General features: G+C 68.8%; 386 protein-coding genes, 1 tRNA gene, 3 rRNA genes, 19 pseudogenes and 1 riboswitch (1 of these 410 only partly in view). Of the genes and pseudogenes, 233 read left to right on the forward strand and 176 right to left on the reverse strand.

The window, feature by feature from the left end:
* Nucleotides 1–60: 60 nt before the first annotated feature.
* The 7 genes from thyX to OG936_RS26510 all read left to right on the forward strand — a co-directional run bounded on the left by thyX (nt 61) and on the right by OG936_RS26510 (nt 9737).
* Nucleotides 61–798, forward strand: a complete 738-nt coding sequence (thyX, locus tag OG936_RS26480; RefSeq protein ID WP_266749048.1) for an FAD-dependent thymidylate synthase — start codon at nt 61–63, stop codon at nt 796–798.
* A 152-nt stretch (nt 799–950) separates the two neighbouring features.
* Nucleotides 951–1850: a 4-hydroxy-tetrahydrodipicolinate synthase gene (dapA, locus tag OG936_RS26485; protein WP_406497961.1), complete on the forward strand. Its 900-nt coding sequence runs from the start codon at nt 951–953 to the stop codon at nt 1848–1850.
* A gap of 130 nt (nt 1851–1980) precedes the next feature.
* Nucleotides 1981–3666: a ribonuclease J gene (locus tag OG936_RS26490; protein ID WP_266749051.1), complete on the forward strand. Its 1686-nt coding sequence runs from the start codon at nt 1981–1983 to the stop codon at nt 3664–3666.
* A 628-nt stretch (nt 3667–4294) separates the two neighbouring features.
* Nucleotides 4295–5820 (forward strand): 16S ribosomal RNA (locus OG936_RS26495).
* A gap of 297 nt (nt 5821–6117) precedes the next feature.
* A 23S ribosomal RNA gene (locus OG936_RS26500) occupies nt 6118–9242 on the forward strand.
* Between the two features lie 77 nt (nt 9243–9319).
* Nucleotides 9320–9436: ribosomal RNA gene (gene rrf / locus OG936_RS26505) — 5S ribosomal RNA — on the forward strand.
* Together the 16S, 23S and 5S rRNA genes with 1 tRNA gene alongside form the textbook arrangement of a ribosomal RNA operon.
* A 228-nt stretch (nt 9437–9664) precedes the next feature.
* A tRNA-Thr gene (locus OG936_RS26510) sits at nt 9665–9737 on the forward strand.
* A gap of 60 nt (nt 9738–9797) precedes the next feature.
* Here the strand turns inward: OG936_RS26510 and OG936_RS26515 are convergent.
* Nucleotides 9798–12425 (reverse strand): SpoIIE family protein phosphatase, encoded by a 2628-nt coding sequence (locus tag OG936_RS26515; RefSeq protein WP_406497963.1) that lies wholly within the window; start codon nt 12423–12425, stop codon nt 9798–9800.
* Nucleotides 12426–12827: 402 nt separating this feature from the next.
* Here OG936_RS26515 and OG936_RS26520 point away from each other — a divergent pair, with 402 nt between their 5' ends.
* The 9 genes and pseudogenes from OG936_RS26520 to OG936_RS26560 form a co-directional block, all read left to right on the forward strand.
* Complete coding sequence (locus OG936_RS26520) at nt 12828–18293, forward strand: HAMP domain-containing protein (RefSeq protein ID WP_406497965.1); 5466 nt, start codon at nt 12828–12830, stop codon at nt 18291–18293.
* A 244-nt stretch (nt 18294–18537) separates the two neighbouring features.
* Entirely contained in the window at nt 18538–19215 is a 678-nt protein-coding gene (locus OG936_RS26525; protein WP_383758916.1) for a two-component system response regulator, read from the forward strand.
* Between the two features lie 318 nt (nt 19216–19533).
* Complete coding sequence (locus tag OG936_RS26530; RefSeq protein ID WP_406497967.1) at nt 19534–22299, forward strand: DNA translocase FtsK; 2766 nt, start codon at nt 19534–19536, stop codon at nt 22297–22299.
* A gap of 202 nt (nt 22300–22501) precedes the next feature.
* A complete protein-coding gene (locus OG936_RS26535; RefSeq protein ID WP_266749067.1) occupies nt 22502–23302 on the forward strand; it encodes a helix-turn-helix domain-containing protein in 801 nt (266 codons plus the stop codon).
* A gap of 156 nt (nt 23303–23458) precedes the next feature.
* The gene (gene rimO, locus OG936_RS26540) at nt 23459–24949 is read left to right on the forward strand and encodes a 30S ribosomal protein S12 methylthiotransferase RimO (protein WP_406497969.1); all 1491 of its coding nucleotides are present in this window, start codon (nt 23459–23461) and stop codon (nt 24947–24949) included.
* Nucleotides 24946–25617 carry a CDP-diacylglycerol--glycerol-3-phosphate 3-phosphatidyltransferase gene (gene pgsA, locus OG936_RS26545; protein ID WP_406497971.1) on the forward strand — a complete coding sequence of 224 codons (672 nt, stop codon included), beginning with the start codon at nt 24946–24948 and terminating at the stop codon, nt 25615–25617. The genes rimO and pgsA overlap by 4 nt, the downstream gene beginning before the upstream one ends.
* Nucleotides 25614–26123, forward strand: coding sequence for a CinA family protein (locus OG936_RS26550; RefSeq protein ID WP_266749071.1), 510 nt, complete (start codon nt 25614–25616; stop codon nt 26121–26123). Before pgsA ends, OG936_RS26550 begins: the two co-directional genes overlap by 4 nt.
* 109 nt (nt 26124–26232) lie before the next feature.
* Nucleotides 26233–26616: a helix-turn-helix domain-containing protein gene (locus tag OG936_RS26555; protein WP_018105285.1), complete on the forward strand. Its 384-nt coding sequence runs from the start codon at nt 26233–26235 to the stop codon at nt 26614–26616.
* Nucleotides 26617–27151: 535 nt separating this feature from the next.
* Nucleotides 27152–27361: pseudogene (locus OG936_RS26560) on the forward strand (hypothetical protein); the annotation flags it as partial.
* Nucleotides 27362–27569: 208 nt separating this feature from the next.
* On the opposite strand, the gene OG936_RS26565 reads toward OG936_RS26560, so the two are convergent.
* The 3 genes from OG936_RS26565 to OG936_RS26575 form a co-directional block, all read right to left on the reverse strand.
* Complete coding sequence (locus OG936_RS26565) at nt 27570–28334, reverse strand: SDR family NAD(P)-dependent oxidoreductase (protein WP_406497972.1); 765 nt, start codon at nt 28332–28334, stop codon at nt 27570–27572.
* A 36-nt stretch (nt 28335–28370) separates the two neighbouring features.
* Complete coding sequence (locus OG936_RS26570; RefSeq protein ID WP_406497974.1) at nt 28371–29171, reverse strand: DNA-formamidopyrimidine glycosylase family protein; 801 nt, start codon at nt 29169–29171, stop codon at nt 28371–28373.
* Nucleotides 29172–29278: 107 nt separating this feature from the next.
* Complete coding sequence (locus OG936_RS26575; protein WP_406497976.1) at nt 29279–33961, reverse strand: DEAD/DEAH box helicase; 4683 nt, start codon at nt 33959–33961, stop codon at nt 29279–29281.
* Nucleotides 33962–34065: 104 nt separating this feature from the next.
* Here OG936_RS26575 and OG936_RS26580 point away from each other — a divergent pair, with 104 nt between their 5' ends.
* From OG936_RS26580 to OG936_RS26590, 3 genes are all read left to right on the forward strand, one after another.
* Nucleotides 34066–34935, forward strand: a complete 870-nt coding sequence (locus OG936_RS26580) for an AraC family transcriptional regulator (RefSeq protein WP_406497978.1) — start codon at nt 34066–34068, stop codon at nt 34933–34935.
* An 88-nt stretch (nt 34936–35023) separates the two neighbouring features.
* A complete protein-coding gene (locus tag OG936_RS26585; protein ID WP_406500619.1) occupies nt 35024–35848 on the forward strand; it encodes an AzlC family ABC transporter permease in 825 nt (274 codons plus the stop codon).
* Complete coding sequence (locus tag OG936_RS26590; protein ID WP_406497980.1) at nt 35845–36150, forward strand: AzlD domain-containing protein; 306 nt, start codon at nt 35845–35847, stop codon at nt 36148–36150. The genes OG936_RS26585 and OG936_RS26590 overlap by 4 nt, the downstream gene beginning before the upstream one ends.
* Before the next feature lie 481 nt (nt 36151–36631).
* Here the strand turns inward: OG936_RS26590 and OG936_RS26595 are convergent, their stop codons facing one another.
* Complete coding sequence (locus tag OG936_RS26595) at nt 36632–37546, reverse strand: hypothetical protein (protein WP_406497982.1); 915 nt, start codon at nt 37544–37546, stop codon at nt 36632–36634.
* Nucleotides 37547–37625: 79 nt separating this feature from the next.
* Here OG936_RS26595 and OG936_RS26600 point away from each other — a divergent pair, with 79 nt between their 5' ends.
* Nucleotides 37626–37820, forward strand: coding sequence for a DUF3046 domain-containing protein (locus OG936_RS26600; RefSeq protein ID WP_266749082.1), 195 nt, complete (start codon nt 37626–37628; stop codon nt 37818–37820).
* A gap of 181 nt (nt 37821–38001) precedes the next feature.
* Nucleotides 38002–39174, forward strand: coding sequence for an AI-2E family transporter (locus OG936_RS26605; RefSeq protein WP_406500621.1), 1173 nt, complete (start codon nt 38002–38004; stop codon nt 39172–39174).
* On the opposite strand, the gene OG936_RS26610 is transcribed toward OG936_RS26605, so the two are convergent.
* Both OG936_RS26610 and OG936_RS26615 read right to left on the reverse strand, forming a co-directional pair.
* Nucleotides 39077–39763, reverse strand: a complete 687-nt coding sequence (locus OG936_RS26610; RefSeq protein ID WP_406497984.1) for a TnsA-like heteromeric transposase endonuclease subunit — start codon at nt 39761–39763, stop codon at nt 39077–39079. The two genes, OG936_RS26605 and OG936_RS26610, sit on opposite strands and share 98 nt — an antisense overlap.
* Nucleotides 39764–39887: 124 nt before the next feature.
* Nucleotides 39888–40454, reverse strand: coding sequence for a TetR/AcrR family transcriptional regulator (locus OG936_RS26615; RefSeq protein ID WP_406497986.1), 567 nt, complete (start codon nt 40452–40454; stop codon nt 39888–39890).
* A gap of 84 nt (nt 40455–40538) precedes the next feature.
* Here OG936_RS26615 and OG936_RS26620 point away from each other — a divergent pair, with 84 nt between their 5' ends.
* Nucleotides 40539–40964 (forward strand): nuclear transport factor 2 family protein, encoded by a 426-nt coding sequence (locus tag OG936_RS26620; protein ID WP_406497987.1) that lies wholly within the window; start codon nt 40539–40541, stop codon nt 40962–40964.
* A 316-nt stretch (nt 40965–41280) separates the two neighbouring features.
* On the opposite strand, the gene OG936_RS26625 is transcribed toward OG936_RS26620, so the two are convergent.
* Nucleotides 41281–42519, reverse strand: a complete 1239-nt coding sequence (locus tag OG936_RS26625) for a hypothetical protein (RefSeq protein ID WP_406500623.1) — start codon at nt 42517–42519, stop codon at nt 41281–41283.
* A gap of 418 nt (nt 42520–42937) precedes the next feature.
* On the opposite strand from OG936_RS26625, the gene OG936_RS26630 reads away from it, so the two are divergent.
* From OG936_RS26630 to OG936_RS26655, 6 genes are all read left to right on the forward strand, one after another.
* A complete protein-coding gene (locus OG936_RS26630) occupies nt 42938–43216 on the forward strand; it encodes a hypothetical protein (RefSeq protein ID WP_406497989.1) in 279 nt (92 codons plus the stop codon).
* A gap of 217 nt (nt 43217–43433) precedes the next feature.
* A complete protein-coding gene (recA, locus tag OG936_RS26635) occupies nt 43434–44561 on the forward strand; it encodes a recombinase RecA (protein WP_383758902.1) in 1128 nt (375 codons plus the stop codon).
* 3 nt (nt 44562–44564) lie between these two features.
* Nucleotides 44565–45293, forward strand: a complete 729-nt coding sequence (gene recX / locus OG936_RS26640; protein WP_406497991.1) for a recombination regulator RecX — start codon at nt 44565–44567, stop codon at nt 45291–45293.
* 743 nt (nt 45294–46036) lie between these two features.
* Nucleotides 46037–46810, forward strand: a complete 774-nt coding sequence (locus tag OG936_RS26645) for an IclR family transcriptional regulator (protein WP_266749092.1) — start codon at nt 46037–46039, stop codon at nt 46808–46810.
* Nucleotides 46811–46876: 66 nt separating this feature from the next.
* Nucleotides 46877–47119, forward strand: a complete 243-nt coding sequence (locus OG936_RS26650; RefSeq protein ID WP_406500625.1) for a hydantoinase/oxoprolinase N-terminal domain-containing protein — start codon at nt 46877–46879, stop codon at nt 47117–47119.
* Nucleotides 47116–47334 (forward strand): hypothetical protein, encoded by a 219-nt coding sequence (locus OG936_RS26655; protein WP_406497993.1) that lies wholly within the window; start codon nt 47116–47118, stop codon nt 47332–47334. The genes OG936_RS26650 and OG936_RS26655 overlap by 4 nt, the downstream gene beginning before the upstream one ends.
* 330 nt (nt 47335–47664) lie before the next feature.
* On the opposite strand, the gene OG936_RS26660 is transcribed toward OG936_RS26655, so the two are convergent.
* The 3 genes from OG936_RS26660 to OG936_RS26670 all read right to left on the reverse strand — a co-directional run bounded on the left by OG936_RS26660 (nt 47665) and on the right by OG936_RS26670 (nt 51655).
* A complete protein-coding gene (locus tag OG936_RS26660; protein ID WP_406497995.1) occupies nt 47665–49257 on the reverse strand; it encodes an MFS transporter in 1593 nt (530 codons plus the stop codon).
* 205 nt (nt 49258–49462) lie between these two features.
* Entirely contained in the window at nt 49463–49942 is a 480-nt protein-coding gene (locus OG936_RS26665; protein WP_406497997.1) for a MarR family winged helix-turn-helix transcriptional regulator, read from the reverse strand.
* Between the two features lie 258 nt (nt 49943–50200).
* A complete protein-coding gene (locus OG936_RS26670) occupies nt 50201–51655 on the reverse strand; it encodes an MFS transporter (RefSeq protein ID WP_406497999.1) in 1455 nt (484 codons plus the stop codon).
* Nucleotides 51656–51815: 160 nt separating this feature from the next.
* On the opposite strand from OG936_RS26670, the gene OG936_RS26675 reads away from it, so the two are divergent.
* On the forward strand, nt 51816–52463 hold the full coding sequence (locus tag OG936_RS26675; protein WP_406498001.1) for a TetR family transcriptional regulator: 648 nt from the start codon (nt 51816–51818) through the stop codon (nt 52461–52463).
* Between the two features lie 88 nt (nt 52464–52551).
* Here the strand turns inward: OG936_RS26675 and OG936_RS26680 are convergent, their stop codons facing one another.
* From OG936_RS26680 to OG936_RS26720, 9 genes are all read right to left on the reverse strand, one after another.
* On the reverse strand, nt 52552–53190 hold the full coding sequence (locus tag OG936_RS26680; protein WP_406498003.1) for a hypothetical protein: 639 nt from the start codon (nt 53188–53190) through the stop codon (nt 52552–52554).
* Between the two features lie 365 nt (nt 53191–53555).
* On the reverse strand, nt 53556–53963 hold the full coding sequence (locus tag OG936_RS26685; protein ID WP_406498005.1) for a rhodanese-like domain-containing protein: 408 nt from the start codon (nt 53961–53963) through the stop codon (nt 53556–53558).
* Nucleotides 53960–54478: a cysteine dioxygenase gene (locus OG936_RS26690; RefSeq protein ID WP_406498007.1), complete on the reverse strand. Its 519-nt coding sequence runs from the start codon at nt 54476–54478 to the stop codon at nt 53960–53962. The genes OG936_RS26685 and OG936_RS26690 overlap by 4 nt, the downstream gene beginning before the upstream one ends.
* Before the next feature lie 106 nt (nt 54479–54584).
* The gene (locus tag OG936_RS26695) at nt 54585–54632 is read right to left on the reverse strand and encodes a hypothetical protein (protein WP_309506048.1); all 48 of its coding nucleotides are present in this window, start codon (nt 54630–54632) and stop codon (nt 54585–54587) included.
* A gap of 70 nt (nt 54633–54702) precedes the next feature.
* Nucleotides 54703–56316, reverse strand: a complete 1614-nt coding sequence (locus OG936_RS26700; RefSeq protein WP_406498009.1) for an FAD-dependent monooxygenase — start codon at nt 56314–56316, stop codon at nt 54703–54705.
* Between the two features lie 209 nt (nt 56317–56525).
* Nucleotides 56526–57437, reverse strand: a complete 912-nt coding sequence (locus OG936_RS26705; RefSeq protein WP_406498011.1) for an amino acid ABC transporter permease — start codon at nt 57435–57437, stop codon at nt 56526–56528.
* The gene (locus tag OG936_RS26710) at nt 57434–58099 is read right to left on the reverse strand and encodes an amino acid ABC transporter permease (protein WP_406498013.1); all 666 of its coding nucleotides are present in this window, start codon (nt 58097–58099) and stop codon (nt 57434–57436) included. The genes OG936_RS26705 and OG936_RS26710 overlap by 4 nt, the downstream gene beginning before the upstream one ends.
* Nucleotides 58100–58174: 75 nt before the next feature.
* Nucleotides 58175–59020: a glutamate ABC transporter substrate-binding protein gene (locus tag OG936_RS26715; protein WP_406498015.1), complete on the reverse strand. Its 846-nt coding sequence runs from the start codon at nt 59018–59020 to the stop codon at nt 58175–58177.
* 69 nt (nt 59021–59089) lie between these two features.
* Nucleotides 59090–59875 (reverse strand): amino acid ABC transporter ATP-binding protein, encoded by a 786-nt coding sequence (locus OG936_RS26720; protein ID WP_266752509.1) that lies wholly within the window; start codon nt 59873–59875, stop codon nt 59090–59092.
* Nucleotides 59876–60194: 319 nt separating this feature from the next.
* On the opposite strand from OG936_RS26720, the gene OG936_RS26725 reads away from it, so the two are divergent.
* Both OG936_RS26725 and OG936_RS26730 read left to right on the forward strand, forming a co-directional pair.
* Entirely contained in the window at nt 60195–60887 is a 693-nt protein-coding gene (locus OG936_RS26725; protein WP_406498017.1) for a response regulator transcription factor, read from the forward strand.
* Nucleotides 60888–60902: 15 nt separating this feature from the next.
* A complete protein-coding gene (locus tag OG936_RS26730) occupies nt 60903–62297 on the forward strand; it encodes a sensor histidine kinase (RefSeq protein WP_406498019.1) in 1395 nt (464 codons plus the stop codon).
* A 51-nt stretch (nt 62298–62348) separates the two neighbouring features.
* Here OG936_RS26730 and OG936_RS26735 read toward each other — a convergent pair whose 3' ends face one another.
* Nucleotides 62349–63347, reverse strand: coding sequence for a TAXI family TRAP transporter solute-binding subunit (locus OG936_RS26735; protein WP_406498021.1), 999 nt, complete (start codon nt 63345–63347; stop codon nt 62349–62351).
* A gap of 184 nt (nt 63348–63531) precedes the next feature.
* Between OG936_RS26735 and miaB the strand changes: the two genes are divergently transcribed.
* Together miaB and OG936_RS26745 are read left to right on the forward strand one after the other, a co-directional pair.
* Nucleotides 63532–65025, forward strand: coding sequence for a tRNA (N6-isopentenyl adenosine(37)-C2)-methylthiotransferase MiaB (miaB, locus tag OG936_RS26740; protein ID WP_406500626.1), 1494 nt, complete (start codon nt 63532–63534; stop codon nt 65023–65025).
* Nucleotides 65026–65129: 104 nt separating this feature from the next.
* A complete protein-coding gene (locus OG936_RS26745; protein ID WP_406498023.1) occupies nt 65130–65843 on the forward strand; it encodes a class III extradiol dioxygenase subunit B-like domain-containing protein in 714 nt (237 codons plus the stop codon).
* A 94-nt stretch (nt 65844–65937) separates the two neighbouring features.
* Here the strand turns inward: OG936_RS26745 and OG936_RS26750 are convergent, their stop codons facing one another.
* Complete coding sequence (locus tag OG936_RS26750; protein ID WP_406498025.1) at nt 65938–66210, reverse strand: antitoxin; 273 nt, start codon at nt 66208–66210, stop codon at nt 65938–65940.
* Nucleotides 66211–66493: 283 nt separating this feature from the next.
* On the opposite strand from OG936_RS26750, the gene miaA reads away from it, so the two are divergent.
* The 6 genes from miaA to hflX all read left to right on the forward strand — a co-directional run bounded on the left by miaA (nt 66494) and on the right by hflX (nt 74595).
* On the forward strand, nt 66494–67432 hold the full coding sequence (gene miaA, locus OG936_RS26755; RefSeq protein ID WP_406498027.1) for a tRNA (adenosine(37)-N6)-dimethylallyltransferase MiaA: 939 nt from the start codon (nt 66494–66496) through the stop codon (nt 67430–67432).
* A 107-nt stretch (nt 67433–67539) separates the two neighbouring features.
* The gene (locus tag OG936_RS26760) at nt 67540–67977 is read left to right on the forward strand and encodes a hypothetical protein (RefSeq protein WP_406500627.1); all 438 of its coding nucleotides are present in this window, start codon (nt 67540–67542) and stop codon (nt 67975–67977) included.
* A gap of 169 nt (nt 67978–68146) precedes the next feature.
* Nucleotides 68147–69019: a diaminopimelate epimerase gene (gene dapF / locus OG936_RS26765; protein WP_406498029.1), complete on the forward strand. Its 873-nt coding sequence runs from the start codon at nt 68147–68149 to the stop codon at nt 69017–69019.
* Nucleotides 69020–69208: 189 nt separating this feature from the next.
* Nucleotides 69209–71368, forward strand: coding sequence for a RelA/SpoT family protein (locus OG936_RS26770; protein ID WP_406498031.1), 2160 nt, complete (start codon nt 69209–69211; stop codon nt 71366–71368).
* 108 nt (nt 71369–71476) lie between these two features.
* On the forward strand, nt 71477–72931 hold the full coding sequence (locus tag OG936_RS26775; protein ID WP_406498033.1) for a M1 family metallopeptidase: 1455 nt from the start codon (nt 71477–71479) through the stop codon (nt 72929–72931).
* 143 nt (nt 72932–73074) lie between these two features.
* Entirely contained in the window at nt 73075–74595 is a 1521-nt protein-coding gene (hflX, locus tag OG936_RS26780) for a GTPase HflX (protein ID WP_406498035.1), read from the forward strand.
* A gap of 162 nt (nt 74596–74757) precedes the next feature.
* On the opposite strand, the gene OG936_RS26785 is transcribed toward hflX, so the two are convergent.
* Nucleotides 74758–75978, reverse strand: a complete 1221-nt coding sequence (locus OG936_RS26785) for a trypsin-like serine peptidase (protein ID WP_383758877.1) — start codon at nt 75976–75978, stop codon at nt 74758–74760.
* A gap of 329 nt (nt 75979–76307) precedes the next feature.
* On the opposite strand from OG936_RS26785, the gene OG936_RS26790 reads away from it, so the two are divergent.
* The 5 genes from OG936_RS26790 to OG936_RS26810 all read left to right on the forward strand — a co-directional run bounded on the left by OG936_RS26790 (nt 76308) and on the right by OG936_RS26810 (nt 84641).
* On the forward strand, nt 76308–77687 hold the full coding sequence (locus OG936_RS26790) for a diaminobutyrate--2-oxoglutarate transaminase family protein (protein ID WP_406498037.1): 1380 nt from the start codon (nt 76308–76310) through the stop codon (nt 77685–77687).
* A 29-nt stretch (nt 77688–77716) separates the two neighbouring features.
* On the forward strand, nt 77717–79606 hold the full coding sequence (locus OG936_RS26795) for an IucA/IucC family protein (RefSeq protein ID WP_406498039.1): 1890 nt from the start codon (nt 77717–77719) through the stop codon (nt 79604–79606).
* Between the two features lie 44 nt (nt 79607–79650).
* A complete protein-coding gene (locus OG936_RS26800; RefSeq protein ID WP_266749129.1) occupies nt 79651–80457 on the forward strand; it encodes a GNAT family N-acetyltransferase in 807 nt (268 codons plus the stop codon).
* 78 nt (nt 80458–80535) lie between these two features.
* Nucleotides 80536–82620: an IucA/IucC family protein gene (locus OG936_RS26805; protein ID WP_406498041.1), complete on the forward strand. Its 2085-nt coding sequence runs from the start codon at nt 80536–80538 to the stop codon at nt 82618–82620.
* 50 nt (nt 82621–82670) lie between these two features.
* The gene (locus tag OG936_RS26810; RefSeq protein ID WP_383758872.1) at nt 82671–84641 is read left to right on the forward strand and encodes an ATP-dependent DNA helicase; all 1971 of its coding nucleotides are present in this window, start codon (nt 82671–82673) and stop codon (nt 84639–84641) included.
* Between the two features lie 110 nt (nt 84642–84751).
* On the opposite strand, the gene lexA is transcribed toward OG936_RS26810, so the two are convergent.
* Nucleotides 84752–85546, reverse strand: a complete 795-nt coding sequence (gene lexA / locus OG936_RS26815) for a transcriptional repressor LexA (RefSeq protein WP_093898912.1) — start codon at nt 85544–85546, stop codon at nt 84752–84754.
* A gap of 606 nt (nt 85547–86152) precedes the next feature.
* On the opposite strand from lexA, the gene nrdR reads away from it, so the two are divergent.
* From nrdR to OG936_RS26830, 3 genes are all read left to right on the forward strand, one after another.
* Nucleotides 86153–86665: a transcriptional regulator NrdR gene (nrdR, locus tag OG936_RS26820; RefSeq protein ID WP_383758871.1), complete on the forward strand. Its 513-nt coding sequence runs from the start codon at nt 86153–86155 to the stop codon at nt 86663–86665.
* A gap of 159 nt (nt 86666–86824) precedes the next feature.
* Nucleotides 86825–89728 (forward strand): vitamin B12-dependent ribonucleotide reductase, encoded by a 2904-nt coding sequence (locus tag OG936_RS26825; protein WP_406498043.1) that lies wholly within the window; start codon nt 86825–86827, stop codon nt 89726–89728.
* Nucleotides 89729–90259: 531 nt separating this feature from the next.
* The gene (locus tag OG936_RS26830) at nt 90260–91021 is read left to right on the forward strand and encodes a GNAT family N-acetyltransferase (RefSeq protein ID WP_406498045.1); all 762 of its coding nucleotides are present in this window, start codon (nt 90260–90262) and stop codon (nt 91019–91021) included.
* Between the two features lie 87 nt (nt 91022–91108).
* On the opposite strand, the gene OG936_RS26835 is transcribed toward OG936_RS26830, so the two are convergent.
* Nucleotides 91109–91645, reverse strand: coding sequence for a TerD family protein (locus tag OG936_RS26835; protein WP_406498046.1), 537 nt, complete (start codon nt 91643–91645; stop codon nt 91109–91111).
* Between the two features lie 178 nt (nt 91646–91823).
* Nucleotides 91824–92162, reverse strand: a pseudogene (locus tag OG936_RS26840) (hypothetical protein); the annotation flags it as partial.
* Nucleotides 92163–92264: 102 nt separating this feature from the next.
* On the opposite strand from OG936_RS26840, the gene OG936_RS26845 reads away from it, so the two are divergent.
* Nucleotides 92265–92540, forward strand: a complete 276-nt coding sequence (locus tag OG936_RS26845; RefSeq protein WP_406498048.1) for a hypothetical protein — start codon at nt 92265–92267, stop codon at nt 92538–92540.
* 9 nt (nt 92541–92549) lie between these two features.
* Here the strand turns inward: OG936_RS26845 and OG936_RS26850 are convergent, their stop codons facing one another.
* A complete protein-coding gene (locus tag OG936_RS26850) occupies nt 92550–92870 on the reverse strand; it encodes a hypothetical protein (protein ID WP_406500786.1) in 321 nt (106 codons plus the stop codon).
* Between the two features lie 43 nt (nt 92871–92913).
* Here OG936_RS26850 and OG936_RS26855 point away from each other — a divergent pair, with 43 nt between their 5' ends.
* Complete coding sequence (locus OG936_RS26855) at nt 92914–93519, forward strand: YdbC family protein (RefSeq protein ID WP_327258682.1); 606 nt, start codon at nt 92914–92916, stop codon at nt 93517–93519.
* Between the two features lie 112 nt (nt 93520–93631).
* On the opposite strand, the gene OG936_RS26860 is transcribed toward OG936_RS26855, so the two are convergent.
* On the reverse strand, nt 93632–94321 hold the full coding sequence (locus tag OG936_RS26860; protein WP_406498049.1) for a TetR/AcrR family transcriptional regulator C-terminal ligand-binding domain-containing protein: 690 nt from the start codon (nt 94319–94321) through the stop codon (nt 93632–93634).
* A 166-nt stretch (nt 94322–94487) separates the two neighbouring features.
* On the opposite strand from OG936_RS26860, the gene OG936_RS26865 reads away from it, so the two are divergent.
* From OG936_RS26865 to OG936_RS26890, 6 genes are all read left to right on the forward strand, one after another.
* Nucleotides 94488–96098: an ABC-F family ATP-binding cassette domain-containing protein gene (locus OG936_RS26865; protein WP_406498051.1), complete on the forward strand. Its 1611-nt coding sequence runs from the start codon at nt 94488–94490 to the stop codon at nt 96096–96098.
* Nucleotides 96099–96123: 25 nt separating this feature from the next.
* Complete coding sequence (locus OG936_RS26870; protein WP_383758864.1) at nt 96124–96783, forward strand: histidine phosphatase family protein; 660 nt, start codon at nt 96124–96126, stop codon at nt 96781–96783.
* Nucleotides 96784–96795: 12 nt separating this feature from the next.
* Entirely contained in the window at nt 96796–97698 is a 903-nt protein-coding gene (locus OG936_RS26875) for an ADP-ribosylglycohydrolase family protein (protein ID WP_406498053.1), read from the forward strand.
* A gap of 240 nt (nt 97699–97938) precedes the next feature.
* A complete protein-coding gene (locus OG936_RS26880) occupies nt 97939–99705 on the forward strand; it encodes a DUF4153 domain-containing protein (RefSeq protein ID WP_406498055.1) in 1767 nt (588 codons plus the stop codon).
* A 327-nt stretch (nt 99706–100032) separates the two neighbouring features.
* Complete coding sequence (locus OG936_RS26885; protein ID WP_406498057.1) at nt 100033–100743, forward strand: ribonuclease HII; 711 nt, start codon at nt 100033–100035, stop codon at nt 100741–100743.
* 60 nt (nt 100744–100803) lie between these two features.
* Nucleotides 100804–101424, forward strand: coding sequence for a hypothetical protein (locus OG936_RS26890; protein WP_406498059.1), 621 nt, complete (start codon nt 100804–100806; stop codon nt 101422–101424).
* A gap of 67 nt (nt 101425–101491) precedes the next feature.
* Here OG936_RS26890 and OG936_RS26895 read toward each other — a convergent pair whose 3' ends face one another.
* Both OG936_RS26895 and OG936_RS26900 read right to left on the reverse strand, forming a co-directional pair.
* On the reverse strand, nt 101492–102130 hold the full coding sequence (locus tag OG936_RS26895) for a hypothetical protein (protein ID WP_406498061.1): 639 nt from the start codon (nt 102128–102130) through the stop codon (nt 101492–101494).
* Nucleotides 102131–102347: 217 nt separating this feature from the next.
* Complete coding sequence (locus OG936_RS26900) at nt 102348–104519, reverse strand: RecQ family ATP-dependent DNA helicase (RefSeq protein ID WP_406498063.1); 2172 nt, start codon at nt 104517–104519, stop codon at nt 102348–102350.
* Between the two features lie 110 nt (nt 104520–104629).
* Between OG936_RS26900 and OG936_RS26905 the strand changes: the two genes are divergently transcribed.
* From OG936_RS26905 to OG936_RS26930, 6 genes are all read left to right on the forward strand, one after another.
* Nucleotides 104630–105922, forward strand: coding sequence for a DUF4192 domain-containing protein (locus OG936_RS26905; protein WP_406498065.1), 1293 nt, complete (start codon nt 104630–104632; stop codon nt 105920–105922).
* A 300-nt stretch (nt 105923–106222) separates the two neighbouring features.
* Nucleotides 106223–106987 carry an NUDIX domain-containing protein gene (locus tag OG936_RS26910; protein WP_406500628.1) on the forward strand — a complete coding sequence of 255 codons (765 nt, stop codon included), beginning with the start codon at nt 106223–106225 and terminating at the stop codon, nt 106985–106987.
* Nucleotides 106988–107098: 111 nt separating this feature from the next.
* Complete coding sequence (locus OG936_RS26915) at nt 107099–108862, forward strand: ATP-binding cassette domain-containing protein (protein ID WP_406498067.1); 1764 nt, start codon at nt 107099–107101, stop codon at nt 108860–108862.
* A 160-nt stretch (nt 108863–109022) separates the two neighbouring features.
* On the forward strand, nt 109023–109910 hold the full coding sequence (locus OG936_RS26920; RefSeq protein ID WP_266749153.1) for a FadR/GntR family transcriptional regulator: 888 nt from the start codon (nt 109023–109025) through the stop codon (nt 109908–109910).
* A gap of 323 nt (nt 109911–110233) precedes the next feature.
* Nucleotides 110234–111781 carry an RNA polymerase sigma factor gene (locus OG936_RS26925; protein WP_383758854.1) on the forward strand — a complete coding sequence of 516 codons (1548 nt, stop codon included), beginning with the start codon at nt 110234–110236 and terminating at the stop codon, nt 111779–111781.
* Nucleotides 111782–111934: 153 nt separating this feature from the next.
* Complete coding sequence (locus tag OG936_RS26930; RefSeq protein WP_406498069.1) at nt 111935–112765, forward strand: S1 family peptidase; 831 nt, start codon at nt 111935–111937, stop codon at nt 112763–112765.
* A gap of 101 nt (nt 112766–112866) precedes the next feature.
* Here OG936_RS26930 and OG936_RS26935 read toward each other — a convergent pair whose 3' ends face one another.
* Nucleotides 112867–113100, reverse strand: a complete 234-nt coding sequence (locus OG936_RS26935; RefSeq protein WP_024489001.1) for a hypothetical protein — start codon at nt 113098–113100, stop codon at nt 112867–112869.
* A 436-nt stretch (nt 113101–113536) separates the two neighbouring features.
* Between OG936_RS26935 and OG936_RS26940 the strand changes: the two genes are divergently transcribed.
* From OG936_RS26940 to OG936_RS26970, 7 genes and pseudogenes are all read left to right on the forward strand, one after another.
* Nucleotides 113537–115657: a type IIA DNA topoisomerase subunit B gene (locus OG936_RS26940; protein ID WP_406498071.1), complete on the forward strand. Its 2121-nt coding sequence runs from the start codon at nt 113537–113539 to the stop codon at nt 115655–115657.
* Nucleotides 115658–115846: 189 nt separating this feature from the next.
* Nucleotides 115847–116299: a DUF1453 domain-containing protein gene (locus OG936_RS26945; protein ID WP_406498073.1), complete on the forward strand. Its 453-nt coding sequence runs from the start codon at nt 115847–115849 to the stop codon at nt 116297–116299.
* Complete coding sequence (locus tag OG936_RS26950; RefSeq protein ID WP_406498075.1) at nt 116296–116556, forward strand: hypothetical protein; 261 nt, start codon at nt 116296–116298, stop codon at nt 116554–116556. The genes OG936_RS26945 and OG936_RS26950 overlap by 4 nt, the downstream gene beginning before the upstream one ends.
* Nucleotides 116523–116863: pseudogene (locus OG936_RS26955) on the forward strand (ATP-binding protein); the annotation flags it as partial. The gene OG936_RS26950 and the pseudogene OG936_RS26955, both read left to right, overlap by 34 nt.
* A gap of 20 nt (nt 116864–116883) precedes the next feature.
* A pseudogene (locus tag OG936_RS26960) lies at nt 116884–117231 on the forward strand (response regulator transcription factor); the annotation flags it as partial.
* Between the two features lie 131 nt (nt 117232–117362).
* Nucleotides 117363–117806 carry a DUF485 domain-containing protein gene (locus tag OG936_RS26965; protein ID WP_406500629.1) on the forward strand — a complete coding sequence of 148 codons (444 nt, stop codon included), beginning with the start codon at nt 117363–117365 and terminating at the stop codon, nt 117804–117806.
* Nucleotides 117803–119395, forward strand: a complete 1593-nt coding sequence (locus OG936_RS26970; RefSeq protein ID WP_406498076.1) for a cation acetate symporter — start codon at nt 117803–117805, stop codon at nt 119393–119395. The genes OG936_RS26965 and OG936_RS26970 overlap by 4 nt, the downstream gene beginning before the upstream one ends.
* Before the next feature lie 99 nt (nt 119396–119494).
* Here the strand turns inward: OG936_RS26970 and OG936_RS26975 are convergent.
* Nucleotides 119495–120137: pseudogene (locus tag OG936_RS26975) on the reverse strand (sensor histidine kinase); the annotation flags it as partial.
* 26 nt (nt 120138–120163) lie between these two features.
* Nucleotides 120164–121148: pseudogene (locus tag OG936_RS26980) on the reverse strand (citrate/2-methylcitrate synthase); the annotation flags it as partial.
* On the opposite strand from OG936_RS26980, the pseudogene OG936_RS26985 reads away from it, so the two are divergent.
* Nucleotides 121148–122024: pseudogene (locus OG936_RS26985) on the forward strand (citrate/2-methylcitrate synthase); the annotation flags it as partial. The pseudogenes OG936_RS26980 and OG936_RS26985 overlap by 1 nt on opposite strands.
* 22 nt (nt 122025–122046) lie before the next feature.
* Entirely contained in the window at nt 122047–123183 is a 1137-nt protein-coding gene (locus OG936_RS26990; RefSeq protein ID WP_406498078.1) for a CobW family GTP-binding protein, read from the forward strand.
* Between the two features lie 53 nt (nt 123184–123236).
* Here the strand turns inward: OG936_RS26990 and OG936_RS26995 are convergent, their stop codons facing one another.
* The gene (locus OG936_RS26995) at nt 123237–125687 is read right to left on the reverse strand and encodes a DNA topoisomerase (ATP-hydrolyzing) subunit A (RefSeq protein ID WP_406498080.1); all 2451 of its coding nucleotides are present in this window, start codon (nt 125685–125687) and stop codon (nt 123237–123239) included.
* Nucleotides 125688–125957: 270 nt separating this feature from the next.
* Between OG936_RS26995 and OG936_RS27000 the strand changes: the two genes are divergently transcribed.
* From OG936_RS27000 to OG936_RS27015, 4 genes are all read left to right on the forward strand, one after another.
* Nucleotides 125958–127340, forward strand: a complete 1383-nt coding sequence (locus OG936_RS27000; protein ID WP_406498082.1) for a M16 family metallopeptidase — start codon at nt 125958–125960, stop codon at nt 127338–127340.
* Nucleotides 127341–127366: 26 nt separating this feature from the next.
* The gene (locus tag OG936_RS27005) at nt 127367–128749 is read left to right on the forward strand and encodes a M16 family metallopeptidase (RefSeq protein WP_406500630.1); all 1383 of its coding nucleotides are present in this window, start codon (nt 127367–127369) and stop codon (nt 128747–128749) included.
* A 329-nt stretch (nt 128750–129078) separates the two neighbouring features.
* A riboswitch (cyclic di-AMP (ydaO/yuaA leader) is annotated at nt 129079–129246 on the forward strand.
* A 12-nt stretch (nt 129247–129258) separates the two neighbouring features.
* Complete coding sequence (locus tag OG936_RS27010; protein WP_406498084.1) at nt 129259–130074, forward strand: M23 family metallopeptidase; 816 nt, start codon at nt 129259–129261, stop codon at nt 130072–130074.
* 278 nt (nt 130075–130352) lie between these two features.
* Nucleotides 130353–131054 carry a GntR family transcriptional regulator gene (locus tag OG936_RS27015; RefSeq protein ID WP_406498085.1) on the forward strand — a complete coding sequence of 234 codons (702 nt, stop codon included), beginning with the start codon at nt 130353–130355 and terminating at the stop codon, nt 131052–131054.
* A 197-nt stretch (nt 131055–131251) separates the two neighbouring features.
* Here the strand turns inward: OG936_RS27015 and OG936_RS27020 are convergent, their stop codons facing one another.
* A complete protein-coding gene (locus tag OG936_RS27020; RefSeq protein ID WP_266749172.1) occupies nt 131252–131533 on the reverse strand; it encodes an HPr family phosphocarrier protein in 282 nt (93 codons plus the stop codon).
* Between the two features lie 184 nt (nt 131534–131717).
* Here OG936_RS27020 and OG936_RS27025 point away from each other — a divergent pair, with 184 nt between their 5' ends.
* From OG936_RS27025 to OG936_RS27045, 5 genes are all read left to right on the forward strand, one after another.
* Nucleotides 131718–134690 (forward strand): GNAT family N-acetyltransferase, encoded by a 2973-nt coding sequence (locus OG936_RS27025; RefSeq protein WP_406498088.1) that lies wholly within the window; start codon nt 131718–131720, stop codon nt 134688–134690.
* A 140-nt stretch (nt 134691–134830) separates the two neighbouring features.
* Nucleotides 134831–135427 (forward strand): DUF5998 family protein, encoded by a 597-nt coding sequence (locus tag OG936_RS27030; RefSeq protein ID WP_383758844.1) that lies wholly within the window; start codon nt 134831–134833, stop codon nt 135425–135427.
* Nucleotides 135427–136614, forward strand: a complete 1188-nt coding sequence (locus OG936_RS27035) for an alkaline phosphatase family protein (protein ID WP_406498091.1) — start codon at nt 135427–135429, stop codon at nt 136612–136614. The genes OG936_RS27030 and OG936_RS27035 overlap by 1 nt, the downstream gene beginning before the upstream one ends.
* 65 nt (nt 136615–136679) lie before the next feature.
* Nucleotides 136680–137330: a thymidine kinase gene (locus OG936_RS27040; RefSeq protein ID WP_383758842.1), complete on the forward strand. Its 651-nt coding sequence runs from the start codon at nt 136680–136682 to the stop codon at nt 137328–137330.
* 44 nt (nt 137331–137374) lie between these two features.
* Nucleotides 137375–138247, forward strand: a complete 873-nt coding sequence (locus OG936_RS27045) for a PaaX family transcriptional regulator C-terminal domain-containing protein (protein ID WP_406498093.1) — start codon at nt 137375–137377, stop codon at nt 138245–138247.
* Between the two features lie 21 nt (nt 138248–138268).
* Here OG936_RS27045 and OG936_RS27050 read toward each other — a convergent pair whose 3' ends face one another.
* Nucleotides 138269–139054, reverse strand: coding sequence for a VOC family protein (locus OG936_RS27050; protein ID WP_406498095.1), 786 nt, complete (start codon nt 139052–139054; stop codon nt 138269–138271).
* Nucleotides 139055–139287: 233 nt separating this feature from the next.
* Between OG936_RS27050 and OG936_RS27055 the strand changes: the two genes are divergently transcribed.
* The gene (locus tag OG936_RS27055) at nt 139288–140115 is read left to right on the forward strand and encodes a sulfurtransferase (RefSeq protein ID WP_406498097.1); all 828 of its coding nucleotides are present in this window, start codon (nt 139288–139290) and stop codon (nt 140113–140115) included.
* Nucleotides 140116–140267: 152 nt separating this feature from the next.
* Here the strand turns inward: OG936_RS27055 and sepH are convergent, their stop codons facing one another.
* Nucleotides 140268–141329, reverse strand: a complete 1062-nt coding sequence (gene sepH / locus OG936_RS27060; protein ID WP_266749184.1) for a septation protein SepH — start codon at nt 141327–141329, stop codon at nt 140268–140270.
* Nucleotides 141330–141826: 497 nt separating this feature from the next.
* On the opposite strand from sepH, the gene OG936_RS27065 reads away from it, so the two are divergent.
* Nucleotides 141827–142864, forward strand: coding sequence for a hypothetical protein (locus tag OG936_RS27065; protein ID WP_406498099.1), 1038 nt, complete (start codon nt 141827–141829; stop codon nt 142862–142864).
* 13 nt (nt 142865–142877) lie between these two features.
* Here the strand turns inward: OG936_RS27065 and OG936_RS27070 are convergent, their stop codons facing one another.
* Together OG936_RS27070 and OG936_RS27075 are read right to left on the reverse strand one after the other, a co-directional pair.
* Nucleotides 142878–144200, reverse strand: a complete 1323-nt coding sequence (locus OG936_RS27070) for a D-arabinono-1,4-lactone oxidase (protein ID WP_266749187.1) — start codon at nt 144198–144200, stop codon at nt 142878–142880.
* Complete coding sequence (locus OG936_RS27075; protein WP_406498102.1) at nt 144157–145404, reverse strand: MFS transporter; 1248 nt, start codon at nt 145402–145404, stop codon at nt 144157–144159. The genes OG936_RS27070 and OG936_RS27075 overlap by 44 nt, the downstream gene beginning before the upstream one ends.
* 153 nt (nt 145405–145557) lie before the next feature.
* On the opposite strand from OG936_RS27075, the gene OG936_RS27080 reads away from it, so the two are divergent.
* Together OG936_RS27080 and OG936_RS27085 are read left to right on the forward strand one after the other, a co-directional pair.
* A complete protein-coding gene (locus OG936_RS27080; RefSeq protein ID WP_383758835.1) occupies nt 145558–146685 on the forward strand; it encodes a ferrochelatase in 1128 nt (375 codons plus the stop codon).
* 33 nt (nt 146686–146718) lie between these two features.
* Nucleotides 146719–147537, forward strand: coding sequence for an inositol monophosphatase family protein (locus OG936_RS27085; protein ID WP_406498104.1), 819 nt, complete (start codon nt 146719–146721; stop codon nt 147535–147537).
* A gap of 79 nt (nt 147538–147616) precedes the next feature.
* Here OG936_RS27085 and OG936_RS27090 read toward each other — a convergent pair whose 3' ends face one another.
* The gene (locus OG936_RS27090; protein ID WP_406498106.1) at nt 147617–147790 is read right to left on the reverse strand and encodes a hypothetical protein; all 174 of its coding nucleotides are present in this window, start codon (nt 147788–147790) and stop codon (nt 147617–147619) included.
* Nucleotides 147791–148166: 376 nt separating this feature from the next.
* Here OG936_RS27090 and OG936_RS27095 point away from each other — a divergent pair, with 376 nt between their 5' ends.
* From OG936_RS27095 to OG936_RS27110, 4 genes are all read left to right on the forward strand, one after another.
* The gene (locus tag OG936_RS27095; RefSeq protein ID WP_383758832.1) at nt 148167–148820 is read left to right on the forward strand and encodes a response regulator transcription factor; all 654 of its coding nucleotides are present in this window, start codon (nt 148167–148169) and stop codon (nt 148818–148820) included.
* A gap of 6 nt (nt 148821–148826) precedes the next feature.
* Nucleotides 148827–150056: a sensor histidine kinase gene (locus OG936_RS27100; RefSeq protein WP_406498108.1), complete on the forward strand. Its 1230-nt coding sequence runs from the start codon at nt 148827–148829 to the stop codon at nt 150054–150056.
* Between the two features lie 404 nt (nt 150057–150460).
* Nucleotides 150461–150757, forward strand: a complete 297-nt coding sequence (locus OG936_RS27105) for a DUF4193 domain-containing protein (RefSeq protein ID WP_003965732.1) — start codon at nt 150461–150463, stop codon at nt 150755–150757.
* 12 nt (nt 150758–150769) lie between these two features.
* On the forward strand, nt 150770–151780 hold the full coding sequence (locus OG936_RS27110; protein ID WP_406498110.1) for a hypothetical protein: 1011 nt from the start codon (nt 150770–150772) through the stop codon (nt 151778–151780).
* Here OG936_RS27110 and OG936_RS27115 read toward each other — a convergent pair.
* Nucleotides 151777–152232: a DUF3093 domain-containing protein gene (locus OG936_RS27115; RefSeq protein WP_266749197.1), complete on the reverse strand. Its 456-nt coding sequence runs from the start codon at nt 152230–152232 to the stop codon at nt 151777–151779. The two genes, OG936_RS27110 and OG936_RS27115, sit on opposite strands and share 4 nt — an antisense overlap.
* A gap of 58 nt (nt 152233–152290) precedes the next feature.
* On the opposite strand from OG936_RS27115, the gene OG936_RS27120 reads away from it, so the two are divergent.
* The 11 genes from OG936_RS27120 to OG936_RS27170 all read left to right on the forward strand — a co-directional run bounded on the left by OG936_RS27120 (nt 152291) and on the right by OG936_RS27170 (nt 164151).
* Complete coding sequence (locus tag OG936_RS27120; protein WP_406498112.1) at nt 152291–152875, forward strand: PaaI family thioesterase; 585 nt, start codon at nt 152291–152293, stop codon at nt 152873–152875.
* On the forward strand, nt 152875–153408 hold the full coding sequence (dut, locus tag OG936_RS27125; protein WP_406498113.1) for a dUTP diphosphatase: 534 nt from the start codon (nt 152875–152877) through the stop codon (nt 153406–153408). Before OG936_RS27120 ends, dut begins: the two co-directional genes overlap by 1 nt.
* A gap of 1 nt (nt 153409) precedes the next feature.
* Nucleotides 153410–154183, forward strand: a complete 774-nt coding sequence (locus OG936_RS27130; protein ID WP_266749200.1) for a DUF3710 domain-containing protein — start codon at nt 153410–153412, stop codon at nt 154181–154183.
* A gap of 346 nt (nt 154184–154529) precedes the next feature.
* Nucleotides 154530–154619 carry a K(+)-transporting ATPase subunit F gene (gene kdpF, locus OG936_RS27135; protein ID WP_356933025.1) on the forward strand — a complete coding sequence of 30 codons (90 nt, stop codon included), beginning with the start codon at nt 154530–154532 and terminating at the stop codon, nt 154617–154619.
* 7 nt (nt 154620–154626) lie between these two features.
* Nucleotides 154627–156291, forward strand: a complete 1665-nt coding sequence (gene kdpA, locus OG936_RS27140; protein WP_406498116.1) for a potassium-transporting ATPase subunit KdpA — start codon at nt 154627–154629, stop codon at nt 156289–156291.
* Complete coding sequence (gene kdpB, locus OG936_RS27145; protein ID WP_406498117.1) at nt 156288–158414, forward strand: potassium-transporting ATPase subunit KdpB; 2127 nt, start codon at nt 156288–156290, stop codon at nt 158412–158414. Before kdpA ends, kdpB begins: the two co-directional genes overlap by 4 nt.
* A 23-nt stretch (nt 158415–158437) precedes the next feature.
* A complete protein-coding gene (locus OG936_RS27150; protein ID WP_383758826.1) occupies nt 158438–159106 on the forward strand; it encodes a potassium-transporting ATPase subunit C in 669 nt (222 codons plus the stop codon).
* A 379-nt stretch (nt 159107–159485) separates the two neighbouring features.
* The gene (locus OG936_RS27155; protein ID WP_406498119.1) at nt 159486–162029 is read left to right on the forward strand and encodes an ATP-binding protein; all 2544 of its coding nucleotides are present in this window, start codon (nt 159486–159488) and stop codon (nt 162027–162029) included.
* A 70-nt stretch (nt 162030–162099) separates the two neighbouring features.
* The gene (locus tag OG936_RS27160) at nt 162100–162792 is read left to right on the forward strand and encodes a response regulator (protein WP_406498121.1); all 693 of its coding nucleotides are present in this window, start codon (nt 162100–162102) and stop codon (nt 162790–162792) included.
* Between the two features lie 168 nt (nt 162793–162960).
* On the forward strand, nt 162961–163377 hold the full coding sequence (locus tag OG936_RS27165) for an OB-fold nucleic acid binding domain-containing protein (RefSeq protein WP_406498122.1): 417 nt from the start codon (nt 162961–162963) through the stop codon (nt 163375–163377).
* A gap of 3 nt (nt 163378–163380) precedes the next feature.
* Nucleotides 163381–164151 carry a DUF3159 domain-containing protein gene (locus OG936_RS27170; protein ID WP_406498124.1) on the forward strand — a complete coding sequence of 257 codons (771 nt, stop codon included), beginning with the start codon at nt 163381–163383 and terminating at the stop codon, nt 164149–164151.
* 123 nt (nt 164152–164274) lie between these two features.
* Here OG936_RS27170 and OG936_RS27175 read toward each other — a convergent pair whose 3' ends face one another.
* Together OG936_RS27175 and OG936_RS27180 are read right to left on the reverse strand one after the other, a co-directional pair.
* The gene (locus OG936_RS27175; RefSeq protein WP_266749212.1) at nt 164275–164952 is read right to left on the reverse strand and encodes a TrkA family potassium uptake protein; all 678 of its coding nucleotides are present in this window, start codon (nt 164950–164952) and stop codon (nt 164275–164277) included.
* Nucleotides 164952–165620, reverse strand: coding sequence for a TrkA family potassium uptake protein (locus tag OG936_RS27180; RefSeq protein ID WP_266749213.1), 669 nt, complete (start codon nt 165618–165620; stop codon nt 164952–164954). The genes OG936_RS27175 and OG936_RS27180 overlap by 1 nt, the downstream gene beginning before the upstream one ends.
* 196 nt (nt 165621–165816) lie before the next feature.
* Here OG936_RS27180 and OG936_RS27185 point away from each other — a divergent pair.
* The 16 genes and pseudogenes from OG936_RS27185 to OG936_RS27260 all read left to right on the forward strand — a co-directional run.
* Nucleotides 165817–166216: pseudogene (locus tag OG936_RS27185) on the forward strand (aminocyclopropane-1-carboxylate deaminase/D-cysteine desulfhydrase family protein); the annotation flags it as partial.
* 124 nt (nt 166217–166340) lie between these two features.
* The gene (locus OG936_RS27190; RefSeq protein WP_406498126.1) at nt 166341–168389 is read left to right on the forward strand and encodes an APC family permease; all 2049 of its coding nucleotides are present in this window, start codon (nt 166341–166343) and stop codon (nt 168387–168389) included.
* A 142-nt stretch (nt 168390–168531) separates the two neighbouring features.
* On the forward strand, nt 168532–169860 hold the full coding sequence (locus tag OG936_RS27195) for a class I SAM-dependent RNA methyltransferase (protein ID WP_406498128.1): 1329 nt from the start codon (nt 168532–168534) through the stop codon (nt 169858–169860).
* A 464-nt stretch (nt 169861–170324) separates the two neighbouring features.
* Nucleotides 170325–170825 carry a hypothetical protein gene (locus OG936_RS27200; RefSeq protein WP_406498130.1) on the forward strand — a complete coding sequence of 167 codons (501 nt, stop codon included), beginning with the start codon at nt 170325–170327 and terminating at the stop codon, nt 170823–170825.
* Nucleotides 170826–171843: 1018 nt separating this feature from the next.
* Entirely contained in the window at nt 171844–173760 is a 1917-nt protein-coding gene (locus OG936_RS27205) for an ATP-dependent nuclease (protein ID WP_406498132.1), read from the forward strand.
* Nucleotides 173757–175661 carry a UvrD-helicase domain-containing protein gene (locus OG936_RS27210; RefSeq protein WP_406498133.1) on the forward strand — a complete coding sequence of 635 codons (1905 nt, stop codon included), beginning with the start codon at nt 173757–173759 and terminating at the stop codon, nt 175659–175661. Before OG936_RS27205 ends, OG936_RS27210 begins: the two co-directional genes overlap by 4 nt.
* 764 nt (nt 175662–176425) lie before the next feature.
* On the forward strand, nt 176426–177046 hold the full coding sequence (locus OG936_RS27215; protein ID WP_406498135.1) for a hypothetical protein: 621 nt from the start codon (nt 176426–176428) through the stop codon (nt 177044–177046).
* Between the two features lie 69 nt (nt 177047–177115).
* The gene (locus tag OG936_RS27220) at nt 177116–178264 is read left to right on the forward strand and encodes a helix-turn-helix domain-containing protein (protein WP_406498136.1); all 1149 of its coding nucleotides are present in this window, start codon (nt 177116–177118) and stop codon (nt 178262–178264) included.
* Between the two features lie 406 nt (nt 178265–178670).
* A pseudogene (locus OG936_RS27225) lies at nt 178671–179057 on the forward strand (transporter); the annotation flags it as partial.
* A gap of 120 nt (nt 179058–179177) precedes the next feature.
* The gene (locus OG936_RS27230; protein WP_406498138.1) at nt 179178–180356 is read left to right on the forward strand and encodes a tyrosine-type recombinase/integrase; all 1179 of its coding nucleotides are present in this window, start codon (nt 179178–179180) and stop codon (nt 180354–180356) included.
* Entirely contained in the window at nt 180353–182977 is a 2625-nt protein-coding gene (locus tag OG936_RS27235; RefSeq protein WP_327242457.1) for a site-specific integrase, read from the forward strand. The genes OG936_RS27230 and OG936_RS27235 overlap by 4 nt, the downstream gene beginning before the upstream one ends.
* Nucleotides 182974–183585 (forward strand): DUF6262 family protein, encoded by a 612-nt coding sequence (locus tag OG936_RS27240; protein WP_326812619.1) that lies wholly within the window; start codon nt 182974–182976, stop codon nt 183583–183585. The genes OG936_RS27235 and OG936_RS27240 overlap by 4 nt, the downstream gene beginning before the upstream one ends.
* A 199-nt stretch (nt 183586–183784) precedes the next feature.
* Nucleotides 183785–184396, forward strand: a complete 612-nt coding sequence (locus OG936_RS27245) for a dihydrofolate reductase family protein (protein ID WP_327242456.1) — start codon at nt 183785–183787, stop codon at nt 184394–184396.
* A gap of 65 nt (nt 184397–184461) precedes the next feature.
* On the forward strand, nt 184462–185478 hold the full coding sequence (locus OG936_RS27250) for a DUF5655 domain-containing protein (RefSeq protein ID WP_406498141.1): 1017 nt from the start codon (nt 184462–184464) through the stop codon (nt 185476–185478).
* A 163-nt stretch (nt 185479–185641) separates the two neighbouring features.
* The gene (locus tag OG936_RS27255) at nt 185642–186352 is read left to right on the forward strand and encodes an NUDIX hydrolase (protein ID WP_406500631.1); all 711 of its coding nucleotides are present in this window, start codon (nt 185642–185644) and stop codon (nt 186350–186352) included.
* Nucleotides 186349–186762 carry an NUDIX hydrolase gene (locus tag OG936_RS27260; RefSeq protein WP_406498143.1) on the forward strand — a complete coding sequence of 138 codons (414 nt, stop codon included), beginning with the start codon at nt 186349–186351 and terminating at the stop codon, nt 186760–186762. The genes OG936_RS27255 and OG936_RS27260 overlap by 4 nt, the downstream gene beginning before the upstream one ends.
* A gap of 553 nt (nt 186763–187315) precedes the next feature.
* Here OG936_RS27260 and OG936_RS27265 read toward each other — a convergent pair.
* Complete coding sequence (locus OG936_RS27265) at nt 187316–189454, reverse strand: protein kinase domain-containing protein (RefSeq protein ID WP_406498145.1); 2139 nt, start codon at nt 189452–189454, stop codon at nt 187316–187318.
* A gap of 421 nt (nt 189455–189875) precedes the next feature.
* A pseudogene (locus OG936_RS27270) lies at nt 189876–190172 on the reverse strand (hypothetical protein); the annotation flags it as partial.
* A gap of 115 nt (nt 190173–190287) precedes the next feature.
* Between OG936_RS27270 and OG936_RS27275 the strand changes: the two are divergent.
* A complete protein-coding gene (locus tag OG936_RS27275; protein WP_406498147.1) occupies nt 190288–190836 on the forward strand; it encodes a hypothetical protein in 549 nt (182 codons plus the stop codon).
* On the opposite strand, the gene OG936_RS27280 is transcribed toward OG936_RS27275, so the two are convergent.
* The 10 genes and pseudogenes from OG936_RS27280 to OG936_RS27325 all read right to left on the reverse strand — a co-directional run bounded on the left by OG936_RS27280 (nt 190784) and on the right by OG936_RS27325 (nt 202648).
* Nucleotides 190784–191479, reverse strand: a complete 696-nt coding sequence (locus OG936_RS27280) for an IS5 family transposase (protein WP_406498148.1) — start codon at nt 191477–191479, stop codon at nt 190784–190786. The genes OG936_RS27275 and OG936_RS27280 overlap by 53 nt on opposite strands.
* Before the next feature lie 14 nt (nt 191480–191493).
* Nucleotides 191494–193113 carry an IS4 family transposase gene (locus OG936_RS27285; protein WP_406498150.1) on the reverse strand — a complete coding sequence of 540 codons (1620 nt, stop codon included), beginning with the start codon at nt 193111–193113 and terminating at the stop codon, nt 191494–191496.
* A 499-nt stretch (nt 193114–193612) separates the two neighbouring features.
* Complete coding sequence (locus OG936_RS27290) at nt 193613–195052, reverse strand: NF041680 family putative transposase (protein WP_406498152.1); 1440 nt, start codon at nt 195050–195052, stop codon at nt 193613–193615.
* A 116-nt stretch (nt 195053–195168) separates the two neighbouring features.
* Nucleotides 195169–195738, reverse strand: a pseudogene (locus tag OG936_RS27295) (hypothetical protein); the annotation flags it as partial.
* Between the two features lie 279 nt (nt 195739–196017).
* Entirely contained in the window at nt 196018–196335 is a 318-nt protein-coding gene (locus tag OG936_RS27300) for a hypothetical protein (protein WP_406498154.1), read from the reverse strand.
* A 77-nt stretch (nt 196336–196412) separates the two neighbouring features.
* Nucleotides 196413–197216: a phosphoadenosine phosphosulfate reductase gene (locus OG936_RS27305; protein ID WP_406498156.1), complete on the reverse strand. Its 804-nt coding sequence runs from the start codon at nt 197214–197216 to the stop codon at nt 196413–196415.
* Between the two features lie 212 nt (nt 197217–197428).
* Nucleotides 197429–198070: a hypothetical protein gene (locus tag OG936_RS27310; protein WP_406498158.1), complete on the reverse strand. Its 642-nt coding sequence runs from the start codon at nt 198068–198070 to the stop codon at nt 197429–197431.
* Between the two features lie 185 nt (nt 198071–198255).
* Complete coding sequence (locus OG936_RS27315) at nt 198256–199167, reverse strand: phospholipase D family protein (RefSeq protein ID WP_406498160.1); 912 nt, start codon at nt 199165–199167, stop codon at nt 198256–198258.
* Nucleotides 199164–201032: an ATP-binding protein gene (locus tag OG936_RS27320; RefSeq protein ID WP_406498161.1), complete on the reverse strand. Its 1869-nt coding sequence runs from the start codon at nt 201030–201032 to the stop codon at nt 199164–199166. The genes OG936_RS27315 and OG936_RS27320 overlap by 4 nt, the downstream gene beginning before the upstream one ends.
* Nucleotides 201029–202648 carry a DEAD/DEAH box helicase gene (locus OG936_RS27325; protein WP_406498162.1) on the reverse strand — a complete coding sequence of 540 codons (1620 nt, stop codon included), beginning with the start codon at nt 202646–202648 and terminating at the stop codon, nt 201029–201031. The genes OG936_RS27320 and OG936_RS27325 overlap by 4 nt, the downstream gene beginning before the upstream one ends.
* A 458-nt stretch (nt 202649–203106) precedes the next feature.
* On the opposite strand from OG936_RS27325, the gene OG936_RS27330 reads away from it, so the two are divergent.
* The 6 genes from OG936_RS27330 to OG936_RS27355 all read left to right on the forward strand — a co-directional run bounded on the left by OG936_RS27330 (nt 203107) and on the right by OG936_RS27355 (nt 211910).
* Nucleotides 203107–204276 (forward strand): cysteine desulfurase family protein, encoded by a 1170-nt coding sequence (locus tag OG936_RS27330; protein WP_406498163.1) that lies wholly within the window; start codon nt 203107–203109, stop codon nt 204274–204276.
* A gap of 56 nt (nt 204277–204332) precedes the next feature.
* A complete protein-coding gene (locus tag OG936_RS27335; protein ID WP_406498165.1) occupies nt 204333–205436 on the forward strand; it encodes a DUF4007 family protein in 1104 nt (367 codons plus the stop codon).
* On the forward strand, nt 205433–208996 hold the full coding sequence (locus OG936_RS27340; protein WP_406498167.1) for an ATP-binding protein: 3564 nt from the start codon (nt 205433–205435) through the stop codon (nt 208994–208996). The genes OG936_RS27335 and OG936_RS27340 overlap by 4 nt, the downstream gene beginning before the upstream one ends.
* A gap of 2 nt (nt 208997–208998) precedes the next feature.
* Nucleotides 208999–209835: a phosphoadenosine phosphosulfate reductase family protein gene (locus tag OG936_RS27345; RefSeq protein WP_406498169.1), complete on the forward strand. Its 837-nt coding sequence runs from the start codon at nt 208999–209001 to the stop codon at nt 209833–209835.
* A 147-nt stretch (nt 209836–209982) separates the two neighbouring features.
* The gene (locus tag OG936_RS27350) at nt 209983–210585 is read left to right on the forward strand and encodes a hypothetical protein (protein WP_406498171.1); all 603 of its coding nucleotides are present in this window, start codon (nt 209983–209985) and stop codon (nt 210583–210585) included.
* Between the two features lie 32 nt (nt 210586–210617).
* Nucleotides 210618–211910, forward strand: coding sequence for a DNA sulfur modification protein DndB (locus tag OG936_RS27355; RefSeq protein WP_406498173.1), 1293 nt, complete (start codon nt 210618–210620; stop codon nt 211908–211910).
* Between the two features lie 282 nt (nt 211911–212192).
* Here the strand turns inward: OG936_RS27355 and OG936_RS27360 are convergent, their stop codons facing one another.
* From OG936_RS27360 to OG936_RS27535, 36 genes are all read right to left on the reverse strand, one after another.
* On the reverse strand, nt 212193–213581 hold the full coding sequence (locus tag OG936_RS27360; protein ID WP_406498175.1) for a DUF317 domain-containing protein: 1389 nt from the start codon (nt 213579–213581) through the stop codon (nt 212193–212195).
* Between the two features lie 66 nt (nt 213582–213647).
* Complete coding sequence (locus OG936_RS27365) at nt 213648–214766, reverse strand: DnaB-like helicase N-terminal domain-containing protein (RefSeq protein ID WP_406498177.1); 1119 nt, start codon at nt 214764–214766, stop codon at nt 213648–213650.
* A complete protein-coding gene (locus OG936_RS27370; RefSeq protein WP_406498178.1) occupies nt 214766–216037 on the reverse strand; it encodes a DNA cytosine methyltransferase in 1272 nt (423 codons plus the stop codon). The genes OG936_RS27365 and OG936_RS27370 overlap by 1 nt, the downstream gene beginning before the upstream one ends.
* Nucleotides 216034–216558, reverse strand: a complete 525-nt coding sequence (locus tag OG936_RS27375; protein WP_406498180.1) for a hypothetical protein — start codon at nt 216556–216558, stop codon at nt 216034–216036. The genes OG936_RS27370 and OG936_RS27375 overlap by 4 nt, the downstream gene beginning before the upstream one ends.
* Nucleotides 216551–217348: a tryptophan synthase subunit alpha gene (trpA, locus tag OG936_RS27380; protein ID WP_406500632.1), complete on the reverse strand. Its 798-nt coding sequence runs from the start codon at nt 217346–217348 to the stop codon at nt 216551–216553. Before trpA ends, OG936_RS27375 begins: the two co-directional genes overlap by 8 nt.
* 425 nt (nt 217349–217773) lie before the next feature.
* Entirely contained in the window at nt 217774–219561 is a 1788-nt protein-coding gene (locus OG936_RS27385; RefSeq protein ID WP_406498181.1) for a type IV secretory system conjugative DNA transfer family protein, read from the reverse strand.
* A 31-nt stretch (nt 219562–219592) separates the two neighbouring features.
* Entirely contained in the window at nt 219593–220159 is a 567-nt protein-coding gene (locus OG936_RS27390) for a DUF317 domain-containing protein (protein ID WP_406498183.1), read from the reverse strand.
* A 207-nt stretch (nt 220160–220366) separates the two neighbouring features.
* The gene (locus tag OG936_RS27395) at nt 220367–220987 is read right to left on the reverse strand and encodes a hypothetical protein (protein WP_406498184.1); all 621 of its coding nucleotides are present in this window, start codon (nt 220985–220987) and stop codon (nt 220367–220369) included.
* The gene (locus OG936_RS27400; protein WP_406498186.1) at nt 220959–221783 is read right to left on the reverse strand and encodes a DUF317 domain-containing protein; all 825 of its coding nucleotides are present in this window, start codon (nt 221781–221783) and stop codon (nt 220959–220961) included. Before OG936_RS27400 ends, OG936_RS27395 begins: the two co-directional genes overlap by 29 nt.
* On the reverse strand, nt 221770–222126 hold the full coding sequence (locus tag OG936_RS27405) for a hypothetical protein (RefSeq protein WP_406498188.1): 357 nt from the start codon (nt 222124–222126) through the stop codon (nt 221770–221772). Before OG936_RS27405 ends, OG936_RS27400 begins: the two co-directional genes overlap by 14 nt.
* 25 nt (nt 222127–222151) lie before the next feature.
* A complete protein-coding gene (locus OG936_RS27410; RefSeq protein ID WP_406498190.1) occupies nt 222152–222955 on the reverse strand; it encodes a DUF317 domain-containing protein in 804 nt (267 codons plus the stop codon).
* Nucleotides 222952–223335 carry a hypothetical protein gene (locus OG936_RS27415; protein ID WP_406498192.1) on the reverse strand — a complete coding sequence of 128 codons (384 nt, stop codon included), beginning with the start codon at nt 223333–223335 and terminating at the stop codon, nt 222952–222954. Before OG936_RS27415 ends, OG936_RS27410 begins: the two co-directional genes overlap by 4 nt.
* Nucleotides 223336–223539: 204 nt before the next feature.
* Complete coding sequence (locus OG936_RS27420) at nt 223540–224016, reverse strand: hypothetical protein (RefSeq protein ID WP_406498194.1); 477 nt, start codon at nt 224014–224016, stop codon at nt 223540–223542.
* A gap of 16 nt (nt 224017–224032) precedes the next feature.
* Complete coding sequence (locus OG936_RS27425) at nt 224033–224680, reverse strand: hypothetical protein (protein WP_406498196.1); 648 nt, start codon at nt 224678–224680, stop codon at nt 224033–224035.
* Nucleotides 224677–225435 (reverse strand): hypothetical protein, encoded by a 759-nt coding sequence (locus tag OG936_RS27430; protein ID WP_406498197.1) that lies wholly within the window; start codon nt 225433–225435, stop codon nt 224677–224679. The genes OG936_RS27425 and OG936_RS27430 overlap by 4 nt, the downstream gene beginning before the upstream one ends.
* 23 nt (nt 225436–225458) lie before the next feature.
* Complete coding sequence (locus OG936_RS27435; protein WP_406498199.1) at nt 225459–226154, reverse strand: hypothetical protein; 696 nt, start codon at nt 226152–226154, stop codon at nt 225459–225461.
* Between the two features lie 13 nt (nt 226155–226167).
* Nucleotides 226168–227013, reverse strand: a complete 846-nt coding sequence (locus OG936_RS27440; protein ID WP_406498201.1) for a relaxase/mobilization nuclease — start codon at nt 227011–227013, stop codon at nt 226168–226170.
* Nucleotides 227010–227435, reverse strand: a complete 426-nt coding sequence (locus OG936_RS27445; protein ID WP_406498202.1) for a hypothetical protein — start codon at nt 227433–227435, stop codon at nt 227010–227012. Before OG936_RS27445 ends, OG936_RS27440 begins: the two co-directional genes overlap by 4 nt.
* A 99-nt stretch (nt 227436–227534) precedes the next feature.
* Nucleotides 227535–228032 (reverse strand): hypothetical protein, encoded by a 498-nt coding sequence (locus tag OG936_RS27450; protein ID WP_406498204.1) that lies wholly within the window; start codon nt 228030–228032, stop codon nt 227535–227537.
* 46 nt (nt 228033–228078) lie between these two features.
* The gene (locus OG936_RS27455; RefSeq protein WP_406498205.1) at nt 228079–229347 is read right to left on the reverse strand and encodes an MFS transporter; all 1269 of its coding nucleotides are present in this window, start codon (nt 229345–229347) and stop codon (nt 228079–228081) included.
* Nucleotides 229348–229364: 17 nt separating this feature from the next.
* On the reverse strand, nt 229365–230552 hold the full coding sequence (locus tag OG936_RS27460; RefSeq protein ID WP_406498207.1) for a hypothetical protein: 1188 nt from the start codon (nt 230550–230552) through the stop codon (nt 229365–229367).
* A complete protein-coding gene (locus OG936_RS27465) occupies nt 230507–231010 on the reverse strand; it encodes a hypothetical protein (protein WP_406498209.1) in 504 nt (167 codons plus the stop codon). The genes OG936_RS27460 and OG936_RS27465 overlap by 46 nt, the downstream gene beginning before the upstream one ends.
* 38 nt (nt 231011–231048) lie before the next feature.
* On the reverse strand, nt 231049–232158 hold the full coding sequence (locus OG936_RS27470) for a hypothetical protein (protein WP_406498211.1): 1110 nt from the start codon (nt 232156–232158) through the stop codon (nt 231049–231051).
* A complete protein-coding gene (locus OG936_RS27475; RefSeq protein WP_406500633.1) occupies nt 232151–232894 on the reverse strand; it encodes a glycosyltransferase family 2 protein in 744 nt (247 codons plus the stop codon). The genes OG936_RS27470 and OG936_RS27475 overlap by 8 nt, the downstream gene beginning before the upstream one ends.
* Nucleotides 232895–232941: 47 nt before the next feature.
* Nucleotides 232942–233514 (reverse strand): hypothetical protein, encoded by a 573-nt coding sequence (locus OG936_RS27480; protein WP_406500635.1) that lies wholly within the window; start codon nt 233512–233514, stop codon nt 232942–232944.
* 98 nt (nt 233515–233612) lie between these two features.
* On the reverse strand, nt 233613–234158 hold the full coding sequence (locus OG936_RS27485) for a hypothetical protein (protein ID WP_406498213.1): 546 nt from the start codon (nt 234156–234158) through the stop codon (nt 233613–233615).
* Between the two features lie 30 nt (nt 234159–234188).
* Nucleotides 234189–235118, reverse strand: coding sequence for a hypothetical protein (locus tag OG936_RS27490; RefSeq protein WP_406498215.1), 930 nt, complete (start codon nt 235116–235118; stop codon nt 234189–234191).
* Nucleotides 235108–235272 (reverse strand): hypothetical protein, encoded by a 165-nt coding sequence (locus tag OG936_RS27495; protein ID WP_406498217.1) that lies wholly within the window; start codon nt 235270–235272, stop codon nt 235108–235110. The genes OG936_RS27490 and OG936_RS27495 overlap by 11 nt, the downstream gene beginning before the upstream one ends.
* Nucleotides 235273–235387: 115 nt before the next feature.
* A complete protein-coding gene (locus OG936_RS27500) occupies nt 235388–235957 on the reverse strand; it encodes a hypothetical protein (RefSeq protein ID WP_406498218.1) in 570 nt (189 codons plus the stop codon).
* A 14-nt stretch (nt 235958–235971) separates the two neighbouring features.
* Nucleotides 235972–237486, reverse strand: coding sequence for a VirB4 family type IV secretion system protein (locus tag OG936_RS27505; RefSeq protein ID WP_406498220.1), 1515 nt, complete (start codon nt 237484–237486; stop codon nt 235972–235974).
* 28 nt (nt 237487–237514) lie between these two features.
* A complete protein-coding gene (locus OG936_RS27510; protein WP_406498222.1) occupies nt 237515–237976 on the reverse strand; it encodes a DUF6238 family protein in 462 nt (153 codons plus the stop codon).
* 106 nt (nt 237977–238082) lie between these two features.
* Entirely contained in the window at nt 238083–239555 is a 1473-nt protein-coding gene (locus OG936_RS27515) for an SCO6880 family protein (RefSeq protein ID WP_406498224.1), read from the reverse strand.
* An 81-nt stretch (nt 239556–239636) separates the two neighbouring features.
* Nucleotides 239637–241010: an ATP-binding protein gene (locus tag OG936_RS27520; RefSeq protein ID WP_406498225.1), complete on the reverse strand. Its 1374-nt coding sequence runs from the start codon at nt 241008–241010 to the stop codon at nt 239637–239639.
* 36 nt (nt 241011–241046) lie between these two features.
* Entirely contained in the window at nt 241047–241739 is a 693-nt protein-coding gene (locus OG936_RS27525; protein WP_406498227.1) for a hypothetical protein, read from the reverse strand.
* Nucleotides 241739–242053: a DUF6112 family protein gene (locus OG936_RS27530; RefSeq protein ID WP_277312387.1), complete on the reverse strand. Its 315-nt coding sequence runs from the start codon at nt 242051–242053 to the stop codon at nt 241739–241741. The genes OG936_RS27525 and OG936_RS27530 overlap by 1 nt, the downstream gene beginning before the upstream one ends.
* Before the next feature lie 137 nt (nt 242054–242190).
* Entirely contained in the window at nt 242191–243309 is a 1119-nt protein-coding gene (locus tag OG936_RS27535) for a C40 family peptidase (protein WP_406498229.1), read from the reverse strand.
* A 511-nt stretch (nt 243310–243820) separates the two neighbouring features.
* On the opposite strand from OG936_RS27535, the gene OG936_RS27540 reads away from it, so the two are divergent.
* The 19 genes from OG936_RS27540 to OG936_RS27630 all read left to right on the forward strand — a co-directional run bounded on the left by OG936_RS27540 (nt 243821) and on the right by OG936_RS27630 (nt 257329).
* Nucleotides 243821–244576 carry a DNA-methyltransferase gene (locus tag OG936_RS27540; RefSeq protein WP_406498230.1) on the forward strand — a complete coding sequence of 252 codons (756 nt, stop codon included), beginning with the start codon at nt 243821–243823 and terminating at the stop codon, nt 244574–244576.
* Nucleotides 244577–244818: 242 nt separating this feature from the next.
* Nucleotides 244819–245370, forward strand: coding sequence for a DUF4913 domain-containing protein (locus OG936_RS27545; RefSeq protein ID WP_406500636.1), 552 nt, complete (start codon nt 244819–244821; stop codon nt 245368–245370).
* Nucleotides 245367–245852 (forward strand): hypothetical protein, encoded by a 486-nt coding sequence (locus OG936_RS27550; RefSeq protein ID WP_406498232.1) that lies wholly within the window; start codon nt 245367–245369, stop codon nt 245850–245852. Before OG936_RS27545 ends, OG936_RS27550 begins: the two co-directional genes overlap by 4 nt.
* An 18-nt stretch (nt 245853–245870) precedes the next feature.
* Complete coding sequence (locus tag OG936_RS27555) at nt 245871–246569, forward strand: hypothetical protein (protein WP_406498233.1); 699 nt, start codon at nt 245871–245873, stop codon at nt 246567–246569.
* Nucleotides 246570–246586: 17 nt separating this feature from the next.
* Nucleotides 246587–247330 (forward strand): hypothetical protein, encoded by a 744-nt coding sequence (locus OG936_RS27560; RefSeq protein ID WP_406498235.1) that lies wholly within the window; start codon nt 246587–246589, stop codon nt 247328–247330.
* Between the two features lie 147 nt (nt 247331–247477).
* Complete coding sequence (locus tag OG936_RS27565) at nt 247478–247825, forward strand: SH3 domain-containing protein (RefSeq protein WP_406498237.1); 348 nt, start codon at nt 247478–247480, stop codon at nt 247823–247825.
* A gap of 96 nt (nt 247826–247921) precedes the next feature.
* A complete protein-coding gene (locus OG936_RS27570) occupies nt 247922–248404 on the forward strand; it encodes a hypothetical protein (RefSeq protein WP_406498239.1) in 483 nt (160 codons plus the stop codon).
* Entirely contained in the window at nt 248401–248844 is a 444-nt protein-coding gene (locus OG936_RS27575) for a hypothetical protein (RefSeq protein WP_406498241.1), read from the forward strand. Before OG936_RS27570 ends, OG936_RS27575 begins: the two co-directional genes overlap by 4 nt.
* A gap of 10 nt (nt 248845–248854) precedes the next feature.
* Nucleotides 248855–249268 (forward strand): hypothetical protein, encoded by a 414-nt coding sequence (locus tag OG936_RS27580; RefSeq protein ID WP_406498242.1) that lies wholly within the window; start codon nt 248855–248857, stop codon nt 249266–249268.
* A 40-nt stretch (nt 249269–249308) separates the two neighbouring features.
* A complete protein-coding gene (locus OG936_RS27585; RefSeq protein ID WP_406498244.1) occupies nt 249309–250151 on the forward strand; it encodes a winged helix-turn-helix transcriptional regulator in 843 nt (280 codons plus the stop codon).
* On the forward strand, nt 250148–250666 hold the full coding sequence (locus OG936_RS27590) for a regulator (RefSeq protein ID WP_406498246.1): 519 nt from the start codon (nt 250148–250150) through the stop codon (nt 250664–250666). Before OG936_RS27585 ends, OG936_RS27590 begins: the two co-directional genes overlap by 4 nt.
* Nucleotides 250663–251898 (forward strand): MFS transporter, encoded by a 1236-nt coding sequence (locus OG936_RS27595; protein WP_406498248.1) that lies wholly within the window; start codon nt 250663–250665, stop codon nt 251896–251898. Before OG936_RS27590 ends, OG936_RS27595 begins: the two co-directional genes overlap by 4 nt.
* Before the next feature lie 32 nt (nt 251899–251930).
* Nucleotides 251931–252233, forward strand: coding sequence for a hypothetical protein (locus OG936_RS27600; protein ID WP_406498250.1), 303 nt, complete (start codon nt 251931–251933; stop codon nt 252231–252233).
* A 55-nt stretch (nt 252234–252288) separates the two neighbouring features.
* Nucleotides 252289–253518, forward strand: a complete 1230-nt coding sequence (locus OG936_RS27605) for an ATP-grasp domain-containing protein (RefSeq protein WP_406498252.1) — start codon at nt 252289–252291, stop codon at nt 253516–253518.
* Nucleotides 253515–254390 carry a DUF317 domain-containing protein gene (locus OG936_RS27610; RefSeq protein ID WP_406498253.1) on the forward strand — a complete coding sequence of 292 codons (876 nt, stop codon included), beginning with the start codon at nt 253515–253517 and terminating at the stop codon, nt 254388–254390. Before OG936_RS27605 ends, OG936_RS27610 begins: the two co-directional genes overlap by 4 nt.
* 30 nt (nt 254391–254420) lie before the next feature.
* Nucleotides 254421–254909 (forward strand): hypothetical protein, encoded by a 489-nt coding sequence (locus OG936_RS27615; protein WP_406498255.1) that lies wholly within the window; start codon nt 254421–254423, stop codon nt 254907–254909.
* Between the two features lie 395 nt (nt 254910–255304).
* Nucleotides 255305–256333, forward strand: a complete 1029-nt coding sequence (locus OG936_RS27620; protein ID WP_406498257.1) for a SpaA isopeptide-forming pilin-related protein — start codon at nt 255305–255307, stop codon at nt 256331–256333.
* Between the two features lie 289 nt (nt 256334–256622).
* Nucleotides 256623–257039: a GFA family protein gene (locus OG936_RS27625; protein WP_406498259.1), complete on the forward strand. Its 417-nt coding sequence runs from the start codon at nt 256623–256625 to the stop codon at nt 257037–257039.
* A gap of 59 nt (nt 257040–257098) precedes the next feature.
* The gene (locus tag OG936_RS27630) at nt 257099–257329 is read left to right on the forward strand and encodes a hypothetical protein (RefSeq protein ID WP_185298067.1); all 231 of its coding nucleotides are present in this window, start codon (nt 257099–257101) and stop codon (nt 257327–257329) included.
* A 274-nt stretch (nt 257330–257603) separates the two neighbouring features.
* Here the strand turns inward: OG936_RS27630 and OG936_RS27635 are convergent, their stop codons facing one another.
* The 3 genes from OG936_RS27635 to OG936_RS27645 all read right to left on the reverse strand — a co-directional run bounded on the left by OG936_RS27635 (nt 257604) and on the right by OG936_RS27645 (nt 261417).
* The gene (locus OG936_RS27635) at nt 257604–259127 is read right to left on the reverse strand and encodes a gamma-glutamyltransferase (RefSeq protein WP_406498261.1); all 1524 of its coding nucleotides are present in this window, start codon (nt 259125–259127) and stop codon (nt 257604–257606) included.
* A 151-nt stretch (nt 259128–259278) separates the two neighbouring features.
* Complete coding sequence (locus OG936_RS27640; protein WP_406498263.1) at nt 259279–260568, reverse strand: hypothetical protein; 1290 nt, start codon at nt 260566–260568, stop codon at nt 259279–259281.
* A 210-nt stretch (nt 260569–260778) separates the two neighbouring features.
* Nucleotides 260779–261417 (reverse strand): hypothetical protein, encoded by a 639-nt coding sequence (locus OG936_RS27645; RefSeq protein WP_406498265.1) that lies wholly within the window; start codon nt 261415–261417, stop codon nt 260779–260781.
* 295 nt (nt 261418–261712) lie between these two features.
* Between OG936_RS27645 and OG936_RS27650 the strand changes: the two genes are divergently transcribed.
* The 4 genes from OG936_RS27650 (at nt 261713) to OG936_RS27665 (ending at nt 264750) form a co-directional block, all read left to right on the forward strand.
* Complete coding sequence (locus tag OG936_RS27650) at nt 261713–262066, forward strand: DUF317 domain-containing protein (RefSeq protein WP_406498266.1); 354 nt, start codon at nt 261713–261715, stop codon at nt 262064–262066.
* A gap of 103 nt (nt 262067–262169) precedes the next feature.
* Entirely contained in the window at nt 262170–262460 is a 291-nt protein-coding gene (locus tag OG936_RS27655; protein WP_406498268.1) for a hypothetical protein, read from the forward strand.
* A 15-nt stretch (nt 262461–262475) separates the two neighbouring features.
* The gene (locus tag OG936_RS27660) at nt 262476–263294 is read left to right on the forward strand and encodes a DUF317 domain-containing protein (protein ID WP_406498269.1); all 819 of its coding nucleotides are present in this window, start codon (nt 262476–262478) and stop codon (nt 263292–263294) included.
* Between the two features lie 679 nt (nt 263295–263973).
* A complete protein-coding gene (locus OG936_RS27665) occupies nt 263974–264750 on the forward strand; it encodes a class I SAM-dependent methyltransferase (RefSeq protein WP_406498271.1) in 777 nt (258 codons plus the stop codon).
* Between the two features lie 393 nt (nt 264751–265143).
* Here the strand turns inward: OG936_RS27665 and OG936_RS27670 are convergent, their stop codons facing one another.
* Nucleotides 265144–265845: a hypothetical protein gene (locus OG936_RS27670; RefSeq protein ID WP_406498273.1), complete on the reverse strand. Its 702-nt coding sequence runs from the start codon at nt 265843–265845 to the stop codon at nt 265144–265146.
* 78 nt (nt 265846–265923) lie between these two features.
* On the reverse strand, nt 265924–266367 hold the full coding sequence (locus OG936_RS27675) for a hypothetical protein (RefSeq protein WP_406498275.1): 444 nt from the start codon (nt 266365–266367) through the stop codon (nt 265924–265926).
* A gap of 187 nt (nt 266368–266554) precedes the next feature.
* Here OG936_RS27675 and OG936_RS27680 point away from each other — a divergent pair, with 187 nt between their 5' ends.
* On the forward strand, nt 266555–267370 hold the full coding sequence (locus tag OG936_RS27680; RefSeq protein WP_406498277.1) for an SDR family oxidoreductase: 816 nt from the start codon (nt 266555–266557) through the stop codon (nt 267368–267370).
* Nucleotides 267371–267401: 31 nt separating this feature from the next.
* Here OG936_RS27680 and OG936_RS27685 read toward each other — a convergent pair whose 3' ends face one another.
* The 8 genes from OG936_RS27685 to OG936_RS27720 form a co-directional block, all read right to left on the reverse strand.
* A complete protein-coding gene (locus tag OG936_RS27685; RefSeq protein WP_406498279.1) occupies nt 267402–269141 on the reverse strand; it encodes a relaxase/mobilization nuclease domain-containing protein in 1740 nt (579 codons plus the stop codon).
* Nucleotides 269138–269797: a plasmid mobilization protein gene (locus OG936_RS27690; RefSeq protein ID WP_406498280.1), complete on the reverse strand. Its 660-nt coding sequence runs from the start codon at nt 269795–269797 to the stop codon at nt 269138–269140. Before OG936_RS27690 ends, OG936_RS27685 begins: the two co-directional genes overlap by 4 nt.
* Nucleotides 269794–270030, reverse strand: coding sequence for a hypothetical protein (locus OG936_RS27695; protein WP_406498282.1), 237 nt, complete (start codon nt 270028–270030; stop codon nt 269794–269796). The genes OG936_RS27690 and OG936_RS27695 overlap by 4 nt, the downstream gene beginning before the upstream one ends.
* Nucleotides 270031–270115: 85 nt before the next feature.
* Entirely contained in the window at nt 270116–270307 is a 192-nt protein-coding gene (locus OG936_RS27700; protein ID WP_406498284.1) for a hypothetical protein, read from the reverse strand.
* Nucleotides 270304–271821 carry a hypothetical protein gene (locus OG936_RS27705; RefSeq protein WP_406498286.1) on the reverse strand — a complete coding sequence of 506 codons (1518 nt, stop codon included), beginning with the start codon at nt 271819–271821 and terminating at the stop codon, nt 270304–270306. The genes OG936_RS27700 and OG936_RS27705 overlap by 4 nt, the downstream gene beginning before the upstream one ends.
* Nucleotides 271818–272459: a WhiB family transcriptional regulator gene (locus OG936_RS27710; protein ID WP_406498287.1), complete on the reverse strand. Its 642-nt coding sequence runs from the start codon at nt 272457–272459 to the stop codon at nt 271818–271820. Before OG936_RS27710 ends, OG936_RS27705 begins: the two co-directional genes overlap by 4 nt.
* A 155-nt stretch (nt 272460–272614) precedes the next feature.
* On the reverse strand, nt 272615–273313 hold the full coding sequence (locus OG936_RS27715; protein WP_406498289.1) for a hypothetical protein: 699 nt from the start codon (nt 273311–273313) through the stop codon (nt 272615–272617).
* Nucleotides 273314–273320: 7 nt separating this feature from the next.
* Nucleotides 273321–274211: a helix-turn-helix domain-containing protein gene (locus tag OG936_RS27720; RefSeq protein ID WP_406498290.1), complete on the reverse strand. Its 891-nt coding sequence runs from the start codon at nt 274209–274211 to the stop codon at nt 273321–273323.
* Nucleotides 274212–274966: 755 nt separating this feature from the next.
* On the opposite strand from OG936_RS27720, the gene OG936_RS27725 reads away from it, so the two are divergent.
* Nucleotides 274967–275845: a helix-turn-helix domain-containing protein gene (locus OG936_RS27725; protein ID WP_406498291.1), complete on the forward strand. Its 879-nt coding sequence runs from the start codon at nt 274967–274969 to the stop codon at nt 275843–275845.
* Nucleotides 275846–275856: 11 nt separating this feature from the next.
* On the opposite strand, the gene OG936_RS27730 is transcribed toward OG936_RS27725, so the two are convergent.
* The 3 genes from OG936_RS27730 to OG936_RS27740 form a co-directional block, all read right to left on the reverse strand.
* On the reverse strand, nt 275857–277125 hold the full coding sequence (locus OG936_RS27730) for an MAB_1171c family putative transporter (protein ID WP_406498293.1): 1269 nt from the start codon (nt 277123–277125) through the stop codon (nt 275857–275859).
* A gap of 11 nt (nt 277126–277136) precedes the next feature.
* Nucleotides 277137–277715 carry a hypothetical protein gene (locus OG936_RS27735; RefSeq protein ID WP_406498295.1) on the reverse strand — a complete coding sequence of 193 codons (579 nt, stop codon included), beginning with the start codon at nt 277713–277715 and terminating at the stop codon, nt 277137–277139.
* Nucleotides 277716–278848: 1133 nt separating this feature from the next.
* Nucleotides 278849–279487: a hypothetical protein gene (locus OG936_RS27740; RefSeq protein WP_406498297.1), complete on the reverse strand. Its 639-nt coding sequence runs from the start codon at nt 279485–279487 to the stop codon at nt 278849–278851.
* Between the two features lie 610 nt (nt 279488–280097).
* On the opposite strand from OG936_RS27740, the pseudogene OG936_RS27745 reads away from it, so the two are divergent.
* Nucleotides 280098–280451: pseudogene (locus OG936_RS27745) on the forward strand (sugar nucleotide-binding protein); the annotation flags it as partial.
* A 50-nt stretch (nt 280452–280501) separates the two neighbouring features.
* On the opposite strand, the gene OG936_RS27750 reads toward OG936_RS27745, so the two are convergent.
* On the reverse strand, nt 280502–282403 hold the full coding sequence (locus OG936_RS27750) for a glycoside hydrolase family 15 protein (RefSeq protein WP_406498299.1): 1902 nt from the start codon (nt 282401–282403) through the stop codon (nt 280502–280504).
* Nucleotides 282404–282432: 29 nt separating this feature from the next.
* On the opposite strand from OG936_RS27750, the gene OG936_RS27755 reads away from it, so the two are divergent.
* Nucleotides 282433–283062: a hypothetical protein gene (locus tag OG936_RS27755; RefSeq protein WP_406498301.1), complete on the forward strand. Its 630-nt coding sequence runs from the start codon at nt 282433–282435 to the stop codon at nt 283060–283062.
* 1063 nt (nt 283063–284125) lie between these two features.
* On the opposite strand, the gene OG936_RS27760 is transcribed toward OG936_RS27755, so the two are convergent.
* The 7 genes from OG936_RS27760 to OG936_RS27790 all read right to left on the reverse strand — a co-directional run bounded on the left by OG936_RS27760 (nt 284126) and on the right by OG936_RS27790 (nt 290333).
* Nucleotides 284126–285376, reverse strand: coding sequence for a cytochrome P450 (locus OG936_RS27760; RefSeq protein WP_406498302.1), 1251 nt, complete (start codon nt 285374–285376; stop codon nt 284126–284128).
* Between the two features lie 429 nt (nt 285377–285805).
* The gene (locus OG936_RS27765) at nt 285806–286975 is read right to left on the reverse strand and encodes an acyl-CoA dehydrogenase family protein (RefSeq protein ID WP_406498304.1); all 1170 of its coding nucleotides are present in this window, start codon (nt 286973–286975) and stop codon (nt 285806–285808) included.
* A gap of 52 nt (nt 286976–287027) precedes the next feature.
* The gene (locus OG936_RS27770; RefSeq protein ID WP_406498306.1) at nt 287028–287564 is read right to left on the reverse strand and encodes a GAF domain-containing protein; all 537 of its coding nucleotides are present in this window, start codon (nt 287562–287564) and stop codon (nt 287028–287030) included.
* On the reverse strand, nt 287561–288163 hold the full coding sequence (locus OG936_RS27775; protein ID WP_406498307.1) for a GTP-binding protein: 603 nt from the start codon (nt 288161–288163) through the stop codon (nt 287561–287563). The genes OG936_RS27770 and OG936_RS27775 overlap by 4 nt, the downstream gene beginning before the upstream one ends.
* The gene (locus OG936_RS27780) at nt 288153–288557 is read right to left on the reverse strand and encodes a DUF742 domain-containing protein (RefSeq protein ID WP_406498309.1); all 405 of its coding nucleotides are present in this window, start codon (nt 288555–288557) and stop codon (nt 288153–288155) included. Before OG936_RS27780 ends, OG936_RS27775 begins: the two co-directional genes overlap by 11 nt.
* Nucleotides 288535–289020 (reverse strand): roadblock/LC7 domain-containing protein, encoded by a 486-nt coding sequence (locus OG936_RS27785; protein ID WP_406498311.1) that lies wholly within the window; start codon nt 289018–289020, stop codon nt 288535–288537. Before OG936_RS27785 ends, OG936_RS27780 begins: the two co-directional genes overlap by 23 nt.
* A 74-nt stretch (nt 289021–289094) precedes the next feature.
* Nucleotides 289095–290333, reverse strand: coding sequence for a sensor histidine kinase (locus OG936_RS27790; protein WP_406498313.1), 1239 nt, complete (start codon nt 290331–290333; stop codon nt 289095–289097).
* Nucleotides 290334–291011: 678 nt separating this feature from the next.
* Here OG936_RS27790 and OG936_RS27795 point away from each other — a divergent pair.
* Nucleotides 291012–292424, forward strand: a complete 1413-nt coding sequence (locus tag OG936_RS27795) for a helix-turn-helix domain-containing protein (protein WP_406498315.1) — start codon at nt 291012–291014, stop codon at nt 292422–292424.
* The gene (locus OG936_RS27800; protein WP_406498317.1) at nt 292421–293128 is read left to right on the forward strand and encodes an HAD family hydrolase; all 708 of its coding nucleotides are present in this window, start codon (nt 292421–292423) and stop codon (nt 293126–293128) included. The genes OG936_RS27795 and OG936_RS27800 overlap by 4 nt, the downstream gene beginning before the upstream one ends.
* A 679-nt stretch (nt 293129–293807) precedes the next feature.
* Here the strand turns inward: OG936_RS27800 and OG936_RS27805 are convergent.
* Nucleotides 293808–294029: a hypothetical protein gene (locus tag OG936_RS27805; protein ID WP_406498319.1), complete on the reverse strand. Its 222-nt coding sequence runs from the start codon at nt 294027–294029 to the stop codon at nt 293808–293810.
* 322 nt (nt 294030–294351) lie between these two features.
* Between OG936_RS27805 and OG936_RS27810 the strand changes: the two genes are divergently transcribed.
* From OG936_RS27810 to gltX, 3 genes are all read left to right on the forward strand, one after another.
* A complete protein-coding gene (locus OG936_RS27810; RefSeq protein ID WP_406498321.1) occupies nt 294352–294510 on the forward strand; it encodes a hypothetical protein in 159 nt (52 codons plus the stop codon).
* 35 nt (nt 294511–294545) lie between these two features.
* Nucleotides 294546–294971: a restriction endonuclease gene (locus OG936_RS27815; RefSeq protein ID WP_406498322.1), complete on the forward strand. Its 426-nt coding sequence runs from the start codon at nt 294546–294548 to the stop codon at nt 294969–294971.
* Nucleotides 294972–295102: 131 nt separating this feature from the next.
* Nucleotides 295103–296470, forward strand: coding sequence for a glutamate--tRNA ligase (gene gltX / locus OG936_RS27820; protein ID WP_406500637.1), 1368 nt, complete (start codon nt 295103–295105; stop codon nt 296468–296470).
* A 10-nt stretch (nt 296471–296480) separates the two neighbouring features.
* Here the strand turns inward: gltX and OG936_RS27825 are convergent, their stop codons facing one another.
* The 9 genes from OG936_RS27825 to OG936_RS27865 are packed head-to-tail and all read right to left on the reverse strand — an operon-like array spanning nt 296481 to nt 305741.
* A complete protein-coding gene (locus tag OG936_RS27825) occupies nt 296481–297467 on the reverse strand; it encodes a glycosyltransferase (RefSeq protein WP_406498324.1) in 987 nt (328 codons plus the stop codon).
* Nucleotides 297464–298078: an HD domain-containing protein gene (locus OG936_RS27830; RefSeq protein ID WP_406498325.1), complete on the reverse strand. Its 615-nt coding sequence runs from the start codon at nt 298076–298078 to the stop codon at nt 297464–297466. The genes OG936_RS27825 and OG936_RS27830 overlap by 4 nt, the downstream gene beginning before the upstream one ends.
* A gap of 5 nt (nt 298079–298083) precedes the next feature.
* Entirely contained in the window at nt 298084–299808 is a 1725-nt protein-coding gene (locus OG936_RS27835) for a carbamoyltransferase (RefSeq protein ID WP_406498326.1), read from the reverse strand.
* A 24-nt stretch (nt 299809–299832) separates the two neighbouring features.
* Nucleotides 299833–300630, reverse strand: a complete 798-nt coding sequence (locus OG936_RS27840; protein WP_406498327.1) for a radical SAM protein — start codon at nt 300628–300630, stop codon at nt 299833–299835.
* Nucleotides 300631–300646: 16 nt separating this feature from the next.
* On the reverse strand, nt 300647–301765 hold the full coding sequence (locus OG936_RS27845) for a hypothetical protein (RefSeq protein WP_406498328.1): 1119 nt from the start codon (nt 301763–301765) through the stop codon (nt 300647–300649).
* Nucleotides 301765–302874 (reverse strand): radical SAM protein, encoded by a 1110-nt coding sequence (locus OG936_RS27850; protein ID WP_406498329.1) that lies wholly within the window; start codon nt 302872–302874, stop codon nt 301765–301767. Before OG936_RS27850 ends, OG936_RS27845 begins: the two co-directional genes overlap by 1 nt.
* Nucleotides 302875–302878: 4 nt before the next feature.
* Nucleotides 302879–303877, reverse strand: a complete 999-nt coding sequence (locus OG936_RS27855) for a D-2-hydroxyacid dehydrogenase (RefSeq protein ID WP_406498330.1) — start codon at nt 303875–303877, stop codon at nt 302879–302881.
* The gene (locus OG936_RS27860; protein WP_406498331.1) at nt 303874–305184 is read right to left on the reverse strand and encodes a glycosyltransferase family 4 protein; all 1311 of its coding nucleotides are present in this window, start codon (nt 305182–305184) and stop codon (nt 303874–303876) included. The genes OG936_RS27855 and OG936_RS27860 overlap by 4 nt, the downstream gene beginning before the upstream one ends.
* A 41-nt stretch (nt 305185–305225) precedes the next feature.
* A complete protein-coding gene (locus OG936_RS27865; RefSeq protein WP_406498333.1) occupies nt 305226–305741 on the reverse strand; it encodes an ATP-binding protein in 516 nt (171 codons plus the stop codon).
* Nucleotides 305742–305956: 215 nt separating this feature from the next.
* On the opposite strand from OG936_RS27865, the gene OG936_RS27870 reads away from it, so the two are divergent.
* Together OG936_RS27870 and OG936_RS27875 are read left to right on the forward strand one after the other, a co-directional pair.
* Nucleotides 305957–307402 (forward strand): carph-isopro domain-containing protein, encoded by a 1446-nt coding sequence (locus OG936_RS27870; protein WP_406498335.1) that lies wholly within the window; start codon nt 305957–305959, stop codon nt 307400–307402.
* Nucleotides 307403–307412: 10 nt separating this feature from the next.
* The gene (locus OG936_RS27875) at nt 307413–308366 is read left to right on the forward strand and encodes an FAD-dependent oxidoreductase (RefSeq protein ID WP_406498337.1); all 954 of its coding nucleotides are present in this window, start codon (nt 307413–307415) and stop codon (nt 308364–308366) included.
* Nucleotides 308367–308570: 204 nt separating this feature from the next.
* Here OG936_RS27875 and OG936_RS27880 read toward each other — a convergent pair whose 3' ends face one another.
* Nucleotides 308571–309818, reverse strand: a complete 1248-nt coding sequence (locus OG936_RS27880; RefSeq protein WP_406498339.1) for an IS110 family transposase — start codon at nt 309816–309818, stop codon at nt 308571–308573.
* A gap of 882 nt (nt 309819–310700) precedes the next feature.
* Here OG936_RS27880 and OG936_RS27885 point away from each other — a divergent pair.
* Both OG936_RS27885 and OG936_RS27890 read left to right on the forward strand, forming a co-directional pair.
* On the forward strand, nt 310701–311177 hold the full coding sequence (locus OG936_RS27885) for a hypothetical protein (RefSeq protein ID WP_406498341.1): 477 nt from the start codon (nt 310701–310703) through the stop codon (nt 311175–311177).
* 203 nt (nt 311178–311380) lie between these two features.
* Nucleotides 311381–314005 carry an NACHT domain-containing protein gene (locus tag OG936_RS27890; protein ID WP_406500638.1) on the forward strand — a complete coding sequence of 875 codons (2625 nt, stop codon included), beginning with the start codon at nt 311381–311383 and terminating at the stop codon, nt 314003–314005.
* A 53-nt stretch (nt 314006–314058) separates the two neighbouring features.
* On the opposite strand, the gene OG936_RS27895 is transcribed toward OG936_RS27890, so the two are convergent.
* Nucleotides 314059–314742 (reverse strand): phosphotransferase family protein, encoded by a 684-nt coding sequence (locus OG936_RS27895; RefSeq protein ID WP_406498343.1) that lies wholly within the window; start codon nt 314740–314742, stop codon nt 314059–314061.
* A gap of 1108 nt (nt 314743–315850) precedes the next feature.
* Between OG936_RS27895 and OG936_RS27900 the strand changes: the two genes are divergently transcribed.
* From OG936_RS27900 to OG936_RS27920, 5 genes are all read left to right on the forward strand, one after another.
* Nucleotides 315851–316048, forward strand: coding sequence for a helix-turn-helix transcriptional regulator (locus OG936_RS27900; protein ID WP_406498345.1), 198 nt, complete (start codon nt 315851–315853; stop codon nt 316046–316048).
* Nucleotides 316048–317442: a tyrosine-type recombinase/integrase gene (locus OG936_RS27905; RefSeq protein ID WP_406498347.1), complete on the forward strand. Its 1395-nt coding sequence runs from the start codon at nt 316048–316050 to the stop codon at nt 317440–317442. The genes OG936_RS27900 and OG936_RS27905 overlap by 1 nt, the downstream gene beginning before the upstream one ends.
* Nucleotides 317443–318068: 626 nt before the next feature.
* Nucleotides 318069–318698 (forward strand): tyrosine-type recombinase/integrase, encoded by a 630-nt coding sequence (locus OG936_RS27910; RefSeq protein ID WP_406498348.1) that lies wholly within the window; start codon nt 318069–318071, stop codon nt 318696–318698.
* A 239-nt stretch (nt 318699–318937) separates the two neighbouring features.
* A complete protein-coding gene (locus tag OG936_RS27915; RefSeq protein WP_328865064.1) occupies nt 318938–319144 on the forward strand; it encodes a helix-turn-helix domain-containing protein in 207 nt (68 codons plus the stop codon).
* 56 nt (nt 319145–319200) lie between these two features.
* Nucleotides 319201–320289 carry a tyrosine-type recombinase/integrase gene (locus OG936_RS27920; protein ID WP_406498350.1) on the forward strand — a complete coding sequence of 363 codons (1089 nt, stop codon included), beginning with the start codon at nt 319201–319203 and terminating at the stop codon, nt 320287–320289.
* 63 nt (nt 320290–320352) lie between these two features.
* On the opposite strand, the gene OG936_RS27925 is transcribed toward OG936_RS27920, so the two are convergent.
* The 7 genes and pseudogenes from OG936_RS27925 to OG936_RS27955 form a co-directional block, all read right to left on the reverse strand.
* A complete protein-coding gene (locus tag OG936_RS27925; RefSeq protein WP_406498352.1) occupies nt 320353–321795 on the reverse strand; it encodes a hypothetical protein in 1443 nt (480 codons plus the stop codon).
* 173 nt (nt 321796–321968) lie between these two features.
* Nucleotides 321969–322347, reverse strand: a pseudogene (locus OG936_RS27930) (hypothetical protein); the annotation flags it as partial.
* Nucleotides 322348–322606: 259 nt separating this feature from the next.
* Nucleotides 322607–325858, reverse strand: coding sequence for an N-6 DNA methylase (locus OG936_RS27935; protein WP_406498353.1), 3252 nt, complete (start codon nt 325856–325858; stop codon nt 322607–322609).
* Between the two features lie 628 nt (nt 325859–326486).
* On the reverse strand, nt 326487–329186 hold the full coding sequence (locus OG936_RS27940) for an NACHT domain-containing protein (RefSeq protein ID WP_406498355.1): 2700 nt from the start codon (nt 329184–329186) through the stop codon (nt 326487–326489).
* 1341 nt (nt 329187–330527) lie between these two features.
* Nucleotides 330528–330809, reverse strand: a complete 282-nt coding sequence (locus OG936_RS27945) for a hypothetical protein (protein WP_406498357.1) — start codon at nt 330807–330809, stop codon at nt 330528–330530.
* A gap of 1 nt (nt 330810) precedes the next feature.
* Nucleotides 330811–331218, reverse strand: coding sequence for a toxin glutamine deamidase domain-containing protein (locus OG936_RS27950; protein WP_406498359.1), 408 nt, complete (start codon nt 331216–331218; stop codon nt 330811–330813).
* 287 nt (nt 331219–331505) lie between these two features.
* Nucleotides 331506–334052 carry a prenyltransferase/squalene oxidase repeat-containing protein gene (locus OG936_RS27955; RefSeq protein WP_406498361.1) on the reverse strand — a complete coding sequence of 849 codons (2547 nt, stop codon included), beginning with the start codon at nt 334050–334052 and terminating at the stop codon, nt 331506–331508.
* A 236-nt stretch (nt 334053–334288) separates the two neighbouring features.
* Between OG936_RS27955 and OG936_RS27960 the strand changes: the two are divergent.
* Nucleotides 334289–334465: pseudogene (locus tag OG936_RS27960) on the forward strand (LacI family transcriptional regulator); the annotation flags it as partial.
* 162 nt (nt 334466–334627) lie between these two features.
* Here OG936_RS27960 and OG936_RS27965 read toward each other — a convergent pair.
* The gene (locus OG936_RS27965; protein WP_406498362.1) at nt 334628–334990 is read right to left on the reverse strand and encodes an EF-hand domain-containing protein; all 363 of its coding nucleotides are present in this window, start codon (nt 334988–334990) and stop codon (nt 334628–334630) included.
* A gap of 194 nt (nt 334991–335184) precedes the next feature.
* On the opposite strand from OG936_RS27965, the gene OG936_RS27970 reads away from it, so the two are divergent.
* Nucleotides 335185–336261 (forward strand): NAD-dependent epimerase/dehydratase family protein, encoded by a 1077-nt coding sequence (locus OG936_RS27970; RefSeq protein ID WP_406500639.1) that lies wholly within the window; start codon nt 335185–335187, stop codon nt 336259–336261.
* 73 nt (nt 336262–336334) lie between these two features.
* Here OG936_RS27970 and OG936_RS27975 read toward each other — a convergent pair.
* Nucleotides 336335–336559, reverse strand: a pseudogene (locus tag OG936_RS27975) (hypothetical protein); the annotation flags it as partial.
* 107 nt (nt 336560–336666) lie between these two features.
* On the opposite strand from OG936_RS27975, the gene OG936_RS27980 reads away from it, so the two are divergent.
* Genes OG936_RS27980 through OG936_RS27990 form a run of 3 tightly spaced genes read left to right on the forward strand, consistent with a single transcriptional unit; the run spans nt 336667 to nt 338911 of the window.
* Nucleotides 336667–337413, forward strand: coding sequence for a glycosyltransferase family 2 protein (locus OG936_RS27980; RefSeq protein WP_406498364.1), 747 nt, complete (start codon nt 336667–336669; stop codon nt 337411–337413).
* On the forward strand, nt 337410–338087 hold the full coding sequence (locus tag OG936_RS27985) for a DUF2064 domain-containing protein (RefSeq protein ID WP_406498366.1): 678 nt from the start codon (nt 337410–337412) through the stop codon (nt 338085–338087). Before OG936_RS27980 ends, OG936_RS27985 begins: the two co-directional genes overlap by 4 nt.
* Nucleotides 338084–338911 (forward strand): class I SAM-dependent methyltransferase, encoded by an 828-nt coding sequence (locus tag OG936_RS27990; protein ID WP_406498368.1) that lies wholly within the window; start codon nt 338084–338086, stop codon nt 338909–338911. Before OG936_RS27985 ends, OG936_RS27990 begins: the two co-directional genes overlap by 4 nt.
* 349 nt (nt 338912–339260) lie before the next feature.
* Here the strand turns inward: OG936_RS27990 and OG936_RS27995 are convergent, their stop codons facing one another.
* Complete coding sequence (locus tag OG936_RS27995) at nt 339261–340574, reverse strand: molybdopterin-dependent oxidoreductase (RefSeq protein WP_406498370.1); 1314 nt, start codon at nt 340572–340574, stop codon at nt 339261–339263.
* Between the two features lie 162 nt (nt 340575–340736).
* Here OG936_RS27995 and OG936_RS28000 point away from each other — a divergent pair, with 162 nt between their 5' ends.
* Entirely contained in the window at nt 340737–342131 is a 1395-nt protein-coding gene (locus OG936_RS28000) for a hypothetical protein (RefSeq protein WP_406498371.1), read from the forward strand.
* Between the two features lie 401 nt (nt 342132–342532).
* Here the strand turns inward: OG936_RS28000 and OG936_RS28005 are convergent, their stop codons facing one another.
* Nucleotides 342533–342850 carry a hypothetical protein gene (locus OG936_RS28005; protein WP_406500787.1) on the reverse strand — a complete coding sequence of 106 codons (318 nt, stop codon included), beginning with the start codon at nt 342848–342850 and terminating at the stop codon, nt 342533–342535.
* Between OG936_RS28005 and OG936_RS28010 the strand changes: the two genes are divergently transcribed.
* The 3 genes from OG936_RS28010 to cynR all read left to right on the forward strand — a co-directional run bounded on the left by OG936_RS28010 (nt 342751) and on the right by cynR (nt 346343).
* The gene (locus tag OG936_RS28010; protein WP_406498373.1) at nt 342751–343350 is read left to right on the forward strand and encodes a hypothetical protein; all 600 of its coding nucleotides are present in this window, start codon (nt 342751–342753) and stop codon (nt 343348–343350) included. The two genes, OG936_RS28005 and OG936_RS28010, sit on opposite strands and share 100 nt — an antisense overlap.
* A 17-nt stretch (nt 343351–343367) precedes the next feature.
* The gene (locus OG936_RS28015; RefSeq protein WP_406498375.1) at nt 343368–345092 is read left to right on the forward strand and encodes a CocE/NonD family hydrolase; all 1725 of its coding nucleotides are present in this window, start codon (nt 343368–343370) and stop codon (nt 345090–345092) included.
* Between the two features lie 345 nt (nt 345093–345437).
* Nucleotides 345438–346343: a transcriptional regulator CynR gene (gene cynR, locus OG936_RS28020; RefSeq protein WP_406498377.1), complete on the forward strand. Its 906-nt coding sequence runs from the start codon at nt 345438–345440 to the stop codon at nt 346341–346343.
* Nucleotides 346344–346536: 193 nt separating this feature from the next.
* On the opposite strand, the gene OG936_RS28025 is transcribed toward cynR, so the two are convergent.
* The 3 genes and pseudogenes from OG936_RS28025 to OG936_RS28035 all read right to left on the reverse strand — a co-directional run bounded on the left by OG936_RS28025 (nt 346537) and on the right by OG936_RS28035 (nt 348600).
* A complete protein-coding gene (locus OG936_RS28025; protein WP_406498379.1) occupies nt 346537–347217 on the reverse strand; it encodes a hypothetical protein in 681 nt (226 codons plus the stop codon).
* A gap of 301 nt (nt 347218–347518) precedes the next feature.
* A pseudogene (locus OG936_RS28030) lies at nt 347519–347827 on the reverse strand (transcriptional regulator); the annotation flags it as partial.
* Nucleotides 347828–348093: 266 nt separating this feature from the next.
* On the reverse strand, nt 348094–348600 hold the full coding sequence (locus OG936_RS28035) for a GNAT family N-acetyltransferase (RefSeq protein WP_406498381.1): 507 nt from the start codon (nt 348598–348600) through the stop codon (nt 348094–348096).
* A gap of 387 nt (nt 348601–348987) precedes the next feature.
* Between OG936_RS28035 and OG936_RS28040 the strand changes: the two genes are divergently transcribed.
* From OG936_RS28040 to OG936_RS28055, 4 genes are all read left to right on the forward strand, one after another.
* Entirely contained in the window at nt 348988–350274 is a 1287-nt protein-coding gene (locus OG936_RS28040; RefSeq protein ID WP_406500640.1) for an LCP family protein, read from the forward strand.
* Between the two features lie 580 nt (nt 350275–350854).
* Nucleotides 350855–351550: a 4'-phosphopantetheinyl transferase gene (locus tag OG936_RS28045; RefSeq protein WP_406498383.1), complete on the forward strand. Its 696-nt coding sequence runs from the start codon at nt 350855–350857 to the stop codon at nt 351548–351550.
* Nucleotides 351551–351692: 142 nt separating this feature from the next.
* Entirely contained in the window at nt 351693–352814 is a 1122-nt protein-coding gene (locus OG936_RS28050; RefSeq protein ID WP_406498385.1) for a P1 family peptidase, read from the forward strand.
* A 113-nt stretch (nt 352815–352927) separates the two neighbouring features.
* Entirely contained in the window at nt 352928–353500 is a 573-nt protein-coding gene (locus OG936_RS28055) for a hypothetical protein (RefSeq protein ID WP_406498387.1), read from the forward strand.
* Nucleotides 353501–353719: 219 nt separating this feature from the next.
* On the opposite strand, the gene OG936_RS28060 is transcribed toward OG936_RS28055, so the two are convergent.
* The gene (locus OG936_RS28060; protein WP_406498389.1) at nt 353720–354604 is read right to left on the reverse strand and encodes an SIS domain-containing protein; all 885 of its coding nucleotides are present in this window, start codon (nt 354602–354604) and stop codon (nt 353720–353722) included.
* 186 nt (nt 354605–354790) lie between these two features.
* Here OG936_RS28060 and OG936_RS28065 point away from each other — a divergent pair, with 186 nt between their 5' ends.
* The 19 genes from OG936_RS28065 to OG936_RS28155 all read left to right on the forward strand — a co-directional run bounded on the left by OG936_RS28065 (nt 354791) and on the right by OG936_RS28155 (nt 376099).
* Nucleotides 354791–355591 (forward strand): DeoR/GlpR family DNA-binding transcription regulator, encoded by an 801-nt coding sequence (locus tag OG936_RS28065; RefSeq protein WP_406498391.1) that lies wholly within the window; start codon nt 354791–354793, stop codon nt 355589–355591.
* Nucleotides 355592–355879: 288 nt separating this feature from the next.
* Nucleotides 355880–357052 (forward strand): Gfo/Idh/MocA family protein, encoded by a 1173-nt coding sequence (locus OG936_RS28070; protein ID WP_406498393.1) that lies wholly within the window; start codon nt 355880–355882, stop codon nt 357050–357052.
* Nucleotides 357053–357430: 378 nt separating this feature from the next.
* Nucleotides 357431–358441, forward strand: a complete 1011-nt coding sequence (locus OG936_RS28075) for an MBL fold metallo-hydrolase (RefSeq protein ID WP_383760652.1) — start codon at nt 357431–357433, stop codon at nt 358439–358441.
* 104 nt (nt 358442–358545) lie between these two features.
* Nucleotides 358546–359934, forward strand: a complete 1389-nt coding sequence (locus OG936_RS28080) for an ATP-binding protein (protein ID WP_406498395.1) — start codon at nt 358546–358548, stop codon at nt 359932–359934.
* Nucleotides 359931–360356, forward strand: a complete 426-nt coding sequence (locus tag OG936_RS28085) for a roadblock/LC7 domain-containing protein (protein ID WP_266749265.1) — start codon at nt 359931–359933, stop codon at nt 360354–360356. Before OG936_RS28080 ends, OG936_RS28085 begins: the two co-directional genes overlap by 4 nt.
* Nucleotides 360353–360706 (forward strand): DUF742 domain-containing protein, encoded by a 354-nt coding sequence (locus OG936_RS28090; RefSeq protein WP_406498397.1) that lies wholly within the window; start codon nt 360353–360355, stop codon nt 360704–360706. The genes OG936_RS28085 and OG936_RS28090 overlap by 4 nt, the downstream gene beginning before the upstream one ends.
* Entirely contained in the window at nt 360684–361298 is a 615-nt protein-coding gene (locus OG936_RS28095; protein WP_406498399.1) for a GTP-binding protein, read from the forward strand. The genes OG936_RS28090 and OG936_RS28095 overlap by 23 nt, the downstream gene beginning before the upstream one ends.
* On the forward strand, nt 361295–362569 hold the full coding sequence (locus tag OG936_RS28100) for a cytochrome P450 (RefSeq protein ID WP_406498401.1): 1275 nt from the start codon (nt 361295–361297) through the stop codon (nt 362567–362569). The genes OG936_RS28095 and OG936_RS28100 overlap by 4 nt, the downstream gene beginning before the upstream one ends.
* 104 nt (nt 362570–362673) lie before the next feature.
* On the forward strand, nt 362674–363072 hold the full coding sequence (locus OG936_RS28105; RefSeq protein WP_383760643.1) for a cell division protein SepF: 399 nt from the start codon (nt 362674–362676) through the stop codon (nt 363070–363072).
* A 198-nt stretch (nt 363073–363270) separates the two neighbouring features.
* Complete coding sequence (locus OG936_RS28110) at nt 363271–364566, forward strand: AAA family ATPase (protein ID WP_406498402.1); 1296 nt, start codon at nt 363271–363273, stop codon at nt 364564–364566.
* Complete coding sequence (locus OG936_RS28115) at nt 364563–364931, forward strand: nucleotide pyrophosphohydrolase (RefSeq protein WP_406498404.1); 369 nt, start codon at nt 364563–364565, stop codon at nt 364929–364931. The genes OG936_RS28110 and OG936_RS28115 overlap by 4 nt, the downstream gene beginning before the upstream one ends.
* A 124-nt stretch (nt 364932–365055) precedes the next feature.
* The gene (locus OG936_RS28120; RefSeq protein WP_406498406.1) at nt 365056–365592 is read left to right on the forward strand and encodes a DUF6099 family protein; all 537 of its coding nucleotides are present in this window, start codon (nt 365056–365058) and stop codon (nt 365590–365592) included.
* A 175-nt stretch (nt 365593–365767) separates the two neighbouring features.
* Nucleotides 365768–366691, forward strand: coding sequence for an LLM class F420-dependent oxidoreductase (locus tag OG936_RS28125; RefSeq protein ID WP_406498407.1), 924 nt, complete (start codon nt 365768–365770; stop codon nt 366689–366691).
* A gap of 61 nt (nt 366692–366752) precedes the next feature.
* On the forward strand, nt 366753–367709 hold the full coding sequence (mmuM, locus tag OG936_RS28130; protein WP_406498409.1) for a homocysteine S-methyltransferase: 957 nt from the start codon (nt 366753–366755) through the stop codon (nt 367707–367709).
* Nucleotides 367710–367788: 79 nt separating this feature from the next.
* Nucleotides 367789–369288 (forward strand): 3' terminal RNA ribose 2'-O-methyltransferase Hen1, encoded by a 1500-nt coding sequence (locus OG936_RS28135; RefSeq protein WP_406498411.1) that lies wholly within the window; start codon nt 367789–367791, stop codon nt 369286–369288.
* On the forward strand, nt 369285–371885 hold the full coding sequence (locus tag OG936_RS28140) for a polynucleotide kinase-phosphatase (RefSeq protein WP_406498413.1): 2601 nt from the start codon (nt 369285–369287) through the stop codon (nt 371883–371885). The genes OG936_RS28135 and OG936_RS28140 overlap by 4 nt, the downstream gene beginning before the upstream one ends.
* 200 nt (nt 371886–372085) lie before the next feature.
* Nucleotides 372086–373318, forward strand: a complete 1233-nt coding sequence (locus tag OG936_RS28145; protein WP_383760627.1) for an arginine deiminase — start codon at nt 372086–372088, stop codon at nt 373316–373318.
* Between the two features lie 109 nt (nt 373319–373427).
* On the forward strand, nt 373428–374435 hold the full coding sequence (gene argF / locus OG936_RS28150) for an ornithine carbamoyltransferase (RefSeq protein ID WP_406498416.1): 1008 nt from the start codon (nt 373428–373430) through the stop codon (nt 374433–374435).
* A 224-nt stretch (nt 374436–374659) separates the two neighbouring features.
* On the forward strand, nt 374660–376099 hold the full coding sequence (locus OG936_RS28155; protein WP_406498418.1) for an amino acid permease: 1440 nt from the start codon (nt 374660–374662) through the stop codon (nt 376097–376099).
* Here OG936_RS28155 and OG936_RS28160 read toward each other — a convergent pair whose 3' ends face one another.
* Nucleotides 376100–376564, reverse strand: coding sequence for an ATP-binding protein (locus tag OG936_RS28160; protein ID WP_406498420.1), 465 nt, complete (start codon nt 376562–376564; stop codon nt 376100–376102).
* Nucleotides 376565–376843: 279 nt separating this feature from the next.
* Between OG936_RS28160 and OG936_RS28165 the strand changes: the two genes are divergently transcribed.
* Nucleotides 376844–377671, forward strand: coding sequence for an enoyl-CoA hydratase family protein (locus OG936_RS28165; RefSeq protein WP_114247191.1), 828 nt, complete (start codon nt 376844–376846; stop codon nt 377669–377671).
* 4 nt (nt 377672–377675) lie between these two features.
* Nucleotides 377676–380099, forward strand: a complete 2424-nt coding sequence (locus OG936_RS28170) for a bifunctional salicylyl-CoA 5-hydroxylase/oxidoreductase (RefSeq protein WP_406498422.1) — start codon at nt 377676–377678, stop codon at nt 380097–380099.
* On the opposite strand, the gene OG936_RS28175 is transcribed toward OG936_RS28170, so the two are convergent.
* Nucleotides 380086–380922, reverse strand: a complete 837-nt coding sequence (locus OG936_RS28175; RefSeq protein WP_406498424.1) for a GNAT family N-acetyltransferase — start codon at nt 380920–380922, stop codon at nt 380086–380088. The two genes, OG936_RS28170 and OG936_RS28175, sit on opposite strands and share 14 nt — an antisense overlap.
* Nucleotides 380923–380969: 47 nt before the next feature.
* On the reverse strand, nt 380970–382571 hold the full coding sequence (locus OG936_RS28180; protein WP_406498426.1) for an AMP-binding protein: 1602 nt from the start codon (nt 382569–382571) through the stop codon (nt 380970–380972).
* A 128-nt stretch (nt 382572–382699) separates the two neighbouring features.
* Between OG936_RS28180 and OG936_RS28185 the strand changes: the two genes are divergently transcribed.
* Nucleotides 382700–383827: an acyl-CoA dehydrogenase family protein gene (locus tag OG936_RS28185; RefSeq protein ID WP_406498428.1), complete on the forward strand. Its 1128-nt coding sequence runs from the start codon at nt 382700–382702 to the stop codon at nt 383825–383827.
* A complete protein-coding gene (locus OG936_RS28190; RefSeq protein ID WP_266749299.1) occupies nt 383824–384225 on the forward strand; it encodes a RidA family protein in 402 nt (133 codons plus the stop codon). The genes OG936_RS28185 and OG936_RS28190 overlap by 4 nt, the downstream gene beginning before the upstream one ends.
* Nucleotides 384226–384288: 63 nt before the next feature.
* On the opposite strand, the gene OG936_RS28195 is transcribed toward OG936_RS28190, so the two are convergent.
* The 5 genes from OG936_RS28195 to OG936_RS28215 form a co-directional block, all read right to left on the reverse strand.
* Complete coding sequence (locus OG936_RS28195) at nt 384289–385422, reverse strand: FAD-dependent monooxygenase (protein ID WP_406498430.1); 1134 nt, start codon at nt 385420–385422, stop codon at nt 384289–384291.
* A gap of 61 nt (nt 385423–385483) precedes the next feature.
* Entirely contained in the window at nt 385484–386053 is a 570-nt protein-coding gene (locus OG936_RS28200; RefSeq protein WP_383760608.1) for an ATP/GTP-binding protein, read from the reverse strand.
* 6 nt (nt 386054–386059) lie between these two features.
* Nucleotides 386060–386464 (reverse strand): DUF742 domain-containing protein, encoded by a 405-nt coding sequence (locus OG936_RS28205; protein ID WP_406498432.1) that lies wholly within the window; start codon nt 386462–386464, stop codon nt 386060–386062.
* Complete coding sequence (locus OG936_RS28210; RefSeq protein WP_383760606.1) at nt 386461–386898, reverse strand: roadblock/LC7 domain-containing protein; 438 nt, start codon at nt 386896–386898, stop codon at nt 386461–386463. Before OG936_RS28210 ends, OG936_RS28205 begins: the two co-directional genes overlap by 4 nt.
* Nucleotides 386895–389669: a nitrate- and nitrite sensing domain-containing protein gene (locus OG936_RS28215; protein WP_406498434.1), complete on the reverse strand. Its 2775-nt coding sequence runs from the start codon at nt 389667–389669 to the stop codon at nt 386895–386897. Before OG936_RS28215 ends, OG936_RS28210 begins: the two co-directional genes overlap by 4 nt.
* 591 nt (nt 389670–390260) lie before the next feature.
* Between OG936_RS28215 and OG936_RS28220 the strand changes: the two genes are divergently transcribed.
* The 7 genes from OG936_RS28220 to OG936_RS28250 all read left to right on the forward strand — a co-directional run bounded on the left by OG936_RS28220 (nt 390261) and on the right by OG936_RS28250 (nt 397783).
* On the forward strand, nt 390261–393188 hold the full coding sequence (locus OG936_RS28220) for a Na+/H+ antiporter subunit A (protein WP_406498435.1): 2928 nt from the start codon (nt 390261–390263) through the stop codon (nt 393186–393188).
* Nucleotides 393185–393829, forward strand: coding sequence for a Na(+)/H(+) antiporter subunit C (locus OG936_RS28225; RefSeq protein WP_383760601.1), 645 nt, complete (start codon nt 393185–393187; stop codon nt 393827–393829). Before OG936_RS28220 ends, OG936_RS28225 begins: the two co-directional genes overlap by 4 nt.
* Nucleotides 393826–395478 (forward strand): Na+/H+ antiporter subunit D, encoded by a 1653-nt coding sequence (locus OG936_RS28230; RefSeq protein WP_406498437.1) that lies wholly within the window; start codon nt 393826–393828, stop codon nt 395476–395478. The genes OG936_RS28225 and OG936_RS28230 overlap by 4 nt, the downstream gene beginning before the upstream one ends.
* A complete protein-coding gene (locus OG936_RS28235; protein WP_406498439.1) occupies nt 395475–396098 on the forward strand; it encodes a Na+/H+ antiporter subunit E in 624 nt (207 codons plus the stop codon). The genes OG936_RS28230 and OG936_RS28235 overlap by 4 nt, the downstream gene beginning before the upstream one ends.
* On the forward strand, nt 396095–396499 hold the full coding sequence (locus tag OG936_RS28240; protein ID WP_406498440.1) for a monovalent cation/H+ antiporter complex subunit F: 405 nt from the start codon (nt 396095–396097) through the stop codon (nt 396497–396499). The genes OG936_RS28235 and OG936_RS28240 overlap by 4 nt, the downstream gene beginning before the upstream one ends.
* Complete coding sequence (gene mnhG / locus OG936_RS28245; RefSeq protein ID WP_406498442.1) at nt 396496–396849, forward strand: monovalent cation/H(+) antiporter subunit G; 354 nt, start codon at nt 396496–396498, stop codon at nt 396847–396849. Before OG936_RS28240 ends, mnhG begins: the two co-directional genes overlap by 4 nt.
* A gap of 85 nt (nt 396850–396934) precedes the next feature.
* Entirely contained in the window at nt 396935–397783 is an 849-nt protein-coding gene (locus OG936_RS28250; protein WP_406498444.1) for a hypothetical protein, read from the forward strand.
* 159 nt (nt 397784–397942) lie between these two features.
* Here the strand turns inward: OG936_RS28250 and OG936_RS28255 are convergent, their stop codons facing one another.
* The 6 genes from OG936_RS28255 to OG936_RS28280 all read right to left on the reverse strand — a co-directional run bounded on the left by OG936_RS28255 (nt 397943) and on the right by OG936_RS28280 (nt 403001).
* Nucleotides 397943–398170, reverse strand: coding sequence for a hypothetical protein (locus OG936_RS28255; RefSeq protein ID WP_406500641.1), 228 nt, complete (start codon nt 398168–398170; stop codon nt 397943–397945).
* Nucleotides 398119–398388: a beta galactosidase jelly roll domain-containing protein gene (locus tag OG936_RS28260; RefSeq protein ID WP_406498446.1), complete on the reverse strand. Its 270-nt coding sequence runs from the start codon at nt 398386–398388 to the stop codon at nt 398119–398121. Before OG936_RS28260 ends, OG936_RS28255 begins: the two co-directional genes overlap by 52 nt.
* On the reverse strand, nt 398331–398795 hold the full coding sequence (locus OG936_RS28265; protein WP_406498448.1) for a beta galactosidase jelly roll domain-containing protein: 465 nt from the start codon (nt 398793–398795) through the stop codon (nt 398331–398333). Before OG936_RS28265 ends, OG936_RS28260 begins: the two co-directional genes overlap by 58 nt.
* A gap of 127 nt (nt 398796–398922) precedes the next feature.
* Nucleotides 398923–400893 carry a beta-N-acetylhexosaminidase family protein gene (locus tag OG936_RS28270; RefSeq protein WP_406498450.1) on the reverse strand — a complete coding sequence of 657 codons (1971 nt, stop codon included), beginning with the start codon at nt 400891–400893 and terminating at the stop codon, nt 398923–398925.
* Nucleotides 400894–401127: 234 nt separating this feature from the next.
* Nucleotides 401128–402369, reverse strand: a complete 1242-nt coding sequence (locus tag OG936_RS28275) for an MFS transporter (RefSeq protein WP_406498452.1) — start codon at nt 402367–402369, stop codon at nt 401128–401130.
* Entirely contained in the window at nt 402366–403001 is a 636-nt protein-coding gene (locus tag OG936_RS28280; RefSeq protein ID WP_406498454.1) for an ArsR/SmtB family transcription factor, read from the reverse strand. The genes OG936_RS28275 and OG936_RS28280 overlap by 4 nt, the downstream gene beginning before the upstream one ends.
* Nucleotides 403002–403381: 380 nt before the next feature.
* Here OG936_RS28280 and OG936_RS28285 point away from each other — a divergent pair, with 380 nt between their 5' ends.
* The 5 genes from OG936_RS28285 (at nt 403382) to OG936_RS28305 (ending at nt 409815) form a co-directional block, all read left to right on the forward strand.
* Nucleotides 403382–403999, forward strand: coding sequence for a TOPRIM nucleotidyl transferase/hydrolase domain-containing protein (locus OG936_RS28285; protein ID WP_406498456.1), 618 nt, complete (start codon nt 403382–403384; stop codon nt 403997–403999).
* 196 nt (nt 404000–404195) lie between these two features.
* Entirely contained in the window at nt 404196–405254 is a 1059-nt protein-coding gene (locus tag OG936_RS28290; RefSeq protein WP_406498458.1) for a VWA domain-containing protein, read from the forward strand.
* A gap of 1199 nt (nt 405255–406453) precedes the next feature.
* The gene (locus tag OG936_RS28295) at nt 406454–408025 is read left to right on the forward strand and encodes a CDP-glycerol glycerophosphotransferase family protein (protein ID WP_406498460.1); all 1572 of its coding nucleotides are present in this window, start codon (nt 406454–406456) and stop codon (nt 408023–408025) included.
* Nucleotides 408026–408028: 3 nt separating this feature from the next.
* A complete protein-coding gene (locus OG936_RS28300; protein ID WP_383760582.1) occupies nt 408029–408745 on the forward strand; it encodes a 2-C-methyl-D-erythritol 4-phosphate cytidylyltransferase in 717 nt (238 codons plus the stop codon).
* 5 nt (nt 408746–408750) lie between these two features.
* Nucleotides 408751–409815, forward strand: a complete 1065-nt coding sequence (locus OG936_RS28305) for an NAD-dependent epimerase/dehydratase family protein (protein WP_406498462.1) — start codon at nt 408751–408753, stop codon at nt 409813–409815.
* A 132-nt stretch (nt 409816–409947) separates the two neighbouring features.
* On the opposite strand, the gene OG936_RS28310 is transcribed toward OG936_RS28305, so the two are convergent.
* The 4 genes and pseudogenes from OG936_RS28310 to OG936_RS28325 form a co-directional block, all read right to left on the reverse strand.
* Nucleotides 409948–410742 carry an acyltransferase gene (locus tag OG936_RS28310; protein WP_406498464.1) on the reverse strand — a complete coding sequence of 265 codons (795 nt, stop codon included), beginning with the start codon at nt 410740–410742 and terminating at the stop codon, nt 409948–409950.
* Nucleotides 410743–410828: 86 nt separating this feature from the next.
* Nucleotides 410829–410990: a hypothetical protein gene (locus OG936_RS28315; RefSeq protein WP_406498466.1), complete on the reverse strand. Its 162-nt coding sequence runs from the start codon at nt 410988–410990 to the stop codon at nt 410829–410831.
* Between the two features lie 155 nt (nt 410991–411145).
* Nucleotides 411146–411331, reverse strand: a complete 186-nt coding sequence (locus tag OG936_RS28320; RefSeq protein ID WP_406498468.1) for a DUF397 domain-containing protein — start codon at nt 411329–411331, stop codon at nt 411146–411148.
* Nucleotides 411328–412231: pseudogene (locus OG936_RS28325) on the reverse strand (Scr1 family TA system antitoxin-like transcriptional regulator). The gene OG936_RS28320 and the pseudogene OG936_RS28325 overlap by 4 nt, the downstream one beginning before the upstream one ends.
* A gap of 364 nt (nt 412232–412595) precedes the next feature.
* On the opposite strand from OG936_RS28325, the gene OG936_RS28330 reads away from it, so the two are divergent.
* The 3 genes from OG936_RS28330 (at nt 412596) to OG936_RS28340 (ending at nt 415818) form a co-directional block, all read left to right on the forward strand.
* Nucleotides 412596–413531: an RHS repeat-associated core domain-containing protein gene (locus OG936_RS28330; RefSeq protein WP_406498470.1), complete on the forward strand. Its 936-nt coding sequence runs from the start codon at nt 412596–412598 to the stop codon at nt 413529–413531.
* A gap of 28 nt (nt 413532–413559) precedes the next feature.
* Complete coding sequence (locus OG936_RS28335) at nt 413560–414183, forward strand: hypothetical protein (protein ID WP_406498472.1); 624 nt, start codon at nt 413560–413562, stop codon at nt 414181–414183.
* Nucleotides 414184–414429: 246 nt separating this feature from the next.
* Entirely contained in the window at nt 414430–415818 is a 1389-nt protein-coding gene (locus OG936_RS28340; protein ID WP_406498474.1) for an IS1380 family transposase, read from the forward strand.
* A 709-nt stretch (nt 415819–416527) separates the two neighbouring features.
* Here OG936_RS28340 and OG936_RS28345 read toward each other — a convergent pair.
* Both OG936_RS28345 and OG936_RS28350 read right to left on the reverse strand, forming a co-directional pair.
* Entirely contained in the window at nt 416528–418057 is a 1530-nt protein-coding gene (locus tag OG936_RS28345; RefSeq protein ID WP_266749339.1) for a UDP-N-acetylglucosamine 1-carboxyvinyltransferase, read from the reverse strand.
* Nucleotides 418058–418277: 220 nt separating this feature from the next.
* The gene (locus tag OG936_RS28350; protein ID WP_406498475.1) at nt 418278–418901 is read right to left on the reverse strand and encodes an RraA family protein; all 624 of its coding nucleotides are present in this window, start codon (nt 418899–418901) and stop codon (nt 418278–418280) included.
* A 153-nt stretch (nt 418902–419054) separates the two neighbouring features.
* Here OG936_RS28350 and OG936_RS28355 point away from each other — a divergent pair, with 153 nt between their 5' ends.
* On the forward strand, nt 419055–420311 hold the full coding sequence (locus tag OG936_RS28355) for a M20 family metallopeptidase (protein WP_406498477.1): 1257 nt from the start codon (nt 419055–419057) through the stop codon (nt 420309–420311).
* Between the two features lie 696 nt (nt 420312–421007).
* Here the strand turns inward: OG936_RS28355 and OG936_RS28360 are convergent.
* The 4 genes from OG936_RS28360 to OG936_RS28375 all read right to left on the reverse strand — a co-directional run bounded on the left by OG936_RS28360 (nt 421008) and on the right by OG936_RS28375 (nt 425497).
* Nucleotides 421008–421895: a hypothetical protein gene (locus OG936_RS28360; RefSeq protein ID WP_406498479.1), complete on the reverse strand. Its 888-nt coding sequence runs from the start codon at nt 421893–421895 to the stop codon at nt 421008–421010.
* A gap of 280 nt (nt 421896–422175) precedes the next feature.
* Nucleotides 422176–423060, reverse strand: coding sequence for a hypothetical protein (locus OG936_RS28365; protein ID WP_406498481.1), 885 nt, complete (start codon nt 423058–423060; stop codon nt 422176–422178).
* Nucleotides 423061–423137: 77 nt separating this feature from the next.
* A complete protein-coding gene (locus OG936_RS28370; RefSeq protein ID WP_406498482.1) occupies nt 423138–423554 on the reverse strand; it encodes a hypothetical protein in 417 nt (138 codons plus the stop codon).
* 308 nt (nt 423555–423862) lie between these two features.
* Nucleotides 423863–425497: an IS1182 family transposase gene (locus OG936_RS28375; RefSeq protein ID WP_406498484.1), complete on the reverse strand. Its 1635-nt coding sequence runs from the start codon at nt 425495–425497 to the stop codon at nt 423863–423865.
* Nucleotides 425498–425826: 329 nt separating this feature from the next.
* Here OG936_RS28375 and OG936_RS28380 point away from each other — a divergent pair, with 329 nt between their 5' ends.
* Both OG936_RS28380 and OG936_RS28385 read left to right on the forward strand, forming a co-directional pair.
* Nucleotides 425827–426405: a GNAT family N-acetyltransferase gene (locus tag OG936_RS28380; RefSeq protein ID WP_406498486.1), complete on the forward strand. Its 579-nt coding sequence runs from the start codon at nt 425827–425829 to the stop codon at nt 426403–426405.
* Between the two features lie 274 nt (nt 426406–426679).
* The gene (locus OG936_RS28385) at nt 426680–427249 is read left to right on the forward strand and encodes a TIGR03086 family metal-binding protein (RefSeq protein ID WP_406498488.1); all 570 of its coding nucleotides are present in this window, start codon (nt 426680–426682) and stop codon (nt 427247–427249) included.
* Between the two features lie 50 nt (nt 427250–427299).
* On the opposite strand, the gene OG936_RS28390 is transcribed toward OG936_RS28385, so the two are convergent.
* The 4 genes from OG936_RS28390 to OG936_RS28405 are packed head-to-tail and all read right to left on the reverse strand — an operon-like array spanning nt 427300 to nt 429927.
* Nucleotides 427300–428574 (reverse strand): hypothetical protein, encoded by a 1275-nt coding sequence (locus tag OG936_RS28390; RefSeq protein WP_406498490.1) that lies wholly within the window; start codon nt 428572–428574, stop codon nt 427300–427302.
* The gene (locus OG936_RS28395; protein ID WP_406498492.1) at nt 428571–428900 is read right to left on the reverse strand and encodes a helix-turn-helix domain-containing protein; all 330 of its coding nucleotides are present in this window, start codon (nt 428898–428900) and stop codon (nt 428571–428573) included. The genes OG936_RS28390 and OG936_RS28395 overlap by 4 nt, the downstream gene beginning before the upstream one ends.
* Complete coding sequence (locus OG936_RS28400; protein ID WP_406498494.1) at nt 428897–429313, reverse strand: tyrosine-type recombinase/integrase; 417 nt, start codon at nt 429311–429313, stop codon at nt 428897–428899. The genes OG936_RS28395 and OG936_RS28400 overlap by 4 nt, the downstream gene beginning before the upstream one ends.
* On the reverse strand, nt 429304–429927 hold the full coding sequence (locus OG936_RS28405) for a hypothetical protein (protein ID WP_406498496.1): 624 nt from the start codon (nt 429925–429927) through the stop codon (nt 429304–429306). Before OG936_RS28405 ends, OG936_RS28400 begins: the two co-directional genes overlap by 10 nt.
* A 314-nt stretch (nt 429928–430241) precedes the next feature.
* On the opposite strand from OG936_RS28405, the gene OG936_RS28410 reads away from it, so the two are divergent.
* Entirely contained in the window at nt 430242–431132 is an 891-nt protein-coding gene (locus OG936_RS28410) for an aminoglycoside phosphotransferase family protein (RefSeq protein WP_406500642.1), read from the forward strand.
* Nucleotides 431133–431242: 110 nt separating this feature from the next.
* On the opposite strand, the gene OG936_RS28415 is transcribed toward OG936_RS28410, so the two are convergent.
* The 3 genes and pseudogenes from OG936_RS28415 to OG936_RS28425 form a co-directional block, all read right to left on the reverse strand.
* The gene (locus OG936_RS28415; RefSeq protein WP_406498497.1) at nt 431243–431908 is read right to left on the reverse strand and encodes a hypothetical protein; all 666 of its coding nucleotides are present in this window, start codon (nt 431906–431908) and stop codon (nt 431243–431245) included.
* Nucleotides 431905–432908, reverse strand: a pseudogene (locus OG936_RS28420) (ATP-binding protein). Before OG936_RS28420 ends, OG936_RS28415 begins: the two are co-directional and overlap by 4 nt.
* Before the next feature lie 255 nt (nt 432909–433163).
* The gene (locus OG936_RS28425) at nt 433164–434348 is read right to left on the reverse strand and encodes a hypothetical protein (protein ID WP_406498498.1); all 1185 of its coding nucleotides are present in this window, start codon (nt 434346–434348) and stop codon (nt 433164–433166) included.
* 9 nt (nt 434349–434357) lie between these two features.
* Here OG936_RS28425 and OG936_RS28430 point away from each other — a divergent pair, with 9 nt between their 5' ends.
* Complete coding sequence (locus OG936_RS28430) at nt 434358–434549, forward strand: hypothetical protein (protein ID WP_406498500.1); 192 nt, start codon at nt 434358–434360, stop codon at nt 434547–434549.
* 271 nt (nt 434550–434820) lie between these two features.
* Here OG936_RS28430 and OG936_RS28435 read toward each other — a convergent pair.
* Nucleotides 434821–435456, reverse strand: a pseudogene (locus OG936_RS28435) (TnsA-like heteromeric transposase endonuclease subunit); the annotation flags it as partial.
* A 284-nt stretch (nt 435457–435740) separates the two neighbouring features.
* On the opposite strand from OG936_RS28435, the gene acnA reads away from it, so the two are divergent.
* Together acnA and OG936_RS28445 are read left to right on the forward strand one after the other, a co-directional pair.
* A complete protein-coding gene (acnA, locus tag OG936_RS28440) occupies nt 435741–438467 on the forward strand; it encodes an aconitate hydratase AcnA (RefSeq protein ID WP_406498502.1) in 2727 nt (908 codons plus the stop codon).
* A 165-nt stretch (nt 438468–438632) separates the two neighbouring features.
* Nucleotides 438633–439277 (forward strand): histidine phosphatase family protein, encoded by a 645-nt coding sequence (locus tag OG936_RS28445; RefSeq protein ID WP_406498503.1) that lies wholly within the window; start codon nt 438633–438635, stop codon nt 439275–439277.
* A gap of 107 nt (nt 439278–439384) precedes the next feature.
* Here OG936_RS28445 and OG936_RS28450 read toward each other — a convergent pair whose 3' ends face one another.
* Nucleotides 439385–443230, reverse strand: coding sequence for a GH92 family glycosyl hydrolase (locus tag OG936_RS28450; RefSeq protein ID WP_406498505.1), 3846 nt, complete (start codon nt 443228–443230; stop codon nt 439385–439387).
* Nucleotides 443231–443731: 501 nt separating this feature from the next.
* On the opposite strand from OG936_RS28450, the gene ngcE reads away from it, so the two are divergent.
* From ngcE to galE (OG936_RS28500), 10 genes are all read left to right on the forward strand, one after another.
* Nucleotides 443732–445180, forward strand: a complete 1449-nt coding sequence (gene ngcE, locus OG936_RS28455; RefSeq protein ID WP_406498507.1) for an N-acetylglucosamine/diacetylchitobiose ABC transporter substrate-binding protein — start codon at nt 443732–443734, stop codon at nt 445178–445180.
* A 50-nt stretch (nt 445181–445230) separates the two neighbouring features.
* Nucleotides 445231–446154: a carbohydrate ABC transporter permease gene (locus OG936_RS28460; RefSeq protein WP_266749353.1), complete on the forward strand. Its 924-nt coding sequence runs from the start codon at nt 445231–445233 to the stop codon at nt 446152–446154.
* Between the two features lie 91 nt (nt 446155–446245).
* Nucleotides 446246–447163, forward strand: a complete 918-nt coding sequence (locus OG936_RS28465) for a carbohydrate ABC transporter permease (protein WP_406498509.1) — start codon at nt 446246–446248, stop codon at nt 447161–447163.
* A 199-nt stretch (nt 447164–447362) separates the two neighbouring features.
* Nucleotides 447363–448565, forward strand: a complete 1203-nt coding sequence (locus OG936_RS28470; RefSeq protein ID WP_406498511.1) for an ROK family protein — start codon at nt 447363–447365, stop codon at nt 448563–448565.
* Between the two features lie 118 nt (nt 448566–448683).
* A complete protein-coding gene (locus OG936_RS28475; protein ID WP_406498513.1) occupies nt 448684–449781 on the forward strand; it encodes a sugar ABC transporter substrate-binding protein in 1098 nt (365 codons plus the stop codon).
* Between the two features lie 143 nt (nt 449782–449924).
* A complete protein-coding gene (locus OG936_RS28480) occupies nt 449925–450719 on the forward strand; it encodes an ATP-binding cassette domain-containing protein (RefSeq protein WP_406500644.1) in 795 nt (264 codons plus the stop codon).
* A complete protein-coding gene (locus OG936_RS28485; protein ID WP_406498515.1) occupies nt 450716–452029 on the forward strand; it encodes a sugar ABC transporter permease in 1314 nt (437 codons plus the stop codon). Before OG936_RS28480 ends, OG936_RS28485 begins: the two co-directional genes overlap by 4 nt.
* 168 nt (nt 452030–452197) lie before the next feature.
* Nucleotides 452198–454129 (forward strand): 1-deoxy-D-xylulose-5-phosphate synthase, encoded by a 1932-nt coding sequence (gene dxs / locus OG936_RS28490; protein WP_406498517.1) that lies wholly within the window; start codon nt 452198–452200, stop codon nt 454127–454129.
* A gap of 206 nt (nt 454130–454335) precedes the next feature.
* Nucleotides 454336–455844: an amino acid permease gene (locus OG936_RS28495; protein ID WP_406498519.1), complete on the forward strand. Its 1509-nt coding sequence runs from the start codon at nt 454336–454338 to the stop codon at nt 455842–455844.
* Nucleotides 455845–455886: 42 nt separating this feature from the next.
* Nucleotides 455887–456873: a UDP-glucose 4-epimerase GalE gene (gene galE, locus OG936_RS28500; protein ID WP_406498521.1), complete on the forward strand. Its 987-nt coding sequence runs from the start codon at nt 455887–455889 to the stop codon at nt 456871–456873.
* 87 nt (nt 456874–456960) lie between these two features.
* Here galE (OG936_RS28500) and OG936_RS28505 read toward each other — a convergent pair whose 3' ends face one another.
* Nucleotides 456961–458067, reverse strand: coding sequence for an LCP family protein (locus OG936_RS28505; RefSeq protein WP_406498523.1), 1107 nt, complete (start codon nt 458065–458067; stop codon nt 456961–456963).
* A 180-nt stretch (nt 458068–458247) separates the two neighbouring features.
* Between OG936_RS28505 and galE (OG936_RS28510) the strand changes: the two genes are divergently transcribed.
* The 3 genes from galE (OG936_RS28510) to OG936_RS28520 form a co-directional block, all read left to right on the forward strand.
* On the forward strand, nt 458248–459234 hold the full coding sequence (gene galE / locus OG936_RS28510; RefSeq protein ID WP_406498525.1) for a UDP-glucose 4-epimerase GalE: 987 nt from the start codon (nt 458248–458250) through the stop codon (nt 459232–459234).
* 107 nt (nt 459235–459341) lie between these two features.
* Nucleotides 459342–460451: a hypothetical protein gene (locus OG936_RS28515; RefSeq protein ID WP_406498526.1), complete on the forward strand. Its 1110-nt coding sequence runs from the start codon at nt 459342–459344 to the stop codon at nt 460449–460451.
* A 387-nt stretch (nt 460452–460838) separates the two neighbouring features.
* Nucleotides 460839–461373: the 5' end (the start) of a stealth family protein gene (locus OG936_RS28520; protein ID WP_406500645.1), read on the forward strand. The gene runs 1268 nt beyond the window's last position; the window shows 535 of its 1803 coding nt (coding positions 1–535); the start codon lies at nt 460839–460841; its stop codon lies off the right edge, out of view.

The raw sequence follows: 461373 nt of genomic DNA on the forward strand, positions 1-461373 counted from the left end.
GTCAGTGGCGGCCCGTAGAGTGGGCGCCGCCCGAGCGACGCAATTGGAAGGACCCCGCCGGTGACCGAGACCCCCGAGCCCGCAAAGCCGAGCTTCCGCAGCGATGTCACCGTTGAGCTGGTGAAACATGCCGCAGGCGACTCCGACGTCCTGTTCGCGGCCCGTGTCTCCACGGCCGGGGAACAGTCCCTGGAGGAGGTCACCAAGGACCCTGAGCGGTCCAAGGGGCTCATCAACTTCCTGATGCGCGACCGGCACGGCAGCCCGTTCGAGCACAACTCGATGACCTTCTTCATCAGCGCCCCGATCTTCGTGTTCCGCGAGTTCATGCGCCACCGCGTCGGCTGGTCGTACAACGAGGAATCGGGCCGTTACAGGGAGCTGGAACCGGTTTTCTACGTCCCGGGCGAGTCCCGCAAGCTCGTCCAGCAGGGGCGCCCCGGGAAGTACGAGTTCGTCGAGGGCACCCAGGCCCAGCAGGAGCTCACCGGCCGCATCATGGAGGACTCGTACCGCCAGGCGTACGAGGCCTACCAGGAGATGCTGGCCGCGGGAGTGGCCCGCGAGGTCGCCCGCGCGGTGCTCCCCGTCGGCCTGTTCTCCTCGATGTACGCCACATGCAACGCCCGCTCGCTGATGCACTTCCTCGGCCTGCGCACCCAGCACGAGCTGGCCAAGGTGCCCTCGTTCCCGCAGCGGGAGATCGAGATGGTCGGGCAGCAGATGGAGGAGCACTGGGCCCGTCTCATGCCGCTCACCCATGCAGCCTTTAACAAAAACGGACGTGTAGCCCCGTAAGCGGTGTCCGTATTGCAGCGTTTCGTGAAGTTCATCTAGGCTGATCAAACGGACCCGGCACTGCTTGAACCCCCGAGCAGGCAGTGCCGGGCTCCTATTGCGTGTCCCCCCGAGGGGGCATTGGGCGCTGAGCAGCGAGTAGCGTGTTACCCATGGCTCCGATCTCCACTCCGCAGACCCCCTTCGGGCGGGTCCTCACCGCTATGGTCACGCCCTTCACGGCGGACGGTGCACTCGACCTCGACGGTGCCCAGCGGCTCGCCACCCATCTGGTGGACGCAGGCAATGACGGCCTGATCATCAACGGCACCACCGGCGAGTCCCCGACCACCAGCGACGCGGAGAAGGACCAGCTCGTCAGGGCTGTACTGGAAGCAGTGGGGGACAGGGCCCACGTCGTCGCCGGCATCGGCACCAATGACACCCGGCACAGCATCGAGCTCGCGCGCACGGCCGAGCGCTCCGGCGCCCACGGCCTCCTCGCGGTGACGCCCTACTACAACAAGCCGCCGCAGGAAGGCATCTTCCGGCACTTCGCGGCCATCGCCGACGCCACCGGGCTGCCGGTGATGCTCTACGACATCCCCGGCCGCAGCGGTGTACCGATCGACACAGAGACACTGGTACGGCTCGCCGAGCACCCGCGTATCGTCGCCAACAAGGACGCCAAGGGCGACCTCGGCCGCGCAAGCTGGGCCATCACCCGATCGGGCCTGGCCTGGTACTCCGGCGACGACATGCTGAACCTGCCGCTCCTCTCGGTCGGCGCCATCGGCTTCGTCTCCGTCGTCGGCCACGTCGTCACCCCCGACCTGCGCGCCCTCATCGAGGCGTACCTCGGCGGCGATGTCCAGAAAGCCACGGAGATCCACCAGAAGCTCCTGCCGGTCTTCACCGGCATGTTCCGCACCCAGGGCGTGATCACCACCAAGGCCGCACTGGCCCTCCAGGGCCTCCCCGCAGGCCCGCTGCGCCTCCCCCTGGTGGAACTCACCGCACAGGAAACGGCGCAGCTCAAGATCGATCTCGCCGCCGGTGGGGTACAGCTGTAACCACAGACTTCACAACTGAATAAGCGAAGAACACTCGCAAGAGCGACAACACCAGACAACAGCAAGTGCACGAATGACATGCGCGCCACGTGCCCAAGCGGTACGTGGCGTGTGTGGTAAGGAGAGTCTTTTGAGTCATCCGCATCCCGAACTCGGCACCCCGCCGAAGCTCCCGAAGGGCGGCCTCCGGGTCACCCCGCTCGGCGGCCTCGGCGAAATCGGCCGCAACATGACGGTCTTCGAGTACGGCGGCCGCCTGCTCGTCGTCGACTGCGGGGTTCTCTTCCCGGAGGAGGAGCAGCCGGGAATCGACCTGATCCTGCCGGACTTCACCACGATCCGGGACCGTCTCGACGACATCGAGGGCATCGTCCTCACGCACGGCCACGAGGACCACATCGGTGGTGTCCCGTACCTGCTGCGCCTCAAGCCGGACATCCCCCTCATCGGCTCCAAGCTGACCCTCGCGCTGATCGAGGCGAAGCTCCAGGAGCACCGCATCCGCCCGTACACTCTCGAAGTCGCGGAGGGCCAGCGCGAGCGCATCGGAGTCTTCGACTGCGAGTTCGTCGCGGTCAACCACTCCATCCCGGACGCACTCGCGGTCGCCATCCGCACACCCGCGGGCATGGCCGTCGCGACCGGTGACTTCAAGATGGACCAGCTCCCGCTGGACGGCCGGCTCACTGACCTGCACGCGTTCGCCAGGCTGAGCGAGGAAGGCATCGACCTTCTTCTCTCCGACTCCACCAACGCGGAGGTTCCCGGCTTCGTACCGCCCGAGCGGGACATCTCCAACGTCCTGCGCACGGTCTTCGCCAACGCCCAGAAGCGCATCATCGTGGCGAGCTTCGCCAGCCACGTGCACCGCATCCAGCAGATCCTCGACGCGGCCCACGAGTACGGCCGCCGGGTCGCCTTCGTCGGCCGCTCGATGGTCCGCAACATGGGCATCGCCCGTGATCTGGGATATCTGAAGGTCCCCGCGGGCCTGGTCGTCGACGTCAAGACCCTCGACGACCTGCCGGACGACGAGGTGGTGCTGGTCTGTACGGGATCCCAGGGCGAGCCGATGGCCGCACTGTCCCGTATGGCCAACCGCGACCACCAGATCCGGATCGTCCAGGGCGACACGGTGATCCTGGCGTCGTCCCTGATCCCGGGCAACGAGAACGCGGTCTACCGCGTGATCAACGGCCTGACCCGCTGGGGCGCCAACGTCGTCCACAAGGGCAACGCCAAGGTCCACGTTTCGGGCCACGCCTCGGCCGGCGAGCTGCTGTACTTCTACAACATCTGCAAGCCGAAGAACCTGATGCCGGTCCACGGCGAGTGGCGCCACCTCAGGGCCAACGCCGAACTGGGCGCCCTCACCGGTGTCCCCAAGGACCACATCGTCATCGCCGAGGACGGCGTCGTCGTCGACCTCATCGACGGCAAGGCCAAGATCGTCGGCAAGGTCCAGGCCGGTTACGTGTACGTCGACGGCCTTTCGGTCGGGGACGTCACCGAGACCTCCCTCAAGGACCGCCGGATCCTCGGTGAGGAGGGCATCATCTCCGTCTTCATCGTGGTCGACAGCTCCTCCGGCAAGATCACGGGCGGCCCGGACATTCATGCCCGCGGCTCCGGCATCGACGACTCGGCGTTCAGCGCCGTCGCGCCGAAGATCGAGGAAGCGATCAACAGGTCCGCCCAGGACGGCGTGATGGAGCCCCACCAGCTCCAGCAGCTGGTCCGCCGCACGGTGGGCAAGTGGGTCTCCGACACCTACCGCCGGCGCCCGATGATCCTTCCGGTCGTCGTCGAGGTCTGACCTCGACAGGCGCGAACTCCGGAGCGGGGCCCCCGATTTGCATCAGGGCGCCCCGCTCCAGTACGTTTACGGCTCCGCCTGACCGGGAACCACCCCGCGCACTCGTGCGTCGTGGCCACCCCGATAGGGGCGGGAATTCCGACTCAGAACTTCTGATAAAGTCGGATCCGCCGAAAGGCAAGGTCACTCCAAAGGCCACCAGAATTCAAATTCGAACCGGAAACGGAACGGAAAAGAGTCTGGTAAGGTTGGAACCGCCGGAAAGGGAAACGCGAAAGCGAAGAACTGGAAAGCGAACCCGCTTCGACCGGGAATCGGACACGAAAGAGTCTGATAGAGTCGGAAACGCAAGACCGAAGGGAAAGCCCGGAGGAAAGCCCCAGAGAATGTTCTGCGGGTGAGTACAAAGGAAGCGTCCGTTCCTTGAGAACTCAACAGCGTGCCAAAAGTCAACGCCAGATATGTTGATACCCCGGCCTGCTTCGGCAGGTTGGTGGTTCCTTTGAAAGTCCTGCCGGGCCTCACGGTTCCGGTAGGCAATTACACAGCGAGGACGCTGTGAACGATCGGTCTTATTCCGGCTGATCGTTCCGCTCTCGTGTTGTGTTGTCCCGATTACGGGAAAACATTCACGGAGAGTTTGATCCTGGCTCAGGACGAACGCTGGCGGCGTGCTTAACACATGCAAGTCGAACGATGAAGCCCTTCGGGGTGGATTAGTGGCGAACGGGTGAGTAACACGTGGGCAATCTGCCCTTCACTCTGGGACAAGCCCTGGAAACGGGGTCTAATACCGGATGACACTCTGTCCCGCATGGGACGGGGTTGAAAGCTCCGGCGGTGAAGGATGAGCCCGCGGCCTATCAGCTTGTTGGTGGGGTGATGGCCTACCAAGGCGACGACGGGTAGCCGGCCTGAGAGGGCGACCGGCCACACTGGGACTGAGACACGGCCCAGACTCCTACGGGAGGCAGCAGTGGGGAATATTGCACAATGGGCGAAAGCCTGATGCAGCGACGCCGCGTGAGGGATGACGGCCTTCGGGTTGTAAACCTCTTTCAGCAGGGAAGAAGCGAAAGTGACGGTACCTGCAGAAGAAGCGCCGGCTAACTACGTGCCAGCAGCCGCGGTAATACGTAGGGCGCAAGCGTTGTCCGGAATTATTGGGCGTAAAGAGCTCGTAGGCGGCTTGTTGCGTCGGTTGTGAAAGCCCGGGGCTTAACCCCGGGTCTGCAGTCGATACGGGCAGGCTAGAGTGTGGTAGGGGAGATCGGAATTCCTGGTGTAGCGGTGAAATGCGCAGATATCAGGAGGAACACCGGTGGCGAAGGCGGATCTCTGGGCCATTACTGACGCTGAGGAGCGAAAGCGTGGGGAGCGAACAGGATTAGATACCCTGGTAGTCCACGCCGTAAACGTTGGGAACTAGGTGTTGGCGACATTCCACGTCGTCGGTGCCGCAGCTAACGCATTAAGTTCCCCGCCTGGGGAGTACGGCCGCAAGGCTAAAACTCAAAGGAATTGACGGGGGCCCGCACAAGCAGCGGAGCATGTGGCTTAATTCGACGCAACGCGAAGAACCTTACCAAGGCTTGACATACACCGGAAAGCATCAGAGATGGTGCCCCCCTTGTGGTCGGTGTACAGGTGGTGCATGGCTGTCGTCAGCTCGTGTCGTGAGATGTTGGGTTAAGTCCCGCAACGAGCGCAACCCTTGTTCTGTGTTGCCAGCATGCCCTTCGGGGTGATGGGGACTCACAGGAGACTGCCGGGGTCAACTCGGAGGAAGGTGGGGACGACGTCAAGTCATCATGCCCCTTATGTCTTGGGCTGCACACGTGCTACAATGGCCGGTACAATGAGCTGCGATGCCGCGAGGCGGAGCGAATCTCAAAAAGCCGGTCTCAGTTCGGATTGGGGTCTGCAACTCGACCCCATGAAGTCGGAGTTGCTAGTAATCGCAGATCAGCATTGCTGCGGTGAATACGTTCCCGGGCCTTGTACACACCGCCCGTCACGTCACGAAAGTCGGTAACACCCGAAGCCGGTGGCCCAACCCCTTGTGGGAGGGAGCTGTCGAAGGTGGGACTGGCGATTGGGACGAAGTCGTAACAAGGTAGCCGTACCGGAAGGTGCGGCTGGATCACCTCCTTTCTAAGGAGCACTTCTTACCGGGCTTGCCTGGTCAGAGGCCACTACGTCGGCAAATGTTCGACGGTGGTTGCTCATGGGTGGAACGTTGACTATTCGGCACGACAGGTTGTTGTTCACTAGTACTGCTTCGGCGTGGAACGTGGGGATGACCGGTCGGGTCGGGCACGTTGTTGGGTATCTGAGGGTACGGCCGTGAGGTCGCCTTCAGTTGCCGGCCCCAGTGAACCTGTTCTTCGGAGCGGGGTGATGGGTGGCTGGTCGTTGTTTGAGAACTGCACAGTGGACGCGAGCATCTGTGGCCAAGTTTTTAAGGGCGCACGGTGGATGCCTTGGCACCAGGAACCGATGAAGGACGTGGGAGGCCACGATAGGCCCCGGGGAGCTGTCAACCGAGCTTTGATCCGGGGGTGTCCGAATGGGGAAACCCGGCAGTCGTCATGGGCTGTCACCCGCTGCTGAACACATAGGCAGTGTGGAGGGAACGAGGGGAAGTGAAACATCTCAGTACCCTCAGGAAGAGAAAACAACCGTGATTCCGGGAGTAGTGGCGAGCGAAACTGGATGAGGCCAAACCGTATGCGTGTGATACCCGGCAGGGGTTGCGCATGCGGGGTTGCGGGAGTTCTCTTGATCAATCTGCCGATTGGTCGACGAGTCAGAAACCGTTGATGTAGGCGAAGGACATGCGAAAGGTCCGGCGTAGAGGGTAAGACCCCCGTAGCTGAAACATCAACGGCTCGTTTGAGAATTTCCCAAGTAGCACGGGGCCCGAGAAATCCCGTGTGAATCTGGCGGGACCACCCGCTAAGCCTAAATATTCCCTGGTGACCGATAGCGGATAGTACCGTGAGGGAATGGTGAAAAGTACCGCGGGAGCGGAGTGAAATAGTACCTGAAACCGTGTGCCTACAAGCCGTGGGAGCGTCGCTGTATGTGCTTGCACATGCAGTCGTGACTGCGTGCCTTTTGAAGAATGAGCCTGCGAGTTTGCGGTGTGTTGCGAGGTTAACCCGTGTGGGGAAGCCGTAGCGAAAGCGAGTCCGAATAGGGCGTTTTAGTAGCACGCTCAAGACCCGAAGCGGAGTGATCTAGCCATGGGCAGGTTGAAGCGGAGGTAAGACTTCGTGGAGGACCGAACCCACCAGGGTTGAAAACCTGGGGGATGACCTGTGGTTAGGGGTGAAAGGCCAATCAAACTCCGTGATAGCTGGTTCTCCCCGAAATGCATTTAGGTGCAGCGTCGTGTGTTTCTTGCCGGAGGTAGAGCACTGGATAGGCGATGGGCCCTACCGGGTTACTGACCTTAGCCAAACTCCGAATGCCGGTAAGTGAGAGCACGGCAGTGAGACTGTGGGGGATAAGCTCCATGGTCGAGAGGGAAACAGCCCAGAGCATCGACTAAGGCCCCTAAGCGTACGCTAAGTGGGAAAGGATGTGGAGTCGCAGAGACAACCAGGAGGTTGGCTTAGAAGCAGCCACCCTTGAAAGAGTGCGTAATAGCTCACTGGTCAAGTGATTCCGCGCCGACAATGTAGCGGGGCTCAAGCGTACCGCCGAAGTCGTGTCATTCCAGCGTATAGGGCCAACGCCTGCTGGGATGGGTAGGGGAGCGTCGTGTGCCGGGTGAAGCAGCCGCGGAAGCGAGTTGTGGACGGTTCACGAGTGAGAATGCAGGCATGAGTAGCGATACACACGTGAGAAACGTGTGCGCCGATTGACTAAGGGTTCCTGGGTCAAGCTGATCTGCCCAGGGTAAGTCGGGACCTAAGGCGAGGCCGACAGGCGTAGTCGATGGACAACCGGTTGATATTCCGGTACCCGCTTTGAAACGCCCAATACTGAATCAGGCGATGCTAAGTCCGTGAAGCCGGCCCGATCTCTTCGGAGTTGAGGGTAGTGGTGGAGCCGACGAACCAGACTTGTACTAGGTAAGCGATGGGGTGACGCAGGAAGGTAGTCCAGCCCGGGCGGTGGTAGTCCCGGGGTAAGGGTGTAGGCCGTGTGGTAGGTAAATCCGTCACACGTTAAGGCTGAGACCTGATGCCGAGCCGATTGTGGTGAAGTGGATGATCCTATGCTGTCGAGAAAAGCCTCTAGCGAGTTTCATGGCGGCCCGTACCCTAAACCGACTCAGGTAGTCAGGTAGAGAATACCGAGGCGTTCGGGTGAACTATGGTTAAGGAACTCGGCAAAATGCCCCCGTAACTTCGGGAGAAGGGGGGCCATCACTGGTGAGGAGACTTGCTCTCCGAGCTGGGGGTGGCCGCAGAGACCAGCGAGAAGCGACTGTTTACTAAAAACACAGGTCCGTGCGAAGCCGTAAGGCGATGTATACGGACTGACGCCTGCCCGGTGCTGGAACGTTAAGGGGACCGGTTAGCCGACTTTCGGGTCGGCGAAGCTGAGAACTTAAGCGCCAGTAAACGGCGGTGGTAACTATAACCATCCTAAGGTAGCGAAATTCCTTGTCGGGTAAGTTCCGACCTGCACGAATGGCGTAACGACTTCTCGACTGTCTCAACCATAGGCCCGGTGAAATTGCACTACGAGTAAAGATGCTCGTTTCGCGCAGCAGGACGGAAAGACCCCGGGACCTTTACTATAGTTTGATATTGGTGTTCGGTTCGGCTTGTGTAGGATAGGTGGGAGACTTTGAAGCGGCCACGCCAGTGGTTGTGGAGTCGTCGTTGAAATACCACTCTGGTCGTGCTGGATGTCTAACCTGGGTCCGTGATCCGGATCAGGGACAGTGTCTGATGGGTAGTTTAACTGGGGCGGTTGCCTCCTAAAGAGTAACGGAGGCGCCCAAAGGTTCCCTCAGCCTGGTTGGCAATCAGGTGTTGAGTGTAAGTGCACAAGGGAGCTTGACTGTGAGACCGACGGGTCGAGCAGGGACGAAAGTCGGGACTAGTGATCCGGCAGTGGCTTGTGGAAGCGCTGTCGCTCAACGGATAAAAGGTACCCCGGGGATAACAGGCTGATCTTCCCCAAGAGTCCATATCGACGGGATGGTTTGGCACCTCGATGTCGGCTCGTCGCATCCTGGGGCTGGAGTCGGTCCCAAGGGTTGGGCTGTTCGCCCATTAAAGCGGTACGCGAGCTGGGTTTAGAACGTCGTGAGACAGTTCGGTCCCTATCCGCTGTGCGCGTAGGAATATTGAGAAGGGCTGTCCCTAGTACGAGAGGACCGGGACGGACGAACCTCTGGTGTGCCAGTTGTTCTGCCAAGGGCATGGCTGGTTGGCTACGTTCGGAAAGGATAACCGCTGAAAGCATCTAAGCGGGAAGCCTGCTTCGAGATGAGTATTCCCACCAACTTGATTGGTTAAGGCTCCCAGTAGACGACTGGGTTGATAGGCCAGATGTGGAAGCCCGGTAACGGGTGGAGCTGACTGGTACTAATAGGCCGAGGGCTTGTCCTCAGTTGCTCGCGTCCACTGTGTTTGTTCTGAAATAACGAACGGCCGTGTTGTTCCGGTGTTGGTTAATTTCATAGTGTTTCGGTGGTCATTGCGTTAGGGAAACGCCCGGTTACATTCCGAACCCGGAAGCTAAGCCTTTCAGCGCCGATGGTACTGCAGGGGGGACCCTGTGGGAGAGTAGGACGCCGCCGAACTCCTTTTACGGGAATGCCCCGTGCCCTTGTGGCACGGGGCTTTTCTGCGTTCGGGTCTAGCCTCGATCCGCACCGTCGCGCCCGACTCGGCAAGGTCAGCCTGGCCGGCCTGCGTCGAAGGAAGAGAGGCGCTGGAACAGTGAGACTCCGTCAGAAACATGTGTGGGCAGTGGTTCTGAGCACCCCTGATCTCAGGGTATGCTTTACCTCGTTGCCACAGCGCAGCAGGCCCCAATAGCTCAGTCGGTAGAGCGTCTCCATGGTAAGGAGAAGGTCTGCGGTTCGATTCCGCATTGGGGCTCAGGCAAGATGAAAGGCCCTCACCATCCGGTGAGGGCCTTTCGCATGTGATGAAGTGCGGTCAGGTCGTGGGTGGTTCGGGGACACGCATGGCGAGGATGGCCATGTCGTCGGAGGCCGGCTCGGCGGCGAAGCGTTCGACCGCGCGCAGGATGCGTGCTGCCACCGCGCCGGCCGTGAGTCCCGTGCAGGTGGCCAGCACGTCCGCCAGGCCGTCGTCGCCGAGCATACGGGTGCCCTCACGGCGTTCCGTGACGCCGTCGGTCACGCACAGCAGGACGTCGCCCGGGGCCAGGGTGACCGTCTGCTCGTAGAGTTCCAGGTCCTCGATGACGCCCAGCAGCGGCTGAGGTTCGGCGGCTGCCTCGACCGAGCCGTCCTGGCGCAGGCGCAGTGGCAGGGGGTGCCCCGCGCAGACCACCTTCAGCAGAGCGCTGCCGTCCTCCTGCGGCCATAGCTCCCCGTAGAGGAGGGTCAGGAAGCGGCTGCGGGTGCCCTCGTCCAGGATGGCGGCGTTGAGGCGCTCCAGGACGGCCGGGCCGCCGAAGCCCTCGCGTGCGAGGAGGCGCAGGGCGTGGCGGGCGAGACCCGTGACGGCCGCGGCCTCAGGACCCGTACCGCAGACGTCACCGATGGCGAATCCATAGGCGCCGTCGCGGATCGGGAAGACGTCGTAGAAGTCGCCGCCGACCTCGTTGCCTTCGCCCGCGGCGCGGTAGATGACCTCGATCTCGACATTGGGGACCTCGGGCAGTCCCGGCGGCAGCAGGCTGCGCTGGAGGGACTGACTGATCGCCATGCGCTCCGAGTAGAGGCGGGCGTTGTCGAGTGCGAGGGCGGCGCGTCGGGAGAGGTCCTCGGCCAGTTCCAGGATCTCCTGCCGGAAGTGGTCGTCGGAGGGCTTTCCGAGCGTGAGCATGCCGATGACGCGGTTTCGGGCGACGAGCGGCAGGACCACGGTCTCTCCGCCCACCGCCGCGGCGGTAGCGAGCGTCGTGTGAATGCCGGCGCCGAGCCCGCCGAGTTCGCCGAGGCCGAACGTATGCATCGAGGTACGCAGGGCAGCCTGGTGGGCGGCCTCGGACGGGGCCGCCCAGACGCGGGCTCCCGGAGTCGGCACCGGGTCCGGAGGAGCGATCTTCGAGAGCAGGGCCTTGAGGCCGTCGATGCGTTCCTCGTCCTCGTGCAGCACGTAGGAGAGGTACGGCTCCGAGGACTGGTCGGCGATCGTGTAGACGGCGCACCAGGTGGCCAGGGTGGGGACCGTCATCTGGGCCATCAGGGCCAGGGTCTGGTCCCGGTCGAGGGTGCCCGCGAGCAGGTCGGAGGCCTCGACGAGGAAGGAGAGGGAACCGCGGCGCAGACGCTCCAGCTCGCCCAGGCGGGCCGATTCGACGGCCAGTGCGATGCGGTCCGCGGCGAACTGGAGGCGCAGGGCCTCCTCGTTGGAGTAGCGGCCGGCCGCTTCCGCGGCAACCCCCAGCGAGCCCGTGAGGCGTCCTTCGACCTTCAGTGGGACGGTGACGACGGAGCGCATCCCGGTCCCGCCGAGCAGGGGGACGGCTCCGGGAACGTTGTCGAGGTCTTCGTGGACGGCGGGCATCCGGGCGGAGCCGTAACGTCCGGTGCCTGCCTCGACCGGGACCCTGGCGAAACGTTGGCGGGCGGAGGGCAGGCCGGTCGTGGCCCGTACCTCCAGTTCCGTTTCGTCGTCCGTCGCCAGCAGCAGGAAGGCCGAATCGGCGTCGAGCATGTCGCGGGCCCGTTCGACGGTGCGCTGGAGCAGGCCGTCGAGGTCGTCGGGGGCCGGGGAGCCGATGAAGATCTCGAACGGATCCGCCTTGTGGCCGTCGGTATTGGTGTCGGACACCGGTGCGCGGACCGGGGATTGGAGGACGGCGCGTTCGTAGTCACGGACGAGCAGACAGACCGTGGACGGTTCGCCGTGGGTGTCGCGGACCCGGAGGTGTGAGGCGTAGACGGGGATGGTGCGGCCGTCGGCGCCCCGGATTCCGTAACTGCCCTCCCAGCGGGAGAGCCGCAGCGCCTCGGCGATTCCGGTGTTGGTGCCGGGCGTCTGCGGCCAGGCGGTGAAGTCGGTGAGCTGTTTCCCGGTGACCTGATCGGCGGTGTGTCCGAAGAGGAACGCGGCGTCCTCGTTCCAGGCGGAGATGGAACCGGTGCTGTCGATCTGGACGACGGCCACCCGGACACGCTCGTCGGCGACCGGGAGCAGCCCGACGGGGAGCAGCGGGCCGGCGGAGCGGATGCCCACCGGGCGTTCGGGAAGATCGAGCTGGAACCAGACGTGTTTGTGGGTGGGCGAATACTCGACGCCCCACCGGGAGGCGAGTGCCGCGCAGAGCAGCAGCCCGCGGCCGTTCTCGCGGTCTGGACTGCTGAAGTTCAGACCTGTGCTCTGGAGCGGGATCTCGCGTTCCGGATAGTGGTCGGAGACCTCGACGCGTACGCCGTCCTCCGTACGCAGGCACAGCACGTCCGCTGCCGTGCCCGCGTGCACCACGGCGTTGGTCACGAGCTCGCTGGTGAGGACGACGGCGTCGTCGACGACATCCGTGTATCCCCAGCCCTGAAGGGTGTCACGGACAAAGGCGCGGGCGGTCGCGACCGAGCGCCCTACCGGGTCGAAGGTGGCAGCCGCGCGCGCGGTGATCACAGCACTCCCCATATGGTGTCTCGTCGCTTCCCCGAGTCCTGTGCCCGTTTCTCGCCGCTTCGATTCGCTTGCCAGGCTAGACGCTCGGTCTCGGTACCGGGTACACGAGGGCCGACTTCGGGCAGCAACGACCAGTAACAGTCACGGGACCGGACAAGTGTGGGCTTCCCAACAGGGGTATGTGGAACAACCGTTGGAGGCTGCACCCCGATCGGGTCGGGCCTGGTACGTTTCAACGATTTGACGTCCGCATGGTCACCCGTCGACGGTGGGCAATGTCGGTAGGTCAATGAGGAACTGGGCAGGGTCCCAGACAAGGCCCGAACGATACGGTCAACCCCTGCGGGAGGGATCACGGTGGAGTCTGGCGTGGCGGCGCGGGGAACAGACACGCGCACAAAAGGCGGACAGCCCGTGAAGAAACAGCGCAATGGAACCATGGACGTCGACGCGGCGGCGCTCAACAGACTCCTGGCGGGTCTGGTGGCGATGCGCGACGGGAACTTCCGCAGGCGTCTGACCGTCTCGGGTGACGGCGTGATGGCGGAGATCGCGGCGGTCTTCAACGAAGTCGCCGACCGTAACCTCCACCTCACCGGCGAGCTGGCGCGGGTGCGGCGGGTGGTCGGACGTGAGGGGAAACTCACCGAGCGGCTGGAGACGGGCGCCTGCGAGGGCTCCTGGGCCGCCGCCATCGACGCCTCCAACGAACTGGTCGACGATCTGGCCCGGCCGGTCTCGGAGGTCGGACGGGTGCTGTCGGCGGTTGCCGACGGTGATCTCGAACAGCGCATGGAGCTGCGGTCGCACACGGCCGACGAGACGGTGCGGCCGCTGCGCGGCGAGTTCCTGAAGGTTGCCCGTACGGTCAACAACCTGGTCGACCAGTTGTCGGCGTTCACCGAGCAGGTGACGCGGGTTGCCGTCGAGGTGGGTACCGAGGGCAAGCTCGGCGGGCAGGCCCAGGTGCGCGGCATGTCCGGGTCGTGGAAGGACCTCACGGACTCCGTGAACACCATGGCGTACCGGCTCACGGCGCAGGTGCGGGACATCGCCCTGGTGACGACGGCGGTCGCCAAGGGGGACCTGTCGCGGAAGGTCACCGTCCATGTGGCCGGCGAGATGCTGCAGCTCAAGAACACCGTCAACACGATGGTCGACCAGCTGTCGTCGTTCTCCTCCGAGGTGACCCGGGTCGCCCGGGAGGTGGGCACGGAGGGCGAGCTGGGCGGGCAGGCGACCGTGCCCGGTGTGGCCGGGGTGTGGAAGGACCTCACCGACTCCGTCAACACGATGGCCGGCAACCTGACCTCGCAGGTGCGGGGGATCGCCGAGGTGACCACGGCCGTCGCCAACGGTGACCTGTCACAGAAGGTGACGGTGAGTGCCCGGGGCGAGGTTGCGCAGCTGGCCGAGACCATCAACCAGATGACCGAGACGCTGCGCACCTTCGCGGACGAAGTGACCCGGGTGGCCAGCGAGGTCGGTGGCGAGGGGCTGCTCGGCGGCCAGGCCCAGGTGCCGGGGGCCGCCGGTACCTGGAAGGACCTCACCGACTCGGTGAACACGGTCTTCCGGAACCTGACGACCCAGGTGCGCGACATCGCGCAGGTGACCACGGCGGTGGCCAGCGGTGACATGACGCAGAAGGTCACCGTCGACGTGGCCGGCGAGATGCTGGAGCTGAAGAACACCGTCAACACGATGGTGGACCAGCTCCAGTCCTTCGGTTCGGAAGTGACCCGGGTGGCCCGGGAGGTCGGCGTCGAGGGCCGGCTCGGCGGTCAGGCGGAGGTGCCGGGGGCTGCGGGGACCTGGAAGGACCTCACGGACTCGGTGAACACGGCGTTCCGGAACCTGACGGGGCAGGTGCGCGACATCGCGCAGGTGACGACGGCGGTCGCCAACGGTGATCTCTCGCAGAAGGTCACCGTCGATGTCGCGGGCGAGATGCTGGAGCTGAAGAACACCGTCAACACGATGGTGGCGCAGCTGTCGTCGTTCGCCGATCAGGTGACGCGGATGGCGCGTGACGTGGGCACGGAGGGCCGGCTCGGTGGCCAGGCGCGGGTCGACGGCGTCTCCGGTACGTGGAAGGAGCTCACCGACTCCGTCAACTTCATGGCGGGGAACCTGACCTCCCAGGTGCGCCAGATCGCGCAGGTGACCACGGCGGTGGCGCGGGGCGACCTGTCGCAGAAGATCGATGTGGACGCGCGCGGCGAGATCCTGGAGCTGAAGAACACCATCAACACGATGGTCGACCAGCTCTCCGCCTTCGCCGACCAGGTGACCCGGGTCGCTCGCGAGGTGGGCACCGACGGGCGGCTCGGCGGCCAGGCGCAGGTACCGGGTGTGGCCGGTGTGTGGCGTGATCTGACCGATTCTGTCAACGGCATGGCGGGGAACCTCACCGCCCAGGTCCGTAACATCGCGCAGGTCGCCACGGCGGTGGCGCGCGGTGACCTGTCGCAGAAGATCGATGTGGACGCGCGCGGCGAGATCCTGGAGCTGAAGAACACCCTCAACACGATGGTGGACCAGCTCTCGAACTTCGCCGAGCAGGTGACGCGGGTCGCCCGCGAGGTGGGTACGGAAGGGATCCTCGGCGGCCAGGCCGAAGTACAGGGGGTGTCCGGTACGTGGAAGGACCTCACCCAGTCCGTCAACGGCATGGCGAACAACCTGACTCTGCAGGTCCGTAACATCGCCGAGGTCACCACCGCGGTCGCCAACGGCGATCTCTCCAAGAAGATCACGGTCGATGCCAAGGGCGAGATCCTCGAACTGGTCACGACCGTCAACACGATGGTCGACCAGCTGCTGAACTTCGCCGACGAGGTGACGCGGGTCGCCCGCGAGGTGGGTACCGAGGGCATCCTCGGCGGCCAGGCCAGGGTGCGCGGTGCGACCGGTATCTGGAAGGACCTCAGCGACAACGTCAACCTGATGGCCAACAACCTGACCAGTCAGGTGCGGAACATCTCCCGGGTCTCGTCCGCGGTCGCCAACGGCGATCTGACGAAGAAGGTCACCGTCGAGGCGCGCGGCGAGGTCGCCGAACTCGCCGACACCGTCAACACGATGGTGACGACGCTGTCGTCGTTCGCCGACGAGGTGACGCGGGTCGCCCGCGAGGTGGGTACGGAAGGTGAGCTGGGCGGCCAGGCACGCGTTCCGGGGGTCTCCGGTACGTGGAAGGACCTCACCGAGTCCGTGAACTCGATGGCGTCCAATCTGACCGGTCAGGTGCGGCAGATCGCCACGGTGACCACGGCCATCGCCAAGGGCGACCTCACCAAGAAGATCGACATCGACGCGCGCGGCGAGATCCAGGAGCTGAAGAACACCATCAACACGATGGTCGATCAGCTGTCCTCGTTCGCCGAGCAGGTGACCCGGGTGGCCCGTGAGGTGGGTACCGAGGGTCAGCTGGGCGGCCAGGCCCGGGTCCGGGACGTCGACGGCACCTGGCGCGACCTCACCGAGTCCGTGAACGAGATGGCCGGGAACCTCACCCGTCAGGTGCGGGCGATCGCGGCCGTCGCCACGGCGGTGACCCGTGGCGACCTCAACCTCAAGATCGATGTGGACGCGGCCGGCGAGATCCAGGCCCTGCAGGACAACATCAATACGATGATCGCCAACCTGCGCGACACCACGGCCACCAACAAGGAGCAGGACTGGCTGAAGGGCAATCTCGCCCGGATCTCCGGCCTGATGCAGGGGCGGCGCGATCTCGACGACGTGGCCTCGCTGATCATGAGCGAGCTGACCCCGGTCGTCTCCGCGCAGCACGGTGCGTTCTTCCTGGCCATGCCGACCGGTGACACCGGCGCGGTGGGATCGGACAGCGACAAGGACAGCGCGTACGAACTCCGTATGAGGGGCAGCTACGGATATTCGGCGGGTTCGATGCCGACATCCTTCCGGCCCGGTGAGACCCTCATCGGCACGGCGGCGGAGGAGAAGCGGACCATTCAGGTGGACAACGTTCCGCCGGGATATCTGAAGATTTCCTCCGGGCTCGGTGAGGCGCCGCCCGCGCATGTGATCGTGCTGCCGGTGCTCTTCGAGGGGAAGGTTCTCGGTGTGATCGAGCTGGCCTCGTTCCAGCCGTTCACGCATATTCAGCGGGACTTCCTGAACCAGCTCGCAGAGATGATCGCGACGAGCGTCAACACCATCAGCGTCAATACGAAGACCGAGAAACTCCTTGAGCAGTCGCAGGAGCTGGCCGCGCAATTGCGGGATCGGTCGCAGGAGTTGGAGAACCGGCAGAAGGCGCTCCAGGCCTCCAACGCCGAGCTGGAGGAGAAGGCCGAGCTGCTGGCCCAGCAGAACCGGGACATCGAGGTCAAGAACACCGAGATCGAGGATGCCCGGCAGGTCCTGGAGGAGCGTGCCGAGCAGCTCGCGGTCTCGATGCGGTACAAGTCGGAGTTCCTGGCGAACATGTCGCACGAGTTGCGTACGCCGCTCAACTCGCTGCTCATTCTCGCCAAGCTGCTCGCGGACAACGCCGAGGGGAATCTCTCACCGAAGCAGGTGGAATTCGCCGAGACGATCCACGGGGCCGGTTCCGATCTGCTCCAGCTGATCAATGACATCCTCGATCTGACGAAGGTCGAGGCGGGCAAGATGGACGTCAGCCCGACCCGGATCGCGCTGGTCCAGCTCGTCGATTACGTGGAGGCGACCTTCCGGCCGCTCACCGCGGAGAAGGGGCTCGATTTCTCCGTACGGGTCTCGCCGGAGCTTCCCGCGACCCTGCACACGGACGAGCAGCGGCTGCTGCAGGTGCTGCGCAATCTCCTTTCCAACGCGGTGAAGTTCACCGACAGCGGGGCGGTCGAGCTGGTGATCAGGCCGGCCGGCGAGGACGTGCCGAACGCTATCCGCGAGCAGCTCCTGGAGGCCGGCTCGCTCCGTGACGCCGACGCCGATCTGATCGCCTTCTCGGTCACCGACACCGGTATCGGGATCGCGTCCAGCAAGATGCTGGTGATTTTCGAGGCGTTCAAGCAGGCGGACGGTACGACCAGCCGCAAGTACGGCGGTACGGGGCTCGGCCTGTCCATCAGCCGGGAGATCGCCCGGCTGCTGGGCGGCGAGATCCACGCGGCGAGCGAGCCGGGCCGCGGCTCGACGTTCACGCTGTATCTGCCGCTGCACCCGAGTGAGTTGCCGCCCCAGGGGTATCCGCAGATCGGCCCGGGGCCGGGTGAGGCATATGGTGCCGCGGCCGAGGAAGGTCTGCTCGCGGAGGCCGGTCCGAGCGCCGACCAGACGGCCGCCGCACAGGATTCGGCCGGTGCGCCGGGCGGCTCCGATGCCGTTGGTGGCGCCGGTGCCGCTGGTGTCGCCGGGCTGATGCGGCGGCGCCGCATGACTCTGGGGGGCGCGGAGCGAAGGCCCGTGATGCCGTCCCGCGCCGCCGATCCGCAGGAGTCGTGGGCGCTCGGCGGGCAGGAAGAACCACAGGCCCGCAGGGCGTTCCGGTTCCACGGCGAGAAGGTGCTGATCGTCGACGACGACATCCGTAACGTCTTCGCGCTCACCAGCGTGCTGGAGCAGCACGGTCTTTCGGTGCTGTACGCGGAGAACGGACGCGTGGGCATCGAAGTCCTTGAACAGCATGACGATGTGACGGTCGTACTGATGGACATCATGATGCCGGAGATGGACGGTTATGCCACGACGGCGGCGATCCGCCGGATGCCGCAGTTCGCCGGCCTGCCGATCGTCGCGCTGACCGCGAAGGCCATGAAGGGCGACCGGGAGAAGGCGATCGAATCCGGCGCTTCCGATTACGTGACCAAACCTGTCGATCCTGATCATCTTCTTTCCGTAATGGAGCAGTGGATGCGCGGAGAGTGATCATTAGTTGCGAGAATCCCCATGAGTTGTTGATCGACTGTGCTCACAGGAGTGTGAGAACGCGCTGTACGGGGAACCTTCTCGTCCCCCGCCGCGTTTCTGCTGTGTGCACAGTGACATCGCGGTGACAGGGTGTGGTGACGGGCGGGGTGCGGCTACCATGACCGGCACAAGGACGGACGGCGTAAGGGAGTCGTCCCCTGGGGCGGCGCCCGGTGCAATTCCGGGGCGAGGAGGGCGGGCCATGATGCAGAAGGCCAAGATCCTCCTGGTCGATGACCGGCCGGAGAATCTGCTGGCGCTGGAGGCCATCCTCTCTGCGCTCGATCAGACACTGGTACGGGCATCGTCAGGGGAGGAAGCGCTCAAAGCGCTGCTCACGGACGACTTTGCGGTCATTCTGCTGGACGTCCAGATGCCGGGCATGGACGGTTTCGAAACCGCCGCGCACATCAAGCGGCGGGAACGGACGCGGGACATCCCGATCATCTTTCTCACCGCGATCAATCACGGTCCGCATCACACCTTCAGGGGCTACGCGGCGGGCGCGGTGGACTACATCTCGAAGCCGTTCGACCCGTGGGTGCTGCGGGCCAAGGTCTCGGTCTTCGTCGAGCTGTACATGAAGAACTGCAAGCTGCGCGAGCAGGCGGCGCTGCTGCGGCTCCAGCTGGAGGGCGACAGCAACGGCGGCGCGGGCCACGAGAAGGAGCCCGCAGGACTGCTGGCCGAGCTCTCGGCGCGGCTCGCGGCCGTCGAGGAGCAGGCCGAAGCGCTCTCCAAGCAGCTCGACGACGAGTCGGCGGACGCCGCGGCCGTGGCCACCGCCGCCCACTTGGAACGCAAACTGACCGGCCTGCGCCGGGCACTCGACGCGCTGGAGCCCGGCACCGGAAGCGGCGCGGCCGTGCTCCCCTCGTAACTTCGTAGGGCGCGCGACTCCACCAGGGGAGCGGTCCGGTGGTCCGACCTCCGGCGGGGAACGGGGGGTTGCCCGGATTCTCGGCCCAACTGCCCAACTGCCCAACTGCCCAACCGCCCGGCTTTCCCGGTCGTTCGGCAGTTTGACGGTTCGCCAGTTCGATGGGCCGGCGTTCTGATGGGTCGGCGGGCCGGGCAGGGCTTCCGGTGACGTGGCGGCATGAGGGCGCGTCAATTTCCGGCCTCTGTCCAGCGACACGGTCGGGTGAAGCGGCAGGCGCACGTGTTCACGGCCGCAGACACCGGTAACCTCGGCACCATGGCCTCACGTACGTCCGGCAAGGGTTCCCAGGGCACGGCGGGCACCGCGAAGCGCGTCGGCCGTACCGCGGGGCCGGCCAAGAAGACCGTGCCCGCCAAGAAGACCGCCGCGAAAAAGACCGCGCCCGCGAAAAAGGCCCCCGCCAAGAAGGCGGCCGCGCCCAAACCGGCGCCGTCGCCCACCGGCGGTGTGTACCGCGTGGCGCGTGCCGTCTGGCTCGGCGCGGCCCACGCCGTCGGCGCGATGTTCCGCGGCGTAGGGCGCGGCGCCAAGGGACTCGACCCGGCACACCGCAAGGACGGAGTCGCGCTGCTGCTGCTCGGTCTCGCGCTGGTCGTCGCCGCGGGCACCTGGTCGAATCTGCGCGGACCCGTCGGCGATCTCGTCGAGATGCTCGTCACCGGAGCCTTCGGCCGGCTCGATCTGCTCGTTCCGATACTGCTCGGCGCCATCGCCGTACGCCTGATCCGCTACCCGGAGAAGCCCGAGGCCAACGGACGCATCGTCATCGGTCTCTCCGCCCTCGTCATCGGGGTGCTCGGACAGGTCCACATCGCGTGCGGATCGCCCGGCCGGGGCGACGGCACCACGGCGATGCAGGACGCGGGTGGGCTCATCGGCTGGGCGGCCTCCAAACCGCTGATCTACACCATGGGCGAGGTCCTCGCCGTACCGCTGCTGTTGCTGCTCACCGTCTTCGGGCTGCTCGTCGTCACGGCCACCCCGGTGAACGCCATTCCGCAGCGACTCCGGCTGCTCGGCACCAAGCTGGGCATCCTCGACCCCGTGTACGACCCCGAGGCCGACGAGGAGAACGACGACGAGCGCTACGACGAGCAGTGGCGCGAGGCGCTGCCCGCCCGCTCCCGCCGTTCCTCCGCACGCCGCTCCGAAGCACCCGCGGAGTACGACCCCGACCAGGCGGAGTCCGACGCGCTCTCCACGCGCCGCCGGCCGCGCAGGCCCTCCGTGCAGCCCGCGATGAACCGGACGATGGACGCGGTGGACGTCGCGGCTGCCGCGGCTGCCGCGCTCGACGGGGCGGTGCTCAACGGCATGCCGCCCTCGCCGATCGTCGCCGACCTCACCCAGGGCGTCTCCGTCGAGCGCGCACGCCCGGGCTCGCCGGTGCCGGGCGCCCGGGAGGGCGAGCCCGCCACCGGGGGAGGGAGGCCGGAGAGGGGGGCGGCGCCCTCGGGCGGCGTGCCCGATCTGACGAAGCCCGCGCCCGACCGCTCGCAGTCCCAGCCGCTGCCGGCCCGGGCCGAACAGCTGCAGCTCTCCGGCGACATCACCTACGCGCTGCCCTCGCTCGACCTGCTGGAACGCGGCGGGCCGGGCAAGACCCGCAGCGCCGCCAACGACGTGATCGTCGCGGCCCTGACGAACGTCTTCACCGAGTTCAAGGTCGACGCCGCCGTCACCGGCTTCACCCGCGGACCGACGGTCACCCGGTACGAGGTGGAGCTCGGCCCCGCGGTGAAGGTCGAGCGGATCACCGCGCTCGCCAAGAACATCGCGTATGCCGTCGCCAGTCCCGACGTCCGGATCATCTCCCCGATCCCGGGCAAGTCGGCTGTCGGCATCGAGATCCCCAACACCGACCGGGAGATGGTCAACCTCGGCGATGTGCTGCGCCTCGCGGACGCCGCCGAGGACGACCACCCGATGCTGGTCGCGCTCGGCAAGGACGTCGAGGGCGGCTATGTGATGGCCAACCTCGCGAAGATGCCGCACGTGCTGGTGGCCGGCGCGACCGGTTCCGGCAAGTCGTCCTGCATCAACTGCCTGATCACCTCGGTCATGGTGCGTGCGACGCCGGACGACGTCCGAATGGTGCTGGTCGACCCCAAGCGGGTCGAGCTGACCGCGTACGAGGGCATCCCGCACCTGATCACGCCGATCATCACCAACCCGAAGCGTGCCGCCGAGGCGCTCCAGTGGGTCGTACGGGAGATGGACCTGCGCTACGACGACCTGGCCGCGTTCGGGTACCGGCACATCGACGACTTCAACCAGGCCGTCCGCAACGGCAAGGTCAAGCCGCCGGAGGGCAGTGAGCGCGAGCTCTCGCCGTACCCGTATCTGCTGGTGATCGTCGACGAGCTCGCCGACCTGATGATGGTCGCTCCGCGCGACGTGGAGGACGCCATCGTCCGCATCACCCAACTGGCCCGCGCCGCCGGTATCCACCTGGTGCTCGCGACCCAGCGCCCCTCGGTCGACGTCGTCACCGGCCTGATCAAGGCCAACGTGCCCTCCCGGCTCGCCTTCGCCACGTCCTCGCTGGCCGACAGCCGGGTCATCCTCGACCAGCCCGGCGCCGAGAAGCTCATCGGAAAGGGTGACGGTCTGTTCCTGCCGATGGGTGCCAACAAGCCCACCCGTATGCAGGGGGCCTTCGTCACCGAGGACGAGGTCGCGGCCATCGTCCAGCACTGCAAGGATCAGATGGCGCCGGTCTTCCGCGACGACGTGATGGTCGGCACCGCCAAGAAGAAGGAGATCGACGAGGACATCGGCGACGACCTGGATCTGCTCTGCCAGGCCGCCGAACTGGTCGTCTCCACCCAGTTCGGATCCACCTCGATGCTCCAGCGCAAGCTGCGGGTCGGCTTCGCCAAGGCCGGCCGGCTGATGGACCTGATGGAGTCGCGGAACATCGTCGGGCCGAGCGAGGGATCCAAGGCGCGCGACGTCATGGTGAAACCGGACGAGCTGGACGGGGTGTTGGCACTGATCCGCGGGGAAACCGCTTCGTAGGTGAAGTCGGGCAACCGTTTCGCCGGGTCGTACGTCAAGTTGGAGGGAGGGACGGCAGGATTGTCCTTCGAGAGGTGGATCGGAGCATCGGACAGCGTTCGAGTCCGATGGCGTACAAAGTCCTTCCTCCGGTTGCCTCACCCTTTCGTACCCCCCCTAGACTGAACACCCAGCAGGTGGCTCACGCTCGAAAGGCGCCCCCGTGTCCATCGGCAACTCCCCCGAAGACGACCGGCCTTTGATCGGTCGAGTGCTTCAGCAGGCTCGTATCGCCGCAGGTCTCACGGTCGAAGAGATCAGTTCGTCCACCCGGGTGCGCATCCCCATCGTGCATGCGATCGAAGAGGACGATTTCTCCCGCTGTGGCGGCGACGTGTACGCGCGCGGCCATATCCGTACCTTGGCACGTGCCGTCGGGATCGATCCGGAACCGCTGGTTTCGCAGTACGACGCCGAGAACGGCGGCCGTCCCGCACCTACGCCGGCGGCGCCGCTGTTCGAGGCCGAGAGAATCCGTTCCGAACCCCGCCGGCCCAACTGGACGGCGGCCATGGTCGCGGCGATTGTCGCCGTCGTCGGTTTCGTCGGCTTCACCTTCTTCAAGGGTGGCGACGACGGCCCCTCGACCACGCAGGTCGCGGAGGGTTCGACGCCCAATACGAAGAGCCCCGAGCAGAAGACCAGCAAGCCCGCCGACCCCAAGCCGGTGCCTTCCGACGGTGCCATCGCCGCGGCACCCAGGGACAAGGTGACGGTGAAGCTCAGCGCCAGTCAGGGCAAGAGCTGGATCTCCGCCAAGGACCACAACGGGCGGCTGCTGTTCGACGGCCTGCTGGCCCAGGGCCAGTCCAAGACCTTCCAGGACCAGGAGCGGGTCGATCTCGTCCTCGGCAACGCCGGGGCCATCGAGCTCTTCGTGAACGGCAAGAAGGTCGAGGAGAAGTTCCAGCCCGGTCAGGTCGAGCGGCTCTCGTACACGAAGGGCGACCCGGCTGTCGGCTGACCCCGTATACGTACGTTCCCGAGCGGTACCAGCAGCGGCATCAGCAACACGGCGAGCGCCCGGCGATCTGCCGGGCGCTCGCCGTGTTTGTTACTCGGTGTAACGGTGGAACCCTGCACGCCAGGGCGGGTGCCGGGACAAAGTAGTCTTGAGCCCATGCCCGAACGCCGTACCGTCGCCCTTGTCACTCTTGGCTGCGCCCGTAACGAGGTGGACTCGGAGGAGCTCGCAGGCCGCTTGGCAGCGGACGGCTGGGAGCTCGTCGAGGACGCCTCCGACGCGGATGTCGCCGTCGTCAACACCTGTGGATTCGTCGAGGCCGCCAAGAAGGACTCCGTCGACGCCCTGCTCGAAGCCAATGATCTGAAGGACCACGGCAGAACACAGGCCGTGGTCGCCGTCGGCTGCATGGCCGAGCGCTACGGCAAGGACCTCGCCGAGGCCCTGCCCGAGGCGGACGGCGTCCTCGGATTCGACGACTACGCCGACATCTCCGACCGCCTCCAGACCATCCTCAATGGCGGCATCCACGCCTCGCACACCCCGCGCGACCGCCGAAAGCTTCTGCCGATCAGCCCGGCCGAGCGGCAGGACGCCGCCGTGGCGCTGCCGGGACACGCACAGGAGGCCGCGCCCGCTCCCGCTCCCGCTCCCGAGGATCTTCCCGAAGGTGTCGCTCCGGTCTCCGGGCCGCGGGCGCCCCTGCGGCGGCGGTTGGGCACCAGCCCCGTCGCCTCGGTGAAGCTCGCCTCCGGCTGCGACCGCCGCTGCTCCTTCTGCGCCATCCCGTCCTTCCGCGGCTCCTTCATCTCGCGGCGCCCCTCGGACGTGCTGGGGGAGACCCGCTGGCTGGCCGAGCAGGGCGTGAAGGAAGTCATGCTGGTCTCCGAGAACAACACCTCGTACGGCAAGGACCTCGGTGACATCCGGCTGCTGGAGACGCTGCTGCCGGAGCTCGCCGACGTCGAGGGGATCGAACGGATCCGGGTCAGCTATCTGCAGCCCGCGGAGATGCGACCCGGCCTCATCGACGTACTGACCTCGACCCCGAAGGTCGCGCCGTACTTCGACCTGTCCTTCCAGCACTCGGCCCCTGGTGTGCTGCGGGCGATGCGCCGCTTCGGGGACACCGACCGCTTCCTGGAGCTGCTGGACACCATCCGGGGCAAGGCGCCGCAGGCCGGTGCCCGCTCCAACTTCATCGTGGGCTTCCCCGGCGAGACCGAGGCCGACCTGGCGGAGCTGGAACGCTTCCTCACCGGTGCCCGGCTCGACGCCATCGGCGTCTTCGGCTACTCCGACGAGGAGGGCACCGAGGCGGTCGGCTACGAGAACAAGCTGGACGCCGACGTCATCGCGGAGCGGCTCGCGCACATCTCCCAGCTGGCCGAGGAGCTCACCTCGCAGCGTGCGGAGGAGCGCCTCGGGGAGACTCTGCAGGTGCTGGTCGAGTCCGTCGACTCCACCGAGGACGAGCCGCGGGCGGTGGGGCGCGCGGCGCACCAGGCACCCGAAACGGACGGCCAGGTGCTGTTCACCGCACGCGAGGGCCTTGTGCCCGGCCGTATGGTCGAGGCAAAGGTGGTGGGCACCGAAGGGGTGGACCTGGTGGCCGAGTGTTCCGAACTCGTGGAGGCGGCCAGATGACGGGAGTCCCGGCATCCGCGACAGGTGGCTCCGGCGCGAAGCCGGTCCGCGGCGGCAAGCTGGGCACTGCGGCCGTCAACCAGGCCAGTCTGTGGAACATCGCCAATCTGCTCACCATGCTGCGACTGGTGCTGGTGCCCGGCTTCGTGCTGTTGCTGCTGCACAACGGCGGCTACGACCCGGTCTGGCGGTCGTTCGCCTGGGCCGCGTTCGCCATCGCCATGATCACCGACCTGTTCGACGGTCATCTCGCACGCACATACAACCTGGTCACCGACTTCGGGAAGATCGCCGATCCCATCGCGGACAAGGCGATCATGGGTGCGGCGCTGGTCTGCCTGTCGTATCTCGGTGATCTGCCCTGGTGGGTCACGGGCGTGATCCTCTTCCGCGAGATCGGCATCACGCTGATGCGGTTCTGGGTGATACGGCATGCGGTGATTCCGGCCAGTCGCGGCGGGAAGATGAAGACTCTGGCGCAGGGGACGGCCGTCGGGATGTACGTCCTGGCGCTGACCGGTCCACTTGCCACCCTTCGCTTCTGGGTGATGGCGGTGGCTGTCGTGCTGACGGTCGTCACCGGGCTCGACTATGTGCGCCAGGCAGTCGTACTGCGGCGCAGGGGGCTGGCGGCGGAGAGGGCCGCCGCTGCGGAGGCCGAGCGGTGACCGCCGCGGCCCGGGTGCTGGAGCTGCTCGTGGAGCGCGGTGAGACTCTTGCCGTCGCCGAGTCGCTGACCGGCGGTCTGGTCGCGGCGGAGCTGACGTCCGTACCGGGTGCTTCGCACTCCTTCCGCGGGTCCGTGACGGCGTACGCAACGCCCTTGAAGCGCGAATTGCTGGGTGTGGACGGCGCCCTGCTGGCGGCGCGCGGTGCGGTCGATCCGGACGTGGCGCGGCAGATGGCGACAGGTGTGCGCCGCGTTCTCGGGGCAGACTGGGGATTGGCGACCACGGGGGTCGCCGGCCCGGAGCCGCAGGACGGCAAGCCCGTGGGCACGGTCTATGTCGCGGTGGCCGGGCCGGACGGCGCGGAGAATGTCACCGCGTTGCGGTTGAACGGCGGGCGCGCGGACATCCGTAGTGAGAGTGTACGGAGCGTACTCGCACTGCTCTCTGCCGAACTCGGCAAGAATGCAAGGGCACAGGATACGGAACAGAACGGGGGGAATTGATGTTTGCAGCCCTGAGTGAACACGACATCGCTCCCCGCACGGCCGCGGCGCAAGGCGGTACGGTGGGGCGTGAAGGATGCGGCTACGCGGTCCGAGGAGGGAGCCACCGATGATTCTGCTCCGTCGCCTGCTTGGTGACGTGCTGCGTCGGCAGCGCCAGCGCCAAGGCCGTACTCTGCGCGAAGTCTCCTCGTCCGCCCGAGTCTCGCTCGGCTATCTCTCCGAGGTGGAGCGGGGGCAGAAGGAGGCGTCCTCCGAACTGCTCTCCGCTATTTGCGACGCGCTTGACGTACGGATGTCCGAGCTCATGCGTGAAGTGAGCGATGAGCTGTCGCTGGCCGAACTGGCCGAGTCGGCAGCAGCCAGCGATCCGGTACCAGTGCCGGTACGCCCCATGCTCAATTCCGTCTCCGTGACGTCGGTGGCAGGTGTGCCGACGGGACGGGTGACCATCAAGGCGCCCGCGGAAGCGGTGGATGTGGTCGCCGCCTGACCCTCGTGGTCCGGTGTGAAGCGGAAGCCCCGGTCAGCCCCTCAGCGGGTGACCGGGGCTTTTGCGTGCCCCGGGTGGGCTTCGGGGCGTGCTGTGGAAGGGGCACGGTCCGTTCTGGATGCGGCCCGGGAGTGTCTGGGTGAGACTGCGAACAAGAGCCCTGGATCAGGAGGTCAGGAGGACCACGGTGGACCGACACGGTTCCGGGTGGTCCGACACGCTACGAGGCGGCCTCGCACGGTCCGAGGTGGCCTGCACGGTCAAAGGTGGCCTCGCACGGTCCGAGGTGGTCCGGCAACAGTCTGTCGTGACCCGACTGAAGTCTCTCGGGCGGCCTGATGCGGGCCGAACCGGCCTGTACCGGGGTGCCTGAATGCCCTCGGCTCAGGTGATAGCCGTGATCCGGAGCAAGCCCGGGTCTGCCGGGTGGAGAGCGCACAACGGTCTGCTGCTGCGCATCGCGCGCCGGTGGTGCACCGGTGCGCCCTCCCGTCGGGCGAGCACGCCGGACTAGGTTCGGCCGGAGGAGGCAGCCATGGTACGGCGATGGGTGCCGGCGCTTGTTCTCGGCGGGGTGTGGTGGTGGGCCGTGCTGCGGCTCGTGCTGGAGCCGGCCCATGCGGGGCTTGTCGAGGGTGCGGTGGCGGCGGGTGGATGGGGGCTGAGCCTCCTGCCCGTGCATGTTGCCGCGACCGCTGGGCAGGCGGGGGCGAGCGGGACGGATGGGGACGCGGGCGCGGGACGGTGGTCCGCTCTGGCGCTGCGGTGTGCGGGGCGGTGGTCCGCTCCGGGGGTGCGGTGTGAGGGTTGGTGGGCCGGGGTGGGGATCCGGCGGCTGGAGCGGTGGGCCGGAGTCGGGATGCTGCGGCTGGAGCGGTGGTTCGCCTTCGGGATGCTGTGCGTGAGCCGGTGGTCCGCGGTCCTGAAGCCGTACGTGGGCCGGGTCCGGGCTACTACCAGGGCATGGATACGCCGCCGTTCGGGCGGAGGATCTGGCCGGTCATGAAGGCCGAGGCGTCGGAAGCGAGATGGAGCACGGCGTGGGCGACGTCCTCGGACTCGCCGACCCGGCCGAGCGGGGACATCCGCGCCATCGTGGCCTCTGCCCGGTGTTGCCGGTCCGCGTCATGGCGGGCGGTCATGGGCGTACGGATCCAGCCCGGGGCGATGGCGTTGACGCGGATGGAACGAGGTCCCAACTCGGCCGCGAGGGTCTTCGTCAGCTGGACGACCGCTGCTTTGGCCGTGCTGTAGCAGAGCAGCCCCGGGCTCGCGGCATCGACCGCTCCCGAGGCCATGGTGATCAGTGAGCCGGGTGCACCGCGCGCGATCATGGTGCGGGCCACTTCCTGGCATGCGTACAAGACGCCCTTGAAATTGACGGAGAGCACGCGATCGAGATCATCGTCCGTGGTCTCCAGGACACTGCTCGTATGCATGATTCCGGCGATGGCGGCCAGGATGTCGAGGTCGCCCGCGGCGGTCACCGCGGCCCTGACCTGACCGCGGTCGGTGACATCGAGGGTGTGGACGTGGGATGTGCCACCCGCTTCGGCGATCAGATCCCGGGTCTCCAGCAGGCCCTTCTCGTCGCGGTCCGCGCAGTGAACGGTTGCACCCGCCGTCGCGAGCAGGACGGCGCTCGCGCGGCCGATGCCGCTCGCGGCGCCGGTGATGAACGCGGAGCGGCCCGTGAGGTCGTACGCGGTGAGGGACATGACCGGACGGTACGACCAGATCTGACGACCCGTCAACTAGCTTGTGGGGCCCGACTGGCAACGCGGACACCAGTAGGCCGGGCGGGCGTCCTGGTCCGCTGTGCGGATGGGTGTGCCGCAGCGCAGGCAGGGACGGTTGGTCCTGCCGTAGACCCAGAGCCGTTCGCTCGGGCCGTATCTGCGGGGCGCGGCGCCGGTGGTCGTGCGCACGGGGCGATCGCGGTTGGCTTCGAGGAGCTGCTTGGCCGTGGCGACGAGGCGCGCGGCGGTGGGGGAGGCCAGGTAGCCGACGGGGAGCCAGGGGGTGGCACGGGCGAGGAAGCAGAGCTCGGCCTTGTAGATGTTGCCGATTCCGGCCAGATTGCGCTGGTCCAGGAGGGCTTCGCCGAGGGGGCGGGCGGGGTCGCTGAGCAGATTGTGCAGAGCGGTGTCGGCGTTCCAGTCGGGGCCCAGCAGATCGGGGCCGAGATGGCCGACCGCCTGCTCCTCGTCCCGGGTGCGGAGGAGTTCGAGGACGGGGAGCCGATAGCCGACGGCCGTGTGCTCCGCGTTGGCGAGGACGGCGCGGATCTGGTGTGCGGGGCCGCCGCGCCAGCGCTCACCCGGGGCGTAGACGCGCCAGGCGCCGTCCATCTGCAGATGGCTGTGGAGGGTCAGGCCGCCCTCGATACGGGTGAGGAGGTGCTTGCCGCGCGAGATGACGTCCAGAACCGTCCGGCCGGTGAGGTCGGCGGTGGCGAACCGGGGGACGCGCAGGTCGGAGCGGGTGAGGACCCGGCCCGCGAGTGCGCTGTGCAGACGATTGGCGGTCTGCAGGACGGTGTCTCCTTCGGGCATGTCTCCATGATGCGGGGTTGGGGGGAGTGCGGGTGGTGGGTGTGGGTGGGGCGGTGTGGTGCGGTGGGTGGGGCGGTGTGGTGTACGGGGCAGGACGCGCTGGTGGTTCAGGCGCGCAGGCGAAGTCCCCTCGGGGTGGCCAGGAAGCCGGCCGCTTCCAGCGTGCGGCCGAGCGGGGAGGTCAGGGACGAGGCGCCGTTGGTGCGCTCCACCGTGACCGTACCGAGTGCTCCCGCACGGGCGGCTGCCGCCAGGGCCCCGGCCGCCGCGAGGAGCGCCGGGTCGTCCGGATCGGTGGGCCAGGCCAGCAGCGTCTTGCCGCCGCGCTCCATGTACATCGCCAGTTCGCCGTCGACCAGCACCACCAGGGCGCCCGCCTTGCGGCCGGGCTTGTGCCCGGCGCCGTCCGGCGGTTCGGGCCAGGGGAGCGCCGCGCCATAGGCGTTGGCCGGGTCCGCGGCCGCGAGGACCAGGGCATGGGGTGCGGCGCCCGGTTCCGTACGGTCGCGGGCGGTGGACGTGGCACGCAGCCGGTCGACCGCGCCGTCCATCGCGAACTGCGCCGCTCCCAGGCCCTCGACCACGTAGCCGCGCCGGGCCTGTCCGTTGTCCTCGAAGGCGGAGAGCACGCGGTACGTGGCGGCGAAGCCGCCCTCGACGCCCTCGGCCTGGACCGCGCCGCGGGTCACCACCCCGTGGCGGTCGAGGAGCGTGCGCGCCAGGGCGTGCGCGCGGTGCGTGGGGTCGGGTTCGGTGGCGGGCAGCAGGGACCAGCGGCCTGAGACGGTGGGCGGGCCGGTGCGGGACGCGGGCCGCGCGGCGGCGGTGAGCGAGCCGTAACGCCCGCGCGGAATACTCCGCTTGGCGCGGTGGGCGGTCGCCCCTGCCGTACGCCCGGATCCGAGGAGCGAACGCAGCGGGGCGAGCGTGTCATTGGTGAGCCGGCCCGACCAGGCCAGGTCCCAGACGGCATCGGCCAGTTGTGGATCGGTGCAGTCCGGGTGCGTGGTGGCACGCACCTGGTCGGCGATCTGCCGGAAGAACAGTCCGTACCCGCCGCTCAGGGCCGTCAGGACGGATTCGTGCAACGCGCTGAGTTCGAGCTGGTGCGGGGGCGCAAGGAGCAGGGGGGCGCTGTCGGCGAGGTAGAGGGACAGCCAGCCGTCCTTGCCGGGCAGAGCACCCGCGCCGGCCCAGACGACCTCGCCGGTGGTCGTCAGCTCGTCCAGCAACGCGGGAGCGTAGCCCGTGACCCGGCCGGGCAGGATCAGTTTCTCCAGGGCCGACGCCGGGACGGGCGCACCCTGCAACTGCTCGATGGCACGGGCCAGTCCGTCGATTCCGCGCAGGCTGTTGTTGCCCATGTGCTGCCACTCGGGAAGAAAACCGGCGAGTGCGGCGGGCGGTACCGGCTCCAGCTCATGGCGGAGCGCGGCGAGGGAACGGCGGCGCAGTCGGCGCAGCACGGTGGCGTCGCACCACTCCTGGCCGATGCCGGCGGGGTGGAACTCGCCCTGGACGAGCCGGCCGGTCGCGGCGAGCCGTTGCAGTGTCCCGTCCGTGACAGCGGTGCCGAGGCCGAAACGGCTGGCGGCCTCGGTGGAGGTGAACGGGCCGTGTGTACGGGCGTATCGCGCGAGGAGGTCGCCGAGGGGGTCCTTCACCGGTTCGGTGAACGCCTCGGGGACGCCCACCGGGAGGGCGGTGCCCAGCGCGTCGCGCAGCCGTCCCGCGTCCTCGATCGCGGCCCAGTGGTCCGCTCCGCCGATCCGGACCCGGATGGCGCGGCGGGTGGCGGACAGCTCCGGAGCCCATGGCGGCCGGGCGCCGCGCGCGGCCAACTCCCGGTCGGTGAGCGGTCCGAGAACCCGGAGAAGATCCGCGACCCCTTCGACGTCCTTGATCCGGCGGTCCTCGGTCAGCCACTGGAGTTCCTGCTCCAGCTCGGACAGGACGTCGGCGTCGAGCAGCTCGCGCAGCTCTGCCTGGCCGAGGAGCTCGGCCAGCAGGTGGGAGTCGAGGGAGAGGGCGGCGGCCCGCCGCTCGGCGAGGGGCGAGTCGCCCTCGTACAGGAACTGGGCGACGTAGCCGAACAGCAGGGAGCGGGCGAAGGGCGAAGGCTCCGGCGTGGTCACCTCGACCAGCCGGACGCGGCGTGCTTCGAGGTCGCCCATGAGTTCCGTCAGCCCGGGGACGTCGAAGACGTCCTGGAGGCACTCGCGGACCGCTTCCAGGACGATCGGGAACGAGCCGAACTCGGAGGCGACCTGGAGCAGTTGCGCGGCGCGCTGGCGCTGCTGCCAGAGCGGGGTGCGTTTTCCGGGGCTGCGCCGGGGCAGCAGCAGGGCGCGGGCCGCGCACTCGCGGAACCGGGAGGCGAACAGGGCCGAACCGCCCACCTGCTCGGTGACGATCTGACTGATCTCGCCCTGGTCGAACGTCACGTCCGCGGCGCCGACGGGTGGTTGCTCGCTGTCGTACGAGGGGCCCGGCAGCGGTGTCGGATTCTGGGTGGGGTCCTGCGCCGGATCGAAGTCCAGAAGGTCCAGGCCCATCAGGTCGGCATCGGGCAGTCGCAGCACTATGCCGTCGTCGGCATGCATCACCTGGGCGTCCATGCCGTACCGCTCGGCGAGGCGGGCGTTCAGCGCCAGCGCCCACGGGGCGTGCACCTGCGCGCCGAACGGGGAGTGGACGACGACGCGCCAGTCCCCCAGCTCGTCGCGGAAACGCTCGACGAGGATGGTCCGGTCGTCCGGCACGTGACCGCAGGCACGGCGCTGTTCGTCGATGTACGACAGGGTGTTGTCGGCGGCCCAGGTGTCGAGACCAGCTGCGAGCAGACGCTGTCGGGCGTCCTTTGGTGACAGCCCGCCGATCTCGCGGAGAAACGCACCCAGCGCACGCCCCAGCTCCAGTGGACGGCCCAGTTGGTCGCCCTTCCAGAACGGCAGTCGGCCGGGAACCCCGGGTGCCGGCGACACCAGGACACGGTCGCGGGTGATGTCCTCGATCCGCCAGGACGTGGTGCCCAGTGTGAAGATGTCGCCGACGCGGGACTCGTACACCATCTCCTCGTCCAGCTCACCGACCCGACCGCCGCCCTTCTTGGGGTCGGCGCCCGCGAGGAAGACCCCGAAGAGTCCGCGGTCGGGGATGGTGCCCCCGGAAGTGACGGCGAGCCGCTGGGCGCCGGGGCGGCCCGTGACCGTACCGGCCACGCGGTCCCAGACCACACGCGGGCGCAGTTCGGCGAAGGCGTCGGACGGATAGCGGCCGGCGAGCATGTCCAGCACGGCGGTGAACGCCGACTCGGGCAGGGAGGCGAAGGGGGCCGCGCGGCGGGTCACGGCCAGCAGATCGTCCACCTGCCAGCTGTCCAGGGCGACCATGGCGACGAGCTGCTGGGCCAGCACATCGAGAGGATTGGACGGGATCCGGAGCGCCTCGATGGAGCCCTCGCGCATCCGCTCGGTGACCACGGCCGCCTGCACCAGATCGCCCCGGTACTTCGGGAAGACCACTCCGGTGGAGACCGCACCGACCTGGTGCCCGGCCCGGCCGACCCGTTGCAGCCCGGAGGCCACCGACGGCGGCGACTCGACCTGGACCACCAGGTCGACCGCCCCCATGTCGATGCCCAGCTCCAGACTGGACGTGGCGACCACGGCGGGCAGCCGCCCCGCCTTGAGGTCCTCCTCGACCTGGGCGCGCTGCTCCTTGGAGACCGAACCGTGGTGGGCGCGGGCGAGCAGCGCGGGGGCGCCCTTCGCCGCGCCCGACTGGGCCATGATCTCGGCCGGGGAGTGCGCCTCCGGCAGCGACGGGTCGGACGTGTGCTCGTCGAGCACGGTGCCCGTGGCCCGCTCGTACGCGATCTCGTTGAGCCGGTTGCACAGCCGCTCCGCGAGGCGGCGGGAGTTCGCGAAGACGATGGTGGAGCGGTGCTCCTGGATGAGATCGACGATGCGTTCCTCGACATGGGGCCAGATCGACGGCTTGTCCGCCTGACCTGCCTGGTCGGGGTCGGTGGCGGGGGAGCCGCCGAGCTCGCCCAGATCCTCGACCGGCACGACCACCGACAGGTCGAACTGCTTGGTGGACGGCGGCTGGACGATCTCCACCTTCCGCTGCGGCGAGAGGAAGCGCGCCACCTCGTCGACCGGCCGGACCGTCGCCGACAGGCCGATCCGTCGTGCGGGCCGTGGCAGCAGTTCGTCGAGACGCTCCAGCGATACGGCGAGGTGGGCCCCCCGCTTCGTACCCGCCACTGCATGCACTTCGTCGAGAATCACCGTCTCGATGCCGGACAGTGCCTCCCTGGCCGATGAGGTCAGCATCAGGAACAGCGATTCGGGCGTGGTGATCAGGATGTCCGGCGGCCGGGTCGCCATCGAGCGGCGCTCGGCGGGCGGGGTGTCGCCGGAGCGGATTCCCACCCGGACCTCGGGCTCGGGCAGTCCCAGACGCACCGACTCCTGACGGATGCCGGTCAGCGGTGAACGGAGGTTGCGCTCGACGTCGACCGCGAGGGCCTTGAGGGGCGAGATGTAGAGCACGCGGCAGCGCTTCTTCGCCTCGGCGGGCGGCCGGACGGACGCCAGCCCGTCCAGTGCGGCGAGGAACGCGGCCAGGGTCTTGCCGGAGCCGGTCGGCGCGACGACCAGCACGTCCGCCCCCTCGTTGATGGCGCGCCAGGCGCCTTCCTGCGCGGCCGTGGGCGCATTGAAGGCACCCGCGAACCAGCTGCGGGTCGCAGGGGAGAACGAGTCGAGCGCAGAGCCGGCCATGTCCCCCATCGTGCACCCCGCCACTGACAACGGCCGTGACGAGCAGTGGCGGCCGTCGGCGGAGACCAGCGGCGGCTACGCTCCGGAGCTGCGAGAATTCGGCCATGGTGGCCATACCGGAGTCGGGATCGAGGGAGTGGGCGAGGCACTGGCAGTACGCGGAGCTGCCCGACCTCGATCTGCTGCGTGCCCGGTACGTGCGCCACACCTTTCCGCGCCACAGCCACGAGGGCTATGTCTTCGGCACCATCACCCGCGGGGTGGAGGACGTCGGGCTGCCGGGAGGCACCGTCCACGCGGGCCCCGGCGCCGTCGTCATGATCAATCCGGAGGTGCCGCACACCGCCCGTGCGGGGGTTCCCGAGGGCTGGGTGTACGCCACGCTGTACCCGTCCGCGCGGGTGATCAACGACATAGCGGCGGATACGACGAGCCTGCGTGGCACGGTCGGCTTCACCGAGACCAGCGTCGTGGACCCGTACGCGGCCCGGCTCATCGGCGAGGTCCACCGGGCCGCAGAGGAGGGCAACGCTCTCGCCGCCGACACCGTCCTGCGGGTCATGGTCGTGCGGCTGCTCAGCAGGCACGGCAGTGTGCTGACCTTCCACGAGCCCCGCTCGGCGGGTGCACGGGATGCGGCGCGGGCCCGCGCCGTACTGGAGGGGCGTCTGGCGCAGCCGCCCACACTGGATGCGTTGGCCGCGGAACTCGGCACCAGCCCGTTCGCGCTGCTGAGGGCCTTCAAGAAGCAGTACGGAATGCCGCCGCACGCCTGGCTCACCGATGCCCGGGTGCGGGCCGCGCGTCGGATGCTCGATGCGGGGACGGCGCCCGCGCAGGCGGCCGCCGAGGTCGGCTTCACCGATCAGCCGCATCTCAATCGTCACTTCACCCGGATCGTGGGGGTGCCGCCGGGCGCGTACCAGCGTGAACGTGCAAGAACGTACAAGACCGGTCGGGAGCTGCCCACGTAACGTTCCGGTCGTGGCAGAACAGACAACACACCCCCAGGGCGTCGGCGAAGCGGCCGGCGCACCCGACGGCAGCACGACCGTCCCCGCATTGCGGCAGGAAGCGGCAGAGGCAACGTCGGAGGCTGCCGGGGCGACATCGGACGAGGCCGCGGCGAAGCCGGGGGCCGCCACGGCGAAGTCGGACGCGGCCGTCGTGCGCGACGCGCTCGGTGTCGGTATAGCCGTCGGGCTGTCCGGCTTCGCCTTCGGCGTGACCTCGGCCGGCTCCGGACTGAGCCTGTTGCAGACCTGTGTGCTCAGCCTCGCCGTCTTCACCGGCGCCTCGCAGTTCGCCCTCGTGGGCGCTCTCGCGGCGGGCGGCAATCCGTACACAGCGGCTGCCGGGGCCTTCTTCCTCGGCGTACGCAACTCGTTCTACGGCCTGCGGCTCTCCCAGCTCCTCGCGCTTCCGCGCGCACTCCGCCCCTTCGCCGCCCAGTGGGTCATCGACGAGACCACCGCCGTGACACTGCCGCAGCCCACCCGGCGGGCCGCGCGGATCGGTTTCGCCGTCACCGGGCTCACCCTCTACGTGCTGTGGAACCTGACCACGCTGCTGGGGGCCCTCGGCGCCAAGGCGCTCGGCGACACCGATGCCTGGGGACTGGACGCGGCGTCGCCCGCGGTCTTCCTCGCCCTTCTCGCGCCGATGCTGAAGAGCACCACGGAGCGCATCACCGCCGGAATCGCGGTCCTGCTCGCGCTCGGCCTGCTGCCCGTACTGCCCGCAGGCGTCCCCGTCCTGCTGTCCGCGCTCGCTGCACCCGCTGTTCTGTTTCTGAGCGGACGCCGGAAGAGAACGCACGGGGACGCGGAAACGATTCGGGACGCGGAAACGATTCGGTGCGCGGCCGCGACGGAGGAGAACCGATGAACATCTGGATCGCAATCGGGCTGACCGCCATCGGGTGCTACCTCGCCAAACTGCTCGGCCTGTTGGTGCCGGCCGGTGTGCTGGAACGACCGCTCGCGCAGCGTCTCGCCGCGCTCCTGCCCGTGGCGCTCCTGGCCGCTCTCACCGCCCAGCAGACGTTCGGCGACGGGCAGCATCTGGCGCTGGACGCCAGGGGCGCGGGGCTGGCAGCGGCGGCGCTCGCACTGGTCCTGCGCGCGCCCTTCCTCGTGGTCGTAGGGGCGGCCGTGGTCGTCACAGCAGGGGTACGAGCCCTGAGCTAATGCCCCTCCCGGCAAGCTTCGCCCCGTCGCGTCGTCCAGCACGCACTCCCCCAAGGCCTTGAGGGCCAGGGGGGACCCCCTTCTGCGTTGGCCGAAAGCCCTGGTAGCTCCTTCCCCAAGCTCTCAACTTCGTTCGAGCAGGGGAGGCCCCATTCAAGGACTTCCGGCCGCCTTGCGATCGCACGCACTGGACGACGCTCCTTCCGGGCAAACATTGTCGGTCGCGGCACTAGACACCGCTGGGGCACGTCTGAGGTGCGAGTGAGGCAAGTTGGTAAGGGGCGCCGTCTTATAGGCTGCGCCCCTTACGCACTTCCGTCGACCGGCTCAGTGCACCGCGAGGCCCTGCTGCTGCGCGACACCGCCGCCGGGGTCGACAGCACGTCCGCAGCAGTCGGCCGGCCGGCACCGCCGCGACGCCGACACCGAACCGACACCGAACCGACACGGACATGGACACCGACACGGAAGGCACACGTTCTCAGCCCAGGCTGCGTCCATGGGCCCGCAGTGTCAGGAGCGCCTTGAGCGTCACGATGGGCCGCCCCTCCAGAGCCGTCCCCGGCGCCCACTGCCGCCAGTTCACCGGCCAACCGCCGTCCGACTGCTGCTCGGCCGCGAGATGGTCGAGCGAGCGGGCCAGCTCCTCGTCGGTGAACCAGCTGCAGGCGAGCGAATCGGGCGTGCGGGCGTAGTCGTACGGGAAGTGCTGCTCGCCCGGTGCGTATCCGGCAGCCACCGGGTACTCCGCGCGCCGCTCCGGATCCAGTACGGCGAGCCGCTGCTCCCGCACCAGTCGCCCGAGCCGGTCGGCCGCCGCCTTCGCACGGGCCCGGTCGGGGGCGCCGTCCAGGAAGGCGAGCGCCGCCTCGACCTCGTACGGATGCGACCGGTCCAGGGCGTCGACCGCCGCCCAGCAGAAGTCGGTCGCCCGGAACAGCCAGGCATGCCACACCGCATTGCGGTGCAGGAGCCCGACGACGGGTCCGGTGGCCAACAGCTCCGCGGGCGGGCCGTCGACGATCGGAATGAACGGTGCGGCCGGATAGCCGCGCTGTGACGGCAGGAGAGCGGGCAGCGCCCCCTCCTTCGTGGACACCTCGGTCAGGAAGCGACAGATGCGCTCCACCCGTGGCCCGTCGCAGCGGCCGATGGAGTCGAGGACATTGAGCGCGTGGGCAGTGTGCAGTGGCTGACTGACGGGGCCACGTAGATCGGGTTCTAGAGCGTGCCCGTATCCGCCGTCCTCATTCAGATAGGCGGCGAGTGCGGTCTCCACGGCGTCCGCACTTCCTTTCAGGAAGTGATGCGCGAACCGCCGCTGTTCTAGGACACGGGCCGTGAGCCAGATGAACTGCTCGGCACGGTTGAGGGGACTTGCTCCGGTTCCAGCCATGGACCGACCGTAGGGCGGTAAGCGCTCTCGGCAGGACGTAGCGGCCCGGCTGCACTCTCAGGAGCGGGATACTGAGGTCATGCGGTTGACGATTTTCTGGGAACGGATGGCGGACCACTTTGGCGCGGGGTACGCCGATTCCTTTGCGCGCGATCATGTGATGGCCGAGCTCGGCGGGCAGACGGTGCACCAGGCGCTGGCCACCGGCTGGGACGCCAAGGACGTCTGGCGGGCAGTCTGCACGGCAGTCGACATCCCCGCCGACAAGCGCTGACCACCGGCTCGTCAGCGGCCGGACCTGTGCTGTTGTCCGGGTCGGGCGGCTGCTTGTCACAGTCGTAGGCGAGACTGGAGCGGTGTCACCGACAGACGAGACAGCCCAGACCAGGACACCGCTCACCCAGCCCACCCCGGCCGCCCCGCCGACCGCGCCGTCCGGCACCGGGCCTGCCCGCATGCCGGCGTGGCTGCCGCGCGCGATGGTGCTCGCCCTGGCGCTCTACGCCTGTTTCAGGCTCGGCAGCTGGGCGTTCGACCAGCTCATCGGGCTGCTCATCAATGTGCTGATCGCGTTCTTCCTGGCGCTCGCCATCGAGCCCGCGGTGAGCCGGATGTCGGCGCGCGGCATGCGCCGCGGCCTTGCCACCTTCCTGGTCTTCCTCGTGGTGCTGATAGCCACGGCCGGTTTCGTCGCGCTGCTCGGCTCGATGCTCGCGGGCCAGATCGTCGACATGGTCGAGGAGTTCCCGAAGTATCTGGACTCGTTGATCAACTGGGTCAACCAGAACTTCCACACCGAGCTCTCCCGGGTCGAGGTCCAGGACAGTTTGCTGCACTCGGACTGGCTGCAGAAGTACGTCCGGAACAGTGCGACCGGAGTCCTCGACGTCTCCACCACTGTCCTCGGCGGCCTGTTCCGTCTTCTGACGATCTTCCTGTTCTCGTTCTACTTCGCCGCCGACGGCCCCCGGCTGCGGCGGGCCCTGTGTTCCGTACTGCCGCCCGCCAGACAGGCCGAGGTGCTGCGGGCCTGGGAGATCGCGGTCGACAAGACCGGCGGCTACCTCTACTCGCGCACCCTGATGGCACTCATCTCCGGGATCGCGCACTACATCCTGCTGGTGATCCTCGGCGTGCCGTACGCGCCCGCGCTCGCGATCTGGGTCGGCCTGGTCTCCCAGTTCATCCCCACGATCGGTACGTATCTGGCGGGCGCCCTGCCGATGCTGATCGCGTTCACCGTCGACCCCTGGTACGCGCTGTGGGTGCTCGGCTTCGTCGTGATCTACCAGCAGTTCGAGAACTATGCGCTGCAGCCCAAGCTCACCTCCAAGACCGTAGACATCCATCCGGCGGTCGCCTTCGGATCGGTCATCGCAGGCACGGCGTTCATGGGGGCCGTGGGTGCGCTGATCGCGATCCCGGCCGTCGCCACGCTCCAGGCGTTCCTCGGTGCCTACGTCAAGCGGTACGACGTGACGGACGACCCGCGGGTGCACGGCCGCCACCAGCAGCGTGGTGAGACGGCGCTCACCCGGCTGCGCCGGTCCTGGCGGACCGCCGAGAGCAGCGAGGCACACGGTGGACAGGGCAGGACCGCGGAGCCGGAGACTCCGGAGCGCGCCTGACCACTTCACCGGTGGGGCCGTCCCGGCGACAGCCCGTCACGTCGGCCGACCGGTCTCCGACCCGCTCAGCCCCGGTCAGAAGCCGCCGTGGTTCACCGAACACCTTCCTCAGCCGGTCCGCCACCGGCGCCCGGCAGCAGCGCGGATGACGGTAGCGGGCCAGCCGGCGCAGGTTCGCCCGGAAGGGCTGCCCCAGGTCTCCGACCAGCCAGAACTGCCACCCCACCGACCCACAGATCCGCGCGGTGAACGCGAAGACCGCCGCGGCTTCCTCGTCGACCAGGTTCTCGGGCCGGACATCGACGACCACAGCGGTCCCGCCGGCCGACCGCGCGAAGTAGTCCGGAGTGTGCTCGCGATCCCGTCCGCCATTCGGCCAGACCAGGCGGAACGGCTGGGAGGTCAGAGCCATGATGGCGGGATCGAAGTCCAGAGCCATCGCCGCGTCCCGCTCCACACACGATTCGTAGTCCACAACCCGATAGCGGGCCGGCAGACCGAGACGCTGGGCACCGTCGACGCCAACGAATCCCACCTGGAAGTCCGATGCATAGTCCCAGGCGGGCACCGCCTCCGCAGGCTCGTCCACGAGCACCTCCCCGCCGCCCTCGGCCCTGCACCACCGGGACCGAGAGATCGCAACCCTACCGAAGAGGGCCGCAGAAGGAATGGTCCTCTAATGAGCGCACCGAGCATCGGCAGCGCCGCCGTTTTCAGCCCGGAGGTCCTGCCAGGGCCTTGAACGCAGGGCGCAGTAGAGCGGCGATGCGGTCGGCTGGGGCGTCACGAAGAGCGGTCAGGCCTAGGAACTGGTGGCCGATGGTGACGCCCAGCAAGGCGGTGACGAACAGTGCGGCGCGCAGTTCGGGGTCCTCGGCTGCGGGCAGGGAAGCGCTGACGCTGTCGATCTGCCGATCGAGGGTGACGCGGACGTGATCGGCTGCTGCCGGGTCGGTGAGCATGGAGCGCATCATCGCCAGCGTGCCCCCGGGAAGGCCGCCGAGCTTGAGGTCGAGTGTGGCCAGCAGTTGATCGACGAGCGCGTCGGTGTCAGTGGTTGCTGGCAGTACGGGAATCGCCTGCACGGCTTGGGTGAAAAGCTCGCGCTTCGAGCCGAAGTACTGCATGACCAGCGCCGGGTCGACGCTCGCCGCAGCCGCCACGGCACGGATGGTGGTGCGATCGAATCCCTTTTCGGCGAACAGCTCCCGGGCGCTGTCGAGGATGCGCGCCTCGGTCGCTCGGCGGCGGTCGGCGCGGGACTGGCGAGGAGTGGACACCGATTCACTCTACAGCCGTTGACTGAACTTCCAGCCGACCCTACGGTGAATGGGTCAACAAGTGTTGAGTGAATGGAGGTCTCAGTGCCGCATGTGGATACACCTGCTGTTCGCACCCCTCGCGAGGTGCTGAACCGCTACTACCAGGCCATGCTCGACAAGTCCCCGGACGATCTCGCCGATCTCTATGCCTTGGACGCGGTGCACGAGTTCCCGTTCACTTCTCCTGGTTTCCCTCCGCGCTACGAGGGGCGCGAGGCAGTGCGCGCGGGATACCGGGCGGCCTGGGGCACAAGCCCCGTCCAGGTGCAGGAGGTCAGGAAGGTCGCGGCCTACGAGACCGCCGATCCGGAAGTGATCATCGCCGAGCACATCGTGGTAGGAACGCTGCCGACCAGACGCACCAACTTCACCGTCCCTGGTCTTTTGATGCTCCACATCCACAGCGGACTGATCACGCGGGCCCGCGACTACATGGACAGCTCGGGAGTCGCCAGCGCCAGAGGATGAAAGCCAGACCGATAGGAGCGGACCAGCTCACCTGAGACCCAAGGTGAATCGGACCAGATCACTTGAGACGGGACCAATCTCTTGGAGACGGGACATCAGGGGCGTGCCGGTGCGGCGGACTCATCAGGGCTGTCCTGTGCCGTCGAACCTTGAGCGCGTGCCATTGATGGCCTGGGCGACGTTCGCTGTCATCGTCGCGAGGTCGACCTGCAGCGGGGGGCCTCTATGTCCCTCGTCAAGGCGCACATCGACTGACGGCCGCAGAACCCGCGCCAAGAGCAAGCAGAGCTGTTCTGAAGGACCAGCTCAAAAGGCCCTACCCGGGCGCGAGAGGGACGACCCCGTTCATGTCGGAATGCCGCACGTCGTGCCCCGACGGGGGCATGGTGTGCAGTAGCTCCAGTCGGCGCTGGACGGCTTCGACCGCCCCGGAACGTCGGCCGGGTACGTGGCGGCGCAATGAGACCAGGAGCGGGCCGAGTTCCCGGGCCCGCTGCGGGTCGAAAAGCTCCTGCCACTGGTGGTGGGCGCGGTCCACGGCGTCTTCGACGGCGGGGTCGCCCGGGGGCTGTTGCCGGGCAAGGCGGGCGTTGGCGGCAGCCATCCACAGCTCGCAGCTGAGCGCCGGATCGTCGGCGAGACGAGCGAGGTCGGCTCGGACCTCCAGCCAGTGGATGGCCTGTACGGAGCCCGCGCCGTAGGTACGCAGAGCCCATTCCTCCCACATGGCTGCGAGCGACGCGGCCTCGCCGTGCCGCCCGGCACGGGCGGCGGCAATGATCGTCGGTAGCGGATCCTCTTCGGCCACCTCGGTGCTTTCCGAAACCGGAGCCGGCGCCGTTGGAACAGGTGCAGGCTCCTTGTGTGGCCGGTTCGGTACCTGGACAGCCGACGCCGCAGGGGTGGGGACGGCTGTGTCGTCGACGGCCAGGAACAGCGCGTCGTCGGGGCCGGCCTGGGCGGCCTGTTCGTGGAGCTGGGCGAGCGGCGGGTTGAGGCCGCTGCGCCAGGTGGTGGCGAGGGCCTTCAGGTAGGTCGGTTCCGCGATTCGCCGGCGGGGCGGCGGCGGGGTGACGCGGCCGTATACGCGCATTCCGTAGCCGAGAGCGAGACCCCCGGCACGGAGCTGCTGCCAGGCGTCCGAGGTGGCGACCACGTCAATGACGACGGTGGTGGTGCCCGGTCGGCGCAGTTTGAGTTCGCCGGCCAGCCAGTGCCAGGGCAGTCCGGTGTAGCGCAGGGTGGTCGGTGTGGTCCGGGCGAGTGCGAGGTGGAGCAGGCGCTGCTTGTGGTCGAGGTGGAGTTGTCCGGTGATGTAGAGGGAGAGCGGGCCGGGTGCGGCGGCTGCGGCGCGGATGCGGGTCAGGACGGTCTGCGGGTCGGTCGGGTCGGCGAGTTCGACGATGGTGGCCGCCGTCGTGCCGGTCAGGATGCTGGTCGGGACCGCCGCGAGCGTGGGCAGGACGCTGGTTGCGTCGATGAGACAGCTCTTGCCGGCCGGGGCCGTCGCGATCAACAGCGCGGTCCCGGATGCCGTGTCCTCCCCGTTGATCATCACAGCAGCACCGTAGCGGCTGCCCGGCTTGTGAATGTAACCAGCGGCCGCCTGCCCTGCCCGCGGCCGTCACGGTCTGTGGGTGTTCTCAGCCATCGCATGCGGGGAGCCGGGCAGTCTTCCCGGCAAGCGGCGTGTTGTCGCGCGAGGAACCTGATGATCTGCGGCAGCAGCCCTGTCCAGGGCGCCCACGCATCGTCCACTGGAGAGAAACCGTGCACGGCACCATCACTCTTGATGACGATCCCGACCTCGCACGCCTGGCCGATCTCGTCGACATCCTTCCGCGTCCGGATGTGCCGGGCTTCTGGGGCGACGGTGATCACAGCATCGGGTCCACGATCGGGGACTGGCTCAATCGGGGACAGGCTCAAGGGAATTCTCGGCGGCAGCGGCAGCGGCAGAGGACGAGCGACAGATGTCCGACTACCTCGCCGTCTATGTCCCGAAGTACCCCGGGCGCGGCAACAAATACATCTCTGGGGAACAGATCACGCGCTACCTGACCGGGGTCCGTGGCCTGCCTGCCACCGGCCACGCAAGGGCGGAGGACGCCACACGTACCGCATGGATCCTGGTCAACCGCTACAGCCTCCCGAGCCGGCGCGGCACTCGCTCCCCGGGGTCGACCCTGGACCGAAAGCCGAGTATCGCTGCCGCCGCGGGCCGCACGGCTCGGTTCCTCCGTGGGCTGTGAGCCGTAGGGCAGGTGGAATCCTTCAGGGCTGGTCGGCCCCGTGAGGTGCGCTTGACAGCGAAATCGAACATCCATTCTCATGGGAATCTGGCCGGGTTTTCCCGGGCCCGACCGTGGAGTTGTCCACAGGCCGGGAGGACGTCGAGGCCCATTGTCAGTGGCAGGGGTTAGCGTCTTTGACGTGAAGCGATCGACTCAAGCAAATCGGGTGGAACCCATGGCAGGAACCGACCGCGAGAAGGCGTTGGACGCCGCACTCGCACAGATTGAACGGCAATTCGGCAAGGGCGCGGTGATGCGCCTCGGTGAGCGGCCGAACGAGCCCATTGAGGTGATCCCCACCGGGTCGACTGCCCTCGACGTGGCTCTCGGCGTCGGCGGCCTGCCGCGCGGCCGTGTGGTGGAGGTCTACGGACCGGAGTCCTCCGGTAAGACGACGCTGACGCTGCACGCCGTGGCGAACGCGCAGAAGCTCGGCGGCTCGGTGGCCTTCATCGACGCGGAGCACGCCCTCGATCCCGAGTACGCGAAGAAGCTCGGCGTCGACATCGACAGCCTCATCCTGTCCCAGCCGGACAACGGTGAGCAGGCGCTCGAAATCGTGGACATGCTGGTCCGCTCCGGCGCCCTCGACCTGATCGTCATCGACTCCGTCGCGGCGCTCGTGCCGCGCGCGGAGATCGAGGGCGAGATGGGCGACTCGCACGTGGGTCTGCAGGCCCGCCTGATGAGCCAGGCGCTCCGCAAGATCACCAGCGCGCTCAACCAGTCCAAGACCACCGCGATCTTCATCAACCAGCTCCGCGAGAAGATTGGTGTGATGTTCGGCTCGCCGGAGACCACGACCGGTGGCCGGGCGCTCAAGTTCTACGCCTCGGTGCGCCTCGACATCCGCCGGATCGAGACGCTGAAGGACGGCACCGACGCCGTCGGAAACCGGACCCGCGTCAAGGTCGTGAAGAACAAGGTCGCGCCGCCCTTCAAGCAGGCCGAGTTCGACATCCTCTATGGCCAGGGCATCAGCCGCGAGGGCGGCCTGATCGACATGGGCGTGGAGCACGGCTTCGTCCGCAAGGCGGGCGCCTGGTACACGTACGAGGGCGACCAGCTCGGCCAGGGCAAGGAGAACGCCCGCAACTTCCTCAAGGACAACCCCGATCTCGCCAATGAGATCGAGAAGAAGATCCTTGAGAAGCTGGGTGTCGGGGTAAGGCCGGATGCCGATGCCGCCGAGACCGGTGCGGATGCGGCGGGCGGCGCCACGGCTCCGGCCGACAGCGCGAAGTCGGTGCCCGCTCCGGCCGGCAAGAGCAAGCCGGCCAAGACCGCGGCGGCCAAGAGCTAGACCGTGACGCGTCGTACGGAGTGGCCGGTCAGCGCCGACGACCATGGCGCCGGTCCCGGTCCCGAATTCGCCGCCGGACACACGGCCGGGTCCGAGGGTGCGTACGAGCCGGAGGCCGGTCCCGGTCACGACGGCTCGGGCGCCGGATTCGGCGAGGGGGCGGGGCGTCGTGCCCGTTCCCGTTCCAGGAGCAGCGGCTCCCCTTCCTCGTCGAGGGCCGAGAAGGGGGAGCCGCAAGACCCTGTCGAGCAGGCGCGCAACATCTGCCTGCGGCTGCTCACCGGGACCCCGCGCACCCGAAAGCAGCTCGCGGACGCCCTGCGAAAGCGGGAGATCCCGGATGCGGCGGCCGAAGAAGTGCTGTCGCGCTTCGAGGACGTCGGGCTGATCGACGACGCCGCATTCGCGGACGCCTGGGTGGAGTCCCGGCATCATGGCCGAGGGCTGGCCCGCCGTGCTCTCGTCCGTGAGCTGCGCACCAAGGGGGTGGACTCCGCAGTGATCGACGAGGCCGTCGGGCAGCTCGACTCCGATCAGGAGGAGATGACCGCCCGTGAGCTGGTTGAGCGCAAGCTGCGGTCCACTCGCGGCTTGGACCGCGACAAGAGGCTGCGCCGCCTCGCGGGCATGCTCGCCCGCAAGGGGTACGGGGACGGGATGGCCCTGCGCGTGGTGCGGCAGGCGCTGGAAGAGGAGGGCGAGGACACGGAAGGGCTGGACGAGCCCTTCTGACCGGCGGTTCCGGCGGACGTTCGTGCGGGGCGGCCGGTACGCGGTGCGGCGGGTGCGCGGGAGGCTTTGCGCGGCGTGGCGGATACGTGGGACGACGCTCGTGCGGGCGTCGGACGCACCGGGCGGCCGGTACGTGGGGCGACGTTCGTGCGGCACGGAGGACACAAGCGCGGGACTCAGGAGCACGGTTGTGGGGGGTGCCCGGGGTGGAGGGCTGGGGCAGCGGGGTGGGACGGTGGCCGAAACCGGTGCCGTCGCCGAAGGAACGGGCGAGAACCGAATCCGTGGTTCCGGTGCCGCCCATGCCATCGCGCGCTTGGGTGAGCAGCGGTCGCCCGAGCGCCGGGACAACCGATTCGAGCCCCTGCCGTGCCATGGCCGCCGCCGATCGGATCAGCGCGCGGCTGAACGCCCGGACGTCCCCGGGGGGCGGCGAGGGGCGTGGAGTCCCGCTCTCCGGAGGAGCGGCCTCCGGCTCGGGCGGAAGGCGGCGGTATGGGCGTGAACATGGCCGGTTCCTCGTCCGAGGTCGGCGCCGTGGAGCCGTACATCCGGTCGGTGAACCCGTAGTCGTAGGTGTCCCGGCCACGCATGACCGCGTTGCGCTGCCGGAAGGGCCTTCAGCCGGACGGGGAGCACTGGGTGGTGTCTGCAGCGATGGAGGAGTGAGTCACAGAGCTCAGCGGTGCGTCGTGTTCTCCATGAAGACATGTAGATTCTGGAGAGCAGAATCGAGGCTCACCTTGGACAAGCCACTCAAGACGCCACCGCCGTACGCGATCACCAGCGTCGATCACGCACTCAGGGCGGCGGCCATGCTGCAGATGGAAGGCGGCCAGACGGTCACGCAGGTCGCCGAGCGGCTGGGGGTGGCCAGGTCCACCGCGCACCGGCTGCTGGCCATGCTCGTCTACCGGGACTTCGCCGTGCAGGACGAGCACCGGGTCTACCGGGCGGGCCCGGTACTCGAGCTGGCCGCGCACTCCCAGTCGCAGGTGTCCCTGCTGCGGGCTGCCGCACTGCCTCACCTGCACAGACTGGTTGATCTGCTGGACGAGACGGCGAACCTGACCATCCGCACGGGCGATACGGCCCGGTTCATTGCCAGCGTCGAGTGCACGCAGGCGCTGCGCGTCGGTTCCCGGGAGGGCATGGTCTTCCCCGCCCACCGCACGACCGCGGGACTGCTGCTCCTTGCCGGGCTCTCCGAGTCCCAGCTGGACGAGGTGTACGCCCCCGAGCGCTACCGCGACCGCCCCGGGGACCGCCCGGACCTCGCGGCGCTCCGCGATGAACTCGCGCGCGTGGGCCGCAGCGGGTTCGCCGTGAACCAGGAACGCTCCGAACGTGGACTGATTGCCGTGGGAGTCCCGGTGCGCGGCGCGGACGGCACTCCGCAGGCGGGTCTGTCGATTTCCCTGCCCGGTGTGCGCTACGACCCGCACCGGCTCCGGTCACTGGTTGCGGTCCTCGACGCGGCGGCGCGTGCGCTGGAGGCCGACCTGGCGGTGGTGTGACGGTCTCCCGGCACGACGGTCACCCGGCCACGTCGGTCAGCCCCGGTTCCGTGCCACGTAGTCGGCATCGGCGGCACCTGCACCAACTGCGTAGTACTCGACGATCGGGGCGTCGCGCCTCCACAAGTCGCCGCCCCGTCCGAACCCGCCGCCGGCGTCACCTCGGCCCTGGAGCACGCGGAAGCCGACCTCGGCGTCGAGAGCAGCGGACTCTTCGACCGGATCCACTACTTCGGCCTCGGCGCCACCGTGGCAACCACCGTGCTCATCGAGCGCAAGGGCGTGAAGACCGGGATCATTACCACGTGAGGTCTCCGCGACGCGGTCGTCGCCCAGCAGCCGTCCGTTCTGAAAGCGGTGTCGGGCGGGCCGTTGCGGCCGAGGCCAACGACTGCAACACCGGCATCCACCTGCCCGGCGGCGAGATCGTCGTCCTCGGCCCGCACATCGTGTTCCACTCCGGCTCCATGGCACCGGTCGTCTCGCGCATCCTCCTCGGCCCGGAAGGCCGCCGCCCGTCTTGAGTGGATCACCGGCGACGCCCCGGTCACCGGCGACGCCCCGGGCACCATCATCGGCCGGCTCGCCCGCGGCGATGACGGACCGACCACGCTCGGCGCGCCGGGAGTCCCGAGCGACGGCCTGCGCGCCCTGGCCGAACGGGTCGCCCGCCAGGCTCGGTTCGAACCCGCGCCCTCCGGAGGCCGGTGCGCTTGCCCGGCTCCTCGCCGGCGCCTGGTGAACGACGGCGCGGGCCGGAACCACGCACGGTGCTTCCGGCCCGCGCGAAGCGGTCGACCGGACAGGGGACGGACGGTACCCGCACGGGCGGGCCGGGCACCGTCCGTCGGCGTTCAGTGCTGCGGGGCCGTCGAGGCGCGCCGGAGGCCGGCCGTCGCGATGACGGCGCCCAGCAGGCAGAGGACACCGGTGACGGTGACGGCCGTGTGCACACCGTTCATGAACGCCTGGCCGCTGCCTTCCACAACGGTCGCCCGGAGCCGGGCGGGCATGTCGGGCGAGACCGGAGCGACCCCCATCGCCACCGCGTCCTTGGCCGCCGCCATCCCGGCAGCCACACGCGCCGGGACGCCCGCCGCGGTCAGTTCCCCGGTGAGCGTCGAGCCGACCCGGCTGCTGATCAGCGAGACGAGTACGGACGTCCCCAGCGCGCCGCCGATCTGCAGGGCGGTGGCCTGGATGCCGCCTGCCACGCCGCCGTCCTCGACGGGGGCCTGACCGACGATTGCGGCGGAGGAGGCGGACATCACCATGCCGACACCGAGGCCGAGCGCGACGAACGGCGGCCACATCGTGGCGTAGGAGGAGCCGGTGTCCCAGGTCAGCATGGTGAAGGCGGCGGCGGCCTGGAGCAGCATGCCCAGCGGCATGGAGAGCCGGGGCCCGAAACGGGCGGTCAGCGCAGCCCCGAGGGGAGAGGCCACCAAGGAGGCGAGGCTGAGCGGCAGGGTGCGCACACCGGCCTCGACGGGGGTGAAGCCCCGCACGTTCTGCAGGTAGAGCATCACGAAGAAGATCAGGCCGAGCATCACGAAGAAGTTGAGCGCGGTGATGACCGTACCGGTGGTCAGCGCGCGGCTGCGGAACAGCCGCATCGGCAGCAACGGGTGCGCGACACGGGTCTCGAACCAGCCGAAGGCGACCAGGATCAGCACACCCGCGACGACCGACCCCAGGGTGCCCGCCGAGGACCAGCCCCACGTCTCGCCCTTGACGACGCCGTAGATCACGCAGAGCAGACCCAGGGCCAGCAGGACAACGCCGACGACGTCGAAGCGGTGCCGGCCGGTCGAGTTCTTGCTCTGCGGCAGCACCGCGGCGCTGACCAGCACCGCGATCACGCCGATGGGGGCGTTGATGTAGAACACGGACTCCCAGGTGACGTGCTCGATCAGCAGGCCCCCGACGATCGGCCCGAGCGCCGTCGAGACCGCCGAGACCATGGCCCAGATGCCCACGGCCATACCGAACTTGCGCGGCGGGAACACCGCACGCAGCAGGCCCAGCGTGTTGGGCATCAGCAGACCGCCGAAGAAGCCCTGTGCCGCCCGGAAGGCGATGACGCCCTCGACGGAGCCGGACAGGCCGATGGCGACCGATGCCAGGGTGAACCCGACGACACCGACCACGTAGTACGTACGCCGTCCGAAGCGGTCGCCGAGCTTGCCGCCCAGAATCAGCGAGGCCGCCAGGGCGAGCAGATAGGCGTTGGTCACCCACTGCAGGTCCGCGGTGGACGCCTTGAGTGCGCGGCCGATCTCCGGGTTGGCGATTGCCACGACGGACGCGTCCAGCTGGACCATGAAGAGGCCGAAGGCGACCGCGAGGAGGGTCAGCCAGGGGTTGGAGCGCCTGCCGCGGGGCTGCGATGCCTCCGGTGGGGAGGCTGCGGGCAGGGATGAGTGATCCACGGTGGTGGACGGCATGAAGGTGCCTTGTCTGTCGGGAGTGCGGTGGGAAGCGGAGTGCTACGGGAGACGTGCTACGGGAAACACGGAAGGGTGGAACGCGTCGCGCCCGGCCCGCCGGGGCGGACGGGGCGGGCCTGTCTCCGGGCACGGGAGATCCCCACGGGCACGGAGACAGTCGTGCGCGCGGTCGGTCGCATCCCCCGGCAGGGGGATCGCGGGGTTACTCGGCGGCGGGTACGGGGCGCAGGTGACGTGCGAGCGACGTCAGCGCGCCGAGGGCCGAACCGAGTGCGTCCATCTCACCTTCGGTGAGGGACTGGAGGGCCTGGGACATGTGGGCGCCCTCGAGGCGCCGGACCTCGGCCAGCTCCCGCCGTGCCCTCGAGGTCGGATACAGATGGGCGATCCGCTTGTCCCCGGCGTCCCGTCGGCGCTCCAGCAGTCCCTGCTCGGTGAGCTGGGAGACGAGGGCGCTGACGTTGTTCGGCCGCATCAGCAGGGCGTCGGCGGCCTGGCGCACGGTGGCGCCCTCCTGCTGCGATACGAAGCGCAGCAGCGCGAGTTGCCCCTCGGGCGGCTTGGGCCGCGCGAAGTCCTGGGCGACCCGCCGGTCGAGAGCCCGGTTCAGCACGGGCAGGCACGCCGTGAGCGCAGTGGCCACACGGTCGAGGTCCTGGGTGGACGCGCGGGAATCGGACACGGCCCGAATGGTAGATCTGTAAAGATAGGTATGTCAAAGGATGTTTCTGCCCGCAGTGCTCGTGCGGCGACGGATGGGCTCCTGCGACCCCGGAGTCCCCACCGGCCGGTGTTGCGGGTGGTGCTCAGCGGCCGACACCGCCCCGGTGGATATCGCCCGGGTAGGTGTCGCCCCGGCCGACTCCGCCCCGGCCGACTCCGCCCCGGTGGGCGTCGGCCCCCGGGGCGGCGTCGGCTGCCGGACGGCGCGGCTGTCGGATCAGACTTCGGCCGTGGCCTGCTCGGGCGCGGCGGCCTTGTTCCTGCCGTCGGCGCCCGAGGCGGCACGGGCCGCCGGGATGACGCTCGCGATGACCGCGGCGACCAGTGCGATGCCGCAGCCGATCATCAGGCCCGTGCGGAAACCGCTCTCTGAGGTGAAGCTGTGTCCGCCCATGGTGACCGTCATCTGGGAGAGGACCACACCCATCACGGCGGCGCCGACCGAGGTGCCCAGTGAACGCATGAGGGTGTTGAACCCGTTGGCGGCGGCGGTCTCGGAGAGCGGTACGGAGCTCATGATCAGCGCGGGCATCGACCCGTAGGCGAGGCCAACGCCGCTGTTGATGACCATGAGGGCCAGCATGAGGCCCCACGCGGAGCCCATGAGGACGAGCGACAGGCCGTACCCGGCGGCCAGCACCAGGACACCGCTGATCAGGGTGAACTTCGGGCCGCGGGCGTCGGTGAGCTTTCCGCCGAACGGTGAGACGATCATCATCATGATGCCGCCGGGTGCCATCCACAGGCCGGCGGCGAGCATCGACTGGCCCAGGCCGTAGCCGGTGGCCTGCGAGAACTGGAGCAACTGCGGCACGACCAGCATGCTGGCGTACATGCCGAAGCCGACGAAGATCGAGCCGACGTTCGTGAGCAGCACCCGGGGGCGGGCCGTGGTACGCAGGTCGATCAGGGGATCCCGCGTGCGCAGTTCCCAGGCGCCCCAGGCCAACAGGATCACGACGGCGGCGGTGAACAGTCCGAGGGTCGTCGCCGAGGTCCAGCCCCAGTTGGCGCCCTTCGACACGGCGAGCAGCAGGCAGATCAGTCCGGCGCCGAGTCCCACCGCGCCGAGGGCGTCGAAGCGCTGACCCTTGGCGGCGGCCGGAACGTCGGGGATGACGAACCAGATCGCGACGGCGATCAGCACGGCCAGGACGGTGGAGCCCCAGAACAGCACCCGCCAGTTGGCGTACTGGGCGACTGCCGCGGCGATCGGCAGGCCGAGCCCGCCGCCGATGCCCATGGAAGCGCTCACCAGCGCGATGGAGGAGCTGAGCTTCTCCGCCGGGACCACGTCGCGCAGCAGGGCGATGCCCAGCGGCACCATGCCCATGCCCATGCCCTGCAGCCCACGCCCGATGATCATGGGGACGACGGAGGAGGCGAGGGCGCAGACCAGTGAGCCGGCCACGAGCGGCACGGAGCACGCCAGGAGCATGCGGCGCTTGCCGATCAGGTCGCCGAGGCGGCCGGAGATCGGTACGCAGATCGCCCCCGCCAGCAGGGTGACGGTGATCACCCATGCCGCGTTCGACGGCGAGGTGTGCAGGATCTGGGGCAGCTCCGCGATGAGCGGCGTGACCAGTGTTTGCATGATCGCGGCAGTGATGCCGGCGAGGGCCAGCGTGGCGACCACACCACCGGTGCGCGCCGTGGGCTGGGGGGCGTCCATTCGGGACTCCATAAGTGAGGGGCTGCCGGGCATCAATCGCTCGCCCGGAGCCAAAAGTAAACATTTGCTTACCTGGAAGCTAGGGCAGGCGGGGGAGTGAGGTCAACATCTGTTTACACGACGGTGCGGGCGGTACCGTTCGAGCAGAGAGAGGACAGCCATGAAAGCCAGCAGTTCCCAGGCAGCTCCCGCGCCCCTGGCGCCGACCGACAACAGCCCGCCGCCCTCCCGGCGAGGTGCCGGCGCCAGGACCCGCGGGCTCCTGCTCGACGCGGCCCGCCGACGCTTCGCGTACGACGGATACGCGGCCACGACGGTGCGCGACATCGCCGACGACGCCGGTGTCAACGTCGCGCTCATCAATCGTTACTTCCAGTCCAAGGAAGGCCTCTTCGAGGCCTGTCTGAAGGCGGTCATCGACGAACTCGTCCACGCGGCGGGCACGGTGGCCGACCTGGACCAGATCCCGGAGATCATCGTCAGTCACACCGCGGGCGTGCTCGCCACGGACGGTCCCAGGGACGCCCTCCTGCTGCTGCTGCGTTCCTCCGGCGACGAGCGCACCGATCAGATGCGTACCGGCCTGCTGCGCACGTTCAGCGAGCGGCTCGCCTCGGCGGCCGGCTGGCTGCCCGAGGATCCCGACGGTGAAGGACTTCTCCTGCGGGCCCAACTCGTTCTGTCGGTGGCCTTCGGCATCACGGTGCTGCGCGCTTCTCGCGGTCTGGAGCCGCTCGCGTCCGCCACATCGCAGGACCTCACGGGGCCGATGCGCGATCTGGTCGACGCGCTGCTCACCCGTCACTGAGGCGCGGCGCCGCGTCCCGGTCACGGGCCGGGCCGCCGTTCCCTCGCACCCTCGTCGAGTGCCATGTCCGGGGCTCCGCGGGGACGTCTCACTGCCCGGCGCGGGCGGCGCGGGCGATGGTGGCGTCGATCAGCGCGAGCGCATCCGCCGCGGTACGGCCCGGGCAGCGGTTCCACGGTCCGATCAGACCGGTCCAGCCCCGGGACCGGAGTTCGGCGACCAGCCAGGCGCCTGCCCGGTCCACGGTGTCGAGGGAGCCGTAGCCCAGGCGATGGGCGGTGAGCAGAGCGCCGCAGACGCACCGGGCGCCGCGGGCGTTGCGAAGCCGGTACGGGGTGTTCTGCCAGCCCCACTCGGTCAGGATCTGCCGTGCGTAGGCGAGATGCGTGGAGGGCCGCACCTCGGGCTGCCCGATGCGCCGCCAGGAGTGGAGCCGGTCGGGGAGGATCGCGCCGAGCCGCCCTGGGAGGGGCCGCTCGCGCGGCGCGGTGGCCGGCAGGGCGCGCACGGACTCGGCGATGAGCTGATTCACCGGCACGGACAGCAGGTCGCGCCAGTCGGCCGGCTGACGGCCCGTCGGCCGATCCGTGAGGCCGGGGGAGGAGGGGGGGACGGGTTCGGCGGCGGTGAGGTCCCAGCCGGTGACGATCTGCTGCCAGGTCTCGGTGTCGTGGAGGCGAGCGGCCTGGGCATCGAGCTGGTCGGGGGTCAAGGTGGGCGTCGGCATGGGTGCGAAATCTCCGTCACGTCGGTCCTTGGCGTTGAGCCGAATGTCCGTCGGGTACGGAGATTGCTCCACCGGAGCGTGGCGTTCGGGTGGGTCGGGGCGGATTCGGGGCGCCGGCGAGCGGGCAGGCGTGGCCAGCCCCGCACCCCGAGCCCGGTGGTGCCGAGTCAAGGGAGAGCGAGGTCTGCTCTACGAGGCTGCGCCCACCCGTACCCGAGCGGATGCTCCCGTACGACGCGTGCCATCCGGGCAACGCCCAGAGCCGGAGGGGGCAGTTCTTAGCGCCGGAGAAGGCCGTTCTCAGCCGGATGCTCCGCCGCCGACCACGTCCGTCCCGCAGTCCGTCCTGCCGCCGCCCCCGTCCGTCAGGCCTCGACCGGAAGCCCCGCCGCACGCCACGCCTGGAATCCGCCGACCACATCGGTCGTCCGGTGCAGCCCCAGCTGACGCAGGGACGCGACGGCGAGGCTCGACGCGTAGCCCTCGTTGCAGACCACCACGACCTGGAGGTCGTGGCTCACCGCCTCCGGGGCCCGGTGTCTGCCCAGCGGGTCGAGGCGCCACTCCAGCTCATTGCGTTCGATGACCAGCGCTCCCGGAATCAGCCCGTCCCGTTCCCGCAGCTCCGCATAGCGGATGTCCACGAGAAGCGCCCCGTCCGCGGCGGCGGCGAAGGCCTCCCGCGGGCCCACCCGGACGAACCCGGCCCGGACCCGTTCCAGCAGTTCGTCGATCCCGACCGGTGCCGTACTACGCCGAGGGCTGTCGCTCACCGCCAGTCCTCCGGCCGTTCGACCTGTTCGAGACGGAGCACCGCACCGGTGCGGCTGTAGCGCCGGATCTGCGGCAGCGGCGGGTAGTACGCATGGACGGAGACGGCGTGTTCCGTGCCCGATTCGTTCAGCACCTCGTGGACGTGGTGCCGGCCGAACGCCCTGCCCTGGCCGGTGGTCAACTGCCGGGAACGGTCGATGCCTTCCGTGAGTTCGAGCGTCTTCCAGCCGTCGGTGGGCAGCCGGGCGGCGAGCGACAGCTCCTTGAGGGTGCCGGCCGCGGTCGTGAAGGCGCCGATCGAGTCGGCGTGGTCGTGCCAGCCGGTGCCGGTACCCGGCGGCCAGCCGATCAGCCAGGCCCCGCTGCCGCCCGGCCCTTCGAGCTGGACCCAGGTGCGGCCTTCGGGATCGAGCGGGAGCGAGGCGATGATCGCGGCGTCGGCGGCGACACGGCGGACGAAATCGAGCAGCTCCGCGGCCGTCGGACCGGAAGCACCATCGGCGGCGGAGGGCATGCGTACAGAGGGTGACGAAGGGGCAGACACAGAGACCGTCCTGATGAGGGTTCGCGTGGACGCACGGCCGTGCGGCAGAGCGCACGGCGTGGCAGGAAGAGGCGATTCAGCAGGACGGGCGACACACGCAGCCCGCGTAGCGGACGAGGTCCATATGGACCCTCCGCCACAGGCGCACATCGGTGTCGATCACGTCCGGAGTACACCATGCACGTCCGCATCGGTCAATTGATGCCCGCAGTCCGGTCGGAGCGTACGGAGGTGCGTGCCGCCCCGCCCCGCACCGCGTCCGCCGCCGCGAAGAGCTCCCGCGGCCGTACCCCGCCGAACGACGCCACGAGGTGACCGTCCGGCCTGATCAGCAGCACGGTGTGGGCCGACGCCCCCGGATAGCTCTCGGCCACCAGCAGCTCGCCCTTCACCGGCAACGCGTCGACAGCGGCGACCAGCCGCGGCATGACGCCGGCGCTCATCCAGTGACGCCGGTCCCACACCCCCGTACCGGGGGCCACCAGGACCACCAGCAAGTGTCCCTGCCCCAGCCGCTCGCGCAGCCGCACGGTGGTGCCGTCCGGAGCCGTCACCCGCACATCGGTGACCGGCGCACCGGGGGGCGTACTCACAGAGGTGTGCGCCTCGGCGCGTGGGGGCGCAAGGGGCGAGTGTGAGTACGACGGGGGCGCACCGAGGGGGCCACAGCCCAGATGTCCGTCGGTGAGCAGCGAGTCGTGCCCCCGTGCGCTCCCCGGGACCAGGGTCCGCAGACCTCCGCCGCCACGCAGTATCGGCAGCGACTGGTCCGCGGCGCGCAGCCGTGCGGCGACCGCGGCCCGACGCTCGGCCTGGTAGCTGTCGAGCAGTACGTCGGAGGCGCCGTGGTGCCAGGCCTGGGCAAGCTTCCAGGCCAGGTTCTCGGCGTCCCGCAGCCCCTCGTCGAGCCCCTGGGTGCCGAGCGCGCCCAGCAGATGGGCGGCGTCCCCGGCCAGGAAGGCCCGGTCGGCCCGCCAGCGCAGGGCAAGCCGGTGGTGCAGCGTGTACACACCCGTGTCCAGCAGTTCGTACGGCGGTGTCTCGCCGCACCAGCCCGCCAGGGTGTCCCGGATCCGGGCGATCAGGGCGTCCGGCGTGACGAGCTCGCCGCGCGGCGGCAGCAGCCAGTCCAGTCGCCAGGCGCCGTCCGGCAGCGGCCGTGCGGTCACCTCGGCGCCGCCGGTCCGCCAGGGGGGCAGCCGGTGCAGTACGGCCTGTCCCGGCCAGGGGAGCTCGGTGCGCAGCGCCGCGACGGCATGCCGCTCCACCGCCGTACGCCCGGGGAAACGGATGTCGAGGAGCTTGCGTACGGTGGACCTGGCGCCGTCGCAGCCCACCAGGTAACTCCCGCGCCACCGGGTCGGGTTCGGCTTCCTGGTGTGCACCGTGACCCCGGCCGGGTCCTGCTCCAGCGTGTCGATCCGGCTGTACGGGGCCACCTGCACCAGCTCCTGAGCGGCCACCGCGTCCCGCAGCCCGCGCGTGAGGACGTGCTGTGGCAGATGAGTCGGGGCAGGCAGCGGATCGCCGTCGGGGGAGTCCACACCGAGCGCCAGCTCACGCACCACCTGCTTGCGCCGCATGGACCGCCAGCCGGACCACCGGATGCCCTCGTGCCGCAGCGCCTTGCAGCCGAGCCGTTCCACCAGGGCCACGGTGTCCTCGCGCAGCACCACCGTACGGGCCGGCCGCGTCTCGTCCCTGGCCGGATCCTCGTCGAGAAGGACGGAGGGGACGCCCTGCGCCGCGAGAGCGAGCGACAACGTCAGGCCGACGGGCCCGGCGCCGACGACGATCACCGGATCCACGACGAGGCTCCTCGAATGCCTGCAGGCAATGCAGGCGAAGGGAGCGGAACGGGCTCAGGGGGCGGAGGAGATGTGGCGGCGGGGGCTCGGTGCGCGATCACAGAACGTATGCAACCTACTGCCGGTGCTTGCGTCAAGCGACCCCGGAACGCGGCGAGGGGCGGTGGCGGATGTGCCACCGCCCCTCGGGGACGCAGATCGACGAGCCGTCAGACGGCGCGTCCGTCATCGACGACGAGCGCCGGAGCACCGATGGTCTCCAGGCCGCCCCCGGGCCCGGCACCGACCACTGCACCCGTGCCCTTCTTCGTGCGCCGGAGCCGGCGTTCCAGCCAGCTCGCGAACGACGTGAGTGCGAAGTTCACGACGATGTAGATCACGGCGACTATGGTGAAGCACGCGATGGTGTTCGCGCCGTAGTTCGCGCTCATCGGGCGGATCGAGGACAGCAGCTCGGGGAAGGTCATCATGGCGCCACCGAGTGCGGTGTCCTTCATGATGACGACCAGTTGGCTGACGATCGCCGGCAGCATGGCCGTCACCGCCTGCGGCAGCAGCACGAACACCATGGTCTGGCCCTTGCGCATGCCGATCGCCTTGGCCGCGTCGGTCTGGCCCTGCGGCAGGGAGTGGATCCCGGCCCGCACGATCTCGGCGAGTACCGAGAAGTTGTACAGCACCAGACCCGTCACCACGGCGTACAGGGGACGCACGTCGGTGCTGATGTTCGTGTACTCGGCGTACACCGCGTTCGCGATGATCATCAGGATCAGCACGGGGATGGCGCGGAAGAACTCCACGACGACGCCGGACGGAACCCGCACCCATCGGTGGTCCGACAGCCTGCCGATACCGAACAGGGCGCCGAGCGGCAGCGCGATGATCAGGGCGAAGAACGCCGCCTTGAGCGTGTTCTGGAGGCCCGGCCAGATGTACGTCTGCCAGGGCTGGGGGCTGGTGAAGAAGGGCTTCCACTTGATCCAGTCGAGCTGGTGCTTCTCGGCGAGGCCGGCGTACACCCACCACACCACGGCTGCGGCGCACAGGACGAACAGCAGCGTGTACAGGATGTTGCGCTGCTTGGCGCGCGGTCCCTGGGCGTCGTAGAGGACGGAAGTCATCGCTTCACCGCCACCTTCTTGCTCACCCAGCCGAGGATCAGGCCGGTCGGGAGGGTCAGAACGATGAAGCCGAACGCGAAGACCAACGCGATCAGGATCAGCTGGGCCTGGGCCTCGATCATGCCCTTCATCAGGTACGCGGCCTCGGCGACCCCGATCGCCGAGGCGACCGTGGTGTTCTTCGTCAACGCGATCAGCACGTTGGACAGCGGGTTGACCACCGCGCGGAACGCCTGCGGGAGGACGATCAGCCGCAGCACCTGGGTGAAGCTCAGCCCGAGGGCACGCGCCGCCTCTGCCTGGCCCACGGGGACGGTGTTGATGCCGGAGCGCACGGCCTCGCACACGAAGGCGGCGGTGTAGGCGATCAGGGCGAGCACCGCGAGCCGGAAGTTGATGTCGGTGAAATCGCTGGCGCCGAGCTTGACGTCCAGCGTCTGGAACAGGCCCAGCGACGAGAACACGATGATCACGGTCAGCGGAATGTTCCGGACCATGTTCACATACGCGGTAGCGAAGCCGCGCATCAGGGGGACCGGGCTGACCTTCATGCCGGCCAGTAGCGTTCCCCATATGAGGGAGCCGAGGGCGGAGTACACGGTGAGCTGCACCGTCACCCAGAAGGCCCCCAACAGGTCGTAACCTTCAAGAAAGTCGAACACGATCTCCCGCGCTTCCGCGTGTAGGAGGGCATGGCGCGCCGCCGTTCACGGACGGCGCGCCCGGTCAGCCCTGCTTCACTTGACGATGTTGCCGATCTTCGGGGCGGGGTCGTTCTTGTAGTTCGCCGGGCCGAAGTTGTCCTTCACAGCCTTGTCCCAGGAACCGTCCGAGACCATCTTGGTGAGCGCGTCGTTGATCTTCTTCTTGAGGTCGGCGTCGCCCTTCTTCAGGCCGATGCCGTAGTTCTCGTTGGTCATCTTGAAGCCGGCCAGCTTGAACTTGCCCTGGAACTGCTGCTGCGACGCGTAGCCGGCGAGAATGGAGTCGTCGGTGGTCAGCGCATCGATGACCTTGTTCTCCAGGCCGGTCAGGCACTCCGAGTAGCCGCCGTACTCCAGGAGCTGCGCCTTCGGCGCCAGCTTGTCATGGACGTTCTGCGCCGAAGTCGAGCCGGCGACCGAACACAGCTTCTTCTTGTTCAGGTCCTCCGGCGACTTGATCGAGTCGTCGTCGGCGCGGACGAGGATGTCCTGGTGCGCCAGCAGGTACGGGCCCGCGAAGTCGACCTTCTGCAGCCGCTCGTCGTTGATCGAGTAGGAGGCGGCGATGAACTTCACGTCACCGCGCTCGATCGCCGTCTCGCGGTCGGCGCTCTTGGTCTCCTTGAAGACGATGTCCTTGGCGTCGTAGCCGAGTTCCTTGGCAACGTACGTGGCGACATCGACGTCGAAACCGGTGTACTTGCCGTCCGGCGTCTTGAGGCCGATACCGGGCTGGTCGATCTTGATGCCGATCGAGATCTTCTTGCCGCCGCCCGAATCGCTCGAGCCGCTGTCCTTGTCGTCGGAACCACAGGCGGTGGCGGTCAGGGCGAGGGCGAGCACGGCGGCCGAGGCGGCGGTGACCTTACGAAGCTGCATGGTGAAATTCCCTAGAATTGACGCGATGTGAGTGATCGGCCGGTCCGGAAACCGGCGGTGAAGGATCAGTCAGTGGTGAAGGATCTTCGACAGGAAGTCCTTGGCCCGGTCACTGCGCGGGTTACTGAAGAACTGGTCGGGCGTGGCCTCTTCGACGATCTTTCCGTCCGCCATGAAGACGACCCGGTTCGCCGCCGAGCGCGCGAAGCCCATCTCATGGGTGACGACGACCATCGTCATGCCGTCCCGGGCGAGCTGCTGCATGACCTCCAGCACCTCATTGATCATCTCCGGGTCGAGCGCGGAGGTCGGCTCGTCGAAGAGGATCACCTTGGGGTCCATCGCCAACGCGCGGGCGATGGCCACGCGTTGCTGCTGGCCACCGGAGAGCTGGGCGGGGTACTTGTCGGCCTGCGTCGCCACGCCCACCCGGTCCAGCAGCGAACGGGCCTTGTCCTCGGCAGCCTTCTTGTCCGTCTTGCGGACCTTGAGCTGGCCCAGCATCACGTTTTCGAGCACCGTCTTGTGCGCGAAGAGATTGAACGACTGGAAGACCATGCCGACGTCGGCACGCAGCTTGGCCAGCTCCCGGCCCTCCTGGGGCAGCGGCTTGCCGTCGATCGATATGGCGCCCGAGTCGATCGTCTCCAAGCGGTTGATCGTGCGGCACAGCGTGGACTTCCCGGACCCGGAGGGCCCGATGACGACCACGACCTCGCCACGGGCGATCGTCAGGTCGATGTCCTGGAGCACATGCAGCGCGCCGAAGTGCTTGTTGACGTTGCTCAGTACGACAAGGTCGTTCGCCGCGGGTGCGGCGTCCTCGGCGCCCTTGGTCACTGAAACTCCGCTCATCGGCTTCATGCTCCGTCCTCCTCGGTTGGGAAGGACCCTAGTGACGCGGTGCGACCAGCGTCATTACATCTGAGCGGAAATTGAGGATAACGATCCGGCCGCAACCGGACACTCCGTGTGAAGGGGGCGGCACGTGAGGTACCCGGGGCGTACCGGGTGGATAACGGATGGCTCGATGCAATGGGCGGGCCCTTGACTGACGTACCCGTCATCGGAGTGGATGCCCTGGTACGCCATGACGTGAAACACCTCGGAACGGTGAAGTGACGAAGGGCGTACGAGAAACCGCACCGACGTCGCACCTTCGGAAAGGGGGGTCATGAGACTGTTGCTCGTCGAGGACGACAACCACGTCGCGGCCGCCCTGTCCGCGATCCTTGCCCGGCACGGCTTCCAGGTGGTGCACGCCCGCAGCGGCGAGGAGGCGCTGCGGGCCCTGCTGCCCGCGGACACGGAGCCCTTCGGCGTCGTGCTCCTCGACCTGGGGCTGCCCGACCAGGACGGCTACGAGGTGTGCGGGAAGATCCGCAAGCGCACGGCGACCCCGGTGATCATGGTGACCGCGCGCGCCGATGTCCGGTCGCGGATCCACGGCCTCAACCTCGGGGCCGACGACTACGTGGTCAAGCCGTACGACACCGGCGAGCTCCTCGCCCGGATCCACGCCGTCAGCCGCCGCAAATCGGCCGGCGAGGACACCGTGCCCACGCCCGCCGCCGCTCTGCGCCTCGGGCACCTCCACCTCGAACTGCCCACCCGCCGGGTCAGCGTGGACGGATCGGAAGTCCAGCTCACCCGCAAGGAGTTCGATCTGCTCGCGCTGCTCGCGCAGCGCCCCGGTGTGGTCTTCCGCCGGGAGCAGATCATCAGCGAGGTGTGGCGCACGAGCTGGGAGGGGACGGGGCGCACGCTCGAAGTGCATGTCGCGTCCCTGCGTTCCAAACTGCGGCTGCCCGCACTGATCGAGACGGTGCGCGGGGTCGGCTACCGCCTCGTCGCCCCGTCCGCGTAGAGGCGTACGTCCCAGGTGCGCACCCGGCTGCTTCCCCTGCTCATCATTCTCATGGCGAGCGTGCTGCTCGCCCTCGGCTTCCCGCTGGCCGTCAGCGTCGCCGCCGCCCGGCAGCAGAGCGTCGTCATCGACCGCATCGACGACACGGCACGCTTCGCCGCGCTCGCCCAGTTCATCGCCGAGCGGACCCCCGGTCACGAGGAGCGGCGCCGCACCCTGCGCAGCGAACTCGACACGTACGCATCGGTGTACGGAATCCGCGCCGGTGTCTTCTATCGCGACAACAGCGCCATGGCGAAGGCCCCGGCCACCTGGCAGCTCCCGATCGAGGGGGAGGGGAGAGAGGCCTTCAAGGAGGCGCTCCTGGGGCGGCGCAGCCACGATCCGCCGCAGGTCTGGCCCTGGCAGCGCGGCAGGATCGTCGTCGCCTCACCCGTCGTACGGGACGGCGATGTCGTCGCCGTCGTGGTCATCGACTCGCCCACCGACGAAATGCGTGCGCGTACGCTGCGCGGCTGGTTGCTCATCGCGGCCGGCGAAGCGGTCGCGATGCTGGTGGCGGTCGGCGCGGCGATCCGGCTCACCGGCTGGGTGCTGCTGCCCGTACGGACCCTCGACGCGGCCACCCATGACATAGCCAGCGGCCGGATGAGGTCCCGGGTCGTGGCCTCCGGGGGGCCTCCGGAACTCAGGCGCCTGGCCCGTTCGTTCAACGAGATGGCCGACAACGTCGAGGATGTGCTGGAGCAGCAGCGCGCCTTCGTCGCCGACGCCTCGCATCAGCTGCGCAACCCCCTCGCCGCGCTGCTGCTGCGGATCGAGCTCCTCGCGCTCGAACTCCCCGAGGGCAACGAGGAGATCGCCTCCGTACGCACGGAGGGCAAGCGCCTCGGCCAGGTTCTGGACGACCTGCTCGACCTGGCGCTGGCCGAACACGCCGCGGCCGACCTGCAGCTCACGGACATAGGCGCGCTCACCGCGGAACGCGTCGCGTCCTGGCGGCCGGTCGCCGAGGAGAAGGGAGTCCGGCTCAGGGCGGACGGCTCGTCCGCCCTGACGGCCTGGGCGGACCCCATCGCACTGTCGAGCGCCCTCGACGCCCTCATCGACAACGCCCTGAAGTTCACCCCGGCCGACGAAGAGGTCCTCGTCACGGTCGCCGCCGGTCCTGATGACGTCACGGTCGTCGTCGCCGACCGGGGACCGGGCCTCACCGCACAGGAAATGGAGCGCGTCGGCGACCGTTTCTGGCGCAGCGCCCGGCATCAGAACGTGCAGGGTTCCGGTCTCGGGCTCTCCATCTCCCAGGCCCTCCTGGCCGCGTGCGGCGGCACCATCGGCTATGCGGCCCACGAGCCGCACGGGCTGCGAGTGACGGTGTCGGTGCCGCGCCGGGGCCCACAGGGCTGAGCGGGCGGGGAAGCGGCCGACGGCGCGGGGATCAGGGCCTGGGCGCGGGGATCAGGGCTTGACCGAGCGGTAGTAGCGCTTGGCCCCCTCGTGCAGCGGCAGCGGGTCGGTGAAGATCGCCGTGCGCAGATCCACCAACTGGGCCGCGTGCACCTCGCGCCCGATCCGGTCCCGGCTGTCGATCACGGTCCGGGTGAACGCCTCGGTCATCGCCGGATCCGTACGGTCCGTGGTCACCAGCACATTGGCTACCGCCACCGTCGGCACCGCCTGTCCCTGCTGTGCCTCGTGGTACGCGTCGGCGGGCATCATGGCCGACCGGTAGTAGCGGGCGGAACCGCCCACGGCCTGAAGCTCCTTGATCAGCTCGGCCTCCAGCGGTACCAGCTGGATCGCGAACCGGTCCGACAACTCCTGCACGGCGGAAGTGGGCAGTCCGCCGGACCAGAAGAAGGCATCGATCCGGCCGTTCTCCAGCTCCTCGGGCATGGTGTCGATGCCGCTGGGAACCGGTGTCACATCGTTCGTGGGATCGAGACCGGCGGCCGTCATCAGCCGGTCGGCGACCAGCCGTACGCCGGAACCCGGCTGCCCCACCCCGACGCGCCGGCCGATCAGGTCCGAGACCTTCCGCACCTTCGAGCCCCGGGGCACGACCAGTTGTATGTAGTCGTCGTACAGCCGCACACAGCCCCGCAACCGGTCCGCGCCGGGCCCGCCGTCGCGCAGATACGTGGCGAGGGCATCGGCGGTGGCGATGGTGAAGTCCGCCTTCCCGGTCGCCACCCGCGCGATGTTCTGCTGCGAGCCCTCGCTGGTCTGCAGCCGTATGGACACCCGGGGCAGGTCCTTGGCCAGGTCCCCCTTCAGCCGCTCGCCGTAGCGCTGGTAGACCCCGCTGCGTACGCCGGTGCTGAAGGTCAGCGTCCCGCTCGGCGCGGGTTCCCCGAGCGGGAGCAGCCACCACAGCAGCAGCCCGAGCACGACGACGAGGGCGGCGCAGGCCTGCAGGGCGCGCAGCCGGCCGATACGGGACAGTGCCTGGAGCATGGCGGCGATCCTGCCAGCCCGTCCCGGCGATGACCAGGGCAGGACCCCGGCGGTCCGGGGCCGCGGCCGCCTCCGTACCGGGGCCAGGAGGCCCTGCCCCCGGCCGCCGAGGTATTCATCATCGCGGCCCGGCCGGAGCCCTTACCCTGGACGGGTGAGCGGCAACGACGTGGCTGGTGGAGTAGTGGACGGTTTGAAAACGTACGAGGTGCGCACCTACGGGTGCCAGATGAACGTCCACGACTCGGAGCGGCTGTCCGGGCTGCTGGAGGACGCGGGTTATGTACGTGCCGCGGAGGGCTCCGACGGCGACGCCGACGTCGTCGTCTTCAACACCTGCGCGGTCCGGGAGAACGCCGACAACAAGCTCTACGGCAACCTCGGCCGGCTCGCCCCGATGAAGACCAAGCGCCCCGGCATGCAGATCGCCGTCGGTGGCTGCCTGGCACAGAAGGACCGCGACACCATCGTCCAGCGGGCCCCCTGGGTGGATGTCGTCTTCGGTACGCACAACATCGGCAAGCTGCCCGTGCTGCTGGAGCGCGCCCGCATCCAGGAAGAGGCGCAGATCGAGATCGCCGAATCCCTGGAGGCCTTCCCCTCCACACTCCCCACCCGTCGCGAGTCCGCCTACGCGGCGTGGGTCTCCATCTCCGTCGGCTGCAACAACACCTGCACCTTCTGCATCGTCCCGGCGCTCCGCGGCAAGGAGAAGGACCGCCGCACCGGCGACATTCTCGCCGAGATCGAGGCCCTGGTCGCCGAGGGCGTCTCGGAGATCACCCTGCTCGGCCAGAACGTGAACGCGTACGGGGCCGACATCGGCGACCGCGAGGCCTTCTCCAAGCTGCTGCGTGCCTGCGGGAGGATCGAGGGCCTGGAACGGGTCCGCTTCACCTCGCCGCACCCCCGCGACTTCACGGACGACGTGATCGCGGCCATGGCCGAGACGCCCAACGTGATGCCTCAGCTGCACATGCCGCTGCAGTCGGGCTCGGACACCGTCCTCAAGGCGATGCGGCGTTCGTACCGGCAGGAGCGCTTCCTCGGCATCATCGAGAAGGTGCGCGCCGCGATGCCGGACGCCGCCATCTCCACCGACATCATCGTGGGCTTCCCCGGCGAGACCGAGGAGGACTTCGAGCAGACGATGCACACGGTCCGCGAGGCTCGCTTCGCCAACGCCTTCACCTTCCAGTACTCCAAGCGCCCCGGAACCCCGGCCGCCGAGATGGCGGGGCAGATCCCCAAGGAGGTCGTCCAGGAGCGGTACATGCGCCTGTCCGCCCTCCAGGAGGAGATCTCCTGGGAGGAGAACAAGAGGCAGGTCGGCCGGAAGCTGGAGATCATGGTCGCGGAGGGCGAGGGCCGCAAGGACGGCGCCACTCACCGCCTCTCCGGCCGCGCCCCCGACAACCGCCTGGTCCACTTCACCAAGCCGGACGAGATGGTGCGTCCCGGCGATGTGGTCACCGTCGAGATCAGCTACGCCGCCCCGCACCACCTGCTCGCCGAGGGCGCCCCGCTGGGGGTACGGCGGACCCGGGCGGGCGACGCGTGGGAGAAGCGCACCGCCACCGAGGCCGCCAAGCCGGCCGGAGTGATGCTGGGCCTGCCCGGTATCGGCGCCCCGGCGCCCCTGCCGGCCGCGACGGCTCCCGGCTGCGGCTGCGACTGACACCGACGGGGGACGGGCGCGGCGGCGGGAAAGGGCCGCAGAGGCGCGGGACGGGCGACGGCGGGAGACGGGCGTGTTCACGCCCAGCCAGTACGCTGCCCACCATGCTTGTCGCCGCCGCTGTCTGCCCCTGCCCGCCCCTGCTGGTACCCGAGGTCGCCGCCGGTGCCGCGCCCGAGCTCGACGCGCTGCGGGACGCCTGCGCCGACGCCCTCGGCGTGCTCGCCGCGGCCCGGCCCGACCTGCTGCTCGTGATCGGGCCCGCGGACCTCGCGGGCCGAGGACCGCACCGCGAGGGAGCCACCGGCTCCTTCAAGGGCTTCGGAGTCGATCTCGACGTGCGGCTCGGGCGTGACCGCGAAACCGTGGCGGACCGGCCCCTTCCGCCGTCCCTGGCCGTCGGCGCCTGGCTGCTCGCCCGGGCACGGTGGGCCGAGGCGCCGGTCGAAGGGTTCGGCGTGGGGGAGCCGCTCGAAACCGACCGCTGTACGAGTACGGGGCAGGACCTGGCCGCAAGGGCGGAACGGGTGGCGCTGCTGGTGATGGGCGACGGCAGTGCCTGCCGTACGGTCAAGGCCCCCGGCTATCTGGACGACCGCGCCGAGGCGTTCGACGCGGCGGCCGCCCACGCGCTGGGCACCGCCGACCCAGGCGCGCTGATCGCGCTCGACGCATTGCTGGCCTACGAGCTGAAAGCGGCGGGCCGGGCACCCTGGCAGGTGCTCGCGGGCGCGGGTGAGGGGGCGGGCCTGCGCGGACAACTGCTGTACGAGGACGCCCCGTACGGCGTGGGCTACCTGGTCGCCACCTGGTCCTGACCGCCCGCCCGGACTCGCACCCGGGCTGATACGGACGACGGCCGTGCAGCGTCAGCGCTCCACGGCCGTGCGTCGGACTTGATTCGGTTCGGGGTCACGAGGCGGGCGGCGTACCGGGCGGCGTGCCGCCTTCGTCGTTCTTGGCACCACCCTCGTCGTGCTTGTGGGTCAGGCGCTCGACCACGTCCTTGGCCTTCTTCGTGCCGGACTCGATCTTGTCGCTGTACTTGCCCTTGGTCTTTTGGTCGACCGTCCGTGCGGCCTTGTCCAGCCCCTGGTCGATCTTGTCCCCGTGTTGATGCGCGAGGTCGCCGACCTTTTCCTTCGCGGGGCTCAGCTTGGCCTTCAAATTGTCCAGGAAGCCCATCGGGCACCTTCCCTGCTGGGGGACTAGGGCGGGCGTCCTCCTGCGGCCTCGCTGCCGGCCGCCTCGTCGGGCAGCCCTGGGGGCGAACGGCAAACCGTGAAAAAACGCCCGTATTCACTTACGAATTCTACTGGTACCGCCAAAGATCCGCGCCGTTCGGAGCGGAGGCGGGGCAGCGACGGGGTGGCGACGGAGCAGAAGCGGGAAGGTCGAACGGCCCCCGTTCGCAGCCGGTCACGTCACTCATTCGGGAAGAGGCCCGGAGGTTTGCGAGACTGGGGCGGTGAGAAGTTCAGCTCCCGCACCGCGGGTCATCACCGTCGTCGGTCCCACTGCAGCCGGAAAGTCCGATCTGGGGGTATTTCTTGCTCAGCAACTCGACGGCGAAGTGGTCAACGCCGACTCCATGCAGCTCTACCGGGGGATGGATATCGGCACCGCGAAGCTGACGCTCTCCGAGCGCGGAAACGTTCCGCATCACCTGCTGGACATCTGGGACGTCACCGAGACCGCCAGTGTCGCCGAGTACCAGCGGCTGGCCCGGGCGGAGATCGACCGGCTGCTCGCCGCGGGCCGCACCCCCGTCCTGGTCGGCGGTTCCGGGCTCTATGTGAAGGGCGCCATCGACGCCCTGGAGTTCCCCGGCACGGACCCCGGCGTCAGGGCCAGGCTGGAGGAGGAACTGGTCGAGCGCGGCTCCGGGACCCTGCACGCCCGGCTCGCCGCCGCCGACCCCGAAGCGGGCCGGGCCATCCTGCCGAGCAACGGCCGCCGCATCGTCAGGGCCCTCGAAGTCATCGAGATCACCGGCAAGCCCTTCACCGCCAACCTCCCCGGTAACGATGCGGTGTACGACACCGTCCAGATCGGCGTCGACGTGGCCCGCCCCGAACTCGACGAACGCATCGCCCTGAGAGTCGACCGGATGTGGGCGGCCGGACTCGTGGACGAGGTGCGCGCCCTGGAGGCGCACGGTCTGCGCGAGGGGCGCACCGCGTCCAGGGCGCTCGGCTACCAGCAGGTGCTGGCCGCACTGGCCCAGGAGTGCACCGAGGACGAGGCGCGCGTTGAGACCGTTCGCGCCACCAAGCGATTCGCGCGCCGTCAGGACTCATGGTTTCGCCGTGACCCGCGGGTCCACTGGCTCAATGGCGCCGAAGGGCACCGCGGGGAACTCCCGCACCAGGCGCTGGCGTTGGTCGAACGAGCGGTTACAGCCTGATCACGTGATGGCATCGGGAGGCCCTGCCCGTCATTTCGGCGACCGGGAGCGTGCCATCATCGAGCATCGATCGACCAGTGGAGTCCGAGTTGGGAGGGCGCGTGGCGATGGAGGCCGGCCCTCGCAACACAGAACAAGACGCACCGGACGCGCTGCATGATGCAGGAAGCTTGAGCCCCGACGGGCCCGATGAGCTCGAAACGACCCCCGAGGTCGAGGTCGAGCTCAGGCCCGCGCGGCGTCTGCGCATCTGGCAGCTCGCGCCGATCGTCATGCTCGCCGCCTTGGGATCGCTGATGTTCGCGTTCCCGTTGGCGTTCGAGTTCGGCGACGGCGGCGCGGTCGTCGCCATGCTGGGCCTGCTGATCAGCTGCTGCGCCGCGGGCTGGGGCATGATGGCCGCCCGCCGCGTGGGATACACCTGGCCCGGGCTGTCGCAGAAGGGCTCGGGCGAGAGATCCGACTGGCGCGTGATCGCCCTGTACGTCGCCGTGTGCGCCGCACTGGTCGCCCTGGCCATCTGGCGCGTGGCCCGGCTCCGCTGACGGACGCCGCGGTCCCGGCGACCTACGCTGCGCCCCGGCGACCGATGCCACCGCTCCGCCGGCGTGACGCCCGGCCGCTGTCCGGTGCCCCGTTGCCCGGCCTCTCCCTCATGCCCCGCCGCACGGCCCGGTCTCGTCGGCTGTCGGTGCTGCCTCGTACAGTTGCCCTGTGAGCACCTCGCAGATCGCCTTCCTCAAGGGGCACGGCACCGAGAACGACTTCGTGATCGTTCCCGACCCGGACAACGCCGTCGACCTGCCCGCGCCCGTCGTCGCCCGCCTGTGCGATCGCCGGGCGGGTATCGGCGGAGACGGGCTGCTGCATGTCGTACGGTCCGCCGCGCACCCGGAGGCACGGGCCATGGCGGACGAGGCCGAGTGGTTCATGGACTATCGCAATGCCGACGGTTCGATCGCCGAGATGTGCGGCAACGGCGTGCGGGTCTTCGCCCGCTATCTGCAGCGTGCCGGGCACGTCGAGGAGGGCGACCTCGCCGTCGCGACCCGCGGCGGTGTGAAGAAGGTGCACCTCGCCAAGGGCGGCGACATCACGGTCTCCATGGGGCGCGCGCTGCTTCCCGAGGACGGCGTCACGGTCAGCGTGGACGGCCGCGGCTGGGCCGCCCGCAATGTGAACATGGGCAATCCGCACGCGGTCGCCTTCGTCGACGACCTGGCGCACGCCGGTGATCTGCTCTCCGTACCGCCGTACAGCCCCGCGACCGTCTACCCCGACGGCGTGAACATCGAATTCGTCGTGGACCGCGGACCGCGCCACGTCGCCATGCGGGTCCATGAGCGCGGCTCGGGCGAGACCCGCTCCTGCGGGACGGGCGCCTGCGCCGTGGCCGTCGCCGCGGCCCGCAGGGACGGCTCCGACCCCGCGGAGACCGGCACTCCGGTCACGTACACGGTCGATCTGCTCGGCGGCACCCTCGTGATCACCGAGCGGCCCGACGGCGAGATCGAGATGACCGGCGCCGCCGTGATCGTCGCCGAGGGCGTGATCGAGCCGGCCTGGCTCGAAACATTCAGCGGCTGAGGCCTGCCGGGGCGTGCGAGCCCGGCATGATCCAAACGAGCGGCCCCGGAGCTTCGCTCGAATGGGTGATCCGTTTCACGCTGAGCGAGAGGCGGACTCCGCCACGTGGTGGGCTCGGTAGCATCAAGCACCGGCCCGGAGGCGCGACCGCACCTTCCCACCGCCGGTCGACGTCGCCGGAGGTGCCCCATGAGTGCAGAGGCCACCAACCCAGGTGCTCCCATCCGCAGACGGGGCCGTCCCCGGATCGATTTCCGCAGGCTCGGCCGCGTCGCGCTGCTCGGCCCGGTCTCCCGTGACCGGCTGCCCGACGCGATCGGCCATGTCGCCGAGGCCCACCGGGCCCACCACCCGGATGCCGACCTCTCCGTCCTGCACCGGGCCTACGTACTCGCGGAGTCCTCGCACCGCGGGCAGATGCGCAAGAGCGGCGAGCCGTACATCACGCACCCGCTCGCCGTCACGCTGATCCTCGCCGAGCTCGGCGCCGAGACCACGACACTCACCGCCTCGCTGCTCCACGACACCGTCGAGGACACCGAGGTGACTCTCGATCAGGTGAGGGACCAGTTCGGCAAAGAGGTCTGCTACCTCGTCGACGGCGTCACCAAACTCGAGAAGGTCGACTACGGAGCAGCGGCCGAACCCGAGACCTTCCGCAAGATGCTGGTCGCCACCGGGGACGACGTCCGGGTGATGTCGATCAAGCTTGCCGACCGGCTGCACAACATGCGCACCCTCGGCGTGATGCGCCCCGAAAAACAGGTCAGGATCGCCAAGGTCACCAGAGACGTGCTGATCCCGCTGGCCGAACGGCTCGGCGTGCAGGCGCTCAAGACCGAGCTGGAAGACCTCGTCTTCGCGATCCTCCACCCCGAGGAGTACGAACACACCCGCGCGCTGATCGCCGCCGCGTCTGCGCACCCGGACGCCTCCGGCGCCGCGGGCGCCCAGGACCCGCTCGCAGCCATCACCGAGAACGTCGGGGCGGTGCTGCGGGAGGCCGGCATTCCGGCAGAGGTCCTCATCAGGCCGCGCCACTACGTCTCCGCGCACCGGGTCAGGATCAAACGTGGCGAACTGCGCGGCACCGACTTCGGCCGGCTGCTGGTCCTCGTCGGCGAGGACGCCGACTGCTACGCCGTACTCGGCGAACTGCACACCTGCTTCACCCCGGTGATCTCCGAGTTCAAGGACTTCATCGCCGCCCCCAAATTCAACCTGTACCAGTCACTGCACACCGCGGTCGTGGGCCCCGACGGGGCGGTCGCCGAAGTCCTCATCCGTACGCACCGGATGCACAAGGTCGCCGAGGCCGGCGTCATCGCCCTCGGCAATCCGTACGCCGCGGACGGCGGCTCCGGGCCCCAGACCGCCGAACCCGCGGACGGAGAGCGCGCCGACCCGACCCGCCCCGGCTGGCTTTCCAGGCTCCTCTCGTGGCAGCAGTCCGCCCCGGACTCCGACACCTTCTGGACCACACTCCGCGCCGACCTCGCCCAGGACCGGGAGATCACGGTGTTCCACACCGACGGCGGCACGCTCGGCCTGCCCGCCGGAGCCAGCTGTGTCGATGCCGCCTACGCGCAGTACGGGGACGAGGCACACAGCTGCATCGGTGCCCGGGTCAACGGCCGGCTCGCCACCCTCGGCACCGTCCTGAGCGACGGCGACACCGTGCAACTGCTGCTCACCGAGGACATCGGTTCCGGCCCCTCGCCCGACTGGCTCGACCACGCCCGCACCCCCGCCGCCCGCATCGCCATCACGGGCTGGTTCGACGCCCATCCCGAGGACGACCCGAGTCCGCACGGCAACAGGCCCGCGGCGCCCAGGCCGCCCGGACCACAGCCCCGGGCAACCGCCGGTCCCGGCGGCGACAGGCCCGGGGTCCGCGCCGCGAACGCCATGGTGGACCGGCTGGACGCCACCGTACGTCTCGCGGGCTGCTGCACCCCCGTACCCCCCGACGCCGTCACCGGTTTCGTCGTGCGCGGCGGCGCCGTCACCGTCCACCGGCTGGAATGCCCCTCCGTCTCCCGGATGCAGTCCGTCGGCCGGGTGCCGGTCCCGGTGACCTGGGGCGACGCGGCCGGATGCCGGGTCACCCTGGTCGCCGAGTCCTTCGGACGGCCCCGGCTGCTCGCCGACCTCACCGAGGCGATCGCGGCGGCGGACGCGGCGATCATCTCCGCCACCGTCGAACCACCCAGCGAACAGCGCGTGCGGCACACCTACACCTTGCAGCTCCCCGACGCCGCAGGGCTGCCGGCGCTGATGCGCGCGATGCGTGAGGTACCCGGGGTGTACGACGTGAGCCGCGTCAAGCACCCGACAGCCACCGTCTGACTCCCCGTCCGGCTCCGCCGCGCAGCGCCATCTGCCGCGGTGATCTCGTTCGAGTGGCGCGGCGCGCGCCGCACCTGCCCGGGTGGGAGTCGCTGGTAGCGGTAGTTCATGCCGTTCATCTCCCGCCGTCTGCGGGCCGCTCTGCTGGCCACCGCATCGGCCACCCTCGTTGCCGCCGCCCTCCCCTCACCCGTGCCGCTCGGCATCGGCGATCCACTCTTCCCGCACCTCGGCAATCCCGGGTACGACGTCCTCTCGTACGACATCGGACTGACCTACCACGGCAGCAACAGCAAGCCGCTGGACGCCGTCACGACGATCGACGCGCGGACCACCGAACCGCTGGACCGGATCAACCTCGACTTCACCCGGGGCACGGTCCGTACGGTCGAAATCAACGGTCTGCGCGCCGACTTCGCCGTGGCGGACGAGGACCTGGTCATCAAGCCGCCCGCCCGGCTCCCGGCCGGAGTGCCGCTGCACATCACCGTCCGGCACACCAGCGACCCGCGCGGCGACCTGGACACCGGCGGCTGGCTGCGCACCGCCGACGGACTGGCCATGGCCAATCAGGCCGACGCCGCGCACCGGGTCTTCCCGAGCAATGACCACCCCGCCGACAAGGCATTCTTCACCTTCCGGATCACCGCGCCCAAGGACCTCACGGTGGTCGCCAACGGCCTGCCCGCGGGCACGGTCCGGCACGGTGCCGACACCACCTGGACCTACCGGACCGAACACCCCATGGCCACCGAACTGGCCCAGGTCACCATCGGCCGTTCCACCGTCCTGCGACGCACCGGGCCGAACGGACTGCCGGTGCGTGACGTGGTGCCGAGCGCCGACCGCAAGCAGCTGGAACCCTGGCTGGCCAAGACGCCCGCTCAGCTGGAATGGCTGGAACAGCAGGTCGGCCGCTACCCCTTCGAGACGTACGGACTGCTGGTCGCCGCCACCGACACGGGCTTCGAGCTGGAGACCCAGACCCTCTCGCTCTTCGAACGGTCCCTGTTCACCCAGACCGCCTACCCCAAGTGGTACGTCGAGTCGATCATGGTGCACGAGCTCGCCCACCAATGGTTCGGCGACAGCGTCTCCCCGCAATCCTGGTCCGACCTGTGGCTCAACGAGGGACACGCCACCTGGTACGAGGCCCGCTACGCCGAGGAGCACTCCGGCAAGGCACTGGAAGGCCGCATGCGCGAGGCGTACACCAAGTCCGACGGCTGGCGCGCCGCGGGCGGACCGCCGGCCCGCCCCGACATTCCGGCGCCCGGACAGAAGCTCAGCTTGTTCCGGCCGGTGGTGTACGACGGCAGCGCACTGGTCCTTTACGCGCTGCGCCAGGAGATCGGCGAGAGCGCGTTCGACCGCCTGGAGCGGACGTGGGTGAAGAAGCACCGCGACTCGAACGCCGCCACCGCGGACTTCGTCCGGCTGGCGTCACAGACCGCGGGCCGCGACCTGACCACGTTCTTCGACGGCTGGCTGTACGGCGCGAAGACCCCGCCGATGCCGGGGCATCCGGACTGGCACAGCGCCAAACCCGCCGGACAGCGGTAAACCCGAGTGACGGGCCCCGCGGACCATGCCACTATCGTCGGGTCGCCGCGGCGGCCCCACCGTGAATTTCCGACAGCGGGAATCATCGGGAAAGGTCACGCGTTGTGACTGATGTAACGGACTCCCATCGACGTAAGGATCCAATGACCTCCTCTTCTTCCCTTCCCCAGGACGCGCAGGAAGCGCAGAGCGCTACGGAGAATGTCACCGAGAGCCTCACCGAGAGCCTTCGGGCCGACGCCCTGATGGAAGAGGACGTCGCCTGGAGCCACGAGATCGACGGAGAGCGGGACGGCGAGCAGTTCGACCGTTCGGAGCGCGCCGCGCTGCGGCGTGTGGCGGGACTCTCCACCGAGCTCGAGGACGTTACCGAGGTCGAGTACCGGCAGCTGCGCCTGGAGCGTGTGGTGCTGGTCGGCGTCTGGACCTCGGGGACCGCGCAGGACGCGGAGAATTCCCTCGCGGAGCTGGCGGCACTCGCGGAGACGGCGGGCGCCCTGGTGCTCGACGCCGTGTTCCAGCGCCGCGACAAGCCCGACCCGGCCACCTACATTGGCTCGGGCAAGGCCCTGGAGCTGCGCGACATCGTCCTCGAATCAGGGGCCGACACCGTCGTGTGCGACGGTGAGCTCAGCCCCGGCCAGCTGATCCACCTGGAAGACGTGGTCAAGGTCAAGGTGGTCGACCGGACCGCCCTGATCCTCGACATCTTCGCCCAGCACGCCAAGTCCCGGGAGGGCAAGGCACAGGTCTCGCTGGCACAGATGCAGTACATGCTGCCGCGGCTGCGCGGCTGGGGTCAGTCGCTCTCCCGTCAGATGGGCGGCGGCGGTTCCAGCGGCGGTGGCGGAATGGCCACCCGTGGTCCCGGTGAGACCAAGATCGAAACGGACCGGCGTCGGATCCGCGAGAAGATGGCGAAGATGCGCCGGGAGATCGCGGAGATGAAGACCGGCCGCGACATCAAGCGCCAGGAACGCAAGCGCAACAGGGTGCCGTCGGTCGCCATCGCCGGCTACACCAACGCGGGCAAGTCCTCGCTGCTCAACCGGCTGACCGGTGCGGGCGTCCTCGTGGAGAACGCCCTGTTCGCCACCCTGGACCCGACCGTGCGCCGGGCCGAGACGCCGAGCGGCCGGATCTACACCCTGGCCGACACCGTCGGGTTCGTACGGCATCTGCCGCACCACCTCGTCGAGGCGTTCCGCTCCACCATGGAGGAGGTCGGTGAATCCGATCTGATCCTGCACGTGGTGGACGGCTCGCACCCGGTGCCGGAGGAGCAGCTCGCCGCGGTGCGCGAGGTGATCCGCGACGTGGGCGCGGTGGACGTGCCCGAGGTCGTGGTGATCAACAAGGCGGATGCGGCCGATCCGCTGGTGCTGCAGCGGCTGCTGCGCATCGAGAAGCACGCGATCGCCGTCTCGGCGCGTACCGGAGCCGGTATCGACGAGCTGCTCGCCCTCATCGATGCGGAGCTGCCCCGGCCCTCGGTCGAGATCGAGGCGCTCGTGCCGTACACCCAGGGTGGACTCGTCTCCCGGGTGCACGCCGAGGGCGAGGTGATCTCCGAGGAACACACGTCGGAGGGCACCCTGCTCAACGCCCGGGTCCATGAGGAACTGGCGGCTGAGCTCTCCTCGTTCGTCCCCGTGGCGCACTGACGGCAAGCGCGGTACAGCTCCGTACGGACCGATGGCCCGCTCCCCTCGTCGGGAGCGGGCCATCGGTCGTTCGGCCTTCTGGCCCCCGGCGGGCAACTGTCGCGCAAGGGGCTCCGATGGACCGTCACCGTCAACCGGACCGGTCCGGGTGACGGTCCGTCGTCACTGTCCCGCGTACTTCTTGCTGACCGATTCGTAGACGCCCTTGGCTTCCTTGCCGAAGCGCGGCCCGGCCAGCCAGCCTGCCGTCACCGGGCCGATGGAGGTGTTCGAGACCAGTGCGGGCTTGCCGTCCCGGCCCGCCGCGACCCAGCCACCACCGGAGGCACCGCCGGTCATGGTGCAGCCGATGCGGTACATCGTGGGGTCCTGCGCGGCCAGCGAGAGCCGGCCCGGCTTGTCGGCGCACTGGAACGCCTTCTGACCGTCGTACGGAGGAGCGGCAGGGAAGCCGGTGGCCGTCATGCCGGCGATCTCCGGCACGGCCGGGGCGTTGAAGTCGACGGGCAGCGCGGAGCCGACCGTCTCCTCCAGGGACTTGCCCGTCGAGCCCTTCTCCGGCGTGACGTGCAGCACCGCGAAGTCGTACGGGGCGCCCTGCCCGCCGACCGAGGAGCCCTGCGAGATCCACTGGTCGGACGTCTGCGCCCACTGACCCCACCACACGCCGTAGGGCGCGATCTCCTGCTTGCTCGCCTTCTCCAGCTCGGCGGTCGACAGACCGCTGTTGTTGTACGAGGGCACGAAGGCGATGTTGCGGTACCAGCCGCCCTTCTTGCCGGCGTGCACACAGTGTCCGGCGGTCCACACCAGGTTGGACTTCCCGGGGTGCGCCGGGTCCTTCACCACGGTCGCGGAGCAGACCATGGAACCCTCGGGGCTGTCGAACAGCAGCTTCCCGGACTCCGCGGCATTGGCGTGGTACGGCGTCCGTACGCCGGCGGCCTGGACCGGTGCGGGCGTCGGGTCCGTCACGCCCGCATCGCCCGAGATGTCGTTGTCGACCGGCTTCTCCGGCGACTTGTCGGCCTCCCGCATCCGGTCCGGGTCCCAGAGGCCCTCGATGATCGGATTGACGAAGTCCTTGGCCTCACGAAGCCACTTGTCCCTGTCCCAGTTCTTCCACTCGCCGTTCTTCCACTGGTCGAGGTCGATCCCGTGTTCCTTGAGCCGGTCCTTCAGATCGTCCGGAATGGTGATCTTGCCGTTCGAGGACTGGTCGGCCGGAGTGCTCGGCTTGTTGCCGGCATTGTCCTCGTCGGGCCCGCAGGCGGTGGCGGTGAGTGCGAGGACCGCGGCGACCGCGGCCACGGCGAGCGCCGAGGAACGCGTGCGGCCTGCGCTCCCCCGACGGCTGGCGGGAACTGGTCGAATGAGTCGCATGTGGTGATCCCCCTGGGACTTCGTAACTCAAGACTTCTTTACTGCACTTCGGCAATGCTCCGAGCCACCTGCTCCGAACGTCCGGCGGACATCCGAAAAACTGCCCGAGCCTTCCGTGCGGCCCCCACTATGCCGGTGCCGATGGGGACGGTACGCAGCAGGGCCACGGTTCCGCCCCCGCAAGGATCTTCGGATATACCCGTGATCCACCGCGACCGGCGTCGTTGGTACGTGCGAGGGACTCGAGGACAGCGTTCATCCCCGTAGTCCGTCCGTACGCCGACGTACTGACGTGCAACGCAACTGTTACAGCAGGAGGATCAACAGCCGTGGCCGTGACCGAACCAGCTCCGGTGGCAGTACCGGCGGTGCACGAGGGGATCCTGCGCCGCCAATCGCTGCGCGAATCCGCCGCCCGTACCTACGCGCGCTCACTGCCGATCGTGCCGGTACGGGCCCGTGGGATGACGATCGAGGGTGCGGACGGGCGGCGATACCTCGACTGTCTCTCCGGGGCAGGCACCCTGGCGCTCGGGCACAACCACCCGGTGGTCCTGGAGGCGATCAGGAGAGTGATCGACTCGGGTGCACCGCTGCATGTGCTCGACCTCGCGACCCCGGTCAAGGACGCCTTCACCACGGAGCTGTTCGCCACCCTGCCGCGGCAGTTCGCCGACAACGCCCGGATCCAGTTCTGCGGACCTGCCGGTACGGACGCCGTGGAGGCGGGCTTCAAGCTGGTCCGTGCCGCGACCGGACGCAGCGGACTTCTCGCCTTCACCGGCGCCTACCACGGGATGACGGCGGGAGCCCTGGCCGCTTCGGGCGGCGCCGAGGACGTACGGGTGACGAGGCTGCCTTTCCCGCAGAACTACCGCTGCCCCTTCGGTATCGGCGGCGATCGCGGCGCGGAGACGGCCGCCCGGTGGACCGAGAGCCTCCTGGACGATCCCAAGGGAGGCGCACCCGCGCCGGCCGGCATGATCCTCGAACCGGTGCAGGGAGAGGGCGGCGTGAACCCCGCCCCCGACGACTGGATGCGCCGGATGCGTGAGATCACCGAGACCCGGTCCATCCCCCTGATCGCCGACGAGGTCCAGACGGGCGTCGGCCGCACCGGTGCCTTCTGGGCGGTCGAACACAGCGGGATCGTGCCCGATGTGATGGTGCTCTCCAAGGCCATCGGCGGTTCCCTCCCGCTCGCGGTGATCGTCTACCGTTCCGAGCTCGACACCTGGCAACCGGGCGCCCACGCCGGCACCTTCCGGGGCAACCAACTCGCGATGGCGGCCGGCACGGCCACCCTTTCCTTCGTGCGGGAGAACCAGCTCGCCGAGCGCGCCGCGATGCTCGGCGCCCGGATGATCGCACGCCTCCAGGCACTGGCCACGGACCACCCGTCCATCGGAGACGTCCGCGGACGGGGCCTGATGATCGGAGTGGAACTCGTCGACCCCGAGGCCGCCCCGCAGGGCGGCAGCCCCGAGCCGCCGCCCGCCCCGGCCCTCGCCGCCGCCGTCCAACAGGAATGTCTGCGCCGCGGCCTCATCGTCGAACTCGGCGGACGCCACTCGACCGTCGTGCGGCTCCTGCCGCCCCTCACTCTCACCGACGAACAGGCAACAGCGGTCGTGGACCGCCTCGCCGACGCCCTGGCAGCTGCCGAGCGCCTGCCGCACCGCAGGAACACGACCGGGTCGATCCGCTGACCCCGGACACCATCACAAGGAAGACCGCCGTGAACCCCACCCCCGCGCCCCAGGCCGACGGCCCTCCCCCCACCCAGCAGCGAGGACAGGACGCATACACCGGCAACCTCGTCGTCGAGCACACCACCGTGCCGCGCCAGAAGGCGGCACCGCACGACGAGCGGTACGCCCCGAAGTGCCCGAACACCGGCGCGGCACCCGCCGATCTCCTCGACCATCCGGATCCGCTGCGTGCCGCCGACACGGCGGGTGCCGAGAACCTGCTCCGCTGCTGGGTCCGGGAGAGCGACCTCTCCCGGCCGGCCGGGGACACCCTCCGGATCCCCCTCCCCGCAAGCGGAACCGCACTGCTCGTCCCCGTCGTCTACTGGTCCGCGACGGGCTGGCACCGCTTCGGCACGCCTGTCCTGGAGGGGGCGCCCGAAGGAGCGCCGACGGCCGACGCCGTCACGGTCGCCGCTCTCCTGGGGCGCGAGGCCGACCACCACGAAGGCGCCGACCTGGTGGCCCGGGTCGCCGACTCGGTACGGCGGACCGCCGGCTTCATCGTCGAACGGCGCCGCACTCCGGACGCTCCGCCGGAAGCGGACTTCTTCCTCACCGCCGAGCAGTCACTTCTCCTGGGGCACCCGCTCCACCCCACCCCCAAGAGCCGCGAGGGCCTTTCCGACTCCGAATCCCGCCGCTACTCACCCGAGTTGCACGGCTCCTTTCCGCTGCACTGGATGGCCGTCGACCGGTCCGTGCTGGCCACCGACTCCGCCTGGACCGACGGAGGGCGTCCCGTGCCGGCCACGGAGCTGGCCGCCTCCCACGCCGGAGGAGTGCGGCTCCCCGACAACACCGCACCGATTCCGCTCCACCCCTGGCAGGCCCGCGAACTCGGCCACCGGCCTGAAGTGGTCGCCCTGCTCGACGCCGGACTCCTTCACGACCTGGGACCGCACGGGAAGCACTGGCACGCCACCTCTTCCGTCCGTACCGTGCATCAGCCAGGTGCCGAGGTCATGCTCAAGCTCTCCCTCGGTGTCCGCATCACCAACTCCCGTCGTGAGAACCTCCGCAAGGAACTCCACCGCGGAGTAGAGGTCCACCGGCTGCTCCGCAGCGGACTCGCTGCGCAGTGGCACGCCGTCCACCCGGGCTTCGACATCGTCCGCGACCCCGCCTGGCTCGCCGTCGACGGCCCGGACGGAGAGCCCGTCGCGGGCCTCGACGTGATGCTGCGCCACAACCCGTTCGGCCTGTACGACGACGCCGTCTGCATCGCCGCGCTCACTGCCCCGCGCCCCTGGCCCGGCCGGGTCGGCATGTGTTCCCGCCTCGCCGAGATCGTTCTCTCCCTGGCCGCCGCCACCGGAAGAGCTGTGGGAGCCGTCGCCACCGAGTGGTTCCTGCGCTACCTCGACCGCGTCGTACGCCCCGTGCTCTGGCTCGACGCCCACGCGGGTGTGGCGCTCGAAGCCCACCAGCAGAACACCCTGGTGCTGCTCGACCCGCACGGCTGGCCCGTCGGCGGCCGGTACCGCGACAACCAGGGCTACTACTTCCGGGAGTCCCACCGCGCAGCACTGGAGCACCGGCTCCCCGGCATCGGATCGGTCAGCGACACCTTCGTCTCCGACGCGGTCACCGACGAACGGTTCGCCTACTACCTCGGCATCAACAATGTGTTCGGCCTGATCGGAGCCTTCGGCGCCCAGCGCCTCGCCGACGAGCACGTGCTCATCGCCGCGTTCCGTCGGTTCCTCGGCTCGGCCACCGCACTCGGCTCGCCGCTGCCCGCACACCTGCTGGACAGCCCCCAACTGCGGTGCAAGGCCAACCTGCTGACCCGGTTGCACGGCCTCGACGAGCTCGTCGGGCCTGTCGACACCCAGTCCGTGTACGTCACCATTGCCAACCCCTTGTATGTCTGAAGGACGATGACCACCGCCTGAACCGCCGAGAGGAGAGCAACACCGTGGCTCCCGCCGATGCGCACACCGACGCCGGTCCCGGACCTGCCCCACAGACCGACACGGGCACCGACGACACCCTGGACCTGCCGCTCTCCGAAGAACTCCTCGCCGTGTTCGGGGAGGACACACCGGCCACCGCCGTACAACCGCTGCCGCCGATCGGGCCCGCGTCATCCGCACCGGATGGCGCGGGCCCGGCCGCGGGCGCGCGGGCGACCGTGAGCAGAGCGGCCTCCTCCGCTCTGCTCGACCACCCCGCAGACTGGGGACCGGTGGCCACCCCGGCCGGTGTGTTCCAACTCGTCCCCGTGCGGCTGGAGCGCGATCTCGCCGTGATCAGCCGCTGGATGAACGACGCGGCGGTCTCGGCGTTCTGGGAACTCGCCGGATCCGAAGCCGTCACAGTCGCTCATCTGCGTCCTCAGCTCGACGGTGACGGACGCAGCGTCCCATGCCTCGGCGTGCTGGCCGGCGTCCCCATGAGCTATTGGGAGATCTACCGCGCGGATCTCGATCCGCTGGCGCGCCACTACCCCGCTCGCCCGCACGACACCGGAATCCACCTTCTCATCGGTGGCGTGAACGACCGTGGACGCGGTGTCGGTACGACCCTCCTCCGGGCCGTCGCCGACCTCGTACTCGACAACCGCCCCCTGTGCGCACGGGTTGTCGCGGAGCCCGATCTACGTAACACCCCGTCCGTCTCCGCCTTCCTGAGTGCCGGCTTCCGCTTCTTCGCGGAAGTCGAACTCCCTGACAAACGAGCTGCCCTGATGATCCGCGACCGAACCCACCGTGCCCAGCTGTGAAAGAACCGAACGCACTGAACGAACCGCTGCAACGCGTACACCGCTCGAACCCCATCGGTTCCACCCGGAGGAGTACCCGTGCCGAAATATCCTGCGAGCCATGATTCATCGGAGTCCGACGCGCTGCTCAGCACGCCAGAACTGAATCGGGCGGTCTGGGACAGAGCCGCCGCCCGACTACTCGCGAAGATGCTCGGTCAATTCGCCTACGAGGAAGTCATCGAGCCGGAAGCCATCGAACGGGAAGCCACCGAACCGCTCGGGCAGGCCGACGGCGGCGATACGTACACCCTCACGCTCGACGACGGTGGAACGCTGTCTTTCAGCGCCCGGAGGGGTGTGTACGGCGGTTGGCACATCGCCCCCGAGTCGATCCTGGAGACGTCCGGGGGCGTCCTGGAGGCACAAGCCGGAGCGGCAGGCACGAGCGACGGGGACGCGCCGGCGGAACGGCCGCGTGACAGCGACGGGGACGCACCGGCGGAACGGCCGCGTGACAGCGACCGGGGCGCGCCCGTAGAACGGCCGCGTGACAGCGGCCGCGGCGGCCCCGCCGATCCGCCGCTGGACCGGAACGGCGTGCCTGTCCTCATCCGCGATCCGCTGCAGGACCGGAACGGCGGCGCCGTCCCCTTCCGGGATCCGCTGCAGTTCCTCGCCCGCGCTCGCCACCTCCTCCGGATCGACGGAGCCACCCTCGGCCACCTCATCCGCGAGATCACCACCACCCTCGCCGCCGACGCCCGGCTGGACCACACCGCGCTCTCCGCCGCCCGGCTGGCCGACCTCGACTACGCCGAGCTGGAAGGGCACCAGACGGGCCACCCCTGGCTCGTCGCCAACAAAGGGCGCCTCGGTTTCTCCGCCACCGACGCGGCCCGCTACACGCCCGAGGCCCGCAGGCCGGTCGGGCTGCCGTGGATCGCTGTCTCCACCCGGATCGCCGCCTACCGCGGAGTGCCCGGCCTGGCGGCTCCCGAGCAGTTGTACGCACAGGAACTCGACCCGTCGGTCCGCGACTCCTTCGCCGCCGTGCTCCGCGCCCGCAACCTCGACCCCGACGGCTACCTCTGTCTTCCCGTGCACCCCTGGCAATGGGATGAATGGATCGTTCCGGTCTTCGCCCCGGCCATCGCCGCAGGCGACATCGTTCCGCTCCATGCCGACGCGGACCTCCGGCTGCCGCAACAGTCCATCCGCACCTTCGCCAATGTGACCCGCCCCGACCGGCACACCGTCAAACTGCCCCTGTCGATCCTCAACACGCTGGTCTGGCGGGGCCTTCCGACCGAACGCACCCTCGCGGCCCCCGCAGTCACCACCTGGGTCCAGGGCCTGCGCGACGGGGACACCTTTCTGCGCGAGACCTGCGGCGTCATCCTGCTCGGCGAGGTCGCCTCCGTGGCCGTCGAACATCCGCTCTACGACCGCCTCCCCGAGACGCCGTACCAGTTCAAGGAGATCCTCGGCGCGATCTGGCGAGAGCCCCTCCAGCCCAGGCTCGCGCCGGGCGAACGGGCCCGGACGCTCGCCTCGCTGCTCCACACCGACCCCCGGGGCCGCACCTTCACGGCCGAGCTCGTCGCCCGTTCCGGACTGACTCCCACCGCCTGGCTGACCCGGCTCTTCGCGGCGCTGCTCCCGCCGCTGCTGCACTTCCTCTACCGCTACGGCACCGTGTTCTCCCCGCACGGCGAGAACGCCATCGTCGTCTTCGACGAACAGGACGTACCGGTGCGCCTGGCGATCAAGGACTTCGTGGACGATGTGAACATCAGCTCCCAGCCGCTGCCGGAGCACGAGTCGATGCCGCAGGACGTACGCGACATCCTCCTCATGGAGGAGCCCTCCTTCCTCACCCAGTTCATTCACGCCGGACTGTTCATCGGTGTCTTCCGGTTCCTCTCCCCGCTGTGCGAGGAACAGCTCGGAGTCCCGGAGGTCGATTTCTGGTCACTCGTGCGGGCCGAGATCCTGCGGCATCACGCCCGTTTTCCCGAGCTCAAGGAGAGGTTCGAGTTGTTCGACATGCTGACGCCCCGCATCGAACGTCTCTGTCTGAACCGCAACCGTCTGCATGTGGACGGCTACCGGGACCGCCCCCGTCGCCCGCACGCGGCGATCCACGGGACTGTGCCGAATCCGCTCCACCCCTCCGTCTGAGTCCGGGAGTGATCGCCGTTGTCAGTGGTGCCCCGTAGGGTGGTCGGGCTATGACGAAGCCATCCCTCCCCGATCTCCTGCACGCCGCCGTGACCGCCGTCGGCGGTACGGAACGGCCTGGCCAGGCCGCCATGGCCACGGCCGTTGCCGAGGCTGTCGACGACAACGCCCATCTGCTCGTCCAGGCCGGTACCGGCACGGGCAAGTCCCTCGGCTACCTGGTGCCCGCGCTGGCGCACGGGGAGCGCGTCGTGGTGGCCACGGCGACCCTCGCGTTGCAACGCCAGCTCGTGGAGCGCGACCTTCCGCGTACGGTCGACGCCCTGCATCCGCTGCTGCGCAGACGCCCCCAGTTCGCCATGCTCAAGGGCCGGTCGAACTACCTCTGCCTTCACCGACTCCATGAAGGTGCGCCGCAGGACGAGGAGGAGGGGCTCTTCGACCAGTTCGAGGCCGCGGCCCCGTCGAGCAAGCTCGGTCAGGATCTCCTGCGCCTGCGGGACTGGTCGGACGAGACCGAGAACGGCGACCGTGACGACCTCACCCCGGGCGTCTCCGACCGTGCCTGGGCGCAGATCTCGGTGTCCTCCCGCGAATGCCTGGGCGCAAGCAAGTGCGCGTACGGCGCGGAGTGCTTCGCGGAGCTGGCCCGCGAGCGTGCCAAGCTCGCCGACGTCGTCGTCACCAATCACGCCCTCCTCGCCATCGACGCCATCGAAGGCGCTCCGGTGCTCCCGCAGCACGAGGTTCTGATCGTCGACGAGGCGCACGAGCTGGTCTCCAGGGTCACCGGAGTCGCCACCGGCGAGCTCACCCCCGGCCAGGTCAACCGCGCCGTGCGCCGCGCGGCCAAGCTGGTCAACGAGAAGGCCGCCGACGCCCTGCAGACCGCGTCGGAGGGCTTCGAGCGGGTGATGGAGCTGGCGCTGCCCGGTCGTCTGGAGGAGGTCCCCGAGGACCTCGGCTACGCGCTGCTGGCGCTTCGCGACGCCGCGCGTACGGTGATCTCGGCCATCGGCGCCTCCCGCGACAAGTCCGTCCAGGACGAGGACGCCGTCCGCAAGCAGGCCCTGGCGGCCGTGGAGACGATTCATGGCGTCGCCGAGCGCATCACCCAGGGCTCGGAGTACGACGTCGTCTGGTACGAGCGGCACGACCGTTTCGGCGCCTCCGTGCGGGTCGCCCCGCTCTCCGTCTCCGGACTGCTGCGCGAGAAGCTCTTCACTGAACGGTCCGTCGTCCTCACCTCGGCCACGCTCAAGCTCGGCGGGGATTTCAACGGAGTGGGGGCGTCGCTCGGACTCGCCCCCGAAGGCACCACGGGCGACGACATTCCGCAGTGGAAGGGGCTCGACGTAGGGTCGCCCTTCGACTACCCGAAGCAGGGCATCCTGTACGTCGCCAGGCATCTGGCCACGCCCGGTCGTGAGGGTTCCCGTACCGACATGCTGGACGAGCTCGCCGAGCTGGTGGAAGCGGCGGGCGGGCGCACCCTGGGGCTGTTCTCGTCCATGCGGGCGGCCCAGGCCGCCGCCGAGGAACTGCGCGGTCGGCTCGACAAGCCGATCCTGCTGCAGGGCGAGGAGACCCTCGGAGAGCTGATCAAGAACTTCGCGGCCGATCCCGAGACCTGCCTCTTCGGCACGCTGTCGCTCTGGCAGGGCGTCGATGTGCCCGGTGCCGGCTGCCAGCTGGTGGTCATGGACCGGATCCCGTTCCCACGCCCCGACGACCCGCTGATGAGCGCACGCCAGAAGGCGGTCGAGGAGGCCGGTGGCAATGGGTTCATGGCCGTCGCGGCGACGCACGCCGCGCTGCTGATGGCTCAGGGCGCCGGCCGACTGGTACGGGCCACGGGCGACAAGGGAGTCGTCGCGGTGCTCGATCCGCGGCTGGCCAACGCCCGGTACGGCAGCTATCTGCGAGCCTCGCTGCCCGACTTCTGGTACACCACCGACCGCAACCAGGCGCGCCGCTCACTCGCCGCCATCGACGCGGCGGCCAAGGCCAACGGCCAGTAGCCTGTTTGCCCCGGTGCCCGATGTCCGTGGGCCCGGGGCGGACGATGGCACAGGAAGGGCCCCGGGATCGGCGCAGTGGATCCCGGGGCCCGGTCGGAGCCGACGAGCCATCACACCCGCCGCAACACCGCCACCACCTTGCCGAGGATCGTCGCCTCGTCGCCAGGGATCGGCTGGTACGCGGAGTTGTGGGGGAGCAGCCACACATGGCCGTCCTCCCGCTTGAAGCGCTTGACCGTGGCCTCGCCGTCCAGCATGGCTGCCACGATGTCGCCGTTCTCCGCGACGGGCTGGCGGCGCACGGTGACCCAGTCGCCGTCGCAGATCGCCGCCTCGATCATCGAGTCACCGACGACCTTGAGGACGAACAGCTCACCGTCACCGACCAGCTGGCGGGGCAGCGGGAAGACGTCCTCGACCGATTCCTCGGCGAGGATCGGGCCACCCGCTGCGATCCGGCCGACGAGCGGCACGTACGACGCCGCGGGCTTCCCGGTCGTATCGGTGGGCTGCGAGCTGGGCTGGTCCGAGCCACGGACCTCGTACGCCCGGGGGCGATGGGGATCGCGACGAAGGAAGCCCTTGCGCTCCAGGGCCATCAGCTGATGGGCGACGGAGGACGTGCTGGACAGGCCCACTGCCTGGCCGATCTCCCGCATCGACGGCGGGTACCCGCGCCGCTGCACGGAATCCCGGATCACCTCGATCACGCGCCGCTGCCGGTCCGTGAGCCCCGAGCTGTCCGCCCGGATTCCTGGAGGTCGGCCGGGTAGCGAGCGCGCTGGGCGCACGGGTTCCGGCCCCTCCGTGTTCGTGACTGAGTCATTCATGGCATGCACCGGCTCGAGTCGGCTCTGGGAGCGGTCCTGGGCAGTGATGGTGGCACTGTCTGCGGTGGTGGTCACGTCGGCCCCTCTCGAATGGTCTCCCTAGCTGGACAACGGTAGTAGCTTTCGAAAGGTTGCGCCAAACACACGTTCGAGTGAAAAACTAATAAAAGTCTGTCGTGTGTTCACTGCTGGGTGTATGCGCGATGCGAAGGCGGCCGGGGCCCCGTTTAGGGCCGGCCGGTCGGACCGACCGGTTGGCTCGGGTGGTCGGCCCGGGTGGCGATTCGGCTCATTACGCTAGCGTCCGCCGGTGCGTCGACGCCACGCGGGGTCTCCTTCCGGTCGACGCCCGGGGGGTCGAGAAGGGTGCGGTCCGGTTCCGGTGGGGGGTTGTCGGAGTCCGACAGGTGGGGCCCCGCAATCCTGGCAGTCGCGCGGTTCCCGTAACCTCGTGGTCGGTCGTACGCTGCCTGCTGGCCGCCCGCGACGCGCGAAACGCGCCGGGGCCGAATGTGCGACCAAACCCAAGATCTAGTGGTTGGATTGCTCCAGCCGCCCAGAAGTTGTGGTCCCCGGTCCGCCGGGAGTGCGGCCATCGCCTATGCTTGAGACTGCTTTCGAGGGGCCCTGGCGGGCCCTGAAGAGGCCATTCAGTCGTGCTGTGAAGGAGGGTTGGGAGCTATGCACTGCCCCTTCTGCAGGCACCCCGACAGCCGGGTCGTCGACAGTCGCACCACCGATGACGGCACGTCGATCCGCCGTCGCCGTCAGTGCCCCGACTGCTCCCGCCGCTTCACGACGGTGGAGACCTGCTCGCTGATGGTGGTCAAGCGCAGCGGTGTGACCGAACCCTTCAGTCGTATCAAGGTCATCTCCGGCGTGCGCAAGGCATGCCAGGGGCGGCCGGTCACCGAGGACGCCCTCGCCAAGCTCGGCCAGCGGGTCGAGGAGGCGGTGCGCGCCACCGGCAGCGCCGAGCTGACCACCCATGACGTGGGTCTGGCCATCCTCGGCCCCCTGCAGGAACTCGACCTCGTCGCGTACCTGCGTTTCGCGTCCGTGTACCGGGCGTTCGACACACTTGAGGACTTCGAGGCCGCCATCGCGGAGCTCCGCGAGCGGCGGTCTCCCGTGGAGGAACGCGGGACCGGCGAGACCCTTGAGGTCCCCGTGCCCGCCGTCGCCGTCGACTGAACGACACCGGCCGATCGACACGGGTCCGTGGATCGGCGGCAGGCGGCTGTATAGACCTGCTCCGGGTGCTGTGCGCGGCACACGGAGTATCAGAGACAGACTGTGCCCCGGGAAGTTCTGGGCACTTCAGGGCGTTTTTGCCCACATATGGGAGGCGGCATGACAGAGACGGCGAGCGGCCCGGCACGAGGTTCCCGAGCCAAGGGATCCAAGTCGAGCAAGGGTCTGCGTATCGAGCGCATCCACACCACCCCCGGCGTGCATCCGTACGACGAGGTGACGTGGGAGCGCCGTGACGTCGTCATGACCAACTGGCGCGACGGTTCGATCAACTTCGAACAGCGTGGCGTCGAGTTCCCCGACTTCTGGTCGGTGAACGCGGTCAACATCGTCACCAGCAAGTACTTCCGCGGGGCTGTCGGCACCCCGCAGCGCGAGACCGGTCTGCGACAGCTCATCGACCGGATCGTGAAGACGTACCGCAAGGCCGGCGAGGACCACGGCTACTTCGCCTCTCCCGCGGACGCCGAGATCTTCGAGCACGAGCTGGCGTACGCCCTCCTGCACCAGATCTTCAGCTTCAACTCGCCGGTCTGGTTCAACGTCGGTACGCCCCAGCCGCAGCAGGTCTCGGCCTGCTTCATCCTGGCCGTCGACGACTCCATGGAGTCGATCCTCGACTGGTACAAGGAAGAGGGCATGATCTTCAAGGGCGGCTCCGGCGCCGGCCTGAACCTCTCCCGTATCCGCTCCTCCAAGGAACTGCTGTCCTCCGGCGGCAACGCCTCCGGACCGGTCTCCTTCATGCGAGGCGCCGACGCCTCCGCCGGAACGATCAAGTCCGGTGGCGCCACCCGACGCGCGGCCAAGATGGTCATTCTCGATGTCGACCACCCCGACATCGAGAACTTCATCGAGACCAAGGTGAAGGAAGAGGAGAAGATCCGCGCCCTGCGCGACGCGGGCTTCGACATGGACCTGGGCGGCGACGACATCACGTCCGTCCAGTACCAGAACGCCAACAACTCCGTCCGCGTGAACGATGAGTTCATGAAGGCCGTCGAGTCCGGCGGCAAGTTCGGGCTGCGTGCTCGGATGACCGGTGACGTCATCGAAGAGGTCGAGGCGAAGTCCCTCTTCCGTAAGATGGCCGAGGCCGCCTGGGCCTGCGCCGACCCGGGCATCCAGTACGACGACACGATCAACCAGTGGCACACCTGCCCGGAGTCCGGCCGGATCAACGGCTCGAACCCGTGCAGCGAGTACATGCACCTGGACAACACCTCGTGCAACCTGGCCTCGCTGAACCTGATGAAGTTCCTCAAGGACGACGGCAAGGGCAACCAGTCCTTCGAGTCCGAGCGCTTCGCCAAGGTCGTCGAGCTGGTCATCACCGCGATGGACATCTCCATCTGCTTCGCCGACTTCCCGACGCAGAAGATCGGCGAGAACACCCGCGCCTTCCGCCAGCTGGGCATCGGTTACGCCAACCTTGGCGCCCTGCTGATGGCGACCGGCCACGCGTACGACAGCGACGGCGGCCGCGCCCTCGCCGGTGCCATCACCTCGCTGATGACCGGCACCTCGTACAAGCGCTCCGCGGAGCTCGCGGCGGTCGTCGGCCCGTACGACGGCTACGCCCGCAACGCCGAGCCGCACCAGCGCGTCATGAAGCAGCACGCCGATGCGAACGCCGCGGCCGTCCACATGGACGACCTGGACAACTCGATCTGGGCCGCCGCGACGGAGGCCTGGCAGGACGTCATCCGCCTCGGCGCGAAGAACGGTTTCCGCAACGCGCAGGCCTCGGTCATCGCACCCACCGGCACCATCGGTCTCGCGATGTCCTGCGACACCACCGGCCTCGAGCCCGACCTCGCCCTGGTCAAGTTCAAGAAGCTGGTCGGCGGCGGCTCGATGCAGATCGTCAACGGCACCGTCCCGCAGGCCCTGCGCCGCCTGGGCTACCAGGAGGAGCAGATCGAGGCGATCGTCGCCCACATTGCCGAGCACGGCAATGTGATCGACGCCCCCGGTCTCAAGACCGAGCACTACGAGGTCTTCGACTGCGCGATGGGCGAGCGTTCCATCTCCGCGATGGGCCACGTGCGCATGATGGCCGCTATCCAGCCGTGGATCTCCGGCGCGCTCTCCAAGACGGTCAACCTGCCGGAGACGGCCACTGTCGAGGACGTCGAAGAGGTCTACTTCGAGGCGTGGAAGATGGGCGTCAAGGCGCTCGCGATCTACCGCGACAACTGCAAGGTCGGCCAGCCGCTCTCCGCGAAGACCAAGGAGAAGGGAAAGCCCGCAACGGATGCAGTCACGGCCAAGGCCGAGGACGCCATCCGCAGCGCGGTCGAGAAGGTCGTCGAGTACCGCCCGGTCCGCAAGCGTCTCCCCAAGGGCCGTCCAGGCATCACCACCTCCTTCACGGTGGGCGGCGCCGAGGGCTACATGACCGCCAACTCCTACCCGGACGACGGTCTCGGCGAGGTCTTCCTGAAGATGTCCAAGCAGGGCTCCACCCTCGCGGGCATGATGGACGCCTTCTCCATCGCAGTCTCGGTCGGTCTGCAGTACGGCGTCCCGCTGGAAACGTACGTCTCGAAGTTCACCAACATGCGCTTCGAGCCGGCCGGTATGACGGACGACCCGGACGTGCGGATGGCGCAGTCGATCGTCGACTACATCTTCCGCCGCCTCGCGCTGGACTTCCTGCCCTTCGAGACCCGCTCGGCACTCGGCATCCACTCGGCCGAAGAGCGTCAGCGTCACCTCGACACCGGTTCGTACGAGCCCTCCCTGGAGGACGACGAGCTGGACGTCGAAGCCCTGGCCCAGTCCGCCCCGGTGCGGACGGAGCCCCTGAAGGCGGTGGCTCCTGTGCAGGAGGCCGAGAAGCCGGCGCCGATGACGGCGCACACTTCGGCGGAGCTCGTCGAGATGCAGCTGGGCATCAGTGCGGACGCACCGCTCTGCTTCTCCTGCGGTACGAAGATGCAGCGCGCCGGGTCCTGCTACATCTGCGAGGGCTGCGGCTCGACCAGCGGTTGCAGCTGACAATGAGCGCAACTGCGTCTGATGCAACAGTGAGTATTTGCTGCTGAGGGCGCTGAGCTCCACTTGAGAGAGGGTGCCGACCACCGGTCGGCACCCTCTCGCGCGTCTTGGATCTGCGGAGACGAGGGACGTCGCACAAGCGATCCGTCGACGTCGCGTTCCATGCCCAGTGACGAGAGCCGCTGATCTATCAGGTTCTGCTTCCTGGGTGCCGGCCTCCGGGGTCGTGCGTCTCGACGCGACTCCAGGCGTGTTCGAGGCGATGCCGGACGGCTGGGCGGCCCATAGCGGTCTCGGCCGCCCGGGCTGGACTCCGGCACTACCCACTGGCTTCGCCTCCACGGTTTCCTGCGCCGTCCGACAGCCGGCGCCTCGCCCCGAAACGCCACATTCAGTGCCGAAACCCCACGTTCCGTGGCTCGGCGGCCAGGAGGACCTCGAGAGCGAAGAGGCATTGAGGGGCCCCGGGAAGCGGACCCCCGTGGGGCAATTCGAAGGCGGCCATGGTGCACGGCTGCATAGGCTCCCCACATGCCAAGCTCAGAACGTCAGCGGATCAACAGCTTCCTGTCCGCCTTCGCTCGCCGCCAAGCCGCGCACACCGTGGACCTCCCTGGCGGGTTCGCCGTATATGACGACGCCTTCGCCCATTCCCGCGCGAACAACCAGGTCGTCGTCGACACGGCCGTCGACCCCGAGGCGCTGCCGGCCATCGCGGAGGAGGCACTGGGGCATCTGCCACACCGAATGATCTCCGTCCTTGACGACGAAGCAGGAACGGCGTGCGCAGAGCCGCTGATCCGGGCCGGATACACCCACTCCACCTATCTGGTCATGCTGCACGCAGGCCCGGTGCCGGCCGGCGGACCTGCGGAGGAGATGGACCTCGACGCGATACGTACCCCGCTCGCCCGGCGATGGCGGGGCCTCCTTCCGGATGTCGACGACGAGGTCGTACGCCATCTCGTCGACCGACGCGAGGCTCGCCGACGCGGAGCCGACATCGTTCACTTCATCGGTGCCCGCGCGGAGGAGGGCGAGGTCGCTTCATGGGCCGACCTCTATCTGGACCCGGCAACCGGCACGGCCCAGATCGAGGACCTGATCACTTCGGAGGCCCATCTCAGGCGCGGCTACGCCGACGCCGTCCTGACCACCGCCCTGCGCCTGGCCGCCGACGCGGACTGCGGTACCCGGTTCCTGACCGCCGATGCGGCGGACTGGCCGCGCCACTGGTATGAGCGCCGCGGCCTCTCCGCCATCGGCCACTCGCACTGTTTCGAACGCGGCTGATCGCGAGCCCGGTCCCCTCCGTCGTGCAGCAGCGGCCGGGACCGGGGCCTTCGGCCGGTTGCCGTGCTGACCGTGTCCCGCGAGGCGTCAGGCTCCGGGTGTACGGCCTCCCATCGTTGCGGCGAACGAATCGGGGTCACCGTCGAAGCCCCGGACCGTGGCGTGGAACTCCCAGACACCGGAGGCGCTGCGGACGAACTCCACGACGGTTGCCGCGGTGGCGGCGCCGACCGCGGAGAAGTCGTCCTCCGCCAGATTCGTGTAGCCCTCCCGGACCTGTACACCGGTATTCGCTATCTCGGCGAATGTCTTGTGGCCGTCGCGCTGCTGAATGGCGACTCCGACGACGACCCGGGTGTACGCGGTCGACAACCGGCCCAGTTCGAGCGTCATCACCTCGTCGAAACCGAAGCCCTGGCCGGTCCTGCTGTCGCGGTTGAGAGTGATGGTGCCGTCCGGCGAGCGGCTGTCGAAGTGCACGAGGTACGCCGGACTGCCGTAGGGCGCATTCGTGAGGTAGGTCGCCGCGATGATGTCGAGGTCATGGGCCGGGGCACCCGGAGGACTGGGATCCCATTTGAGCCTGACTTCGACCTTCTCGATGTCCTTGTTGGGCGTGCTCATCGGACTTCCCTCCTTGGTTCGCCGCTGGGTCGTCGGGCCGTTGATACCACCCGATCATGTCCGTAACGGACCGTGGATCCAACCGGCTTGGCAGCCAGGGGCGGAATCGGGCCACTGCGTCGATCGACGGTTCGGCGTTCGCCGGATTGCCGATTCGCCGGTTTGCCGGTTCGCTGGTTCAGTGCGGAATGTGGCGGGGCGGTTGCTGCCGGACCTCTTCGCGGAAGGTTTCGATGGCGCTGCTGACCTGACGGATGAGATGGGCGTCCTCGATGCGGTCGAGATAGAGGCAGTTGCGGGCCACCGCGTCCAGTTCGAAGGCGAAGCAGAGTGTCATCAGAGGGTTGATGAAGAGTTCGCTGCCACGGGTGCGCGAGGTGAACTGTACGTCCCCGAAGGCTCCTTGGACGGCTGCGGCAATCGACCCGTTGACGCTGCTGGGGTGGTCGGGGGTGTGGTGGTGCGCGTGCGCCACCGCGTCGACGAAGAGGGCGCCTTCGCGAGTGGCTTTATCGAGCAGTAGTGGCTCTGGTTTCCGTGGAGGCTCACGGAAAGTGATGTCAGTGGCGGGTGGTGGGATGGCCGGACTCTGCCGTTGACCTGCTGGGAGACCACCGTGATGCCCGTGTACCCGTCTCTGACTCGCGCCCTGGCCGAGGCGTTGGTCGATGTCCTGTGGTTCATCGACGGCAGTGAAGAGAATCAGACGGATCAGGACGACGCCGTGAAGGTGCTGGAGGGCATCGCCCACCTGGTCACCAAGCTGTCGAGCGATCAGCGGCAGGAGTTGATCGATCTGCTCGGGGAGATGGCCGAAGTCGAGTCCCACCCGGCTCGGCGCGAGTTCCTGGCAGGGTTCCCGGAAGGATTCGGGCTTCTTGAGGATGCATCCTGACCGGTCTCTTCAGGAGTAGGGCAGGACGCGTTTGCGTAGGAGTTCGAATCCTGCGCGACCGAACATTTGGCGTTTCAGCATCTTGATCCGGTTGACATGATCTTCGACGACCCCGGAGTTCCAAGGTTGTGAGAGGCCGGCGATGACGGTGTCCAGGTCGCGTTCGAGGTGCCGGGCGCGCGGTCGGGAGTCCGCATAGATGTCGAACCCGCCCCCGACCCCCGTGACGAGGACGCGTTGGGCGGATTCGAGGCGGGAGAACAGGGGGTTGGTGTGCATCGAGGCCCTGGAGATCATTCTGCGTTTCTCGGCGATCGGTTCGTACTCCATCAGAGGGTGACCCGCGCCGGGTTCCGCACCGTACGATGGCGCGGTGCTGGTCAAGTGGATTCGTTGCACCGTGGTGGACCGTCGAGGTTTTGAACGGGGGCAGCGAAAGTGGGCGGGGCTGCTGGGTGAGCCGGGATTCAGGGGTCAGGGCGGCGGGTGGAGCCGAGGGCGTCCGGAAGTGGCGCATGTCTTCGCCTTCTGGGAGAACCGCGTCTTCTACGACTCGTTCATGGCGCGTGCCCACGACGGGTTGGCCGCCGCGCAGTCCGGCACGTACAGCAGCATCCAGGTCAAGCTGTTCGAGTACCGCTTCGATGTGAAGACCGGCTTTGAGCCGCGCTTCACCGACGCGGATGTCGTCAGGGTGGCGCACAGCAAGGTGCACGAGGACCGGGTCGAGCATTTCGCACTGATGCAGGAGAGGGTGTGGAACCCGGCGATGGCCGGCTCTCCGGGGATGCTGCGGGGGGTGTTCGGCGAGGCGCCGGGGCACGAGTTCCTTGTGTTGTCCATGTGGCAGTCGAGCGCCGAGCGTGGCAAGTACCGGGCGGGGAGCATCGAGCGGCTGACGCAACGGGCGCAGACCGAGGACGATGTGGCGGCTGTGGCAGGAGACGTGGTGCAGCTCGAACCGTCCTGGACGGTGTGATCTGACGGACGGACGGACGGACGGACGGTGCGGGGCGGGCGGGCGGCCGAGCCGGGTTCGGTCGGATGACTGGCGCGGTCGAGGTTGTGCACGTGGGCGATTGGGTCGCTGATCAGGCGGGTTCGGCCGAGGCCCGGGTGGGCGGGGCCGAGGTGGGCGGGGTGCTGAAGACGCCCGCTCGGGCAGCTGCCAGCGCCGCGTCCGCGGACTGGTCGGCCAGCCTCTCGTCGATGGGTTCACGGGTGATGAACAGCCTGAAGAACAAGGGGGAGGTCACTGCCCTGACCAGCGCTCCTGCGTCCGTGCGCCGGTCCAGTTCGTTGCGCGCGACAGCGCGCGCGACGATGACCTCGCAACGGGCGAACCGTTCGGCGTAGAAGCCGCGCAGCGCCTCGGCTGCGCGCCGGGACTGGAAGGCCGCGGCGACGAACGCAGTCGGCGCGGCCGCTGTGTCGGGGTCGGTGAAGGCGGCGGCCGTCGTGTGTGCGAGGGCGCGCAGATCTCCCTCCAGGGTTCCGGTGTCGGGCGGTGTCCAGCTGTCCTCCCCGGCCAGATCCAGGGCATCCACGACCAGTCCTTCGAGGTTTCCCCAGCGGCGGTAGAGGGTCGTCTTGTGGATGCCGGAATGCTCGGCGACGTATTCGACGGAGAGGCCCGGGTAGCCATGCTCGACGAGCCCGGTGAGGACGGCATTCCGGACCGCCGCGCGGGTGCGAGCGGTGCGACCTCCGGGGCGGTGGCTACCAGGGGCGAGCGGGGCTGCCGGAACGGCGGTCTCCGGGGCGGCTCTTCGTTCGGTCAATTGCTACTCCTGTTGCGTTAGTGCGTTCCAGTGTGCCACGCTCATGCTTAATGCAACAGTGGTTGCGTTTGATGGGAGTCGGTGGGCGGCCTGGGACCATTCCCGGCAGCTCCCCGCTGGTCGCTGCTGCTTCCGTTGCTGTGGCTGTCCGAGTTCGGAGGTGCCCGTGCCTACACAGATCTCGCTGCGCGATATCACCGTGACCCGCGGCGAAAGGCTGCTGCTCGACGAAGTCTCACTGACAGTGCGCCCAGGTGAGCGGATCGGCATCGTGGGAGAGAACGGCGCGGGCAAGACAACCTTGCTCGGCCTGCTCGCCGGCCTGGAACGGCCGGATTCCGGTGAGGCGTTCACGGCGTCCGACGGCAGCACGGGGCTGCTGGCGCAGACGCCAAGGCTGCCGCCGGACAGCGCGGTCCAGGACGTGATCGACGATGCCCTTGCGGAACTGCGTACCATGGAGCAGAAGTTACGGGAGGCCGAAGCAGCACTCGGTACGGCCGGTCACGCCGCCCTCGCCGCCTACGGAGACCTGCTCACGGCGTTCGAACTACGCGGGGGATACGGAGCGGACGCGCGTGTCGACAAGGCGATGCACGGCCTCGGTCTGGCCCGCATCGGGCCGGCCCGGCGGCTCGGCAGTCTCTCCGGCGGCGAGCAGGCACGGCTCGGCATCGCCTGCCTGATCGCGGCGTCCCCCGAGGTGATGCTGCTCGACGAACCCACCAATCACCTGGACGGAGCCGCTCTCGACTGGCTGGAGGGCGCACTGCTGTCCTACCGCGGCACGGTGATCGCTGTGTCCCATGACCGGATCTTCCTTGAGCGCGTGACCACAGCGGTGCTGGAGGTCGACTCCGACCGCCGGACCGTTGTGCGCTACGGCGGTGGATACGAGGGATTCCGGACCGAGCAGACCGCCGCACGGCGACGCTGGGAACAGTCCTATGCGCAGTGGTGCGAGGAGACGGCCCACCTGGAGGAGTACACATCGACCACAGCCCACGATGTCGCGGCCGGCCGTAACATCAAGGACAACAACAAGATGGCGTACGACCGGGCCGCGGGCCGGGTCCAGGCCTCGGTGTCCGGGCGGATCCGCAAGGCCCGCAAGCGTCTGGAGCGACTGAGGGAGGAGCCCGTCCCCAGGCCCCCGGACCCGCTGCGCTTCACAGCCCGGCCCAGGGCAGGTGCGACCGAAGGGGAGCTGGTGTCCCTGACGGGTATACGGGTGGGCGATCGGCTCGCAGTCGACCGGCTCTCCGTAGCGGCGGGCGAGAGACTACTGATTCACGGCGGTAACGGAGCGGGGAAGTCGACTCTGCTCCGCGTCATGGCGGGCGTGCTCGGACCGGACGCGGGCCGCGTGGTCCGGCGGGGCGGAATCGGATACCTTGCGCAGGAGATACCGACGCACCGACCTGCGGAGCGGGTGCTCGCGACATTCGGCCGGGGACTGCCACTCACCGACGACGAACAGGAGGAACTGCTGCTCTCGTACGGACTGTTCCGGTCCCGGGATCTCCAGTTGCCGGTCGGATCGCTGTCCGCGGGGCAGCGCAGACGTCTCGCCCTCGCCCGTCTGCTGGCCAGACCCGCGGACCTGCTGCTGCTCGACGAGCCCGCGAATCACCTGGCCCTCGGACTGGTGCAGGAGCTGGAAGAGGCGCTGGCGCACTGGCAGGGCGCGATGGTGGTGGTCTCCCACGACAGGGCGCTGCGCCGCCGCTTCACGGGCGACATCCGTCGGATGGAGTCCGGACAACTGCTCGAATGAGCCGCAGCCGATCTAGGGTCGGTACATGGCACGACCGCAACGCATTGTCCTCGTCCGGCACGGGGAGTCCGAGGGCAACGCCGATGACACGGTGTACGAGCGTGAGCCCGACCATGCGCTGAGGCTCACCGCGACAGGTCTCCGGCAGGCCAGGGAGACGGGCGTGCGGCTGCGCGAGCTGTTCGACGGCGAACGGGTCAGCGTGTACGTCTCGCCCTACCGCCGCACGCACGAGACCTTCCGGTCCTTCGGGCTGGACCTGGAGCGGGTGCGGGTGAGGGAGGAGCCGCGGCTGCGGGAGCAGGACTGGGGGAACTGGCAGGACCGGGAGGATGTGAGGCTGCAGAAGGCGTACCGGGATGCCTACGGGCACTTCTTCTACCGCTTCGCGCAAGGCGAGTCCGGGGCCGATGTGTACGACAGGGTCGGGGCCTTCCTGGAGAGTCTGTACCGGAGCTTCGAAGCCCCTGACCACCCGCCGAACGTTCTGTTGGTCACACACGGGCTGACCATGCGTTTGTTCTGCATGCGCTGGTTCCACTGGTCGGTGGCCGAGTTCGAATCGCTGTCCAATCCGGGCAACGGCGAGACCAGGGCACTGATACTCGGAGCGGACGGGCGCTACACCCTTGACCGGCCGTTCGAACGCTGGCGCACCCCTGAGCCCTACGGCATCACCGGATAGAGTGGAAGGGCGATGACAACCGCTGACTCTGTCTCCGAGCAACGTCTTGAGCGCGCCTTGGCCAGCCTGCGTGGACTGGCTGTGGGAGACGCGCTGGGTTCCCAATTTTTTGTGCCGGCCAACTATCCGCTGCTGAAGCAGCGCGGACTTCCACCCGGCCCCTGGCAGTGGACGGACGACACCGAGATGGCCTCTTCGGTGCTGGCCGTGCTGGTGAGGCACGAGCGAATCGATCAGGACGCGCTCGCTCATTCCTTCGCAGACCACCACGACTTCGACCGCGGATACGGCCCCGCCGTGAACCGGCTGCTCCGGCTCGTGCGGGAAGGCAGCGACTGGCGGGAGCTGGCGTCCGCGCTGTTCAACGGACAGGGCTCCTGGGGCAACGGTTCATCGATGCGCATCGCGCCGCTCGGTGCCTGGTACGCGGACGACCCGGAGCAGGCCACGCACCAGGCCGAGATCTCCTCGTACACCACGCATCAGCATCGCGAGGCGGTCGTGGGCGCGATGGCTGTTGCGGCCGCTGCCTCGCTGGCGGCGGCGTCCGCGGGACCGCCCACCCCGACAGAACTTCTCGACGGTGTGATCGGGCTCGTACCGCGCAGCGCGGTCGGCGCCGGGCTGCGCCGGGCACGCGACATGCTCGACTACGACGATGCCGGGACGGTCGCTGCGGTCCTCGGTAACGGCCGGCGCACCAGTGCACATGACACCGTTCCGTTCGCCCTCTGGTCGGCGGCGCGAAGTCTCGGCGATTTCGAGCAGGCCTTCTGGGTGACGGCCCAAGCGGGCGGCGATGTCGACACGACCTGTGCGATCGTCGGCGGGATCGTCGCGGCGGGCAAGTCGGGCGCACCGCCTGCCGACTGGTCGGCACAGACGGAGGAGCTGCCGGACTGGCTCCTGCGGTAGGGCGAAGCGCGACAACGGCGATGTCGATGACGATGGCGCGCGGCGTCGATCGGACGGCGCGACTGTCACGGTACTGCCACAGCCCTGCCTCGCACGGCCGGTAACCGTAAGGGGAAGTTACCCTTTCGGCCACGCCGCCCACGGTGATCATCCTGACGGGCGCGCACCGAAATGAGACGCCGGGGTGCCCCCGCGCTGCCCAGCGGCGGTGCGTGCAGACCCCGGTGAGGGAGGGGTCCCATGTCCGATCACACGTCAGAAACACCTCGGCCGGAAGATGCCCCCGAGGGGTCCCAGCGGTCTGAGGGGTCCGAACTGTCGGAGATGTCGGAACGGGCCGGGAGGCCCGGGACGGCCGCGATGTCGAAGGCCGCGATGCCGGAACCCCGCGGCGCAGCCGCCGAGCCGCCGAAGGTGCCGGTCTCCGGGCAACAGGATGGACCACAGCGCCCGCCCAACCCCAGGCAGCAGGGCAGACCCCAGGCCTCGGCGGTCTCACGACTTCGCCCGGCCAATCCCCCCGCCATCCGGACCGCGACACTCTGTTCCGTCCTGGCCACCGCGATACTGAGCGCCCTCCTGCTGGGTGACGGCCTCGGCCCGAACCTTCTGATCGTCGCGGTTCCCGCAGCGCTCGCGGCATACTTCGCCGCACAGGCAGCCGGTCGCCGACTCCGCCCATGGACAGGTGTCTGGGCGGTCGGTGGCCTTGCGCTCCTCGCCGTCCCGGCCCTTCGGGACGCCGGATGGCCCACCTTCCTGGCGGTCGTATCGGCTGTCGCGCTGGGCTCACTCGCCCTGCACGGCAGTCGCAGCTGGCTCGGGGTGTTTCTCGGTTCACTGGGCCTGTTCAGTTCCATCACCGATGGCCTGGCCTGGGGCGGGCGAGGCGTGCGTGAACGGATGGCAGGCTCCCGGGGCCGGCTCGGAGTCGTATTCCGCACCACTGGTGTGGCGGTCGTCCTGCTCATCGTGTTCGGGGCACTGTTCGCAAGCGCCGATGCCGCCTTCGCCGACGTGCTCGGCAACCTGATCCCGGATGTGTCGGTGGGCGACAGCCCCTGGCGGTTGTTCCTCTTTGTGATCGGCCTGGTCGGTGCGTTCGCCGCCGCGTACAGCGCAGCCGCACCGGTGCGGTGGGACGGCATCACCGTTCGACCGGGGAAGGCGAGCGGACGGCTGGAATGGGCCCTTCCGCTCATCGTGCTGAATCTGCTGTTCGCCGTCTTCATCGCCATCCAGCTCGCCGTGCTGCTCGGCGGATACGACAAGGTGATGGCCGAAACCGATCTGAGCTACTCCCAATACGCCCGTCAGGGTTTCTGGCAGCTTCTCTGGGCCACGCTCCTCACGCTGCTGGTGATCGCGATCGCCCTGCGCCGGGCTCCTCGCGGACGGGGGAACGACCGCACTCTCGTACGGAGCGTGCTCGGCACGCTGTGCCTGCTCACCCTCATAGTCGTGGCGTCCGCGCTGAGGCGTATGGACCTGTACGTCGATGCGTACGGTCTGACACGGCTGCGTATATCCGTGGCTGCGATGGAACTCTGGCTCGGCGTGGTTCTCGTCCTGATCATGGCGGCTGGCGTGTTCGGTGCCCGCCTGCTGCCGCGCGCCGTTGCCGCCAGCGCAGCCGCCGCCGTGCTCGCGTTCGGACTGGTCTCGCCCGATGGGCTGATCGCGGAACAGAACGTCCAGCGGTACCGCAACGACCACTCGATAGACATCGACTACCTCCAGGGCCTCTCGGCCGACGCCGTACCGGCCCTGGACACGCTGCCCGAGCCACTGCGCTCCTGCGCCCTCAAGGACATCCAACGGTCGCTGAGATCCTCGGACACCCCGTGGTACGCCAAGAGCTGGGGCGAGGCGCGGGCCCGGGGCATTCTGAGAAAGCGGGGCCCGAACGACCTGGCACAGAGCTGCGACGCTTCCCGTACGAGCGGCGGTGGCAGCGACCGCGGCGGTGACGAAGACGATCAGTACGACCCCTACGACCCGTACTGATGTGGGTCTGGCCGGACGGGTCTGGCCCGACTGGTACGAGCAGCGCACCGTTCCGTGCCGCGTTCCATGCTTCACGAATGTGACGCAGGCGCCGGGCAGCACCTCCAGTCCGTGATCCTCAGTGGATTTCTCCCGGCTTCGGCACAACTGTTCGCGACCGCCGAGTGCGTACATACAGGCTCGACCGGCGCGTGTACCGCAGCAAACTGAAGAACGAGGACCACGACCGTGCCGCAAACCGTTCCGCGGCGCGGCGTGCGGCCGGGGCGGCCGACGCCCGCCCCGGGGTGTTGTCGGCGTACCCATCGGCGTACCCTGACAGGCGCCATGCCGTACGAACCACCCACGCACACCGTCGAGCGCTCACTGCGCGCGACCACTGGTGCCAAGACCGTCGCCGGTGTCGACGAGGTCGGACGCGGAGCGTGGGCGGGACCGGTCACTGTGTGTGCGGCCGTCACCGGCCTTCGCAGACCTCCCGCCGGACTCACCGACTCCAAACTGATCAGTCCCAAGCGCCGCGCTGAGCTGGCCCCGTTGCTGGAGCGCTGGGTCACCGCGTTCGCTCTGGGAGACGCTTCTCCGCAGGAGATCGACGACCTGGGCATGACAGCTGCACTTCGCCTCGCAGCCGTGCGCGCCCTCGAAGCCATGCCAGTCCGACCCGACGCGGTGATACTCGACGGCAAACACAACTACCTGGGAGAGCCCTGGCAGGTCCGCACTGTGATCAAGGGCGACCAGTCCTGTATCGCGGTCGCGGCAGCTTCGGTGATCGCGAAGGTTCGACGGGACACGATGATGGCCGAACTGGGCGCGGCTTCCGGCGAGTACGCCGCCTTCGCCTTCGACGCCAACGCCGGCTACCCGTCGCCCGTGCACCGGGCCGCGCTGGAGGAGTGGGGGCCCACACCCCTGCACCGCCTTTCGTGGTCCTACCTCGACGCGCTGCCCAGGTGGCAGCACCTCAAGAAGGTCCGCTTCTCCGCCGAGGCGGCTGCACTGGAAAACGGGGGCCAACTCGGCTTCGACTTCTGATCGCGCACGTGTACCCACCCGCTGATGCCTTGCGCGTCGGCGTTTGATAGACAACCACCCATGCCTCTCACCCCCGAGGAGCCTCAGATTCACGAGAGCGCCCAGGGTCCCCGCGTCACTCCGGCCACAGGCCGCACCGCGTCGACCCCCCGTCCTGTACCCGGTCCGCGTTCAGCGGCCATGCCGCGCCCGGGTCGCCCGGGCCCCGGCCCCGCGAGGCCCGCGCCCCCGGCGCAGCGCCCGCACTCCACCTCCGGCCAGCCGCAGGCGGCACGGTCGGAGAATCGTTTTGCACCGCAGATCCAGCTGATCCCCGCCTCGGCCGCCGGTGCGCTCGACGCCGCCGACGAAGCGGTGGATCTGCTCCTCGACTCCGGACGCGCACCGGGCGACATCCTGGTGCTCACCACAGGAGAACAGCACCCGTGGGCTGTGCACGAACTCACCTTCGGTGAGGCCGCCTACTGGGCGCAGCACGAAGCCGGCGACGATGTCTTCTTCGCCGGTGCCACAGCCATGGACCGGCTCAAGATCCGGCCCGTAGTGGTCGTCGCTGTCAACGGTGACGGTGGTGACGCCGTTGCCCGTGTGTTGTCCGGTGCTCGTGAACGAGCAGGTGCCCTGCTGATCGTGTGCGGAGACCCGCAACTGATCAACGCAGAGCTCGGCGCCGGCGTCTGATCCGTAGGGGACGAAGGACTGTGGTGACCCGGCTGCCCGAGAGGGCGGCCGGGCCCGCGACGACGGATCAGCGTGCTGCGGTGCGCCGCAGTGCCTGAGCCGCACCCCCGCCGGTGCGCAGCGGAACCGGATCGGGGTCCAGCGACGTTTCGGCGAGCGCGGACGGGCGGGATGTGGAGTTGGGCCGACGCCCGCCCCGGCCCTCGCCCAACACCTGCCAGCCGCCGAGGGTCAGCGTGATGTACGCACCGCACCGCAGGCCGTGCAATGTGCACGCGTCCCGCAGGCCCCACATCCACGCCCCGTCCTCCTCCGTCCAACGCTCGTCGCCCTCACGGCAGTAGAGCAGTACGGCGGTGCGGGCAGGCGTGCGGCGACGAAGGTCGTGCGGAATCACCCGGCGCATGTGCGCCAGTAGAGCGTTGCGGAACTCCCAGCCGTCCGCGGTTATGGAGTGGCGGGCAAACGAGGCGCTGGCCGCGAGGCGTTCCTCATGGTCGAGTACGGCGACGACAGCGGTTTCCGGTGTGGGCCGGTGCCTGGCGTGCAGGCCGCTGACCACCTCGCGAGGGTTGCGCAGCAACGGTATGCCCGCTTCTGCCCACTCGGCCGGTTCGAGCATCCTGGCAAGGCGGTTGGCGGAGTCGACGGATGCCGAAGACGCCGATATCGAAGTGGCTGCGGACGGAGCGAATCCGAAGGTCACGGTCCTCCCTTCGCATACGCGCCCACGGTGCGGGCGGGGTCGAGTGAGGGCGCACCGCGGCACAGCCCTTCCGGGCCGCGAAAGGGCCGTGCGGGGAGCGAGTCCAATTCTTCCTGGCGTATCGGCGGGCGGCAACGAGCAATTGGCGCAGCTGACGGGAATCAGCCGGAATGACTCTGATATCCCTGCCCATGCCGTGCCCGGATGACGCCTCCCGTCACGCCTGAACAGCGAGGACCAGCGGAAACACCCCCTGTGCCCCGGCCCGGCGCAGCAGTCGCGCCGCCACGGCCAGTGTCCAGCCGGTGTCCGAGAGATCGTCCACGAGTAGTACGGGACCGTCCACCGTGGCCAAGGCGTCGGCCAGCTCGGGTTCCACGACCAGCGCTTCGTGCAGAGCCCGAACCCGCTGTGCGCTGTTGGTCTGCGAGACCCGCACACCATCGGCCTCCGGTGCATAGGTGACACTGCCCAGCAGGGGCATCCGGCCGGCCTCGGCGATGCCTCTGCCGAGCGACTGGATGAGCCGCGGCTTGCTGTGTGAGGCGATAGTGACCACTCCGACCGGTCGGGGTGCGGCGTCCTCACCCCGAGAGGCCCAGCCCCCGGGACCCTTGGCCCAGTCGGCCAGCACACGCACAACCGCGTTCGTCACGTCGTCCGGCACGGGGGCATCTGCCGTCTGCGCCGCCAGCATCGGACGCAGCCGGTTGCCCCAGCCGATGTCGGAGAGCCGACCCAGCGCACGGCCGGGGAACGACAGCTCTCCCGCGGGAATACGGCCCTTGAGGTCGACACCCACAGCGGCGAGACCGGTCGGCCACATCTTGCGGGGCTCCACCTCCACGCCGGGCCTGGCGAGCTCGCCCCGGGCCCCGTCCAGTGCCGCACCCGACACGTGGTCGTCGAAGCGGGCACCCGCGCAGTTGTCACAACGTCCGCATGCGGCTGCATTCTCGTCGTCCAGCTGGCGGCGGAGGAACTCCATCCGGCAGTCGGTCGTCGTTGCGTATTCGCGCATCGCCTGCTGCTCGGAGGCCCGTTGGCGGGCAACCCAGGCATAGCGCTCGGAGTCGTACACCCAGGGCTCACCCGTGGCGATCCAGCCGCCCTTCACCCGCCTGACGGCGCCATCGACGTCGAGCACCTTGAGCATGGTCTCCAGCCGGGTGCGTCTCAGGTCGACCAAGGGCTCCAGAGCCGGCAGCGAAAGCGGACGGCCCGCCTGGGTGAGAGCCTCGATCGTCCGCCGGACCTGCTCCTCCGGAGGGAAGGCAACCGATGCGAAGTACTGCCAGATCGCCTCGTCCTCCTTGCCCGGGAGCAGCAGCACCTCCGCATGGTCGACGCCGCGGCCCGCGCGCCCCACCTGTTGGTAGTAGGCGATGGGGGAGGCGGGGGAGCCGAGATGAACGACGAAACCCAGGTCGGGCTTGTCGAATCCCATGCCCAGCGCGGACGTTGCCACCAGGGCCTTGACGCGATTGGCAAGGAGGTCGTCCTCAGCCTGCTGGCGGTCGGCGTTCTCGGTGCGGCCGGTGTAGGACGCCACCGTGTGCCCGCACTGGCGCAGATACGTGGTGATCTCCTCGGCGGCCGCAACCGTCAGCGTGTAGATGATCCCCGAGCCGGGGAGTTCCTTGAGGTGATCGCCCAGCCAGGCCAGCCGGTGTGCGGCATTGGGCAGTTGAAGGACGCCGAGGCTGAGGCTCTCCCGGTCCAGCGGGCCACGCAGTACGAGAGCATCCGTACCCGCACCGGTGCCCAGCTGCTCCGCGACATCCGCGGTCACTCGCGCGTTGGCGGTGGCCGTGGTTGCCAGCACGGGTACGCCGGCGGGCAGATCGGCCAGCATGGTCCGCAGACGTCGGTAGTCGGGCCGGAAGTCATGGCCCCAGTCGGAAATGCAGTGCGCCTCGTCGACCACGAGGAGCCCGGTCGCAGCGGCAAGCCGGGGCAGGACCTGGTCCCGGAAATCGGGATTGTTGAGCCGCTCGGGGCTGACCAGCAACACATCCACATCCCCGGCCGCAACCTCGGCCTGGACGGTGTCCCACTCCTCCGTGTTGGACGAATTGATCGTCCGGGCGCTGATTCCTGCCCGGGCCGCCGCCGCGACCTGGTTGCGCATCAACGCCAGCAGCGGTGAGACGATCACGGTCGGCCCGCCGCCCCGCGCCCGGAGCAGCGATGTCGCGACGAAGTACACGGCGGACTTGCCCCAGCCGGTTCGCTGGACGACCAAGGCCCTGCGCTTGTCGGCGACGAGTGCCTCGATGGCCCGCCACTGGTCCTCCCGCAGCCGTGCAGCACCTGAGGTGTCCCCGACAAGTCGGGCAAGTACGGAATCGGCCGAAGCCCTGAGTACTGTGCGGTCTGCGTTGGTCATGCCCCCATGCAACCCGATGACTACGACAAACCGCGAACGACCCCGCACCCCTGTGGATAAAGTTATCCACAGGGGTCGCGGAATTTGGCCGCCCGCGGGACGGTCGTGCCATGAACCAGCACCACGAATCCAGCGGTCCGGTCGGCGAGCAGCAGATCACCCTGCGGGGGCCTGCCGAGCTTGCCGACGCCCTCCCGTATCTCATGGGGTTCCACCCGAACGACAGCGTGGTCATGGTCGCCCTGCACGGCGGCCGGGGCCGCTTCGGCGGGCGGCTCAGGCTCGGCATCCCTCAGTCACCCCAGGAATGGGCCTCCGTCGCCGAGCAGCTTGCCGAGTGTCTGATCAAGGGAAGCGAGCGGCGTGGCGAGCGCCCTGACGCGATCGTCATTTTCCTCTGCCAGGATCCGGCCCGGGGCGAGAGCGGCAGTCAGACGATGGAGCGGCTGCGGCCCCTTGCCCAGCGGCTGCGTACGGCCTGCGGTGCCCTCGACGTACCCGTACTCGAAGCACTCTGCATCTCTGGCGGCCGGTACTGGTCGTACTGCTGCCCGGACAGCCGCTGCTGTCCGACTGAAGGGAACCAGATGGCTCTGCCCGGTACCTCTGTGATGGCGGCCGCCGCTGCGTACGCGGGCATTCAAGTGCGCGGAACACTGCGGGAGATGGAGGCCAGGCTCGAACCGCTGAATACCGGGGCGGCGGCAGACCAGCAACGGGCACTCGACTCGGCCGGTGCCGAGCTGGTGCCGAAGATCCTCGACGAGGCGGGACGCAAGGACGTGGCCCGGGAGACCTTGGGACTCGCCCGAAGGCTCATGAAACGCATCAGGGAGGCGCCGGTGGCGGCGCCCTCCGCGTCGGACATCAATGACGACCGGTTGATCAGCCATGACGAGGCCGCCGCGGTGATCCTTGGACTGCAGGACCGGGAAACCCGCGACAAGGCCGCGGAATGGATGGAAGGGCCCGAAGCCGATTCCGCGTTGCGGCTCTGGCGGGCGCTGTCCCGTCGCTGTGTCGCCCCGTATGAGGAGCACGCCGCGGCGCCGCTGACCCTGGCCGGGTGGGTCTCCTGGTCGACAGGTGATGAACCGGGTGCACGGGTCGCACTGGGCCTTGCTCTGCGGGTGGACCCTGGGTACACCTTCGCTCAACTCCTGCACGAGGCGTGCAACCAGGGTCTCGACCCGGAGACGCTGCGCCGCTGCCTCCGGGGTGAGCGCAATGCCCGGGCGGGTCGGCGCCCACGCCCGGACCGGACGCGGCCCCGCAGCGTACGCCCGACCGCCACTCGGCGAAGGAAGACCCCTTCGGGCTCCGCTCGCCCCGAAGCGGCCATTTCCCGACGCCGGTCCGGGCGAGTCTCCCCGAGCCGTCGAGGGTCCAGGAGCGGTCGATGACTGCCATCCCTCGTCGCTTTGTGACACCTCTCCTCGGTGGTCCGGTACCGAGATCATCGCTCCTCACCGTGCGGGGAGCGCAGGCCCGGAGGGTGTAAGAGGAATCGAGGGTGTGCGGGACTCGGTGATCTACGGGGGGACGGTGGTCGGCGCCTCGGAGGTTCCCGGGCGGCGAGTGGAGTGATCAGGCCGGAGTAGTTGGGTCGCAGTAGTCGTGCCGAAGTGCGCGGCAAAAGTAGTCAGGCCTACGAGCATGGCGAAGGGAGTGTTTATCGTCAGGCAGACGACTATGATCACCGCATGTCGTCCTACGACCCGTCGACCTTCCCGCCCTTCGCTGTCACCGTCGACCTGGTTGTGCTCACGGTGCGCCGTCATGCGCTGTGTGCGCTGGTGGTGCGCCGGGGCGAGCCGCCATTCCAGGGGCGATGGGCGCTGCCCGGCGGGTTCGTCAAAGCCGATGAGGACCTCGGAGCCGCAGCAGCGCGCGAACTCGTCGAGGAGACCGGACTGTGCGCCCAGGATCCTGTAGCCCCGGCGGTCGGCAACGGCGCCCATCTTGAACAGCTCGCCACCTACGGCGACCCCGGGCGTGACCCCCGGATGAGGGTCGTCAGCGTCGCTCACCTCGCCCTGGCCCCCGATCTGCCGGCGCCGCGGGCCGGCGGCGATGCGAATAGTGCGCGTTGGGCGCCGGTCGAGGATCTACTGGGGCCGGAGGGCGGGCTCGGTCATGAGGGCGAGGACTTGACCCCGCTCGCCTTCGATCACGCGCAGATCCTTGCCGACGGGGTGGAACGGGCGCGCTCCAAGATCGAGTACTCCTCCCTGGCGACCGCTTTCTGCCCGCCGGCGTTCACGGTCGGCGAGCTTCGGAGGGTGTACGAGGCAGTGTGGGGAGTGGTTCTCGACCCGCGGAACTTTCACCGCAAGGTGACAGGTACGCCAGGCTTCCTGGTGCCTGCCGGCGGAACGACCACTCGGCAGGGCGGTCGCCCTGCCCAGCTATTCCGAGCCGGTGCGGCCACGGTACTCAACCCGCCGATGTTGAGGCCGGAAATCTGACCCTGCGGAACGCCCGCAACGTTGATGCTGCACCAAAAGTCGGATATGTCGCGTTATCTTGCTGTGGTACCGCCCTGCCGCCGAGCGGTCTCACCTTCCGCGAGAGAAGCGATGCTCCAGGCCATCGGACTCACCAGCGCCCCCCGCCGCGGCCTACCGGCCGCCGTGCACGACCTCACCTTCGAGGCCCGAGCAGGCCACGTCACCGCGCTTTTGGGTGCCCCCGGCTCGGGTAAGACCTCCACCCTCCGTCTGATGCTCGAACTCGACCCGGGACGAGGGGTCACCCACTTCAGGGGCAGACCGCTGCACCGTATTCCGCACCCGGCGCGAGAGGTCGGCGTGCTCCTCGGGGACGTACCGGGTCATCCCGCCCGCACCGTCCGCGGTCAGCTCCGTATGCTCTGCGCCGCCGCGGGTGTACCGGCATCCCGGGCCGACGAACTGCTTGAGGCCGTAGGTCTCGCCGGACTCCGGGATCAGCGCCTCGGCACACTCTCACCCGGTATGGACCGCCTGCTCGCCCTGGCTTCGGCACTGCTCGGCGACCCGCACACCCTCATCCTCGACGATCCCGCGGAAGGGCTCTCTTCGCGTGAGGAGTGCTGGCTGCACGGCCTGCTCCAGGCGCACGCCACCCAAGGCGGCACCGTTCTCTACACCACGACCGACCCCAAAGAAGCCGCGCGGGCCGCCGACCACGTGGTCACCATCGACGGCGGACGTCTTGTCGCGGACCAGAGCGCCGGCGACTTCTCGCGGACCCGTCTCCGCCCCCGGGTCGCGATCCGGACCCCGCATGCAGCGCGCCTCGCCGCCGTCCTGGCCCGTGAGGCCCGAGTGGCCAGGCGCTCGGTCGAGGTGGTTACCGAAGCAAGCGGCCGTCTCTCCGTCTACGGTTCCACCTGCGCGGAAATCGGCGACGCGGCATTCCGGCACGGGCTCCCCGTGCACCTACTCGCCGACGAGGTCGCCGACGCCGGTCCCGCATATCCCGCAGAGCCCACGGATCCAGCGGACCTCGGGGAAAGGGAGACCGAGCCCCGACCGGCCGCGCAGGCATCCGGCTCGGAGCTGCTCCCGCCGATCCGCTGCCGCTCGGCCCGCGGTCCGCTTCACCCGCTGCGCTACGAACTGCGCCGCCTCTTCGGTGTCAGAACAACAACCTTGGTCATGGCCGCCGTTCTTGTCGCTTCGGCCGGGCTCTCCCTTCTCCTCGCCCGCTCCGGCCATGCTCAGCTGCCGAAGGTGCTGGCGGGCTGGCCGTCGCTGCTGCCGCTGCCACCCGCGGCAGTCGGGGCCGGACTGATCGGTGCCCTGTCCTTCGGCGACGAGTTCCGCTATCCCGCGCTCGCGGCGGGCCGAGGCACCGTACCCCGTCGTCTGGGATTGCTTCTCGCCAAGCTGGCGGTGTCAGCAGGCGTCGCCCTGGTTCTCGCCGTGCTTGTCGTGTGGGCGTCCGCCGAAGCCATTCGCCTGGTATATGGCGACGATTTGATTAAGATGCCACCGAATTCGGCATTCCTGGGCGCGGGTTGGGCGGGACTGACCGTCGGCTACGCCTGGGCAGGCCTCTTGGCCGCCGGAGTGTTCAGGGTGACGACGGCCGGAGTCGCCGCTGTACTGGCCGTTCCTGTACTCGTCGTTCCGTTTGTTCAGCATGCGCTGGCGGGGTCGGCCGCCCGTCCGGTCGCCGGACTTCCGGGCAGGCTTCGCGAGTTGGTGTGGCCACGCTGGCCGTACGAGACGGATCGATGGGTGGCGGCTTTCGTGCGCGTGCTGGCACATCCCGTGGGCACCGCGCTGTCATTGTCGTTGTCGGCCCTGATCTGTGCGTATCTGTTCACCAGCCTTCGCGGCAGGGTTCGTTGGTGATCACAGAGTTGCGTCGGGCCGCTTCGAGCCTGGCAACTTCCTTGAGGTTGCCCGATTTCTGCCAATAAGGCGTCAATTGGGGGGCGGGTGCCGATCACCCTTTCGTGTGCTTTTCACCAAAGACCTCAAGGGCCGAGTGAGCGGCGCCGACAAAGGATGCGTGAGTACCCTTGCGCACACCATGATGACCGCCGCCCGCTCCGCCGACTCCGGCCTCGCCGGCCCGGGTGAACTCGACCGCTACCCGTATGCGGAGGCGCCGGCCGGCGAGCGCGCCCCTCTTCGCTCCTGGGACGGTCCCGATGCCGACCTCGGCCGGGCGGGCCGACGGGGCTCAGCCAGTCGGGGCCGCGGCCTCCACGGCCAACTCGTTCAGCAGCTGGGCCAGATGATTGTCTCCGGTGATCTGGGTGCCGACCGGCCCCTCGTGCCGGAAGAGATCGGTCAGCGTTTCGAGGTCTCCCGCACCGTCGTACGCGAATCGCTGCGCGTTCTTGAGGCCAAAGGCCTGGTCAGCGCCCGGCCCAATGTCGGTACCCGGGTCCGCCCTGTCAGTGACTGGAACCTACTGGACCCCGACATCATCGAATGGCGTGCCTTCGGCCCTCAGCGTGAGGACCAGCGTCGCGAGCTCGGCGAGCTCCGGTGGACGATCGAACCGCTCGCGGCCCGTCTCGCCGCAGGTCATGGTCGTGAGGACATCCAGCAGCGACTCGGCGACATGGTGGAGATCATGGGGCACGCGCTCGGGCAGGGGGACGGGATCACCTGTTCCCGGGCCGACGCGGAATTCCACTCCCTGCTCATCCAGGCAGCGGGCAATCGCATGCTCGAGCACCTCTCCGGCATCGTTTCCGCGGCGTTGCAGGTCTCGGGTGGTCCTGTCACGGGCTGTGACCGTCCCACCGAGGCGTCCCTAGGTCACCATGCACGCATCGTCGACGCCCTCGCATCCGGCGACTCGACCGGTGCCGAGGCGGCCATGCGTCAACTGCTCGTCGTCCACCCCGAGGTGGAACGGGTGGTACCCGCCCCCCGCGAGCACTGAGCGCAGCACGGCCAGGGTTACGAACCACGTGTCGCCGGGCCCCCACGGTCCGGCGGCACAATTGTGGTGGGATGTCACCCATGGTCACGTTCGTCGCAAATGAGGTGTGACTCGGGCCACGCGGATTGGGCGTAACACTCCTCGAAACAGTGCGATGACTTAAGAGGTGACCGCCGCGGAAGGAATACAGCAGCCATTCAGTGCGCTGTGCAGTTCTGAGGCCAAACCCGCGCCGTCGGTACATTCCCAGCCCGGCGGTCGTCGGATCCAGCCCTCTCCAGGGCCGGACCGGAAGCCGTTTCCATCGTTCCGAGAGGTTGTTCGTGTCGGCCAGCACATCCCGTACGCTCCCGCCGGAGATCGCCGAGTCCGAGTCTGTGATGGCGCTCATCGAGCGGGGAAAGGCTGATGGGCAGATCGCCGGCGATGACGTGCGTCGGGCCTTCGAGGCTGACCAGATTCCGCCAACCCAGTGGAAGAATGTTCTGCGCAGCCTCAACCAGATCCTCGAGGAAGAGGGTGTGACGCTGATGGTCAGTGCCGCGGAGCCGTCCAAACGTGCCCGCAAGAGCGTCGCAGCAAAGAGCCCGGTCAAGCGCACCGCCACCAAGACCGTCGCGGCCAAGACGACCGTGACCAGGACGGTCGCGGCCACTGCCGCCCCGTCGGCAGAGACCGTGGACGTGGTGGCTGACGACGCTGCCGCGGCCGGCCCTGCGAAGAAGGCAGCAGTCAAGAAGACGGCTGCCAAGAAGACCGCCGTGAAGAAAACGGCGGCCAAGAAGGCAACAACGAAGAAGTCCGGAAAGCAGGACGACGAGCTCCTCGACGGCGACGAGACGGCCGAGGAAGTAAAGGCCGGCAAGGGCGACGAAGAGGAGGGCGAGGGCGAGAACAAGGGCTTCGTCCTCTCCGACGACGACGAGGACGACGCACCTGCGCAGCAGGTCGCCGTCGCCGGCGCCACCGCCGACCCGGTCAAGGACTACCTGAAGCAGATCGGCAAGGTTCCCCTCCTCAACGCCGAACAGGAGGTCGAGCTCGCCAAGCGCATCGAGGCGGGTCTGTTCGCTGAGGACAAGCTGGCGAACTCCGACAAACTTGCGCCGAAGCTCAAGCGCGAGCTGGAAATCATCGCCGAGGACGGCCGCCGCGCCAAGAACCACCTGCTGGAGGCCAACCTCCGTCTCGTGGTTTCGCTGGCCAAGCGCTACACCGGCCGCGGCATGCTCTTCCTGGACCTGATCCAGGAAGGCAACCTCGGTCTGATCCGCGCGGTCGAGAAGTTCGACTACACCAAGGGCTACAAGTTCTCCACGTACGCCACCTGGTGGATCCGTCAGGCAATCACCCGCGCCATGGCCGACCAGGCCCGCACCATCCGTATCCCGGTGCACATGGTGGAGGTCATCAACAAGCTCGCCCGTGTGCAGCGCCAGATGCTCCAGGACCTGGGCCGCGAGCCCACGCCGGAGGAGCTGGCCAAGGAACTCGACATGACCCCCGAGAAGGTCATCGAGGTCCAGAAGTACGGACGCGAGCCGATCTCCCTCCACACCCCACTGGGTGAGGACGGGGATAGCGAGTTCGGTGACCTGATCGAGGACTCCGAGGCGGTCGTCCCGGCCGACGCGGTCAGCTTCACGCTTCTCCAGGAGCAGCTGCACTCGGTGCTCGACACGCTCTCCGAGCGTGAGGCCGGCGTGGTCTCGATGCGCTTCGGTCTCACCGACGGCCAGCCGAAGACGCTGGACGAGATCGGCAAGGTCTACGGCGTGACGCGAGAGCGCATCCGTCAGATCGAGTCGAAGACCATGTCGAAGCTGCGCCACCCGTCGCGTTCGCAGGTGCTGCGCGACTACCTCGACTAGGTCGTAGGAGTACACGGACCAGGAGAAAAGAACACAGGCCGAGGACCCGGATCCCGCAGGGGATCCGGGTCCTCGGCCTATCTGCGGGTGCGGTCCATGGCAGGTCGGATGACTCTGGGTGGGAAATGGTTCATCACAGAGTCAGGAGTGCGCATGTCCCGTAACGTCTTCCGCGCCATGAGCGGGGTGCTCGCCCTGGTGGCCGCCACGGCCGCGGTACCGCCCGGATCCTCCGCTCCGGCTGTTGCGGACAGCATCGTCATCGGTGGTCAGCCCGCACACGTCAAGGACAGCCCCTGGGTCGTCGCGCTGTCCAGTCGGGACCGTTTCGGCGATACGCGCGCTGGTCAGTTCTGCGGCGGCGTCGTGGTCGCACCGAAGAAGGTGCTGACCGCTGCGCACTGCCTGGGCAGGGAGGCGCTCGGAGCCGACATCGGCAATGTACGCGATCTACGGATCATCTCGGGCCGGGATGCCCTGCCCGGGACCGACGGGAAGGAGGTACCGGTCCAGGCCGCATGGAGCAATCCGCGATTCGACCCGCTCACGAACGCGGGGGACCTTGCGGTGCTCACTCTGGCCGATGCGCTGCCCGCGACGAGCGTGATCCCGATGGCCGAATCCGGTGACGCGGCATACGCGCCGGGTATGGGTGCCGTCGTCTACGGGTGGGGTGACACGACCGGTAACAGCGACTACGCGTCGTCGCTCCGCGCAGCCAAAGTGAGCGTCCTGCCGGACAGCTTGTGCGCGCAGGCTTACCCGGGCGGCAGGAATGGCACGTACGACGCCTCAGCGATGCTCTGTGCGGGCGAACTGCAGGGCGGGCACGACTCCTGCCAAGGCGACAGCGGAGGGCCACTGGTGGCCAGTGGGCGGCTCATTGGGTTGGTGTCCTGGGGGAACGGTTGTGGCAGGGCGGGAAGCCCCGGCGTGTACACCCGTATCTCTGCCGCCATCGACTGGATGCCGGCCGTTAATTGAACGACGACACCGCGTAGGCACGAGAATGGGCGGCTTCCTCTCGGGAAGCCGCCCATCGGCCGGTCCGGAACCTGGCCCTGGCTCGTCGTGGATGCGAGGTGTCAGTGTTGTTCCTCTTCGGCGGCTTGGGCCTGTACGGCCGTCAGCCGGTCCGTCTCATCCTGTATTTCCGCGGCGATCTTCTTGAGTTCCGGCTCGAACTTGCGACCGTGGTGGGCGCAGAAGAGCAGCTCACCGCCGCTGATCAGGACGACGCGCAGATATGCCTGGGCGCCGCAACGGTCACAGCGGTCTGCTGCGGTCAGCGGGCTCGCGGGGGTCAGAACAGTAGTCACGTCGCCTCTTCTCTAGCTCGACGAGCTGTCGTACCAGGGTCAACATCCAACCAGGCCGAAAACGTTCCCGCTCGTGGCATTTCTTCGAAACTTCTTCTCGAGATGACTGTCTGTTGCCGGTTGGCGGCGAATGTGCCGTATTGCGTAGCGCTACGGTTTCGCGTTGCTTGTCTTGTGTGGATCCTCCCGGCCGGCTTGCCGGTTTGTTCATGAGGACGTGCCCGGAGCCTAAATGGTTCATGCCTGGAAGGGAACGTGATGTGCGCGTCACTCCTGCGAGGGATCGAACGTGTATGCGAGGCTGGACTAGTGTGGGGGTTCTCGGAGGGTGGCGTTACAACCGCTCTACCAGGCCTCGGTACCCTCTCAGCGGCGACCGAAGCCGAGCCCGTTACCCACTTGGGCCTCAAATGAAATTCAGCGAGGAGCGAACCGCGTGACCGCCGATACGTCCGTGCCGTCCACTGCGCTGCTGACCGGAGCAGACCGAGACGGTTCCAACTACACCGCGCGGCACCTGCTCGTACTTGAGGGGCTCGAAGCGGTTCGCAAGCGTCCCGGGATGTACATCGGGTCCACCGACAGCCGCGGCCTCATGCACTGCCTCTGGGAGATCATCGACAACTCCGTCGACGAGGCTCTGGGCGGCTACTGCGATCACATCGAGGTCATCCTCCACGACGACAATTCCGTGGAGGTCCGGGACAACGGGCGTGGTATCCCGGTCGATGTCGAGCCCAAGACGGGCCTGTCCGGCGTCGAGGTCGTGATGACCAAGCTGCACGCCGGGGGAAAGTTCGGTGGCGGCTCGTACGCCGCGTCCGGCGGTCTGCACGGCGTGGGCGCCTCCGTGGTCAACGCGCTCTCCGCCCGGCTCGACGTCGAGGTCGACCGCAACAGCGCGACCCACTCGATCAGCTTCCGCCGCGGAGTCCCCGGCATCTTTACCGAGCAGGGGCCGGACAGCCCCTTCGACCCGGCCAACGGCCTGCTCAAGGGCAAGCGGGTACCGAAGGCGCGCACCGGAACCAGGGTGCGTTACTGGGCGGACCGGCAGATCTTCCTCAAGGATGCCAAGCTCAACCTGGAGACGCTCCACCAGCGGGCGCGGCAGACGGCCTTCCTCGTCCCCGGTCTCACGATCGTCGTTCGCGACGAGCGTGGTCTCGACGACCAGGGCAAGACCGAGGAGACCTTCCGCTTCGACGGTGGAATCAGTGAATTCTGCGAGTACCTCGCCCAGGACAAGGCGGTCTGTGATGTCCTGCGGCTGACCGGCCAGGGCACATTCAAGGAGACCGTCCCAGTCCTGGACGAGCGTGGTCACATGACGGCGACCGAGGTCACCCGTGAACTCGTCGTCGACATCGCCATGCGCTGGGGCACCGGCTACGACACCAATCTCAAGTCCTTCGTCAACATCATCGCCACCCCGAAGGGCGGCACCCATGTGACGGGATTCGAACGCTCCGTGACCAAGACGGTCAATGAGGCGCTGCGGTCGGCCAAGCTTCTCCGCGTCGCCGAGGACGACGTCGTCAAGGACGACGCGCTGGAGGGCCTCACCGCGGTCGTCACCGTACGGCTGGCGGAGCCGCAGTTCGAGGGCCAGACCAAGGAGGTGCTCGGCACCTCGGCGGCCAACCGGATCGTTGCCGGCGTCGTTTCCAAGGAACTCAAAGCGTTCCTGACTTCGACGAAGCGTGATGCCAAGGCCCAGGCCAGGGCGGTCCTGGACAAGGCCGTGGCGGCAGCGCGCACGCGCATCGCCGCTCGTCAGCACAAGGACGCACAGCGCCGCAAGACAGCGCTGGAGTCCTCCTCCCTGCCGGCGAAGCTCGCCGACTGCCGCAGCGATGACGTGGACCGCAGCGAGCTCTTCATCGTCGAGGGCGACTCCGCGCTCGGTACGGCCAAGCTTGCGCGGAACAGCGAGTTCCAGGCGCTGCTGCCGATCCGGGGCAAGATCCTCAATGTCCAGAAGTCGTCCGTCTCGGACATGCTGAAGAACGCCGAGTGCGGTGCGATCATCCAGGTCATAGGGGCCGGGTCGGGGCGAACCTTCGACATCGACGCCGCCCGCTACGGGAAGATCGTCCTGCTCGTGGACGCCGATGTCGACGGTGCGCACATCCGCTGTCTGCTCCTGACCCTGTTCCAGCGCTACATGCGGCCCATGGTGGAGGCCGGCCGGGTCTTCGCCGCCGTGCCCCCGCTGCACCGGATCGAGCTGGTCCAGCCCAAGAAGGGCCAGGACAAGTACATCTACACGTACTCCGACAATGAGCTGCGCCAACGGCTGTTGGAGCTGCAGCGGAAGAACGTCCGGTACAAGGACTCGATCCAGCGTTACAAGGGTCTGGGCGAAATGGACGCCGACCAGCTGGCGGAGACCACGATGGACCCTCGGCACCGCACCCTGCGGCGGATCAACATTGGTGATCTGGAATCGTCGGAGCAGGTCTTCGATCTACTGATGGGCAATGACGTGGCACCGCGCAAGGAGTTCATCGCCAGCTCGGCCGCCACTCTGGACCGCTCGCGCATCGACGTCTGAGCGTTGCCGTCTCCACCCGTGGGTGGAGACGGCAACGCCACCCGTGATCAACCCCTGAGCCGATCTCCTGACCCGGTCGATTCCGTAGCGCCGAAGGCGTTCAGCCTTCCCGCGTCTCGGAGGCAGCCATCTCCGGGCTCGTCAATGTCCTGGTGATCGTCGCCGTCATCGCTGTTGTCGTGGTCCGCCATGGCACGACGGATCTCCGACGGCAAGCGCTGCTGGATCCTGCCGGGCGTTCTCCTCGTCGTGTCGCTGCGCGAGCATGGGCTCGTCGATCCGCGTCACGAGGCGCTGTCGGTGGCCGTCCTGGGCACGGAGCCGGCGGTGGGCCTGGTCACCGGGGCCGGCTGGGGCTGGACTTCGCAGCTGTGGCGCGAGGCGGACGGTTCGCTGCGGACCAAGGGAACCAAAGCAACCGTCTCTGTCCGGGCAGGGGGACTGGCGCTGCGTGCGGCTCTTTTCGGGGCTGCCGCACTGATGGGCATACATCAAGGCAGCGCGGCACTGAAGTCGGCTCTCGCAGTGATGTTGGCGGTGCGTAGCGGTGTGCTGATGTGGCGGGCCGGGCAGATGCGTCCGGCATACGGCGGCTTCGCCGACGGGATGGCGTCGCGGCCGGCGTGGAAGGATCTCGTGTGACTGGCGCGGCCTGGACGAGCCGGCCGTCCCGGGAAGCTCTCTCCGCGGGGAATCGCACCCGCCCGCGGGCGTTGATCGCCTGGTCCGTCAGGGTTGTTCTGCTCACCGTCATGCTCTGGGGTGTCTTCACCAGCGGACGGTTCGGGCCCTGGGAGGTGGCGCTCGGACTGGTGGGCGTCGCGGGCTGTGCCGTTGCCGCCTGGGCGTTCTTCCGGACCGGCAGTTGGTGGCCGCGAAGCCCGCCGGGGTCAGCGTGACGGGGGAACAGCGGACGCCGACCGCGGAGGCATCGCAGACGGTCCGGAGGGTGGCGCAGGAGGCCGTGACCAATGTGCGCAAGCACGCGCGGGGGCCAGGGTCCTCGTACGGCTGGAGTATCTGCCGGATGAGGTCGCCCCGGAGGTCACGTACTCGGGTGGACGCGGACCCGAGGACGAGCTCGCTGTCAGCGGCTCCGGATACGGTCTGCTGGGGATGAGGGAGCGGGCCGAACTCCTGGGCGGGACGCTGGAGGCCGGCCCCGGTGAGGAGGGTTTCGTGGTGACTCTGCGGGTACCCGCGTGAACGCGCGGGTCGTGGTCGTCGATGTCGTGCGGGCCATCCAGGCCGTGCTGTCGGGCGAGGCCGGGCTCTCGCCTTCCGTGCAGCGTCGTCAGCTGGAGCGCGTCACCACACAGCCTCCGCCGCTCGGCCCGGGCCCCGGGCCGCAGTTGCCCGACGGTCTGACACCACGTGAGGTGGAGGCGCTGGTCCTGATTGCGGAGGGACTGTCCAATCTGGAGATTGCTCGCAGACTGCACATTTCGCAGGCCACCGTGAAAAGCCACATCAACAACCTCTCCGCCAAGGCCGGAGTACGCGACCGGGCGCAGGCCGTTCGTTATGCGTACGTTCGGGGCCTCGCACAGTCGCCCGGATCGGCCTTCACCTGAAGAGGTGAAGACGGGCGAATGAAGTGCCCGGGATCTTCCCGATCTGCCCATTCTTGGGTACGCGGCCGAAGTGGTTCGTGGACAAGGGGAGTTGTTCGGTGGAGAAGGAAGCAGGGCGTGAGGCCGCAGCGGTGCGGCTCGACGACCCGTGGGACGACGCGCCGGCCTCCGGCTGGGGCGAGCTGGATGGTGCGGGGAGCTTCGCTCCCGCCGGGCCTCCGGGGCCGGTGGACCCGCAGCGCGGCTACAGCGCGGCCGGGATCTATCTGGAGGTGCAGCGCAGCGAGGCCTTCCAGGAAGTGCGGCGTCGGTACCGGCGGTTCGTCGTCCCGGCCACACTTGCCTTCCTCGTCTGGTACCTCGCTTACGTCGTCGTCGCGATCACCGCACCCGGACTGATGGCCCGCCCGGTGGCCGGAGCGGTCAATGTCGCGATGGTCGCGGGGCTCGGGCAGTTCCTCACAACGTTCCTTCTCACCGGGGCGTACGCCCGGCACGCGCGGCTGCGCAGGGACCGGGCCGCGCTCGATCTGCGCTGGGAGACGCAGGAGATGACGCGGGGGGTCGGGCGTTGAACGGGAACCACCAGACGCTGGCGCTCCTGCTGTTCAGCGCCTTCGCCGCAGTGACGCTCGCCATCACCACCTGGGTGAGCCGCAACCGGCACGGCACGGCCGAGGAGTTCTACGCGGGGGGTCGACTGTTCTCGCCCATGGAGAACGGTTTCGCCATCGCCGGGGACTACATGTCGGCCGCGTCCTTCCTCGGCATCTCGGGGCTGATCGCCCTCTTCGGCTACGACGGCATGCTCTACTCGGTCGGGTTCCTCGTCGCGTGGCTGGTCGTGCTGCTGCTGGTCGCCGAACTGGTCCGCAACTGCGGTCGGTTCACGCTCGCCGACGTGGTTGCGGCGCGGATGGCCCAGCGCCCGGTCCGGATCGCCGCCGGTGCCTCGTCCGTCACCGTCTCCGTGCTCTATCTGGTGGCACAGATGGTCGGCGCGGGCAGCCTGGTCGCGCTGCTCCTCGGCGGTACGAGCGGTGCCGCCCGTTCCTGGACCGTCATCGGTGTCGGGGCTCTCATGGTGATCTATGTGTCGCTCGGCGGGATGCGCGCCACGACCTGGATCCAGATCGTCAAGGCCGTTCTGCTGATGGTGGGGGCGGTTGTGCTCACCGTGCTCGTCCTGGTCCGCTTCCACGGCGACTTCAACGCCCTGCTCAACTCCGCCGCCGAACGGAGCGGGCACGGAAGCCGGTTCCTCTCGCCCGGGCTCCGGTACGGCGGAACCTGGACGGCTCGCATCGACTTCATCAGCCTGGGCCTGGCCCTGGTGCTCGGTACGGCGGGGCTGCCGCACATCCTGTCGCGGTTCTACACCGTGCCCACAGCCCGCGCGGCCCGCCGTTCGGTCGTCTGGTCCATCGGGCTCATCGGCAGCTTCTACCTGATGACGATCGCGCTCGGATTCGGGGCGGCGGCGCTGGTCGGTTCGGCCGAGGTGCGGGCGTCGAATTCTGCGGGAAACACCGCGGTTCCGCTGCTGGCTCTGGAGCTCGGTGGTGGTGAAGGGGCCGCCGGGGGGACGATCCTGTTCGCCGTGGTCGCCGCTGTCGCCTTCGCGACCATCCTCGCCGTCGTCGCGGGGATCACCCTCGCCTCGTCCGCCTCCGTGGCCCATGACCTCTACGCCTCGCTCAGGCGCCCGGGCTCCAAGCAGTACAGCGAGGTCGCCGTGGCCCGGGTCGCCGCCGCCGGGATCGGGGTGGCCGCCATCGGGCTCGGCCTGGTCGCCCAGGACCTCAACGTGGCGTTCCTGGTGGGGCTCGCCTTCGCCGTCGCCGCTTCGGCCAACCTCCCGGTGCTGCTGTATTCCCTGTTCTGGCGTAACTTCACCACCCGCGGAGCGGTCTGGTCCGTCTACGGCGGGCTGATCCCCGCCGTGCTGCTCGTACTGCTCTCCCCGGTGGTCTCCGGCAGCCCGAACTCGCTCTTCTCCGGCGCCGACTTCCAGCTCTTCCCCCTGGAGAACCCCGGCCTGGTCTCCATTCCGCTGGGCTTCCTGGCCGGCTGGGTCGGCACGGTCACCTCCACCGAACCGCCCGACGCCGCCAAGCACGCGGAGACCGAGGTCCGTGCGCTGACGGGGGCGGGGGCGGTGTAGCCGCACTTTGGCGCGGTACCGGCCGCGCCCGCGCCCTGGAGACATAGGCCGCGTTGACCTTCGCGATCCGGATGTCGTCGTCCACGACCCGGACCTCGATCACTGAATGTCTGCCGCGATGCCGGTGTTCGGTTCTGTAGCTTCCGGTTCGGTCGATGCCGGGTCCGTCATGTCCGGATCGACGAGGGCCTCCGGCAGTACGACGGTGAACTCGGTGCCGCCGTCCGCGGCCCCGTCGACCGTCACGCTGCCGTTCCGTCAGCCGCCGCACCAGTGCAAGTCCCAGGCCGCGCCTGCGGTGGGTCGGGAGTTCCTTCGTCGACCAGCCCTCCGTCAAGATCAATGCGCGTTGCGCGGCCGGAACCCCCGGGCAGCTGTCACGGACCCGCAGCACCACCGTGCGGCCCTCGGTGTGGAGGCCCACCTCGGCCCGGGCGCCGTCCGTTCCGGCCGCCGCGTCCATCGCGTCGTCCACGAGATCGCCGACGATGGTGACCAGCCCGCAAGGGTCCACGAGCCGGTCCGGCAGCAGGGTCCCGGGCGCCACGCGCAGGGCGACGCCGCGCTCCGCCGTGACCGTGGCCTTGCCGACCAGGAGCGCGGCCGCCAACGGGTCACGCACCTTCTCGGTGGCCTGCTCGGCCGTCGCCCGATGGACGCCGACGACCTCGGTGACGCACTCCATGGCGTCCTCGTGCATGTCCCACTCCAGCAGCCCCAGGAGGGTGTGCAGCGGGTTGGCCGGCCTCGGCGCGCGGTGCGGACCGTCTATCGCAGTGGTTCTCCCTTGACCGTCGGTAGCGGCTGAGGGGGTCGGGGGCCTCCGTAATGACCGGTGGGGCGCATGCGCAGCGGCCTTTCCCCGCTCCAACGCATGAGCGATCCAGCCGGCGGTACGGGACACCGCGAACACCGTCTCGCCCGCCTCCGCGGCCATGCCGGAGAAGACCGAGAGCACGGCGAGCGCCAGGTCGACATTGGCATGCAGTGGCGCGTGGCGGGCGGCCGTGGTGACGACGTCGCGTGCCGCGGCAAGCGCCCCAGCCGCCTGCGGAATGTCCGCGAGGAGGTCGAACAGCGTCCGCGCCCGCGGGTCCTTGGCGTCGTAGAGGCGATGGCCGAGCCCCGGCACCCTGCGTCCGGTACGGCGATGGTCCGCGACCACCGGGACCGCGCTGCCCCGCTCCAGGACCTCGGTCAGCATCCGGTGTGCCAGCCCGCTCGCTGCCCCGTGCAGGGGGCCCTCCAGGACTCCGAGGCCCGCGGAGACCACCGCGTACGGATGGGCGTGGGCGGACGCGGCGACCCTGGCGGCCAGCGTCGACGCCGCGAGATCGTGGTCGATCAGGAGGGCGAGGGCGGTGTCCAGCGCGGCGATTGACGGCTCGTCGGCGGGTCGGGCGGTCAGCTTCGGCCACAGTCGCCGGGCCAGTTCGGCCCCGTTTCCGGCGGCCACATCGCTCGTCGACGACCTGCCGCCGGCCAGGGGCAGCGACTCGACAAGGGTCGGGATCAGGGTCCGCGCACTGGCGAGCACCGCCTCGCGCGACAGATCGAAGCGCAGCGGTTCGGCGGTCGCCGCGGCGATCACGGCCACCCGCAGCCGGTCCGTGGAGCCGCTGTGCGCGGGCAGCGCGTCGACCGCTCGGCGCGCCGCGGCCAGCGCCTCATCAGGTGCGGTGAAGCGGATGCCGGGTCGCAGGTCGCCGGTCCAGAGCCATTCGGCAACTTTCTCGTAGCCGTACCGCCTGGCGCGCGGGATCGGTTTCCGGGCCCCTGGCCGGCCTCCGCACCGCCCCCTCGCTCCTCGGCGCCTCGGCCGGCTTCCGGCCGGTGTACGACATCGACGCCGACCGGCGCAAGAGCGACGCCCTGGCCGCCTGTGCCGCCGTCCCCACCGTGCTCACCGCGTTGCACCGCCTCGGCCTGGGCCTTGAACCGGTCGAGCCGCGCGAAGATCTGCCCCACGCGGCCAACTACCTGTACATGCTCACCGGTTCGGTACCGGACGCCGCGCGGGTCAGGGCCGTGGAGCAGTACCTGATCTCCACCATCGACCACGGCTTCAACGCCTCGACCTTCACCGGCCGGGTCGTCGCCTCGACCGGCGCCGATGTCGCGGCCTGCCTGGTGGCCGCTGGTCGGCGCACTCTCCGGACCGCTGCACGGCGGAGCGCCCAGCCGTGCCCTCGACACCCTGGACGCCATAGGCACCCCCGACCGCATCGACGGCTGGATCCGCGAACGGGTGCTCGCGGGCGAGCGGATCATGGGCTTCGGCCACCCCGTCTACCGCACCGAGGACCCCCGCTCACGCATGCTGCGGGGCATCGCCCAGGGCTTCGGCGGCCCGCTCGTCGACTTCGCCGTCGAGGTCGAAAGGCAGGTCGAGGCGATCCTCGCCGAGCTCAAGCCGGGCCGTGAGCTGCACACCAACGTCGAGTTCTACGCCGGAGTCGTCATGGAACTGTGCGGACTGCCGCGCGAGATGTTCACCCCGACATTCTGCGCGGCACGGGTGGTCGGCTGGAGCGCCAATATCCTGGAGCAGGCGGCGGACTCGAAGATCATCCGCCCGGCGGCCCGTTACGTCGGTCCGCCCCCGCCGCAGCCGGTCCCGGCGCCCTGACGTCCACCGAAGAAGGTCCTCGTTGAACCCGTCGTTCCCACCCCGCAAGCAGCAGATCCCGGTCATCGTCCTCGCGGGGTTCCTGGGATCAGGTAAAACGACACTGCTCAACCACCTCCTCCGTAACCGTGCGGGCAACCGGATCGGCGTGATCGTCAACGACTTCGGCTCCATCGAGATCGATGCCATGACGGTCTCGGGGCAGGTCGGCTCGACGGTCTCGTTGGGCAACGGATGCCTGTGCTGCGTGGTCGACGCGAGCGAGCTCGACACCTTCCTGGAGACGCTGACCCGGCCCGCCGTCGGCCTCGATGTGATCGTCATCGAGGCCAGCGGACTGGCGGAGCCGCAGGAGCTGGTGCGCATGCTCCTGGCCAGCGCCAATCCGCACATCGTGTACGGGGGCCTGGTGGAGGTCGTCGACGCCGCCGAGTTCGACGCCACCCGAAGTCGCCATCCGGAGATCGACCGCCATCTCGCCGTCGCCGATCTGGTCGTGCTGAACAAGACCGACCGGGTCGGGAGCGAGGAGCAGGCCCGAATCCGGGCCGTCATCGCCGCGACCGGCGGCGCGGCGGCGGGCGGCGCGGCGGCGGGCGGCAACGCGGCCGCCGTCATCTGCGCCGCATACGGACGCATCGATCCCGAGCTGCTCTTCGACCCGGCGCTGCGGCCGGATGCTGAGGAGAAGGCGCGCCAGCTCACCTTCGAGGATCTGCTCCGGGCGGAGCGGGCCGAGGAAGAGGCCGGTGCCGGGCACGAGCACCATCTGCATGCCGCGTACGAGAGCGTCTCCTTCACCTCGGACGTACCGATGAATCCCCGCCGATTGATGGAGTTTCTCGACTCCGGGCCGCAGGGCCTCTACCGGATCAAAGGGTTCGTCGACTTCGGCGCGGGGGACCGCGGCAACGAATACGTCCTGCACGCGGTCGGCAGATTCCTGCGGTTCGGCCCGCGGCCGTGGGCACGCGACGAACCGCGCCTCACCCAGCTGGTACTGATCGGCTCGGGCATCGATCCGGAGCAGCTGCACAAGGAGCTGGCCGACTGCCGCGAGACCACCGCTCCGGCACCGCACACGACACAGGACGCCGCACATGAGCGAAGCATGTGGGGCGTCCTGCGGTACGTACAACAGCCCGACGACGACGCATAGCGGCGGGCCCCTTCGCCCGCCCGGCTTTCTGCACCGCTGCCCGGCCGGGCCGGCTAGACGGGGCCGGCGACCACCGCGACCGGCTTGGCCAGCGGTGTCCCCGAACCGTCGCGCCTCGGGTCCGCCTCCGGCAGCTCGGTCGGCGTGCCGTTCTTCTGTGCGGCCCGGGCAGGCGTCGCGCCCGCCCAGCCGAAGACCAGAACGTCCTCGCCCTTGAGGAACCGCTGACAGCGCACCCCGCTGGTGGCCCGGCCCTTGCGCGGATACTGGTCGAACGGGGTGAGCTTGCAGGTCAGCACCGAGTCGTCCAGCGTGCCGTGCGAGCCCGCCACCGTGAACACCACCGCGTCCACCGCCGGATCCACCGCGGTGAACGAGATCACCTCGGCGTCCGCCGCGAGCTTGATGCCCGTCATGCCTCCCGCGGGTCTGCCCTGCGGCCGTACCTGCGCCGCCGGGTAGCGCAGCAACTGCGCGTCGGACGTGACGAAGACCAGGTCCTCCTCACCCGTACGCAGTTCGGCCGCGCCGACGATGCGGTCACTGTCCTTGAGGGTGATGACCTCCAGCTCGTCCTTGTTGGCCGGATAGTCCGGCACCACTCGCTTGACGACCCCCTGCAGGGTGCCGATCGCCAGGCCGGGCGAGGCCTCGTCGAGCGTGGTGAGGCAGATGACCTCCTCGTCGCTCTCCAGCGTGAGGAACTCCGAGACCATCGCCCCGCCCGACAGATTGGGCGCCGCGTGGGTGTCCGGCAACTGCGGCAGATCGATCACCGCGAGCCGCAGCAGCCGCCCCGCCGACGTCACCACCCCCACATCGCCGCGGGCCGTCGCCGGCACGGCCGACACGATCACATCGTGCTTGGCACGCTTGGCGTCCTCGGCGAAGACGATCGGATCGTCATGGGCGGTACGGGCCAGCAGGCCGGTCGACGACAGCAGCACCCGGCACGGGTCGTCCGCGACCTCCAGCGGCACCGAGGCGACCTGCGAACCGGCCGATTCCAGCAGCACCGTACGCCGGTCGGTACCGAACTTCTTGGCGACCGCGGCCAGTTCGGAGGAGACGAGCTTGCGCAGCTCGGTGTCCGATTCGAGGATGGCGGTCAGCTCGTCGATCTCGGCGTTGAGCCGGTCCCGCTCGCTCTCCAGCTCGATCCGGTCGAACCGGGTCAGCCGGCGCAGCGGGGTCTCCAGGATGTACTGCGTCTGGATCTCGCTCAGCGAGAAGTGCTCGATGAGCCGCTCCTTCGCCTGCGCCGAGTCGTCGCTGGACCGGATGAGCCGGATGACCTCGTCGATGTCGATCAGCGCGACGAGGAGTCCCTCGACCAGGTGCAGCCGGTTGCGGCGCTTGGTCCGGCGGAACTCGCTGCGCCGGCGCACGACCTCGAAGCGGTGGTCGAGATAGACCTCCAGCAGCTCCTTGAGGCCCAGGGTGAGCGGCTGACCGTCGACCAGCGCCACATTGTTGATGCCGAAGGACTCCTCCATAGGCGTCAGCTTGTAGAGCTGCTCCAGCACGGCCTCCGGAACGAAGCCGTTCTTCACCTCGATGACCAGGCGCAGTCCGTGCGAGCGGTCGGTGAGGTCCTTGACGTCCGCGATGCCCTGGAGCTTCTTCGCCGAGACCAGGTCCTTGATCTTGGCGATCACCTTCTCCGGGCCGACGCTGAAGGGCAGTTCGGTGACGACCAGGCCCTTGCGGCGTGCTGTGACGTTCTCCACGGTGACGGTGGCGCGGATCTTGAACGTTCCGCGGCCGGCCGCGTAGGCGTCCTTGATGCCGCCGAGGCCCACGATCCGGCCACCGGTCGGCATGTCGGGACCCGGGACGAATCGCATCAGGGTCTCCAGGTCCGCGCCCGGATGCTTGATGAGATGGCGGGCGGCGGCGATGACCTCGCCCAGGTTGTGCGGCGGCATATTGGTCGCCATGCCGACCGCGATCCCGGTCGTGCCATTGACCAGGAGGTTCGGATAGGCGGAGGGGAGGACGACCGGCTCCTGCTCCTGGCCGTCGTAATTCGACTGGAAAGCGACGGTGTCCTCGTCGATCGACTCCGTCATCAGTGACGTCGCGTCGGCCATCCGGCACTCGGTGTACCGCATGGCGGCCGGCGGGTCGTCGTTGCCGAGCGAGCCGAAGTTGCCGTGTCCGTCGACGAGGGGGAGCCGCATGGAGAACGGCTGTGCCATCCGCACCAGCGCGTCGTAGATCGACGTGTCACCGTGCGGGTGAAGCTTGCCCATGACCTCGCCGACCACGCGGGCGCACTTCACATAGCCGCGCTCCGGGCGCAGGCCCATCTCGTTCATCTGGTACACGATGCGGCGGTGCACCGGCTTCATGCCGTCACGGGCGTCCGGCAGGGCCCGTGAGTAGATCACCGAGTACGCGTACTCAAGGAAGGAGCCCTGCATTTCGTCGACGACGTCGATGTCGAGGATCTTCTCCTCGAAGTCGTCCGGCGGCGGGGTCTTCGTGCTGCGGCGGGCCATCGCTGCTGCGACTCCTTCACGGATTCTGTTCGGGCAACCTCAGGTTCTGACGCCGACCATTGTGGACCGCCGCACTGACATCGCTGACCTCGACCCGTCCCAAGAGCCGTTCCCGACCCCTGTCGAGGTGGTTTCACGACCCGTCCCGCGGGGGACGGGCCCCTCTTTCACGCGAACTTCCGCGATATGGGAACTTCGCGAGGTGTCTGTGCGCTTGCTTACAGTGGCAGGTCTCGCAGGAAAACCAGTATCGCGATCGAAGGGACGTACATGCCTAAGGGTCACACGGCCACAGCCCAGGCCGGCTCCGGCGGCTTGACAGCGACCGAGCACCGTCTGGCCAACGGCCTGCGCGTGGTGCTCTCCGAGGACCATCTGACCCCGGTCGCCGCGGTCTGCCTCTGGTACGACGTCGGTTCTCGCCACGAGGTCAAGGGACGCACCGGTCTGGCTCACCTCTTCGAGCACCTGATGTTCCAGGGCTCCGGCCAGGTCAAGGGGAACGGACACTTCGAGCTGGTGCAGGGGGCCGGCGGTTCGCTCAACGGGACCACCAGCTTCGAACGCACCAACTACTTCGAGACGATGCCCACGCACCAGTTGGAGCTGGCCCTCTGGCTCGAGGCGGACCGGATGGGCTCGCTGCTCGCCGCGCTTGACGAGGAGTCCATGGAGAACCAGCGCGATGTCGTCAAGAACGAGCGCCGCCAGCGCTACGACAACGTCCCCTACGGCACGGCGTTCGAGAAGCTGACGGCCCTGGCCTACCCAGAGGGCCACCCGTACCACCACACGCCGATCGGCTCGATGGCGGACCTGGACGCCGCGACCCTGGAAGACGCGCGCACCTTCTTCCGTACGTATTACGCGCCCAACAACGCGGTGCTCTCGGTCGTCGGTGACATCGACCCCGAGCAGACGCTCGCCTGGATCGAGAAGTACTTCGGCTCCATCCCGTCCCACGACGGCAAGCAGCCGCCTCGGGACGGCACGCTCCCCGAGATCATCGGCGAGCAGCTGCGTGAAGAGGTGCACGAGGAGGTCCCGGCACGGGCGCTGATGGCCGCCTACCGGCTGCCGCACGACGGCGCCCGCGAGTGCGACGCGGCGGACCTCGCGCTCACCGTGCTCGGCGGCGGCGAGTCGTCGCGGCTCCACAACCGTCTGGTCCGCCGTGACCGTACGGCCGTGGCGGCCGGGTTCGGGCTGCTCCGGCTGGCCGGTGCGCCCTCCCTCGGCTGGCTGGACGTCAAGACGTCCGGCGGCGTCGAGGTGCCGCAGATCGAGGCCGCTGTCGACGAGGAGCTCGCCCGGTTCGCCGCCGAAGGCCCCACGCCCGAGGAAATGGAGCGTGCGCAGGCCCAGTTGGAGCGCGAGTGGCTGGACCGGCTCGGTACAGTGGCGGGCCGCGCCGACGAACTCTGTCGGTTCGCCGTGCTGTTTGACGACCCGCAGCTCGCCCTGACCGCCGTACAGCGGGTGCTCGATGTCACCGCTGAAGAGGTCCAGGCGGTCGCCAAGGCCCAACTGCGTCCCGACAACCGGGCGGTGCTGGTCTACGAACCGGTCGAATCGGCCGAGCCCGCGGAATCACCGGACACCGATGAGACCGAAGCCGACGATACCGACGCGCACGAAGGAGCGGACAAGTGACCGACGCTGCCGCGACTGGAGTTTCGATGCAGTTCCACCCGCAGCCGGCCCCCGGCGTCGCCCGCCCGTGGGCCTTCCCCGCACCGGAGCGAGGCGCCCTGCCCAACGGCCTCACGGTGCTGCGCTGCCACCGTCCCGGCCAGCAGGTCGTGGCGGTCGAGATCGTCCTGGACGCCCCGTTGGACGCCGAGCCCGAGGGACTCGACGGCGTGGCCACGATCATGGCGCGGGCGCTCTCCGAGGGCACCGACAAGCACACGGCCGAGGAGTTCGCCGCCGAGCTGGAGCGCTGCGGCGCCACCCTCGACGCGCACGCCGACCACCCCGGCATCCGGGTCTCCCTGGAGGTCCCGGCCTCCCGGCTGGCCAAGGCGCTCGCGCTGGTCGCCGAGGCGCTGCGGGCGCCCGCCTTCGCCGACAGCGAGGTCGAGCGGCTGGTACGCAACCGGCTCGACGAGATCCCGCACGAGCAGGCCAACCCGGCCCGCCGCGCCGCCAAGCAGCTCTCCAAGGAGCTCTTCCCGGCCACGGCGCGCATGTCGCGCCCACGCCAGGGCACCGAGGAGACGGTGGAGCGGATCGACTCGTCGGCCGTGCGTGCCTTCTTCGACGCCCACGTCAGGCCGTCCACGGCAACCGCCGTGGTCGTCGGTGACCTCACCGGCATCGACCTGGACGCCCTGCTCGCCGACACCCTCGGCGACTGGGCGGGCGACACCGCCGAGCCCCGCCCCGCCCCGCCGATCACCGCGGACGACAGCGGTCGGGTGGTGATCGTGGACCGTCCGGGCGCGGTGCAGACGCAGCTGCTGATCGGCCGGATCGGCCCCGACCGGCACGACAGCGTATGGCCGGCCCAGGTGCTCGGCACGTACTGCCTGGGCGGCACGCTCACGTCCCGGCTGGACCGGGTGCTGCGCGAGGAGAAGGGCTACACGTACGGCGTGCGGGCCTTCGCCCAGGTGCTGCGCTCGTCGGCCCCGGATTCCGCCTCGGGGGCGACGGGTGCCGCGATGCTCGCCATCAGCGGATCCGTCGACACGGAGTCCACCGGACCGGCCCTGAAGGACCTGTGGACGGTCCTGCGGACCCTGGCCGCCGAGGGGCTGACCGACGAGGAGCGCGAGACGGCCGTGCAGAACCTCGTCGGTGTCGCACCGCTGAAGTTCGAGACGGCGGCCTCCGTCGCCGGCACCCTCGCCGACCAGGTCGAGCAGCACCTCCCGGACGACTACCAGGCACACCTGTACGCCCGGCTTGCGGAGACCGGCACGGTCGAGGCGACCGCGGCGGTGGTCAACGCCTTCCCGGGCGACCGGCTGGTCACGGTCCTTGTCGGTGACGCGGCGCAGATCGAGGAGCCGGTCCGGGCACTGGACATCGGAGAGGTGTCGGTGGTCACCGGCTGACGGGCGTACCTGTCGCGGACGCGGGAGGCGGCCTGACGGTCCGGCCGGCCCGCCAGGCCGCGACAGTTCGCTTGTGACGGGTCACCTGTGACAGCCCACTGGTCGCCCGGTCCACCAACCCGTCGCATGTCCACATACCGGGACAAGAGGAAGACCCCTGTGAGCGAGATCTCGCCGGGGTCTTCCTTTTTGCCCGTTCTGGTGGAGAGGTTGTCTGTCTGTCTTGTGGGATGCGCTACAAAACGACCTGTCCGTTTGGTGAATGAAAGTGACCCCGCTTAGCGTCGGCCGGGCTGTCCGTCACTCGTATGCCGCATCCGCGACGTACCGGACAGTCATCGCCGAGTCCCCGTCAGGCGCGAGCCTGGGGAGCCGGGGACCCACGAAGTCCCTGGGGTGAATCGGATGCCTGAGCCTCACCGAGGCCGAGTAATCCGTAGGAGACCTTCCTGCTCCGAACCCGTCAGCTAACCCGGTAGGCGAGAAGGAAGGAAAGGACCAGCCACTTCATGGCGTTCACCCGTGCCACTGGGAAGCATCGTGCCCCGAGTCGACTGACGCGCAGGAGCGCGAAGATCGCCGGCGTCGCGGCCCTGGCCACCACCGGCGTCATCGGCGGCGCGGCCTCTCCGGCCCTCGCAGCGGACACCGGGGTCACCTCCGTCGGCGAGACCGGCCTGAACCAGGTCATTGGCATCGACAGCGCCCTCGCCGACCAGATAGAGGCCCAGGCCGCCGCACAGCAGCACCAGGCCGATGCCGCGGCGAAGGAGAAGGCGGAGGCCCAGCGGAAGGCCGAGGCCAAGAAGCGGGCCGAAGCCAAGAAGAAGGCGGAGGCCGAGGCCGAAGCGAAGCGCGCGGCCGAGGCGCGCGCGGAGAAGGTGCGTGCCGCCCGGTCCGCCGAGCGCACCCGCCTGGGCGCCTTCCGGCTCCCGGTCGCAGCTTCGTACGTCACCACCGGCTACAAGTCCAGTGGCTCGCTCTGGTCGTCCGGCAGCCACTCGGGCATCGACTTCCACGCCGCGTCCGGCAGTTCCGTCGTCGCCGTCGGTGCCGGTACGGTCGTCGAGGCCGGCTGGGGCGGCGCGTACGGCAACAACATCGTGCTCCGGATGTCGGACGGCACGTACACGCAGTACGGCCACCTCTCCTCGATCGGCGTCTCCGTCGGCCAGAGCGTCGGCGCGGGCCAGCGGATCGGCCTCTCCGGCTCGACCGGAAACTCCACGGGCCCGCACCTCCACTTCGAGGCCCGGACGACGCCGTCGTACGGCTCCGACATGGACCCCGTCGCCTACCTGCGCGCCCACGGCGTCAACGTCTGACCGAAGCCGCCCGTCCCACCTGCAGCACCTCTTCGAAGGCCCCGGCACACACCGGGGCCTTCGCTGTGCCCGGCCTCCGCTGTGCCCGAATTTCGCCGTGCCCGGCCTCCGTGTCTGCCCGTGGTGCCCGTCTGCGGTACCTGCCCGCCGAGTCGCTCCGTGGCCAAGAGATATTCATGATTTTCCACCCGGCATCGGAATTCGGCCGCACTGCAATAGGGTCGCAGAACAGGCGTCGGTCGGCCGCGTTTCGCGGGGATTAAGGCGGAGGTTCGGACATGCGCATTCCCGCGCATTCGGTATGCACGGCAATCCGTGACGACATCGTCTCCGGTTTCTTCGAACGCGGTGGCCGGCTCACAGAGGAGTTGCTGGCGCGTCGATACGGGGTCTCCCGCGTCCCGGTACGGGAAGCGCTGCGCACCCTGGAGTCCGAGGGTTTCGTGGCCACCCGGCGGCACGCGGGCGCCTGCGTGGCCGAGCCCACCCGACAGGAGGCCGCCGACCTGCTGGAGGTCCGGATGCTGCTGGAGCCGCTGGCCGCCGCGCGCGCCGCGCAGCGCCGCACCGAGGCGCATCTCAAGGTGCTGCGCGGTCTGGTCCGGCTCGGCCAGGAGCGGGCCAGGCGGGGCGAGGGGGAGGATCTGTGCCCGTTGGGCGGCTGGTTCCACGAGACGTTGGTGCAGGCCTCCGGCAGTCCCGGCCTGATCGCGCTGCTCACCCAGCTCCGGCACAAGATCGCCTGGATGTACGCGGTCGAGCAGCCGGCCTGCCCGGCGGATTCCTGGGCCGAGCACGGAGCCGTCGTGGACGCGGTGGCGCGCGGTGACGCGGAACGGGCCAGGGCGCTGACCGCCCAGCACGCCGAACGGGCCGCGGCCGCGCACCGGCTGCGCCGCGTCGACCGGCCGGACCGCCGGCCCACGGTCCCGCGCACCGGCCGGACCGCCGGCCCCCGGCCTCACGCACCGGCCGGGTAAGGCCTTCGTAACATCCCGTAAACACCACGGGCATCCGGCATTAGTAATTACGCCGTATACAAAGAGTTGTCATTCCGTGCGGCTTCCTTCGGGCTGTCCGAATTATCTTCGCTCTTCATTTTCACGAAGTTTCGCCCGAGAAAGCGAAAGAGCCGCGGACCCGGTCAAGCGGTCGCGGCTCTTTCGTAGGAAACGGGTCAGACGGTCTCCGGTAGCTCATCGAGCCCCTCGGCGACCAGCTTCGCCAGACGGTCCAGGGCGGCTTCCGAATCGTCGGCCTCGGATGCGAGCACGATCTCCTCGCCGCCGTGCGCGCCGAGACCGAGCACCGCGAGCATCGAGGCGGCGTTCACCGGGTTGCCATCCGCCTTGGCGATCGTCACGGGGACGCCGGAGGCCGTGGCGGCACGGACGAAGATGGAAGCGGGGCGGGCGTGCAGGCCCTCGGCCCATCCGACGTTGACGCGGCGCTCAGCCATGGTTCTGCCCTTCAGGAATCAACGGTTGTCTAGACCAGCCTCTCACGCGGTGCGCGATGCTCCAGGCCGACCCGCGGCCGACCCGCGGCCGGCCCGCAGCCCGTGCTCTACCGCCGTTCGGCCCCCTCAGACTGCCCCGGCCCCGGGACCTACGCGACCGCTGACGGAGCCGTAGTCTTTGCCCATGCAGCCCTCGTCGCAGCAGAGTCCGCAGCACGCGTACCCCGACCACTGGGAAGCGGACGTGGTCCTCCGCGACGGCGGAACCGCGCGGATCCGGCCCATCACCACGGACGACGCCGAACGGCTGGTCAGCTTTTACGAGCAGGTCTCCGACGAGTCGAAGTACTACCGCTTCTTCGCTCCGTACCCCCGTCTGTCCGACCGGGACGTGCACCGCTTCACCCATCACGACTACGTCGACCGGGTGGGGCTCGCGGTCACGGTCGGCGGCGAGTTCATCGCGACCGTCCGCTACGACCGGATCGACGAGCGGGGCAGGCCCGCCTCCGCGCCCGCCGACGAGGCCGAGGTCGCCTTCCTCGTCCAGGACGCGCACCAGGGCCGGGGGGTGGCCTCGACGCTCCTCGAACACATCGCCGCCGTCGCCCGCGAGCGCGGCATCCGCCGTTTCGCGGCCGAGGTGCTGCCCGCCAACACCAAGATGATCAAGGTGTTCCGGGATGCCGGATACACCCAGCAGCGCAGCTTCGAAGAGGGCTCCGTCCACCTCACCCTGGACCTCGAACCCACCGCCGAGTCCCTCGCCGTCCAGCGCGCGCGTGAGCAGCGGGCCGAGGCGCGTTCCGTGCAACGGCTGCTCGCGCCCGGTTCCGTCGCCGTCATCGGCGCCGGCCGCACTCCCGGAGGGGTCGGCCGCACGGTTCTGCGCAATGTCCTCGGGGCCGGTTTCACCGGTCGTACGTACGCCGTGAACCGCTCCTTCGCCGTCGACCTGGGCACGATCGACGGGGTCCCCGCCCACCGTTCGATCGGCGAGATCGACGAACCGGTCGACCTCGCGGTCGTCGCCGTCCCCGCCGACCGCGTTCCCGAGGCCGTCGCCGACTGCGGCGAGCACGGTGTCCAGGGGCTGGTCGTCCTCTCCGCCGGATATGCCGAATGGGGTGCCGAGGGCAGGGAGCGGCAGCGTGAACTTGTCCGCCAGGCCCGCTCGTACGGAATGCGGATCATCGGACCGAACGCCTTCGGCGTCATCAACAACTCCGAGGCCGTCCGGCTGAACGCCTCCCTCGCCCCCGAGCCGCCCGCTCCCGGACGCATCGGCCTCTTCACCCAGTCCGGAGCGATCGGCATCGCACTGCTCTCCGGGCTCTACCGGCGCGGCGCCGGCCTCTCCACCTTCATCTCCGCGGGCAACCGCGCAGACATCTCGGGCAATGACTTCCTGCAGTACTGGTACGAGGACCCGGACACGGATGTCGCCCTGCTGTACCTCGAATCGCTCGGCAACCCCCGCAAGTTCACCCGCCTCGCCCGGCGCACCGCGGCCGTGAAGCCCGTGGTCGTCGTGAAGGGCGCCCGGCACAGCGGCTCCACGCCGCCCGGCCATGCGGTGCCGGTCAGCCGGATCCCGGACGCGACGGTCTCGGCGCTCATGCGGCAGGCGGGCGTGATCCGCGTCGACACGGTGACGGAGATGGTCGACGCGGGCCTCCTCCTCGCCGACCAACCGCTCCCCGCGGGCCCGCGGGTCGCGATCCTCGGCAACTCCGAGTCGCTCGGTCTGCTCACGTACGACGCCTGCCTGGCCGAGGGGCTCCGCCCGCGCCGGCCCCTCGACCTCACCACCGCCGCGACCCCGCAGGACTTCCGGGACGCCCTGGCCGAGGCCCTCGCCGATGACGGCTGCGACTCCGTGATCGTGACGGCGATCCCGTGGGTGGGCGAGGACGGAGAGGCGGAACCGGGCGACGGAGAGGTACTGGCGACCGCCCTGCACGCGGCCGCGACCGCCGGTCCAGCCAAGCCGGTGGCCGTCGTGCACGTGGAGATCGGCGGCCTGGCCGAGGCTCTCGCCGCGGCCACCAGCACGGTCGCGCAGCCGCGCCCTTCGAAGCAGCCCTCCGCGGCCGCGACGTCCCCGCGCGCCGGAGCCGCCGCCACCGCGACCGGCTCCGCACCGGCGCACACCTCCTCAGTGCCCGGCCCCGCGCCGGCGCACACCGCTTCCACCCCCGGCAGCGGCGCGGTCACCGCAACCACGGGCACGGACAGCAAGGACCGCGCCGAACCCGCCCCCGGCTCCCGCCCCCGTACCGGCCGGATCCCCGCCTACCCCGCCGCCGAGCGGGCCGTGCGCGCCCTGGCCGAAGCGGTCCGGTACGCGCAGTGGCGACGACAGGCCGCCGCGCCCGGCAAGGTGCCAGAGTTCCTCGACGACACCATCGACGAACAGGGCACCGCCGACCTGATCGACACCCTGCTCGGCCCGGACCCCGACCCGAGGGGCAGGCCGCTCGCGCACGACGAGGCGCGCGAGCTCCTGGGCCGCTACGGCATCACCGTACGACCGACGCTTGCGGCCCCCGACCCCGAAGCCGCCGTCGCCGCGGCGGCACGGCTCGGCTACCCCGTGGCGCTCAAGACCACCGCACCCCATCTGCGCCACCGCGCCGATCTCGGCGGTGTGCGGCTGGACCTCGCCAACGAGAGCGCGCTGCGCCGGGCCTACGGCGAACTGACCGATCTGCTCGGCAAGCCCGCCGAACTCCGGCCGGTCGTCCAGGCCATGGCGCCGCGCGGCGTCGACACCGTCGTGCGGGCCACGATCGACCCGGCGGCGGGCGCCGTCCTCTCCTTCGGGCTCGCGGGCGCGCCCTCCGAACTCCTCGGTGACACCGCCCACCGCCTCGTTCCGGCCACCGATCGCGACGCCGCGGAGCTGATCCGGTCCATCCGGGCGGCCCCGGTGCTGTTCGGCTGGCGGGGCGCGGCGCCCGTGGACACCGCGGCGCTCGAAGAGCTGCTGCTGCGGGTGTCCCGGCTGGTCGACGACCACCCCGAGGTGGTCTCCATCGCCCTGGAACCGGTCGTGGTCGCCCCGCAGGGGCTGACCGTTCTCGGCGCGAGCGTCCGGCTCTCGCCGCCCCCGGCCCGCACCGACCTCGGCCCCCGCCGCCTCCCCAACTACTGACCGGCCACCGACCGGACGGCACCGATTCGTCCCTGGCCGTCGGACGAGCTCGAAAGCACCGGTCCCTCCTGCGCGCGAGCCCCGGTCGCCCTGCCGGACATCGTTCCCGGCAGTCATCCGCCCCCCGTAGGATGGTCCTCATGGCTAAGACCGGTACGACGACCCAGGGGCTGCGCGCGGCGATCGAGCGCAGTGGCTACTACCCGGCCCTCGTGGCCGAGGCGGTGGAGGCCGCCGTGGGCGGTGAGCCGGTCGCTTCGTACCTGGTGCACCAGGAGACCACCTTCGACTCCAACGAGGTGCGCCGCCACGTCACGGTCCTGGTCCTGACCGACACCCGCTTCATCGTCAGCCACACCGACGAGCAGAACGCGGACACCAGCTCCCCGACGCCGTACGCCACCACCTCCACGGAGTCGGTCAAGCTCGACCGGATCTCGTCGGTCGTGGTAAGCCGCGTCGTTGCCAACCCGGAGAAGTACGTACCGGGCACGCTGCCCCGCGAGGTCGTCCTCACCATCGGCTGGGGCGCGGTCTCCCGTATCGATCTGGAGCCGGCCGCCTGCGGCGACCCCAACTGCGAGGCCGACCACGGCTACACCGGCAGTTCCACCGCCGACGACCTGAGCCTGCGGGTCAGTGAGGCCGGTGACGGCCCGGACACCGTGCGCCAGACCCTCGCCTTCGCGCAGTCCCTCTCCGAGGCCACGGCCGTGGCCGCGGCGTCCGGCCGCTGATGGCCCAGCCGGCCTGGCAGGACCCCGTCCTGCTCCCCGTCGACACCGCACCCGTTCCCGAGTACGGCAGCGGCTCGCTCGCCGATCTGCTGCCCACGCTCGCCGCTGGACAGGGCGTGCCCGGCTTCACCGCGGCGATCCCCGAACTCACCCCCGCCGACCGGAACTGCGTGTTCCTGATCGACGGCCTCGGCTGGGAGCAGATCAAGGCCCACCCGGACGAGGCACCGTTTCTGCACTCCCTGCTCCCCACCTCGCGCGGCGGCACCGGCCGCCCGATCACGGCGGGCTTCCCGGCCACCACCGCGACGTCACTCGCCTCGGTCGGTACCGGACTTCCGCCGGGGGAGCACGGCCTTCCCGGTTACACCGCGCGCAATCCGGAGACCGGCGAGCTGATGAACCAGCTGCGCTGGCAGCCCTGGACGCCGCCGAAGGCCTGGCAGCCGTACCCCACCGTCTTCACGCTCGCCGACGCCGCGGGGGTGCGCACCGCCCAGGTCTCCGCCCCTGCCTTCGAGCAGACCCCGCTCACCAAGGTCGCGCTCAGCGGGGGCTCGTTCCTCGGCCGGTTCTCCGGAGAGGAGCGGATGGACGTCGCCGCCGAGCGGCTTGCCGCGGGTGACCGGTCGCTCGTCTACACGTACTACAGCGAGGTCGACGGGAAGGGCCACCGCTTCGGTGTCGACTCCGACGCCTGGCGCGGGCAGCTGATGTATGTGGACGGCCTGGCCCGGCGCCTGGCCGAGCAGCTCCCGCCCCGCTCGGCGCTGTACATCACCGCCGATCACGGCATGATCGACATCCCCTTCGACGAGCAGTCCCGGATCGACTTCGACGAGGACTGGGAGCTGCGCGCGGGCGTCGCCCTGCTCGGCGGCGAGGGCCGGGCCCGTCATGCGTACGCGGTCCCGGGCGCCGAGAGCGATGTGCTGACCGTCTGGCGGGAAGTGCTCGGCGAGCAGTTCTGGGTGGCGAGCCGGGACGAAGCGATCGCGGCTGGCTGGTTCGGCCCGAAGATCGACGAACGCGTACACGGCAGGATCGGCGATGTCGTCGCCGCCGCCCACGACGACGTGGTGATCACCGCCTCGGTCAATGAGCCGCACGAGTCCGCGATGGTGGGCATGCATGGCTCGATGACCCCCGTCGAGCAGCTCGTCCCCCTGCTCGAAGTACGCTCGTAGCCGCGTTTTCCCGCCACAGTCGCCCTTGTACTGCTTCGCCCCGCCCGAAAGGTGCTCAGCCCCTCATGCCCGAGCTTGTGTTCTTCTCCGGAACTATGGACTGCGGGAAGAGTACTTTGGCGCTACAAATCGGACACAACCGTTCAGCTCGTGGCTTGCAGGGCGTGATCTTCACCCGTGACGACCGGGCGGGGGAGGGCAAGCTCTCCTCACGTCTGGGGCTGGTCACCGAGGCCGTCGAGGCCGACGAGGGCATGGATCTGTACGCGCACCTCGTCGACCACATAAGCCGGGGCGGCCGGGCGGACTACGTGATCGTGGACGAGGCGCAGTTCCTGGCTCCCGTCCAGATCGACCAGCTCGCCCGGGTCGTCGACGACCTGGGCATGGACGTCTTCGCGTTCGGTATCACCACCGACTTCCGGACCAAGCTGTTCCCCGGATCCCAGCGGCTGATCGAACTGGCCGACCGGGTCGAGGCCCTCCAGGTCGAAGCCCTCTGCTGGTGCGGTGCACGGGCCACGCACAACGCCCGTACGGCCGGCGGCGAGATGGTCGTCGAAGGCGCCCAGGTGGTGGTCGGGGACGTCAACCAGCAGGCGGACGAGGTTGGTTACGAGGTGCTCTGCCGACGTCACCATCAGCGCAGGACGACCAGCGCGAGCGCCCGCGCAGGCTCCCTCTCGCCGGACGTGCTGCCCGTCACCTCCGCCTGAACCCGTCCCTCCGGGCGTCCGGTACGGATGCTTAGGATGACGCTGTGAACACGGTGAGCGGGACAGAGGCCGAGTCCGAACCGGGCCCACTGGGCAAGGTGCAGCCGCGGCAGCTGATCGTGACGGTCTACGGGCTGTACGCGCGCGACACCGGCGGCTGGATGTCCGTGGCCGCGCTGATCCAGCTGCTCGCCGACCTCGGCGTCGAGGCGCCGACCGTACGGTCCTCGGTCTCGCGGCTGAAGCGCGCCGGACTGCTCGAAGCCGAATCGGTGTCCGGAGCGGCCGGGTACCGGATCTCGCCCGAGACCGAGCGCATTCTGCGCGACGGCGATCCGCGCATCTTCGCGGCCCGAAGGGCCACCGTGGACGAGGGCTGGGTGCTGGTCGTCTTCTCCGTACCCGAGTCCGAACGCGCCAAGCGGCACACCCTGCGCACCCAGCTGACCCGGCTCGGTTTCGGTTCCGTGTCCGCCGGTGTGTGGATCGCGCCGGGACATGTGCACGGCGAGGCGGAGGACATGCTGGCCCGGCACGGGCTGCGCTCGTACGCCGACCTCTTCCGGGCCGACTATCTCTCCGTGGCCGGGAGCGGGGACGGGGACCTGCCCGCGAAGGTGCGCTCCTGGTGGGACACCGTCCGACTGCAGCGGCTGTACGTGGCATTCCTCGCGGCACACCGTCCGGCGGCCGAGCGGATCGCCGGTGGCAGCCCGGTGACGGACCGCGAGGCGTTCACGACGTACATCAGGGTCCTCACGGACTGGCGCCGGCTCGTCTACCTCGACCCCGGTGTCCCGCGTGAACTGCTACCGGCCGAGTGGAGCGGAACCGAGGCGTCCGAGCTCTTCGACGAGCTGCACACCCGGCTGGCCGGCCCCGCCCACCAGCACGTGGAACGGTTCCGGACCGGCTGACCCGCCCCGCGGCCCGGTGGCTCAGCGAGCGGTCGACCGTACGATCGTGAACACCGCGCCCTCCGGGTCCGCCACGGTCGCCACCCGGCCGTTCGCCCCCTCCCGGGGCGGTTGCAGGACGTATCCGCCGAAATCCACCACACGATGCGCTGCCTCGTCGGTGTCGTCGACCTCGAAGTACGTCATCCAGTGCGGGCCGCGGTCGCGCGGCAGGGCGCGGCCGACACCCTGCAGCGAGGCCACCGGACGGCCGTGCAGACGAAGGGTCTGGTAGTCGAAGTCGGCCGAGACGATTGCCTCCGCCTCGTAGCCGAAAACCGTCTGGTAGAACTTGCAGACCGTCGACGTCTCGCGGGTCACCAACTCGTTCCAGACCGGTGTGCCATGGGTGCCCGCGAACGCCGTACCGACGTGCGCGGCGGCCTGCCAGATTCCGAAGACCGCGCCGCTGGGGTCGGAAGCGATGGCGAGCCGGCCCGCCTCACCCGCATCACCCGAGTCGAGCGGCCCGACGGCGACCGTGCCACCGCAGGAACGGATCACTTCTGCCGTGGCGTCGGCGTCGTCGGTGGCCAGATAGGTCGTCCAGGCGACCGGCAGATGGCGATCGGGCGGCGACTGCCCGATGCCCGCGACCACTTTCCCGTCGATCAGCGCGCGTACGTACGGACCCAGCTGATCCGGTCCGGGCGCGAACTCCCACCCGAACAGCCGGGCGTAGAAGTCCTGGGTCGTGCTCAGGCCGTGCACGAGCAGACTCACCCAGCAAGGTGTTCCGGGCATGCGTCGGGCTGCAGCCTCCGTCATCGTCACTCTCTCCTCGGACCATCGTGGTGGCCGTACGGGGGGAACGGGGCCGGTGTGCCGCTATGCGGTACAGGATGTGAACGCCCCGTGGAGATGTTTGCACCACCCGGCGCGCGAGGCGCTCCGGCCGCGCCGTACCTTCCGGGATCTCGACGGCGGTGGACCGATTTGGTGGGGAACGTCCGCCTGGGTGCTGTTACGGGTGGGGAGGCTCCTGCGCGAGGATGGCACCCATGAAGCCCATCATCACCGCATCCGAATGCGTGAGCGAGTCGGCGGGGCCACGTCCGCCGGTGCTCCTGGACGTACGTTGGCAGCTGGGCGGCCCGCACGGCCGCCCCGACTACGAGGCCGGGCACATCCCCGGTGCGGTCTTTGTCGACCTGGACGCGGAACTCGCCGGTCCGGCAGGCAGCGGCGGCCGTCACCCGCTGCCCGACCCGGAGGAATTCGGTGCGGTGATGCGCCGGGCCGGTGTCTCCCGGGGCATTCCGGTGGTCGTGTACGACGGTGGCCAGGGCTGGGCGGCGGCCCGCGCGTGGTGGCTGTTGCGCTGGACGGGGCACACGGACGTCCGGGTCCTGGACGGCGGTCTCGCGGCCTGGCAGGGGGACCTCGAAACGGACGTCCCGACGCCGGCCGAGGGCGACTTCCGGCCGGTCCCCGGTGCGCTGCCGTTGCTGGACGCGGACGGGGCGGCGGCGCTGGCCCGCTCCGGTCTGCTGCTCGACGCGCGGGCCGCGGAGCGCTACCGGGGCGATGTGGAGCCGATCGACCGGGTGGGCGGCCATATCCCGGGCGCCGTGTCGGCGCCGACCTCCGAGAACACGGGGGACGACGGCCGGTTCCTGTCCGCGCCGTCGTTGGCGGCCCGTTTCGAGGGCCTCGGCGCGGACCGGGCGCCGGAGGTCGGCGTCTACTGCGGCTCCGGTGTCTCCGGCGCCCACGAGGTGCTGGCCCTGGCCGTCGCGGGGATCCCCGCGGCGCTGTACGCGGGCTCCTGGTCCGAGTGGTCCGCCGACGAGTCCCGCCCGGTGGCCAAGGGCCCCGACCCGCAGTAACGGAGCCGGCACCGGCCACCGCGACCGGAACCGCCGAAACGGGATCCGGTCGCACGGGGCGCACGCGGCGCCCCCGGCGCACCTGACGCAGACGGCACGAGGGCCCGTACGCAACGGCGTACGGGCCCTCGTCATGCTGCGGTCACCCCGCCTCAGTCCTGCTTCTTCCGGCGCGTACCGAAGACGATCTCGTCCCAGCTCGGTACGGCGGCCCGGCGGCCCGGCCGGACACCGTCCGCCTCGGCCTGGCGGTCCGTCGTCCCGGTCAGCCGGTCGCGATGACCGGCCACCGCCCGCGGCATGAGCACGTCCGCATAGGCGGAACCGGCACCGGCGGAGGCCGCCGCGGCCGGCGGCTCGTCGGCCTCCGGTTCCTGCGCGGCGGGCTCGATGGCGGGCGGCTCGGGCTGCGTGGGACGCTCCGGCACCACCATGTCGCCGCGGAAGCTGGGCACCGCCTCCAACAGGCTGGTCAGCGAATCGCGCTCACTGGCCGAGATGCCGCCGATGTGCTCGTCCGGCTCGGGCACCGGGGCCGTGGGGCGCTCCATCTGGCGGTCCAGGGCGCGGTCCAGCGGCCGGTCGCGGGGCAGCCGGGCGATCCGGGGCACGAACGGGAAGCTCGGTTCGGGCGCGGCGACGTCGTCGGTCTCGCCGATCAGCGACCGGGCCTCGTCGTCCACGGCCTGGACCAGCCGACGCGGTGCGTCGTACGTCCAGCTCGCCGAGTGCGGCTCGCCCGCGACCCGGTAGACGAGCAGGACCTCCCAGGTGCCGTCGTCACGGCGCCACGAATCCCACTGGACGGTCTCCTTGTCGGCGCCGCGCAGCAGCAGCCGCTCCTGCACCGCCTCGCCGAGCTGGGGGCCGGTGTTCTCGCCGGGACGGCGCACGGGAGTCTTCCGGGCCCGCTCGGCCATGAAGGCGCGCTCCGCGAGCACGGGGCCCTCGAAGCGGCGGACACGGTCGACCGGAATCCCGGCGAACTGGGCGACCTCCTCCGCGGAGGCACCGGCTCGTATCCGAGCCTGGATGTCGCGGGGGCGGAGATGGCTCTCCACCTCGATCTCGATCTGGCCGAGCCGCGCGCGGTCGTTGCGCACGGCGGCTCGCAGCCGCTCGTCGATCGGAAGCGTGTACTCCGTGCTGTCCGCAGCCTTGAGCACCAGTCGTGTGCCGTCGTTGGAGACGGCCACGACACGCAGTTCGGGCATGGGGACCTCCCGGGTGGTGCCTGCCGACGTCACGTGCGTCGCTGCTTCCGCTAGTCGAGTGTGGCCTGCCCGGGTGCAGCCTGCCACAACATTGCCGTGTTGCCCGGCGTGTCGGGCGTGAGCCCTTGATCGCCGGTATGACACGGTGACCTATTGTGCAACACGAAGTGACCGATGGTCACCTCGTGTAGCCAGTCCCCGTGCAATGACGTGGCGCCGCCGGATCGAGTGCCTCCTTCGGCCCCCTCCCGAAGATTCCGGACACCCACGTGGGAGTCCGGCCCCAGGGCTCGCCACAGTACTCCATTCGGGCCATGTGGGTGGACCGCCGCGCCGCCGAACTTCTCGTGAGGCGTGGGAGCCGAGTCGCCCGGCAGGGCGTGCAGCGCCCTTCGCGCGTGTCCTGCTTCACAGAATCTCCCGAAGCGGAACTATTCACTTCGCTCACATGTCCCTTCCTGTTGCATGGTGGGAGAGATGTCAATCAAGGGCTGGAAATGGTGCAGAAGCCGGAAAATGACATAGAACCCAAGGAAAGGCGTATAGATCTGAGTCTGCCTCAGGTGGCGGGCAGCGCCGTGGCGGCGGTTGCGGCAGCGGTGGCGGCCTCTCAGCTGGGCGTGTACGGAACGATCCTCGGCGCTGGAGTCATGAGCGTCGTCGCCACCTGCGGCGGTTCGCTCTTCCAGCACTTTTTCCGCCGTACCGGGGAACAGATCCGCGAGGTGACGGTCCAGGCCAAGCAGCCGGGCCGTGAGGTGACCGTGCGCACGCGTGGGACGAGCGACCCGCATGCGGTGTACGGGGTGCGACGACCGCCGGCCGGAATGCCCGACGGAGCCATGGACGCGACCACGGTGATGCGCGCTGTGGACGCCGCGACCATGCGCGGTGGGACGGACGCCACGACCGTACTGCGCAACGTGGCGGACGATCCGGACCGTACGCGGCTGCTGAGGCCGCTCGACGGGACGCGGTCGCTCGACCCGGTCCGTCCGGAGCCGGACGAGGAGTTCTCCGAAGCCACCACCCACGGCACCCGTATCCGCGGCTGGAAGCGGTCGGCACTCGGGGCGGCCGTCGTCTTCGCCGTGACGATGGCCGGGATCACCACGTTCGAGCTGGTCTCCGGCAACGACCTGAGCGGCGGTCGGGGAACCACCGTCGGCTCCGTCGTACGCGGGGAGCGGGGCGCCGGATCGAACGACCCGGCACCGTCGACCGGCACCGACCCCGGCCAGGAGCGGAGCCCGGACCAGGAGAGCGGCGCGACACCCGGTACGGACTCGCAGGGAAGGCAGAGCCGGAACCCGGACTCCGGTCGGGGCGACCGTTCCTCCGCCGATCCGACGCCCAGCCCCACGCCGTCCGGCAACACCGGACAGACGAACCCGTCCCCGGCGGCCACGCCGTCCCCGGCGGTGCCCGGCGACGGCGGCAGCGCCGCCCCGGACCCCACGGGTGCGGGCGACGCCCCGGCGCAGGGCGACCGCGCCACCACGGGCACGGGCACGGGCACGGGCACGGGACAGTGAACGGCCGCGCCGCTCAGTCGCCCAGCACCCGGCGCAGATAGTCGTTGCCGAACAGCCGGTCCGGGTCGAGCCGGTCGCGTACGGCGGTGAACTCGCCGAACCGCGGGTACACCCCGGCGAGGTACTCGGCGTCGCGGGTGTTGACCTTGCCCCAGTGCGGGCGGCCGGCGTGGGCGGTCATGATCCGTTCGACGGCCGTGAAGTACGCCTGGTAAGGCGTGCCCTTGTACAGATGGACGGCGATGTAGGCGCTCTCCCGGCCCGAGGCCGTGGAGAGCGCGATGTCGTCCGCGGGGGCGGTACGCACCTCCACCGGGAAGCTGATCCGCAGCGGCGAACGCTCCACCATCGCCTTGACCTCGCGCAGCGCCTCCACAGCGGCCTCGCGCGGCAGCGCGTACTCCATCTCCACGAAACGGACCCGGCGCGGACTCGTGAAGACCTTGTACGGGATGTCGGTGTACGTACGGGCGGACAGGGCGCGACTGGAGAGCTTGGCGATCGACGGAATGGTGGCGGGGACCGCCCGGCCCAGCGAACACGCCACCTGGAAGATCCCGTTGGAGAGGAGCTCGTCCTCGATCCAGCCGCTGACCTTCCCGGGCGGGGCGGCGGGGCCCGCGCTGCGGTTGTTGCGCTTGGTGTTGCAGTTGCCGGTGTGCGGGAACCAGTAGAACTCGAAGTGCTCGTTGTCGGCGACCAGCTCGTCGAAGCCGGCCGTGACCCGGTCGAAGCTCATCGGTTCCTCACGGGCCGTCAGCAGGAAGACCGGTTCCACGGCGAAGGTGATCGCCGTGACGACACCCAGGGCGCCGAGCCCGATCCTCGCGACGGCGAAGATGTCGGCGTTCTCCTTGTCCGAACAGGTCAGCACCGTGCCGTCGGCCGTGACCAGTTCGAGGGCGCGGATCTGCGCGGATATGGACGCCGAGTCACGGCCCGTGCCGTGGGTGCCGGTCGAGGTGGCTCCGGCGACCGTCTGCTCCATGATGTCGCCCATGTTGGTGAGCGACAGGCCCTCCCGTGCCAGGGCGGTGTTCAGCCGCTTCAGCGGAGTACCGGCCTCGACGGTCACGGTCATCGCCTCGCGGTCGATCTCCCGGATGCCGGTGAGGAGGTCGGGGCGGACCAGCACGCCGTCGGTGGCCGCCGTCGCGGTGAAGGAGTGTCCGGTGCCGACCGGCTTCACCCGCAGGCCGTCCTCGGACGCCCGGCGCAGCACTTCGGCGAGCTCCGCCACGGAGGCGGGGGACACGGACCGTACCGGGCGGGAGCTGACATTCCCCGCCCAGTTACGCCACGCGTTCGTCGTCGTCCGTGCGTCGGTGTCGGTCATCTTCCGCGCGCCCTTCCGTAGAAACCGGCCCACTGAGCCGGCGATAACCCAGGAACGCCACCGCGGCCGCGAGCGCTCCCGCCACGACGGGCACCGCGTACCCCGCCTCGGCTCCGGAGGCGTCGACCACCCAGCCGGCGGCCGAGGAGCCGAGCGCCACACCGACGGCGAGCCCGGTGCTGGTCCAGGTCATGCCCTCGGTCAGTTTCGTGCGCGGTACGTGCTGCTCGACGAGGGCCATGGTGGTGACCATCGTCGGTGCGATGGCGAGGCCCGCGACAAAGAGCGCCACGGCCAGAAACGGGAGGCTCCCGGCCAGTTGGAGGGGGATCATACTCACGGCCATCGCACACACGCCCACCAGCCACCGGGTGGACGCCTTCCCCTTGAGACGCAGCAGGCCGAAGACGGCGCCGGCCAGGCAGGAACCGAGCGCGTACACGGCCAGCACGAGGCTCGCCGCGGCCTTGTGGCCCCGTTCCTCGGCGAACGCCACCGTCACCACGTCGACCGCCCCGAAGATCGCACCGGTCGCCACGAACGTCACCACGAGCACCTGGAGGCCCCGGGCGCGCAGCGCGGTGCCGCCGGTGTGCTGCTCGCGCGGATGCGGCACCGGCTCGGTGGTGCGCTGCGCGGTCAGCCAGAAGACGCCGACCAGCAGGAACCCGGCCGCTATGAGCGGCCCCGCCTCGGGGAACCAGGCGGTGGACAGGCCGATCGAGATAATCGGCCCGAAGATGAAGCACACCTCGTCGACGATCGACTCCCACGAGTACGCGGCGTGCAGCTGCTGCGGCGAACCCCGGTAGATCTCGGCCCAGCGCGCCCGGATCATCGAACCCACGCTGGGGACGCAGCCCGCGCCCGCCGCGAAGACGAAGAGCGACCAGTCCGGCAGCCGCTGCTGCGCGCAGATCAGCAGACCGGCCACCGCCGCCAGCGCGACGAAGGTGGCGGGACGCAGGACCCGGCGCTGCCCGTGCCGGTCGACGAGCCGGGAGATCTGCGGCCCGATCACCGCCGCCGACATCGCCAGCGTCGCGGAGAGCGCACCGGCGAGCCCGTAACGGCCGGTGAGCTGCGAAACCATGGTCACCACGCCGATGCCCATCATGGACAGCGGCATCCGGCCGAGGAATCCGGCCGCCGAGAACCCCTTGGTGCCGGGGGCGGCGAAAATCGCGCGGTAGGGACTGGGCAAGTAAGGCTCCGGAACAGCGTGATCGCACGCGCCTGTAATGCGTGAATGTGGCCGGTACAGCTTACGGTCGGGGTGGCCGGTCCGACACGGGGGTCGGCCGGAGGACCGATGTCGGTGGGAGCGCTGTCCGAGGCGAGTGGCAGGATCGCTGTCATGTCCGATCTGCGCGACCCCGCTCCCTACGACGCCCTGCTGCTGCTTTCCTTCGGCGGCCCCGAAGGCCCGGACGACGTGGTCCCGTTCCTGGCGAACGTGACCCGTGGCCGCGGCATCCCCGAGGAGCGGCTGAAGGAGGTCGGCAAGCACTACTTCCTGTTCGGCGGCGTCAGCCCGATCAACGCCCAGAACAGAGCCCTGCTGGACGCCCTGCGCAAGGACTTCGCGGAGCACGGACTCGATCTGCCGGTGTACTGGGGCAACCGCAACTGGGCGCCGTACCTCACCGACACCCTGCGCGAGATGATCAAGGACGGGCGCCGCCGCGTCGCGGTCCTCGCCACCAGCGCCTACGCCTCGTACTCGGGCTGCCGGCAGTACCGCGAGAACCTCGCCGAGTCACTGGCCGCGCTGCAGGCCGAGGGCCTGCCCGTGCCCCGGGTCGACAAGCTCCGGCACTACTTCAACCATCCCGGTTTCGTACGGCCCATGGTGGACGGTGTCCTCGCCTCCCTGGCCGATCTCCCCGAGGACGTACGGGCCGGGGCGCACCTCGCGTTCACCACGCACTCCATCCCCACCTCCGCCGCCGACACCTCCGGCCCCGTCGCGGAGCACGGCGACGGCGGCGCCTATGTCGCCGAGCACCTGGATGTCGCCCGCCTGATCGTCGATGCGGTGCGCGAGGAGACCGGCGTCGAGCACCCCTGGCAGCTCGTCTACCAGTCGCGCAGCGGCGCCCCGCACATCCCGTGGCTGGAGCCCGACATCTGCGACCACCTGGAGACGCTGCACGGAGACGGCGTGCCCGCAGTGGTGATGGCCCCCATCGGTTTCGTCTCGGACCACATGGAAGTGCTGTACGACCTCGACACGGAGGCCACCGCGAAGGCCGCCGAGCTCGGGCTTCCGGTGCGCAGGTCCGCGACCGTGGGCGCCGATCCGCGGTTCGCCGCGGCCGTGCGCGACCTGGTCCTGGAGCGTGCCGCCACCGAACAGGGGCGTGGCGCGCAGCGGTGCGCGCTGGGGGCGCTCGGCCCGAGCCACGACCTCTGCCCGGTCGGCTGCTGCCCGGCCCGGGCCCTCAAGCCCGCGGCCGCGGGCGCCGACAGCCCGTACGCGTAGCCCCTGCCGTATGCCTGGAGACTCTGGAGCGCTGTGACCGACCCGAACCTGTCCGAACTGCTCGATCTCGCCCTGGAGGCCGCCCGCCGCGCCGGTGCGCTGCTGCGCGATGGCCGCCCCGCCGACCTGGGGGTGGCCGCGACCAAGTCCAGCCCGATCGACGTCGTCACCGAGATGGACATCGCCGCCGAGAAGCTGATCACCGGCTTCCTGACCGAGCGCCGCCCCCAGGACGGCTTCCTCGGCGAGGAGGGGGCCAGCGCGGAGGGCAGCAGCGGTGTCCGCTGGGTCATCGACCCACTCGACGGCACCGTGAACTACCTGTACGGACTGCCCACGTGGGCAGTCTCCATCGCCGCCGAACGGGACGGCGAGCGGGTCGTGGGCGTCGTGGAGGCCCCGATGCGCCGTGAGACGTACCAGGCGGTGCTCGGCGGCGGCGCCCACGCGAGGGGTGGCGTGTACGGCGGGGGCACCGCGCTGCGCTGCCGGTCCGCGCCGCCGCTCGACCAGGCGCTCGTCTCGACCGGCTTCAACTACGTCGGTCACGTCCGTGCGCACCAGGCGGACGTCGCCCAGCAGCTCATTCCGCGGCTGCGGGACATCCGGCGCAGCGGTTCCGCCGCGGTGGACCTCTGCGATGTGGCCGCGGGGCGCCTCGACGGCTACTACGAGCGCGGGCTCCACCCCTGGGACCTGGCGGCCGGCGACCTCATCGCCCGCGAGGCGGGGGCGTACACCGGCGGTCGTCCCGGGCGGCCCGCCGACGGAGACCTGACGGTCGCCGCGACGCCTGGTGTCTTCGAGCCGCTGCAGGCCCTGCTGGAGGAGCTCGGCGCCTGGCACGACTAGAACCGGTCGTCCGGGTCCTCCCGGCGCGCGAGAGGGGCCCCTGACGCCGTATCCGGCATCAGGGGCCCCTCTCGCGCGCTCAGGCGCTGGTGGCGCCGATTTTGACGCCGTGTTCGGCGGCGAGGCGATGCAGGTCGTCCAGCTCGCCCTGCTCGACATCCGCGAGGAAGTCGTCGCCCGTCTCCCGAGCTTTCGTGAGGTCGGACTCGGTGGTCTTGATGCGTTGCAGCAGACCGGCAGTGAAAGCGTCCATAATGCGCCCCCTCATCGTGGGTCGGTGGCACGGGGGTGTGCCCGGGTTTCCCTCCGCACGGAGGCGGTAGGGCGGGTGATCACGCGCTCTCCGGGGACGGAGTGGCCTGTGGCACGCCACATTCGAGGCGTGATCGCGGGTGTGCATGCGTCCTCCCCGGCACCAAGCTCAGAGAAACCTCAACTGGCCCGGAAATCCTGTGGATTCCCCGGGGCCCCGGCGGACGAGCGCCGCCTTACCGCCGGTTTATGCGCCTTGCGGGCAGGATGGAGCAGCACAGACCGATGTTGATGAGCGGCCCGCATCACGGACCGTGGGCACATCGAGACGTTCTGAAGTCACCTACGTACTGAAGTTTCTAAGGAAGGACAGCGCCGTGCGCGTACTCGTCGTGGAGGACGAGCAGCTGCTCGCCGATGCGGTGGCCACCGGATTGCGCCGTGAGGCCATGGCCGTCGATGTCGTGTACGACGGTGCTGCGGCCCTGGAGCGCATCGAGGTCAACGACTACGACGTCGTGGTGCTGGACCGGGACCTCCCCCTGGTGCACGGCGACGACGTCTGCCGGCGGATCGTCGAGCTGGGCATGCCCACCCGGGTGCTCATGCTCACCGCGTCCGGGGACGTCAGCGACCGGGTGGAGGGGCTGGAGCTCGGCGCCGACGACTATCTGCCCAAGCCGTTCGCCTTCAGCGAGCTCACCGCGCGGGTACGGGCGCTGGGCCGGCGGACGACGGTGGCGTTGCCGCCCGTCCTGGAGCGTGCCGGGATCAAGCTCGACCCCAACCGCCGCGAGGTCTTCCGGGGCGAGACCGAGATCCAGCTCGCGCCGAAGGAGTTCGCCGTGCTGGAGGTCCTGATGCGCAGCGAGGGCGCCGTCGTCTCCGCCGAGCAGCTGCTGGAGAAGGCCTGGGACGAGAACACCGACCCGTTCACCAATGTCGTGCGCGTGACCGTCATGACGCTGCGCCGCAAACTCGGCGAGCCGCCCGTGATCGTCACCGTGCCCGGCTCCGGCTACCGGATCTGATAGCCGATGCCCACCGTCCCCGCGCCGCCGACGGCACCTCCGAAGCCCACCTGGGAGCCCAAACATCAGGAGCCGCCCTACTGGCTGCGCCCGACCATCCGCATACGGCTCACGCTGCTGTACGGGGGCATGTTCCTGATCGCCGGCATCCTGCTGCTCTCGATCATCTACATGCTGGCCGCCCAGGCCCTCCATGTGGGCAGCGAGCTGCCGTTCGAGATCGTCAACGGTCAGGTGAGGAGTGATGTCTGCAACCTGCCCGAGAAGGCATCGCCGGACGCCTTCAACGCGGCGATGAACTCCTGCGTCAACCACCAGCGCCAGCAGGCGCTGGACACCCTCCTGAACCGGTCGCTGCTGGCCCTGGTCGGTCTCAGCGTCATCGCCTTCGCCTTCGGCTACGCCATGGCGGGCCGGGTGCTCTCCCCGCTGGGCCGGATCACCCGCACCGCCCGCCGGGTGGCCGGAACCGATCTGTCCCGCCGGATCGAGCTGGACGGCCCGGACGACGAGCTGAAGGAGCTCGCCGACACCTTCGACGAGATGCTCGACCGCCTGGAGCGGGCCTTCACGGCCCAGCAGAGATTCGTCGGGAACGCGTCGCACGAACTGCGCACCCCGCTCGCCATCAACCGCACGCTCCTGGAGGTCCATCTCTCCGATCCCCAGGCCTCGCCGGAGCTGAAGCAACTGGGCAAGACCCTGCTGGCCACCAACGAGCGCAGCGAGCAGCTGGTCGAGGGCCTGCTGTTGCTCGCCCGCAGTGACAACCAGATCGTCGAGCGCAAACCCGTCGATCTCGCCGAGGTGGCCTCGCGCGCGATCGACCAGACGCGCGGCGAGGCCGAGGAGCGCGGCGTGGAGATCCGCGGCGAGCGGGCCCCCGCCGTCGTCCAGGGCAACGGCGTCCTGTTGGAGCGGATCGCGCTGAACCTCGTACAGAACGCCGTGCGCTACAACGTCCCGGAGGAGGGCTGGGTGGAGGTCACCACCGAGCTGCAGTCCGGCCAGGCCCTGCTGGTGGTCTCGAACACGGGACCCGTGGTGCCCGCCTACGAGATCGACAACCTCTTCGAGCCCTTCAGACGGCTCCGTACGGAGCGGACGGGCAGCGACAAGGGGGTGGGGCTCGGTCTGTCGATCGCGCGGTCCGTGGCGCGCGCTCACGGCGGCCGTATCCTCGCGGAACCCCGCGAAGGGGGTGGTCTTGTGATGCGTGTCTCACTTCCGGTCTGACGGGCCGGGCGGATCGATCCGCACACGAAATACTTTGTTCGCTTTGAGCGGAATTTTCGGGACCTGCGCCCGGAGTGGACGTGTGTGATCGATCACAGGAGCGAATTCAGACACGTCAACACTCCGTGATCAGGGCCTTCGCCGGAAAACCCGCAAAAGTCGGGGTTTTCGGGGCCCAATATCACGGGAAGTACACGGGGTGGCGCCCGTGAAGCGCGATACCGGGACCGTGTACGGTCCCCATCGCCACCTAAGTGGATCGCTCACGAGCGGTCCTTTTGGGTGTCGATTGAGTAACAGACCTTGATGTGAGGCAAAATCTCCGCCTCGGGTCGGGCACAAGTCCGGCCTCTCACGCGTTACGTGCGCTGAGACACCGCAGACACCCAGAGGGGGAGAGCGACATGGCAACGGATTACGACACCCCACGCAAGACCGATGACGACGTCGACCAGGACAGCCTTGAAGAGCTCAAGGCACGCCGGAGCGACAAGACGGCGTCCGCCGTCGACGTCGACGAGTTCGACGCGGCCGAAGGACTGGAGCTGCCCGGCGCAGACCTGTCCAACGAAGAACTGGCCGTAAGGGTCCTGCCCAAGCAAGCCGACGAGTTCACGTGCATGAGCTGCTTCCTCGTGCACCACAGGAGCCAGTTGGCACGCGAGAAGAACGGCCAGCCGATCTGCCGCGACTGCGACTAGGTCGAGCCGACCGTGGCAGGCGACACACCGTTCCGGAAGCGACGCTTGCGGCGCAAAAGGTCGTCGGAGGCGAATCAGGGCGGCACAGGCCCGGCAGAAGGCGTAGCAGCGCCTGCTGGGCGGTCCGCCCTGCCACCCTCCCCGGGTGAGCGGGACGACGAGCGGGGCCGGTGGGCCTCGCTCGAAGCAGTCACGGCAGTCGAAGAAACAGCCGGAGCCGAAGAAACAGCAGAAGTCGACACGGCCGATGGGGCCGGACAGGTCGACAGGACGGAGCCTGTGACCGGGGCAGGCCGTCTGAGTTCAGTGAAACGGGGAGCACGCAAGGGCGGGGAGAGTGCCAGGGCCGCGATCGGTCATATCGCCGATCTGATCATCCAGAACGCTCCCCGCATCCCTGTGCGTGATCTCGCCACCCTGCGCAGGCAGTTCCCGGGCCTCGGGCCCGAAGAGCTCGCCGACAAGCTCATCGCAGGGGCGAGCAAATCCACCGCAGCCGTCGGCGCCGGTATCGGCGCGGCGGCCATGATGCCCGTACCGCCCGCCATGCTCGCCGAGCTGGCGGCGGAGATCAGCGGTGTGGCCGCGATCGAGATGAAGCTCATCGCCGAGCTGCACGAGGTCTACGGGCTGCGCCCACCGGGCGGCATCACCCGGCGTTCCGGCGCCTACCTCACGTCCTGGACGGAGGAGCGCGGCATCGACGTCACCATTCCGTCGACGGTCGACGCGGCGCTGGGCGGCCGGATGAAGCGTGAGCTGCGCCAGAAGATCGCGAGGCGCATGGTGCGCGATCTGCCGAATCTCGTCCCGTTCCTGGTCGGCGCCGCCGTCGGCGCGATGGCGAACCGGCGCGACACCAGAAAGCTTGCCGAACGGATCAGGAAGGACCTGCGCAAGCGCCAGATCCCCTGGGACCGGCTCCCGCCACAGCCGTTGCCGGAGCGGCCGGGCCTCCGGCGCAAGGAACTGCCGGGCGAGCCGGATCCCCTGGGATCCAGGGCTTGTCCGGCGGACCCTTAGGCCCGAACCGCACTCAGCGCCGCGACCAGGGCCTGCGGCTCGCGGGTCGACAGATAGACGTACGGCGTCGGGTCCTGCGGGTCGGTGACCTCCACGCGGACCGCCGTCGGGATGTAGCTGCGCAGCAGCATGAACGCGTGGGTGTCCGCCTTGTACGAGCGCCACGCGCGGGCCTCCTCCGCGTCCAGCACCTCGGCCTCGCCGAGCGCCGTCACCGGGATCCGCGCGTCACCGGCCACCAGGGCGCCCGCGACCACGCGGATCCTTGCCGAGCCGTACGAACTCACCGCGGCCGCCGACAGGGCCGTGCCGCCCGCCAGGCCGGCCAGCAGCGGCAGGGTGCCGAGCGGGAGCAGCATCAGGGCACAGGCGATGCCGACCAGGAAAGCGATGAGCCACCACGAACGGGGCGCGGTCAGTCGTTCGTCGAAGGGCGGGGTGGAAGGCTGCATGAACCCAAGCTTGGCACGGCGCGACCCCCGGGTGGCCGCGCGGGTAAGGTCTGCGCCTGTGAGTGGAACATCTGCGGCTCTGAAGCCCCCGGTCGGCGCGGTGAAACCGGTCCGACACCCCGAAGCCCCGGCCCCCGGTGAACTCCTCGGCGCGCACTACGAACACTGTTTCGGCTGCGGCGACGGACAGCGTCACGGGCTGCACCTCCAGGCGCGGGCCGGCGAGGGGGTCGGTGTCACCGCCGAGTTCACCGTGCAGGCCGCCCACCAGGGCGCCCCGGGCCTGGCACACGGGGGCATTCTGGCCACCGCGCTGGACGAGACGCTCGGCTCGCTGAACTGGCTGCTGCGGGTGATCGCGGTGACCGGGCGGCTGGAGACCGACTTCGTCCTGCCGGTTCCGGTGGACACCGTGCTGCATCTCGACGCGGAGATCACCGCCGTGCACGGCCGGAAGATCTACTCCCGGGCGACCGGCCGGATCGGCGGGCCGGTCGGACCCGTGGCCGTCCGTGCCGAGGCCCTCTTCATCGAGGTCAAGGTCGACCACTTCATCGAGAACGGCCGCCCGGCCGAGATCCGGGCGGCGATGGCCGACCCGGACCAGGTCAAGCGCGCTCGCGCGTTCGAGGTGAACCCCTGATGCGCCGTCCCGTGGACGTACTGATCCGCCGTGTCGACCCGGAGGTGCCGATTCCGGCCTACGGGCACCCGGGCGACGCCGGGGTCGATCTGGTGACCACCGAGGCAGCCGAACTCGCCCCGGGCGAGCGGGCCGTGCTTCCCACCGGGGTGTCGATCGCGCTGCCCGACGGGTACGCCGCGTTCGTGCACCCGCGGTCCGGCCTCGCCGCACGCTGCGGAGTCGCCCTCGTGAATGCCCCGGGGACGGTTGATGCCGGGTACCGTGGAGAGATCAAGGTGATCGTCATCAATCTCGACCCGCGCGAGCCCGTGCGGTTCGAGCGGTTCGACCGGATTGCCCAGCTGGTCGTTCAGCAGGTCGAGAAGGTGCGCTTCCACGAGGTGGCGGAGCTACCCGGCTCGGCTCGCGGCGAGGGAGGCTTCGGTTCCACCGGAGGTCACGCTTCCGGTGATGTTGATGGCGTCAGGGGCGGGAATACCCAGGGCGGGAACAGCTACGCTTCGGTCGTACCCGACCGGGAAGGACAGTGACGTGTTCGGACGTCGCAAGAAGAGTGGTTCCGCCGAGGACGTGGCGGACGAAGCGCGCGAGGCCGAGCAGGTCGTCGACGAGCTCGATGACGCCGATGGGGCCGACAGCGGCTCGCGTCGGGTGAATCTCCCGCCGGCGCCGCGGCCGGACGGACCGTGGGACATCACCGAGGTCTCCCAGCCCGGCGAGGGCCGGGTCGACCTGGGCGGCGTCTTCGTGCCCGGCGTCGAGGGCATGGAGCTGCGCGTCGAGGTGGCCGGTGACGCCATCGTCGCGGCGACCGTGGTGCTGCGCGACAGCGCCATCCAGCTGCAGGCCTTCGCCGCCCCCAAGAAGGAGGGCATCTGGGGCGAGGTCCGTGAGGAGATCGCCTCGGGCATCACCCAGCAGGGCGGGATCATCGACGAGGTCGAGGGCCCGCTGGGCTGGGAGCTGCGAGCCCAGGTCCCCGTACAGCTCCCGGACGGGACGAACGGCGTGCAGCTGGTGCGCTTCGTCGGCGTCGACGGACCGCGCTGGTTCCTGCGCGGAGTGATCTCCGGCCAGGGTGCCGTGCAGCCGGAGGCGGCGGGGCTGCTGGAGACGGTCTTCCGGGACACCGTGGTCGTCCGCGGCGAGGGCCCGATGGCGCCGCGCGACCCCATCGTCCTCAAGCTTCCCGACGACGCCCAGATGGTGCCCGAAGGCGTCCAGCAGGAGAACCAGGAGAACTCGAAGTTCTCCGGAGGCATGGGCCAGCTCCAGCGCGGACCCGAGATCACCGAGGTGCGCTGAGCCGAGCCGGACAGCCGTCCGGTACAGCTTCGGCCGGTGGGCCGTACCCCCTTTCGAGGGGGTACGGCCCACCGGCCTTTCCACGTCCCGGGCCGGCTCCGGAGGGCGCACAAAAGGGGCACGTATGGGGCGCGTATGGGGCACGTATGCGGGCCGTCAAGGGCTCGGCGTTCCCCGTAAGGAAGCCATCAACGCAGGCCGCGACGCCTTGGCCACAAGCTTTGCTCATGAGGTCCGAGAATCCGTACCTCATCTAGGAGCACACGATGGCCGACGTGGCCTTCGTCGTCACCACGATCGCGGTGTTCGCGTTGGTGGCTCTCATCGCCAAGGGGGTGGCCAAGCTGTGACCGTCGAAAACGTCGTCGGCCTCGTCGTGGCCGTGGCCCTGCTGGGCTATCTCGTCCTCGCCCTCCTGTACCCGGAGAGGTTCTGAGCCCGATATGAGCCCCGTCCTTGCCGGCATGCTTCAGGTCCTCGCGCTCATTGCGGCGCTGGGGCTGGCGTACCGACCTCTCGGCGATCACATGGCCGGCGTCTACTCCTCGAAGAAGCACCTCCGGGTCGAGAAGTGGATATACAAGGCCATCGGCGCCAACCCCGACACGGAGATGCGCTGGACCGCGTATCTGCGTGGTGTGCTCGCCTTCTCCGCGGTGAGTGTTCTCTTCCTCTACCTGCTCCAGCGGCTCCAGGGCGCTCTGCCCGGTTCGCCGGGCTTCTCCTCGATCGACCCGGACCAGGCGTTCAACACGGCTGCGTCGTTCGTCGCGAACACCAACTGGCAGTCGTACGCGGGCGAGCAGGCCATGGGCCATGTCGTCCAGACCGGCGGCCTCGCGGTGCAGAACTTCGTCTCGGCCGCCGTCGGCATCGCCGTCGCGGTCGCGCTGGTACGGGGCTTCGCCAGGTCCCGTACCGGTGAACTCGGCAATTTCTGGGCCGACCTGGTGCGCGGCACCGTACGCGTCCTGGTGCCGATCTCCCTGGTCGGCGCGTTGGTGCTGGTCGCCTGCGGTGCCATCCAGAACTTCGCCGGCATCCATGAGGTCGGCCAGTTCATGGGCGGCTCGCAGCAGTGGAACGGCGGCGCCGTGGCCTCCCAGGAGGTCATCAAGGAGCTGGGTACGAACGGCGGCGGCTACTTCAACGCCAACTCGGCCCATCCGTTCGAGAACCCCAACGGGCTGTCCAACCTGTTCGAGATCTTCCTCATCCTGGTCATTCCGTTCGCGCTGACGCGGACGTTCGGCCGGATGGTCGGCTCGCTCAAGCAGGGTTACGCGATCCTGGCGGCGATGGGCGGCATCTGGCTGGGCTTCACCGCCCTGATGATGTGGACCGAGTTTGCTCACCACGGACCCGCCTTCGACATCGCGGGCGGGGCGATGGAGGGCAAGGAGACCCGGTTCGGGATCGCCGGTTCGTCGCTCTTCGCCGTGGCCACCACGCTCACCTCGACCGGTGCGGTGAACTCGTTCCACTCCTCGTACACGGGATTCGGCGGCGGGATCACGATGCTGGGCATGCAGCTCGGCGAGATCGCGCCCGGCGGTGTCGGCTCCGGCCTCTACGGCATGCTGATCATGGCGATCATCGCGGTGTTCATCGCGGGTCTGATGGTCGGCCGTACGCCCGAGTACCTCGGCAAGAAGATCGGCACCCGCGAGATCAAGCTCGCGGCCTGCTACATCCTGATCACCCCGGCGCTGGTGCTCTGCTTCACCGCCGCGGCGATGGCCCTGCCCACCCCGCCCCACTCGATGCTGAATTCCGGTGCGCACGGATTCTCCGAGGTGCTGTACGCGTACACCTCGGGCGCGAACAACAACGGTTCGGCGTTCGCCGGGCTGAACGCGGACACACAGTGGTTCAACACGACGATCGGTCTCGCGATGCTGCTGGGCCGGTTCCTGCCGATGGTCTTCGTACTGGCTCTGGCCGGCTCGCTCGCCGAACAGAAGCCCGTACCGGCGACCGTGGGAACCCTGGGCACGCACAAGCCGCTCTTCAGCGGGCTGCTGGTCGGCACGATCCTGATCATCACCGGGCTGACCTACTTCCCGGCCCTGGCGCTGGGGCCGTTGGCCGAAGGGCTGGCGTCATGACCACCCGTACGAAGCAAGAGGACTCGATGTCCACTGTCACCCCCACCCGGGCACCGCACCAGGACACGCCCACGGGTCACCAGAGCGAAGGACGCGTCGGAGGGGGCCTGTTCGACCCCAGGCAACTGCTGAAATCCTTCCCCGACGCCGTACGCAAGCTCGACCCCCGGGTGATGGTCAAGTCCCCGGTGATGTTCGTGGTGCTGATCGGTTCGGTGTTCACCACCGTGCTGGCCTGCCTGGACCCGGGCGACTGGTTCGGCTGGGCGATCGCTGCCTGGCTGTGGCTGACCACGATCTTCGCCAACCTGGCGGAGGCGGTCGCCGAGGGCCGCGGCAAGGCGCAGGCCGACACCCTGCGCAAGGCCAGGACCGGCACCGTGGCCCGGCGGATCACCGGCAGGAACGAGGAGCGGGTGCCGGGCACCGAGCTGCGCGTCGGTGATCTGGTGGTCTGTGAGGCCGGCGACATCATTCCCGGCGACGGAGACGTCGTCGAAGGTGTCGCGAGTGTGGACGAGTCCGCGATCACGGGGGAGTCGGCGCCGGTCATCCGGGAGTCCGGCGGCGACCGCAGCGCCGTCACCGGCGGCACGAAGGTGCTCTCCGACCGGATCGTCATCAAGATCACCACCAAGCCCGGCGCGACCTTCATCGACCGGATGATCGCCCTCGTCGAGGGCGCCGCCCGGCAGAAGACGCCCAACGAGATCGCGCTGAACATCCTGCTCGCGTCCCTCACCGTCGTCTTCCTGCTCGCCGTCGTCACCCTCCAGCCTTTCGCGATCCACGCCGGCCAGAGGCAGTCGGTGATCGTGCTGACCGCCCTGCTGGTCTGCCTGATCCCGACGACCATCGGCGCCCTGCTCTCCGCGATCGGCATCGCCGGCATGGACCGCCTCGTCCAGCGCAATGTGCTCGCGATGTCGGGGCGTGCCGTCGAGGCCGCCGGAGACGTCTCCACCCTGCTGCTCGACAAGACCGGCACCATCACGCTCGGCAACCGGCAGGCCGCCGAATTCGTCCCCGTCAAGGGCACGACCGAGGCTGAACTGGCGGACGCGGCCCAGCTGTCCTCCCTGGCCGACGAGACGCCCGAGGGCCGCTCGATCGTCGTGCTCGCCAAGGAGAGGTACGGGCTGCGTGAACGCCATCAGGGCGAGCTGCGGAAGGCCGAGTGGGTTGCCTTCACCGCCCAGACGCGGATGTCGGGCGTGGACGTCGACGGACGCAGGGTCCGCAAGGGCGCGACCGGGTCGGTCGTCGACTGGGTCAAGGGGCGGGGCGGCAGTGTCCCGCCGGACGCGCAGGCGCTCACCGACCGGATCTCCGAGGCAGGCGGCACGCCGCTGCTGGTGGCCCTGGAGGACGAGCAGGGCGCCCGTGTCCTGGGCGTCATCCACCTCAAGGACGTCGTCAAGGAAGGCATGCGGGAGCGGTTCGACGAGCTGCGCCGGATGGGCATCAGGACAGTCATGATCACGGGCGACAACCCACTGACCGCGAAGGCCATCGCCGAGGAGGCGGGGGTCGACGACTTCCTCGCCGAGGCCACGCCCGAGGACAAGATGGCCCTCATCAAGCGGGAGCAGGCGGGCGGCAAGCTGGTCGCGATGACGGGCGACGGTACGAACGACGCGCCCGCGCTGGCCCAGGCGGACGTCGGCGTGGCCATGAACACCGGCACCTCGGCCGCCAAGGAGGCCGGGAACATGGTGGATCTGGACTCCAACCCGACCAAGCTGATCGAGATCGTCGAGATCGGCAAGCAACTGCTCATCACCCGTGGCGCACTGACGACGTTCTCGATCGCCAACGACGTCGCGAAGTACTTCGCGATCATCCCGGCGATGTTCGCTGTGGTCCACCCGGGCCTGGACAAGCTCAACATCATGCAGTTGTCCTCGCCCCAGTCCGCGATCCTGTCCGCCGTCGTCTTCAACGCGCTGGTCATCATCGCGCTGGTCCCGCTCGCCCTGAAGGGCGTGCGCTACCGGCCCAGCAGCGCCGACTCGATGCTCCGGCGCAACCTCGGGATCTACGGACTCGGCGGACTGGTCGCCCCGTTCATCGGCATCAAGATCATCGACCTGATCATCTCCCTCATTCCCGGGCTGAACTGAATTTAGGAATCGGCTGACCTGCCATGAACAACTCCGTAGCAAACACCGCCCGGTTGCTCTGGGCCGGGCTGCGTGCCCTGCTCGTCCTCACCGTCGTCTGCGGCGTGCTCTACCCGCTCGCCGTCACCGGTGTCGCCCAGGGCATCTTCCCCGGCAAGGCCCACGGCTCCGAGATCACCGTGAACGGCAAGGTCGTCGGCTCCGAACTCATCGGGCAGCGCTACGACCTGCCGCTGAAGAAGGGGCAGCAGACCGCGGCCCCGGACCTCAGGTGGTTCCAGCCGCGCCCGTCCAACGGCCTCGGAACCAACAGCGTCAACACCCAGTACAAGCTGACCATCTCCGGCGCGACCAACCGCTCCGGTGACAACAAGGAGCTCATCGACTGGGTCACCGCCGCCAAGGCCGCCGTCATCAGGGACAACTCCGTCCCCGGCCACCCCGTCAGCCCCACCGATGTGCCGGCCGACGCCGTCACCTCCTCGGGCTCCGGCCTCGACCCCGCCATCTCCCCGGCGTACGCGCAGCTCCAGGTGCGCCGCGTCGCCGAGCGCAACCACCTCGCCGTCGCCCAGGTGGAGAAGCTCGTCGAGCAGCACACCGACGGGCGGATCCTCGGCTTCGTCGGAGAACCGAGGGTCAACGTGCTCCGGCTCAACATCGCGCTCAGGCAGTTGGCGAACGCGGCCTGACGGAGCAGGGGGCCGCGACGTCGCCCCGGCGGTGGCGTCGCGACCCCCTCGTACGAGCTACCCGGCGGTCCTGCCCAGGCTGCCCAGGTAGCCCGGACGGACCGCGCACGGACGCCGACGCGGGACGCAAGCCGGCGGCGCGGACGGAGAACGGGCGGAAGGCGGCCGGAGTCCGGTCCGGGGGCGGAGGCGTACCCGTGACACACCGCCGGGGGAAGCGGGGGGCGGAAAACCGGCCTCGTTCCCCCGACGACGGCATCAGAATCCTGTCAATTCGGCCCCCGACCCCACCCCCGGTCCTATTTGCCGGGAATGCTCGGGGTAGCTTCGAAGTGGCTGTCGCGTCGGCGGCAGCCGGTTTCGAGAAGACAATGGGGCCATGGCACGCGGCAAGCTTCGGATCTACCTGGGTGCGGCACCCGGCGTCGGCAAGACGTACGCGATGCTCTCCGAGGCCCACCGGCGCGTGGAGCGGGGCACCGACTGCGTCGTCGGCTTCGTGGAACACCACGACCGCCCGCGCACCGAGGTGATGTTGCACGGCCTGGAGCAGATCCGGCGGCGCGAGATCGAATACCGCTCCGCCGTCTTCACCGAGATGGATGTCGACGCGGTACTGGAACGCGCCCCGGCCGTCGCCCTGGTGGACGAACTGGCACACACCAACGTGCCGGGCTCCCGCAACGCCAAGCGATGGCAGGACGTGGAAGAGCTCCTCCAGGCCGGCATCGACGTGATCTCGACCGTCAACATCCAGCACCTGGAGTCGCTCGGCGACGTCGTCGAGGCGATAACCGGCGTACGCCAGCGCGAGACCGTCCCCGACGAGGTCGTCCGCAGGGCCGACCAGCTCGAACTCGTCGACATGTCGCCCCAGGCGCTGCGCCGCCGGATGGCCCACGGCAACATCTACAAGCCGGACCGGATCGACGCGTCCCTGTCCAACTACTTCCGCCCGGGCAACCTGACCGCCCTGCGCGAGCTGGCCCTCCTCTGGGTCGCCGACCGGGTCGACGAATACCTTCAGCAGTACCGCGGCGAGCACAACATCCGCACCACCTGGCAGGCCCGCGAACGCATCGTCGTCGGCCTCACCGGCGGCCCCGAGGGCCGTACACTCATCCGCCGCGCGTCCCGAATGGCGGCCAAGGGCTCCGGCAGCGAGATCCTCGCCGTCTACATCGCCCGCAGTGACGGACTGACCTCCGCCTCGCCGAAGGAGCTCGCTGTCCAGCGCACCCTGGTGGAGGGCCTCGGCGGCACGTTCCACCACGTCATCGGCGACGACATCCCGTCGGCGCTCCTCGAATTCGCCCGTGGGGTGAACGCCACGCAGATCGTCCTCGGCTCCAGCCGCCGCAAGGCCTGGCAGTACATCTACGGACCGGGCGTGGGAGCCACGGTCGCCCGCGAGTCCGGCCCCGACCTCGACGTCCACATCGTCACCCACGAAGAGGTCGCCAAGGGCCGCGGGCTGCCCATCGCCCGCAGCGCCCGGCTGGGCCGGGCCCGGATCATCTGGGGCTGGCTGGTCGGGGTGGGCGGCCCGGCCCTTCTCACGCTGCTCCTGATCGGCCTGGACAGCGGCCCCGGGCTCGCCAACGACGTCCTGCTGTTTCTCTTCATGACCGTGGCGGCGGCCCTGATCGGCGGGCTGCTGCCGGCCCTCGCCTCGGCCGCCGTGGGCTCGCTGCTGCTGAACTACTGGTTCACCCCGCCCACCCATACGCTGACCGTCCAGGACCCGGAGAACTTCGTCGCCATCGTGATCTTCTTCGCGGTGGCTGTCTCGGTCGCCTCGGTCGTCGATCTGGCCGCTCGCCGTACCCACCAGGCGGCCCGGCTGCGCGCCGAATCGGAGATCCTCTCCTTCCTGGCGGGCAGTGTGCTGCGCGGCGAGACCACCCTGGACGCGCTCCTGGACCGGGTCCGCGAGACCTTCGGCATGGAGTCCGTCGCCCTGCTGGAGCGGCTGAGCGACGTCGATCCGTGGACCTGCGCCGGGAGCGTCGGGCCGGCCCCGGTGGCCCGGCCGGACGACGCCGACGTGGACATGCCCGTCGGTGACCACATGGCGCTCGCGCTCTCCGGCCGGGTGCTGCCTGCCGAGGACCGCCGGGTGCTCGGCGCGTTCGCCGCCCAGGCCGCCGTCGTACTGGACCGCCAGCGCCTGGTCGGCCAGGCGGAGCAGGCCCGGCGGCTCGCCGAGGGGAACCGGATCAGGACCGCGCTCCTCGCCGCCGTCAGCCACGACCTGCGTACCCCGCTCGCCGCCATCAAGGCCGCCGTCAGCTCCCTGCGCTCCGACGACGTCGCCTGGTCCGACGAGGACGAGGCGGAACTCCTGGAGGGCATCGAGAACGGCGCCGACCGCCTCGACCACCTGGTGGGCAATCTCCTGGACATGTCCAGGCTGCAGACCGGCACCGTCACCCCGCTGATCCGCGAGATCGACCTCGACGAGGTGGTCCCGATGGCGCTCGGTGGTGTCCCCGAGGGCAGCGTGGACCTGGACATCCCCGAGACCCTGCCGATGGTCGCCGTCGACCCCGGGCTGCTGGAGAGGGCCGTCGCCAACATCGTCGAGAACGCGGTCAAGTACAGCCCCTACGGCGAACGCGTCAACGTGGCCGCCAGCGCGCTCGGCACCCGCGTCGAGCTCCGGGTGGCCGACCGCGGCCCCGGCGTCCCCGACGACGCCAAGGAGCACATCTTCGAGCCCTTCCAGCGCTACGGCGACGCCCCGCGCGGCGCGGGCGTCGGACTGGGCCTCGCCGTCGCCCGCGGCTTCGTGGAGTCCATGGGCGGCACGCTGGACGCCGAGGACACCCCCGGCGGCGGCCTCACCATGGTGCTGACGCTCAAGGCAGCATCGGGATACGTTCCGGTCAGCCCCGACCTGTCCGAGCAGGTCATCTCATGACCTCGCAGGCCACTTCATGATCTCCGCAGCGTCCCGGGAGATCGCCGTACAGCAGAAAGGCAGGGCCCCCATGACCCGGGTGCTTGTGGTCGACGACGAGCCGCAGATCGTACGTGCCCTCGTGATCAACCTGAAGGCACGCAAGTACGAGGTGGACGCCGCGCCCGACGGCGCGACCGCCCTTCAGCTCGCTGCCGCCCGCCACCCCGATGTCGTCGTCCTCGACCTCGGACTGCCCGACATGGACGGCGTCGAGGTGATCAAGGGGCTGCGCGGCTGGACCCGGGTGCCGATCCTGGTGCTCTCCGCCCGCCACACCTCCGATGAGAAGGTAGAGGCCCTGGACGCCGGCGCCGACGACTACGTCACCAAGCCGTTCGGCATGGACGAACTGCTGGCCCGGCTGCGCGCCTCGGTCCGCCGCGCCGAACCGGTCGGCCAGAACGGCTCCGACGACACGGTGATCGTCGAGACCGAGGGGTTCACCGTCGACCTCGCGGCGAAGAAGGTCCACCGCGAGGGCCGCGACGTACGGCTCACCCCCACCGAGTGGCACCTGCTGGAGGTCCTGGTCCGCAACGGCGGCCGCCTCGTCAGCCAGAAGCACCTGCTCCAGGAGGTATGGGGGCCCTCGTACGGCACCGAGACCAACTATCTCCGGGTCTACATGGCGCAGTTGAGGCGCAAGCTGGAGGCCGACCCCTCGCACCCACGGCACTTCGTCACCGAGCCGGGGATGGGATACCGCTTCGAGCGCGGCTGAACGGGGAGGCCGGGAGGCCGCACGGTCGGCGCTCCGCGACCCCTGGAGGCCGTACGGTCGGCGCTCCGCGACCCCGGTGACCGGCCCGCTCGGGAACCCCATGAGTAACCCGTTCGAGTGAGACCCGGGACACCCGCTCGGAGCGCAGGGGACCGGTACCCTTCGGGTATGAGTGCTGTTCCTCGATTCGAGAAGCCCGGCAAGGCGGCGAAGCCGTCCGGTCGCTTCCGGCGGATGCTCGACCGGCTGTCCAGCTCCCAGGAGGACCTGGAGTCCGAGGAGCTGCAGGAGGACTCGCAGGCCTCCGGGTGTACGCGGATCTCCGAATGCACCGACCGGCAGATCGTGAAGGTCACTGGTACGTTGCGGACCGTCACCCTGCGGCCGCGCGCCGGAGTGCCCGCCCTGGAGGCGGAGCTTTTCGACGGCACCGCGCCGCTGGACGTGGTCTGGCTGGGCCGGCGCTCCATCGCGGGCATAGAACCGGGCCGCAAGCTCATCGCCTCGGGCCGCATCGCCATGAATCATGGACGCCGGGTGCTGTTCAACCCCAAATACGAACTCCGACCACTCGGCAAGGAGTAGCCGGTGACGTCTCTCGACAAGCCGACGTCCGACACGGACCGCACGACCCGCACCGACCAGCAGGAGGCCGACGCGAAGGCGGTCACCGAGGCAGCGCTCTTCGAGGCGTTCGGCGGTGTCCGGGGAATGGTGGAGACAGTCCTTCCGGGGCTGCTCTTTGTCACGATTTTTACGATCAAAAAGGATCTGCACATCTCGGCCATCGCGGCCCTGGTGGTGTCCCTGGTCCTCGTCGCCGTACGGCTGATCCGCAGGGACACCGTCAAGCACGCCTTCAGCGGTGTCTTCGGCGTGGCCTTCGGTGTGGTCTTCGCGACGATGACCGGCAATGCCAAGGACTTCTATCTGCCGGGCATGCTCTACACGCTCGGTCTGGCCCTCGCCTACCTGATCACCACCCTCGCCGGGGTGCCCCTGATCGGTCTGATCCTGGGGCCGGTGTTCAAGGAGAACCTCTCCTGGCGCACCAGGAACCCCGGCCGCAAGAAGGCGTACGCCAAGTCCAGCTACGCCTGGGGGCTGATCCTGCTCGCCAAGTGCGCGATCCTCTTCCCGCTGTACTGGTGGGCCGACACCACCCAGCTCGGCTGGATCCTCGTCGCGCTGAAGATCCCCCCGTTCCTGCTCGCGGTCTATTTGACCTGGGTCTTCCTCGCCAAGGCGCCGCCGCCCATCGATGTGTTCGCCGAGATGGAGGCGGAGGAGCAGGCTGAGAAGGCCCGCAAGGCGGAAGGGGAAGCGGCCGCCGCCGCGGCACCACACCAGGAGTACTGAATCGCCCAGAACCTCTGACCGGCACTGGACGGTAGACAGACGTAAGGGGCCCGGAACCGTGCGAAACGGCTCCGGGCCCCTTACGTCTGTCTACCGTCCAGTGCCGGTCAGTCGGTCAGCCGGTCACTCGTCCGAGTCGCCCCGGCGCACCGACAGCAGGTCTTCCAGCTGTTCCTCGCGTGCCTGCGCGGCCACGAACAGCAGCTCGTCACCGGCCTCCAGCGTCTCGTCGGTGCCCGGCGTCAGAACGCGCTGCCCGCGGATGATGGTGACCAGCGAGGTGTCCTCCGGCCAGGCCACTTCGCCGACCTGGGTGCCGGCCAGCGCCGACTCCGGGGGCAGCGTCAGCTCGACCAGGTTGGCGTCGCCGTGGCTGAAGCGCAGCAGCCGGACCAGGTCGCCGACGCTCACCGCCTCCTCGACCAGGGCCGACATCAGGCGCGGCGTGGAGACCGCCACGTCGACGCCCCAGGCCTCGTTGAACAGCCACTCGTTCTTCGGGTTGTTGACCCGGGCGACGACCCTCGGTACGCCGTACTCGGTCTTCGCGAGCAGCGAGACGACCAGATTCACCTTGTCGTCGCCGGTCGCGGCGATCACGACGCTGCAGCGTTGCAGCGCCGCCTCGTCGAGCGAGGTGATCTCGCAGGCGTCCGCCAGCAGCCACTCGGCCATCGGTACCCGCTCCACCGAAATGGCCGTCGGCGCCTTGTCGACGAGCAGCACCTCGTGCCCGTTCTCCAGCAGCTCGCCCGCGATGGAGCGGCCCACCGCACCGGCCCCGGCAATCGCGACACGCATCAGTGACCGCCCTCCTCAGGACCTTCGGCAAAGGCCGCCTCGACCTTCGCGATCTCGTCCGTACGCATCATCACGTGGACCAGGTCGCCCTCCTGCAGCACTGTCTGCGAGCTGGGCAGTATGGCTTCGCCCAGCCGGGTGAGGAACGCCACGCGGACGCCCGTCTCCTCCTGCAGCGTGCTGATCTTGTGGCCGATCCAGGACGGGGTGGTGTGCACCTCCGCGAGCTGCACACCACCGCTGGGATCCCGCCACAGCGGCTCGGCGCCCGAAGGCAGCAGCCGCCGCAGCATCTGGTCCGCGGTCCAGCGCACGGTGGCGACGGTGGGGATACCGAGACGCTGGTAGACCTCGGCGCGCCGGGGGTCGTAGATCCGCGCCGCGACATTCTCGATGCCGAACATCTCGCGGGCGACCCGGGCGGCGATGATGTTCGAGTTGTCGCCGCTGCTCACCGCGGCGAACGCACCGGCCTCTTCGATCCCCGCCTCGCGAAGGGTGTCCTGGTCGAAGCCGACACCGGTGACGCGCCGCCCACCGAATCCGGATCCCAGGCGCCGGAACGCCGTCGGGTCCTGATCGACGACGGCGACCGTGTGCCCCTGCTGTTCCAGGGTCTGCGCGAGAGCGGCTCCGACTCGCCCGCAGCCCATGATGACGATGTGCACCTTGCGCCTACCTCGCAGTCCTGGTCGTCCGGCTGACCTGCGAAAACACCCTGCTCACACTTCTTTCTCAGCTTGCCGGGCAAACAACGGGGCAACGGTCTGTCCCGTTGCCCAGGATGAGCTTATGCGGCCGGGAGTGCGAGGCCTCATCCACGTGCGCTTTCGCCGCGCCCGTGCTGCGGACGGGATGCGGACGGAGAGCGGCGGCAAACCGTACACCAGGCGGGCGCCCCGGCGTCGGCGCGTGCCGGGCACCGACGCGTCCGCCGAACCCGCCCGTACCCGGAGCGATCGTCCGGACCGCGGCCGGCACCGCACGGCTCATCGGGGTGCGCCGTGAGCTCGCCGAGGTCGTCACTGAGCTGGACGAGCGCCATCACGCGGGCACGTACGGCATCCCCGACGACACCACCCTCGACGGGATGTGGCTCGCCGCCCGTACGGTGGGCATGGTCGCCGACCCCGTGTACGAGGGGAAGCCGATGGCCGAAACGGTCGACCTCGTGGCGCGCGGCGAGATCGCCCGCGATTCTCCGTTCTATACGCCCATCTATCTCGGTGGGCGGCTCGCGCTCAACGGTTACAGCGCCCTGTTCGCGACGCCTGAGTGCAAGGATTTCGTTAAGGATTCCGTGGCTTTCTCGGCCGAGCGCAGGAGATTGCGGGGCCACGCGGTTAGCGGGTCTGCGGCTTCCATACGGAACGCTTACGATCCTCTGCGTGTCCAAACTGACCGACCTGCCCAAACGGATCCTGATCGGACGGGCGCTGCGCAGCGACAAGCTGGGAGAGACGCTCCTCCCCAAGCGCATCGCACTTCCCGTCTTCGCATCCGACCCGCTGTCATCGGTGGCGTACGCCCCCGGAGAAGTTCTCCTGGTGCTCTCCGTCGCGGGCGTGTCGGCCTACCACTTCAGTCCCTGGATCGCGCTCGCCGTCGTGGTGCTGATGTTCACGGTCGTCGCCTCGTACCGGCAGAACGTGCACGCGTATCCGAGCGGTGGTGGTGACTACGAGGTCGCCACCACCAACCTCGGGCCCAAGGCCGGTCTCACCGTGGCCAGTGCGCTGCTGGTCGACTACGTGCTGACCGTCGCCGTGTCGATCGCCTCCGGGGTGGAGAACCTCGGGTCCGCGATCCCGTTCGTCGTCGAACACAAGACGGCGTGCGCGATCGCGGCCATCGTGCTGCTGACGCTGATGAATCTGCGTGGCGTCAAGGAATCCGGCAAGCTCTTCGCCATTCCCACGTACCTCTTCGTGGCCGGCGTCTTCATCATGATCATCTGGGGCGCGTTCCGGGGGCTGGTCCTCGGTGACACCATGCACGCCCCGACCTCGGGTTACGAGATCAAGGCCGAGCACCAGGGACTGGGCGGTTTCGCACTGGTCTTCCTGCTGCTGCGGGCCTTCTCCTCCGGCTGTGCGGCCCTCACCGGCGTCGAGGCGATCAGCAACGGCGTGCCCGCCTTCCGTAAGCCGAAGAGCAAGAACGCCGCGACCACCCTCGCGATGATGGGCCTGCTGGCCGTCACCATGTTCTGCGGCATCATCGGCCTGGCCATGGCCACCAACGTGAAGATGGCGGAGAACCCGGCCAAGGACCTGCTCAACAACGGTGTCCCGGTCGGCTCAAGTTTTGTCCAGGACCCGGTGATCTCCCAGGTCGCGGCCGCCGTCTTCGGCGAACGCACCTTCTTCTTCGTTGTCCTCGCCGGGGCCACCGCACTCGTTCTCTTCCTGGCCGCCAACACCGCGTACAACGGCTTCCCGCTGCTCGGCTCGATCCTCGCCCAGGACCGCTACCTGCCGCGCCAGCTCCACACCCGCGGTGACCGGCTCGCTTTCTCCAACGGCATCGTGCTGCTGGCGGGAGCCGCGATCCTGCTCGTCTGGATCTACGGAGCGGACTCGACCCGGCTCATCCAGCTCTACATCGTCGGTGTCTTCGTCTCCTTCACCCTCAGCCAGATCGGCATGGTCAGGCACTGGAACCGCCACCTGGCGACGGAGAAGGACCCGGCCAAGCGCCGCCACATGATGCGCTCGCGCGCCATCAACACCTTCGGCGCCTTCTTCACCGGCCTGGTGCTCGTCGTCGTGCTCGCCACCAAGTTCACCCACGGTGCCTGGGTCGCACTGCTCGGCATGGTGATCTTCTACGGGACGATGACCGCGATCCGCCGGCACTACGACCGGGTCTCCGAGGAGATCGCGGCGGAGGAGACCCCGCTCGACGAGACGATGCGGCCCTCCAGGGTCCACTCGATCGTCCTGGTCTCCAAGCTCCACCGGCCCACGCTGCGCGCCCTCGCCTACGCCAAACTGATCCGCTCCGACCGCCTGGAGGCGCTCTCCATCAGCGTCGACGCGGCCGAGACCAAGGCGCTCAAGGAGGACTGGGAGCGGCGCGGCATCGACATCCCGCTGAAGATCCTCGACTCCCCGTACCGCGAGGTGACCCGTCCCGTCATCGACTATGTGAAGGGCCTGCGCCGGGAAAGCCCGCGCGACGTCGTGAGCGTGTACATCCCGGAGTACGTGGTCGGCCACTGGTACGAGCATCTCCTCCACAACCAGAGCGCCCTGCGCCTGAAGGGGCGGCTGCTGTTCACCCCGGGCGTGATGGTGACCTCCGTCCCGTACCAGTTGGAGTCCTCCGAGGCGGCGAAGAAGCGCGCCAGGAAGCGCGCCGAGTGGAGCGCACCGGGCTCGGTGCGCCGAGGCCCCGTGGAACGCAGGCCCAAGGAACCCGCGAACAAGGGCTGACCGCGCCCGTCGCGGCCGGTGCCGGCCCGCCATACGGGCTGACCGGGCCCGCCCGCTCGTGGTAAACGGCCGGACGACACCCACGTAGACTCGTGGGTTGTTGTCCGGCCGTTTTTCCCTTGATCTCTGGAGCCACCCCCTCATGCAGAACGAACCCACGTCGTCGCTGGTCGGGGAGGAGTACGAGGTCGAGGTCGGGCCGGTCGCACACGGCGGCCACTGCATCGCCCGCACCTCGGAGGGCCGGGTCCTCTTCGTACGGCACACGCTCCCCGGCGAGAAGATCGTCGCCAAGGTCACGGAGGGCGAGAGCGACTCCCGCTTCCTGCGGGCCGACGCGGTACGGATCATCGAGGCGTCCAAGGACCGTGTCGAGGCGCCCTGCCCGTACGCGGGTCCCGGCAAGTGCGGCGGCTGCGACTGGCAGCACGCCAAGCCCGGCGCCCAGCGCAGGCTCAAGGGCGAAGTGATCGCCGAACAGCTCCAGCGCCTCGCGGGCCTCACCCCCGAGGAGGCGGGCTGGGACGGCACCGTCATGCCGGCCGAGGGCGACAAGCTCCCCGCGGGCGAGGTCCCGGCCTGGCGCACGCGGGTCCAGTACGCCATCGACGAGGACGGCCGCGTCGGCCTGCGCAAGCACCGCTCGCACGACGTGGAGCCCATCGAGCGCTGCCTGATCGCGGCCCCCGGCGTCACCGAGCTCGGCATCGAGAAGCGGGAATGGCCCGGCATGGCCTCGGTGGAAGCCATCGCCGCCACCGGCTCCCACGACCGCCAGGTCATCCTGACGCCGAAGCCCGGCGGCCGGCTGCCCCTCGTCGAACTCGACAAGCCCGTCTCGGTGATGCGCGTCGACGAGCGTGACGGCGGCGTCCACCGGGTGCACGGCCGCGCATTCGTCCGCGAGCGCGCCGACGACCGCACCTACCGCGTCGGCTCGGGCGGCTTCTGGCAGGTCCACCCGCAGGCCGCCAACACCCTCGTCCGCGCCGTCATGCAGGGCCTCCTGCCCCGCAAGGGTGACACCGCGCTCGACCTCTACTGCGGCGTCGGCCTGTTCGCGGGCGCTCTCGGCCAGCGCATCGGCGAGAAGGGCGCGATCCTGGGCATCGAGTCCGGCAAGCGCGCCGTCGAGGACGCCCGCCACAACCTGAAGGACCTGGAGCGGGTCCGCATCGAGCACGGCAAGGTCGACCAGGTCCTGCCGCGCACCGGCATCACCGAGACCGACCTGATCGTCCTCGACCCCCCGCGCGCAGGCGCCGGCAAGCAGACGGTCAAGCATCTGACCGGCCTCGGCGCCCGCCGTATCGCCTACGTCGCCTGCGACCCGGCAGCCCTCGCCCGCGACCTGGCGTACTTCCGCGACGGCGGGTACAGGGTGCGGACGCTGCGGGCGTTCGATCTGTTTCCGATGACGCACCATGTGGAGTGTGTCGCGATCCTTGAGCCTGTCGCAAAGGGCGTCTGACCTGCGGTTTTGCGCCTGCGCATTATGTGCGGTGTGGGCGTTACGGGCGATATCTTGACGCTGAAATGACGCTCGTGACGCTCATTTGACGCTCGTTCTGATGGGGCGTCAGCCGCACTGTCGAGGTGGTAAATGTCGAGGGCGCGTCAAGGCCAGGTGGCGCTGGAGCGCAGCGCCACTGATCAGATGTCGCGGAAGAGACCAGGGAACGCGGTGACCTGCCGCGATGAGTGACTTGTGGTCGATGACCTGCGCGAATGACCTTTCGGCTGTTTCACGCTCGTGCCGCTTGATGGGGCCGAAAGTCCCAGAAAAGTCCCAGGGGACTCCCACTGCTGACGGGTGTCTTTCCGCTCTGTACGGGCGTATGGGCCGTCGAACGGCCTCGTTTCCAGCGAAGGTGGTGGAGCCTGGATGTCGAGTGACTGGCGCTCGGCCGATGCCTTGCGGGATGGTGGGGTCTGATGATCGACGACGACTCTGCGGTCGCTGGTGGCGGTGAGCCAGCAACGTCCGCCAGCCCTCGGACGCCCTACAGCGAGAGGCCCGTCGCGCGGGACCGGCGGGCGAAGGCTCATAAGCTGATCGAACGGCTCGTCGCCGAGGTCCGCGTTCGGATCACCGGCCCTGATGACGACGAGGTCGCGGAGTGGCGGCGCGTCGTCAACTATGCGAAACGGCACGGCCTGGAACCAGCGGGCAAGCGCATTGAAAAGGTTCCGTACGGTGGGCCGGGGCTGGAGCTGTTCCTTGCGGATGGCCCGCATCCCAACGCGCGGAGTCAACGGCCGAAGGAAGGCGGAGATCCAGTTCCCGTTCCCTCACGGCTGGGGAACCTCCGTCCGATTGTGACCGCGCTCAAAGACGACGAGAGCCGACTCGTCATGCCGTCTGCTCTGCGCCGTAGGTCGCTCCTGAAGTTCCCCCACGATCATGGACAGCGAATGTTTACGCTGCGTGGGTGAGATCTTGGGCCGCGTCGCGTCGGCGAGCCCACTCCTCCAGCGGTTCGTCATCCTGCATCCGGGCATCGTGGCTGAGGGACGGGCTGGCCCGCCACCCTGTCCCTCGTACGTGTGGTGGCGCCCTTCCGGGCGCTCGGGGCTGCTGAGCTCGGTGGGCCCTGCGAGTTGGCGGGGTGGGCCGTGCGCAGGCCCGCGTGGTCGGCTCCGCTGACGCGCTTGGACAAGGTGCTCGGCGCCAGCGCATTCAGACCACCTCTGGATGCCCTGGAGCTGCCATGTCTGCTGTCCACGCTCGTAAGGGCCCCGTACGCCGCCGCCAGGCGACCACCGGAGAGTCGCACACCGAAGCCGCTAAGGCCCTACGCCGCCCGTACAACCGTCCCGTCTGGGACCCGTGGGTGGCTTCCCGCTGCGAGGAGGACGACCCGATCCCCGGGCACGATCCGTGGATCTCGGGCCCCTGCCCGGAGGGGTGCCCGGCACGGGAGCGTCCGGACTACATCGCCTACCTGGAGACCCTGCCTCCAGCGGAGCGACTGCCACGTCCGGCGCCTGCGCGGAAGCCGTACGTCTGCCCTGGCCAGTCGTCGTGCACCGACAACATGTCCCTGCAACTACGTCCAGGTCGCGTTGTGTTCCAGGTGCGAGTGGGCGTAAGCCGTGTGGCCCGAGGGTGATGCAGAGTGTCCGGGATGTCACCCGCTACCGGGCTGACAGCGATACGGGAGCGGCCACGATCGGCGGTCGACGCCGTGGCACCCACACGGCCTCGCGGCTGACGCAGAGATCGCGAACAGCAGCCCCTGAGACCCCGTCTGTTTGTGACGCACCGCTCCGCGCCGTGCGGTCTACAACCTGCGCCTAGTGCTCCGTTGCCGTCGCCGGGGGAGTTGCCCTCGCGGTGTTGGCGCCCACCGGTCTGCCGGATTCTCCCCGGGCGGGGACCACGAAGAGCGTAGGATTCCGGAATTATCGATCAAGGGCCGTGCCGCCCGGGGGCTCCTTCCAGGAGAAGAGGGTGTCGCGGCCTCTGTCGGCGGGGGACTGTGTGTACTTGGCGCATCTGCGGGTCGAGAACTTCCGGGTCTTCGGACCCGCAGCGCAGGGCGAGGGCGAGCGGAATGATGCGCTGAGCCTGTCGTTCACGGCCGGGACGAATGTGCTCGTGGGGGAGAACGACAGCGGGAAGACGGCGATCGTCGACGCGATCCGGCTGTGCCTGCAGTCCGCGGCATCGGATTACTACCGGGTCTCCCAGGACGACTTCCACCTCGGGAAGGACGGGAGGGCGGAGACCTTCACCATCGGGTGCGCCTTCACCGACCTGTCGACCGAGGAGCAGGCTGTCTTCCTGGAACTGCTCACCCACGACCGCGACGGCACCGCCTGGTTGTGGGTCACGTTCAAGGCTCAGCGGATGGATCCGCTGCGCAACCGGGTCTCGGTCACCACCCGGACCGGGCCGGACGGCAACGGCCCCGCCCTGGACGGCGCTGCTCGCGAACTCCTGCGCGCCACCTATCTGCGCCCCCTTCGCGATGCGGAGGCGGAACTGCGCTCGGGCCGCGGGTCACGGCTGTCTCAGATCCTCGCCGGCTATCCGGCGATGAAGGACCAGGACGTCGACGACTTCGACCCGACCGGTGATGAACCCCCGTCGACCCTGCGGGGTATCCTGCGGCGGGCTGAGTGCGATATCCGCGACAACAAGGCTGTCGCGGAGGTGAGTGAGGACATCAACTCGGCCTACCTGCAGCGGTTCGCGATCGGTGACGACGTCTTGCGCGCCAAGATCAGCGTTGCCACAGACGCGACGCTGGTCCGCGCGCTGGAGCGGCTGGAACTGAACCTCTTCACAGCATCCGACGAGTGGACGCGACGCGGACTCGGTTACAACAACGCCCTGTTCATGGCTGCGGAGCTGCTCCTGCTGGGTAAGAACGAACTGGCTCCTCTGCTGCTGATCGAGGAGCCCGAGGCGCATCTCCACCCCCAGCTGCAGACTCGGATCATGGACCTGCTGCGGGACAAGGCGCAGGGGTCGCAGGATGGTGACAGGTCACCTGTGCAGGTCATCCTCACCACCCACAGCCCCAACCTCGCCTCGTCGACGCCGGTCGAGTGTCTGACCCTCGTCGCGCGGGGACGTACGTTTCCGCTGCGGCGCGGTATGACGCGCCTGACCGAGGGGGACTACGCGTTTTTGACCCGGTTCCTGGACGTCACTAAGGCGAACATGTTCTTCGCCCGGGGGCTGGCGATGGTCGAGGGAGACGCCGAGGCGATCTTCCTGCCCGCGCTCGCTGATGCCCTGGGCATGCCCTTCAGCGAACACGGGATTAGCGTGGTCAACGTCGGCCACGTCGGCCTGTTCCGCTACGGCCGGGTCTTCCAGCGCGACGGTGAGCAGATCCCGGTCCGCGTGGCCTGTATCCGCGACCGCGATCTCGTGCCCGCCGGCACTCCCGAGGTCATGAGGGGCAAGCTCGTGCGCTGGACCGATATGACGGAGGAGGAGATCTCCGCGTACGTCACGAGCCTCACCGCCGGCGACGACGGGCCGGTGAAGACGTTCGTGTCTGACTGGTGGACGCTGGAGTACGACCTCGCGGTCACGTCCTGGACCATGGCCAGGCTGATGTACCGCGCGGTCAAGTTGGCATCCGTCGCAGCACGGTCCTGGCCGGACGCCGACAAGACGGAGAAGGCCATCGCACGGGCCGACCGGGTTGTCGACACGTGGATAGGGCAGGGCCTTTCCCTGGAAGAGGCCGCCCTGAAGATCTACCGGCCGCTCAAGCTGGATAACGTCAGCAAGCCGATCACCGCACAGTTTGCCGCCCAGTTGCTCGCCTCGACGCCGCTGGTTCGCAGCGACGTCCCGCCTTACCTGCTCGATGCTTTCTCGTACCTGTGCGGCGAGGTGGCCCCGTGACCCGCACCTACCTGTCCGATGCCTTCGCCAGGGACAAGGTGGAGGCCATGGTGAAGCTTCTGGGGTTGGACCCGCTCGATGCCGAGCAGTGGGACTTCCTGCAGAGCGAGAGCACGCAGGACCTTCAGGCCGCCCCGGGGTCGGGCAAGACGACCTTGATCGGGCTCAAGCTCGCGCTGATGGCAGACGCGTGGACCTCCCCGACGCGAGGGGTGTGCGTGCTGTCGCACACCAACACGGCCAAGAACGAGATCGCCGACCGGGTGGGCCTTCTCGCCGCAGGACGCAGCCTGCTGCGCTATCCGCACTTCATCGGCACCATCCAGTCCTTCGTGCACACCTTTCTCGGGCTGCCGGCCGTGCGGGCCAGGAAAGTGGAGGTCCGGTCCGTCGACGACGCGGCCTTCGAGACCGCAGCGCTCCGGCTCCTGCAGCGCCCCGAATACTCCACCCTGCGCAGCTATGTGGGGCGCCAGCACGAGGGCACCTCCATCGTCACCGGGGCGACGTTCAACTACCGGGACGGCGAACTCGCGGTCACCGGACCGGCCAGGGATCTGCCCTTCGGCGGCCAGTCTCCCAGCGGAAAGCAACTGGCCGACCTCAAACGGACTCTCGCGCGCCGAGGCATCTTCCGCTTCCAGGACATGTACGCCATCGCCGAGGAGTATCTCGCCCGGCACCCGGGTATCCCCGCGGCGGTCACCACGCGCTTCCCGTTCGTTCTCGTCGACGAAACGCAGGACACCAGCGCCTCCCAGCACGAACTGTTGGCCCTCGTGTTCGCTTCCTCATCCACCGTCGTGCAGCGGGTGGGCGATACCAACCAGGGCATCTACAGCGACGCGGCCTCCGTAGGCGGGCCCGCCTCCCTGTTCCCGCTGCCGGGGGCCCCGGAGCTGCCGGTCAGCCGCCGCTTCGGGCCGCAGATCGCGGCCGTGGCAAGCTGCCTGGCTGTCCGGCGGCCCCAGCAGGTCCGCGGAGCCGGCCCCGACGGCCAGGTGGCGGTTCTTCTGTTCGACGAGACCACGGTGTCCGACGTCGTACCGACCTTCGAGCGCATGGCTGCTGTGACCGTCCCCGAGGACGTCCTGGTGCGGCGTCCACCGCGTGTACTGGGTGCGCGACAGAGCCCGAAAACCTCACCGGTCTACCCGCAGTCGATCTCCTGCTACCTGCCCGAATACACCCCGACCAGCCGCCCGACGGCTTACCGCACCCTGATCGGTGCGGCCCGCGCTGCAAGCGCCCGGTGGAAATCAGGCCCGGACAGCCACGAAGCGGCCACGGAGTTGTGGAACGCCGTGCGCGCGTCCGTCTCGTCACCGACCGGCGACGGGCTCCCGGCCCTCGGCCGCCTGGAGAGGTCAATGGCGACGGCCGGAGGGAGGGTTCGGATCCTGCTGCGTGAACTCCTCGTCAACGCGAACGAGTTCGACGCAGCGAGCTGGGGAGAGGCCACCGAGCAGCTGGCCGTCCAGCTGAAGCTCCTCGACGGCTGCCAACTGCGCCAGTCTGAAATGGAATTCACCACGGCTGCTGCGGCAGGCGCGGCTCTCGGGTCGGCTCCCGCGGCCATCGCCGCAGTACCGGCGGCGCGGGCCGTACCCGGGACCATCCAGAGCGCGAAGGGCGAGACCCACGCGGCAACACTGATCCTGGAGTGCCTGGAGAAGACAGGCAGGAAGTTCGACGTGACCGAGGCGCTGCGCATGATCGCCGAAAGGAGCGACCCGCTGCGGGAGCTGAAGAGCGTCCAGGCCGCCGTGCAGCTCGTCTTCGTCGGCGCGACACGCCCCACTCACCTGCTGGTGCTCGCCGCCCATCGCGACCGCAGCAAAAAGTACGCGGACGCGATGACCGGCGCTGGCTGGGACATCCGGGACCTCACCGAGCACTGACCGCATCTGCCCCGCCGTCCCTCCCGGTGTGCGGAGATCGTCTCTGCCGTTCCACGCCCAGTTCGGGGCGTGAGGGAGCGCTTCGTGAACGGCTGCGAATGTCCGCCGGGAGGCAGCCGGGTTGGGGGCTGGACGAGCGGCCTGCGACTGATCACGGGGGGACCTGCGTACGGACGGCTGCCTCCGAGGAAGAGCGCGTCATCTACGACGAGGACGGCAAACGGCTCGCTGCCGGACGAGACCCAAGAGAAGGCGATGAGCTGGGGCCCGAGTTCGGAGAGTTCGCGGGTGGCTGCCTGTTCATCTCTCACATCAACAACGTCTCAGGTGGGAAGGGAAATAACCTCGTCCAATGGGGCGGAGGGACCCGGCACGCGATCTCCGAGGAAGGCGTGCGCGAGTCAGCTGAACGGCAGAAGGAGCGGTTCAGAACCCATCGGGTGTCCGACGTCAGGTAGTCGCCGGAGGCGTGATCGGGTCTTCCTCGTCCGACGACGACACCTCTATCTCGGGCGCATGGGCACCGCTGCCCTCCGCCGTGGCGGGGAGGGCACAGGTTCGCGGAAGGCAGGTCGCGGCTGGTCACTTCGCTCGCAACCAGTGACGCAGTCCGTAACGACGAAGCTGCAGAATCTTATAAAGATGGGCCCTTGTTTGAGGTAGGGTCTCCATCAGTCAACTGCCGTGTATCGGAGGTCCTCTTGCCGTTCTCCCTATCGATGTCCCCCTTGGAGCCCGACGACGTTCGGGCTCAACTTGGCGGAATGGGGACAAGGCTGGAGTACCTGCACGAAGTTCTGCGCGCGGGCGAGGCGGCGCGGCGAACAGCAGTCCCCAACGACCCGATGGGGACCGGGGGGCGGAGGGCCTACGAGGCCCATGTGCGCACGATTCGGGAGCTGCATATCGAGCGCGAGGGTTGGGCGCGGCTCGTGCACGGGCGCTTGGAGCTGGTCTGCAACGCCGATCGGTCGATGGCGATGGGCGTCATGGTCGGTGACGCCGCCACCGGCCAGGCAAGCCTGTTCCCGAAGAATGGGCGCCGCCGGGGGACCGCCACCGGACAGGTCACTCAAGCCAACGAGGGCGAGGGGGCGGCACACGTCCAGACCGCTCTGTTCATGGCGGGCGGAGGGCCCAGCGGCGTGGCGCTCAGCGAGGAGGAAGCAGCCGCGCTGAAGACGTGGTTTCTTCTGTCGTACCGCACGAAGGCTGGGGACGCGGTAAGCGTCGACTGCGAGCTGTCGCGGCCTAAGAGGTTCGTGGACGGATTCGTGGTCGAATGGGGAAGTCGGATTCTGCTTCCCGCGCTGACGATGGACGGAATCGAACCTTTGAACGATGATGGACCTGGGGAGATCGACATCCCTGTCGATTTCCGCTGAGTCCGATGGTGGGGGCGGCGGAGTCCGCCGCCCCCACCAGGCACCACCGATAGCTGAGGCAGCCCCCACATGGTGACCCCGTCCCGCATCGCACTGGCACGCAAGCGCAGAGGGATGACCCTCGCCCAGTTGTCGGACCGGTCTGGCATCTCGCTGCAAAGCCTGTCGAACTACGAAACGGGGCGAACCGTTCCGCGCTCCACCACCCTGAACAAGCTGGCTTCCGCCCTGGACTTCCCCGCAGCCTTCTTCCAAGGGCCGCCACTGGAGGAACTCCCCGCCGACGGAATCTCGTGGCGGGCACGCAGCAAGACCTCACCACGAGTGCTGGATGCCGCCCGAGCCGCAGGAACGCTCGGTGCGACGCTTTACGCCTGGATCGCTGAGAGCTTCCGCCTTCCAGCGGTGGACGTGCCATCCCTGGGCAGGCCGGATCCGGAAACGGCCGCCGCAATGGTCCGCACCCGCTGGGAACTTGGGGAAGCGCCGGCACCCAATATGGTGCACCTCCTGGAAGCCCATGGAGTGCGCGTGTTCTCCCTGGACCCCGATCACGCCGAGGTCGACGCGTTCGCCGTCTGGCGTGAAGGCGTGCCCTTCGTATTCCTCAACACCCTGAAATCGGCCGAACGAGGCCGCTTCGACGCCGCTCACGAACTCGGGCACCTCGTGATGCATGGGAGCGAGCACGCCTGCTCGGGTCCCGAAGCCGAACGCCAGGCGAACGCCTTCGCATCCGCGTTCCTCATGCCCAGGGCAAGCGTCCTGGGCCACATGCCGTCGGGTGCCCACGTCGACCAGATCATCCGCGGCAAGCAGATCTGGAAGGTCTCCGCCATGGCCCTGACGTACCGCCTGCACGATTTGAGCCTGCTCACGGACTGGCAGTACAGGTCGACTTGCGCGGAACTGAGCCGGTTGGGATATCGCTCCGCCGAACCCGAGAGCATGGGAGAGCGGGAGACATCGCAAGTGCTGACCAAGGTATTCGCGGCGCTGCGCACAAAGGGTGTGAAGCCTTCCGCCGTAGCCGCGGAACTGGGGCTGACAAGCGAGGAGATGAACAGGCTTCTGTTCGGCCTCACGCTCACAACCGTCGCCGGCGGTGGACAGCAAACCGCACCCACTCCCAGGCGACACCTGTCCGCAGTCAGCTCTCCTCCTTCTGTAGCCGCTCGTCCGCCGTCAAATCCCGCACGCGCGTTCGCTAGGCCCTGAGTTCGCCGCTTGGGGATAGGTCAGTTCTCTGTTCAGGTTCGGGCTTGGAAGCATCGACGCCCCATCCTGTCCGGTGCTGATTGCGTTCCCTGTGCCTCTTGCTCTACCTCCGTAGTCCAGCGAGGGGCGTCTGCTGCGTTCCGGTCAAATCTCTCGGCCGCCTGGAGTCGTAACTCCTCGCGGAAACGCTGCCGTTCGGCGGTCAGGCCGCCTCCTTGTGATACCCGCCGCTTCGGTGATACCGCACGGGCAACGAGCCGTCAGCCCCTACGGCTCCACGAGTTCAACCTCAGTATCAACGAAGGAGTAAGCGCTTAGAAGGCGCCTGCTCTATCCACTGAGCTACGGGGGCTGACCTGCGAAAACGCAGTCTTCCGGGCGCTCGTCCCAGGATCCTGTGGGACGTATGTGGGATCTGGTGATCCCTGGGAACCGTGGGATGCTGGCGCCTCGCGGTGGCCCGGACGTAGCTTCTCACGCCATCTTCACAGCCTCGGAGCCTCTCGCGGAAACAATCCCTCCCCTCCTCGGCGTTATCGATCTTCGAGCCGAGGAGGGGAAGGTGTCGGGCCTGAAGTTGTTCCGTACGAACACGACGAACAGCGGCGTGACCGAGGTCACGTCGCGTCTTGCTGAGGTCGAGGCAGATGTGCAGGGCCTCGTCGAAGCGCATATGGAGACGCTGCTGGGGGTCCGGTTTCTGGCGAGCGAGTACGGCACGGGGCCGGTGCACGCGGGCAGGATCGATTCGCTGGGGCTGGACGAGAACGGATCGCCGGTCATCGTCGAGTTTACCGACCGCAGGTAGTCCTGCCCGTGATGTCCGTCTGTGACTGTGACCAGGTCGTCCCGGGCTTGTTTACCGACCGTGTCCGGGGCGTCTGTCATGTTCTGGAGTCGGTACGGAGGACGAGTGGCACGGCACGTGGTGGTCGGGGACCTGAGAGTCCAGCAGATCGAGCATAAGGACGGGCGGCGGTCGTGGACGATCGTGTGGCCCGAGGGGACGGTACACACGGAGGCGGACCGGTTCCTGCGTCTGCATGATGGTTCGGGGACGCAGAGGACGTACGCGTACCTGCTGGTGGACCATCTGCGGTGGCTGGAGCGAGAGTGCCTGGCCTTCGCCAAGGTCCAACTGCGGGACTTGGAACGGTACATGGGTATCCTCGGTGCCGAGGTCCGCATGCCGCTCGGCGAGCCGTGGCGGGTCGGCAAGCGCCCCTATGGCCGCTCCGCGTTGTCGACCGCGGCGGCTTGTCTGAAGGGCTTCTACCTGCATCAGTCCGCCCTAGGTGTGAACGGCGAACTCGGCAGGAGGCTCGATAAGTCGCGGCTGCCGTCGCGGGTGGACCGGCGCCGTTCGTTCCTCGGGCATGTGAAGTCGTCGCTGCCCACCAATCCGCTGGCGCCGAAGGGGCCGCACCGCCGGCATCCGAAGATGCTTCCGGACGGCGCTCGGGAGAGGCTGTTGGAGACGGTGAACGCTGCCCGGGACCGGCTGGTTGTCACCTGGCTCGCCGACGGGGGCTTGAGGATCGGTGAGCTGTGCGGGCTATACCTGGTCGACCTGCACCTGCGGGAGAACGCGGCCTGCGGCGAGTGCCGCGCCCCTCACCTGCACGTCTGCCACCGCCCCGGTAACCCGAACCGGGCTGAGGCCAAGAGCAAGCACCCCTGGCGGGTCGAGCACGGCATCGTTACCGGCGGTCTGATCAAGCGGGTCAGCCCGGCGATGGTGCACACCTACTTCGAGTACATCACCACCGAGTACCCTCGCGGCGCCGGGCACGGCATGCTCCTGGTCCAGCTGCACGGCGCCGATACCGGACAACCGTGGGCGCCGGTCGGGGCCCGGCGGATGCTCGGCCGGGCCGGGAAGCGCGCCGGGCTCGGGCTGGTGAAACCCCACGCCTTCCGGCACTCGTTCACGTCCGCGGTTCTCGACGCCGCCGACGGCAACCTGCTCATCGCCCGGGACGCCGGCGGCTGGGCGTCGGCAGCGATGGTGGATGAGGTCTACGGACACGTCGATGTCCACGACCCGGTCTTCGACGCCGCCCTGTGCACGGTCTGGGGTGAGACGAAGTGACGGCGCCGTCACTGCTGCCGCAGCAGGATGCCCGCACGCGACGGGACCGGCTGGAGGTACTCACCGCGCTGATCAACGGGCCCGAGTTCGACCCGGTGCTGCGCGGCGGAGTGCTGAAGATCCCGCCGACGCACCCGGTCTATCCGTGGAGCTGCACAGTCGTCGACTGCGCGCGGCCCTGCTGGCGACGCTACGCGATGTGCTCGGTGCACGCCGAGCAGTGGCAGGAAGCGGAGGCGCGCGGCATGAACCGGGCTCAGTTCCTGCGGACCGCGGAGCCGCTGCCGGCCACGGAGATGCCGGAGGCGATGATGTGCCGGATCTGCCCGCAGCGGCCGGCGTTCAGCCTGCAGCTGGTGCTGTGCTTCCGCCACCGCAACCGGTGGCTGAGCCACCTGAAACGGCACCCCAGCGGGGGCGAGGCGGAGTTCGAACGCTGGCTGGCCGACCAGCCGTCGCTGCCGGGCTACGGTGAGTGCCGAGCGGACGTGTGCGACGAACTGGCCGCCTCGCCGCTGGGGTTGTGCGGCGCGCACGAGCGCGGCTACATCCGGGCCGGGCGCCCGGGAGGGGCGAAGCCGCCGAAGAACTTCTTCGCCACCTACGAGCGTCGTGATCGACCTGTCCCGGTGACCTGCGAGGACGAAGTCGCCTTCCGTGCCTGGTGCCGCTCCCAGCTGCCGGTGCACCGCACCGGAACTGTCAACCTGCGCGGGCTGCGGCCCCTGCTGAGGGCCGAGTTCCAGTGGGGCATGCATGTCCACGGCCTGCAACCCGTCGCCGTGTGGCACCTGACGTGGATGCAGTCGCTCGCGGACGAATGCCAGCGCCGCGACGTGGACTCCCTGGCCGGCCTGGAAGCGTCCGTCTTCCGCCGCGCCTACCACCAGCGCATGGTCCAGGAGATGCAACAGGCCCTGCGGAAGATCTACTTCACCCCCTCCGACACCCGGGACGCCGGCTACGTCGAGACCGAGCACTTCGGTGTCTGCTTCCCAGGCCGCTCCAGCTACGTCGACCTGACCTGCATCACCCAGCGGTGGCTGCGCGACCTGTTGTGGGATCACATTGCCGACGTGCTGCGCTCACCCACCTGCCCGCGCAGCGCCCAGCCGGTGGACTTCGTGCGCCGCGCCGGCGCCGAACTGTCCGCGTTTTTGGAGGCGGAGACGCCGGGCGGCGGCCACGACCCGTCCGTGCTGCGCGGCGAGCACGTCCACCGCTTCGTTGCGGACCTGCGCAACCGCGAACGCCTCGGACTGGCCTTCCGCGGGCAGGCCCGCCTGGACGGCAAAAGGGCGAAGGTCACCGAAAATTCGCGCCGGATGGTGTTCAACTACGGTCGGGCCCTGCTGCGCGGCGCGCTGGACAGCGGCAGCGCCGAGCAGATCGGCCTGGACCGCGCCTTCATCGCCGCTATGCCGGTCGGCGGCCCGGGCACGCCCCGGAGCCGAAACCCCTTCCCAGACGAAGTCGCCCGGGCGCTTGCGGACGAGGCCAACCTGCAGCAACTCGCCGACGGCTACGACCCGCACGACCGGGGACTGAGGGACATGTGGGAGACCATCATCGTCACCGGCCGACGCGCCAGCGAGGTCATCCAGCTCCGCCTGGACTGCATCGGTCGCTACGGCGGACTGCCCCTGCTCTGGCACGACCAGACCAAGGTCGGCAACCTGAACGCGGCCGTCCGTATCCCCGACCCGCTTCTGGACCGGCTCGAAGAACGCCGCCGCAAGACCCTGACCCACTACGCCGACCGGCACGCCGGCCGCCCGCCCACTCCCGCCGAGCGCGCCCATCTGGCCCTGTTCCCCACCGACATCCTCAACCCCGACGGCCGCCGCGCCCTGTCCTACACCTGGTTCCACACCGGATTCCGCAGCTGGCTCGCCGACCTCGACCTTGGCGGTCACTACGTCGCCCACCAGGCCCGCCACACGCTGGCCACCCGGCTGCTGCGGCACGGCGCGACCCTGACCCACATCCGCCGCTACCTCGGCCAGGTCTCCGACCGCATGGCCGAGCACTACGTCCACCTGACCCAGTCGGACCTGGACAACGTCCTCCAGCACGTGTGGGTCGCCGGCCCCGGCACCGCCTACCCCGGCGAACCCCTCACCAGCGACACCACCCCGCTCACCCACGAGCAGGCCCAGGCCCTGGCCATCGACCTCTCCCGCCGCAGCACCCCCGCCGAGGGCGGCTTCTGCACCTTCCAGCCCGTCGTGAACGGCGGGGCCTGCCCCTTCAACCTCGACTGCCACAACTGCGACAAGTTCGTCCTGTCCGGCGCCGACCTCCTCTATTGGCGCCGCAAACGGGAACAGTGGCGGCTGCTGGCCGAAGGCGCCCCGGACGATGCCACCGCCGACTACCTCCACCGCTACTTCGAGCCCACCGCCCGCGCCATCGACGGCCTGGAGAAGGCCCTGGCCGGCCTCGGTCTTCTCGACGACGCCCTCGCCTTGGACCTGCGCAAACCGCAGGACTACTTCCACCGGGTGTGGTCCACCGCCTTCCGCGCCGCAGACCTCGCCCACGCGGGCAGCGACCAGGAGGGCGAATACAGCGATACATGCACAGCCGACGGCAACGACCCCGAACAGGACACCGCATGAACACCGCCTCCGTCCCCGGGCCCCGCACGGCTGCTGCCCTGGCGGTCCGCCGCCGCAAGACCGAGACCGCTCTCCAGCGGGTCCACGAGGCGATCGCCATCATCCGACGCGAGAAGACCCAGGTCAGCGTCGCTGCAGTCGCCCGCCGCGCGGACGTCTCGCGCACCTTCCTTTACGACAACCCTGAAGCCAGAGCCGTGGTCGCTACCGCGATGGCCGAGGCCGGCGAACACCGGTCGCGGCTAATCGCCCAGCAGGACGACAAGCGCGAGGCGACCTGGCGCGAACGCGCACTGAACGCCGAGGACGCCCTCAACACCGCCCACGCTGAGATCCTCGCCCAGCGCACCCGCATCGGCGAACTCCTCGGCCAGATCCGCGACTTGCAGGCCGAGTGGACCGAGGAAGCCATCCAACGGATCACCACCGAGAACACCACCCTCAAGCAGCGAGTCCGCCAGCTCACCACCGACAACCGCACCCTCGACGAACGACTCAAGGCCGCCCGCTCCAATCTCCGCTTCCAAGACCGCCGCGTCGCCGACCTCGAAGCCCGCATCTCCGATGGGTGCGGGTCTTTCGCAGGGACTTGTGACGTCCAGCGATAGATGGCCACGCGCTCCTCGCCGGTCATCCGACCTGCACGTTTGTCGACGGAGCCACGCGGGCTCGCGCAGGCCGCCACGGTCAGCAGCGTTCGGACCGATGAGTTTCTGCGCCCCACGGCGTCTAAGCGGTGGGGACGGTCGCTTCTCCCCGCCGAATAGGCTGAATCGGCCATCGAGGTCGAAGAGAGAGTGGTGCGCGATGAAGCTGGTTGTGCAGGAGTTCCTGACGCTCGACGGTGTCTCCCAGGGCCCGGGGTCCCCGGACGAGGACACCAGCGACGGGTTCAAGCGGGGTGGCTGGTTCGTGCCGCACCTGGACGAGGAGTTCGACCGGCTGGCCGGCACCTGGCTCGGCGAGGCGGACGCGTTCCTGTTCGGCCGCCGTACCTACCAGAACTTTGCGCGGGACTGGCCGAAGATGACCGACCATCCCTCCGCCGGCATCTTGAACGGCCTGCCGAAGTACGTGGCCTCCCACAGCCTGACCAAGGCCGAGTGGAACCCGACCACGATCCTGTCCGGCGATATCCCCGCCCAGGTCGCCGAACTGAAGCGGCAGCCCGGTCGGGAACTGCAGATCCACGGCAGCGCCCAGCTGGCCCAGTCCCTACTGGCAGCCGAGCTGATCGACACGCTGCGGCTCGTGATCGCCCCGGTCGTGGTGGGCCAGGGCCGACGCCTGTTCCCGGACGGCGGCGCACCGGCTGGCCTGCGGCTCGTCAGCCATCAGACGACAGCAGGCGGCCTGTCGGTGCACATCTTCGAATCGACGGGGCTTCCGGAGTTCGGGACCTACGGGGCCGACACGTAGGTCCCTGGTGCCGGACCCTGATCGGAGCTCCCAACCCCGGCGGCAAGTCCTGGGGCGTCCGCGGCATGGCCCGGCCGATCCAGTACCTCGACACCACCGTGCTCGTCGGCACCGTCGAGGTCGAGGACGAGGACGACGGCACCGCTCGCCGGGCTTTCGTGGACGGCTTCATCCTCGTCATCGACAACGAGGGAACTGCTGTCGATCCCGGCTGGCCGCCAGGTCACCATCCTGACCAACGCAGTCGCACCCGCCACGACCAACGGAGCCCGGCCACCAGGCGGCCGGGGCTCCGGCGCGAGATCACTCGGACGGGGACACCAACGGCCCCAACCCCGCGTCGCGGACATGTAGTCTATGCATCGTTGCAGTTCAGAGCCGGTATCCGAGCTCCTGCGGTCGGTAATATCGAGTACAAGCGCGGTGTCGACGCCGGCGTCATCAACCAGGGCCTGTTCTACCTCTCGTGGCTGATGGACCACCGGGCCGAGTTCGAGCGCCTGGTCCGCGACCGGCTCGGGGCCACACCCGCTTCCCAAGTGCTGTGGACCGCGCCCCGACTGGTCTGCATTGCCGGCGACTTCACGCGCTACGACGTGCACGCCGTACGTGAGCACCGGCGCAGCATTGACCTGGTTTGCTACCGACTCTTTGGCAACGACTTGCTTGGCCTTGAGACCGTGGCATCCGTCAGCGGCGGGACACCGGTAGCCCGGCGGGCACGCATACAGGCGGCCGAGCGGGCGGCAGCCAGCGGTCAGAGTACGTCGTTGGTCGCGCTGGGGCGCGCGGTCGACGACGCGCTGCTCGGTCTCGGCGACGGCGTGAACCGCGTCCAGCGCAAGCAGTACCGGGCGTATCAGCGGTTGAGGAACTTCGCCTGCGTCTGCCCGCCTCAGCGGAGCAAGCTCCTCATCTATCTCAAGGCCGACCCGAAGGAGGTCGATCTCGTTCCCGGCTTTACCCGGGACGTGACGGGGCTCGGCCACCACGGGACGGGCGACCTGGAGGTGCAGCTGCGCACCATGAGGGACGTGGAGCGTGCCCAGGATCTGTTCCGTGCGAGCTACGCAGCAGCGTGATCGCTTGACGGCACCTTGGCCGTGAGCGTTTCGCGCTTGGTTTGTGGTCGTCTGGGTGGTGCCTTTCGACGTATGGGCAGGTAGTGGCGGTGGACTAACAAGGATGCGCGGGATCGCCGGTTTGGCTAACACGACGATCCCGCGCTATGTCCGCGCCGGCCCCATGGCCACGCGATGCGCTGAGCGACATGGCCCGCTCGACGAATGGCTCAGCGTCGACGTGGTCGCGCGTTGGAGTGGCCAGTACGCCTGCCTGCTGCAGTCCGCCCTACGCCTCGGCAGCGAACAGTTCGCCGCGCACCTGGGTATCGCCGTGAGGACCGTGGCCACTTGGCACTCCGACGCGTCAGTTGTGCCTCGCAGGGAGATGCAGCAGCTCCTCGACACGGCCCACGAACAGGGTCCCGCGGCTGCGCGACAGCGCTTCGCGCTCCTGCTGGCGAAGGAGCGGGCCCCGGCGGACTCGACATCGTCAGGCGCGCAGGCACTGCGTGTAGCCATCGCGGTGGTCATCCGCGACAGCGATGTCCTGCTGGTGTGCCAGCGCGACGACGACGCTGCCGGGATCACCTGGCAGTTCCCGGCCGGTGTCATCAAGCCGGGAGGCAAGGCGGAGACCGCTACCGTGCGGGAGACCTTGGACGAGACGGGTGTCCACTGCGCGGTCCGGCAGCACCTCGGAAACCGGCTTCACTCCGTGACCGGAGTGCTGTGCGAGTACTTCCTTTGTGAGTACCTGGCGGGCGAAGCCAGCAACGCCGACGCGGTCGAGAACATCGACGTCATGTGGGTCCCAAGAAACTCGGTGCCCCGTTTCATCCCCGTCGATACGATCTTCCCACCCATCCTGGCCGTCCTGGAGGAGCAGACGTGACGCAGCAGAACGCGGAGGAGCGACCGGGCATCGCCGCGGCCATCGTTGTCCACGAGAGGCGCGTACTCATGGTTCGGCGCCGGGTCAGCGAAGGCCAGCTCTCGTGGCAGTTCCCGGCCGGTGAAGTCGAGCCGGGCGAGGCCCGCGAAGACGCCGCCGTACGAGAGACTCAGGAGGAGACCGGGCTGGAGGTGGCCGCCGTGAGACTGCTCGGTGAGCGGATCCACCCGAAGACGGGCCGGCTGATGTCGTACACGGCCTGCGAGGTGATGGGCGGCACCGCCCATGTCGCGGACACCGAGGAGCTGGCCGAGCTCGCTTGGGTCGCCCATGGCGAGATCCCGCGGTACGTGCCGTATGGGCTGTTCGAGCCAGTGCAGGAATTTCTCGACACGGCTCTGCCTGTCTGACTAATCCCATCTCAAAGGGGGGCTGGCTCGTGGTCCCGAGCGAGTGCGTTGTTGTCGTCAGGGGCCGCAGTTGGGATTGGTCGCCGCTGTCCTTTCCTCCGTGGCCGGATTGTCTGTGCACGTGATCGCCGAATTGGTACCCGGCGTCACATCACTAACGGCAGGCGCGATGTGAGGTCCGTTGAGCCGAAGGACGAAAGGGGCCGAGGCTGTTTGTGTGCCAGCTGGGAGCTCAGCCAGTTCGCAGGGACGGAAGCCGGGCAGCGTGGTGTGCCTGTCAGGCGGAGCCTCGGCTGTTCGGACGCATCGATTGTTTTCGACAGGGTGATTGAGAGCCACTCGGGCAACGACTTCGGGAGTCACTCCTTCGTCGTCGAGCTGCTGCTTCGAGAGCCGCCCCAGCCGCTATTCCGACTTCGCTGACGTTACGCTGCGTGGCCGTAACGAAGTTGAGCAACCCTGAGCGAGCCGTGTCGGGCTGCGTGCCTTTTCGTTTCGGCGTCGCCCGACTGCCGACATTTGTTGCTCCCCGGTGGCTTCCAGCCGTTCTGCCTTATGCCCAGATAGCGACTATGGCGGCGCGAGTGCTGGCGTAGATGGTTCCATTGGCCACTGCCAGCCCTCTCACGACAGAGTTGATGGGGAGCGTCCATCGTGGTGTGCCGGTGGCCGCGTCGAACGCTGATACGTGACCATGGCGTTCGCTATCGGTGGGTCCGGATGTACCGCCGCAGGCATAGACCGTTCCGTCCAGCACCGCCAGGGTGTTGATCCACCAGGTGGGGGTGGGGAGCGTCCATCGTGGTGTGCCGGTGGCCGCGTCCACTGCGAACAGGCCGCTGAAGGTGCTGGCATGGAGTGTTCCGTCGGCCACCACCAGCGTGTGGATGGCACGCTCGGCGGAGAGTGTCCATCGCCTTGTGCCGCTGGCCGCGTCGACCGCGAGCACCTCGCCGGCTTCTTCGACTTCGTCGTTGCCGCTTTCGTCGACGGTGTTGCTAGTGGTATAGACCGTTCCGTCGGCTATCGTCAGCGCGTTCATCTGGGAGCCCTTGGGGGTGAGGAGTGTCCATCGAGGCGTTCCGTCAGCCGCATCTATCGCGGACAGTGCGCCGCTCTCGAGACGGTTCTCGCTGCCGACATAGAGCGTTCCGTCGGCCACTGCCAGATACAGCGCGTGGTCCACGACGGATTTGGTGGAGTGCATCCAACGTAAGTCGCCGCTGGCGCGTGCCGCGTAGACCTTTGCCCCGAGTGCGGCATAAACCATCGCGTTGGCGACGGCCAGGGTGCCCGTCAGGATGGGGAGCGTTCGTTGCGGCGTGCCAGTGGCGGCATCCACGGCCAGCACGCCGTCGACGCCGTTGACGCCGTTGACGCCGCTGACGTAGACCGTCCCGTCGACCGCCGCCAGTGAGCTCACCGTGTTGTGGTCCGTGGGGAGCGTCCATCGTTGTTCGCCAGTGGCTGCGTCCAGCGCAAGGATCCCACAGGACCGCCTGAGGGCTTCAGCAGTCTCGGGGTCGGCCTCGATACGGGCCGTGATGTCGTGGCCGGCGCCGACGTAGACCATCCCATCGGCCACCCCCAGTAGTGTCGCCCCGAATATGGGGAACCTCCATCGTGGCGTGCCGGGGGCGGTTTGGTTTGCGCGTGCTTGGGGCTGCTGGCGGAAACCGGTCTCCGTGATCTTCCCGCGCAGACGGCGCCAGCCCCGGAGGGGTTCCTGGAGGGTTTCCGGCGGCAAGGGACCGGCTCCGGGACCCGCTTGGGGCGCGGAGCGACCAGCTGGGCGGACAAGGGCAGTGGTGGCCTCAGTGCTACGGACCTGATGCTGAACGAGCCGGGTGAGGGGCGGGGGAAGCCGGCTGTGGCTCAGAGCGGGGAGTCGTTCGGGGGTGTTGAGTTCGGTGAGGAGTTGCCCCGCCGTGGGCCGCCCAGCAGGGTCTTTGGCCAGGCAGCGCAGGAGCAGGGGACGCAGGCTGTCGGGAACGCCGCTGAGGTTCGGAGTTTCGTGGACGACCCGGTAGAGGACTTCCAGAGGGAGGCCAGTGCCGTAGGCGTGGGTGCCAGTGGTGGCGTAGACGAGAATCAGGCCGAGACAGAAGATGTCGCCAGCTGGGCCGACGGCACCGCCCATGGCCAGTTCGGGGGGAAGGAAGCCTGCGGAACCCACGACGTGGCCGGTGCCGGTGAGAGCGGTGTCGTCCAGAGCGCGGGCGATGCCGAAGTCGATGACACGGGGACCGTCGGCGGTGAGCAGGATGTTGGAAGGCTTGAGGTCGCGGTGGATCAGGCCCGTGACGTGAATGGCGGTCAGTGCCTCGGCCAGCCCTGCGGCCAGCCCGTGCGCGTCGGTCGCGGTGAGGGGCCCGTGGTCCCGGACAGCCTGCTCGAGCGAGGGGCCGACCACGTACTCGGTGGCCAGCCATGGCACCGGGGCGTGAGGGTCCGCGTCGACGACCGTGGCTGTCCAGAAGCCACCGACCCGGCGCATCGCGGCGACCTCCTGAGCGAAGCGCCGCCGGAACTGGGGATCGTGAGCCAGGCTGTCGTGGACAACCTTCACCGCCACCAGCCGACCGCCGGGCGAGCGCCCCTGGAAGACCCGGCCCATGCCGCCCGCCCCCAGCCGTCCAAGTAGGACGAACTCCCCGATCTGACGCGGGTCCGCTTTCTCCAGCGCCTGCATTTATCCCTCCCCCTGTCGAGGAATCCGGATGCAGCCTTCGACCGCGCTTGCAGCGACTCATCGGTTGCTCCCGGCCTCCTCCACTGAGACTAGGTGGCCAGCGACGGACCTGCGGCTGGCCGGTCAAATTAGGTGGGCTGGTTCTCATCCGGATCGCGGCCCCCTCTTTGGCGGGTCGGCTCGCTCGATCAGGTGACGAGGTCTGCTCGTGCCGATTCGGCCGTCAAGGCGACTAGATCCGCATTCACAAAGACACAAGTGGCTCCCGAAGTCGTTGCCCGAGTGGCTCTCAATCACCCTGTCGAAAACACATCGATGCCGTTGTGAGCCGGACGCCCGTGGCCGCGTCCTCGGTCGGCTTCCGGAAGGGTTTCAGTGGCCGCTGTCACCACTGATCGACCTTGCTGATGCGGGCATGCTGTCAGGCGGTTTGAAGCTCTGCGACGAGTCGTGCGGCTTCCCTCCTAGCCGGCTCCAGCCGCGGATCCTCTGGATGAGCACGCGGACCGGTGACTTTCGCGCAGAAGAACAACGCCATCAGCTGGCCGGACTTGGTCGTCAGGTCCGGCCGACGCTCGCTCCACACCCGGTCCGCCAGGGCCGGGACGGCAAGGGAGTTTCCCCACAACGTCGCAGCGTCCAGCCCGCGGGGCGCCAGGCCCCAGTCCTCCCAATCAATCATGCAGAACTCCGGGCCCGTCACGTTCGCCCACGTAAGAAGCCGTATCTCAACCGAACATGATCGCTTGATTCGTGCTGGTCAGGCATGGTCTCGGTCGGGGTGAGGGAGACATCCGGCGTTCTGCTTCCGCTTGTTCCTCGAGGGGTGCGCGATGGCGTCGATGCTGGGGTTGCTGGAAGCGCGGGAAGCGTCTGCCCGCGAGCGGGTGGAGGCCCTGCGGGAGGAGGCGGCCCGTGCGGCTGCGGCCTTGGAAGCCGGCGAGATTGAGCTGGACCGGCGGGTGATCGCACGCGAGGAGCTCGTCGACGCCCTGGCCGCGTCCGCCGCCGAGATCACTGCCGCGACGGAAGCCGAGGGCGAGGGAGGAACGGTGCCCACCCCCGTTCCCGCGCCTGCGTCTGCGTCGGTTCCGGGGGCGGTGGTGCCGCCCTGGCGGGAAGGGCTGGAGGTGTCGGTGCTCTCGCCGGACAATCAGCGGATCTTGAATGTGCTGCAGGACCGGCCGGGTCTGGAACCCTTGCGGGCCAAGGACATTGCGACCGTGATGGGCATCGACACGGCGGTGGCGGCGAAGGTCGAGGGAGTGCGCTCGAAGGCGAAACGCCTGGCCGAGCGGGGCTGGTTGCTCCAGGAGACGTCGGGCGCGTTCAGCGCCGGCCGCAGGCGTGTGGCCTCGCCAGGCGGCGGCCCATCCGCGTGATCATCGAGAACAGGATCATCGCCTCGCTGGTCGCGGGCAGCGTCTCGTAGTCCCGGCACAGACGCCTCGAGTGCATCAGCCAGCTCAGGGTGCGCTCGACTACCCACCGCCTCGGCAACACCACGAATCCCTTCGTGTCGTCGGTCCGTTTGACGACTTCCACGGTCAGGGCGAGTTTCTCGCGGGCCCAGTCGATGAGAGCTCCGGTGTAGCCGCCGTCGGCCCAGACCAGAAGGATGTCCCGGTGCAGCTCGCGCAGCCGGGTCAGCAGGCCGGTAGCCGCTTCGCGGTCGCCCACGTTCGCGGCGGTCACGGCCACGACCAGCAGCAGGCCCAGGCAGTCGGTCACGATGTGCCGCTTCCTCCCGTTGATCAACTTGCCGCCGTCGTAGCCGCGTGAGGCGGAGGGCACCGAGGCGGCGGCTTTCACCGACTGCGCGTCAATGACCCCCGCTGTCGGCTCCGCCTCGCGTCCCTCACGCTCCCGCACCTTCCCGCGCAGCCGGTCATGGAACTCGGCGATCAGCCCGTGCTGCCGCCAGCGGCGGAAGAACGCATAGACCCGCGGCCAGCAGGGGAAGTCTGCGGGCATCGACCGCCAGGAGATCCCGCCCGCGACCAGGTAGCGGATCGCGTCCAGCATCCAATGCCACGAAGTTAAAGCTCAGTTGACATTGTCAAGCCCCCCGGAAAAGGGATCTGGTAGGTACTCGGTGCCGTGCGGATGAGTCGGCCGTTGCGTGCCCAGTAGCAGAGCTGCGCGTTGAAGCCGCTGAGCACACGTCCGGTGACGGTGAGGCCAAGGTGTCCTGCGATGTCGCGGGCGTGCATGGCCTGGTTGAAGTTCTCCGCCAGGATCCGGCAGACCTGCCCCCAGCGGCCGGAGGCGGCCCGGTCTGCGGCGTGCACGGTGGGGAGAGCCGGTGGATGCACGGTGATCACGATGCTGGTGATCGGCGTACTGTCGCGAGGCCGCCCATCGCGGTTCCAGATGTTGTAGCGGGACGTTCCGCACTTGACGATGCGCGCGGACAGCCGCATCCGGCGCTTGGGCAGCAACGCCCGCAGGACACGGGCGCCGATATGGCCTACCAGGTCGGGGCGTCCGCTCGGAGCGGCGGCTGCGGTCGTCCCGGCGACGCTGACGACCGTGTCGCGCGCGGCCTCCAGGGCCACGGTGAAGCCGGCCCGGTCGGGATTGCAGCCGGGCACTGTCTCCACCGCGGTCACCATCATCGAGCGCAGGGCCTGGTAGATGGCCAGGAGTCCCCACATCTCCTGAGTGAGGCCCACCGGGTCCTTCGACCGTAGAACGCGGCCCTTGAGCAGGGTATGACGCAGTGCCAGGTAGGCGGTCTCGATCTCCCAGCGTTCGTGGTAAAGACCGACCAGGCGGTCTGCCGGGTCGGTGCGGTGGTCGCACAGCGTGGTGAGCAGGCGGTAAGTTCCGCCGAAGTCGTCGCCGTCGGCGGTACGGGAGCGGACCTCGGCCTCGATCACCCGCAGCCGAACGCTGCCGATCCGGGTGAGGTAAGAGCCGTCGGGCAGCAGCGTCAGCACCGGCGGGCGCCGGGTGCTGGTGGCACGGATCAGGAACTGTGCTCCCTGGGCCACGATGTCTGCGAGCAGTCTGTTGCTGTCGAAGGCGCGATCCGCCAGCAGGAGCATGTCCGGGGTCAAGTGGTTGACCAGGTCGTGTGCGTAGTCGGTTTCGCCCTTCGAGGCGGGGCCGAAGACGGCGGCGATCAGGCCGCGGGTGCCAGTTTCGCACAAGGTCATCAGCATCAGCCGGGGGTAACCGGAAGGGCCGTGGCGGCGCTCCGTACGGCCGAGCCAGGACCGGTTGCGCTCGTGGTCGGGGACGTTCAGGCTCCCGCAGCCGTCGAAGGCGACCGTCCGCCAGAGGCGGTAGCGCACTCCGGGGGTGGATGGCTGTGCCAACGGGCCCGCCAGCACGTCGAACAGCCGCTGGAGCGGGGCAACGCCGATCCTCCGTCGCAGATCGCGAAGGGCCTTCTCCGAGGTCTGCGGCACCGCAGCGGTCAGTCCGGCCACGAGCTTGCCCCACACCAGCCCGGCGCCGAGGTGCTCGAACAACCCGAGCGCGAGAACGAAGTACACCCCGACGCGTGAGGGGAGACTGCGTAGCCGGCGCTCGCGAGTCCCGGTCTCGTCCAACACCGCATCCACCAGCTCGGTCGGGATGACCTGCGTCAATTCACCGACGTGCCCAGGTGCGAACACGTCATCGATTCCGTACGTGACAGACTGTGTCACAGGGCCTCTGTTCTCTCAGGAAGATCTTGGTCGATCCCCTGGATAGCAGAGGCCCGCCTCATGCGGCGCTCGGCTTGACAATGTCAACTGAGCTTTAACTTCGTGGCATTGGTCCAGCATCTGGCGATGGCAGTAGCCCTCGGGCTGCCCGCCCCGGCCCTCCAGCCAGGACGGCGTGGGCAGCAAGGGCCGCACCACCGCCCACTCCTCGTCCGACATGTCCGACGGATACCGCGGCTCCCGCTCGGGATGATCGGCCGCGTTGCCGTACACGTGCGCGAGACAATCACACGGTGGGGTGCCCGAGTTGAAGTCAGCGGGCGCGGACGCGTACAACAACGACACCAGGGCCTCCCGGCACTGCTCGGTTAGATTCGCATCCCCGAGCTACCGAGGGGCCCTGCCTTCATGCGCGTACCGCCGGAAAACACCCGACCAGGAACCCTGTTCGATCCACACGTTCCATGATCGGTTGAGATACGGCTTCTAAGCTTTCCGTTTAACCTGCGGCGGTTCGATGTGCGGTGAGGCTCTCGGCGCGTTTCACGGTCTTGCCGACGTCGTGATGGGGTGCGACCTTGCGGTTCTTCGATCCGGAGGGACGCCCGGGGCCGGGTCGGGAGGGTTGCGGAACACTGGCGGGGCGGGTCGTGGTCGCGCGGATGTTGCGGAACCCTCGCCGGACTCGGGCGGGAGTGAGGCGGCGGGGTGGGGCCGGTCGCTCCCAGGGCCTTCGGAGGTCCTCGGCGAGCGCGCGGGCGAGGTGGATCTGGGTGTAGGCGGCGATGATCAGCCAGGTCCACAGGTCGGCGGTCTCGGGGCTGCGGACCTTCGGCCTGGTCCAGCCGAGCGTTTGCTTCATGAGCCGGAAGGTGTGTTCAAGATCGAATCTGCGGAGGAAGGTCCGCCAGATCCGGTCCAGGTGGGCACCGTCGACGCCGGGGGCCGAGGACCACAGCCAGACGGGCTTGGGGTCGCGGTCGCCGGGCAGGTACTCGACCTTCAGGCGGATCAACGTGCCGTGAACGAGGGGGAGTTCACCGTCGTGGTCGAGCCAGGGGCCACGGTGGGTGAGGCGGGGATGCATCCGGTTCCAGGCGGTGGCCTCGGTCTTCCCGTAACGGGTGGTGTCGGTCGTGGTGGTGGTCTCCGGCTCGTGCCAGCTGTCGGGCTTCTTCAGGGTGAAGACCCCGCCGTGCTTGCGGGGCTGTCCGCCCCGTGGACCGGAGCGGCGCTCGCCGGCGTCGCGGAGCATGACGCGGTCCGAGCGCAGGCGCCCGGCCACCTCAACGGGTAGGTCGGCCAGGACATAGGCGAGGCGGGTGACGTCGTAGCCGGAGTCCATGACGATCAGGATGTGCGGATCGCCGGGCTTCCAGTGCCCGGCGCGGACCAGCCGCCCCACGACTTCACGGAGCTGGGCGGCGGTGACCGCGGTCGCGTCGTCGGCCGGTCCGAGCCGGACGGCGTCCAGGACCCGCGTCCACGAGGTGCGGCCCGGCTCCAGGGCGGCGACAAAGGAGTAGGGCCAGCCCGGGATGCGCTGATCCGCACTGCGGCCACGCCCGTAGACGTGGCAGAACAGCCGGTCAGGGCTGGTAGGGGCGTCGGGGCGCAGCCAATTGGAGACGTCCACGGCCAGCGCGATACGCCCCTCCGATGTACGCGGGATCGGCAGGCTGTCCAGGACGCGGCGCAGACGGCGTGGCTCCAGCCAGCCGGAGTTCAGCGCGTCGTACATCGCGCCGTGCCCGCGCCGGTGCTCGGCCGCGAGCGTCAGCTCGACCAGCGACTTCACCGGGCCGTCCGCGCACAGCACCGCGTCGGTCAGCTCGAAGAGCGCGTCCGCGCGGGTGTAGAGGCAGTCGTAGAACTCGATCCGGAAACGGGACAACACGGACAACGGCTCGACGTCGGAGACCTGAACCGGAAGACTCATCACAGCGGCCGTTCTCTCGCGCTCTGTTACTCGACATCTCAAAGCGTGAGGGGCGGCCGCCCCTGCTGTCACGGAAACATCGCATTTCAGCAGGCCACTGCGTCAGCGAGGTTAAACGCCAAGCTAAGATCGGCATGAGCGGGACACCAAGTGTCCACCTTGGTGGTGGGCACCTCTGGGAAGACTTCGCGGATGGTGGCGGTCACCAGCTCTTGGGTGATGGTCTCAGTATCTGGTGTGGCTACCCGGGGGGTGCTGTGCGCGGCGAGCGCATCCAGAGAAGCGTTCAAGGCCGTCCACCACCCTTCCGGCAGTGCGGGATCGTTGACCACGAGAGCGGCGTGCCCGACTGGTGAGGCAGTGACCAGTTCCATCTCATCGGCCCTCCACATCACCGGCTCCTCCGGCTCCCGCCAGGCACACGCCGCGTACCACCGGGGCATAGTGACGCCGCTCAGGACCGCAGAGGCTTCCGGGCCGTTCCAGCCCTGGGCGCCGATCCGGTTGAACCCGCGCCTCTCGACACGCACCCATGTGTCACGGTCCGTCCGCGCCCCGAGGGAACGACGCTTGCGTACCGCGGTTTTCCGGTCCAGACGGACCTGCAATGACCGCTCCACATGGTCCAGCACCGCATCGACCGACTGCCGGCGCAGGTCAACAGAATGGGGCCCAGGCAGCGTCATGAAGGGACCGTAGCAACCTGCGCCGTCCTTGCGATGAAGATTGGCACAACGCCGCCGTCGTACTCAGATGTCAGGCCACATGTAACGCTCACGCCCCTGCGTCGCCGGCCCAGATAAGTGCGTCCAGGACATCGGTCGACGGCTTCTGTGTCGATAGAGCCTGATTTCCTTCGCTTGCGGCCGCCGCTGAGGGATGGCGCCCGACGGAGGCCGGTCACGCTGCTGTCCGTGACTCATTCTCATGACGAGTCGTGGGCTGACCAGCGTTGCTCCGGCAGATTAGCGGTTGCCCGTCCAAACGATCCGGTGGGCGAAACCGCCCCGGTCCCGCGCTTTGGCCTGGCGAATATTTTCCAGTCCTGTTGAGTCCATGCCCAGGTCCGCAGCGAGTGCGTGCACGACTTCCAGCACATCAGCGAGCTCCTCCAGAGCCGCCGACTCTTCCGCAGAGAGGAACTCAGTGACTTCCTCGTTCAGCTTTTCCCGTAGCCTTCTGCGGTATTCCTCGGGTCCAGCGATGTATGTGGTCGGCTGGGCCCCATCAGCCTGGATGATTTCAGGGACACGATCCCTGACCAACTTGCCGTTAGCGTTCACTTGCTCCCTCTCTTGCTCTGGCCGCCGTAGGCGCACCAGCGCGGCCCGTTCCCCGCTAATGCCCTGCCACGATCGTGTCAGGTCATGCACCAGCCGGAGTCACAAGTTCCCTCATCATCATTGGCCTCGATGGCAGTCGGCTCCGCCTCCTCGGGGATGGCTATCGGGAGCGGGATGCCGTACCTCGTCAAGTACACCGCATCCCGCCCGAGCCCGGCACGACATTGATTAATCGTCTCCTCCAGCCGGACTGACAGGGCGAACAGTTCAGGCTCATGTCGGCGCTGATGGCGCCACGCGCCGACCGTGCGGAAGGGGCAGAAGAAACATGCACTCTTTGGCGGCACGGGCAGGCCGGCGTTAGTGATGATGCGTTCGCAGTCGTCCCTGCGAAGTCCGAGGTCGAGAAGGGGGTATTCGATCTCCTCGTGGGCCTCTTTCCGTCGGCGGTTGGCCCGATGGATCTCGTCGAGAGAAATGCCGATCCCCACCCCTGCGGGGTGCTGCGCGCTGGCGCCGTGTTCGCGGAGCCACCGCCCTATGACCTTGATCTTGAAGTCGGCCGTGCAATTGCGGCGGCCCGGAGCGCCGTTCGCCATGCGAACCGGGATGGGGATCGATCGGGTGTCGGGTCGGTTCAGCCGCTGCATGAGCGTTTCGGTGGCTCCGTCGCGACGATGTCGCTTGAGTTCGTGGATTTCCAGTCCCGCACGGGTGGCGTACGGGACGGCAACCTCGCGAATGTAGGCGAGCGTTGCTGGGTGCTCGCTGTCGTCGCCGACATTGGCGAAGAGGAAGGTGCGGAAGTCGATCTCTCGGCGAGCGGCCAGCACGAGAAGCGCGGTGGACTGAACTCCACCGCCGTAGGAGATGACCTTCACGAGTGGGTCCCCTGCTCGCGCAGGGGCGTCCGTCCGCCAGTGTGGGCCGGCCACGCGGCAGTGCGGGTGTGGCGGGGCATAAGAGCCTCCTGTGTGACAGTCGGAACCTGACGTGAGAGACTCTATGCACTATGCGAGGCTCTATCAACTGTTTCTCTCACTGGAAGGCGTGCAGATGCGGGGTTGGGCGCAGTCGCTTGTTGGGCAGGGGCCTACCGAGTCGGGCGGATGATCACGCTGTGCCCCTCGGAGAGCACCTGCGAGATGAAACTGATGGCTTCGTCGCGCTCCGAACTTGAGAAACTCCGGGCTGGCGGGACGACCTTCTTCGCTGACCGGGGGGCGGCTGGTTTGCGGCCTCTAGGCTTTTGGGGAGCCTGCTCGCCGGACCGGAGCCGCTCAAGTTCATCTGGTGCGATGGCGCGGTCCCGTTCTAGAGCGTCTGCCTCGATCGTGTCGAGCAGCCAGAGAGGAGACCTGGAGAGAACGAGATCGGCCTCGACGATCTGTTTGCGGTTTCGCCAACGAGATACGGTCTGCTGGTCGACGTCGAGGAGCTGTGCGACTTCCTTGATTCCTACGATGATGGGAAGCACCTTAGGGTCGTCGACGTGGTACCCATCATGGATGCTCGCCCGGTACTGATCGAGGCGCTGTGCGGTGGCTTGTCGGCCCGCGTGGCCGTCGAGGCGGAGAACAGTGTCGAGCAGCCAGTAGGGGTTACCGGAAGCAATCACGTCAGGTTTGGCTAGTGTGCCGTCGACGCGCCACTTTTGCGAGGTTTGGCGTGCGACGCCGAACAGGTCGGCGATTTCGGCATGTCCCAGCAGGTATGGGGTCCGTGCCGCTGCCATGTCCCGGTACCTTTTTCGCTTCACTCGACACGATGAGGCCCTGGCCGTCTGCAGGGCGGATCAAAGGTATCGCGCGGGTCCCATCCGTGTTGGACTACGGCTCGTGCATTATGCGATCCGGGGCAGCACGCGGAGCGCTGAAGGTTCGCGTGCTGCCTGGTGGAACGCATGCGCGCTGGGTCGTACTACGTGAGTTCTTTACCCTGGCGAATCTCCCAGGGGCCGACGGGTACGAGATGGACCTCGTCGAAGTAGCTCAGCCATGCTGCGATGGTCTCGACTGTCCGCTTCGCCTGCTCGACTGTGCATCCCTCCGCGGCCACAAGTTCCGCCTGTGCGTCGGCCAGGTTTATGCGGCCCGCTTCGGTCAGCGCCTGCAGTTCGGGCATGGTGTGCAGCCGGGCCAGGACAGCCCTTCCGAAAGCTTGCTCGGCAAGTCCGGGGCCTACGTCGAGGTGCGCGAGATCGCGGAGCACGCCGGCGAGTACGTCGCTGCCAATGTGCTGGTGGTGCCCGTTGTAGACGCGGTAGAGGCGTTCTGGATTCCGGGTCTCCGGAAGCCATCGCTCGGGCTGCTCGTCCTGGCCGGGTACGACGACTCGGGGGCTGTCCTCGTCTGCCAGCATGAGGTTTGCCTGCTCGCGCATCTGCTGGGCCAGTTCGAGTGTCCCTGGCACGGAGCCGGCGTTGATGGCCGTGAGTACGCGCTGCACTTCGGGATGGGCGGCGCCCAATTCGACCAAGAGCTCGATGTTCGCTGCGGGAACACGGCCCGTCGCTTTGCCCGTCAGGTTGGCTGATCCCACGAGGTAGCGGCCGTCGGCTGCGTACAGCTTGGCGTGCAGGTTGTGACAGAGCATGACGGAGGCGCGGCCGTCCCCCGCTGCCAGCTCGGCGATCTCCGGGTCAGAGACGCCTGCGGCCACTTCCGGCACGGACCACCGGGTTACACAGGTGATCTGTTCGACGCCGGCCGGGATGACGTCGAGCGCCGCCTGGAAAACCTCTTTCTTGATGAAGGGGGCGATCAGGATTACGCGGTGCGTCGCTGTGGCGAGGAGCTGTTCGATTTGACGCCAAACGTGGTCGGTCGTCACTCGTCGTCCTCGTCGTCAGCGTCGCTGGCTCCGAGGAATTCGCTGGCGAAGCGTCCCCAGTCCTGGCGCATTCGCTTGGCGCGTTCGCGCGGCTTCTCTGGTTGCTCGTCCTCGAATCGCGCCCAGGAAATGAGTAGGAGTTTGAAGGCTTTAGCGGCGGATGCCAGCCGTTCCGCGAGCTCTTCGCGGCTGGCTCCGTCGATGTCCTGGTCAAGCACCGCGACCAAGTCGCTGTAGACCGGGTGGTCCATGTTGAGGGCAACTTGGAGCATGCCGGGGATGTACTCGACGTTGAAGAAGGCTGGGGAGTCAGGGTTGCGACTGGTCAGCAGCCGGATGTGCTTGCCCTGAGACATGGTCTCTTCAATGATGCGCTGGGCATCTGCAGGACTGTAACGGTGCGTTTCGACCAGGCTCTCGTACTGGAGCTGCTTGCTCTCCTCCTCCGTGGATTCCTCAGCGAGTTTGTCGGTCAGGCTGGGCGGGGCTTCCGTGCGGCGACGCTTGACTGCTTCCTCGGCCTGTACCTCGGCGACCTCGTGCCGCTTACGGCTCGTCCCCGTTCCCTGAGTCTGGTCTGCCAGATCAGAACGCAGCTTTCCGAGCAACTTCTCGCGGATGTGGTAGACGATTTCGATGAGTGGCAGGCGCCGGTCGCCCTCCTCGCGAAGGGTTTCTCTAAATTCTTCGTACGACAGCCCTGCGGCTTCCTCGCGCCAGTTAAAGTTGGCCAGTTCAGAGAAAATCAATGCGGACTGTTTGTTATTCGTGACGCCGAAGACCTCGTCGAGAGCCGGGGGGAAGTCGATTTCCACCCCCCACCACCGTTCTTGCGGTTCGTAGGTGTTCGTCCATCCGGTGTCGAGATCGAGCTCGCGGTCCGAGCGGATGAGGGAGATTCCCAGGTTCTTGGATGCGTGCTTTCCCCACGGAGTTTCGCCAGGTTTCAGACTGGGCGACACGTTCCTGGGCCACGGCTCGCCCGGCATGTCTGTGCGGCGGGCGGCCTCAACCGCGATCGAAGACCGAACGAAGACCGGGTGTTCGTTACCGTCCACGCCCTTGACCAGGAATCTCTCAACTCCGATTTGGCCGGTGTTGCCAGCCCCGTGGGCACGGAACATGGGCCTGGTATCGAAGGGGGGCGGGGTGGAACTTGGCGCCATGAGGTAAAGGGGGTCGTTGGGGCGGGTGTCCCGGGCCCCCTTCAGCTCTGCCCAGCCGCGCAACGGTACAAGCTTGATCCGCTTTCCGTTGGTGATGAGGCGCCGGTAAACACGCCCGATCAGGTGCTCGGTGTTCGTGATCGTGGTCTCGGCTCCACGCCACTGCACGCGTTCAAGCCGGCTCCACTGCACCAGGGTGCCTGAGCTGCCCAGCCCTTCGGCGAGCGCCTGCCATTCAGTCGGCAGCGCATCGTGCTTGGGCTCAGGTACCTCTTCGAGCCCTCTGGCGATCTCGCTCAGATCAAGGTATGTGTGCAGGGCGTTGTCTGGGCCTTCTGTCCAGGACCAGACGTCGACACGGTCGCACTGAGAAATGCTGGAGTTGGGAAGACCAACACCGAAGCGCCCTATGCCTTTGCGTTCCTGTCGGGTGCCAGCACCGAAGCGCAGCGACTGTCGAAGGGTTTCGGGCCCCATGCCGTCTCCGTTGTCCAGGACGGCGATCTTTTCGACACGGTAACGGGCACGGTGGGTAGGGCGATCGGTCGACTCAACGACGAAGAGTTCGACAAGGTCGGCGTTGGCTTCGAGGCCGTTGTCGATGAGTTCCGCGATGGCATGCGCTGTCGACTTGTAGCCGCTGTCCTGTAGGGCTTTGACTGTCAAGTCGGAGGTGACGATCGAGTACTTGGATGTCATTGGGCCTTCCACACGTCCTCCCAGTTGGTGAATGCTTCCGCTACGTCCCCAAAGCCTGGGAGTTCAGGGTCGATGACGGTGACGATGTCGCAGGTGGGGGTTCCGCCGGCCTTCGGCCCGCGGATGACCCGTCCGACCATCTGGCTGTAGAGCACCAGGGAACGGGTGGGGCGGGCGATGACAGCGGCGCTTGCCGCTGGGGCGTCGAAGCCAGTGGTCAGAACGCCAAAGTTCGAAAGGATCATGGGCCGGACACCTGGCCCCTTGAAGCGGGCGATGGCTCGATCACGGTGACGCGTGGGGGACTCGGCCGTCACCTGGTCCGCGTCGAGGCCGAGTGCTGAGAGGATCGCGACGAGCAGGCGGCTGTGCTCTACCGAGGCAGCGAAGAGCAGGATCCGGCGGTGGCGCTCGCTGAGGTCAAGCACAGTGCGCACGACCTGCAGATTCCACTGCACGTTGTCCGCGAGCCGTGCCATCAACGCGTCTGGGATATCGAAGGAAGCGGCAAGGGCCTGCTGGTCCCGAGCGCTCAGAAGCGTGCCGGAGTTAGCGGCCACGGTGCTGAAATCGGGGCGCGCCAGGTAACCCTGTTCGATCAAGGCCGTGACAGGGTTGTCGTACCCATCAATTTCCAACATCACCTTCTGGCGGGCGAAGAAGTCCGACAGCTTCTCGTCCTCAGCGATGTCGGCCCATGTTCGACCGGGGGTCGCGGTCAGACCCAAGAGACTCGAGTCGCTGCGAAGCGTGAGTGCCTCAACGACCCTGCGATAGGTCGGAGCGATAGCCTGATGGGCTTCGTCGAAGGTGGTGAGGGTGGTGTGCAGCCCGAGGCGGTCGAGGAAGGTCGGATCGGCGTTTGCGGCGGCGCTGGCCTTGTCGAGGCCGAGGATCACGATTCCGTCCTCGATGCCATCGAGGTCCGCCGGCGCATCGCCCCACATCCGCGCCACTGCCACTTCCCGGTTGCCGAGCATGGTCCACGCCTGCTCGAACTCTGCCGCCGCCTGCTCTAGCAGCTCCCGGCCCCTGGCCAGCCACACCACCACACTCGGCTCATGGCGACGAAGGTGGTCACAGATGATGTTCATGGCCGTTCGGGTCTTGCCGACGCCGGTAGGCAGGTGCAGCACGACCCGGCGCTCTCCGGAGTAGAGCATGCGCTGTGCACGGTCGGCAGTGCGTCGCTGGTGGGGAAACATCCCATACTGCGGCACGGCGAAAGTGCGGGACGTGACTGGCACCTCGGGGGCCCTGTCTACGACGAGGCCGAGGAAGCCGAGAAGCGTACGGCGTTGTTCGAGCGACCAGGGCAGCGTCGCGAGGAATTCGTCAGGACGCGTATGACCTACACAGCCAAGGCGGTCAGCCAGCTCTGTGCGCTTATCCTGGGGCATGAGGTCCAGGAGCCGTGCCCGCTCCAGCGGGTCGCTGACGAGCCGCTCGGGCGAGACAGCTGAGGCTGCTACCTTGCGCAGCGCCTCATCCGACCCTTCTCCTTGGTGTAGCAGTTCCAGCAGGTCACAGGCGTGCTCGCCGAGAAGTTCGCGCACGTAGGAGAGCGGCGCGCCGTTCAGGATGGCTGCAAAGGCGATGCCAGGGGATCCGGTCATGGGGTGGTCCGGCCTGTCCGCCTCGGGACACCAACACCTTCAGAGTCTTCGACTCCCACCCTCAGCCCCTGATCCTTTGTCCGCCGGATAGAGCCGCGGCGCACATCCAGCTCGCACCGGGCCTCGTGATCAAACCCTAGCTGCGCCCGCCCGCCGCTGGGACCGGTCTACCGGAACCGCTGCTCCTCCGCCTTCCACGTCCCAGGGGAGCCAGCGACGCCAACGCTGAACTCGTGCCTCACACCCAGCAGTTCAGCTCTGCATGGCTCTTTAACATAGGGGAACAAATGTTCTAATCTGGCTGTTGAGAGGTCCCGGAGGGCTTCAAAGTTCATGCCGCCGCTCCGGTTCCGCCCTAGCTCCGGTTAGGATCTCCACGTACTACTGGTGAATGATCTCGCGGTGTAGGAGATTCGCCGCCAGTTGTCGAAGGAGACCGGAGCGAAACAGGGTGGAACGTGACACACCAGTCACATGATGTAGGTCTGGCCTACCTCGATTACAACGCCACGGCGCCGACTCGCCCTGAAGCGCTCGAAGCCACCTTGTCTGCGATGCGAACGGTTGGTAACGCTTCCAGCACACACCGTTCCGGGCGGGATGCTTCTAGTCGCGTCGATTTGGCGCGCCAACAGATCGCCGGCCTTCTGAATTGCTCTCACGGCGAGATCGTCTTCACCTCCGGCGCGACAGAGGCCAACAACCTTGCCCTTCGGGCGGCGTTCGCCGCTGGGGGCAAGCTCGTAACGGGCAGGGCCGAACACCCGGCTGTGCTTGAGACCGCCAAGGCGCTCACCGCTGAGAACTCCGGCTCTCTGATGCTGCTGCCTGTCGACGAAGACGGCCTGGTCGACATAGAGGCTTTTCATGCGGCTCTGGCGACGAACGAAGTCGCGATCGTGTCCCTGATGGCTGCCAACAATGAGACCGGTGTACTCACAGATCTCGCCCCCATCGTTGAGGCTGCTCACGAGCTGGGCGCGCTCGTCCACACAGACGCGACGCAGCTCGTTGGCCGCCTCCCGATCGATCTCGCCGAGACGGACGTGGACCTCCTCTCCCTCTCGGCGCATAAATTCGGTGGTCCGCAAGGAGTAGGCGCACTGTTTGTGCGCCGAGGCATCTCATTGCCCTACCGCCCATTGCTCTTCGGGGGCGGTCAGGAGCGGGGGTGGCGGGCAGGGACCCTGAACGTGGCAGGTATTGCAGGAGCAGGCGCCGCCGCCGAGGCGGCTCGGAAAGCACTGACTGCCGAGGCGTCGCACATCGCACAACTGCGCGATGCGCTGGAGGCATCGCTCGTTGAGCAGGCTGGCGACTGCCGGATCAACGGCGCGCTCAGCCAGCGACTGCCCGGAGTCACCAGCATTACCTTCCACGGGGCTCCGGCGGATGCGGTGCTTGCTGCAATGCCGGACGTGGCCGCGTCCGAGGGCAGTGCGTGCTCCTCCGGCGCACCTAGCCCTAGCCATGTGCTTCTGGCGATGGGGCGTAGCAGGGAAGAGGCCGACTCTACGGTCCGCTTCTCCCTTGGGTACGCCACGACCCCCCACGATATCGACCGGGCCGTTGCATCAGCGGTCCGAGCCGTCCGGCAGGTACGGACCGCTCTCGCGGTTCCGCTGTAGTACGCCCCTCGGCCTGAAGATCATCCACGCATTGACGGACACGGAGAAAGCCTCGCATGTCAGATAGCCGGCTCGCAGAAGCCGCCCATTCCTCCTTCGCGCGCCATGAGACGTTTGCGCCGCGGTTCGGGTGGCTTCATAAGGCGTACATGCAGGTCAAGGAGCGTCCGGATACATTCCTCGCGGACGACGCCCCCGTTCTCCTCGGGGTGGGCAAGAACATGGCCAACTCGATGCGCTACTGGTCGCGGGCCTTCAAGCTGACCCGCGAGTTCTACGGCGACGACGGCAACTCCCGAGCGATGTTCTCCTATCCCACGTGGGAGGCGCGGTGGCTGCTCGACGAGGACGGGGCTGACCCGTATCTCGAAGAGCATGGCAGTCTGTGGCTCCTGCACTGGTGGCTGCTGTGCTCGCGGCCCGGAGCCAAGAGCTGGGCGCCGTCCTGGTACGTCGCCTTCCAGCTCGCTCCGTTCGCCCGCTTCACGGCATCGGATCTCACCCAATTGATCGTGCGGCACGTGAACCTGTCCTACACCGAAGCGCCGGTCGGGGCCTCGATCGCCAAGGACGTTGACTGCATCACTAAAATGTATGTTCCCGCGAAACGTGCAAAGGGCGGTGCTCCCGGCGCGTTCGAGGACCTGCTGGCGTGTCCGTTCCGTGAGCTGGGCCTCATGGAGGCAGTGGACCACCCCGCGTCGGGGCGCTCGGAGTGGGAATTCACGACCGGCTCACGCATCTCTCTGCCGGATCGGGTAGTGGCATACGCGTGCCTTGACTACGCCGCCCGTACGACCCGTGGTGCTGGCTCGATTTCCCTTGCCCGGCTGGCCAACGAGCACGGTGCTCCTGGGCGGGCCTTCCGTGTGCGGGAGCCGGACGTCGCCGCAGCCCTGGAAAGAGTCGCTGCTACCACCCCGGGGCTGCAGGTAGTCGAGGCTGTTGGCCAGCGCAGTCTGGCTTTCACTTCCGATCCCTTCGAGCTGGCCTGGGACGTCCTGGACGCTCAGTACGACAACGTCCGTAAGCGTCCGGACTTCCCCACGCGGGAGGAATGGGCACTCGCCTACCCCAAACTCGCCGAAGCTGAAGCGCGCGAATTCAAGCTTCAGGATGCCGTAGAGCAGCAGCTCACCCTGATCGAGGAGACCCAGTGACCACCGAGACCATGCGGCCCAGCGCCGCCCGCAAAGCCTCCGGTGGACCTCAGTTTCCTGCTGGCGTTGAGCTGATCGGCTCCCGTATGCGCTCCACCAATGTGGAGCGCGACGTGCTGGACGAACTGCACTCTCCCTACATCGGCGCGCGAGCCGTCGACGTGTTCGACCGCGTAGCCAATGCTCTCGGTGACCAGCGTCGCCCTCGTTCGTGGTCGTTTACTGGCCCTTACGGCTCTGGCAAGTCCACCCTGGCCAACCTCATCGACGCGATTCTTGGGCACGACAAGAGTCGCCGCATTGAGGCCGAGGCCGTGCTGGCAGAGGTCAGCCCTGGCCTAACTGCGCGCCTTACTGCCTCCCGTGACCAGATGGCGCCGACGGGCTTCCTGGGCGCAGTCGCGATGGCCCACCGCGAGCCCCTCGTCACCACCCTGTCCCGAGCTCTGCATACAGCGGCTCGGCGCCGCTGGCCGAACAGGACGCCCAAGGCGGTCTCCACCGCGCTGGCACGTTGCGCCGACCCTTCTACTGCCGAGCCCGAAGACGTCGTCGCCGCCGTCACCGCGCTGTGCGCACAGCAGCCCCTGCTGCTGATCATTGATGAGTTCGGCAAAACCCTTGAACACCTCGCCGGACACAGTGAGTTCTCCAGCGCCAAGGCGGATCTGTTCCTGCTGCAGGACCTCGCAGAGAAGAGCGCCGGGGACCGTGGCCTGCCGCTCTTCATGATGACGTTGCAGCACCTCTCATTCATGGACTACGCCGCTCAATCCAGCGAGCTTCAGACCCGCGAATGGGCAAAGATCCAAGGGCGCTTCGAAGACATCACCTTTGCTCCCCACTTGGGCGACGCAGTCCAGCTGATGCGCCGTCGGCTTGACCAGTCAGCCGTGACAGGGCCCGGTCGCAAGCTGATCCAGACCCATGCCGAGGCAGCTGCCCAGGCTTGGCATCATCACGGCCTCAACGACGTCGTGGACCTCAAGACGCAGGACTTCGCAGACCTATACCCGCTGCATCCGCTGACCGCGGTAGCGGCCCCGTTCCTCGCGGCGCAGATCGGCCAGCACGATCGGAGCCTGTCTGGGTTCCTCAACAACGACGAGCCTCATACAGTCCGCCGCTCGCTCGCGTCCTTCTCCACTGCCAAGCCGCGCCGGGCCACGACCATCCAGCTTCCCCAGCTGTACGACTTCTTCCTCGACTCCGGCCGGACCTCGCTTCTCGCGTCGAGCAACGCCAGTCGCTGGATTGAGATCGAATCCCGCGTCACCGAAGCCAACGGCCTGTCCGCTGCCGAACAGAACCTGCTGCGCACGGTCGGCATGCTCAATCTGATCGACTCCGATGGCGCGCTGCGAGCAACCGCAGCAATGATCCATTTCGCACTGCACGAACCAGCCGACGGCTCCAGCCCTGAGACTTTCGCCGCTCTGGAGGAGCAGCTCAACGGCCTCGTGGACCGCGGCTTCCTGGTGTATCGCGCCTTCAACGGCGAGTACCGAGTCTGGCGCGGTAGTAACTTCGACATCGATACACGCCTCAAGGAGACACTCGGCCATCTCGATGAAGCAGCCGTCCTCCAACGACTCGGCGACTACCTCCCGCTGGCTGTCGCAGCTGGCCGACACAGCCAGATCACGGGCATGCTCCGCGCCCTCTTCGTCAAAATCACCGGCGCGCAGACAAAGTCGGTCGAAGGCCCTGACGAGCTCAACGATCAGGCCGACGGTCTGCTCGTCTTCCACCTCGGCACCATCCAGGACCGGCCTCTCGTCGATTCGTCGTTGCCCGTCGTACTTGGCGTAACGGAGGAACCCGACCTCGTCCTGCGCGCCGCATTCCATCTCGTGGCGCTGGAAGAACTGCAGCGCGACAAGTCCCTGGACCCTGTGGCTCAGCGAGAGATCTCCGAGCGCACGTCGGCGGCCAAGCGTGACCTGCTTGAGCTGCTCAGCGCGGCGTTCTTCCCCCTAACGCAGCGGGCCACTTGGCGCCTCTGGCGATCAGGTATCACCGCAGACGCCGGCGACGGCGAGGTGATTGAGAGCCGCAGTCTCAGCGGCCTCGCGTCCATTGCCTGCGACCGGGTCTTCCCCGCAACCCCGCACATCCGCAACGAGATGCTCGGCCGCCACGAGCTGACCAGCCAGGGCGCCAAATCACGCCGCGAGCTGCTGACCGCCATGCTGACCAAGTCCGGCGAACGGCACCTGGGCATCGACAAGTACCCGGCCGAACGTGCCATGTACAGCGGGGCCCTGGAGTACATGGGCCTACACCGAGCGAACAGCGTCGAAGCGGACGACTCCGCAACCTCTCTGCTGCCCTACGGCTTCTCACGGCCGGGCCCCTCACACCCTCACGCGCTGGCGGTCTGGGACGCCCTGGAAGCAGCACTCTCGGATGCCCACAAGCGCACCGACCTCGACAAGATCCACCGCGCCATCATGGTGCCGCCTTACGGCGTCAAGGCCGGCGTAGTGCCGCTCCTCGTAGTCACAGCGCTCATTCTGCGCAGCCAGGACGTCGCTCTTTTCGAAGAAGGCTCCTACCTGCCCCGCCTGACGGCCGACGTGGTCGAGCGGATGGTCAAAGCCCCAGGGCGTTTCTCCGTGAAGGCGACGCCCCTCGGCGACGGCCTGCGACAGAGCGTCGTAAAGAAGCTCTCCTTGGCGCTCGACGTCGAGCCGCCCCGTTCACAGGCGCTGCGTAACCCGGCCCTCCTCGCTGTCACCCGCGCTCTGATCGAGCGGGTCATGGTGCTGACGCCGTATGCCCGCCGCACGCAACGGATCAGCAAGGATGCCGTTGCAGTTCGCTCAGCGTTGTTCACCGCGCAAGACCCCGACGAGCTTCTCTTCCACGCACTCCCGCAGGCACTCGGACTGGACCCGATCAGCCCGGAGGCTCGTAAGAGCACCAACAGCAACAAGGGCTACGCTGAGCGACTCGGTGCCGCAGTCGAGGAGATCTCTGGCGCCGAGCGGGCCCTGCGCGCCGAGGTCGTCGAAACCATCAGCCGGGAGTTCCGACTGCCCTCCTCGGTGCCAGAAATGCGACGAGCGCTCGCGGCCCGCCTCCAGGGGTTCGCCAACGTTTCCCTCAGCCTGGAGCTGCGCGGGTTCGTCGCCATAGCGCTGAACGAGGGTCTGTCGGATTCAGACTGGCTCGACCCGATGATCGTGCGGCTGTCTCACTCCGCACTCGGAGACTGGACCGACAAGGACGTTTCCCTCTTCGCTTTGCGTGTTAAGGAAATGGCTGCCGCTCTCGACCGGGTCAGCCACCTGTACAAGAACGGCGAGCCGTCCGGCCGAGCCGACGAAGATCTCGAAGCCCGCCTGCTCACCTTGACCGACAAGGACGGCGCCGAGCAGCGCACGCTGATCTACCTGCCCGAACAATCCCGGCAGGAGGCCGAAAGCCTCGCTGTCAGTGTCGTAGTGCAGGCTGAGAAGATGCTCGGCCCCGACGGCGCCCGCATCCTGCTGGCCGCCCTCGCACAGCGAGTGTCTGAGCCCGTTACCCCTACTGCAGTTGAGAGGACGGAGTGACCATGACCGACGCAACCGCCCCAGCGAAGAAGGTCCGGCACGTCCTGGGCCTGTCCGGCGGGAAGGATTCTTCCGCCCTCGCCATCTATATGCGTGACCGCGTGCCGGAGATGGAATACTTCTTCTGTGATACGGGCGCAGAACTGCCGGAAACCTACGAGTACCTCAACAAGCTTGAGGCCGCCGTGGGGAAGCCGATCACCAGGCTGAACACCGACCGAGACTTCGACCACTGGCTCGAGGTCTACCAGGGCACCCTGCCGAGCCCCCAGATGCGCTGGTGCACCAAAAACCTGAAAATCAAGCCACTTGAAGAGTGGGTCGGCGACGATGAGGTCATCTCCTATGTGGCTATCCGCGCTGACGAAAACCGGCTTGGCTACGTAAGCACTAAGCCGAACATCACTGCGGTTTTCCCCTTCCGTGAAGATGGCATCGACCGTGAGGGTGTCGGCCGCATCCTCGATGAGGCCGGCACCGGTCTGCCGGGTTACTACGAGTGGCGCACCCGATCAGGCTGCTACTTCTGCTTCTTCCAGCGCAAGCACGAATGGGTCGGACTCAAGGACCGCCATCCCGAACTCTTCGACAAGGCCGTGGCCTACGAGGAGAAGATCCGGCACCAGGACACTGCCATGCAGGGGCGCGACTACACCTGGTCTCAGGGGGAATCCCTGCACCAGCTGATAGAACGCCGGGACGAGATCGAGGCCAAGCACGAGGCGAACCTGGAACGGGCGGCCAAGCGGATCAAGCCCAACAGGCCGCTTCTGGAGGTCCTTTCGGACGCGCTCGACGCTGACGATGACGAGGCTGGCTGTTCAGTCTGCCACCTCTGAGTGATCAGCTCACTCGAAAAAGAGCCCGATTGGTGACGTACCGTCACCAATCGGGCTCTTTTTCGTCTCATCGCACTCGCTGTCAGTGCTGCGTGTAAGGATGTGTGGACTCATCACACACCGTCACCCAGCCGGAGCGCATCAGGAATGGCGACACCAGAAACCGTTGCGCGTGCGGTCATCCGGCACCGCCTGGACGCCAGTCCTGCTCTGGAGATACAGCTCGGTATCACCCCGATGCTGGATGTGCCTGCGCACCACCTTCTGCAGGACGACCTGAAGCGCTACGCCTCGCCGTGGGAGAGACTCACCGCGGTTGAGAGCATCACCGGTTCGATCCCTGACGAGCCCGGTCTCTACATGTTCGTCTGGCGACCGGCGATCAGGCTTGCCATGGCGGATCTGACCGAGGGCGGCTTCCATCAAGTGCTCTACATCGGCCATGCGGGCGGAGCCGGGGAACTCGGCAACACTCTCAGAAACAGGTTCAAGGACTACAGGAAGCACCTGCGCGGAAATCCCGAGGACCTCTGGACCAGGGAACCGCCGACTACCCGGGCAGGCCGGCTGACTCACTACCTGGCCTTGCACCCACTTGAGTTCTGGTTCGCCACCGTCGACGAGCGATCGGTGATCAAAAACCTGGAAGACCGCCTGATTCACCTGTACAACCCGCCAATCAACATCCAAGGCGGTCCCAAGTTGCGCGCTCGGCTCAGCAGCATTCAAAAACCGGCGCTCCGCTCCTAGCTTGAACCCGCTTCCTGATATCGAGGTACCTCATGCCGTCCAAGACATTCGTTCCCGCCTTCGAGGCCAAGGTGGGAAACTGGACTTACTACTCCTGCCTTATGAGCTACGCCCAGGTAGCCCGCGAAATTAACTTTGCGCACGAACTCGGGGGGAACCGCGATCTTGGCACCATGATTCAGCGTGGTGTCGGAACCCGCACGGAGAAGATCACCGACTACCTTCTCACCAACGAGAACCGCTTCCTCGGAGCCATCATCATTGCGGTGTGGGGTGGCGATCCCAACTACCTTTCGGTAGAGATGGACTCTGAAAACCAAGCCGTCCTCCAGGGGCTTGACCGCAACTTCGGCGTCCTCACCTTCGACGGCACCCAGCAGTTCTTCGCCCTTGACGGACAGCATCGGCTCAAAGCAATCAAGGACGCGATCAAGCAAAACCCGGAGCTGGGTAGCGAGGACATCAACGTCATCGTCGTACCACACTTCGACACCCCGGACGGACGGCGGCGAACCCGACGGCTCTTCACCAACATCAACCGGAACGCCAAGAGCACCAACTCTCAGGAAAACATCGCCCTCGACGAGGACGACAGCTTCGCTATCCTTACTCGCCGGCTGCTTGACGATGACCCGTTCCTGAGCCGCGAGAAGACCGTTCTCGTGTTCAGCAAGGTGGGTCAAGATGGCGAACTAGTCCTCGCGCAGCGCTCCATCACTGCGACGAGTCCCGCGTGGAGCACCATCGGCGTGCTGTACGACATCACCAAGGAGATCGGTTACGACCTCCCTTGTACCGGCGAGCAGTCGACGCAGCGGGTCACCGACGAACTGCTCGACCAGAGCTTCGAGATCCTCACGACCCGCATTCTGGAACTACTTGACGCTTGCGGGAACCTGCGGCAGCGCTACCTCGCTTCTGTGTCACCTAAGGACCTTCGTGCCCCGAAGGGCCGAGACGGTGCCGGACATCCGTTCATGCGCCCTGCCATCCAGGTCCAGGTGGCTCGGGCCATGCGGCACGTTCTGGAACAGGGGGCCTTGACGTGGCCCGAAGTCATGAAGCGACTGGCGGCGCTTGACTGGAAGATGACCTCAGCGCCGTTCTCCTCCATGTGGATCGAGACGCCCGAGGGTACGAAGACGAAGGGGAAGATGGCCAGCGGGAACACTCAGCTTCTTTATGATCTTCTTCTTGTTCACCTTGCGCCGCGCTCCAAGGCTCAGATCAGCAGGGCGCTGCGCTCCTATTCCGACGTGATGAAGAGCAAGTACCCCGTGCCAGCCGAGGAGCTGTTCGAGCTGCTCCCTGTCGACGCTGACTGACGAAAGCCGGGGTGTACGGAGGAGGTCTGCGAGAAGCATTGGGGGCGCGGGCGCAGGCAGTCCTCGCTGGTCACTGTGCACAGCTCCGACCCGCGTGTTGTACCGCCTTGCGGGCTCGGTCAGCGGGATTACCGTCTTGGTGATCGCCGGGTACTCCGTAGCGATCTTCGTATCGATGCAGATCGCCGAGCCCGCCCAACCGTAAACATGAACCACCCTTCGCGCTATAGGAGTTACCCCAGTCCGCTGCGGGGGCCCAGCCTTCAATGGCACCCGTTCAACCTACGGTGTCACAGGAAACCGGCGCTCAGCGTGTGAGGCTGGCGGTGAGGGCAGCCTTGGCCGCTGGGATGGTTGGCGGTGTGGTCCCGAGGCTGGCTTTGTGCCTGTGTGCATCCGGCTGGATTTGGCGACTGCCGGTTCCATTGGCGAGGTTCTCGGAGAGGTTGGCCAGCAGCGAGCTGGGAGTGTCGGGGATGCGGTGAGGGTCCAGGTCGGGTGGTGGATGCTGGGGCCGGCCCAGACGGTCCAGGTCGCCAGAGTGCTGTTCGTGTTCTGGGCGGCGAAGGTATCGAACTGGACCCCGGCGTCCTCAGCAGGGGATGTCCAGCGGATCCATCGCCCGTCCACGGTGTGCTTCCATCCGGCCTCGGAGAGGGGCTGCGTGGCCGCGGTGACCATCTTCTCGTCCACCGGGGCGCCGATGGCCGTGTCCCAGCCGTCGCCGTCGGCGAGGTGGTCCAGCAGCTCCTGCAGCACCGGGGCGGGGGTGGCACCGGTCGCGGTGAGGACCCACATACGGTCGGAGACAGGGGTCTCGTAGGCGGCCACGGTCCACGCGGTCTCGTGGGCCGGGGTTTCATGGACGCGCTCGATGCGCAGGGTCTGGGACTCGTGGATGGCGTGGGTTGTCTCGTCCGACCAGGTCCGCCACTTCTCCCAATCGCCGTGTGCATCCAGGAAGGCGTCGAGCAGGGCGTCGTGGTCGCCGGCATCGGCCAGATAGGCCGGAACGGTCTCCGACTCCGGGCCGGACAATTCGGGCTTGGCTGCGGTGAGTTCGAAGGTGGCGCGGGCTTCGGCGGCGGCGCGTTCGTTGTCGGTCAGGGGCGCCGCGCCGGGGCGCATGTCGGCGGCGTGGACCTTTTCGAAGGCGAGCAGGGCCTGCGCGGGTGAGTCGAAGGTGTCGGCGACCTGGCGCAGGTGGTCTTCGCCGTGGAGGTAGACGGACTTGCCGTTGCGGCCGAGGTAGGTCCCGACCGCGACGGTGGTGTGGCCGTCGCGGGCGTGGGCGTGGATGAGGAGCTGGCCGTGGCGGATGTCGTCATGAATCTTCTGGGCCTCGTTGGAGACCTCGCGGATTTCGCTGCGGGTGCACCAGTGCATCGGGTAGTTGGCCCAGGTCCATTCCTCGTCCATAGCCTCCCGGAGTCGAGGGGTGATCTCGACGGTTATGCCTTCGGCGGACAGATGTTCGGCTGCGTCCTGGGCCCAGTAGGGCTCCTCATGGTCGATGCGGACCAGGACGTTCTCGGCGCTGACGGTCCAGCCGGCTGCCTCCAGACCCATGAGAGCGATGCGGGCCTGGGTGCCGGTGAGGACGGCGGTCACGGCGCTGGGGTGAGTGGGGTGGGTGTCGAGGCGGACGTGGGCGTCGATGGGGGGAGTCACGTTGGGGTGTTCCACTCTTCTGCCGGTGGCGGACCTTCTGGGCCGGCCACCGGCGTATGCAGGGTGCTATCGGGTTGCTCGCGCAGCGCGGGCGGTGTGCGCGGCCGTGGTGGTCGGAGGGCCAGCGCGGGTGGTAGGCGCCGGGCGCGGTCGCTGCGGCGGGACCGTTCCGGTGGCGTGCTGCCAGCGGGTGCGAACGGCGCCGATGTCGGCGAGGGATCGGCGGGCGCCGACGACGAGTTGGAACGGGGTGTTCGCTGGGTCGCCGGCGTACGCCTCGATGCGGCGGCCGGTGTGGTCGGCGGTGGCCAGGAGGGAACGCTGCAGGGCGCGCTCGCCCCAGTGCTCTACGGAACCAGCCGGTTCGGCCAGCAGGCGGAGCACATCGCGCGGTTCGCTTCCGTCGTCCAGCAGACCGCGTTGCTGGGCCTCCCACAGGACGGTGACGGGGTCGATGGGCTCGCGGCGGCGGGTGAGGGTGGTCAGGCACTGCCACAGGCCGGCGTGTAGCGGCAGGGTGAGGTCATCGGGGAGCAGCCACCGGATGGAGTGGATGTCGGCGGGGTGGGCGGTGGCGGTCGCGAGCAGCAACTGTTCCTCCTCGATCGCCTCGGTGTGGTCGGGCGCGATGGCTGGCGGCGGTGCCGGGGTGCGGGGCAGGACGCCGGCGCGCGGAGGGAAGCGGCTCGCGATGTCGTCCACGACCGCGGCGAGTACGTCGGCCTCGGCGAGCACCGTCTGGACGGGGTGCGGGAGGGAGGCATCGTGGACGGTCTGGACGAGGCGTTCGGCGGCCGTCAGCAGACGGCGGCGGGCGTGTTCGGCCTCGACCATCCGTGCGTAGGCCGGTGCGTGGCGGGGCCAGGGGCAGACCTGGACGAGGGTGTGCAGGTACGAGGCGGTCAGTCCGCGCGCCTGCCCACGTCCCGTGGCGAGCACGCGGTCGAGCCATTTGGTGTTCTTCGCGTGCTCGGCGGGGTCGGGCGGCGGCAGGGTGCTGATTGCGGCGAACAGGGCGGCGTGCGCGGCAGTTGAGAAGGAGTCGTCGGCGATGCCGGTCACGTCGCCGAGACGGTGGGGATCGAGGAGGAGGGCACCGAGGAGGGCCTGCTCGACGTGGAACACCGGCTGCGGCGGTGCAATGGCGTCAAGGTCGTCTTCGTCGGGTTCGGGGGCGTGGGGCATCAGGCGGCGAGAGTGAAGTCGTCGGGGTCGAGGGTGACGCCGAGGTGTGGGGCGAGAAGGTGGCCGGCGAGCAGCGGGGGTACGGCGTTGCCGATCTGCGAGAACTGCTGGCCCTTGTTGCCGGCCCAGGGGTAGTCGGCGGGGAAGGTCTGCAGGAGGCCGGCCTCGCGGGCGGTGATCCGGATCGGCTCCGGCGCTGCCAGTGCATCCTTGGAATCCGTCTGTGCGGGGGCCGGTTCGGCGACCCAGGTGCACTCGTTCGCGCGGTGCCCGAAGAACAGGGTGCCCGCCGGCTCCTGGATGGACCGGATGGTGGCGTTGGCCTGGTTGTTGCTGCGCAGGGACCATGACCAGCGGTGGGCCTCGGCGGTGAACGTCGGCGCCGGAGCGTTGGTAGCACGGTTCTCACGGGTTCCGTGCCGGGAGGCCCATCCAGCTCCTTCCCGGCGGGATTGCAGGACCACTCCGTCCGGCCGGGGCATCCAGGTGCCGCGCTCTCGGGCGTCGGACAGCGTTTTGCGGGAGCCCGAAGGGAACGGTTCGGGCCCGCCGCCGGGTCCGCCGCCGGCGCAGACGGTGGGGACGGGCCGGTCGGTCGCGCCCCATCCCAGGGCCTCGGCCATGCTCACCCAGCGGGCACGGCCCGGGCCGAACAGCGAGTCAGGCTCGTCGACCTGGGCGTGGGTCGGTGCGGGAGGCCGTGCCGTACGGACCCGGGAAGCCAGGAGGATCGCCCGCCGTCGCGTCTGCGGAACACCGAAGTCGGCGGCGTTGATGATTCCGTACCAGACCGAGAACCCCCAGGACCGCAGGACGGCTGCGTACTGCTTCCACAACGGCAAAACGTCTGGCACTTCCTCCATGGCGACCCAGTCGGGCTCGCCGACCGAGTTCAGGGCGTGGAGGTAGCGCATGGGCTCGGCCGCGAGGAGAGAGCGCTCGTCCTGGCAGGCGGCAAGCAGCCGCTCGCGGGTGTCGCGACCGGCGGCCAAGTCCTCGACCGCGGTGTGCACGAGCGGCTGGTCCACTAGGCCGAGGCGTTTACCGGCCATGCTCCACGCCTGGCACGGAGGGGAGGCGATCAGCCCGCGGGTACGACCGAGGAAGGGCCACGTCGGATACATCGCCACGTCGGTCCGTACCGTCAACTGCCCGGCGACAGAACGGGTCCTGCAGGCCCACTCGTCCCATTCCAGACCGATGTCGCGGACGCCGAGGACGCCCAGTGCCCTGCTCCAGCCGCCCGGCCCCGCGAAGAGATCGAGTATCACGTGGCCAGCCCAAGGTCGTCCTGCGCCAGCGCGTCGGTACCCCTGTGGCACACCCGGGGCGAGCAGCACATGCGGGTATCCGGGAAAGCCACCTGGTCGCGGTATATGCGGCGGTAGAGGGTGGGGATGCGGTCGAGGAGGTCGGTGGCCGACTCGATGAACTGCTGGGGTGAGGGGCCGATTAGTACGACCGGTCCTGACGAGACATCGTCTCGGCGGAGCTGGTTCTCCAGGGCGCGGGCGAGAGCGGCGGTCAGTTCGGCGCCCGCGTCTTGGGCGGCCTTGGTGATCTGCGCGACTCGGTCGAGGATTTGAAGATCAGCCGATGCGGTCTGCGGCGTGAGCTGTGCGAGGTCGCGGAACAGCTGCAGGGCGGTTCCTGCGAGGGCTTGGGCCTCGGCGATCCGCTCAGTCAGAGCGTGCGCGTGGTTGGTGGCGTTGGTGCGTAGGGCCGTGTGCAGGGTCAGCGCGTCGGCGGTGATCCGGTCGAGGGTCTCGACCGGCGTGGGACGATCAGGCACGGTCCTCCGTGGGGGTGGTCGGGCGCAGGGCCTGGGCGAACTCGGCGGCCAGGACGGGGGCTTGGTCGGGGGCGGTGGCCAGGGCGCGAACGATGGGGGTGCCGATGACGACGGCGTCCACCAGCGGGGCGACGCGCGCTGCGAGGGCGGGGGTGGAGATCCCCACCCCGGAGACCACGGGCAGCGGGCTCGCGGCGCGCAGACGGTGGGTGAAGCCGGAGAGGGCCGGGATGTCCAGCGGGCCCTGGTAGCCGGTGGGAGCGCTGCTGGCGGGCGCGTAGAGCCACCCCGATGCCCCGGTCACCACGTGGGCGAGGTCCGTGTCGGTGGTGTGACGCGGGACGAGGCGTGGGGTGCGAAGGCCCGTGCTCTGCGCGGCGGCCTGCCAGCGGGCCGCCTGGTGGGTGGGCAGGTCGACGACCATCACTCCGGTCGCGCCGGCCTCGGCGAACAGGCGTGCCAGGTGTTCGGGACCGTGGCGGCTGACGGGTTCCCAGTAGGTCATGACGACGGTCGGCCGGAGGTCGGCGGCATGTTCGACCGCGCGGAGGGTGCGGTCGAGGACGCTGCCGCGCATCAGGGCGCGGCAGTACGCGCTCTGGATGACGGGGCCGTCGAGGACGGCGGTGTGGTGTGCCAGCCCGATCTCGAACAGTGCGCACCCGGCGCGGGCGAGTGCCTCGAGGTGACGGCGTTCCGCGGCTGCCGTGTGCATGCCTGCGGGGACGAACGCGGCTAGTGAGCATGCGGGTTGGGTGAGAAGAGTGTGGAGGGCGTCGTGGGTGGTCAGGGTGGTGCCTTTCTCGGCGGTAGTCCTGTCGCCGGGATCAGCGGTGGCGTACGGCCGGTGGGGGGTTGAGTCTGCGGGGAGGCCGAAGAGGTGAGCGCGCAGTGCTTGGGGGAAGACCGTGCTGGTTCCGCCTCGCGAGCGGTGGTTGACTCGCCTGCCGCCTGCCGCCTGCCGCCTGCCGCCTGCCGCCTGCCGCCTGCCGCCTGCCGCCTGCCGGCGAACGCTGAAGCTGACGATCGTCGAGGTGACGGGCAGTCGGCCGACCGACAAATGGACACGGCGCGCAGTGTGCCGGTCTCGTCGGCGGCTCCGACGGCGAAGATCTGTCCGGCGGGCGGCGGGCGGCGGGTGGTGGCGGTGCCAGGTGCGCACGAAGTCCTTGGCCTCACGTGAGCGGACCGGTACCAGGTGCAGCCGGACGTCGCTCACACGGCCTTCCCGAAGTCGGACTGTGTCAGCGCGTGCTTCGCCACGGCGCGGGCGGTGATCGCCTTCGACGCGCGGGCGGACGCCGCGGACAACTCCTCTGCTCCGGGCTCCAGGTACCACGGACGCAGGTCGAGCATGGCGGCCCTCATGCCGGTGGCGAAGCAGAGCGCGGTGCCCTTGGGGAGGGCGCGGATCGCGTCGGCGGGCAGGATCCGCTCCTGCCGCATGCTGACCGACGTCGATTTGCCGGACTCCGAGTGCGAGGTGGACGTGGTCTCCACGTCGTGGTCGCCGATCAAACGGCTCAACTTGTCTGCGAAATCGGGATCGTCGATGCCGCTGCCGATGACCTTTACCGTCGAGGCAGACCACATGGCATCCATGCCGGCGTCCCCCCAAACCTTTTGGCCCTGGCGGTAGGACTGCAAAATGGTGATGGGGATGATCCCGCGACTTCCGAGGTGCGAGTACAAATCCGGGAGGTCTGAAATCTTGCACACGTTGGCGGCCTCGTCGAGTATCGCGAGCATCGGCGGGTCAAGGCGTCCGCCTGCGCGTTCGGCCTGCGCGGTTGCTGCACGCATCACGGAGTCCGCGCAGGCGGCGATCAACGCCGAAGCTCCGCCTCCGCCGTCCTTGCTGAGCAGGAAAAGCGTGTCAGTGGAGGTGACGAATTGCTCCGGTCGAAATTCCCGGACACCTTTCTGCGGTGTTACCCAGGCGGCTATTTCCGCATTCAGGAGCGCGGAGGCGTACTGCCGGGCTGTTTCGTAGATTCCATCGCGCGTTTCCGGAGGCCCCTCGACGGTTCCTTTTAGCTGAGCGGCGACGGCGGCGAAATCATGGTCGCGGAGAATATCGAGCGGAGTGCGGTCGGCCGGGAAGGCGAGCCACTGCATGATGTCGGTGATCGGTCGCTGGTCGAGCGCCGCGGCCAGCAGCAACTGGGACAGGATGTTGCTGCCGGCCTTCGACCAGAAGTCGCCCTGTTGGGAGGCGTCCACTGAGGCTGCGAGGAAGTGCCCGGCGAGCCGGTTCGCTCCGTCCAGGGTGGTTGCGCTGGCGAGGGGGTTCCACCACATCTCGCGTGCGGCGTGGGCGATCTGCTGCGGGTCCATGGTCCACACCGCCCCCGCCTTGGCCCGGGCCTCGTAAGCAGTGGTGAAGGCGTCTCCGGCGGCCTTGTTCGATGTGAGCAGGACCGGGCCGGGCGCGCTGAGTATGGAGGGGATGGCGAGCGAGGTGGTCTTGCCGGACCGGGGCGCCATGATCGCGACGGCGACGTCCTCGAACCCCATCCGTACCTCGTGGCGGCTGCCCTGCAGGTTGCCGAGGAGGATGCCAGTGTCCTTCGCGTCGATGCGCTTGGCGTCCTTCAGGCTCGGCCTCAAGGAACGGGCTTTGTCGGTGATCGCCTTGGTCATCAGCGGTTCGATGTCCCGGGCCTTGGCCATGTCGGTGATCTTCTTCCGACCACCGCTTCGGTTCTTGTGCCGGGCCCACAGGGTGCCCGCGCCCACACCGAGGGCCAGGAGCAGGACAACGGGGACGATGCGGGTACCGATCAGGAGGGACGTTTCTCCTGCGTCGGGCCAGACCTGCTCGGGGTGGAGCAGGGCGTTGGTCGGCTGGTAGGGGGCCCAGGCGGCGCCGGTGAGGTAGGCGGTGATGTTGCCGGACAGCCAGGCGAGGTGGGACAGGGGGAGGACGACGGCGAGCACGCCGAGGAGGAGGCGCAGAACGAGGTCGTACCCGTCGGTGTTGTTGTTGGAGGAGGAGGGCAAGGGGTACGTGCTTCCGGGCGGGGACGGGGTTTCAGCGGCAGCGGCCGTTCTTGACCGGCGGTTGTCGCGAGGGGACCGGACTCGTCGGAGGGGCCGTGACCCGGGCGGCGAGGGAGTGGACGCGTTCTTCCAACGCGCCGGCGACGTGTACGGCGAGCACGTCCGTGGTCCTACGGCTGACGACGCTCGGGTCGCGGGTCGGGAGACTGCGCAAGCTGCCGGTGCGCGCCACGGGCCTCGGATCGGCGAGCGCAGCGGTGAACGCGGCGACCAGGCGGGCGGGAGTGTGCGCGCCGAAGCGGGCCTGCCACACCGGCCGGTCCGGGGCGATCGTGGCGGTGACGAACCAGGCGCCCGGTTCTTCCGCGCTGCCCAGCCGCTGGAGGTACGCGGTGCCGTCGGGCGACGCGAGGCCGTTGTCCGCGGAGGCGGGCGTCCAGCCGATCTGTTGGAGCGGCTCGAACGGATCGGAGGGTGCGTCCGCCGACGGGGCCGGGTCGGTGAGGTCATCGGTGGCGGCGGCTATGAGTTCGGCAGGTGTGCGGGCGCCGAAGCTCGCGTACCAGGCGGGTCTGTCCGGCTCCGCAGCGTGGTTCAAGTCCACCACTGTCCGCCGGGGTCGGGCTCCAGGCGCGGGAGGGCCTTCTGGTCGGGGCTGGAGAGAAGGACGCGAGGCATCAGGGGATCGTGGCCATAGCTCCAGCCGCAGGCGCGGTGGAGGGGAACGGTGATCCAGGCGGGGTCGCCGCCGCCGGCGAGGTGGCGCGGGGTGATGAAGTCGACCTCGACGGTCTCGGGGGCACGCTCACTTCCGTACTGGGGTTCGCCGGCCGGGTGCGGGGGCCGTGGTCGGCGGTGGGGCCAGGGGCGAGGGGGTGTTCCGGGCGGCGGAGTTGATCTCGCGGAGGGCCTGGCCGTGGGAGGCCCAGTCGTCGAGGTAGCTCCACGATTCGGCGTGATGCTCGGCGAGTGCGTCATCGAACGCCGGGGTCCCGGGCTGGGCGTTGGCGGGGAGGCTGTCGTGAGTTTCCAGCCACTGCTCGTGCAGCTCGTCGAGCTGGTCGAGAGCGGCCTGCAGGACGCCCAGCTGGTAGACCCATCGGTTTTGCACCGCGGCGGTGGGGAGGTTTCCGAGCTGCACGTCGGCCGTGGCCAGCAGGTGGCGGGCGCCGGATCGGATGTTCTCGAATGCTTCGGCGGTGTCGGCGTCGCGCTGGCTGGCGCGCATTCCGTAGGCGTGGTCGTCGTAGGGCCAGCCGTCGAGGTCGGTGTGTTCGTCGGAGTAGGCGTCCCAGGCGTCGAGGATCTTCTTGCTGTCGCTCAGGTAGCGGTCGAGGTGACGGAGGAACTTACGGTGTGCGGTGTGATCGGCGGAGATGGTGAGGGTCCTGTCGGGATCAGCGGCGAACGGCCGGGCGGACGGCACGGGCCTTGGCCGGGGTGACTGCAGGCTGGGCCCGTTGCTGGCGGCGGGCGGCGCGGGTCTGCGCGCGGATGGCGTCGAGCCGGGTGCTGTGGGCTGCGACGACATCCTCGGGTGTGAGCGGGCTCCGGCTCTGCACAGCGCTGTAGTGGGCGGTCCGGTCGTACATGGCGCGCTGGAGCGGGGAGGGGTCCGCGAGTGCGGCGGCGAAGGCGCCAACGAGGTGTTCGGGGATGGCCTCGTCTACGAAGGCGTTCCAGATCCGGGGGCCCATCGGCGTGCCGTATCCCGGCTCGCAGGTCTCGACGCGCCAGGACGATCTCCATACGCCTTCGTCCGTTGGCCGATGTACGTGGCACATTCCGTCGGGGGAGTGGACCGTGGTCGCTGATTCGAGGACCCATCCTGCCGACTCCAGAACCTGGAACGGGTCGACGTGCTCCGTGGGCGTCGGGGCGATGAGAGCGTCGGTGAGACGGCCCAGGATCTCGACGGGTACGAGTTCGCCGAACTCGGCGTACCAGCCCCGCTCATTGGCGGTGGGTTCGGCCTCCAGCCGCCACCATGCGGAGGTGGCGGACTGCGGGTCGAACTGCATGCTGTAGCGGCCATCCGGGCTGCGCAGCACGATCTCGGGGCTGAGCGGGTCGGACGTGCAGGTCCATCCGGCGGCGGCGAGGCCGTGGGTGACGTGGCGGGCGTCCCCGGGGCCGGCCAGGTGACGCGGACTGGTGTCGAACGGAAGTTGGGTGGCGTGCTTGTGCGCGAAGGCGGCGAGCTGCCGCTCACTCACCGGCACAGCTGCACCCCTGCTCGCTGGCGTACGCCGCGGTCAGGGTGCGCAGGTCGTCGACGATGTAGTGGAGGGTGTGCTGGTCGGACTGCTCCCAGGCGGCGGTCCGCAGCTCTGCGACCAGGAGGGCGGTCTCGGCGGCGCGCGGGGTGTCGGGGTGGTTCTGTACCGCGCGGGCCAGGGCGCGCAGGACGTCGGCGACCTGGACCGGGATGCCGGTGTACTCGTCAAGGAGCGGCTCGACGAGGGCGAGGGCCTCCACGGGGTCGGGGTTCTCGCGCAGGTAGTCGGTGAGGTCCGACAGCGTTTCGGTCAGTGTGCGGATGGTGTCCGGGGTGAGTGCGGGCATCGGGCTCCTTGGAACGGGGCGGCGGTCAGCGGCGGGTCCGGGCGCCGCCGGCCGGGGTGTAGGGACGGGCGCTGGTGCGCGGCCGGGCGCTTCGGGCACTGTTGCGGGCCCAGGTGGCGGCGCGGGCGGCCGTGATCCGGGCCTGCTGCCACGCACTGAGCTCGGAGGGCTTGACGGAAACCGACCAGGTACGGATCTGCGCGCTGTGCGGAACGCGTCCGCGCGGGCGCATCACGGGATCGGGGCTGGCGAGTTCAGTCGAGAAGGCTTGCACCAGGTGCATCGGCGTGTTCGGCGTGAAGTTGGCCGTCCAGCCGTTACCCTGCTTGTCCTTCGCTCCGGTCCACCACATTGCCGAGCCGTCGGCGCCCTGGTGGTACTGCATCCACGTGGTGCCGTCGGGGCTGGTTGCCATGTAGTGCTCGCCCTCGAAACGCGTGTGCCAGTTCTGCTCCTGCAACGGCGCCCAGACGTTGGGGGCGTGGGCGGAGCGGGGGCGGGTGAGGGCGTCGGTCAGACCGGCGATGATCTCCACCGGGGTCTGCCGGCCCAGGTGCGCTGACCACTCGCCGTTAGGGCTGTCCGCTCTGCCGTGGATGGTCCACCTGCCGGGAAGGACGTAGGGGTCGTAGGCGACACGGACGGTGCGGTCCGGGCTCTCCATGAACAAAGGGCCGCCCGATTTGGACTTGTCCCGCCATCCCGAGGCGCGCAGGAACTCCGAGACGTGCCGGACGTCGCCGCCGCCGGCCAGGGCACGGGGCTGGACGAGGTAGTGCTGCTCGGCCTGCTCGCCCGGCCCCCAGCCCTGCCACTGCTTCTTCTTCACCGGCGCCGCCGGACGACGAGCGGTGCGGGTGCCGGAGACTTCGCCGCAGTGGTGGCGGGCTGGCTGCCGACGTGCTTCAGGATGTCTTGGTGTTCGTCCAGGTCGAGGCTGATGTCGTGCAGTTCGTTCGAGGCGCGGCCCAGAGCGAGCCACACCTCCGGCGGGAGGGCGCCTCGCTCTGCCTGGTCTTTGGCGAACACGCTGCCGGTGGTGACGAGGTGGGTGACGCCGCCGAGGACTCCGGCATCCGGGTCCAGAACGCGGGCGATGACCTGCGCGGCCTGGGGCGGGGGAAGCTGCGAGAGGTGGTCGGCGAGCTGGCCGAGCTGGCGGGTGATTTCGTCGGCCAGTCGCACCGAGTAGGGGGCGGGGTGGGACATGCTCCTCCGGGTCGGTGGACGGTCAGTGGTGGTGGCGGCGGCCGACGCGCTGCGTCTCGGCGAGGACCGCCTCCGGGTGGGCGCCAGCCAGCGGGGAGACGCGGTCGGGGCCGGTCGGGATGCAGGCGCGCAGGTAGCGGCGGAACAGGGCTGTCGCGAGTCGGGGTTTGAGCCGGTTGCTGATCGGTGGGGGTGTGCGGGCTGCTACGGGTTTCTCCGGGGATCGAGCGGTGCGGTGGGCGGCCCCGGCGTGGTGCCGGGGCCGCCCGGGCGCTTACGGGGTGCGGCGGGCCGGTGCGGGGCGCGAGGGGGAGCTGGCCGATGCCGGATGCTGCGCGGCAGGGCGGCCGCACGGGCGCGGAGGTCGTGCACGGCCTGCCGGTAGGCGGCTTCGTCGAAGACGTCGGGCGTGCAGTTGACCTCGTACCCGGCCAGGAGCAGGGCGGGGATGGAGCGGGTCGCCAGGCGCTTCTGCTCGTCGGCATCGAGGTGTTCGGGCACGGTGTGCCAGATGTAGAGCGGCCCGCCCGTGGGGTATTCGTGGCGTTCCAGGCCGAGCTGTTCCAGCAGGTCGTGGAGCTTGGCGGGGGCACCGGTTGGGGTGTCGGCGTGGATGGTGGTGGTCAGGGCCTTGATGTAGGTCTCGACGTCCGTGCCGTATTCGTCGGCCAGGTTGGCCATGTATTTCTCTCCGGGTTCAACGGCGGCGGGATACCGAGGACTGGGCTCGGCTCGGCGGCGGTGCAGTGGCCGGCCGCTGCGTAGAGCGTGCGGCGTGGTTGCGGGCGCGGAGGATGACGCGGGCGGCCTCGCTCATGGAGCTGACGCTGTCCCCGAGCCGTGCGATGGGCTCGGGTTCCTCGCCGGGTGCGGTCCCTTGGAGGTCACTGGCGGCGATCCAGGCACGGACGACCACTTCCCTGGTGAGGGAAAGCAGCCCGTGGACTGGGGCAGCGACCTCGGTCAGGACCTCGGCCACCTCATTGCTGGTCTCGGCGGCAGCGACCCGCTCGGCGAGCCGGGCGGGGTAGCGCAGGGCTGCATCACGTTCGCCGTCCGGCGTGGCCAGCATGTTCAGGGCGGGGTCGAGGTGGACGCTGTGACCGGCGGCGAGCAGGGCGTGCGAAGCGGTGGTCGCCTTCAGTCGCTGCTGCTCGACCGGCAGGCCGTGCGGAAGCCCGTGGTAGTCCCCGCGAGGCCCGGCAGCGGAGCGGAAGCCACCGGTCCGCTGGAGGATGTCCGCCACCTCCTCGGTGCCGCCGATGGCGACGACCAGGTCGGTGCGGGGGTCCTTGGTGATGGTGACGTACTCCAGCACCCAGAAGTCGGGCTCCGACTGCTTCACCGAGACCTGGTGGCCGGCGTACGGCTGCTGGCCGGTACCGGCGGCATGGAAGCTAGGGCGGAGGTAGGTGCGGTCCGGCCTGCGGGGTGCTGGAGGGCGGTGCCGATGCCGAGCGCGTCGAGTTGCGGGCCGATCTCGCGCAGGGCGCGGGCCTGGGCCTGGGTGTCGTCGCCGTTGATGCGGTAGATGCCGCTCTGCGGCTCCTGGGCGAAGCCGTGGGCCACGAGGACGGCGCTGGCACGGTCGTCGGCGGGGGCGGTGGCGACGCTGCCGTCCGGCTGCCAGGTCAGGACGACCCGGTCCGGCTGGGAGGGCTGGATGCCGCCCAGGGCGTTGTGCCGGACCTGGGCGAGCGCGCTGTCGTAGCGGGCGAGCAGGTCGCCAGCGACCTGCTCGGCGCTCAGGAACGGGTCGTCCGCCAGGGCGATGCCATTGGGCTCGGGGACGGCGCGGTACGCCTCGTCGGGCAGGGCGCGGGGGGCGACGGCGGCGATGAGGAATCCGTCGCGTTCGTCATGCCGGTTAAGGACGACGAGCTGGGCGCCGTCCGGGCGGCTCAGGACGGCGGCCTGCTGGGGCGGGTGCTCGGCGAGGGAAGCGGCGACCAGGTCCAGATCCCAGATGCGGTCGGCGAGTTCGGCGAGATCGTCCTTGGCGTCCGGCGGGAGGTGGGAGCTGGACCAGCTGTCGGGGAGTTCACCGGCGAGGACGTCGGAGTACGAGGCAAGGCGCTCGGAGGTGTCGTGGTCGTGCATGGTGTCCTTGGGCGAGGTGGGAGTCAGCGGCGCAGGCCGGCGGCCACCGGGGGCGGTGGAGCCGGGAGCGTGCGCGGCGGAGGCGGGCAGGCGCACACGGCGGAGCGCTCGCGTTCGGTGGCGGGGACCTCCCCGCTGCAGGTGCTGCGGCCGGGGTGCGGGGCGTGCCGGTCGGCGAGCGTGTTGCGGGTGTCGGCGAGGTCGGTGCGGATGACGCGAAGATGCTCGTCGGCGAGGTAGCGCAACCGCCGTGCGATGTAGGGGGCGGTCGCCTGGCCGAGCCCGTCGTGGAAGTCGGCGGTGGCGGTGAGGACTTCGTCCAGCGCGGCGAGGATGCCGTCGTGGGCGGCGGTCAGCTCGATCAGGGCGTCGGCCGCCTCTTCCGTGGTGGTGGCCTCGTGGATCCGCTCGGCGATATGGGCGACGGAGGAGCCCAGCGGCAGGTAACTGGCCGGACGGGAGCCGGTGTCGAGGTCCTCTTCGCAGTCGACGTGATACCCGGCGACCCGGAGGCGGGCGACGGCGTCGGTGGCGAGACGGGACTCGTCGTCCTCGGTGAGGCCGGTGGGGGCGCGGTGGTAGGTCTCGTGGACGCGGACGACGGCGATGATACCTGCGCGCTGCAGGACGCTGTGTGCCTCGGACTTCCCTCTGCGGGCGAGGAGTTCGTTGGAGTGCGGGTCGCGGCGGATGTCCAGGAAGCGGTCGGTACGGGGCAACGAGACGTTTCTCCTACGGCGATCGGTGGGCGGTGTGCCGGGCGGCGGGCGGCACCGTGGCGACCCGGGGCTGGACCAGGTGGGCTGCTGTGCTGTCCAGGTCCTGCTGGATGGCGTGGAGGCGGCGGGCGATCAGCTCCAGGCGGTGCGCCGTGTCGGAGCCGGCGGCGCCGGGCTGGCGGGCGATCCGGTGCGCTGTGTGCTCGACCAGTCCGCGGACCGTGGCCAGCGGACCGGCCTGCTCGTCGGCGAGCTGTGTAAGGACGCTCGCGAGCTGGGCCGATGCCGTGGGCGCCGGGCGGATGGCGGGTCGAGCCGTGGGGCCGGTGCGGACGGGGATCAGGTGGAGGTCCTGCTCGATGCGGCGCGCCTCGTCCGAGAGACGCCGCAGGATGTCCGCGGGCGGGGCGTGCCACGCGCCGTCGAGGTGGATCAGGTTGGCGATCACATCGATGCGTCCGGGCTGTGCCTGAACGGCAATCCACCGGCAGCCGTGCTCCTTGCCGGGAATCTCGATACCGGCGGCCCGCGCGAGCCGGTGGGCGACTTCGGCCCACTCGGGGCCGGTCAGCTCCCGGTCGTCCGGGTGAAGCCGGACGGCGAGGTGGAGGATCGCCCGCCGGTCATCATCCGGGCTGGCGGCGAACGGATGCTCCAGATAGGGGTCTTCGAGGTGCTCGGCCCACTGGAGGGATGTCCAGATCTTCTGCTCGTCGTCCAGGGTGAAGTAATCCAGGCCCGGCCAGTGGGCGACGACCGTGTACTCCGTCAGGCCCTCGTTCGGCGAGACCGGGCGCCCCAGCGCCTCGGCCAGCGAGTCGTGCGGAGCGTGGGTACGCTCATGGAGGCGGGGAATCACCGGCCGCCCCGGATGTCGGCGATGTGCACGAGCTGGTTGAGGGCGGTGGTGGTATACCAGCCGCAGTCGATCAGCTCGTTGCGGTCGGCGTACCGCGGCAGGAGTGCGTCCTCCATGGCTCGCAGGTAGATCAGGCAGTCGGGGCAGCGGCGCGAGAGGTGCACGAGGTAGCGGGGGTGGGCGGTGACGTAGGACTGGGCTCCGCCGGTCGCGTCACGCAGCCGCCATCCGTCCTCGTCGGTCGGGGTGTGCCAGGAAGGGGCGACGACGCGCATCGCGTCTCCCCACAGTTCCCCGCCTGCGGCCCCTTTGAGGACGACGACGGTGTCCCCGGCCTGGAAGTGCTGGTGCGTGATGTCCCGGTCGGGGGTGAGCGGGTCGGGTGTCGGCGCGAAGGCCGACGTGGGCAGGGGCTGGGACATGGGTTCCTTCCACGCGATCGGTGGCGGGGTGGGAGGAACAATGGTCCGGAGGAACGCCGGTTTGGCTAACCGGCGTTTCCCGGCTATGTTCCGCCGCGATCAGCGGAACGGGTTCTCCGTCCCGCGGTCCGCCTCGGTGGCTGCGTCGAGGAGTTCGAGCACGTCGGTGCCCTCTGCATCGCGCTGGTCGATCCACCATCCGGCGCGGGTGATGGCGCGGGCCTTTTCTTCCAGCTCCGCCCAGTCCGCCTCGTCCCAACTCCCCTCTACAACGAGCGCGGTGTGCGCCGCCGTCATCAGCTGGTGACGGGAACGCTCGCCCCAGTCCAGGGCCTTCTCCGGGCCTTCCAACTGCGGCATGTCGAACTGCTTCGCCCACGCGACGGCCGCCTCCTGCTCGGCGGCGCGCTTGGCCGCGAGCCACTCCTCCTTGGACTCGGTGTCGGCGTCGCGCGCCGCCTTCCAGCAGTCGGTGCAGTCCTTCGCCGCGAGCCAGCGGGCGAACCCGGCCCGCTGGTCGGCAGGGCGGTCGGACAGGTCATGAACCACCTGGTGGGAGCATGCGTGCTCCACTGTCCACTGCGTACGGACGGCCATAAATGGATCTCCTCAAAAGGGTTGGAAAGTAGGGGGTACGCCCTGATCAGGGCGTCTTGTGCCGGCCTCGGATCGGGCGGCGGCGTCGGCCGCGCTGCATGCGTCCGGTGGGGCCGAGACGTCGGCGCGCGGCGAGAAGGACGGTGAGAGCGAAGGCCGCGCCGGCAGCGGGGAGCGCAGCGCTGGCGAGAGCCTGCTCGGCGAGGCGTCCGGCGAGGGCGGTGCCAGCGGACTGCCCGGCGCCGATCGCGAGGATCAGCCACGCGTACGCCTCGCTGGTGCGACCCGCCGGAGTGAGGGCGTCGGTGGTGACGTAGGCGCAGGCGACGACGATGGTCAGGAACGCACCGGGCACGGTGACCGCGGCGATGGCCGCATACGGGCCTGGAAGGGCAAAGAGCGGGAGCCACCCGGCCAGGAACGCGGCTGTGGCGATGATCAGTCGCCTGGTGGTGGTGCCCGACCAGGTGCGGCTTCCGTAGATGAGGCCGCCGAGGAAGCTGCCGGTCGAGAACGCGGCAGGGATGATGCCCGAGAGCATGTCCTGGTGGTGGTGCTCGGCCATGGCGATGGACCACACGTTCACGGCTCCGATCGCGAACCCGATGCCGGTGAGGGAGACGAAAAGCAGAAACACGGCGGGAGTGGCCAACTGTCGTGCCTGGTTGGCGTCTTGGCCTTCGAACCGTTCGGGATGCCAGCGCCGCGATGGCGGCGTGAGGGCGACCGCGGCGGTGCCGGCCAGGCCGAGGGCGGCGGTGACGGCGAGCGCGACGGCGGGGTTGTACGCGGAGGCGAGCGCGGCCACGAGCAGGGGGCCGACGATGTACAGCAGGCCCTGCGTGCCGGCGTCGAGCGCGAGCGCGGCGTGCCGCAGCCGGGGGTCGGGCAGCACACTCGGCCACAGCGCCCGCAGCCCAGCCTCCAAGGGCGGCGTGGTCAGACCGCCGTCGACGACGATGGCCGTGGCGAGGCCCGGTCCGCCGTACGGTCCGGACAGGGGCAGGGCCACCAGGAGAGCCGAGTTGAGCAGGGCGGCCGGAAGGTGCACCGCGCTCTGACCGTGGCGGTCCATGAGGCGTCCCTTGACCGGCTGGGCCAGCGCGGACGACAGCCCGTACAGGGCGCTGAGCAGCCCGCCGAAGGCGATACTGCTGCCGCTCGCGGTGGCCCACAGCAGGATGGCGACGGGCGCCATGCCGTTGGGGAGTCGGCCGGTGAGGGTGCCGCCGAGGAGGCGGGCGACATACGGGCTGCCCAGCACCGCGCCGTAGGTGATGCGCGGTGCCGGGGCCGGGGGTGCGGTCAGGGACAAGGGTGCTTTCTCGGTGCTTAGCGGTGGCGGGCGGGCGTGCTCGCGCGGGGCGGCGGCGTGGGTGGTGCGGTGTCCACGGCGGGGCGCGGGCGGACGCGCAGCACGGGGGTGCGGTGTGGCGGCAGGACGGCGACGGTCGCGCCGAGGTCCTCGGCTGCTTCTTCGACTTCGCGGGTGAGGAACTCGATCTGCCGGCCCAGCGCCGAGAGGCGGGCGGCGATCTGGCGGCCTTGCACGGTCTCTAGTGCGCTGGCGAACTGGCCGCTCGTTTCCAGGAGTTCTTGGAGACGGACCATCGGCCCTGCGCCGTAACCGCGCTGGGTGGCACTGAGGAGCGCGTTGGACGCGTCACCGGCGGTCTGGGCCTCGACGATGTCCCGGGTGAGTTCCTGCAGCGAGATCTCAGGGGCGGGCTCGGGTCGGTTGAACCTGGAGACGTCAGCGCGCAGCACACCGGGCGGGACCGGGGCAGGGAGTACCTTCCCTGCCTCGTACTCGTGGGCGTAGTGCCCGATCACCTGCCAGCCCGGTGCGTCCGGGTCGCCTCGCAGCGCGACCAGCGTCGAGTCGTCGTCTTCGATCAGGTGGGCGAGGGTGATTGGCTGCCCGTCGGCGGCGTACCACGACTCGGTCAGCTCCAGCTCGCCTCGCCTGTGCGCGGCCTGAGCTAGCTCGGTCCACATCCGCTGTTCCTCTTCGGTCAGCGGGGCCTTGTGGTGCTGGCCATCGCGCTGGTCGGCGAGGTTGCTGGCGATGACACTGTGATCCGCCCAGGCGGTGAGGTGCGGCCACAGGGCGGCGTGCTGCGCGTGTTCGGCCGGGGAGCCGGGGGCGGCCGGCCGGTCGAGGGCCCGGCGGATCTCGGCGGCGGAGCCGGCCAGGCCGTCCAGCACGGCCCGCCACCCGGCCAGGTGCCGGGCGGGCGGCAGCTCGTCGAGCGCACGGCGGGCGGCATCAAGCAGAGCGTCGGCGTGCGGGGCGAGGTGCGTGGTGTACGCCTCCAGCGCCGACTTGTCGCGCTGGGCTCGTGCGGCTGCCGCGGCTGCGTGGACGGTGCGGCCATAGTGGTCGCGTGTCATGTCGAGCGCGGTTTCGGTCTCACGGTCGATCACCGCCATTCGCAGCCGGAAGACGCGTGCAGCGTTGGCGAGTTCGGGTGTCACCGGCAGGGGGCCGTCGGGGGCCGGGGTGCTGGCGGGCGCCATCGGGACCGCCCGCCGCCCGAGGCCGTCAGGTGGACGGTCGGTGCGTAGGTGGGTTTCGGTGGAATCGGCCGGGCGGCCGGCGCGGAAGTGGTGGGTGGTGTGGCGCGACGCTGAGTCGTTCGGCCGGCGGCGGCCTGGGCGAGACGGCTGCGGCGTTCCTGGAGTCCGTTCGGCCGGACCGGGCGGGGTGGGCTGGCGGAGACGGCCGGGTCGAGGCGAATGTCGGCCTGCACGGTGTAGCCCTGGCGGCGAAGATCGTGGACCGCCTGGCGGGTCCGGCGGGGACCGTCGCGCTCGGGCTCGCTGAGCCAGTACAGCCCGGGTTCATCGGGGACGGGCTCGAATTGCTCGCGCTCCAGGTACCAGTGGGCGAGGTGCGCGGGCAGGGAGGAGGTGAAGGAGGCGACGAAGCCGTGTTCCTCGTGGTCGCCGAAGGCGAAGTGGGTGCCGGGTTGCAAGGGGACGGGGTTCTCCTCACGTTGTCGGGGTGGAGCGGTCAGTGGCTGCGGTGCGTGGGACGGGGCGCGGTAAGGGGGCGTGCCGGCGCGGAGACGGGGAGGGCTGGGCGGCGGCGGTGGGGTGCGCTCACGCGGGCCTGGCGCAGGAAGATCTCGCCGTCGGTGAGCCAGGTCTCGATGGCCGGCCACGTGCGGGCATTGCGCTCCTGCGACGGCACAGGACCGTCGTGGATCACCTCGTCGAGCAGGGTCTCGGCATTGGCCACGGCGTCGGCCAGGCGGGACAGCGTCGCGGCGTCGTCGGGCCACGGGCTGCTGGCGGGACGGCACCGGTCGATCAGCGTCGGGGCGTGGTCGACGACGGTGAGGAAGCGGCGCCATGAGTGGTCGAGGAATTCCTCGGTCGCGGTGCCGAGGGCGGCGGCGCTCAGCGGGGTGGCGTCGCTGTAGCGGCCGGAGGCGACCATGGCCTGCCAGGTGTCGTGTTCGGAGCGGATACCCTCGAGCACGGCGGCGATGACCGAGGTCCGGCGGGCGTGGACGGCCTGCTCGTAGGAGGGCAGGTACCGGTCGGCGACGGCCTGGGCCGCCCGTCCGGCGAACGGCGGCAGGACGATGCTGCGCGGCGCGTGCGGATCGCCGTAGCCCTCTTCGAGCCCTTCCGGCGCGAAGGCACCTACCAGGTAGTCGAGTTGGCGGCCGGGGCGTTCGACGAACAGCAGCGTGGTGCCGTTCACCGTGTCGGTGAGCGTGGCGGCGTAGGGGATCCGCTCGCTCTGGAGGGCGCGGCCGAGTTCGCCGCTGTCCCAGATCCAGGGCACGAGATCTTCCTGCCAGGCGGGGTGGGAGTAGATCTCGACCGACGTGTTCCACTGGCCGGGCAGTTGGCGGGCGAGGTCGCGGGCGGCGTCGCCGATGAAGCGCCGACTGCTCGTGTGCACGCTGGTGCGGTGCCGTTTCGCGCACTTGACCAGGTCGACCACGGTGGTCTGGTTGCCGTCCGCGGGCAGGTGGTAGACGCCGTCGTCGTCCCGTCGAAAGCTGCTCTCCGCGAGGGCGGTGTGCGCCCACGGGTACTGCTCGCCCGAGGCGATGGCGACGATGCCCGAATCCCGGCTGTGCGACAGGATGATCTGCGCCTCAGCCATGGACCAGGTCCTCGCTGCGGTGCAGGACGGCGCGCAGGCTGCGGCCGTACTGCCAGGCATGCTCTCTGGCCGCCGCTTCCAGCTGGTCGTATGCCGCCTGGGCCGTCATCTGCCCGCCCCATTTGCGATATTTGTACACAGGGGTCGGCAGCAGGATTCCGGACGCGAGAGCGGTCACGCCGAGGGCCGCGCAGTAGTCCTCGCCCTGGACGAGCCCGCCCATCGGTGCGGCGCGCACGAGGTCGGTGCGGGCGAGGATCGTGGTCGGCCCGATGGGGATGGTGTCCGCCGGCGACTTCCAGTAGGTCCACACGTCGCTGGCCTCGTGGCGGCCGGGCGGGGTGGGGCAGCGCCACAAGGTGGTCGAGCCGTCTTGGTACTGGTCCTCGCTCCAGCCCGCACACCAGCCCACCCCGGTCGATTCCAGGGTGTTCAGCCGTACGGACATGGCGTCGTCGGTGAACTCGTCATCGTCGTCCGCCCAGTTCGTATACCGGGTTCGAACGTGGGTGAGAGCCAGATTCCTGGCGCAGGCGGCGCCGACCGGGCGGGGTAGAGCAAGGGTGCGGACGCGGGGGTCCTGCGCGAGCGGGGCAGGCAGACGATCGGGTGAGGCACCGTCGAGCGCAATTATGGCCTCCCACGCAACGGACTGCCGGGTGAGGCTGGCGTGCATGGCGGTCAGGTAGTCGAGCCGTTCTTCGCGCAGGCGGCTTGCGATGACGACGGTGATCAGGGGAGTGGTGTGCGGGGGCAGGGAAGGCTCCGGGAAGACGAGGGGGACTAGCGGCGCGTGGCGGGGCGCGGAGCGCCGGCCTTCGCTGGGGGTACGGCGGGAGCGCTCTGGGGCGGCGTGCTGTGTGTTGCCCGGATGGCCGGCGCGGGGGCGAGGGAGGACCAGGCTCCCGGGTGGTCGTTGAAGGCGGTGCGCGGGTCGGTGGCCCAGTCGACAAGCGGGCCGATGTCCTCGTGGAGGAGGCTGATCACCTCGATGCCCTGCTGGTGCAGGACGTAGCCCCACTGCATGTCCTGCTCGTCGGCGGTCTCGTCGGTGACCGTCATGCGTACCGGTGGGGAGCCGTCGGGGGTGATCAGGTGGTCGAGCGTGCGGCTGGGCCAGTGCTCGCCGCCGGTCAGCGCGGCCACGAGCGTGGACGGGGCGCCGTCGAGGAGGTCGGTGCCCAGCTCGTGCCAGCCGACGGCGACATCGTCGATGAGGTGACGGGATATGGCCTCCACGTCGCGTCCGAACTTGTGCTGGTAGGCGGTCAGGAGCAGGGGCAGGTGGTGGCTGGGTACGCCGTCGAGCTGGACGTGGATGCCGCTGTACCCAGTGCCGTCGGTGGGGCGGGCGATGAAGGAACGTGTGGACAGGGACTTCTCCGGATCGTGCAAGGGGCTGGGGACGTTCGGCGGCCATCAAGGTGGTGTGTGGCGCGTGGGAGGGGACGCGTCTACGCGCGATCCGACCAGGAGGCGACCGGGGGGCCGGAGGCATCGGTGCGCGCGCAGGTGTAGCCGATCAGGCGGGACGGCTCGGCCTTCGCGGGGACGGTGGCGGCGTCGTTGCATACGAACGTGTACGTGATGGAGGTGCGGGGCACGTCGTGGAGCCAGGCCCGGTCGTCCTTGCCGGGGTTGATCTGCAGGCCGGAGTGCGCGACGGCGTCGGTCTGGGTGTGCGTGTGGGAGAAGAGGATCAACGCGCCGCCGTCGGTGGTCTTGAGGGCGTAGGCGTCCTTGTAGCGGTTGGCGGCGCCGGCGAAGACGGTGGTGCCCTGGTTCCCGTAGCGGGTTCCGGTCTTGTCGTGGACCTCGATCTGCTGCTTGCTCGCCTTGGTCGGCGCGAAGACCTTCGTCCCGGTGTTCGTTCCTCCGGTGGCGAAGTTGTCGATCACGCCTGTGCGCAGCAGGTCGGCGCCGGCTGCCAGCTGCTTGTTGCCGTTCGCGGCGACGGCCGTCGCGTACCCGTCCCGGTCGAGGGCGCGGTGCGGGGTCATGTGTTCCTGGAGAGGGGCGGTGGTCCGGCGTCAGCGCGTGTGCTGCGGCTGTGCCGCCGGAAGGGCTCGCGGGGGAAGGGACGGCGGACGGGCCGGGGCGGACGTGAGCCGCGGGGCCGGCACGAGCGGGGTGAGTGCCCGCATCCGATCCTCGGCCACGTGCAGCACCTCTCCGAGGTTGCGGATCTCGGCGGCGGCGTCGGCGAGGTCGTAGGACAGGTCGAAGCCGTTGTCCTCCTCGGCTTCCTTGGCCTTCTCCCCGGCCGCTTCGAAGAACTCGCCGAGCTGCGCCAGCAGGCCGTCGCTGGGCTCCAGGATCTGGTGCAGCAGGGCAGCGGCGTCCGCATGCGACTCGGCCCCGTTGAGCCGGTCGGTCAGAGCGCGGAGCGCGTCGCCGTAGACGTAGACGGAGGCGCGGCCGGCGGGGTTGGGGACGTCCGGGGCCTCGGGCGCGTGGAGCGTCGGCGTAGCCGGGAGCGCGCTCCGGTCTCCGGTCGATGAGACGGGATTCGGCAACAGCCCGAGCTGGGTGAGGCGATAGTCGATCGCCTCGATCAGGGGCTGCACGCTGCCGCCGTGCCGAGCCTCGGGCCGCTGGGGGGCACCAGGGTCGGCGGAGGGAGCCGAGTCGTAGACGACCTCGAACAGCGTCTGGTCGTCCGGGTGCTCACGCGTCGCGATCCAGCCCTCCGGATATCCCAGTGGGCGGTCGGAGGAGGGCTCCTGCGGTGGACCGATGATCAAGTAACTGTCATCGGGGAGCGATACGCGCACGATGTACGCGCTGAGGCCGAACTCGATGTCGCACTCCAGCCCACGCTGCCGCAGTGGCGTGGTGATGTGCGCGTGGCGGCGCCACAGCTCCTGCCACCACGGGGTGGCCACATTGCGATGGTCGGGAAGCGGCGCGAGCGGAGCCGCGCTGTCGCCGGCACGGGTGTTTTCGTCGTCAGCGCCCACGGCTCCTCCTGCGGGAGGCGGGCGTGCGGTGCAGCGGTGGTGTCCGGCGGGCGGGGCTCGGCTCCGGAACCGGGGTGAAGTCGAATTCGTACTCGTCGTAGGTGGCGATCAGGTCGTGTTCCATCTGGGCTTCGCGTTCGGCGACCTGTGCCATGAGGTCATCGTGCTCGGCCTGGCACTGCTGGTACTCGGCCCAGTCGGCGTCGCTGAAATGAGCGGGGCGGTTCAGGGGACTCCTTGAGGTGGTGACGTCGGTTCTTCGAGGCGGGCTAGCGGTGGCGACCGCTCGGCCTGGGCGGCGGGGGCGCCGGGCTTTCCCGAGGGGTGAGCGTCGAGAGGAAGCGGTGGAAGTCGAGGTGGTCGTCGAGTTCCTTGGCCGCGTCGTGGAGAGATTCCGACGTCCGCACCAGGAAGGCGCGCGCCGACGCGTGGTCGATGACCATGCGGTTCTTGAGGTAGTGCCGGTCGGTCGGGTTGGAGGACCGTGGCAGGGACAGGGCACTCTCCGCGGTCTCGGTGAAGTGCGGTGCTGCGTGGCTCGACATGGTGGTCGCCGTGGCGAGATGGGCGAGTACGGCGCTGCCGGCGCGGGTCGTGCTGTGAGGGCTCCGGGCGAAGTCAGCAGTCAGCCGGAGGACGCCGCGGGAGAGGTCCTGTGCGTCGGCGGCGTGCTGGAGCAGCGCGGTGCAGGAGGGCGCGGCCGGGACGTGCCTGCTCTCGCCCAGCAGCTCCCACTGTTGGGCGGCATCGAGTAGTTTGTCCTTCATCGCGTTGAGCGCGCCGATAAGGTGGACGGTGTCGTCGCGCAGTATCAGTTCGCGCTGGATGTCTGGTTTCACGGGCCTCTTGCTCTTCAGTGCATGCGGGCGTCGGTGTCGAAGAGCGCCAGTTCGTGGCTGTGTAGGAGGTGCTGCACGATGAAAGATCGTCCGGCGACTTTCCACAGGCCACGCCCTCGGTTGAGGTGCGCGATGGCGTCCATCTCGACGGAGGTCAGGCCGAGCAGGGAGGCCGCGGCGTGGAGCTGGTCGGTCTCCTGGCGGTAGATGATTCGGGTGGAGCAGTCCGCGAGGAGGCCCTCGGCCAGAGCCCGGCCCTGTGATCCGGCGTCGCCGGCGGTGAGCAAGTCGCTGAGCCGGTGGATCACCATCAGGTTGGCGATGCCGAGACCGCGGGAGAGCTTCCACTGGGCCTGCATGCGCTGCAGCAGGCCGACGTGCCGCATCAACCGCCACGCCTCGTCGTACACGATCCAGCGCCGGCCGCCGGACGGGTCGGAGAGGGCTGACTCCATCCAGGCGGAGGCGCAGGTCATCGCCAGGACGAGGGCGGAGTCGTCGCCGGAGCCGCCGAGCCGGGAGAGGTCGATGGTGAGCATCGGCGCGGTCGGGTCGAAGGCGACGGTGGAGGGGGCGTCGAACATGCCGGCCAGGTCACCGTGGACGAGGCGGCGCATGGCGTGGGCCAGGTCGCGTGCGGCGTCGCCGAGTTGGCCCGACATCATCCCGGCGGCCTCGTCGAGCGCACTCGGGTTGTTGAGCGTGGCGGCGACGTCGCCTAGGAGCGGTGTGCGGTGCGTGTCGGCGGCGCGGGTGACGACGGCGTCCAGGGCGACGTCCAGGGCGGTGTGCTCCATGGGCATCAGGTCCCGGCCCAGGACCGTCCGGGCCAGGGAACCGAGCAGGAGCAGGCGCCGTTTGCGGATCTCGCCGACCCAGTCGGCCTCGGACACGCTCTCCGGGCGCGGGGCCGCGTCCAGGGGGTTCAGCCGTCCGGGCAGACCAGGGCCGAGAGCGACGGACCGGCCGCCGAGGGCTTCCGCCACCGGCGTCCACTCGCCCTTCGGGTCGCACGGCACGTAGACGCGGTATCCGAAGGCCACCGAACGCAGGGCGAAGCTCTTGGCGAGCGCGCTCTTGCCCTGGCCGATCACTCCGGCGAGCAAGAGGTTCGGGTTGGTGAATCCCTCGACCTTGCCGTACAGCGCGAACGGATCGAAGACGAAGCTGGCTTCCGCGTGGACGTCGCGCCCGATGTAGATGCCCTCGGCGCCGAGTCCCCCTTCGGCCAGGAAGGGGTATGCGCCGGCGGCCACAGCCGTCGTCATGCGGTGGGCGGTCAGCTTCAGCCGGTTCTTACGCGCGGACGCGGGCCCGGGACGTCCGCTCGGTGGGTAGAGCGCGGTGGGCATCTCGTGCTCGGTGGACGTGCTTTCGGCCTGGTGGGCGCTGGCTTCCGCGCGGACCTTCGCGGTGGCCTCGGCGAGCTGGCGACGGGCGGCCTTGCGGCTGGCGCGGTCGGTGCCGTGGGGGGTGAAGAGCGGGCTGGCGGAGGCGCGGCGGGCGCGGCGGGCGGGCCGGTGGCTCATCGGGGGCCCTCGTTTCTGCGGGTGGTGCTCATCGCACGCAGGCCGTGGTGTGCGGGCGGAGGTCGGTGGGGGTGGTCTTGCGGCGGATGACGTGCCCGGCGGCCAGGTGGCGCTGGCAGATCGTCGGCACGGGCGGCCCCTCGGGCAACTGCTCTGGATGGCATGCGCTCGCCTCGGCTTCTGCTGCGGTGCTGTTGGGCAGCAGGTGGAAGGCGGAGTGGACCTCGCTGGTGGCCTGCCAGAGGTGGGTGTGCGCGGTGGCGAGGTGGCGGCCGGCGGCGGGGTGCGGTGGCCGGGTGTTTTCGGCGAGCCGGTCCAGGAGCTGGTGCAGGGCGGTGAGGTGCGCGTGCAGCACGTCAAGGTGCAGGCGGTCCGTCGGTCGGGGCGGAGCCGCGGCCGATGGTGCCAGTGCCCGGGTGTGGTGGCGGACTCCGGCGCTGGCGGCGCGGAGGTAGGGGTGCGCGTCGTCCGGACGCGTGGGAGAGGTCAAAGGTGGTGGTCCTTCCTGCCGGGAGGCAGGGGCGGTGACGGGGGGTCCCTCGCGGGTGATCGAAGAGCAGCGGGCCAGGGCGCTGGTCGGCAGGGATGGGCCCGGCTCACAGGGCGGTTCGGGCGAGCGGGAGCGCGGTGAGGGCGAAGGCGTCCGGCTGCTGATAGTTCAGCCGCCGCAGGTCGACGCCGGAGGTGACGGCGTGGGTCTCGATCTGTGCGCAGGCGGCGTCCAGGAGGGCGTCGGTCTCGGCGGTGACGGTGACCAGGCCGGTCAGGGCCACGTCGGCGTGCCCAGCGATGAGCTGGCGTTCGCGTGTTTTGACGTCGGCGTACTCGACGGAGTCCTCTTCGGAATCGACCTGTCCGCGGCGGGCGCGTTCGTTGGCGTCGGCGATGATCGCCGCCTTCTTCCGCTGGACGTCTCGCAGCGCGGACTCGAGTCCCTGCGGCACGTATATAAGGGAGAGGCTGCGCCGCACGCCGGCCGTGAACATGATCCCGTGCAGGAACCCGGCCCCCATTTCGGTGCGCGGCCAGTTCTCCACCCAGTACGTCGCGTGCCGTGCGCTGTCGGTGGCGAGGCGGTCGTACTCCTCGAACTGGACGACTGGCCCGGCGGCTGCGGGGTCGGCCTCGGCGCGGCCGGTCTCGGACCACTGCTGGAGTGCGGCAAGCGCCTTCGGGTCGTAGGCGGTGCGGATGACGGCGGCGATCTCCCGCGAGGTCAGCCATCCGGTGACCTGGAGTCCGGCGTTGCGGGCGGCCTGCGCGATGCTGGCCGTGGTCTGTTCCATGACGGTGAACGCCCCGGGCAGCCCTCCGCCGGCCTGGCTTATCAGGCGCCGAGCGGCCTTGAGGTCTAGGGATATGGCGAGGTACGTCTCGTGCGGTGCGGCAGCGGGCCCGGCCGAGGCGACCAGTTCGGAGTAGATCTGCCCGGCGACCGGTGTCTGGGGCTGCCCGTTCTGGGTCCAATGGCGGGTGAGAGCATCGCCGCTGTCGGGAACGGTGCGCTCCAGCACCTGCACCGTGGCGACGTGCCCGGTGCGAGCGATGCCCGCCAGCGCACGTCCCCAACTGCTCACATGGTGATTCTGGGTCGCGGGGTCGAGAAGGACGAAAGCACGGCTGCTGACGCGGGCGATGGCGGTCAGGGTCTGCTCATGCGGGTCGTGCACGGCCGCGGCGCCGTTGGCGGAGTCGCCGGGGGTGACCACCTTGAGGGAGGCGGCGGTGCCGGGCAGGTGCAGGACGCCGTCCTGCCGGGGACGGGTGACGGGCCGGGCGAGCCAGAGGGCCTGACCGGTACGGCGGCGATGGGCGTAGCGGGCGACGATCGGCGCCCAGTCGATCAGGGAGCGGCCGTGCCGGCGGATCGCGACGAGCGCACCGGATGCCGCCCACAGCGGGACCAGGGCGACGGCGCCGAGCAGTCCGGTGGATACCACCGTCATCAGCAGCAGCGCTAACGTGCACGAAACGAGAGTGAGTTGGGGCAGGGAGAGGCCGAGGAGGATGCCGCGGCGGCTCCTGTGCGGGAACTTCACCGTGACCGGGGCGACGGAGAGATCAATCAAGGGGCGGGTCCTGGAGACGCGGGTGGAACCCGGGGGCGGGAGGTGGCATACACGTCCCGCCCCCAGGAGTCGGGCAGGGGATCAGAGGCCGGTCGGTGGCGGCGGCGGTGAGGCCGACCCGCTCGACGTGGCGTTCTGCGAGCCGGAGGACGGGGGTGCGCCCTGCGGGGGCGTGGTCGGCGGAGCGGACTGCCATCCGCCGCCCTGGCCGGACGCGGCATTCGCGCCGGATCCGCCCGGCCCCGGGCTGCCGCCCACCTGGCCGCTGGTGTCGTCGGACACACTCGTTGGCGCGGGCTGGACGGCCTTCTCCAGACCGGACTTGACGGCATCGCCACCGGGCGAGACGCCCTTTCCGCCGCTCTGCGAACCTTCCTTGCCCTCTCCGCCTCCGCCGGTCGGGTTGGCGGCGACGTCGCCGGGGAAGCCGCCCCCGCCACCGGCGTCCGGGCCCTGCGGTGCGGCGCCCGCTCCGGCTGCAGCACCACCGGTTCCAGCGGTGGCCGCCGCCGCGGCTGCCTTGCGGGCGGCCTTCTCGGCATGCGCCTTGGCGATCTGCGCTCCGGCGCCGCCGGCACGGTGGATGGACTCGCCGTCGGTGCCATCGGCTGCCCAGTGGACGAACTTGAAGACGGCGTACGGGCAGAGCAACACCAAGATCATGATCACGATGCCGGACATGACGTCGGCCAGAGCGGCGATCCCGTCCTTGGCCTCGGTCTTGCCCATGGCGGCGATGCCGAGCACGAAGATCACGGTCATCAGGAGCTTGGAGACCACAAGGGTGGCGGTGGCCTCGATCCAGCCCTTGCGCCAGCGCCGGGCGACCTCCCAGCCGCCGCCGGCGGACGCGAAGACGGCCAGCGTGACCATGACGAGGATGCCGACCTTGCGGACCATCATCACGCACCAGTAGAGGAAGGCGCCGATGGCGGCGCCGAGGCCGGCGACGACTGGCACGAGCCAGCCCAGGCCGGACAGCGCCCCGATCTGGTTGACCTTCACGATGCGTCGTACGGCAGACTCGATGTTCAGGTGCGCGGTCTTGAACAGGCCGTCGCTGACGGCGTCGACTACTTCGACGGCGACCGTGGTGAAGGCGATGGCGCAGAAGGCGAACAGGACGCCGCTCATGGTGCCGGTGAACGCTTGTGTCAGTGCTTGTCCGTCGCGCCGGATGGCGGCCCGCACCAGCTGTGCGCAGAATGTGGCGACCAGCAGGACCAGGCCCAGTGGCAGCAACATCTCGTAGTTGTCGACGAACCACGACGCGTTGAGATCCACCTTCGTGGTGGTGTCGACTGCCTCGGCGGCCAGATCGGCTGCTGCGGCTGCCAGTTCACCGGCGGACTTCGCCATCCAGTCACCGATGGCCTTGCCGGGGTCCGAGGCGAAATCCACCGCGTTGCCGACGGCGCACAGCTTGTCTGCCAGGGGAAAATCACAGAAACCCACGAGGAGTTACTCCTCCTTTCTTGTCTCAGGCGCGGGTCACTGCGTGACGCTCGGCGCGATGGCGGCCAGGGTGCAGTCGTGGTTCGGGCGGCACTGCACGGCGAGGGTCACGGCACGTTCCTCGGCTCCACCGCCGCCCTTTTTCCAGCTGAGCGTCTGCTTGCCGTTGACGGTGACGACATAGATGTACGCCTCGGTGATCGCCGACGGGTCGTCGGCCAGGGCCGCCTTGAACGCCGAGGGGTAGTGGCCCTCGGTGACGGTGGCGGTGGCGTGCTGGTCCTGGTCGGCCATCCGTGACCACAGCACCGGATCGGGCACCTGGCCGGAGACCGAGGCCCAGTCGGCGTACTCGGTCTCGGTCGTCATCCAGGCGCGCATGCCGGCGAGCTGCTGGTCGCGGCTGGTGTTACGGGTGTCGTAGGACCACAGCATCTGGGCCGCCGCCTTGGCGTAGGCGACCGGCTCGGCGATCTGCGGAGGCTGGGGCACCGACCCGGATCCGGAGGAAGGCATGGGGGCGGACTCGGAGGAGGACGGGCTGCCAGTCGGGGCCGGCGCGGCAGTGTCCGGGGCCCGGTGGCCGTTGCCGCCGCCGGACAGCAGGGCGACGATCCCGGCGATGGCGAGCAGGACGGCGACGGCAGAGGCGACAATCGCGATGCGCCGGTTGGCCGACCAGCCCGCGCCGTACGAGCACAGCGAAAAGGAGGGGAATCGTTTCGGCATCAGTGGACCTGAGACCCGAGGGCCGAGAAGAACGCGACGATACCGTTCGCGGCACCCAAACCGAGGGCGGCGCCCGCGGCCACGACGGCGCCCTTCTTCCCGTTTGCCTCGGCCTGGTGACCACCGGTGTGGTGACCCCAGGCCCATACGCCGAGCGAGACGGCGAGGGCGCCGACGACGGCGATGATCCCGAACATGTTGATGCTGTTGACGACGTTCTTCAGCACGGCGAGGCCGGGCAATCCGCCGCCCTTGGGCGAGATTCCTGGGTCGTAGGCGAGCTGGATGACGCGGTCTGCGAGAGGGACGGACATAGGTGTGGCGGGGCTCCTTGCATACGCGGGCCAGGCGAGGGCCGGCGGGAAGGGGGATGCGGAGGGGGAGGTGCGCTCGGGGCGCGGAAGTGGCCGCGGCGGCGGCCCGCCCGGAGCGGTGCCGGGCGAGGGCGGCGTCAGAGGACGCGGCGGGCAGCGAGAATCGTCCAGTCCTTGAGCGGGGTGATCCGGACCGGCTTGGTGGTGCGAGGCGCCTCGATGACGAGGCCCTTGCCCATGTACATGCCGACGTGCTCAGGCCGGGCGGCGCTGCCGCGGCTGAAGATCAGGTCACCGGGCTTTAGTTGGGCGGGCGAGACCGCCTTGCCCTCATTGACCTGCGTGTACGTGGTGCGGGTGAGTGTGACGCCGACATGGGCGTACGCCTGCTGCATCAGGCTGGAGCAGTCGCAGCGGCCCATGGGGTCGGGGCCGTGCGAGTTCGTGCAGGAGCCGCCCCACTGGTAGAGCGTGCCGAGCTGGTGCATCGCCCACTCGATGGCCTTGCGTGCCTTGGGGTCGGCGTTCTTGGGGATCGCGTAGCCCTTGGGGACGCTTCCCTCAGGGATGCGGCCGAAGCCGGAGCCGTCCTGGCCCGGTGTGCAGCCGGTCGTACTGGTCGACGGTTGCTTGCCCTGGTCCGCGTCCTTGCCGCCGCCGGGGAAGGTCTTGGCGATGGCGACCTGCAGCGCGGTGGCCAGGTTCTCCCACTGCGCGTAGGCGTCCGGCAGGCCGGACTTCTGCACGGCTTGGGCGGCCTGGGTGACGGTCATCTGCTGCCAGCCGCTCACCTTGAGCAAGTGCTTGTAGAACTGCTCGCTCGCGTAGACCGGGTCGCGGATCTGCTGGGCGCTGCCCCAGCCCTGAGAGGGACGCTGCTGGAACAGGCCGAGGGAATCCCTGTCGCCGTAGTTGAGGTTGCGCAGTCGGCTCTCCTGCATTGCCGTGGCGAGCGCGACGATCTGTCCCTTCTTGGGGACGTCGAGCGAGAGGCCGGCGGCCACGATCGTCTGGGCGTTGGGGACCTGCTCGGCGGGCAGATCAAGGCCCTTGATGTGGACGTTCTTGCCGGACGCTCCGTCGAGGATCTTGGTGACCTGTTCGGCGACCTTGTCCGTGTCGATGTCGGTCAGGCAGCTGCTGAAGGAACCGCTGCTCTGCACGGCGTCGGCGGAGGAGGCCATCATCATGCCGGTGCTGGCGATGAGGATCGGGGAGAGGAAGACGACGCCGATGCCGGCGGCGAGCGCCTTCAACCGGAGCGGGCCGCTCGCCGGTCAGCGGTTTCGGGCATGGGTGGGTAGCGAGACGTCATGAGCGTGTCCTTCGGGGTGCGGTGTCCGGCGGGCCGCGTGCGCGAGGCGTGTTGGAAGGGCGCGGCGGCCGGGGCGGGCGATCGGGACGGGCCGGCGCGGGCGAGTTGCCGCTCGCTCCGCGTGGCCGGGCCGTGAGCTAGGTGTGCCGGGGCAAGGGAGTGCCTCCGTGGGGCGTGGCGGGAAGTAGCCAGCGGCGGTGTGCGCCGGGCGGTTCAAAAACAGTAGGCGCGGATCGGCGGTTGACCAAAAAGTGGGCGTGAGGTATCGGAATCCGGCACCTCAGCAACGCACTTCTTGGTCGTCGGCGGATTCGCCTCTACACTTTTTGGACTCCCCCTCGCCCTCCTCGGTCTGCGGCCCTGGGCTTTTGCATGCCCACTTCTGGCCCGCGAGGACTCCTGTGCGAGGCGGTAGTTCCCTCCGCGATCCACACCCGATTAGGGGTTCCTCTTTGCCTTTTTCCCTTCACCAGGGCGACGCCCTCAGTGTTCTCTCCGGCCTTCCGGACGGCTGCGTCGACTCCGTCATCACCGATCCGCCGTACAACTCCGGCGGTAGGACTGCGAAGGAGCGCACGACCCGCTCCGCGAAGCAGAAGTACACCTCCGCCGATTCCAAGAACGACCTCGCCGACTTCACCGGCGAGAACATGGACCAGAGGTCTTACTCGTTCTGGCTGACGCAGATCATGACCGAAGCCCACCGCCTCACGAAGACCGGCGGGACCGCGCTGCTGTTCACCGACTGGCGTCAGCTTCCCACCACGACGGACGCGATCCAGGCGGCCGGATGGCTGTGGCGCGGTGTGCTGGCCTGGCACAAGCCGCAGGCCAGGCCGCAAAAGGGCAGGTTCACCCAGAACTGTGAATTCATCGTCTGGGCCAGCAAGGGGGCCATCGACGGCTCCCGGAACCCGGTCTATCTGCCCGGCTTGTACTCGGCTTCGCAGCCCTCGGGGGCGAAGCGCCAGCACATCACGCAGAAGCCCGTCGAGGTGATGCGCGAGCTGGTCAAGATCAACCCCGAGGGCGGCACGGTGCTCGACTTCTGTGCCGGCTCCGGCTCCACCGGTGTCGCCGCCCTACTGGAAGGCAGGGACTTCATCGGCGTGGAGAAGACCGAGCACTACGCATCGATCGCGGCCGACCGGCTCACCGAAACGATCCGCGAGACCCTCACGCAAGACCACGTGACTCTCACGGTCTGAGCCGCGAGCGCCGCCTCCCGTAAAAGCGACCGGCGTCCTAGTCGCCAATCCGACGAAGCGCACTTGCAACTCGCTGGCCGCTCCGCGCGTCGCCGCTTTCGCCCTTCTCTCATTCCGCTTCTCGTAGGAGGCCCAACTTTTTCATGCCCGAAGCCATAAAGCCCCCTGAAGATGGGGAGTTGGAGCCGGTACGTATTCCCGATCCGCAGCTAGAGGGAATCGAGGCGAGCGTCCGACGGCTCATGGAGCAGTCGGCGAAACAGGCGCAGCAACTCGACCACCTCGCGTCCGCCCCGGAGCCAAGTGGATCGCCATTCGCCGCGTTCGGCATGCCGGGGCTCGGCGGGCCGCCTGCCGCCGCTCCGCCGGAGCCCCGCCCGATCCTGGAACTCGACGGTGAGGAAAGGGAGGACGAACTCGACGGCTTGTCGGACTGGGTCGACGACTTCTTCCTCCCGGTCTACGGGTCGGAGGTCACCACCGCGGCGCCTTGGTGCCTGCAGTGGCAGGAGCACGACGATGTCGTGGCCTGGCTCCACGCCCTGTGGCTGGCGTACCAGCAGCACAAGGACCCCGAAGCCGGATTGAGCGGCCTGTTCGTGTGGCACCGGGACTTCCTCACCCACGCCGTTGCTGCGATCCGTGCACCGGGTGGGCCGCTGTCGGCCTGCATGACCTCTCCCGAGCGGCCCGCGCACCGTCTTCTGCCCGGCCCGCCGCCGTCCGTCCGTACGGAGACAGCGGCCACGGCGGAAGCCGCCGCGCCCACCGAGCCGGACGAGCCGACGTCATGACCGCGGGACAGGGGCAGCCCGCCTTCGGACTGAGCTTCGATCCCCGCGCGCTGACCGACCTCCTCCAGGCCCCCAGCGACATCCGCGACCTCACCCTCGCCTACCTGCAGGAAGTCGTGAACGCTCAGCGCTTCGGGCTACGCCTCGACGGTGACCTGGAGGGCTACCGCAAGCTGTTCGTGGACTCGCGCAAGGACTGGCGCGTCGTCTACGGGGTCCGCCCGGCACCCGCAGAGTCTGCGCACCACAAGGAGATCCACGTCGTCGCGGTCCGGCCGCGTGCGGACAACGACGTCTACGACGAGGTCGGCCGCCGCCTGGGGATGACCCGCCGGCCGCTGAGCGCCCGAACCCACGCAGCACGCTCCCGCTCCCCGCAGCTGGCCACCCGCGGTCCCGCGCCCCGGCCCGGCCCACCGCCCACCGCGCTGCCGGGTCTGCCCCGTCCCGCACACAACCCTGCGCACCATCACACCCGCTGAAAGCACGGAGTGTCGCCTATGCCCCCTGAGCCCACGCCGACACCAGCCCGGCGTGCGGTCTCCCCGCTCGACCACCGCCTCGAAGCCGTCACTGGCCACGACATCGACACTCTGTGGTCCTACCGAGACCGCGGTGTCCTCGACGAGCCACATGCCCACCTGGTCGACCAGCATCGCGAGTTGTCCAAGACCCAGACCGGCGTCACCTTCTACCTCCGACTCCTCAACCGCCTGTCCAGCGGCGAGTTCGACGTCGATGACGCCCTGTTCACGCGTATCGACCGCACCGTGGACCAGCTGGAGGAGGCCACCAACGCGCGGAACGCCGCTGCCCGGAAGGTGCTCGCCGCCCTGGAGCCCATCGAGGCCGCCGCGGCGGCCTCCGCGCCCGACGCGAAGCCGCTCTCGACGGACGACCAGGCGGCGCTGCTCGCTATCGCCGGCGGCGCCAAGCTCTACGAACACCTGCTGACCGGCCGGATGTCCGTCACAGCCGCCTCCGGCACCCGCATCCCTCACGCCAAGCTGCAGCGGCTAGAGGACGCCCGCCTAGTCGTCCGGGACACCGCCCACCCCGTGCACGCCGGCCAGCCGGTCGCCCTCACCGACGCCGGACGGGCCGCCCTGTTCGCCGCCCGACGAACGCCCACGACGCAGGCGCCGAAGGTCCCGGCTCGCCCCGGCGCATCGCCGTCCACCCCGGCGCAGCGGCGCTGAACTCCACAGAAAGGCCCTTGTTGTCTCCCACCGAACCGGCACCGGCTCGGAAGTCCATCCCCCAAGTTGACTTTGAGCTGGACGATTTCGAAGCCGACGAAGAGCGGTACCTCGACTTTTATCGCAAGGTCGCCGTCCACGAGGACATGCTCGTTCCCCTCGCCGAACACCACGACGGCGCGCACAGCTACTACGTCCTGTTCGACCGCACCGCCACCTGGGGGCACCCCGGTGCGCCGCAAGTGCTTGCCGTACATCTGCAACGGGACCACGAAGAGCGGACGTTCAGCTTCGAGCACGCCCTTCTGCCACTGCCCGCGATGGCACAGTCCTGGCTCATTCACCGCGGCTGCCCGCACGATGCCATCGGCCTCGACCCCGAGCTGGGGCCACCGCCGGCGGACGAGGCGACTCGTGCGCTGGAGCGACGCCTCGCGGGCGACGGCGACCACTACGCCATGGGCTACTCCTGCACCGCCGACGACCCGGACGAAATGGTCACCGTCGTCGCACTCCGCGCCCTGGACGAGCGGGCCCCCAGCCCGTTCCGCGTCGTGGTCGAGGAGGTCGACACCGACGCGTGGACGCACACCCTGCGCGAGGGCGGCTTCGACACGGTGGGCGAGGCCCTGCAGTGGTGCGATGACCGGCTCGGCGGCGAGGCCGGTCCTCTCCCGCCGGTCCGCCCGGCAGCCGCCGCCAGCCGCCCGGCCGGTGTGGCGAAGACCCCTGCTCCGCGCCCGCCCGGCCGTTCGCGCTGAGCGCCAAGGCCGACGCGGGCGGCGAAACATAGCCGACGATCGCCGGTTAGCCAAACCGGCGATTCTCCGGACTCTTATACAGCCGCCGGGACAACCCTGCGGCGCCACTCCACGCAATCCCTATGCCTTCACGGAGGTTTCTTCCGCATGCGCTCCACCCGAATTGCCATCTCCGCGGCGATGCTCGGCGCACTCGCGCTACCGATGCTGTCCGCCACCACCGCCAGCGCGGCCCCCGCCGCCGTATCCGCGACCCCCGCGAGCAGCTGCTCGTCCCTGCCGCCGCTGCCGTACGAGGTGCACACCAAGGCCGTCACCATCCGGTCCAAGGCCAGCTCGAAGTCCACCGCGCTCGGCGTGCTCTACAAGAGCCACAAGTTCAGCGTGTCCAAGAAGAGCGGCAACTGGCTCTACATCACGGACAAGTCGACCGGCGTCAAGGGCTGGGTGTCCGGCACGTACGTCTACCGCGACGTCCGTATGTGCCTGGACTGACAGGAATTCAGCAGATGCCAGTAATCGGCTGAGCTGCCGGATACGGCCGCCCCTCACATTCCCCCAGGCATCGGCCTTTCCAGAACAGGAGTTCCTTTGTCCGACGGCATATCCGATGACGCTGAGGATGTCGTGGGCGTGCTCACCGAACGGATCGAAGCGCGCTTCGCCATGGACATGGACCAGCTCAAGGCTGCGGTCGGCGCCGAGCCGACCGCGAATCCTGACGCCACCGACGTCGTCAAGTGGCACGGCCTCCTCGTCCAGGCTCAGTCCGTGCTCGACCGCGCCGAGGACAACCTGCTCGCAGCGCTGGAAGCCCAGCCCAGCGAGGTCGACGACCCGACGATGGGCCTCGCCCACCGCGTCAACGCGGCCGTCACGGCACGCGACGGCCGGGCCGTGGTCGTGCGGTGGCTACTCGACCCGGACGCTCCGGGCAAGAAGGACCTCGCCGCCGAACGGCTCGCCCGCCTCCGCCCCCGAACCGGGCCGGCGGTGCAGACCAGCGCTCCCCAACGACCCCCGGGCACACCCGCGTCGGCGTCGGCGTGGCGAGCGGGAAGGCCCGCCCGATGAGCCGGGTCAAGACCAGCACCATGGACGGCGACTTGCAGAAGGTCTTCGGGAACCCGGTCCCCGAGCTGTACGAGGCAGCTGCCGGCCACGATGCCTCGCCCGCCCTCGCCCGTGCCCTGGAACTGCGCTCCTTCCTGGCTCTGACCGAGGAGCAGGTCGCCCGCGTCCGCGACCGCGTGCACGCGGACATGGATCCGGACCGCGACATCGGCGAGCTGTCGGCAGACAAGCTCCGCGTCGACGCGCAGTGGCTGGAGGCGGCGCTCGACGCCCGCGACGGCTACCGCGCAGCCCTCGGCGAGCTGCTACGCACCATGCCCCCGCCCGACCAGCCGGCCCGACCCGTCCGCACGGCACAACTCAGGGCCACCGCAACCCTGCCCCCGTCCGCCGCCCCGGCACCCCAGCGTGCCGGGGCAGCCCGGGCCCCCCGACCGTGAAAGCCCCCGCTTGCCCCACCTCACGTCCACCGAGATAGCCGGACGGATCGAGGACCTGTACGGCGCGCCGCTCGCCGACCTCGAAGCCCACGCCCAGGACAAGCCGCCCGGCATGCTCTCCGCCCTGCTCGGCATGCACGACGACCTCGCCCTCGCCGAGCGCAGCATCGACTTCCACCGCGACCACCTCGCCCGGCTCATCCACCCCGAGCGGCAGATCGGCCGGCACGAGGTCTCCCATCTCCTCGACGGCTCCCGCCGGCTCGCCGATGCAGTCGCAGTCCGCGACGTCCAGGCCAAGTCGGTCGCCGCCGTTCTGCAGAGCCTGGCCCGCGTCCCGGCCCCAGCTCCGTCCCCGCCGACTCCCTCGCCGCCCGTTCCGGCTCCGCCCCTTCCAGCCCAGAGCACGGCACCTAGCCGCTGATCCGCAGGCGATTTCCCTTACTCACCCAGGAGTTCCTCCCTTGGCCATCACCGCTCTGCCTCCCGACACCGACGCCGACATCGCCCGGGTCACCGAGGCCCTCGCCATGATCACCCCACGCTGGAACGTGAGGATCCTGCTGGCACTCTCCGGCCCGCCGCTGCGTTACAGCGAGCTGGCGGCCAAGGTGTCCTGGCTGCAGAACGGCCAGCTCCACCCCAAGCTCAAAGCGCTGTGCGACGCCGGCCTCGTCGAGCGCACCGAACACACCGCACGGCATGTGACCTACGGCCACACCGAGCGTGGTGCCGCCCTGCTGCCGGTCCTGCCGATGATCGTCACCTGGGCCGAGGAGCACCTGGAGACCGCGGACCGCCCGCTGCCCGCGATCGAGCAGATCGAGGACAGCCTCACCCTGCTCACCCGGCGGCACGCCGCCGCCCTCCTGTGGGTGCTCAAGTCCCGCCAGGAGGTCAGCGGGCGGGCCCTGGCCCGGATCGTGATGCCCAGCAGCGACTGGACCAACATCTACCCGCCGCTGCGGCAGCTCGTCGCTGACGGCCTAGTCGACACCGAGGGCATGGGCCGGCCTTACCGGCTGTCCGCGGCGGGCGACGGCCTGAGCCCCGTTCTAGGCGCCCTGTCCGCATGGTCCGCTGGACAGCCCCTCAACCAGGCAGCCCAGCACCCGGTCTGGGGGCACCCGCAGGCGAGGCCCGCGCCGAGGCCGTGGGTCAGCAGCCAGTCCCGGCCGGCCCCCGCCGCCCTCCCGCGGGCCCGGACGGGTGAGTCCTCTCCGGCGTGGCACAACCGCGATCTCTTCTCCCACGCCACGACCGCCCGCCTGAAGGCGGCCATCCCGGCGGGAGGTCCGCGCCGATGACCACCCTCTTCCCCCCTGCCGAAGTACGCCACGCTGTCGAGCTGCTGGCCTCGCGCTCCTTGATCCGCTTGGTCACCGAGATCGACGACAACGGGGCGATACCGCCGCGGCGGCTGGCCGGTACCCTCCCCGACCTCTCCTTGCACCAGCTGCGCCGCGCTGCCGAAGCGGCCCGCGGCCACGGTCTCGTCCGGACCGCACCCGGCTCGGGTCTGGAACTCACCGATTCGGGAGCGGGGTTGGCCGACCTGTACGACGCGGCTGCGCGCTGGGCCCGACGCCACGCTTACCCGGCACCGGTCTGCGAGTTCAGCAGTCGAATCCGCCACGTCCTCGACCTCCTTGCGCCCTCGCTTATGACTGAGCGCGCCAACGGGCTCTCGCGGCCGTCCGCCGCGCGCCTGCCCAGCGACGAGGCCGAGGCGGACCTTGCCCGTCCCCGCGCTCTCCTGATCCAGTGGCTGGCCGGCAACCCCCAAGTCACCCGGGTGTCCGAGCCCGAGCCGGTCGCGTGAGCGCAGCGGTCACACCCCGGCATGCACGCCACACCGCCGGGCTGATGCGCAGCATCTACCTGCCGCGCACGGCGGACGCCCTCGCGTTCGCGATGTCCACCTACGGAATCCCGCTGCTGGTCCTGGCGACCACGCGCTCCGCCGCGCTGACGGGAGCCGCGTTCGCCCTGGAGTGGATTCCGCGTCTGGCGGCGTTCGGGTGGGCCGGATCGATCGTCGACCGGCGCGGGGCGGCCGTCGTCTTCCACCTCGCCTCCCTGGGACGCGCGCTGGCCCTTGCCGCAGGCGCGGTCCTGCTCCACCTCCACCCGTCCGGCACCGTGGCGAGCGCCACCGTGATGGTGCTCGCGGCGACGACCGGCATGCTCACCGAGTTCAGTTACATCGCGGCCGAGACCGCGGGCACCGCCGCCAGCCGCCGAGCAGGTGCGCGGGCCCACCGCGTCCAAGCCGTCCTGCTCGGCATCGACCAGACCGCGACCCTGGCCGGCCCGGCCCTCGCCGGAGTGCTTTTGCTCGTCGGGCCGCCGCCGATGCTCGCGGTGATCACCGTGCTCTCGTTTCTTGCCGCGCTGCTCGCCCTGCGCACACCCCCCTCGCCCGTCGCCCCGGCCCGCGCGCCGAAGGGGCAGACCGGCGCCGGACTCCTCACCGGGTGGCGCATCATCCGCTCGCTTCCCGCGCTCGGCTGGCTCGTGACCGGGCTGACCCTGTCCAACCTGGCCACCGGGCTTCTCCAAGCGGCCGGTCCCGTGATCGTCGTCCAGCACTTCGGGCAGTCCACCACTGCCGTCGGCCTGGTCTGGTCCGCCGCCGCGGCGGCCACCCTCTTGGCCGTCACCATCTGCCGGTTCGCGCTCGACCGCCTGGGCCTGTGGCCGGTCGGCGCCGCCTGCGCCGCCCTCGCCTCGCTCGCCTGCCTCGCCGCCGCCCAGGCCCCCGACTACCTGTCCTACCTTGTCCTGGTCGCGGTCCTCATGGCGGCCGAAGGCGGCATGACGGTCGTCCTGCGCACCCTGCGCTCCCGCCTGATTCCCCCGGAGAAGTTCGGCAGCACCCTGTCGGCGACCATCCTCATCCTCCTGCTGCCCTTCCCCGTCGCCGGCGTGCTCACCGCGCTCACCCCGCCCGACGCGCTGAGCCACGTCATCACCGCGTGCGCCGCCCTGCAGGCACTCGGCCTGTTCTGCGCCTTCGCCCGCCTGCGCACCGATCCCACCCTGCACACCTGACCCTGCTGCGCCTACAGCCTGTGGAGAACCTCATGCCCACCGCCGTCCTCGGGACGAACCGCGCGAGCGGTCGCACCATCACCGAACAGTTCCACGCCTTCGACGCGCACAACCCGCACGTCTACCGCGCTCTGGAACGCATGGCCGCCCGCCGACTGGCCTCCGGCGCCACACGGGTCAGCTTGAAGGACCTCTTCGAAGACCTGCGCCGCCAACTCCCGTACGGCGTCGCCGGGCTGAACAACAACTACACCGCCCTGTACGTCCGCAAGTTGATCGACGAGCACCCCCACTGGGCCGGGGCGTTCGAGCTGCGCCGCCGTCGTGCCGCCTGAGACACCCCTTCTCTCTTCTCTCGTCCTGCCGTCCACCGATACGGAGAACCCCTTCTTGTCCGCTCGACCCTTCGTGCTCGTTATCTCTCCCGGCGATGAGACCTATCGCGGCTACTGCCTTGAGCAGGTGGCCGCTGCGTACGACGTCATCCTGCTCACCGGCATCGAGCCGTCGTGGGAGAAGCCGTTCATCGTCGACCACGCCGTCGTCGACCTGAGCGACCCCGCAGCGCTGCTCGCCGGCGGCCGGGCTCTGGCCAAGCGCCACACCCTTGCCGGTGTGGTCACCTGGGACGAGTGGAACCTCGTCCCCACCGCCCGCCTCGCCCGTGCGCTCGGTCTGTCCTCGACGTCCGTCGAGGTGATGCGGGCCTGCCGCAACAAGGCCACCGCCCGCGCCCTGTTCGCCCGCCACGGGGTGCCGTCGGCCGCCTCGATGAAGGCGCGGACCCTGCTGGAGGCCAGCCTTGCGACGATGACGCTGGGCTACCCCGCTGTCATCAAGCCCGCCGCGTTCGCCGGCAGCATCGGAGTGATCCGCGTCGACCGCCCCGAAGAACTGCCCGCCGCGTTCGCGTTCGCCTCGGCCGGCGCGAACCGCAGCCGCGAGGACACCTCCGTCCTGGTCGAGGAGTACCTCGACGGGTCGGAAGTCTCCGTCGAATGCGTCACCCACCGCGGCGCGACCACGGCGGTCGCCATTACCCGCAAGCATCTGGGGCCCGCACCGTACTTCGACGAGACCGGCCACACCGTCGATGCCACCGACCCGCTCCTGGCCCAGGTCGCCCCGGCAGCCGCTGCTGCGGTCAAGGCCCTGGGGATCACCGACGGCGTGCAGCATGTCGAACTGCGTCTCGTGGACGGCCAGCCCCGGCTGATCGAGGTCAACGCACGCATCGGCGGCGACATGATCGGCCATCTCGTCCGCCTCGCCACCGGCATCGACCTACCCAAGGCCGCCGCCGACCTCGCCTGCGGCCGAGCGCCGGACCTCACCCCGACCCTCAGCCGGGCCGCGGGAATCCGCATGCTCTACCCGGACGCCTCCGGCACCCTCACCGCACGGCACATCAACCAGCCGTTCGCCGCCCACACTCCGTGGCTGCGGCAGGTGCAGTGGATCCGCGAAGTCGGAGAGCAGCTCCTCCTGCCGCCCGACGGCGACCTGTTCACCGCCCGGGCCGGGTTCTACATCGTCACCGGCGGCAGCACGGCTGAGGTCTCCGAGCGGCTCGACACCGCTGCCGACGAGATCACCGTCGCCACGAGGGCGGACCGATGAGCCACCAGTCCGATCCGTGCCGCGACATCGACGGCGATGTCTACGTTTCCCCGCGCCATCTCGCGTCCACCACCGGGACCGGTGACCCCGCCCTCGCGCCGCTGCTCGACCTCGGCTGGGACCTCCGGTACGACGAGGTCTCCAACGTGTACGTGAGCGCTCCCGACCGGCGCGTGCGCCTGGGCTACCTGCCCGAAGGCGAGGACGACGGGCTCTGGCGCATCAACGCATACAACGACTCGTTCGGGCCACCGGCGTGGGGCGTCTGCTTCAACGACCGCGTCCCCACCGAATTTGTTCAGTCGTTCACCACCGTCCTCGCCACGGCGTACGAAAAGGGGCCGGACGCCTACCTCGCCCGGCCGGTCTCCGGGACCGACGCGCATGATCCCTTCCTCGCCGTCGTCCCGCTCCTGAAACAGGGCTGGGAGATCGACCGCCCGCGCTGGGGCGTCTTCGCCGTCCAGGCCCCCGACGGGCTCGCCGGCATGGAGTTCACCACCGGCGACCTCGATCCGGAGGCAGAGCTGACGACGCGCGACGCCCGCTGGCAGTTGTGGGCGGGCAAGTCCATCGAGCGGCCCGTCTGGTACGCCACGGCTAGCACCGACACCCCCGTTGCCCTGCTCACTGCCGTCACCGAGTGCGTCGCGGATCCGGCTCCGCTGCCCCGGTGGCGTCAGGAGACCTTCAGCTACATCAAGGGCATGGCTCAGCTCACTCCGATCCTTCCGCCCGGACCGCCGGCGCCCACACCCCTCGACGTGCAGCGGGCCGTCGCGTCCCGACGCCCGGCCGCGCTCCCCGCGGCCAGCGTCCCGCGCTGGAGCACCACCAGCCGACCAGCCCTGCCCGGCGGCCCACGCCGGTAGGACCAGCCCGACCCTTTCCGGAGACCCCTCTTGCCCCTGCAGGCCCCCGAGTTCTTCGCCGAGCTGTGCCTCCCCTTCCACGACCACGCCGTCGTGGGCAACACCTACTTCGCCGCCCCCCTTCCCGGCGTACCGCTGCGGCTGAGGATCGATTTCACCGGCACCATCCATGCGGACACCTACGGCGGGCTGCGTGTGACGGTCGTCCATCCGGACCGCGGCGAGATCGACGCGGTGGCGCTCAGCTTCGTGGACCACGGCACCTTCCACCGCCGCGACGAAGCCACCAACACCCGCCCGAACACCAAGCAGTACGGCACCTTCGACAAGTACCACCGCCCCGGCCGACCCCCGTGGGACGGGGCCGTCACCACCGGGCTGCGTGACGCCATCGAGCAGTACACGGCCGTCTGGTTCCCCGGTGCTTGGACCGCATCCACGCCCAGGCGCACGGCCGGCCGTACCCCGCGCAGCACTCCCGTCCCGCCGGCCGCCCCCGCCGGGGCCCGCACCCGCTGAGTCCTCGTACCGATCCTCGCGCAGCTCAGTTCCGCGCAGCCTTCCCGGCCGGAGCCTCTCCTTGTGTTGCCCCAACCGCTCACCGACCCCTTCAAGGACCTCGACCCTGCCCAGACCGTGACGGTTCTCCCGGGTCACCTTGCCGGTCTCGGCCATATCGGTGGCGCACGCTGCCCAGGCCCTCCGGAGGGAGGAAGGTCTGCCTGATCTCCACCGAGCCCCTGCAGCGGGCCGTCAAAGAGGTCCCTTTCCACACTCGCCGTCACCTCTTCGTCGCCGCACCAGCTGCGGCCAAGCAGCCGCCCAGCTATCCGACGCCCGCTCTGCCGCCCCCGACGCACGCCGTTGGCCGCACTCGCTGACCTTCCCCTACTGACCAAGGAGTCCTCTTCCTCGTGCACGCACGTCTCGTCCGATCCGCCGCCGCCGTCGCTGTCGCGGTGACCGCCACCCTCACCTTGGCGCTGGCCGCGAGCGCCCAGCCCTCCGAACCAACCCCCTCGGCCTCTGCCGCCCCCGCCGAGACACCGGCCCCGGACGCGGGCAGCGTCGAGATCACCGCGAAGGACACGGCCGGGGACGTCCTCCCCGGCGCCACGTTCCTGCTGCTCGACTCCACCGGCCAGGAAGCCGGACGCGGGAAGACCGACGCACGGGGGAAGCTGACCTTCCCCGACCTTGCGCCGGGCGTCTACCGGCTCAAGGAGACGGCTTCCGGTAGCCCGCTCCACGAGGTCGTCGCCGACCAGGACGTCATCGTCACCCCAGGCGCGACCACACGGCTGTCGATCACCGACCCGTTCAAGGCCGCCAAGGTCCTCCTGCAGGCCAAGGACGACAAGTCCGGCAAGCTCCTGCCCGGCGCGACCGTGAACATCGGAACCGGCGACTCGACGCTGCTCACTCTGACCACCGGCTCCAAGGGCACCGCCTCTGGAGAGCTGCCGGTGTCGAGCCGGAAGACCCAGTTCTGGGTCAAGGAGATCAAGGCTCCCGCCGGCTACGACCTCTACAAGCCGTCCAAGACGTTCAGCGCGGGCCCCGGCGCCCCGGTGACCGTGACCGTCACCAACGCCAAGACCGCGACCGCCCCGCCGCCCACGCAGAAACCGACCGATAAGCCCACCGTCAAGCCGGCCGATAAGCCCACCGTCAAGCCGAGCGACAAGCCCTCTCCGAGCAAGCCCGGTAAGGACGAGGACGTCTCGGTGCCATCCGCCTCGGGTACCCCGACCGCCGAGAAGACCGCGTCGAGCACCGCGGCGCCCGCCCCTGCGGGCTCGCTCGCGCACACAGGCGCCGACGCCACCCCGTGGCTGATCGGCAGTGCCGGAGTTCTGATCGCTGCTGGCGGAGGCGCCCTCATTGCGGCTCGCCGCCGACGCACGGACAACTCCACCGACGACGGCTCCAGCGAGAGCTGACCCGACTCACGGCATGACTCAGAGCCCCCGAAATCATTCGATTCCGGGGGCTCTGTCGTGGATGCGTGTCCGATGCGAGCGGAGGCGGTGTGCGATGTGGTCGATTCACCCGCCGCCCATGCGTGGCTCTTGCGCATCACCGAACCGTGAAGGGTCGTACGCGCGTTCACCGTCAGGGGTGGACTTGCCGCCTCTTTTATGTCGGGCAAGACCGAACGCCAGCGCGAGCGTGCAGAGGTGCGGCAAGCTGCCGCGGGAAATCAGAGTTCTCGCACCAGAGGAGCCACCCATGGCCGAGTCGATCGTCGTCCCCGACCTATGGACCGGGCACTGCCAGTGTGGCGACCACGCGTACGAGGCGTCCGGTATTCCGAACGACCCCCACTTGTGCTCGTGCGAGCACTGCACGCGACTGTCCGGTGCGCCGGCGATGGCGTGGGTCGGATTCCACAGGGACGCTCTGAAGTGGACGGGCCCGGCAGGTGAGCCGACGTACTTCTCCACCTGGCCGACGCTTCATCGAGGGTCCTGTCAGCGCTGCCGCACCCAGCTCACCTCCGTCGCGGACGGCTCGGACATGATCATGGTTGCGATCTTCAGTCTCTCCCGCAGCGCTGAACTGGCCCCGGTCGGACACAGCTACCGCGCGGAGGCGGCACCTTGGATGGCCATTACGCTCGCGCCCGACCCGCAGCGCCGGACATGACGGTCTGCGCTGAGCGCAATGCCCGGACAAGACGCCCACCGGGCGATAAGACTGATCGCATGGCTACAGAACCCCGCCCCTCCATCGTGTCCTCATGCATCGAGCTTCTCGAGCGTCTCGCCCAGTTCAGCGAGAAGGTGACGAGAACGCTGCGCGGGGTGACTAAGACGTACAAGGAAGCCGAAGCGGCACGCAGTCACCTACGCGACGCCCGCAAGTTGGCTACGCAGCTGCGCAGGGCCGTCGTTGCCTTCTTCAGGCCCGAGGGCGGAACTGCCGAAGCCTGCTAGACCACGGGCCGGCCGGGTAATGCTGCGCTGCCAAGCAGTCGCCATCGTCCGAGCCGGCCCCCTACCCGATGGTGTCGAGGACATCCTGGTCGGGGAGCACGTCCACGCTGGTGCGCCACGGCCGGTGCCCGTCCACACGGCAGACCACCCACAGATGCACCAGCTTGATCACCCACCGCTGGTTCCAACCATGGAACCCGCCGCCGTACCCGTGAGGGTCGCTCAGTCACGTCTCCATGGCCTGGCGCTCACCCCGGAAGCCGCCCGGGCCGGACTAGGCGCGTGAGGGAGGCAGATCGTAGCGGCTGACGGCCAGGTACGTTTCCGGCGTGGCCGCTTCGAGGAGACCCTCGTCGCCCTCCAGGTCGAGCTTCGGCTCCTGGGGACGGCGGAGCAGGTCGCTCCAGTCGCTCGTCGTTCCCCGCTCGTAGGCGTCGCGGAGTAGGGGGCGCAGCCGTGGGCGTGCTTCCTCCTGCTGCTCGCGGAAGATCCGTCGCTGGGTGAGCCGTTGTGCTTCCTGGGCTTCGTCGCTGAGTCCCTGGTCGAGGGCTGGCTGATCCTCGGCGCGCAGTCCCGGGGTGCGCTGGGCGATGGCCAGATCTTCTTCGTGGAGGCGGGCGCAGGCGGCGAACAGCTTTCTGGACATGCCGAGGTGGACCTCGGTTCCAGGGATGCGGCAGGTGAGAAAGTCGTCGAGCCCCCAGGAGCGCATCTGGGCGCGCAGGGTGTGTGACTCGATGTGGAGCGCCGCTCCGCGGGCGTCCGCCCGCATGGCGAGGGTGAGGTCGTCGTTTTCCAAGGGGGTGGTCAGCCCGGAACGCCGGTGGCGGGAAGCGCGGTCGGCCGGCACCGGCACCGTGCGCAACTGAGAGGCGGGAGCGGAGCGCAGAGCCAGGTAAGCGAGCATCTGGGCACGGGCCGCGCCGATGAGCGCGTCGTCGCTGTCCCCGAGGTGGTCTTCGAGGTTGCCGGGGCCGACCGCTGCGTCGTCAGCGCCGGATCCGGCCGGGGGAAGCGGCGGCTCGCCGGAGTGCAGGTCGTGGTCGATCGTGAGGAAGAGGTCGTCTCCGGGCCGCACGGACGCCCCGACCAGGACGATGCGGTGCTTGTAGGAGCCGAGGACCTTGCTGCCGGCCTCCAGTTGTGCCCACCCTTTACGGAGCGTGCCGACGCCGACACTGCCGCCCTTGGCCTCGATCAGCCAGTACATCTCTTCCGCCTCATGCCGTCCCCACAGGTCGGGCAGCGTCCTCTTCGGGTCCTTGAACGTCTTGCTCAGGGCGGGGATGGGGCCGCCGAGTTCGAGGTGGTGGGTCTGGCCGAGGCCCAGCAGGGAGCGGCAGGCCCACTCGGTCATCGTCATGCCCAGCCGGTAGGCGGCGGCGTTCTGTGCGGTGCGCTCGGTGCCGTGCTCATACACCGGATTCAGGGTCAGGCGCTGACCCCTTGCGCCCGGTACGGGGTGCCGGGGCGTGACGGGGTGGGCGCCAAGGTAGGCGTACAGCGGGGAGACCCGGGCGACGAGTTCCCCATGCGCGTACAGGGGCTGGTTCTGCAGGTGCGGGGTGACGTCGCGGCCGACCTCGGTGGCAGCCTTGATGATCTCCCGCCACGTGGTGGTCGGGGCGTACCAGCCGTCAGTTGCCGGGAACCCGTCCGACGCGCTCCACGCCTCATGCTTCGCCGTACGCCACTGCCTCTTGGGCTTGTTCGCGGGTCCGTTACGGAACAGGACCGGTACGTCGAAGCTGTCGGCGTACGTGAGCGGCGGCTCGTCGACGATGTGTGCGGGGATCATGAGGATCACTCTGGCACGGGTCTGGACCCTTCCGGACGCCGGGCAGCGGGCCGCCGATCTGCTTGACTCCCGTCTCCATGGCGCAGTCGCGGCCATGTCCGATGGCGACGGGTGTTGTCGGCCTGCCATCCGCCTCACCGCGTTGCGCCACTCACGGTCGGGCGGGCCAGAAAATCGACGAAGGCAGCCGGACGGAGGGCAGCTGTACCGCCTGGATCGGTCCGAGAGCGGCTGCTGCAGCGCGAAGGGCTTCGTCGTAGGAGCCGAAGCCAAGGACCTCAGCAGAACAGGCAGAACAGTCACCGGGGCGGCGGGCATGGCCGGCGCTGCGATCCCCGGAGCCTCGGACGTGCGCGAAGGCGTCGTCGGGAAAGTCGGCCCGAACGGCATGCCAGACCCCGACGCGTTCGTCGTCGGGTAGCCCAGCCGCTACCGCCGGCCGCATCGGCGGCAGCAGGCGTCCGTGGTCCTGGACGAGGAACACCCGGTCGGTGAAGTCGACGCTATCCCCTTCGGGGCGCTCCTGCTCCAGCCACACTCGGGCATCCTCTCGAGTGCCCGGCCCCCACAGGTAATCCGTCGGGAACCGTGTGGTCTCGTAGCGGGTGTCGAACTCCGCCCAGTGAGCGTCATCCCAGCGACTGCCCGGTACGAACGGGATGGCCCGCACCACGACGTGCTGGTACTCATCGCCCTCCTGACCTTCCATGGGATCGGGGACAGCGAGCGCGCCGGCGGGCTCCATCCGCGCCCGCCCGGAACCGTTCCAGCTCAGCACGACGATCTCCCGACGCAGAGGGGCCGGATACAGGCGCCCATTGGGAGTGGCCTGCCCCCACAACTGGTTGATCAGCTCCGCCAGATCCCGCACCGTTCGGGCCGCCCCGACAGGGGTGTCGACATGGTGGCCGGAGGGATGGGCAACGTAGTTACGCAGCTTGGCGAGCGCGTCCTCGACCGCGCGACTGCGCCGCCCGCGAAGCAGACCCGCCGCACGCGCCCACAGACGGAGCCCGTGCAGCATCCCGTTGAAGTCGATGGCGTGGGTGGCTACGACCAGCTTCGCGCGTTGTCGCGCCATCCTGTCCGCGCACTTCTTGACGTCGTCGTACGACGTGACGGTGTAGGAGACGTCCGGGGCCTGGGTGAGGCGGAAGGTGATGGTGCCGGCGCACCACTCCATGAAGCGGTCGCGCAACGCCTGCTCGTAGATGAGGAGCGCCTGGTCGCCGACCATGGTGTACACGTCGTAACACAGCACGCCATAGGCGAAGACGGTGCGCAGCCGCTCGAAGGAGTCGCGTGTTCCAGCCGTGACACTCTCCGCCAGGTCGCAGTCGGCGATCTGGCGCTGCTGGAACTCCGCAGCGTCCTCGGGCTTCATACGGCCGCCGAGCCCATAGGGGTTGAACGCCAGCGACAGATCGTCCGCGGCGCGCAATTCCTCAAGCGGCCGGATCTCCATGTACCTCTCCTCACGATAGGAAACGGGCCAGCATGCACCTACAGGCCCTCGGTCGGCCACCCGTTTCCCTCGGGGTGACTTCGCGAGTTCGACGCGAAGTGACTTGGAATAGCAGTTGTCCTTTGTCAGCGAAGCTAGTCGCTCGGATTGCGTTGACCTGCGTCGACTGCATTGGATGGCAAGCGATCACGTGGGGTCGTCGTGAGCGTCTTCTGCCCTGATCGGACTGGCGTTCGGTACGGTCCGACGGATTCTGCGGACTCCGTCATCCTGAAGACTGCGTCGGGCTGCGGTGGTGAAGGTGGCATGCGCCTCATCCACTGCGTCCCACAACTCTCGGCGGGTCAGACGCGGTGTCACATCCTCTGGAGGGTCAGCACGTCGTCCACGCAGGTCGCGTCCAAGACACTTGGTGATCTCCCCGATGGCGTCCAACGCCTCCACCCCTGCATTGGCGACGCTGATGGTGCCTTCCACTGCGACTCTGGACCACGTTCGGTGAAGCTCGCGTTCTTGGCGCCGGACTTCTTCGCGCACTTCTGCCAGTTCGTCGGCGTCCGCTGGCATGCGGGTCCCGAGCCAGTGATCGTGGAGATACTCCAGCAGCACGTCGATGCCGTTGACGAACTCGGCGTAGTGGCGGCTGCGCGGCTCACGTCGTTGTTCCAAACCCTGGGCTCTGATCTGGAGCCTGATCTGCTCGACTTGCGCTCCGAGTTGCGCCTTGTGGCTCTGCTTTGTCCAGTAGGCGCCGATGAGGGCTGGAATGCCCACGAGCACTCCGCCTGATATCGATCCGATCACCGCAGGCCATGCTGAGTTCATGCCGGAAGTCTGCCGGATCTTGTGACAGCCGATCAGCTGAATGGGGCGGCTCGCCCAGCACTCCAGCCGGCACGGCTACGCAGCACCCCCAGCGTGTTCACCTCACACGACTAGGTTCACTGGCAAGGAGGCCGAAACGACTGAGTTCGCTGTCAAACGCCTCGATTGGATGACAGAGGACAGCAGTTCGCCGGGGGCAGACAGGAAAGACCGCGGAAAGACTGGCCAACGCGGGCGAGAGCATGTCAACGTAGACGACCTTGCAAGAAACACCAGGTCAGAGAGGTGATTGCCTGTGACCGTAGCGCCCGTCGCCCCCGGTTTCTCCACCACCGTCGAAGCCCTACGGCTGCGCGAATGGCATCTTGGCCCCGGTCAGCCCACGCTCGTCCTGGACCAGTTCTCCGCAGAGGACTTCCACCTGATTGTGGACGACCGTGCGGACGTGCACGTTAGCTCGAAGGACGGCCGTTTCTACCTCGGCTGGTTCCCGCTCGGTCGCCCCGGCACCGACGGCGAGGGATGGAGGATTGCCGTCACCGGCACGGCCAAGGTGCCCGGCTACCACCTGTCGTTCGACACCGAGGCGCCGGCCGACATCGTCGCCGCTGCCGTGGCACGCGTGCTTGAGACCTCGCGTCGCGTATGACCGTGCAGAGCTCACCGGTGGCTCTCACTCGGAAGGCCGGCTCACTGCCGGCCGCCGGCCCGTTGCTTCGCTCCCCGTTTCCCCTCACCCCAGGAGGCTGTTCGTGACGTCCCCGGAGATGACCGTCGGCGATCTCATCGACCTGCTGTCCGCCTGCGACCGGAGTGCTCCGGTCCGCCAGGCCATGAACCCCTTCTACCCGATGGCACACCGCTTGGCGCAGGTCGTGCAGTCCGTGGACGAGACCGGCCAGACTGTCGTCTACCTCGCCGAAGGGCGGGACGAGGACGCACAACTAGGCCATCTGCCGCCCGAGGTCGCCGTCGCCCTGACCTGGCAGGGTCCCGTCCAAGCACCCCCACGCCGCCCCCGCCGCACTGCCGGCGGCAACTAGACCCGCACCGAGCCCTTGGAGGCGCCCCTGTACCCCGACTTCTCGCTCGACCCGTCCACTCCGCCCGGGGGCCAGCCCGCCTTCTGGGTAGGTCCCCGGCATCTGGCCGGTGACGACAGGCGCCTCTACGACGGTGTCGCCGACACCCTTTCCGGCCTGGGCTGGACGAGCCTGACGATCGTCCGCGGACGTCATGAGCCGGACGAGGCACCGCAGGACCGCCAGGTCCTGCGCAGCACCGTCCTGCACATCAGCCCCGACACTCTCCGCTGGGCGCAGTGGAACCTGGCGGACGAACCGTTCCACCTAGGAGACCTGCCGATCGCCTGGCAGATCTCCGCCCGATCAGACACGACCAGCCCGCTTGCGTCGTGGTCGTCCTACTTCACCACCGACGTCCCTGGCGAGGCTGTGGCTGACTTCCTCGTCGCACTCGACGCCCGCGACCAGCCCGCCGTGCCGCTCGCCGGCCCCGAGCTGGTCCTCGACGCCGTCGCCGCACACGGCTGGCTCCGCGACATCGACCAGCCCCACGCGGCGGCGACGGACCCGACGTTCACCTCGCACATCAGCCTCGGCGAGGTTCCGCCCCTCATCCAGGACGCTGACCTGCGCGCCCTGACGACCGAGGCCGACGAGGCGGGGTCGGCCGGATGGCAGGCATGGGCCGAGCCCGCGCTCGGCGCACCCTGTCTGTGGGCGGCCTCCTTCGGGGCCAGCGTCCCGCACGACCTCGTGGCCGCCTTCGCCGCCTCCCTCAGCTCGACCGCACCGGTCCTGCGCCGGGTGGTGCCCGAGGCGACTCGGGAGCGACTGCTGCGCGCGCCGGCCTAGCGGTCGACGGCACCCATCAACCCGACAGAGCCCGGTCCTCCCGAATGGAGTCCGGGCTTCTGACATTTCCCTCCGTGTCTCGGGCTGGCCATGAACTCGGAGGGGCAACTCCGGTGACGAGCACAAGGTGCCGGCCCTGCCCGGCATCGTTGACCCCCTTCTGCCCCAAGGCAGGGGAGGGGGTGAAGTGGGGTCGGCCCGATGTAGCGGTGGGAATTCGGCACGTGGCGTGCCAGCGCAAGCGGGGCAAGGTGGCCACGCTTTGGCGTAGCGGTGCCGCTCAGCATGTGGTAATCGGTGGCCCATTGACGTGGGGCAAGGTGGCCACGTTATGGCGTAGTGGTGCCACGTTCCTGTGAGGCTGAATAGCCGTATGCCCCGAACCAAAGAGAAGCAGCAACCAGCCCTTGAACTCCGTTGCGGTGGAGTGCACGTCATCGTTCAACGCGTCTCGCCCTGGCTGGTGGCGGCTGTCGTCACAGCCTTCGTTACGACGATGGGGAGTTGGCTTCGTTCGCGTTCAGCAGCAGCGTTTGTCGATGAGTTTCAACAGCAGTTGGCGATCAACGCGCTCGCAGATGTTCACGGGAAATGACGGTGCTGCCGTCAGTGAGAGCGTTCGCGTCGATCACGGGGATGGCCGGCACCTCCGGGGAAGCAGGCACGGTAATCTCGAGCCATGCCCGAGATATCGGTGGCGCACTTCTACGACGAACTGGCCGACGACTACCACCTGATCTATTCAGACTGGGACGCGAGCGTCCGTCGGCAGGGGGGCGCCCTGGACGCCCTGATCGGCCAAGATCGTGCGGCGGTCCTCGACTGTTCCTGCGGCATCGGCACGCAGGCCATCGGCCTGGCGCTGCGCGGGCACCGCGTCACCGGGACCGACCTCAGCCCCCGCGCCGCCGCCCGCGCTGCCCGTGAGGCCGCCCGCCGGAGCCTGAGCCTGCGCACGGCCGTCGCCGACATGCGACGCCTCCCGATTCCTGACGGCCGGTTCGACACCGTCGTCTGCGCCGACAACTCGCTGCCTCACCTGCTGACTGAGCAGGATGTGCACGCCGCCCTGGCCGAGATGCGCCGCGTGCTGCGTCCCGCCGGCCTGCTACTGGTCAGCACACGTCCCTACGACGACCTGCTGCGCGACCGCCCGGCTTCGACGCCTCCACAAGTCCACCGGACCGCCGACGGCGCCGACGGTGAAGAACGAACCGTCACTTTCCAGCTCTGGCACTGGCACGACGACGGCGAGCACTACGACCTGGAGCACTTCCAACTCCTTCCGGCAGGCGGAGAATGGCGCGTCCAGGTCCGCCGGACCACCTACTGGGCACTCGGCCAGGACCGGCTGGCCGGCCTCGCGGCCGAGGCCGGGTTTGTCGACCCCGAGTGGCGGATGCCGCAGGAGACTGGCTTCTTCCAGCCGCTGCTCGTGGCCCGCGCCGGTGGGTAGGTGATGGTTCCACCATCCGCCACGTCACGCCGTGCTTGCGCTCCAGTTCCCGCATCGACATGCCGCCGCGATGGTCACGCCAGATCGCCGCGTACAGCTCGACTTTCGACATCTGCGGCATGACCAGCACCTTTCACCAAGAGCATCCCGATGCTGCCCTGGCAAGAGCCCTCGTGCCTCCCAAACTCATCAACATCACCCGACCGTGGTTCGGGGCGCCTCCCAAACCCATCGACAAGTGACGTCACTACTGCTCGATAAAGCCAGGGAGTGGACTCGCAGCATGGTTCACATCGCATTAGGAACCGGCCGGACCGCAAAGCGAGGCGAGCCGCACAGCACTGCTGCCGCCGACCATCTCTTGGTCGGCGGCAGCAGTGCGTCGGGGGCCGGTCAGCTGGCTGACGTGGCCTTGGTGAGGGCCTTATCGAGGTGGCGATCGACAAGGGCCGGGGAGCCGGAGACGATCAGCAGCAGACTGCCATCGCGGATCGCGGTCTGCTTGACCACGGTGCTCCGTCCTCCGGTGGAGAACGTCAGGAGCTGGCTCCACTGCTCGTCACCGAGGCCGTGGGGCGCGGGCAGCTTCTGAGAGGCCATGTCGATCGGGGTGCCGCCCGCGACGACCTGATAGGTCGGGCACCCCGTCATGGCGTCGAAGATCCGGTCGATGCCGCCGGACAGCTTCTCCGCCCTGTCGCTGTACAGCTCTTCGTCGACCTCGGAGCTGCTGCCGCTGCCGCCGTAGGTGAAGGCGGCCTTCGCCTTGCTCGGGAAGGCGAGCGTGGCGCCGGTCGCCGCGTCGCCGCCCAGCTCGCTCAGGGCAGGGCAGCCGATGACGGTGACGTCGTCGTGCTGAGCGGGGCGTTCCTCCTTGCGCAGGTAGCCGCTGCCGAGGTCGCTCTGGTCGAGCAGGCGCGCCTCCAGCGCGGCCGACGAGAGCACGGCAGCCTTCTGGGCTGAGTCGGCCGGCTTCCCGGTTCGGGCGGAGGGGGCGGTATCAGGCTTGGTGTTGGTGGTGCCGGCGGAGCAGGCGGGCACGGCGAGGAAAGCGGCAGCGATGCCGAGGGCGGTGGTGGCGACGCGAACGCGCATGACGGAACTGACCCCTTGGAGCTAGGCGACGGGTGGTCAGTGCGGGCCCGCGGGCCCGGTGGGTCGTAGGAGTGGGGGTCAGTGCCCGAGGTGGCGCAGGCAGTCCTCGAAAGTGGCGTGCGTCGCGTCCGCCGGCCCGAAGTTCCGGTTGAACCAGGCGGTGTCGAGCCTGGTCTCCTGCTGCTGGTGGCCGACCCGGCACCGCAACCAGATCTGGTCGCGGGTGGAGAGGACGAGCCAGTCCCGGTACGCGCCGCATTCGGAGCAGGCGACCATCTCACCGTCGAGGACGAGCGGCTGCTGCCATGGCATCATCCTGCCGTCGAGCTGATCGTGGCTGGGCACCCGCAGCTCCGGCGGAAGGAAGTCGTCCACCACGGTGGTCGGCTCGGTGTGCCCCGCCTCAGCCGGCGGCACGCCGAACCCGGGTGGGATCTGGTTCTGCAGCCGCGCCGACAGCTCGGCGAACTGGCGGTGCGCCTCGCTGGGCTCCTTGGCCCGGCGGCGTATTCGGTGAAACACCCTGACGTCCTCCATTGCCTCGTTCTGCTCGCTTCATGATCGTGCCCCACGCTCCCGGGGGTTTCAATTCACAAAGTCCACAGTCACCTTCGGGCAGGTCATAAGGCGTTTCCTCGCCTCCTGGGGCCGGGGATCAACTCTGGCAAGGCGCTTCCAGCGACGCGAGGACCGTCTACCGTGGCATGCCATGACTGTCCTCATCGTCGGCGGCAGCGGGTTCCTGGGCACCGAGTTGGTCCGCCAGGCATCCGCCGCTGGGCACCACACCGCCGCGACCTTCGCGACCAGGCCGGGCAGCAGTCCGGAGGCCACTTGGTACGACCTGGACCTGCGGGACGGCGACCGTGTCGACGAGGTCGTCGCCTCGCTCGCCCCCTGCCTGGTCATCAACGCGAGCAGCGGCAGCGCCGACTGGGCAGTCACGGCCGAAGGCCCCGTCCGCCTGGCGATGAAGGCGGCGGAGCATAACTGCCGCCTCGTTCACGTAAGCAGTGACGCCGTGTTCTCCGGCACCCGCGTCCACTACGACGAGTCCTGCCTCCCCGATCCCGTCACCCCGTACGGTGCAGCGAAGGCCGCGGCGGAGACCGGCATCCGGCTTCTGGCCCCGGACGCCGCCATCGCCCGTACCTCACTGATCATCGGCGGCAACCAGTCCGAGCATGTACGCCTTGTACACGACCTCGCGACCGGCTCCCGACCCGGATCTTTGTTCACCGATGACATCCGCTGTCCTGTGCATGTGAGTGACCTAGCCGCCGCCCTGCTGGAGCTGGCCTCCACCGATGCGCGCGGCGTCCACCACCTTGCAGGTCCCGACGCCGTGAGTCGTCACGGCCTTGGTGTTCTCATTGCCCAGCGCGACGGGCTCGACGCTTCCCGTCTGCCGGAGGGCCTTCGGGTAGCCAGCGCACTTCCCGGCGCACTCGACGTCCGGCTCGACAGCCGCGCAACCCAGGTCAAGCTGCGCACCAGATTGCGAGGCGTCCACGAGTTCCTCTGACATGCAGGCGCAGTCGCACCTGTGGCAGGGCTCATCGTGTATTGCCCGGCGCCTCTTCACCGAAACGGCGGCCAGCGGCGGTGGTGCGGGACGCCGCCGGGCGCGCGGTCGTCGGACTCTTTGCCGTGCTCTTCTCCGGCATCTCGGTAGCGTCGGCTGGCAGATCGGCCAGCCGTCGCAGGCGCCACACCAGGACGTCGCTGACCGAGTCCGCGGTGTCGAGTTCACGGCGCTCCACCGCGTGGGACAGGAGCGCCGCTGGGTCGTGGCCGGCGGCTTCGGCGTCCGTGATGGTGGCGGCCAGGGCGTACCAGCCAGGCTCGGCGAGGATCTGATCGGCCAGCCCCGGCAGTGCCTCGCGCAGCAGTACCGTCTGCCGCTGGAGCACCGGCCGGCTCAGACGCCGGCCTCGCTGGTAGAGCACGCCGAGGGGCTGGGCGGCGGCGGCTTGGTAGGCGGTGCGCAGGTGCTCGGCGGCCCGCGCGGCGGCTTCGGCCTGCTGGGCGTGGCCCTTCTTCGCGTGCCAGTGCGCGGCGGCGGTGATGAGGAAGAAAAGCATGTCGATCGCCATCGCGGTGGTGGCACCGTCCTCGCCCCGGCCGAGGGCGGGACCTCCGTGGACGAGTTCGCGGGCGGCCTGCCGCAGCGCGCGGTCGTGCCCGCGTGCGGCGCGGACGTGGGAGCGCGACGCCCGCTCGAAGGCCGCTGCCGCGTCCCGCAGTTCGCGGCGGGTGTGGGCGGCAGAGGTCGCCGCGAGCGCGTCCAGGACCTCGCCAGCTGCGGCGATGTGGGCGGCGGCGACCGCGTCGTCGCCCTGCTGGACAAATAGCACGGCCTGCCAGGCGGCCGATGCCGTCTTCCGGCGGGCACAGGCCGGAGCGCCCGGCCCCGTACGCATGGAATCATCCTGCCGGGGAGCCGGATCGTTCTGGGCGTCGCCGGACCAGCGCTCCCGGATCCGGGGCAGGGACAGGTCCGGGGCGAGGCGGGCGCCGGGGTAAAACACGGGCTCGCCGTCCTTATTACGGTCGTCGGGCAGCGCCACCTTGTAGCCGAGCAGATCGCCGGACGGGGCGGCACGTTTGCGGATCAGGAGGCCGGCGGCGGCCAGTCGGCCGAAGAACTCCTCCTCACTCTTGGCACCAGTCACCGCCCGGCGTACGGTCTCGCGCAGTTCCTCGCGGGCGGTGCGCTCGCGGCCCTGGCGCTGGGCCTTGTGGCGCTCCGCGCTGGTCGGGCGCTGGGCAGCTGTGCCGTCGCCCGTGTTGAGCTGCTTGAGTCCGTACTCGGCTTCGATCAGTCGGGCTTCCGTCTGGGAGCGCTTTGCATCGTTGTTCAGCCGAGGTTTGCGGCCGTCCTCGCGGACGAGCGTGGCGATGATGTGGATGTGATCGTCGGCGTGGCGTACGGCAGCCCATCGGCAACCCGAGTCATCGCTGGCCGGCGCGATGCCGGTGGCAGCGACCATGCGCCGGGCGATCTCGCCCCATTGCTCATCGGAAAGGACCGGATCGTCTGGCGCGGCACGAACCGAAAGATGCCATACGTGCTTGGCCGGTCGACGGGTTTCCGCCACCGCCTGGACGGGCTGGTCCAGGAGCTGCTGCAGCTGTCCATGCGTGGCCTGCGGATCGCGGCCGGGGTCGGGAGCGAAGCTGTCCCAGGCTGCCACGAGATGCGGGTCGACGTGCTCTTCGTGGGTGCCCGGACCGTACAGGTACTTGAGCAAGCCGATCGTGCGCGCGCCGCGCTTGTGGACGCGGGGGATCATCCGGCTCGCGTTTCGGTGGCGAGGTAGATCTGGGTGAAGGTGTCCACGCGCCGTGCGGCACGGTGTACGGACTCCAGCACGGCCGTGGCGTAGGGGACCTCGGCACCGGAGTTGGCGGCCTTGGCGACTTGATTGAGGTTGTTGCCGATTTGGTTGAGATGACGGCGCAGCGCGAACAGCTCGTCAATGACTTCGCGTTCGCCGGCGACTTCGGCAGCGGTTCGGGTGAGATCGCGTGCTGCTCGCAGGGCGGCGTGGGCAAGGAAACCGGAGGGAGTCATCGCGCAGGCTCGCGCGGCAGCGACCAGGTCTGCTTTCTCAGGGCCGTTGAAGCGGCTGGCGATGAGGTGCTCGCGCTTCTGGTCGGCGACTTTTCGTGCTCGGTTTCGAGTGGGTGGGTGTGACGGCGCACTGTGTGCGCAATGCGGGTTGTGGCAGGGGTGCGTCTCCTCCTCGGGATGCGAGCCGCCCTCGGTCGCATCCCGTCGGACCTGCGCCCCCCGGTGCTGGTCTGCTCCCGCCACCCCCGGGGCGGGAGGCCCGTTAGTAATACTCCCAACGGGAGTATTACTAACGGGATAACTTGCTCGCCCCGAGACCGAGTTGGAGTCGAGAGCAGGTTCCGGGGTGTTGCCGTTCTGGGGCGGGTTCGTCATCGGGATTCGGACCTCGTGGAGCGGATGTGGTGCTGGGTGGTGGCGGCCAGTTCGACGACGTCGGCCGGTCCCGTGAGGACGCAGACGGGCCCGTCGGGCTGGAACTGGACGAGCCACTGGCCGGTCGGGGTGGGGACTGCGGCGTGCAGGAGGCGTCGGCGGACCAGGACGTCCGCCCAGGCGCTGGCCTCGGCGGTTGTGGGCTCGGAGGAGCGAGGGGGACGCGGGATCACGGCGTGTCTCCTGGAGGGGCGGTGGCCGGGCGTGGAGCTGGGCCACCATTAACGGATACGAGCGTTGAGCTGGGGCTTTGCCGGTTCAGCCGCACTCGGGGCAGCGCCCGACGTGGCTGTTGAGCGCACGGGCCATCCGTGCCTTCGTCGACGCGGCCTGCTTCGCGCTGGACTTCGCTGCCGGCCTGCCCGCGTGCCGCTTGGAGTGGGCGAGCATGAAGCCGATCTCTCGCTCGTACTCCGCACGGACGGTGTTGAACTGGTGGCAGGTCTTCATCGGGCGGTGCTCCTTGTCGTTGTGGTGTCGTCGCTCCGCAGTTCCTGGAGGACGAGGCCCAGCCGGTCGTTCCGGCCGCCCTTGAGGCCCTCGCGGCGGAGGATCTCCCGCAGTTGGACCCGGGTGACGGACTCGTTGCCGTCCCGTTCGAGCAGGGCGGGGACGTGGGGGCGGATCTGCTGGACGAGCTGGTCCACGGACTGCTCCGGCTCGCGCGGCGGGCGCTGCGTCTGCGGGCTGCGGGACCGGCCGCTTCGCTTCCCCTTGCCCTTGGCCTTCGTGGTCGGCTTCCGCCGGAGGGGGACCTTGTGTCCCCGGTCCCTGGTGGGCTCGGTCCCCGTGTCGGTGTCGGTCGGTCCCCGGTCCCCGGTGGGCTCGGTCCCCGACTCAGCGCCCTTCGGTCCCCGTTGCCATATGTGGGCCTGAGCAGGCACTTCGACCGCTGGGAAGTCGGTCCCCGCGCCGGTCCCCGCGCCGGTCCCCGTGTCAACGTCGGTCCCCGGTCCCCGGTCCCCGGTGGGCTCGGTCCCCGCGCCGGTCCCCGAGTCGTGCTCCCCGGTCCCGGTGACCGGTTCCCCCTCCTCGCGCGGTCCCCGGTCCCCGAGCAGTTCGGCGGGACCGTGGGGACCGACCGTGGGGACCGGGGTAGCAGTGGTACTGCCGTGCGGCGGGGACCAGGGAGAAGGGAGCGGGACCGTGGCGAGCGCGAGTGCGTGTCGGCGGGCGGCGAGCTGGTCGAGCAGCTGCGCGCGCTGCGAGGGATCGGTGCCGACCGAGGCCCTACCGACCACCTTCGACAGCCGCCGGGTGAGCCGTCGGCCGCGCCAGCTCCGCTGTTGCTCGGGCGTGCGCTCGGCGAGTCGGGCGGCCAGGTCGACCGCGTGGGTGGTCGCTCGGTCGCGGGTGATCTGCGCGGCGTCGCGGTCTCGCGCGGCGATGCCGAGGCGGGACAGCAGCCGCTCTCGCGCCTCCCGTCCCAGGGTGGCGATCAATCCGTGGGAGGCGGCGCCGGGAGTGCGCAGGCGCAGCTCGATGCCCATGGCGAGGTGCCACAGCATCGCCGCCATGACCGGTCCGACGAAGGCGCGGACGGTGCCGCCGACGGGACCGCTCTCTGCGTAGGCGGGGATCACCTGCACGGTGGTGATCAACCAGACCAGCGTGCCCGGCAGGCCGGGCGCGCCCTGAGTTGCCAGGTTCTGTCGGGCCATCAGCGCGGTCGCGAAGAGCGCGAGTTCGGCAGCGGCGAACATACCGGCGCGTTCGGCGGTGCCGGCCATGTTGAGGTAGTCGGCGGCGAAGCGCCAGCTCGTGTCCGCGCTGTAGGCGGTGCAGCCGAGCGCGGCGAGCGCGGCTACCTTGACCGCCGGGCTGCGGAGACGTTTCTGCGGACGCGTGTCCCGGCGCCGGATTGCCCAGGTGGTCAGCACCAGGGTGAGGGCGGCGGGCACGCCGATCGCGAGGAGGAGTGGTAGGTCCGGAGCGGCACCGAGGGACAGGACGGGGTGGGTCATGCGGCCTTTCCGAGAGGGGCGTGCGCAGAGGTCGACGCCACCGGGCGGGACACCGGCTGCCGTGTGCCGGGCTTGGTGGGCGCGGGGCCGCCTGTGATCGGGGCGGCCTTCTTCCGCTTCTTCTTGGGCCGTGGCACGCCGTAGGTGCGGTCGCGGTCGAAGACCTTGTTGGCGGCCTGCCGGAGCAGGTCCCGGGCGTGCTTGTGGCTGATCTGCAGGGCGGCAGCGAGCCGGTCGGGCCGCCATCCCCGGACGTAGGCGTGGTCGATGACGACCTGGCGCTCGGCCTCGGTCAGGTGCACGTCGCGTCCCCGGAAGAAGGCGCTCACGCGCCGGTAGTCGAGGCGCTGGGGTAGTCCGTCGTGCCACGGGCGCCGCTCGGCTTCAGTGAGCCCGCCCCAGACGCCCTCCTTGAGGATGTTCTCCAGGGCGTAGTTCAGGCAGTCGCGGCTTACCAGGCACAGGCCGCACAGTTCCTTCGCCTCGGCGATGGCCTCGTGGTCGCGGGGCAGCGGGAAGAACACGGCGTCGGCGTCCTCGGGGTCCATGCCGTGGCACACACCGCGGGTGTGCCAGCTGGTGTCGCCGATGCCGCGCAGGCCGGTGGCCGGCGCGTCGTGGGTGGTGATGTGGCGCATGGTGGTCTCCGATGTGCTGCCGCGTCGGCCGGTCGGGACCGGCGTCGGAAGGACGCGGCGTCGGGTGCCGGCTGCGGCGCAAGGGCGTGCCGCAGCCGAGGCGGGACGGTGGTGTGGGCGGTGCACCGGACGGGGTGCGCCGCGTTGCGCGGCGATCAGGCCATTGCGGGCTGCTGGGCCTGCTGGGCGGCGGCGAGGTCGAGGCGGCCGGGGTGCGGAGTGGCGCGCGGGGCGGTTCCGCGCGCTCCGCCATCGGGGCCGATCCTTCGGCGGCGGCACGGCTCACCGGCCTGGGCCAGGCACCACCCGCAGCGGACACTCAGGGAGTCGGGCTGGCCCTGGGCGATCGCTGCCTCGCGCGCTGCTCGGGCGGGCCGGTAGGGCGCGAGGGCGGCTCGGGCGGCGGGCGGTATGCAGGAGCCGACCTCCCGCAGCCGTGCTTCCAGCGCCGGGTCGATCCGGTCGCGACCGCTGGTGATCGCTTGAGCCTGCGCGGGCTGCGTGGTGCCGGCGGCGACCGCGCGGCGGGTGCCGACGAGCTCGGCGGTCCAGGCGGCTTGGTCGTCCGGGTCGACGGATGGCGTGGGGTCGGTGTGCCGAACCAGACGGTCTCGCCGGTAGCTCTCCCACGGTCGGGCGACGTCGGCGGGCAGGATCTGGTACGGCGAGATTCGGATGTGCTGCCGGGCAGCGACGCGGGCGTCCCAGCCGTGCGGCGTGGCCATCGGCATGTCGCCGAGTAGCTCGTGCCACTGGGCGAGCTGGTCGCGGGCCTCGCTCTGGTCGGTGCGGATGGTGCGGGGGTCGAGTCGGCCGATGTAGGCCAGCAGGGCGGCGATTTCGCGGCGGTCCACGGTGTGGCTACTCCGTTCCGGTCGGCTCTTCGAGGGCGGCGAGGAGGGCGGCGGTGTGGGCCTCGGCCCGCGTCATGCCGCCCGGCTGAGCGGGGCCCTTGCCGGGCACGGCATAGAGGTTCGGGCGCCCCGGGGCGTGCTCCCGGGCGACCCAGGAGCGCCAGTCGGCAGCCCATGCCCCCGCCGGCCGCGGCTTGAAGTCGGCACGGTGGGCGCGCCACTTCGCGTCGGCTGCCTGCAGGCCCTCCTCGCCGAGGCGGTCGAGGTGTCCCTGCTGGCGGGTCCAGGCGTGGGTGGCTGGGTCGATCTGCCACTCGGCAGCCGAGGTGACGGCGGCACCACCACTGCTGTACCTCCGGTTCAAATCCGGTTCACTACGGTTCTGTGTGCCGGTTTCCGGTACATCGCTGTGCCGGTTTCCGGTACGCCGGAGTGCCGGTTTCCGTCGGGAGGTGCCGGTTTCCGGTACTGCCGGTTTCCGATCCTTCGCGGGGGATTCCGGTACCTCTCGCGGGCGGATTCCGTACCGCCGAAGAGCCGAGATCCGGAGTGCGAGGGGAGCCTCGGGCTCGTCGGGCGACGCGTCGGCGCTGTCCTCCTGCTGCTCTCGACGGGCCTGCGCGATGGCGTTGGCGGCGAGGGGCAGGCGGTAGACGGTGCTGCGTTGGGGGCCGGTGAGGTCGTCGAGCTGCTCCAGCTCACCGGCTTTGAGGAGACGGTCGATGGCTTCGCGCACCGTGGATACGGAGGCGCGTGTGCGCTTGGCCAGGCTGGAGAGCGAGGCCCAGGAGACGCACTGCTCGTCGGCCGCCCGGTCGGCGATCGACAGCATGACCAGGCGCGCGGTTCCTCGGCCGGCGCTGTGCTCCCAGACCCACTCGCGGGCATCGCTGCTCATCGGCCGCTCCCGTTGACGGGGCGGGGCCGACGGCCCGCTGAGACCGGGGTGGTGTGCTTCGGCCCGGAGCGGGAAGGTGCCGAGGCGGAGGTGGCTGCCGCGCAGGCCAGGCGGTTTGGCCTTTTGCGCAGGGTAGGAGGCATGCAAGAATCCCCTTTGCAGTGTTGCCACGCTGAAGCGCCCCGTGGAAGGGATCAGCGTGGTGATGGTGGGCAATCTCCGCCCTTGCCGGGGCGGGTTATGCCGTTAAGCGTTCGGCGTCCGTGAGTTCGTACCTCTCGGGCGTCGTCGCTGTATGCGGACCTACACGGTCTGGTCGGTGCCTGCCGCGCTCCTCACGTTCGTAGCGCCGGGCGGTGTGCCCGGGGGACGACGAACATACGCACGGACCGTCTCAAGATCCAGAGTTGGTTCTTAACCTCTGTACTAGTTGCAGAGTGTGAGCGACGAGGCGGTCTGGCAGACGCTCGGCATGGCCCCGTCCCGTACGGACGCTGTTTTGGTACCTCGCCGTGCTCGGACGCCATCCGGACATGGAGTCGGTAACCTGTGCGCGATTCCGCCGGGGCGGGTGGAGAGCATGAGGTGTCCTCCTGCCTCGGTAGTGTGAACGCGGTGGCTGACCGCATGGAAGAACAACGCCGGGCGGGTTGCGACCGAACGAGCTCAATGGAAAACTACGTGATGTAAGAAATCGTTGCAAGGGGTTGGTGTAGTCCACCCCGCGCCGTTGACCAGCAGATTCAGGAGCGTGTGTGCCTCCACGCCGATTCGACCGTGTACGCCTCAGAGAGCTTCGTCGCGCAGCCGAGATGCACCAGCGCGTACTGGCGCACGCGATCGGACTGGGTTCTCATGTGCAAGTGGCGAAATGGGAGAAGGGGGAGACCTTTCCGCCGGCCGAGAAGCTGCCGGGGATCGCGAGGGCGCTGGGCCAGGATCTTGACCGACTCTTCCCGCGGGACGGTGATCCGGACCTGGTCGACGTCAGATGCGACGCAGGCTTCACGCAGGGCAGGGCGGCGGACCTTGTCGATGAAGTGAGCAGCTACCGGCTGGGGGCTGCGGAGCGTGGGGAGCGCCGACTCGATGAGATAGCGGTGCGGCCCCTGGCGGAGCTGTACCAGGTCAGCGTCGATGAGCTGCTGGCCGCCCAGAAGCGTTCATTCGGCGAACTCGTCCCGGTCGAGCCCTCGCGCCCCAGGACGCTGGCCGAAAAGCTCACTGAACTCCTCCAAGCCGCCTTCCCTGAGGGCGCCCCCTCCAGCGCGGATGTCGCCGCAGCCGTCAACTTGAGGGTCGGCAGCGACGCCATCAACTCCGCGGAGGTGGAGGCTCTCCGTGCCGGCGTGCCATCGGAGGAGATCTTCACCGATGTCGCACGGGCAATGGCCTTCGAGGCGCTCGGCCTGTACTTCAACATCTCGCCGCTGCATTTCGAGGACGACAGGGTCATGGAGCGGCGAGTTCTGGACGACATCCGGTACCTCGCCGAACAGCACCAGATCGCGCTCGCCGCGCGTGGCGGCGAGGGGGGTCTGTCCGACGACGTTGTGGCCGTCCTCAGCAGGCTGGTCGCCGACGAATTCCGCGAACACGACGGTCGCCAGACGCCCGGAGAGCGCTCCGCGTAACCGGCCGGTCGCTAGGTACCTGAAATGCAGGCGCTTGCCTGGAGGGCCTGATGAACGGGTGATGCGTCCGATGCGCCGGGCACCCCTGCCTCGTCGAGCAGCTGACGTACTTGCTGGGGCGTAATGGTCCGATAGGTGTCCTGGACGCGTGCGAGCCAGAAGCCTTCCGCCTGACTGTCGGAGAGGGGCTTGTCGCGAAGTCCTTCCGCCGGCAGTTCGGCCCGTAGCCCCGACCGTGCGTTCTGCAGGGCAGCTTTGATCCAATACGCCTCTGCGGCCGGCTCAGGATCAGCCAGCGTCTTCGTGGCGGCGTTGGCGCAGATCAACAGCTTCGGGGTGGCATGGTGGCGCAGTTGCTCCACCGCGTCGGCGATTTCCTGTGTCCAGCGGTCGAGGCGGACATCAAGGGGCGGTGACGTGCGGGTCAGCTCCCTGAAGCGCGAGACCGGAGGCTGAAAGGCGAGGTGCGGGAACTGACCCACCAACTCACGCCAGAGCGGATAGAGAGTGTTCAGCGTCCGCCACGATGTCCAGCGCGTGACGACGGCATTGGTCGTGGGGATGCTGGCCCCTGCCGCCCAGAGGCAGGCCACTGCGATGTTGACCGAATCGGAGATGGACCGCATCGTCGCCGCACTGGCCCCCGTCGGTGCCCATACGGTGAAGATCCGCACCGCTGGATAGATGGCGTAAATAGCCGCCGAAATGGCCATAAGGGTCAAACCGATGCGCAGTGTCTGTACTTCAGCCCGTCGGCCGGCCTTGAACCACTGATAGGCGCAGGTCGCCGAAGCCGCGCTCAGATAGACGTAGTCGATCGAGATGAACGTGGCAGCGCCCCACTGGCCGGCGTGGTCGGTGGCGAAGTCGACACTGGGCCGGCTTCGGTCCACCGCGGTGAAGAACAGGACGACCATGGTCGCCACGGCGCCGAAGGCCGAGGCGTGCGCCACCCGGCTTACCCGCTGCGAAACGGCGATGTGGCGCGGAGTCTGCCCCGGTCGGGGCTTCCCGTAGATCGCAGTGATGTACCTCAGTGCCGCAAGGATCGCGATCATGGATGACAGGTACTTGAGCAGCGCGGACAGGTCCGTGACGGGTGACCGGTCCAGCGCGTACTTCAGTTCAGGAACACGGCACCACATCGCCACGGCGAACCCGGCGCTGCATCCCCACAGAGCGCGACGGAGGGGATCCCGGAAGCGAAAAGCGGCCGGCAGCCGCCACAGGGCGACGACGGTCATCGCGGCGGCTATCGCATAGGTCAGCCCACCCAGCACAGCACGTACTCCTACTTCTGCCGGATCGACTGCCGCGGTGCGGCAACGGGGTGGGACAGGCTCAACTCCAGCAGGCTGACCAGGTCCTCGCCCGCAGGCCGTCGATGGCGGGCCAGGCTCTTGATCAGCGACGCTGACAGCTCAGCCTCCCGTTCCTCCGCGGTGTCGTACCGAGCGCGCGCCTGGACAACCGTGTCCGTGCCGAGAGCCTCGGCCAGCTCCCGATGTGCGCCGACGGGTAGCGAGCGCGCCACCTGCGCCGGAGGCATCGATGTGCCGTGGTCGAGCCACTCGTGCGCCAGCTCGTGCAGGATCGTGTGTTCGGTCTGGTTCGGCGTGGGCCTGCGCCGGTAGAGCACGTAAGTGGTGCTCCGCCCCTTCAGGCGCAGACCGCAAGCGGTGCGAAGATCGGCAGCCCGGTCATCGACGGGAATCAGTCGAATCGCGCGCCCGCCGACCGTCTCCATCGCGGACACCAGGCCCGGCACGGAGAACGGAGTGGGAAGCGGCAAGTGTGCCAATTTCTCCTCGCACACCTTATGCAGCCTGCGCGCCTCGATACCCGAGCGCAGCGCTTCCAGCCACCCCATCCTCGTCCTCCCACAATGCAGTGCATCACAACAACCAGAGCAAGAGGTTCCCACGCCTACCGCCCGGTAGAAAATCCCCCTCTAATCGGATGGAAGGAATTGAGAGTCTCTCTTGCGGTGCATAACTGGCCGCGCAGGCGACTCGATCGATCCGAGTCCTGGAACTTCCGTACCGAGATGGGGCAAATCTCCCTGCCAGCCCGTGGAAAGCTCGACTCAGTGCACACGTTGAAGCCAACAGGATGTGATCAAGGCCCCATGAATCTTGTAATGTGACTGTGACTAGAAACGACGTCAAGCCCTTGGTGATCGCCAGCGTATTGCGGGGCAGCCCGCGCATGGATCGACCCGGCGTGAATTCTGGTCCTCACCGCCCGCTCCGGCGCGAGATCCCGGCCAGGGCTCACGCAGCGCGGCGTTGCTCAACTGCTCGGCAGGTCGGATCCACGCTCTGGTATCAAGGGCTTGAGCTGGGAAGACGGGACGTGGAGTGGGAGATCGCCCAGTGCTCGGCGAGCGGCTCCTGGACGGTGGACCGCGACGGCGTGAAGCCCCTCATGGCCGCTGGGTCGCTCCCGCGTTCCGTCATCGCATTCGCTGAAAGCCAATGGTGGCCTGCCCTGTGCGACCCCCGTTGGGATATCGGCTTCAATGTGGTGGAGTGGGTGCGAGTCTAGCTAATCAACCGGGAGAGTGACTGGGTCATGCCAATAGCCGCCCAGCTACGCCTGCATTCGGAGCAGTGGCCACAGAACGTGCGAGCCCGGTCCTATGTCGAAACGGTCGCCTCCGACTCCGGAGTACAAAAGATCTGGAATTCTCCCGAGCCTCTGAATCCTTCACCCCCTGACGCCACCGCTTCGAGAAGGGTTTACCTCTCGCGTCAAGGAGACCGGGAATTCGAAGTAACTCTCCTCGGCTTTACGATTGATGACACCCCATCAAATCGACTGTGGGCAAACCGCTCCTGTGTAAGCGCATCAACGGCCTTGCGAATGAGGCGCTTTGAGGTGTCCCGCCCAGGTGTGCGCCTCTGCCGCGCCGCGCCTGCACGTCGGTTGCGTGCAGCGGAGGCGCTCATGGCAATGCCTTCGCGCTGGAGCGCCACGGTGGGGGAGTTGTGGGCGTGTCGCTCAGCGACCGATGCTCAGGCCGGGCAGGGCCAGGCCCCGAGAGCCGCCACTGAGACCGGTGATGCTCAGGTCGCGAGGGCTGTCCGCACCGCGGAAACGCAACTCTTCCACGACCAACCGGGCTGCCTCCGCGGCGCCCTGCGGGCCAGGCATGAACCACGTCTGCCACCACCTGAGGACGGGGAGCCAGTTCCGCCATCCCCGATCCATCATCGCGTCCTCTTGTCCATCGACCTCAGGGCCGTCCTGGTCGTGAATGAGAAGGGACAGCTCGTCCTCCATGCTGAACAGTACGACCAGGCGGCGGTCCTCGTCTGCATGGTTGACGATGTCGAACGCCGCCATCCAGTCGTCGCCCATGCCGAGCTGTTCAGGCATCTGTATCGACCACGCTTCCAGCATGGTCCGCAGAGACTCCTCCAACTGCACCCATTCGGAAGCTGCGCGTGCTACGACCGGGGGCGGGACGGGTGTTCCCTGGTCGGAGGTACGCAACTGCCACAGGTACGGAAGGTCGGCGTAGCGGGGAACCTGCCCAGGATCGTCGCCCACTCCGCGCTCGAAGACGGCCATCTCGTGCCGCTCCAGTTCTGCGGTGCGGCGCACCGAGAGCCGCAGCCCGTCCTGCCCGCTGTCCAACAGCAGGGTCTGCCCCTCAGACCGCCAGCGGACGCTGGGCCCTCCGGCGCTACCGCCGTAGAACGTGGGCTGGCCTATCGCCCCGGTCAGGGCGCTCAACACCGCGTGAAGAGGCCGGCTCCTCCGCTGCCCCGAAGAGTCGGGCGGCTGAGGCGCAAGCGGTATCGGCTCGCGGACCAGGTCGTCATCCGATGGCTGAGCGTAAAGCTGCTCAGCAAGTCTCGGTATGTCCCCGATATCGACCATGCCTGCCTGAGGTATGTGCATAGCAAGACTGTCTATCATATGCCTCATAAGCTGACATTTCGTCACATCTATTACGACATTTTTCGATCTTGACGCGTAGGCGGTGCGCGTTCAGGACGAGCACGTGAGCACACCTTCCGCTTGCCTATCCCTTCGATCTACCCGTGGACAATCGGGCGGTGAGGGCCATGGCCTCGGGCGCGGTGATGCCCTGGCCCTTGAGAGGCGGGAGGCAGAAGAGCGGCGGGTGCTACTGGCGTCCGCCGTCCAGGCTTACTGCGACGTGGCGATCTCGGCCGGTGATCCACCCGGAGCAGCCCTACTAGGTTCTGTCCGGCGAACCATGCTGTGAAGGTGGGGCCAGATGGTGTCCGCGTCCCCTACGGTGGCATGCCATGAGGGCCTGATCATCGGCGGCAGCGGCTTCTTGGGCAGCGAGCTGGTACGCCAGGCTGCGGCGGCGGGGCTGGAGACGGCCGCGACGTTTGCCACCCGGGCTGGCGCCGCCACGGCTGCCCGGTGGTACCGCCTTGATGTCCGGGAGTCCGAGCAGGTGGCTCAGGTGATCGCGGACGTGACGCCCTGTGCCGTCATCAATGCTTCCAGCGGTCTGGCCGACTGGGCGGTCACCGCCGAGGGCGCGATTCGCGTGGCGATGACCGTCGCCCAACAGGGCTGCCGCATGGTCCACGTCTCCAGCGATGCGGTGTTCTCCGGCGTTATCTCCGGTTCTGATCTGGTCCTTGTTGTGTGAGGCACATGGGCTCATCAGTCCGTGTGACTGTGGGATATCAGCTGGTTGTGATTTGGGGGCGGATCCAGGGCGAGCGCGGCGTGGACCAGTCCGATGTGGCTGAATGCCTGCGGGAAGTTTCCAAGCAGACGCTCACCGATGGGGTCGTACTCCTCCGCGAGAAGGCCCACGTCATTGGCCAATCTGAGGAGCCGCTCGAAAAGCGTCCTTGCCTCGCCGCGCCGGCCGATCACCGCGAGCGCCTCGACCAGCCAGTACGAGCAGATCAAGAAGGCACCCTCGTCGCCGGGCAGCCCGTCCATGCCGACATCGGCACCGGCGGTGTGGTAGCGGCGCAGGAACCCGTCTGGCGTGGCGAGTTCCCTTTGCACGCTCTCGACGGTGCCGATGGCCCTCTTGTCGTCCGGCGACAGGAATCCGCTCAGAAGCAGGTGGAGGAGGGACGCGTCGAGTTCGTGCGAGCCGTAGGACTGGATGAAGGTATTGCGTTCCTGGTCGTAGCCCCGGGCGCACACATCCTCGTGGATGATGTCGCACTGCTTCTGCAGTGCTGCCAGGACCCTTTCCTCGCTGCGCCGGTTGCTGCGCCGCAGCATCTTGACGATGCGGTCAAGGGCGACCCAGGCCATCACCTTGGAGTGGACGAAGTGGCGGGGCTCCCCACGGATCTCCCAGATGCCTTCGTCCGGCTTCTTCCAGAGCCGGCAGACCTGCCGGGCCATGGCCAGCAGCAGGTCCAGGGTGCGGTCATCAGGGCTGAGACCCGCGAGGTCCGCTATGTACAGCATCTCGGCAACCTCGCCGTACACGTCGAGCTGGAACTGGCCCGCAGCGCCGTTGCCCACCTGTACGGGCCTGGAGTTCTCGTAGCCGGGCAGCCAGTCCAGTTCCGTCTCGGGGAGCTGCCGTTCGCCCGCAACGCCATACATGATCTGCAGGTTTTCCGGATCACCGGCAACGGCGCGCAGCAGCCACTCCCGCCAAGCGTGTGCCTCGTCCAAGTGCCCGGTCCGCAGCAGAGACGAAAGGGTGAACGCGGCGTCACGCAGCCATGTGAAGCGGTAGTCCCAGTTGCGGGGGCCGCCGATCTCTTCCGGCAGCGACGTCGTTGCCGCAGCCACGATTCCGCCGGTCGGGGCGTAGGTGAGGCCCTTGAGCGTGATCAGGGAGCGTCGCACGGCGGCCTCGTACGGCCCGGTGTAGGTGGTCTTCGCCGTCCAGCCACGCCAGAACCGCTTGGTGGTCTCCAGGGCGGCCTCCGGTTCCGGAAGCGGCGGTGGTGCCGCGTAGGAGACTCCCCAACTGAGGGTGAAAGCTGCTTGTTGGCCAGCCTCGATCGTGAAGTCGGTGACGATGGTGCCGTCTTGAGCACGGGTGGTGGTGGGGGGATCGGTGAGGGTGTCCAGCCAGAGGGCGTCGGGTCCTGCAGTGGCGACGATGCGTGGACCGTCATGCACCACTGAGGGTTTGATCCGGCCGTATCCGAACCGGGGCCGCAGCGATGAACGCATCAGCACCCGGCCCTTGACGCCCTCGACGACTCGGATCAGACGTGGCGGTCCGTGATGTGATGGCATGAAATCGCTTACTACCGCTGTTCCGTGCGATGTGTCCCACTCCGATTCCAGGACGAGGGAATCGCCGCGGTAGCGGCGGCGGTCCGCGGACGGCGGCACCACTCCTTCCGGCCGCGCGGGGCCCAGGCGCCAGAAGCCGTGCTCCTCGGTACCCAGCAGTCCCGCGAAAACGGCGTGCGAATCGAAGCGGGGCAGGCACAACCACTCCACTGCGCCGTTCCGGCGGACCAGGGCAGCGGTCTGCATATCTCCGATGAGTGCGTAATCCTCGATGCGGCCGGCCTGAGACCTGCGGTTCGACACATCCGGGCAACGCACAGTGGCGGCGGTGTAGGGCATGGGGCTTCCTCTGCTGTGTCAGATGCGGCGTGGGCAAGGTCAAAGGCGGCATGGCTTACCGAGGGGCGCTGGTGACGTCTGGTGAAGTATTTGGCGAGCACGTCATTGACACGGTTGAGACGCAGCCCCATCCGGACAGCGATGACACCCGGGCTCTCGCCCTGACGACGGCGGCGGAGGATCTCAGCAGTGGTGCGGTCTCTGTGCTGGTAGACGCGTATGACGTCGGTCACTTCGGTGACCGAAACGTGCAAAGCGGCTGCGATCTGGGCGGTGCTCTGGCCCCGGGTGGCCCGCGCGAGGATTTCCTGATCCCGTTGCTTCCATGGCGTCTGCTCTGGGATGTGTATGGGGGCGGCCTCGGGGTCCGGCGCGTCGAGGAGATCCTCACCGGCCTCCCGAAGCCGGGCAAGGACGGCCTCCGCACTCAGGTGCAGCACCTCTGCTGTGACGTTGCTGGAGGCCACGCTTCGGTAGACAGCGATCAGCGCCGTAGGGTCGACACCCAGCGAGTCCGGCCTCACGCGTGCCGGCAGGCCCTCTTGCGTGAGCTGGCGATGGACAAAGTTGTGGGACCGGCCCGTGAGCTGCCCGATGTGGTGATTCTTGAAACCCTGCCGATGCAGTGCCGCGACGACGCTGGCAGGCAGGGGAGTTGAGGGTCGGACGAGCTCGGGGCCCTTGTGGTGCAGATTGACGCACGGTGGTCGCAGGGTCACGCCTGCGTCGAGGAGTCGGCTGCGTGCCGTGCCGTAGGAGAGTCCGCACCGTTCGCCGGCCTCCTCGATGCTCAGTCTGCTGTCGTACAGCCTGACCAGACGGGGAACATCCGCTTCCTTGGCCAACGGGATGCCGCGGCCTCGCAGGGTCACGCCTGCGTCGAGCAGCATCTTCCGTGCCTTCGCGTACTTGTATCCGCAGAGCCAGCCGACGCGGGCGATGCTGAGGTCCAGCGCATACAGGAGCGCCATGGTGACTACGACAGGGTTTGGCGAGTGCCTTGCAGAGGCGGCGCGTATCTCCACGCCCTGGTTGCGGAGAGTGGAACTGACCCTCGGGGCAGGAATCTGGTACAGGTCCGCCAGGCGGGCCAGTGAGTACCCGCCGGACTCGTAGAGCACCGCCATTTCAGCGGCGCGGGTAGCGCGGCCTCTTCCAGCTGGCGGCTCCGGCTGCCGGGTCCGAGGTCCGACTGCCCCGTTGAGTGGGCGTAATGCGGCGGAAGCGGGCACAGGCGCTCCTTTCTGAGCGACGCGACGAAAAGGGAGGGCGGGCAGTGGCGGTGGCGGATGGTTCTTCGAACCGGCGGTCGTTGGTTATGAACTCCTTGGGCCAAGCGGGCGCCGGTCTGCGTTGCTTAAGAGGGCGGCTGTCGCGCAGACGGACCCATCCCGGACCGCAACTTGGGCAGTGGTGGGGCCAGTTGCGCGGCGGCAGGGTCACCGTCGATCCTGTGGGCAGGTATTCGGTGGGCGTCGGCCAGAGCGGATCGGCGGACTCTTCCGGGACGAAGAGCCCCAGCGGCCACCAGCGGCGATGACGGAACCCACGGGGTCGATTGGCAGGATGTCGAGTCTGCGTACTACCTGGCGTGCTTGCGGCTCAGGAACCCAGACCAGCTCGATGCCTTCGACGATCGTCTTCGTGGGCCGGTTCGGCGGCTGTCCCAGCGTCGATGGCGTACGCCTGGCTGACCATGGGGAGCCCGTCCGCTCTGGAGGATTACGATGGCTGCTCTGGTCGTGAGGTGGCGGCGGCGGGGTGGGCCTGCCCGGAGCGGGGGCTTGGCTCGGTCACCTGCGCGGTGATGGGAACCCGCCACCAGCCCCGCAGAAGGTTGTTCAGTACCCGGTTTGGCTCGCCGGCCGGTCCGAGGTGCGTGCAGCGGGAGGCGAGGGCTCCGAGCAGTGCGCGGGCCTGCATCAGGGCCAGGGGGATGCCTGCGCACAGATGTCTGCCCGAGCCGAAGGCCAGGTGCTGGGAGGCGTTGGGGCGGCGGATGTTGAACGTATCGGCTGCGACCCCCCACTTGTCGGTGTCGCGGCCGGTCGACCCGTACAGGAGCCATACCTGTTCGCCGGCCTCGATCCATGTACCGCCCAGCTGAATTCTCTCGGCGGTAAGGCGTCCGAATCCCTGTATCGGGGCCTCGCGGCGCAGGGCCTCGTGGAAGGCGTTCTCGGCTAGGGCGAGCGTGGGGTCCTGGCGGAGCATGGCCCACTGCTTTGGGTGCTGTGCGAGCTGCCTGATGGTCTCGGTGAGGCCGAGGATCGTGGTGTCGATCGCGGCGGCGGTGTAGGCGGAGGCGAGGGGGATCGCGTCGGATTCCTGGATGTCGCCGGCGTCGACCGCGCGGAAGACGGCGCCCATCCACGAGTCCTCGGCGACGGTGTCGCGGGTGACGTTCTCGTGGAGGAAGGCCACCATCGCGGACGCTGCGGGGAGGGCCTGCTGGTAGCGGTGGCCCTCGGGGCCGAAGACGTCGAACGTTGCGGCTGCACTCCCGATGAGCCGGGGCCTGACTTCTTCGGGCAGTCCCATGAGTCCCATCACGGTGTCGCTCACCATGTGCCGGGCCAGTGCCGCCGCATCGGGCGTACCGGTCCGGGTGTGCTCGTCGACGAGCTGGTCGGCCCGGGCGCGGGTCTGTTGTTCCAGGTGTTTGATGGATCGGAGGGAGAGCTGCTTGGACAGCACCCGGCGCAGACGGACATGCTGGTCGCCGTCGGAGGCCAGGACCGTCCCGGCGAGAATCTCTCGGTTGGCCAGGTCGGTGAGGGCTACCCCGTTCTCCGAGACGAAGTGCTTGCTGTCATGCAGGACGGCGTGTACGTGGGCGTAGCGGGGGATCGCCCACACGTCCTGCTTGATGAGCCGTACGGCCGGACCCATTTCGCGCAGCGCGGCGTAAGCGGGGTAGGGGTCGCGAAGGTGGGCGTCGTCGAACAGGTCCAGGGATGTACTGGGCGCCATGGGTTTCCCTTCTGGATGCTCAGGCGTGAGTGCGCGGGGATCGGTTGGTTCAGCAGGGCCACGAACAGAGCCTGAGAGGACGTCGCCTCGTGCGCGTTGTCGTGACCTAGGCGTCGATTTCGGTCATGCAGGCTCCCGGCAGGTCGGGGGTCACACAGTCGTCTCCGCGGGCCGCCGCTTCTATGACGTGCACCAGGTGCTCTGGAGTAGCCTCGCTATGCAGAACGATGCTGGCGCCGTCCTCGCCGACGTCGTTTGCCATTGAAATGCGGCTTCTGGGGCACTGTGACGTCAGAGTCCGCGAAGTGCCCGTGGCTGTCTGCGCGCGCAGATCGGCACTGATTGTCCGGCTCGTCCGTGGTGAGTGGCGGCGGCGCGGGCGTATTCAATGGGGGCCGTTCGGCTGGTGGGGCGTTATGCCTTTCGGTCTCAGTTGGTGGGGGCGGACCAGTCGCTGTGTGTCTTTCCGAGGGCGGTTTCGGCCAGTCGCAGCAGCTGAATGTCCCCGGTTCCGGCAGGTGCGTAGGTATGGAAGGCGTCGCGCACGAGCCGTTCGATGGGCCGGTTGGTCTGGAGCCCGGCTGCTGCATGGATCTCCATTGCGGTTCGGGCCGAGTCGAGCGCTGTCTCGACGCCGATGTACTTGGCGTTGATGAGATCCGCATCGCACGCCGTGCCTTGGTCCAGGAGGTGCACGGCGTGATAGGCGAGCATCCGGGCGTTCATAAGTCTGGACTGCATCTGTCCGAGTTTGCCCCGGATGGTAGGCAGATCCGACAACGGTCCGCCGTAGCGCTGGCGGTCCTGAGCGAAGCGAACAGTTTCATCCACGAGGGCCTGGTGGATGCCGAGCGATACTGCAGTTAAATTGGGGCGGCCGTAGAGCACGCTGGAGGAGTAGGCGATTGCGAGACCATCTCCCTCACGTCCGATGCGATTGGATGCCGGTATTCGGCACTCCTCCAGGACAAGCTCGCCGCAGCTGAACCCTCTCAGCCCCATGGCGGGCTCATGCGGAAGGAGAGACAGGCCATCCCGGTCCTCCTCGACGAGGAACGCCGACAGACCTTTCGATCCGGATCCAGTGCGGACAACGACCCCGTGGACGTCACCGATGTGTGCGTTGCCGACGTAGCATTTCCGGCCGTTCAGAACGTATTCGGAGCCCTCTCGCTTGGCAGTGGCCTGCATGCCGAGGACGTGCCCGCCGGATCCCGGTTCGGTCACGGCGATAGTGGGCAGGCAGGACCCATCAGCGATGCGGGGAAGCCATTCACGCCTCTGCCAGTTGTTCCCGTATCGAATGATCTTCGCTGCGCCGAGCTGGGACGCTTGGATCACGGCCCCCATAGCCGGGCTAACGCACGAAAGTTCCTCGATGATCAGGGTTTTGGCGAGGTGGCCGGCACCCATTCCGCCGTACTGCGTGTCGATCGTCGCTCCGATCCAGCCCTGTTTCGCGATCAGCGCGGAGACCTCACGCTCGACGGCCTGCGTTGCCTCCATCTCTGCGACGCGCGGCGCGACTTCGGCCTTAGCGAACTCCCGCACGAGCAGACGCAGCCGCTCGTGATCCTCCGTCAGTGGCCACATCGGCATCCTCTTCCTCTCCTTCTAGGTGAGCAACGGCATGTGCGGCTGGGCTGGTCGGCTACTGATTGCTGCGGCGGTAGATGACGTCCATGAGTTGGTTGCGTCGGTTTTTGATGAGGTCGAGCGACGCCTGGCCGGTCGAGAGCGGACGTTCCTCCGGGCCCACGAAGCACACGGTGCCCAGGACGATCCCGGTGGGCTCGTGGATGAGTGGGGCGCCCGCATAGGTACGGATACCGATGAGGTCGACCACCTCATTGCCGGCGAAGCGCGGGTAGGCGGTCACGTCGGGCAGCACCAAAGGCAGCCGCCTGCTGACGACTTCGGGGCAGTAGCCGTGATTGCGGGCCATGGTCCGGCCGACGGCGGGGATGTCTCCATCGCTCGGGCTGTGCAATCCGACGAAGCTCTGCTCGTTGGTGACGAGGTTGACCATGGCGTACGGCACACCGGCGGCGTGGGCGAGGTCGGCCGCGAAGGCGTCGAACTCCGGATCGGGCTCGCCGAGGCCGAGGCGGTGCAGAAGCCCCACGCGTGCGGGGAGTTCGATGTCCGGGGCAAGCGTACTGAGGCCGGAATCGTGATCGAAGGTCACAAGAAGGCTCCTGGAGCAGAGGGGAGGCGGGGCTTGGCAAGAGACAGGGCGTAGTCCACGAGGTGCTTGAGTACGGCGGCTGCAGACTGGGGGTCACGTGCGTTGCAGCTGAGGACTGGTGCCTCGTCGGATAGGTCAAGGGCGTCACGCACCTCGTCCTCCGTATACCGATGTGCACCGTCGAACTCGTTGACTGCAACGAGGAATGGCATGCGGCGCTGCTCGAAGTAACTGATTGCCGTGAAGCTGTCAGCGAGTCGGCGGGTGTCGGCCAGGACCACGGCGCCGATCGCTCCTTGGGCCAGTTCGGCCCAGGTGAAGAGAAAACGGTCCTGGCCCGGGGTGCCGAAGATGTAGAGGATCAGCGGGTCGGGCTCGGGAAAGGTGATGCGGCCAAAATCCATGGATACGGTCGTGGTGGTCTTGGACTCCACTCCTGCCAGGCTGTCGGTTGCACTGCTGGCTTTGGTCAGCACCTCCTCCGTTGCCAGAGGCGGGATGTCGCTGACGGCGCCGACCATGGTGGTCTTCCCGACTCCGAACCCGCCGGCGATGACGATCTTCAACAGCACGGGGGCCGCGGCGCGGTCAGGCAGCATCGGGCCACTTCCTGTGCAGAGCGTCACGGAGCTTCCAAAGCAGTTGCATGTCCGGGTCAGGGGACGTGTCGGACGCAGCTATGGTGAGGGCGCCGATTTCGATGAGGTCGGACACGAGGACCTTGGCGACCTGTACGGGCTGTCGCAACGTGCCAGCGATTTCCGCGACCGAACGCGGCTCGCTGCAGCACAGCGTGAAGGTTCGCTCTGCTTCGGGCATGAGGCCACGGGGAGGCGAGGCGACTCCGGCCAGCAACAGGGTGACCAACCGCAGGTTGTGACGGGGTCGGGTCCGGCCTCCTGTGATCGCGTAGGGGCGCACGTCCGAGTCGGCCTCGGTGGCCCACGGATCTCCGTCCAGACCAGCCATGTCAGTGGCCGATGACGGAGGCATCGCCTCGCCGGGTCGGGATGACGAGGTGTTGGGCGACCGAATTGATCAGGAGACCCATCTCGTACCCGATCAGGCCCATATCGGCGTCAGGCTTCGCCAGCACGCCCAGTAGCGTCCCCACGGTGTCCGGATCAGTTCCCGGTCGCATCGCCCCGGCAGGCAACCCTCTGCCGGCACTCATTACGAAGAGCGAGGTTGCATCGTGCTCAATGACGACCTGCTTCACCCCGCCTTTGCTCTCCGGCTCGCCAACAACACTGCCGAGACCGTTCCCCAGGGAATAGAGCCCAGTCATTCGGGCGGCCACGGACTCAGCGGTGATATCTGCCATCTGCGAGTGGGACAATCGGATGCCGTCGTTGGAGGCGAGTACAGCACTCCAAACCCCCGGTACGCGTCCCGTGAAATCGTCGAGCAGCCAGTCCAGCGAAACCGGCTGTTGCACAGTCATTTCCTGCTTCATCGGATACTCCATACGGTGAGTGCCCAGCCCCTCGGGGACGGGCGCAACTGACCTGCGGTGGACTGGTGAGGTACTCAGGTCTTCGCGGCCCCGTTGCCAGGCGGCATCGCGCGCTGGATACCAGCTGTATAGCTGGCCATCAAGCCGACGCTTGCCCCACCGGACGGCGCCTCCCGGCGACTGACATCCGTGTCCGCGCCCATCGGGCGCTGCGCATCGCTGCGCCGGGGGAGGGCCGGTCTATCCCTCGATGCCGAGTGCCCTGGCACGGAGCTGCTCCGGCGTTGAGGCGGGGGAGCTGCTCCTGTCGCGGGGGCAGGCTGCTGGTGTGCCAGAGCTTCCGTCGCGCGTGCCTTGAGGGGTTGGGGGGCTGAGGGAGGAGCCATCTCGGCCTGCGGCTGTGGCCTGGCTGCCGTGCGGACAAGCAGCGCGCTGGGTATGACAACGACTGCCTTGGTGCCGCCGAGCAGGCTCGGGCCCAGCGCAATCTTGATGTGGTGCCGCCGCGCGAGCCTGGCAGCGACGAGCAGCCCGATGCACCCCTGTCTCAGCCGCTCGGCGAGGTCGATCTCCTCTGGGAAGGTGAGCAACTGGTTCATCTGCTTCAGCCGGTCCGAAGACATTGGCAGACCACGGTCCTCGATCTCGATGGCCAGCCCCGCAGGTGCCTGGTCAACTCGTATCAGCACTTGAGTGGTCGGGGGAGAGAACTTAGCGGCGTTTTCCACCAGTTCAGCGAGCAGGTGGACTACGTCAGGTCCGGCGTACCCGGGAAGGGACAGATGGGCGACGTCCGGTGTCGGCGGATGCAGTCGGACGCGGGGATACTGCTCGATCTCTTGCACGGCCTGGCGTGTCACGGCCACGAGCGACAGCGGCTTGTCAGCCGTTCGGGGGACGTGCCCGCCCAGGACAGCGATGCTCTCCGTAGCGCGCCGACTCCGGGTGACCAGGTGATCGATGACAAAGAGCGCGTGCATAAGGTCGGGGTCCTCGACGCCGGCTTCCAGGTCGGACAATGCGACAAGGGTCCTGCTGACCAGCGCGTGAAGGCGCCGGGCAATGTGCACGAAGGCATCGGCTTCCGCCTGCGGATCGCGTGTGGCTGACCGCTCCGCTGCTAGACCGGTCACCGCCTGCGCTGCGGCAGCCCTTGTGTGGCTCAGCAGGTGAGCGAGACCGGCGAAGGAGTCGGCTGCCTCTTCAGACATCAAAACGAACGTTTGGGCGTGGGAGTCCTCCGCTTGGTCAGCCTGGCCAAGCAACTGCCCTACGCCCTTGCGGATCTCCTGGACATCTTCCTTGTACCGCATCAGCCACTGGTGGGCCTTCGCCCGCTCATCCGCCTGAAGTCGGAGTATCTCGACAGCGACAGCGTGTGCTGAACGGCGAGCCCCGAAACCTACGCCGGCGCACACCAGCCCCGCCCCGGCCAATATCCACGCCGTGGCTGAATCAGTCAGGACGCGGGTTGCCCATATGGCGCCGAGGATGATGCCCACAGCCAGCGCGGGCAGTACCGCCAGGCGAATCAGCCTGGATCGAAGGACCTGTTCGTGGTTCAGGCCGCGTCGGTGCTCGGCAGACATTCGGTGTGAACGGCGATGCATGGGAATCCCCGGGGCGAGGTACTGAAGCGGGAGCCACCAGTGTCGGAGTGCCGGACCGTAGCCGACGGGGGTGCGGCGTGCGGGGCGGGACTTGTGACCCTGGTGGCGGTCTAAGGGTGTGACCGTGCGCAAGCAGGCTCAATGCGGCAACCAATGAAGGGCATCGCCGTCGGTCACACGGACAGTCTGAGCTGTTCCGGCTATGGCGAATATTGGGTTACCAATATTGGGATCCCAATAAGGTGTGCTGCAGGCAGAGTTGGACGTTCGGACGCTGTCGAAAGGGGGATCGAAGTGCAGAGAGAAGTCCGTAGATGCCTGCAGTGCGGCAGTCAGGTGAGCCAGTACAACCCCACGAGTGTCTGCGCCCCGTGTGCTCGGATGTCGTACCCGCAGGTGCCCGACCACGCGTGGCGGGACCAGCGCGTACGTAGGGCGCTGCAGACATGGGACTTCGGCGCCATCAGCAAGCTCATCAGGGAAGCGACATCGCTGAAGCAACGACACATCGCCCTGCTGACGGGGTTAAGTCAGCCCTACGTCTCGCAGCTTGAGAGGGGCACGTACTCGCTCTCTGCCCGTGAGGCCATCGTTGACTTCTTGTCGGGTCTGTCCATGCCGGACGACCTCGCTGTTGACCTTATTGCGCCCTTGATCGGTCAGAATCGTTCGGAATGTGTACCTTACGTCGATCTCGACCCGATGTTGCCCTGGACGGCGGACCGTATGGTGGCCGCACTGGACGTTGCGGCAGGAGGTGGGGCGGTGAACCGGCGAGGCTTTCTGGCACTCAGCGGTGCCGAGCTGATGGGGCATGTCTTTCAGTGGAGTACCACGGAGCCGGAACCCGAGGAAGACGTCGAGCTGCCTGAGCCGGGTGCCAGGATCGGGACCGCTCTGCTGAGTGCCGTACAGTCCACAACTGACGCTCTGCGAATGACAGACGCTAAAGACGGCAGCGGCGGCCTGGCGCAGACCGCGAAGGCACATCTCGACTTTATGCGAGGTATCGGAAGGTCCAGCAGTTACAGCGACGCCACAGGACGGAACCTTGCGGCGGTCATCGCTGATACGAGCATCCAGGCCGGCTGGTTCCACTTCGACGCGGGTGCGCACGACCAGGCGCAGGCTTACTTTTTGGCCGCGCTCCGCGCAGCGCGCACGGCTCAAGATGTCCGGCTAGGGGCCGGCGCGCTCTCGTACATCGCCATTCACGGCTACTCAACCGGTTCCCCGAGAGAAGCGGTCGGAGCAGCGCAAGCTGCGCGGCAGAAGCTGCGGGGGCTCAATGCGCCCGCCCTGGAAGCAATGCTGTGCACACGTCAGGCTCGCGGCCACGCAAAGATCGGCGAGGATCGGCAAGCGCGAAACGTCCTAGACCGGGCGGAGGAGTTGTGCGCACTTGGGGCGGGTGAAGACGACCCACACTGGCTGTACTGGATCAACCCTGGTGAGATCCACGGCCAACGCGGGAGTTGCCTCTTGGACCTCGGCGACTTCCAAGGCGCGACCCGGTCGTTCGCGGGCGCTCGCTGTGCCATGAATCCCGACGAGACACGTACGTGCGCACAGTTCCTAGCCCGCGAGGCCACTGCGCACATGCGGACGGGTGACCCAGAGGCAGGGTGCGCAGCCGGTCATAGGGCACTTGACATGGCCGAGCGCGTCGACTCGGCACGCCTGACCGACCACATCAGCACCATGCTCGACGAAGTCCGTCCCATGGCCAACACCCCTTACGCCCGCGATCTCCTGGAGCGGGGCCGGACAGTGCGAGGAGTGCCCAGCCCGTGATATTGGTCCTGTGGGACATCGATCGGACACTGCTGTATGTCGGCGGTGTCGACCGGCTCGTCTACCAAAAGGTCTTCGAAGAGGTTGTCGGTAGGAGGGCTCAGGTACTACCTGCCCGAGGGACGGGCGTGACCATGCCGCTCGCCGTGCGGCAACTGCTGACAGATAACGGCGTAGCCGACGCCGTGGTTGATGAGCACACACGGCGCATCGTTCAGCTCCTGCCGGAACGCCTGGCCGATCACGCCGATGAACTCAGGAGTGAAGGCGTTCTCATGCCAGGTGCAGTTGAAGCCCTGTCCGCTGTGTCTGAAACGGCAGGGCTCGTGCCGACCGTCGTCACGGGCAACTTGCGGGGCAGCGCGGAGACCAAGCTCCGTACCTTCGGTCTCCATAACTACGTCGACATGGAGGTGGGCGGCTACAGCTCGGATGACCAGTACCGTCCTGCACTGGTCGGCGTAGCCCAAGCGCGGGCGAGAGGCAAGTACGGGCACGAGTTCACCCGTGACAATACGGTGATCATCGGCGACTCGCTCGAAGACGTCAGAACTGGTCGGCAGGGTGGCGCTCGCATCATTGCTGTGGCGTCAGGCACCACAACTGCTGACCAACTGTCGCTTGCTGGTGCGGACAAGGTACTGACAGACCTCAATGATGCTGAGGCTATCCTCGCGGCCATCCACGCACTCGATGCGAGGTGATCGTGACCACGCCGCACTCCAGACCCCCATTATGGCCAGAGTCGTTCGTGAAGTAGCAGGGTCGGCGGCTGGTCAGCGTGCCGACCTGTCGGCGGGCGGGCGCTGGCCTTGTTGCGGTCTGGCATGCCGAGCAGCTGCTGTTCGATTGGGGTGGTGGAGGGATCATCCAGGACTTGAGGCCATCTCCGAGTGAATCGGGTTGGCCGAAAAGGGGAGCGGGGCGCTCAGGATTGCTCGGCGGTGACCTTCCGGAGCCAGCGGCGCGTCTGCCGCCGGTTGGCCAGCAGCACCATGTCGGCTCGGCCAGCGGCGAACTCCTCGATCTTGGCCATCACCCGGGGCGCATCTTGCGGCGGTACGTCGCGACGTACTTGACCGCGACGGCCGCTTCGGGATCCGTCAGTGCCTCGATGCGAGGGTCCGCGAGAGCAGCGAAGCCCACCACTGGGCGAGAGGGCTCTCGGTGAGGACCTGAGCGCCGGTTCACGGAGTACGTCAAGGGCGGCGGCGTACAGCTTGTTCGCGGTCTCCGTCATGACCGGCCACCTTCCCTGTCCGCACTGCGGGGCGCGGGGGCGGTGACCGGCAGGGCCAGTTCCGGTCTGGCGGTGATGGCGTCGCGCAGGAAGCTGCGCTTGGAGTAGAAGGTGTGCTGCTGGGCCCATCCGCGGGCGGCGAGCTAGCTGCGGAGCCAGTCATCGATGCGCTCCATCTCGCGCAGCACCTCGTCCGCGTCGTGGTCCAACACGCTGCGCGAGCGTCTGTATTCCAGCTCACACTGCGAGAGCAGCACCTCGGGTGCCGTCAGGAGGGAGCAGCGGTCGAAGAAGATGCCGTAGACGTGGCCGGTACGCATCGACTCGCACTGGACGTCGTAGCGGACGCGCTGGAAGGGCGGCATGGCCTGCGCCTGGAGTCCGAGTTCTACACGCAGGTACTCCTCGAAGCCGTCGGGGGTGATATCGATGCCGGACGTCAGGTCCTCTCGGGCGCAGGATTCGACGCACGTGCTGGCCCCCGTGTTGTTTGTCCTCTCTTCCGACTCAGCGTGGGCGGGATGACATCGGCCATTGGCTGAACGGCGCCGTTCCCAGCTCCTTCGAGCTTCCCGAAACTGCTGCGCTGGACAAGAGAAGGGCCATGGCAGCAGCACGGAAGCGGCGAGGATCGGCCGCGCGGAAGGGGCGCCAGCGACAGCTCAAGGCCAGCGCCGTCGGTGGGGCGTGATCGTCGCCTTGCTGGTGGTGTTCTGGGCGGTGATCTGGCCGTATCTCGTGGGCGCGCTCGTTTTCGGCGGCGCTGTTGTCGGCGGGTGGTGGATGTGGCGGACGGATCGGCTGATCAAGGGCGGCGACGGCGGTGGCGGCAGGACGAGGCAGTAAAGGCCGGGCACCGGACGCTCACCGAGGTCGATGCGATGACGGGTACGGAGTTCGAGGACTTCGTGGTGGGCCTCTGCCGGCGGGACGGATGCAGCGACGTGCGGAGAGTCGGCGGCTCCCACGACAACGGCGCGGACGTGCTGGGGCGACTTCCTGATGGTCGGAGCATGATGATCCACTCCGCGCGCTACACGCCGAAGAGCAAGATCCCCAGCCGGGAGGTCCGTGACCTTCTCGGGGCGAAGGTGCACTTCAAGGTCGACGCGGCGATCTTTGTGGCCACGACGTACTTCAGTGGGCCGGCTGAGAGGTTCGCCACGGAGAACAACACCCTCGCCGTCCACCGTGATCACCTCGGTCTGTGGAACAGCGGCGCCTCGTTGCAGTCGCTCGGTGTGGTGAACGGTTCGGGGCAAGGCGACCGCCAGCATCGGGCTCGATGGAAGGAGACGTACGAGTAGGAGCCGCAGACGGCCGGAAAACGACGGCTCCGGAGTGGGTGGAGTGGCCGGGGTGGGTGTCCGGCATCGGTACCCTGGAGCGCATGTCTACTGCCCCAGTTCGCGTTCGTTTCGCCCCGTCCCCGACCGGCATGTTCCATGTCGGTGGTGCACGGTCCGCTCTCTACAACTGGGCGGTCGCACGACAGTCCGGCGGCACGTTCGTCCTGCGGATCGAGGACACCGACGCGGCCCGGAACAAGCCGGAGTGGATCGACGGCATCATCAGCGCTCTGGCCGCGATCGGCATCCACAGCGAGGACTCCGCGTTCGAGGGGCCGTACTTCCAGTCGCACAACGCCGACCGACACAGCGAGGCCGCTCAGCAGCTCTTCGCGGCCGGCCGGGCGTACTACTGCGACTGCACCCGGGAGCAGCTGAAGGAGCGCACGGGGTCGGAGCACCTCGGGTACGACGGGTTCTGCCGGGACCGGGGGCTGGCCTTCGAGGAAGGCCGTGCGCTGCGGTTCCGGACACCGGACGAGGGCGAGACCGTCGTGGTCGACCTGGTCCGCGGGGAACCGGCGTTCCCGAACAGCGCGATCGAGGACTTCGTGATCGCCCGCGGTGACGGGTCTCCGGTCTTCCTGATCGCGAACGTGGTCGACGACCTGGACGAGGGCATTACACAGGTCATCCGGGGCGAGGAGCACCTGTCGAACACGCCGAAGCAGCAGCTGCTGTGGGAGGCGCTCGGCGCCAAACCGCCGGTGTGGGCGCACCTGCCGGTGATCGTGAACGAGAAGCGGCAGAAGCTGTCCAAGCGCCGCGACAAGGTGGCGCTGGAGGACTACCTCGGTGAGGGGTTCCTGCCCGAGGCGATGGTGAACTACCTCATGCTGCTCGGCTGGGGCCCGGGCGGCGACCGGGAGATCATGCCGTACGAGGAGCTGGAGCAGATTTTCCGGATCGAGGACGTCAACACCGCCCCGGCGTTCTTCGACGTGAAGAAGCTGACGGCGTTCAACGGCGACTACATCCGCGCCTTGGCGCCGGAGCAGTTCGCCGCGGCGTGCGCGCCGTGGCTCGTCGCCCCGTACGCGCCGTGGCAGCCGGAGGCATTCGACGGGGCCGTCTTCGAGACGGTGGCGCCGTTGGCCCAGACGCGGCTTGCGCTGCTGTCGGAGATCACCAGCTACGTGGACTTCCTGTTCCTCGACGAGCCGGTCGAGGACGAGGCGTCGTGGAACAAGGCGATGAAGGCGGGCGCCAGCGACGTCCTGCGTGACGCCCGTGCCGAACTGGCCACCGTCACAGACTGGAAGGCGGACGACCTGAAGGCCGTCCTGCTCACCGTCGGTGAGAAGCACGGGCTGAAGTTGGGCAAGGCCCAGGCACCCGTCCGGGTCGCGGTCACCGGCCGAACGATCGGACTCCCGCTGTTCGAGTCCATGGAGCTGCTCGGCCGGGACCGTGTGCTGGCCCGTCTGGACGCCGCGGCCAAGAAGCTGGCCGCATAGGCGTAGCCGGTCAGGCGACCTTCGTGAGGAGGTCGCCCCAGGCGCTGCCGAAGTAGTTCAGGTCAAACCGGGCCAGGGTCTCGTACGCGGTCTTGGCCTCGGCCTGGGGCATCGCCGCGCGTTCCAGGACCTGCGCCCGCAGGCGGCCGAGGTCGGGGGCCGGCTGGCCGGTCAGCGCGGCGAGGTCGCCGAGCCCGGCCACCGGACGGATCAGGCAGGGCAGGCCGAGCAACAGGGCCTCGGCCGCGCAGCGGCTCCAGCCCTCCCGCATCCGGGGGAGGAAGACGCCGACGTCGCAGGCGCACAGCAGCCGCAGGTACCGCTCGCGCTCCACGTCGTAGTGGGCGCCGTCGAAGCCGATGGTGTTGCTGCCGCTGGTGATCACCCGCAGCCCGGAAGCGTCCGCCAGTGCTGCCGCGACCTCCTCGGTGCCCTTCCAGTGCACGGCCTTGCCCGCGTAGACGCCGATCACGCCCGAGGGCAGTCCGAACTCGGCACGGCACTCGGCCCGGTCGTAGCCACGTGCCCGCTCGACCTCGGCCATGTCGAAGGCGTTGTAGATGACCTGTACGTTGTGCACGCCTCGGGCGCGGAGGAAGTCGGCCCAGTACGGGGCGACGCACACCACGGCGGCGCACTGCGGCAGGACCTGGAACAGCCGCTCCCAGAGCATGGCCTCGACGGGAGTGGAGTCGTGCTGCAACGGCTCATAGTGGTGCAGGAGGAACACCGTGCGGGCCCTCATCGCGGGTGTGAAGAGCAGCAAGCTCAGGTCGTCCCAGACGAAGGAGCCGGTTGCGCTGTCCATGGCCCGTATGGTCGGGGCCAGGCGGGCGAGGTGGCGGAGCTTGCGCCAGCGGCGGACACGGTAGGTGCGCTTGTGGTCCGGGACCGTGCGCCATTCCACGTCGTCGGCCGTAGCGTCGTGGAGCATCCTCAGGTAGACACGGCCGCCGGTCCGGCCGACCGGTTCCATCGAGTAGATGACCCGTTTCACGAACGTACCTCCTGTTGGTGTCGGACGTACTCGGCGTGGAGCAGAGCGTGTGCGGCTCCCAGCTCAGGGCTGAGGGGACGAGCGGCCTCGGCGAGCGGGAGGTGGAACTCGGTCAGGTTCCGTACGAACTTTTGCCGACGCTCACGGTTCGGAGAGGCGGCCAGGTCGCGCAGGTTGTGGATGCGGTCGGCGAGTCGTACGAGGAGCTCCTCCGCAGGAAGTGCGGCCGTCTTCATGCGCCAGCGAGTCTCGTCGCCGGGCGCCTTCAGGCGGCGTTCGACCCGGTGGTCAGGCGTCATCGCGCGCAGGCGCGCGGCGAAGGCTCCGCCCAACTGGTGGGTGACGAGAGCCTCCGAGCCCGGATCGACCTCCAGGGCGTCGTGCAGGAGTCCGAGAAGGAGCGTCTCGGGCTGCGTGACGCCGAGCTCGGAGCGCAGGATCGTGACGACAGCGAGCGGGTGCTGGATGTAGGGGGTGCCCTGGTCCCGGGTGTGTCCGGCGTAGATCGTAAGGGCCAGGCCGACGGCCACGCGGGCGCGAGAACGGTCCTCGCCGGACCATGCGGTGGTCCCGAGCGAGGACAGGACGTGGGCCAGATCGATGGCGACCATCACCGTCACCCTTCTCGTACCGACGGCTGGGTCTGCGCACGGGGATTGGGGACGTGGTCGGCGAGCAACAGCGTGTCGCCGACGGCGAGCGCGTCGAGCCCAAGGTCGACCGCGGCGGGGACGGCTTGCTCGGCGGTGCGCAGGATGGGGGTGCCCTTCCTATTGAAGGAGGTGTTGAGCAGGAGCGGCAGGCCAGTGTGCTGGTGGAAGTGCTCCAGGAGTTCGCGGAGCCCCTGGTGGTCGGCGGCGACGGTCTGGGCGCGGGCGGTGCCGTCATGGTGGGTGACTGCGGCGATGCGGTCGGCTCGGCATCTCCGGACACGGGCGACGCGGTTCATGAAGGGGTCGCCTGCCGACATGAACCAGTCCGTGGCGTGCTCGGTGAGGACCGCCGGGGCGAAGGGGCGGTATTCGGCTCGCTTCTTGATCGCGTTGAGGCGGTCGCGCGTGGAGGCGTGGCCGGGGTGGGCGAGGATTGAGCGGTGCCCGAGGGCCCGTGGCCCGAATTCGAGCTGCCCCTGTACCCAGCCGACGATGTGGTGCTCTGCGAGCAGCGCGGCCACTGTGGGCACCAGACTCGCCCCGAGGCTGGTCAGGGCGCGGTAGCCGGACGGCATCGCCCCCGCCGGCAAGGTGCCCGGGTAGGGGCCCCAGGCCGCGTCGGTCTGCGCCGGAAGGCGATCCTGCCCAAGCTGGTAGTGCCAGCCGTACAGCGCGGCACCGACGGCAGTGCCCGCGTCGTGCGGCGCCGGTGCTACGAAGAGGGTGTCGAAGCCGCTGTCGGCGGCTAGCCGGCCGTTGAGGTGGGAGTTCAGGGCGCATCCGCCCGAAAACACCAACGCGGAGGTTCCGGTGAGCCGTTGCAGGTGGCGGGCGATGTGGACGACCGATTCGGCGAAGACCTCCTGGACGGCGGCTGCCAGGTCGGCCCGTTCGCGTTCGGGCTGCTCCGCGACATTGTCGGCGGTCCAGGCCCGGCCGCCGAGCAGCAGCGGTGTGCCGCTGTCCGCCGAGCCCCAAGGGTGGTCGATGCGGATCTCGCCATCGTCGCCGAGCCGGATGAGCTCGCGGACCTGCGCTCCGTAACGCTGGGGGTCACCGAAGGCCGCGAGCGCCATCATGCTGCCTTCGGGCTCGTCCCCGGGCGGGATCACCCGCCGGGCGAGGTTTCGGTAGAAGTGTCCGAGGGAGGAGTGGACGCGCCGTGGCCCGGCGGGGCCGGGGACCACGGTCGGCATGCCCTGGTGGAGGCGGTCGATGCGGTCGGGCCGCAGGTCGTAGCCCGTGATGCGCTCGCGGCCCGGCCCGAAGTCGGAGCCGAGGGAGGAGCCGCCTGCGTCGATGACCAGCCCGGCTGCGTGGTCGTGTCCGGAGAGCAGGTAGCCGGAGAGGACATGGGCCGTGTGGTGGGAGAGGAGGCGGAGCTGTTCGCCGAGCGGGGCGGGCAGGAGGGCGGCGAGTTCGTCCCGCTCCTCGGCCAGCCACCAACCGGCGGCGGGGTTGGGGCGCATGGAGGCCGCCCACACGGCGTCCACGTCCTGCGGTTCGATGCCAGCTGCGGCCAGGCACCACTGGAGCGCACGGGTGGGGGCGGTGAGTGTGCCCTTGCGGGTGGGGTGGTTGTGCTTGACGCCGCTCCAGCGTTCCTCTTCGGCGGCGTAGAGACGGCCGTCAACGACTAAGGCGGCGGCGGTGTCGTGGTGGAAGTTCAGTCCGAGGACTGCGGGCATGGTCGTGTACCTCCGGTCTGGGACTCAGATGGTGAGGGCGGGGGCGGGGAGGAGGGCGGCGCCGGAGTCGGTGTACTCGTGGCAGCGCGAGCAGAACCGGAAGTGGTGGCCTCGGGGCGCGAACACCTTGGCCGCGAAGTCCTCGTCCCAGATGCTGAATTCGCTGTCGTCCTTGGCCATGGCGTTGAAGCAGCGGTAGCAGGACCCGTCCATCTCGATCATCAGGTGCTGGTCGAGGTAGCGGTCGCAGATGCCGCGCAGATCGTTTGCCGACTGGCCGACGTCGACGTGGTGCACGTGGTTGGTGACGTGGATCGCGCCGTACCTGTCGCACAGCTGTGCAAGCGCCACGAGCTTGGAGGAACTGATGCCTTCCAGGACGCTGTTGACGACCACGGTCTTCCCGGCTGCGCGAAGGCGGGGGACGACGGCGTGCACCTCGGCGTAGTTCTCGTGCTCGTCGTCGCAGCCGATGAGGATCTGGTCGTACGAGCGGAGCGCGGCCTCCATGATCCGCTTGTTACGGGCCAGGGTGATGGCGTTCGTGCCCAGGACCATGACCTTGTCCGGCAGGTGGGTGCGTGCCGCTTCGCTGAGCGCTGGGAAGTCCCGGTGAACGGTGGGCTCACCGCCGTTGATGTGCAGCTGCTGGAAGGGGATGGTCTCCAGCCGGGTGAGGATGGTGGAGAAGAGCTCCAGGGACATGTTCTCGCCCTGGGCGCCGTCGGCGAAGATGCAGAAGTCGCAGGACCGGTTGCACTTCGTCGTGATCTTGATCTTTGCCGTCTTGAGGGCGCGTGGGAGGGATGCACGCGAGGGCATGGCGAGGCTCCTTGTGTCAGGGGTGGAGGTCACTGGGCGCGAGGCTGAGGAAGTCCTGCACCGTGGACTTCTGTCGGTGCCAGCGAGCGAGGGTCGCGCGTAGGGTGTCGGCGGTCGTCGGTCCGGTGGGGATCAGCCCGGCCATCCGGGCGGCCAGCCGTTGGACGGGAGTGGCCTCGTCCTCCGCGAGCGCGTTCAGGGTCCGCGCGGCGGATCGGAGTTCCTTCGCCTCCCTCCGGATCAGGTACTCGGTCGCGACGCCGGGCGGCGGATCGAGGTAGTACAGCCATCGGGCGACGCGTACGCGGAGCATTCCGGCGGTCATCACCCAGTCGGTACAGGTGGACTCCTCTCGCTTGTCGGCGGGCCGCTCCACGTCGGGAACGCGGCGCATGGCCGCCTCCAGGGCGACATGGGCAGAGCGGAGCAGGTGGCGCGGACTCCGGGGACGCGCGTCGGGTGCGTCCTCGGAGTGCCGGAGGAACAGCTCGGCATACCGGTCCAGTCCATCCGGGCGCCACTGGGTGAGGGCGGCCGTCTTGCCGGGGCAGCGGGTCCGTGTCGCGAGCGCGGCGGCGGCGAACCAACACGGGGCGAGGTAGTGCCAGGCCACGCAGTGGCGCCGGTATGCGGTGATGTCCGCGACCACGTTGTCCGTGCTGTCCGCCGCAAGCTGGTACCGGCCGCCCAAGCGGGCCTGGAGGATTCCTCGGTAGAACCGCTCGTCGACCTCGCACCAGGACGCCATCTGGGCCTGGGACTTCCAGCGCTGGAAGTCCCGGGCGCTCCCGCTGATCAGCGACCAGGTCGCGAGCTCGGGCGCCGAGACGAGCCGGCCGTCCGCCTCGGCCAGGGTGAACACGAAGCCGGGCGGATGCTCCAGCAGACGCCTGTGGGAGACCTCCTGGGCGACCGCGGCGGCGTGCGCGGCGACCAGGCGCTGATTCCACTCCTCCCAATCCGCGGGGGCCTCGGGAAGGAGAACACGTACGTCGACGTCGGAGTGGGGAGCCAGGAGGTCGGCCGACTGCCACTTGTGGGTGAGCATCACCGCACCGACGCCGTGGGCCTCCAGCTCACGCTCGTACAGCGCTTCGAGCCCCGAGTAGAGGGGCGGCGCCTCAACCACGACCATCACCGCTCCCCGGTGGAGGCGCGGGCGCAGGAGGACCGGGCCGTGTCCGTGGCGAGGATGGGGAGCATGGGCAGGACCGGGGCGCCTTCGGGGCGTTCCATGCGGTCCCAGCGCAGGTCGTAGTCGACGTAGTGGAAGCCCTGCCAGGCGTCGTTTGTGTTGCGTTCGAGCATGGCTTGGAAGAGGTGGGCGAAGGCGTCGCCGAGGGTGCCGTCGGCGAGATGGGGCTTCAGCGGGATGTCGCGGTTGTGGAGGATGCAGGGGCGGGCCACACCCGTGGGGGTGATCTTGATCCGGTTGGCGTCGGAGCAGGTGGCGCAGCTGGAGTTGGAGATGAAGCCGATCGAGCCGGCCCAGCCTTTGGGGCTCAGGTAGCGGCCGGGGCTGCGGACGCCGAGCTGGTCCCGGGGGACCTCGCCGGCGTTCGCGAACCACTCGTGGAGACGGCTGCGGACGTCCGCCTCACTGATGAACTCGGTGTCGAACAGGGCCTGTGCGGGGCCGATGTTCTGGAGTTCGATGAGGCGGACGGCGATGGGCAGGTCGCGGGCGAGCTCCGCCACGGCGAAGGCGTCGTCCAGGTAGGTGCGCTGGAGAACGCAGTTAACCTTCACTCGCAGGCCGAGGGAGAGAGCGGTGTCGAGTGTGCGCCGGGTGGTGCGGGGGTCGCCGCCGCCCATGATCGCGGCGGACCGTGTCGGGTCGAGGCTGTGGAGGCTGAGGTTGAGGTACGTCAGGCCGGCGCGGTGGAGTTTCTCGACGCTCAGCCCGCGGCGCAGGTTGCCGTGGCTGGTCATGCCGATCGCGGAGTCGGGCCCGAGGCCGTCCGCGAGGCCCGCGATCACGTCGAGGATGTCTGCCCGCAGGGTCGGTTCGCCGCCGGAGCAGTGTGCCTTCCTGATCTTCCAGGCTCCGGCCTCGGCGGCGATGGCCGCGTAGTCGGAGGCGGTCAGGGGGCGGTCCTTGTGTCCGTAGTCCGGCATGCAGCGGGGCTTGCAGAACACGCAGTCGAGGTTGCACAGGGAGTTCAGGGTGAAGGCCAGGTAGGGGTGGTTGCGGCCGGTCGCTGCGAAGGCGGCGACGAGGTCGCGGTGGTATGCGGTGTGCATCGGGTCAGCCTCCTGCGAGGGGAAAGCGGGCATCGGGGATCTCGGCCAGGCCGTTGAGCGGCTGGCCGGCGAGGTAGTGGTGCAGGTTGTTGGTGAAGAACGCGACCGCCTCGTCCATGTAAGTGCGGCAGAGCATCGAGCTCTTCGGTGTGAGCGCGACCCGGGGGTGGAGCCGCAGTGGATGGTGGGCGGGCAGGGGTCTCGGGTCGAAGACGTCCAAGGCGGCACCTCGGAGGTGACCGGCGTTGAGGGCGGCCAGGAGGGCCAGCTGGTCGACGGTTGCCGCGCGGCCGAGGTTGAGGAAGAGAGAGCCGGGCTTGCAGGCCGCGAAGAGGTCGTGGTCGAAGAAGTGGTCCGTGGCCCGGGTGGCGGGCAGCAGATCTACCACCACGTCGGCCACGGCGACCGCTTGGTGCACCGCTGAGGTGTGCATCCACGTGATCCCGTCCCCAGAAGCTGCGGGCGGTGTCCGGCGTACTCCGATCACGTCCATGCCGAAGGCTCGGGCGGCACGGGCGAGGTGTCCTCCGATGCTGCCGCAGCCGACGATGGTCATCGTCGCCCCGGCCAGGTCGAAGAACTCCTCGGCCAGGTCGTCCTTCCACCAGGTCCGGTTTGCCTGGACGCGCTGGCTCGTGAACAGCCCGCGGGAGAAGCCCAGGATCAGCCCCATGGCGTGCTCGGCCATGGGCCGGCCGTGGAACCCGTACGAGCGGGTCAGAGCCACGCCGGCGGAGTGGGCCTCGGCGGCGGGCAGATGGTCGGTGCCGGCGGCCGGGGAGGCGATCCACTTCAGATGGGGCGCGCCGGCCAGCCACGACGGCTCGAACCTCCAGCCGAAGTAGACGTGGGCGTCGGCCAGCCGGTGCGGCACGTCCTCCTCGGTTGCGGTGCGGAACTCGACGTCAGGGAAGGCGGCATGCAGAAAATGCTCGTGCTCGGCGGACAGCCGCCAGAAGGAGTGCGGGGACTCCAGGCTGATGAGCACCACCGGCCGGTTCATCGAGCCCTGCTTTCTGCGGTGAGCGAAGGCACCAGAGCCCACGGGGTGATGCGACCGATGACGGAGGCGATGCTGGCCTCGTAGTCGTGGCGCGAGTGCACCAGGGCCGTCCCGGCGTGCCGGAGGCGGTCGCGCTCTCGGGGCAGGGCGGTCAGGGCACGGTGAATGGCGGAGGCCAGGGACCTGGGATTCCCCGGAGCGGCGGTGAATCCAGTCTCGCCTTCGATGACGGTCTGGGCCAGTCCGCCCGCCGTGGTCGCGACGACCGGGCTCGCGCCTGCCGCGAACGCCTCCAGGGGTATCCGCCCGAAGGGCTCCTCACGTGAGGGAACGACGACCGCACGCAGGGCCGGGCTGTGCAGCCAGGCGCGGACCGCAGGGGTGAAGCGGGTGATCAGCGTTGCGTCCAGGCCGCATGCGAGGATGCGTGCGGCCAGGTCCTCCTGGTACGGAGTGGGGTGTTCGTGATCGTCCGAGGTCACGGCCGCCAGCAGCAGGTGCGGAACGCGGACCCCTCGTACCTTCAGAACGTGCAGGGCCTCCAGGAGGTCTTCGAATCCCTTGGTGGGCACGGCGCGTCCCATGGCCAGAAGGAATCCGGCTCGGCCGCTGAAGGGCAGGGGCGGCATGCTCGCCGGCCTGGTCATCTCCTCCTGGATCAGCCCGTTCGGGATACTGACGATGCTCGCCCGCGGGACGGCGCAGCTCGTGACGAGGTGGCCTCGCATGTGGGTCGAGATGGCGCCGATCCGACCGCCCCGGGCGGTCGCCGCCCGCAGGGCGTCGCGCTCCCAGCTGACTCGGGACAGGTCCTTAGGCCGTGCCAGCGCCGCCGTGGAGCGGGGGACGAGCAGCAGGTCCATGGTCGGGGACGTGTAGGGGGCGAGCCCGAGGAAGGGGACATCGAGGCCGATGAGAAGGCAGCGGCTGGCGCGATCTGCGATGCGCATGGCTGCCTCGCCCGCCAGGTCGCACAGTTGCACGGAGCCGTGGACCGAGTCCGTCGGCGCGTGGACCTCGGGAATCGTGATGACCTCGGCCCCGGCCTGCCGCAGCATCTGCTGGACCTCGTCCGCCCATCGCGGATCGTATGCTCCCGCTGTCTCCGGAACGTGCGGGGTGATCACTGACAGGCGGCCCGTCGGCAGCAGGCGGGCGAGTACCGTGAGGAAGGCGCGGTTGCTGAAGCCGGTGCCTGACTCGGCGCCGTAGAAGCCCTCGTGGAGGGCGACGACGACTCGGGGCTGGCGAGTGGCTTCCGGCACGTCCGTGGGCGGGGGCGGCGGGGTCGCATGGTGGATGCGCACCGTGTGGTGCCTCCTTCAAAAACGGGATCTCGTGGGCGGGATCAATTGGTGTCGGCGGGTGAAGTGAGGGCCCTGTGTGTGAGACGGCACCAGGCGCGGGTGCCGTGGGTACCGGTAGTCAGTGACCAGGCGTCGGCCAGGGCCTCGACAATGACCAGTCCCCGTCCCGATTCGGCCTCCTCCTCGGGCACCGGCGGGGAAGGAGAACCAGGGAGCGAGCAGCCGCCGTCGGTGACGGTGATCTCGACCTCCAGGCCGCCGGCGGTCGGGCTCCTGCGGTCGACGCACAGGACCAGGGGCGGGCTGCCCGACGTGAACGCGTTCGTTGCGAGTTCGGATCCGATCAGGCGAGCGTCATCGAGCAGGTCTGCCTGCGTGGCTCCGTGGAGCGCCACCGCGACGGCCTCCCGAGCGATCTCGGCCGCCCTCGGGCCGTAGGGGAGATCAGTGATCAGCGTGGTCGTGCCGCCGCCATCAACATGCCGGTGCGGTACGGAGGCCGGTCGCCCGCTATCGCGCTCCAGGACACTGCCCGGACGGTCTCGGAAGGTACTCATTCTGTTTTCCAAGGCCCACCCCCTTTCTCCGTCGGCGTCGAAGGCGGCGCCTTCTGCCGGGAACCAAGAACACCGGAGAAAGGCGGTCCCGCAGGACCCCATCAGTGGGTCAACTCGGTCAACTTCCTTGCGATGCAGGTGATTCAGTCGACTGTGGGCATCACCATGGGGGCGCGAGTGGATCGACGAACCGCTGGGGCATGAGGTGGTCGCACGTGGCACTACAGGCAGGGGAACCCAACGCGGTACTGGCGGGGTGCCTCAACGAACTCGGATGGAGCCCGAAGGCGCTCGCTCGAAAGCTCAACAGGGTGTTCGGCGCGGGGACGGTGGCCGAATCGGCGCCGTACCACTGGAGGGACGCCGGCTCACTGCCGCGCTCGCCGTTACCGATGATGGCTGCCTATGTATTGTCCCAGGAACTGGGCAGAGCCATCTCGGTGGCCGAACTGTGGCAGGGCCGCGCTGGCGACTCCTCGGCGCTCGTCCCGGCGGACACCGATCTCGCACGGCCCTGGACCGTGCAGGGGATGGAGGCGATCGTGCAGGACTGGGTGATGGGAGGGCTCGTCGACCGACGGCGATTCCTCGCGATCTCGGGCGCGGGGCTTCTCGCAGTCGTCGCCCAGTACCTCGACGGCACCGCGGGGCGCGGCCAGTACGCGCCCCGGATGACGCCGTCGATCGGCGCCGATCCGCTCGTGGACCAGGTGGAGCAACACCTGCCCATGCTCCAGATGCTCGATGACGAACACGGAGGAGCACGGCATCTGCCCTACGTGGGCGCGCAGTTCCGCGCGGTGGGGCTGCTGATCCACGAAGGCGGGCACTCGCCCGCCGTGGCGATCCGTCTGATCCGCGCGCTCGCCGAGATCGGCCAGCTCGCTGGCTGGATGGCCTTCGACGCGGCCGATCACGGTCTGGCGCAGCGCTACTTCGCCACCGCGCTGCGGGCCGCACATCAGGTCAACGATCTGCCGCTGTGCGCGCACATCCTCGGCGACCTCTCCTTCCAGGCAGCGAGCCGGGGACATCCCGCAGACGCCATCGCGCTCGGCGAGGCCGCCCGCCGCGCAAGCGACGCTGCCCCGCCCGCTGTCCGGGCATCCGTCCTGTCACGACTCGCCTACGCGTACGCCGCAGCGGGCCGTGACAACGACTTCGCTCACACCCGCGGCTCCGCCCGAGAACTGATTGCGATCCGGGACGGCGGCCAAGAGGAGCCCCGCTGGATGTACTTCCTCACCGACAACCACCTGGACTGCCAGGCCGGCTACGGTCTCGTCCAGATGGGCCGCGCGCAGCAGAAGGCGGGCAGCGGAGCCAAGAGCCGCCACTTCCTCGCCCAGGGGAGCGAGATGCTCCGGTCCGGGGCGTACGACGTTCCGCGCGGAGATCCCAGCCAGCGCAGAGCCATGTTCGAGGGCGCCTGGCTGGCACTCGGCCACAGTGCCCACGGAGACCTGGAGGCGGCCTGCGACATCGGCCGGATCGCTGCCGACCGCCTCGACGCCGTGCGCTCACCCCGTAGTGCGGCCCTGCTCCATCAGCTCGCCGCCGACCTCCGCCGCCGCCAGCGGAACCCTCACGTACGCAGCTTCCTGCCGGTCCTGGAAGACGCACTCGCCCGACACGCCCCATCGACGCCACCCGGCCGTTAGGGTCAGGATCATGACCGCAGGGGAGCGCGTTGTCGTTGTCGGGGCTGGGGTGGCAGGGCTCACCACCGCCGTCGTTCTCGCCGAGACCGGGGCATCGGTGCACGTGATCGCCGAGCAGGTGCCCGGCGTCACGTCGCTTGCGGCGGGGGCGATGTGGGGCCCGTACCTGGTCGAGCCGAAGGACAAGGTCGACCAGTGGGGCCAGCGGTCCCTGGAGGTCTTCCGGGGACTGGCCGAGGACCCGGCTACAGGCGTCCGGCTTACGAGCGGCATCGAGGCATCCCGCACGGCTGAAGCCGCACCGGACTGGGCCACCACCCTGCCGGGCTTCCGTCCCTGCGAGCCGAAGGAGCTTCCGGCCGGATTCACGGCGGGGTACCGGTTCACCGTGCCGCTGATCGACGTGCCCGTCTACCTCGACTACCTCCTGCGCCGCCTCCGCGCCGCCGGGGGGACGGTCGAGCAACAGCGCCTCGCCACGCTCGCCGACGCTGGGCCCGCCTCGGTGATCGTCAACTGCACCGGCCTCGGCTCCCACGACCTGGTCCCGGACCCCGACCTCCGGCCGATCCGCGGCCAGCACGTCGTCGTCACCAACCCGGGCCTGACCGAGTTCTTCTCCGAGGACACCGGCTCCTCGCCGGACCTGCTGTGCTTCTACCCCCACGGCGACGCTGTCGTTCTTGGCGGCACGGCCATCGACGGCGAGGGAGACCTGGCCCCAGACGACAAGGCTGCGGTCGGCATCCTCGCCCGCTGCGCCGAGATCGAGCCCCGCCTCGCCCAGGCCCGTGTCCTCGAACAGCGGATCGGCGCCCGGCCGACCCGCTCCGCAGTCCGCGTGGAGGCGGAGTATCGGGAGGACGGCATCGTGGTCGTACACAACTATGGGCACGGGGGCGCCGGCGTCACCCTGTCATGGGGCTGCGCTGACGAGGTGCGTACCTTGGCGATGGAGCCCTGAGCCGATCTGGCCGGACCTGACCGCGGCCCACGGCACGAGGTACGTGTCTGTGTAGTGCGGCGAAGAACTGGTTGGCCCAGCTGGGCCGTATGCAGCCGGAAATCACGTCTGCGACGCTGTCCGCGGCGAGTTGGACGGTGCGTTCCGGGACGGTAAAAGCAGACTCTCTTGAAAATGAGCTGAGCCTGCGCGCGTTGGTGCAGGTCACCCGGTCTCTTCGCGCGGGGTGACGGTGACGTCGAGGCCGAGGGCGGCGAGTTGGGCGATCAGGCGGCGGGTGTGGCGTTCCTTGCCCAGTCGGTTGGTGAAGTGGTCGGGGCCGAGGTCCTGGTAGGGGACGAGGTCGTGCAGGATGTGCCAGGCGGCGACCAGGATGGAGTGGCCGACCGCGACGGTGGCGCGCTTGGCGCCGCGGTGGGGGACGAGTCGTCGGTACTGGGCGCCGAGGTAGGTGCCCTTGCTGCGGGCGGCGGTGGCGCCGGCCAGGAACAGGGCGGTCTTGAGCCAGGTGTCGCCGTGGCGGGTGCGGCCGGACAGCCGCTTGCCGGCCGACTCCTTGTTGCCCGGGCACATCCCGGCCCAGGACGCAAGGTGTCCGGCGGTGGCGAAGCGGCCCATGTCCACGCCGACCTCGGCGATCAGGATCTGGGCCAGGGTCATGCTGATCCCAGGGATGGTGATCAGCAGCTCGACCTGCGCACGCAGTGGCAGCAGCTGCCGGTTGATCTCCTCACTCAGGCGGGTGATCCGTGCGTCGGCCTCGTCGATCGCGCGGAGCATCGAGGCGACCATGAACGCGTGGTGCTCGCTGAAACTGCCGGTCAGCGCCCGGGTCAGCAGGGGCACCTTGCCCTGCAGGCTGCCCAGCGCGAGATCCGCCAGCACCCGCGGGTCGCGCTCGCCCGCGACCAGGGCGTCCAGCATGGCGCGGGCGGAGCGGCCGGTGATGTCGCTGACGACCGAGCTGAGCTTGATCCCGGCGTCTTCCAGGAACATCGCGAGCCGGTTGACGTCGCGGACCCGGTCGCGGGTGGTCTCGGTGCGGTACCGGGTCAGGTCACGCAGCTGCCGGATGTCACGCGGGGGCACGAAGCTGGGCCGGACCAGGCCGTACTCGACCAGGCGGCAGATCCACTCGCAGTCCTTCACGTCGGTCTTCCGGCCCGGCACCGTCTTGATGTGCTGGGCGTTCAGCAGCCACGGCTCGATCCCCTCGGTGGCCTCCAGCAGGTAGAACAGGGGCTTCCAGTACGACGCGGTCGCCTCCATGCCCACCCGGGTGATCTGGTTCTCCACCAGCCAGTCCCGCAGTTCCAACAGGCCGTCACTCATCGTGGAGAACGTCCGCACCTCACGCCGCGCCCGCTTCCCCGAGCCCGGCAGCCGGATGCATACCTTGGCGTCCGCCTTGCTCAAGTCGATGCCCGCACACCGCTCTTCCACCACGTCCACGAATCCTGCCCCTCCCAGCGAGTCGATTCAGACGGGCACCCGTCCTTCCGGAGCCACAGGATTCAAAGACGCTCTCTTGCGTGCTCATGGCAACAACATTGGATTCCTGCACACGGCCCCCGCGTCCGACTGGCTATCGGGCTCACTCGCACCAAGCTGCAACGACGTCCTCCGGACGGGCACCCCGCCCCATTTTCCCGGCCCCGGGGTGCGGCCGACAGGCCGCGGGATGACTGGCTACCATCCACGGCCCGGATATGCGGGGGCGATGCCAGATCACTCACTGGGTTTATTCGCCGCACATTCGCCGGCGCCAGCGTCCTTACCCTGGGATCGACACACTCGGCGAGGACTTGAGTGCGCCGGCCTGCACTGCCTCGGAGAGGGAACGGCTGGCTGACGCGAACAGCTACGAGGCGATGGCGCAGATCCTCGCCGCCGTTGGCTGAACGCGGGCTCAGGTACTGCGGGTATAGGGTCCGCACCTTCGTTAGCAGTGAATTAGCAAATCCGCGTTCGGTTAGCAATGGATCGCGCAACCTGCGTGTTCGCCAGTCGGGGCGGCTGCGGGATCAGGTTCCGCCGTGCGGCACTGCTCACGATCGACTGGCTGAGTCAGTGCTAACTAACCTCGGATTCCGGCGTTTCCGCAGGACACGCTGCTCACGAAGCCGCGGACCCTACACCGCCGGCGCCGGGCCTGTGTACGCCTGGATGATGCACGACGGCGGCGAGGACTGACAGAAACATGGCGGAGCAGGCCGAAGCGCGCGGTGGCAGCAGCCGGCGACGTACGCGACACGTTTTCCGCCATGACGCTGCACGGCATCCAATGTGGCGCTACCTTGCTGGTGAGATCGTCTCTGGGAGGGAAGAACGAGGATGCTGGAACAAGCGCTAACGGCGCTGGCCGCAGCGGGCGGGACCGCGGTCGTACAGGCTGCGGGGACGGACGTGTGGAGCGGGTTGAGGCAGGCGGTGGCACGCTGGTTCGGCCGGGGAGACGCACAACGCGAGCGGGCGGAACTGGAGCGCTTGGAGCAGACCGCGGGCGAGTTGGAGACTGCAGAGGCGGCCGTGGCGGAGCGGGTGCGCATCCGTCAGGAGGCGGCGTGGCAGGCGCGTATCGAGGCCCTACTGGAAAGCCTTGACGACCTCGAGCGTGCCCAGGCCGCTGAGGAACTGCGCGCTCTGCTGGCCCAGCACACCGACCAAAGCGGGGCCTCAGCCGGTCAAGGTGGACTGGCTGCCAACGGTAACGTGAACATCCGCGCCGAGGGCGGCTCGATCGCGGCTGGCGTCATCCACGGAGGCGCGCACATTGGCCGCCCTCCCACGCCGGATCCGACCCAGGGCTGACCGGACCGGCCACTGCAAGCCCACTCCACTCCGAGCCATGCTCATCCCGGACTGGTGGCCCCGTTGTTCAGGCCGCTAACGGCGGCATCGCGTTCCTGCATGCAGATACCGTCAACATCGGGGCCAGTGCACGTGTTGCTGGGCTGAAGGACTACCTTGTGGCGGCCGCGCATGCTGCTCGAGAGCACCCTTATCCGGGGGTTGTGCCAGGTACGTCTCCGCCGCTGACCGCTGTCTATCTCCGCCAAACAGCCATTCGTTCACTCGAGGTCGAGCCGACTCAACATGACAGAACAAGGTCGCGGCGCTCGCAATTGCTGCCCGCTGATCGGATCCTTGGCCAGCACTATACCTGTGCGATATTGGGTGCGCCGGGGAGCGGTAAGTCCAGCCTGTTGCGAACCCAACTCACCGCTCTAGCTGTCCAATGGCGGCAGGGAGGGACTGCAGCTGCCGTGCCAGTTCTGGTCCCGGCGGCTGCATTGCCGGGGCGTCCGCTGCCCGAGGCCCTCGCACGTGCCATCACCGCCGAGTTGAGCTCATTTGGGTTGCTCCACGAGGTGCCAGCGGACTTTTTCGCCACTAAGCCGCACCCAGGTATCCCGTGGCTGGTGCTCGTGGACGGCCTCGATGAGATCACTGACCCAAACACGAGGTGCCAGGTCTTGCGCAGTCTGGCTGCCATCTCCGCCGGCGACCACCAGTCAACGTATCGGTTCATCGTCGCCTCCCGCCCTCTCCCGCAGAGCGAACTTGATCTGTTGGGAGAGCAGGTTCCCCGCTATGAACTACAGCCTTTTGACGCTGGCGACTTGCCGGCGTTCGCCCGCAGCTGGTTCCAGGCCCTTCGCCTGCCCGAAGTCGACGAGGTTACTAGGCGTTTCATTCGATCCCTGGAGCGCGCCGGAATCTCAGATCTGGCCCGCATGCCTCTGGTGGCGACCATGCTCTGTCAGCTCTATGCCGCTCGCCCCGACGAACCTCTGCCCGGAAGTCGGGGTCAGCTCTATCGCAAGTTTGTCGAATTGCTCCACGAACGGCAGCACACTGCTGGCCTTACAGGTATCCGCCATCAGACGCGCGCCGCTCTGGAACGCTATGGGGAAGGTGCCGTTGCCCGGGCCCACGACGTCCTTGACCGCCTGCCGGACCTGCTCGGCCAACTCGCAGTCAAGCGGTCTACCGCCGACGACCAATCAGCACTGAGTTTCCTGGCTGAGCAGTCCCTTGCCCAAGGCCCCCCAGGGGTTCCCGACAATATATGGAAGTCGTTCCTGGAAGCGTGCCTACGCCGCAGCGGCCTGCTAACACTTCGTGCAGGAGATTTCGGCTTCCTGCACCAGACTCTCCTAGAATACCTTGCCGCAGTCCATGTCACCCGAGATGCCGATGCCCATAAGAAGCTGCTTGAGGTCGTCCTCAACGTACTCATGAGCGATGACGACATCTCAAGGTGGTGGCAGTTCGACAGCTCGCCGTGGTGGCAGTCCGACGGCATCGATACAAGAGACCGCAGCGGCATTCCGGTCCTTGGGCTCAACGGTCAGCATATGCTCACTGCAACGCTCTCCTTTGTCGGATTCCTCTTTGATTCCGGAGACGTGCCCTCGCCCGACGCCGTGGAAGTCCTTGAACGTCTCGCAACCTATGGCGGGCTACGCGGTTGTCGCTTCATCACAGCGCAAGTGCAGGTGGGGACTGGCCTTCCTCAATCGGTGGTGCATGCGGCCGAGGCGGCGCTCGACTACATGGCCCGCGATGCCACCCTCAGCCCCGCTTCCCGGGCGGATGCAATTAGAGAACTGGCCAGGGTCGGCGATACCCGTAGCAGGGATCTGCTCGATACTATGACTCGCGATGTCGCCCTCGGCGGTCAGCTTCGGTTGACGGCAGCCGGGCAACTCGACTTGGCCGGAGATACCCGCGGTAAGGGTCTGCTCGCCGCCCTCGCTCGCGATCCTTCTCTTGACGCTGACACTCGAGTTCGGGCAGCTGGCTGGCTGGCAGACGACAAGTATCCCCTGGGAGCCGATCTGCTTGATGACCTCGCTCGCAATCCCGACATCAACTCCGATAGCCAATACGAGGCAGCCCATCTCCTGGCCATGCTCCGCGATAGTCGCAGCGTTCAGGTGCTCGATAGGATCGCTAACGACACTGCTCTCAACATCCGCCTCCGCAGAGAGGCAGCGTGCGACCTAGCCGGAATGACAGACGACCGCGGCGTCTACCTCCTCGATGCCTTGGCACGCGACAGCAGTCTGCACACATTCGACCGGATACAAGCGGCCCATGACCTCGTCCGCCTGGAAAGTCCTCACGCCGCTGCAGCTCTCACCGCCCTTGCCTACGACACTACGCTCGGTGCGGGGAGCCGGGAGTACGTTGTGAGTGAACTCGCAACAGCAGTCCGCGAACCGCACGTAACCGACCTGCTTCGCAGCCTGGCCTACGACACCGCTCTAAACACCTTCGTACGGATACAGGCAGCCACAGAGCTAGCCGAACGCGGAGGCAAACCCGGGGCCGACCTGCTCAACACTCTTGTATATGACGAGAACGTTGAGGGCCTAGCCCGGGCACAGGCGGCTTATGCCCTGAGCTCTGCTGGAGACTCACACGCCACCGATGCTCTCAATGCGATCGCCCAGGACGCCACCCTCGAAGGGATGCTCCGGCTGCAGGCAGCCGCGCACCTAGGCGACCAGCAAGATCCTCGGGGAGTCGACTTGCTCAATGCCCTGGCTCAAGACGTCGCCCTTACTGAACTCGTCCGAGAAGAAGCGGGAAGAGAGCTGCGCAAACTCCGAGGACCGCGGGACACGTAGGCGTTATGCAGACCATGGGAACCCGACAACCTCCTTCCCGACAACTGACTTGCCTAATGAACGGTCCACAGGTCCCCAGTCAGCAGCCTCGGTTCGGTGACCTCGTCGAGCACCGCGCAGTCGTGCGCGGCCACCGCAGCGACCTTCCGCAGGTCGGCCGCGTCCAGGCCGACACTGGCCAGGTCGGCGGCGATCTCCTCCAGCGACGCGATCACCGCCTCGCTCCACATGCCGTGCCCCGGACCATTGACAGGCCCGAAGTGCGGGCCGCGCACGTCGTGCACAGAGCGGGTGATGGCTCCCATCTGCTGGAAGAACGTCGGCCACGCCGTGCGTGGATACGCCCCCAGGTGCTCAGGAGCGGGGATGCCGTCCAGGTGGGTCTGGATCATCCAGTCCCGGCCGATCACCTCGTGCGACCAGTCCGCAGCGATCATCTGCGGCATCAACGGCGCGATGACCGCCAGCCAGGGCTGGCTCGCGTACTCGTTCCGCATCAGGTGGCGCTCGCTGCGGAACTGGCGCCCCTCCTCCGGCGCGACCCGCAGGACCACCGGCCGATCCCGCCCGGCCAGGGTCACGCGGTAGACGTGGTTGTACATACTCGTGCCCAGTTCGACGGCGGACACTGGCGTGGCAGCGCCCCCGAAGGCCCGTCGGCAGACCTTCTCGATCTCCTCCGCGGTCAGTGACTGCTGGAACGCCTCCGAGGCACGCTCAACCGGCTGAAAGTCCATGCCGCTCAGGATGGCCCGCTCGTTGGCCGTTCGTCACATCCATCGCGTACGGCGATACGGCCGGCATGCATCCATCCTGGTGACGCAGCCGGATCACCGCCCCCGTGAACGCGCTGGGCCTGCCAGTGGCACTGGAGGCGTTCCTCACCACGCTGCTGGAACGCACCACCAGCGGGGATTGAAGAATCCGCGAATCTTGGTTCCTGGTCCTTCTCCGTCACGCATTCGCCCACGGCAGACGCGAAAGGCTCCCAAAAGACTGGAACACCCTCCGGGGCTATGTCAACGTACAACACCCCGGAAGTACAGGGCCGGTAAGCGGCCCGCCGGGTGATCTGATGAGGAGTCTCTTCTGTCGATGCGCGCTCTCCGATCTGTTCGAGTGACCGCTCCTTCCTCTTTGCTCTGGAGGCCAACGCGCTCAATCCAACTACGGGGCGCTCTCGTCCGGCATTTGTTTGTGCGTCCGCACGACCGGTCTTCTCGGTGAGGGCCTGGTGCAGCGGGGGTATCGCCTGGATCGGCGCATCCTCGCCTACGTGGCTAGGAACCCCGGGTCGGCAAGTCGTGTGATCGCAGCGCGGGTTGGCAGAACAGAATGTGTTGTTGCCGCGAGACTCCTGCACTTCTGCGAGGCGGAACTGTTGGTCGCGGAGCAGGCAGGCATCGGGGACTTGAGGCCCTATCGGCTGCTGTCATGACTGGAAACCTGCTCTGCTGCTGTCCGGGAGAGAGCGCAACATAGACCACGATCGCCGGTTAGCCAAACCGGCGATCGTCGCGACCATTGAGGGTGTTCGCATTCGACTGCGCTTGGCGGTGGAGTCGTAACGGACGCAGGGCAGCGCTGCGTGTCGAGGCAATACAAAGCGAGGCCCTGAACTGTGCCTCTGGCACGGACAGCTCACGCCTGTCGACAGGCGCGTGTCCTGCGCTCACTTCGCGTGGTGCCGTGCTGTCACACGCCCTGTCGCCCCTCGTCTCTGAGTAAGGAATTCCATTTCATGCGCCGATCCGCGATACCCCCTGCCCTTTTCCAATATCGGCCAGTTACTCCCGTTGGCCAGTCGGCCGATGCCACGCCTTCACAAGAGGGGGCGGTGACGTCATGGCGATAGCGGTCAGACAGGGGCAGAAGCTGACGGTGGACGAGGTTTGCATCGAGCTGCAGATCGCGCGATCGACCTTCTACGACTGGCGGCAGAAAGGGCGGGGGCCGCGCTGTATTCGGCTGCCCAATGGATCACTGCGCATACGGCGCGGAGACTTTGAGAACTGGCTTATGGATTGCGAGGACGCTTCCTGATGGACACCAGTTCGTTGGATGTTCGTTTCTACCCTGTGGAGACGAATAAGCGGGCCAAAGGAAAGACTTACACCATCCGTTGGAAAGTCGCCCACAAGAAGCACAGTAAGACCTATAAGAAGATCGCGGTCGCCGATGACGAGCGCTCGAAGCTGATGTCTGCGCACAGGAAGCGCGAGCCATTCGACATCGAAACGGGTCGTCCGATTTCCTGGATTTCCAAGGCCGCCGAGGTCAACTGGTTCGACTTCGCTGTCGAGTATGTCAACTGGAAGTGGCCTCGTGCGTCCGGGAACACCCGGAAGAACATGGCAAAGGCGCTTACGACCGCGACGATCGCCCTGCTGCGCACGTCGCCGCCGAAACACTTCGATCCGGTACAGGTCCGCAGGGCTCTGCGGGAGTACGCCTTCAACGTCAACCGGCGCACTGACCCCGAGAAGCCGGTGCCGGCCGAGGTGCAGACAATCCTCGACTGGGTCCAGCGGAACGCCCTCTCGATGAGCGCCTGGGAGAAGACCGAGAATGTAGACAAGGTCGTCACGGCTCTCGGCACCCTCCTGGACGGCACCGCGGCAGCTGCCAGCTCGATCACGCGCAACGACCGGATCATGAACCTGGTCATGGGCTACGCGATCAGGCACAACTACCTGAAGGTCAACCCGCTCCCGAAGGGCAAGGGAGAGCGCACCCCGCCGAGGGTGGCGCCGGCCATCGACAAACGCTGCCTGCTGAACCGCGACCTGGTCGCGAAGATGCTGGACTGGATAGGCAGGCGTCCGCGTCGCGGACGCCTCTACCGGGCCTTCTTCGCCGCCCTCTATTACGCGGGGCTCCGTCCAGAGGAGGCCGTGGCCCTCCGTGTGGGCGATGCCACGCTGCCGGAGACAGGGTGGGGCGAGTTCCTCGTCCATGAAGCCCAGCCCGAAGTCGGCAGCCAGTGGACCGACACCGGCGACGTCCACGAGGAACGGGACCTCAAGGGTCGGGGTGAAGGCGACACGCGCCTCGTCCCCATCCACCCCTCGCTCGTCGCGATCCTCCGCGAGATGATCAAGGAGTACGGCCTCAAGCCAGCCGACCTCCTTTTTCCGGGAGAGAAGGGCGGCATGCTGGCAGGGTCGGTCTTCCGGCGAGTCTGGGCCAAGGCGCGCGAGGAGATCCTGTCGGAGCACGAGTTCAAGTCGCCGACCGGCAAGCGCGTGTATGACCTGCGTCATACATGCCTCACGACCTGGCTGAACGGCGGCATCCCGCAAGCTGAAGTTGCCGAATGGGCAGGGAACAGCGTGACGGTCCTGCTGGCTATATACGCACGCTGCATAGTCGGCCAGCGGGATGACTATCTGAGACGCGTTGAAAGCCTGCAAGATCTCCCGCGGGTGGCGGCGTGAAGAGCGGCCTCGGAACCCCACGAAGACGGGGCCCGAGGCCGCTCTGCTGTCTACTGAGAGGGGTTGAAAGGGGGTCCCGGACGTCCCGATTTTGTGGGACGCATGTGGGACGGACGCCCGTAGAAGCCCGGTTTTGACCGGTGTCAGCCGGACTCCACCCCTGGTGGGGTGAGAGATTCCGATCTATCTGGAAAACCGAATGAACGCAGTCTGACCTGCGAAAACATCGCCATCCTGACGGGAAGTCAGTGGCGCCCCCGGCAGGACTCGAACCTGCGGCCAAGCGCTTAGAAGGCACCTGCTCTGTCCCTGGCTCCTCACTGCCCGGCGCTGGTGCAGCTGGCAGTGCCTCAACGCGGTGCTTGATTGTGCTGATTCGCCGACGGCAGACACGTTGAGGGCGCAATTGACTGGAATGACGCGCCGAAGCAAGCAAACCTAGAACAGTCCGCAGCAGCGCGACTACGCGCTGCTTTCACGTGTGTGCGCCAGGGCGTCGGGAGTATCGAGTCGGGCGCAACATAGCCGACGATCGCCGGTTAGCCAAACCGGCGTTTCTCCAGACCATTGAACTACCCGCTGATCTGCCGGGTGTGTTCCATCGTTCCCGCAAGGAGTTCAAAACTATGTCGGTCGAAGTCATGGAAGAAGAGTGGCTGTATTCCGAGGAGCAGGTTCGAGCGCTGCTTGAGTGGGTGCGTGGACGGGAGGGTGTTGAACGTTCGGTGTACCCCTTCATGCGTGTTGTGGCCGAGCAGGCTCTGCGCCCGGGCGAAGCCCGTGAGCTGCGAGTGAGCGACGTGGTGCTCCCGGAGCGTGGCCTGGGCAAGCTGACCGTCAGCTACAGGGAGAAAGCGAGGGAGGTTCCCCTCCGCTCGCAGTCCGTCGAGTTTCTGCGGGCATGGATAAGCGAGGCCGGTCTGCGGGAGGACGATCTCCTGTTTCCCGACCTGCGCGGACGTTCAGCCTCGACTCCCGTATACCAGCAGGTATGGGAGCAGGCCCAAGAGGCCGTTCTGCCACGGGATGAGCGGTATTCGTGGCGCCTGGGGGAGCCCATCTCCATTCTCCGGGAGTCCTGCCTGGTGAAGTGGCTCGGGATGGGCATCTCACCCTTCGCGGTTGCTGAGTTGGCCGGTGTGACTCCGAGTTGGCTGGCCCTGCGTTACCCGCACTGCTTCCGTGTGGAAGACACCGAGATCGGCTGGGACCGCCTGGCGGACGTCATGGGCCTTCAAGAGTCACTGAAGTCGTGAATTTCGCCCCGCGCTCTGGCTGAGGTCCAGAGCGCGGGGCGCGTGGGGCACAACCGCCCTCTTGGTATGAACTCCTGAGCGCGATGAAGCCGCCGTGTGATCAACCTCCGTTCGGCCGAGGCTCTCCCCACGCGTTTCACCCCCCGACAGGGTTACTTGACCGCCCCTTACACCGGCCGACGCTCTGATGGCCGTCTCGCCGGGCGCCCAGTCCTTCCCCAGTACTTCGAGGCCCCGCTATGTCCGCACGCCTGCTGTCCATACCCACCGTCGCCGCCGCCCTGGACGTCGACCGTCGAACCGTCTATCGCTTCATCGCAGCCGGCGACCTGTCTGTCGTCGACCTCCGCACAGGGCCAGGCCGCTCCCGTGTGCGGGTCCCCGCGGCCAGCCTTGACGAGTTCCTCAGCCGTCGCGCCGTTGTCATGCCGACAACTCGCCGCTGACCCCGATCATGGCGGCCCCGTCGTCGAACAAGGAGTAGAACCTGTACCTCCGCAAGTTGAAGTCCGGCAACTGGCAGGCGACCGTACGCAACCGGGCAGGAGACCGGTACAGCGAGTCGTTCCCCCTCAAGGCGCAGGCCCGCGCCTGGGGCACCGAGATGGAGACACAGTCCGCCCGCGGAAGCATGCGCGACCCGAGAGCCGGCGAAATCACGTTCCGTGAGTGGCACGACAGGTGGTGGGACGCCCGCATCGTTGAGCCCCGCACCCTTCGCGGCGACGCCTCCACCATCAAAAACCACGTCATGCCCCACTGGGCGGACTGGGAGATGCGGGCCGTTACTCGCATGGACGTCCAAAGCTGGATCCGCTCCCTGGTGGAGAAGGGCGTGGGCGCTGCCGCGATCAAGCGGGCGTACAACCTGACGTCGTCCATCATGCGCGCGGCCGTGGATGACGATGTGATCGCGTTGAGCCCGTGCCGCCGCATCGACCTGCCCCAGATCGCCATCAAGCCGCCGCAGTGGTTTACGACCGACCAGGCGCAGAGCATCCTCGACGAGCTTTCCGCCCCCTGGAAGACGATGTGCCTACTTGGCGTCTACACCGGACTGCGCTGGGGCGAACTCTCCGGCCTTCACCGTCACCGCATCGACCAGCGCCGCTCGCGCCTCTTCGTGGTCGAGGTCAACACCAAGAGGGGCATCAAGGAGTATCCCAAGAGCTCCAGGAGCCGCCGGGAGGTCCCGCTCCCGGCCCATGTCCTGGAAGCACTTGAACGTCACATATACCGGCTCGACCGGGATGCCGTGGTGTTCACTACCGTCACCAAGGGCCGGTCCGGACGGCTCCTCGATGACGGTAACTGGCGCCGACAGACCTGGTGGCCAGCCATCGAAAGGGCTCACTACTTCGATGGCGACGGCGAGCAGCAACTCGTCCCGCACTACCCGCCCCACTCCATGCGCCACACCTGCGCCTCATGGTTGGTCCAGAAAGGGGTCTCCCTCTACGAGGTCCAGCACCTCCTCGGCCACGAGAGCTTCCAGACCACCCAGCGCTACGCCCACCTGCAGCCGGACGCGCACAAGGCCGTGCTCGGCGCGTGGGAGCGTATGGAAGTGCCGCTCACCATCGCTGCATAAACGATCCTTCGCCCCGTTCCCTGTGGACGGGGCGAAGCTGTTTGCGGACGAAGTGGGCGCGGGTTACGGGGCTTCGTCGGCCTGCTGGTCCTGCGGCAGGGTCCAATGGCCGTCGGCATCGAACGGCCACGGATAGGCGTAGCCATCCACCTTGGCCATTTCGCGGAGCGCCTCCCGCGTCGCCGGCGGGTCCGGCGGAGCGTTCAGCCGGCGTCGCAGCGGATCGAGTTGTGCAGCGTACGACTCAGCCCACTCCAGCCAGGCCGTTTCCTCGGCCGGAGCCAGGGCGCTCTCGGTTCTGGCGCGGGCGGCCTGGCAGAAGGCGCGGATCTCGGCGGCCCGATGCCAGGCTCCGACCTGTGCGTTGAGGAACTCGGCCCGGTGCTGCTCGATCTGCCACTCACGGGCTTGTTTGATGGCCGCGTACCACCGGCGCCGCCGCTCGGCTTCGAGGAGTTCCTGCTCCCGGTCTCGGCGTTCCGCTTCCGCAGCGCGGTGTTCGAGATCCTGCAGAAGGAGCCCTAGCCGGGACTCCAGGGTCCATCGTGCTCCGTCGCTGTACGAGTAGGAGTACCAGCTCTTGGCGGGTGCACCCAGAGCAAGGCGGCCGTTGAACTCCTCGTCGTACTTGGGTAGTCGGATCCACGGATTGCGCTCTTGCTGACGGAGCTCCTTCGGGGTCGGCTCATGCGGGACTTTGGTCGTCCTCTCGGTGAGGGCCAGGGGAAAGGCGCGACCCCGGATCACGACGGCCAGGGTGTGTACGGCCTCACCGCGTTCCAGGTCGGTCTGGGCCTCGGCGGAGTACCCGCGGCTTTCGGCTTCGGTCAGAAACGCATGCATGATCCGTAGACCGCGGTCGGCGAGCGGACGCGACACATGCAGCGGGATGACCTCGGCCATGCCCCGCGTATCGACCGTGCCTTGAGAGCGGCCCATCGCCTTGCGCGTCGCGCGGACCAATGAATGCGGACGCTCCAGAACCTCTGGCAGCTCGATCGCCGGCACCGGAGGAGGCTGAGCAGCCTTCTCGGCCGCCTCGTCGGTCAGAGTGAAGATGCAGTCGCCGCGCTGGCGACCGTTCCACCGCAACTTGTGGCCTTCGGGTACGTGACCGTGATGAAGCGCGTTGTAGTAGGCGGCTCGCCAGCGGCCTCGGGTCCGAGGCGCGGGATCAGCGACTGTGATCTTTCCTGAGGAGGACAGCAGCCGGGAGACCAGCTCGGCTCCGCCGGCCGGGGCCAGCGCGGCTTGGGCCGCATCACCCCCCAATCGATCCTTCTCTTCCTGCACCTGTCGGGGGTGCACGCCGTGCTTGAGGTAGTAGCGGCCGTCCGCCGTCACCACGGCGACCTGACCGCTGCCACCCCAGGTCCTCTTGACCAGTCCGCGCTGTTCCAGCGCCCAAGCCGTCTGGGTACGAGCCGGCGGGATCCGCATCGCCTCGGAAGTCGCCGCGATCTCGCGGAGCAAGGCGTCCTGTGGCGCGGACACTGCGTACTTCATGGCTCCGACTCCGCTCGACGGGTGGCAAGGTGGCCAACGTAGAACGGGCCGTCCGCTGCCGAACCCCATGGGTCGCTCGTACGAGTGCCTCACGGCGATCCCGCCTACCGCCAACTGCAGTCGGTGTAATGGCAGCCTGGTGCGGTTCTCAGCCGAGGTCCGGAATCATCGGACTCTTCGAGCCCGGCATTGGACCAGCGGCGGGAGGTTGCGAACACGTCAATCAGGTCGCGGGGCTGCGGTCGTCGAGGGCGCGGACCTTGATCTCGATCACGTCCTCCTCCGCGGGGACAGGCCCGTACGGACTCCGGGCGACGGGCCGCCAGAAGATTCTCTTGAGGATGTCGACCTCGCACTTCTGGCCGTGGCCGGGTCGGTCACGGTGAATCGGGCGGACCACGGGGCGGTCTTCAATGACCGTACTGACCAGCCGCGGGCTTCCAAGCCGGTGCGGATGGTGGCTGCGATGTCGGTCATGGGTGCCGGGGGTTCGGTGGCGACATCGAGGTCCTGGCTGGGGCGGTCGACGAGACGATGTGCCCGCACGGCGTATGCGATTTCCGCTTACCGTTCTGGACGACGTACATCGTCCGCGACGTGCGACAGGGCGTCTCGGCAACTTCCGAAGCGGGTGAAGTGGGTGTTGAGCCGGGAGAAGGCTGGCTGTGAGAGCAACGGCCGTGGTTCAGCGAGCAGTTCCAGGAGCGCTCGGCTGCCATCCCCGGCCCCAGCCTTCTGTGCCTCTGCGATCCGTAGGCCCGGTCCCGCACCCGACGCAGCCACGCCAGGTTGCTCAGCCTCGCCCCCGCCGCTACTCGGGCGGGCCGTACGTCATCCCCAGCGAATGCTCCTCCAGGCTGCGGAAGGTCAGTTGGTCGTCCCGGACCTCATTGAGCAGGAAGAGCTCCCGGGTCCGACACTCCTCGCACAGGCTGACGACAGCGAACGGCCAGAGGTCCACCGGAGCCCCGTACGGGGCACTGTCCACGTAGATACGGTCGGGCCGCAGCGGCTGGGTACTCGACCGCTCGAACGGCTCCCAGCTCGGATGGCTGCCCCTCAGCCGGAGCCCGACTATCCGGTACGAGCCCTCGTCGAGGTACTCGCACCGCTCCACCCAGTCCCAGTGAGTCCCAGAGAGCCAGCTGACCGCACTGATCGCCCGCACGACATGCGGTTCCAACCGCTCGACGTCTTCCGCCAATTGGTGGCTGGCGCGGACGCCGTGAGCGTGGTGCGAGGTGTTCCTGAAGTCCTTGATGTGGCCTAGGAGAGCGCGCGCGTTGCCCCGGTCGCGCACGGTGGCGAGCTGCTGGATGCGGGGCGCGATTCCCTCCGCCTCCAGCCGATCGAGGATCCAGAGCCAGGTGCCGAAGGTGGCGCCGGTCCGGAACTGCTTGCGCAGGTTCCGGGAGAAGCCGTTCGAGGCGGCTAGCTCGGTGAGCGCCAGCACGCCCAGCACCCGGGCCAGACCCTCGCCCAGCTTGAGCAGTCCGTCCTTCCGCTCCGCCGGATGCGTGCTGACCCGGTACCGACGGGACAGCGCGGCGGCGTGGTAAGGAAAGCTCCACTCGGCGCGCGAGATCGGGTCGTCCAGCGGCCGCACGAGTTCGCCGATCAGGCCAGCCTCGTGGGCAGCGGCCCTGATCTCGTTCCGAACCCCCTGGACGTCCCGTTCGCCGCTGCCGAAGACGTTGGGCAGGATTCCCGACATCGTGGTCCGCAGTGCGCGCCGTCCGTCCTGCACGGTCTCCAGGAGACTCTCCACCTCGCTGTCAGTCACCAGGTCGACGGGGACGTGCGTGTCCAGCAGATCGCGAGCGCTGGGGTACAGACCGTTGTCCTTGCGGGAGTTCAACCACTCGCAGAGCGCCTGGCCGCTGTCGCGGAGCGGCTGCAGCACGAAAAGTGAGGTCGCCGCCTCGCCGAATCCCTGCGGTAGCAGGCGCCAGTTCCCCGGCCGCCCGACGAGCATGCCGCCCGAGCACAGGGTCAGCGTCAGCCCATCCTCCGGCGCGTCAGGGAGCTCAACGGCCGAGTCCGCCTCGTGGAGATCTTGGGCGCGCAGGTGCTTGGGCCGGTCGCTGCCGTCCTCCTGCTCCTCGCCGCGCTGCGGCGGGTGAACCCGGGTGGTCTCCAACCGAGCAAGGTTGCGCAGCAATTCGAATTCGCCGTCGAGTTCCGGCCGGTAGAAGAGCGCGGGTGGGATCTCGCAACCCACCCGCGTCCTGCTGTCGTCGATCCAGGCGTCCGGAGCGGTCGGGTGTACTTCGCGTCGGAGGTGGTCGCTCGGATCCACCTGCAGCGGCAGGTGGACGAACTCGCGCAGTTCGGGATCTGGCTCGTACGCCTCGCCGATCCGCTGCGGCTCTCCGTCGCGATCGCGCACGCCGACGGCCTTGCGGACCGCCGCCTCGAAGACCTTCCCGCGCGGCCAGCTCACGCCGGCCGAGGCAACCGCCCGGCGCAGCGCCGTGACGGCCTCCTGGCCTCTCGTCCACATTGAGCCGACCAGCGGACGCAGGGCGGCCACCAGGGCAGCGGGATCCCGGGACTTCTGGATCACGCGCGATTCGGCGAGCCGAGTCAGGACCTCCTCGGACAGCTCGTACCGGAGCCGCAGCGGTTGATCGACCGTGACGCGCTGGTACATCAGTTCGTGGGTGGAGACCACGCGGACCCGGTCGTCCGGCTGTTGGGCGGGGTCAGCGGACAAGGCGTCCAGGTAGAGCCCGGTGATCTCGGCGATCTGGTCCGACGTGATGTATTTGCGCTTCGAGCCGACGGAGCGACGCATCCGCTGCCACTGCTCCTGAGCGTTCAGCAGCAGCACCTGGCCCCTGCGCTGTGCCGGCTTGCGGTTGCTGAGGACCCACAGGTAGGTGCTGATGCCGGTATTGGGGAAGAGGAGATCGGGCAGCGCGACCACGGCCTCGAGCCAGTCGTTCTCCACGATCCACCGCCGGATGTCCGATTCGCCGGACCCCGCACCCCCGAAGTACATCGGGGAGCCGTTGAAGATGACCGCTATTCGGCTGCCGCCCTCGCCTGAGGCGCTCACCGGCTTCATCTTTGCCAGCATGTGCTGCAGGAAAAGCAGTGAGCCGTCGTTGATCCGGGGAAGGCCAGCTCCGAAGCGGCCCGCGAAGCCGAGCTGCTCGTGCTCCGACCGGACGGCGTACTCGCTCTTCTTCCAGTCGACGCCGAACGGCGGATTGGCGAGAAGGTAGTCGAAGGCGGCCCCCTGGTGCCCGTCCTCGGCGAAGACGTTCCCGAAGGCGATCGTCGAGGCCCGGCGGCCACTGGTCATCATGGTCGCACGGGAGATCGCCCATGACTCCCGGTTGATCTCCTGGCCGTACAGCGTGACGTCCGCCTGGGGGTTCATCAACGCGATGTACGAGGCCGCCTCGGTGAGCAGGCCGGCCGTCCCGCAGGCCGGATCCAGGATGGTGCGGGCGGCGTGTGGCGACGTCAGGAGGTCCGAGTCGGCGGAGACGAGGAAGCTGGCCATCAGGTGGGCCACGTCCCGGGGGGTGTAGTGCTCCCCGCTCGCCTCGTTGCCGCTCTCTGCGAACCGCCGGACGAGCTCCTCGAAGAGACTCTCCATGTGGTCGTCGGTGATCATCTGCCCCAGGTCGATCGAGACGAACTGCGCGACGACGCGGTAGAGGAGTCCGGCCTGGCGCAGGCGGGTGACGGTCCGCTCGAACTCGAAGCCGTCCAGCAGTTCCCTGACGTTCTGGGAGTACCCGTCGACATGGGCCAGGAGCAACCGGTCGACGTTCTCCGGATCGCTGAGCACGCTCTCCATGGAAAACCGGCTGGAGTTATAGAAGGGCCAACCCGAGGCGGCCGTCAGGCGCTGCTCCCGCTTCTCGCCGTCGGTGCGGTCGGCCTCGTCGAGCACTGCCTGCCGGCTCGGGGCCAGCAGGCAGTCCAGCCGGCGCAGCACCGTGAACGGCAGGATCACCCGCCCGTACTCGGAAGACTTGAAGTCGCCGCGCAGCAGGTCGGCCACCGACCAGACGAGCTTGGACAGATGCCCGGTGCCGTCACTCATGCTGTCCTCCGCAGGCCGGTGCCCTCCATGGGACTGATCATCCCATGGCCGTGGCCGGGCCGGCCCACAAGGAACACGGGCCGGCGACATGCCTGTGACGGTACCTGGGGACCTGGGCGGCGCCACAGCCCTCGCCCGTGGAGTGGCGGCGCGTCGTCGACTACGCGAAACGGCGCGGCCTGGAGCTGGCGGGCAAGCGTATCGAGAAGGTTCCGGGCGGTGGGCCGGGCTGGAGCCGTTTCTTGCGGATGGTCGGCATCCCAATGCGCGGAGTCAACGGCCGAAAGAGGGCAGGGAGGTTCGACAACGCTGTTGGTGATCCCGTTCAGCAGGGCATCGAGGGCCTCGTGTTGGCGCCAGTCGTACGGGAAGGCGTCTCGCACTTGCTGGACAATGGTGGGTGACGCTTGGCCAGTAAACCCCGGGCGAACAAAGCGGGCTCGTTGCTCAGGACGACCGGAGCATCAGACTGGGTGCTGCGCCATGTGGGGCGCGAGCTGCCTCTCCGCCCGAGGCGCGGGGCCTTCTCTGTCTTGCTGTCCAACCCCTTCGCTTCGCGTTCATGTTCCCGTACCAACTGCCGTTGTGCCGGATGCCGAACGAACCCGCCGGGTAAGCGGTCGGGCGATCACTCCGCGTCGTGCCGCATACGAACAACCTCCATGTACGAGGGCAGAGAATCCATACCAGAGACCACAACTCCCCTCGACAGCGTAATCGTACGAAGAGGCAGCACCAACGCCAGCGGTGCCACGTCCAGGTGGGGCAGTGAGGTCTCGATGGTCAGGGAGCGAAGGTGCGGAAATTCACGCAGCCACCTCCAGGAGTCACCGATGTCCGAGGTTAGCCACAGATGAGTGAGCTGCGCTTGGCGGCAGCCGTTGAGGAAGTCGACGGCGGTGAAATCACCGACGATCTTGATCCAGGCCCGCCCGCCGAAACTGCTGATCGCTTGCAGCTCGGCCGGGTTGGAGACCGGGAAGTAGAGGCGCTCCTGGCCGAGGTGGGCGATGACCTCCTGGCCGTAGATGATGGTGTCGAAGCTGCTCCAGGCTCGTACGAGTTCATTGCGCACCCGTAGGTCGTGGTAGCCGCGATAGCGGGCGAGCACGTCGATCGCCGCATCGGTCGCGATACGGGTGGCAGCGAAGACCGTGAAGTACGCCTCGTCAGCAGCCCGCTGCTCTGCGGCTTTCTCCTCGTCCGACCGTTCGTCGACGGCCCTCTCGTCGGCAGGCCACTTCTCCACCGGTGGAGCCTCCGGCGGATACGGAAGCAGGTCCAGTACCACCGGGCCGACCTCGATCAGCGCTCGGGCCTGATCCGCTGTGCGGGGCGGGATCAGGGCGCTTGCGCGCTGCTGCACTTCCGCCCGGACCTCGGGGTCGAGTTCTGTGGCGTGTTCCAGACACGCCGCCGCCAAGAGGTGCAGTCGGTTCATCCCGTGCGCCGTGACGTTGTCCCGCCGGATGATGCCGGTCAGAAGCCGGGTGCGTTCGGTCAGGCGGGAGTGGGCGACGGCCATCCTGATGACATCCTCCCACTGGTCCAGGTGCGCATTGGCGATGAGGAAGTCGAAGTCGAGCCCCTCCACCGCCGCCTTGGCCCCGAGGTAGTCCTGGAAGGTCCGGTGGATGAAGTCCATCGATTGAACGCTCGGTTCACGCAGCAGGCCACTACGGATTAGGAGGTGTCGGTAGATCTCCTCGGCCGTGCCCTGCTCCGCCACCTTCGGCATCGTGGGCAGTGCCTGGGCAAGGAGGTTCACCGCGTCGGCACGGTCCATCTCGGAGCGGCCGTTGCGGATCATCCAGTAGGCCAGCTTCTGGATCAGCTGAATGTGGTGCGCCTCGCCGATGCGGATCGATCCCGGCTTGTACACACCGCGTTCGCGGTCGCGTCGGAAGAGAAGCATGGACAGCGCCGCGTCGTAGATCTCCTTGCGACCTTCGGGTAGATAGCCGTGGCGGTCCTGATGAAGTGCGCAGATCAGGCCACACATCAGAGGATTGGTGGCGAGTCTGCCGAGGTCCTGCTTGACGCGCACCGCACGTAATAGCTCATGGGCGTACTGGTCGCTGATACCGGCTGCCTGGTGCCAGCGGATCACGAAATCGGCGATGTTGTCCCTACTCATGGGCGCGAGATCCGCCTCGACGAAGCCGTCTCCACTCAGCCAGTGTTCCCGTACGGCGGAAGGCCGGGACGTGACGAGCCAGCGATTTCCCGGATAGGTGCTGATCAGTTCCTGGAGCCAGCGACGGGCGTCGTTGCGGTCGTCCTCCGGAATCTCGTCGATTCCATCAATGAGGATCAGCCCGCGGCCCGCTCTCAGTACACGGTCGAACCAGCCCGCCGGCTGCAGCGCGGCGATGAGACAGTCCACCGCGGACAGAAACTCGTCGGGGGCCGGAAGTTTGGCCCCGCCCCTAGTGAGCGTGCGCAGCGGCAGCACGAAGGGCACTAGACCGAAGAGGTCCAGCTGGTTCGGTCGGGTCGTGGAGACTGCCAGCCATTGTACGAGAGTGGTCTTGCCCGAGCCAGCCACGCCGCGCAGCAGGACCCGGTTGTGCGCGGCCAGTACCTGGTCGGCAGAGAGCCTGGTGGGAAGTACTCCGGTGGCGTCGCCCACGGCGTCGAGACTGAGATATGCGACGTCCAGCAGCCAGTTCTCTGGCCCTTGGGACAAGTCGAGGCCGAAGATGCTCAACTTGCCGTACTTGTCGGTGATGTAGTGCGAGTATCGCTTCTCGAAAGGGCCGTCGGCGGGGGACGGGGCCCTGGTAATGAGGGAGTCAATCTTGTGCGTCAGTTCCTCTAGGCTCCGGCTCTGTTCCACGAGGGTGCGCGGCACGAACGCCGATCGCTGGGTGAAGAAGTTCAGAATGTGCAGGCATGCGGTGTTCAGCACGCTTGCGTGGAGTTCGACGGCATCGGCTGACAGTCCCAGCACGGCTGTGGGACTCATCGACCTTAAATGCCGCGCCAGCCCCATGTGTCCGAGGTGTACCGCCTGTACGTCATCCATATCGAGGGTGCCCATGACGCGCAGAGAAGAGGCGACCGCGTTGGTGACGGCTCTAACCTCGTGACTGGGTAACTTCTCCTCGCCTGTGGCCTGCGCGGCGCGCGCTACCAACTCCTCCGCTATCCTGTGCATCTCCTTGTCGGACAGGGTCCGCTGCTCGCCGCGGAAAGAGACGAGCCGGGACACGCGGACCGGCCTGTCGACAAGTTCTGCCCCGGGCACCCCGTTCAGAAAGAGCTTCCTGATCAGCGGGCTCACAACGCTGGACGCGAGGCGCGCCCCGATGACCGCGGGTTCCATCTGCTCTCCGAATGATGACGCGCGGCGCCATTGGCCGCCCTGGACAGCAGGATATGACGATTCAGTGATCATTAGTCGCGCTCTGTTACATTTGGTCGTGGTGCCGGCGTGAACATCAGCGAGCCGGAGCGCACCCTGTCGGCCACGGCCTCGGTGGCGCTCCACCGGGAGCCTCACCGAGGCAACCCTTCTGGGCGCGGACGGTATCCACACTCTCGTGCACGTTCAGCGAGCCGACCGCAGCGGCTGCAGGCTGACCTTCCCCCGCCTCGACGAAGACTGCCCCTCGTTTCGCACATCTCCAGGGGCGGCACGCACGCAGTGACCTGGAATGCGCGGGAGGCTGTGACGCTCGTTTGACGCTCCAGGTACCCACACGCAGGGCGACGAGCTGACAAATGGTGTCTGACCTGGGCTTTTCTGTGATGCGCGCAGGTCGACATCTTCCCGATGACCCACCACGTGGAGTGTGTCGCCATCCTCGAACCGGCCGCGAAGGGCTCCTGACCTGCGGTTTTGTGGTTGGGTGAGCTGCTCGACCTGTTTCCGGGCGCGGAGCGGTTCGACTGGACACCCCGCCCGCCCAGACTGGTCTGACTTGCGGGTTCAGGGTGCGGCGAGGATCGTACGGGTGATGTTGACGAAGCATCGTTCACGAATTTTGACGCTCGGATGACGCTCGATTCGGGGACTGACGCGGGGCCGCGTTGCTCGGCCGACGATAAGGGGAAGCGGTCAACCAACAACCCCTGCTGTCACGGACTCCACGCTACGAGGGGAACCTCCCCCACAAGGCTGTGCTCGGCGTATGGGAACGCATGGAAGCCCGCTCACCATCGCCTTCTGAAATCGCCTTCGCCCTGTCCTCCAAGGACGGGGCGAAGGCGAAAGCGTTTGGACGAGGCTCCGTGTTGCGGGCGCTGCCGGTCGGCTCACGCGGGGCAGCCCAGGTGCGTCGTCGTCACATCGACGAGATGCTCTCCGGCTACGAGAATCTTGCCAGAACCACGTTCATGGGTGCGCCGACACCGGTTACCACGCCCCATTCATGGTCGGTGGCCTTACTGACCGTGGGCCTTCACACGGGGGTGTGAAGGCCAACAGTCGTGTTGTGTCGCGGCTCCATGAAGGAGCTGGAGACGGCGCCATCCGTCGCGAGGTCAGCTCAGGGTGTTGTAGGTGTTCCAGCCGCTGCCGATTTTGGTGCGGGTCGCGAAGGGGGCAGCGGCCTTGCCGGTGCTGCGGTAGAGCCACAGTGCTCCGGCGCCGACCATCACGCCCCGAGATGACCTTCGGCTACGATGCCGACGAGACCCGCTACGTGCTCGGGATGACGTTTGCTCAGAGCAGGTCGCGTTCCATGAACTCCTCCGTCTCCTCCCAGTCGATGAAGCGGCAGGATCCAGTTGTCAGGTCAACCGCGACCGGCAGGTTTCCGCCGAGTTGCATGTCCTCGCGTCCGTGGTCGAGGTAGTCGACATGGTCGTAAGGAGCGATGAACTGTCCTCCGTCGGTGAAGCAGTACTCGGGGATGATCCGGACAAGGGAGGACGGACCCCAGGACTTGCTTTCGTCAGCGAGGAACTCTGCAGCCCTGCGCTCGGCCTGTTCCCTGTCAAGCATGTCAGTTGGTCCTCATGAGGTAGTAGTTGCGGTATCTGTTTGCGGCCGGATTGGCCTTGCCGGACCGAAAGTCGAGGAAGACCACCTTGCCGTCGATATTGGCGATGTTGAAGTAATGACCTATCCCCTTCTGCGGCCACGCTCCCAAGATTGCACGCGCTCCTGGGCCCCAGCGCAGCATGTCGCTGACGATGACGTTCAGGCCACCGACGCTGCGGAATGCAAGCCCCGTGACGGCCGATACCTCGGCCCTGGTCATGGGGCGGTCCGCTCCGGGAACGGAGTTCGGGTTGCGGCCTGACATGAGATCGTCACCCGCGGTGGCGCACAGTCCGTTCTGCCCTCGGGGTTCTTCGCTCTCCTGCTGATGGACGAAGTTCCCCGCCTCGTCGATGACGTAGAGCCACATCCCGGAGTACGAGGACGCTGTGCCAGTACACAACTTCAGTTGACCGCCCGATCGACAGTATCGCCGGGCTGGGTTTTCCCCTGTCGGGGTGGCGGGATTCGAACCCACGATCTCTTCGTCCCGAATGAGGTTCGGTCCGGATTTCCACCGGCCGGTTTGCCGTTTCTCCTGGTCACAGCGTTGGTGTGCGGTGGGTTCGGGTGGTGTGGAGAGGGCTTGGGGAGCAGGTTGGCTCCCAGATGGCTCCCGGCGAGAGGCAGTTCTGTATCCCCGGTCGCCCGCAGCGGTCACCTTGCCGACGTCCCACTGGGCACGACCCGGGTCGAGGGACGCGGCCGGGGAGGTTCTACCGGCGCGGGCTGTACAGGGCCTGGGGCGTCGTACAGGTCTGGGCCGGTCCTGCGGAGACGAGAGATCCGGTCGAGGGCGGCGAGTGCGAACAGATCCGAGATGACCGGGTAGTCGAAGGGAAGGGGGCGGGGGCCGACCTGGTCGGGCGGGGAGGGGAAGGAACCGTCTTCGCTCTGGCCGGCGAGGAGGTAGGCGGTGGCGGCGGTTGTGGCGTGGGGCGGACCATACCGGACGACGACAGGGAGAGCCTGTGCGGTGGAGAGGGCGTCGCTGGCGCTGTCCGGCGTATGGCCCCAGCCCCCGTCGGGCTGCTGAGTGGCGATCAGGCGGGCTGCGGCCCGGGCGGTCGCGGCTTCGATCCCTGCGAGGTCGGCGGCCGGGACGGCGCGTGCCGCGTCGAGCGCGTCGACGGCGCGCAGGATGACGCTCGACTCGCTTACGGTCCAACCAGGCGTGAAGGTGCCGTCGGGGTGCTGGGCGTCGAGGATGAAGCGGGTGGCGGCGGTGACGAGGCGGTGGTGGTCCGGACCGTGCGGGGCGAGGGCGAGGACGGCGCCCGCGGTCATGTCCAGATCGGCACGGTCGCTCTCCATCCAGGTGGGGAAGCCGCCGTCGGGACCGGCCATCGCGGCGAGGTAGGCGGCACCCCGTTGCAGGTGGTGGCGGTAGAGGTGCGGGTCCATGGCCTGGAGGAACTCCATGGCACGGCAGGTGGTGTCGACATCGGTCTGGCGTACTCCGCTCGCGAAGGGCCATCCGCCGTCGGACGCCTGGTGGGCGGCGACGAACGCGCTGATCCGCGCCGTGTACGGCCGTAGCGCGGGACGGCTGAGGAACACCGGGCCGCCCAAGGCTGTGTTCCAGATGTCCTGGCTGTCGAGGAACGGCACCCCACCGTCGGCGGCACGCGCAAACAGCAGACCGGTCACGGCGTCGTCGATCAGCGGGTGGCCGGGGCGGAAGGACTGCAGGGTGTTGAGCCCGAGCAAGTGGGTGCTGGCGCTGGCCTCCCACAGCAGTCTTCCCCCGGCGTCGGCCAGCAGGTCGGACAACTGGAAGCGCTCACGGGTGGAGAGCGCGTGCGGGTAGCCGGTGGCCTGGGCATAGACGGCTCGTACGGCCAGCTGGTTCACCAGAGTGAAGGTGGACGGTGCGGGGGTGGCGGCCTGGGGCGGGGCGTCGGCGGCGTCCAGGCGCAGGCCCCCCAGCAGATGGAGCACGGCGTGCAGCACACTGCGCTTGAACCGGCCGCGGCTTCCTGTTGTCCGCGAAAGACCACCGGCCAGGGGGCGTGTGGCGTCGGCGGCGTCGGTGGGCAGGGTGTGTGGACGCAGGCAGGCGTCGATCAGCAAGGCGTCGAGCGGATCGGCGTCCAGGCGGCGCTCTTCGAGATAGCGGGTCAGCTGCCGCTGCTCGTGCCCATGGCTGCCGCGGGCCCGGAGGAGGGCCAGGAACAGGGAGGTTTCCAGGACACGGCTCGCGCACCGGTCCGGCAGGTCCCCGCCGGGCGCGACTGCCAGGACCAGCCGCCGCTCCAGCGCACCTACGGCCGCTTCGACCCGGTCCGCCCGGGGCTCTCGTCCCCCGCGCTGGGAAGGCAGCGTGGCGCGGTAGCGCTGTGTCTCGTACTGCCAGGCGACCGTGCCGTCCAGGAAAGTGCGGATCAGTCCGGCTCGCGACCGGGAGCCGGCGGCCGGCACCCGCGCGGCGGCCGTCTCGAACTCGTCCAGCCTCTCCTCCAGCATCGCGCGGGCGGCCACTGCCGCCTCGCCGCGGCCGACGCCCCGCTCCCGGGCCAGCACGTCGACCAGCCCGACCTGTCCCGGACGCTCCGATCCGGCGTCGAACAGGTCGTTGGTCCAGGCGACGACATCGGCACAGGCCGCGTACAGCGCCTCGGTGTCCTTCGCGCCCGCCGGCGTCCACGAGGAGCGCTCGGCCACCAGCAGCAGGGGCTCCACGGTGATCGTGAGACGGCGCAGGCGGACGTACTCCTCCGAGGAGGGCACGTGGCCCTCCTCCCGCCACCGCAGCTCCTGGAAGGTCGCTTCCGCGAACGACGCGTACGCCGCGGCGAAGCGTGCGCACCAGGCCGGCTCGGTCCCCACCGTCGTCCGCTGCCACAGGTCCCGCAGAGCCGCGACCGCCGGCGTCCGCGCATCTGTCCCCGCGCCGGTGACCACCGCGACCAGGGGATCGAGTACGGACCGGGTCTCCGAGGCCGACGAGACACCACCGGGCAGGTCGAAGCCGTCGTCGACGAGCGTGATGAACGCCCCCCAGCAAGCCAGCAGTTCCAGCTCCCCGGGAGAGGCTCCCGGAGCTACGCGACCAGCCATCCGGCCGTGCCCCATACGTGCCAGCCGCCGTACCTCGGAGTCCTCCACCGCCAGCCCCCACCGGCGTGCCCACGCCACCGCCGCCCGCTCGGCCGTGGGCCACCAGGGGCTGCACGCCCCGCGTACCGCCGAACCGTCGCTCACCCGCACCATCGAAGAAGCCCTCCGCCACGACACCACCCGCCAGGCATGCAGGAGCCGTCCGCACCGGGCAGGTTCCGTGGAGAAGGAAGACACCACGCGGCGAGAACGCTCCACGCGGGATTCTCCCGGCCGACGCCACGAAGCACCGGTGCCGTATCCGTCGACCAGCCGAACGAGTGAACACCGCCCGGCGTCGCGGACGGTGACGGGCGGATCGTCCGGCGGGCCGCCCATTGCGCATGGGCCACATCGACGGCTCCGTCTCGGCCCGCTACGCGCACGTCACCCCCGGCATGCGCCGGCGCCTCGTGCTCGGTCTGACCAAGCAGTGGGAGGCGGCCCTCGACGCCCGCCTGGCGATGTGCCCCACCTCGCCGGAACGGATCCTCAACGACCTTCTGCGTGCACGCGCAGCCAACGCATCAGGCCCGGTGCCGATTTCTCAGTACCGGGCCTGCATCTTGTTGTCGCCGCTCGCGCCCTCCACGCTGATGCCGCTGTCGGCTGACGGCGAAGCGCCGTGGCGGCTCGGCCGGCCACGGCGTTCCGGTGTGGGCGCGTTGCGGGTGGTGCGACTACAGGACGCCCCGGATCAGGCCGCCGGTCGTGTACGAGTCCTCGCGGTAGAAGAACTCCCGCCAGGAACGGATGAGTTCCTGGCGGCTGATGGACCCGTCGCCGTCGGTGTCGAGGGCGACGAAGCGCTCCTTTACTTCGGGAGCGGAGATCTCAAGCACGGTGGCGAGCTGCTGCCACTCGCTGTGGGAGATCTGGCCGTCGTCGTCGGTGTCGATGACGTCGAAAATGGCGTGAGGCACGCCTTCGACCATGTTGAACCGACTGGTGTCCACCGTCACGCTGTGCACAGCCGCGACGAACTTGTCCTTGGGCAGCCGCTCCTGGCCGTTCGCATGCCGTCGCAGCTCCGTCCAGAACATCTGGAAGGTGGCAATCAGCCCCTCTCGCGTTCGGGCACGTCCTGCAATCGAAGTTCAACGCTGTGAGTCGAGTTTCACGTCCCCGAGTTGGTGTTCGTTTCGTCTGTAGGCGTCCGTAGGACATCTCTTACGATTCCTTGACGCGCCGCGCTGGAACCGGCCATGTGACTCGCCAGCGGCCTAGCGTGGGCGCCATGCGCGTACTGGTTACCGGTGGAGCCGGATTTATTGGGTCGGAGATCGTCCATACCCTCACATCGGCCGGGCATCAGACAGTCGTATTCGATGCATTGCTGTCTTCGGTGCATGGTGCGGCAGTAGAACCCGCGGACAGCGATGCCGAGCGAATCATCGCGGACGTTCGCGATCGGGAGGCGGTGGACAGGGCCCTACGGGGCATCGACGCCGTGTGTCATCAGGCAGCGATGGTCGGCTTGGCTAATGACTTCGCGGACGCGCCCGAGTACGTCGGGTGCAATGATCTCGGGACGGCGGTGCTGCTTGCGGCGATGGCCGAGGCGGGTGTGCGAAGCCTGGTCCTGGCCGGTTCGATGGTGGTCTACGGCGAGGGACGTTACGACTGTCCCCGCCACGGCACGGTCCGGCCGGGACCGAGGACGGTGGCCGACCTGGACGCGGGCCGGTTCGAGCCGCGCTGTCCGTGCTGTGGTGCGGAGTTGGCACCTGGTCTGGTCACCGAGGATGCGCCCACGGACCCGCGCAATGTGTACGCGGCCACCAAGCTCGCCCAGGAACATCTCACCGCGGCCTGGGCGCGCGCGACGGGCGGGTCCGCGGTGTCGCTGCGCTACCACAATGTGTACGGACCGGGGATGCCGCGCGACACACCGTACGCCGGTGTCGCCTCTTTCTTTCGGTCGGCTCTGGCTCGTGGCGAGGCCCCCCGGGTCTTTGAGGACGGCTGCCAGCGGAGGGATTTCGTCCACGTACGGGATGTGGCGGCCGCGAACGCATTGGCACTGGAAGCCGTCGAAGGACACGGGCCGGGCAGTTTTGCTTTTTACAACACGGGGAGTGGGGACCCCCGCACCATCGGCGAGATGGCCTCGGCACTGGCTTCGGCACATGGTGGCCCTGCTCCGAAGGTCACCGGCGAATACCGGCTCGGTGATGTACGCCATGTCACTGCGGACTCACGACGACTGCGAGACGAGCTGGGCTGGAAGCCGCAGGAAGGGTTCGCCAAGGGAATGGCGGAGTTTGCGACGGCCCCGTTGCGGGGGATGCGCCCAAACACCGGAAGGCTCTGACACACATTGCAGTGTGTGGTTGAGGCGTCAACTTGCCGTTGGTCTGTGGCAGATAGGGCCGAGCCGGCTTGTGGAGGACGACCAGATCCGGCCGGCGTCCGGCGAAGCACCCCAGCGCCGTCGGACCGTCGTCCGCCAGCTCGCCGTCGTACCCCGCCCGGACCAGGTAGCTGACGACGACCTCGGCGACCGTCGGATCGTCGTCGACGACCAGAACGTGGCCGCGTTCGGTGCCCGGCAGGAGTGCGTGCCTGGGCCTGAACCGTCCGGGATGTTCTCCATCTCGCCACCCCGGCATGCATGTGCGGCACGCGCGGGGCTCGTCTGCTGCTACCAGGCCGACGTCCATTTTTCGTAAGAAAATGGAGCCCGGAATGTCGGTTTCTGCTCCGTAGGGTGAGTGGCGTGACCGATTCCTCCCTGACGGGCCCTCCGTCCGCCCATATCCCTACGCCGAGTGCCGACGTCGTCCTGCCCTGTCTGGACGAGGCCGCGGCACTGCCCCGGGTGCTGGACGCCGTCCCCAGCGGCTGGCGCGCGATCGTCGTCGACAACGGCTCCACCGACGGATCGGCTGAACTGGCCCGCTCGCTCGGCGCCACCGTCGTGCACGAGCCGCGACGCGGCTTCGGCGCCGCCTGCCATGCCGGACTGCTCGCGGCCGAGGCGGAGTTCGTCTGCTTCTGCGACTGCGACGGCTCCCTCGACCCCGGCCTGCTCCCCGCCTTCGTACGCCGCATCGCCGACGGCGAGACCGACCTGCTGCTCGGCCGCCGCTGCCCCGAGGGCCGCGGTGCTTGGCCGCTGCACGCCCGCGCCGGCAATGTCGCGCTGGCCCGGATGCTGCGCCGCCGCACCGGCTTGCGGCTGCACGACCTCGGCCCGATGCGGGCAGGGCGCCGGGCGGATTTGCTGGCGCTCGGTCTCACCGACCGGCGCAGCGGCTACCCGCTGCAGATGGTGGTCCGCGCGGCCGACGCCGGGCTGCGGGTCACGGAGACAGACGTCCCGTACCTCCCTCGCAGCGGGAAGTCGAAGGTCACCGGCACCTGGCGGGGGACCTGGCAGGCGGTGCGCGACATGCGCGCGGTGCTGCTTCAGCCACCGGCCGGGACGGCTCCGGGGACCGTGCGCTCCGGGGTGCGCCGGTGAGCGCCCCGGCCGGCTCCGGTGCGGTCGAGGGCTTGTCCGGCCCGACGACCGTGCTGGTCATCGCCAAGGAACCGCTGCAGGGCCGGGTCAAGACCCGGCTCACCCCGCCGTTCACACCCGCCCAGGCCGCCCGGCTCGCCGAGGCGGCGCTCGGTGACACTCTGCGGACCGTATGCACCCTGCCCGCCCGGCGCCGTGCCATCGTCCTCGACGGACGGCCGGGCCCGTGGCTGCCGCCCGGCATCGAGGTGTTGCCGCAGGGCACCGGCCGCCTCGACGAACGGCTTGCCGCGGCCTTCGCCTGCTGTACCGGCCCGACTCTCCTCATCGGCATGGACACCCCCCAGATCACTGCCGCCCACCTGGCCGCCGCGCTCCGTCCCGCCGCCTGGGACGGCTGCGACGCCTGGTTCGGACCGGCCGACGACGGCGGCTTCTGGGCGCTGGGCCTGGCCGTCCCCGCCCCGGAACTCCTGCTCGGCGTCCCCATGTCCGTACCCGAGACCGGCGCGGTCCAGCGCCGACGCCTGGTCGACGCCGGGCTGACCGTGCGCGACCTTCCGCAGTTGCGTGATGTGGACACCGCACAGGACGCCGTCGCCGTTGCCGCCGCGGCGCCGCACGGCCGGTTCGCCGCGACGCTCGCCCTGCTGACCCCGGCGGAGGCCCAATGAACCCGGTCCCTCACCGCAGCAGGCTGGTCACGGCACCCCCGTCCCCCGACCGCGGCACCACGTCCTGGGGCACCGATCCGTACGCTGAGGCGCTGCGCAAAGGTCACGGACCGCTCTTCCTCCGCCGTACCGACGGCTGGCTGTTGCCCCTGGACATCGAACGCTGGTGCGCGAAAGTCGACGCCGCCGACCTGTCGGCACTGGGCCGCTGCGAAGGCCCCGTTCTGGACATCGGCTGCGGGCCCGGCCGGCTGGTCGCCGAGCTCGCCTTCCGCGGCCATCGCGCACTCGGCATCGACATCAGCGAGACCGCCGTCGCCCGCACACTTCGACTCGGCGGAGCGGCGCTGCACCGCTCCGTCTTCGACCCGCTGCCGGGCGAGGGCCGCTGGGGCACCGCCCTGCTCCTCGACGGCAACATCGGCATCGGCGGGAACCCACCTCTCCTCCTGCACCGCACGGCCAACCTGCTCGCCCCGGGTGGTCTGCTCATCGCCGAGACGACACCACAGGACATCGACGAGAGACTCCAGGTCCGGCTGGACGACGGACGCGGCACAGCGGCCGCCGACACTGGCGCCTGCGGCTCCGCGACCGCCTCACCGTTCCCCTGGGCCCGGCTCGGCACACCGGCCCTGCTGCGGTACGCGCAGGCGTACAGATGGCAGCCCGTCGATCAGTGGGAGGCGGACGGCCGCCCCTTCGTGTCCCTGCGCCGCAACCGGGCGGTACGGACGGCGAGCAACAGCGCCGAGCCCGCGAACAGCAACCCCGTGATCAGCAGCCAGTTCCCCAGGAACACATCGAGGGACAGCCCGCTGTAGGGCTCGTACCGCACCGCGTGCCGGGTGATCAGCGGCCACCACATCAGCAGGAGCAAGCCGGAGAGGAATGCCGGTACGCGGACGTAGTTGACCAGCCCGGTACGGGGCCCGAGCGCCCGGTGCAGGGCCAGGTCCGCCGACGCGTACAGCGGCAGCAACACCAGATCGTGCAGGAGCGCGGAGCCGATGAACCACACCACGATCGCGAACGTGTCGCCCGCCAGCAGCCGCACACCCGCATAGCCCGCGAGGGCGAATGTCGCGACCAGCAGGAGGAGATGCAGCGGCCCTTCCCCGTACCAGCGCCTGAGAACCACTCGAGGATTCACCCGGTTTCCCGCCTTCCCGCTCACAGCGCCTCGAACGCCAGCCGGGCCACCCATTTGGTGTTGAGCACGCCGGGGGCCGCCGGGACGATGATCCGCGCCGGATATCCGTGATCGAGCGAGAGGTTCTCGCCGTTGACCTGCAATGCCAGCAGCGCGCGCGGGTCGCGCACCTGGTTGTCGCGGAGCGCCACCTTCCGGAACGCCCCGCTGCGCTGGACGGACTCCACCATCACCCCCGGTGGCCGGTCCGGATACCCCACGAGTGCCGCCAGGTCCCGCAGCCGCACTCCGCGCCACCACTGGTCCGAGGTCGCCCAGCCCTCCACGCACGCGATCGGCAGCGCCACGCTGTACTGGTCCATGGCCAGCAGTTGTTCCCGGCTGAGCCGGATCTTCCTGGCGGGCCCGCTGACGGTGAGCCGCCAGGCCTTCCCCGTATCGGCCGCGGTCACTCCGACGGCCGCGGCCGTCTTGTTGATCTGGAAGCCGTTCGGCCCCGGACCTGGTTCGGCCGCGCCGTGCGGGGTGAGGAGGGCGATCTGCCGCGGCGGTCCGTCGAAGCTCCGGCCGGCCGAGGTGATCAGCAGCAGCAGCGACCCGCCGCCCGCCATGGCGAGCGCACCGCGCCGGGAGACGGTCGGCGGAGCGGGGTCGGGGGCGGCCAGCTCATCCGTCTCGCCCGGCGCGGAGCCCTCCAGCCGGCCGCCCCGCAGCACCCGGACGGCCCGCGGCAGCTTCAGCCCGGTGTGGGCGAGGAACGCGGCGAAGAACACCCACGCCCCGTAGAAGTGCAGCGGATAGAACGACCCCGGGAACACGTACTCCAGCTGGATGTTGAGCAGTCCGGTGATGAACTCGAACAGTGCCCCGCCGACGAGCAGCAGCAGCGACACCCGCTCCAGCGCATGCCCCACGGAGCGGACCGGGGGCAGCGCGAAGAGCTTCGGGATCACCGACCAGAGCTTCGCCAGCACTACGGGGACCAGGGCGATGCCCACCGTGACATGCAGCCCCTGCGTCAGCCGGTACAGCCAGTGCGGACCGGTCGGCCAGGCGAAGAGATAGAACCCCAGCAGGCCCTTGCCCGGCGTCTTGTCGTTGACGGGCGCGAGGTCCGGGTTGTACGCGGCGTACGACAGCAGACCGGTCACGAACAGCAGGGTGAGCCCGGCGAGCAGGACCAGCCCGAGCACCGCCGTGAACCGGACACCGCGCACCGGGCTACGCCAGAACCCGGGCGCGGAGGGAAGCCGCCCGGCGAAGGCCTGTCCACGACCGGATGCCGAGCCTGGAAATGAGAAGGGGGAGCCTTTTCCGAAACGTCTGTCACCCATGTCCCGAAGCTATGCCCGGGACGCCTGACCGCAGGGCGTACGACCCCTGACGAATCTCTGACGTCACACCCCCGTGCGGGCAGCCGGAGCAAGATCTGACGGTTCGGTGACACGATCCCGTGGCATCACGCGTAACCGTCCTGCTGTGCATAGCGTGCCTGCGTGAAAACCGAGGACCGCACAGAACACCCCACCATGAACGAAACCGGTCACCGCACCGGCCGCCGCAGCGACTTGATCGCCGCCGCCGCGGGCGTTCTGCTCGTCACCGCCGCCGTGCTTGTCGGCCGGTCGATCCAGGACGCCGACGGAAGCCTCTACGTCCACTGGCCTCCCCTGCTGGCGTCCTGGTACCCGCACACCGGCCCCGGCACCCCGGCCGCCGTCGTCGTGGCAGCGGCCGTCGTCGCGTACGGGCCCCCGATGGCCGACCGTATTCGCCGGCGGGCGCTGCTCCCGGCCGCCTGGGCGGCGTCGCTCGCCTGGGTCTTCTCGCTGGCGCTGATCGACGGCTGGGGCCGGGGCATCGCCGAACGGCTCACCAACAAGCATGAATATCTGCAGGCCATCGAACGTTTCCAGAATATCGGTACGGCTCTGCGCGGCTTCAACGGCCACATCCTGCTCGGCTCCCCGGACAACTGGCCCACCCATGTCGCCGGGCACCCACCGGGCGCCACGCTCACCTTCGTCCTGCTCGACCGCATCGGGCTCGGAGGCGGCGCCTGGGCCGGGGTCTGGTGCATCGTGGTCGGCGCCTCCGCCGTCCCGGCCGCGCTGATCGCGCTCCGGGTCCTGGCCGACGAGCGCCTCGCACGCCGCGCCGCCCCGTTCCTGGTCCTCGCACCGGTCGCGGTGTGGACCGGCACCTCGGCGGACGCCTACTTCGCCGCCGTCGCCGCCTGGTCCGTGGCCCTCCTCGCCCTGGCCGCGACCCGTTCGGTCCGCCTCCCCATGGCCGCCGCATTCGCCTCCGGTCTGCTGTTCGGGCTGACCTGCTACCTCAGTTACGGTCTGACGCTGATCGCGTTCCTGCTCCTGGCCGTCCTCGTCCTAGCCCGTACCGCCCGCCCCGTCCCCCTCTTCCTCGCCGGAGCCCTGGTCGTCCCGGTCCTCTTCACCCTGGCGGGCTACAACTGGTGGGAGGGCTACCGGCTGCTGGTCGAGCGCTACTACCAAGGGGCCGGCGGCTCCCGCCCGTACTCCTACTGGGTCTGGGCGAATCTCGCCTGCACCACGATCGCCGCGGGCCTCGCCACGGTCGCCGGACTCCGTCGAGCCGCGGCCGGCGCCCCCGGAGCCGTACGCGCCTTGCGCACCGGCACCACCTGTGCCACCCAACGGCTGATTCTGCTCACTCTGATGGCGCTCCTGGCGCTCCTGGCCGCCGACCTGTCCGGGATGAGCAAGGCGGAGACGGAGCGCATCTGGCAGCCCTTCATCCTCTGGCTGCTGCCCGCCGCCGCCCTGCTGCCGACCGGCACCCGGCGCGGCTGTCTGACCGCACAGGCCGTCGTCGCCCTGCTCGTCAACCACCTGCTGTGGACCGGGTGGTGACGAGAGAGAGACCGTTGAACTCTTCCGCCGGGGGTACCGGCGAATCCTATGGCGGTGAACCGTTGAAGCGAACCGCGTGCGGCCGTGATGCGACCAGCAACCACCACCCCTCCGGTCCCCGGCGACCCGCTCTTCGTCAACGGTCTGCACTCCGCCGTCACCGTGACCGGAGTCCTCCGCCTGATCGGTGCGGTGGCTGCCGTCGCCGGCATCAAGCGCCGAGCAGAGGAGGCAGCAGGCCCGCCGCCCGGTCCCACCGGAGGACGGCAAGGAGGACGTGGTGATCGCCGGTGCTCGCTGAGCACCGGCGCACGCGTGAGAGCGGCGCTGCCGGGTGTCCGGCCTTGGCGGGCGCCGCTCCGAAGCGGTGGACGGCGTTGTCCTTCTCTTCGCCGGGCTTGTTACTTCGCGGCGGGTTCCGGGGCGCCGCCCTGTTCGGTGATGGAGGGTTCGGCCGGGGACTGGGCGGGGGAGCGGTGAGGGCGGACGCCGAACATGCCGACGGCGGTAAGGACCGCGGCCAGGGCGGCGGCGATGCCGCAGATGAGGAAGGCGTTGCTGAAGCCGCTGCCCAGCGCGTCGAGGGCGAGGTCGTGCGCTGCCGATCCCGGAGCGCCGGGTGGCAGGCTGTTCACGGCGATCGGTCCTCCCTCCGCGGCGATCCCGCGCGCGGCTCCCAGGTGGTCCGCCGGCAGGTCCGCGCCGTTCAGATTCGACAAGAACGCCGTTCCCGCCTTGGACCGTCTCGGTGCACTCGATCCCGGGCCACACGCCCGGATCGGTCGCCTACGCCATCGACGGCCAACGCTCGGTGTTCGTCGGCGATGCCGTGCAGGTCCACGGGGCCGCCAACGGCTTCCCCGGCTACCTGGACCCGACCGCCTACCGCACCAGCCTGGAGTACGTGCGGGACGAGCTCCGTCCGCAGCACCTGTACCTGGGACACCCGTACCGCCGCGCCGACGGCACGCCGTACGGCGTCGAGCTCGACGCCGCGCAGGCCCAGGAGGCCATCGCCCACAGCCTCGCGATCGAGGGCCGTGTCACCGCGGCCGCCTGCGGCTGCCTGCAAGCCGGCCTGCAGGAGACGGATTCGCCGTACTCCCCGTTCGCCCGCGTTGCCGAGGAGCTCGGCTACACCGGCGACCCCGCGCTGGAGCCGTCGCCGTTCTTCACATCCATGCACGGCTACCGCACGCATCCCGCCCAGAACGCATGACACAGGAGCTCGCACTCATGACTGACTTCCAGACGATCCGGGCGGGAGAGCAGACGATCGCCGTCCGCAAAGACCTCCGGGTGCCGATGCGGGACGGCGTCGAACTCGCCGTGGACGCCTACCACGGCCAGGACGACAAGCCGCGCCCTGCTCTGATCGCGATGAGCGCCTATGGCAAGGAGTTGCAGGCGCTCGCCCTCACCACGCCGCCGCAGCGCCGGCCCAGCCCGATGTGGGACGGCTGCATCGAGGCCGGTGACATCGCGCGCGTCGTCAGGGAGGACTATGTCCACGTCATCGGTGACATGCGGGGAACCGGTGATTCCGACGGCGTCATGATCGGCAACTACAACTTCGGCGGCGTTTCCCAGGGGCAGGACCTGTACGACCTCGTCGAATGGGTCGCCGCGCAGCCGTGGTGCGACGGCAACGTCGGCATGATCGGCATCTCCTACTTCGGCTCCATGCAGGTGCTCGCCGCCGCCGAGCGGCCACCGCACCTCAAAGCGATCTTCGTCAGCGGTGGCCACTACGACTTCTACGAGACCACCTACCACGGCGGCATCATGTGGTTCATGCCGCGTGCTGCCCGCGAGGGACGCGGCGGCGACTCCGGCATCGCGCACACCGACGTCAAGTCCCGTATGCAGGAGGTCCATTCCCCCGAGGAGCTGAAGAAGCTCGTCGAGAAGCGGCTGCAGGATCCCGACGTGGCAGCCTGGCCGAACCTCGTGCACGTGCTCAAGTACCCGAAGAACCGCGAGTTCTGGTTCGACATCGTGATGAACCACCTCGACGGCGACTGGTACGAGGAGCGCAACCCGATCAATCTGGCCGAGAACATCGACATTCCGGTCTACCTGCAGATCGACCAGGGGCGCGGCTGGACCCTGGACGGCCACATCGAGCTGTTCAACGTCCTTAAGGGGCCCAAGAAGCTGGACATCGGCTCCTACCCGCCGATGCAGTCGCGACCCTGGATCGAAGAGCACGACAAGATGTTCCGCTGGTACGAGTACTGGCTCAAGGGCATCGACAACGGCATCATGGACGAACCGGCCGTGAGCGTCTTCGTGGAGGGCGCGCGCGAGGTGGTCACCGCGGCGCAGTGGCCACCGAAGGAGACCGAGCACAAGCCGCTCTACCTGCGCCCGCGGCACAAGCTCTCCTTCGAACCCGAGTTCATGGGTGCCGAATACGCCGCCCCCGACGGCTTCTACCAGGCACCGCTCACCGTCACCGACACGGTGGAGGTGCTGAAGTGGAGCACCGAGCCGTTTCTGGAGCCCAGCGAGCTGATCGGCACCGGCGCGGCACACCTGTTCGCGGAGATCGACCAGGACGACACCAACTTCATCCTGCGCCTGTGGGACGAGGCTCCCGGCGGCGGCCGGCAGCTGGTCACCAGCGGATACCTCAAGGCCTCCCACCGCGAGCTCGACGAGGAGCGCACCACCGAGGGCGACCCCTACCACCCGCACACCCGCGCGGTGCCGGTGGAGCCCGGGAAGGTGGAGGAGTACGTGCTGCGGCTCTATCCATTCGCGGCCACCTTCCAGCCGGGGCACCGTCTGGCGGTGGAGTTGTCGAACAACGAGCCGCTGGTCGACGCGCACAACGCGCTGCTGCCACCGGATGCCTTCCACCTGCCGGTGGGCCGCCCCGTCACCCACAAGATCTACCGCGACGCCGCGCATCCCTCCCGGCTCGTGCTGCCGTTCACGACGGTCACCCGGCCGTGATCCACGCCGAGGGCGGCCAGGCCATCGCATACCTGGCCGTCCTGCGTGACCAGTAGGGGCTCATTCACTCGCTACGGGTGTCGGAAAAGCATTCCAAACGACTGAGGGAGATTCACCTCAGCGCCCCGGGAACCCGTGGACGACGCCGCGGTGCGGTGATCGCACTCGGCTACAGGATCGCCGTCCCGGCCACCGATGCCTGGTGCCCCACGGTCGTGGCGAGGAGTACCGGTCCTCGGCCGTGAGGCATGGGTTGCCGACGCCAATCACGCCGCATGACCTGTGCCTATAGTTCCCAAGGCGCAAAAGAACTAGCCGCCATCGCTGCCATCTATAGTCGAATTCATGAGGCCGGAACTGCGTCACCTGCGCTACCTGCTCGCGGTCGCCGAGCATGCCAACTTCACCCGCGCCGCCGAAGAGCTGCGCATCTCCCAGCCCACCCTGTCCCAGCAGATCAGACAACTGGAGAAGTCCCTCGGGGTCCAGCTGCTGGACCGGACCGGCCGCACCGTGCGCCTGACCGACGCCGGGGCGACGTACGTCCACTTCGCCCGGCGCGCGCTACGGGACCTGGCGGCGGGGGAACGGGCGGTGCTCGACGTGCAGGACCTCGCGCGCGGCCGCCTCCGGCTCGCGGTCACGCCCACCTTCACCGCCTACCTCACCGGCCCGCTCGTCGCCGGTTTCCACGACCGTCACCCCGGGATCACCCTGGACGTACGGGAGGTCACCCAGGACCGCATCGAAGCCGATCTCCTGGACGACCGGCTCGACCTCGGCATCGCCTTCGCGGGCACCCACCTGCCGGGCATCGAGGCCACGGCGCTGTTCACCGAGGCCCTCAGCCTCGTCGTCGGCCCCCACCACCCCGGCATCGGCCATCCCGGCCCCATGACCATCCACGACCTGCACGATCACCAACTTGCCCTGCTCAGCCGTGATTTCGCGACCAGGCGGCAGATCGACGAACACCTCGGCAAGCACCGGGGGAGCCCGCGGATCGCGGTGGAGGCCGACTCGATCAACGCACTCATCGAGATCGTCCAGCGCACCCCGCTGGCCACCGTCGTGCCCGACCCCATCACTCGCGACCACCCGCGCCTGCGCCCGATTCCCCTCGAACCGGCCTTTCCCTCCCGCACCGTCACACTGCTCCGCCGGGAGAGTGCGTACCGAAGCGCGGCCTCCCGCGCCTTCACCCGCCAGGTCACCGAGTGGGCACACCACCACGGCTACTCGGTCACCTGAGTCCCTGATACCTGCACGCGAGGTCCCTGCCTCCTGCCGTCACGCCGCCGTGGTCCCGCCGGCCGGCCCATCTGGTGGTCGCTGACGCCGGGGCGGGAGGCCGGGACGGAGGACGCGGGGGACGGTGGGCACGTGGTACGCCGGCCCGATTCCGGCGGGCCGGCGTACCACGTCACGTCGCGCGGGCGAACGGTCAGTAGTCGTAGTCGTTTCCGATCACTCGGAAACTGCCCCCTACTCCATTGCTGACGAACACACCCCCTTCGACGCGGTTCGGGAACACGCCTTGAGTGGCGCCGTGGGGGCCGACGACGGCGACGGGGGCGCCGTTGTCGCAGGTCGCCCCGCTGAAGACCTCGACGGTTCGCCGGCTTTCGTTGAAGATGTTGAAGCTGGTGGAGCCCAGGCCGCTGGCCACGCTGACGCAGCCGCCGGGGGAGGCGGAGTACGTGCGCTCGTTGAAGTGAATCCTGCCTTCGTCGTAGTCCCGGCCCCCGTAGCCCCGGCCTCCGTGACCCCGGTCCTGGTCGCCTCCGCGCTCGTCGCCGCCCCTGCCTTCGTCGCCGCCTCGGCCTTCGCCGTTGCCGCCGCGGCCCTCGTCGTTGCCTCGGCCTTCGTCGTTGCCTCGGCCTTCGCCGTTGCCGCCTCGGCCCTCGTCATTGCCTCGGCCTTCGTCGCTCTTTCCGGTGTCACCTTTGTCCTTGGGGGCCACAGCGGGTGCTGGTGCCGGGGCTGGAGCGGCGACCGCTCGCTGGACGACCGGAGCGACCTGGGGTGGCTCGTTCGTGGCGGCCGAGGTGAAGGTGCTACCGGTTGCGGTCAGGGCCGCAGCGGCGGCGATGGCGGCAGTGAGGACGGTGGAACGTGTGGTCATGTCGTTTCTCCTGTCTCGGAGTGAGGTCGGCAGAGCAGCGGACCCGTAATTGAACGTACGTAGGGACTCCATAGCTGTCATTTCGGGGCATACCGAAAGGCCGGTGCCTGAGCAACGGCTGGGGCGGCAGTCACCCGTATGCCATTCGGGTGCAACGTGACGTACCGTCAATAGCCTTGTATGTGGGTGAATTGATGTGCCGTTCGCCCGTTCGGGTGCCTTCTGGGGATTTATTCACTCCGGAAGCGGCGTGTCGTTCGTTGACTCAAGCCCGGGCCGGCGTTGCCGGGCTCGGTGGCGCCTGCGCGACGGTCTCGCGGTCCGCGTGCAGCGTCCTCATGGCGGGGTCGGTGAAGACCAGCCGGATGTAGGTGCGCTGCTTTTCCGGAATTTTGCCGAAACCGGTGACCGGAATGGCGGTGAGCGCATTCCACGCAAGGATGTCCATGCGACGGCTCACGACGATGGCCGGAGTGGCGGTGGGGCCGTCGAGGAGCCGCTGCAATGGTGGCTGGACTTTCTGCCGTGTGCGCCGCCGCGGTCGCGCCGGGCTTGTCCCGGCCAGGCCGAAGAGGTGGCCGTGCCGGTCGTCGAGGTGCAGGACGCGGGCGCGGGGCCGTGGATGCGGCCCCGATCCGGACGCGTTCAGCCCGGCCCTCCCTCGGCAGCCTCCGCGGGTCACCACGCACCGTCCGCTGACCCGCGGCGACCGTCGCTCACTGGCGGCCGAGGCCCAGCGGGTCGTATCGGGATCCAGGACGCCCGCCCACGCCTGACCCGCACCGGAAACCGAACGAGAGAAAACGAAAGGCTCCGCAACGAACGGGCGGTCGCACGCGGTCAGTTCCGCGGCCTCCGCCGAAGCGTCCCTGCCCCTTACCGGTGAAGTGCCCCTGGAACTTCGGTCAGGGCCTGGCCCAGTTCCAGTTCACCCACCGTTTGATCCCCGCTCGTCTCTCCGGTCGGCCGAAACCCGAGCCCCAGATAGAAGCCCCCGGGGCCGTCCTCGCCCGGGTGCCAGGAGACGGTGAGCCGGGTGCCGTCACGGCGGCGGATTTCGGCGGCCACGGACTCGACCGCGAAACGGCCGTACCCGCGGCCCTGCTCACCCGCCGCGATATTGAGACGCCACAGACCCGAGCGGATGTCGGTGTTCTTGCCGTCGCCGGCGAAGTCGATGTCGAAGAACGCCATGAGGAAGCCGACGGGCCGGTCGCCGTCGAAGATGAGGCGAGGCCAGGCTGTCCCGGGGTACAGGTACGCCTCAGCGAGCGATTTCACGACCGGCGCGACCAAGTGCTCCTGGTCGGTGCGCACCTTCAGGCCGATCGCAACGTCGAAGTTGTCGACGGTGATCTTCTCCAGGCGGAGCGTGGACGTCATGCAGGAATCATAGAACCGGTGATCATCGGAGGAAGCCTCCTCGACTTGACCCTTGTGCCCGGCGATGATCTTCGATGCCCTGTACCGCAGAGCCGGCGTGGGGAAGGTCCGTGGAATCGGGCAGAGTCAGGCCCCCGGTCCGGCCGGCGACCGCGTCTGCTAAGGCGTCGACATCGTCTGAGCGGCTGTTCTCCGCAGGTATGTAGGGTTCGTCCACCGCAAGGTGCGGGTGCGAAGAACGGGGCGAGCGGCTGAAGGGCCGGGCGGGGGAGGGCCAGCGTGAGCAAGGAACGCAGGAAGCCGCGAGGCGGTGCGGGGCGAAGGGCCGGCAAGAAGCCAGGAGAGCGACTCACGAGACGGGGCAAGCTGTTCGCCCGCGGCGGGGCCGTGCTGGCCGTGCTGCTTCTGGCGACGGGCGGCGTCGGCGTGTGGGCCTATCAGAACCTCGACGGGAACATCCAATCCGCCGACATCGACGACAAGCTCGGCGGCGACCGGCCGGCCAACATGAGCCCCGGTTCCAAGAACATCCTGGTGGTGGGTTCGGACTCGCGCGACGGCGACAACGGGAAATACGGCAAGGGTCTGACCACGATGCAGTCGGACACCTTGATGGTCATGCACGTGGCAGCCAACCGGAAGTGGAGCACCGTCGTGTCCCTTCCGCGCGATTCGTGGGTGGGAATCCCGGCCTGCGACCGGGGAGATGGCACCCGGTCCACCCCGCATCACTTCAAGATCAATGAAGCCTTTGCCGTCGGCGGAACGAGCGGTGAGGTCGCAGGGGCCGCAGCCTGCACCATCCGGACCGTCGAACAGAACACCGGCCTGCGCATCGATCACTTCATGTCGATCGACTTCCAGGGATTCAAGGGCATGGTGAATGCCCTGGACGGCATAGAAGTCTGTCCCGAGACGGCGATCCACGACAAGAAGGCCCATCTCGATCTGGAGGCGGGGTGTCAGACGGTCAGGGACGAGAAGGCCCTCGGCTATGTCAGGACCCGCTACAGCGTGGGAGACGGCTCCGACCTGGGTAGAATAGGGCGGCAGCAGGAATTCATGGAGGCACTGGCGGCCAAGGCGCAGGAGAAACTCACCAGCCCGGCCGCCTTGTACGGATTCCTCGACTCGGCGACCAAATCACTGACGACGGACAAGGAAATGGCAGGGATTACGCCGCTCACCGAGCTCGCCTCCGAACTCAAGGAAATCCCGAGTGACCGACTGACCTTCCTGACCGTGCCGAATTACGGGCGTGAGGCGGATGTGCCCACCGACAAGGCCAATGTGGTGTGGCAATACCCCCAGGCGGCGGACCTCTTCGCTTCGTTGGCCGCGGACAAGGAAGTCGACAAGAAGTCACTGGAGGCCCGCAGCAAGAACCCCGTGTACGCCGCCACCATCCGTGTGCGCGTACTCAACGGGACGGGAAAGCCGGGGCAGGCGGCAAAGGTCGCGGACGCCCTGCGTATGGCGGGATACACCATCGTCGGCACGGGCAACGCCCCCAGCGACACACCAACGACGGCGGTCACATTCCCGCAGGGACTCGACCAGCAGGCGAAGGCACTGGCCTCCCGGGTGCCGGGAGCGCGGGCGACCGAGGACGCCACGGCCGCTCCGGGCTCGGTGACGTTGACCGTCGGCGACGACTTCGACGGCACTCGCTGAACCCGGCGGGCGGCGGGGGTGCGCGCGAGACGCACCATGCCCGGTCCTGCAGCAAGGGGCCGGCGGTGAGCGGCGGGTGGCGGGGCTTCGCGGGCCGGGGGATTCCGTCGCCGTCGGGGACGGTCGGTCACGCACTCGGTCTGCTCCCGTCGGGTCGCATCGTCGCGACGTTCATCCGGGAGCACGACGTTCGGGAAAGCTGATGGACCGACAGTCTGCGGATGTACGGTCGGCGTTGTGCGAGTTGTGGCAGGCGTTCGGTGCGATCGCCTTGTTGACGCGTTACGGCGCCCACGCCCGCCGGCCGCATTCTTCCTGGGCTCGTGAGGCGCACGGTGCGCTGACGCCGCGTCCGAGGGCCGTTGTCGCGCCGGTTCGGCCACAAGGGCGCGTCCCCTCGTTCCTGACGTGACCGTTACCATACCGGTCCGGCCCGTCATGAACTGGGCCGGTACGGACCGTTTCCGGTCATGAGAACGTCTTCCGAAGCACAGCCGGGCACTGTCGGAATCCCGCATTCTTTGGGCAGGCTTCGGAAACGATGCGGAGGATGGATCAACCAACCGGTACGAGGGAGAACATGATCGAGAAGATTCTGCCGCCCCAGGTGGCCGTGGTGGAGGCACTCTCCGACCCGGTCGACGCGGCTCTTTTCCCCGGTGAGGAAGAACTGATCCGTAACTCGGTGGAGTCCCGGCGCAAGGAGTTCACCACCGCCCGCTGGTGCGCCCGTCGCGCGCTCGGCGTGCTCGGTTTCGCGCCCGTCCCCATCCTGAAGGGCGAACGCGGAGCGCCGATATGGCCGGAAGGCGTCGTCGGAAGCATGACGCACTGCGCCGGCTACCGAGCCGCCGCGGTCGCCCGCTGGGCGGACCTGCTCTCCGTCGGTATAGACGCCGAACCGCACGAGCCGCTGCCCGATGGGGTGCACGAGACCATAGCCCTGCCGGCGGAACAGCAGCGCGAGCGCGAGTTGCGCAGGACGGCCCCGGAGATCCGTTGGGACCGGCTGCTGTTCAGCGCGAAGGAGAGCGTCTACAAGGTGTGGTTCCCGCTCACCCACCGGTGGCTCGGCTTCGAACAGGCCGATATCGTCCTCCACTCCAACGGCACGTTCACGGCCGATCTGCTGATCCCCGCCATGGACCCGGACCCGGCTTTGCCCGGCGGGGCGACGTCGACCCCGACAGGCTTCCGTGGCCGGTGGCTGGTCGCGGACGGTCTCGTGGCGACCGCGATCGCCGTCGAGAGCGAGCCGGACACGCCCACCCGGTAGCGCCGACGAGCCGGACACGCCCATCCGGACGGCGCGACGAGCCGAGGACACGCCCGCCGGGCAGTGCGGGGCAGCCGTGAACGACGAGCGGAGGCGCCCGCACCTCGTCCGGCGTGCGGGTCCACCCGTACTCTCTGACCGCATGAGTGAAAACCGTATGCGTGCACGTGAGTTGGGCATCCCCCTGATGGGGGAGCCGGGGCCGTGGAACGCGATCACAGACGTGCCCGGTGTCGAGGTCGGGTACGTCACCCTTGTCGAGGGCGACGACGTACGCACCGGAGTGACGGCGCTCCTGCCCCGTGGCCGGGACGGAGTCGGAACGCCCTGCGCGGCCGGCTGGCATTCGTTCAACGGCAACGGTGAGATGACCGGAACGGCCTGGATCGAGGAGAGCGGATCACTCGCCGTTCCGGTGGTCATCACCAACACGTACGCGGTCGGCCCGGTGCACCGGGGCGTCGTCGAGTGGGTGCGGTCCCACTGCCGCGGCATGGCACCGGAGTGGCTGCTGCCGGTGGTCACGGAGACCTGGGACGGCCACCTCAACGACATCCACGGTCCGGCCGTGCAGTCCCGTCACGCGGCGGCCGCGATCGAGGCGGCCGGGTCCGGTCCGGTCGAGGAGGGATGCGTCGGCGGCGGAACGGGCATGCGCTGCTACGGCTTCAAGGGTGGCTCGGGGACGGCGTCCCGGGTGGTCGAGTACGGCGAGGACCGCTACACCGTCGGCGCCTTCGTGCAGGCCAATTTCGGTGCACGGCGCGAACTGGTGGTGGCCGGTGTGCCGGTGGGGCGTGAGCTGTCCGGTCCGGTCGGGACACCGGACCCCGAACCGACTGCCGACGGGGAGCGCCCGGTGCCGCCCGGCGCGGGTTCGGTGATCGTGGTCGTGGCGACCGACGCACCGTTGTTGCCGGGGCAGTGCAAGGCGTTGGCCCGTCGGGTGACGCTGGGTCTGGCCCGCACCGGCACCACCGGCAGTCACTTCTCCGGGGATCTCTTCCTGGCTTTCTCCACGGCCAACCCGTCCGCGCTGACCAGTACGTTCCCCGAGGACGACGGCAGTGCGCCGTACGAGTCGATGCGCTTCGTGCCGTGGGGCCGGATTGATCCCTTCTACGGTGCGGTGGTCGAGTCGGTGGAGGAGGCGGTGCTGAACGTGCTCACCGGTGCGCAGTCGATGACCGGCCGCGCGGGCCACCACGTCCCGGCGCTCCCGCTGGACCGGGTGACGGAACTGCTGACGGTACGGGAGCGGTGACGTACTCGCGGGGACGGTGAGTAGTACGGCGAGCCCGGCCGGAGAACGGGAAGAAAGGCGCCCGGCGTGGTGGTCACTGGTCTCGTACAGGTTCGTCGGCCATACTGCCCGCCGTGGAGCAGCGCATAGATCCGAACACTCAGCCCGGGTACGCCGCAGGGACAGACCCGGCGTACATCCCTGGTCTCACGGCCCCTGCGCCTGCCGGGAAGCCGCATACGAGCCGGGAGCACAGAGACCAGGAAAAGACGGACGAGGAGCAGACGTCCCAGGAACGGACGGGTCAGGAGCAGGCGGACCAGGAACAGGCGGACGAGCGGGAACCCGGTGCCGCAGCCCTCGACGATGCCCCCGCGGAGACGGCGTCCGAGGGTGCGGCGGTGGCTGATGACAAGGAGGCGGTGGACGGCCCCGTATTCGAGGTGAGCGACCGTCGCGGCTCGATCACCGCGGACCACGACGGCGTCCGGTTCCGGCTGGACGACCAGGAGGCCGAGTTCAGCTGGGACGAGGTCGGCGCGGTCGAGGTGAAGACCCCTCGGTTCGGCCGCCGGTTCACCGTCACGGTCCACATGTCGGCCCGTCGATGGTTCAACGCCGAGGTCGAGGCGCCGGCCAGGAGCGATCTCAAGAAGTGGGCGGAGGACCTCGACGCGGTCCTCGACGTCTACTTCGAGGAGTCCTGACCACGGCGGTGCCGTCCGAGAGGCCGGTCCGGCGGCTGCAACGACCTCACCCGCTCTCTATCGCGGGTGAGGTCGTAAAGGACGTCGGCCCCCTCACGGCCGCCCGGCCGGGCCACGCCGGGCCCCGGTGCCAGGGCCCGGCGTACCCCCGTACGGGAAGCGCATGAAGGCGGGAGCCCGGCTCTCGCCCGCAAGCCCTCGTACGTATGCCGCGGCCCGTCAGGCGTCCGCGAGGACCACGGAGCGGGTCAGGTGGCGCGGGCTGTCCGGGTCCAGACCGCGGGCGGCGGCGCGGGCGATCGCCAGCCGCTGGACGCGGACCAGCTCGGCCAGCGGGTCCAGGTCGCTCTCCACCCAACGGGCACCGGTCGAGAGCACCTGTTCCGCGAGCCCCTCGGGGGCGGTGCCGAACATCCAGGTCGCGGTGCCGGTGGTGGCGATGCTGATGGGGCCGTGCCGGTACTCCATCGCCGGGTACGACTCCGTCCAGGACAGCGACGCCTCCTTCATCTTCAGCGCCGCCTCGTTGGCGAGCCCCGCCGTCCAGCCGCGGCCGAGGAAGGTGAACTGGGTGCACTCGACCAGGCCTTCGGGCAGCGGCTCGGCCAGCGCGGTCTCGGCGTCGCGGACCACGTCGTCGGTGTGCAGACCGAGGTGGGCGCGGAGCAGGGTGAGCAGAGTGGTCGCGAACCGGGTCTGCACGACGGACTGCTCGTCGGCGAAGTCGAGTACGACGACCTCGTCGGCGGACGTCATGACCGGGGTCTTGGGGTCGGCGGTGATGGCCACCGTGCGGGTGACACCACGCAGCCGGTCGAGCAGCGCCAGCACCTCGGTCGTGGTGCCCGAACGGGTGAGGGCGACGACCCGGTCGTAGCTGCGGCCGAAGGGGAACTCCGAGGCGGCGAAGGCATCGGACTCGCCCTGTCCGGACTCCTCACGGAGCGCGGCGTACGCCTGGGCCATGTAGAACGAGGTGCCGCAGCCGACGACCGCGATGCGCTCACCGGCGGCGGGCAGAGCGGAGGCCTGGGTCCGGGCCAGCTCGGCGGCGCGGCGCCAGCACTCCGGCTGACTGGCCGTCTCGATCTCGACAAATGACACTTTTGCACTCCGTACTCGTAGTGAGATGCTCGTTTGTGCACGCTATATGGGACCTGTGAGCATTATCAAGCATCCTGCATACAGGATGCTTGACTGGGCGGAGCCTTGTGCCACGCTTGCGCGTGTCCGGAGACCGTACCCAAGGGGATGCGTGCCTGAAGCCCGGGCTCGTGAAGGAGAGTTCTCTTGTCCAGGGATGCCCGGTGGAACGCGCTGCTGGAGCTTGTCGGTAAGAACGGCCGGGTGGAGGTCGAGGACGCCGCCGCCAAGTTGGACGTCTCGGCCGCGACCATCCGCCGCGACCTGGACCAGCTCGCCGAGCAGCAGCTGCTCACGCGCACCCGCGGTGGCGCGGTCGCGCACGGTGTCAGTTACGAACTGGCCCTGCGCTACAAGACCGGCCGCCACGCCCCCGAGAAGCAGGCCATCGGCCGGGCCGTCTCCGAATTGGTGGCGGTGGGTGAAGTGGTGGGGCTGACCGGCGGTACGACGCTGACCGAGGTGGCCCGTTCACTGGCGGTGCGCTCGGATGTCGTCGGTGACGCCTCAGCGGGAATGGGCGGTCAGCCGACCCTGACCGTTGTCACCAATGCTCTCAACATCGCCAACGAGTTGGTGATCCGGCCGCAGATCAAGATCGTGGTGACCGGTGGGGTGGCCAGGCCGCAGTCGTACGAGCTGACGGGGCCGCTGGCCAGTGGAGTGCTGGGCGAAATCACGCTGGATGTCGCCGTGCTGGGCGTCAATGCGATCGACACCGAACGCGGTGCGTACGTCCATCACGAGGGCGAGGCCAGCATCAACCGGCTGCTCGCCCAGCAGGCGCAACGGGTGGTCGTGGCGGCCGACTCCTCGAAGATCGGCAAGCGGGCCTTCGCCAGGGTCTGCGACCTCGGTCAGGTCGACTTCCTGGTCACCGACAAGGGCATCACGCCCGAGGCGACCGCCCGCTTCACGGAGGCCGGCGTCACCGTCATCGCCGTCTGAACCGCTCGCACGAAACGGCGGGTTGCCACCGATCGAAGTGGCGCCCGCCGTTTTCGTGGGCGCGTGGGCACGCGAGTGCGTTGGTGCGTGGGCGTGAGGCTGTGTGGATACGTCGGCGAAACCGGCCGTGACCTGTCTACTGTCACCAAAGCGCTAGTGTGGTGCTAATAAATGTTTGCTACCTCGGCAAAATGAACAACTCTTGCCATCCGGATGCGCCTTCGTGAACTATGTGCCTGCCGCCGCAGAGGAGCGTCCGCACCACCAGTACAGACAGAAGGGACCACCGTGTCAGACCTGCGACTCGGCGTCATCGGGCTCGGCCTGCGCCGATCCATCGCGATGTCCGCCCACCACCCCGGACAGGGTTCGGCGATCACCGCCGTCTGCGACCTCGACCCCGAGGTGCGGCAGCGTGAGGCCGAGCGGTTCGGCACCGATGTCGCGGTCGAGGACTACAAGCTGCTCCTCGACCGGGACGACCTCGACGCGGTCGTCGTCGCCACCCCGGACGACACCCATGAGCCGATCGCCATCGACGCGCTCCGGGCCGGCAAGGCCGTCTTCGTCGAGAAGCCGCTCGGTATCACCGTCGAGAGCTGCGACAACGTCCTGCGTGCCGCGTACGAGACCGGGACCCGGCTGTACGTCGGACACAACATGCGGCACATGGGTGTCGTGCGGCTGATGCGCGACATCATCGCCCGCGGCGACATCGGCGAGCCCAAGACCGTGTGGGTGCGGCACTTCGTGGGCTACGGCGGTGACTACTACTTCAAGGACTGGCACGCCGACCGGACCCGTACCACCGGTCTGCTGCTCCAGAAGGCCGCCCACGACATCGACGTCCTGCACTGGCTGGCCGGCGGCTACACCCGGCGGGTCAACGCGCTCGGTGACCTCCTCGTCTACGGCGACCTGCCGCGCCGTGAGCCGGACACCCCGCGCCCGGCGAACTGGCTGCGCGAGTTCGACTGGCCGCCGACCGCCCGCAAGGACCTGCACCACATCGTGGACGTCGAGGACGTCTCGGTCATGAACATGCAGCTCGACAACGGCGTCGTGGCCGCCTACCAGCAGTGTCACTTCACCCCGGACTACTGGCGGAACTACACCGTCATCGGCACCGAGGGCCGTCTGGAGAACTTCGGTGACGGCCCCGGTGACGAGGTCAAGGTCTGGAACACCGGCCCGAGCGGGTACCGCGGCGACGCCGACATCACCTACCGGGTGCCGGACGCCGGTGGTTCACACGGTGGCGGCGACACCCGGATCATGGAGGAGTTCTGCCGCTTCGTGCGCGACGGGGGTGTCACCGACACCTCGCCGGTCGCCGCGCGGATGAGCGTCGCCGCCGGTGTGCTCGCCACCCGTTCGCTCCGTGAGGGTGGCGCACCGTACGACGTACCGGCCCTCGATCCTGAGCTCACCGCGTACTTCGAGCGCGGTCAGGTCCGCTAGGAAACCGGCGCGACCGGCGCGACCGGCGCGCAACGTTTCGGAGGCCGTTCGGCGACCTCTCGGCGACCTCCTGGTGACCGTGCGTCCGGCACCGTCACCGGGAGGTATCGGGGCAGCTGTTTTCAGCCATGCTCGGTGGGTAATCGGCTCATTCCGGTTTGATGTCCGCTCGATGGTTGTCCGCCGCGCGGGGTGATGGTTCCAGGTGAATTGACCGAAATCATATGGACGGTGCCGTACGGGGATGCGGGACGCCGGTCTCGTACGGTCACCGAGCTGCCGCCACCGAGGGGTGTGGCCGACGATTTCGCGCCATTAGAAGGTCGTGATGGCCGAGTTTGAACGCGTGGCCGGATCGTGGTCGGCATAATCGCGTCCATGTCGATCATGGGTGGGGACGTCGTTGAACTGGGGCGGGGCCTGTACGCATGGCTCCCGCCGAAGCGGGGCTGGGGGCTGGCCAACTGCGGACTCCTCGTCTCGCCCCGCGGCGCGCTCTGGATCGACACTCCGTACGACACCGTGCTGGCCGGCCAGTTCCTGGCCGAGTCCACGAAGCGGCTGCCCGACGGCGTCTCCATCGACCGGGTGATCGTCACCCATGCGAACGGGGACCACTTCTGGGGTGCGGGCGTGCTGCCGGACGCGGAGATCATCGCGACCCGCGAGGCCCGGGAACATATCCATTACGAGCCCACGCCGAAACAGCAGCACGCGCTGGTCGCCACCGGCGATCCGGCCACCCCGCTCGGGGCCTACCTCGGACGTCACTTCGGCCCCTTCGAGTGGTCCCACACCGAGCCCGTGCAGCCGACCACGTACTTCACCGGGGAGCTCGAACTGACCCTGGGGGAGTACCCGGTCCAGATCTCCGCCCTGCCGTCCGCGCACACCACCGGCGACCTGATCGTCCATCTGCCCGCGCAGCGTGCGGTGTTCAGCGGAGACGTCATCTTCTCGTCCACACCTGCTCAGCCCGGCGATCACCCGGTGCACTGGGCGGGTCCCCTCAGCAATGTGATCGCGGCCTGCGAACGGGTGCTGGCCACCGGCGCCGAGACCGTCGTCCCCGGACACGGACCGGTCCTCGACCGGGCCGGGGTGCGCGATCACATCGTGTACCTGGAGTACGTGCGTGAGCGCGCCCACGCCTTCCACGCCGCCGGGGTCCCGGCCCTTGAGGCTGCCCGCCGGGTCATCGGCGAGGGGCGCTATCCGGAACTCGGTCTTCCCGAGCGGCTGGTGGTGACCATCGGCAGCGAGTACCGGCAGCTCGACGGCTCCGAACTGCCCGGAGTGCTCCAGGTGATGACCGACGTCGCCGTGGTCGCCCAGGAACTGGAGCAGTCCGGTGAGCCCGCGGGCCCCGCAGCCCCCGCGGAGAAGTAGCCGGAGCGGTCCCGTGAGCCGACGGGCCCTGCGGAGAAGCAACCGGACCTTTCGCCGCCGCTTCGGCCGGAAGACCGATCCGACAACAGAAACGCGGTGACGGCATGGGATGGATCGTGGCGGTGATCGCCGTCGCCGCTGCCGTGGCAGCGTCGGTCCGCGCGCAGAACGCGGCCCGCTCGGAGCACCTGGCCCTGGCCCGCGCCGAGCTGGCCGAACGGCAGTCGAAGGCCGCAGAGGCCCGTACCGCCGCCCTCACCGACGAGATCCGGCAGCTGGCCCGCAGGCGGATACCCGCCACCGCGCTCGCCCTCTCCCACCCGACCGCCCGGGTCCCCGGACTGCGGGAGGCGGCCGAGGTCGACGGCGAGGCCGCCCGGCTCCTCACCGAGGCCGTAGAGGCCGCCCGCACGGCGGTCGTCGAGGAGCGCGGGCGCGTCGACGCCGCCGCTCGCGCGGCGATGCGCGGCACCTCCGCCAAGATCCAGTCCCTGCTCAACCAGTCCCAGCAGTTGCTGCACGAGCTCCAGCACGAGTACGACGACCCACGGATCCTGCAACTGGACTTCCGTAACGAACTGGCACTGCGGCGCACCCAGTCCACCGCCGTGCTCTGCGACGCCTGGCCGGGGCTCGCCCGCCAGAACTCGCCGCTCGTCGAGATCGTGCTCGGCGCCCAGTCCCGGGTCGCCGGCTACGAACGGATCAAGGTCGCCAACCACCTGCGCGAGGAACGGCTCGCGCTCGTCGCCCGCGCCGCCGAACCCCTCGCCATCGCGCTCGCCGAACTGCTGGCCAACGCCACCGCCTACTCGCACCCCGACACCGATGTCCAGGTGACCGTCCAGCAGAGCGGTGGCCGTGGCGCGTTCCTGGTCGTCGACGACGCGGGCATCGGCATGGACGACGATGCGCTCGACCGGGCCCGCGCGCTGCTGGCGGGGCCGTCCGAAGTGCTCCTGACCGAGCTGGGCGACCCGCCGCAGACCGGCTTCGCCGTCGTCGGCCGGCTCGTCGTGCAGTACGGCTTCGACTGCCACATCGAGGCTTCGCCGTTCGGCGGAATGCGTACGATCCTGCGCGTCCCCGCCCACCTCCTGACCGTGCTGGAGGAGGACCGCAGCCTGTCCGCCCTCGCCCCGAAACCGGTGCAGGCGCACGCCTCTTCGCCCGCCTCCGCCCCCGGCACTCCGGAGCCCGCCGCCGCACCGCAAACCGCGGGCGGGCACTTTGCCGAGCTGCCCAGCCGACGCCGACGCTCACCCCGGCCGACCCCGGCCCGGTCCGCGTCCGCCGCCACCCGGGACCACAAAGAGGTGTCCCGTACACCCGAACAGGCCGAGGCTTCCTGGGCGGCACTCCAGCAAGGCACCCTCAACGGCAGAGGCGTCGCCGGACGACCGACCGCACCGGCACCGGCCGACCACGAGGCCGACCACGAACACCGCAGCGACCGCAGCGACCGGAACGACCGAGGAGACGACGAGACGTGAGCACCCCCACCCCCACCACCGGTGACCTCGCATGGGTGCTGACCCCGCTGCTGGAGCTGCCCGGAGTCCAGCACGCCGTGGTCGCCACCGGCGACGGCCTCGTCGAGGGCGCCTCGCCCGGCCTGGACCGGGCGTCCGGCGAGCGAGTGGCCGCGATGACCGCCACGCTGCACGCCGCGGCCCGCGCGTTCACCACCGCTTTCACCGACGTCGACGCCCCGAGCCTGGCGCAGACGGTCGTCGAGTCGGACCAGGGCTTCGCCATCGTCGTACCGGCCGGGAACAACACCACGCTCGCCCTGTTCGCGGAACCCGGCGCCAAACTCGGCGACATCGCCTACCAGATGCAGGTGCAGGTCACCGCCCTGACCCGGGCGATGAACGCACCCGCCCGCCAACCGGATGCCCCCGCCCGGCCATGACCTCCGGCCCCGGACGCCGTCTGATCCCCGCCTACCTGGTCACCGGCGGCCGGACCCGGCCCACCGGTCCCGAGCTCGACCGGCTCGCCGTGCTCGTACGCACCGACACGGACCTGCCCCCGGACACCGGCTCGGAACAGCGCAGGCTGTGCGAGCTGCTGGAACCGGGGGCGCTCACCGTCGTCGAATGCGCGGCCCACCTGGACCTGCCGGTCAGCGCCACGGTCTTCCTGGCCACGGACCTCGCGGTCGGCGGACACCTGCACACCCGACCGCCCATCCCCAGCGCCGGGGAGATCGACCGGTCGCTCGTCGAGAGGCTGCTCGTTGGACTCCGCTCCCTTCACTGACCCGGCCGGCATCGGCTACCTGCCGCCCGCCGCCCGGACCCTGATGAAGCTCGTCGTCACGGGGCCCTTCGGCGTGGGCAAGACCACCCTGATTCGTACGCTGTCGGAGATCGCCACGCTCCACACCGAAGAGGCGATGACCCAGTCCAGCACCCGGTTCGACGACACCGCGGGACTGCCGGACAAGACCACGACCACCGTCGCGATCGACTTCGGCCGACTCACCGTCCTCGACGATCTGGTGCTCTATATGTTCGGCACTCCGGGCCAGCAGCGGTTCCTCCCGCTCTGGGACGACATTGCGCGCGGCGCGCTCGGCGCACTCGTCCTGGTCGACACCCGCAGACTCGCCGACTCCTTCGCGGTCATGGACATGGTCGAGGAGCAAGGCCTGCCGTACGCCGTCGCCGTCAACCGTTTCCCCGACGCCCCCGCCCACACCGACGAGGTCCTGCGCAAACACCTTGACCTCGCTCCCGAGACCCCGCTGGTGCAGTGCGACGCCCGGGAACGCCGCGGCAGCATCGACGCGCTGATCGCGCTGGCCGAGCACGTGCTGACCCGAATGCCCCGGCCCGAGGACCCCTCATGACACCGCCCGTACAACCGCCGCAGCCCCTCGCGCTGTACGGCCCGGACTTCGCCGCCGACCCGCAGAGCCACTACCGGAGCCTGCGCGGACATGGCCCCCTCGCCCCCGTCCGGCTCGCCCCGGGCATCGATGCCCTGCTGGTCACCGACTACCAGGCCGCCGTCGACCTGCTGCGCGACACCCATACCTTCACGAAGGACCCGCGCGCCTGGCAGGCCACCGTGCCCGACGACTCGCCGGTCCTGCCGATGCTCGGCTACCGGCCCACCGCGCTCTTCAGCGACGGCGACGTGCACGCCCGCTACCGCGATGCCATCAACGACGGCCTCGCCCTGATCGAGCCGCACGTCCTGCGGGCCGAGGTCGCCCGGGTCGCCCAGCGGCTCATCGGGGAATTCGCCGTCACCGGCAGCGGCGATCTGATCGCCCAGTACGCCCGACGGCTCCCGCTGCACGTCTTCGTCACCTGGTTCGGCGTCCCGCCGGGCGACGGCGAACGCATCGTCAACGGCATCGCCGGCATGTTCAACTCCGCCGAGGACGCCGCCACCGCGTACGCCGATCTCGTCGAGGTCGTCACCGAACTGGTCGCCGACCGGCGTGCCCGGCCGCGCCGAGACCTCACCTCGTACCTCCTCGCCCATCCCGCCGATCTCGACAACGACGAGACTGTGCGTCAGATCACCCTGATCATGAGCGCGGGCCACGATCCGACGACCAATCTGATCGGCAACGCGCTGCTGCACATGCTCACCGACGCGCGCTACGCCGGCTCGCTGCACGGCGGCGCGATGACGGCACACGAGGCGATCGACGAGGTCCTCTGGCAGGACCCGCCGCTGGCCAATCTCTCGGCCCACTACCCGCGCCACGACACGGAGTTCCACGGCGTCCGGCTGCGCGCCGGACAGTTGCTCCTGGTTTCCTACGCCGCGGCCAACACCCAGTCCCCGCCCGGTCTTTCGGACCCCGGCATCCGCTCCGGGGGCAGTGCCCATCTGGCCTGGTCGGCCGGTCCGCACCGGTGCCCGGCGAAGCAGCCGGCGCTGCTCATCGCGATGACCGCGATCGAGCAGCTGACCAGTCAGCTGTGCGACGCGGAACTGGACATTCCGATCAGCGGACTGAGGTGGCGGCAGGGACCCTTCCACCGCGCCCTGGTCCGGCTTCCGGTACGTTTCACCCCCGTCGGCATGACCGCGGAAGCGGACCGGCGTGAAGCCGCCGGGAGCGCGTCGGACGGGCCGTCGGCGGTGTCGATCAGCCCGTGAACCGTGTCGGTGGTACGCCGAACGGGTGAGGGGCGAGAGAATTGCCCGATGAACAGCGAGCGCAGCCGGCGCAACGCCGACCGAAGCACAGACGGGGTGGTCCGGTGAGCAGGTACGACAGGTACGACGTCACGGACGAGCAGTGGGAGGGGCTTGCCCAGGTCGTGCCTCTGCGCAGCCGCAACGAATGGCCGTCCCGGGTGGATCACCGGACGGTCCCCGACGAGAGCGCGAAGGCCGAACAGCGGCGCCTCGTCGTACTGCGGGTCCAGGTCTTCGCGGACGCGCGGGAGGTGGCGGAGTACCTGGTCGCGCAGGTCCCGGTGCTGCTCGACCTGACGGGCGCGGAGACGGATGTGGCCAAGCGCATCCTGGACTTCACCAGCGGAGTCGTCTTCGGGCTCGGCAGCGGAATGCACCGGGTCGACCGGAACGTCTTCCTGCTGTCCCCGGTCGGCATGGAGGTCGAGGGGGTCGCTGCGGCGGGCGTACCCGGTTCGTAGAGCGGGCGTACCCGGTTCGTAGGAGGGCCGCGGGAAGAGCGGTGGCCGGGGTGGTGTGCCGGTGGGTGGTGTGTCGATGGGCCTACCCGTTCGTGGAATGCCGTCCGGTCGGGGTTGCCACGGCGGGCGTAGCCCGATCGTAGGAAGGTCGTTAAGGCGGAACGATTCTCCGCCCTGAAGCCTGCTTACGGTCCGCCCATGACTGCACTCCCCCCGGAAACCACCACCCCTTCGCCACCCGCCGGTACGTCCGTGCCCGATGGTGTCCACGCGGCTACCGGTACGTACGCGACGTCCGTGCCCGACGCCCCCCGCGGCGCCGCGGTTCCGTCCACTCGCCGGGAAGCCGTGTCGCGCTCCGGTGGTCCTGTCCGCTGCGCCGGCCCCGTCGTCACCGAACTGCGGCTGTCCGCCTTCGCCTCGCACCGGGGCGTCACCTTCCCCATCGGTCCCGTCACGCTCTTCGCGGGCCCCGGCGGCAGCGGCAAATCGACTGCCCTGCGGGCGTACGAGGCGCTGGCGCGGCTGGGCAGCGGTGACCCACTCGAAGAGGTGTTCCCCGACCCGGAGGGCTGTGTGCCGGAAGGGGCCGCGGCCGATGCGCAGGGCCGCCGGGGATTCCGGATCGGCTGCACGACGGACGGCCCGGCGGGCCCGGTGCGACTCGACGTCGCCGTCCAGACGGAACCCACCCTCCGCATCGTCGGTGAACGGCTCACCGGCGGCGGCGAGACCCTGCTCACCACCGCGTTGCGCGACCCGGGGCGCTCTTCGGTCCAGGCGGCCTGGTACACCGCGGGCGCGGTCCCGGTGACGCGTGCGCCGCTGCCGGACGACCGGCTCGGAACGGCGCTGCTGCCGCTGCGGGTGGCGGGCACGACCGAGGGGCAGTTACGGGTCCTGGCGGCCGCCGAACAGGTGGTGGTGGCTCTGCGGTCGGTCTTCGCCTGCGAACCGCAGCCCTCGCGGATGCGCGCCCCGGTGCCGACGGGCGACGGCCGGCTGCGCCGGGGCTGCGACAACCTCGCGGCCGTACTGGAGCGTATGTACACGCAGTGCGGCCAACGGCATGCCCGGCTGGTCGCGGCCGCTCACGCAGGATGTGCGGGGCCGGTGACGGAACTCGGCGTGGAGCGGTCGACGGACGGTTTGACGCGCGCGGTGGTCGGGCGCGGCGGGGGACGTTTCTCACCGGTCGGCCGGCTCGGCGACGGCGAGTTGAGGTACCTCGCGCTCGCCCTGGTGCTGCTCACCGGGCCCGGGGTGCTGGCGGTGGATGCGGCGGGCGAGGTGCCGTCGGCCATGCAGACGCTGACCGTGCTGGCCGACGGGCTCGACCGGGACCTGGACGGACGGCAGTTGCGCGAACTGGTGGATCTGGCGGTGGCGATCGGGGCGGCCGGCCATCTCAGGCTGGTGGGCACGGTCACGGAATCGGGTGCGGTGCGGGCCCGGGAGACGCCCGGCGTGACGGTGGTAGACCTGGAGTCGTGACAGAACTTGATGTACGGGCCCTGCAGCAGCGGCTCGCCGCGTTCGCGGCCGCACGGGACTGGGAGCAGTACCACACCCCGAAGAACCTGGCGACGGCACTGAGCGTCGAGGCGTCCGAACTGGTCGAGATCTTCCAGTGGTTGACGCCGGAGCAGTCGGCGCGGGTGATGGAGAGGCCCGAGACGGCGCACCGGGTGGCGGACGAGGTCGCGGATGTCCTCGCGTATCTGCTGCAGTTCTGCGAGGTGTTGGGGATCGACGTGCTGTCGGCGCTGGCGGAGAAGATCGACCGGAACGAGGCCCGGTTCCCGGTACCGGAGACCCCGGACACCTCCGAACCCCGGGATCGTCACTCTTCGGAGTGATCGACTTATGCATAGTCGGCTTCGTGTCCACAGATTTCCGAATTCCTCTGGCTTTTCGGTGCCGACGCCCTCACTGTGGGTAATGGATGAGTTGAGCGGCTTTTCGTACGGACGGGGGTATCGCATGGAAGCGGAGCGGCTTGTAGGAGTCGGCCGACGTGCGCTGGCGCAGAGCCGGGGCACGCCGGACATCATCGCCGAGGCATGGCAGGCCCAGGCGCTCGCCCAGGCGATCGGCAGCCGACTGGCGGCGGACGGGCCCAAGGAGTTACGGGGCGAGGCCCGCGGGCTCAGCGAGATCGGCGGGAGAAGCAGTGGGTCGCTGGACCATCCGGCGGCGCGGGCCGGAGTGGCGCGGGCCGCGCAGCTCTCCGAGCTCGCCGAACCGCGGGCGACGCTGACGGGTCTGGGCATGCTGCTCGGGGAGGTGGGGATGGCCCTGGTCGGGGTGGCCTGCGAGACCGACGAGCAGGGGCTCTACTGGCAGTGCATGGAGGCGATCGACGCTGCCGACGAGTCCTTGGACCGGGTGCACGGAATGCTCCGGCGTCTCGACGAGCAGGAGCGGGAGCGGCAACGGGATGTGGAGCGCGGCCGGGAGCGGGACGGCCCGTACGGCCCGGTCCCCGGACCGGCGGGCTCGGCGGCGGGCCAGTCGTGACCGCACGGCACTTCGACGGTGACCAGTGGCGGCGGTGGTGCCGAGGAGAGAAGAGGTGGTGCCGCGGAGAGAGGAAAGGAGACAGGGAGGGAGACAGGAAAGGAGAGAGGAAGCGAGAGAGGAGGACAGGGAGGAGAGGAGCGATGACCGGCGTCCGGAGGTGCAGGATGGGTGCATGGATCTTCGAATCTTCACCGAGCCCCAGCAAGGGGCCGACTACGACACCCTGCTCACGGTCGCCAAGGCGGCCGAGGACCTCGGCTTCGACGCCTTCTACCGCTCCGACCACTACCTCCGCATGGGGCCGGGCGACGGGCTGCCCGGCCCGACCGACGCCTGGATCACCCTGGCCGGGCTGGCGCGCGAGACCAAGCGGATCCGTCTCGGCACGCTCATGACCGCGGGTACCTTCCGGCTTCCCGGCGTGCTCGCCATCCAGGTCGCGCAGGTCGACCAGATGTCCGGCGGACGCGTCGAGCTCGGCCTCGGCGCGGGCTGGTTCGAGGAGGAGCACAAGGCCTACGGCATTCCGTTCCCCAAGGAGAAGTTCGGCCGGCTGGAGGAGCAGCTGGCCATTGTCACCGGGCTGTGGGCGACCGAGATCGGCAAGACGTTCAGCTTCGACGGCAGGTACTACCAGCTGACGGATTCGCCTGCGCTGCCCAAGCCGGCGCAGGCCAGGATCCCGGTCCTGATCGGCGGTCACGGTGCGACGCGTACACCGCGGCTGGCCGCCCAGTACGCCGACGAGTTCAATATCCCCTTCGCGTCGCTGCAGGACAGCGAGAAGCAGTTCGGCCGGGTCAGGGAAGCGGCAAAGGCGGCCGGCCGCGGACCGGACGACCTGGCGTACTCCAACGCCTTGGTGGTCTGCGTCGGCAAGAACGACGCGGAGGTGGCGCGCCGCGCCTCCGTCATCGGCCGCGACGTGGCGGAGCTGAAGGCGAACGGGCTCGCGGGCTCGCCCGCCGAGGTGGTCGACAAGATCGGCCAATACGCTGCGATCGGGTCGTCCCGGATCTACCTCCAGGTCCTGGATCTGGACGACCTGGACCACCTGGAGCTGATCTCCTCCCAGGTCCGGACCCAGCTCGCCTGAGCCGGAGTCCGGTCCCCGCTCACCGAGCCGGGTCATGGCCCGGCACATGAGGGAGTCACCTGTGCAACCCGTCCGGTCAGCCGATGGCCCGCCCGCCCGCGCCCTCGGGCAGGCCCTCTTGGAAGGGGCGCTCCTGCTCGACGGCGGTCTCTCCAACCAGTTGGAGGCGCAGGGCTGTGACCTGTCCGACGCGCTGTGGTCGGCCCGGCTGCTGGCCGACGGGCCGGGGCAGATCGAGGCGGCGCACACGACCTATGTGCGGGCGGGCGCGCAGGTGCTCATCACGGCCAGTTACCAGGCGACGTTCGAGGGATTCGCGCGACGGGGGATCGGCCGGGCCCGGGCGGCGGAGCTCTTCGCCCGCAGTGTGCGGCTGGCGCGGCGGGCCGCGGGTGGGGTGGCGCGGGAGGTCTGGGTCGCCGGCTCCGTCGGGCCGTACGGGGCGATGCTGGCGGACGGCAGCGAGTACCGGGGCCGCTACGGGCTCTCCGTCCGGGAGCTGGAGCGGTTCCACCGTCCCCGGGTCGAGGCGCTGGCCGCCGCCGGGCCCGACGTGCTGGCGCTGGAGACGGTGCCGGACATCGACGAGGCCGAGGCGTTGCTGCGGGCGGCCGAGGGATGCGGGCTCCCCGTCTGGCTCTCGTACAGCGTGGCGGGGGACCGGACGAGGGCGGGGCAGCCGCTGGAGGCGGCCTTCGCCCTCGCCTCGGAAAACGACCGTGTCCTGGCCGTCGGGGTGAACTGCTGTGACCCGGCGGACGCGGACCGGGCGGTGAGGATGGCGGCGGACGTGGCCCGCAAACCGGTCGTCGTCTATCCGAACAGCGGCGAGCAGTGGGACGCCGGGGGCCGGGCCTGGGCCGGTGACGCCACGTTCGATCCGGGGAGAGTGCGGGTCTGGCAGGAGGCCGGCGCCCGGCTGGTGGGCGGTTGCTGCCGGGTCGGCCCGGACACCATCGCGGAGCTGGCCGGGCTGCTCGGCGGGACGACCGCGGACGAAGGAGGCGAACGGCTGTGAAGGGAAGGCGGGACAACGGTGTCCGGACACAAGGAAATACGCTGGTGGGACGCGTGCGAGCCGGACCATAATCGGATGTGTGTTCCTGACAATCAGCACGACCGGCAATCCGGAACGTCCTGCTACCGACCTCGGCTTCCTGCTGCACAAGCACCCCGAGAAGGCGCAGACGTTCTCCACCGCCCACGGCACCGCGCATGTCTTCTATCCCGAGGCATCCGCCGAGCTCTGCACCGCGGCGCTCCTGCTGGAGGTGGATCCCGTGGCGCTGGTGCGTCGCGGCAGGGGCAAGGGCCGGGGCGGTGCACCCGACGCGGCGCTCGCGCAATATGTCAACGACCGCCCGTACGCGGCGTCCTCGCTGCTTTCCGTCGCGATGAGCACCGTCTTCAAGTCCGCGCTGAACGGGGTGTGCCGCGCACTGCCCGACCGGGTGCAAGCCCCGCTTCCTCTGCGCGTCGAGGTACCCGCACTGCCGGCGCGTGGCGGCGCGGACCTGGTGCGCAAGCTCTTCGGGCCGCTCGGCTGGACGAGCGTGGACGCGGTGTCCGTACCTCTGGACGAACAGTTCCCGGAGTGGGGCGACTCGCGGTACGTCCGGCTGGTGCTGGAGGGCGAGTTGCGCTTGGTGGACGCGTTGCGACAGCTGTATGTCCTGTTGCCGGTGCTCGACGACGCCAAGCACTACTGGGTCGCGCCGGACGAGGTGGACAAGCTGTTGCGGGCCGGCGAGGGCTGGCTGGCCGCCCACCCCGAGCAGAAGCTGATCACCAGCCGCTATCTGTCCCGGCGTTGGGGGCTGACCCGGGAGGCGATGCAGCGGCTCGAACTGGTGCGGCTCGCCGAGTCGGACGACCTCGATGTCGAGAGCATCGACAACGCGGTGGACGAGACGACCGACACCGAGGAGAAGCCGGTGCCGCTCGCCGAGCAGCGGCGCACCGCGATCACCGACGCGCTGCGCGCCGCCGGGGCGAGCCGGGTCCTCGACCTCGGCTGCGGGCAGGGCCAGTTGGTGCAGGCGCTGCTCAAGGACGTGGGCTTCACGGAGATCGTCGGCGTCGATGTCTCCATGCGCGCCCTCACCATCGCCTCGCGGCGGCTGAAGCTGGACCGGATGGGAGAGCGGCAGGCCGGACGCGTCACGCTTCGCCAGGGCTCGCTCACGTACACGGACAAGCAGCTCAAAGGGTATGACGCGGCCGTGCTCAGCGAGGTCATCGAGCACCTCGACCTGCCGAGGCTGCCCGCGCTGGAGTACGCCGTGTTCGGTTCGGCCCGTCCGCGGACGGTGCTCGTGACGACGCCGAACGTCGAGTACAACGTCCGCTGGGAGACCCTCCCGGCCGGGCATGTGCGCCACGGCGACCACCGGTTCGAATGGACCAGGGCCGAGTTCCGGGCCTGGGCCGGTGACGTGGCACAGCGGCACGGATACGAGGTCGGCTTCGTCCCCGTGGGGCCCGACGACCCCGAGGTCGGGCCACCCACACAGATGGCCGTGTTCACCATGACCGCAGCCGATGAGATCGCGAAGCGGAACAGGAACGAGACCGTGAAGGAGGCGAAAGCCGCATGACCAGTACCCCGCGCACCCTGCCGGTGACCGACCTCTCCCTCGTGGTCCTCGTCGGAGCCAGCGGTTCCGGCAAGTCCACCTTCGCCCGTAAGCACTTCGAGCCCACGGAGATCATCTCCTCGGACTTCTGCCGCGGCCTGGTCGCCGACGACGAGAACGACCAGAGCGCCAGCCGTGACGCCTTCGACGTCCTGCACTACATCGCGGGCAAGCGGCTGGCAGCCGGGCGGCTGACCGTCGTGGACGCCACCAACGTCCAGTCCGAGAGCCGCAGGCAGCTGGTCCAACTGGCCAGGAGTCACGACGTGCTGCCCATCGCGATCGTCCTCGACCTGCCCGAAGAGATCTGCGTCGCGCGCAACGCGACCCGCCCCGACCGCGCCGACATGCCGCGCCACGTCATCCAGCGCCACCGCCGGGAACTGCGCCGCTCGCTGCGCGGTCTGGAGCGCGAGGGCTTCCGCAAGGTGCACATCCTGCGCACCGAGGAGGAGGTGGAGCACGCCGAGGTGGTGCTGGAGCGCCGCTACAACGACCTGCGCCACCTCACCGGCCCCTTCGACATCATCGGCGACATCCACGGCTGCCGTTCCGAGTTGGACGCCCTGCTCGGCAAACTCGGCTACGTCGATGGCGTGCATTCCGAGGGGCGCACGGCGGTCTTCGTCGGCGACCTCGTGGACCGCGGCCCCGACAGCCCCGGGGTGCTGCGCCGCGTCATGTCCATGGTGTCGGCGGGCAACGCCCTGTGCGTACCCGGCAACCACGAGAACAAGCTGGGCCGCTACCTCAAGGGCCGCAAGGTCCAGCACACCCATGGACTCGCCGAGACCATTGAGCAGTTGGACCGGGAGGACGAGAAGGACCCGGCCTTCCGCGAGCAGGTGCGGGAGTTCATCGACGGGCTCGTCAGCCACTACGTGCTCGACGGCGGCAAGCTGGTCGTCTGCCACGCCGGACTGCCCGAGAAGTACCACGGGCGCACCTCCGGCCGGGTCCGTTCGCACGCGCTGTACGGGGACACCACCGGCGAGACCGACGAGTTCGGTCTGCCCGTGCGCTATCCCTGGGCGGAGGAATACCGGGGCCGGGCCGCCGTGGTCTACGGCCACACCCCCGTGCCCAACACCTCCTGGATCAACAACACCATCTGCCTGGACACCGGCGCGGTCTTCGGCGGCAAGATGACCGCGCTGCGCTGGCCGGAGCGCGAGCTCGTCGACGTACCGGCCGAGAAGGTCTGGTACGAGCCGGTCAAACCGCTGACCACCGAGGCACCCGGAGGCCGGGAGGGCCGGCCACTGGACCTCGCCGATGTGCAGGGGCGCCGGATCGTGGAGACCCGGCACATGGGGCGCATCTCGGTCCGGGAGGAGAACGCCGCGGCGGCGCTCGAGGTCATGAGCCGGTTCGCCGTCGACCCCCGGCTGCTGGGCTACCTCCCGCCGACCATGGCGCCCACCGCCACCTCGCACGAGGACGGCTATCTGGAGCACCCGGCCGAGGCCTTCGCCCAGTACCGCGCGGACGGTGTCGCGCGGGTCGTGTGCGAGGAGAAGCACATGGGCTCGCGTGCGGTGGCACTGGTCTGCCGGGACGCGAACGCCGCCCGTGAGCGGTTCGGCGTGGGCGGTGCCCCCCGCGCCTCCGATGCCCTCCGCGCCTCCGACGCCCCCGACAGCGAGGGGGGCCCGACAGGGGCGCTGTACACCCGCACGGGGCGGCCGTTCCTCGACGACGTCGCCCTCACCGAGGTGATCCTCGGCAGGCTGCGCACCGCCGTCACCGCCGCCGGACTGTGGGAGGAGTGGGACACCGACTGGGTGCTGCTCGACGCCGAGCTGAAGCCGTGGTCCCTCAAGGCGGCCGGGCTGCTGCGCACGCAGTACGCCGCGGTCGGCGCCGCATCCGGAGCCGTCCTTCCGGAGGCCGAGGCGGCCCTCGCGGCAGCGGCGGCCCGTGGGGTGGACGTGAGCATGCTCGCGGACCGCCAGCGGGGACGGGCCGAGGACGCGGCAGCGTTCACCGAGGCGTACCGCCGCTACTGCTGGAGCACCCAGGGCCTGGACGGAGTGCGGCTCGCCCCGTTCCAGATCCTTGCCGTGCAGGGCCGCTCGCTGGCCGTCGTACCGCACGACGAGCAGCTGGCCTGGCTCGACCGGCTGGTCGAGCACGACCCGACAGGACTGCTCCAGGTCACCCGCCGGCTCGTCGTCGACACCGGTGACGAGGCGTCGGTGCGCTCCGGAATCGACTGGTGGCTGGAGATGACCGGACGCGGCGGCGAAGGCATGGTCGTCAAGCCGCTCGCCGCGCTCGTACGGGACGACAAGGGCAGGCTGGTCCAGCCGGGCATCAAGGTGCGCGGCCGGGAGTACCTCCGGATCATCTACGGCCCCGAGTACACCCGCCCGGAGAACCTGGAGCGGCTGCGCGGCCGGTTCCTCGGCCACAAGCGGTCGTTGGCGCTCCGGGAGTACGCGTTGGGGCTCGAAGCGCTGGACCGGCTGGCCGGCGGGGAGCCGCTGTGGCGGGTGCACGAAGCGGTGTTCGCGGTGCTGGCCCTGGAGTCGGAACCGGTCGACCCGAGGCTGTAGGAGGGGGTGGCAGCGGATCGTCCGTGGGCTCAACGGTGGGATCGACGCAGAGTCCAACGGTGGGATCCACAGAGAGGCAGACCGCGGGATCCACGGAGAGACAGACCGCGGGATCCAGGGAGAGACAGACAGTGGGATCCACGAGAAATCCGCTGGCGATTCACCGGGTGAACGGCGCTTTGCACGGCGAGGATGGAGATATGGGATTCCACGTCGACTCCGAGGCCGGGCGGCTGCGCCGCGTCATCCTGCACCGCCCCGATCTTGAACTGAAGAGGCTCACCCCCAGCAACAAGGACGCGCTCCTGTTCGACGACGTGCTCTGGGTGCGCCGCGCCCGCCAGGAGCACGACGGCTTCGCGGACGTGCTGCGCGACCGCGGGGTGGAGGTGCACCTCTTCGGTGATCTGCTCCGTGAGGCGCTGGACATTCCGGTGGCCAGGCGCCTCGTCCTGGACCGGGTCTTCGAGGAGAAGGAGTACGGCCCGCTCGCCACCGAGCATCTGCGGGCCGCCTTCGAGGAGTTGTCCAGCGCCGACCTGGCCCAGGCGCTGGTCGGCGGGATGACCAAGCGGGAGTTCCTGGACCGGCACAGCGAGCCGACCTCCGTCCGCTTCCACGTCATGGACCTGGACGACTTTCTGCTCGGCCCGCTGCCCAACCATCTCTTCACCCGGGACACCTCGGCGTGGATATACGACGGCGTGTCCATCAACGCGATGCGTTGGCCGGCCCGGCAGCGCGAGACCGTCCACTTCGAGGCGATCTACCGCCACCACCCGCTCTTCACCGGCCCCGAGGCGGGCACCTTCCACCACTGGTCGCAGGGGCAGGACGACTACCCGTCCACCATCGAGGGCGGCGACGTACTGGTCATCGGCCACGGCGCCGTACTCATCGGGATGAGCGAGCGGACCACCCCGCAGGCGGTGGAGATGCTGGCCCGCGGGCTGTTCGACGCCGGTTCGGCGCACACGATCGTGGCCCTCGAGATGCCCAAGCGCCGGGAGTTCATGCACCTCGACACGGTCATGACGATGATCGACGGCGACACCTTCACCAAGTACGCGGGACTGGGCATGCTCCGCTCCTACACCATCGAGCCCGGTGACGGGCCGAGGGATCTGAAGGTCACCGACCATCCGCCCGAGCACATGCACGACGCGATCGCGCACGCCCTGGGCCTGGACTCGATCCGGGTTCTCACGGCCACCCAGGATGTGCACGCCGCGCAGCGCGAGCAGTGGGACGACGGCTGCAATGTGCTGGCCGTCGAGCCGGGTGTCGTCGTCGCGTACGAGCGCAACGCCACCACCAACACCTACCTGCGCAAGGAGGGCATCGAGGTCATAGAGATCCGCGGCAGCGAACTGGGCCGGGGCCGGGGCGGCCCCCGCTGCATGAGCTGCCCCGTGGTGCGCGACCCGGTGTAGTGGCGCGCGGCCCGGACCCGAGAAGAGGCGCCGTATAGCAATGCATGGTGTCGTATAGACTTCCAGAGTCAGTGCAAGTGCGACCCTCGCCCTACCCAGGAGCAGTCCCATGGCCATAGACCTCGCAGGCCGCCACTTCCTCAAGGAGCTGGACTTCACGGCCGAGGAGTTCCGCGGCCTGATCGACCTTGCGGCGGAGCTCAAGTCCGCCAAGAAGTCGGGGACCGAAGTGCAGCGGCTGCGTGGCAAGAACATCGCGCTCATCTTCGAGAAGACCTCGACCCGCACCCGCTGTGCCTTCGAGGTGGCCGCCGCCGACCAGGGCGCGTCCACGACGTATCTCGACCCCTCCGGCTCGCAGATCGGGCACAAGGAGTCGGTGAAGGACACGGCCCGCGTCCTCGGTCGGATGTTCGACGGTATCGAGTACCGGGGTGACAGTCAGGCGGCCGTCGAGGAGCTGGCCACCCATGGCGGCGTTCCGGTCTTCAACGGACTCACCGACGACTGGCACCCGACCCAGATGCTCGCCGACGTCCTCACCATGACCGAGCACAGCGCGAAGCCGCTGGAGCGCATCGCCTTCGCCTACCTCGGCGACGCCCGCTTCAACATGGGCAACTCCTACCTCGTCACCGGCGCGCTGCTGGGCATGGACGTGCGGATCGTCGCGCCGAAGTCGTACTGGCCGGCCCCGGAGATCGTCGCCGAGGCCCGCGCGCTGGCCGCGGCGAGCGGCGCGACGGTCACTCTCACCGAGGACGTCACCGCGGGTGTCGGGGGCGCGGACTTCGTCGCCACCGATGTCTGGGTCTCCATGGGTGAGCCCAAGGAAGTCTGGGCCGAGCGCATCGAGGCTCTCGGGCCGTATGCCGTGACCATGGACGTCCTGCGCGCCACCGGCAACGCCGACGTGAAGTTCCTGCACTGCCTCCCGGCCTACCACGACCTCGGCACCAAGGTCGGACGGGAGATCGAGGCCACCCACGGGCTGACGGAGCTGGAAGTCACCGACGAGGTCTTCGAGTCCGCGCACTCGGTCGTATTCGACGAGGCCGAGAACCGGATGCACACGATCAAGGCCGTTCTGGTGGCGACCCTGGCGGCCACGCGCTGAGTACTGCATGAACATGCATCCAATTGGGTGAACATGCGCGAAGGTGACTATTATGTTGCCTCTTGGTGGGGTTCGAGCTCGCACGCTCGAACCCCATTTTCGTGCCGCCCCACGCGCCCGAGCCCTGGGCCCCGAGTTCTGAGCCCGGAGCCCGGAGCCGGAGCCCCCCACAGGCCCCGGGGCGCACATCCCCCACATGCTCCACCAGAGAAGAGAACATCCCCGTGAGTCCGCTGCGCCCACCGAGCCCCACGCGTCCGTCCGGGCCACGCATCAAGAACCCGCACCAGCTGATCGCCGAGTCCGGCGCGGACCTGGAGGGGCACGGCCTCAGACGCTCCATGGGCCTCTTCCAGCTGGTGTGCTTCGGTGTCGGCGCCGTTGTCGGCACCGGTATCTTCGTCGGTCTCTCCGACAGCGTCGCCGAGGCCGGCCCCGCCGTCGTGCTGTCCTTCGTGCTCGCGGCGATCACCTGCATCTTCACCGCGTTCTCCTTCGCCGAGCTGGGCAGCGCGATCCCGGTCTCCGGCAGCTCGTACTCCTTCGCCTACGCGACGCTCGGCGAGCGCATCGCGTTCCTCGTCGGCTGGTGTCTGCTGCTGGAGTACGGCGTCTCGGTCTCCGCGGTCGCCGTCGGCTGGAGCCAGTACGTCAACGAGCTGCTGAGCAGCCTGTTCGGTCTGCAGCTGCCCGCCGCTCTCTCGGCGGGGCCCGGCGACGGCGGAGTGATCAATCTGCCCGCCGTCCTGGTGATCCTGATGGCCGCCACCCTGCTGGTGCGCGGCGTCCGGGAGAGCGCGGGAGCCACCACCGCGATGGCGGTCCTCAAGATCACCGTCCTGATCATGTTCTGCGTCATCGCCTTCACGGCCTTCCAGCACGGGAACCTCACGCCGTTCGTCGCTCACGGAGCGGGCGGGGTCACCGCCGGTGCGTCGCTGGCGTTCTTCTCGTACATCGGCTTCGACGCCATCACCACCGCGGGCGAAGAGGTCAGGAACCCGCGGCGGAACATCCCGATCGCGATCATGATCTGCATCGGCCTGGTCACGCTGCTCTACTGCGCCGTCGCGCTCGCCGCCATCGGAGCCCTCGGCCCGGAGGCCGTTGCCCACCGGCCGGCCGCGCTCTCGATCGTCGTCGACCAGGTCACCGACTCGAACATCGGAGGCGGGATCATCGCCTTCGGCGCGGTCGTCGCGATCGCGTCCGTCGTGCTCGCGGTGATGTACGGGCAGACCCGCATCCTGATGTCGATGTCCCGCGACGGCCTGATCCCCCGGGTCTTCGAGCGAGTCTCGCCGCGGACGGCGACGCCGGTCGCCAACACCTGGATCGTGGCGGTCGTCTTCGCGGTACCGGCAGCCTTCTCCTCGCTCGATGTGGTGGTGAATCTGACGACCATCGGCGCACTGGCCACCATGGTCGCGGTGAACATCGCGGTGATCGTGCTGCGCCGCCGCAACCCCGAGGTCAGGGGCTCGTTCCGGGTGCCGCTCTACCCGCTGAGCCCGGTCCTGGGCGTCGGATTCTGCCTGTATCTGATGTACGGGACGGGCTGGGCGACCTGGGTGCAGTTCGCCGTCTTCCTGCTCGTCGGCGCGGCGGTCTACGCCTTCTACGGCCGCAGCCGCTCCCGGCTGGCCGCTGCCGACGCGGGGTGATCAGGGGGACCGGGGCGGCGCGGGGTCGGCGGGTAAGTTCCGCGGCGTACGGGACGGCAGGGTGAACCAGACCGCCTTGCCGTGCTCCGTCGTGCGGTGACCGCAGGACGAGCTGAGCGTACGGATCAGCAGCAGCCCCCGGCCGTGCTCCTGCCACGGGTCCGGCTCGCTGCCGGGCCTCGGATGGGAGAGATCACCCGGCGGGGCGGGGTCGCGGTCGTGCACCTCCACCTGGCAGCCGGTCGGCAGCAGCTCCACCACCAGCTCGATCGGCTCCGCCCCGCCGGTGTGCTCCACCGCATTGGTGACCAGCTCGGCGGTGAGGAGCTCGGCGGTGTCCGAATCGGCCGGAGCGTCGATCTCCGCCAGCGCCGTACGGATCAGGGCGCGGGCGACCGGTACGGCCACCGTCGAGTGCGGCAGGGCGATCCGCCAGGAGGCAGGGACGGGGGCATCGGGGAGCACGGCAGGGTTTCCGTTCCGTAGTCGGTCGAGTTTCCAGGCGTCGGTGGAGTTTCCGGGGTCGGTCGGAGGGCTTTCTGGACGTCAACACGTCTTCGGTTCAACCTTTACGAAGTGCAATGAGTTCGGACCAGGGTCTGCCGACCGGCATGAAGGGGACGTTCGGCACTGCATTCTCACGCTCCGCATATCGCGTGCCCGTGACGGGAGTCACGTACGAGTGATAAGTTCGGTTGCAGGTATCGCAGGCAGCGGTCCGACGGCTGAAGGAGAGCCCCCTCCATGAGTCCGTTTCCCAGCTCCGCCCCCCGTACGGATGACTGGCGTCATCTGCGGCTGACGACGGACGACGGAGTCGCCACCGTCACCCTCGCCCGCCCCGAGAAACTCAACGCGCTCACCTTCGGTGCCTATGCCGACCTGCGCGACCTGCTTGCCGAACTGTCCCGCGAACGCACCGTGCGCGCGCTGGTGCTCGCGGGGGAGGGCCGCGGATTCTGCTCGGGCGGAGATGTCGACGACATCATCGGCGCGACACTCGCCATGGACACCGCCCAGCTCCTCGATTTCAACCGCATGACCGGGCAGGTGGTGCGGGCCCTTCGTGAAACCCCCTTCCCCGTCATCGCCGCCGTACACGGCGTGGCCGCAGGTGCCGGCGCGGTTCTCGCACTGGCCGCCGATTTCCGGATCGCGGACCCGTCCGCCCGCTTCGCCTTCCTCTTCACCAAGGTCGGTCTCTCCGGCGGCGACATGGGCGCCGCCTACCTGCTTCCGCGCGTCGTCGGCCTCGGTCACGCCACCCGGCTGCTGATGCTCGGCGAACCGGTCCGCGCGCCCGAAGCGGAACGCATCGGACTGATCAGCGAGCTGACCGAGGAAGGCCAGGCGGATGTGCGCGCGGCGGCGCTCGCCCGCCGCCTCGCCGACGGACCGGCCCTCGCCCTCGCCCAGACCAAGGCACTGCTCACCGCCGAACTCGACATGCCGCTCGCCGCCGCGGTCGAGATGGACGCCGCGACCCAGGCCCTGCTGATGCACGGCGACGACTACGCCGAATTCCATGCCGCCTTCACCGAGAAGCGGCCACCGAAGTGGCAAGGCCGGTAGCGCGATGCCGCCCGACACCAGCGCCGCCGGCTCGGGACCGTCCGCCGCGACGGCGCCCGGCGCGATTCCATCCGCCCTGACGGTTACGGCGCCCGGCGCGATCCCGCCCGCCGCGACGGTGCCCGGCGCGCGTCCCTCCGCCACGAAGCCGACCGGTGTGAAACGGATCGCGGTCATCGGCGGCGGACCCGGTGGGCTCTACGCCGCGGCCCTGCTCAAGCGGCTCGATCCGGAACGCGACATCACCGTCTGGGAGCGCAACGCACCCGACGACACCTTCGGCTTCGGCGTCGTCCTCTCCGACGAGACCCTCGGCGGCATCGAGCACGCCGACCCCGTCGTGTACCGGGCGCTCCAGGACGAATTCGTACGGTGGGACGACATCGACATCGTCCACCGAGGCGTGACCCAGACCTCCGGCGGCCACGGCTTCGCGGCGCTGGGCCGGCGCAGGCTCCTGGAGATCCTGCACGACCGCTGCGAGTCCCTCGGCGTACGCCTCCGCTTCCGCACCGTGGCCCCGCCGGCCGCCGAGCTGGCCGCCGCCCACGACCTGGTGATCGCCGCCGACGGAGTGCACAGCCTCACCCGCGCCGCGCACGCCGACACCTTCGGCCCCCGCCTCACCGACCACCGCTGCCGCTACATCTGGCTCGCCGCCGACTTCGCCCTCGACGCCTTCCGCTTCGAGATCGCCGAGACCGCGTACGGGGTGATGCAGCTGCACGGCTATCCCTTCTCGGCCGACGCCTCCACCGTCATCGTCGAGATGCGCGAAGAGGTCTGGCGGGCCGCCGGATTCGACACCTGCGACGTGGAGCACTCGACCGTACGCTGCGCCAAGATCTTCACCGAGGCGCTCGGTGGCCGGCCGCTGCGCTCCAACAACTCCTCCTGGCTCACCTTCCGCACCGTCGTCAACGCCCGCTGGTCGCACGGCAACACGGTCCTCATCGGCGACGCCGCCCACACCGCGCACTTCTCCATCGGCTCCGGCACCAAACTCGCCGTCGAGGACGCCCTCGCGCTCGCCGCCTGCATCGAGGAACAGCCCGACCTGCCCGCCGCGCTGTCCGCGTACGAGACCGAGCGCCGGCCGGTCGTCGAATCGACCCAGCGAGCCGCCGCGGCCAGCCTGCGCTGGTTCGAGGAGCTCGGCACCTACGTCGACCAGCCGCCCCGCCAGTTCGCCTTCAACCTCCTCACCCGCAGCCGCCGCGTCACCCACGACAACCTGCGGCTGCGCGACGCCTCCTTCACCGCCGCCGTCGAGGAGGAGTTCGGCTGCGCCCCGGACACCCCGCCGATGTTCACCCCGCTGCGGTTGCGCGGCCTCGAACTCCGCAACCGCGTCGTCGTCTCACCCATGGACATGTACGCGGCCATCGACGGCGTCCCCGGCGACTTCCACCTCGTCCACCTGGGCGCACGCGCACTCGGTGGCGCCGGGCTCGTCATGACGGAGATGGTGTGCGTCAGCGCCGAGGGCCGCATCACCCCCGGCTGCACCGGGCTCTACAGCCCCGAACAGGCCGCGGCCTGGACCCGGATCACCGACTTCGTCCACGCGAGCGCGCCCGGAACGGCCATCGGCGTCCAGCTCGGCCACTCCGGACGCAAGGGATCCACCAAACTCATGTGGGAGGGCATCGACCAGCCCCTCGACCACGGCAACTGGCCGCTCACCGCCGCCTCCCCGATCCCGTACGCGGACGGCGTCAACCAGGTCCCGCACGCCCTGGACCGGGCCGGACTCGACGCCGTACGCGAACAGTTCGCGGTGGCGGCCCGCCGTGCCGATCACTGCGGCTTCGACCTGCTGGAACTCCACTGCGCCCATGGCTACCTGCTGTCCGGCTTCCTCTCGCCGCTCACCAACCGCCGCACCGACCGGTACGGCGGATCGCTGGACAACCGGCTCCGCTTCCCCCTGGAAGTCTTCGACGCGGTCCGCGCCGACTGGCCCGACGACCGGCCCATGACCGTCCGCATCTCCGCCACGGACTGGGCCGAGGGCGGCACGACCGCCGAGGACGCCGTCGAGATCGCCCGTGCCTTCGTCGCCCACGGCGCCGATGCCATCGACGTCTCCACCGGCCAGGTCGTCCCCGACGAGCGCCCCGAGTACGGCCGCTCGTACCAGACCCCGTACGCGGACCGGATCCGCAACACGCTGTGCGTGCCGGTCATCGCGGTCGGCGCGATCTCGTCCTGGGACGACGTCAATTCACTGCTGCTCGCGGGCCGGGCCGACCTCTGCGCCCTGGCCCGCCCCCATCTCTACGACCCGCACTGGACGCTGCACGCGGCGGCCGACCAGGGCTACAGCGGTCCGGGCGCGCCCTGGCCGCTCCCGTACCGCGCGGGCAGCCGCACCCCGCCGACGGGCCGCACGGACGCACCGAAGCCCCGGCTCACCCTGGGGTGACGGGCTCCTCCGCCACGCTGATCAGCAGCCGGTCCGAGACCGCCCGGAAGCCGATGCGCCGGTACACGCCGTTGCTGGTCGGGTTCGCGAGGTCGGTGAAGAGCAGCACCTCCTGCGCGCCCGCCTCCCGCGCCGCCCGGCTGATCTCCGCGGTCACCGCGGCCGCGTACCCCCGGCCGCGGTGCTCGGGAGGTGTGTAGACCGCCGCGACCCGCACCGTGCCCGCGATCTGCGGTGAGACGCCGGCCATTGACACCGGCACGCCGTCGACCTCCCAGAGGGTCAGCCTGCCGGACGCCGTCCGCTCGTCCAGGATCCGTTCGGCATGGGTGCCGGGCTGGCCGACCTGATCGGCGAAGGCGAGATGCCAGCGCACCAGCAGTTCCCGGTCGGCAGTGGTGGCGGCCCTGGGCCGGCCCGAAGGGGCGGGGGAGGGCGGGATCAGCGTCCCCAGCCGGTAGAGCCGCTGCTCCTGGTCGACCCGGTGGCCAGGCCAGTTGGCGGCCAGCGCCTGGGCGGTGGCCCGGTCCGCGTTGATCCCGGTCAGGGGGAGCGCGGCGGCCAGCGGGGCGACCGCCTCCGGCGCGACGGTTCCCAGCAGCGCCGGATACGGCGGGGTCTGCACCAGCGTCCCCGCGACCTCTCCGTCCGCCCCGCGCCACCAGCCCAGCAGCGGGGCGGCGTCTCCGTAGGCGTGCGGGCCGCTGCTGCGCAGGGTCGCGGTCACGGTCAGAACCAGGGTGTTCTCGGCGGGCCGGGCGGCCAGCGAGGCGCCGGCCGCGTCGAGGAAGGCGTTGACGTCATCGGTGAAGGTCCAGGTCATGCCTCATCCTGCCGGGTGCGGATGGCGCGAAGCACCCGCATTTCCGGTCACTCGTCCCGCAGCCGGAAGCGCTGCAGCTTCCCGGTGGCGGTCCGGGGCAGTGCGGGCAGGAACTCGACGACGCGCGGGCACTTGTGCGGGGCCAGCTCGCCCTTCATGTACGTACGCAGCTCGTCGGCCGACAGTTCCGCGCCTTCACGCAGCACCACGTACGCCACCACGATCCGGCCGCGCAGCTCGTCGGCCCGCCCCACCACCGCGGCCTCGGCCACCGCGGGGTGACGCAACACGGCGTCCTCGACCTCGGGGCCCGCGATGTTGTAGCCGGAGGAGATGATCATGTCGTCGGCGCGGGCGACGTAACGGAAGTAGCCGTCCGGATCGCGCACATACGTGTCACCGGTGATGTTCCAGCCGTGCGCCACGTAGTCACGCTGGCGTTCGTCGGCGAGATAGCGGCAGCCGATCGGACCGCGTACGGCGAGGAGTCCGGGCTCCCCGTCCGGCATCTGCCGGCCCTCGCCGTCCACCACCCGGGCCTGCCAGCCGGGCACCGGAACTCCGGTGGTGCCGGGGCGGATCGCGTCGTCGGCGGCGGAGATGAAGATGTGCAGCAGTTCGGTGGCGCCGATGCCGTTGATGATGCGCAGACCCGTCCGCTCGTACCAGGACCGCCAGGTGGCCACCGGGAGGTTCTCGCCGGCCGAGACACAGCGCCGCAGCGCGGTCAGATCGTGCTCGTCGACGCGGTCGAGCATCACGCGGTACGCGGTCGGCGCCGTGAACAGCACCGACACCCGGTGGGCGGCGAGCGCGGGCAACAGCTGCACCGGGCCGGACTGTTCGAGCAGCAGGGAACTGGCACCGGCCCGCAGCGGGAAGACCACCAGACCGCCGAGCCCGAAGGTGAAGCCGAGCGGTGGACTGCCCGCGAACACGTCGTCGGGCGTCGGGCGCAGGACATGGCGCGAGAACGTGTCGGCGATGGCGAGCACGTCCCGGTGGAAGTGCATACAGCCCTTCGGCCGCCCGGTCGTGCCCGAGGTGAACGCGATCAGTGCGACATCGTCCGCCGCCGTGTCCACCGGCAGGTACGGCCCCCGCTCGGCCTCGGTCAGCCGCAGCAGATCGTCCGGGGCTTCACCCCCGTACGCCGTGATCCGCAGTCCCGGCACCTGAGCCTTCACCAGATCGTCGGTCGCCCGGATGTCGCACAGCGCATGGCTCACCCGGGCGATCGAGCAGATGGTGGCGAGCTCGGCGGACCGCTGCTGGGCCAGCACCGTGACGGCGATCGCGCCCGCCTTCAGCACCGCGAGCCAGCAGGCGGCCAGCTGGGGCGTGGTGGGGCCGCGCAACAGGACGCGGTTGCCGGGGACGACCCCCAGATCCGACGTGAGGACATGGGCGATCCGGTCCACCCGGTCCCGCAGTTCCCCGTAGCTCCACACTCCGCCGTCCGCAGTACGGAAGGCGGGGCGGTCGGGGCCGAAGCGCTCGGCCGTACGGTCCAGCAGCTCCGCCGCGCAGTTGAGGCGGGCCGGGTAGTTCAGTTCGGGCAGGTCGAAGAGCAGTTCCGGCCACTGGTCCGGAGGTGGCAGGTGCTCCCTGGCGAAGCTGTCGAGGTGCGCTGAGGTCTTCGGGTCCATCACGGATCGCCCCCTTGTCGCCTCCGGAGCGTATCGTTTGGGTGACGGTAGTCAACGGTCCGCGATAAGACGAGAAAAACGAGATGCGCCCGCCGGGTGCCTCGGACACCGACAAGAGAGGCGCCGGTATGACGGTATTCTCGCTCGATCCGGCACAAACCGCCTGGTGCGAGGAGCTGAGAGTCCTTGCCGAGCAGCAATTGCGCCCCCTCGCCGAAAAGGGCGACCCGGGCCACGTCAACCGCCCCCTGATCACCGCACTCGGCGAGTCGGGTCTCCTCGACCGGCTGCTGAACTCCGGCGCCCTCGACCTCTGCCTGCTCCGCGAGTCCCTGGCCCGCGGCTGCACGGAGGCCGAGACCGCACTGGCCCTCCAGGGCCTCGGCACCCACCCCGTGATCCGGGCGGGAACCCCGGCCCTCCGCGAGCGCTGGCTCCCCGAAGTGCGCGCCGGCCGCGCCGTCGCCGCCTTCGCACTCAGCGAACCGGGCGCGGGCTCCGACGCGGCGGCCCTCGCCCTGAACGCCGAACGCGCCCCCGACGGCTGGCGCCTGACCGGCGAGAAGTGCTGGATCTCCAACGCACCCGAGGCCGACTTCTACACCGTCTTCGCGCGTACGACCCAGGGCGCCGGATCCCGTGGCGTCACCGCGTTCCTGGTCCCCGCCGACCGCCCCGGACTGACCGGCACCGCCCTCGACATGCTCTCGCCGCACCCCATCGGGGCCCTGGTCTTCGACGGTGTCCCGGTCACCGCCGACGATGTGCTCGGCGAACCGGACCGCGGCTTCCGGGTCGCCATGGACACCCTCAACCTGTTCCGCCCCAGCGTCGGCGCGTTCGCCGTCGGCATGGCCCGCGCCGCCCTCGACGCCACGGTGGCGCACACCGCCGGACGCACCGCCTTCGGCGGCCCGCTGAAGGACCTTCAGGCCGTCTCCCACCAGGTCGCCGAGATGGCCACCCGTACCGAAGCCGCCCGGCTGCTGGTGTACGCGGCCGCCGCCGCGTACGACGCGGGCGAGCCCGGCGTACCGCGCCGCGCGGCCATGGCGAAGCTGTACGCCACCGAGACCGCGCAGTACGTCGTCGACACCGCCGTCCAACTGCACGGCGCCCGCGCCCTGCGCCGCGGCCACCTCCTCGAACACCTGTACAGAGAGGTCCGCGCCCCACGGATCTACGAGGGCGCCAGCGAGGTCCAGCGCACGATCATCGCCAAGGAGCTGTACGCGAACCGGGAGGCGTCCGCATGAGTCCGCTCCACCGGATCAACCCCGCCGAGCTGTCGCCGCCCACCGGCTTCTCGCACGCCGTCACCGCCATCGGCGGCCAACTGGTCTTCCTGGCCGGGCAGACCGCCCTCGACCAGGACGGCAAGGTCGTCGGCGCGGGCCTGCCCGAGCAGTTCGCGACGGCGCTCACCAATCTGCTCACCGCGCTGCGCGCGGCGGGCGGCGCCCCGGCGGACCTGGCCCGGGTCACCGTGTACGCCACCGATGTGGCCGACTACCGCACTCATGCCGGGGAACTGGGCCGGATCTGGCGGCAGTTGGCGGGCCGCGACTATCCGGCCATGGCGGTCATCGGGGTGGCGAGGCTCTGGGACGAGCAGGCACTGGTCGAGATCGACGGGGTGGCGGTGCTGCCGTGAACGCGCCGGGCGGGCCGGGCACCGTGTGCCCGGCCCGCCCGGCGACGCGCGGATCGGCGCGGATCAGTACGGCTTCACCAGCACATGCGCCGCGCCCGGAATGCCGATCTTCAGCAGCTCGTCCTCCTCGGGCGTGGTCTCGCGGCCGGTCTCCTGCTTGAGCACCGCACGCGACATGGCCTGCACCCACATGGCCCGGGGGCGGCGGCGCGCCTCCCACGCTTCGAGGGCCGCTGCCACATCGGCCTCGGCGTCCAGCGACTCGGCGAGCACCAGCGCGTCCTCGACGGCCATCGCCGCACCCTGCGCGATGTGCGGGGTGGAGGCGTGTGCGGCGTCACCCGCCAGCACCACCCGGCCGACGTGCCACGGCTCGTCGACCGTCACCTGGGAGATCCGCGAGTACACCACCGCGGACGGGTCGGTGACGGTGGCGAGCGCCTCGGCGACCGGCCCGGAGAACATCGCCAGCCGCTCCGTGAGCTGCTCGTGGGCCCGCTCCGGGTCCGGCCGGAAGTCCTCGGACTCGGCGAACACCGCGCCCAGGTACATCAGTTCCTCGGTGATCGGGGTGAGCAGTGCCTTCGCGGCCCGGCCCGCGGTGCCCATCACCACACCCCGCACCCGGGGCTGACGGTCCACCGTCACCCGCCAGTTGGCGAATCCGGTGTACTCGGGGACGTAACGGTCCCCGTACAGCCGGGTGCGCAGCGGCGAACCGATGCCGTCGAAGCCGACCACCAGGTCCCAGCGCCCGGTGGAGCCGTCGGAGAGGGTGACGTCCACGCCGGAGCCGTCGTCGGCCAGCTCCGTGATGGTCGTGCCGAAGCGGATCACGGCCCCGGCGGCCACGGCGGCGGCGTTCAGTATCTGAGCGAGGGCGGGGCGCGGGATGCCGTTGTTCGAGGGGACGTCGTCCATCCTCGGCTGCGGAATCTCGGCGAGCGTGTTGCCGGCCGGGTCGGCGATGGTCAGGATCTCCCACTCGAAGCCCGCCTTGAGGCAGTCGTCGAGCACCCCGATCTCCCGCATGACGTGAAGGGCGTTGGACGGCTGGATGATGCCGACGCCGAGCGCTTCCAGCTCGTCGCGGAGCTCGGCGACCTCGACGGTGTGGCCGCGCCGGGCCAGCGCGGTGGCGAGGGTGAGCCCGCCGATGCCGCCGCCGTGAACCAGGACGCGCAGGGGTGATGCCATCTCAGATCTCTCCAGAGCGAGAAAGGTGCAAGAAGGTAGGGGGAGTGAGAGGAGCGCACGGTCAGCCGGCCGCGACGGGCACGCTCATCAGGTGGTCCACCAGGGCCAGCAGCACGTCCCGGCCGAACGGCCGCTCGCGCACGTCGCCGATCAGCATCGGGACCTGCGGATCGAGGTCGAGAGCTGCTCTGATCTCGTCCGGTGTACGGGTGTTGTGACCGTGGAAGCAGTTGATCGCGACCACGAACGGGATGTCCCGGCTCTCATAGAAGTCGATCGATGCGAAACTGGTCTCCAGCCTGCGGGTGTCGGCGATCACGACACCGCCGAGCGCCCCGTTGACCAGGTCGTTCCACATGAACCAGAAGCGTTCCTGGCCGGGGGTGCCGAAGAGGTAGACCACCACCTCGGAACTGACCGTGATCCGCCCGAAGTCCAGGGCCACGGTGGTCGTGTCCTTCCCGCCGACCCCGGCCAGGTCGTCGACACCGATGCTGGCCTTGGTCAGGTACTCCTCGGTGCGCAGCGGGGCGACTTCGCTGACTGCTCCCACCAGGGTGGTCTTGCCGACGCCGAAACCGCCGGCGACGAGGATCTTGACGGCGGCGGGGGCCGCCTGACTGCTTGTCATGTTGGTTCAGAGTCTCCGGAGTCCGTCACGAACGGTGGCCAGCAGGCCCATCCGGGCCCCGCCGGCCGCCCGCGCCACCGAGAGCGGGGCACGGGCCAGCAGGAGGCCCTGGGCGACGAGGTCGGCCAGCAGGATCTTGGTCACCGACACCGGGAGGCCGAGGCCGGACGCGACCTCGGCGACCGCGGACGGGCGGCGGCAGCGCGCAAGGATCAGCCGGTGCTCCGGCTGGAGCCTTCCCGGCAGGATCGGCGTACCGTGCTCGTCCCGCGGGTCCTGCGCGGTCGTCAGTACCGTGATGAGGGTCAAGTCGTCCCGCTCGGGAGCGGTCCGGCCCCGGGTGATGGTGTACGGGCGCACCATCGAGCCCGCCCCGTCCTCCTCGGCCTCCTCCTCCCAGTGCGGGGTCACGCGCGTGGCCCGTTGCCGGATCCGAAGGCGTCGAACTCACCACGGGCCGGGGTGCCGAGCTTCTGGCCGACCTGCTGGACGAGGTTGTGCATGGCGAGTGACATGATCTCGGCGTCCACCTCCTGGGAGGCGATCACGGCCAGGTGGGTGCCCTGGGCGGCCGAGATGATGAAGAGCCAGAGGTCGGCGAGTTCGACGATCACCTGGTGGACGCCGCCGCCGTCGAAGAGCTGCCCGACGCCGCGGGCCAGGCTCTGCTGACCGGTGCAGATGGCGGCCAGCCGCTCGGCGTCGGCACGGTCGATGGTGCGCGAGTGGCTCACCACCAGACCGTCGTCGGAGAGCAGCACGGCGTTCCGGGTCTCGGCCACCGAGTCCACCAGACCGTCGAGCAGCCAGTCGAGATCCTGGTGAGTGGCGGTTGTGCGTGTCATGACCGTTCTTCTCTCGTAGGGAGGGGGGTGGCGGGTGGAGCGGGCTGCGTCGTCGTCCCGTCGGTCGCGCGGGCCGCGCGGGAGCGGCGCTGGAACGCTCCGATCGCCGCTCCGGCCCGGCGCGGGGCCGGTCGCGGCTGTGGGTTCTCGGACGGGCCCGGCGGCGTGGCCGCGGCGGGCCGGGCGGCCGGGTCGATCCGCAGCTCGTCCACCAGGCTGGCCTGTCGTACCCGGCGCGGCAGCGGTGGCTCCGCACCGGGCGCGGGAAGGGCGGGCCGGCCGGACCCGCTCTCCGGGCGCAGGGCGTCCGGTTCCGGCGGCGCCGGATGGTCGGGCACGGACACCGGCAGCTGCGCGGGGCGGGCGACGTCCGGCCCGGACTGCCGGGGCCCGGGGATCGGGAGGCGGGGACGGTCCGTCCCGGCGCCCGAGGGGTACGGAGCGGCGTGCGGCTGCTGGGGAGCCGGGTACGGCTCCTCGGGCATCGCGTACGTCTCCTGCGGCATCGGGTACGGCGGCTGGTCCACGGGGTACTGGCCGGCCGCCGTCATGTACGGCTGTTCGGCCGCGTTGTACGGGGTCTCGTGTGCCGTGCGGTGCGCGGTGGGCGCCGCAGGTGCGGGCGGTGCGTTGTACGGGTCGGTGGGCGTCCCGTACGGCTCGTCCTGAGCCGGGACCGGGTTCTCCGGCGCCGCGTACGGCTGCTCCGGGGTGGCGTAGGGCGCTCCCGCCGCGTTCAGCGCGGTGACTCCGGCCAGTGCCTGTCCCTGGACGCGGGTCGGCAGCGCGTCACCCGGTACTTGGGCCGCCGCAGGGGCGGCGGGTACGGGAGCGGAGGAGGGCACGCCGACCGGGCCGGACTGCGGCTCGGAGACGATGAGCTCGTCGGGGACGAGCACGACCACCCGCGTACCGCCGTACGGCGAGGAACGGAACTCCACCCGCAGGCCGTGCTGGTCCGCGAGCCGTGCGATCACGTACAGACCGAGCCGGATGTCGTCGGAGTGGGCGAGCACGTCCATCCGGGGCGGCCGGACCATCAGCTCGTTGGCCGCGGCCAGCTGGTCCTCCTCCATCCCCAGGCCCCGGTCCTCGACCTCGATGGCCAGACCGCGCCTCACCTTGGCGGCTCTGACCTCGACCGGGGAGGGCGGCCGGGAGAAGCTGAGCGCGTTCTCCATGAGCTCGGCCAGCACGTGCGAGACCGGTCCGACGGCCCGCTCCGACAGCCAGGGGCTGCCGTCCAGGTCCAGCACCACACGCCGGTAGTCCTGCACCTCGCCCTGGGCGGAACGCATCACGTCCAGCAGCGGAACCGGCTTGCGCCAGCGCCGGTGCGGGGAGCCGCCCGCGAGGATCACCAGGTTCTCCTCGTACCGCCGCAGCCGGGCGGTGAGGTGGTCGAGGTCGAAGAGGCCGTCCAGCACCTCGGGGTCCTCGTGCTTGCGCTCCAGCTCGTCCAGCTTCTTCAGCTGCTGGCCGATCAACTGCTGGGTGCGGCGCGCGATGCGCTGGAGCAGCCGCTCGAATCCGCGGTGCTGATCGGCCTGTTTGACGGCCGCTGCCAGCGCACTGGTGCGTGCCAGGTTGAGCGCGTCGCCGAGCTGGGTCAGCTCGTCGCCCTTGTCGCCCTTGTCGTCGCGCTCGATGGCGCGGGCCTCGGCCTCGACATCGATGCGCTCGCCCTTGCCCAGCCGCTCGACAACGTCGGGCAGCGCCTTTTCCAGCTCCTCGGCCCGCTCCTGCAGCCTGCCGATGCGGCGGCGGAGGTTACGGGTGAGGCGCCAGGTGGTCCAGATGACCGCGATCACGGCCACCAGACCGACCACCGTGGTCAGCACCATCTTGAACAGCAGTGACAGCACACTGCCTTTGCCCTCCTCGACCACGAGAGCGGTGCGGTGCTCCAGCAGCTTCTCGATCTGCGGAGAGAGCTCGTCCATCGCGCCGCGCCAGGTCTTCTCGTCGGCGCCGACCGCGACGAAGCCCGCGACGTCGGCATCGGCCGGCCGCAGCACCTCGTTCTCCACCCGCGTCTTGGTCTTCCAGGCCGGACTGCGGGTGATCTCCTCCCACATGGCCCTCTCGTCCGACGGCAGGTAGGGGACGACCTTGGTGGAGTACTGGAGCGGCTGTCCGGACACGGCCTCCCGGACCTGTCGCAGGTCCTCGCTGCTCAGCTTCCCCGCGGACCAGCCGCGTGCCAGCAGCGCGTCCGAACGGGAGATCATCTCCTTGGTCCAGAACAGGTCGACGAGCGGCTGCGAGAGCGTGGTGATCCGGCCGTTGTCGACATGGCTGAGCGCGGTGAAGAGTTCGAGGTCGACCGCGATCAGGTCCGTGTAGTAGCCGTACACGACTTTCTGCTGATCGGCGCCGCCCTCGTCCACGAGGGTGCGCTGGGCGGGCAGTCGGTTGATCGCCTCACGGGCCGTGCCGACCGCGTCGCGGACCTCGGCGGGGGCGTCGCCGGTCGCCACGTCGGAGAGCGACTGAAAGCTCTTGATCGCCTCGTCGGTCTTCTTGCGCTGCTGCTCCAGCGCATCGGTCGAGCCCTTGTGCCGGGCGAGCGCCTCGGCGCTGAGCCGGCGCTCCTCCTGCAGGTTGTAATAGACGATGTTGGACGGCTGGCCCGCCTTCTGGGCCAACTGTCCCTGGGCTGCCTGGCGTTGGAAGTCCAGCAGGGTCTGGCCGCTGGTGACGGCCCAGAGGGCGGCCAGGGCTACGCCGGGGACGATGGCCAGTACGAGCAGGGCTGTCCGCAACGACATGGTGGTCGATTGGGTCCGCCGTGAGGCGCGCGTGCGCAGGGCGTGCTCCTTGACGATGATGCCAGCCTCACGACTGGTCAAATCCGTTGAGAACTTCGACAGATCGATATTAGTCACACTGCAAAAAAGAAGAGAAAGCGGGCTCACAAGTGCATCGCTGATCACACACAACTCCGCCACGGCGGTCCGGAGTGCCTGATCGGGACCGGGACGGGCCGGTTCGAGCAGCGGGCCGGTGATCACGGGGGATGTTGGGGGTCCGTACGGAGTCATGAACCGACCCGGAAAGGTCACCGGTGGCCTCCGATCAGCCCCCAGTGACCCGCGGACCCGGGTGATGCCGTGCGGCTGCGGGCGCACCGGAATCACGCCGTACCGCGATCACAGCGGGGTCTGCGGCGAGCACGGGTGAACGGCGGCGCGGGTCTGCGGCGAGCACAGGTGAACGCAGCACGCCGGGCGGAGCGCGGCGCGCCGTACGGGTGAAGCGCGATCAGGGATATATCTGTATTTAGTGCCCTTTGCCTGTAATGCCTCATCCGGGCCCCGGACCCCCGCTCCCCGCGGGCACGGGACGCCCCTCGGGGCCGTATGACCGCGCTCATCGTCTGCCACTTCGTCCTGGCCGCCTGCGCGCGACCGCTGGTACGAGCGCTGGGCACGCGCGCCTTCGTCGTGCTGGCGCTGCCACCGGCCGCCGCCACCGTGTGGGCGGCCACGCAGTGGAACACCGCCGCCTCCGGCGGCTCGGTCAGCTGGTCGTGGCGGTGGATGCCGGCGTACGACGTCACCGTCGATCTGAGGCTCGACGCGCTCGCTGAGCTCATGGTGCTGCTCGCGGCCGGAATCGGCACGCTCGTCCTGCTCTACTGCGCCTCGTACTTCACCGACGGAACCCCACAACTGGCCGGCTTCGCCGGGAACCTCCTCGCGTTCGCGGGTGCCATGCTCGCCCTGGTCCTCGCCGACGACCTGATCTCGCTCTATGTGTTCTGGGAGCTGACCACGGTCTTCTCGTACCTGCTGATCGGGTACGACAGCGAGCGGAAACACAGCCGTCGCTGCGCGCTCCAGGCGCTCACCGTGACCACACTCGGTGGCCTCGCGATGTTCGTCGGCTTCCTGATGATCGGTCAGTCGGCGGGCACGTACCGGATCTCCGCCATCCTCGCCGACCCGCCCCCGACGAGCCTCGCCGTCTCGGTCGCCGTGGTGCTGATCCTGTGCGGGGCGCTGTCGAAGTCGGCGATCTGGCCGTTCAGCCTCTGGCTGCCGAACGCCATGGCCGCACCCACCCCCGTCAGCGCCTATCTGCACGCCGCCGCGATGGTGAAGGCCGGTGTCTACCTGGTTGCCCGGCTCGCCCCCGGTTTCGCCGACGTGCCGGTCTGGCGGCCCGTCGTGATCGTCCTCGGGGCCGCGACCATGCTGCTCGGCGGCTGGCGGGCGCTGCGCCTGAACGACCTGAAGCTCGTCCTCGCCTACGGCACCGTCAGCCAGCTCGGCTTCCTCACCCTGCTCGCCGGGGTCGGCAACCGGGACACGGCGCTGGCCGCCGCCGTCATGATCCTGGGCCACGCCCTGTTCAAGGCGCCGCTGTTCCTCGTCACCGGCATCGTCGACCACGCGGCCGGCACCCGTGATCTGCGCGGACTCTCCGGCGTCGGACGGGCGCTGCCGCACGTCTGCGCGGTCGCGGTTCTCGCCGCCGCGTCCATGGCGGCCCTGCCCCCGCTGCTCGGCTTCGCCGCGAAGGAGGCCGCGTTCGAGGCGCTGCTGCACGGTGACACCGCCGACCGCTGGGCACTGGGCGTCACGGTGGCGGGCTCGGCGCTGACCGTCGCGTACACCGTGCGGTTCGTCTGGGGCGCCTTCGCCCGTAAGCCCGAGGTCGAGGACACCCCGGTCCACCGGGTCGGCGCGTGGTTCCTCGCGCCGCCCGCCGTGCTCGCGGTCTGCGGGCTGGTGCTCGGACCCGGCGTCGGCTGGACGGACCGGCTGCTCGGCGCGTACGCGGACGCGTTCCCCCCGTCCGCGCATCCCTACCACCTCGCGCTCTGGCACGGATTCGGGACCGCCCTGCTGCTCTCGGCCGCCGCTCTGGCGGGCGGCGTGCTGCTCTTCGCCGCCCGCACCACCGTCACCCGGCTGTCCCGGCGGATCGCCTGGCCCACCGCCGACAGCGTCTTCGGACATCTGCTGCTCGGCCTGGAACGGCTCTCCCTCCAGCTCACCGGCTTCGTCCAGCGCGGCTCGCTCTCCATGTACCTCGCTACCACCCTGCTCGTGATGCTGGCCGGCCAGCTCACCGTCCTCGGCGTGGACAGACCCTGGCACGGGGCGGCCGCCCCGAAGATCTGGGACTTCCCGCTGCAGGGCGCCGTCGCCGTGCTGACCTGCGCGGCCGCCCTGCTCTGTCTCACCGTCAGCCGGCGGATGAAGGCCGTGGTCCTGGCCGGACTGACCGGATACGGCGCCGCACTGCTCTTCGTCGTCCAGGGCGGCCCGGACCTGGCGCTCACCCAGTTCTGCGTCGAGACCGTGTCGATGATCGTGTTCGTGCTGGTGCTGCGGCGGATGCCGGTGCACTTCCAGGAGTCGGTCGGCAGCTGGCGGCGTGCCGTACGCATTCCGGTCGCGCTGGCCGCGGCGGCGACGCTCGGCGTGGTGGTGTGGGTCGCGGCGGCTGCGCGTACGGCGAACCCGGCGGGCGCGGCCATGGTGGAGGAGACCGCCCGCCACGGGCTCAAGGACGTCGTGGCCACCATCCTGGTGGACCTGCGCGCCTGGGACACCATGGGGGAGTCCGCCGTGCTCGCCGCGGCGGCGATCGGCGTGACGAGCCTGATCTATCTGCACCGTCGCGCCGAGGACCCGTCGCTGCGGGAAGAGACGCGGGGACGTACCGCCTGGTCACTGACGGCCCCCGAGATGACGGGGCTTCCGCACGGAGACGAAGGGGCACCGGAGCGCGGCTGGCTCGCGGCCGGGTCCACGCTCGCCCCCGAGCACCGCTCGATCGTCTTCGAGGTCGTGGCCCGGCTGCTGTTCCACCCCGTTCTGGTGCTCTCGCTGTACCTGCTGTTCTGCGCCGAGAACATGCCGGGCGGCGGCTTCGTCGGCGGGCTCGTCGGCGGGCTCGCCCTGATCACCCGCTACCTGGCGGGCGGCCGCTTCGAACTCGCCGAGGCCGCACCCCTGCAACCCGGACTCTTCACCGGTCTGGGGCTGTTCATCTCCACGAGCGTCGCCCTGCTCGGCTTCACCGAGGGAACGGTCCTGGACGCCTGGACCCACCACGGCCGACTGCCCCTGATCGGCGCCTACCACCTGGGCACCCCGGTCCTCTTCGACTTCGGGGTCTATCTGCTGGTCCTGGGCGTGGTGCTGGACATCGTGCGCGCGCTCGGCGCCAAGATCGACCGGCAGATCGAGCGCGCGGCGTTCGAAAGGGCCGCCGCCGCGCGCACCGGCACCCCACCGGGAGCCGCACCCGGGACAGGAGGCCCCACCGGATGACGGTGAGCTTCTCGCTCCTGGCGACCGCCGCCGTGCTGTGCGCGGTCGGCGGCATCCTCATGCTCACCCGGCCCCTCACCCGCATCCTGCTCGGCGCGGTGATCGCGGGCAACGGCATCAATCTGCTCATCCTCGCCGCGACCGGAACGGCCGGCCGGGAAGCGCTCCTGTACGGCGTCCCGCTGCGGGAGGTCACCGACCCCCTGCCGCAGGCCATCGCGCTCACCGCGATCGTCATCACCCTCGCCACCACGGCGTTCCTCCTCGCCATGGCCTACCGCGGCCACCAGCTGACCGGCACCGACGAGGTCCACGACGACGACGAGGACCGGCGCATCGCACTGCGCACCGAGGTGCTGGGGAAGCGGGACGAACTGCGCGAACGCTACCGGGCCGCCCCGGACGTCACGGAGAAGGAACGCGCCCGGTACCGCGAGGAACGACGCCGCCTGCGGGCCAGACTGCGCGCCGACCGCGCCCTCCAGGCCCGGGGCCGGTACGCCACCGGGGACCTCTGGCACGACGTACTGGGCGCGGACCCCGAGGACTACGCCCAAAAACGGCCCCGTCCCGACACCGCCCCCGAGGACGACCCCCAGAAACGGCCCCACCCCCACGCCGACCCGGGAGACACCGGATGAACGCACTCGTCCCCCTGCCGGTGCTGCTGCCGCTCTGCGCCACCGGCCTGAGCCTCGCCGTCGGCACCCGGCTCAAGCAGATCCAGCGCCTCGTCAGCGTCGCCGTGCTCACCGCCGTGCTCGGGCTCTCCCTCACGCTGATGATCGTCGCCGACACCCGCGGCCCGCTCTCCGTCAACCTCGGCGACTTCGCGCCGCCGCTCGGCATCACCCTGGTCGCCGACCGGCTGTCCGGACTGATGCTGACCGTCTCCTCCGCCATCACGCTCTGCGTGCTCGTCTACTCCCTGGGCCAGGGCATGGCCGACCGGGACGAGGAAACACCCGTCGCGGTCTTCCACCCCGCCTATCTGATCCTGGTCGCCGGCGTCTCCTGCACCTTCCTCGCCGGTGACCTCGTCAACCTCTATGTCGGCTTCGAGATCATGCTCGTCGCCAGCTTCGTCCTGCTCACCCTCGGCGGCACCGGACCCCGCATCCGCGCGGGCTCCACGTACGTGATCATCTCGCTGTTCTCGTCGATGCTGTTCCTCACCGCCATCGCCATGACCTACGCGGCGACCGGCACCGCCAACTTCGCGCAACTGGCCGGCCGGCTCGCCGCGCTCCCGCTCGGGGTGCAGACCCTGATCCAGGCGATGCTGCTCACCGTCTTCGCCATCAAGGCCGCCGTCTTCCCGCTCGCCGCCTGGCTCCCCGACTCGTATCCGACCGCGCCCGCCCCCGTCACCGCGGTCTTCGCCGGTCTGCTCACCAAGGTCGGTGTGTACTCCATGCTGCGCACGGAGACGCTGCTCTTCCCCGGCAACCGGCTCGGCGACCTGCTGATGGCCGCCGCGCTCGCCTCGATGGTCGTCGGCATCCTCGGAGCCGTCGCCCAGACCGACCTGAAGCGGCTGCTGTCCTTCACACTCATCAGCCACATCGGCTACATGGTCTTCGGTATCGGCCTCGCCACCCGGGACGCGTACGGCGGCGCGATCGTCTACGTCGCCCACCACATCACCGTCCAGACCACGCTCTTCCTGGTGGCGGGGCTCATCGAACGCCGGGGCGGCACCAACGAACTCACCCGGATCGGCGGACTGGCCAAGGCATCCCCCCTGCTCGCCGTCCTGTTCTTCGTACCCGCCATGAACCTGGCCGGCATCCCGCCGCTGTCCGGCTTCATCGGCAAGCTCGGACTGATGCGGGCCGGCGTCGCCGACGGCAGCGTCTGGGCCTGGCTCCTGGTCACCGGATCGGCGGTGACCAGCCTCTTCACGCTGTACGTGATGGCCAAGGTCTGGAACCTGGCGTTCTGGCGGGCCGCGCCCCCGGGGCAGGCCGCGGCCGGCGCCGTCCTGGAGTCCGACTCCGAAGAGGACGACGACATCGACGAGGGCCCCGACCACATCCCCGGCAGCGGCGACGAACCGGTCCGCCCCCGCCACGAGCCCGCCGGGCTCGCGGTCGCGGCCACCCTGCACGGACACGCCGTCACCACCACCACGAAACTGCCGCTGCCGATGACCGCGGCCACCGCGGCAGCCGTCGTCCTCGGGCTCGCCTTCACCGTGTTCGCCGGACCGCTGACCTCCTACACCGACCGCGCGGCCGCCGAACTCCTCGCACGCACCCCCTATACGGAGGCGGTGCTCGGCCGGTGAAACGCATCGTCAAGCTGTCCTTCCGGAACAAGGACCTGCCCCCCTTCAGCTGCGAGTTCGGCGGGCGGGGACGCGTGCTCGACCTCCCGCTGATCGCCTGGCTCACCTTCATCTGGGTGCTGCTCTGGTCCAGCCTGAACTGGGCCAACGTACTGATCGGCGCGGTCGTCGCGGTCGCCGTCTGCCTGGCCTTCCCGCTGCCCCGGGTCGACCTCGGGCTCCGCCTGCACCCCTGGGGCATCCTGATGCTCGCCGGCTATCTGCTCTACGACATGTACACCTCGGGCGTACGGGTCACCCGGCAGATCTTCGTCGACCACCCGCACCGGGCCGCCGTCATCGCCGTACCGCTGCGCTGCCGCTCCGACCTGATGCTCGCGGCCACCGCCGTCGCCGTGTCGAACGTGCCCGGCGGATCGGTCGTCGAGGTACGCCGCGCCACGGCCACCGTCTTCGTGCACGTCCTCGACGCGGACAGACCCGCCGTACTCGATGCGGCGCGACGCTCCGTCTGGCGTATGGAGGAGCTGACCGTACGGGCCTTCGGCACACCCGACGAGATCGCCCGCGTCGCCGAACCGCCGTCGCCGACCGGGCACGGCAGGGGGGACAGCGCATGAGTGGGCCGGAGAACGTCGACCAGGCGCTGCTCACCGCGGCTGTCGTCGTGATCGTCATCGCCGGGGCGGGGCTCCTCACCCGGATCTGGCTGGGCCCCTCCATGCTGGACCGGGCCCTCTCACTCGATGTGTGTGCCGCCCTCATCATCGCGGGCCTGGGCGCCAAGTGCGCCTTCGCGCGCGAGCCGTTCTACTTCCCGATCATGCTGGTGCTGGCCTTCCTCGGGTTCACGGGGTCGGTCGGAATCGCCCGCTTCATCGCCACGCGCGACCGGCCGGTACCGCGACGGGAAGCGGGCGGAACCGGTGGCGAGGGACGCACCGGACGCGAGGGACGCAACGGACGCGAGGGACGCGAGGGACGCGAGGGTACGGGCGGGACCGAGGGGGAAACACGGTGAACGTCTGGTTCCAGATCCTCGACACGGCCGGCGCGCTGCTGGTGTTCATCGGTGCGGCGATCTCCCTGCTCGGTGTGATCGGAATGCTGCGGCTGCCGGACGTGCTGTCCCGCAGCCACGCCGCCACGAAACCGCAGACCCTCGGCATGCTCCTGGTCCTCGCCGGGGTGGCCCTGCGGCTGCGCAGCGGCATGGATCTCGCCACCCTGGCGCTGATCGGCTTCTTCCAGCTGATGACCAGTCCGGTCGCCGCCCACCTGGTGGCGCGATCCGCCTACCGGACCGGCCAGATCGACCACAGGGAGCTGCTCCTCGACGAACTGGACGAGCAGTTGACCGAGAAGCACTGAGACCGGGGCCGCGCCGGGGACGACGGGCGGACTCCCCGCCCCGTTCTCCCACGCGCGGGCGGCGTCCGGGACTAGCCTCCGCATCATGCTGCGTATCACCGACACCCGCACCGGCCACCTCGTGGAAGTCCCCGCCGCGCCGCGCCACCTGCTGCGCAGCTGTGTCCATCTGCCGGCCCTCGTCACCGGCACCGGGATCGGCCCGGTACACCTGCGGGTGCCGCTGGTCGGTGACGTACTGGCGCGCACCGCGGAGCTGAACGGCCTCCAGGTCGTCACCGCCCTCACCACCCCGGAACTGACGCCCGATCAAGCCCGGGCGCTCGACCGCGTCATGGCGGTGCTCGGCATCCATCCACCCGCTGTCGTCGGAGCCCACCACCCGGACGCGGCACTCGGCGGCCCCGCCGACGTGCACGTGGTCGCCCAGGGCACCGACACCGGCGACGCCACGGGCGGGGGCCGGATCGAGGTGGGCCGGGTCAGCACGGTCCTGCTGGAGGAGGGCGTGCCCGACCCCGGTCACCTCCTCTCCCCGGACAGGCCCGATGTACGCGTGCCCGAGACCGCCGATCCCCTGGCCGTGCGGCTGCTGCTGCTCCACCGCCCGTACGCCATGCCGGTCACGGTCACCGGTGCGGCGCTGGCCGAGGCCCGGGGGACACTGCGGCAGTGGCGCCGGCAGGTCGCGGACTGGGCGCAGGAGCCGTCCCGGCCGATCCCCGCCGATCTGCTGCGGGAGTCGCACGCGGCGCTCGTCGAGGATCTCGACGTCACCGCCGTTCTCGATCTGCTGGCGGATGTGGCGGGACGGTCCGACGTGCCGCCCGGCGCCAAATTCGAGACCTTCGCCCATCTCGACCGCGTCCTCGGCCTGGACCTCGTCCGCGACGTCGGCCACCAGCACCGCCCGGACCGGCCGACACCCGGGTGAACAGCCGCGACCGGCGGTCTCGGCACCCCGGCCGGCCGGCATACCGATGGCCGGGACCAAGCGCAGGACCAAGCGCAGGACCACGTCCGGAGCCGTGCCCGGAGCCGTGCCCGCCCCAGCGCTTTGCGCGATCGGGGCGGGCACGGCTCGGTCGGCAGGTCAGTTCCTTCGTGCCGTGCCCGTGCCGAACAGCGCTTCGTAGCCGGGCGAGGCGTTCTGCTTGCCGGGTACGCCTCCGAGCACGGTGCCCTGGTTCACCAGCTCGACCGAGTCGGGTCCGACGCCGCTCTGCTCGGCGGTGAGCGCCAGTGTGATGGAGTTGTCGCCGTGCGGCTTCAGGAAGCCGGACGGGATGACGAACTCCTTCTGGGGACCGACATCGTTGATGTACTGGCCGGTGTTCCAGCCGTTGACGAAGACCTGGACGCGGTACTTGCCTGTGCTGCCTCGGCGTCGTTGATCCGCAGGCCGACCGCCGCGTCCGTACCCTGGGGCTGGTCGAGCCGGGCCGTGGTCCGGTACCACCGCGCACCCGGGCGCTCGCTCTTCAAGGAGTTCGTCCGCGGCCACGACGAGTCCGGTGCGCCCGGCAGATGCCAGCCCATGCGCTCCCCGTACAGGCCTCCGTTGTTGCAGAGCCCGCGAGCGGTGTCGACGGGCTTCGGCCCGCCGAGAGCGCCCTGAATCCGCCAGCCGACCCTGCCCGCGCCGGCGATGTCCACGTCGGCGAGGCCCGTCGGCCCTTGGACCGGCCGTCGGAACTCCAGTCCTCGTACTGGCCCATGTTCCGTACGAGTACGGCCAGTACGGCGGGCTTGCCCGGCTCCACCAGTCCCTCGGGGACGAGGTGGGTGGCGCTGCCGTCGCCCTGGGCGCCGAGATAGTGACCGTTCAGCCAGATGAGAGCGTGACCGGCCGTGCCGGTCTTCACCGTGACCTTGACGGTGCTGCCGGCGGCGGTCGGCGTGTAGTGCCCGCGGTACCAGGTGTCGCCCTCGTGGAATCCGTACACGAGACCGGTCGCCAGGCCGCCGTCGTGCGACGCGCGGGCGGCCGCGCAGCCGGTGGGAATGCTTCGTCATGAACGCCCTTTCGCTGGTGTGCTCATGGTGCGGTTCATCCGTGCGCGGGGCCGGGGCCTATCGCATGCGGGTCTCCGCCTGCGTGAGGAAGGTGTCGAGCACGCCGTCGCCGACCTTGGGCTGGACGCTGCCCCAGGTGTTGCGCGGCGGGTCGACGCGCACGGCGCGTGCCTGTTCCCGCAGACGTTGTGATGCGGCGAGCTGTTGAGTGGCCGTGTCCTTGTCGCCCGCGCTCCAGGCGTCGAGTGCGTCCAGCATCGTCACGGTCGCGTCGCCCCACAGCCCGGTGGCGTCGAGCCAGGGCCCGGCGTCGGTGACGAATCCGGGCTGGACGGAGCCCTCGCGGATGACCGCGGGCGCGTTGCGGATCGCGGTGGCGTACGTGCGCAGTTCGCGCACGGCGTCGTCCCGGTCGCCGGTGTCCCAGGAGGCCCAGAAATCCGCTGTCCGGCGGGCGAGTTCGGGAGCCTGCGGCTGCCAGGGCGTGGCGCCGAAGGTGGGCGCCAGGTGCTCCAGGTCGCCGAACACCAGCAGGGCGTCGGTCGCCGCCCGGTCGCCGCCCGCGAGGTAGGCCATGGCGCGGCGCCAGTTGGCGCGTGCGTCGTACGCCGTGTCGTTCCAGGTGAAGTCGGCCGCGCCGAAGACGGCGACCTTGCTTGCGTACGGCTGGTTCATGGGGTTGGCCACGATGCCGGTGAGGTGCGCCGACAGTCCTGCCTCACGCTTGTCGTACGGCGCGAGGAGCAGCCGTCCACTGGTGTTCCCGTAGTCGTTGACGGGATAGTTGTCCCACACGAACACCTTGCGCCCGAACAGCTTCGCCGCCCCTTCGGCCTGCTGGTCGGTGATGCTGGGCGGCACGACGTCGGTACCGGTCCACATCACTTCGATCGCGGGGTCCAGCGTGGTGCGCAGGGTCTGCTTGTAGGCGGTGTCGGTCAGGTCGCCGTACTCGGTCGGCACCATCTGCAGCGGCTGCGCGCCCGGGTGGGTGGCGATGAAGGAGTGCTGTACGTCGTTGAGGAGGTCGGCCTGTGCCGTCGCGGCTGCCTGACGGCCCGGCTCGCCGAACGCCGCCTTGTCGCCGGCGCAGTTCCATCGGGTGTAGCTGATGTCGTCCAGCGGGATGGAGAACGCCCGCGTGCCCAGGTCGTACATCGCCTGGAGCTTGGCGGCGAGGTCCTTGCGATGGGCCGGGTCGGAGTAGCAGATCGACTCGCCCGGGGAGACCGCGAAGGTGAAGCGGACGTGGTTGGCGGTGGCGCGCCGAACCAACTCGCCCAGTTGGGCGAGCTTGTCGGCCGGGTAGGGGTCGCGCCACTTGCTGCGGTGGTACGGGTCGTCCTTGGGGGCGTAGACGTAGGTGTTGGCCTTCACATCGCCGTAGAAGTCCATCTGGTCCAGCCGTTCGGCGTGTGTCCACGGCTGTCCGTAGAAGCCCTCGATGGTGCCGCGCAGCGGCATCGAGGGGAAGTCGGTGGCCTGCGCGCCGGCCACCTTCCAGTCGTCACCGGCGCGTACGAACAGCTGGCGCAGTGTCTGCACGGCGTAGAACTGTCCGGTGGCGTCCGTGCCGCCGAGGGCGATCGCCGATCCGGGCCTGTGCGCCGAAACCCGCAGGGCGTAACCCTCGGCGTGGTCGGGAGCGGTCGTGGTGCCGAGTTCGCGGGCGACGTCCGGGCGGGCGGCGGGCCCGAGCCGCACGGTGAGCAGACCGGCGGCGGCCGGGGGCACGTTGCCGGGTGCGACGACGTCCACCCGCCCGGCGCCGTGCGCCTTGAGTTCCTCGACCAGGCGGCCGAGGGCCGCGGCGTCGGTCCGCTCGTCGGCCACGACGAGCACACGGCCCGTGACGACGGCGTCGGAGCCGGAGCGGCTGATGGACTGCGGGTTGGGTGAGACCGGCGGGAGGGCGGCAGAGCCGCCCGGGCCGGCCGCGCGGGCGGAGCTGGAGGGTGATGCCAGGCACAGTGCGGCGGTCGCCGCGGCCAGCAGGCAGGCGACCGATGTCACATTGCGACGTCTCACAGATTCTCCAAGTGGTCTAAACCAGCGAAGCGCTCAGGAGAATCCCGCAACCGGGCCGGACCGTCAAGGGCTTCCGTGCGATCCTGTTTGGTCTAGACGTTTAGTTGTGTTGGATGTCGAGCCATCGGAGAAGGGTGGGTGCCGCGTCCGGTACATCACCCGGACCCGGCCTCCGGGCGAACCTGGACGTCGATATCACGGTGTGAGACCGGAGGCAGGTCAACAGCCCAGCGGCTACGCGGACTTGGGGGATCGGAGCTCGGCGTTCCGTATCGCGGGGGCAGCGAAGCCGAGCAGCGCGGCGAGCAGGCAGATCACGCCGCATCCGGCGAAGAACACGTCCGCTCCCCAGAGGGCTACCGTGATGGCGGCGGCCGGGAAGAGCGCGGGCGCGAGGCCCAGCGTGCACAGGGTCGTGACCGAGGTGACCCGGCCGAGGTATCGCGGGTCGGTCTCCGTCTGGATCAGGGCACCGGTCACGGTCGTGGTGAAGCCGCTGGTCAGGCCGATCAAGGCCCCGAACATCACGGCGGCGGGAAGTGCGGGCGCATGACCCAGGCCGACGGCTCCCGCAGCGGTGACGAGCAACGCGCCGGACATCGCAGGCCCCGGACGCGGTATCCGGGCCGACACGGTGAGCAGCAACGCCGAGGCTGCGGCTCCGACGCTGAACGCGCTTGCGATCCATCCCATGCCCGAGGCGCCCCAGCCGCGTTCGTCCGCCAGGAGCACCAGGCCGGTGGCGACCGGACCGCTGAAGCACATCTCACTCAGCCCGATCACCGTGACCAGTGGTGCGAGCATCCGGCGGCGGCGGACGTACCGCAAGCCGTCACCCAACTCACTCCAGGCGGAGGCGTGCTGAGGGGTTCTTACCGAAGGAGCGATCCGTACGGTGAGCAGGGTGGCCAGCGAGAGGGCGAAGAGAACGCCTGCGGCTGTGAACGCGCCCGCCGCGCCGCCGATCACCAGGACGGCTCCCGCGATGACGGGGCCGACGGCATTGCTCAGCCGGATCGACAGTCCTCGCATTCCCTGGACCCGGGCGAGTTGATCGGGCGTCGTGATGTGCGGCGGGAGCGCGCCCACCGCCGGCATGAACACCGCGTCCACCGCGCCGAAGACCAACGCGACCGCGGCCAGCAGCCATACCCGCGGGGACGCGAACATCATGGCAGCGGCGGCGGCGAGGATCACCGCACAGCGAACCGCGTCGCCGGCGACAGCGACGCGGCGTGGCCCGAACCGGTCGGCCACCACGCCCCCGCCGAGCATGAGCACCGCCCGGGGAAGCGCCCCGGCCGCGACCACCAGGCCCACCTGCGAGGGACCGCCGGCGCGAGTGGCGGCCCAGGACAGGGCAAGGAAGTACACGACGTCGCCAGTGACCGAAGCCGTATAGGCGCTCAGCCAGCGCAGGACATTGACGTCCCGGTAGGCAGGCCGCGTGGACGCGGCCACGTCGTGCGCGCTCACGCGTCACCGGCCGGCGGCACGGCCGTCCCGGGCACCGGAAACGCCTGCACTTGCAGCGTCACCGGAGAGGAGCCCTCGGGCGCCTCACTCGCACTCTGGCGATATCGCGAGATCACCTCGAAGATCTCCGCCCGCATCCGGTCCACGTCGCCCGGAGTCAGATGCAGGAGGAAGTCGCTGTAGGTGGCGACGTCGAGCCACTCCCGCGGAAGCAGGGCCACCTCCTGCGCGGACCTGCGCAGCCGATCCGCGGCGGCAAGGGCCACTGCGTGGGTGTACCCGCGTCCGGCCTCGCGCTGCTCCGCGGACCCGGTCGCAGGATCGTGGACCGACTGGCGATGGGCGGACTTCCACCACCGTTCGCGGCCGGTGCCACGGTCCGGCTCCTCCACGATGAGCCCACCGGACGCGAGGCGACGCAGATGGTAGCTGGCCGCACCCGGATTGATGCCGAACTCGTCGGCGACCCGGGTGGCGGTGGACGGACCACGGTCGCGCAGCAGGCCGAGCACGCTCAGGCGCAACGGGTGAGCAAGTACGCGCAGGGCAGCGGTGTCGAGCTCGATGTCCCGCTCCGCGGACTCGACGGGTGCAGCAGCGGACTCGACGGGGGCAGCAGAGGAAGCGACCATGCGCCGAGGCTAGACCTGCAACAGTTGTTTCGAAAGAGATGTTGTGAAGTCGTCCTGGAGTGGCGAGACTTCGGGCCGGGCGTCCAACGCCGTGCGCCGGACGGATCCGGCCGGCACTACTGCCGCGAGATCTCGACCTCGGCACGGATCGCCCGCGTGATCGGGGTGACGTCAACCAGTCCACGATTCCGCTGACCGGTCCGCTCTCATGACGAGGAGCGGCCGGTGCCCTGTTCTGTGTGCTCCCCACGCTGCGCGACCGCGTTCGACCGTCGCCCCGACTGCTCACCTGCTCACCGCCGATCGATTGCTCACCGCCGATCGACGCGCCGCCGGAAATTCTCTGGCGTGGTGGCCGGGAAGGGCGGAGACTCGGCCTCATGGCTGACATGCGGTTGTTCCTGGAGGCGGTCACCGCGTGGGCGGCCGGCGGCCCCGGCGAACCGGCGCGTGAGCTGGCCGCGCGGCTGTCCGTCCGGAAGGCCGTCCTGCTGGAAGGCCCGAGCGATGTCGCGGCGGTCGGCGCGCTGGCCGCGAGCCGCGGGCGGAGCCTGGCGGACGAAGGCGTATGCGTCCTGCCGATGGGCGGTGCGATGAGCGTCGGGCGCTTCGCCCAACTCCTCGGCCCACCCGGCCTGGACCTCCGCCTCACGGGACTGTGCGACGAGGCGGAGCTTGGCTACTACGCCCGCGGCTGGGAGCGGGCCGGTGCGGCACCGCACGGGTTCTTCGTCTGCGCGGCGGACCTGGAGGACGAGCTCATCCGCGCGCTGGGCGTGACACGGGTGGAGGAGGTCGTCCGGGCGGAGGGCGACCTGCGCGCCCTGCAGACCTTCCTGCACCAGCCCGCACAGCGGGGCCGCACCTCGCAGCAGCAGTTGCGGCGCTTCCTCGGCACGAAGAAGGGGCGCAAGATCCGCTACGGCCGCCTTCTCGTCGAGGCACTCGACCCCGACCGCGTACCCGCCCCACTCGACGACCTCCTCGCCGGCCTCTGACCGCTGGGGCGACGCCCGATATGGGTCATCGACACCGGCATTCCCTTTGCGCAGACGTGCAAGGTGGCCGCGATTGTCGCGAGTTGGCCGGATTCTGCCACGGAACAGGCGGACGATCGGCCGTCGGACTCCACTGTCAGTGCCTCCCCCTAGGGTGAAACCATCACTCGGGGAGCCTCGGAAAGGGAGTGGAAGCGTGTCCACCAACAAGATCCAGCACAAGGTGAATCACGTCGCGCTGGTAGTGGACTGTTCGGGTTCCATGCATCCGCACCAGCATCAACTCATCCGCGTCGTGGACGAGTTCGTGGCAGGTCTGAAAACCGAGTCGGACAGCCTCGGCCATGAGACCCGGATCAGCCTCTACTCCTTCGACCACAAAGTGGAGAACCTGGTCTGGGACATGGACGTGAAGCATCTGCCGTCCATGCGGGGTCTGTACAAGGTCAACAATGGTGCTACGGCGCTCATCGAGGCCTCGCTGAAATCACTGGACGACCTGGACCATATCTGGGAGGAGTACGGCGAGCACAGTTTCCTTCAGATCGTGGTGACGGACGGCGAGGAGAACGCCTCCGGCGGCGACAGGCGACACGACGGCGACATGGCCATCCTCGGCCCCTGGCTCGACAAGATCGCGGCGAAGATGGGCGCGCTTCCGGGCCACTGGACTTCCGCGATCCTCGTTCCGAACTCCCTGGCGAAGCGAACCGCCCAGAACTACGGCTTCCCGGCCGGAAACATCGCCATCTGGGACGCGGATTCCAAAGAGGGTGTCGAGGAGGCGATCGGCACCGTGCGCGCCGCCGCCACCAGCTTCCTCCGGGGCCGCGAGCAGGGCGTGCGCGGTACGAAGAACCTGTTCGCCGTCGGCCAGGACATATCGGTCGACGAGGTGCGAGCGAACCTCGAACCGATCTCGGCGGACAGGTATCGACTCCTGAAGGTCGACAAGGAGGTCGAAATTCGATCCTTCGTCGATTCGCATCCGGGCGTGACGTACGAACGCGGTTCTTGTTACTACCAGTTGGGCACCCGGGTGCAGGTTCAGCCCGATAAAGAAGTCATTGTGGTCGAGAAGGACACCGACCGCGCCTATACGGGCGATGCGGCGCGCAGCCTTCTGTTCGGTACGGGCATCCAGGGGACCGTCTCCGTGAAAGCCGGGAACAATCCCAAGTTGGAGGTGTACGTGCAGAGCCGTTCGGTGAATAGAAAGCTCAAGCCGAAGACGCGTCTGCTCATCATGCTCTGAAATTCAAGAAAAAGGTGCAGAGCGGGTGGTCCAGGACCACCTTTAATATAAAGCGGCGGTTAATATATCACAGCGTCGCTTTTGTCAAATGCGCAGGTCGGGAAGGGCCCGACTCCTCGGAGTCGGGCGCTTGGCTTGTTCCCGTGCTGGGATGGTGCTGGGGTGCGGTGAGACTCTCCTGCTGACTCCACGGCGTCGACCTCGGCCTGGGCGCAGCCGTGAACCGGGTCTGCCGCGATCTGCCGTACCCGAACCCCACCCATGCCGCACCGGCGCCCCGGACCCCGGCCGGCGCCGGAAGTCGTCCGTTCGGTGGCGGGGCTGCTGCTGTGCCGGCCGCTCGTCCTGCCCGGCGCCGTGATCACGGTGTCCCGGGCCTGGTCCTCACCTTCAACGTCGGAGGCGTCGTACGCCGCGACCTGAGCGTGCCCTGCGCGTTGTTTCGGCGAACCGGACGAAGAGCCGTTCATGACGCACCTGATACGCAACGCCGCCCTGACGGCGACGAGTTCGGCGGCCCTCGTGCTGCGCCTGCTGGGACCTGCGCCGCCGTGGGGGTAGACCGGGGCGGCGCTCGCCTTCCTGGTGGGCACCCTCTTCGTCGCGCGGTCCGACGTCTTCCCGCCGGGTGGCGGCGTCTCCTGGCCTCGGTGTTTCGGTCAAGTGGCGTCCGGATCTTGGACAGGGATGCGAAATGCCTTTGAAATGGGACGATATGGCTTGTCGAAGGACCCCGAGAGCGACCTGATCCGCGTGGACCGGGAGCCGGTGGCCGGGCAGGTGCCCTTCCTCGGCTCTATCAAAAGCCGTCCGGGTCCGCCTTCTGGCGAACTTCACAGCGGGGTGCGGGATGAATGTGCACTGCGAAGAGTATTCGGGCCGCTGCTGTGTGAAATCACGGACGGCGTCGTCCAGGCAGATCAACAGCTCTCCACGGCCGGGCAAGGAGGGCCGGACTGGCTCGGTACGCTATGATCCGATCACCGTCCCACCTGGCGCTGGCAGGCTCCGTAGCCGTCGCGCAAGCCTCATAGAAGGCACGACGGTTCACAAACGGAAGGACGACGATGGCGGGTTGCTCAATAGCGGCGATTTCCTGGGAGCGTGTGCACCTTGCTCTTGTTGTGACGGTTTCGGACTTCACTGGAGATCCTAGTACTCTCCGGTTCCTGATTGTTGACAACGAGCGCGAATTCCCGGTGAACTCTCGGCAGATCGACGCCGGACAGCACCGCTTGGAGATCAACGTCACCAACTTTCAGGACCGGCGCCAGGTGCCCAACGGCACGTGGCGGATCGTCCCGGTGGCCGGTGATGAGCGACTGCCCGCCGCCACCTTCGACCTCAAGGACGCGGACCGGCTCGACGTCGACTCCCGCTCCTTCCTCTACGACCGCAACCGCTCCGTTTACGTGATCGCGTTCGGGATCTCGGACGACGACGAGAACCCCGAGTTCCTCATGCGGACGTACCAGTTGTTCCGCGGCGCGGGGCCGAGCAAGAACGCGGTGAAGAAGCCGCTCGGCAAGCGAATATCACTGAAGGTGCTGCCGCGGGCCCGGCGCCGCAAGATGGCCAACCGCTTCTACTGGGCCGCGCGCCGCCTGAATCCGCCGCGCGGTAACCGGATTCTGTTCGCCTCCGAAATGCGCACCGGCCTCGGCGGCAACCTGGCGCGTGTCCACGACCGGATGATCGAGCGAGGCCTCGACAAGAAGTACACGTTCCGCCGCTCGTTCCGGGTACCCGCCACGGCGAACAAGTGGAGCACGCTTCGTCTCATCTACCTGCTCGCGACGTCGGACACCGTGCTGATGGACGACTACTTCGGGCTTCTCGGAAACCTGAGCATTTCGCCCGAGACCAAGATCATCCAGCTCTGGCACGCCGGAAGCGGCTTCAAGGCGGTCGGCTACAGCCGGTTCGGAAAGTACGGTTCGCCGAAGCTGTCCAACGCCCACCGCAAGTACACCCACGTCATCACCGGGTCCAAGCATCTTGTGCCGGTGTACGCCGAGGCGTTCGGCATCGAGGAGTCGGCGGTCGTACCGACCGGCCTGCCCCGCATCGATACGTTCCTCGACAAGGAGCGTTCCCAGAAGGTCACTGACGACTTCTTTGCCTCGTACCCGCAACTCCAGGGCAAGAAGATCGTGCTGTTCGCGCCGACCTTCCGCGGGAAGAGCATAGGAGACGCGCACTACGACTACGACCGCATCGACTTCGGGAAGCTCCACGAGGTCTGCGGCGACAAGTACGTCGTGCTCTTCCGGATGCACCACTTCATCGCGGAGCCCCCGCCGATCCCCGCCGAGTACGCGGACCGGCTGATGAACTTCGCGTCGTTCCCCGACACCAACGATCTGCTGCATGTGACCGACGTGCTCGTCACCGACTACTCGTCGATCATCTACGAGTACACGCTGCTCGACAAGCCGATCCTGTTCTACGCGTACGACAAGGACACGTATTCGGTGATCCGCGGATTCCACCGCGATTACGACACTGTCGCCCCCGGCAAGATCTGCGTGACCTTCGACGAGCTGCTCAAGGCTCTGCAGGACGAGGACTTCGACATCTCGAAGGTCGAGGAGTTCCGGCGGGAGAACTTCGACTACGTCGACACCAACTCGGCGGACCGCGTGATCGACTGGCTGGTGGTCGGAGATCACGGTGGCAGGGATACGGGCGGCCGGCACCAGTGGCTCGGTCCCGTCCCGGATGACACGACGGTGGGCGACCAGCCGCTCAGCGACCAGTCAGAGGAATAAATTATGAACGTTGCGTTGCTTTTCGCCGGCGGCATCGGGTCGAGGATGAACACCCGCGCCCTCCCGAAGCAGTTCCTGGAGGTCCAGGGCAAGCCGATCATCATCCACACCCTTGAGCACTTCGAGGCGCATCCCGAGATAGACAGCATCGCCATCGCGATACTCGCCGAGTACCGCGAGCACATGGTGAAGCTGCTGAAGCGATACGAGATCCAGAAAGTCAAGTGGATCATCGACGGCGGCCGGACCGGTCAGGAGTCGCGGCACAAAGCCCTCGAGACGGTCGCCGCGGACTGCCCCGATGACACCGTCGTGCTGATCCACGACGGCGTGCGGCCGTTGATCGACGCCAAGTTGATCAGCGCCAACATCGAGTCGGTCCTGGAGCACGGCTCGGCCATCACCTGCACCAAGTTCAACGAGACCGTGGTGTCGAGTGAGTACGAGCACATCGACGACGTGATCCCGCGCGACCACATATACGCTGCCCAGGCCCCGCAGAGCTTCCGGCTCGGCGAGATCCTCTCGCTGTACGACCGGGCGGTCGCGGAGGACGAGCACGACACCATCGACTCGTGCTCCCTCATGCACCGGTACGGTCGCAAGCTCTACCGCGTGGTCGGCCCCCGCTCGAACATCAAGATCACGACGGCCGAGGACTTCTACCTGTGCCGGACGTTCTTCGAGATCCGTGAGAACCAGCAGATCGTAGGTACGTGATTCCAGTGACCACTGTCTCCAGCCCGGTCGTGGCGCACGACCTCGATGAGATCCTTGACCGTGACCTGCCGTGGAGTGAGCTTTCCGGCCGCACCGTACTGGTCACCGGCGCGAGCGGCATGTTGCCGTCGTACGTCGTCTACACCCTGCTCGCACTGAACGACCGGCACGGCGCGGGCATCACCGTGCACGGTCTGGTGCGGAACGAGGAGAAGGCCAGACGGCTGCTCGCGGACGTGATCGACCGCCCGGACTTCCACCTCGTCGTCCAGGACGTGGCGACTCCGCTCGAACTGTCCGGCCCCGTCGACTACGTGATCCACGGGGCGAGCGCCGCACGGCCCGCCCTGCACGGCAGCCAGCCGGTCATGACGATCAAGGCGAACCTGCTGGGCACCTTCAATCTGCTCGACCTCTGTGTGGCGAAGGCCAGCCGCGGGTTCCTGCTGATGTCCTCGGCGGAGGTCTACGGTGCCCAGCCCCCGGAGACCGAGCTCATCGACGAGCAGAGTTATGGCGGCTTCGACATCCTCAACCCGCGGGCCTGCTACGCCGAGGGAAAGCGCGCCGCGGAGACGATCTGCGCGACCTACCAGGCGCAGTACGGCATCGACAGCCGCGTCGTCAGGTTCGGTCACGTCTACGGGCCGGGGATGGCGCTCGACGACGGCCGGGTGCAGGCCGACTTCGCGGCGAACGTGGTGGCCGGCAAGGACATCGTGCTCAACAGCGACGGTTCCGGCGTACGGACCTACACTTACGTGGCCGACGCCATCGCGGGGCTGTTCTATGCGCTGCTCTGCGGTGACCAGGTGGCCTACAACGTCGCGGACCCGTCCGGTCTGGTCTCGATCCGGCGGCTGGCGGAGCTGTTCACCGAGGTGCGCCCGGAGCGCGGGCAGCAGCTCCGGTTCACCAATGAGTCCGACGCGCGCTCCTACAGCCTGACGAAGAAGCAGGGTCTGGACAGCGCCCGGCTTGCAGCACTCGGCTGGAGCCCGGTGGTCGATCTGCCGACCGGGCTGAACCGCATGGTGACCCATCTGGAGTCGAACGCCCCGGGCGTTTAGCGAATCCCGCGTCGGCGCGCCACCGACACGGATCTACGGAAATCGCCAGGACGCACATTGCCTCGGGCGCGGACGAAAGTCCGCGCCCGAGGCAATGTGCGTGATGTCACTGAATCGCCGAACGTGGGCGCTTCAGGAGGATCGGAGCTTCCTGGCCAGCCGCCGCACCGAGGCCGGAAGGAACCGGCCCCGCCGCTGCTGCTGCCGCACCACCGGTTTCTCCGAAGCCGCGTTGTCCTCGGTGGGATTCCAGTACTGCGGGGATTTCTCGCCCTTGCGCGGATACAGCTCATTCGGGCGGCGAGGAACGACCTCGGGACGCTCCCAGGCGATGTTCCGCCGCACCACCCGCGCCGGTGCTCCCACCGCGATGCAGTTGTTGGGAATGTTCGACGTGACGATGCTGCGGAAGCCGATCACCGAGCCGTTGCCGATGGTGACGCCGCCCATCACGACCGCGTGCTTCGCGATCCAGACGTGCTCGCCCACGACGATCGACTGGGACGGGTTCACGCGCTTCTCGGTGCGCACGTCGAAGATCGGGTGGGTGTCGTCGCCGCGCACCTCGATGTTCTTGGCGAACATCACGTCGGCGCCGATCGTCACCGACACGCCTTCGACGGCGGAGATGAAGGCGCGGCCGGCGCAGCCCACGTTCTCGCCGATCCGGATCCGGGACTCGTGCCCGCAGCGCAGTTCGAAGCGGAGACCTGCGCGCTTCTTCGTGGTCTGCTCGATCTCGATCTGACCGTTGTCTCCCGAGAAGGTGACGAGCAGGTCCTTGATGTCTGCCTTGGGGCTGATGACGAGTCTGTTGTTCGACCCCTTGAACCGGATATCGATCTTGGTCTCAAGGACCTCGCCGTCGTAGACGATCTCGTTTCCTTGATCGTCCTTGTAGCGCTCCAGCTTATGCAGTTGCAACATCGTGATCTGAGGGGTGCCCTTGACCGGGTCAGGGCTGGACCTGCCCCTCGTACCTCCGTTCGGGCCTGCGATTTTGGCTCAAGTTATCAGATGAATCTGTTGCTGAACCCGGCCGTGATCAAACCGATCGCGGCCGCAACACCGGCTGCCGGATCGAGAGCTTCGGCGCCGCGCAGTTCGCGTTCACCGTAGTCCGGAGCGGGAACCCGTCCACGATCGAGCGCATCGAGCAGAGGGTGCACCGGCACATTCTTTCGCACCTCGGATCACAGCCGCTGAACGGCGTCGGCACGGAAACCGTGAAGCTGAGATGCGTGCCGCGCACGCCTACTTCACCCAACGGACGAAGGATGTCTGAGAGGAGCGCCCCGGAGCCGGACTGGAACTGGCACGGGGCGCTCGATCAGGCCTGGCCGGCGTACGAGACGAAGCTCGCCCACGACGCGGGCGAGAGGGCGAGCTGAGGCCCCTGCTCGACCTTCGAGTCCCGGACGTGGACCGTCACGGGGGCCGTCGCCACCTCGACACAGCTGTCGCCCGAACTGCCGCTGTAACTGCTTTTGAACCAGACCAGTTCTGTGTTGTTCATGTTGCTCCTCGGATCTGCCGCAACAGGCTCAGGGAGTCCTCCAACGAGAGAGCCTGTGATCGCATCCTGGCATACCGCATCTGGAGCATGCTGACCACTTTGAGGTCGGAGATGAACTGGCCGCTTTCCTGCCCCTCGCAGTAGCCGAACCATCTGTTGTCCGGCCAACAGCTGCATGGGGCCGTCGATCCCCGCGTGGCTGCCGCGCGCCTGCGGCATGACCTGGACCTCGATGTTCCGGAACCTCGCAAGTTTGAGGACGTGGTCGATGAGCTCAGCCGAGGCCTCCGGCCCACCCGTCCCTCGCAGGAATACGTGCTCCTCGACGATGAAGCTGTAGGCCGTGTTGGGGCGCTCAGTAAGTATCCGCTGCCGATCCGTACGCGCTGACAGCCGGGCTTCGATCTGGTCGTCCCCCAGCGGCGGAAGTCGCTCCGAGAACAGGCTTCGCGCGTACGCCTCCGTTTGTAAAAGCCCTGGAATCAACCGGCACTCGTATGTATAGAGGGCGACGGCCTCCGCTTCCAACTGGGCCCACTGCCGGAACCAACTAGCCAGCCCCGGCCGCCGCGACAGATGCCGCGCCGCACCCCGCAGCGCCCCGAACGCGTCCAGCACCTCCTCCGCCCGGTGCACGAAGTCCGTCGGCGGAAAGCGTCGCCCCTGCTCGATCGAGGCGACGGTCGGCACCGAGTACCGCACCCGGGGCGCGAACTGCTCCTGCGTCAGCCGCGCCCGCTTCCGGAACGCCTTCACGACCTCCCCGAACGCCTTGAGGCTGTCCGAACTCTCCGGTTCCGCCCCGCCGTTGCCCGCCGTACCCCCGCAAGCTCCACCCGAACCCACCACTGCTTCGTCCAACCCACCCACCTCCACGTACCGTCCCGCCGACCCACCCATGGTCACGCTTCACCCTGGACGCGGTCCACTCTCCGCACTCGTACGCTGACTCAGCGTACGGATTCCTGATCTGCCCCATGGGCCTATGCCGGATCGGGTGGTCGGTGAACAGGTTCGCTGGAAGATGTGCCTCCTGCTCGGTGCGGGTGCCGGCCGGGGGTGTCCTTCTCCACCGTGGTCTCTCCAGTGCCCAGGGGGTCCGGTGCGCGACCCGTGGCCGTCTCGATGCGCTCGCTGAAGGCGGCGACCTCGACCCTGGCCGTGTCGAGCCGCCTCCGGTCGTGCCGCCGGGCAGTGTGGGTGCTGTCTCCCTGCGGGTCCTGACCCTGACGCGGCAGTGCTGGGTGTGCGCGAGAGGCGCTGCGTGTCTCTCGGTGCGCCGAGGGTCCGGCCTCTGCAACTGGTCCGGGATCAGGAGGGAATCGGTGCGGTACGGATTGAGGTGCTCACCCGCCTGCGCCGCTGCGCGATCAAGCGTGGGGGCACGGTGCTGACGGAGAGGGAAAGTCCGTCCCCCGTCAAGCGCAACGTCTCCGACCTCTTCGGCGGCCTGGCCGTCACCACCAGCGCCACCGGCGACGCGGTCCTCCAACTGTCCAACCTGCACGGTGACATCTCCGTCCAGCTGGATCTGGAGACCGCCACCGCCGGAGTCCAGCGTTACGACGAGTACGGCACCCCGCTGGACGCCACTGCCGCCGCAGCGGAGTACGGATCCCTGGGCTCCTACCAGCGCGCCACCGACGGCCTGGCCGGATACACCCTGATGGGTGTCCGCGTCTACGACCCGACCACCGGCCGCTTCCTCCAGGCCGACCCGGTCTACGGCGGCAACGCCAACGCCTACGTTTACCCCGCCGATCCGGTCACGCAGCTGGACACCAGCGGGAGCCGACTGAACTATCGCGATCAGCAAAAGGCGACAAAGAACTACACGCTGTATCTCGGGCGATCCTGCACCGGGCATTCCAAGTGCAGTCTCACCTGGCGCCTGAAGCTGAAGAGTATATGGAAGAAGTACGGCTCCGTGAAACTGGTGTTCAGCATCACCATTCCGGGGAAGCGGATTGTGTCGAATCAGAGCTACGGTCACGCGGAGGCAGGGGATTACTTCTTCCACGCCTCCTGGGGGGTTCCGAACGGGAGAGGCAGATCGGAGTCCGAGCGAGGAAAGTACAGCGTCCTCGGGTTCACGAGATGGTTCGACTGGACGGACAATGTTGAATGGTCTGGCACCGTCACTGTCCAGAACATTTGCGTGAGAAACCCGAGGCTGAGCGTTTGGGCCCTGTTTACCTGAGGATCTCCGGATCGATCCAGGTGAACACGTGAAACAGCATATCGCCGGAAGGGATCCTTCCGGCGATATGCTGTTTTGTGGGGCGAACTTTCAGCAGGTGAATCCAATCGGAAGGCTGGCGAGGGTGTCGAATTTTCTGGACTGGCGGGACAGGATGCTGCAAGCAGTCTGGCGGCAGGGGGAGTCCATGCCGGAGGAGGTGCTGGCGTGGATGTCCGAGGTGCATGATGAATTCGGAGAAATTTCCGGAGAAGAATTCTGTGAACTCTGGACCACGCGAACCTTTTCCATGGCGAGATCGGCCTTCGAAGTGATCCAGAAGTCCGTACTCGACGAAACAGGGAAAAGGGTTGTCGGGGAGGAGTTCAGCTACGTCAACTATTTTCGCGACCCGGAATTTGGGCCGGTCGGCGTGGTTCGCTTCAAGTCCGCAGAAGTCTCGACACCGGATTGGGCGGAAGTCCTTGGTGTCGTGGCGGAAGGGGTGCAGGAATTTGTTATGGATTATTATGTCACGGTCTGGCCCGTCTGTGGCCGCCACTCCTTCGGTCTGCACGTGGATTATTTCCGTGAGACTGCAGTTTGGAAATGTAATGGAGGGCCTGCAGGTGGTCATGTGGTAAGGGCGCTTGATTCTTCGATCCGGCTGTAGATCGTGGCGGATGACGGTGTGAGAGGGCGGCACGTGAGTTGACATATGTTTTGCCCTTCGCCCTCGACGCAGCCGTCCTCTGTGAAACCGACATGGAGCTGTAACGGGAGTGAGTCTTCTTGAGCCCGGATCCACCGGCTTGATGTCTGTGGGCAGTTTCTCGGGGAACGAAGAAGTGCCTTGTGACCTGCGATGATGGGGTTTCTCTAGGACCACATCAGGCACGATCAGCAAGGCACTTCCGAGATGCAATCTTCCCATGCCGCAGTGGCGGTCTCATCCGCGTTCGACGACCCGAACCTGATCGCGTACTGCGGCCTGGAGCCGGTGGTGCGGTTGGCCGAGCGGTGCGGTCTGCCCGCGCTGGTCGGGGAGCACATCCGACTGCCGGCCTCGAAGGACGGCACCGGCGCCTTCCCCGCCGCAAAAGTGATGTCGCTGGTGGGCGGCATGGTCGCGGGCGCCGACAGCATCGATGACATGGACCGGCTGCGGCACGGCGCGATGGGCCGCCTGTTCTCCGGTGTGCGGGCCCCGTCCACGCTGGGGTCGTTTCTGCGTTCCTTCACGCACGGGCATGTGAAGCAACTGCACGCTGTGGCCCGCCGGTTCCTGCCCGCGCTGGCCCGTCATACCCCGCTGCTGCCCGGCGCGGACCAGGTCTCCTACGTGGACATCGATGACACCATCCGCCGCACCTACGGCTACGCCAAGCAGGGCGCCGGTTATGGATACAGCAAGGTCAAGGGCCTGAACGCGCTGCTCGGCATCGTCTCCACACCCCTGGCCGCCCCGGTGATCGCCGCCACCAGGCTGCGCAAAGGACCATCGAACTCCGCGCGCGGGGCGGCAGCGTTCGTCGCCGAGACCATCCGCACCGCCCGCGCCTGCGGCGCCAGTGGCCTCATGGTGATGCGCGCGGACTCAGCGTTCTACGGCGCCGACGTCGTCAGCTCCTGCCGGGCGCTCGGCGCGCGGTTCTCCATCACCGTGCGGATGAACGCCTCCGTCAAGGCCGCCATCGGCCGCATCGATGAGGACGCCTGGACGCCGATCCAGTACCTCAAGGCGGTCTGGGACGAGGAGGGCCAGTGCTGGATCTCCGACGCCGAGATAGCCGAGACCGGCTACACCGCCTTCACTTCCAAGCCGAAGAAGCAGCAGGTCACCTCCCGTCTGATCGTGCGCCGCGTCAAACGCCTGACCACCGATGCCGTCCCCGCCGGACAGGGCACGCTGTTCGACACCTGGCGCTACCACGCCGCGTTCACCGACTCCCCGCTCTCCTTGAACGATGCCGAGCGTGATCACCGACGGCACGCTGTCGTCGAGCAGGTGATCGCGGATGTCAAGAACAGCGCCTTCGCCCACGCGCCGTCCGGGCATTTCCAGGCCAATGCCGCATGGCTCGCCCTGGCAGCCCTGGCGCACAACCTGACCCGCGCCGCCGGCGCCCTGGCCGGAACGTTCCATGCCAGAGCGACCACCGCCACCATCCGTGACCACCTGATCAACGTGCCCGCCCGCCTGGCCCGCTCGGCCCGCCGCCTCACCCTGCACCTGCCCGAACGCTGGCCCTGGAGCACGGACTTCACCCAGCTCTTCAGCCTCGTGCACGCACCACCAGCCCTATGACACTCCCTGACCGACCTGCCCGAAAGGGCCCGAGACCTGCGGAAAAGTGGAAAGGCTGGGCAGACCAGCGGCCACCCTACGCCCGAATTCGCAACTCAGCCCCGACACGTCCTGCACGACCCCGAACCGATCACACCACAATCAAGCCGGTGGATCCGGGATGAGCGGTCCGAGGCGATCATCAAGCGGATCTGGCGCGAGAGTGGCTGGAGTTCCCACCGCTACGACGTATACCTCCGGTGGATGTATGCCGCCAACGTGGGTGCTCCCGCGAGGTGGGCGCAGGCTCAGCCCGTCACGGCGCCCGTCTACGACAGAGGACCCGCGCCCGCGTGGTGCGGGTCCTCTTCTGCGTGGCGAGGTGGTCAGCCGGAGGACTCGGATGCGCGGCCGGACCCCAGGCTGCGTCGCGAGGCCGGAGACGTCGGGCAGATGGCGGTTCACCTCGTCGACCAGACGCGGTCGGCGTGACACGACCGACATCGGACGTTGCGAGGCCACTTCGGCGACAACCCTCCGTGAAGACTGACGGTTATTCAGGCTTCTCTGACGTACCGTCACCCATTCGAGATCATCTTGCACGTGCGTTGCACAAGGTGCTGAAAAACAACAGTGATCAGTGGAGGGCTGTGAAGGTAGGTATCCGCAGGTCAGCTGGCATGTTGAGGTGTCGCGCCCCTTGCCCCCAAGGGGCGCAACACCGCGCCGGTCAGATGTCCCGGAAGATCTCGATCTGCGCGCCCACGGAGTTGAGCCGCTCCGCCAGCTCCTCGTAACCGCGGTTGATGACGTACACGTTGCGCAGTACGGACGTGCCCTCCGCCGCCATCATGGCGAGCAGCACCACCACGGCGGGCCGCAGCGCGGGCGGGCACATCATCTCGGCGGCGCGCCAGCGGGTCGGGCCCTCGACGAGTACCCGGTGCGGGTCCAGGAGCTGCAGCCTGCCGCCGAGGCGGTTCAGGTCGGTGAGGTAGATGGCCCGGTTGTCGTAGACCCAGTCGTGGATGAGGGTCTGGCCCTGGGCCGAGGCGGCGATGGCCGCGAAGAAGGGCACATTGTCGATGTTGAGCCCGGGGAACGGCATGGGGTGGACCTTGTCGATCGGCGCCTCCAGTTTGGAGGGGCGGACCGTGAGGTCGACCAGCCTGGTACGGCCGTTGTCGGCGGCGTACTCCGTCGTACGGTCGCAGTCGACGCCCATCTCTTCGAGTACCGCGAGCTCGATCTCCAGGAACTCGATCGGCACCCGGCGGATCGTCAGCTCGGACTCCGTCACCACGGCGGCGGCGAGCAGACTCATCGCCTCGACCGGGTCTTCGGAGGGGGAGTAGTCGACGTCCACATCTATGTGCGGAGCGCCGTGCACGGTCAGTGTCGTCGTGCCGATGCCGTCCACGCGTATGCCCAGTGCCTCCAGGAAGAAGCAGAGGTCCTGGACCATGTAGTTGGAGGAGGCGTTACGGATGACGGTCGTGCCGTCGTGCCGGGCGGCGGCCAGCAGTGCGTTCTCGGTCACGGTGTCACCGCGCTCGGTGAGCACGATGGGACGGTCGGGCGTGACCGAGTGGTCTATTTGCGCGTGGTAGAGCCCCTCGGTCGCGGCGATCTCCAGCCCGAACCGGCGCAGCGCGATCATGTGCGGCTCGATGGTCCGCGTGCCGAGGTCGCAGCCGCCCGCGTACGGAAGTTTGAACGCGTCCATCCGGTGCAGCAGCGGGCCGAGGAACATGATGATGGAACGGGTCCGGCGGGCGGCGTCCGCGTCGATGGCGTCCATGTCGAGCCGGGCGGGCGGGACGATCTCCAGATCGATCCCCTCGTTGATCCACCGGGTCCGCACGCCGATGGAGTTCAGCACCTCCAGGAGGCGGTAGACCTCCTCGATGCGGGCCACGCGGCGCAGCACCGTACGGCCCCTGTTGAGCAGTGAGGCGCAGAGCAGCGCCACGCACGCGTTCTTGCTCGTCTTGACGTCGATGGAGCCCGAGAGCCGGCGCCCACCGACCACCCGCAGGTGCATCGGCCCGGCGTAGCCGAGCGAAACGATCTCGCTGTCGAGTGCTTCACCGATGCGCGCGATCATCTCAAGGCTGATGTTCTGGTTACCGCGCTCGATGCGATTGACGGCGCTCTGACTGGTGGCGAGCGCCTCGGCGAGCTGGCTCTGTGTCCAGCCACGATGCTGACGTGCGTCACGGATGAGCTTGCCGATGCGTACGAGGTAGTCGTCTGACATGACGAAAGGCTATCTCAGATATGAGATGAGCCCTGGGGTGGGTGCTCCGTTCGGGTGACGGCCGTGTGCAGGCACGGCTGTTGTCCGGCCGCGATCGCGTGACGAGCGGTGCGGGTCACGGATGCGCCGTGCGTTCCATGGTGCACCGGGCTCGTCGGGAAGGCGCGCGGTGTACGTCCGTCCGGGGTGGACGTACACCGGCCTCGGCCCGGCCCGCAGGTCAGTCCTCGAAGCCGTCCTCGGCCAGGATCGCGTCGATGCGCTCGCGATGGGCCTTCTCCCAAGCGTCAAGGGTTTCCCCGGCCTCCTTGGCCAACTTCTTCCGGGCATCGCGCAGTACGTCCTCCCGGCGGGCGCGGGGTGTGACCACGACGCCCTCTTCGTCGGCCACCACGATGTCGCCGGGGGCGACGGCCACCCCACCGCACCGCACCGGGGCATTGAGCGGCCCGACGGCCTTCTTGGTGCCCGGGATGGGGATGACTCCCCTGGCGAAGACGGGGAAACCCATCTCGCGCACCTCGGCGAGGTCGCGGATCACTCCGTCGGTCACGAACGCCGCGATCCCGCGGCGCTGGGCGACGGCACAGACGTTTCCTCCGGCGAGCGCGTAGTCCACGTCCCCCGCCTCCACGACGATGACCGAGCCGGGTTCCGCGCGGTGGATGGCCGCGTGCAGCATCAGGTTGTCGCCCGGAGGACAGCGCACGGTGAAGGCCGGTCCGGCGACTCGTGGGACCGACGGCCACAGAGGCCGGATGCCGATGTCCATGACCTGTTCGCGGCCCAGGAGATCGGCGAGGGTGGTCGGCGGGATGTCCTTGAACTTGGTGGCGTCGTTCATGTTCCTCCTTCGTCCGGGCACCCGACCCACCGCAGGCGGCGCGTTCCCCGCGTCCACGGTGCAACCGCTGTGTGTCCGGCGGACGATGGGAGGAGTGCGGCGGCGAGACTACCGAACTGCCGCGGGGGAGTCCCACTTGCACAAGGAGCCTCCATGACCGACCGTGCCCACACCGTGCTGGCAGGCCTCGACGGCGTCGGCTCCGATCTGGAGGGCATCTACAAGGACCTGCACAGACACCCCGAACTCGGCTTGCGGGAGCACCGCACGGCCAAGAAGGCGGCCGACGCCCTGCGGAACTTCGGCTACGAAGTCACCGAAAGCATCGGCGGAACCGGGGTGATCGGCACCCTGGTCAACGGCGAGGGCCCGGTCGTCATGGCCCGCGCCGACATGGACGCCCTCCCGGTACGCGAACAGACCGGCCTGCCCTACGCCTCCACGGCCACGGTGACCGGCGATGACGGCACCGAGCAGCCCGTGATGCACGCCTGCGGACACGATGTGCACGTGACCTGTCTGATCGGCTGCGCACGGCTGATGGCCCGGGCCAAGGACGCCTGGCGAGGCACCTTCGTGGCCCTCTTCCAGCCCTCGGAGGAGAACGGCGACGGCGCCGAAGCCATGATCGACGACGGTTTGACGTCGAAGGCCCCCCGACCCGATGTGGTACTCGCCCAACACGTCCTGCCCTATCCGGCCGGCTATGTCGGCACTCGCTCCGGGTCGTTCCTGTCGGCCGCCGACAGCCTGCGCATCACCGTGTACGGCCGGGGCGCGCACGGCTCCATGCCCCAGGCCGCGATCGACCCCGTGGTGATGGCCGCGATGATCGTTGTACGCCTGCAGACCATTGTCTCCCGGGAACTGGCCGCCAGCACCCCGGCCGTCGTCACCGTGGGCAGCATCCATGCCGGCACCGGCCCCAACGTCATCCCCGACCGCGCGGTCATCCAGCTCAACGTCCGTACGTACGACGACGCCTCGCGCACGCACGTCCTGAACGCGATCGAGCGGATCGTCGAGGCCGAGAGCCAGGCATCCCGATCGCCGAGGCCACCCGAGATCGAGAAGACCGTCACCTTCCCGCCCACGGTCAATGACGAGGCGCCGACCCGGCGCGTCGCCGAGGCGTTCGCCGCCCACTTCGGCGACGCCGCGCACACCATCGACCTGCAGACCGCCAGCGAGGACATGAGCGAGATCCCCAAGGCGTTCGGAGCGCCATTCACCTACTGGGGCATCGGGGGCATCGACCCCGGCCTGTATGCCGAGGCCGCCAGGAACGGGACCGTCGCCCAGGACATCCCGGTGAACCACAGCCCCGCCTTCGCCCCGGTCGTCCAGCCGACCCTGAACACCGGTGTCGGTGCGCTGACGGTCGCCGCCCTCGCGTGGCTCGGCAGGTGACCCGGTGGCCGGCGCGCCGCCGCGAAAGGCGGTCGGCCAGGGTGTCCGTTGACAGCGAAGTTAGTCCGGTGCGATGCCCTGACCTTGGGCGACTAGGTTCGATGGCAAACGATCGCTCTCGGTGGGTGCCTCTCGTGTTCCGTCTCAAGCGATCTGGTCCGAAGTCGCGGCTGTGGCGTGGGGCGACCAGAACGGTTGAGACACCTGGGTGGCCGAAAAAATCTCAGTTGATCTGGAACCTGGCGTCTGAATAGGGTGAGCAATAGTCGCTGAGTTCCCGGCCTCGTCCACGACCGACCGGCGTTCTTGAGAGTGCCTGTACCAGGACCTGTTACCTCGTCCGGGTGACCGGAGCCCGTTCTGACCCAACCTCGCCCTGAGTACGCGAGCCTCATTGCTGTCGGTATTCCTTCAGTCTGGGTGAAGTCGAGGAGGCGTGGGTTGGCTCTGGCCGTCGTACGCGACCTGCGCGAGTACCGGGCCCCGGTGAGCGAGGAAGAACTCGCCCAGTTCGAGACCGACGTGCTGGCCGGGTTCGTACTCGCCCGGGCTTCGGCCGGACTGGTCGACAGCACCATCCGCAACGACACCAACCACCTGGAGCTGATCCGGGACTGGTTCGGCCGCCCGCTATGGGAGATGCAGCCGCCTGACGCCGACGTCTACTTCGGCAAGGTGCTCCGCGACGCCAAGCCCTCAACCCGGACCGGCCGGGCGGGGGCATTGGCGGTGTTCTTCCAGTTCCTTGAACTGCGGCACAAGGTCGAACTGCACAACCTCACCGGCCGTGTCATCGAGTGCCCGCTGGACGAGATGAACCGACCACGGGCCTCGGTGGAACCGCAGCTGCGCATCCCGCCCAGCGAAGCCGAGATCGAGAAGCTGTTCGCCGGATGGCGCGAGGAACTCATCTCCTGCCGCAAGTTCGGCCCGGCCGCACGCAACTATGCCGTTGCCCGGCTGGCGGCCGACGTGGGGCTGCGGGTCAACGAGCATGACCTCTGGCCAGTCGGCGAGCCGGAACAGGTCCACGATGCGGCTGGCTCCGTTGCTGAGCAGGACGGCACCGGTCAGCCCGGAGGTCGGACAGCTTCCGGTGATCGCCTCGTCTGCCGCCCGCGGGTCGTCCTTGGCCACCCAGAAGCCGCCCGGCTGGTTCCGGTTGGCGCGCAGGTCTCGGAGGACTCGGTGGTATTCTTCGCTACTCTCCGCGGCGGCCTCTAGCGCGGACCGGTACGACCCACTGATGATCACCTCCCGGGGATCGGACACGACGAGCGGCGCACTGTCTGCTCTGTCGAGCACGAGGACCGAGTCACCGAGCACCAGGTGCTCGATGAGGCCGTCGGACAGACGCAGGATGGCTATGGTCGCCGACGGACTGATGGGGTCGGCGACGTCGCAGGTGTCCCGGTGATCGTCCGTCACCTGCTCGATGGCCTCGGCGAGCAGCGCCGAAAGGCTGCGGTCCCGCACGAGTGACAAGAGACCGAGGAGGCTGCCTCCCAGTCGGCTGGCGTACCAGGCCACGCCGTGCCGGCAGATCGATTCGGTGCCGGAGATGCCGGCGCCGTCGATCAGCACCGCTGCCGTCGGTACGGCGCCAGTGAAGTCCTCGTTCACGTGGCCAGTCCGCGCCGCAGTGCTCGTCATCGTCACCCGCATGCCCTGCCGCCGCCCTCCCGCCGGTCAAGGCGTCGACAGTAACAACCACCGACGCGCTCGGGGCCCACACATCTGCTGCCGCGTAGACGCGTCGGGCCCATCAGCATGTGTCACACAGGTCCTGGGCGCCGTACCGGTCCCGTCCGGCGCTTGATGGCGGCCCCTCGGAGACCTCATGGGGCCCGCCACGCCCGACAGGTCACTGGCATCCCATGTGCTGCTTCACGGCGGGCCACGCCTCCACCCCGTCCGGGGTGCGGACATAGACCCTGGACATGTCGTCGGTCAGCCACAGTTCCCAGTCGTCCAGGTGGTAGCCCGTGGACCGCGCACCGGCGGGCATCGTCCCGTCCCCGTCGTACGCCGAGGTGAGCATGCCGGACGGGAGTACGCCCTCCGGGTCACGCGCATAGACCTTCCGGCCGGCCGAACCCTCCCCTCCCGAACCCGCGCCCCATTCAAGGAAGTCCGCCTCCTGCCAGTCGCAGTGCGCCTCGCCCGCCGAGCTGTTCAGCTCGGACACCGGCACCCGGTGGCCGTCCTTGTCGGTCCAGACCCGGTACGGCCGCTTGTCCGTATAGCTCGACGGCAGCTCCGCCGGGTCGCACGAGGCGGCGGTCTCCGGACCCCAGCCCGGACGCCCCTTTTGGTCCTTGGCGACGACGACGGCGATCTTCGTCCTGCGGTCCACGTCGAACGAGTACAGGACCCGGTCCGCCTCCTCGCGTTCCACGCGATAGCCGTACTGCGGCAGATCGGGCTGCTCGATCTCGAAGTGCAGCTTCAGCCCTTCCTCGGGCGTCGCCCCGCCGTCGCCCTTGCTCCAGGTTTCACTGCCGCTGCCGGAGTAGATGTCCCCCGCGCACTCCAGAGCGCGGCCGGCGGCCCCCGATTTCGTCTTCATCGCCTGTGGGGTGTCGGCTTCGACGTTCGGATGCGGTACGTCGAGCGGGCCGCTGTAGGGCGCGGCCGGGGGGCTCCCCTCGGTCACGAGATCCTCGGAGGCACCCCCGCCGCACGCCGACGCCGTCAGCGCGGTCACGAGGATCACCGCGACCGTTCCGCCCACCCTGCCTCTGTTCATGCCCCACCCCTGTCCACCCTCGGTCCTTGCTGCTTGCCCGTCGGACGTGCCGGGCGGTGCGACGGTTCCGGCGCGTGCTACCGGCCCTGCGCCGCCTCCACCGCGTCGGCCACCAGCGTCAGGAACCGTGCATGGGCCTGGGGGCTGCAGACCGGTTCCGGATTCCACGGCACCACCGCCATCCGCACGCCTCGCCGGCTCAGCTCTTTCAGGGTTCCAACGACCTCTGGGTACGTCTCCAGGACCGTGGCCGGGGGGACTTCGCGGCGCAAGTCAGCGAGGAGTTGCGAGGTCGGGTCCACACCGAGGTTGTGAAGCATCACCCGGTGGTAGTCGTCGTAGGCGGGCGTCGACGACGAGGTGGCGAAGAAATGGTCGCCTGCGGCGATGGCTGCCGCGAACTGTTCCGGCGTGATCGAGGGGTCGTAAGCGAGGACGGTCTGCTCGAAGTCCGCTCGTGGGTTCCACCGGCCACCGATCGGCTGCATCAGCACGCCGCCTGAATCGAAGAGAACAGCACGGAGATCTTCAGGAGAGGATGGTCGTGTCGTCACCCGCTCAGTCTGGTGGGTGGATGCCTCGCTGGTCGACCGCCTGCACCGTCGGATACCGGCAACCACACCCGCCCCGGTCAGACCGGCATCACGAATTCAAGTTCAGTATCCTGCCGATACCCACCGCACTTTCGTGCCCGCCAGCGGAAAACGCCGTGGGTTCCCGGTGAAAGCCCCTCAGTCACGCTGAACTCACTGCCGTCGTGCCGGTAAGAACGCTGTCACCGATCCTGCTGGCTTATTCGGGGTCATACGGCGAGGGAGAGGTCGAGCCGGGCGAGATGGCTGACCCGGGTGCGGTCCAAAGGATGCCCGTTCCACCAGGCGTCGAGGCGTATGAGGTTGAGTGCGACAGCGGCGAAGACGTGCTCAAGGTGGGTCTTTGGCAGACCGCGGTAGCGGGCGCGTCTCATGCCGGTGACCGCGACGGCCTGGTGGATGGTTCCCTCGACTCCAGCGCGGGCCGCGTACTTGGCGCGCCACTGCTCGTCGGTCTGCTGGGCGCGGGCGTGGTCGAGAGCCTCTTGCCGGTCTCGGGGCTTCAGCGAGAGGGTGCGGCCTCCTGTTTTGGAGCGAGTGCACTGGTCACGTACCAGGCAGGGGCGGCAGGTCTCCTTGTCGAACTTCACCACGATGGCCTTGGTGCCGCGCTGGCTGGCGGGGCTCCACCAGGTGCTGGTGTTGCCGCGTGGGCAGGTGGCCTGCCGCTTGTCCCAGTCAATGGTGAAGGCGGTGCGGTCGAATCCGGCGCCGGCGCGTGCTTGGGGCGAGCTGTTCAGCAGGACCGGGGTGATCAGGGCGACGCCGAAGCGCTTCTTCACTCCCACGATCAGCTCGGCGCAGGGGTAGCCGGAATCGAGGTAGTGCTCGGCGGGCAGCAGGTCACGGGTGGCGAGCATGTGGTGGATCGGCTCGGTCATCTCCGCGTCGGTCACCGTGGCGTCGGTGGTCGCGATGTTGGTGATGATGCGCGGCGGTGGTCCGTCGGGGCCGCGGACCGCCCAGTAGTCGACGGCTGCGGCCTGGTGGTCGGTTTCGTCGCAGGTCTCGCTGATGTGGACCTTGTAGCCGGTCCACCAGGAACCCTGTTTGAGACCGTAGCGCGCGTCCGTGTCGTAAGGGGAGGCCAGCCGGAGTCTGCCCGGCGGGAGGTCTCCGCTCTCCCGCCGCGTTACCTCCGGCCCGGCCTCGGTCACGGTGCGGTGATAGTTCTGTAGCCACACCGAGCGCAGGACCCGCAGTGCCGGGAGCTCCCGCAGCCAGACCGGCGTGTGAGGGGCATGCACGGCCTCCAGCAGGGTGAACCCGTCTTGGCCGTAGACCAGGGCGATCTCCTGGCGCTTGGCCTTGGAAGCGGGTGGGTGCCAGGAGTTGGTCCGTGGACCGTAGCGTTCGGCCCATTCCCGCACGGGCACCGCCTTGGCCAGCCAGTCCGGTGCCGCGCAGGCCAGTGTCTCCAGTGAGGCCCGCAGCGTCTCCCCGGCCAGCTCCAGCCGGTTCAGGTCCCGTACCGCCGCCAGCACGCGGGTGGAGTCGGTGCGCTGCTTGCCGCCGGCCTTCACCAGGCCCCGGTCCTTGAGCGCGGTCAGCAGCAGGTCGAGCGCCTTCTCCTCCAACCCGTGCTCAACCAATCGCGCGCGGAACTCCGACAGCACCGAAGCATCGAACCCCGGATCGTCCAGATCCAGACCGAGCGCGTATTTGAAGTCCATGCCGTACCGCACCCGATGCGCTGCCGCCCGGTCGGTGAGGTTCTCGGCGAACTGTAGGACCGTCACCAGCGCCAGCCGGCCCGGTGACCAGCCAGGCCGCCCCCGCGCCCCGAACGTCTCGGCGAACTCGGCATCCGCAAACAGCTCACCCAGCTCGTCACGGACCCGCATCGCCAGGGGATACGGCCCCTGCGCCGCTACCGACCGGGCTACCTGCGCGGTCAGCTCCGGCACTTGCGGCCACGGCCTCGGCTGCATCGACATCCCACACCCCACCCGCGACCGGGAACGCCAAGACGGCCGCTGTTCTACGGGACAACGAGCCGTCAGTCCCACCGGTGGTTTCGTAAGCGAGAGCGAGCAACGTTTGTCCACGGTTTCGGGCAGCACTTAGCGGTCGGGTAGTTCGAAAATGTCGACGAGAACTGACAACGCTGGCGCTCGGCTGTGACTGGAGGGACAGCATCGAGCGCTCGTGCGAGCCGTGCGAGGATCGCGACGTGAACGATCTGCACTTCCGCCTCGCCGAAGACACCGACCTCGCCACTCTCGTTCGTCTGCGTGACGACGCTGCCCGCTGGATGCTCGCCCAGGGCATCACCGGCCAGTGGCAGCCCGGCCAGCTGGACGAGGACCACTTCCGCAAGACCATGGTGAGTGGTGAGGTCTGGCTCGCCGAGGCCGATGGCCGCGTGGCCGGGGCATGGGAGCTGTGGTGGGAAGACGAGGACGCCTGGGGACCGCAGCCGCCGGTGGCCGGCTATGTGCATCGGCTGATGGTGGACCGCAGCAGCGCCCAGCCGGGGACGGGGCGGTTTCTGCTGCGTGCTGCGGAGCGCCGCGTTGCCGCGGCGGGGCGGGCGTTCGTGCGTCTGGACTGCCTGGCCGGCAACACACGCCTGAATGCCTACTACCTGAACGCCGGCTACCGGGTCGTCGGCCACAAGGCAGGCAAGCCGCAGCCGGGCGGTGCACCCAAGTCGTTCACCCTCCTGGAGAAGACCTTCGGGTCGGTCGCGGGGGCTGAGCGACAAGTGGTGTCAGGTTCCACCGACAAAACCACACCGGGCACGGAATAAGCCAGCAGGATCGGTGACAGCGTTCTTACCGGCACGACGGCAGTGAGTTCAGCGTGACTGAGGGGCTTTCACCGGGAACCCACGGCGTTTTCTGCACGTGCGCTCGGAAGTGCGGTGGGTTCGTCGTCGCTGAGTTTAGTGAGCGGGGCAGGTACCTGCGACAGCTGCCACTCATCGACGCTCAGCGATCGCGCGGTCGCCGATTCGGCAGGGCTTCTTCGCACCGATGCAAATCCCGTGGGCAGCCTGACAGTTGACGCCGTAGTCTCCCCGGATGACTACCGTTTCCGTCGAAGATCTCGCGCGTGCATGCAAATCTGTCGGCGACCTGCTCGTCGAGGTCCGCCCCGAGCAGTGGAAGGAGCCGACGCCGTGCACGGAATGGAACGTGCGCGAGGTGGTGGCCCACCTGGTCGGCATGGACCTGGTGTTCGCAGCCATGATCGAGGGTGGCCCGATGCCCGAGCGCGGAGCAGACCCCCTCGGTGACGACCCGGTCGGAGCCTACCGGTCCTCCAGCGCTTCATTGCTGGCCGCTTTCTCCCGTCCCGGGGTGCTTGAGCGGAGTTATCGCGGACCCTTGGGGAGCGCCACGGGCGCCGAGCGCTTGCAGATCCGCCTGTACGACCTGCTCGCTCACGGATGGGACCTCGCCCAGGCCACCGGAATCCCTGCCCTGCTGCCCGAAGACCTTGCCGAGCAGAGCCTGGCGTTCGTTCAGGTCCAATTCTCCGCTCAGTCCCGAACGGGACGATTCGCCGAGCCGCAACCCGTCGAGGCGACCGCTCCGGCCATCGATCGGCTTGCCGCGTTTCTCGGCCGGCCGGTCCCACCGCAGCTGTGAGACCGATCGATGGCAACTGATCGCCCCCGAGCGCCTGATGGGCAGGATATTCATTCGTTCCCGGCGCCCCGCTCAATCTGGTCGTCCAGCAAGCTCTGGGCGATGGCCGCATAGCGGCTCGCGGTGGTGTGGGACAAGTTGAAGACCAGGGCGAGATGCAGTGGGTCGGCGCCGGCGGTCAGAGCTTCGTGCAGTACCCGGTCGCCGCGGATGCGTTCGAGGTAGACGCCCTGGTGCAGCAGGTGCCGCTTGAGGTATTCGGGGCTGACGGGCCCGGTTCCCAGGGCTGTCTTCGGGTTGATCAGGACGTGCCGGTTGGGGGTCTTTGGCCACGCGGCCCGACGCTGGCCGAGCCAGGCCAGCAGGGTCTGGTAGGGCAGTTCGCCGAGCCGTTGGGCGTGTCCAGCGATGTTGATCCGGCGGTTGGGCAGGTCGAGGTCGTCCCGGGTGAGACGGCGGATAGCAGTGGCGCGGGCGGCGTGGACGGCAGCCAGGGCGACGATCAGCCGTTGCGCGGGGGTGACGGCGATCCGTTGGACGGCGAGCACTTCGGCGTCGGTCATCGGCAGCAGGCTGCGTGGGATGTCTTCTGCCTTGAGTCGGATGGTGGGGTTGGCGAAGATCAGGCCGTGCTTCTTGGCGAAGCGGAACAGTGAGCGCAGTGCCGTGATGGCGTTGCGACGCTGCCATCCACGCAGGGGTGACAGCGCGGTCGTGACGTCGGCGACGGTGATCTCGCGCAGGTGCCCGCGGGTCGTCGCCCAGTTCTCCAGCAGGGGCCGGACGCAGCCGAAGTAGACGTAGAGACAGGTGCGGGACCGTGGCTTGGCACGGCTGTCGCCGTCGAGGAGGACCAGCAGCCAGGCGCGGACGTCGCTGGCGAAGCCGGCGGGCAGTTCGCCGGTGCGGTCGTCGATCCAGGAGCGGATCGCCAAGGCGCTGTCATCTTCCAGAAGGTCCAGGTCGGCGAGGACCTCGGCGACCCGAAAACTGGAAGCGTGTCGAGGTATTCGCGTGCGGATTTCGGTGAGCTTCACGGGCTTGCCGGGCGAGCGGTGCTCCAGCACCGCCGTCAGGCCGTCCATCGCGCACCGCACGAGCGACGGCGACCATCCGTTGGCCTCGCCGAGCTGCTTGGCGCAGGCCGCAGCCGACCGCAGCGCGAGGTTGTCCGAGGTCAAGGCGGGGTGCTGCCAGCGCGGCAGGGGCGGGACGCCCGCCTTGCGCCGGTAGTAGGAGGCCAACCCCCGGCACTTGTTGTCGCAGTACGCCCGGTCCCGCCGCGAGCCCTCGGGCAGCAGCTTGCCGCAGTGCACACAGTTCATCGCGGTGGCAGAGACCTGCCTGTGCGAGGACGCGGGGCGACGGCGCGCGGCTGGCCCACCGCAGTGGCCTGCGAGTCGGTCGCCGGCATCGGCATCGGCACTGGCACCCGCTCCGGCTCGGGCAGCAGCAGTTCCTCGACGCCGCAGCCGAGCACCGCGCAGATGACGTCCAGCTCATCGAGCCTGACGGTGTTCGGCTGACCGGACCACAGCCCCGACATCTTCCCCGCGCTGATCACAACGCCACGCTCGGCGAGCATCCGCTGGAGTTCGCTGGCCTTCCAGATGCCGCGGTTGGCAGCCGCCAGACGAAGGTTCCACTTCACTGGGCCAGTCCTTTCCATCGGCCGGTTGCGCGCTGTTGTCCGGTGACCCAGGCGTCTTCGACGTGGGTGCCGTGGACGTGGATATACCGGGCCGTGGTGCCGGTCCAGGTATGTCCGAGTAGCTCCTGCATCGCGAACAAGGTCATGCCGTCGAGATAGAGCTGGGAGGCGCAGAAGTGGCGCAGCACGTGCGGGGTGAGCTTCCCGGCCCAGGTCGGCAGGTGCTGGACGGCGGCCTCGGCCAGCGACCGGCGGAAGACATCTGCGGTCGCCCGGGAGCAGGAACCGTCCCGGTTCTTGCGCTCGGAGGGGAACAGCGGGGCGCCAGGCCGGGTGTGGTCGGCGTCGAAGTGGCCCCACACGTCCTCGATGAACCACCGCAGGTTGCGGTCGGCGCCGTTGATCAGCGGCACCAGCCGCGGCTTCGGCCCACGCCTCCGGGATCCCTTTCCGTGCCGGACGTTGAGCTTGCCGACCGCCCCAGCTCCCACCGGACGTCGTCCAGGTCGAGCATTCGTGCCTCGTTGATCCGCAGTCCCACGTCCGCCGCCAGCCGGGCCACCGCGTAATTGCGGGCGGCCGGGCCGAATTTGCGGCAGGTCACCAGCTCCTCGCGCCATCCGGCGAACAGTTCCTCGATCTCTGCTTCGCTGGGAGGGATCCGCAGTTGCGGTTCCACCGAGGCCCGGGGCCGGTTCATCTCGTCCAGCGGGCACTCGACAACGCGGCCGGTGAGGTTGTGCAGCTCGACCTTGTGCCGCAGCTCAAGGAAGTGGAAGAACACGGCCAGCGCGCCAGCCCTGCCGGTGCGGGTCGATGGTTTGGCGTCGCGAAGCACCTTGCCGAAGTAAACGTCGGCGTCGGCTGGCTTCATCTCCCACAGCGGACGGCCGAACCAGTCGCGGATCAGCTCCAGATGGTTGGTATCGTTGCGAATGGTGCTGTCGACCAGACCGGCCGATGCCCGCGCGAGCACGAACCCCGCCAGCACATCGGTCTCGAACTCGGCGAGCTCCTCCTCGCTCACCGGCGCCCGGTACTCGCGCAGATCGCGTACTACGGCCAGAGCCAACCCACGCCTCCACGACTTCACCCAGACTGAAGGAATCCCGACAGGGATGAGGGTTGCGCACTACGGACGAGGTTGGGTCAGAACGGCCTGCGGTCACCCGGACGAGGTACCAGGCCCAGGTCCTGGCACTCTCAGCGGCGCCAGGGAGCTACGGACGAACGCGGAACTCGGGGACTATTGCTTACCCGAATACTGGCTGTCGTCTCAGTTGATCTGGACTGCTTCCGTCGTTTCGAACTGGATTAGTGGAAGGGCCTGCGAGATTGACCATGCACAATGACCAAGTGGACGTGACCACCGACATCGTTGCGACCTTGATCCAAGAACAGTTCCCTCAGTGGAGCGGCAAGGCGATCCAACTCCTGTCGTCGACCGGGACGGTCCACGCCATCTTCCGCATCGGGGACGACCTCTCCGCGCGTTTCCCGCTGCGTCTGACCGATGCTGCCGAGGCGCTGGCGGTTCTGGAACAGGAAGCCCAGGCGAGCGCGGAGCTGGCACAGGTGTCTCGGTTCCCCGTTCCGGAACCCGTCGCCCTGGGAAAGCCTGGAGTGGGTTATCCCATGCCATGGTCCGTCCAGACATGGCTGCCGGGAACGGTCGCCTTCGATGCCGATCCGAGTGGGTCGGACGCTTTTGCCCGGGATCTTGCGGCCTTCATCGCAGCCCTGCGGGACGCCGAGACGCGGGGGCGGCGTTTCAGCGGCGAAAATCGTGGCGGCGTTCTCGCTCACCACGACGACTGGATGGCGAAGTGCTTCGAGGAGAGCAGGAGGCTGCTCGACGTGCCCCGGCTGCGCCAGGTGTGGAGCCACCTCCGGGAGTTGCCACGCACGGCTCCCGACGTGATGAGCCATGGTGACTTGATTCCCGGCAACGTACTGGTCACGGGAGACCGGCTCAGCGGCGTACTCGACACCGGCGGCTTCGGGCCGGCCGACCCCGCGCTGGATCTGGTCAGCGCCTGGCACCTGTTGCAACCGGGCCCACGGGAAGTGCTCCGGCGGACACTGGCCTGTGATGATCTGGAGTGGGAGCGCGGCAAAGCATGGGCCTTCGCACAGGCGATGGGTCTTGTCTGGTACTACGTCGAGAGTAATCCGACGATGAGCAGAATGGGGCGCCAGACACTCGACCGCATTCTGGAGTCGACGAAGTGATGTCGCCCCCATCGGAGGCCGTGACAGAGACGATCGCTTGCCGCCCCACCGACACAGCACCAACGTGAACAGATCGACTGAGAAGGGACATCTCGGCTCGATTCAGTAAATTACTGAAAGTGACCCTGCGGGGAGCGGGGGCTTCCTTCTGCGGCATTGTGCCGTCGAGGGCAGTACTGACGGACGAAGCGGCGGAGCATCGTGTAGGACACGGAGGCCTCGTATTCGTCCATGAGTCTCAGCCATATCTGTTTCGGCCCGAGGCCCTCATTCGCCATGGTTCGGATGTCCTTGATGAGGTCGCTGTCGAAGTCGCCATAGCTTCGGTCGACTCCTCGGGGAGGCGGTTGCATGGTGTCCAGGGCGAGGCGGACGAGACGCCGGGGGACTTGGTGCCGCAGAGCCAGGTCCTGGATGGTGTGGCCTCTGCGGGCGTCGATGTAGATGAGCAGGGAAAGATTGGGATCGTCGGCGAACAGCTCGGTTCGTGTTGTGCGCGGGTTGGGTTTGATGCGGCCGCGAGGGGAGCTTGCGTCAGCGAGGGCCCGGTCCAGTGATTCCTCGGAGCGTCCGGAAACAGCAGTCAGGCGGTCGAGTTGGGGCTTGCCGAACCAGAACGGTGGTCCGTTGAGGAAGCAGTGCAGGTAGCTCGGCTTGAGATGGTTCGCGCGTGCCAGGCGGCGGACGTAGGAGTCGGTGATCTCGCCGGCGTGAGGGCGTAGTCGAACGGGCAGTGGAGCCAGCGGGCTGGGTAGCTCGGGCGCTGGGGGAGTCACTTCAGAGGGCTCTTCTTCGGGGCTTCCGCGGCGTGGTCCAGGGGGATTGCGTCGAGGCCGTCCTTCGTCACGCGTTCTGTCCCGTTGAGGATCGCGTCGATCGCGGCGCCTCGGATCGCGTGGGAGAGCGCGCCGATCATGCCGTCGGTTCGTTTGTGGAGGTAGCGGTCCAGCTTGACCAGACTGCCTGGTGGATGGTCGTGCAGGAGAAGGGTCTGCTCCATGGTCGCGACCAGGCCCTTCCATTCGGCGCCGTAGGGGAAGGGACGGGTGGGGACGAGGGTGAAGCGGCTCGCGATCTGGGCGCCCCGGGTGTCGGCCAGGAGTTCGCTGGTTTCGAGGTTGATGCCCGCGTAGACGAATGTCGCGGGGAGGCGTTCTGAGAAGTACTTCAGGGTGTCGGAGACCTCGGCACCAGCCGGTGTGACCTGCGAGACGTTGTGGATTTCGTCGACCAGGACCAGGCCGGTGCGGGTGTCCGTGCAGACGCCGACCGCCGCTTCGATGATGGTCGGTCATGTTTGACCTGGCCCGGACCGGCAGGCCCAGGAAGCGTGCGAACTCGGCCGCGATCATGCGTGCGGTCGCCGCGGGCGGGACGGTGATGTAGAGCACCGGGATGTGGTCGGCGACGTTCGGGTGGCGGGCCCGGTCGAGGAGTTCGTGGGTGAGCCCGAGCTGGGTGAGGGCGCTGGTCTTGCCCGTGCCGGGCAGTCCGGAGACCATCAGGCCGCGGCGGGCGCTGATCGCGTGCCGGTTGAGCAGGACCAGCCGCCGGCCGCAGACCACCGTCTTCTCGACGAAAGAGGTGGCGACCACGAGCATGCGGGCGTGATGGTCGAGCCGGTCCTCGTCACAGAGCGCGCGCTCGACCGGAGACAGCCTGTCCAGCCCAGCCGGGGTCAGCAGGATGGGTGGACTTGGGAGGGCCCGCGGTGAACCTTCGCCATCCCTCCAGGGTGGTCAGCTGCCGGTTGGCTTCGGCATCGGCTTCTTGCAGCGATGTGCGTCCAGTCGCTGGCTCGGAGATGGTCACGGACGCCTCCAATGGTTGGCGAGCGGGTCGAACAGGCCCAGCGGGATGACTTCCGCCGACTCGGTGTCTGCCTGGTCGTCCTGAACTGCTTCAGCGGTGGGCGGATCGGGGATTGGCCGGTCGGAGGCGGTGGCCCGGGTCTGCGCGGCGATGCGCCGGGACCGTTTTGCCGCACGTCCCTTCCGCTGGGCTGGCCCGTCGTGCGTCCGCCGCAGCAGGTCAGCGGCGGCATCGGCGATCTGTTCCTCGGTCCCGCCCGGGACCTGTTCGCGGGCGTGATCCCAGGCCATCTCGCCGAACGGGACGCCGACACGGTGCAGATGTTTCCAGAACACCGTGATCCACCGGGCTGGCTCGCTGCGGCGGTCGCGTACCCAGACACGGGAGACGTCGTAGGGGTCGTAGTGGATCTCCCACAGCCCCTTCTTCTCCGTCACTCCGGAGTGCTGACGGCGCAACGGGGGTCAGCTCGGCGTCGTCGTAGGTGCGGTGGTTGATCCGGATGCCGTATGAGTTGATCGCCTGCCAGCGCTCGGGCAGCAGCTCGACGTAGTCCTCGCCGCTGAACGGGGCCGGAACGTAGCCGCACGACTCCAACAGCGTTGCGTACTTCTCGTTCGGGGTGAACGCGCGCTTCGGCGAGTCCGGGTCCCGCAGCGCATCGTGCGGACGGTTCTGCCAGATGACGATCCACTCGTCCAGCAGGCCCTGGAGCTCGGGCAGGGACCACAGTGGTCCGTTCTCCAGGCCCCGGCCCCGGCGGTCCGCCGACCGGCCGGTGTAACCCGCGACGAACTGCGCGAACAAGGTGGCCACCGACCCCAGCGTCTTCTCGATCGCACCCTTCTCGAAAGGCGACGCCTTGTGTGTCGGCTGGAGGCTGATGCCCAAGTAGCGGCAGGACGCACGGAAGTTGTTCGAGATGAAGACCTTGCCGTGGTCGCAGACGATCGTGTCCGGCACGATCACCGGCCTCCCGGCCGCGGGCTCCAGCCGCTCGTCCAAGGCCATCAGCCGTCGGTGCGGCAACACTGATCTCGACATCCGAAGAGCTTCTGACCAGCCAGGACGCATCATCTCAGGGGTGATGCTCCGGGCCAGCAGCGCGGAGGCGTCGGCCGCCTTCGTCGTCGGCCGCAGGACCGCAGCGGCCAGTGATCTGGTCGCCAGGTCGATCATGGCGGTCAACTCGACCTTTTCGGCAATGCCCTTGTCCAGCCGGACCAGGACATCCAGCGGTGTGGAGTCGATCTGCATCCACTCGCCCGGCGCGCAGGCCGGCACCTCCCCGAACGGCCCGGCCGGACGCGCGTTCACCGAACGGCGCGTGGTCGCCGAGCCCGTCGTGTGAGTGCCGGCGGCCAGCTTGTCGAACAGCCGGTAGAGCGTGCGCTGTGAGGGCACCTCGATGCCTTGACATCCTCACGGGCGGCCAGGATCTGCGTCGCCCGCCAGACCACGAAGCCGATCGTCTTCGACGACGCCTCGGCCGTCTCGCCGATCGCCTGCCTCATCGCCTCGACCACCGCCGGGGCCACCCGGCCGAAGGACGGCATTTGCTTCGCCGACCGGCCGTCGGCCAGGCCGACCAGCCCGTCGCGCTGATAGCGCTGGCGCCGCTGCTTGACCCCGCTGGCCGTCATCGCGTGCCCGGCCGCCGTCAGCTCGGCAGCCTTGGCCCTCTCCCGCTGAGCAAGCGAGTTCCGTTCCGGGTCGAACTCCGGCCGCGGCACCGTCCCCGCAGGAGCATCCGGCGGCAAGCCGTCCAGCACCTCCAGAATGTGCCTCTCCCACCAACGGGCCTGTTCCGCAGCGGTCTGCGGGAACTCCGCGATCCTGGCCGACGGGGGCACCCGCCGTTCTTTCCCAGCCCCCGTCACAGAACGCTTCCGTCCGCCAGGCGCACGATGGTGGACGGCCCCAGCAACCCGACCGCGAGCCCCTCGGCGGCCAACTCGCGGAACCAGAGGAGATGGAACAGCACGGGGAGCATCTCAAGCCGGTCACCGGCCGCATCCGCTCCGGCCATCAAGGGGACCGGCGCCGCGAAGACCTCCCGCAAACGGTCCGCAACCTGCCCGCGCCGGCACCGGGGATGCCGGTAGCGCGACAGCCACCGCACGTTCGCCAGCAGCACCTCCTCCGGAACCCCGACCCGCTCGAAACCCCATCCCGCCTGACAGCAGGCCAGACGGGTCACCTCGAACGCCTCCGCGTCCCTCGGCCCGACCCGCTCATCAGCGCGGACATCCACGACCACCGCAGAGCCGTCCGCGCGGCGCACGAGGTAGTCCGGAGCATGCCGACGCTCACGCTCGCCGTCGTGCCAGTGCAGCCAGAACGGCTGCGAGGCGATCCCCACCATTCCGGGATCGAAATCCATCAGCACAAGCCGGTCCCGCTCCAGCCACGACTCGAAACCGACGTGCCGACCGGTTGTCGCCGCCCAGTACCAGCCCGAGAAGTGACGCTCACCACGCGACCAGCGAAACGGCCGTACTGCGGCCACGTCCTCGAACCGAGGAAGCCGAAACGACTGGGTTCGCTGTCAAACGCCTCGATTGGATGACAGCGGACACAGGGCGCCCGCACATGACCGCGCTACGGTGATGTACTAGAGTTATCTCGACATCGAGATATATGCCGAAGGCGCACCGTAGATCGCCCCATCGGGTAAGGGTTGCCTAACTGAGCCTTACCTTAGCGGATGGTCGAGGGGTCGTAGGCGGCACCACGCGGCGCCCGCCGTAATGAGGCGCGGCGCGGAGTACGCGCACATTGATGAAGGAGACTGTCGTGTCGGCGAACAGCTTCGACGCCCGCAGCACGCTGCGCGTGGGCGACGAGTCGTACGAGATCTTCAAGCTGGACAAGGTCGAGGGCTCCGCGCGCCTCCCTTACAGCCTGAAGGTGCTGCTGGAGAACCTGCTCCGCACCGAGGACGGCGCGAACATCACCGCCGACCACATCCGGGCGCTCGGCGGCTGGGACTCCCAGGCACAGCCCAGCCAGGAGATCCAGTTCACGCCGGCCCGCGTGATCATGCAGGACTTCACCGGTGTGCCGTGTGTCGTGGACCTCGCCACCATGCGTGAGGCCGTCAAGGAGCTGGGTGGTGACCCGGCCAAGATCAACCCCCTCGCCCCGGCCGAGCTGGTCATCGACCACTCCGTCATCGCCGACAAGTTCGGCACCAACGACGCGTTCGCGCAGAACGTCGAGCTGGAGTACGGCCGCAACAAGGAGCGCTACCAGTTCCTGCGCTGGGGCCAGACCGCCTTCGACGAGTTCAAGGTCGTCCCTCCGGGCACCGGCATCGTCCACCAGGTCAACATCGAGCACCTGGCCCGTACGGTCATGGTCCGGGGCGGCCAGGCGTACCCCGACACCCTCGTCGGCACCGACTCGCACACCACCATGGTCAACGGCCTGGGCGTGCTGGGCTGGGGCGTCGGCGGCATCGAGGCCGAGGCCGCGATGCTCGGCCAGCCGGTCTCCATGCTCATCCCGCGCGTCGTCGGCTTCAAGCTGACCGGCGAGCTCCCGGCCGGAACCACCGCCACCGACCTCGTGCTGACCATCACCGAGATGCTCCGCAAGCACGGTGTCGTCGGCAAGTTCGTCGAGTTCTACGGTGAGGGCGTCGCCGCCACCTCCCTCGCGAACCGCGCCACCATCGGCAACATGTCGCCGGAGTTCGGCTCCACCGCCGCGATCTTCCCGATCGACGACGAGACGCTGAAGTACCTGCGTCTGACCGGCCGTGACGAGCAGCAGGTCGCGCTCGTCGAGGCGTACGCCAAGGAGCAGGGTCTCTGGCTCGACCCGGCCGCCGAGCCGGACTTCTCCGAGAAGCTGGAGCTGGACCTGTCGACGGTCGTCCCGTCGATCGCCGGCCCGAAGCGCCCGCAGGACCGCATCGTCCTCGCGAACGCCAAGGAGCAGTTCGCCCAGGACGTGCGCAACTACGTCTCCGAGGACGAGGAGTCGGGCAAGGAGTCCTTCCCGGCCTCCGACTCGCCGGCCTCCTCCAACGGCGTTCCGTCGCGTCCGACCACGGTCACGGCCCCCGACGGCACGACGTACGAGATCGACCACGGCGCCGTCACCGTCGCCGCGATCACCTCCTGCACCAACACCTCGAACCCGTACGTCATGGTCGCCGCGGCGCTCGTGGCGAAGAAGGCGGTCGAGAAGGGCCTGACCCGCAAGCCGTGGGTCAAGACCACCCTCGCCCCGGGCTCGAAGGTCGTCACCGACTACTTCGACAAGGCGGGCCTGACCCCGTACCTCGACAAGGTCGGCTTCAACCTCGTCGGCTACGGCTGCACCACCTGCATCGGCAACTCCGGCCCGCTGCCGGAGGAGGTCTCCAAGGCGGTCAACGAGCACGACCTGGCCGTGACCTCGGTGCTCTCCGGCAACCGTAACTTCGAGGGCCGGATCAACCCCGACGTCAAGATGAACTACCTGGCGTCCCCGCCGCTGGTCGTCGCGTACGCCATCGCCGGTTCGATGAAGGTGGACATCACCAAGGACGCCCTGGGCATCGACCAGGACGGCAAGCCGGTCTACCTCGCGGACATCTGGCCGTCGGAGGCCGAGGTGAACGACGTCGTCGCCAACTCCATCGGCGAGGACATGTTCAACAAGTCCTACCAGGACGTCTTCGCCGGCGACGCCCAGTGGCAGGCGCTGTCGATCCCGACCGGCAACACCTTCGAGTGGGACCCGCAGTCCACCTACGTGCGCAAGCCCCCGTACTTCGAGGGCATGACGATGGAGACGACCCCGGTCGAGAACATCTCCGGCGCCCGGGTGCTCGCCAAGCTCGGCGACTCGGTCACCACCGACCACATCTCCCCGGCCGGTGCGATCAAGGCCGACACCCCGGCCGGCAAGTACCTCACGGAGCACGGCGTCGAGCGCCGTGACTTCAACTCCTACGGCTCGCGCCGTGGTAACCACGAGGTCATGATTCGCGGCACCTTCGCGAACATCCGCCTGCGCAACCAGATCGCCCCGGGCACCGAAGGCGGCTTCACCCGCGACTTCACCCAGGCTGCGTCTGCGGGCGATGCCCCCGTGTCGTTCATCTACGACGCCTCGCAGAACTACCAGGCCGCGGGCGTCCCGCTCGTCATCCTGGCGGGCAAGGAGTACGGCTCCGGCTCGTCCCGCGACTGGGCCGCCAAGGGCACCGCGCTCCTCGGCGTCAAGGCCGTCATCGCCGAGTCCTACGAGCGCATCCACCGCTCGAACCTCATCGGCATGGGCGTCCTCCCGCTCCAGTTCCCGGAGGGCGCGAGCGCCGAGGCCCTCGGCCTGACCGGCGAGGAGACCTTCTCCTTCACCGGCGTGACCGAGCTCAACAACGGCACCACGCCGCGCACCGTCAAGGTCACCACCGACACCGGTGTGGAGTTCGACGCGGTCGTCCGCATCGACACCCCCGGTGAGGCGGACTACTACCGCAACGGCGGCATCATGCAGTACGTGCTCCGCAGCCTGATCCGCAAGTAGGCAGCAGAGCCGAAGGGCCGCATCCCGGGTCTCCCGGGGTGCGGCCCTTTCCGCGCGGACGCCCGGGGGCGAGCCGCGCCCGCCGCCGACCCGACGGAATGCGATCGTGGGCCCGCGGGTTCACACCCGCGACAGCGTCATCGGCACACAGGGAGCGGAATCACCATGGGCGAGTTGATCCTGATCCGGCACGGCGAGACCGAGTGGTCGCGGTCCGGGCAGCACACGAGCCACACCGATCTGCCCCTGACCCCCTTCGGCGAACGGCAGGCCCGCGCCCTGGCCCCGCTGCTCGCCGACCGGCAGATCGCGCTCACCCTGGTCAGTCCCGCCGTACGCGCCCGGCGCACCGCGGAGCTCGCCGGGCTCACCGCGCCCCGCATCACACCCGAGCTGCGCGAGTGGGACTACGGCGGCTACGAAGGGGTGACCACCGAGGAGATCCGCCTCACCCGCCCCGAGTGGAATCTGTGGACCGACGGGGTCGCCCCCGGCCCCGAGGCGCATCCCGGCGAGACGCCCGCCGAGGTCGGTGCGCGTGCCGACCGGGTGCTGGCGGAGGTCGTGCGGGCCGCGGGCCGCGATACGCAGGAGGACATCGCGCTCGTCGCCCACTCCCACTTCCTGCGCGTACTCACCGCCCGCTATCTCGGCCTGACCCCGGCCGAGGGCACACTGTTCCAGCTCGCCACGGGGGCGGTCTCGCGGCTCGGCACCGAGCACGGCAAGCCGGTTCTGACGGCGTGGAATGTGACCCTGCCCGAGAGCCTGTTCACCCGGGCCGTTCTGGAGAGCCCGGAGCAGGACTGAGCGGGAGCCCAGCCGTGCCGCCGCGCGGCTGCCCCACCGACGGGCCGACGGCCGGTACCCCGGGGTGAGGTACCGGCCGTCGGCCGTGACGCGGGCAGAACACCCGGTCAGGAGAGCAACTCCACCTCCGCGAGCGTCCCTTCACCGGCGAACACCAGGCGGTAGTGCGCGTACGAGCCCGGCGTGGCCACCGAGAACACCCTCGTCTGCCGGTCCCAGGCGAACGACTGGCCCGACCGCTTGTCGAGGTCCTTCCACGTCGTGCCGTCCGACGAGCCCTGGAGGACCCAGCCCGTCGGGGCCCGGTCCGCCGCGCTCGATGTCAGCGTGTACTGGGCCGCGTCCGTGGCCGAGGCCACCGGCAGGTCCACCGAGGTGACCGTCGCCGACGTGGCCGACGTGTTGTCGAACAGGGCGCCCTCGCCCTTCAGCACGTCCGCCTTCGGCGTCGCCACGTTGTCGTCCGTGGTGATCGAGGTCGGCGCCGCGTCCTTGCCCGTGCCCCACGACGACGGCTCGGCACCCATGTCGAAGTCCAGCACACCGCCCTTGGCCAGCAGGTCGTGCGGCAGCGAAGTCGAGGTCCACTTCCTGCCGTTGACCTTCAGGCCCTGGACGTAGATGTTCTTCGCGCTGTTCTTCGGCGCCTTGACGACCAGGTCGTGGCCGTTCTCCAGGTGGACCGTGGTCTTCGTGAAGAGCGGGGAGCCGATCGCGTACTCCCCGCTGCCCATGACGAGCGGGTAGAAGCCGAGCGAGGAGAAGAGATACCAGGCCGACTGCTCGCCGTTGTCCTCGTCGCCGTGGTAGCCCTGGCCGATCTCGCTGCCGGTGTAGAGGCGGCTCAGGACCTCGCGGACCTTCTCCTGCGTCTTCCAGGGCTGCGAGGCCGCGTCGTACATGTAGGTGACGTGGTGCGCGGGCTGGTTGCTGTGGCCGTACATGCCCATCCGTACGTCACGCGCCTCCGTCATCTCGTGGATGACGCCACCGTACGAGCCGGCGAACTCGGGGCCGGCCGTCTCCGGCGTGGTGAAGTACGTGTCGAGCTTCTTGGCCAGGCCGGCGCGCCCGCCGTACAGGTTAGCCAGGCCCCGGCTGTCCTGCGGGGCCGTGAAGGCGAAGCCCCAGCCGTTCGTCTCCGTGTAGTCGTAGCCCCAGACCCGCGGGTCGTACGTGTCCGGCGTGAGCCGCCAGGCGCCCTTCGCGTCCTTGCCCTGGAAGAAGCCCACCTTGTTGTCGAAGAGCTCGACGTAGTTGCGGGCGCGGTCAAGGAAGTACTCGGACTCCTCCTTGTACCGCTCCTTCTTCGTCTTCTCGTAAAGTGCCTGGCCCATCTGCGCGATGCCGTAGTCGTTGAGGTAACCCTCCAGCGACCATGACAGACCCTCGTGCGTCGAGGTGTTCGCGTAGCCCACGAAGGGGGACGTCGCCATGCCCTTGCGGCCGACGCCCGAGGACGGCGGGACCACGGTGGCGTTCTTCAGCGCCGCGTCGTACGCCGCCTCGGCATCGAACTTCACGCCCTTGACGTACGCGTCGGCGAACGCGACGTCCGAGGAGGTGCCGGTCATCAGGTCGGCGTAACCGGGGGAGGACCAGCGGGAGATCCAGCCGCCGTCCTTGTACTGCTGGACGAAGCCGTCCACCATCTCACCGGCCTTGTCCGGCGTGAGGAGGGAGTACGCCGGCCAGGTCGTCCGGTAGGTGTCCCAGAAGCCGTTGTTGACGTACACCTTGCCGTCGACGATCTTCGCGCCCGTGCGGGTCGGGGTGTCGGATCCGACCCGCGGGGAGAAGGGGCTGGCGTACTTGTCCTTGCCGCCGACCTTCTCGAAGCCCGAGTTCGGGTACAGGTACAGCCGGTACAGGCTGGAGTACAGGGTGGTCAGCTGGTCGGCCGTGGCGCCCTCGACCTCCACCTTGCCCAGGATGCCGTCCCAGGCCCGCTGCGCCCGGTCCTCGACCGCGCCGAAGGAGCGGGCGGCGGGGATCTCGGCGGCGAGGTTCTGCTTGGCCTGGTCGATGCCGATGAGCGAGGTCGCCAGGCGCAGGCCGACCGTGCGGTCCTTGCCCGCGTCGAAGCGGAGGTACCCGGTGACATCGTCACCGCCACCGCCGGACAGCTTGCCGCTCGCGGTGACCGGCGCGTCGAAGACGCCGTAGACGAAGAGCCGGGTCGCGCCGGTCGAGCCGCCGCTCTTCACGTCGGAGAAGCCGGTGAAGGAGCTGGTGTCCGGATCGAGGGTGAGGCCGCCGTCGTTGGAGACGTTGTCGAAGACGACGCTCGCATCGTCGCCGGGATAGGTGAACCGCATCCGGGCCGCGTGGTCGGTCGGTGTCATCTCGGCCTTGAGGCCGTCGTCGAAGGTCACACCGTAGTAGTGCGGCTTCGCCGTCTCGTTCTCGTGGTGGAACGGCAGCGCACGCGCCGTGCGCGAGGCGTCCGGAGTGCCGGCGACCGCCGACGGCATCAGCTGGAAGGTCTGCCGGTCGCCCATCCAGGGGCTCGGCTCATGGCTGGCGCTGAACGCCTGGAGCGTGGGCAGGTTGTCGTCGTTGTTGCCGCGCGCGTAGTCGTACAGCCAACTGGTCGACCCGGCGTTGGTGACCGGCGTCCAGAAGTTGAAGCCGTTCGGGACCGCGGTGGCGGGGAAGTTGTTGCCGCGCGAGAAACCACCGCTGGAGTTGGTGCCACGGACCGTCGACGCGTAGTCGGACAGGTGCGGGCGGCGCTTCTCGGGTGCCTTCGGCGCGATCTTGATGTCGTCGATCCAGCCCTGGAACTTCGCCGGGCCCTCGGGGGAGTCGTACGCCACCAGGATCCGGTCGACGGTCTTGCCCGCCGCGACGGTGCCGATCACCGAGTCGACCTTGTTCCACTGGTTGACGTACAGCCGCTTGGCATCGGCCTGGCCCTGCGGGGTCAGCGGGCCGCCGTTGCTGTCGGTCGCCCGCAGATCACTCAGGTACGTGCCGTCCGTGAACGCCAGGTCCACCGAGACGTGCGTCGCCGGGTAGGAGAGGTCGGTTTCGCCCATCTGGGGATAGATCACATATGACAGTGAGGTGTCACGGGTGACAGCCGTGTTTACATCGAAGATCTTGTTGTACGAGTAGGCCCGGCCGTCCGCCTTGTGCGTACCGGCGTACCGCAGGGCCTTCTTGCCGGTGAAACCCGCGCCCGCCTTGGCGGTGGGGGAGCCGGACGGGCCGCGGTCGGCCTGGCTGCGCATCGAGTCGGGGGCCGGGGCCGAGGTGTCGCCGTCGGAGAACTGGACGTCCGCGAGCTGGGTCGCGTCGGAGGCGCCGTTGTTCTTCGTGATCTGCAGGCGGTAGTGCTGGTGTGCCGTGTCGAATGTGACGTCGTACGACTTTGTCCGGAACCGCTCGGTGAAGGCCTGGCCGGTCCGGGAGTCCAGGTCCTTCCACGTCTTGCCGTCGGTGGAGCCCTGCAGGGTCCAGTCCTTCGGGTCGCGCTCGTCGTGGTCATTGGCCGACGTCAGCGCGTACGTGACGACCTTGACCGGTTCGACGAGGTCGAACTCGACCCAGCCGGTGGGCTCGAAGGCCAGCCACTTGGTGCCGGGCTCGCCGTCGATCAGGTTCTCCTTCACCTCCCCGCCGCCGGTGTTCTCGCCGCTGGCGCGGACGTCCGTCACCTTGTCGGTCACATTGCCCGGTATTCCGGCGGAGAAGCCGCCATCGACACCCGATGACCGCTTCTTTCCGTCCGGGCCTTCTTCGACGGTGTTGCGCCAGTCCGGCTGCTTTTCATCCGATTCGAAGGAAGAACTGAACATCCGTTCCCCCAGGGCGTTTTGGCCCTTGTCTCCCGTCCGTGCCGACTGCGCGGCGGCCGCGGTGGGGGCTGTCGCGACCAGAACCAGTGAAGCCGCGATCAGCGCGGCCGTACGGCTTTGTCTCTTACGAGAACCATGTCGGGGCTGCATGCCGAGCATTCCTCCCGAGGAAGTGCGCTTGGACAACGTTGTCACCGAGTTGCACAGGATCCAGTAGGGAGCCAAGTGGCGGGATGTGTCAAGGGTGTTGGGTGTGAACCGCTGACGGAATCAACCGTAATGCGGAAATCGTTACACCCGGATCGGGACGCACGGGGTCCAGATATCCGCGAGGTCTCAACTCGGGAAAGACTGCTGCCCAAACCTGCATTCGATCTTGCTCAGTTGGTCGCAAGTGGACTATACCTGTCGGCGTCTGCACCGCCGTTTCCGGCGACGCGGGCAGGGGGACACGGGGGAACGGCCGAGGACGGCACAACAGGTGCGATCCGATGTCCGAACTCCCTCACCCCCCACTGCACATGGCTAGCCTGAGATCAGCACTACCCAAGCGCAACTGACCGCGGTGGCGGGGCCCTTCGCCTGTCTGGCGAATATCGACGGGCGACCGGTACACACCGCCTGAGTCCTGGAGAAGGCGAGGACTTGAGCATGGGATCCACCTCCGCCCACAAGAGTGAGGGCCTTGGCCGTCGCGATGTGATCAAGCGATCTGCCGCACTCGGCCTGATCACCGTGCCGACGATGAGCTTCCTGTCGGCGTGTGCGAGCAGTGACAGCAGCAGCGACAAGAAGGTCGAGAAGGGCAAGACCAGCAAGACGAACCCGCTCGGCGTCAACGAGACGGCTCCCCTAGAGGTAGTCATCTTCGACGGTGGTTTCGGCCAGCAGTACGCCCTCGACGCGGAGAAGAAGTACAACGCCGCGTTCCCGAAGGCTCCGAAGGTCAAGCACGCCGCGACCCAGAAGATCCAGTCGCAGCTGCAGCCGCGCTTCAACGGCGGCACCCCGCCGGACCTGATCGACAACTCCGGCGCCGAGCAGATGGACATGGGTGTCCTGGTCGGCAAGAAGCAGCTGCTCGACCTCACGCCGCTGATGGACGCCCCGTCCATCGACGACCCCAGCAAGAAGGTCCGCGACACGCTGCGCCCGGGTGTCCTGGAGATGGGGCAGTTCGACGGCGACCCCGTCTGGATCATGTACTACGCGTACACCGTGTACGGCGTCTGGTACTCGCAGACCGCGCTCGAAAACCTCGACGCGCAGTACCCCGAGAACTGGGACGACATGCTCGCCCTCTGCGCGAAGGCGAAGAAGAAGGGCATCGCCGGCTGGACGTACCCCGGCAAGTACCCGTACTACCTGCCGTTCTCGCTCTACCCGTTCATCGCCAAGATCGGTGGCCGGGAGGTTCTCGACAAGATCGACAACCTGGAGCCGAACGCCTGGATGGACCCCGCGGTGAAGGCGGCGTTCGAGGCGTACTACGAGCTCTACCAGAAGGGCTACATCCTCAAGGGCACCCCCGGCCTGACCCACATCCAGTCGCAGACCGAGTGGACCAAGGGCAAGGCGCTGTTCATCCCGAACGGCTCGTGGGTGGAGAACGAGGCGGCGCCGACCACGCCCAAGGACTTCAAGATGATGGTCGCGCCGCCGTCCGGCCTGGACTCGTCCGACAAGATGCCGTTCGGCACCATCTGGGCGTCCGGCGGCGAGCCGTTCATCGTTCCGGCCAAGGCGAAGAACCCCGAGGGCGGCATGGAGCAGCTGCGCATCATGCTCTCCGAGGAGTCGTCGAAGAACTTCACCAAGCAGGTCAAGTCGCTCAGCGCCTTCAACGGTGGCACCGACGGTCTGACCCTGTCGACCGCCATGCAGGCCGGTGTCGACTCGCTGAAGAAGGCCGGCGACAACGTGGTGAACCCGCGTCTGCAGGACTGGTACGTGAAGCTCCAGAAGGAGCAGATCGGCGTCGCCGGCATCGGCGAGATGATGGCCGGCCGCGCGACCCCGGCCGAGACCCTCAAGAAGATCCAGGCCTTCGCGGACGCGGCGGCCAAGGACCAGTCCATCAAGCACTACAAGCACCAGTGAGCAACCGTCACCAGCGGCGGCACCCGCGGAAAGATCGGGGTCGGTAAACGATGCAGCACGGCAAGTACCGTTTCATCGTGGGGTTCTTGGTAGTCCCACTGGCGTTGTACGCGGTCTTCGTCATTTGGCCGTTCATCCAGTCCATCTACTACTCGTTCACGGACTGGACCGGCCTGAGCCCGGACTTCAAGATGGTCGGGTTCGACAACTACACGAAGATGCTGAAGGACGACGTCTTCTGGAAGTCGTTGCAGCACAGCGTGTTGCTCGTGCTGCTGCTGCCGCTGGTGACGCTGGGCCTGGCGCTGTTCTTCGCCTTCATGCTCAATGTCGGAGGCCGACGGCGTAAGAACGCCGCGGTCTCCGGCGTGCGGGGCTCGTCCTTCTACAAGATCGCCTATTTCTTCCCGCAGGTGCTCTCGATCGTCATCGTCGCCCTGCTCTTCCAGTTCGCTTTCAACCCCGTCAGCGGGATGCTGAATTCGACACTGAAGGGAATCGGTCTGGGCTCCATCCAGCCGGACTGGCTGGGCGATCCGAGTCTCGCGCTGGTCTGCGTCATGTCGGTGCTGGTCTGGTCGACGGTCGGATTCTTCGTCGTCCTCTTCTCGGCCGGCATGGCGTCCATCCCGAAGGACTTCTACGAGGCGGCGCTCCTCGACGGCGCCAACCGCTTCACCACGTTCTTCCGGATCACGCTTCCGCTGCTCTGGGACACGGTGCAGTCGGGCTGGGTCTACATGGGAATCCTGGCCCTCGGCGTGGAGGCGTTCACCGCCGTACAGGTCATGACCGTGGGCCCCGGTGGTCCCGACTACTCGACCACGGTCCTTCCGCTGTACGTGTACCAGACGGCCTTCCGCGACGGGCAGGCCGGATACGCGACGACGATCGGTGTCGGACTGCTCATCGTCACCATGGCCTTCGCCGCCGTGGTGATGCGACTGGGCCGGCGCGAGCGGCTGGAGTTCTGATGCTGCGATTCACGGGGGACGGCCCCCGGACCCCCAGCAGGCACCACAGGTCGGCCTCCGTGTCCGGCTCGACAGTACGAGGTGAGTACACGTGAAGACGACTGACACCCCACCCGCGGCACCGGCGGCCGGCCCGGCACCCGTGGCCAAGGCGCCCGCGCCCGCCGTCAAGGAGAAGAGCGGCGAGGGCCAGGTCCTCAATGTCTTCTCGCACGGTGTGCTGATCATCTGGGCGATCCTGGTCGTCCTGCCGCTGCTCTGGGCGGTGATGGCGTCCTTCAAGACGGACGACTCGATCCTGTCGACGCCGTGGTCGCTGCCCGACAAGCTGCACTTCGAGAACTGGTCGCGCGCCTGGAGCCAGGCGCACATGAGCGACTACTTCTTCAACACCGTCGTGGTGGTGGGCTGCTCGCTCGTCGGAACCCTGCTGCTCGGGTCGATGGCGGCGTACGTACTGGCGCGGTTCGACTTCCCGGGCAACCGCTTCCTCTACTACCTGTTCATCGGCGGGATGAGTTTCCCGATCATCCTGGCGCTGGTCCCGCTGTTCTTCGTCATGAACAACATGGGCCTGCTGAACACGCGGCACGGACTGATCATGGTCTACATCGCGTATTCGCTGCCGTTCACCGTCTTCTTCCTCACCTCGTTCTTCCGGTCACTGCCGAGCTCGGTGGCGGAAGCGGCGATGATCGACGGGGCCTCGCACACCCGGACCTTCTTCCAGGTGATGCTGCCGATGGCGAAGCCCGGCCTGATCAGCGTCGGTATCTTCAACTTCCTCGGGCAGTGGAACCAGTACATGCTGCCGACGGTGCTCAATACCGATCCGAACCACAGGGTGCTCTCCCAGGGCCTGGTGGAACTGGCCAACAGCCAGGGGTACAAGGGTGACTGGTCCGGCCTCTTCGCCGGTCTGGTGATGGCGATGCTGCCGGTCCTCGCGGCCTACATCATCTTCCAGCGCCAGGTCGTCGCCGGGCTCACCGCGGGTGCGGTGAAGTAGCACTCGTACCGTCCGTACACACACGAACCGCCCGTCGGCCATGCGCCGGCGGGCGGTTCGCGTGTGCGGGACGGGTGCCCCGGGCGCGGGCGCGGTGCTCATCCGAGGCTTCGTATGCTCAAGGTCTTGACGGGGAGTACCTCAAAACGCTCAGCTTAGAGTTCACATGTTGGAGAAATCAGTAGGAGTGAGAGAGTCGATGGAGACTCCGGGTTCGCAGACATCTCTGCATCGCGCCAACCTTGAGCGGGTGGTGCGCGCGGTACGCATGGCGGGCTCGCTCACCCAGGCGGAGATCGCACGGAGCACCGGCCTGTCAGCGGCCACCGTCTCCAACATCGTTCGCGAACTGAAGGACGGCGGCACGGTCGAGGTGACGCCCACCTCGGCGGGCGGCCGGCGGGCCCGCAGCGTCTCGCTCAGCGGTGACGCCGGCATTGTGATCGGCGTCGACTTCGGTCATACGCATCTGCGGGTGGCGATCGGCAACCTCGCCCACCAGGTGCTCGCCGAGGAGTCCGAGCCGATGGATGTCGACGCCTCGGCCGCGGAGGGGTTCGGACGGGCGGAACGCCTGGTCAAACGGCTCATCGAGGCGACCGGGATCAGCCCGGACAAGGTGATCGGGGTGGGCCTCGGTGTTCCCGGCCCGATCGACGTCGAGTCCGGCACCCTGGGCTCCACGTCGATCCTGCCGGGCTGGACGGGCATCAACCCCAGCGAGGAGCTCGCGGGCCGGCTCGGCGTGCCGGTGTACGTCGACAACGACGCCAACCTCGGCGCGCTCGGCGAGCTGGTCTGGGGGAGCGGGCGCGGGGTCAAGGACCTCGCGTACATCAAGGTCGCCAGCGGTGTCGGTGCCGGTCTGGTGATCGACGGGAACATCTACCGGGGGCCGGGCGGCACGGCCGGCGAGATCGGGCACATCACGCTCGACGAATCGGGCCCGGTCTGCCGCTGCGGCAACCGCGGATGCCTGGAGACGTTCACCGCCGCGCGCTACGTCCTGCCGCTGCTCCAGCCCAGTCACGGGCCCGATCTCACCATGGAGCGGGTGGTCCAGCTGGCCCGCGAGGGCGATCCGGGCTGCCGACGGGTGATCGGGGACGTCGGGCGCCACATCGGCAGCGGGGTGGCCAACCTCTGCAATCTGCTCAACCCCAGCCGGGTGGTGCTCGGCGGTTCGCTCGCCGAGGCCGGCGAGCTGGTGCTCGCACCGATCCGCGACTCGGTCTCCCGCTACGCCATTCCCAGCGCCGCCCGGCAGCTCTCGGTGCTGCCGGGGGCGCTCGGCGGCCGGGCCGAAGTGCTGGGTGCGCTGGCCCTGGTGCTGAGCGAGATGGGGGATTCAACCCTTTTGGAAAGCACCCTGCCGTCAACCGCCCAGCCTTCACTTAGATGACGAATGGCACCGTTGTCATCTCGTTAAGGATTTACTCCTTGACGCTGACGTCACAGCCGAGTTGACTTCCTGCCACCTCGGCCGCACCGTCGCGGCCTCGTCAGGGAGGCAACCCCACATGAACGCAACGACGCGACGCATTGTCATCGGCACGGCCGCTGTTTCCATGGCCGTCTCCCTCGCCGCCTGCGGCAAGGCGGGCGACGACAACAAGGGTGGCGGCGGCGGCGACAGCAAGGCCATCGGCCTGCTGCTGCCGGAGAACAAGACCACTCGTTACGAGACCTTCGACCGCCCCATCATCGAGGCGAAGATCACGCAGCTGTGCGGCGACTGCAAGGTCAAGTACAGCAACGCCGCGGGGGAGAGCGATACCCAGAAGAAGCAGTTCGACGCGCTCATCACCCAGGGTGTGAAGGTCATCATCGTGGACTCCGTCAACTACGAGGCCACCAAGTCCTGGGTGGAGCAGGCGGCCAAGAAGGGCGTCAAGGTCGTCGCGTACGACCGCCTCGCCGAGGGCCCGGTCTCCGCGTACGTGTCGTACGACAACGAGAAGATCGGCCGCCTTCAGGGGGAGGCCATGGTCAAGGCGCTCGGCGCCAAGGCCAAGGAGAGCAACGTTGTCATGATCAACGGCTCGCCGCTCGACCCGAACGCCCCGTTCTTCAAGAAGGGTGCCCACAGCGTCCTGGACACCCAGGTCAAGAAGGTCGTCTACGAGCAGGACATCCCTGACTGGTCGCCCGACGAGGCCAACAAGAAGATGGGCGCGGCCATCGACTCCCTGGGCAAGGACGGCTTCCAGGGCGTCTACTCCGCCAACGACGGCATGGCCGGCGGCATCATCACGGCCCTGAACAAGCAGGGCATCAAGGTCCCGGTCGGCGGTCAGGACTCCGAGCTCGCCGGGCTGCAGCGCATCCTCAAGGGCGACCAGGCCTTCACGATCTACAAGCAGATCAAGCCTGAGGCGGAGACCACCGCCGAGATCGCGGTCAGGCTCCTCAAGGGCGAGAAGTTCGACGACCTGACCCCGACCAAGGTCGACAGCGTCTCCGGCGCGATCAAGGGCATCCCGGCCAAGCTGTACGACGCGCAGGTCGTGACCAAGGAGAACGTCGCCGACACGATCATCGCCGACAAGGTCTACAAGGCCTCGGAGATCTGCACGCCCGAGTACAAGGCGGCTTGCGAAGCAGTCGGTATCAAGTAGCGCCCTCGGGCCGTGCCTCCGGGCCTCCTCGCCGGTCCGGCGCCCGCTCCGTCAACGCCCCGCAGGCGGGGGCGGGCGCCGGACTTCTCTCGCACACCCCTGTGCTCAGCACCACCATCCCCGCCGGTCAGGCGGCGAAGGAGATGATTCACGTGTCCGCTACGCCCGTGCTGGCGTTGCGCGGAATCTCCAAGCGGTTCGGCGCCGTCCAGGCGCTCACCGATGTGGACCTGGAGATTCACCCCGGCGAGGTCGTCGCCCTGGTCGGCGACAACGGCGCCGGCAAGTCGACGCTCGTCAAGACCATTTCGGGTGTCCACCCGATCGATGAAGGCGTCATCGAGTGGGAGGGCGAGGCGGTCCGGATCAACCGGCCGAACAACGCCCAGGATCTCGGAATCGCCACCGTCTACCAGGACTTGGCGCTCTGCGACAACCTCGATGTCGTCGCCAACCTCTTCCTCGGCAGCGAACTGCGCAAGGCCTCCGTCCTGGACGAGATCGCGATGGAGAAGCGCGCCAAGGAATTGCTGGACACTCTCTCCATCCGGATCCCCAGCGTCCGCATCCCGGTCGCCGCGCTCTCGGGCGGTCAGCGTCAAGTCGTGGCCATCGCACGCGCGTTGATCGGTGACCCCAAGATCGTCATCCTGGACGAACCGACCGCGGCACTCGGCGTCGAGCAGACCGCCCAGGTCCTCGACCTGGTCGAGCGGCTGCGCGAGCGGGGCCACGGCGTCATCCTCATCAGCCACAACATGGCCGACGTGCGCGCCGTCGCGGACCGCGTGGCGGTGCTCCGCCTGGGCCGCAACAACGGTGTCTTCGATGTGGCGGGCACCTCCCACGAAGAGATCATCGCCGCGATCACCGGCGCCACGGACAACGCCGTCACGCGTCGCCAAGCACGCTCGGCCACGAAGGAGGACGCGAAGTGAGCGACCTCGCCAAGACCCCCGGGACCTCCACCGAGAAGCCCGCCCCGCAACCACCGGCCGCCGAGCAGTCGGCAGCCCCCGTACCCGCCGTCGACCCGCGTCTGCTCATCCGCGAGGAGGGCTTCAAGGGCTACTGGTCGGAGTTCACCCGCAAGGTGCGCGGCGGTGAGCTCGGCTCGCTGCCCGTCTTCGTCGGCCTGATCGTCATCGCGGTCGTCTTCCAGTTCCAGAACAGCAATTTCCTCTCCGCGAGCTCCGTCGCCAACATCGCCGTCTACAGTTCCGGCATCGGCATCATGGCGGTCGGCATCGTGTTCGTGCTGCTGCTCGGCGAGATCGACCTCTCGGTCGGCTCCGTCGCGGGGGTCGGCGCGGCCGTCTGGGCCGTGCTCAACGTCAACAACGGCTGGAACGAGTGGCTCGCGATCATCGTCGCCGTTCTCTCCGGAATGGCCCTCGGCGCGCTGCACGGCTTCTTCTTCGCCAAGATCGGCGTACCGGCGTTCGTCGTCACCCTGGCGGGCTTCCTCGGCTGGAGCGGTCTGCAGGACTGGATGATGGGCGGGGAAGGGTCGATCAACACGCCGTCCGGCAGTGCCGTCGAGAACCTGACCAACTACTTCTTCGAGGACAAGGCCGCCGGCTACGGACTCGCCCTGGTCGCCGTCCTCGCGTACGGGGCCTCGCTCCTGGTGGACAGCAGGCGCCGTAAGGCGGCGGGTCTGCCCGCCCGCCCGACCGGCGAGGTCGTGCTGCGCACAGCGGTCGTCGCGATCCTGTGCTTCGTCGTCGCGTACGTCCTGAACGAGCCCGCGGGCGCCCGTGGCCTGCCGCTCGCCCTGGTGCTCTTCCTCGCCGTCCTGATCGTCGCGGACTTCGTCGCCCGGCGCACGAGTTTCGGCCGTCAGGTCTTCGCGGTCGGCGGCAACCCGGAGGCCGCGCGCCGGGCCGGTATCAACGTCGACCGCGTCCGGATCATCGTCTTCGCCCTGTCCGGCACGCTGGGCGCCTTCGGCGGCCTCTTCATCGCCAGCCTCTCCGGCGGCGCCACGAAGAGCGTCGGCGGCGGCAACACGCTGATGCTGGTCATCGCCGCCGCCGTCATCGGTGGCACCAGCCTCTTCGGCGGCCGGGGCAAAGTCTGGTCCGCGCTGCTCGGCATGATCGTGATCCAGTCGATCCAGCAGGGCCTGAACATGATCGGTATGGCCAACGCCATTCAGTACATGATCACCGGCGCCGTTCTGCTGGCCGCCGTGGTCATCGACTCGGTCTCCCGCCGTACCCAGAAGACCGCAGGTCGCGCCTGATACAGCGGTCACCCCAACCGGTGCCCGGCGCCCCGATCGGGGCGCCGGGCACGGTCGGCTGCGGACAGGGGTGGGGCAGTACACCCCTGCCCGATGCCTGCCGCGACAGGCGGAACACTAGACTCATCGGATCGGCATGCTCGATCAGCTCAACGCAAGGAGGAACGGGTGGCTCTGCTGACCCGCATCGGTGGACCGCGCGACCTGGACCGGCTGACTCCCGAGCAGCTGGACCAGCTCGCCGAAGAGATCCGGACCTTCCTCGTCGACGCCGTTTCGAAGACCGGCGGACACCTCGGCCCCAACCTGGGCGTGGTCGAGCTGACCATCGCCCTGCACCGGGTCTTCGATTCGCCGAAGGACAAGGTGCTGTTCGACACCGGTCACCAGAGCTATGTGCACAAGCTCCTCACCGGTCGCCAGGACTTCTCGAAGCTCAAGAGCAAGGGCGGCCTCTCCGGCTACCCCTCGCGCGCGGAGTCCGAGCACGACGTCATCGAGAACTCGCACGCCTCCACCGTGCTCGGCTGGGCCGACGGCCTCGCCAAGGCCAACGAGGTGCTGGGCAAGGGCGACCACGTCGTGGCGGTCATCGGTGACGGCGCGCTCACCGGCGGTATGGCCTGGGAGGCGCTGAACAACATCGCCGCCGCCAAGGACCGCCCGCTCGTCATCGTCGTCAACGACAACGAGCGCTCCTACGCCCCGACCATCGGCGGCCTCGCCAACCACCTCGCCACGCTGCGCACCACCGACGGCTACGAGCGCTTCCTGGCCCGCGGCAAGGACATCCTGGAGCGCACCCCCGTCGTCGGGAAGCCGCTGTACGAGACGCTGCACGGCGCCAAGAAGGGGCTGAAGGACTTCATCGCCCCGCAGGGCATGTTCGAGGACCTCGGCCTGAAGTACGTAGGCCCGATCGACGGCCACGACATCGAGGCCCTGGAGTCCGCGCTCCAGCGCGCCAAGCGCTTCGGCGGGCCGGTCATCGTGCACTGCCTCACCGAGAAGGGCCGCGGCTACACCCCCGCCCTGCTCGACGAGGCCGACCGCTTCCACGCCGTCGGCAAGATCCATCCCGACACCGGCCTCCCCATCGCCACCTCGGGCCTCGACTGGACCTCCGTCTTCGGCGAGGAGATGGTCAAGCTCGGCAAGGAGCGCAAGGACATCGTCGCGATCACCGCGGCCATGCTCCAGCCGGTCGGCCTGACCAAGTTCGAGAAGGCGTTCCCGGACCGGATCTACGACGTCGGCATCGCCGAGCAGCACGGCGCGGTCTCCGCGGCCGGCCTCGCCACCGGCGGACTGCACCCCGTCTTCGCGGTGTACGCCACCTTCCTCAACCGCGCCTTCGACCAGGTCCTGATGGATGTCGCGCTGCACAAGTGCGGTGTGACCTTCGTCCTGGACCGGGCCGGCGTCACCGGAACCGACGGCGCCTCGCACAACGGCATGTGGGACATGTCGATCCTGCAGTGCGTGCCCACGCTCCGGATCGCCGCCCCGCGCGACGCCGACCAGGTCCGCGCCCAACTGCGCGAGGCCGTCGAGGTCGACGACGCGCCGACCGTGGTCCGGTTCTCCAAGGGCGCGGTCGGCCCGGCGGTCAAGGCCGTCGGCCGGGTCGGCGGCATGGACGTCCTGCGCGAGCCCGGCACCACCCGGCCGGACGTCCTGCTCGTCTCCGTCGGCGCGCTCGCCCCGATGTGCCTGGAGATCGCCGATCTGCTGGACGCCCAGGGCATCACGACGACGGTCGTCGACCCGCGCTGGGTCAAGCCGGTCGACGAGGCCATGGCCCCGCTGGCCGAGCGGCACCGGGCCGTCGTCACCGTCGAGGACAACAGCAGGGCCGGCGGCGTCGGCTCCGCCGTCGCCCAGGCGCTGCGCGACGCCGGGGTCGACGTACCGCTGCGCGACTTCGGTATCCCGCCGCGCTTCCTCGACCACGCCTCCCGCAAGGAGGTCATGGCCGAGATCGGGCTGACCGCCCCGGACATCGCCCGCCAGGTCACCGGCCTGGTCGCCAGGCTGGGCGGCCGCTACGAGACGGGCGCGGACGACGTCTCCGTCGTCGTGGAGCCCGTCCGCGACTGAGCCGCGCCCCCCCCGCACGAGCGGCCTCCGGACCGCGGTGCCACGGGGCCGTACGAGCGAACCGCGATACGGCCGACGGGCCGGTCGGAGCACCCTGTACGGGTGGTCCGACCGGCCCATTCGTGTGAAATCGTCCGGTCCGGAGTCCTCCGCGGCAGATACGGTCCCAATCATGGCGTACACGACGAGTGCGTGGAGGTACGCCGGTGACTGCCCAGCAGGACACACCACCCAGCAGCGACGGACTGTTCCGGACCAAGACGGTCGAACAGTCCATCCGCGACACCGAGGAGCCGGAGCACGCGCTCAAGAAGTCCCTCTCCGCGCTCGACCTCACGGTCTTCGGAGTGGGCGTCATCATCGGCACCGGCATCTTCGTGCTCACCGGCAAGGTCGCCAAGGAGACCGCCGGCCCCGCTACCGCGCTCGCCTTCGTCGTCGCGGCCGTCGTCTGCGCCCTGGCCGCGCTCTGCTACGCCGAGTTCGCCTCGACCGTTCCCGTCGCCGGTTCCGCGTACACCTTCTCCTACGCCTCGCTCGGTGAACTCGTCGCCTGGATCATCGGCTGGGACCTGGTGCTGGAATTCGCGCTGGGCACGGCGGTGGTGGCGGTCGGCTGGTCCGGCTACGTCCGCTCGCTGCTGGACAACTTCGGCTGGACCATGCCCGACGTGCTCTCCGGAACCGATGCGGCGAAAGGATTCGGGTTCGACATCCTGGCCTTCGTGCTGGTGCTCGTCCTGACCGTCGTCCTGGTGCTCGGCATGAAGCTCTCGGCCCGGGTCACGACGGTTGTCGTCGCCATCAAGGTCGCCGTGGTGCTTGTCGTGATCATTGCCGGACTGTTCTTCATCAAGGCCGCCAACTACTCGCCCTTCATCCCCGAGGCCCGGCCACAGCCCTCCGGTTCCGGACTGACCGCGCCGCTGGTCCAGCTGATGTTCGGTTACGCGCCCACGAACTTCGGCGTCATGGGCATCTTCACCGCCGCCTCCGTCGTCTTCTTCGCCTTCATCGGCTTCGACGTGGTGGCCACCGCCGCCGAGGAGACGAAGGTTCCGCAACGTGACATGCCACGTGGCATCCTCGCCTCGCTGTTCATCTGCACCCTGCTCTATGTCGGCGTTTCGCTGGTGGTCACGGGCATGCAGCACTACACCGAACTGTCCGTCGAAGCCCCGCTGGCCGATGCCTTCAAGGCCGTCGGCCATCCCGTCTACGCCGGTTTCATCAGCTTCGGCGCCGCGATCGGTCTCACCACGGTCTGTCTGATCCTGCTGCTCGGACAGACCCGGGTGTTCTTCGCGATGAGCCGCGACGGACTGCTCCCGCGGTTCTTCTCCGTGACGCACCCGCGCTACCGCACCCCGTACCGCCCGACCATCCTGCTCGGCGTGATCATCGCGATCGTCGCCGGGTTCACGAGCATCAACGAACTGGCGACGCTGGTGAACATCGGCACGCTCTTCGCGTTCGTCGTCGTCGCCCTCGGCGTCATGGTGCTGCGCCGCACCCGCCCCGATCTGCACCGCGCGTTCCGCACCCCGTGGGTGCCGCTGGTTCCGATCCTGTCGGTGGCCGCCTCGGTATGGCTGATGCTCAATCTGCCGGCCGAGACCTGGCTTCGTTTCGCCATCTGGATGATCATCGGCGTGATCATCTACTTCGCGTACGGGCGCAGTCACAGCAGGCTGGCGCGTGGCGATGCCCGGTAGCAGCGTGTCCGACATACCCCGTATCACGGATATTATGACCGTATGACGTGGCTGATCACGGGTGGTGCGGGTTTCATCGGGGCGCATGTCGTAAGAGCGATGCTCGACGCGGGCGAACAGGTCGTCGTGTACGACGACTTGTCCACGGGTGACTCGAACCGGGTGCCCGGGGGTGTGCCCTTCGTCAAGGGTTCTACGCTCGACCGTGCCGCCCTGGACCGGACCCTCGCCGAGTTCGGCATCGGCGGAGTCGTCCACCTCGCCGCGAAGAAACAGGTCGCCGAGTCCGTGGCCCGCCCGCTCCACTACTACCGGGAGAACGTGCACGGGCTGCAGAACCTCCTCGAAGCCGTCACGGCGGCCGGCGCGCGCCGCTTCCTCTTCTCCTCGTCCGCCGCCGTGTACGGCCTCCCCGACGTCGACCTGGTCGGCGAGGACGCTCCGTGCGCTCCGGTCAATCCGTACGGCGAGACCAAGCTCGTCGGTGAGTGGATGGTGCGCGCGGCGGGTGCCGCCCACGGCATGGCGACCGCTTCGCTCCGTTACTTCAACGTCGCGGGCTCGGCCGGACCGCAGCTCGCCGACACGGGCGCCTTCAACCTGATCCCAATGGTGTTCGAGAAGCTCACCGAGGGCCGCGCCCCGATGATCTTCGGCGACGACTACGCGACGTCGGACGGTACCTGCGTCCGCGACTTCATCCACGTCGAGGACCTGGCCTGCGCCCACGTCACCGTGGCGCGTGCCCTGGGCGAACGCGGAGACGGGACCGACCTGACGGTCAACATCGGCCTGGGTGAAGGGGTTTCGGTGCGCGAGATGATCTCGCTGATCGGCGAGGTCACGGGGTATGGGCCGGCGGCGGAACCGACCGTGTCCCCCCGGCGCCCGGGTGACCCGGCCCGGGTCGTGGCCTCGGCCGACCGTATGCGGGAGGAACTGGGCTGGACGGCCCGGCATGACGTGCGCGAGATGGTCGCGTCGGCCTGGGAGGGCTGGTGCCTGTACCACCCCGAGGCGCGCCGCTGAGAGCGGCCCGGAACGGCTGATGCGGCGATGCCCCGGGGTGCTTCCACCCCGGGGCATCGCCGCATCGCATGCCGGCGGAACGGGGCATCAGCCGCCGGTGGCGGGCGACTTCTTGGCGGATTCGGGAATGGTGACGTCCTTCCGGATCGCCTTCCACAGCTCACCGGCCTGCGGCTCCGCCGCCACGACCCGGTTGGGGTCCTGCTTGTCGTACGCCACGGGCAGCATGATCGTTTCCATCGAGCCCGGGTCGACGCCGTTCATCGACCGGCCGAACTCGGCCAGGGACGTCAGCGAGGCGAGCCCGGAGTCGGTGGTCAGCGACTTGGTGATCGAGTTGGCGATCTTGAACGAGTTCGCCGGATTGCCCAGCAGATCCTGGGACTTCACCTCGCTCAGCAGGGCCAGGATGAACTGCTGCTGGAGCCCGATGCGGCCGAGGTCGCTGCCGTCGCCGATGCCGTGGCGGGTGCGGACGTAGGCGAGGGACTCGGTGCCGTCGAGCCTGTGCGGGCCGGCCGTGAGGTTCAGCCCGGACGACTTGTCGTGGATGTCCTGCGGTATGTCGACGGTGACGCCGCCGATCGCGTCGACCAGGTCCTTGAACCCGGCGAAGTTGATCTCCATGTAGTGGTCGATCCGGACCCCGGACATCTTCTCCACAGTCTTGACCACACAGGCCGGACCGGCCAGTGAGTAGACGCCGTTGAACATCGCCCGCTTCTTGGAGGGCAACGTCGAGCCGTCGGCCTTGGTGCACTCGGGTCGGGTGACGAGAGTGTCACGGGGTATGGACACCGCGACGGCCTTCGTCCGGCCCTCGGGTATGTGGATCACCATCGCGGTGTCGGAGCGCGCGCCACTGACGTTGCCGCCGCCGCCCAGTTCCTTGTTCTCCGCACCGGCCCGCGAGTCCGAACCGAGGACCAGGAGGTTCTGGCCGCTGGTGGGGAGCTTCTCGGGACGGTCGTCGCCGAGGGCCTTGTCGATGTCGACGCCCGTGATGTTCCCGTCGAGCCGGCTGTACAGCCAGTAGACGGTTCCGCCACCGGCGAGGAGGAGGACGAGCAGGACACCGAGGGTGATCTTGAGGCCGCGGTGGCGCTTGCGAGGGGCTCCTTTCTGCTTCCGTGCGCCGTCATGAGAGGCCGAACGACCATCGGGCGGGCCCGGTGTCATGGCGTCGTGGCTCATAGTGGTCGAGTCCTCAATCTCATTGCCCGGGGAGGGTGGTGGAGTGCGTGGGACTCGGGTGGGGGGTGTGACCGGTCCGTGAATGCATGACTGACCGAGCACTATAGAACAGAGGGTCGTGCGAATGGGTGTTTTGGTCCCTGGAATCATGATCTGCGCTGCTCGAACTACTATTCGCTCATGACTTGGTTGATCACGGGTGGGGCGGGCTTCATCGGGGCGCATGTCGTCCGCGCTATGCGCGAGGCCGGTGAGTCGGTCGTCGTGTACGACGATCTCTCGACGGGCGACCGCTCGCGCGTGCCCGCGGATGTCCCGTTCATCCAGGGATCGACGCTCGACGCGGCCCTGCTGCGCAGCACCCTGGCGGAGCTGCCGGTGCGGGGCGTGGTCCATCTCGCCGCGAAGAAGCAGGTGGCGGAGTCCGTCGAGCGCCCGCTGTTCTACTACAGGGAGAACGTGCAGGGCCTGCAGACCCTGCTGGAGGCCGTGGCCGGCAGCGAGGTGCGGGCGTTCCTCTTCTCCTCGTCGGCGGCGGTCTACGGAATGCCCGACGTACGGGTGGTGACGGAGACGACTCCGTGCGCCCCGATCAACCCCTACGGCGAGACCAAGCTGGCGGGCGAGTGGATGGTGCGCGCCGCGGGGAAGGCACACGGCATCGCCACCGCCTCGATGCGGTACTTCAACGTCGCCGGCGCGGCCACACCGGCCCTCGCCGACACGGGCGTCTTCAACCTGGTGCCCATGGTCTTCGAGAAGCTGACCCAGGGGGCGGCCCCGGTGGTCTTCGGCGACGACTACGACACCGCGGACGGCACCTGCGTACGCGACTTCATCCATGTCGACGACATCGCGTCGGCGCACCTCGCCGCGGCGCGGGCGCTCCTCGGCCGGGAGCCGGGCACCGACCTGACCGTCAACATCGGCCGGGGCGAGGGTGTTTCGGTGCGCGAGATGATCGAACTGATCGGTGAGGTGACGGGCTACGGGGCCGCCGCCACACCCGTGAGTGCCCCGCGCCGTGCCGGTGACCCCGCCCGCGTCGTGGCCGCCGCTGACCACATCCGCGCCGAGCTGGGCTGGCACGCGCAGCACGACGCGCGTTCCATGGTCGCTTCGGCATGGGCCGGGTGGTGCTTGCGGATGCCGCAGGCGCGGCGCTGAACGGAGTGTCGACGACCCGCCGGGGCGGGTCGACGCTGAGCATATGATGTGTCGGCCTCGTGCGGGCGAGATGAAGAGCCGGTGAAGCGGAGAGGGGGTTGCGGGTCATGCGGAGAAGAGGATCGGACTCCGCGAGCAGTGCCCGCCCCCTCGCCCCGTCGTCCGGGCACCACCAGGTCTGCGGAACGCCGCGCGGCCGCTGGATGCCCCTCGGTAAGGACGGCAGGCTCACGCTCTACGCCCGCACGGACGGCGGTCTGTTGCGCTGGACGCAACGGAGTCCGGGCGGGGACCGGTGGGACGGCCCGGAGTTCGTGCCGATCGCGGACCTGACCGACTTGACCGTCGTTCAGGGTGTCGACTCCTACGTGCACTTCCTCGGGCGGCGAGAGCGCCGTGGTCCCGACGGGCCGAGCGTGGACTTCGTACACGCGGTCCAGTACCAGACCGGTCGTCCCGTCACCGAATGGCGCTCTCTCGGCAACTTCTACCGTGACCGGGAGGCGGGCCGGAAGGCCGGTGCGCCGGCCGGGGCCGTCGACGCGCAGGGGACGGTCTTCGTCTTCGTGCGCAACGCGGGTCGTGGACTGCAGGTGCGCCGCGAGGGGAAGGGGGGCAAGTGGGGAGCCTGGCAGGATCTCAAGGGGGTCGGGCTCGCCGGCGAAATCGTGCCGTCGGTGACCTCGAGCGGGCTCGTGGAGGTCTTCGCGCCCAGTGATCGCGGGGTGCAGCAGTGGCGCCAGGATGATCCCGACGGTCCGCTGCGGATCGCCCAGCCCTTGCAGCTCTACGCGCTGGCGGGTTCCGCGGCAGCGCTGGAGACGGCACCGGGCCGCCTCACCTACTACTGGACCGATGCGAACACGGCAGGGGTCGTCGCCTACCGGGCGGGCGCCTGGCCCGTGCCGGTGGGCGGGTACCCCGGGGACGGCGCCGTCGTGGCATTGCGTGCCCCGCTCGACGGCTACGACTGCACGGTTCTCGCGCAGCGCGGGGCGGGCGGCACTCTGCTGATCGGGGTCTGCGGTACCGAGGGGGAGCAGCACGGCGTCTGGTGGTCGGACACCACCGTGGAGTGCGTCGGTGACCCCGCACTCGCCCTCGACGGGCATGGTCGCGTCGTCGTGGCGATGCGCGGGCGGGACGGGGGCGTGTCCGTCGCCCGGCAGGAAGCGGGGCCCGGGCTCACGCTTTCGTCGCACTGGCAGCGGCTGTGACCCGGCGGCGCCTTCGGGAGTACCGGGCGACACCGGTGCGTCCCCTCGGTGTCACGTGATGTTCTCGTGAAGTTGTAAAAGGTTGTATGAGTTCTCGGTGAAATTCCTCACGGTCATATGTCATGTATGTCTGTTTTTTTGGTTGGACGTTGATCGGTTCTTTATGTGAAAGTTCTGTGACTTGCTCGTGGAAGAGGCGGGTCTGATCGTCCGATGGGACGGTCTGCATGGTTGATGACAGGTTTCGGTCTCATACCGTCCGCTGTCCGGGCACGAGGTGGTGCCTGGCCGCGGCAGGCGCTGGACCGCAGTGGCGTGGGTGGTGGATGCCTCGTGGTCGGTTCCGGTAATCCGGAGTCAGGATCGCTGGTCTCGGCTTATCGGTCCGTGGTGCCGGTGGGCGCGCGAAGGGGCATCGTCCGCAAGGTGCCGGCCCCGCTGCGCTCCGCCGTCAAGTCCTCGTTCACCTCCGTCGACGCCATTCGGTCGGCGACGGTCGTCTGGGCGATGGGCGGCCGCCGCAAGGTGCCCCGGCACAGTGTGGCCTCCACGCGCCGGGTGGTGCGCGTCAAAGGCCGCCACATGCATGCCCTGCTCGTGGAGGGCGCCACGGCGTGGGCGGCCCGGGCCCGCAATCTGCACATTCTCATCTCCGCGCTGGAGGCCGGGGACATCGAATACTTCTGTGTCCGCGGTGCCACGAAGGACGTCCCGACGGTCGCGGTGCCCGTAGCGCTGCGCGGGGCGGCGGAGGAGATGCTCCAGATCGCCTTCGAGCAATCCCCGGGCTATGTGGGCGTGGCCACCGCATCGGAGTCGGACATGCGGCCCGGCGACGACGAGAAGTCCTGGCGCCAACTGCGCAAGCACGACGCCCTCCGGATCGCCTGGTACGTCACCGATCCCACGCAGCACCTCGTCT

The organism is Streptomyces sp. NBC_00846 (genome assembly GCF_045207325.1).
Classification (GTDB): Bacteria; Actinomycetota; Actinomycetes; order Streptomycetales; family Streptomycetaceae; genus Streptomyces.

Coding starts and splice junctions, on each gene's coding strand:
- dapA (WP_406497961.1), top strand. CDS start 951: ATGGCTCCGATCTCCACTCCGCAGACCCCCTTCGGGCGGGTCCTCACC.
- OG936_RS26515 (WP_406497963.1), bottom strand. CDS start 12,425: ATGGGGAGTGCTGTGATCACCGCGCGCGCGGCTGCCACCTTCGACCCG.
- OG936_RS26525 (WP_383758916.1), top strand. CDS start 18,538: ATGATGCAGAAGGCCAAGATCCTCCTGGTCGATGACCGGCCGGAGAAT.
- OG936_RS26530 (WP_406497967.1), top strand. CDS start 19,534: ATGGCCTCACGTACGTCCGGCAAGGGTTCCCAGGGCACGGCGGGCACC.
- rimO (WP_406497969.1), top strand. CDS start 23,459: ATGCCCGAACGCCGTACCGTCGCCCTTGTCACTCTTGGCTGCGCCCGT.
- pgsA (WP_406497971.1), top strand. CDS start 24,946: ATGACGGGAGTCCCGGCATCCGCGACAGGTGGCTCCGGCGCGAAGCCG.
- OG936_RS26555 (WP_018105285.1), top strand. CDS start 26,233: ATGATTCTGCTCCGTCGCCTGCTTGGTGACGTGCTGCGTCGGCAGCGC.
- OG936_RS26565 (WP_406497972.1), bottom strand. CDS start 28,334: ATGTCCCTCACCGCGTACGACCTCACGGGCCGCTCCGCGTTCATCACC.
- OG936_RS26570 (WP_406497974.1), bottom strand. CDS start 29,171: ATGCCCGAAGGAGACACCGTCCTGCAGACCGCCAATCGTCTGCACAGC.
- OG936_RS26575 (WP_406497976.1), bottom strand. CDS start 33,961: ATGGCCGGCTCTGCGCTCGACTCGTTCTCCCCTGCGACCCGCAGCTGG.
- OG936_RS26580 (WP_406497978.1), top strand. CDS start 34,066: ATGGTGGCCATACCGGAGTCGGGATCGAGGGAGTGGGCGAGGCACTGG.
- OG936_RS26590 (WP_406497980.1), top strand. CDS start 35,845: ATGAACATCTGGATCGCAATCGGGCTGACCGCCATCGGGTGCTACCTC.
- OG936_RS26595 (WP_406497982.1), bottom strand. CDS start 37,546: ATGGCTGGAACCGGAGCAAGTCCCCTCAACCGTGCCGAGCAGTTCATC.
- OG936_RS26600 (WP_266749082.1), top strand. CDS start 37,626: ATGCGGTTGACGATTTTCTGGGAACGGATGGCGGACCACTTTGGCGCG.
- OG936_RS26605 (WP_406500621.1), top strand. CDS start 38,002: ATGCCGGCGTGGCTGCCGCGCGCGATGGTGCTCGCCCTGGCGCTCTAC.
- OG936_RS26625 (WP_406500623.1), bottom strand. CDS start 42,519: ATGATCAACGGGGAGGACACGGCATCCGGGACCGCGCTGTTGATCGCG.
- OG936_RS26630 (WP_406497989.1), top strand. CDS start 42,938: ATGTCCGACTACCTCGCCGTCTATGTCCCGAAGTACCCCGGGCGCGGC.
- recA (WP_383758902.1), top strand. CDS start 43,434: ATGGCAGGAACCGACCGCGAGAAGGCGTTGGACGCCGCACTCGCACAG.
- OG936_RS26660 (WP_406497995.1), bottom strand. CDS start 49,257: ATGCCGTCCACCACCGTGGATCACTCATCCCTGCCCGCAGCCTCCCCA.
- OG936_RS26670 (WP_406497999.1), bottom strand. CDS start 51,655: ATGGACGCCCCCCAGCCCACGGCGCGCACCGGTGGTGTGGTCGCCACG.
- OG936_RS26675 (WP_406498001.1), top strand. CDS start 51,816: ATGAAAGCCAGCAGTTCCCAGGCAGCTCCCGCGCCCCTGGCGCCGACC.
- OG936_RS26680 (WP_406498003.1), bottom strand. CDS start 53,190: ATGCCGACGCCCACCTTGACCCCCGACCAGCTCGATGCCCAGGCCGCT.
- OG936_RS26690 (WP_406498007.1), bottom strand. CDS start 54,478: ATGCCCTCCGCCGCCGATGGTGCTTCCGGTCCGACGGCCGCGGAGCTG.
- OG936_RS26705 (WP_406498011.1), bottom strand. CDS start 57,437: ATGACTTCCGTCCTCTACGACGCCCAGGGACCGCGCGCCAAGCAGCGC.
- OG936_RS26715 (WP_406498015.1), bottom strand. CDS start 59,020: ATGCAGCTTCGTAAGGTCACCGCCGCCTCGGCCGCCGTGCTCGCCCTC.
- OG936_RS26720 (WP_266752509.1), bottom strand. CDS start 59,875: ATGAGCGGAGTTTCAGTGACCAAGGGCGCCGAGGACGCCGCACCCGCG.
- OG936_RS26725 (WP_406498017.1), top strand. CDS start 60,195: ATGAGACTGTTGCTCGTCGAGGACGACAACCACGTCGCGGCCGCCCTG.
- OG936_RS26735 (WP_406498021.1), bottom strand. CDS start 63,347: ATGCTCCAGGCACTGTCCCGTATCGGCCGGCTGCGCGCCCTGCAGGCC.
- OG936_RS26745 (WP_406498023.1), top strand. CDS start 65,130: ATGCTTGTCGCCGCCGCTGTCTGCCCCTGCCCGCCCCTGCTGGTACCC.
- OG936_RS26750 (WP_406498025.1), bottom strand. CDS start 66,210: ATGGGCTTCCTGGACAATTTGAAGGCCAAGCTGAGCCCCGCGAAGGAA.
- OG936_RS26760 (WP_406500627.1), top strand. CDS start 67,540: ATGGAGGCCGGCCCTCGCAACACAGAACAAGACGCACCGGACGCGCTG.
- OG936_RS26770 (WP_406498031.1), top strand. CDS start 69,209: ATGAGTGCAGAGGCCACCAACCCAGGTGCTCCCATCCGCAGACGGGGC.
- OG936_RS26775 (WP_406498033.1), top strand. CDS start 71,477: ATGCCGTTCATCTCCCGCCGTCTGCGGGCCGCTCTGCTGGCCACCGCA.
- hflX (WP_406498035.1), top strand. CDS start 73,075: ATGACCTCCTCTTCTTCCCTTCCCCAGGACGCGCAGGAAGCGCAGAGC.
- OG936_RS26785 (WP_383758877.1), bottom strand. CDS start 75,978: ATGCGACTCATTCGACCAGTTCCCGCCAGCCGTCGGGGGAGCGCAGGC.
- OG936_RS26810 (WP_383758872.1), top strand. CDS start 82,671: ATGACGAAGCCATCCCTCCCCGATCTCCTGCACGCCGCCGTGACCGCC.
- nrdR (WP_383758871.1), top strand. CDS start 86,153: ATGCACTGCCCCTTCTGCAGGCACCCCGACAGCCGGGTCGTCGACAGT.
- OG936_RS26825 (WP_406498043.1), top strand. CDS start 86,825: ATGACAGAGACGGCGAGCGGCCCGGCACGAGGTTCCCGAGCCAAGGGA.
- OG936_RS26830 (WP_406498045.1), top strand. CDS start 90,260: ATGCCAAGCTCAGAACGTCAGCGGATCAACAGCTTCCTGTCCGCCTTC.
- OG936_RS26835 (WP_406498046.1), bottom strand. CDS start 91,645: ATGAGCACGCCCAACAAGGACATCGAGAAGGTCGAAGTCAGGCTCAAA.
- OG936_RS26845 (WP_406498048.1), top strand. CDS start 92,265: ATGCCCGTGTACCCGTCTCTGACTCGCGCCCTGGCCGAGGCGTTGGTC.
- OG936_RS26850 (WP_406500786.1), bottom strand. CDS start 92,870: ATGGAGTACGAACCGATCGCCGAGAAACGCAGAATGATCTCCAGGGCC.
- OG936_RS26870 (WP_383758864.1), top strand. CDS start 96,124: ATGGCACGACCGCAACGCATTGTCCTCGTCCGGCACGGGGAGTCCGAG.
- OG936_RS26875 (WP_406498053.1), top strand. CDS start 96,796: ATGACAACCGCTGACTCTGTCTCCGAGCAACGTCTTGAGCGCGCCTTG.
- OG936_RS26880 (WP_406498055.1), top strand. CDS start 97,939: ATGTCCGATCACACGTCAGAAACACCTCGGCCGGAAGATGCCCCCGAG.
- OG936_RS26885 (WP_406498057.1), top strand. CDS start 100,033: ATGCCGTACGAACCACCCACGCACACCGTCGAGCGCTCACTGCGCGCG.
- OG936_RS26890 (WP_406498059.1), top strand. CDS start 100,804: ATGCCTCTCACCCCCGAGGAGCCTCAGATTCACGAGAGCGCCCAGGGT.
- OG936_RS26900 (WP_406498063.1), bottom strand. CDS start 104,519: ATGACCAACGCAGACCGCACAGTACTCAGGGCTTCGGCCGATTCCGTA.
- OG936_RS26905 (WP_406498065.1), top strand. CDS start 104,630: ATGAACCAGCACCACGAATCCAGCGGTCCGGTCGGCGAGCAGCAGATC.
- OG936_RS26910 (WP_406500628.1), top strand. CDS start 106,223: ATGTCGTCCTACGACCCGTCGACCTTCCCGCCCTTCGCTGTCACCGTC.
- OG936_RS26915 (WP_406498067.1), top strand. CDS start 107,099: ATGCTCCAGGCCATCGGACTCACCAGCGCCCCCCGCCGCGGCCTACCG.
- OG936_RS26930 (WP_406498069.1), top strand. CDS start 111,935: ATGTCCCGTAACGTCTTCCGCGCCATGAGCGGGGTGCTCGCCCTGGTG.
- OG936_RS26945 (WP_406498073.1), top strand. CDS start 115,847: ATGGCACGACGGATCTCCGACGGCAAGCGCTGCTGGATCCTGCCGGGC.
- OG936_RS26995 (WP_406498080.1), bottom strand. CDS start 125,687: ATGGCCCGCCGCAGCACGAAGACCCCGCCGCCGGACGACTTCGAGGAG.
- OG936_RS27000 (WP_406498082.1), top strand. CDS start 125,958: ATGCCTAAGGGTCACACGGCCACAGCCCAGGCCGGCTCCGGCGGCTTG.
- OG936_RS27005 (WP_406500630.1), top strand. CDS start 127,367: ATGCAGTTCCACCCGCAGCCGGCCCCCGGCGTCGCCCGCCCGTGGGCC.
- OG936_RS27010 (WP_406498084.1), top strand. CDS start 129,259: ATGGCGTTCACCCGTGCCACTGGGAAGCATCGTGCCCCGAGTCGACTG.
- OG936_RS27015 (WP_406498085.1), top strand. CDS start 130,353: ATGCGCATTCCCGCGCATTCGGTATGCACGGCAATCCGTGACGACATC.
- OG936_RS27020 (WP_266749172.1), bottom strand. CDS start 131,533: ATGGCTGAGCGCCGCGTCAACGTCGGATGGGCCGAGGGCCTGCACGCC.
- OG936_RS27025 (WP_406498088.1), top strand. CDS start 131,718: ATGCAGCCCTCGTCGCAGCAGAGTCCGCAGCACGCGTACCCCGACCAC.
- OG936_RS27030 (WP_383758844.1), top strand. CDS start 134,831: ATGGCTAAGACCGGTACGACGACCCAGGGGCTGCGCGCGGCGATCGAG.
- OG936_RS27035 (WP_406498091.1), top strand. CDS start 135,427: ATGGCCCAGCCGGCCTGGCAGGACCCCGTCCTGCTCCCCGTCGACACC.
- OG936_RS27040 (WP_383758842.1), top strand. CDS start 136,680: ATGCCCGAGCTTGTGTTCTTCTCCGGAACTATGGACTGCGGGAAGAGT.
- OG936_RS27050 (WP_406498095.1), bottom strand. CDS start 139,054: ATGACGGAGGCTGCAGCCCGACGCATGCCCGGAACACCTTGCTGGGTG.
- OG936_RS27055 (WP_406498097.1), top strand. CDS start 139,288: ATGAAGCCCATCATCACCGCATCCGAATGCGTGAGCGAGTCGGCGGGG.
- sepH (WP_266749184.1), bottom strand. CDS start 141,329: ATGCCCGAACTGCGTGTCGTGGCCGTCTCCAACGACGGCACACGACTG.
- OG936_RS27065 (WP_406498099.1), top strand. CDS start 141,827: ATGGTGCAGAAGCCGGAAAATGACATAGAACCCAAGGAAAGGCGTATA.
- OG936_RS27070 (WP_266749187.1), bottom strand. CDS start 144,200: ATGACCGACACCGACGCACGGACGACGACGAACGCGTGGCGTAACTGG.
- OG936_RS27080 (WP_383758835.1), top strand. CDS start 145,558: ATGTCCGATCTGCGCGACCCCGCTCCCTACGACGCCCTGCTGCTGCTT.
- OG936_RS27090 (WP_406498106.1), bottom strand. CDS start 147,790: ATGGACGCTTTCACTGCCGGTCTGCTGCAACGCATCAAGACCACCGAG.
- OG936_RS27100 (WP_406498108.1), top strand. CDS start 148,827: ATGCCCACCGTCCCCGCGCCGCCGACGGCACCTCCGAAGCCCACCTGG.
- OG936_RS27105 (WP_003965732.1), top strand. CDS start 150,461: ATGGCAACGGATTACGACACCCCACGCAAGACCGATGACGACGTCGAC.
- OG936_RS27115 (WP_266749197.1), bottom strand. CDS start 152,232: ATGCAGCCTTCCACCCCGCCCTTCGACGAACGACTGACCGCGCCCCGT.
- dut (WP_406498113.1), top strand. CDS start 152,875: ATGCGCCGTCCCGTGGACGTACTGATCCGCCGTGTCGACCCGGAGGTG.
- kdpA (WP_406498116.1), top strand. CDS start 154,627: ATGAGCCCCGTCCTTGCCGGCATGCTTCAGGTCCTCGCGCTCATTGCG.
- kdpB (WP_406498117.1), top strand. CDS start 156,288: ATGACCACCCGTACGAAGCAAGAGGACTCGATGTCCACTGTCACCCCC.
- OG936_RS27150 (WP_383758826.1), top strand. CDS start 158,438: ATGAACAACTCCGTAGCAAACACCGCCCGGTTGCTCTGGGCCGGGCTG.
- OG936_RS27155 (WP_406498119.1), top strand. CDS start 159,486: ATGGCACGCGGCAAGCTTCGGATCTACCTGGGTGCGGCACCCGGCGTC.
- OG936_RS27160 (WP_406498121.1), top strand. CDS start 162,100: ATGACCCGGGTGCTTGTGGTCGACGACGAGCCGCAGATCGTACGTGCC.
- OG936_RS27165 (WP_406498122.1), top strand. CDS start 162,961: ATGAGTGCTGTTCCTCGATTCGAGAAGCCCGGCAAGGCGGCGAAGCCG.
- OG936_RS27175 (WP_266749212.1), bottom strand. CDS start 164,952: ATGCGTGTCGCGATTGCCGGGGCCGGTGCGGTGGGCCGCTCCATCGCG.
- OG936_RS27195 (WP_406498128.1), top strand. CDS start 168,532: ATGCAGAACGAACCCACGTCGTCGCTGGTCGGGGAGGAGTACGAGGTC.
- OG936_RS27200 (WP_406498130.1), top strand. CDS start 170,325: ATGATCGACGACGACTCTGCGGTCGCTGGTGGCGGTGAGCCAGCAACG.
- OG936_RS27215 (WP_406498135.1), top strand. CDS start 176,426: ATGGGGACAAGGCTGGAGTACCTGCACGAAGTTCTGCGCGCGGGCGAG.
- OG936_RS27220 (WP_406498136.1), top strand. CDS start 177,116: ATGGTGACCCCGTCCCGCATCGCACTGGCACGCAAGCGCAGAGGGATG.
- OG936_RS27240 (WP_326812619.1), top strand. CDS start 182,974: ATGAACACCGCCTCCGTCCCCGGGCCCCGCACGGCTGCTGCCCTGGCG.
- OG936_RS27245 (WP_327242456.1), top strand. CDS start 183,785: ATGAAGCTGGTTGTGCAGGAGTTCCTGACGCTCGACGGTGTCTCCCAG.
- OG936_RS27250 (WP_406498141.1), top strand. CDS start 184,462: ATGGCCCGGCCGATCCAGTACCTCGACACCACCGTGCTCGTCGGCACC.
- OG936_RS27255 (WP_406500631.1), top strand. CDS start 185,642: ATGGCCACGCGATGCGCTGAGCGACATGGCCCGCTCGACGAATGGCTC.
- OG936_RS27265 (WP_406498145.1), bottom strand. CDS start 189,454: ATGCAGGCGCTGGAGAAAGCGGACCCGCGTCAGATCGGGGAGTTCGTC.
- OG936_RS27275 (WP_406498147.1), top strand. CDS start 190,288: ATGGCGTCGATGCTGGGGTTGCTGGAAGCGCGGGAAGCGTCTGCCCGC.
- OG936_RS27280 (WP_406498148.1), bottom strand. CDS start 191,479: ATGCTGGACGCGATCCGCTACCTGGTCGCGGGCGGGATCTCCTGGCGG.
- OG936_RS27290 (WP_406498152.1), bottom strand. CDS start 195,052: ATGAGTCTTCCGGTTCAGGTCTCCGACGTCGAGCCGTTGTCCGTGTTG.
- OG936_RS27310 (WP_406498158.1), bottom strand. CDS start 198,070: ATGGCAGCGGCACGGACCCCATACCTGCTGGGACATGCCGAAATCGCC.
- OG936_RS27320 (WP_406498161.1), bottom strand. CDS start 201,032: ATGACATCCAAGTACTCGATCGTCACCTCCGACTTGACAGTCAAAGCC.
- OG936_RS27325 (WP_406498162.1), bottom strand. CDS start 202,648: ATGACCGGATCCCCTGGCATCGCCTTTGCAGCCATCCTGAACGGCGCG.
- OG936_RS27335 (WP_406498165.1), top strand. CDS start 204,333: ATGTCAGATAGCCGGCTCGCAGAAGCCGCCCATTCCTCCTTCGCGCGC.
- OG936_RS27345 (WP_406498169.1), top strand. CDS start 208,999: ATGACCGACGCAACCGCCCCAGCGAAGAAGGTCCGGCACGTCCTGGGC.
- OG936_RS27350 (WP_406498171.1), top strand. CDS start 209,983: ATGGCGACACCAGAAACCGTTGCGCGTGCGGTCATCCGGCACCGCCTG.
- OG936_RS27355 (WP_406498173.1), top strand. CDS start 210,618: ATGCCGTCCAAGACATTCGTTCCCGCCTTCGAGGCCAAGGTGGGAAAC.
- OG936_RS27365 (WP_406498177.1), bottom strand. CDS start 214,766: ATGCCCCACGCCCCCGAACCCGACGAAGACGACCTTGACGCCATTGCA.
- OG936_RS27405 (WP_406498188.1), bottom strand. CDS start 222,126: ATGCCCGCACTCACCCCGGACACCATCCGCACACTGACCGAAACGCTG.
- OG936_RS27415 (WP_406498192.1), bottom strand. CDS start 223,335: ATGTCCCACCCCGCCCCCTACTCGGTGCGACTGGCCGACGAAATCACC.
- OG936_RS27420 (WP_406498194.1), bottom strand. CDS start 224,016: ATGGCCAACCTGGCCGACGAATACGGCACGGACGTCGAGACCTACATC.
- OG936_RS27430 (WP_406498197.1), bottom strand. CDS start 225,435: ATGCACGACCACGACACCTCCGAGCGCCTTGCCTCGTACTCCGACGTC.
- OG936_RS27445 (WP_406498202.1), bottom strand. CDS start 227,435: ATGTCCCAGCCCCTGCCCACGTCGGCCTTCGCGCCGACACCCGACCCG.
- OG936_RS27450 (WP_406498204.1), bottom strand. CDS start 228,032: ATGGCCGTCCGTACGCAGTGGACAGTGGAGCACGCATGCTCCCACCAG.
- OG936_RS27460 (WP_406498207.1), bottom strand. CDS start 230,552: ATGGCGCCCGCCAGCACCCCGGCCCCCGACGGCCCCCTGCCGGTGACA.
- OG936_RS27470 (WP_406498211.1), bottom strand. CDS start 232,158: ATGGCTGAGGCGCAGATCATCCTGTCGCACAGCCGGGATTCGGGCATC.
- OG936_RS27485 (WP_406498213.1), bottom strand. CDS start 234,158: ATGACCCCGCACCGCGCCCTCGACCGGGACGGGTACGCGACGGCCGTC.
- OG936_RS27495 (WP_406498217.1), bottom strand. CDS start 235,272: ATGGCACAGGTCGCCGAACGCGAAGCCCAGATGGAACACGACCTGATC.
- OG936_RS27505 (WP_406498220.1), bottom strand. CDS start 237,486: ATGAGCCACCGGCCCGCCCGCCGCGCCCGCCGCGCCTCCGCCAGCCCG.
- OG936_RS27525 (WP_406498227.1), bottom strand. CDS start 241,739: ATGCCGAAACGATTCCCCTCCTTTTCGCTGTGCTCGTACGGCGCGGGC.
- OG936_RS27530 (WP_277312387.1), bottom strand. CDS start 242,053: ATGTCCGTCCCTCTCGCAGACCGCGTCATCCAGCTCGCCTACGACCCA.
- OG936_RS27545 (WP_406500636.1), top strand. CDS start 244,819: ATGGAGCAGTCGGCGAAACAGGCGCAGCAACTCGACCACCTCGCGTCC.
- OG936_RS27550 (WP_406498232.1), top strand. CDS start 245,367: ATGACCGCGGGACAGGGGCAGCCCGCCTTCGGACTGAGCTTCGATCCC.
- OG936_RS27555 (WP_406498233.1), top strand. CDS start 245,871: ATGCCCCCTGAGCCCACGCCGACACCAGCCCGGCGTGCGGTCTCCCCG.
- OG936_RS27565 (WP_406498237.1), top strand. CDS start 247,478: ATGCGCTCCACCCGAATTGCCATCTCCGCGGCGATGCTCGGCGCACTC.
- OG936_RS27575 (WP_406498241.1), top strand. CDS start 248,401: ATGAGCCGGGTCAAGACCAGCACCATGGACGGCGACTTGCAGAAGGTC.
- OG936_RS27590 (WP_406498246.1), top strand. CDS start 250,148: ATGACCACCCTCTTCCCCCCTGCCGAAGTACGCCACGCTGTCGAGCTG.
- OG936_RS27600 (WP_406498250.1), top strand. CDS start 251,931: ATGCCCACCGCCGTCCTCGGGACGAACCGCGCGAGCGGTCGCACCATC.
- OG936_RS27610 (WP_406498253.1), top strand. CDS start 253,515: ATGAGCCACCAGTCCGATCCGTGCCGCGACATCGACGGCGATGTCTAC.
- OG936_RS27625 (WP_406498259.1), top strand. CDS start 256,623: ATGGCCGAGTCGATCGTCGTCCCCGACCTATGGACCGGGCACTGCCAG.
- OG936_RS27630 (WP_185298067.1), top strand. CDS start 257,099: ATGGCTACAGAACCCCGCCCCTCCATCGTGTCCTCATGCATCGAGCTT.
- OG936_RS27635 (WP_406498261.1), bottom strand. CDS start 259,127: ATGATCCCCGCACACATCGTCGACGAGCCGCCGCTCACGTACGCCGAC.
- OG936_RS27645 (WP_406498265.1), bottom strand. CDS start 261,417: ATGAACTCAGCATGGCCTGCGGTGATCGGATCGATATCAGGCGGAGTG.
- OG936_RS27665 (WP_406498271.1), top strand. CDS start 263,974: ATGCCCGAGATATCGGTGGCGCACTTCTACGACGAACTGGCCGACGAC.
- OG936_RS27670 (WP_406498273.1), bottom strand. CDS start 265,845: ATGCGCGTTCGCGTCGCCACCACCGCCCTCGGCATCGCTGCCGCTTTC.
- OG936_RS27680 (WP_406498277.1), top strand. CDS start 266,555: ATGACTGTCCTCATCGTCGGCGGCAGCGGGTTCCTGGGCACCGAGTTG.
- OG936_RS27685 (WP_406498279.1), bottom strand. CDS start 269,141: ATGATCCCCCGCGTCCACAAGCGCGGCGCGCGCACGATCGGCTTGCTC.
- OG936_RS27690 (WP_406498280.1), bottom strand. CDS start 269,797: ATGACGAACCCGCCCCAGAACGGCAACACCCCGGAACCTGCTCTCGAC.
- OG936_RS27700 (WP_406498284.1), bottom strand. CDS start 270,307: ATGAAGACCTGCCACCAGTTCAACACCGTCCGTGCGGAGTACGAGCGA.
- OG936_RS27705 (WP_406498286.1), bottom strand. CDS start 271,821: ATGACCCACCCCGTCCTGTCCCTCGGTGCCGCTCCGGACCTACCACTC.
- OG936_RS27710 (WP_406498287.1), bottom strand. CDS start 272,459: ATGCGCCACATCACCACCCACGACGCGCCGGCCACCGGCCTGCGCGGC.
- OG936_RS27720 (WP_406498290.1), bottom strand. CDS start 274,211: ATGAGCAGCGATGCCCGCGAGTGGGTCTGGGAGCACAGCGCCGGCCGA.
- OG936_RS27735 (WP_406498295.1), bottom strand. CDS start 277,715: ATGGGGTGGCTGGAAGCGCTGCGCTCGGGTATCGAGGCGCGCAGGCTG.
- OG936_RS27750 (WP_406498299.1), bottom strand. CDS start 282,403: ATGCCCTACACCGCCGCCACTGTGCGTTGCCCGGATGTGTCGAACCGC.
- OG936_RS27760 (WP_406498302.1), bottom strand. CDS start 285,376: ATGGCGCCCAGTACATCCCTGGACCTGTTCGACGACGCCCACCTTCGC.
- OG936_RS27765 (WP_406498304.1), bottom strand. CDS start 286,975: ATGCCGATGTGGCCACTGACGGAGGATCACGAGCGGCTGCGTCTGCTC.
- OG936_RS27775 (WP_406498307.1), bottom strand. CDS start 288,163: ATGCTGCCTGACCGCGCCGCGGCCCCCGTGCTGTTGAAGATCGTCATC.
- OG936_RS27780 (WP_406498309.1), bottom strand. CDS start 288,557: ATGCCTCCGTCATCGGCCACTGACATGGCTGGTCTGGACGGAGATCCG.
- OG936_RS27785 (WP_406498311.1), bottom strand. CDS start 289,020: ATGAAGCAGGAAATGACTGTGCAACAGCCGGTTTCGCTGGACTGGCTG.
- OG936_RS27790 (WP_406498313.1), bottom strand. CDS start 290,333: ATGCGGTACAAGGAAGATGTCCAGGAGATCCGCAAGGGCGTAGGGCAG.
- OG936_RS27795 (WP_406498315.1), top strand. CDS start 291,012: ATGTCGTACCCGCAGGTGCCCGACCACGCGTGGCGGGACCAGCGCGTA.
- OG936_RS27805 (WP_406498319.1), bottom strand. CDS start 294,029: ATGCCGCCCTTCCAGCGCGTCCGCTACGACGTCCAGTGCGAGTCGATG.
- OG936_RS27815 (WP_406498322.1), top strand. CDS start 294,546: ATGACGGGTACGGAGTTCGAGGACTTCGTGGTGGGCCTCTGCCGGCGG.
- gltX (WP_406500637.1), top strand. CDS start 295,103: ATGTTCCATGTCGGTGGTGCACGGTCCGCTCTCTACAACTGGGCGGTC.
- OG936_RS27830 (WP_406498325.1), bottom strand. CDS start 298,078: ATGGTCGCCATCGATCTGGCCCACGTCCTGTCCTCGCTCGGGACCACC.
- OG936_RS27835 (WP_406498326.1), bottom strand. CDS start 299,808: ATGCCCGCAGTCCTCGGACTGAACTTCCACCACGACACCGCCGCCGCC.
- OG936_RS27840 (WP_406498327.1), bottom strand. CDS start 300,630: ATGCCCTCGCGTGCATCCCTCCCACGCGCCCTCAAGACGGCAAAGATC.
- OG936_RS27845 (WP_406498328.1), bottom strand. CDS start 301,765: ATGGTCGTGGTTGAGGCGCCGCCCCTCTACTCGGGGCTCGAAGCGCTG.
- OG936_RS27850 (WP_406498329.1), bottom strand. CDS start 302,874: ATGCACACCGCATACCACCGCGACCTCGTCGCCGCCTTCGCAGCGACC.
- OG936_RS27855 (WP_406498330.1), bottom strand. CDS start 303,877: ATGAACCGGCCGGTGGTGCTCATCAGCCTGGAGTCCCCGCACTCCTTC.
- OG936_RS27865 (WP_406498333.1), bottom strand. CDS start 305,741: ATGAGTACCTTCCGAGACCGTCCGGGCAGTGTCCTGGAGCGCGATAGC.
- OG936_RS27875 (WP_406498337.1), top strand. CDS start 307,413: ATGACCGCAGGGGAGCGCGTTGTCGTTGTCGGGGCTGGGGTGGCAGGG.
- OG936_RS27885 (WP_406498341.1), top strand. CDS start 310,701: ATGCTGGAACAAGCGCTAACGGCGCTGGCCGCAGCGGGCGGGACCGCG.
- OG936_RS27895 (WP_406498343.1), bottom strand. CDS start 314,742: ATGGACTTTCAGCCGGTTGAGCGTGCCTCGGAGGCGTTCCAGCAGTCA.
- OG936_RS27900 (WP_406498345.1), top strand. CDS start 315,851: ATGGCGATAGCGGTCAGACAGGGGCAGAAGCTGACGGTGGACGAGGTT.
- OG936_RS27905 (WP_406498347.1), top strand. CDS start 316,048: ATGGACACCAGTTCGTTGGATGTTCGTTTCTACCCTGTGGAGACGAAT.
- OG936_RS27910 (WP_406498348.1), top strand. CDS start 318,069: ATGTCGGTCGAAGTCATGGAAGAAGAGTGGCTGTATTCCGAGGAGCAG.
- OG936_RS27915 (WP_328865064.1), top strand. CDS start 318,938: ATGTCCGCACGCCTGCTGTCCATACCCACCGTCGCCGCCGCCCTGGAC.
- OG936_RS27925 (WP_406498352.1), bottom strand. CDS start 321,795: ATGAAGTACGCAGTGTCCGCGCCACAGGACGCCTTGCTCCGCGAGATC.
- OG936_RS27935 (WP_406498353.1), bottom strand. CDS start 325,858: ATGAGTGACGGCACCGGGCATCTGTCCAAGCTCGTCTGGTCGGTGGCC.
- OG936_RS27940 (WP_406498355.1), bottom strand. CDS start 329,186: ATGGAACCCGCGGTCATCGGGGCGCGCCTCGCGTCCAGCGTTGTGAGC.
- OG936_RS27945 (WP_406498357.1), bottom strand. CDS start 330,809: ATGCTTGACAGGGAACAGGCCGAGCGCAGGGCTGCAGAGTTCCTCGCT.
- OG936_RS27950 (WP_406498359.1), bottom strand. CDS start 331,218: ATGTGGCTCTACGTCATCGACGAGGCGGGGAACTTCGTCCATCAGCAG.
- OG936_RS27965 (WP_406498362.1), bottom strand. CDS start 334,990: ATGTTCTGGACGGAGCTGCGACGGCATGCGAACGGCCAGGAGCGGCTG.
- OG936_RS27970 (WP_406500639.1), top strand. CDS start 335,185: ATGCGCGTACTGGTTACCGGTGGAGCCGGATTTATTGGGTCGGAGATC.
- OG936_RS27990 (WP_406498368.1), top strand. CDS start 338,084: ATGAACCCGGTCCCTCACCGCAGCAGGCTGGTCACGGCACCCCCGTCC.
- OG936_RS27995 (WP_406498370.1), bottom strand. CDS start 340,574: ATGGGTGACAGACGTTTCGGAAAAGGCTCCCCCTTCTCATTTCCAGGC.
- OG936_RS28015 (WP_406498375.1), top strand. CDS start 343,368: ATGACTGACTTCCAGACGATCCGGGCGGGAGAGCAGACGATCGCCGTC.
- cynR (WP_406498377.1), top strand. CDS start 345,438: ATGAGGCCGGAACTGCGTCACCTGCGCTACCTGCTCGCGGTCGCCGAG.
- OG936_RS28025 (WP_406498379.1), bottom strand. CDS start 347,217: ATGACCACACGTTCCACCGTCCTCACTGCCGCCATCGCCGCCGCTGCG.
- OG936_RS28035 (WP_406498381.1), bottom strand. CDS start 348,600: ATGACGTCCACGCTCCGCCTGGAGAAGATCACCGTCGACAACTTCGAC.
- OG936_RS28045 (WP_406498383.1), top strand. CDS start 350,855: ATGATCGAGAAGATTCTGCCGCCCCAGGTGGCCGTGGTGGAGGCACTC.
- OG936_RS28050 (WP_406498385.1), top strand. CDS start 351,693: ATGAGTGAAAACCGTATGCGTGCACGTGAGTTGGGCATCCCCCTGATG.
- OG936_RS28075 (WP_383760652.1), top strand. CDS start 357,431: ATGTCGATCATGGGTGGGGACGTCGTTGAACTGGGGCGGGGCCTGTAC.
- OG936_RS28080 (WP_406498395.1), top strand. CDS start 358,546: ATGGGATGGATCGTGGCGGTGATCGCCGTCGCCGCTGCCGTGGCAGCG.
- OG936_RS28090 (WP_406498397.1), top strand. CDS start 360,353: ATGACCTCCGGCCCCGGACGCCGTCTGATCCCCGCCTACCTGGTCACC.
- OG936_RS28100 (WP_406498401.1), top strand. CDS start 361,295: ATGACACCGCCCGTACAACCGCCGCAGCCCCTCGCGCTGTACGGCCCG.
- OG936_RS28110 (WP_406498402.1), top strand. CDS start 363,271: ATGACTGCACTCCCCCCGGAAACCACCACCCCTTCGCCACCCGCCGGT.
- OG936_RS28120 (WP_406498406.1), top strand. CDS start 365,056: ATGGAAGCGGAGCGGCTTGTAGGAGTCGGCCGACGTGCGCTGGCGCAG.
- OG936_RS28125 (WP_406498407.1), top strand. CDS start 365,768: ATGGATCTTCGAATCTTCACCGAGCCCCAGCAAGGGGCCGACTACGAC.
- OG936_RS28140 (WP_406498413.1), top strand. CDS start 369,285: ATGACCAGTACCCCGCGCACCCTGCCGGTGACCGACCTCTCCCTCGTG.
- OG936_RS28145 (WP_383760627.1), top strand. CDS start 372,086: ATGGGATTCCACGTCGACTCCGAGGCCGGGCGGCTGCGCCGCGTCATC.
- argF (WP_406498416.1), top strand. CDS start 373,428: ATGGCCATAGACCTCGCAGGCCGCCACTTCCTCAAGGAGCTGGACTTC.
- OG936_RS28165 (WP_114247191.1), top strand. CDS start 376,844: ATGAGTCCGTTTCCCAGCTCCGCCCCCCGTACGGATGACTGGCGTCAT.
- OG936_RS28170 (WP_406498422.1), top strand. CDS start 377,676: ATGCCGCCCGACACCAGCGCCGCCGGCTCGGGACCGTCCGCCGCGACG.
- OG936_RS28175 (WP_406498424.1), bottom strand. CDS start 380,922: ATGACCTGGACCTTCACCGATGACGTCAACGCCTTCCTCGACGCGGCC.
- OG936_RS28180 (WP_406498426.1), bottom strand. CDS start 382,571: ATGGACCCGAAGACCTCAGCGCACCTCGACAGCTTCGCCAGGGAGCAC.
- OG936_RS28185 (WP_406498428.1), top strand. CDS start 382,700: ATGACGGTATTCTCGCTCGATCCGGCACAAACCGCCTGGTGCGAGGAG.
- OG936_RS28190 (WP_266749299.1), top strand. CDS start 383,824: ATGAGTCCGCTCCACCGGATCAACCCCGCCGAGCTGTCGCCGCCCACC.
- OG936_RS28195 (WP_406498430.1), bottom strand. CDS start 385,422: ATGGCATCACCCCTGCGCGTCCTGGTTCACGGCGGCGGCATCGGCGGG.
- OG936_RS28200 (WP_383760608.1), bottom strand. CDS start 386,053: ATGACAAGCAGTCAGGCGGCCCCCGCCGCCGTCAAGATCCTCGTCGCC.
- OG936_RS28210 (WP_383760606.1), bottom strand. CDS start 386,898: ATGACACGCACAACCGCCACTCACCAGGATCTCGACTGGCTGCTCGAC.
- OG936_RS28215 (WP_406498434.1), bottom strand. CDS start 389,669: ATGTCGTTGCGGACAGCCCTGCTCGTACTGGCCATCGTCCCCGGCGTA.
- OG936_RS28220 (WP_406498435.1), top strand. CDS start 390,261: ATGACCGCGCTCATCGTCTGCCACTTCGTCCTGGCCGCCTGCGCGCGA.
- OG936_RS28225 (WP_383760601.1), top strand. CDS start 393,185: ATGACGGTGAGCTTCTCGCTCCTGGCGACCGCCGCCGTGCTGTGCGCG.
- OG936_RS28230 (WP_406498437.1), top strand. CDS start 393,826: ATGAACGCACTCGTCCCCCTGCCGGTGCTGCTGCCGCTCTGCGCCACC.
- OG936_RS28240 (WP_406498440.1), top strand. CDS start 396,095: ATGAGTGGGCCGGAGAACGTCGACCAGGCGCTGCTCACCGCGGCTGTC.
- OG936_RS28250 (WP_406498444.1), top strand. CDS start 396,935: ATGCTGCGTATCACCGACACCCGCACCGGCCACCTCGTGGAAGTCCCC.
- OG936_RS28260 (WP_406498446.1), bottom strand. CDS start 398,388: ATGGGCTGGCATCTGCCGGGCGCACCGGACTCGTCGTGGCCGCGGACG.
- OG936_RS28280 (WP_406498454.1), bottom strand. CDS start 403,001: ATGGTCGCTTCCTCTGCTGCCCCCGTCGAGTCCGCTGCTGCACCCGTC.
- OG936_RS28285 (WP_406498456.1), top strand. CDS start 403,382: ATGGCTGACATGCGGTTGTTCCTGGAGGCGGTCACCGCGTGGGCGGCC.
- OG936_RS28300 (WP_383760582.1), top strand. CDS start 408,029: ATGAACGTTGCGTTGCTTTTCGCCGGCGGCATCGGGTCGAGGATGAAC.
- OG936_RS28310 (WP_406498464.1), bottom strand. CDS start 410,742: ATGTTGCAACTGCATAAGCTGGAGCGCTACAAGGACGATCAAGGAAAC.
- OG936_RS28320 (WP_406498468.1), bottom strand. CDS start 411,331: ATGAACAACACAGAACTGGTCTGGTTCAAAAGCAGTTACAGCGGCAGT.
- OG936_RS28340 (WP_406498474.1), top strand. CDS start 414,430: ATGCAATCTTCCCATGCCGCAGTGGCGGTCTCATCCGCGTTCGACGAC.
- OG936_RS28345 (WP_266749339.1), bottom strand. CDS start 418,057: ATGTCAGACGACTACCTCGTACGCATCGGCAAGCTCATCCGTGACGCA.
- OG936_RS28350 (WP_406498475.1), bottom strand. CDS start 418,901: ATGAACGACGCCACCAAGTTCAAGGACATCCCGCCGACCACCCTCGCC.
- OG936_RS28355 (WP_406498477.1), top strand. CDS start 419,055: ATGACCGACCGTGCCCACACCGTGCTGGCAGGCCTCGACGGCGTCGGC.
- OG936_RS28365 (WP_406498481.1), bottom strand. CDS start 423,060: ATGAACAGAGGCAGGGTGGGCGGAACGGTCGCGGTGATCCTCGTGACC.
- OG936_RS28375 (WP_406498484.1), bottom strand. CDS start 425,497: ATGCGGGTCCGTGACGAGCTGGGTGAGCTGTTTGCGGATGCCGAGTTC.
- OG936_RS28385 (WP_406498488.1), top strand. CDS start 426,680: ATGACTACCGTTTCCGTCGAAGATCTCGCGCGTGCATGCAAATCTGTC.
- OG936_RS28390 (WP_406498490.1), bottom strand. CDS start 428,574: ATGAACTGTGTGCACTGCGGCAAGCTGCTGCCCGAGGGCTCGCGGCGG.
- OG936_RS28410 (WP_406500642.1), top strand. CDS start 430,242: ATGCACAATGACCAAGTGGACGTGACCACCGACATCGTTGCGACCTTG.
- OG936_RS28445 (WP_406498503.1), top strand. CDS start 438,633: ATGGGCGAGTTGATCCTGATCCGGCACGGCGAGACCGAGTGGTCGCGG.
- OG936_RS28450 (WP_406498505.1), bottom strand. CDS start 443,230: ATGCAGCCCCGACATGGTTCTCGTAAGAGACAAAGCCGTACGGCCGCG.
- ngcE (WP_406498507.1), top strand. CDS start 443,732: ATGGGATCCACCTCCGCCCACAAGAGTGAGGGCCTTGGCCGTCGCGAT.
- OG936_RS28460 (WP_266749353.1), top strand. CDS start 445,231: ATGCAGCACGGCAAGTACCGTTTCATCGTGGGGTTCTTGGTAGTCCCA.
- OG936_RS28470 (WP_406498511.1), top strand. CDS start 447,363: ATGGAGACTCCGGGTTCGCAGACATCTCTGCATCGCGCCAACCTTGAG.
- OG936_RS28475 (WP_406498513.1), top strand. CDS start 448,684: ATGAACGCAACGACGCGACGCATTGTCATCGGCACGGCCGCTGTTTCC.
- OG936_RS28480 (WP_406500644.1), top strand. CDS start 449,925: ATGATTCACGTGTCCGCTACGCCCGTGCTGGCGTTGCGCGGAATCTCC.
- galE (WP_406498521.1), top strand. CDS start 455,887: ATGACGTGGCTGATCACGGGTGGTGCGGGTTTCATCGGGGCGCATGTC.
- OG936_RS28505 (WP_406498523.1), bottom strand. CDS start 458,067: ATGAGCCACGACGCCATGACACCGGGCCCGCCCGATGGTCGTTCGGCC.
- galE (WP_406498525.1), top strand. CDS start 458,248: ATGACTTGGTTGATCACGGGTGGGGCGGGCTTCATCGGGGCGCATGTC.
- OG936_RS28515 (WP_406498526.1), top strand. CDS start 459,342: ATGCGGAGAAGAGGATCGGACTCCGCGAGCAGTGCCCGCCCCCTCGCC.